Source organism: Pseudomonas sp. GW822-FHT03F04 (genome assembly GCF_058801405.1).
Map to the genome: position 1 here is coordinate 1 of NZ_JBXANF010000005.1, position 452,219 is coordinate 452,219.

Consider the following 452,219-nt stretch of genomic DNA (forward strand, 5'->3'; position numbering starts at 1 on the left):
CCCCCCCCCCCCCCCCCCCCCCCCCCCCCCCCCCCCCCCCCCCCCCCCCCCCCCCCCCCCCCCCCCCCCCCCCCCCCGCTCCCACATTGGGATTTATTTGGATTACTGAACTGATTGCTGACTCTTGAGCGTCTGCTCCAGCGCCTGCACACAGCGTTCTTCGGCGGTGTCGAGTTCCAGCTTCATCTGTTCGATATCCAGCAATTGCTGTTCAAGCTGTTCCCGGCGCTCGCTGATTTTCGCCAGCATGCTGTTGAGTTGTTTGGTGTTACCGCTGGAAGGGTCGTAGAGCTCGATCAGCTCGCGGCACTCGGCCAGGGAAAAACCGATGCGCTTGCCCCGCAGGATCAGCTTCAGGCTGACCTTGTCGCGCGGCGAATAGATGCGTTCCTGGCCTCGACGCTCGGGGCTGAGCAGGCCTTGTTCTTCATAGAAGCGGATCGCCCGGGTGGTGATGTCCAGCTCGCGGGCGAGGTCGGAAATGCTGTAGGTCTGGCTGCTCATGAAAGCGCTCGAAATAAGGTCTTGGCGCTAAGCTAATGGCAGGTTGACGTTTACGTCAAGTGGCGGGCGCCTGCAGCTTGTCGAGCTTCTTCTCGTGCGCTGTCACTTGCTGGCACAGCTCGATCATCTGCTCGCGCATCCAGCGGTTGGCCGGGTCCTGATCGGTGCTTTCGTGCCAGTACAAATGGGTTTCCACCGGCGGCACATCGTTGACCGGCAGATTGAACGCGTGCAGGTCATGGCGCCGGGCGAAACGCTCCGGCACGGTCATCACCATGTCGGTCTGCTGCAATACTTGGGAGGCCATCAGATAGTGCTGCGAGCGCAGGGCGATCTTGCGTTGGATGCCCATTTTGCCCAGCGCCAGATCGACGTGGCCCAGGCCACTGCGACGGCTGGAAATATGAATGTGGGTCAGCGACAGGTAATCGTCGAGGGTGAATTTTTCCTTGGTCGCCAGCGGATGCCCCTTGCGCATCGCGCAGACGTAACGGTCTTCCATCAGCTTGACGTGGCGCACCTGCGGGTCGGTATTGAGCGGCGCGTCCACGGCGAAATCGAGGCGCCCGGCGGCCAGTTCCTTGGTGGTTTCCCGGCGTTTGGACAGGAAACTTTCGATGATCACCGTCGGCGCCAGGCGACGCAGTCGCTGGAACAGCGGCGGCAGAATCACCGCTTCCGTCAGGTCAGTCATGCTGATGCGGTAAGTCTTGACCGCTTGCGAAGGGTTGAAAATGCGGCTTTCCTGAACCGACACCCGCAGCAGCGACAGCGCGTTGCGTACCGGGCCGATGATGTTCTGCGCCATGGGCGTCGGCACCATGCCTTGGGCCGTGCGTACGAAGAGCGGGTCGTTGAAGGTCTCGCGCAACCGCGCCAAGGCGTTGGACACCGCTGGCTGGGTAATGCCGACAATCTGCCCGGCGCGGGTCAGGTTGGCTTCGGTGTAGATCGCGTCGAAGACGATGAAAAGGTTGAGGTCGACCTTGCTCAGATTCATTACGCGGCTCTCTTGTTATAGATGCTTGTTATAGATGGATGGCGCGGGTCAGGGCGGCCAGGAAAATCAACCAATCATATATCGGTGATGAATGTTTATACACGCCGAGAATAGGCTAGGTAAATTATCAACGCTGTTCTAGCATCGATTGCATGACTTAAACAACCTGCCGAAAAAAGGTAATTGCTCATGGATTTCGCTTATTCGCCCAAGGTGCAAGAACTGCGTGAGCGCGTGACCGCGTTCATGGACACTTACGTTTACCCGGCCGAAGCCGTGTTCGAACGGCAGGTTGCCGAGGGCGACCGTTGGCAGCCGACCGCAATCATGGAAGAGCTCAAGGCCAAGGCGAAAGCTGAAGGGCTGTGGAATTTGTTTCTGCCTGAGTCGGAACTCGGCGCTGGCCTGACCAACCTCGAATACGCGCCCTTGGCGGAAATCATGGGCCGTTCGCTGCTCGGGCCTGAGCCGTTCAACTGCTCGGCGCCGGACACCGGCAACATGGAAGTGCTGGTGCGTTACGCCAACGAAGAGCAGAAACAGCGCTGGCTCGAACCGCTGCTGCGCGGCGAGATTCGCTCGGCGTTTGCCATGACCGAACCGGACGTCGCGTCCTCCGACGCCACCAACATGGCTGCTCGTGCCGTGCGTGATGGCGATGAGTGGGTGATCAACGGCAAGAAATGGTGGACTTCCGGCGCCTGCGATCCGCGCTGCAAGATCCTGATTTTCATGGGCCTGAGCAACCCTGACGCTCCGCGCCACGCCCAGCACTCGATGATTTTGGTGCCGGTCGACACCCCCGGCGTGAAGATCGTCCGTCCGCTGCCGGTGTTCGGTTACGACGACGCACCTCACGGCCACGCCGAAGTGCTGTTCGACAACGTGCGAGTGCCGTACGAAAACGTCCTGCTCGGTGAAGGACGCGGCTTCGAAATTGCTCAAGGTCGCCTCGGCCCAGGCCGGATTCACCACTGCATGCGTTCGATCGGCATGGCCGAGCGTGCGCTGGAACTGATGTGCAAACGTTCGGTGAGCCGTACCGCGTTCGGCAAACCGCTGGCACGTTTGGGCGGTAACGTCGACAAGATCGCCGACTCGCGGATGGAAATCGACATGGCACGTCTGCTGACCCTGAAGGCGGCGTACATGATGGACACCGTGGGTAACAAGGTTGCCAAGAGCGAGATTGCGCAGATCAAGGTCGTCGCACCGAACGTCGCGTTGCGGGTGATCGACCGGGCGATCCAGATCCATGGCGGGGCTGGGGTGTCGAACGATTTCCCGCTGGCCTACATGTACGCCATGCAGCGCACTCTGCGCCTGGCCGACGGCCCGGACGAAGTGCACCGCGCGGCGATCGGCAAGTTCGAGATCGGCAAGTACGTGCCGAAGGAAATGCTGCGTAGCGAGCGCTGATTCCGCACTTCACCCCTGATCGTTCCCACGCTCTGCGTGGTAACGCAGCCATGGACGCTCTGCGTCCACTGTGACGCGGAGCGTCACGGTATGCATTCCCACGCAGGGCGTGGGAACGATCAGGACATCAGATTCAGTAAACCCACACCTCGACCCGCCGATTCTTGATCCTGCCTTCATCCCCGCTGTTGGTCGCCACCGGCATCAGCGCGCCAAATCCGCGCACCTCGCGCAACACCACGCCGTTCTTCACCAGCTCCCGCCGTACCGCCATCGCCCGCAGCTTCGACAGCAAATCCGCCCGCGCCGGATCGTCCTTGGCGTCGCCGAACCCCACCAATGTCACTGCACGGTCGGTCTTCTCGTGGTGCTTTATATAGTCGAACACCCGGGCCAGATCCTGGCGGGCCTTGTTGTCGAGGCTGGCGCTGCCTTCTTCGAAGCGGAAGTTCACCGTCAGACGCTGGGCGTGCCGGCTGAGGGATTGATAACCCTCGGGCATCAGCGCATTCGGCGTAACCGAGATAGCGTGCACGGTCTGGGCGATAAAACCGTTGGCCGCAACAATCGCCTGGCCCTGACGGCTTTGCGCAAAGTCCACCAACGCCCTGGCCCACGGGTTCAGGCTGTCGGGTGGCAAATAGAAGAACAGGCGACGGGACAGTGGATAGTCTTCCGTGGCAATCAGACTGGCCAGTGGCAGCATCGCAAGGGATTGCCCATCGACAATCGCCACGGCTTTGGCCTGGCGCACATAGGGCAGGCCGATAAAACCGATGGCTTGCGGATCGGCACTGACCGCGTCGGACAATTGCTCGCTCGACTCGAAACGTTTCGCCGAATTATTCAGAGTTTTCCCACGACGGCTGAGGACAAGTTCCTTGAACGTGTCGTAGGTCCCGGACTGATCATCCCGCGCATACAGATGAATCGTCCCACCCTTGCCGCCGAGTTCTTCCCACGTCTTCGCCTCGCCGCTGAAGATGCGCGCCAGTTGCTCGGTGTTCAATTGATTCAGCGGATTGGCGGGGTGAAGGATGATCGCCAGGCCATCGATGGCGATGACTTGCTCGGCGCCGGGGCTTTTCAGGTCGCCGAGGGGTTGCAGGCTGGCGAGTTCGCTGTCCTTGATCGGGCGGGAAGAAGCGGCCAGATCGGCGCTGTTGCTTTTGAGTGCCGTGAAACCGGTGCTGGAGCCATGGGCGGCGATTTCCACCACGATCCGTTTACCTTGGGCCGTCAGGCCGACGACCCGTTGTTCGTTGGCGGTGTCCGGGGTTTCGCTGTGGACTTTCGACAGTCCCTGTTCTTTCAGCAGACCTTCCACCAGTGCCGGGCCGAGGGCCGCGCCAATGGTGTTGGAACCCTGGATGCGCAGGACCGGGCCGTTCTCGGGAATGGGCAATGCAGCGGCCGAAACCTGCAGCCAGGCACTCAGGAGAAAGACGAACAGAACGCGCAGGGTCATGCCGGCACCGAATGCAGCCAAGGGGATTGCCGGGGAGATTAAGTCAGTGAGGTTTCTGAAAGATGACAAGGCAGAAGATCACAACCGCTGGCTGTGATCTTCTGCTTCAGGCTGGTCAGCTCAATTCAAGCCAGATCGGCGCATGGTCCGAAGGCTTTTCCATCCCGCGCAGTTCATAGTCCACGCCGGCCGCTTTCACCCGTGGCAGCAAGCCATGGGACGCCAGAATCACGTCGATGCGCAGACCACGCTTCGGCTCGTCTTCAAAACCACGGCTGCGGTAGTCGAACCAGCTGAAGGTGTCAGTAACATCTGGGTTCAGATGACGGAAGCTGTCGGTCAGGCCCCAGTTCTTCAGGCGGGCCATCCACTCGCGCTCTTCCGGCAGGAAGCTGCATTTGCCGGTTTTCAGCCAGCGCTTCATGTTGTCCGGGCCGATGCCGATGTCGCAGTCTTCCGGGGAAATGTTCACGTCGCCCATCACCACCAGAGGCTGCTCATTGTTGAACTGGCTTTCCAGCAGTGCTTGCAGATCGCTGTAGAAGCGCTGTTTGGCCGGGAATTTGGTCGGATGGTCGCGGCTTTCGCCCTGTGGGAAATAGCCGTTCATGATCGTCACCGGCACGCCGTTGGCGTCGGCGAAAGTGCCCCAGATAAAGCGCCGCTGCGCGTCTTCTTCATCGGTGGCGAAGCCTTTGTGCACGGCAATCGGCTCCTGGCGCGAGAGCAGGGCAACGCCGTAATGGCCTTTCTGGCCGTGGAAATACACGTGATAACCCAGGGCCCGCACTTCTTCCAGCGGGAACTGGTCGTCGTGGACCTTGGTTTCCTGCAGGCCGATGACGTCCGGCTGATGCTTTTCGATCAGCGCCGCCAGCTGATGCGGGCGGGCCCGCAGTCCGTTGATGTTGAAGGAAACGATCTTCATGGTCGGCAGTCCTGGCAAAAGGGCGATGCTAGCTGACATGTAGGATCTGGGCCAGCGTGGCGGTAGTCCATATGCGCTGCTAATGTCTTTCGGGTGTGGGAACGATCCCTTCAGCCCAAGGCTCGTATAACAAGAACGGGGCCTGTTGAGTCCCGTCCAGGGAGAATCACCGTCATGCCTGAAACCTCGACCGCCATCGCCGACATCCACATGCTCGACCGCGGCTATTCCCGTGAAGCGCGATCCTTGCTGTATCAGGCTTACCGTCATGAGCCGACCTTCGCTTATTTGTTCGAGGCCGAACGTCCGGGCTACGAACAACGGGTGCGCGCCACGGTGCGGGAACTGGTCAAACAGCATTTCCTGCAGGATCTGCCGGCCATCGGCCTGTTGGTCAATGATCGCTTGATCGGCATCGCCCTGATCGCACCGCCGCAACGACGTCTGGGTGTCACCGAGAGTTGGGCCTGGCGTCTGCGCATGGTGTTGAGCACCGGTTTTCGCTGCACCCGGCGTTATCTGGAATATCACGCCGCCGTTGAAGCCTGCGTGCCGACCGATTCGGTGCACATGCTGCCGCTGCTGGGCGTGCATCCACAATTTCAGGGTAAACACTTCGGCGAACAACTGCTGCAAGCGGTGCACAACTGGTGCGCGGTGGACGAAAGCTCCCAAGGGGTGATCCTCGATACCGGCAACCCGCGCTACCTGGAGTTTTACAAGCGTCAGGGCTATGAGGAAATCGGTGAAGTCGCCGTCGGACCGGTGCGCGAGCACGTGTTTTTCCACGCCAACCCGCAGGTGTTACAAACTGCAACGGGATAACCATCGAACTTTTTGGGAAGTTTCCTGTTCTATCACGCTCCCAAGCCCGTGATAGCATCCGCGCCTATGAAGTTTCCAGGAAGATTTACCAGTGGCGTGCTCATGCTGTTAACCAGCTGCGCGGCGCTGGCGCAAAGTGAATTGGATGTGCGGATCAAACCGTCCAACGATGAACTCAAAGCCAATATAGAAGGCTATATCGGCAGCCTCGGCGATCGTGACGAAGAAGCCTTGCAGCGCTTCAGTCGCGGCGCCGAAGAGCAGGCGCGCAAGGCCGCCCAGGCTTTGGGCTACTACCAGCCGCACATCGAGAGTGACGTGAAGGGCGGCGAAAAACCGCGCCTGGTGCTGAACATCGATCCCGGCGAGCCGATTCGCCTGCGCAATGTCACCGTGCGGGTCGACGGACCCGCTGCCGCCCTCAAAGCCTTTCGTGTACCGAAAAGCGACGTGCTCAAGCCCGGCGCCGTGCTCAACCATGGTCGTTACGAAGACGCCAAGCGCTTGATCCAGAATCAAGCGTCGCGCTATGGCTTCTTCAGTGGCCGCTTCACCAGCCAGAAATTGATGGTCGATCCCCGCGCCGGGGTCGCCGATGTTGAATTGATCTATGAAAGCGGCCCGCGTTATGCGCTGGGTAAAGTCAGCTTCGCGGGCGACACGCCGTTCGACGAAGACTTGCTGCAACGCATGGTGCCGTTCAAGGCCGGCGAACCGTATGACTCGGAGCTGATCGCCGAACTCAATCGTGACCTGCAATCGAGCGGTTATTTCGAAGGCGTGCGGGTCGACGCCGCACCGACCGCCGCGAAAAACGACGTGATCCCGGTGGACGTCAAACTCGAAACCCGCAAGCCGCGCACCATGGGCCTGGGTCTCGGTTATTCCACCGACGTCGGCCCGCGAATCAAGGCCAACTGGACTCGCCATTGGGTCAACCCGCAAGGCGACAGTTATGGCTGGGAAGCCGAACTCTCGGCGCCACGGCAGAACGTCGGACTGTTCTATGACATTCCGCTGGACCCACCGCTGACCGACAAACTGCGCTGGGCCGGTGGTTATCAGTACGAAAACATCGACGGCTCCGACACCCTCAGCAAACTGCTGACCTTCGGCCCGGAATGGCACAGCAAGTTGCCCAGCGGCTGGCAGCGGGTGATTTCGCTGAAATGGCAGCGTGAGGAATATCAACTGGGCGACGACTCCGGTCTCAGCAACCTGTTGATGCCCGGTGTCAGCTATTCCTACCTCAAGAGCGACAACCGCATCGACCCACACAATGGTTATCGCCTGACGTTTGAATCCAAGGTGGCCAAGGAAGGTCTGGCTTCGGACACCAACCTTTTATATGGCACCGCATTGATCAAAGGCCTGACCACGGTGTTCGACAATCACCGTTTCCTCGGGCGAGTGCAGGTCGGCGGCAGCGCCACCAACGGTTATAAATCCGTACCACCGTCGCTGCGCTTCTTCGCCGGTGGCGATCAGAGCGTGCGCGGTTACGACTATCAGAGCCTGTCCCCGGAAAACGCCGAGGGCGACCGCATTGGCGGGCGCTACATGATTGCCGGCAGCGTCGAGTATCAATACTCGATCGCTGAAAAATGGCGGATCGCGACCTTCGTCGACCAGGGCAACTCCTTCAACAAACTCGAACTGCCGAACCTCAAGACCGGGGTCGGTATCGGTGTGCGCTGGGTTTCGCCGGTGGGGCCGATCCGCCTCGACCTGGCTCACGCGCTGGACGACGATGGCGGCATCCGGCTGCACTTTTCCATGGGGCCTGAGCTGTGAAGCGTGGTTTGAAAATTTCGGCGCTGGCGTTGTTGTCGCTGGTGCTGCTGATTGTATTGAGCATTACCGTTGTGCTCGGCACCCAGGCTGGCAGCCGTTGGGTGTTGGGGCTGGTTCCGGGTTTGAGTGTCGATAATTTCCAGGGGCGTCTTGGCGGGCAGTGGAGCGCCGATCATCTGTTGTGGCAGCAGGGCGGCAGCCGCGTCGAGCTGAGCAAGCCGATTTTCGAATGGTCGCCGCTGTGCCTGACACGCATGACGCTGTGCATCGAACAGCTCAAGGCCGATCAGGTCATTCTGCAATTCCCGCCGGGCGAAGAAACCACCGACAGCGGCCCGATCAAGTTGCCGGATCTGCAATTGCCCGTGGCCATCGAGCTGGGTGACGTGCAGGTCGGTAGCCTGTTGTTCAATGGCAGCGAACAGCTCAAAGGCCTGCAACTCGCGGCGCACTGGACCGCAAAGGGCATGCAGATCGACAGCGTGAAACTGCAACGCGACGACCTGAGCCTGAATCTGTCTGGCCTGTTGCAGCCCACCGGTAACTGGCCGCTAAACATCGCCGGTGATCTGACCCTACCGTCGCCGGGCACCGGCCCATGGACGCTGGCACTCAAAGTCGACGGCGATCTGCTCAAGACCCTGAACCTGCACGCCGACAGCCGTGGCTACCTCGACGGCCAGTTGAGCGGCGAGCTGCAACCGCTGGCGGAAAACCTGCCGGCCAAGGTGCGCATCACTTCGGAAGCGTTCAAACCGAGCGCCGACCTGCCGGACACTCTGCAACTCAATCAACTGGTATTGACCGGCGAAGGCGACCTGAAAAATGGTTACCAACTCCTCGGCAATGCGACGTTGCCTGCCGATAAAGGCCCGGTAGCGCTGTTGCTCAAAGGCAAGGTTGACGCCAAGGGTGCGCAAGTCGCCGGCCTCGACCTGACGGCCAATGACAAGCAAAGCCTCAAGCTCACTGGCAATGTCGATTGGAGCAAAGGCCTCAGCGCCCAGGCCAACATCAATTGGCAGGATTTCCCGTGGCATCGGCTCTATTCCGAGATCGACGAGCCGCAAGTCGCCTTGCGCACGTTCACCGGCGAAGTCTCCTACACCGACGGCCAATACCTCGGCAATTTCGCCGCCGCGCTGGATGGCCCGGCGGGGGCGTTCAGCCTGAGCAGCCCGTTCAGCGGCAATCTCAAACAGATCTTCCTGCCGCAATTCAAACTCGAAGCGGGGCAGGGCAAAGCTGAAGGGCATGTGAACGTGCAGTTCGCCGACGGCATTGCCTGGGACACTGCGCTGGAGTTGTCCGCGCTCAACCCGGCGTACTGGATGGCGGAGCTGCCGGGCACCTTGGCCGGGCCACTGAAAAGCACGGGCGAAATGAAGAACGAGCGCCTGAGCCTCAACGCCGACCTCGATCTCAAAGGCAAACTGCGTGGGCAACCGGCGGTGCTGCAAGCCAAGGCTGACGGCGCGGGCGAGCAGTGGAATCTGAATGCCCTGCAAATCCGCCTCGGCGACAACAGCATCAATGGCAAGGGCAGCCTGCAACAGAAGCTCACCGGGCAGATCGACATCAAGCTGCCGCGTCTGGCCCAGCTCTGGCCGCAGCTGCGCGGGCAGATCAACGGTCGGGTCGATGTCGCCGGCACGTTGAAAGCACCGCAAGGCAAGCTCGATTTGCAAGGCTCGCAACTGGTGTTCCAGGACAATCGCCTGCAAAGCCTCAACCTCGACGCCACGCTCGACAGCGCGCAACGGGCGAAAATCGATCTCAAGGGCAGCGGCATTCAGGCCGGCGACACGTCGCTGGGCACCCTGACCGCCAGTGCTCAGGGCGATATCAAAAGCCAGAAACTCACTCTCGACCTGCTCGGGCCGAAGCTGAAATTCGCGCTGGGCCTGGACGGCAATCTGGACAAAGGCAACTGGCGCGGGCGTCTGGCCAGCGGCGACATTCAGGCCGGCGGTCAGGACTGGAAGCTGCAAAACCCGGCCAAACTCGAACGTCTGGCCGACGGCAAGATCAACTTCGGCGCCCATTGCTGGATGTCCGGCAATGCCAGCCTGTGCGGCGAAGACCAGCGGTTGATGCCGGAACCGAAGCTGCGTTATCACCTCAAGCAGTTCCCGATCGAAAGCCTGGCGCAGTGGTTGCCCAAGGATTTCGCCTGGCAGGGCAAGCTCAATGCCGACCTGCAACTGGACCTGCCGGCCAGCGGTCCGAACGGCCAGATCAGCGTCGATGCCAGCGGCGGCACCTTGCGCATGAAGGAAAAGGATCAGTGGCTGGACTTCCCGTACCAGACCCTCAAGCTCACCAGCAAACTCACGCCGAAACGCATCGACACCGACCTCAACTTCGTCGGTGGCAAGCTCGGTGAACTGATGGTGCAGGCGCAGCTCAATCCGCTGCCGAAGAACAAACCGCTGAATGGCTCGTTCCGCCTCAGCGGGCTGGACCTGTCGGTGGCGCGGCCGTTTGTGCCGATGGTCGAGAAACTCACCGGACGCCTGAACGGCAGCGGCACGATTTCCGGCGGATTGCTTGCGCCGCTGGTCAACGGCACTGTGCAACTCAGTGACGGCGAAGTGTCCGGCCCGGAACTGCCGCTGGAATTGCAGGCACTGCAACTGCAAGCGGTGATCGCCGGGGAAACCGTGCAATTGAACGGCGGCTGGAAAAGCGGCAAGGCCGGGCAGGGCAGCCTCAGTGGCAACGTCGCCTGGGGTCAGGCGCTGGTGGTGGATCTGGCGCTCAAGGGCACACAATTGCCGGTCACCGTCGAGCCCTACGCCAAGCTTGAAGTGGCGCCGGACCTGAAAATTTCCATGGCTGGCGATGAGCTGGCGATTGCCGGCAAGGTGCTGGTGCCCAGAGGCGAAATCACCGTGCGCGAATTGCCGCCATCGACGGTGAAAGTCTCCGATGACACGATCATCGTTGGCGCGCAGACCGAAGAGGGCAAACCGCCGCTGGCCATGAAGATGGACATCGACGTGGTGGTCGGTGAGGACAAGCTGAGCTTTGCCGGATTCGGCCTGACCGCCAATCTGCAAGGTCACGTGCACATCGGCGACAACCTGGACACCCGTGGCGAGCTGTGGCTCAACGACGGTAAATACCGCGCCTACGGCCAGCGCCTGACAGTGCGCCGCGCGCGTCTGCTGTTTGCCGGGCCGATCGATCAGCCGTATCTGGACATCGAAGCGATCCGCCAGACCGACGACGTGATCGCCGGTATTCGCCTGAGCGGCAGCGCCGAGCAGCCTGCCACGCAGATCTTCTCCGAGCCGGCGATGAGCCAGGAGCAGGCGTTGTCCTATCTGGTGCTGGGGCGCCCGCTGAGCACCACCGGCGAGGACAACAACATGCTCGCGCAAGCGGCGCTCGGTCTGGGCCTGATGGGAAGTTCCGGGGTCACCAGCGGTCTGGCCAAGGACCTGGGGATTCAGGATTTCCAGCTCGACACCCAGGGCAGCGGCAACACCACCAGCGTGGTGGCCAGCGGCAATATTTCCGAGAAGCTCAGCTTGCGTTACGGCGTCGGTGTGTTCGAACCGGCCAACACCATCGCCTTGCGCTACAAGCTGAGCAAAAAGGTCTACCTGGAAGCCGCCAGCGGCGTGGCCAGTTCGCTGGATATCTTCTACAAGCGGGACTTCTAGACCGCATTCCTACAGAGCCGGTTCGTGTCACCACGATCCGGCTCTTTTTTGATGTATTAGACTGATCTCAGCTTGATGGCTGCAAAGTGCGGCTGCCCGAAACGCCCCGGGGGCGCCTATGGTCCGTTTGAGTATGGTCTTGCTCGGTAACGACTTTGTCCGCCGGCGCTGGTCAGCACTGGCGCTGACCGGCGTTGTCTGGGGCGCGGCCGGCGTGGCCATTTTCATCGATGCGCTGGACGGCGTTCTGTATTTCCCGCTGCATGTGTTCGGCTATCTGTTGTTGCTCGAAGCCCTGATCATTCTGCTGGTGCCGGCCCCGCAAGCTGGCACCGCGGCGGTTTTGCGCAGGGCGCGGGGCCTGGCTTTTCTGCTGCTGGGGCTGCTGATCGTCGACCGGCAACATGTCGCCGGGGTGATTCTCGCGGTGCTGTTCGGTGTGGCTTTTCTGCTCGACGGCGGTTTTCGCCTGGCGGCTGCGGTGGTGGTGCGCTTTGTCGGTTGGCAGGTGTCACTGCTGGTGGCGCTGTTCGAGATTGGCTTCGCGTTGTTCCTCCTCGAACCGTACCCGACGCTTTACAAGGGGACAGTGCCGTTCTGCATTGGCATGAGCATCTTTCTCTCGGGTTGTGCCTTGTTGCAGCAGGCATTGCGGTTCAAGAACGGGCATACGCCGGTGACGCCGTCCCCGGTGTGCAAACCGGCCTACGGTAACGCGTTGGTCATCCATGTCTGGACCCCCAGCGGCACCGTTGACGACACCCTGGTGCGCAACCGGCTGCTCAACCGTTATATCGCCGCAGTCGACATCAACGGCGTCATCTCCGCCGGCCACGCGGCACTGGAATGTGGGCCGGATCTCTACATCAGCCATTACCCGCTGGACGACATCGATCGTTCGGCGGGGGATTTCGTGCGGTTGCTGCGGGCCACACCGAACAACGATGTCCCAGGCAGGTTTCTGCAGGATTATGCGAGCGAGGTTGCCGACTGGTGTCCGTCCTCGGTTCAGGTCAGCTTCGGGCACTACGATGCCGCACGGCTTCAGGCGTTCTGGGCGGATTATCGGCAGGACACCACCTACAACCTCACCAGCCGCAACTGTTCGAGTGCCGTCGCGCATAGCCTGGAAGCGGCGCTGGAAGGCGCGATGAACCGGGGGCATTCGAGCATGCTGGATTTTGCCCGGGTCATCATCAGTCCTGAATTCTGGGTCGCGGCACAGGTGCGCAAGCGCGCCGAGGCGATGGCCTGGACGCCCGGGCTGGTGCTCGATTATGCGCTGGCATTGCATGCCGCCATCGAGCCGGCGCCGCCGGGCTGGCACGGCATTTACGCGGGAGCCAGGCGCGCCTGCGGGTATGTGGCAACCGCCTTGCGTGGGCGCGAAGTTCATCCCGTTCAGCCGCCATCGATGAATCATCCCTCTGACAAATCCTGAGCGTGATCCGCGTGCAATGCGCCCTTGTTCAGCCACGCTCGCCCAGCCATTTATCCGCCAATTACAAAGCAACCTAACTATTACGTTGACATTCGCTGCCTAGGCAGTAACATCTCGACATACATTCACTGCCTAGGCAGTTATTAGGTGTGCACATGAAGCATTTCACCCCCGACGAATTCAAGCATTGCCATCTCGGTCTGTTGCTCGGCCGTGCGGCCTTGCTCAAGGACAAGATCATCGACACCCACATGGAACCCCACGGCATCACTGCCGCGCAGTTCAAGGTGTTGATCATCATGGCCCAGTTCGGCGTCGATACCCCGGCCGAGCTGTGCCGGCACCTGTCGCTGGACAGCGGTTCGATGACCCGCATGCTCGACCGCCTGGAACAGAAAGGTTTCCTGATTCGCCAACGCAGCGAAGGCGATCGCCGTCAGGTGCAGCTGAAACTCACCGAACAAGGCCAGCAACTGGCCGATCGCCTGCCGCACATCGGTGCTGACGCCATGAACGAACTGGCCGGCGCCGTGACCCCGGACGAGTTGAAAACCCTGGAATACATCCTCAAGAAAATTTTGCTGGCGGCCGGTGACCCGATCACCCTCCAGCGGTTAGGTGAACACAATGAGCGGTAAAACCTTGCGCAGCAGCCTGACACTGGTGCTGTCGGCGATGATCCTCGCCGGTTGCGCCAACTACAGTGGCCTCGATACCCAAGGCGCCAGCCTCGATGCGAAAACCCTGAAGACCGGGCAATCGCTCAATGGCGTCACTCTGTCCCAGGCCGCTTGGCCGAAGAGCGACTGGTGGACCAGCCTCGGCGATCCGCAGCTCGACGGTCTGATCCGCGAAGCCCTGCACGACAGCCCGGACATGCAGATCGCCGACGCCCGCGCCCATCAGGCCAGCGCCGCTGCATATGCCGCCGATGCCGAGCGCTACCCGACCCTCGACGCCAGCGCCGGCATTACGCGCTCGCGCCTGGCCAAGGATCAGGACCCGCGAGGGCAGGGCGACGCCTACGCCACTACGCGCAATATCAGCGCCGGCTTCAATTACAACTTCGACCTCTGGGGCGGTCAGCGTGACGCCTGGGAAGCCGCACTCGGCCAGGCTCGCGCGGCTGAAGTCGACCGTCAGGCCGCGCAACTGACCCTCGCCGCCGACGTGGCCCGGGCCTACAGCGATCTGGGTCAGGCGCACATCGTTTATGACCTGGCGACCGAAGATCTCAAGCGCACCAAGCAGATGCTCGACCTGAGCCAGCGTCGCCTGAGTTCCGGGATCGACAGCCAGTACCAGTTCCAGCAGACCCAAAGTCTGGAAGCCAGCTCCGAAGCCAGCCTGATCGACGCCGAAAAGCGCCTGAACAGCGCGAAAATCGCCCTGGCCGTATTGCTCGGCAAAGGCCCGGATCGCGGCAACGAAATCGCCCGACCGAAAGTCCTGCAAGCCAGTGCCGTAGCGCTGCCGTCTGTTCTGCCGGCGGAACTGCTGGGCCGTCGCCCGGATCTGGTCGCCGCACGCTGGCGTGTCGAGGCCGCGAGCAAGGACATCGACTCGGCCAAGACCCGCTTCTATCCCAACCTGAACCTTACGGCGTCCGCCGGTGCCGAATCGTTATTGGGTGACGCGATGTTCGGGTCCGCCAGCCGCTTCTTCAACATCGCTCCGACCATTTCGCTGCCGATCTTCGACGGTGGACGCTTGCGCGCCAACCTCGATGCACGCGACGCCGACTACGACCTGGCCGTGGCGCAGTACAACAAAAGCCTGGTGAAAGCCTTGGGCGATGTCAGCGACACGATCAACCAGTTGCGTGACATCGGCCGGCAGATCGGCGCCCAGCAGCACGCGACCGAGATTGCCCAGGATTCTTACAACACCGTGGTCCAGCGTTACGGTTCCGGCATCGGCAACTACCTGGACGTGCTCAGCATCGAGCAGCAATTGCTGCAGGCCCAGCGTCAGCTGGCCAACCTGAATGCCGAGCAGATCGACCTGTCGATTCAACTGATGCAAGCGCTGGGTGGCGGCTTTCAGGGGCAAACCCTGACCACTGCCAACGCCAGCCCAGCCACCACGCACAACTAATTCAAGGTATTTGTCATGGCCACTGCCGAAAACACTCAAGCTCAAGACAACACCCCCGACACCGGCAATCCGCGAAAACGCAAAGTGATGCTGGTGGTGCTGGCCGTTGTGGTTGCCCTCGCCGGTGCCGGCGTCTGGGCGTATCACGAATTCGTCGGGCGCTGGAACGAAAGCACCGATGACGCCTACGTCAACGGCAACGTCGTTGAAATCACGCCGCTGGTCACCGGCACCGTGGTCAGCATTGGTGCTGACGATGGCGATCTGGTTCACGAAGGTCAGGTGCTGATCAACTTCGACCCGAACGACGCCGAAGTCGGCCTGCAAAGTGCCCAAGCCAAACTGGCGCGTACCGTGCGTCAGGTTCGCGGTCTGTACAGCAACGTTGACGGCATGAAAGCCCAGGTCAACGCGCAACAGGCTAACGTGCAGAAAGCCCAGGACAACTTCAATCGCCGGAAAAACCTCGCCGCCGGCGGCGCGATTTCCCAGGAAGAACTGTCCCACGCTCGCGATGACCTGACCTCGGCACAAAACGCCCTGGCCAACGCCCAGCAACAACTGAAAACCACCAGCGCGCTGGTGGATGACACCGTGGTTTCGTCGCACCCGGACGTGATGTCGGCCGCTGCCGATCTGCGCCAGGCCTACCTGACCAACGCTCGCAGCACGCTGATTGCGCCGGTTACCGGTTACGTTGCCAAACGCACCGTGCAACTCGGCCAGCGTGTGCAGCCGGGCACCGCGCTGATGGCGGTGATTCCGCTGGATCAGCTGTGGATCGACGCCAACTTCAAGGAAACCCAGTTGCGCGACATGCGCATCGGCCAACCGGTGGACATCGAATCCGACATCTACGGCAGCGACGTGAAATTCAGCGGCACCGTCGACAGCCTCGGCGCCGGCACCGGCAGTGCGTTCGCCCTGTTGCCGGCGCAGAACGCCACCGGTAACTGGATCAAGATCGTGCAGCGTGTACCGGTGCGGATTCACGTCAATGCCGAAGAACTGGCCAAGCACCCGCTGCGCGTCGGTCTGTCGACCAATGTCGAGGTCAACCTGCATGACCAGAGCGGCCCGGTACTGGCCCAGCAGCCGCCGCAACAGGCTTCGTTCAGCACCAGCGTCTACGACCGCCAACTGGGTGAAGCCGACGCGATGATCGCGCAACTGATCCACGACAACAGCGCTGCGGTCAGCAAGACCGCGCAACGCTGATTCGCCAATCCCTTCGCCGCGCCCCGTAACGGGCGCGGCGCCCGTCCCCGCTCCAAAAAATTCGGCTCCAAAGGATTCGCGATGAGCAATAACGCCTCTTTTTCGCCGCCCAGCCTGTTGCTCAGCACCATCGGCCTGTCGCTGGCGACCTTCATGCAAGTGCTCGACACCACCATCGCCAACGTGGCGCTGCCGACCATTTCCGGCAACCTCGGCGTGAGTTCGGAGCAGGGCACCTGGGTCATTACCTCGTTTGCCGTGAGCAACGCCATCGCGCTGCCGCTCACCGGCTGGCTGAGCCGGCGTTTCGGCGAGGTGAAGCTGTTTCTCTGGGCGACCATGCTGTTTGTGCTGGCCTCGTTCCTCTGTGGTATTTCCACCTCGATGCCTGAACTGATCGGCTTCCGTGTCCTGCAAGGGCTGGTGGCCGGGCCGTTGTACCCGATGACCCAGACGCTGTTGATCGCGGTCTATCCGCCCGCCAGGCGAGGCATGGCCCTGGCGTTATTGGCGATGGTCACGGTAGTGGCGCCGATTGCCGGCCCGATTCTCGGTGGCTGGATCACCGACAGTTACAGCTGGCCGTGGATCTTCTTCATCAACGTGCCGATTGGCGTGTTCGCGGTGATGGTGGTGCGTTCGCAACTGGCGAAACGCCCGGTGGTCACCAGCCGTCAACCGATGGACTACGTCGGGCTGATCACGCTGATCATCGGCGTCGGTGCCCTGCAGGTGATCCTCGACAAGGGTAACGACCTGGACTGGTTCGAATCGAACTTCATCATCATCGGCGCGGCCATTTCGGTGATTGCGCTGGCGGTGTTCGTGATCTGGGAGATGACCGACCAGCATCCGGTGGTCAATCTGCGCCTGTTCGCCCACCGCAACTTCCGTATCGGCACGCTGGTGCTGGTGTTGGGTTACGCCGGGTTCTTCGGTATCAACCTGATCCTGCCGCAATGGTTGCAGACCCAGATGGGCTACACCGCGACCTGGGCCGGGCTGGCGGTGGCGCCGATCGGGATTCTGCCGGTGGTGCTGTCACCGTTTGTCGGCAAGTACGCGCACAAGTTCGACCTGCGACTGCTGGCCGGGCTGGCGTTCCTGGCGATCGGACTGAGCTGCTTCATGCGCGCAGAGTTCACCAACGAGGTGGACTTCCAGCACATCGCACTGGTGCAACTGTTCATGGGGATTGGCGTGGCGCTGTTCTTCATGCCGACCCTGAGCATCCTGATGTCGGACCTGCCGCCAAGCCAGATTGCCGATGGTGCCGGTCTGGCGACGTTCCTGCGGACACTGGGCGGTAGCTTTGCAGCGTCGCTGACCACCTGGATCTGGATTCGCCGGGCGGATCAGCATCATGCCTACATGAGTGAAAGCATCAGCACCTATGAGCCGGCGACCCGAGAAGCACTGAACAATCTGGGCGGGGCGGGCAATCCGGCGTATGCGCAGCTCGATCATGTGCTGACGAGTCAGGCGTACATGCTCTCCACCGTGGATTACTTCACGCTGCTGGGGTGGGGGTTTATGGGGTTGATCTTGATTGTTTGGCTGGCGAAGCCGCCGTTTGCTGCCAAGGCAGGCCCGGCGGCCAGCGGCCATTAAGTTTGCAAGATCGTTCCCACGCAGAGCGTGGGAACGATCATCAAACGGTGGCAGGGGCGGGCAGTGAAGGCGGCGGTGCAAAATCAAACGGCGCCAACGCAAACCCGTTCTCATCCACCTGCAACGCCCAACCCTGACGATCCCAATCCCCCAGCACAATCCGCTTCGCGGCCTGATCGCCGATCTGCAACTTGTGGATGGCCGGTCGGTGGGTATGCCCGTGAATCAGGGTTTTCACCCCGTATTCCTGCATGATCCGCGGAATTTCCTCCGGCGTGACATCGACGATGTCATTGGCCTTCATCCGTGTCTGCGCCCGGCTTTCACTGCGCAGCTTGCGCGCCAGTTTGTGGCGGGTGCGCAAGGGCAGGTTGCGCAGGATGAACAGGCTCAGCGGGTTGCGCAGGTAGCGGCGCAGCTTCATATAGGCTTCGTCGCGGGTGCACAGGCTGTCGCCGTGCATCAGCAGCACCGGTTCGCCGTAAAACTGCACGACACTCGGGTCCTTCAACAGCGTGCAGCCGGCCTGCTTGCAGAAGGCCTTGCCGAGCATGAAGTCGCGATTGCCGTGCATCAGAAATATGGCCGTGCCGCTGTCGCTGAGTTCGCGCAGGGCCTGGCAGATGGAACGCTGGAAGGGGGTCATGGCATCGTCGCCAATCCACGCCTCGAAAAAGTCGCCCAGAATGTACAGCGCACTCGCCGAGCGGGCGCGTCCGGCGAGCAAATCCAGAAACGCCCGGGTAATGTCCGGGCGCTCCTCTTCCAGATGCAAGTCTGAAATCAGCAATATCACGCTTCGATGATCTCGGCTTTCTCGATGATCACGTCGTCGCTTGGTACGTCCTGGTGGCCAGCCTTGGAGCCGGTCGAGACTTTCTTGATGCTGTCGACAACATCAGTACCGGCGGTCACTTTACCGAATACCGCGTAGCCCCAGCCTTGAACGTTCTTGCCGCTGTGGTTCAGGAAGCTGTTGTCGGCCACGTTGATGAAGAACTGCGCGGAAGCCGAATGCGGCTCCATGGTGCGTGCCATGGCGATGGTGTACTTGTCGTTGGAAAGACCGTTGTCGGCTTCGTTCTGGATGCTTGGACGCTTGTCTTTCTTTTCCTTCATGCCTGGCTCGAAACCGCCGCCCTGGATCATGAAGTTACCGATGACACGGTGGAAAACGGTGTTTTCGTAGTGACCGGCTTTGACGTACTCGATGAAGTTGGCCACGGTGATCGGGGCCTTTTCAGCGTTCAGTTCGATGACGATGTCACCGTGGTTGGTGGTCAGTTTGACTTGAGTCATGGTCAGTACTCTTTATAAGGAATTCGTGGTTTTGGAGCCTCAGGCCCCGCAACCGGTTCAGCCTGCTTCGGCCAAGGTGCGCAGTTTAGCGTGACAGGCGCGAATTTCGAGGCTGTTTTTCAAATCCCTGCGATTAAATGCGCTCCTTTATAAGGCCTGCTCTGTCAGCCCCTTGACAGCATCGGCTATGATAGCGGCTTTGTTTTGTCTGGCCCCTCTTTGCGGCCGCGCACATGTAAGTCAAGGATCCTAATGAGCAAGCCCACTGTCGACCCTACCTCGAATGCCAAGTCCGGCCCTGCCGTGCCGGTCAACTTCCTGCGGCCGATCATCCAGGCAGACCTGGACTCGGGCAAGCACACGCAGATCGTCACCCGTTTCCCGCCTGAGCCCAACGGCTACCTGCACATCGGCCACGCCAAGTCGATCTGCGTGAACTTCGGCCTGGCCCAGGAGTTCGGCGGCGTCACGCACCTGCGTTTCGACGACACCAACCCGGCCAAGGAAGACCAGGAATACATCGACGCGATCGAAAGCGACGTCAAATGGCTGGGCTTCGAATGGTCCGGCGAAGTGCGCTACGCCTCGCAATATTTCGACCAGTTGCACGACTGGGCCGTTGAACTGATCAAGGCCGGCAAGGCCTACGTCGACGACCTGACGCCTGAACAGGCCAAGGAATACCGCGGCAGCCTGACCGAGCCGGGCAAGAACAGCCCGTTCCGCGACCGTTCGGTGGAAGAGAACCTGGACTGGTTCGCCCGCATGCGCGCCGGTGAGTTCCCGGACGGTGCCCGCGTACTGCGCGCCAAGATCGACATGGCCTCGCCGAACATGAACCTGCGCGACCCGATCATGTACCGCATCCGCCACGCCCATCACCATCAGACCGGTGACAAGTGGTGCATCTACCCGAACTACGATTTCACCCACGGTCAGTCGGACGCCATCGAAGGCATCACCCACTCGATCTGCACCCTGGAGTTCGAAAGCCATCGTCCGCTGTACGAGTGGTTCCTCGACGCACTGCCAGTGCCGGCGCACCCGCGTCAGTACGAATTCAGCCGTCTGAACCTGAACTACACCATCACCAGCAAGCGCAAGCTCAAGCAACTGGTCGATGAAAAACACGTCAACGGCTGGGACGATCCGCGCATGTCCACGCTGTCGGGCTTCCGCCGTCGTGGCTACACGCCAGCGTCGATCCGCAGCTTCTGCGACATGATCGGTACCAACCGTTCTGACGGTGTGGTCGACTTCGGCATGCTCGAATTCAGCATCCGTCAGGACCTGGACGCGAACGCTCCGCGCGCCATGTGCGTGCTGCGCCCATTGAAGGTCGTGATCACCAACTACCCGGAAGACCAGGTCGAGAATCTCGAACTGCCGCGTCATCCGCAGAAAGAAGAACTCGGCGTGCGCAAGCTGCCGTTCGCCCGTGAAATCTACATCGACCGCGATGACTTCATGGAAGAGCCGCCAAAGGGCTACAAGCGCCTGGAGCCGAACGGCGAAGTGCGTCTGCGCGGCAGCTACGTGATCCGTGCCGACGAAGCGATCAAGGACGCCGACGGCAACATCGTCGAACTGCGTTGCTCGTACGATCCGGACACCCTGGGCAAGAACCCTGAAGGCCGCAAGGTCAAGGGCGTGATCCACTGGGTGCCGGCCGCTGCCAGCATCGAGTGCGAAGTGCGTCTGTACGATCGCCTGTTCCGTTCTCCGAACCCGGAGAAGGCCGAGGACAGCGCGAGTTTCCTGGACAACATCAACCCTGACTCACTGCAAGTGCTGACCGGTTGTCGTGCCGAGCCTTCGCTGGGCAACGCACAGCCGGAAGACCGTTTCCAGTTCGAGCGCGAAGGCTACTTCGTCGCGGATATCAAGGACTCGAAACCAGGTCAGCCGGTATTCAACCGTACCGTGACCCTGCGTGATTCGTGGGGCCAGTGATCAAGTCTTAAGGAACCATCGTGCTTTCGATCTACAACACGCTCACCAAGAGCAAAGAAGTCTTCAAGCCGCTGGATGGCAACAAGGTGCGCATGTACGTCTGCGGGATGACCGTGTACGACTACTGCCACCTGGGCCATGGCCGCAGCATGGTCGCGTTCGACCTGGTGACCCGCTGGTTGCGGTTCAGCGGTTATGACCTGACCTACGTGCGCAACATCACCGACATCGACGACAAGATCATCAACCGGGCCAACGAGAACGGCGAGTCGTTCGAAGCGTTGACCGAGCGCATGATCGCGGCGATGCACGAAGACGAAGCGCGCCTGAACATCAAGAAGCCGGACATGGAGCCGCGCGCCACGGATCACATCCCTGGCATGCACGCGATGATCCAGACCTTGATCGACAAGGGTTACGCCTACGCCCCGGGCAATGGCGACGTGTACTACCGCGTCGGCAAGTTCATGGGCTACGGCAAGCTCTCGCGCAAGAAGATCGAAGACCTGCGCATCGGTGCGCGGATCGAGGTCGACGAAGCGAAGGAAGATCCGCTGGACTTCGTGCTGTGGAAAGGCGTCAAGCCGGGCGAGCCGAGCTGGGAGTCGCCGTGGGGCGCCGGGCGTCCGGGCTGGCACATCGAGTGCTCGGTGATGTCGACCTGCTGCCTGGGCGAGACCTTCGACATTCATGGCGGCGGCAGCGACCTCGAGTTCCCGCACCACGAAAACGAAATCGCCCAGAGCGAAGCGGCCACCGGCAAGACCTACGCCAACGCGTGGATGCATTGCGGCATGATCCGTATCAATGGCGAGAAGATGTCCAAGTCCTTGAACAACTTCTTCACCATTCGCGACGTGCTCGACAAGTACCACCCGGAAGTCGTGCGTTACCTGCTGGTGTCGAGCCACTACCGCAGCGCGATCAACTACTCGGAAGACAACCTCAAGGACGCCAAGGGCGCACTGGAGCGTTTCTACCACGCGTTGAAAGGCCTGCCGAACGTTGCTCCGGCTGGCGGCGAAGCGTTCGTCGAGCGTTTCACCACGGTGATGAACGACGACTTCGGCACGCCGGAAGCCTGCGCGGTGCTGTTCGAGATGGTGCGTGAGATCAACCGTCTGCGCGAGAGCGATCTCGATGCGGCGGCCGGTCTGGCGGCGCGCCTGAAAGAACTGGCCAGCGTGCTGGGTGTGTTGCAGCTCGAAGCCGATGACTTCCTGCAAGCCGGCGCCGAAGGGCGCGTGGATGCGGCTGAAGTCGACGCGCTGATCGCTGCACGTCTGGCGGCACGTGCCGGCAAGGACTGGGCCGAATCCGACCGCATCCGCGACCAGCTCACCGCCATGGGCGTGGTGCTGGAAGACGGCAAGGGCGGCACGACCTGGCGTCTGGCTGACTGATCGCTGTACCTGTTACAGACAAAACCCGCCTTGTGCGGGTTTTTGTTTTTCTGCTGTTCAGGCGGTGGTTGCTTTTGCTCTGCGCGTAGGTCTTGATGTCTGACGCGGCCAACATGGGCTGCAGCCCTTGCAGCGGGATGCTGGTCGGCGACGTTTATGGAATGGAGACATCATGGCAAACCACTATCGCGAACTCCTGACAACCCCCGGTGCAACGGGGTTGGTGCTCGCGAGTTCTATTGCGCGATTGCCGCAGGCGATGATCGGCATTGGCATCATTACCATGCTGGTGGAGCAAACCGGTGTCTACTGGCTGGCCGGTGCAGTCGCCGGTACGTTTACCCTCGCCAATGCACTGATCGGCCCGTACATCTCGAAACTCGTCGATCAGCGTGGCCAAAGCCGTGTGCTGCCTGTCGTGACGACGTTCAGCATCGGCATGTTGCTGGCGCTGATCTTCGCCGTCCATATGAGGGCGCCGGCGGCATTGTTTTTTATTCTGGCTGCATTGGCGGGCACCATGCCGAGCATGCCGTCGATGATCAGGGCACGCTGGACGCAATTGTTCCGGGGCAAGCCGCAGCTGCACACGGCGTTCTCTCTGGATACGGTGCTGACCGAACTCGCGTACATCGTCGGCCCACCCTTGGCGATCGGTTTGAGCGTGAGCTTCTTTGCCGAAGCCGGGCCGCTTGTCGCGGTCGGGCTGCTGGCCGTCGGGGTGACGGCGTTTCTCCTGCAGCGTCAGACCGAACCCAAGGTTGTTGTGGGCCATACGCGGCATACGGGCTCAACCCTGCTGATTCCCGGCGTTCCCACCATCGTGCTGGCGCTGTTGGCGATGGGCGCAATCGGAGGCTCGATCGATGTCGCCGTTGTTGCCTTCGCCAATGCGCAAGGCTGGCCTGCCTCTGCGACCTTCATCCTCGCCGCCTATGCGTTCGGTTCACTGGTGGCGGGCCTGACGTTCGGTGCCTTGAGGGTTTCCCTGCCGATAGAAAAGCAGTTCTTTATCGGGATATTGGTCACGGCAATCACAGGCGTATTGCCGCTGTTCTCACCTGACGTTTATGTCCTCTCGGCGATGCTGTTTATCGCCGGCATATCGTTTGCGCCAACGATGGTCGTGGTCATGAAGCTGGGGACGATCATCATCCCGCCGTCGAGGATCACCGAAGGGCTGACATGGATGACCACTGGCATCAGCATCGGCGTCGCTCTGGGTGGCTTGCTCTCGGGTTTGATCATTGATGCTTATGGCGCTCGGGCCGGTTTCGGCGTCGCCATTTTCGCGGGGCTGGCGATGCTGGTAGTGGTGCTGGTCGGGCTGCGTACATTGGGTGCCGTATCCGCCACGAGTGCTGAACCGACCTGCCGGTAACGTGCGTTGTACGAAGGCAAAAAAACAAAACCCGCACCAGGCGGGTTTTGTTTTTTGTGGCGGGCCTTAGCTCAGCAGCCCGGTGCTGACGGCAACGATCAGGAAAATCCCGAGCACCGCGCGGTAAATCACGAAAGGCCAGGTGGAGAATTTCTCCAGAAAGCGCATCAGGCCCCAGATCGCGAAGAACGCCGAGATACTGGCCACCACCAGACCGAAAATCAGATGCGCCCAGGCTTGCGCCGGCAGTTGCGCATGGAACAGCACCCACAACTCCTTCAAACCCGCCAGCGCGATGGCCGGCAGCCCGAGCAGGAAGGAGAAGCGTGCCGCTTCTTCACGTTTGAAATTGAGGAACAGCGCCGCCGTCAGCGTAGACCCCGAGCGGGAAACGCCCGGAATCAGCGCTCCGATTTGAGCGATACCCACGATCAGCGCGTCGCGCAAACGCATTTCGCCAACGGTGCGGCGATGGCGACACGTGAGCTCGGCGATGGCCAGCAGAATCGCCATCACCACGCAGGAAATCCCGATCACCATCAAACCGCGCAACGGCGAGTTGCAGGCGTTGAGCGTCGAGGACAAGGCCAGGCCTGCAATACCGATGGGAATGGTCGCCAGTACGATGGCCACCGCCAGGATGAACCACTGATTGTTGAAATCGCGCTGCCGCACAGCCTCGACACTGCCGCTGACAACCTGCCTCACGTCTCGCCAGAAGTAACTGATGACCGCCGCCAGTGCGGCCATCTGCATGGCGGCGGAAAACGCCGAGCCGGGATCCGGCCAGCCGAGCAAGGCCGGGACGATGCGCATGTGGGCGGTGGAGGAAACGGGCAATAACTCGGTGATGCCTTGAATGATGCCGAGGATGCCGATTTGCAGGTAATCGAGAGAGGCAAAGCCGGTATCAAGGCCGGTGGTGCAGATGTTGGTCAAAGAGCGTGTCCTGTGAGGGGCAGGAGGAGGGAGGTGTCTGGATCAAAGGTATGCAGCGATAAGCTGAAACATTTCGTCACAGTCTGGTCGGTGTGGTCAATGGGTGGGCTGGATGGTTTTTGATGGCCGCACTGGCGTCAACGCGGGCAGGCTCACTCCCACGGGGGATTCGTGTCGTGGACGAAACCGCAGATGACGAAAATTTAATGTGGGAGCGGCGATTTGACGTGCCTTCGGTCCACGATCACTCAGCCTGGCGCAAGCGCTTGTAGAGCGTGTTGCGACTGACCCCCAATCGCCGCGCCAGATGGGAAATATTGCCGCCGGCCGCCTGCAACTCCCGATTCAACGCCTCACTGTCATTCAGATCGATCCCCAAGGGCTCTGGCGTATCCAGCGGCTCCATCTCCAGATCGACAAAGAAATCATCCGGCAGATGCTCAGGCCTTACCGGTTGCTCTTCGGCCATGGCCAGCGCGACCTGCATCACGCTGCTGACTTGCCGCAGATTGCCCGGCCACGGGTGACGGCCGAACAATTCCAATACTTCGCGGCTCAATCCCGCCCATTGCGTTGGTTCTCGATGTTGCTCCCACAACCGCTTGAACAGCGCCTGCTTGTCACTGCGCTCGCGCAGCGGCGGCAGTTCCAGGGTGAGGCCGCCGATGCGGTAGTACAAATCTTCGCGAAAGCGCCCCAGTTGTACCTGCTCGCGCAACGAGCGGTTGGTGGCGGAGATGATCCGCAGATCCACCGGGAACAATTCGCTGCTGCCCACCGGTTGCACGCAACGCTCCTGCAACACCCGCAGCAGGCGGGCCTGGGTTGGCAGCGGCATGTCGCCGATTTCGTCGAGGAACAGCGTGCCTTTGTCGGCCTTGCGGATCAGGCCGATGCTGCCTTTCTGGTTGGCGCCGGTGAACGCGCCTTTCTCGTAGCCGAACAGCTCGGACTCCACCAGTTCGGCGGGGATCGCTGCGCAGTTCACGGCGATGAACGCCTGTTTGCTGCGAGAGCTGGCCTGATGCAGGGCTTTGACGAACACTTCCTTGCCGACCCCGGTTTCACCGTGAATCAACAGCGGAATGTCTTTCTCCAGCAGGCGTTCGGCCTGACGCACGGCTTTTTCCACGCGGCTATCGCCGAAGTGCAGGGTGCTCAGGCTGATGGCCGTGGGGGCGGACACTGTCGGTTCGGTGGCTTTGGCTTCAGCGAATACTCGCGCCTGAATCGGTGCCTGTTTAGGCCGTTTCAACAGGCATTGGAATCGGTTGCGGCCCGACGTCTGCAAGGAAAACGGCAAGCCGTCAGGCTGATTGAGCAACTCCAGCAACGACACCTTGAACAAACTCTCGACACTCACCCGTGACAGGCGCACGCCCAGTAGATTGTCGGCCCGGCGGTTGGCCGACAGCACCTGACCGCTCTCATCGAAAATCAGCAGACCCGCCCATTGGCTGTCGAGGTTGTTCAACCCGGTGTTGAAGGTCAGTTGAAAGTGCTGGCCGTGGAACAGGTTGAGGATCAGCCGGTTCTCCACGGTCTGGCTCATCATCTTGACCATGCCGAGGGTGTGGGAGGGCGGCAGGTAGCTGTCGCTGGACACATCGAGCACGGCGATGACCTTGCGCTCGGCGTTGAAAATCGGTGCGGCGGAACCGGTCATGAAACGGTTGGCCTTGAGGAAGTGCTCGTCGTGCTCGATGTGAACCGCCTGCTCGCAGGCCAGCGCCGTGCCGATCGCATTGGTGCCGCTTGAGCGCTCCATCCAGCTCGCGCCGGCCTGAAACCCTCGCGCCAGGTTCGGCTCGATAAAGCGCTGGGTGCCCCAGGACGTCAGGACCTGGCCCTGATTGTCGGCCAGCATGATCAGGCAGTTGGAATTGCTCAGGATGTTCTCGTAGTACGGCAGCACTTCCTGGTGGGTGGTCTGCACCAGCGAATGGTGACTGTCGAGCAACCGGGCGATGTCGGAGGAGGGCAACTGATCGAACGCCGGGACACTTTGATGCTTGAGGCCAAAGGCGCGGCAACGGGACCAGGAGTCCTGAACGATGGCCTCGTGGGAAAGCGGCGGGACAGGTGCGGCCATGACGGTCAGCCTCTGAAAGCAGCGTTTTTATTATTGTTATGAGGCCCCTCGGGACCTGAAAAGCATCGATAGAGTGTTGTTCACTATTGTTCATTGTCAATCGTTGAACTGTTCAAATGTGTTCAGCAATGAAGGTGGTTTGCCCGCGTTTTCGGCGATTTTCGCGGCGAATCAACGGCTTGGGATTTCTGGCACGAATGTCGCTCTACTGCACACGTCGCTTGACTCCAATAATAAAAAGGCCGAGCCATGTCACTCACCCTGGAGCACGTCAGCCGCACCGTCGAGGGCCAGACCTGGATCGACGATGCGAGCCTGAAATTCGAAGCCGGATCCTTCAACGTCCTGCTCGGGCGCACGCTGTCCGGCAAGACCAGCCTCATGCGCCTGATGGCCGGTCTGGACAAGCCCGACAGCGGCCGGATCCTGATGAACGGCGTCGATGTCACCCAGCGCCCGGTGCGTCTGCGCAACGTGTCGATGGTTTATCAGCAGTTCATCAACTACCCGACCATGACGGTGTTCGAGAACATTGCCTCGCCGCTGCGCCAGGCCGGGATCTCCAATGAGCAGATCCAGAGCAAGGTGCAGGAAACCGCGAAGATGCTGCGCATCGAGAAGTTCCTGAAGCGCTATCCGCTGGAACTCTCCGGTGGCCAGCAACAGCGCACGGCCATGGCCCGGGCGCTGGTCAAGGATGCCGAGTTGATCCTGTTCGATGAACCGCTGGTCAACCTCGACTACAAACTGCGCGAAGAACTGCGCCAGGAAATGCGCGAGCTGTTCAAGGCGCGCCACACCATCGCCATCTACGCCACCACCGAGCCCAACGAAGCGCTGGCGCTGGGCGGCACCACCACCATTCTTCACGAAGGCCGGGTGATCCAGAGCGGCCCGTCGACCGAGGTCTATCACCAGCCACAAACGGTGCTCGCGGCTGAATTGTTCTCCGAGCCGCCGATCAACCTGATGCCGGGGCGCATCGCCGGCAACGAAGTGAGTTTCGCCAACTTCGTACACTTTCCGTTGAACGTAGACCTGCGCCCGGTGGGCGAGGGCGAGTTCCGTTTCGGCGTGCGCCCGAGTCATATCTCGCTGGTGCCGAGCAACGACGACGACCTCGAATTGGCCGTGACCGTCGAGGTGGCGGAGATCAGCGGTTCGGAAACCTTCCTGCACGTGCGCAACGAGCATTTCCTGCTGGTGCTGCACTTGCCCGGCGTTCACGAATACGACGTCGATGCGCCGATCCGCATCTATATCCCGACCCATAAACTGTTTGTGTTCGATGCGCAGGGCCGTCTGGTGCAGGCACCGGGCCGGCGCGTCGCGAGGGTTGCCTGATGGCCGAAATCCGTTTGCAACACCTCGCCCACAGTTACACCAGTACTCCCGCCGGGCCAGAGGACTATGCGATCCGCGAGATGGATCACATCTGGGAGCAGGGCGGCGCCTATGCCTTGCTCGGGCCATCGGGTTGCGGCAAGTCGACCTTGCTCAACATCATTTCCGGCCTGCTCAGCCCGTCTCAAGGCCATGTGCTGTTCGACGGCAAAGCGGTCAACGACCTGACGCCGGAGAAACGCAACATCGCCCAGGTTTTCCAGTTTCCGGTGGTCTACGACACCATGACGGTGTTCGACAACCTGGCCTTCCCGCTGCGCAATCAGGGCATGGCCGAGGCGAAAGTCCACAGCAAGGTGCAGGAAATCGCCGAAGTCCTCGACCTGCAAAACCTGTTGAGCAAAAAGGCACGCAACCTGACCGCTGACGAAAAACAGAAAGTCTCCATGGGCCGTGGTCTGGTGCGCGACGACGTCTCGGCGATCCTCTTCGACGAGCCGCTGACAGTGATCGACCCGCACCTGAAATGGAAACTGCGGCGCAAACTCAAGCAGATCCACGAGCAATTCAACATCACCATGGTCTACGTCACCCACGATCAACTGGAGGCCTCGACCTTCGCCGACAAGATCGCGGTGATGTACGGCGGCCAGATCGTCCAGTTCGGCACGCCTCGGGAGTTGTTCGAGCGGCCGAGCCACACCTTTGTCGGCTACTTCATCGGTAGCCCCGGGATGAACCTGATCGAGGTGCAGCCGCAACCGGGCGGCGTCGGTTTCAACTCGACCCATCTGCCGCTGTCCGACGCGTTGCAACGGCATATCGAACATGGCCAGTGGAAAAACCTGAAGGTCGGCATCCGCCCCGAGTTCATTCATGTGTGGGACGAGCCGTTCGATGACGCGATGCAGGCGCGGGTCGTACACGTCGAAGACCTCGGTACCTACAAGATCATGACCCTGGATCTGGACGGTGCACCGCTGAAAGTGCGCCTGGCCGAAGACAAACCGGTGCCGCAGGGCACGGCGTACATCAGTTTCCCGGCGCAGTGGCTGATGGTCTATGCCGATGAGTTCCTGCTCGAAGCCAGCGAAGAGGTGCAGCCATGAACAAGGTGCAGAACAACAAGGCCTGGTGGCTGGTGTTACCGGTGTTCCTGCTGGTGGCATTCAGTGCGGTGATCCCGATGATGACCGTGGTCAATTACTCGGTGCAGGACATTTTCGACCAGTCCAGCCGCTACTTCGTCGGCGCTGACTGGTACAAGCAAGTGCTGCTCGATCCGCGTCTGCACGACTCGTTGCTGCGCCAGTTCATCTATTCGGCGTGCGTGCTGCTGATCGAAATCCCCCTCGGGATCGCCATCGCCCTGACGATGCCGACCAAGGGCCGCTGGTCGTCGGTGGTGCTGATCGTGCTGGCGATTCCGTTGCTGATTCCATGGAACGTGGTCGGCACCATCTGGCAGATCTTCGGTCGTGCGGACATCGGCCTGTTGGGTTCGAGCCTCAACGCCATGGGTATCAGCTACAACTACGCGGCCAACACCATGGACGCCTGGGTCACGGTGTTGGTGATGGACGTGTGGCACTGGACCTCGCTGGTGGCGCTGCTGTGTTTCTCCGGGCTGCGGGCGATTCCTGATGTGTATTACCAGGCGGCGCGGATCGACCGGGCTTCGGCCTGGGCGGTGTTCCGGCACATCCAGTTGCCCAAGCTGAAAAGCGTGCTGCTGATCGCAGTGATGCTGCGCTTCATGGACAGTTTCATGATCTACACCGAGCCGTTCGTGCTCACCGGCGGCGGGCCGGGCAATGCCACGACCTTCTTGAGTCAGACGTTGACCCAGATGGCCGTGGGCCAATTCGACCTGGGGCCAGCGGCAGCCTTTTCGCTGGTGTACTTCCTGATCATCCTGCTGGTGTCCTGGCTGTTCTATACCGCCATGACCCACAGCGACGCCAACCGCTGAGGCCCGGCCATGAGCAAGAGAAAAGTGATCCCGTTGCTGCTCTACATCCTGTTCCTGCTGGTGCCGATCTACTGGCTGCTGAACATGTCGTTCAAGAGCAACACCGAAATCCTCGGCGGCCTGACGCTGTTTCCCCAGGATTTCACCTTCCACAACTACAAGGTGATCTTCACCGATCCGAGCTGGTACACCGGTTATCTCAACTCGCTGTACTACGTGAGCCTGAACACGGTGATTTCCCTGAGCGTGGCGTTGCCGGCGGCTTATGCGTTTTCCCGTTATCGCTTTCTCGGCGACAAGCACCTGTTCTTCTGGCTGCTGACCAACCGCATGGCGCCGCCGGCGGTGTTTCTGCTGCCGTTCTTCCAGCTGTACTCGTCGATTGGTCTGTTCGACACCCACATCGCGGTGGCACTGGCGCACTGCCTGTTCAACGTGCCGTTGGCGGTGTGGATTCTCGAAGGGTTCATGTCCGGCGTGCCCAAGGAAATCGATGAAACCGCCTACATCGACGGCTATAGCTTTCCCAAGTTCTTCGTGAAGATCTTCATCCCGCTGATTGGCTCCGGGATCGGTGTGACAGCGTTTTTCTGCTTCATGTTTTCCTGGGTCGAACTGCTGCTGGCGCGCACGCTGACCTCGGTGAACGCCAAGCCGATCGCGGCGGTCATGACGCGCACGGTGTCGGCGTCCGGCATCGACTGGGGCGTGCTGGCGGCGGCGGGGGTGCTGACCATCCTGCCGGGCATGCTGGTGATCTGGTTTGTTCGCAACCACGTGGCCAAGGGCTTTGCCCTGGGCCGGGTCTGAGGAGCTGATGATGGAATGGATGAGCTGGACCGTCCCGACGGCGGCATTTTTCATCGTGATTGGCTTGATCCTGGTGGGCATGACCACCTGGGAACTGCGCTCGCCGAGCATCCTGCGGCGAGGGTTTCTGCCGATTGCCACCACCCGTGGCGATCGCTTGTTCATCGGTCTTCTCGGCAGCGCCTACCTGCACCTGCTGGTAATCGGCGTAACCGACTGGAGCATCTGGGTAGCGTCCGCGTTGTCCCTGGTGTGGCTGTTGGCTGTGATGCGTTGGGGCTAGTCGAATCGCTCGGCAATCGTGCTCCAGAACTTAAACAGGAGGTCTCTATGTTCGACAAAAACAATAAGCTGCGACATAGCATTTCATTGGCAGCCATGCTGGCACTCAGCGGTTTGAGCGCAACCGCCTGGGCCGATGCGTACGAAGACGCGGCAAAAAAATGGATCGGCAGCGAGTTCAAGCCGTCGACCCTGACGGCCGATCAGCAGCTCGAAGAACTGAAGTGGTTCATCAAGGCCGCCGAGCCGTTTCGCGGGATGGAAATCAAGGTCGTTTCCGAAACCCTGACCACCCACGAATATGAATCGAAGGTGCTGGCCAAGGCCTTCACCGAAATCACCGGGATCAAGCTGACCCACGACTTGCTGCAAGAAGGCGACGTCGTGGAGAAAATGCAGACCGTGATGCAGTCGGACAAGAACATCTACGACGGCTGGGTCAACGACTCGGACCTGATCGGTACGCACTTTCGCTACGGCAAGACCGAGTCGATCACCGACCTGATGGCCAACGAAGGCAAGAACTTCACCTCGCCGACCCTCGACATCAAGGACTTCATCGGCATTTCCTTCACCACCGCACCTGACGGCAAGATCTATCAATTGCCCGATCAGCAGTTTGCCAACCTGTACTGGTTCCGCGCCGACTGGTTCGAACGCGCCGACCTCAAAGCCAAGTTCAAGGAAAAGTACGGTTATGACCTGGGCGTGCCGGTGAACTGGTCCGCCTATGAAGATATCGCCAGATTCTTCAGCGAAGACGTCAAGGAAATCGACGGCAAACGCATCTACGGGCACATGGACTACGGCAAGAAAGACCCGTCGCTGGGCTGGCGTTTCACCGATGCCTGGTTCTCCATGGCCGGTGGCGGCGACAAGGGCCTGCCCAACGGCTTGCCGGTGGACGAGTGGGGCATCCGCGTCGAGGATTGCCACCCGGTGGGCTCCAGCGTGACCCGCGGCGGCGACACCAACGGCCCGGCCGCGGTGTTCGCCACGACCAAGTATGTGGACTGGCTCAAGGCTTACGCGCCACCGGAAGCGGCGGGCATGACCTTCTCCGAGTCCGGCCCCGTACCGTCCCAGGGCAACATCGCCCAGCAGATCTTCTGGTACACCGCGTTCACTGCCGACATGACCAAACCGGGCCTGCCGGTGGTCAACGCCGACGGCACACCGAAATGGCGCATGGCGCCGTCGCCGCGCGGACCGTACTGGGAGGAGGGCATGAAGCTGGGTTATCAGGACGTGGGTTCCTGGACCTTCATGAAGTCCACGCCTGAGAAGCAGAAACTCGCGGCCTGGCTGTACGCGCAGTTCGTGACCTCGAAAACCGTGTCGCTGAAGAAAACCATCGTCGGCCTGACGCCAATCCGCGAGTCGGACATCAACTCGCAAGCCATGACTGACCTGGCACCGAAACTCGGTGGTCTGGTCGAGTTCTACCGCAGTCCGGCCCGCGTGCAATGGACGCCGACCGGCACCAACGTGCCGGACTATCCACGTCTGGCACAACTGTGGTGGAGCCACATCGCCGAAGCTGCCAGCGGCGACAAGACCCCGCAACAGGCGCTCGACGGTCTGGCCAAGGATCAGGACGCGATCATGACCCGTCTGGAACGCTCCAAGGCCCAGGCCACCTGCGCCCCGAAAATGAACCCCGAGCGCGACGCGCAATACTGGTTCGATCAGCCTGGCGCACCTAAACCAAAACTGGCCAACGAGAAACCGAAAGGCGAAACCGTGAGCTACAACGAACTGCTCAAATCGTGGGAGGCGGCACGCAAGTAAGCGTTTTGGGGGAACAGAACGGCACCTTCGGGTGCCGTTTTTTTCAGCCCTCGATTTCACGTTTCACCGCCCGGCGTACGGCTTTGAGGATGGCGCCTTCAAAGGCGTTGTGCCCGGCGTGCAGCAAACGACAGTGAAGGTTCATGCGTTGCCTGAGCCAGCGCACGCTGGCCATGCCGAAGGTATCGCGGATGCCCTGGATCAGCAGGGTGTTGTCGTCGAGGATCAGATCCTGGTCCCCTGGCTGGAAGAAATAGCCTTGCAGGTGGTAATGCAACTCCAGACGGATCGCGAGTACTGCTTCCTGATCGACGAAACGCTCCAGCGTGCCGGGGCAGACCGTCTGCCCCGTGCGGCGCAAAACCCCATTCAACCATTCAATGGCGGCGACACGCTGTTGCAATGGGCAACCTTCAACGAGTATCCGGTAGATGTCCCTGGCGCGATGGCCTGACGTCGCTTGAGGCGATTGTGCCAACCCGTCATTGAGTGCCTGATCGTATGACCGGACATTGGCTGCGAATGGGACGAACACCGACACCAGTGTGGTTTTCAGCAGGTGCTGCGGATAGCGCTGCTGGTACTGGATCGCCAGCCAGCTGCCCCACGAAACACCCAGCACACTGATTTTTTCGAAGCCGAAGTGCTGGCGCAGGGCGTCGATGTCTTCGACGCACAGACCGGTGTTGTTGTCGCGCCGTTCGCCGTAGGGCGTCGAGCGCCCGCAACCGCGCTGGTCAAACAGGATGATGTCGAAATGGCGCAGGTCGAAGAAGTCCAGATGATGACGACTGCAGCGCCCACCGGGGCCGCCATGCAGGAAAAACACCGGTTCGCCTCCCGCAATGCCATGGCGTTCCCAGTAGAGTTGATGGCCATCACCGGTCGGGTAATAGCCTCTGCCTTGCAGGGAAAAGGTCATGTTGAGTTGGCCGTCAGGCGATATCGGGTTTATGGATCGGGTTTGTGTTCATGCATCCAATGGCGCTCATGGTGTGTGCTTCCTGGTTGTCTGTTGAGTGAACGGTTTCAAGCGAGAGCCGAATCTAGAAGCACAGCGACGATGAGGTCAAAGATGACCAGAGGTTTCCAATCGCGGTTTTTGGGAGCGCCGAAGTACCTACTGACAAATTGTGAGTAGACACGTCACGATCGACGTAAAGGCTTGTTTTAGAGGGGGTGGACGGGGTGGTTGAAGGCGAGCGAAGCGACGATGCATTAGCCCTCAACAACGTTTTGTTTCATGCCTTTGTCAGACGTTTCATCGCTAGGTCGACGCAAATTCGCACTGAAAGGTTTGCGAAGACTTATGGCGGATGTGTGCGGTGATTTTTCCGATGGAGATTGAGAAAACACCGCACAAATCTGTTTGAGGGTTTAATGCTTTTGCGCGAGCACGGGGAACACCAGGCTGAATACCGTCATTGCCCCCGGGCGGCTTTGCACGTGCGCGGTGCCCGAATGCAGGCTCATGATCGAGCGTACGATAGCCAGCCCCAGACCGGTGCTGCCCTGCGAGCGAGTGCGGCTGCTGTCGACCCGGTAAAAGCGGTCGAACAGATGCGGCAAGTGCTGCGCTTCGATGCCCACGCCGGGATTGCTCACACGCAGTGCGACCTGTGTCGGCGCCTGCTCGATGAACAGTGAAACGGTTTTGCCGGCGGGGCAGTGGCGCAGGGCGTTGGACAGCAGGTTCGATATCGCTCGCTGGATCATCAGTCGGTCGCCAGAGACTTGCGCGCTGCCGACCACCTTCAGCTGGATCTGTTTGTCCTGCGCCGACAGGGAAAACAGCTCGGCCACCCTGAGCGCCTCGTCTTCCAGTGCAATCGACTCGAACGACGCGTGCGCCATCGGCTGGCTGGCCTGGGCCAGAAACAACATGTCCGAGACAATCCGTGCAACGCGCTCCAGTTCTTCGGTGCAGGACACCAGGACGTCGGTGTATTCCTCGACCGAGCGTTCCCGCGACAGCGTGACCTGAGCCTTGCCCATCAGGTTGTTGATCGGCGTACGCAGTTCGTGGGCCAGATCATCGGAGAACTGCGACAACTGCTGCACGCCGCTGTCCAGGCGATCGAGCATCACGTTGATGCCTTGCGCCAGTTCGCTGAGCTCCTGAGGCATGTTCACTACTGACAGCCGATGGTCGAGGTCCTGGGTGGTCACCCGGGCCGCCACTTTGCGAAACTCGCGCAGCGGCGCCAGTCCGCGCTGCACCGCGCCCCAGGCGGTCAGGCCGATGAACACCAGCAGCAACGGCAAGGCAATCAGCGTCGAGCGCAGGTAGGCGCTGAGCAAGGCCTGGTCGTGGGCATTGTCCATCGACAACAGCACCGGCACGTTGCTGCCGTCCTTCAGACGAATCAGCTTCGAGACGGTGAGAAACTTCGCGCCTTCAGCATCGACGCTGTCGGTGTAGGTCAACTGATCGGTCGTCGCCCGCACTGCTTTCAATTCAATCCGTGGGTCCGTCAATCCTGACCCTGACTTGAGCAGCGGCGAGCGCAAATTGCCTCGGTCATAAATCGTCAGCGTCAGGTTGTCATGCCCCATGACCTGATCGAGCAGAATGTGCGGCTTGCCACTGACTTCATTGGTATCGATGTACAGCGAGAGGCTGTGTTCCACTTGCGCCATCTTCTTTTCCAGGCTGTCCCGAGACAACGCATTCAGTTCATGGGTCAGGGCGAAATACGCGAGGATCGCCAGGAACACCACCAGCAGCGCACCGAGAGTACTGACTGTCAGCCCCAGTCGCAGTGACAGGCTGACCGGCTTCATTCCCGTGCCTCCAGCACATAGCCGACACCGCGCAGGGTGTGGATCAGTTTGCTGTCGAACGGGTCGTCGATCTTCGCTCGCAAGCGGCGAATCGAGACTTCGACCACATTGGTGTCGCAGTCAAAATTCATGTCCCACACCAGCGAAATGATCTGGGTGCGGGTCAGCACTTCACCAGACTGGCGCATCAGCAGGTGCAACAGGGCGAACTCCTTGGTGGTCAGGTCGATGCGTTGCTGGCCACGAAACGCCCGGTGACGGCCCGGATCGAGCTCCAGATCTGCGACCTTGAGTACCTGCGGCACCGGGATGTTTTCGCTGCGGCGCATCAGGGTACGCACCCGGGCCAGTAGTTCCGGAAACTCGAACGGCTTGACCAGATAGTCGTCGGCGCCCAGATCCAGCCCCCGGATCTTGTCCGCCAGCCGCCCGCGCGCGGTAAGCATCATCACCCGGGTGGAGTGGGTGCGGCGTAACTGTTCCAGCACGCCCCAGCCGTCGAGTTCCGGCAGGTTCACATCCAGAATGATCAGGTCATAAACCTGTTGTTGTGCCAGGTGCAAACCATCAGCGCCGTTAACAGCGTGGTCAACGATATAGCCACTTTCGGTCAGACCCTGATGCAAGTATTCGGCAGCTTTAAGCTCGTCCTCGACGACAAGGATTCGCATGATTTATCACCACTTTTATTCAATGGATAATTAATTAAGGTGGCCGGGAAAGTTGTTGTTTTTGTAGGGGCTTCCGGACGGTTTCAATAACTGAATGGCGTGCACGGTAAAGGCTGTAGTGGCTACAGAGTCAACGCCTGAGGCCTTTAAATCGGCCATCCGCGACAGCCTGTCGCAGCAGAAAAGCGAATTTCTCATGACTTCGATTTCGGCAAGTGCTGTTCGGCGGATAACTAACGTGCATTTGTTTCCATGTATTGCAACAAAGCCATTCGAACTTCGAATCCTAGAGCAAAACAACTTCGATAAACCGTGGATAACGGATTTGTAATGTTCACGTCACCTTGTCGATAAGTTCAAAACCCTACCGTGGCGCAATCAACGATTCTTGATTAAAGGAAGCCTTCCATTGCCCGGTTTAATAGAACTGACGGCGCGATCACGCCTGAAAAAAACCGCCAGCGGCCTCTTGTTGTTGGCCTGTACAAGCCTTGCCAGTGCTTCGACCCTGACCCTGGATCAGGCCCTGCAAACCGCCTTCGCCGGCAACCCGGATCTGGCCGCTGCACAGTGGGAAATCGGCATTGCCGAAGGTGACCGCAAGCAGGCCGGGCTGATTCCCAACCCCGAGGTTTCGTGGGAGGCCGAAGACACCCGGCGCCAGTCGCGCACCACCACGGTGATGCTCAGCCAGCCGATCGAGCTGGGCGGCAAGCGTGGCGCGCGGATTGATGTGGCGAATCGTGCGCAGGATGCCGCCGGCATCGAGCTGGAGCGCAAGCGCAACGCGTTACGCGCCGATGTCATTCAAGCGTTCAACGGCGCGCAAACTGCGCAACAACGTTTGCAACTGGCCCGGCAGTCGCTGCAACTCGCCGAGCACGGTTTGCGTGTGGCGCAGGGGAGGATCGAGGCGGGCAAGTCGTCGCCGGTGGAAGGCACTCGCGCCCAGGTGCAGCTCTCGGAAGTGCGCCTGGAGCTAAGCCGCGCGGAGCGCGATCAGGCCAATGCTTACCAGCAACTGGCGCAGGTCATGGGTGCACCGTTACCGACTTCCACCACGGTACAAACCGCTGCTCAAAGCCTGCCTGGCGTACCGCCATCAACCCGTTTACTTGAGCGCCTGAACGAAACGGCGGAGCTGCGCCTGGCCAGGTTGCAGATCGACCAGCGCGAAGCGTCGCTGGGGCTGGAAAAATCCCAGCGGATACCCGATCTCACCGTCAGCATCGGCAGCCAGTACAGCGAAACCGAGCGCGAGCGGGTCAATGTGGTCGGGCTGTCGATGCCGATTCCGTTGTTCAACCGTAATCAGGGCAACGTGCTGGCGGCGGCACGGCGTACCGATCAGGCACGGGACCTGCGCAACGCCACCGAACTGCGCCTGCGCACGGAAATCCAGACCACGCTGGCGCAATGGCAGACCGCCAACGGCGAAATCCAGGCGTTCGACCGGACCATCCTGCCCGCCGCGCAAAGTGCGGTGGACAGCGCCACTCGCGGTTTCGAAATGGGCAAGTTCGGCTTCCTCGACGTGCTCGACGCCCAGCGCACGCTGATCAGCGCTCGCACCCAATACATCCAGGCGGTGAGCGAGGCGACCGACGCCCGGGTCCGCATCGAACGCATTTTCGGCGACCTCAGCGTCAGCCCTTGAATTTCAATTTTCTGATCACTGCGCGATGGCACGGCGCAGAGGAGTTTCCATGGATAAAAAACTGATCGTGGTCGCTGCGGCGACCTTGGCGTTGGGCATTGGTATCGGCTCGATGTGGGCGGGCAACTCAGGCATCGACGCGCATGCCGATGAGGCCTCCGAGCATGCGGATCACGCCGAAGAAGGCGCTGCCGCTGAAGGCGAACATGGCGAAGAAGGGCACATCGAATTGACGGCCGAACAGATCACGGCGGCGGGGATTCAACTGGCCGAAGCGCGAGCGCAGCGCATCAGTCTCGGCCTGCCGTTCCCCGGTGAAGTGCGCTTCGACGAGGACCGCACCGCGCATGTGGTGCCGCGCGTACCGGGGGTGGTCGAGTCGGTGTCGGTCAATCTCGGGCAGTCGGTGAAGAAAGGCCAATTGCTGGCTGTGATCGCCAGTCAGCAGATTTCCGATCAGCGCAGCGAGCAGGCGGCCGCGCAACGCCGTTTGGCCTTGGCGCGCACGACTTTCGAACGCGAGAAGAAACTGTGGCAGGACAAGATCTCCGCCGAGCAGGATTTCCTCCAGGCACGTCAGGCTCTGGAAGAAGCCGAAATCGCCCTGAACAACGCCCGGCAAAAGATCAGCGTGCTAAGCGGCAGTGTGGTTGCCACTGGCGGTAATCGCTATGAACTGCGGGCACCGTTCGACGGTGTGGTGGTGGAAAAACACCTGACGCCGGGGGAGGTGGTCGATGAAACCACGGCGGCGTTCACGCTCTCGGATTTGTCGCGGGTGTGGGTCACCTTCGGCGTGTCACCGAAGGACTTGAACAAGGTGCAAGTGGGCAAACCCGTCACGGTCAGCGCGGCGGAATTGAACGCTGAAGTGACCGGCACCGTGGCCTACGTCGGCAGCCTGCTCGGCGAACAGACCCGTACCGCGACCGTGCGCGTCACCCTGGAAAACCCGCAAGGCTCATGGCGCCCGGGCCTGTTTGTCACCGCGCTGGTCGCCACCGACAGCCGCCAGGCCAAAGTCGCTGTACCGGAAACCGCGATCCAGACCGTCGAGGACAAACCCACGGTATTCGTGCGCACCGACGACGGCTTCAAGGCGCAAGCGGTGGAGCTGGGCAGTCGCGCAGCAGGGCAGGTGGAAGTCACCGCCGGGCTGGAACCGGGCGTGCAAGTCGCCAGCGCTGGCAGCTTCGTCCTCAAATCGGAGCTGGGCAAAGCCTCGGCCGAGCACAGTCACTAATTGCGGAAGACTCCCATGTTCGAACGCCTGATCCAGTTTGCCATCGAGCAGCGCATCATCGTGCTGCTCGCCGTTCTGCTCATGGCCGGCCTCGGCATCGCCAGTTACCAAAAGCTGCCGATCGACGCCGTGCCCGATATCACCAACGTCCAGGTGCAGATCAACACCGGCGCGGCCGGGTTCTCGCCGCTGGAAACCGAACAGCGCATTACGTTCCCGATTGAAACCGCGATGGCCGGCCTGCCGGCGCTGGAACAGACCCGTTCGCTGTCGCGTTCGGGGTTGTCCCAGGTCACGGTGATCTTCAAGGACGGCACTGATCTGTTCTTTGCCCGGCAGTTGGTCAACGAGCGGTTGCAGTCCGCCAAGGAGCAATTACCCGAGGGCGTGGAGGCGGTGATGGGGCCGATCTCCACCGGGCTTGGCGAGATCTTTCTGTGGACGGTCGAGACGAAGGAAGGCGCGCTGAAGGACGACGGTACGTCCTACACGCCGACCGATCTGCGGGTGATTCAGGACTGGATCATCAAGCCGCAATTGCGCAACGTCCCCGGCGTGGCCGAGATCAACACCATCGGCGGCTTTGCCAAGGAGTACCAGATTGCCCCCGATCCGAAAAAACTCGCGGCCTACAAACTGACCCTCACCGATCTGGTCACTGCGCTGGAGCGCAACAACGCCAACGTCGGCGCCGGGTACATCGAGCGCAGCGGCGAGCAATTGCTGATTCGCGCACCGGGGCAAGTGGCGAGCACCGAAGACATCGCCAACATCGTCATGGCCAATGTCGACGGCACGCCGATCCGCATCAAGAACGTCGCCACCGTGGACATCGGCCGCGAACTGCGTAGCGGCGCCGCCACGGAAAATGGCCGCGAAGTGGTGCTCGGTACAGTGTTCATGCTGATCGGCGAAAACAGTCGTACGGTCTCCCAGGCAGTCGCCGCCAAGCTCGATCAGATCAACAAATCCTTACCCGACGGCGTGATTGCGGTGCCGGTGTACGACCGCACGCATCTGGTCGACAAGGCCATCGCCACGGTGAAGAAGAACCTCGTCGAAGGCGCGATTCTGGTCATCGCGATTCTGTTTCTGTTCCTCGGCAACATCCGCGCTGCGCTGATCACGGCAATGGTGATTCCGCTGTCGATGCTGTTCACCTTCACCGGCATGTTCAGCAACAAGGTCAGCGCCAACCTGATGAGTCTCGGTGCGCTCGACTTCGGCATCATCGTCGATGGTGCGGTGGTGATCGTCGAAAATACGCTGCGACGACTGGCCCATGCGCAGCAGCATCACGGGCGTCTGCTGACGCGATCCGAGCGTTTCCATGAAGTGTTTGCGGCAGCGAAAGAGGCGCGGCGACCGCTGATTTTCGGCCAGTTGATCATCATGGTCGTGTACCTGCCGATCTTCGCCCTGAGCGGCGTCGAAGGGAAAATGTTCCACCCGATGGCGTTTACCGTGGTGATTGCGTTGCTCGGTGCGATGCTCTTGTCCGTGACCTTTGTGCCAGCGGCGATTGCGCTGTTCGTGACCGGCAAGGTCAAGGAAGAAGAGGGCGTGGTGATGCGCGGTGCGCGTCGCGTCTATGCACCGGCGCTGGCCTGGGTCATGTCCCATCGGGCGATGGCGGTCGGTGCGGCGTTGGGCGTGATCGTGCTCAGTGGCGTGGTCACCAGCCGCATGGGCAGCGAGTTTGTGCCGAGTCTCAGCGAAGGCGATTTTGCCTTGCAGGCGTTGCGCGTGCCGGGGACCAGCCTGACGCAATCGGTGGACATGCAGCAGCGGTTGGAAACGTTGATCCTGGCCAAAGTGCCCGAGGTTGAACGCGTGTTCGCCCGCACCGGCACCGCGGAAATCGCCTCCGATCCGATGCCGCCGAACATTTCTGACAGCTACGTGATGCTCAAACCGAAAGAGCAATGGCCGGACCCGGGCAAGTCCCGCGAAACCCTGATGGCCGAGCTGCAACAGGCCGCCGCGACGCTGCCGGGCAGCAACTATGAACTGTCGCAGCCGATCCAGTTGCGCTTTAACGAACTGATCTCCGGCGTGCGCAGCGACGTGGCGGTCAAGGTGTTTGGCGATGACATGGACGTGCTCAACACCACGGCGGCGAAGATTGCCGCCGCGATGCAGAAGGTCAATGGCGCGTCCGAGGTCAAGGTCGAGCAAACCACCGGTCTGCCGGTGCTGACCATCAACATCGATCGCGATAAGGCTGCGCGTTACGGGCTCAACGTCGGCGATGTGCAGGACACCATTGCGGTGGCCGTCGGCGGGCAGAAGGCCGGGACAATGTATGAAGGTGATCGTCGATTCGACATGGTGGTGCGCTTGTCCGACGCCATGCGCAAGGACGTCGACGGGTTGTCGGCGCTGCTGATTCCGGTGCCGGCGGCTGGCGGTGAGGCGGCCAGTCAGATCGGTTTCATTGCGCTGAAAGATGTTGCCAGTCTCGATCTGGTGCTGGGGCCGAATCAGGTCAGCCGCGAGAACGGCAAGCGCCTGGTGATCGTCAGCGCCAACGTGCGCGGGCGTGACATCGGCTCTTTCGTCGCCGAGGCGGGCGAAGTGATCGAGCGCGATGTGCAGGTGCCGGCGGGTTACTGGACCACCTGGGGCGGTCAGTTCGAGCAACTGCAATCGGCGGCCAAACGCTTGCAGATCGTGGTGCCGGTGGCGTTGCTGCTGGTGTTCGGGTTGCTGTTCATGATGTTCAACAACCTCAAGGACGGCTTGCTGGTGTTCACCGGGATTCCGTTTGCGCTGACTGGCGGGGTCATGGCGTTGTGGTTGCGGGACATCCCGTTGTCGATCTCGGCGGGTGTTGGTTTTATCGCGTTGTCCGGTGTGGCGGTACTCAACGGGCTGGTGATGATCGCCTTTATCCGTAACTTGCGGGAGGAGGGGCGTTCGCTTTCCGAAGCGATTCACGAAGGCGCATTGACGCGATTGCGTCCGGTATTGATGACGGCGTTGGTCGCGTCCCTGGGCTTCATTCCGATGGCCCTGGCGACCGGCACCGGGGCCGAGGTTCAGCGACCGCTGGCGACGGTGGTGATTGGCGGGATCCTGTCCTCGACCATCCTCACGTTGTTGATCTTGCCGGCGCTGTATCAGATTGCCCATCGTCGGGACGAGGAATCACCGGCTGCTGCTTAGTCGCTTCATGGTTCAAAAAGCAGGCCCGCGATTGCGGGCCTTTCTACATAACGGATATGTAATTTCGGCGCCACCGTCACGAAAGGTTCGGATTGTTACCTTGATCCCGTCAGTTACTTAAACGAGGAATCAAATATGAAATCTGTACAGATCGGTGCTTTTTTGGTGGCGTTGGTGATGTCTTCCCTGGCCATGGCCGAAGGTGGTGGTGACCGCACCTTCGACCGAATGATGACTGCCAACGACCGCTCCGTGGAGCTGTTTGTGGCCAAGGAGAAGGCTCGTGATCCTGTCGTCGTGAATGATAAAAAGGACGAAAAGACCCAAGACCTGTAAGCGTGTCACCAATGAATGAGCCCGTCATCGCGCATCGATGGTGGGCTTTTTTATGAGTCGTTTTTTGAAGGAAATGGATATGAACTTTCTCAAGTTGATGGCGTTCACCGGTGTCATGGCAATGTCTTTGAATGCGTTGGCCGAAGGGGGCGGAGACAGGACCTTTGACCGGGCGTTCAGTGCCAACGCCAAGGCCATGGAGCAGTACGCGGCCGCACAGGGCAAAGCGGCACCGGTGGTCAAGGAATACGAGTACGGTATGAAGCTGGATGTGAAGAAAGTGGTCAGCGTTGTCCGGCCGAAGAATGAATGCGCGGTTGTGCCGGCAGCGATGACTTATGAGGACTCCAAAGGGCAACTCAATACGCTCACCTATAGCGTGATGGGCACCTGCCGTCAGCAGGGTGGATAGCGCCGATAGCGGCTCAAACGCCCGGTTCATGTTCAGTGAGTCGGGCTTTTTTTCAGGCATAAAAAAGGCGCCCCGAAGGACGCCAAAGGATTCACCTCTTACCAAAGGAGCAAGGAGCTTCTAAAGGTGAATGTGTATTGCTCGTGAAAACTCAGAGAATCGCCAGCGGGTATTCGACAATCACGCGTACTTCATCCAGATCGGACTCGAATGCCGTGGCACGGGTGGTGGCCTGGCGCAAACGCAGCGACAGGTCTTTCATCGAACCGCTCTGCACCACGTATTTGACTTCGATGTCACGCTCCCAGCGCTTCTGGTCGGTCAGCGGATTGCCGTCGGCATCGCGGCGCATGTACACGGCGTTGGCGTTGGAGTAGTCGGCGTCGGTGCCGCGGGCATAACGGGTCATGAACGACAGGCCCGGCAAGCCGTAAGTGGTCATGTCGAGGTCGTAGCGCACCATCCACGAACGCTCTTTCGGCGAGTTGAAGTCGCTGTACTGGATGGAGTTGTCGAGGAAGATCGAGTCGGACTGACGCAGGTAATCGAAGTCGTCGTTGCCGTTGTTGCGCTGGTGGGAGAGGGCGACAGAGTGGGCGCCAAGCTTCACACCGACACGGCCGCTCCAGATGTTGTTGTCGAACTTGCCGAGCAATTGTTTGCCTTCGTCGACTGCCTTGTAATAGTTCAGACCGCCGAACAGCGACAGGTCATCCGACAGCGGATACGTCCAGGCGGTGCCAGCGTAGTACTGGTTCCAGGCATCTTTCAGGCGGCTGGAGTACAGGCTGAAACTGAGGTTTTTGTTCAGCGCATAATCACCGCCGCCGTAAGCGATCCAGGGCGAGTTGACCGGTCCGGCATAGAAGGTTGCGAAGTTTTCGCGCATGTCGCTGGACACCGGTTGGCTCATCGCATGCAGCCGGCCGCCCTGGATCGACAGGCCTTCGATGCTGGTGTTGGTCGCCGTCACGCCGCGAAAGCTTTCCGGCAGCAGTCGCGAATCACCTGCTGCAACCACTGGGTTGGCCGGGAACACATCGCCGATTTTCACCACCGTATCGAAGGCCCGTACTTTGGCGGCGCCCCCGACCTTGGTGTATTCGTCCCGTGCTTTGCCTTCGCTGTCGACCGGCAACACATCGAACGAACTGCGGCCACCGTTGCGACCGTCACCGGTATCGAGTTTCAGACCGATCATGGCAAACGCATCGACACCAACCCCAACAGTGCCCTGGGTGAAACCGGATTCGAACTTGCTGATGACCGCATGGGCCCAGGCCTCGGAATAACCATTGCCGGTAGGGCTGGACTGGCCGTTGCGGTGATCACGATTGAAATAGAAGTTGCGGTTGAGCACCGTCAGGCTGCTGCCTTCGATAAACCCTTCGGGTTTTTCTTCTGCAAACACCATGGACGGCCCGGAGCCGACAACCACTGCTAAAGCGGCCATCGACATTTTTTTGTTGTTAACCATCAATCACTCCTTGGGTTCGGCAGAACGGGAACGTGTGTCGGCGTGAGTTTTATTGTTCGACGGGCAAGGGCCCGTCGGGAGAGTCGCCGGGTGACATCGTTGCAGGCTGCGGATAACGCGGAGGTGATTGGGGGATTACAATTTCGTTAGATCCCGGAAGTCAGGTCAGAGCCGCAAGGTGGTCGATCGTTTGTGGAAAACGCTCGACCAGTCGAATGAGTGTCGTCGCTTGGGCATTTGGCGTTGCTCGACCTTGTTCCCAGTTTTCGAGGGTTCGAGGGTTGGTTCGCAGGTACATGGCGAAAACTGACCGGGAGAGGTTGAGTTGCTGGCGGATCGCAACAACTTCCTCGGCAGTGATCGGCAATAGTTTTGGTAACTGGACTTTGTGGGTGCGAAGGGTGACCTTGCCCTGGCGCTCGTCGGCCAAAGCCTCAAGGCCCTCCATCAGTTCGGAAAAAATGTCACGTTTCATATTTGGGTTCTCGTGTTGATTTCTGTATCCAGAGCCTGTTTGAAGACTCTTTTCTGGGAAGGCAACAGATCGTCTTGCTCGTTTTTGCTGTACACGGTGAACAGCCAGAATTGGTCGAAACCAGACCACCAGTAATGAATCACTCGTAATCCGCTGCGCTTGCCTTTACCGCGTCGTTGGTCGCAGAAGCGAATTTTACGCAGCCCACCCGTTCCTTCGATGAGATCGCCCGCTTCGGGATTTTTCAGCAGCTCCAATTGAAAGCTGCGGAACAAATCATCATCCAGGTAATCGTCCCGGTGCTTCTGGAACGCGGGTAATTCGATAAAAAGAGCATCCATGTTCTGTACGTTACCTACGTATAGTTTTGTCCCGATGATCGAATTGGTCAAGGCCTCCAGGCCATCCTTTTCGCCCCCTTTTCAACGGTAGTCACCGATCGTAAAAACGCCTGTAGGACGAATCGACCAGTGTGGTGGGAGCATTCGACTGAATAGGGAGGAACCTTGCAATTGACGTGACCGAACAATCCGCAGCACTATCCAGCCATGAATGCCCAACATCGAATGACCATGATGTGCTCCTCTATGACCGCTTCCGGCGGGCCATAAGGTCATGCATGTCTGGTCAATGACGTGTTACCCAAAGCCCCGCCAGAAATGGACGGGGCTTTTTCATTGCCCGTCCGCACATGGCTCAAGGAGAGAGAAATGTTCGAAATCAAAAGAGCCACCCCGGACGATGCCGGGATAGCGTTCGAGATTCGGCGACTGGCGATCTGGCATCAATGCATCGGTGCCTACAGCGAGCAGCAGATGCTCGACTGGACAAAAGGCTCGGCGGCAGACGGTTACGACACGCTCATGCAAAAGCAATTCTATCTGGGTTACGTTGAGGGTGAGCCTGTGGCAACCGGCATGCTCGATCTGGAGCATCGCGAAATCGGCGCCATCTTCATCCATCCGGATTTCATGCAGCGCGGTCTGGGCAAGCGAGTGCTGCACTTTCTTGAAGCGCTGGCACGGAGTCTGGGGCTGGCAGAGGTTTGTCTGGATGCGACCTTGAATGCCGCTGATTTCTACAGGCGCTGCGGTTACGTCGGGGAGGGGAGTGCGGTTTATCAATCGCCTTCAGGTCTTCAACTGGCCTGTGTGCCGATGCTGAAAAAACTGTGATGGCATAAACGCAAAAACGGCACCCGAAGGTGCCGTTTTTTATTGCGCTAGCAAAGCTTCAACGCGATTGTCGCGAGGGCTAGATCAAAATGGCCAATGAAGTGTATTTGGCAACGATGGGATCTGCAGTGAGAAGCTTCATGGGCTCAGTCATGGCGGTTGCCACAATAAGGCGGTCGAACGGGTCTCGGTGGTGAGATTCCAGATCCTTCACCGCAATCGCGTGTTCTGATGAAACAGGCAACTCAATGAACCCACTTTCGACGCAATATCGCCGAATCTCTTCCAGATCAACGCTCAGTTTTCCCACGCCGACCTTGATTGCCATTTCCCAGAACGTCGCGGCACTGACATAGATTTCAGCAGCATTATTGATGAGCTGTCTGGCTTTACCGGATAGCTTCTGATCATCGGCGAGTACCCAGAGCAAAATATGGGTATCGAGTAACACCCTCATGCTTTCTGCCCTTCAAAGGCATCCAGCAGATCGTCCGGTAGGGCGGCATCGAAGTCGTCGGTAACGACAAGTTTGCCCTTCATCGCGCCAATTCGCTGTCCGCGTGGCCGTTCCACTGGAACCAGACGAGCAAGTGGTCGGCCATGCTTGGCGATAGTGATGACTTGCCCGGCGGCTGCGTCATCGACCAGTTTGGATAAATTGTTTTTTGCTTCGGCCAGCGGAACAATGATCATGATTCGTCCCTCGTATTCTGGACAAATATAGCCAGAATTTGGTGGGGCTGCAAAGTTGAACGAAGCTTCGGTGCAGATGAATGACGCAAGGGGAGGTTTTTCGTTGTATCGCTCAGGCGGGACTTTGTTCTGGCATCCACCCGCAAAAGCGCCATAACCATCGACCAACTCGTAAAAGGTCTCGCGTTTCATTATCTGTTTTGCCTCGATTGATATTTCCGCAGGCGCTCAGGATAGAGACACACCCCCAGTTCTGGCTGTAGGACGGACCTGACAGTCTTGCGCGAGTTTTCGGGAAATTCAGCAAGAGAACAAATCAGCGGTAACAAATCCCACAAAAACAAAAACGGCACCCGAAGGTGCCGTTTCTGTTTGTAGCCCATTCCAGCAGAGCAATCAGCCCGCCAGACCCGCCTGCTGAACCAGGGTCAGCAACGGTTGTGGGTAGACGCCGAGGAAGAACGCAACCAGGGCGATTGCCAGCAGCATCACGCCGCCTGCTTTCTGTTCCCAGTGCAGTTGGGCGTCGTGGCGGCGCAGGTTCGGTTCGATCAGGTACAGGGTGACCATCACGCGCAGGTAGTAGAACACGCCGATGGCGCTGCCCAGAACCAGCGAACCGACCAGCCACCATTGGTGCGACTCGACACCGGTAGCGATGATGTAGAACTTGCCGATGAAGCCTGCGGTCAGCGGGATACCGGCCAGGGACAGCATCATCACGGTCAGTACGGCGGTCAGGTACGGACGGCGCCAGAACAGGCCGCGGTACTCGTACAGCGCGTCTGCGTCACGGCCGTTGTACGGCGAGGACATCAGGGTGATCACGCCGAACGCGCCGAGGCTGGTGATCACGTAGGTGACCAGGTACACGCCGATGGCTTCCACCGCCAGACCCTTGCTCGCCACCAGTGCGATCAGCAAGTAGCCGAAGTGCGCGATGGACGAGTAACCGAGCAGACGCTTGAGGTTGCTCTGGGTCAGGGCCAGCAGGTTACCGAACAGGATCGAGGCGATGGCGATGATGGTCAGTACGTTGCTCAGTACGCCACTGCTGGCGGCAGGGGAGATCTGGAACAGACGAACCATTACCGCGAACACAGCCACTTTCGACGCGGTGGCGAGGAACGCGGCCACCGGTGCCGGAGCACCTTCGTACACGTCCGGCGTCCACAGGTGGAACGGTACCAGCGACAGTTTGAACGCCAGGCCGATCAGCATCATGCCCAGGCCCAATTGCGCCAGCGAGCTCGGCAGGTTGGTGGTGGCCAGTGCCTGACCGATACCGACGAAGCTCAGGGAACCCGAGTCTGCGTACAGCAGCGCCATACCGAACAGCAGGAACGCGGAACCGGCGGCCGACAGCACCATGTACTTGATACCGGCTTCCAGCGAACGCTTGTTGAAGAAGGCGTAGGCCACCAGACCGTAGACCGGCACCGACAGCAGTTCCAGACCGATGAACAAGCCGGCCAGGTGCTGCGCGCTGACCAGAACCAGACCACCGGCGGCGGCCATCAGGATCAGCAGGTACAGTTCTTCACGGTTGCCCGGGTAACCCGAACCGCCATCGCCGAGGTAGGCGTGGGCGAGAGTTACGCAGGCGAGGGTGGCGACCAGGATCAGCGCCATGTACAGGCAGGCAAAGGTGTCGATCTGCAGCAATGGGGTCACGGCCAGAGGCGCGACTTTCAGTGCCGGCAGGATCGACAGCAAGGCCAGGTTCAGACCTGCCACCGAAATCAGGAAGGTCTGCGAGTGGTTGCGGCGCCAGGCGATTGCCAGCATCACCACGATAATGGTGAGGCTGGTGATCAACAGTGGCGCAAGCGCAATAAAGTGTTGAATCGTGAATTCCATAGCGCTCTTACCGGGCCGAAGCGAGTTGAGTGAAGGCGGTGCCGAGCCACTGCTGCACGCCATGCATCGTGGCGGCAGAGGTGTCGAGGAACGGTTGCGGGTAGACGCCGAGGTAAATCAGCAGTGCCGCAAGGCCCAGCACCATGATCAGTTCGCGACCGTCCATGCCGTGCAGGATCGAATCCGATTTGGACGGACCGAAGTAGGCACGGTGGATCATGATCAGCGAGTAGACCGAACCGAACACCAGACCGGACGTGGCAATCGCGGTGATCCATGGAGCACTGGCGAAGGTACCGATCAGGATCAGGAACTCGCCGACGAAGTTACCGGTGCCCGGCAGACCCAGAGAGGCGGCTGCGAAGAACAGGCTGATCGCCGGCAGGTAAGCGATACGCGACCACAGACCGCCCATCTCACGCATGTCACGAGTGTGCAGACGCTCGTACAGCTGACCGCTGAGGATAAACAGTGCCGCGGCCGACAGACCGTGCGCCAGCATCTGGATCACGGCGCCTTGCAGCGCCAGTTGGCTGCCGGAGTAGATGCCGATCAGTACGAAGCCCATGTGGGAAACGGACGAGAAGGCGATCAGACGCTTGATATCGGTTTGGGCGAACGCCAGGAACGCACCGTAGAAGATCCCGACCAGGCCCAGGGCCATGGCGAACGGTGCGAACTCGGCCGACGCGTTCGGGAACAGCGGCAGGGCGAAACGCAGCAGACCGTAGGCCGCGGTTTTCAGCAAGATACCAGCGAGGTCGACGGAACCGGCGGTCGGTGCCTGGGCGTGAGCGTCAGGCAGCCAGGAGTGGAACGGAACCACTGGCAGTTTGACCGCGAAGGCGATGAAGAAGCCGAGCATCAGGATGTACTCGGTGGTCATCGACATCTTGGTCTTCAACAGATCGGCGTAGTTGAAGGTGATCACGCCGGTGCTGTTGTAGTTGACCAGTACCAGACCCAGGATCGCCACCAGCATGATCAGGCCGGAAGCCTGAGTGAAGATGAAGAACTTGGTCGCGGCGTAGATCCGGGTTTTCTTGCCGTCCGAAGAACTGTGACCCCAGAGCGCGATGAGGAAGTACATCGGCACCAGCATCATTTCCCAGAAGAAGAAGAACATGAACAGGTCGAGGGCGAGGAACACGCCGACAACGCCGCCCAGGATCCACATCAGGTTCAGGTGGAAGAAGCCAACGTGACGTTGAATCTCTTTCCACGAGCAGAGTACCGACAGGATACCCAGCAGACCGGTCAGCAGGATCATCAGCAGCGACAGGCCGTCGAGGGCCAGGTGCACGTTGATGCCGAAGCGCTGGATCCAGACGTGCTTGAACTCAAGCGCCCAGGTCGGATCGGCGCCAGGCGCCGGAGCAAATGAATAGTCACCGTGGGCCCACAGCCAGAGGCCGAGGGCGAGTTCCAGGGTCATGGTCAACAGCGCAATCCAGCGGGGGAGGGTAGCGCCGAAGCGCTCACCCATCCAGCACAGCAGGCCGCCGATGAAGGGGATCAGGATTAGCCAAGGCAGAATCATGACGGGCTCGTTTCCTTTCGCAAATTCGCAAGGTTCATATCAGACCGCTACCAGCACGACAGCGCCGATTACCAACACGGCACCAGCAGCCATCGAAGCAGCGTACCAACGCAGTTGACCGGTTTCGGTACGGCTCAGGGCAGTGTGACCACCCTTGGCCATGCGCGGGATCAGACCGATGGTCTGGTCGAGCGGGTCTTTGCGCAGCATGTGGCTGATCGCAAGGTACGGCTTCACGAACAGTTTGTCGTAGATCCAGTCGAAGCCCCAGGCAGCGAACCACCAGGCCGAAAGGAAACGGCCGATGCCGCTGTTGGCGATCGCAGTCACGAAGCGACGCTTGCCGAGGAACAGCAGGGCCGCCAGCAGGATACCGGCCAGAGCGATGGCGCCCGACGCGATTTCCAGACTGTGCTTGGCTTCGCCACCGGCATGGCCAACGCTCTCAGGCAGTACGCCGTGCAGCGGTGGAACGATCATGGCGCCGACGAAGGTCGACAGCACGATCAGCACCGACAGTGGCAGCCAGTGAGCGATGCCGTGACCGGCGTGAGCTTCGGTCTTGGCTTCACCGTGGAACGCGATGAAGATCAGGCGGAAGGTGTACAGCGAAGTCATGAATGCGCCGACCAGACCTGCGTACAGCAGACCGTGGTTGCCGCTGGCGAACGCTTCCCAGAGGATTTCGTCCTTGGAGTAGAAACCTGCGGTCACCAGCGGCAAGGCGGCCAGAGCGGCACCACCGACGATGAAGCTGGCGTAGGCCAGCGGCAGTTTCTTCCACAGGCCGCCCATCTTGAAGATGTTCTGCTCGTGGTGGCAGGCAACGATCACCGCACCGGAAGCAAGGAACAGCAGGGCCTTGAAGAAGGCGTGGGTCATCAGGTGGAAGATCGCGCCTTCCCAGGCGCCAACGCCCAGCGCCAGGAACATGTAGCCGATCTGGCTCATGGTCGAGTAGGCGAGGATACGTTTGATGTCGGTTTGTACCAGTGCTGCGAAACCGGCCAGCACCAGGGTCACACCACCGACGATTCCCACAAGATGCAGGATGTCCGGCGCCAGGGCGAACAGACCGTGGGTACGGGCGATCAGGTAGACACCGGCGGTTACCATCGTTGCGGCGTGGATCAGTGCCGAAACCGGGGTAGGGCCGGCCATCGCGTCCGCAAGCCAGGTCTGCAATGGCAGCTGAGCCGATTTACCGACCGCACCACCCAGCAGCATCAGGGTCGCCAGCACGATCCAGAAATCGCCGACCTTGAAGTGCTCAGGCGCCTTCACCAGCAGTTCCTGGACGTTCAGCGTGCCCAGTTGCTGGAACAGGATGAACAGGCCGATCGCCATGAACACGTCGCCGATACGGGTGACGATGAAGGCTTTCAGTGCGGCGTTACCGTTGTTGCGGTTGCTGTAGTAGAAACCGATCAACAGGTACGAGCACAGGCCCACGCCTTCCCAACCGAAGTAGATGAACAGCAGGTTATCGCCCAGGACCAGGAACAGCATGCTGGCGATAAACAGGTTGGTGTAGGCGAAGAAACGCGAGTAACCGGCTTCACCGCGCATGTACCAGGAGGCGAACAGGTGGATCAGGAAGCCCACACCGACTACCACACCGAGCATGGTCACGGACAGACCATCCAGATACAGGGCGAAGTTAGGCTGGAAGCCCTCGACGGACATCCACTTCCACAGCACATGAACGTACACGCCACCTTCCGGTGGAGCGACGTTGAATTGCCAGATCACGTAGGCCGCGACGATGGCAGACAGGCCGATGGAGCCGACACCGATCAGCGCCGACAGGTTTTCCGAGAGGCGGCCGCGGGAAAACGACAGCAACAGGAACCCGATCAGAGGGAATACGAAAGTCAGAAAGAGTAGGTTCATCCGCGCATCTCACTGGCAGCGTCGATATCGAGCGTGTGGAAGCGGCGATACAGTTGCAGCAGGATCGCCAGGCCAATACTGGCTTCGGCGGCTGCAAGGCTGATCACCAGGATGAACATGATCTGTCCATCCGGTTGCGCCCAGCGGGCACCCGCAACGATGAAGGCCAGTGCAGAGGCGTTCATCATCACTTCCAGACTCATCAACACGAACAAAATGTTGCGGCGGACCATCAGGCCGACCAGACCAAGGCAGAACAGGATGCCGGCAACGGCCAGACCATGTTCGAGAGGGATAGCAGGCATGTCTTACTCCTTCGCCTCGTTACGGCCCAAATGGAACGCCGTGACGGCTGCAGCGAGCAGCAGCATCGAGGCGAGTTCGACCACCAGCAGGTACGGACCGAACAGGCTGATGCCCACGGCTTTTGCATCCACGGTGGTGTGGCCGATGGCCTGACCGCTCTGGTGAGCGAACAGCACATACAGCAGTTCGGCCAGCAGCAGGGCGCCGAGAATCACCGGCCCTGCCCAGATACCGGGCTTGAGCCAGGTGCGTTCCTGCTGAACCGAGGCGGGGCCCAGGTTCAGCATCATCACCACGAACACGAACAGCACCATGATGGCGCCAGCGTAGGCGATCACTTCCAGCACGCCGGCGAACGGAGCGCCGAGTGCGAAGAAGGTCATGGCCACGGCGATCAGCGAAATGATCAGGTAGAGCAGGGCGTGCACAGGATTGGTGTTGGTGACCACGCGCAATGTGGACACAACAGCGATACCCGATGCGAAATAGAAAGCGAATTCCATCGTTCTTCCTTAAGGCAGCAAGCTCTTCACGTTGATCGGCTCGGCTTCGTTTTGTGCGGCGCCTTTCGGCTTACCGGCAACGGCCATACCTGCAACACGATAGAAGTTGTAATCAGGGTTTTTGCCGGGGCCGGAGATCAGAAGATCTTCTTTCTCGTACACCAGGTCCTGACGTTTGAACTCGGCCATCTCGAAATCCGGGGTCAGCTGGATCGCGGTGGTCGGGCAGGCTTCCTCGCAGAGACCGCAGAAAATGCAGCGCGAGAAGTTGATACGGAAGAAGTCCGGGTACCAGCGACCGTCTTCGGTTTCAGCTTTCTGCAGCGAGATGCAACCCACCGGGCAAGCCACGGCGCACAGGTTGCAGGCTACGCAGCGTTCTTCGCCATCGGGGTCGCGGGTCAGGACGATACGGCCACGGTAACGTGGCGGCAGGTAGACCGGCTCTTCCGGGTATTGCAGGGTGTCGCGCTTGCGAAAGCCATGACCGAAGATCATGACCAGGCTGCGCAACTGGGTACCGGTACCCTTAATGATGTCGCCAATATATTTGAACATGGGTCAAATCCTCACTGAACCGCAACTGCAGGCGTGTTCCACAACACGATTGCAGCGGTCACCAGCAAATTGATCAGGGTCAGTGGCAGGCAGAATTTCCAGCTGAAGTCCATCACCTGGTCATAACGCGGACGCGGGATCGAAGCGCGCAGCAGGATGAACAGCATGATGAAGAACGCGGTCTTCAGTGCGAACCAGACGAAGGACAGTTGCGGCAGGATGCCGAACGGACCGTGCCAGCCACCGAAGAACAGGGTGACCAACAGCGCCGAGATCAGGATGATGCCGATGTATTCACCGACGAAGAACATGCCCCATTTCATACCGGCGTATTCAATGTGGTAACCGTCGGCCAGTTCCTGTTCCGCTTCCGGCTGGTCGAACGGGTGACGGTGAGTCACGGCCACGCCAGCGATGAAGAAGGTACAGAAGCCGAAGAACTGCGGAATGATGAACCACAGGTTCTGCGCCTGGTACTCGACGATGTCGCGCATGTTGAACGAGCCGACCTGCACCACGATGCCCATCAGGGCCAGGCCCATGAACACTTCGTAGGACACGGTCTGCGCCGAGGCACGCAAGCTGCCGAGGAGGGCGAACTTGTTGTTACTCGACCAGCCAGCGAACAGCACCGCGTAGACCGACAGACCGGCCATGGCGAAGAAGAACAGCAGGCCGATGTTCAGATCCGCCACGCCCCAGGTCGGGGTGATCGGGATGATCGCGAAAGCGATCAGCAGGGCGGACATGGCCACGACCGGTGCCAGGGTGAAGATCACCTTGTCGGCAAACGGTGGGGTCCAGTCTTCCTTGAAGAACATCTTCAGCATGTCGGCAGCGATCTGGAACATGCCGAACGGGCCAACGCGGTTCGGACCGTAACGGTCCTGCCACCAGCCCAGCAGGCGACGTTCGACAAAGCTGAGCAACGCACCCGCGACCACCACGGCCAGCAGGATGACGATGGCTTTGATGACCGTCAGGATCACATCGATCACTTCAGGGGTGAACCAGGTCATTGCGCTGCCTCCTGCAGACCATCAACGGTTTGGCCGAAAATCGCCGGCGGAATGCCTGCCAGACCGGCCGGCAGTGCAACCAGGCCGGCGCCCAGCTCTTCATTGATGCGCAGCGGCAGACGCAGGGTCTGGCCGGCAACATTGAGGCTCAGCAGTGCACCGTCGTTGACGCCCAGGCGATCCGCTTCGGATTTGGCCAGGCCAACGTAGGCAGCCGGGATGCGTTCCTGGACCGGAGCGGCTTTCGACGAGTTCTCGTCGCTGCCGAACAGGTGGTAGAACGGCACGGCTTGCCAGGTGCCCTGGGCCGGGTTGAACGCGCGCGGAACGCTGGCGAACCAGTTCAGCGAATCACCGGTGCTTTCGATCAGGCGGGTGCCCGGATCGCCAGCGCGCAGGTGACCACCGACTTCGTCCTGGAACTTGTTCCAGGCTTGCGGCGAGTTCCAGCCTGGCGACCAGGCGAAAGGAACCTGCTGACGCGGTTCGACGGAGCCCGAGTAACCTTCCATCGAGAAGGCGAACGCGGTGTCCTTGTCTTGCGGGGTGCGTGGTTCGTGAACGCTGATGTCGGCGCGCATCGCGGTGCGACCGGAATAACGCAGCGGTTCACGCGCCAGTTTCAGACCCTTGATGCGGAACGAGGCGGACGGTGCGGCGTCGACGATACGCGCCAGTTGCCCGGTGCTCGAAGCAACGGCAGCGGTGACGTGGTCGAGTTGCGTCCAGTCGATCGGCTGGTTCAGCAGGGTGGCGCGCAGGGCGTGCAGCCAGCGCCAGCCTTCGTGGACCAGAATGCTCGAGTCCATGTATTGCGGGTCGAAAACCTGGAAGAAGCGCTGGGCGCGGCCTTCCTGGCTGACCAAAGTACCGTCGCCTTCAGCGAAGCTGGCGGCTGGCAGAACCAGGTGCGCGCGGTCGCTGGTGGCCGTCTTCTGATGGTCGGCAACGATCACTACTTTCGCAGCGTTCAATGCAGCATCGACCTTGGCTTTGGCGGTGCGGGTGTACAGATCGTTTTCCAGCACGACGATGGCGTCGGCCTTGCCGTCGATGACCGCTTGCAGGGCAGCATCAACTGATTCGCCACCGAGCATGGCCAGACCGAGGCTGTTGGCTTCCGGTACGATGAGGCTGATCGAGCCGTTCTTCTCGCGCAGCTTCAGGGCTTTGGCGATGTTCGCAGCGGCTTCGATCAAGGCTTTGGAGCCCAGCGAAGTACCGGCGATGATCAGCGGACGCTTGGCTTTGATCAGGGCGTCGGCGATGCGCTTGGCCAGTTCCAGGGCTTCGGCGTCCAGACCTTCGACGGCAGGTGCGCTGGCGTCCAGGGCGTGAGCCACGGCGAAACCGATGCGGGCCAGATCGTCCGGAGCGGCGTGTACACACTCTTCGGCGATGTCGTCGAGCTTGGTTTCAGCCAGGCTGGCGATGAACAGCGGGTTCAGCTCGTGCTGACCGATGTTCTTCACGGCGGCGTCGAGCCAAGGCTGAACGCGCATGGCTTCGGCCATGTCTTCGGCCTTGCCTTTTACCGACTGACGCAGGGCCAGGGCCATACGGGCGGCGGTCTGGGTCAGGTCTTCACCGAGGACGAACACGGCGTCGTGGTCTTCGATGTCGCGCATGTTCGGGACTGGCAGCGGGCTGTCCTTCAGCACTTGCAGGACCAGACGGATGCGCTCGAGCTCGGAGGCTTCGATACCGGAGTAGAAGTGCTCGGCGCCCACCAGCTCACGCAACGCGTAGTTGCTTTCGAGGCTGGCACGCGGCGAACCGATACCGACGATGTTGCGACCACGCAGCAGGTCGGCGGCTTTGTCCAGTGCGTCGTCCAGGCTTAGTTTGGTGCCGTCGGCCAGCAGCGGCTGACGTGGACGGTCGGTGCGGTTGACGTAGCCATAACCGAAACGGCCACGGTCGCACAGGAAGTACTGGTTCACCGAACCGTTGTAACGGTTTTCGATGCGACGCAGTTCGCCGTAACGCTCGCCCGGGGAAATGTTGCAACCGCTGGAGCAGCCATGGCAGATGCTCGGCGAGAACTGCATGTCCCATTTACGGTTGTAGCGCTCGGAGTGAGTCTTGTCGGTGAACACACCGGTCGGGCAGACCTCGGTGAGGTTGCCGGAGAACTCGCTTTCCAGCGTGCCGTCTTCAACGCGACCGAAGTACACGTTGTCGTGGGCGCCGAATACACCGAGGTCGGTGCCGCCGGCGTAGTCCTTGTAGAAACGCACGCAGCGGTAGCAGGCGATGCAGCGGTTCATTTCGTGGGAAATGAACGGGCCCAGTTGCTGGTTCTGGTGGGTGCGCTTGGTGAAGCGATAACGGCGCTCGTTGTGGCCGGTCATCACGGTCATGTCTTGCAGGTGGCAGTGACCGCCTTCCTCGCACACAGGGCAGTCGTGCGGGTGGTTGGTCATCAGCCATTCAACAACACTGGCGCGGAACGCCTTGGATTCTTCATCGTCGATGGAGATCCAGGTGTTGTCGGTGGCAGGCGTCATGCAGGACATGACGATGCGACCACGGGTGTCGTTCTCGTCGGTGTACTGCTTGACCGCGCACTGGCGGCAGGCCCCGACGCTACCAAGCGCGGGGTGCCAGCAGAAATAAGGGATGTCGAGGCCCAGCGACAGACATGCCTGTAACAGGTTGTCTGCCCCGTCGACTTCGAGCGCTTTGCCGTCTACGTGGATAGTGGCCATGGTTCAAAGGTCTTCGTTGGCCCGGTGTCAGCGGGCGTGGCTAATGGAATCTTGTTATCCGTCCGAATCCAGTCAGCCCCGAAAGGCGTCATCGGACGAAAGGCGAAGGGTACGGACCCTTCGCCTTTTTAAGCGTTTACGCGCCGACTACGATCGGCTTTGCCAGAGGCGGGACGGCGGCGCTTGCGGGCGCGATACCGGCTTCGAACTCTGGACGGAAGTATTTGATGGCACTGCCCAACGGTTCCACGGCACCCGGTGCGTGAGCACAGAAGGTCTTGCCCGGGCCGAGGAAGTTGACCAGACCCAGCAGGGTCTCGATGTCGCCTGGCTGGCCGCGGCCTTGTTCGATGGCCATCAGCAGCTTGACGCTCCATGGCAGGCCATCACGGCAAGGGGTGCAGAAACCGCAGGATTCGCGGGCGAAGAACTGCTCCATGTTGCGCAGCAGGGACACCATGTTGACGCTGTCGTCCACCGCCATGGCCAGGCCGGTACCCATACGGGTGCCCACCTTGGCGATGCCGCCGGCGTACATTTGTGCGTCGAGGTGTTCCGGCAACAGGAAACCGGTACCGGCGCCGCCTGGCTGCCAGGCCTTGAGCTTGTAACCGTCGCGCATGCCGCCGGCGTAGTCTTCGAACAGCTCGCGACCGGTCACGCCGAATGGCAGTTCCCACAGGCCAGGGTTCTTGACCTTGCCGGAGAAGCCCATGAGCTTGGTGCCCATGTCTTCGCTGCCGTCGCGGGCCAACGATTTGTACCAGTCCACGCCGTCGGCAATGATCGCCGGCACGTTGCACAGGGTTTCAACGTTGTTCACGCAGGTCGGCTTGCCCCACACGCCAACGGCGGCAGGGAAGGGCGGCTTGGAGCGCGGGTTGGCGCGGCGGCCTTCGAGGGAGTTGATCAGTGCGGTTTCTTCACCGCAGATGTAACGCCCGGCACCGGTGTGGACGAACAGCTCGAAATCGAAGCCGCTGCCCAGGATGTTCTTGCCCAGCAGGCCCGCGGCCTTGGCTTCTTCCACGGCACGGTTCAGGTGCTTGGCGGCGGTGGTGTACTCGCCACGCAGGAAGATGTAGCCACGGTAGGTTTTCAGCGCGCGAGCACTGATCAGCATGCCTTCGATCAGCAGATGGGGCAGTTGCTCCATCAGCATGCGGTCTTTCCAGGTGTTCGGCTCCATTTCATCCGCGTTGCACAGCAGGTAGCGGATGTTGATGGATTCGTCCTTTGGCATCAGGCCCCACTTCACGCCAGTGGGGAAGCCTGCACCGCCGCGACCCTTGAGGCCGGCGTCTTTCACGGTCTGGACGATGGCGTCCTGATCCATGTCGGCAAAGGCTTTGCGCGCTGCGGCGTAACCGTTCTTGGCCTGGTACTCGTCGAGCCACACGGCTTCGCCGTCGTCACGCAGGCGCCAGGTCAGCGGGTGAGTCTCGGCCGAACGCTGGATGCGGTTGGCAGGACCGAAAGAGGTCAGGGTCATACGTAGCCCTCGAGCAGTTTGGCGACGCCGGCAGGCTGGACATCGCCAAAGGTGTCGTCATCGATCATCAGCGCCGGTGCCTTGTCGCAGTTGCCGAGGCAGCAGACCGGCAGCAGGGTGAAGCGACCGTCGGCGGTGGTCTGGCCCAGGCCGATACCCAGGTTGTTCTGGATTTCGCTGACAACCGACTCGTGGCCGCCGATGTAGCAGACCATGCTGTCGCAGACGCGAATGATGTGACGGCCGACCGGCTGACGGAAGATCTGGCTGTAGAACGTGGCCACGCCTTCAACGTCGCTGGCCGGGATGCCGAGGATCTCGCCGATGGCGTACAGGGCGCCGTCCGGCACCCAGCCGCGTTCTTTCTGAACGATCTTCAGGGCTTCGATCGACGCCGCGCGCGGGTCTTCGTAGTGATGCAGCTCGTGCTCGATGGCCGAGCGCTCGGTTTCACTCAAGGTGAAACGGTCTGTCTGGATAAGCGTGCTGTTCATGCTTAGCGGTCCACGTCGGCCATAACGAAATCGATACTACCCAGGTACGCAATCATGTCCGCGACCATGCTGCCTTTGATCACCGAAGGGATCTGTTGCAGATGCGGGAAGCTTGGAGTGCGGATCCGGGTACGGTAGCTCATGGTGCCGCCGTCGCTCGTCAGGTAATAACTGTTGATGCCCTTGGTCGCTTCGATCATCTGGAAGGATTCGTTGGCCGGCATGACCGGGCCCCACGAAACCTGCAGGAAGTGCGTGATCAAGGTTTCGATGTGTTGCAGCGTGCGCTCTTTCGGCGGCGGCGTGGTCAGCGGGTGATCCGCCTTGTACGGGCCTTCCGGCATGTTGCGCAGGCATTGGTCGATGATCTTGACGCTCTGGCGCATCTCTTCGACGCGAACCATGCAGCGGTCGTAGGCATCGCCGTTGGCGGCCAGCGGCACTTCGAACTCGAAGTTCTCGTAGCCGGAGTATGGACGCGCTTTACGCAGGTCGAAGTCGCAACCGGTGGAACGCAGGCCGGCACCGGTGACGCCCCATTCCAGGGCCTCTTTGGTGTTGTACTGGGCAACGCCGATGGTACGACCCTTGAGGATGCTGTTCTGCAAGGCGGCCTTGGTGTATTCGTCGAGGCGCTTTGGCAGCCATTCAACGAAGTCTTTCACCAGTTTTTCCCAGCCGCGCGGCAGGTCGTGGGCAACGCCGCCGATGCGGTACCAGGCCGGGTGCAGACGGAAACCGGTGATGGCTTCGATCACCGTGTACGCCTTCTGGCGGTCGGTGAAGGTGAAGAACACCGGGGTCATGGCGCCGACGTCCTGGATGTAGGTCCCCAGGAACAGCAGGTGGCTGGTGATCCGGAAGAACTCGGCCATCATGATGCGGATGACGTCGACCTTCTCGGGCACCTTGATGCCGGCCAGCTTCTCGACCGAGAGCACGTACGGCAGGTTGTTCATCACGCCGCCGAGGTAGTCGATACGATCGGTGTACGGAATGAAGCTGTGCCAGGACTGACGCTCGGCCATCTTCTCGGCACCACGGTGGTGGTAACCGATGTCCGGAACGCAGTCGACGATCTCTTCACCGTCCAGTTGCAGGATGATGCGGAACGCACCGTGAGCCGAAGGGTGGTTCGGACCCAGGTTGAGGAACATGTAGTCCTCGTTCGGGCCGGAACGTTTCATGCCCCAGTCTTCAGGACGGAAACGCGCAGCTTCTTCCTCAAGCTGTTGCTTGGCCAGGTTCAGGCTGTACGGATCGAATTCGGTGGCGCGCGCCGGGAAGTCCTTGCGCAGCGGGTGACCTTCCCAGGTCGGCGGCATCATGATGCGCGACAGGTGAGGGTGACCTTTGAAGTCGATACCGAACATGTCCCAGACTTCACGCTCGTACCAGTTGGCGTTCGGCCAGATGCTGGTGACGGTCGGCAAGCTGAGGTCGCTCTCGGACAAGGCGACCTTGATCATCACGTCACTATTACGTTCCAGCGACATGAGGTGATAGAACACGGTGAACTCAGCGTCGCTCGGCAGGCCTTGACGCTTGGTGCGCAGACGCTCGTCCACGCCGTGCAGGTCATAGAGCATGACGTACGGCTTGGGCAGGTTGCGCAGGAAGGTCAGGACTTCGACGAGCTTGGCACGCGCCACCCACAGCACCGGCATGCCGGTGCGGGTCGGCTGGGCGGTGAACGCCTCGGGGCCAAAACGATTGTTCAGTTCGACGACCACATCCTGGTCGTCTGCCTTATAAGGCGGGATGTACAGAGCACTGCCTGTAGTCATGGTTATTTTTTCGCTTTCGGTCAACGTAAAGAATGAAGCCAGCTTCTCGTTTCTTTGAAACAGATCTGGATCAGACTTCGTCAGGGCTGCGCAGGTTGGTGACTGCGATTCGCTGTTCGCGGCGCTGTTCCTTCTGCGAAGGCATGTCGGCGCGATAAACGCCTTGATCGCCAACGACCCAGGAAAGTGGGCGACGCTCCTGTCCAATGGATTCCTGCAACAGCATCAAGCCTTGCAGAAATGCTTCCGGACGGGGCGGGCAGCCAGGTACGTAGACGTCAACGGGCAGGAACTTGTCCACCCCTTGAACCACGGAGTAGATGTCGTACATGCCACCGGAGTTGGCGCACGAACCCATCGAGATCACCCATTTGGGCTCGAGCATCTGCTCGTACAGACGCTGAATGATCGGCGCCATCTTGATGAAGCACGTACCGGCGATAACCATGAAGTCGGCCTGGCGCGGTGATGCCCGGATAACTTCGGCGCCGAAGCGCGCGATGTCGTGGGGCGCCGTGAAGGCCGTGGTCATTTCCACGTAGCAGCACGAAAGACCGAAGTTGTACGGCCACAGGGAGTTCTTACGTCCCCAGTTGACCGCGCCACTCAGCACGTCTTCCAGCTTGCCCATGAAAATGTTTTTGTGGACTTGATCTTCTAACGGATCGGAAACGGTTTCCCGTTCGCCAATCGGATACTGCTCGTTAGGAGCATCGGGGTCGATTCTGGTGAGATTGTATTGCATTGCCAAAGCCTCATTGTTTCAGCTTCGCCTGCCGCTTGCGACGAGCTTCCGGAGCCCAGTCAAGGGCGCCCACTCGGAACAGGTAGACAAGACCTGCCAACAGAATTGCTATGAAAACGAGAGCTTCGACGAATCCGGTCCAGCCGCTTTCGCGGACGGACACAGACCATGCAAAGAGAAAGAGGGCTTCGATATCGAAGATCACGAACAGCATCGCGACCAGATAGAATTTGGCTGAGAGCCGCAAGCGGGCGCCACCGGTAGGTAGCATGCCGGACTCGAACGGTTCGTTTTTGCTGCGGCCCCAGGCTTTTGACCCGAGGAGGCTGGAGACGCCGAGCATGAAGGCACACAGGCCGACTACGCCCAGAAGGAAAATGGCAAAGCCCCAGTTGTGGGCCATGAGTCCTGTCGCTTCGGGCATGCTGGTAATCCTTAACAGAGAGCAAAGGTCTCTGAGCTTGATAAAGAAATAAGGCAGTGACGATATGTCGCAGCAATCAATCGCGCTGATTTTATGGCTAAACACCCTGCAAGTAAAATTCCTATAGCGAAATTATTTATTGGAATAAGGACATAGCGCACCTCGATGGCCCCGCAGCCCATGCGTTGCGGGCATTAGCCGGGATTTCACGAATTATGTTTTGTAGGAAATGTAACGAACATAGTTGCCGCTAAATGATAATTAATATCGTTTGGAGTGGTTTTGTAACTGTTTAGCGATTGGGCAGTTGGGAAGTTGTCTTATATCCGCGTTACTGCAAGTAGCGGCGGCGCACGTTTTAACCGATTTTTGTGACGCGGATAGCGCTCTGGATCAATGTTTTGCCTGACAGATTGTGCCGACCCTGAGAGGTTCAGGAAGTCACAGGCAAAAAAACGCCCCGAACCAGTCGGGGCGTCAGTTTTTCGGCAATGCGGTTAGCTTTCTACACGGTCCGCAAAGGCCGTTTACTCAGGCGAAGTCGATCAGTGGAACTGTTCTTCTTCGGTCGAACCGGTCAGCGCGGTCACCGAGGACGTGCCGCCCTGGATCACGGTGGTCATGTCGTCGAAGTAGCCAGTGCCCACTTCCTGCTGGTGAGCCACGAAGGTGTAACCCTTGGCGGCGTCAGCGAATTCCTGCTCTTGCAGCTTCACGTAGGCGGTCATGTCGTTGCGGGCGTAGTCGTGCGCCAGGTTGAACATGCTGTGCCACATGTTGTGAATGCCGGCCAGGGTGATGAACTGGTGCTTGTAACCCATGGCGGACAGTTCGCGCTGGAACTTGGCGATGGTCGCGTCGTCCAGGTTTTTCTTCCAGTTGAAGGAAGGCGAGCAGTTGTACGACAGGATCTGGTCCGGGTATTCCTTCTTGATCGCTTCAGCGAAGCGACGGGCTTCGTCCAGATCCGGCTTGGCGGTTTCGCACCAGATCAGGTCGGCGTACGGCGCGTAGGCCAGGCCACGGGCGATTGCCTGGTCCAGACCTGCACGAACCTTGTAGAAACCTTCCTGAGTGCGGGTGCCGGTTACGAACGGTTGGTCGTACGGGTCGCAGTCGGACGTCAGCAGGTCGGCAGCGTTGGCGTCGGTACGGGCCAGGATGATGGTCGGTACGCCGGCAACGTCGGCAGCCAGACGAGCAGCGGTCAGCTTCTGTACGGCTTCCTGGGTAGGAACCAGCACCTTGCCGCCCATGTGGCCGCATTTCTTCACGGAAGCCAGTTGGTCTTCGAAGTGAACGCCGGCGGCGCCTGCCTCGATCATGCTCTTCATCAGCTCGTAGGCGTTCAGTACGCCGCCGAAACCGGCTTCAGCGTCAGCCACGATTGGTGCGAAGTAGTCGATGTAGCCTTCGTCGCCCGGGTTCTTGCCGGCTTTCCACTGGATCTGGTCGGCACGACGGAACGAGTTGTTGATGCGCTTGACCACGGTTGGAACCGAGTCCACCGGGTACAGCGACTGGTCCGGGTACATCGATTCGGCGGAGTTGTTGTCCGCAGCGACTTGCCAGCCCGACAGGTAGATCGCCTGGATACCGGCTTTAACCTGTTGTACAGCCTGGCCGCCGGTCAGGGCGCCCATGCAGTTGACGAAATCTTTCTCTGGGCGGAAGGACGGCTTGGCACCCTGGGTGACCAGGTTCCACAGTTTTTCGGCGCCCATTTTTGCAAAGGTGTGCTCTGGTTGAACCGAGCCACGCAGACGGACGACGTCAGCAGCGGAGTAATTGCGAGTCACGCCTTTCCAGCGCGGGTTTTCAGCCCAGTCTTTTTCAAGGGCTGCAATTTGCTGTTCGCGTGTCAGTGCCATGGAGATAAACCTCGTCGCGTCTTTATGAAAAGTTGTTCTGCGGTGGAAAATTCCTTGCGCTCGCTGACCAGAAGCTTAGGTGGTCAGGTCGGGTTCGGCGGGGCAGGCGACGGGATGAACGATGGGCTCGAGGGGAAGTGAGCAGGTAAAGGCGAACTGGCGGGCGCATTCGGGCGTCGTGGGCCTTTATGCGAACTACAGTGTAAAGCCGGGTTACCTAATTACGCTTCCGTCCCTCGGGACAACTTCGTTCCAGTCGGCAACCTCGTCAAACACACCTTGTGGGCGGTACAGACACGAAACGGCTCGCGGGGATGGGTGCGAGCATCGCTTCGAAGGCCCTTGCCAGGGCCTCTGATTAGCGGGAGCGAGGCCATCATGCCTTCGCTTTTTTGGCTCGTCAAACGTTTTGTAGTGCTTTTTTACAAGCACTACATCTTTCGTCTAATACGACTAATCAGTCAGTTTTTGGTGCTTTAGTCCAACGTGTCGACTTTCACCCGCAACGTCATGTCATCCCGGCCTTGAGTCGAGTAGCTGCGGGCCAGGCCCTGTTTGTCGGCCTGAGTCTCGCGGTTCACGCCGGCGAGGGTGATCCACTCGCCCAGGCGTCCGGTGACGGTTGTGTCGGTGCTCTGCACGTTCACTACATCGGGACGTTCCTGGCTCATGCGGTCACGGTTGGTACTGATTGCCAGGTGAACGGTGTCGCCGGTGACACTGGCAGTGACGTAGAAGCCCTGAGTGACGTTGCGATACTGGGTCTGGCTGCTGTAATCACCGTAGGAATTGGTCTGGCTGCTGGTGATCGGCACGCTCTGGCCGACCTGGATCAGGGCGGGCGCGCCTTCGCTGGCCTGAATCTGCTGGATGCCGCCGTCGCGGCTGGACGTGCTGTAGTTGATGATCCTGGTTTGCTGGTCGCCGGTGTTCTGTTGGTTGTTTTCGTTGGTGTCGACGGTGATCAGCAGGCGTTTGGGCTCGGTGTCCAGTTGGGTCAGCAGGGCCTTGAGGGCCTGAATCTTGTCCGGTTCGGCCTTGACGATCAGTTGGTTGCCATAGGCGCTGACCTGGCCGTCCTTGCCGATGAAGTCCTGGGCCACCGGCAACATGTCGGCGCTGGTGTGGAATTTGAGGGGCACGATTTCTGTGGCTGCCATCACCGAAAAACTGCAGCCGAGCAGCAGGGTGGTGAGCAGGGTGCGTAGGGACATGTCCGTTATCTCCGCTTTCGAAAGGCTTGATATTGCCAGTTTGTCGGCCCGGGGTGGGGCAAGTTGAATCGTAGACAGCAAAACGCCCCGGCATCATGAGATGGCGGGGCGTTTTGAGGTGTACATCAAGCGTTATGCCGAATGACGAACCATGTCGACATGCGGAATCCCGGCTTCCAGGAATTCCTCGCTGACCAGGTTGAAACCCAGGCGTTCATAGAACGCCGTGGCCTGCACCTGCGCGCTAAGCATCTGCTGCTTCAGTCCGCGAGCTTCGGCTTCGGCGATGACCGCTTGCATCAGCGCATCACCGACCTTCAGACCGCGCCAGTCCTTGAGCACCGAAACCCGGCCGATGTGCCCGTCGGGCAGCAGGCGGGCGGTGCCGATCGGAAAGTCGCCTTCGAAAGCCAGGAAATGCACCGCCGTGGCGTCATCGGCGTCCCACTCAAGCTCGGGCGGAACCGATTGTTCGGCAATGAACACCGTTTCGCGAATGCGGCGGATCTCGGCGTTGTCCTTTTGCCAGTCTGCAACACGTACGCGAATCTTATTCATCGTCGGCGAACCCCAGGCTCCCTTGCTTGACCAGTTCGCACAGCAGGCCGCGACCGTCTTCGTCGCTCAGCCAGTCACCGAGGTTGTCGGTGTGCAGAGCGTCGGCGGAGCAGATCAGCTTCAGCAGTTCGCGCAACTTGCCCGGCAGGTAACGGCTCTGGCCGCTGGCGAACAGCAGCAGATCGTCATCGACTTCCGACCATGCCAGGCGCGCGCTCGGGTTGCGGATCAGGATGGCGCCGTCTTCAAGTGCACTGAGGAAGTCTTCTTCTTCGACTTCTTCCGGGCCGACCACCAGCTCCGGATAACGCGGCTCGGTCATGTACTGGCCGAACCAGGTCAGCAGCAGGCGTTCGTCGCTCATGTGCTCGGCGAGCAGCGCTTTCAGGCGGCCGAGTGCATCGTGCTGGATCTGGTGTGGATCGCTGACCGGCTTCGCATCGGCGTCGGTGTAGCGCTCTTCGTCAGTCAGGAACTGGCTGAGGAAGTCAGTGAAGTGGGTCAGCACTTCGGCGGCGCTTGGTGCGCGGAAGCCGACCGAGTAGGTCATGCAGTCATCCACGGCAACGCCGCAGTGGGCCAGGCGCGGCGGCAGGTAGAGCATGTCGCCCGGTTCCAGGACCCACTCTTCGGTCTCGTGGAATTCGGCGAGGATGCGCAGGTCCGCATGTTGCAGCAGTGGGCTTTCGGAGTCGCACATCTGGCCGATTTTCCAGTTGCGCTTGCCGTGGCCTTGCAGCAGGAACACGTCGTAGTTGTCGAAGTGCGGGCCGACGCTGCCACCAGGGGCGGCGAAGCTGATCATCACGTCGTCGACGCGCCAGCTCGGCAGGAAACGGAAATTTTCCAGCAGTTCGCTGACTTCCGGCACGAACTGATCGACAGCCTGCACCAGCAGGGTCCACTCGCGTTCCGGCAGTTTGCTGAATTCGTCTTCGGCGAACGGGCCGCGGCGCAGTTCCCAAGGGCGCTCGCCGTGTTCGATCACCAGGCGCGATTCGACTTCTTCTTCCAGGGCCAGGCCGGCGAGTTCGTCGGCGTCGATCGGGCTTTCGAAATCAGGAATCGCCTGACGGATCAGCAGTGGCTTTTTCTGCCAGTAGTCGCGCATGAACTCGCGCGCCGTGAGACCACCCAGAAGTTGAAGAGGAATATCGGGATTCATATGTAACCTATTGAAAAAAAGCATTTTTCAGACGGGAATAAAAACGCCCGGCGCGGCCGGGCGTCTCAAACGGGTCAAGCAGTCGATCAGATGCGTTTGGCTTGCGCTACAGCGTTGCCGATGTAGTTGGCCGGGGTCAGTTGCTTGAGCTCGGCTTTCGCGGCGGCCGGCATGTCCAGGCCATCGATGAAAGTCTGCAGCGCTTCAGGGCTGATGCCCTTGCCGCGAGTCAGTTCTTTCAGCTTCTCGTACGGGTTTTCGATGTTGTAGCGGCGCATTACGGTCTGGATCGGCTCGGCCAGGACTTCCCAGCAAGCGTCCAGATCGGCGGCGATCTTGTCAGCGTTGAGTTCGAGTTTGCTGATGCCTTTGAGGCTCGCTTCGTACGCGATCACGCTGTGGGCGAAGCCAACACCGAGGTTGCGCAGAACGGTGGAGTCGGTCAGGTCGCGCTGCCAGCGGGAGATCGGCAGTTTGCTCGCCAGGTGCTGGAACAGCGCGTTGGCGATGCCCAAGTTGCCTTCGGAGTTTTCGAAGTCGATCGGGTTGACCTTGTGCGGCATGGTCGACGAACCGATTTCGCCAGCGATGGTGCGCTGCTTGAAGTAACCCAGGGAGATGTAGCCCCAGATGTCACGGTCGAAGTCGATCAGGATGGTGTTGAAGCGCGCAATGGCGTCGAACAGCTCGGCGATGTAGTCGTGCGGCTCGATCTGCGTGGTGTACGGGTTGAAGCCCAGACCCAGTTCGTCTTCGATGAAGGCGCGGGCGTTGGCTTCCCAGTCGATCTGCGGGTAGGCCGACAGGTGAGCGTTGTAGTTGCCGACAGCGCCGTTGATCTTGCCCAGCAGCGGAACGGCAGCGACCTGAGCGATCTGACGCTCGAGACGATAAACCACGTTCGCCAGCTCTTTGCCCAGGGTGGTCGGCGAAGCCGGCTGACCGTGGGTGCGCGACAGCATCGGCACGTCGGCAAAGCGGATGGCCAGTTCGCGGATGGCGTTGGCGGTCTGGCGCATCAGCGGCAGCATCACGTCGTCACGGCCTTCGCGCAGCATCAGGGCGTGGGACAGGTTGTTGATGTCCTCGCTGGTGCAGGCGAAGTGGATGAACTCGCTGACCTTGGCCAGTTCCGGCAGCTTGGCCGCCTGCTCCTTGAGCAGGTATTCGATCGCTTTTACGTCGTGGTTGGTGGTGCGCTCGATCTCTTTCACGCGCTCGGCGTGCTCCAGCGAGAAGTTCTCGGCCAGTTCGTTCAGAACGGCGTTGGCTTCGGCGGAGAAGGCTGGCACTTCCGGGATACCGGCGTGAGCGGCCAGGCGCTGGAGCCAGCGCACTTCAACCAGAACACGGGCACGGATCAGACCGTACTCGCTGAAAATTGGGCGCAGGGCCTGGGTTTTGCCGGCGTAGCGGCCGTCAACAGGGGAAACCGCAGTGAGCGAAGAGAGCTGCATGGGGTGTTCTCGGACAGTCGGGCAACGAAATGGGGCGCGTATCATACATGAAAAAATCCGCCGGTCCGTCGCCAACTGACCGGCGTATTACGCGTTACTGACTCAAAACGGTGTAGCGGGCGCGGTTCAGCTGCTGCGCATCAGCGGGTAAAGCTCTTTGAGCAACTTGCGACGGCTGATCACCAACTGCCAGCGATGACCGCCCAACTGACGCCACAGGCGTGCGGAACGGATGCCGGCGAGCAGCAGGGCGCGGATCTTCGAGGCGTTGCTCGGCTGCTGCAGGTTACGCATGTCGCCGTGCACCTGGATGCGTTGACGCAAGGTGCTCAGAGTGTCCTGGTACAACGCGCCGCACGCGGCGATCACGTTTTCGTGGGCCGGGCCGAAATGCTCGACCTGCGACTGGATCTGCGGCAGACGCTTGCCGATCACGTCGAGCATGTCGTTGCGCTTGGCCAGTTGTCGCTCAAGGCCGAGCATCGACAAAGCGTAGCGCAACGGCTCGCGCTGCAAGGTGCTCGGGTCGCGTTCGAGGGCGCCGATCAATGCGCGGTAACCGTCGCGCAGGTTGATATCGTCGCCGCCGTACACGTCCAGCGTGTCTTTCGGGTCGCGAACCAGCAGGCTGCCGAGCATGCAGCTCAGACCGGCCTCGTTGGTCTGGCCGGTCTTGGCGATCCGGTCGACCAGCACGGCGGCGAGAAACACACCGCCCAGAGCCGTCAGTTGCTCCTGAGTCGGGCTCATACCTGGCCGCTCCACGGCTCGGCGACTTCAATCACGCCGCCACCGAGGCAGATTTCTCCGTCATAGAACACCACCGACTGGCCCGGCGTGACCGCACGTTGCGGCTCGTCGAACACCGCGCGATAGCCGGTCTCGGTTTTTTCCAGTGTGCAGGCCTGATCGCTCTGGCGATAACGAACCTTGGCCGTCAGGCGCAGCGGCTGGCTCAAATCGATCGGGTTGACCCAATAGATTTCCGAAGCGAGCAGGGCGCTGGAGAACAGCCACGGATGGTTGTTGCCCTGGCCGACGATCAGCTCGTTGGTGTCCAGATCCTTGCGCAGCACGTACCACGGCTCGTCGCCAGCGTCTTTCAGACCGCCGATGCCCAGGCCCTGGCGCTGGCCGATGGTGTGGTACATCAAGCCGTGGTGACGGCCAATGACTTCGCCTTCGGTGGTCTTGATCTCGCCCGGTTGCGCCGGCAGGTATTGCTTGAGGAAATCGCTGAAACGACGCTCGCCGATGAAGCAGATCCCGGTGGAATCCTTCTTCTTGGCGGTCGCCAGTTCGTATTTCTCGGCGATTGCACGGACTTCCGGCTTTTCCAGCTCACCGACCGGGAACAGGGTCTTGGCGATCTGTTCGCCGCCGACGGCGTGCAGGAAGTAGCTCTGGTCCTTGTTCGGGTCCAGGCCCTTGAGCAGTTCGGTGCGGCCATCGATGTCGCGGCGGCGCACATAGTGGCCGGTGGCGATCAGGTCGGCGCCGAGCATCATGGCGTAGTCGAGGAACGCCTTGAACTTGATCTCGCGGTTGCACAGGATGTCCGGATTCGGCGTGCGGCCGGCCTTGTATTCGGCCAGGAAGTGCTCGAACACGTTGTCCCAGTACTCGGCGGCGAAGTTGGCGGTGTGCAGCTTGATACCGATCTTGTCGCACACGGCCTGAGCATCCGCCAGGTCGTCCATGGCGGTGCAGTATTCCGTTCCGTCGTCTTCTTCCCAGTTCTTCATGAACAGGCCTTCCACCTCATAACCCTGCTCGATCAGCAGGAGAGCGGAAACGGAAGAGTCCACGCCGCCGGACATGCCGACAATGACGCGCTTCTTGGATGTGTCAGAAGGGGCTGGATCACGCATAGGGATTCAATGAGTGTCTTGAAAAAGGACGCGATTCTATCAGGCTCACGGCCTCAAGGCTAAAGGGAAGGGCGGATCAGTTCGAGGCCAAAGCGATTGCCGGCCAGATAATCATCGATGCAGCGGATGATCAGCTCGCTGCGCCAGTGATCGCGCTGGGCCAATAATTCGTCGCGGGTCAGCCACTTGGCGCCGACGATACCGTCGTCCAGCTGATAATCCGGGTGGTGTTTCACGGCTTTGGCGCTGAAGCACACGCGCTGGTAAGTCACGCCGTTGCTGGGTGCGGTGTACAGATAAATGCCGATCACGCTGGTGGGTTCGACGTCCCAGCCGGTTTCTTCGAGGGTTTCGCGCACGGCGGCTTCGATCAGGGTTTCGTCCGGATCCAGATGACCGGCCGGCTGATTGAGCACGTTACGGCCAGCCTTGTGTTCCTCGACCATCAGGAAGCGACCGTTGTCCTCGACGATAGTGGCGACGGTGATGTGGGGGAGCCATTGCATGAATTGAATCTCCTGGGCGGAAGGCGGAAACACAAACCCCGGCACGAGGCCGGGGTTTGTGATGTTCCCTTTACAACCTTATACCAGCGCAGCGATGGCCGCGTTGAGGGTTGCGCTTGGGCGCATGGCCTTGCTGATCAGTTCGGCGTTGGCGTGGTAGTAACCGCCGATGTCCACTGGCTTGCCTTGAACGGCGTTGAGCTCGGCAACGATGGTCGCCTCGTTCTCGGTCAGGGTCTTGGCCAGGGTCGCGAACTGCGCTTGCAGTGCAGCGTCTTCGGTCTGGGCGGCCAGGGCTTGTGCCCAGTACATTGCCAGGTAGAAGTGGCTGCCGCGGTTGTCGATGTTGCCGACTTTGCGCGATGGCGACTTGTTGTTGTCCAGGAACTGGCCAGTGGCCTGGTCCAGAGTCTTGGACAGAACCAGCGCTTTCGGGTTGTTGTAGTTCACACCCAGGTGCTCGAGAGACGCGGCCAGGGCCAGGAATTCACCCAGCGAATCCCAGCGCAGGAAGTTCTCTTCGACCAGTTGCTGCACGTGCTTCGGAGCCGAACCGCCGGCGCCGGTTTCGAACAGGCCACCGCCGTTCATCAGCGGCACGATCGACAGCATCTTGGCGCTGGTGCCCAGTTCCATGATCGGGAACAGGTCGGTCAGGTAGTCGCGCAGTACGTTACCGGTCACCGAAATGGTGTCCTTGCCGTCACGGGTGCGCTGCAGGGTGTACTTCATGGCGTCGACCGGCGCCATGATCTGGATGTCCAGACCGGCGGTGTCGTGATTCTTCAGGTAAGCCTGAACCTTCTCGATCACCACGCCATCGTGGGCGCGCATCGGGTCCAGCCAGAAAATGGCCGGGGTGCTGCTTGCGCGAGCACGGTTGACGGCCAGTTTGACCCAGTCCTGGATCGGCGCGTCTTTGGTCTGGCACATGCGGAAGATGTCGCCGGCTTCAACAGCCTGTTCCATCAGCAGAGTGCCTTTGCTGTCGGTCACGCGAACCACGCCATCGGCCTTGATCTGGAAGGTCTTGTCGTGGGAACCGTACTCTTCGGCCTTTTTAGCCATCAGGCCAACGTTTGGCACGCTGCCCATGGTGGTCGGATCGAAAGCGCCATTGGCTTTGCAATCTTCGATCACGGCCTGGTAGATGGTGGCGTAGCAACGATCCGGAATCACAGCCTTGGTGTCGTGCAGCTGGCCGTCGGTGCCCCACATTTTGCCGGAGTCACGGATCATGGCCGGCATCGAGGCGTCGACGATAACGTCGCTCGGCACGTGCAGGTTGGTGATGCCTTTGTCGGAGTTGACCATCGCCAGCGATGGACGAACGGCGTAGACCGCTTGAATGTCAGCTTCGATCTGAGCTTGTTGCTCGGCCGGCAGCGCTTTGATGCGGGCGTACAGGTCGCCGATGCCATTGTTCAGGTTGAAGCCGATTTCTGCCAGCACGTCGGCGTGCTTGGTCAGGGCGTCTTTGTAGAACTCGGCAACGATCTGGCCGAACATGATCGGGTCGGAGACCTTCATCATGGTGGCTTTCAGGTGAACCGACAGCAGCACGCCTTGTTGCTTGGCGCTGTCGATTTCAGCGGCGATGAACGCGCGCAGGGCCTTTTTGCTCATTACGGAGCAGTCGAGGATCTCGCCCGCCTGAACGGTGGTTTTTTCTTTCAGGACGGTCGCGGTGCCGTCTTTGGCGATCAGTTCGATCTTCACGGCGTCAGCGGCGTCGATCAGGGCGGCTTTTTCGCTGCCGTAGAAATCGCCGGTGCTCATGTGAGCGACGTGGGACTTGGAGTCTTTGGCCCAGGCGCCCATTTTGTGCGGGTGCTTGCGCGCGTAGTTCTTGACCGACAGCGGAGCACGACGGTCGGAGTTGCCTTCACGCAGAACCGGGTTCACGGCGCTGCCCTTGACCTTGTCGTAACGCGCCTTGGTGTCTTTGTCGGCGTCGCTGGTCACGGTTTCCGGGTAGTCCGGCAGGTTGTAGCCCTGGGCTTGCAGCTCTTTGATCGCGGCTTGCAGTTGCGGAGCCGAGGCGCTGATGTTCGGCAGCTTGATGATGTTGGCTTCAGGCGTAACGGCCAGGTCGCCCAGTTCGGCGAGGTGGTCGGCTACGGCTTTGTCGCCCAGTTGCTCGGGGAAGCTGGCCAGAATACGTGCTGCAAGAGAGATATCGCGGGTTTCCACGGCGATATCGGCCGAGGCGGTGTAAGCCTCGATGATCGGCAGCAGGGAATAGGTGGCGAGGGCTGGAGCTTCGTCGGTGAAGGTATAGATGATCTTCGAGCGGGTGGGCATATTCGGATTAACTCTCTCTTCTTTGCTAAAGCGTGCGCAGAAACTCGAGGGGCGCCGGGTAAGCGCGTTCGTTCAAAGTCATCCATGAACCGAATGTCGAGATTCTTCGCGGTGATGTTGGGTGCATCAGTAGAGCGTCAAGCAGTCGGACTGCGGTAACAGTTCAACCAATCAGGCGGAAAGTCTCGTGCTAGAGAGGCCAGCCGTCGTGACCCTTTGGTCAGCGGGCGGCATTATACATAGGTAGCTGGCAATCTGCCGATGGTTCATATGCAACGATTCTCGTCCATTGGTCTAAAGGTCGCAGGCCGGGGTGGGGCGTAGAGTCGCCATGAATGCTTGAGATTGGCGCTTTTCCCTTTGCTTTCAGGCTTGTACGAAACGAGATGTGGTCGCGCCCGGAACAGAGGGTTTGCGTGTTGATTCAACTGGGTTACGCTCGAACCAAGCCAGATGTTCAATCCAAACAATGGAGTTCAGCATGGGTTACAAGAAGATTCAGGTTCCAGCCGTCGGCGACAAAATCACCGTCAACGCAGACCATTCTCTCAATGTCCCTGATAACCCGATCATTCCCTTCATTGAAGGTGACGGCATTGGCGTCGACGTCAGCCCTGTGATGATCAAAGTGGTTGATGCTGCCGTGGCCAAGGCCTACGGGGGCAAGCGCAAGATTTCCTGGATGGAGGTTTATGCTGGCGAAAAAGCAACTCAAGTCTATGACCAGGACACCTGGCTGCCCCAGGAAACCCTGGACGCCGTTAAAGATTACGTCGTTTCCATCAAGGGCCCGCTGACCACCCCGGTCGGTGGCGGCATCCGCTCCCTCAACGTTGCCCTGCGCCAACAGCTCGATCTCTATGTTTGCCTGCGCCCTGTGGTGTGGTTTGAAGGCGTACCGAGCCCGGTGAAAAAGCCTGGCGACGTCGATATGGTGATCTTCCGCGAGAACTCCGAAGACATCTATGCCGGTATCGAATGGAAGGCCGGCTCGCCTGAGGCCACCAAGGTCATCAAGTTCCTGAAAGAAGAAATGGGCGTCACCAAGATCCGTTTTGACCAGGATTGCGGCATCGGCATCAAGCCTGTTTCGAAAGAAGGCACCAAGCGTCTGGTGCGCAAGGCCCTGCAATACGTGGTGGACAACGACCGCAAGTCGCTGACCATCGTGCACAAGGGCAACATCATGAAATTCACCGAAGGTGCCTTCAAGGACTGGGGCTACGAGGTGGCGAAGGAAGAATTCGGTGCCGAGCTGCTCGATGGCGGCCCATGGATGAAATTCAAGAACCCGAAAACCGGCCGCGAAGTCATCGTCAAGGACGCCATCGCCGACGCCATGCTCCAGCAGATCTTGCTGCGTCCGGCCGAATACGATGTGATCGCCACCCTCAACCTCAACGGTGACTACCTGTCCGACGCCCTGGCGGCGGAAGTGGGCGGTATCGGTATCGCGCCGGGTGCCAACCTGTCCGACACCGTGGCCATGTTCGAGGCGACCCACGGTACCGCGCCGAAATATGCCGGCAAGGACCAGGTCAACCCGGGGTCGGTGATCCTGTCGGCCGAGATGATGTTGCGCCACCTGGGCTGGACCGAGGCGGCTGACCTGATCATCAAGGGCACCAATGGCGCGATCAAGGCCAAGACCGTGACCTACGACTTCGAACGTCTGATGGAAGGCGCCACGCTGGTGTCTTCTTCGGGCTTCGGTGAGGCGATCATCAAACACATGTAAGAAAGACCGCTGCAACGAAACCGCCCGGCTCGAGTGATCGAGCCGGGCGGTTTGTTTTCTGGCAGGTGTTCTGGTCGCTTCAGCTGGTCACTGATTGATGCTGCGCGGCGGCCGAGACGGTATCTTTCGCAGGCTCGGCATTCTGAATTTTTGTGGCGTGCAGCCCTTTGGGGCCTTGCACGATATCGAATTTGACGATTTGCCCGGCTTTGAGGGTTTTGTACCCGTCCATCTCAATGGCGGAGTAGTGTGCAAAGAAATCGATTTCCTTGCCGTCCTCGTCCTTCCCCTCGCGGGATTCGGTATTGATGAAACCGAACCCCTTGGCATTGTTGAACCATTTCACCTTGCCGACAGCCATGCTCAAATCCCTCTGCAACAGTCTCCATCGCTGGAGTATCATCCAATTCATCCGCAGTCGAATCCGTTAAAAAGATTGACTCCGCGGATCTTTTTTACCCACTGTGGGTTCTATTGGTTGTAACACCGTTTTCCCGATAGTCAAGGTGACCGGGCAGTCGGAGTTGAAAACGTGTCAAGCCGCCCCCACCACTGTATTTGCACAACTGACGAACCTTTCTTTCCATGCATGCAATCAGCCAGATTCGACTAACATTCAATCAGGATCGCCCTGATTTACACGACGACGATTCAGCGGGTATTGCTGTTCAGGAAGCAAAGCCTGCGTTACAGGCGCCGCCGATGTACAAGGTGGTTTTGTTTAATGATGACTACACACCGATGGATTTCGTCGTCGAAGTGCTCGAGGTGTTTTTTAACCTGAATCGCGAGCTGGCGACCAAGGTCATGCTGGCCGTCCATACAGAAGGACGGGCAGTATGTGGAGTGTTTACCCGCGACATCGCCGAGACAAAGGCCATGCAGGTCAACCAGTACGCCAGGGAAAGCCAGCATCCGCTACTCTGTGAAATCGAGAAGGACGGTTAATCGCCGACCACTTGGGTATGAGGTGAAGCTATGTTAAACCGCGAGCTCGAAGTCACCCTCAATCTTGCCTTCAAGGAGGCACGTTCGAAGCGTCATGAGTTCATGACCGTCGAACACCTGCTGCTGGCCCTATTGGACAATGAGGCTGCCGCCACCGTATTGCGTGCCTGCGGCGCAAACCTCGACAAACTCAAGCACGACCTGCAGGAGTTCATCGACTCCACCACGCCGCTGATCCCCGTCCATGACGAAGATCGCGAAACCCAGCCAACCCTGGGCTTCCAGCGTGTGCTGCAACGTGCTGTCTTTCATGTGCAGAGCTCGGGCAAACGCGAAGTGACCGGCGCCAACGTGCTGGTTGCAATCTTCAGTGAGCAAGAGAGTCAGGCGGTGTTCCTGCTGAAACAGCAGAGCGTTGCACGCATTGATGTCGTCAACTATATCGCCCATGGCATTTCCAAGGTGCCGGGGCATGGCGATCACTCTGAAGGTGAACAAGATATGCAGGACGACGAGGGCGGTGAGTCTTCTTCTTCAGGCAATCCGCTGGATGCTTATGCCAGCAATCTCAACGAACTCGCACGTCAGGGCCGGATCGATCCGCTGGTCGGGCGTGAAACGGAAGTCGAGCGTGTCGCGCAGATTCTCGCGCGTCGTCGCAAGAACAATCCGCTGCTGGTGGGCGAGGCGGGCGTGGGTAAAACCGCGATTGCCGAAGGCCTTGCCAAGCGCATTGTCGACAACCAGGTACCGGACCTGCTGGCCAACAGCGTCGTTTATTCCCTGGATCTGGGCGCCTTGCTCGCAGGCACCAAGTATCGCGGTGATTTCGAGAAGCGCTTCAAGGCGTTGCTCAACGAACTGAAAAAACGTCCGCAGGCGATCCTGTTCATCGACGAGATCCACACCATTATCGGTGCGGGTGCCGCGTCGGGTGGCGTCATGGATGCCTCGAACCTGCTCAAGCCGCTGCTGTCGTCTGGCGACATTCGCTGCATCGGCTCGACCACGTTCCAGGAATTCCGTGGCATCTTCGAGAAAGACCGTGCCCTGGCACGTCGCTTCCAGAAGGTCGATGTGGTCGAGCCATCGGTGGAAGACACCATCGGTATCCTGCGCGGCCTGAAAGGGCGTTTCGAGCAGCACCACAACATCGAATACAGTGATGAGTCGTTGCGCGCCGCTGCGGAACTGGCTTCGCGCTACATCAATGACCGGCATATGCCGGACAAGGCCATCGATGTGATCGACGAGGCGGGCGCCTATCAGCGTCTGCAACCGGTCGAGAAGCGTGTGAAACGCATCGAAGTGCCGCAGGTCGAGGACATCGTGGCGAAGATCGCGCGGATTCCGCCGAAGCATGTCACCAGTTCCGACAAGGAACTGCTGCGTAACCTCGAGCGCGACCTGAAGCTGACGGTGTTTGGTCAGGACGCGGCGATCGATTCGCTGTCGACTGCGATCAAACTGTCCCGTGCAGGCCTCAAGTCGCCGGACAAACCGGTCGGTTCGTTCCTGTTCGCCGGGCCTACCGGTGTCGGTAAAACCGAGGCTGCGCGCCAATTGGCCAAGGCATTGGGGATCGAACTGGTTCGCTTCGACATGTCCGAGTACATGGAGCGTCATACCGTATCGCGTCTGATCGGTGCGCCTCCGGGTTATGTCGGTTTCGATCAGGGCGGTCTGTTGACCGAAGCGATCACCAAGCAGCCGCACTGCGTGTTGCTGCTCGACGAAATCGAGAAGGCGCATCCGGAAGTCTTCAACCTGCTGCTGCAGGTGATGGACCACGGCACGCTGACCGATAACAACGGGCGCAAGGCGGACTTCCGCAACGTGATCGTGATCATGACCACCAATGCCGGTGCTGAAACGGCGGCGCGTGCTTCGATCGGTTTCACCCATCAGGATCATTCGTCCGATGCGATGGAAGTGATCAAGAAGAGCTTCACGCCGGAATTCCGCAACCGTCTGGATACCATCATTCAGTTTGGTCGCCTCAGTCATGAGGTCATCAAAAGCGTGGTGGACAAGTTCCTCACCGAACTTCAGGCGCAGCTGGAAGACAAGCGTGTGCTTCTGGAAGTTACCGATGCGGCGCGCAGTTGGCTGGCGGCCGGTGGTTACGATTCGGCCATGGGCGCTCGTCCGATGGCGCGTCTGATCCAGGACAAGATCAAGCGTCCGCTGGCGGAGGAGATTCTGTTTGGCGAGCTGGCCGAGCATGGCGGTGTGGTTCACATCGACATCAAGGATGGTGAGCTGACGTTTGACTTCGAGACTACGGCGGAAATGGCCTGACGGCTGTGAAGTGAAAAGGCGCCTTCGGGCGCCTTTTTGTTGTCTGTTTGTTTGGTGTGAATATCCGTTGCTGCGGTTATGGCCGCTTAGGGTTCCGCCTTTACGGCGGGTCACTTTTGGCAAACGCCCCAAAAGTAACCAAAAGGTCTATGCCCTGACGTTCGGCCCTCGCTGTGGCTCGGGTTCCTTCGCTCCGGGATTGATCCGGGGGCATCGCCTACGGTTTGCTTCGCTGCACCTCCTCTCGATGCATGCGGCTGCGCCGCACGGTCGCTGCGCTCCCTCCCCCGGATCAATCCCTCCACTCAGCCTGCCGACGGGCCTTGCGATCAACAGCTTTACTCGAGCTAACGCTCATTGTGTTGAGTGGGGCGGCTTTGCCGCTTGGGTTGCACGTGGATTAGAACTGTGGGAGCCGGCTTGCTGAGAATGGCGGCTTGTTGGCTGACCAATTTGTTTGATTTGGGAATTGTCCGCAGGAGTTGCCGAAGCTGCGATCTTTGGCTTTGGCTTTGGCTTTGGCTTTGGCTTTGGCTTTTTGCCCCTTCGGCAGGCCGAGCGAAGGTGTCCATCAGGGGGTAGGCGCGCAGCGCCGTGCGGCGAAGCCGCATACATCGAGAGGAGGTGCAGCGAAGCAAACCGTAGGCGATAGAAGCCGTTACCGCAGCAACGGATATACACCCAAAACAAAAAAACGCAGACAAACAAAAACGCCCGGCATTAAGCCGGGCGTCTTGTATTGACTTGATTAGCGAGCGCGGTAAGTGATGCGCCCTTTGCTCAAGTCATAGGGCGTCAGCTCGACGCGCACTTTGTCACCGGTAAGAATACGAATGTAGTTCTTGCGCATCTTGCCGGAGATATGCGCGGTTACGACGTGCCCATTTTCCAACTCCACACGAAACATGGTGTTGGGCAGGGTGTCGACGACAGTGCCTTCCATTTCGAAGCTGTCTTCTTTCGACATGCAGTAAAGCCCTCGGTGTCCAATGAATGGCCCGGTGCAACTGCGCCAGGCAAAAGCGGCGTGCATTGTGCCCGAAAAATGGGGTTTACGCCAAGGGGTTTAGGGCTTGCATTCAGTTCAGGATGACCCAGCGCTGATTAATCAGCAGTTCGATCGGTCGATATTGGGTCTTGTAGTTCATCTTTTTGCAGTTTTTGATCCAGTAACCCAGGTACACCGCTTCGAGCCCCAGTCGCTGGGCCTCGCCGATCTGCCAGAGAATGGCGTAGCGCCCGAGGCTGCGGCGCTCTTCCTCTGGTTCGTAAAAGGTGTAGACCGCCGACAGACCGTTAGGCAGCAGATCGGTGACGGCGACCGCCAGCAACCGCCCGTCGAGCCGGAACTCGTAGAAGCGTGAGAAGGGCAGGTCGCGAACCAGAAAAGTCGAGAATTGATCACGGCTCGGCGGGTACATATCGCCGTCGGCATGGCGCTGTTCGATGTAACGCTGATAAAGATCGAAATATTCTTCGCTGAAACCAGGCTTGACCGGGCGCACCTGCAAGTCGGCGTTGCGTTTGAAAATGCGCTTTTGCTGCCGATTGGGGTTGAACTGCGCCACCGGAATGCGCGCAGGCACGCAGGCATTGCAGTTCTGGCAATGCGGGCGGTACAGGTGATCGCCGCTGCGACGAAAGCCCATTTCCGACAGGTCTGCGTAGACATGCACATCCATGGGCTGGCTCGGGTCGAGAAACAGGGTCGTGGCCTGCTCCTCGGGCAGATAACTGCAAGAGTGAGGCTGAGTGGCATAAAACTTCAACCGCGCCAACTCGGTCATGATCAACCCTCGGGGGTAAGCTGGTGAATTAAGTGTAAGCCACGCGCGCAAAAGTCGCTCAGCAAACCCAGGTGGCAAGGTTGGGTTGATCGAGGTGCCGGGCCAGATATTCGGCAAATGCGGGGCGGGAGATCGCCCGGGCACCGAGGCTGTGCAGATGATCGGTAGGCATCTGGCAGTCGATCAGCACGAAACCCGAGTCTTTCAAGTGTCGCACCAGGGTGGCAAAACCGTACTTGGAGGCGTTGTCGGCGCGACTGAACATCGATTCGCCAAAAAACAGTTGCCCCATCGCCAGGCCGTAGAGTCCGCCGACCAGTTCGCCCTGGTCCCACACTTCTACCGAATGGGCGAAGCCGCGCTGGTGCAGTTCGACATAGGCGTCCTGCATGGCCTGGGTGATCCAGGTGCCATCGGCGTAATCCCGTGGCGCGGCGCAGGCACGAATGACCGCCTCGAAATCCTGATCGAAGGTCACCTGGTAGCGTTGCTGGCGCAGCAGTTTGCCGAGGCTGCGCGAGACATGCAGTTCGTCGGGAAACAACACGGTGCGCGGATCCGGCGACCACCAGAGGATGGGCTGGCCTTCGGAGAACCACGGAAAGCAGCCATGGCGATAGGCCTGGATCAAGCGATCGGCGGACAGGTCGCCGCCGGCCGCCAGCAATCCGTTGGGATCGCGCATGGCCTTTTCCAGTGGCGGGAAAGTCAGTGAATTGCGTTGTAACCAAGTCAGCATGGCGTCCAGGCTTGCAGAAGGGGAGGGCAGTGGGCGGTGAGGCCCGTTACAAAGTGTGCCGGTAAAAAGCGCGAATGTCCCCCCGAACCTGTTCGAAGATTGCACGGCTGCAACTTGGTCGGGTGGACGCGGTCGTAGACGGGCGTCGGGGGCGAATGTGCACGGTGTCCGGGAAGGCGTCGAGTGGGGGCATTTGGCCGTCATGAGCAATCAGAGGTAGATGCTTCGCTACGTTCATCAAATACACCTCATAAGCCTTTGTCACAAAAGACAATGCATGCTCAAATTGCGTCGCAGGTTTTGTCTGCTTGGCTATGCTTGAAGCTGGAGCTCGAAGCATGGCATCGCACGCGCAAACCCGTACAATGCCGGGCTGTTACAGAATATTCGCAGCGAGCCGTGTTTATAAAACACGGGGCGCAGTGTTAAAAGTAGTCTCAGTTGTGCCCGTCAATTTTTTTACCTGCCTGGATTGGGCAGTTTTTTATTGTCATTCAATAGATGGACGCGCCTCTGGCGCAGGAAAAGAAGCGTTTTGAAGAAATCCACCGCAGCACCAAAAACAGTCGTCCCGCTCTGGCGCCAGCAATTGCACTACCGACTCAAGGAAGGTGCATTGATCGCCATCGGTGCCTTGTGCCTGTTCCTGATGATGGCCTTGCTGACTTACGGCAAGGACGATCCGGGCTGGAGCCACAACAGCAAGATCGACGACGTGCAGAATTTCGGCGGCCCGGCGGGCTCCTACAGCGCCGACATCCTGTTCATGGTGCTGGGTTACTTCGCGTACATCTTCCCGTTGCTGCTGGCGATCAAGGCGTATCAGATCTTCCGTCAGCGCCACGAACCCTGGCAGTGGAGCGGCTGGCTGTTCTCCTGGCGCCTGATCGGCCTGGTGTTTCTGGTGCTGTCCGGCGCTGCGCTGGCGCACATTCATTTCCATGCGGCCACCGCGTTGCCGGCCGGTGCGGGTGGCGCGCTGGGTGAAAGCCTCGGTGATCTGGCCCGCAACGCCCTGAACATTCAGGGCAGCACATTGCTGTTCATCGCGCTGTTCCTGTTCGGCCTGACCGTATTCACCGACCTGTCGTGGTTCAAGGTGATGGACGTTACCGGCAAGATCACCCTCGACCTGTTCGAACTGTTCCAGGGCGCGGTCAACCGCTGGTGGTCGGCGCGGACCGAGCGCAAGCAACTGGTCGCGCAATTGCGTGAAGTCGATGACCGGGTGCACGACGTGGTCGCCCCGACAGTCACCGACAAGCGCGAGCAGGCCAAGGTCAAGGAACGTCTGATCGAGCGTGAACAGGCCCTGAGCAAGCACATGTCCGAGCGCGAGAAACAGGTTCCGCCGGTCATCGCTCCGGCCCCGGTCAAGGCGCCAGAGCCAAGCAAGCGCGTGCAGAAAGAGAAGCAGGCGCCGCTGTTCGTCGACAGTGCCGTGGAAGGCACCTTGCCGCCGATCTCGATTCTCGATCCTGCGGAAAAGAAACAGCTCAACTACTCGCCCGAGTCCCTGGCGGCGGTCGGCCACTTGCTGGAGATCAAGCTCAAGGAGTTCGGCGTCGAAGTCACTGTGGATTCGATCCATCCCGGCCCGGTCATTACCCGTTACGAAATCCAGCCAGCCGCTGGCGTCAAGGTCAGCCGTATCGCCAACCTGGCCAAAGACCTTGCACGTTCGCTGGCCGTGACCAGCGTGCGGGTGGTCGAGGTGATTCCGGGCAAGACCACGGTCGGTATCGAGATTCCCAACGAAGACCGCCAGATCGTGCGTTTCTCCGAAGTGCTGTCGACCCCTGAGTACGACAACTTCAAGTCGCCGGTCACCCTGGCCCTGGGCCACGACATCGGCGGCAAGCCGGTCATTACTGACCTGGCGAAGATGCCTCACTTGCTGGTGGCCGGTACCACCGGTTCCGGTAAGTCGGTGGGCGTGAACGCGATGATCCTGTCGATCCTGTTCAAGTCCGGCCCGGAAGACGCCAAGCTGATCATGATCGACCCGAAGATGTTGGAACTGTCGATCTACGAAGGCATTCCGCATCTGCTGTGCCCGGTCGTGACCGACATGAAGGACGCCGCCAACGCACTGCGCTGGAGCGTTGCCGAGATGGAACGTCGCTACAAGCTGATGGCGAAGATGGGCGTGCGAAACCTGTCCGGCTTCAACGCCAAGGTCAAGGAAGCCCAGGACGCCGGCGAGCCGCTGAGCGATCCGCTGTACAAGCGCGAAAGCATCCACGACGAAGCTCCTCTATTGCAGAAGCTGCCGACCATCGTTGTGGTCGTGGACGAATTCGCCGACATGATGATGATCGTCGGCAAGAAGGTTGAAGAGCTGATCGCCCGTATCGCCCAGAAAGCGCGGGCTGCCGGTATCCACCTGATCCTCGCGACCCAGCGGCCGTCGGTGGACGTGATCACCGGTCTGATCAAGGCCAACATCCCGACGCGGATGGCGTTCCAGGTATCGAGCAAGATCGACTCCCGGACCATCATCGACCAGGGTGGCGCCGAACAACTGCTTGGCCATGGTGACATGCTCTACATGCCGCCGGGCACCAGCCTGCCTATCCGGGTTCACGGCGCCTTCGTGTCCGACGATGAAGTTCACCGGGTGGTGGAAGCCTGGAAGCTGCGCGGTGCGCCGGAATACAACGACGACATCCTCAACGGTGTCGAAGAGGCGGGCAGTGGTTTCGAAGGCAGCAGCGGCGGCGGTGACGGCGATGATCCGGAAGCCGACGCGCTGTACGACGAAGCCGTGCAGTTTGTACTGGAAAGCCGCCGCGCCTCCATCTCCGCTGTACAGCGCAAGCTGAAGATCGGTTACAACCGTGCCGCGCGCATGATCGAAGCCATGGAAATGGCCGGGGTCGTGACGTCCATGAACACCAACGGTTCCCGCGAAGTCCTGGCCCCTGGCCCGGTGCGCGACTGATTCGATACCCTGATTCACATGCAAAGGACGGTGCATGAAGCGCCGTCCACTTTCCCACGAGTATTCAAGAGGACTCCCATGCGTCTTATCCGCATGCTGCTGCCAGTACTGGCTCTGACCACCCTCACGGCTCACGCCGATGACAAGGATGTGGCACGCCTGACCCAATTGCTGGAAACATCCAAGACCCTGACCGCGAACTTCTCCCAGCTCACTCTCGACGGCAGCGGCACCCAGTTGCAGGAAACCACCGGCGACATGACCCTGCAGCGTCCGGGCCTGTTCTACTGGCACACCAATGCCCCCGCCGAGCAGACCATGGTGTCCGACGGCAAGAAAGTCACCCTGTGGGACCCGGATCTGGAACAGGCCACCATCAAGAAACTCGATGAGCGCCTGACCCAGACCCCGGCCCTGTTGCTGTCCGGTGATGTATCGAAGATCAGCCAGAGCTTCGATATCAGCGCCAAGGAAGCCGGTGGCGTGATCGACTTCACCCTGAAGCCGAAAACCAAGGACACCCTGTTCGACAGCCTGCGTCTGTCGTTCCGCAACGGTCTGGTCAATGACATGCAGTTGATCGACAGCGTCGGCCAGCGCACCAACATCCTGTTCACCGGGGTGAAGGCCAACGAAGCGGTCCCGGCCTCGAAGTTCAAGTTCGACATCCCGAAGGGTGCCGATGTGATCCAGGAATAAACACAGAGGTTTCAACGGTACGTGATGGATCTGTTTCGCAGTGCACCGATTGCCCAGCCGCTGGCCGCCCGTTTGCGGGCGACCAATCTGGATGAGTACGTCGGTCAGGAACACGTGCTCGCTCGCGGCAAGCCTCTGCGCGAAGCTCTGGAGCAGGGTGCCCTGCATTCGATGATCTTCTGGGGCCCGCCGGGCGTGGGCAAGACCACCCTGGCGCGGCTGCTGGCGGAAGTCTCGGATGCGCACTTCGAAACGGTTTCGGCCGTATTGGCCGGGGTAAAAGAGATCCGTCAGGCGGTGGAAATCGCCAAACAGCAGGCTGGTCAGTACGGCAAGCGCACGATCCTGTTTGTCGACGAAGTTCACCGCTTCAACAAGTCCCAGCAGGACGCTTTTCTACCTTACGTTGAAGACGGCACGCTGATTTTCATCGGCGCAACCACCGAAAACCCTTCCTTCGAATTGAACAACGCTTTGCTGTCGCGGGCCCGGGTCTACGTACTCAAGAGCCTCGACGAGGCGGCGTTGCGTAAACTGGTGCACCGCGCACTCACCGAAGAACGCGGTCTGGGCAAGCGCAATCTGACCCTCAGCGATGAAGGCTTCCAGATGCTGCTGTCCGCCGCCGACGGCGATGGCCGGCGCTTGCTCAATTTGCTGGAGAACGCTTCGGACCTCGCCGAAGACAACAGCGAGATGGGCACCGAGCTGCTGCAAAGCCTGCTCGGCGACACGCGTCGGCGTTTCGACAAGGGCGGCGAAGCGTTCTACGACCAGATTTCCGCGCTGCACAAATCGGTGCGCGGCTCCAATCCGGACGGCGCGTTGTACTGGTTTGCGCGGATGATCGACGGCGGCTGCGATCCGCTATATCTGGCCCGCCGCGTGGTGCGCATGGCCAGCGAAGACATCGGCAATGCCGACCCGCGCGCCCTGAGTCTGTGCCTGGCGGCGTGGGAAGTGCAGGAGCGACTTGGCAGCCCGGAAGGTGAGTTGGCAGTGGCTCAAGCTATTACGTATCTGGCTTGTGCGCCGAAAAGCAACGCGGTGTACATGGGCTTCAAGACCGCATTGCGGGCCGCTGCCGAACATGGCTCGCTGGAAGTGCCGCTGCACCTGCGCAACGCACCGACCAAGTTGATGAAACAATTGGGTTATGGCGACGAATACCGCTATGCCCACGATGAACCGGACGCCTACGCGGCCGGCGAAGACTACTTTCCGGAAGAGCTCGACCCCATCCCGTTCTACCAACCGGTGCCCCGTGGCCTGGAACTGAAGATTGGCGAGAAGCTCAACCACCTCGCCAAACTCGATCGTTTAAGCCCCCGGCAGCGGAGAAAATAGTGATTCGAACGATTCTTGCGGTGTCCGTGGCGGGCATCGCTGGTACATTACTGCGTTTCGCGGCTGGCAATTGGGTCAGCGCCAATTGGCCCCGGCATTTCTATGCGGCAACGCTGGCGGTCAATCTGGTCGGCTGTCTGATCATCGGCCTGCTGTACGGACTGTTTTTGACCCGGCCGGAAGTGCCGATCGAAATCCGCGCCGGTCTGATCGTCGGTTTTGTCGGCGGTCTGACGACGTTTTCATCCTTTTCACTGGATACGCTGCGTTTGCTGGAAAGCGGACAGGCCCTGATAGCCTTCGGTTATCTGGGCATCAGCGTGTTCGGCGGCCTGCTCGCGACCTGGGCTGGCCTGACTTTGACCAAACTTTGATAACGAGAAACCGACATGCTCGATTCCAAACTGTTACGTAGCAACCTCCAGGACGTAGCGGACCGCCTGGCTTCCCGTGGCTTTGCCCTGGATGTCGCGCGCATCGAAGCGCTGGAAGAACAGCGCAAGACCGTCCAGACCCGCACCGAAGCACTGCAGGCTGAGCGTAACGCGCGTTCCAAATCCATCGGTCAGGCCAAGCAGCGCGGTGAAGACATCGCGCCGTTGATGGCGGACGTCGAGCGCATGGCGGGCGAACTGAGCGCCGGTAAAGTCGAGCTGGACGCGATCCAGACCGAACTGGATTCGATCCTGCTGGGCATTCCGAACCTGCCGCACGAATCGGTACCGGTTGGCGAAGACGAAGACGGCAACGTCGAAGTCCGCCGCTGGGGCACTCCGACTGCCTTCGATTTCCCGGTTCAGGATCACGTGGCCCTGGGCGAGAAGTTCGGCTGGCTCGACTTCGAAACCGCCGCCAAGCTGTCCGGTGCGCGTTTCGCGCTGCTGCGTGGCCCGATTGCCCGTCTGCATCGCGCACTGGCGCAGTTCATGATCAACCTGCACGTCACCGAGCACGGCTACGAAGAGGCTTACACGCCTTATCTGGTTCAGGCCCCGGCGCTGCAAGGCACCGGTCAACTGCCAAAGTTCGAAGAAGACCTGTTCAAGATCGCCCGCGAAGGCGAAGCCGATCTGTACCTGATCCCGACCGCCGAAGTGTCGCTGACCAACATCGTCGCCGGTGAAATCGTCGATTCGAAGCAGCTGCCGATCAAGTTCGTCGCCCACACCCCGTGCTTTCGCAGCGAAGCCGGCGCGTCGGGTCGTGACACTCGCGGCATGATCCGCCAGCACCAGTTCGACAAGGTCGAGATGGTGCAGATCGTCGAGCCGTCGACGTCGATGGACGCGCTGGAAAGCCTGACCGCCAACGCCGAGAAAGTCCTGCAACTGCTGGGTCTGCCTTACCGTACCCTGGCGCTGTGCACCGGCGACATGGGCTTCAGCGCGGTCAAGACTTACGACCTGGAAGTGTGGATCCCGAGCCAGGACAAATACCGTGAAATCTCGTCGTGCTCCAACTGCGGCGACTTCCAGGCCCGCCGCATGCAGGCGCGTTTCCGTAACCCGGAAACCGGCAAACCTGAGCTGGTACACACCCTGAACGGTTCGGGTCTGGCGGTCGGTCGTACCCTGGTGGCCGTGCTGGAAAACTACCAGCAGGCCGACGGTTCGATTCGTGTGCCGGACGTGCTGAAGCCGTACATGGGTGGCCTTGAGGTCATCGGCTAAATGAAATATCTGCCGCTGTTTCACAACCTGCGCGGCAGTCGTGTGTTGGTCGTCGGTGGGGGGGAGATTGCCTTGCGCAAATCCCGCCTGCTGGCCGATGCCGGTGCGCTGCTGCGGGTGGTCGCACCTGAAATCGAAGCGCAACTGCGCGAACTGGTTGCCGCCAGCGGTGGCGAGTGTCTGTCGCGCGGTTACGTTGAAACGGATCTGGACGGTTGCGGGCTGATCATTGCCGCCACCGACGATGAAGCCTTGAACGCGCAAGTTTCCGCCGATGCTCATCGGCGCTGCGTGCCGGTCAATGTGGTGGATGCGCCGGCGTTGTGCAGCGTGATCTTCCCGGCGATCGTCGACCGTTCGCCGCTGATCATAGCGGTCTCCAGCGGCGGCGATGCGCCGGTGCTGGCCCGGCTGATCCGCGCCAAGATCGAAACCTGGATTCCTTCGACCTACGGCCATCTGGCCGGTCTGGCCGCACGTTTTCGCAATCAGGTCAAAAACCTGTTTCCCGATGTGCAGCAGCGTCGTGCTTTCTGGGAAGACGTGTTCCAGGGGCCGATTGCCGACCGGCAGTTGGCCGGGCAGGGCGCTGAAGCCGAACGTCTGTTGCAGGCGAAAATCGATGGCGAAGCGGCCGTGGCCACTGGCGAGGTGTATCTGGTGGGCGCAGGGCCGGGTGATCCGGATCTGCTGACCTTCCGCGCCTTGCGCCTGATGCAGCAAGCCGATGTGGTGCTGTATGACCGTTTGGTCGCTCCGGCGATTCTTGAGCTGTGCCGTCGCGATGCCGAGCGGGTTTACGTCGGCAAGCGTCGCGCCGATCACGCCGTACCGCAGGATCAGATCAACCAGCAACTGGTGGATCTGGCCAAGGCTGGCAAGCGCGTGGTGCGGTTGAAGGGCGGGGATCCGTTCATCTTTGGCCGTGGTGGCGAAGAGATCGAAGAACTGGCGGCCCATGGCATCCCGTTCCAGGTGGTGCCGGGCATCACCGCGGCCAGCGGTTGCGCGGCGTATGCCGGTATTCCGCTGACCCATCGTGATTACGCGCAGTCGGTGCGTTTCGTCACCGGGCACTTGAAGGACGGTTCCACCGATTTGCCGTGGGCCGACCTTGTCGCGCCGGCGCAGACCTTGGTGTTCTACATGGGGCTGGTGGGGTTGCCGATCATCTGCGAGCAGTTGATCAAGCATGGTCGTGCGGCCGATACCCCGGCAGCGCTGATCCAGCAGGGCACCACGGTCAATCAGCGGGTCTTCACCGGCACGCTGGCCGACCTGCCGCGTCTGGTGGCGGAGCATGAAGTCCATGCGCCGACGCTGGTGATCGTCGGCGAAGTGGTGCAACTGCGCGAGAAGCTGGCGTGGTTCGAGGGCGCTCAGGGTCAAATCTGACGACTCTGAAGTGATCGTTCCCACGCTGTGGGAACGATCCTGCTCTCAACCTTTGCGCCAAACCCCTTTCCCGCCCAACCGGTCCCGGTCATGGGCCACATTGAAATCCTGCTCCGGCCCTTTCGGCACCACCCCGGTCGGGTTGATGGTCTTGTGGCTGCCGTAGTAGTGGTTCTTGATGTGCTGGAAATCCACGGTCTCGGCAACGCCCGGCCACTGGTACATCTCACGCAGCCAGTTCGACAGGTTCGGATAATCGCTGATCCGCCGCAGATTGCATTTGAAGTGCCCGTGATACACCGCGTCGAAACGAATCAGCGTGGTGAACAACCGCACGTCCGCCTCGGTCAGGTATTCACCCGTCAGATAACGGTTGGCGCCCAGCACCTGCTCCAGATGGTCCAGCTCGGCAAACACATCATCGAACGCTTCTTCATAGGCCTGCTGCGAAGTGGCAAACCCGGCGCGATACACGCCGTTGTTCACGGCGGGATAGATCCGCTCGTTCAACGCATCAATCTCACCGTGCAACGGCGCCGGATAGAAGTCCAGATCGTTGCCGGTCAAGTCGTCGAAGGCGCTGTTGAACATGCGGATGATCTCCGCTGATTCGTTGCTGACGATGCGCTTGAGCTTTTTGTCCCACAGCACCGGTACGGTGACGCGGCCGGTGTAGTCGGCGGTGTCAGCGGTGTAGCGCTGGTGCATGAAGTCGAAGTGGTCGAGTTTGTCGCCGGTCGAGCCGAGGTTCTGGTCGAAGGTCCAGCCGTTTTCCAGCATCAGCCAACTGACGACCGAAACATCGATCAGGCTTTCCAGGCCCTTGAGCTTGCGCAGGATCAGCGTGCGATGCGCCCACGGACAGGCGAGGGAGACGTAGAGGTGATAACGCCCGGCCTCGGCGGCAAAACCGCCTTCACCGCTCGGGCCTGGCGCGCCGTTGCGAGTGACCCAATTGCGGCGCTGCGCCTGTTCGCGCTGGAACGCGCCGTCCTTGCTGCTTTCGTACCACTTGTCCTGCCAGCGGCCGTCGACGAGTAAACCCATGATCAAGACTCCGGAAACCAAAAATCGTTGGAGCCGAGTCTATTCCGATGAGTTCGAACAAAAAGCGCAAAGATCGGGCGTGAATGATCGGTTAAATCGATTTGTTCCGTGCGATCCAGTATTTCTCGGCAGTTTCGAAGGCTTGTTCGCGACTTTGGCCAAGGCCTCGCAGGGCCAGGGCCATGGTCGAAATCAGGGCCATTTGCGGATAGCTGTCGACCACGTCGCCACGCCAGACGGCCTTCAGATGCTCGACATCCAGCGACGCCGGTTTGACGTGGCGTTGCGCCGACAACTGCGGCCATTCCTCGTCCCAGCTCTCGCCGCCGGTGGTGCCGTACAGGTGGCTGTCGGCATCCGGGTTGATCTCGATTTCGCCGCCGTCACCTTTGATCACGATCGCCGTATCGCCGAGCAGACCACTGGCATCGCGGTGCACAGCCTGATAGCCGGGGTGGAAAATACTCTGCAAGCCGCAACGCGCGCCCAACGGATTGAGGATCCGCGCCAGCGAATGAATAGGCGAACGCAGGCCGAGGGTATTGCGCAGGTCGATCATTCGCTGCAGCTGCGGTGCCCAGTCCAACAGTGGCATGAACGCCAGGCCACCGTTGTCCAGCGCCGCGCCGACCTGTTGCCAGTTGCGGCACAGCGGGATGTTCAGTTCACCGAGCAGTTGTTCGGAATACAAACGCCCGGCGGTGTGCGCGCCGCCGCCGTGCATGAAGATGCGCACGCCGTTCTGTGCCAGGCACTTGGCTGCCAGCAGATACCAGGGCAGGTGACGTTTCTTGCCGGCATAGGTCGGCCAGTCCAGATCGACCTTCAGTGCTGGCGCCTGCAAGCGTTCGCGCAGGGCCTCGGTGAAGCCGGCCATTTCCTCGGCGCTTTCTTCCTTGTGCCGCAGCAACATCAGGAAGGCACCGAGCTGGGTTTCTTCGACGGCTTCGTCGAGCACCATGCCCATGGCCTCCCGGGCTTCCTCACGGGTCAGGTCGCGAGCGCCGCGCTTGCCCTTGCCGAGGATGCGCACGAACTGGGCGAACGGGTGCTCGGCGGGCGTTTCGAGGGTCAGCGCTGGATAGTCGGTCATAGGCAATTCGTCGGTTTGGGCAGGCCCGCCAGTTTCGCGGCGAGTTTGGCAGGGGTGCCTTTGAACAGTCGGTTCAGGTGCAGGCTGTTGCCTTTCTCTGCGCCGAGCTTGAGCGCGGTGTATTTGATCAGCGGCCGGGTGGCCGGGGACAGCTGGAATTCGGCGTAGAAACTGCGCAACAGTTCGAGGACTTCCCAGTGTTCGGCGCTCAGCTCGATGTCTTCGGCAGCGGCGAGGGCGCTGGCGACTTCGGCCGACCAGTCGTTGAGGTCGACCAGGAAGCCGTCCTTGTCCAGTTCGATGGCGCGGGCGCCGACGGTCAGCGCATTCATAGCCAGCTGTTGACCTTGTCGTGGTGGATCGACAGCTCGACGAAGGCCGGGTAATCGATGGCTTCGGCCCAGTCCGGAACCTGCACGGCGCGGGCTTGCGCGTCTTCGGCCAGAACGAAGAGTTTCACCCGACGGGTTTCCAGCGCAATGAACGGCGCAGTGCCGGGTTGCAGCGCATAAGCAGCATCGCCAGATAGCAACAGCGCGTCGGCAGAACCGAGCAGGCGCAGGCAACTGGTCAAGCGTTCGTCGCCGAACGGGGAATGGGACAACACATGCAAAGTCGACATCAGAGGGTGATCACCTGGTCGTAACGGTCAATGAGGGCGGTGATTTCATCGGCGGCCAAAGGCTGAGCCTCGTCCAGCGAACGATCGCCGAGGCCGCGAGCACTGGCGCTGTCGGCGCAGTAGAACAGCTCTTCCACACCGAACATCGGCAACGCTTGCAGGTTGGCGCTCAGGTCTTTCTGTTGCAGGGCCTTGGCGTTTTGCCCGGCGGCCAGTTGCAACACACCGTCGTCGAGAAACAGCAGGCCGATCGGCAGATCGAAGGCGCCGCCGGCCAGTACGATGTCCAATGCTTCACGGGCACCGGGGCCGGACCACGGTGATTGACGGCTGATAATCAGAAGGGACTTGGCCATGTCATGCGCCTCCGAAACAGATCAGACGGTCGGCATCCTGAACCGCGTCATGCAACTGGCCGAGGCCGGACAATTCCCACGGTGCGCTGACCGCCACGGCATCACGCTGATAACGCCCGGCTTCCTCGGCATTCAACACGCCACGGCGCAAAGCGGCGGCGATGCACACCACACCGTCGAGGTTTTGTTCGGTGATAAACGTTCGCCACTGTTTGGGCAGGTCCAGTTCGTCCTGCGGCGTGACCACGGCGTCAGACGCGTTGTAGACACCGTCCTGATAGAAAAACAGCCGGACGATTTCATGCCCGCCGGCCAGCGCAGCCTGCGCGAACAGCAGGGCGCGGCGCGAGGAGGGCGCATGGGCGGCGGAAAACAACACAATGGCGAACTTCATGACGGACTCGATCAGCAAAACTGCGGCCATGATAAAGCTTTCTCGGCGGGGCGGCGAAGTGGATGTTGCCGCAGACTTCAGCGCGGCATGTACCCCAACTGCCAGCGCCGGGGGATTTTCAGCGAGATCAGGCCGATCAACGCAGCCAGCAATCCGCTGGCGTACAGCGCTTTTAGCCCCAGGTGATGCTCCAGCACGGCACCGAGGATGGCGCCGATGAACATGCCGCTCCACGGCACCAGTTGCACGCGCCAGCCATTGCGCCGCTCGCCCATTATCCAGCGTCCCAGACCGCGACCGAACCGCGAGAGTGCACCGGTGACATAGGTCAGTCCGACCGCCAGACCGTTCACTTCTTCCACCGCGGCATTGAGCATGCCCATGGCGGTGATTGCCGCTAGCAGCGCCGGCAGTTGCACGTCTGACGGCCAGGCGGCGGCCCCGCAGAGCAGTGTCGCGATGCACAGCAGCAACGGCAGTGCGCGGCGCCTGCCGAGGCGACCGATCACCACGCCGAGGGTGTTGCCGAGGATGAACGTCGCGACCAGGATCACCAGCCGCAGCGTCAGACTCACATCGCCATCACTGATCGCCACCGCCAGCCGTGTGGTGTTCCCGCTCATGAATGAAACGAAGTCACCACTGGCCATGAAGCCGATGGCATCGGTCATCCCCGCCAGGACCGAGAGCGCGGCCACCATGGCCAGCCCTACGCGACCGCGCCATTTCTGCATATGCAAGTGGCCGGGGCTGGCGCGGTGAGTCGAGAGGGTTGGCAGCATTGGTGCGGATGTCCTTGCGTAGAGGTCAGGGTTCTATGCCATAAAGGTCGCAATATTCCAACCAGTCCATCCCGGCCATCTCCGCCACTTCCCGGTGCACTTCCAGGCGTTGCGCCTGATAGTCCTCGGGCGTTGCAGCGGTCAGTTGCAGCGTCAGTTCCCAGGCAAACAAGCCCTGGCTTTCGGCCTCGGCTTCGAAGGCTTCGTGCAGGCGTTCTTCGCGGTACTGTGCCGGGGTTTCGCCTTTGGCCTGGGCCAGCAACGGGTTGAGATGATCGAGGGCTTCGCGCACTTCAGGGTGTGCATCGAGAAACAGTTTCAGGGCATGTTCATGTCGCTGGTCGGTAGGCGCCATGGGGTTTCCTTGTGGGGCTGATGACCTTTAATGTGCCGCAGCGGCCGGCGGGTGTCGCGCTCTAAATGCAGTAAAGCAGAACGATTTTGCGCGTTGCGGTGATACAGTCCGTTTTTTTTCCGAATGAGCGAATGCAATGCGAATGCTGATGGTGGCACTGGCGGCAACCCTGCTGGCCGGTTGCGCGGGTTCGGCGATGGAAGACGCCCGCACGCAAACCCCTTACAAGGTCCTGAACTCGGACAAACCCGAGAAAGTCGTGGCCCAGTGCGTGCAATTCGCCTGGCAGGACGAAGCGGTGTTCGGCGTCGATGCGGCGGCGTATCTGCAACCGGGCAAGAAGGGCGGTTCGACGGTCTACACCCGTTCGGCGGAGTCGTTTGTCGACGTGACCACGAATGCGTCCGGCACGGTGCTGAGCTACTACGCGCAGAAGGATGACTTTGTCGCCAAGCGCCGGCTGGCGGCGTTGGCGACCTGTCTGTAACACCTGGCGATCCGCGGGGTTCAGACGTCCAGACGCTTCTGGAAAAACATGCGTTTGTGCCCCGGCGGGTAATCCGACAACTCGCCAAACTGGCTATATCCCAGCTTTTTGTAGAATTCCGGCGCCTGAAAATCGAAGGTGTCGAGCCAGGCCCCGATGCAACCCTTCTCACGCGCCAGGTCTTCGGCCATGCGCATCAGTTTCGACCCGATCCCCTGGTGGCGACCCTGCTCCGGCACCGACAGCAGATCGACGAACAGCCACTGGCAGACCAACCGGCCATAGAGTCCACCCAGAATGGTGTCGTGTTCATCGCGTACCAGCAGCGTGAGCGGCTCCGATACGGCAATCCCGGCCTGAGCGACGTTGTAGGCGTGCAGCGGCGCCAGAATGGCCAGGCGTTCTTCTTCTGTAGAGTCTTGCGACAGCTCGATCCGTAAACTCATGTGCAACATCCTTATGGCAGTGAACCGGCAGCCTATCGCGCCTCGGTCAATTGATCCATCCCGGCATCGAACAGTTGGAACCGTCGCTCCAGCGTTGGGGTCTAGCCCTTGAAGGCGTTCATTCCGAATGCGTTTATCGAGGAGAGTCCATGAACATTTTCGAAGCCCTTCGCGAGAGCCACGATCGCCAGCGTGGGTACGCCAAGACCTTGATCAAGACCAGTGGCGATACCCCGGAACGCGTCGAAGCCTACAAGCAACTCAAAGCCGAACTGCAGGCCCACGAAACGGCCGAAGAACGCCACTTCTACATCCCGTTGATGGAGTTCGACAACGGCGTCGATCTCAGTCGCCACGCCATCGCCGAACACCATGAAATGGACGAAATGATGGAGGAGCTCGACGAGACCGAAATGTCCAGCCCGGCCTGGCTGGCCACGGCGAAAAAGCTCTCGGACAAGGTCCATCACCACTTGAAGGAGGAGGAGCAGAAGTTCTTCCAGATGGCCGGCAAGCTGCTCGACGACAAACAGAAAGAACAGCTCGCCGGGCAGTATGAAAAGGAGTTCAAGGCGCAGCTTCCCTGAGCCGGTGAATGCAGGTTTTTGTAATGACGCCGTGTAGGCTTTTTGCCATGCGTTGGGTGAGCGTCGTCGCAATGTACTGTATTTATATCCAGTATTTTCGGTGTTTTACGCATTTCACCGCCGCAGGCTGCGACAAAACCGCCGATGGACAAAAAATCCCCCTCCGTTAGCTTGAAGGCCTCTCCTCGGAAAGGAGAGTTCTTAAATCAACGGAGTGAAAAACATGAACCAACCACAAGCTCAAACCCAACTGCGACACGGTCGCGTCATTTCCCCTGCAAGCCGCGGTGCGGTGGCCATCGAACAAGGACTGCTCGGTGGCTGGCAGGTCAACGAGATGGAAGGTGGCAAGAACTTCCCGGCACTGGCGGCCGGCCCGTTCCCGGCGCCTTTCGAGTCGGATAACCCGAGTGTCGTGCCTCCGGCCGACGGCCACATTCTCAGCGGTGGCAAGGACGATGCCCGCGATTGCGTGAACTTCACCGACGAGGAAATGAGCAAGAAACTCGGTCGTCCGTTCACCTGGCCGCTGCTCAATGTCACCCCTGGCCAGACCCTTGAAGTCAAATGGGAATACACCGCGCCGCACACCACTCGCGGTTACCGCTGGCTGATCACCAAGGATGGCTGGGACCCGAAACAACGCATCACCCGTGCACAACTGGAAGCAAAACCGTTCGCCGAGGACTTCTATCCGCAAGTGCCGTACTACAGTCATGCGGCGGAGCTGAAGGCCAAGGTCAATCACGCAGTGAAACTTCCGGCCAACAAGCAAGGTCATCACGTTGTTGTCCTGATGTGGATCGTCGCCAACACCGGCAACGCCTTCTATCAGGCCTTCGATGTGGACTTCAAATAAGTCCGTAACACCCACCTACACGTTCTGAAGGATTAGAACATGTCAAATATCGACTTCACCTTATTGCAAAACCAGGCGAGCGACGCGGCTTCGCTGATGCCGAGCATCGCTGGCAAGAAGATCCTCATGGGTTTCTGGCACAACTGGCCGGCCGGCCCAAGCGATGGCTATCAGCGTGGTCAGTTCGCCAACATCGCCCTGGAAAACGTGCCCAAGGACTACAACGTGGTTGCGGTCGCATTCATGAAGGGCAGCGGGATTCCGACCTTCAAGCCGTTCAACGTCTCCGATGCCGAGTTCCGCCGCCAGGTTGGCGTACTCAACAGCCAGGGCCGGGCCGTGCTGATTTCCCTCGGCGGCGCCGATGCGCACATCGAGTTGCGTGCCGGGCAGGAGCAGCCGTTGGCCAACGAAATCATCCGTCTGGTGGAAACCTACGGCTTCGACGGGCTGGACATCGATCTTGAACAGAGCGCGATTGATTTCGCTGCCAACAAGACCGTCCTGCCGGCCGCCCTGAAACTGGTCAAGGATCACTACGCAGGCCAGGGCAAGCATTTCATCATCAGCATGGCCCCGGAGTTTCCGTACCTGACCACCACTGGCAAATACGTCGGTTACTTGCAGGCGCTGGAAGGCTACTACGACTTCATCGCGCCGCAGTTCTACAACCAGGGCGGTGACGGTGTCTGGGTACCGGAGGCCAACAATGGCAACGGGGCGTGGATCGCGCAGAACAACGATGCGTTGAAAGAGGACTTCCTCTATTACCTGACTGAAAGTCTGGTGACCGGCACTCGCGGATTCACCAAAATCCCTGCGGACAAGTTCGTCATCGGCCTGCCGGCCAACATCGACGCCGCTGCCACCGGTTACGTGATCGACAAGAACGTGGTCGGCAATGCGATGAAACGCCTGGCGGTCAAAGGGCACCTGATCAAGGGCCTGATGACGTGGTCGGTGAACTGGGACAACGGCACCAGCAAGGATCGCGTGCCGTACAACTGGGAGTTCAGCCGGCGTTATGGACCGCTGATCAACGGCGTGGCGGCTGCCTCGCCGGAGCCTGATGTCGCGATAGCGGACATGGCCCACCAGCGGTAATCGAATAAAAAAGCCCGGTAGCGCTGCCGGGCTTTTTTTCGCCTAACATGGGGCCTCCCGATGACAACAATGGATGAAGCGTCATGCCCAACACCGCCGAGCGGATCAATATCGTCGACACTCAGGTGTTGTCCCACGACTGGTATCTGCTGAAGAAAATCACTTTCGACTACCTGCGCAACAACGGTGAATGGCAACGCCAGACCCGCGAGGTCTACGACCGTGGCAATGGTGCGGCAATTCTGTTGTTCAACCGCGAAAAACGCACAGTGGTACTGACTCGCCAGTTCCGTCTGCCGGTGTTCGTCAACGGTCACGACGGTTTGCTGATCGAGGTCGCTGCCGGGTTGCTGGAAGGCGCAGCACCGGAGCAGCGCATACGCGATGAGGCCGAGGAGGAAACCGGTTACCGCGTGCATGACGTGAAGAAGGTGTTCGAGGCATACATGAGCCCGGGTTCAGTGACCGAGAAGCTGCACTTCTTCGTCGCCGAATATGACGCGAAGTCGAAGGTCGGCGATGGCGGCGGCCTGGAAGAGGAAACCGAAGAACTTGAAGTGCTGGAGTGGCGTTTCGACGATGCACTGGCAGCGTTTCATCGAGGCGAAATCTGCGATGCCAAGACCATCATGCTGTTGCAATACGCGGCGATGAATAACTTCTTCGGCGCTTAAAACAGATCACCGGTCTTGCCGATGTCCGACCACTGGCCACCTTCCAGTGTCAGCAACCGCTCCTTGGCTTCAAGGCCTCCGGCAAACCCGGTCAGTTTCCCCGACGCTCCGATCACCCGATGACAGGGCGCGATGATTGAAATCGGGTTTCTGCCGTTCGCCGCGCCCACCGCACGCACTGCGCTGGGGTGACCGATCTGCCGGGCAATCTGGCTGTAGGTGCGGGTTTCGCCAAATGGAATGGTCAGCAACGCGGCCCAGACCTTTTTCTGGAACTCGGTGCCGGCGAAATCCAGATCCAGATCGAACGCACTTCGCGTTCCGGCAAAATATTCTTCCAGTTGCTGCGCGGTTTTCATCAACACCGGATTGTCCGGGGCTTCGTTCATCGGCCCGAGGCGCACCCGGTTCGGTTTGTCGTTTTCCCAGAGGATGGCGGCCAGTCGTGAACCGTTCGCGACCAGCTTCAACTCGCCAACGAGCGAGGGCAGGGTGATGAACGTGTAGGCCATGGGGAAAACTCCGGATCGGCTCGGCAACAGCGCCCAGCATACTGCCGGATCGGGGAGGCGCAAACCGCAATCGCGACCATACTGGCTGATGCTCTTGAAGCGCTTTCCTACCTTATAAAAAGAAGAGACCGACTCATGAAGTACGAACCTTTTGCCAAATCGCTGATTGCGACCTCATTGGCGCTCAGCTGCCTCATGGCCCACGCCGCCTCCGTGGCACCGGTTGCCGCCGAAAACGGCATGGTGGTCACCGCCCAGCATCTGGCGACCCATGTGGGTGTCGATGTACTGAAAAGTGGCGGCAATGCGGTGGATGCGGCGGTCGCCGTAGGCTACGCACTGGCGGTGGTTTACCCGGCAGCGGGCAACCTCGGTGGTGGTGGTTTCATGACCATTCAACTGGCGGACGGACGCAAGACCTTCCTCGACTTCCGGGAGAAAGCCCCATTGGCCGCAACGGCCGACATGTACCTCGACAAGCAGGGCAACGTCATTCCTGATCTGAGTACCCGTGGTCACCTGGCCGTTGGCGTTCCTGGCACCGTGTCCGGCATGGAGCTGGCGCTGAGCAAGTACGGCACCAAACCGCGCAAGGACATGATCGCCCCGGCGATCAAACTGGCGGAAGAAGGTTTCGAACTGGAACAGGGCGACGTCGATCTGCTGGATTACGCCACCGACGTGTTCAAGAAGGACATCAAAGACTCCGGCGCGATCTTCCTGAGCAACGGCGAGCCGATGCAGGTCGGGCAGAAACTGGTGCAGAAGGACCTCGGCAAAACCCTGCGCACCATCTCGGAGAAAGGTGCGGACGGTTTCTATAAAGGCTGGGTCGCCGACGCGATCGTCACGTCCAGCCAGGCCAACAAGGGCATCATTACCCAGGCCGACCTCGACAAATACAAGACCCGCGAACTGGCTCCGGTGGAGTGCGACTATCGCGGTTATCACGTCGTGTCGGCGCCACCGCCAAGCTCCGGCGGGGTGGTGATCTGTCAGATCATGAACATTCTCGAAGGCTACCCGATGAAGGATCTGGGCTTCCATTCGGCCCAGGGCATGCACTACCAGATCGAGGCGATGCGCCACGCGTATGTGGATCGCAACAGCTATCTGGGCGACCCGGATTTCGTGAAGAACCCGATCGAACACCTGCTGGACAAGAACTACGCGACCAAGCTGCGCAACGCGATCCAGCCGCAGAAGGCCGGCGTGTCTGCGGAACTCAAACCCGGCGTTGCGCCGCACGAAGGCAGCAACACCACGCACTACTCGATCGTCGACAAATGGGGCAACGCGGTGTCTGTCACCTACACCCTCAACGACTGGTTCGGCGCAGGCGTGATGGCGAGCAAGACCGGGGTGATCCTCAACGATGAAATGGACGACTTCACCTCGAAAGTCGGCGTGCCGAACATGTATGGCCTGGTGCAGGGCGAAGCCAACGCCATCGCGCCCGGCAAGGCGCCGCTGTCGTCGATGAGCCCGACCATCGTGACCAAGGACGGCAAGGTGGTGATGGTGGTGGGCACGCCGGGTGGCAGTCGCATCATCACGGCAACCTTGCTGACCATGCTCAATGTCATCGACTACGGCATGGGCCTGCAGGAAGCGGTCGATGCGCCGCGTTTCCACCAGCAGTGGATGCCGGAACAGACCAACCTCGAAGACTTCGCCGCCAGCCCCGACACGAAGAAGATTCTCGAGAGCTGGGGCCATAAGTTCGCGGGCCCGCAGGACGCCAACCACATCGCTGCCATTCTGGTCGGAGCGCCGTCGCTGGGCGGTAAACCGGTCGGCAAGAACCGCTTCTACGGCGCCAACGATCCACGGCGCAACACCGGGTTGTCATTGGGTTACTGAGAAGGGTAAAAAGGGGGCGGGCACACGTCCGCCCCTGTCTCAAGGACCGATCAAGGAAGGCTCACCATGACCACCGCATTGCTGATCATCGATGTCCAGCGCGCCCTGTGCACAGGTGAATACGAGTGCCACGACATCAAACGGGTGATCGACACCATCAACGGCCTCAGTGCCCGCGCGCGCAAGGCTGGGGTTACAGTCGTACTGATCCAGCATAACGAAAAGGACAGTCCGTTCGTCCACGGCACCGAGGGCTGGCAACTGGCTGACGGCCTGGCCACCGCGCCGGGCGATCTGCGCGTCGACAAGACCGCCAACGACTCGTTCTACCAGACCAACCTGCAGAAACTGATCCCCCGGGAAGACTTCGACCGCCTGGTGATCTGCGGTCTGCAAACCGATTACTGCGTCAACGCCACCGTGCGCCAGGCCCATCAACTGGGCTATGACGTGGAACTGGCGGCCGACGCACATTCCACCGTCGACAACGGCAACATGAGCGCCGAAGACATCATCGCCGAACACAACAAGGACTGGGCGCACCTGACCGGTTCCGTAGCACGGATCGATGTGAAGCCGGCGGCTGACATCGCGTTCTGATGCTCTTTTGCCGAAGCCCCCGGTTGTCTGCCTGCAACCGGTGAAAAGTCCAGAGCATCGATAGCCCGGGCGCGGCATACTGCCGCCGCCTCAGGAATGGAATCTGTCGATGCTCGCTTTCAATCTCCGTCACGCCTTGCTGCTGACGTCCCTCGTTTTTGCTGCCAACACTCACGCTGCCAGTTTTGACTGCGCTGGCGCTTCCAGCCCGGTTGAAAAAGCCATTTGTGCGGACCCGTATACGTCGAGACTTGATGAGAAACTTGGGGTGCTTTGGCAGACAACGTTGGCGCAGGTGGCTGACCCGCAAGCGCTCAAGGCCGACCAGCGGCAGTGGCTGAAGAACCGCAAGGGCTGCGACCAACAGATGGCCTGTCTGCGTCGGGAATATCTGATGCGGATTGCCGAACTTGAGTACGCCGCCAAGCCGTTCAATTGGGACTCTACCTGGCAGCTCATCCCAGGAAGCCCTTCGTCCGCCGCAGAAATAAAAACCAAGCGGCGCGACGCGACGCATATAAATTTTGATGTTTCGGCAGCGGAGGGCGGTAACTCCGGCAATCTGGAAGGCGTTGCTTCGTTGAAGGGGAAACAGGCCGATTACGACGAAGAACAATGTTCGCTGAGTTTTACGGCAATCAACGGAATACTCCACGTGATGCAGGACGGTGCCAATGCCGACTGCGGCGGTGGGATGGGTGTTTATTACGCTGGCCGTTATGTGGCATCCGACGAACCCTTGAAGCTTGATTACGATTTGCTCAGCCTCGGTTTGGCCCGTTCAACTGAAGAAAACGAAACGTTGCGCACATTGCTCAAGACTGACTATCAATTGCTGGTGGAAATATCCGGCTCAATGATGACTGGCGACCCCAGTGCCGATGTGCCGGGCAGTCAAATGGTGGAGATGTGGATGCGTGGTCTGGGCAATACCGCGATGTTCATGAGTGCGCCAGACAATCAGTTGTGGGTAATGGTGATGGCCTACGACGGACAGGGAAAATCCCGTGTCCGTTACTACACCAACGTGCCGCAATGGAAGACTCGTTTACCCGATGCCATGCAGGCCTGGTACAAGCAGAAGTCGGCTGAAGGAACGCTGCCGCTGGATTTCATGCCCTGACTCTTCAAGTCGCAAACATCAACCTGCGCACATCACTCACCGGCTCGGACACCACACCGCCCAACACCAACCGCGTAATGGTATCCGCCGCCACCGCATAATCCTCATCCTGCGGCACTTCCCGCCCGGTGATGCGCCCCATCTGCCAGCCGATATTGGTGTAGGTGCGCGTCGCCGACCAGATGAACAACATCAAATGCTCGGGATCGACCGGGGCCAGCAAGCCGCGTTCGATCCAGCTGCGCAGGCACTCGACATTGCGCCTGGCTTCGGCATGCAGCAGGTCGCGGCATTCGTCAGGCAACTGGCGACCGCCCAGCAGCAGTTCACCACTGAACACTTTGGCAATTGCCGGATGCTCGCGGGCAATGCGGATGCGCGCGGCGACGTAGGCGCGCAGGCCGATCAGCGGGTCATCACTCTCGCGCAGCACCGCCGAGGCTTCCAGCAGCGGCTCGACGAAGCCGAGCAGCACTTTGCCGTAGAGGTTTTCCTTGCTCTGGAAGTAGTAATACAGATTGGCCTTGGGCACCCCGGCACGGGCCGCGATGTCGCGGGTCTGGGTCGCGTCGAAGCCGTTGGCGGCAAACTCTTCGCTGGCGGCTTTGAGGATCTGTTGCTGGTTGCGTTCGCGGATGCTGCTCATGGACGGCAGGGAAGGTCTGGCCATTTCGGGCTCGCAATATACAAAACTATATAGCGGTTAGGCCAGCGTACTCGACGGACAGCGCTATGCTGGTGCAATCATTGGAATCGATCGGGGAGGGGATATGAGCCTTCAGGCACAGCGCGCCCACGCGGAACATCTGGATGCGGTAGCCGAACTGTTCGACGGTTATCGCGGTTTCTATGGCCAGCCGTCGAACCTGGCGCAATCGCGGGCCTTCATCGCCGAACGCATGGCCGGCAATGAATCGGCGATTTTTCTGGTTGAGGACGAAAGCGGTAATGCGCTGGGATTCGTCCAGTTGTACCCGACGTTTTCTTCGATAGACGCCCACCGCACCTGGCTGCTCAGCGACCTGTTCACCACGCCGGCCGCCCGAGGCCGTGGCGTCGGACGATTGCTGATGAACACCGCGCGCGACTTCGCCGTGGAAACCGGTGCCAAGGGGCTGGTGCTGGAAACCGCCACTGACAACTTCACCGCCCAGGGGTTGTACGAGTCCCTCGGTTGGGTGCGTGACACCGGGTATTACACTTACGTGCTCGACCTGCGGCAGGGCTGAGCCGGCAATATTTTCAGGTTTTCCCGAATCAGGTCTTTTCCCGAGCGCGGGCGATCACTAGAATCCGCCCCGGCGCTCCGCAATGGAGGCTCTTTGATATCACTTTAGGGACGACATCATGCAATTCGGGAAAATCCTTGCGCTGGGTCTGGTGCTCACGCTGGGCGGCTGTGCCAGTTTCACCAAGGATGAAGTAGCACCGGTCACGCTGCCATCGATGGCCAACTACACCAACAAACCTAACGTTTATGTGGATTTCGACTTCTACCAGGGCGAGCCGAAAAGCGCTTCCGCCGTGGAGATTCCGCAAGCGCGTGACAATCTCAAGCCACAGCTGCAAAAGATCCTGAAGGATTCAGGTCTGTTCGGCCGTGTGACCCTCGATCAGTTCGAGAAGCAGCCAGGCGATTACAGCCTGCGCCTGAAGATGTACAACCATCCGCCGAATGCCGGTTCGATGGTACTGGCGTTCATCAGCGGTTTCAGCATGATGGTCATCCCGGCCTATGGTACCGACCAGTACACATTGAGCCTGGAAACCCTCGACCAGAACGGCCAGGCGATGGCCACTGCCAGCAACCATGACGCGGTTGGCACCTGGTTCGGTATCTGGTTTATCCCGCTGATGGCCAACACCCCTAAAGACGCGGTTAATGACACCTTCAATCGTCAGGTCAACGCGCTGCTCAAGCAGTGGGCTGAAAGCAACAGCCCGAAATACTCGGCGCTCTGAACGACTCGCCCGTCGACAGGAAGCCAAAAAAAGAGCCGCAATCGCGGCTCTTTTTTTTTGCCCTTACTTCAGGGCCTGGATGAACTGAGGATCGCTGTACAGATCCTTCAGCAAATCCTGCAGCATCGGGTTGTAGGCGTTGGTCGCGTTGGGGATCGCGATGAAGCCGAAGAAGCTGCTGTTCCACTGATGGCTGACTTCTTTGGTCGCGTCGTACACCACGTTCTTGCCGTCGAGCATCGTGAAGCGCGCGGCAATCTTGCCGTCACCGGTGCCCATCCCGGCATTCAACTGGTTTTTCACTACCAGCACTTGCAGGTGGCGAGTGGCGTTCGGGTCGAGCAGGCCGGCCTTGCGCAGTTCTTCGGTGATCGCGTCCTGGATATGCGCCGGGATGCTGCCTGTCGGCGACTTGATCGGGTTGGCGCGGACCATCAACGAGCCTTCACCCGACTCGGCGGTAACCTGCGGATTGCTGATCGCGTGCAGCGGCGGAGTTTGCTTGAGCTTTTGAACGTTGTCGAAGCTTGGCTCGTAGCGGGTCATGGTCATGCCACAGCCTTGCAGGAGCAGAGCAAACAGCGGGACCAACAGCAGGGTTTTTTTCACGGCAGTTCCTTGCGCGTTGAAGAAGGGGGGGCGAATTATGGGCAGAGTGCCATCATCCGGCAACCTTCTTTGCCGTGAGTCAATCAACCTGTCGCAACAACGCTTCGATCCGGGCCAGTTCCCAGGTACTCAGCAGGCTGACCGGATCGGTGCCAAAGCGTTGCCGGGTGTCGAGTGTCCATCGACGACCTTGCGGACAACGACAGTCGCAACAGTGGTGCAGGTGTTGGCCGTCGAAGTCGAGTTGCAGGTTCCAGCCTTCAATGTCGACTGAAACCTGACCGGATCGCGGGCCCGTCACCCGGAAATGGCGCACGCCCAGCGCGGCATCACGCAGGCACTGGCAAACTTCGCGGGCGGATAAAGGTGACATGTTCAAACCCGTAGATTAACCAAGCCCGCAAGCATAGAGCGCCAACCCGCCCCTGTCAGCAATCACTGGCCCGTGCCCGGGCATTTGCGTAACATCCGCAACCCTCTTTTTCCCGCGAATGCAGCGGCCGTCCGTGTCGGCCGCTTTGTCAGGTAAGCCATGAAACCGATTCGTCTGCGCGCCGATGTCCTGGCCGGACTCACCACCTCGTTTGCCCTGTTGCCCGAATGCATTGCGTTTGCGCTGGTGGCTCACCTCAATCCGCTGATGGGCCTGTACGGCGCCTTCATCATTTGCACGCTGACCGCGTTGTTCGGCGGCCGGCCGGGCATGGTGTCCGGGGCGGCCGGTTCGATGGCGGTGGTGATCGTCGCGCTGGTGGTGCAGCACGGCGTGCAGTACCTGCTGGCGACGGTGTTGCTCGGCGGGTTGATCATGATGGCGTTCGGGCTGTTGCGCCTGGGCAAACTGGTGCGCATGGTGCCGCACCCGGTGATGCTCGGGTTCGTCAACGGTCTGGCGATCATCATTGCGCTGGCGCAACTGGAGCATTTCAAAAGCGGTGAGCAGTGGCTCAGCGGCACGCCGTTGTACCTGATGACCGGGCTGGTGCTGCTGACCATGACCATCGTCTACCTCCTGCCGCGCCTGACCCGCTCCGTGCCGCCGGCATTGGTGGCGATCCTCGGCGTTGGGGCGCTGGTCTATCTGCTTGGCCTGCCGACCCGCACCCTCGGCGACATGGCGCACATCGCCGGCGGTCTGCCGACGTTCGCGCTGCCGGACATTCCGTGGACGCTGGACACCCTGCGCATCATCGCGCCCTACGCGATTTTGATGGCTATGGTCGGCCTGCTGGAAACCCTGCTGACCCTCAACCTCACCGATGAAATCACCGAAACCCGTGGCTACCCGGATCGCGAGTGCGTGGCGCTGGGCGCGGCAAACATGGTGTCCGGTGCGTTCGGCGGCATGGGTGGTTGCGCGATGATCGGCCAGACCGTGATCAACCTCAGTTCCGGCGGGCGCGGGCGGTTGTCCGGGGTGGTGGCGGGGGTGCTGATCCTGCTGTTCATTCTGTTTCTGTCGCCGCTGATCGAGCGGATTCCGCTGGCGGCGCTGGTGGGGGTGATGTTCGTGGTGTCGCAGCAGACGTTTGCCTGGGCTTCGTTGCGGGTGCTGAACAAAGTGCCGCTCAACGATGTGCTGGTGATCATCGCGGTAACCACCATCACGGTGTTCACCGATCTGGCCACGGCAGTGCTGTGCGGGATCATCATCGCGGCGCTGAACTTTGCCTGGCAGCAAGCGCGCGAACTGTATGCCGATGAACACCTGGAAGCCGACGGCAGCAAACTGTATCGCCTGCACGGTACGCTGTTTTTTGCCTCGACCACGCCGTTCCTCAATCAGTTCGACCCGGCCAGCGACCCACAGCGGGTGACGCTGGATTGCCGGCACCTGAGCTTTGTCGACTACTCGGCCATCGCTGCGTTGAAAACCCTGCGCGAACGTTACGCCAAGGCCGGCAAGCAATTGCAGGTGTTTCACCTGTCCGAGCGCTGCAAGAAACTGCTGAAACGCGCCGGGGTCGATCACGACTGAGATCGACCCCGGTCACTGATCAGGCATCGATGGCCGGGAAATCGATGTCGGTCAGCGCCACGTTGTTGAGGTAGTTGGTCAGGGTCTGCGCGGCGACGATGGCGATCGTTTCGATGATCTTCTTGTCGTCGATGCCGGCAGCGCGGGCGGCGGCGATCTGTTCATCGCTCAGATGGCCACGGGTTTCCGTCAGTTGATGGGCGAGGGCGGCGAAGGCGTTCAGCCGACCGTGACGCGCCTCGACAATCTCCTGCGCTGCCAGCCCGGCCTTGCTGGCAAACAAGGTGTGCGCCGCCAGGCAATAATCGCAGCCGTTGACCTGCGACGTGGCGAGGTACACCGCTTCTTTTTCCTTGGCGCTCAGGGACGTTTTGCCCAGTGTGGCGGAGATTTGCACGTAGGCATCCAGTGCGGCGGGCGCAACAGCCAAGGTCTTGAACAGGTTGGGCAGGAAGCCGATTTTTTTCTGCACGCCTTCAAGCGTCGGGCGAGTGGCGTCGGTGGCGGTTTCGAGGCTGACAGGAACGATGCGGCTCATGGTGATTCTCCGAAAGTCCGGTGCGAAGTGCGCCGGGGATGGAGGCCATACTATTGAGCGCGACTGGTGCTTTGGGTGCAAATCGTCGAGGATATGCGACAGATCGTCCAAACCTTCCGTCGGGGATTCTTCCATGGATCGCTTGTCCACGTTGCTCAGCCACTTCGGCGTCAATGCCGGCACCTTCCACAGCGGCACCTTCTGCGGCATCAGTGCCTACGGTGGCGATCAGGTCTGCGGCCATGTGCATCTGTTGCAGGCCGGGCAGGTGCTGCTCAAACCGGGGAATGAACCGGAACTCACCCTCAATGAACCGACCCTGATTTTCTTCCCCCGACCCTTTGCCCACCGACTGTTCGCCGACGAGGCCATGAACACGCAACTGGTGTGCGCCTCGCTGACGTTTGATGGCGGCGCTGGCAATGCGCTGGCGGCGGCGCTGCCGGATTATCTGGTGCTGAAACTCGCCGACCTTCCTGAAATGGCCAGCACCCTGGAGTGGTTGTTTAAAGAGGCATTCGACGGCCATTGCGGGCGTGAAGCGGTGATGGATCGGTTGTTCGAGCTGTTGGTGATTCTGTTGCTGCGGCATCTCATCAGCAGTCGCAATCAGCAGCCGGGGATGATGGCGGGGTTGGCGGATCCGAAGATTTCTCGTGCGTTGAGCCTGATGCACGACCAACCGGCCAAGGCCTGGAGCGTCGCCGAACTGGCTGCGACCGCGCATGTGTCCCGCGCCGGTTTTGCCGAGCACTTCCGGCGAGTGGTGGGGCAGACGCCGGTGGATTATCTGGTGAGCTGGCGAATCAGCCTCGCGCAGAAACGCCTGCGCGAAGGCCGACCGATCGCCCTGATCGCCGAAGAGGTCGGCTATGAAAGCCCTTCGGCGCTGGCCCGGGCGTTTCGGCGCAAGACCGGGCTCAGTCCACGGGAGTGGAAAGCGGGAGTGAGTTGAAGGTCATTTGGCGAATTTCTTCGCCCCGGCGACGCACAGGATCACGCCCAACGTGACCACCAGCATGCCGACGCTGACCTGTTCATGCAGCAACGTCGCCGCCAGCGCCAGACCGAAGAACGGCTGCAACAACTGCAACTGCCCGACCGCCGCAATCCCGCCCTGGGCCAGGCCGCGATACCAGAACACAAAACCGATCAGCATGCTGAACAGCGAAACGTAAGCCAGGCACACCCACGCCGACACGCTGATGCCACTGAACGAGACGGGCGCCAGCCACAGGCTAAGCACGGCCATCACCGGCAACGACAACACCAGCGCCCAGCAGATCACCTGCCAGCCGCCGAGGGTGCGCGACAGTTTTGCGCCTTCGGCATAACCGAGGCCGCAGGCGAGGATCGCCGCCAGCATCAACAGGTCGCCGGTGGGCGAGGCGGTCAGGCCTTGTGAAACCGCAAAACCGACCACCAGCGAACTGCCCAGCACCGAAAAGATCCAGAACACCGGACGCGGCCGTTCGCCTCCACGCAACACGCCGAAAATCGCTGTCGCCAGTGGCAGCAATCCTACAAACACAATGGAATGCGCCGACGTCACGTATTGCAGCGCGAGGGCAGTCAATAACGGGAAACCCACGACCACGCCCAACGCCACGATCAACAACGAAAACCACTGATTCCGCGCCGGACGTCGTTCGCGAAACAGCCATAACAGGCACAGCGCCAACACCCCGGCGATGGTGGCGCGGATGACGGTGAGGAACACCGGGTCGAATTCCAGCACTGCCAGCCGCGTGGCTGGCAGTGAACCGCTGAAAATCACGACGCCGATGAAACCGTTGATCCAACCACTGGTTTTTTCCAGGGCCGGTGCGGGCAGATTCGTGGTTCGTTCCATGTTGGGTCACGCTCAAGAGTGGGGTTGCTTGTGGCTCATCCTAGGGCTGAGAATCAGCACAATCAAAGAATTGTCATGGATACATCCCGACATGCCGCGCTCCCGTTACAAGACCCTCGTTGATACCTATGCCGCCGATATTCGCAGCGGTCGCCTGTTGCCCGGCACGCGGCTGCCGACCCACCGGCAACTGGCCGCCAGCGAAGGGCTGGCGCTGGTCACGGCGTCGCGGGTGTACGCGGAGCTTGAGGCGATGGGCCTGGTCAGCGGCGAAGCGGGGCGAGGTACGTTTGTGCGGGAGACGTCGCTGCCGCCGGGGCATAGCATCGATCAGAAAGACGTGGCGGTCGGCATGGTCGACCTCAATTTCAACTACCCGTCCTTGCCCGGTCAGGCCGAGTTGCTGCGAACGGCACTGCGGCAATTGGCGCTGTCCGGCGACCTCGAAGCGCTGCTGCGCTATCAACCCCACGCGGGTCGAGTACACGAGCGCGCCTCGGTCGCCCGGCATTTGCAAACCCGTGGCCTGAAGGTCGATGCCGAGCAAGTGCTGATCGTCAACGGCGCGCAACAGGGGCTGGCCGTCGCGCTGATGGCGTTGTTCAAACCCGGTGATGTCATTGCCGCCGATGCCTTGACCTATTCCGGCTTCAAGGTGCTGGCCGAAGCGTTGCACCTGGAAGTGGTGGCGATTCCGGTGACCGATCACGGGCCGGACTTGCCGGCGCTGGAGCGACTCTGCCGCAGCCGCTCGGTGCGTGCGGTGTACAGCATGCCGACCCTGCACAATCCGCTCGGCTGGGTCATGTCCCTTGATCAGCGCGAACAACTGGTGGCGATTGCCCGACAGCATGATCTGACGATCATCGAAGATGCGGCCTACGCCTTTCTGGTCGATAACCCGCCGCCACCGTTGGCCGATCTGGCAGCGGAGCGGACGATTTACGTCTCGGGGCTCTCGAAAAACATCGCCACCGGCCTGCGCGTCGGCTTCATCGCCGCGCCGCTGCAAACCGTCCCGGCCCTTGAACGCATCATCCGCGCCACCACCTGGAACACCCCCGGCGTCATGACCGCGATCGCCTGCAGCTGGCTCGACGACGGCACCGTCACGGTGCTCGAAGCGCAAAAACGTCACGACGCTCGGGCACGTCAGGTGCTGGCGGGCGAAATACTCAAAGACATCGAGCACATCGGCCATCCGTCCTCGTATTTCCTCTGGCTGCCATTGCCGGAGGACGCGCGCGCCGATCAGGTCGTGGTCGAGTTGATGCAGCAGCAGATTGCGGTATCGATCGCCGAACCGTTCGTGGTTTCGGCGCACGTCCCCCACGCGATCCGGATTGCCCTGGGGTCGGTGGACATGGATGTACTGCGTCAGGCGCTGATAAAAGTCCGCCAGGTGGTGGGTGCCTACCGCTAGCCGAAGCCCTTACGGATCGCCACAAAATGCTACCCTTGCGCCGCCCGATTTACGCCAGTCCGGAACCTGCAATGAAAAAACGCGCCTTACTGACTTTCGCCCTGATCCTCAACGCAGGCCTGCTCAGCACATCCACCCTGGCTGCAGGCGACGCCGAGGCCGGCGCCAAAATCTTCCCGCGTCTGTGCGGCGGTTGCCATCAGGTCGGCGAGTCCGCCCGTCCTGGATTCGGCCCGGAACTCAATGGCATCATCGGCCGCCCGGCCGGGACGTCGGCGAACTACGTGTATTCAGATGCCATGAAGAACTCCGGCGTGACCTGGAACCGTGAAACGCTGACGGCGTATCTGAAGGACCCGAAGGGTGTGGTGCCAGGAACGCGGATGATCTTCTGGGGGCTGAGTGATGAGGAGAAGATCGATAATCTGTTGGCGTATCTCCAGACCTTTTCCCAGCCATGAAGACCCTTTGCGGGAGTTGCGCAAAGCAGCTCCCGTGTGACGTCTGCGTTCAAACCTCGCGCTCGGCCTGCCCCGCAAACCACCCCATCACCACCCCACACGCCGGATGCGAAGCCGCCGACGGCTGCAAGCACAACGAGTAAATCCCCCCGGTTTTCAGCGGCTCCCCGAACGGCACCACCAGCACACCACGCTCGATGGATTCTGCCGCCAGCGTCATGTCCGTCACCGCCACACCCAATCCCCGCGCCGCCGCATCCAGTGCCAGTTCATCGAGGTTGAAGGGGATGTGCCGGTAATCCTCCAGCGGTTTGCCGTCGTTCGCGGCCAGCCATTCGATCCACGCCTGGCGATCTACCGAGCGATGCAGCAGCGGGAAGCGCAGCAACGCGTCCACTGAGCGCGGTGCTTCGGCCAGATTCGGGGCACACACCGGCACCAGCGTTTCCTGAAACAGCGTCAGGCAATCCGGATCGCTTGATGCTGTCGGTAAGTAAAGGATGTAGGCATCGCTGTCGCCGGTCGGTTCGACGACTTCGGTGGCGACGGTTTCGATGGCCAGCGAGACCTCGGGATGGCGCAGATAAAAGTCGCTGAGTTTGGGCAGCAACCAGCGCACCGCCAGCGACACGTGCATGCGAATGCGGAACGGACGTTTCTGCGGAGTGAGGCGTTCTTCGAGGGTTTTCAGTTGCTCGAAGATGCTTCGCGCGCTGGCCAGGACCTGCTCGCCTTCCGGGGTCAGGTGCAGGTTGCGGCTGGTGCGCACGAACAGCGCCACGTTGAAGTGACTTTCCAGTTGCTGGATCTGCCGGCTCACGGCGCTTTGGGTCAGGCACAACGTCTGCGCAGCCTGAGTGAAGCTGCCGCATCGAGCGACTTCGACCAGTGCCTGCATAGCTTGCAGGGAGGGGATGTGGCGAATTTTATCCATGCGTTTTCAGAATGGCTCGATGATTTCTTAGCGTTGGTGAGGCGTTTGAAGACCTTATAGATTCTAGCTCTGGCGGCTGTCTTCACAACACGGGCATGCGATTCACGCATGGCCATCAGAAGAAGGCAAGTCGCCGAACGACAGTCGAATGAGGTGATGCATGGACAATATCTGTGGCTGGATCGCGCAAGCCGGAAACTCCCCGGCACGCGGTCGCCTGAGCGGAGCGCAAAAAGCCGACTGGCTGGTGATCGGGGCAGGCATCACCGGGCTCAGCGCTGCGCATAACCTCGCGCAACTGCATCCCCAGGCGCGGATTGTGGTGGTGGATCGGCAATCGGCGGCGCAGGGCGCGTCGGCGCGCAACTCGGGTTTTGTCGTCGCCCATGAACACCCGGCCGACAGCGAACTGATCGGCGCCGCAGGTTTTGCCAGGTTTGAAGTCGACACGGCGATTTCCCGCGCCGCCAGCGAAGAAGTCCGCCAACGCATTGCCCGACACGCGATCGACTGCGACTTCCGCGACAGTGGGTATTTCTTTGCCGTGAACGACCCGGCCAAGCTCAATCAGGTCGACGCGAAACTGGCCACGCTGCGCGCCCTCGGTGCCCGCGCCGAGTTTCTGCAAGGCGAGGCGCTGAACCAGAAGCTCGGCACTCGCCACTATCAGGCCGCGATCTGGTGCGGCAATGGCAATGCGCTGCTGCAACCGGCCAAGTACGTGAAGGGCTTGCTCAATGCGCTCCCGGACAACGTCACGGTGTTCGAGAACACCGACATTTCCGGTCTTGAGCGTGTCGGCCAGGGGCGTCTACGCGCCCAAGGTGCCGAGGGCAGTATCGAGGCGAAGCAGGTGCTGGTGTGCCTCAACGCCTTCATTCCCCGCGTCGGCATCAACGACAGCGCCACGTTCCCGATGGAGTTGAGCGCCAGTCTTACGCGTCCGCTCACGGATCAGGAGTTCGCGGCCATCGGTTCGGTCGAGCCGTGGGGCGTGCTGTCGACCCGGCCGCTGGGCGCCACCGTGCGGTTGACCCCGGATCGCCGGGTGATGATTCGCAACACCGCCGAATACCGCACGCGGGACCTGTCCAACAGCGAGCTGGTCCTGCGGCGGCAACATCATGTGCGCGGTCTGCAACGGCGTTTTCCGTTCTTGGGCGAGCAAGACATTCGCTACACCTGGACGGGCCACCTGAGTGCGACCCGCAGCGGCCAGGCGTATTTCGACCGGGTTGAGGAGGGCGTTTTCGCCGTGGCCGGTTGCAACGGCTCGGGCGTGGCGCGCGGAACCCTGTGGGGACGGCTGTTGGCGGAGCTGGCGTCGGGCATCGACTCGCCCTTGCTGCAATCGGTGATGCAACGGGCCGAACCGGGCTGGCTGCCGCCGCGACCTTTCTTCGATATCGGTGCCATGCTTCGCATGCGCGTGGAGGCGGTCAGGGCCAGAACAGAAATCTGAAATTCCGCACATCCCACAAGAACAAAAGCCACTCAATTCAGGTGACAGAACATGCGCGTCAATACACTTTCCCTGGCGGTCTTGCTCGCAACGGCTTCGGCGGGCGCTCTTGCCGACGAAGCGGTCAACATTTCCAACTGGAACGGCTACATCGCCGACGACACCCTGGCCAACTTCACCAAAGACACCGGCATCAAGGCCATTTACGACATCCATGACAGCAATGAAGTGCTGGAATCGAAGTTGATGACCGGCAATACCGGTTACGACGTGGTCAGTCCGTCGAACCACTTTCTGTCGCGGCTGATCAAGGCCGGCGCCATCCAGAAACTCGACAAGTCGCAACTGCCGAACTGGAAGAACCTCGATCCGCAGTTGATGAAGAAACTCGAAGTCAACGACCCGGGCAATCAATACGGTTATCCGTACATGTGGGGCACCGCCGGCATCGGTTACAACGTCGAGAAGATCAAGGCGATCTTCGGCAACACGGACGTTACCCGCTCGTGGAAGATGTTCTTCGAAGAGGACAACATCAAGAAGTTGAGCCAGTGCGGCGTGGCAATCATCGACAACCCGACTCAGGTACTACCGATCACCCTCAACTACCTGGGCTTGCCGCCACACAGCCATGAACCGGCGGATTACAAAAAAGCCGAAGCGGCCTTGTTCAAGATTCGCCCTTACGTGCAGTACTTCCATGCGTCGAAGTACATCAGCGATCTGGCCAACGGTAACGTCTGTGCGGTCATCGGCTTTAATGGCGACGTGGTCCAGGCGGCCGCCAGTGCCAGGGAAGCGAAAAACGGTATCGATATCGCCTACTCGATCCCGGACGAAGGCACGACGTTGTGGTTCGACATGGTGGTCATGCCCAAGAACGCGCCCCACGAGAAGAACGGCTACACCTACATGAACTATCTGCTGGAACCCAAGGTGATCGCCAACATCAGCAACAGCATTCACTACGCCAACCCCAACGCGGCGGCCAATGAGTTCCTGACACCGGCGGTGAAACAGGATCTGGCGATCTATCCGCCTAAAGAGGTGATGGACAAATTGTTCACCGTGGAAGAGTTGCCGGCGGCGATTGCCCGGTTGACGACGCGGTTGTGGACCAAACTCAAGACCAACACTTGAAGTTGAAGAGGTAACGCTGTCGGCGATTAAACCGACAGCGTTACATGAAACACGCTTCATGAAATATTGTCAGGTTGATACCAATGTGCCACTGCCTCCAGTAAAGTGTGCGCCGCCCGAGAGATGGATCCCGGGCTTATACCCATGGAGTCTTGAAGTGAAATACCTCAGCAAAGTAGTCGCCGCCGCACTGTTCGGTGTGGTTCTGGCAGGTTGCACCGGCACCGCGATGAACACCAAACAATACGACAGCAGCCAATACACCGTGATTGGCCACAGCGAAGCGACCGCCACCGGCCTGCTGCTGTTCGGCATTATCCCGATCCAGCAAAACAGCCGCTTCGTCCGCGCCCAGACTGCTGCGATCAAAGCCCGTGGCGGCGACGCGATGATCAACACCCAAGTCCAGGAAAACTGGTTCTGGGCGTGGGTCCTGACCGGCTACACCACCAAGATCTCCGGTGACGTGGTCAAGCTGAAAACCGCTCAGTAAGCGGCGGTTGGATGTGAAAAAGCCCGGCTGATCAGGCCGGGCTTTTCTTTTTCTTGCGATTGGGCCGTCAAGTCATGCGACGCGGCGTTCCAGCAGACGATCCGAGCCACCCTCGGCAACACGGCGTTCCAGCAGACGATCCGAGCCACCTTCGGCAACGCGACGTTCTTGCAGACGATCCGAGCCACCTTCGGCAACTCGACGTTCCAGCAGACGATCCGAGCCACCTTCAGCAACGCGGCGTTCTTGCAGACGATCCGAACCACCTTCGGCAACTCGACGTTCTTGCAGACGATCCGAACCACCTTCAGCAACTCGACGTTCCAGCAGACGATCCGAGCCACCTTCGGCAACGCGGCGTTCTTGCAGACGATCCGAACCACCTTCTGCTACACGGTGTTCGATCAACCGATCCGAACCGCCTTCGGCGATCATGGTGTGAGCGGGTTTGGCTGCAAAAGCGTTGACTGCAAGAACCGAGAAAGCGATGCCGAGAAGGATTTGGCGTTTCATGATCGTGTGCTCCGGGGTGTTGTTTGGTATGGAGCCGATCTTACGCCCGGGATTTTTTATGAGAACTTCATTGACGTGATGGTGACTATCGACGCCAGCGATGGATGCCTGAGCCCCGGTTCACGGGGCTGTCGCGCGAACGCATAGCTCCCCGGTGGCGCGGGTCAGGGCCAGTTCGTGCAGCGCGTCATGAGTCAAACCGCTACGCGCCTTGGCCAGCCATACCGGGCAATTCGGGTCGTGACGGTAGGGCGTGAAGTCGGCGTATTGCCGCAACAGGCGGGACTGCAGCTCATCCAGGCGCGGCCGAATCTGTTTGCCCAGATCCGGGCGCGGTGTGTCAGGCGCGGCGCCCGTCGCCTGCCACTTCGCCAGCAAACCGTATTGCACCAGTTTGTTGGCTTCCATTTGCGCGGCGATCAACTGCGCCACGTCTTCTGGATCAAGCTTGCGTTCAGCTGCCAGCGTTCGCGCGTTGGCGATGACCTGGGCTTCGCGGGGACTGTCCTGGATCGGCTTGCCGCTGTCCCACTTGGTCAGGGCGACGAGATCGCCGATGTTCAGGCGTTCGTTCAGGGTGCTCAGCAGGCTTTGCAGCGATTGGGGCGCTGGCGTCGGGGCGGCGTTGGCTGTCGTCGCCAGAACGGCAAAAAGGGTAGAGGTCAGCAGGGTCGAGACGCGGGACATGGGATCGGTTCACTTCCATTTTGGGCAAGTGGTGGAGATTACGAAGTTTTAATGCAAACGGGTACGACCTGAAGCGCTTTGCATACCTTAGACTCTCCCCATCGCTCCCACCCGAGACGGACCCTCAATGCAAACCCCCGCCCAAAAACCCCTCTGGAAAACCTACCTGCTGTTCCTCGCCCCCATGGTGCTGTCGAACTTCCTGCAGTCGATGTCCGGCACGGTCAACAGCATCTACATCGGCCAGATGCTCGGCACTCAGGCGTTGGCGGCGGTGTCGGGGATGTTTCCGATCATCTTTTTCTTCATCGCGCTGGTGATCGGTCTGGGCGCCGGGGCCGGGGTGTTGATCGGCCAGGCGTGGGGCGCGCGTGAGTCGCATATGGTGAAGGCGATTGCCGGGGCGACGTTGTTGCTGGGGGTGTTGATCGGGTTGGTCGCGGCGGTGCTGGGCAGTGTGTTTGCGCGTCAGGTGTTGCAGGGGTTGGGGACGCCGGCTGATGTGCTGGACGATGCGGTGGCCTATGCCCGCGTGATGATGTGGACCTTGCCGTTTGTGCTGGTGTACGTGCTGTTCACCCAGTTGTTGCGCGGGGTGAGCGACACGCTGTCGCCGATGCTGGCTCTGCTGCTGTCGACTGTGGTCGGTCTGGCGCTGACCCCGGCGTTCATTCGCGGATGGCTGGGCTTGCCGCAACTGGGGATTCAGAGCGCGGCGTTCGCCGGGCTGGCCGGTACGCTGGCGGCGATGGCATGGCTGGCGTGGAGCCTGATCCGCAAGGGCCATCCACTGGCGCCGGACCGGGAGTTCTTCGGGGCGTTGCGGCTGGACGGCGAGATTCTCGGCAAGGTGTTGCGCATCGGTCTGCCGACCGGGGTGCAGATGATTGTGTTGTCGCTGTCGGAGCTGGTGATTCTGGCGCTGGTCAACCAGCACGGCTCCCAGGCGACGGCGGCGTATGGCGCGGTGACGCAGATCGTCAACTATGTGCAGTTTCCAGCGCTGTCGATTGCAATCACCGCGTCGATCCTCGGCGCCCAGGCGATTGGTGCCGGGCGGCTGGAACGGATGGGCCCGATCCTGCGCACCGGACTGTGGATCAATGTGTGCCTGACCGGTGGTTTGATCGTGCTCGGTTACCTGTTGTCGCACTGGCTGCTGGGGCTGTTCCTGACCGAGGACTCGACCCGGGCGATGGCCGAGCACTTGCTGCACATCATGCTGTGGAGCCTGTTGATCTTCGGTTTCCAGGCCATCATCGGCGGGATCATGCGTGCCAGCGGCACGGTGCTGGTACCCGTCGCGATCGCGATCATTTGCGTGGTCGGTGTGCAGTTGCCGGCGGCGTACTGGCTGGACGGGCAGTTTGGCTTGCAGGGCGTGTGGATGGCGTTCCCGGTGGCGTACCTCGGGATGCTGGTGCTGCAGACGCTGTACTACAAACTGGTCTGGCAGCATCAGAAGATCGAGCGGCTGGTTTGACGGATCGTGGGTGATCGAACGGCCCGATCCGCAAAGGGTTGTCCTGTGAGGGACAGCCCTTTTTTGTGGGCGACGGACGGAGTGTCAACGCGGATTGCCGACCCGAATCAGTGGCCGACGATGCTGCCACGGCAAGGCCTGTTCGAGTTGCCCGGCCAGGCGCAACAACAGGTCATCGGCGCCGAAGCGTGCGGCAAATTGCAGGCCTATCGGCAGGCCGTTGCCGGACATGCCCAGCGGCAGTGAAATTGCCGGGGTTCCCGCGACATTGAACACCGGCGTGAAGGGCGAATGCTCGAAGACCCGCGCCGTCCATTGCCACCCGTTCATGGTTTCGGCGCCTTGGTTGTAGGTGCCGATGGCCTGGGGCAGGTGCGGCAGGGTCGGGGTCAGCAGTACATCAATGTCCTCGAACCACCCAGCCACTTGACGGGCGATGGTGTTGCGCACCTCCAGCGCGGCGGCGAAGTCCGTGCCGCGCGATTGTTGGCCGAAGGCGTAGCAGGCGAGGGTGGCCGGTTCCAGGGAACTGCGATCGACGGGGCGCCGGGTTGCGGTGGCGAGGTGATCGATCCAGCGCACCAGGCTGGCACACCAGATATGCGCATTGGCTTCGACGAAGGCGTCCCACGACAGACCGAGCGGTGCCCGGACGGTTTCAACCTGATGGCCGAGGGATTGAAGTTCACGGGCAACACGAGCGGTGGCATCGGCGGTATCGGGATCGATGCTGGCCCCGTTCCACGGCGTGTCGAGCAAGCCGATGCGTAACCGCCCGGGATCGCGGCCGACCTGAGACAGAAAGCCTTCGGCCGGGGCCTCCGTGTAATAAGGATCTCCCGGCGCACAGCCCTGCACCACATCCATCAGTGCCGCGCTGTCGCGCACTGTCCGCGACAGGCCCAATTGCACGCCGAGCCCGGCAAACACTTCATCCATCAATGGCCCGTGGGAGCTGCGGCCGCGCGTCGGCTTGAGGCCCACCAGACCATTGAAGGCTGCCGGAACGCGGATCGATCCAGCCGCGTCGGTGGCATGGGCGATGGGTACGATGCCGGCGGCGACAGCCGCGCCGGCGCCACCGCTCGAGCCCCCAGCGGAAAGTTGCGGGTTCCACGGATTGCGGGTCGGGCCTTGCAGGAGGGAGTCGGTTTCGGTGCTGAACGCCATTTCCGGGGTGGTGGTGCGGCCGAGGGTGATGAGCCCGGCGGCGTTGATGCGTTGCATCAGCGTGGAATCGCTTTCTGCGACCAGACCCTGCGCGAGTCGGCTACCCAGTTCATTACGCCGTCCGGCCGCAGTGATCGCCAGGTCCTTGATCAGAAACGGCACCCCGGCCAGCGGGCCACTGCCGCTGGCAGCCGTCGGCGTCCAGTGTTCGATGATCGCGTTGATCGATGGGTTGACCTGCTGTATCGCTTCGATGGCCAGTGTGGCCAGCTCTTTGGCGTGGACTTCGCCGGACGCAACCAACTGCGCGAGGCCAATGCCATCGTGTTCGGCGTATTCGTTGAGATTCATGGGTATCACTCCGAGAGGGAGCGTCGATATTAGGTCGCAGGGTCTCAGGTGATTAGCCCATAATCGCGGCATGAAATGTGCCATGAGTGGCACAATCCATTGTCCTCAGGCAGGCCCGAAATGATCCGCGATTTGAACGACACGCTGGTGTTTGTCCGCGTGGTGCGCCTCGGCAGTTTCACCGCTGCCGCCCACGCCTTGCAGATTCCGAAAACCACGGTCAGCCGCCGGGTGCGCGAGCTGGAGCAGGCCATTGGTGTGCAACTGCTGCGCCGCACCACCCGCCAGTTGAGCCTGACCGAGGCGGGCGCGGTGTATTACGAGCAGTGCAAAACCATCGCCGACACCCTCGAACACGCCGAACGGGCCGTGCATCAATTGCGTGACGGGCCGCGTGGCTGGTTGCGGGTAACGGTACCGTTTTCATTCGGGGTGAGTTGGTTTGCACCGTTGCTGGCGGGGTTTCGTCAGGCGTACCCGGAAATCCGCCTGGAGATTCTGGCCTCCCACGTACCGATGGATCTGGTGGGCGAGGAGATCGACGTGGCGCTGCGGTTGGGAGCATTGCCGGACTCGAGCCTGATCGCCCGCCGGCTGGCGAGTTTCCCCACAGGTATTTACGCGGCCCCGGCATACCTCGCGCATCACGGTACGCCGCAAACTCCGGAAGAATTGCTTCACCATCAAACGTTGACGCTGCATCAGGCCCGGCGCGATGTCGGTTATGTCTGGCCGTTGCGTCGGGAAGGGGCGCGCCTGAGAGACTATCGAGTCGAGCCCACCATCCTCGCCAACGATCCGGCGCTGTTGCACGATGCGTTGCGGGCAGGCGAAGGGCTGAGTCTGGGAATGGACCTGAGCATGAAAGCCGATGTGCAGGCCGGACGCCTGATCCGGGTTCTGCCGGAGTGGATCGGCCCGCCGCAGGATCTCAACGCGGTCACGGCTCGCGAACATCTGCCATCGCCCAAGGTGACGGCGCTGATCGGTTACTTGAAGGCGCGCATGAACGGTGAAGTGGCATAACCGCCCGATGTTTGCTTAAGTCAGTCGAGGCCCACCGAGGCACCGGAGCATCCCATGTCGATTCGATTGTTGTTGGTTGCCGCGTGTTGCCTGATCGTCATGCCGGCGGCGCAGGCGGTGGAGTACACCCGGGTCAATACCACCGCCAGCCAGATCAGTTTCACCTATAACCAGATGGGCTCGCGGATGTACGGCACGTTCGGCAAGTTCGACGCGACGCTGGACTTCGACACCGAGCATCTGGGCCGCGCCCGCACTACGTTGCACATCGACCTCACCAGCATCGATGCCGGCAGCGAAGACGCCAACACGGAGCTGGTGAAACCGGCGTGGTTCGACACGCAAAAGTTTCCGACGGCGGTGTTCGAATCGACCCGTTTCAGTCGGGTCGATGAAAACCATTACCTGGTTGCCGGCCGACTCACGCTCAAAGGTGTCACCCGCGAGGTGCAGGTGCCGGTGCAGTTGAAACCCGATAGCAGCATCGGCATCTTCGACGGTGAACTCGTGCTCAAGCGCGACGCATTCGGCCTCGGTGCCGGGGAGTGGGCCGACACCGTGGTTTCGAACGACATTGCGATCAAGTTCAAGGTCGTTGCACCGGCGCAGTGACCGGCCTCAATACGCCCGCCAATGCCCCGGCACCCAGCGCCATTGGTTGCCGGCCCAGCGGTAATGACCGGCGACCCAGTGATAACCCGGCGCAGGCATTACCGGGACCACTTCGACGATCGGTGGTGGCCGGTGCGGGCGGACCGGTTCGACGACGCAGCCCGACAGAGTGATTGCCACGAGTGAGGCAGCGAGCAAGGTTTTCAGGGTTTTCGACATGACGATGTTCCTGGTGGGTAACGTGGGCGGGCAGGCGAGCAATCAACGCACCCAATGACCTTCAATCCAGTACCAGTTCGGCCCGCGGGCTTGCCAGTGGCCCGGTTTCCAGCGTGCGCCGTGACGCACCGGTTGCCAGTGGCCGGGCACCCACGCGTAGCCTCGGCCTTCCCAGCGCCAGTGGCCGCGATCCCAGGCATAGCCGGGCCGTGCACCGGGCATCGGTTCCATACGCATGGGTGGCGGGGCTTCACGGATGATGATTTCGGGCTGGGCAAACACCGGGGTACTGGCCAGCGCGGCCAGTGTCAGCGGCACCAGCAGCAGGGCTTTTCGCCATTTGAACAGGGAACGCAGAACGTTCATGACAACTCCTCAGGGCCTGCGTCGGGAAATGAACGCAGCTGAAGAATTGGACGCCAGATCGGCGAAAGATCCGTTCTCGGGCAGATGAAATTTTTGTCAGGCTTGCACAGGGTATGATGTCGCGGTTCGCCGGTCGCTCAACCCGCCCGGCAGCTTGTGTTTTACCGCCGGAGTCCACCCGCCATGCCCCGCATCACCCACTACAAATCCCCGTGCCCCGAGAGCGTCAACAGCCAGATCCTGCAAATGGTGGTCGACTACCTGACCGACATCAGCGCGATCGGTCTGGGCCCGAGCAACCTGCTGTACAACGTCTATCAGTACGCGGTCGGCTACGAGGTGCATTTGTATCTGGAGGCGTTGAACGGCGAGAAGGGCACCGAGGTGGAACTGCTGGTGGCCACCGACGACGAAGACCCGGAGCAGGTGATCGGCTTCCTGTTGTACTTGCCGGTGCAGGGCGATTGGGAGGCGTGCAACGTGGCGTATCTGGCGGTGCAGCAACCGTACCGTCGTCAGGGCGTGGCCCGGGCGTTGATCGCCGATATGCTGACGCGTTACCCCCATGCCGAGTTGACGTGCAGCGTGGGTAAAGTCCCGTATTTCGAGGCGCTGGGCTTTGAAGTGCTGGGCCAGTTGGAGACCCAGGTGCTGATGAGCACCCGGCATTACCGCAGCAACGGCTTGCGCGGTTTTATCGACACCACGCCGATCTACCGCTCGCTCGAAGTGCAGCAGATCCACACCTACCTCCTGCAAAAGCACGGCAAACGGGCGATGGTCGATGCCGAGAAACAGCGTGACCGGCATCTGGATCAAGTCACGCGCCATACCGAAGAATTTGTCCGCCAGCGTCTGACCGTTCACTGATCCTGCGTCTGGCGAACGGCAAAAAGCCCTTGTTGCGATGACAGCAACAAGGGCTTTTTTGTGCCTGGGATTTCAGGACAGCTTCACGTTCATGGTGATTCGCGCCGTGAACACCTTCTTGCCTTCGGCGTCGTGGATGTCCACCGGCACGATCTTGTCGCCTTCGGTCTGCCAGTCAAGCGCTTCGCCATTGGCCACGGCGGTTACATCGGATTTGGCCTTGGCCAGGTACTCGACGGTCATGCCTTTGGGAATCCAGCGTGCACCGGCGGGAATCGACACGTCGGTCATCATCCCGGCCGCCAGTTCGGCGGCGTTGCACATGGCAATGGCGTGCACGGTGCCGAGGTGGTTGGTGATCTCGCGGCGAAACGGCACCTGTACCGTCGCCGAACCTGCGCGCAGTTCGCTGACCAACGGATTGATGCTGCTGAAATACGGCGCGACCTGACAGGCCATCTGGCTGAACGCTTGGGGGCCGGCGCTGGTGAACATGCTGAGAAACTGACTCATGGTTAAGCCTCGCGATTAGGAGATTCACAGAATGATGTTCCGTAACAGAATATTGTTCTGTAACGGAACGGTATTCTGTCCGTGGGAAATCTGTCAACCTAGGCGCGTTTCGATTACCGGCACGGGCGTGCCTTTCAACCGGATTTACAAGGCCTTCAACCCCATGGACACCGCAGATCTACTCGAGCGCAGCTACCCCGGCCGCCGGGCCGAACTCAAGCGCGACATCTTTCGCAAGGCCTTGCGCCTGTTCAACGAACAGGGGATCGAGGCCACCACCATCGAAATGATCCGTGCCGAGTGCGACACCAGTGTCGGGGCGATCTATCACCATTTCGGCAACAAGGAAGGGCTGGTGGCCGCGTTGTTTTTCACCGCCCTGGAGGATCAGGCGCGCCTGCGCGATGCGTATCTGGCCGACGCGACGACCACCGAAGAGGGCGTGCAGGCGCTGGTCTTCAGCTATGTGGATTGGGTCGAGAACCAGCCGGAATGGGCGCGGTTCCAGTATCACGCGCGCTATGCCGTGACCCGGGGCCCCCACAAGGACGAACTGGCCGCCCGCAACAAGACGCGCAATCTCAGCCTGCGCACCTGGCTGAGCGAGCCCGGGCGCGCCGCCGAACTCAATGAGTGTCCCGCCGAGCTGCTGCCATCGCTGATCGTCGGTCAGGCGGACAGCTATTGCCGGGCATGGTTGTCCGGGCGGGTGAAGGGCAGTCCGAAGGCTTATCGCGAGTTACTGGCGCAGGCCACGTGGCGTTCGATCCGTCGCGAACCTGAAGACTGATTTTCAGAGACAAAAAAAGAGCCTCAAGACTCTTTGATAGGGAGGAGTAGAGCCCGTGAGGCTCAAGATGCGCGTGAAACAAAGTGCGGGCTTGATTGGGGTTCAGGGCACCTGCACCTACGCAGCGGTTTGGCGAACCAAGCGACTGCGTATCTCCATCCTAGGAAGGTACGGTGGCGGTCTCAAGTACCGTCAGTCACTTGCTTTTGCGGCGCTGGCGGCGGCCCTTTCGACCATCGCGGCGATCGTTGCAAACAGCTCGTCACGGGCCTGTGCGGCGCTGATTTCTCCGGTCGCCGCTGCTTGAGACAGCGCCTCGGCGCCGCCGAGCATGGCGCGTAATCCCGCCTGGGTAATGTCGCCACCCTCAGCGAAAGGCGACAGCACGCTGCGGCACTTCTCCAGGAAAATCGCCTCGTACTCGCGCTTGATCTTCTCCAGTTCCGGTGTGCTCGCCAGCGCGGCGATCACCCCGGGAATCTCGTTGCCCTGGGTCAGCACACAATCGACATACGCCGTGGCAATCACCGAGGCGGTGCCGCTCAACGTCGCCTCGCAATTGCCTAGCGCAATATCCATCAGCGCGGTCTGGCGCCTGTCGAAATCCTGATACAGCGCAGCCAGCAAGCCGGCGCGGGTGGTGAAGTGGTCGTAGACCACCGGTTTGGTCACGCCAGCCTTTTCCGCCAGATAACCCAGGGTCAGGGCATCGGTGCCTTCTTCGCGAATCAATTGCCAGGCCATGTCGAGCAACTGGCGCTGGCGGTCTTCCCGGGACAGGCGTCGACGGGGTTGTGCGGGTTCGGGGATTTCAGTGGTTGACATCGCTTATATACCAAACGTAACTTACGATTCGTAACTTACCAAGAGTATATAGCCCTTGGTCAGCATCCACCAACCGGAGATTTCCCCATGCACGCATTGATTGTTGTGGCTCATGACGACCCTCGTTCGCTGACCCATGCGCTGGCGCAGCAGATTGCCAAAGGCCTGTCGGAGAGCGATCCGTCCAACACCTTCGAAATCGCTGACCTGCACGCCGAGGAATTCGATCCGCGTTTTGGCGTGGCCGACTGGGCGGTGCATCACCGTGAATCCGCACCGCCAGCAGACGTCCTGGCCGAGCAGGCACGCATCGACCGCGCCGATGCGCTGGTGCTGGTGTATCCAGTGTTCTGGTGGTCGATGCCGGCGCTGCTCAAGGGCTGGATCGACCGGGTGTTCAGCAATGGCTGGGCGTTTGATTTCGACGGCGATTCGCCCCTGAAGAAGCTCGGACGACTGCATGTGCAACTGGTCGCACTCGGCGGGGCGGATGCACGTACCTACGAACGCCACGGCTACGGCGCGGCGATGAAGGCGCAGATCGATCACGGTATTTTCGATTATTGCGGGGCGATGGTGGCGGGCTCGGCGTTGTTGCTGGAGTCCGAGTTGCGCGACCCTGCGGTGCAACTGCAGGCGGCGCGCGAACTCGGACTTGGGTTGTTCCGCTAAAGGTCTTTGGGAACCGTTTCAGCGAGCGCCGGGCCAGCCTGCTTTATCCAGGGCGGCGAGCAGGGTCGCGGCATCCAGCCCCGGCACCGAATGCCCGTTGCCTTCGGTGCTGTCGCTGGCAAGCAGGGCGTTGATGATCGCTTCTTCAACCGCTTCGGTCGCCGCCAGAAACAGCTCGCTGATGTGGTCGTTGTTGACCATTCGCAAGCCGTCACAGGTCGACGCGCCTTTGCCTTCATAGGCGGCGGGCGGGATGTGGCCGTTGCCGGTGGCGAAGGCGATGAAAATGTCGCCGCTGTGGTCTTCGTTACCGCCGCCGGTACGCGCCAGGCCGAGGCTCGCCCGTTGCGCCAGTCGCGTGCATTGATGCGGCAACAGCGGCGCATCGGTGGCCAGGCACACCACGATCGAACCCATGCCCGGATGCGGTAGCGAGGCACGCAGGAACGGCGAATCCACCTGTTCCATGTAGCGCCCGACCGGGTAGCCGTCGACCCGCAACTCGCTGCGAATCCCATGGTTGGCCTGGACGATGGCGCCCACCGTCCAGCCACCCTGAGCCTTGCTCAATCGGCGCGATGCGGTGCCGATCCCGCCCTTGAATTCATGGCAGATCATGCCGCTGCCACCGCCCACCGCGCCTTCCTGCACGGGGCCATCGACTGCATTGCTCATGGCCTCGGCCACGTGTTCGGGTTTCACATGAAAGCCGTTGATGTCGTTGAGCAAACCATCGAAAGTTTCCAGCACCACCGGCATGTTCCAGTAGAGACGACCGTCGTCCGGTTGTTGCGCGCGATCCAGCTCGATCAAGGCATCGCGCACCACGCCTAGGCTGTGGGTGTTGGTGAAGGCGATCGGACTGGTCAGCAGGCCGGCTTCGCGAATCCATTCCAGCCCCGTCGCATCACCGTTGCCGTTGAGTACGTGAACGCCGGCAAAACACGGTTGTGCATTGGTCGAACCTGCGCGCGGCTCGATCAGGGTGACGCCAGTGCAGATGTCGCGTCCGGCGGCGCTTTGCCCCCGCACATTGCTGTGGCCGACCCGCACGCCGGGTACGTCGGTGATGGCATTGAGCGGGCCGGGCTGCAGCTGGCCGATGCGGATAGGGAGATCGCGGGCTCTTGGTTTCATGGTGTTTTCTTCTCTGTTCATTTTTGATTATTGGCCGTTCTTGACCTTGCTCCAGACCCGCGTGCGCACCCGTTCGGTGGCTTTGGGCAGGGGCTCGAGGGTGAACAGCGTGGCCATCGCCGTGGCGGACGGGTACACCGCCGGGTTGTCGCGGGTGGCTTCGGCGACCAGCGCGGTGGCGGCGCGGTTGCCGTTGGGGTAGGAGAGGTGATCGCTGACCGGCGCAATCACCTCGGGCCGCAGCAGGTAGTCGATGAACGCCAGGCCCTGGGTCGGATGCGGCGCGTCCTTGAGCAGCACCAGCGTGTCGAACCACACCGGCGCGCCTTCCTTCGGCAGGCTGTACTGGATCTTCACGCCGTTACCGGCCTGCTCGGCGTTGGTCTTGGCTTCGAGCATCGCGCCGGACCAGCCGACCGCCACGCAGATGTTGCCGTTGGACAGATCGCTGATGAATTTCGAGGAGTTGAAGTAGGCGATGTGCGGGCGCAGTTTCAGCAGCAGCGCTTCGGCTTTCTGATAGTCCTCGGCGTTGGTGCTGTTCGGCGGCAATCCAAGATAGTGCAACGCGACCGGGAGCATTTCCGACGGCGAATCGAGCATCGCCACGCCGCACTCGCCGAGCTTGGCCAGGTTTTCTTCCTTGAACACCAGATCCCAGGAATCTACCGGCGCCTTGTCGCCCAGCACGGCGCGCACTTTGTCGACGTTGTAGCCGATGCCATTGGTGCCCCACAGATACGGCACGGCGTACTGGTTGCCGGGATCGTTATTGGCCAGTTTGTTCAGCAGATCGTTGTCGAGATTCTTCCAGCCCGGCAGTTGATTGCGGGGCAGCGGGGCGAGGGCGCCGGCCTTGATCAGGGTCGGCAGGCTGAAATTGCTTGCCACCACCACGTCGTAGCCGCTGTGGCTGGTCATCAGTTTGCCTTCCAGCACTTCGGCGCTGTCGAAGGTGTCGTAGACCGGTTCGATGCCGCTGTCGCGCTTGAAATCATGCAGGGTGTTCGGGCCGATGTAGTCGTACCAGTTGTAGACATGCACGCTCGGCGCATCGGCCGCTTGCGCGGTCAGTGCGACGGACACGACGCCCGCCAGGCCCAGGTTGATATACCCACGATGACAACGCATGATGCGGCACTCCTGGCCTGCGGCAGGCCGGTAATGAACAGGAGTGGTCAGCCTATCGGGCAGGCCGCACCAGACCCATTCCCATCATGGGTTACTCAAAAGGGGTAGAGCGTGGACGCGTTGCTGCAGGAATTGCCGGTGCATCAGAGCCTGTCGCGGGTATTCGCCAGCATCGGCCAGGACGGTTTCTGGCGGGCGCTGGTCGATACCTTGCGGCTGCTGGTGCCGCTGGACAATGCGCTGGTGGCGGTGATGCAGACGGGGCACCCGCCGCAATTGCTGATCGATGTCGACAGCCAGGGCCGCGCCGAGGAGCAGGAAGAACTGGCCGGTTACTGTGCCGGCATGTACTTGCTCGATCCGTTCTATCAGGCCGCGTGCGCCGGGATCGCTGACGGTTTGCACAGCCTGGCGTCCGTGGCACCGGACCAGTTTCTGCACAGCGAGTACTACCTGAGCTACTTCCGCTCCGTGGTCGGCGCGGATGAACTGCAATTCATGGTCAACACCGATGACGGTGTGCTCGGATTGTCGATGGGCCGGGCCAAGGCGTTCAGTTTGCAGGAGCAAGGGCGCCTGCTGTGTGTGCGGGACTGGGTGTTGTCAGCGATGCGCCGGCATGTGCAGTTGCTGCCGCCGCAAGGTGCGGTGGTCGAGGCGCCGGTCGGCGATCTGGCGGCGCTGCTGGACCGTTTCGACGCGCGGCTGACCGCGCGCGAAATCGATACGGCGCGCCTGATTCTCCAGGGCTTCTCGAGCAAGGCCATCGCCCAGCACATGAACATTTCGCCGGAGACGGTGAAGGTGCATCGGCGCAACCTCTATCACAAGCTCAACGTCACCGGGCATGGCGAGTTGTTTGCGCTGGTGTTGCGCCCGCGCTGAGCAGGGTCAGTCGATCTGCTTGAACAGCAGCGCCTTCAGACCGCTTTCCGGGTCGACGTCCGGAAACTCCGGCGGGTTTTCCAGCCGCTGCTCGAAACGCAGGCTCGGCGCCTCTTGGGTCACGCCATCGATCAGGAAATCCGAACCGAACGCCGGATCGTTCATGCAGGCCAGCACCGTGCCCTGGGCCGTCAGCAGTTCCGGGAGGCGGCGCAGTACGCGCTGGTAATCCTTGGTCAGCAGGAAACTGCCTTTCTGGAACGACGGCGGGTCGATGATCACCAGATCATACGGGCCGCTGTTGATGACCTTGCCCCAGGACTTGAACAGGTCGTGGCCGAGAAAACTCACCTTGCTCAGGTCATGCCCGTTCAGGCGGTGATTGTCGCGGCCGCGGCTCAGCGCCGCGCGGGACATGTCGAGGTTGACCACATGGCTGGCGCCGCCCTCGATGGCTGCCACCGAGAAACCGCAGGTGTAGGCGAACAGGTTCAGCACCCGTTTGCCGGCAGACTGCTCGCGCACCCAGTTGCGTCCGTAGCGCATGTCGAGGAACAGCCCGGCGTTCTGCTTGCGGCCCAGATCCACGCGGTATTTCAGCCCGCCCTCGACGATGGTCATCTCGTCGATTTCTTCGCCCAGCAGCCATTCGGCGGTGCTTTGCGGCAGGTAGCGATGCTGGATCAACAGGGTGTGAGCGCCGGATTGCTGCCATGGCGCTGAACCGGTGATCTCCAGCAACAGACGCTTGAGGTCTTCCAGTTGCGAAGCCTCGGGTTCCTTGAACAGCGACACCAGCACCACGCCTTGCAGCCAGTCGACGGTGAGCTGTTCCAGCCCCGGCCAGCAGCGCCCACGGCCATGGAACAGACGCCGGGTTTCGGCCGGTGCCGAAGTCAGCGCGGTGAGCAGGTGGGCGTGGAGAACGGCGAGGGCTTCAGGGTTCATCAATCGGGATCGGCAAGCAAAAGGGCGCGCATTTTAACCGCAATTACGGGTCGGCGACTGCCCGTTGACCGGGTGTTATCGAAAAGACCTGTATCAAAAATGAATTTCTGTAGAAGGCGCTGCTCATACCAGATAAGCAGCGGGATCAAGCCGCTAAATCGTTCATGCAATTCAGGGAGTGCCAGTTCATGTGTCCAATTCCGACGGCGAGCGCGCACCTTCCTGGCGGGTTGATTCTGGTAGTCGAGGATGACCCGTTGATTCTGGAGTTTTTGTGCGAAATTCTTCAGGAGGAAGGTTTCAAGGTCGAGCCGCAGACCAGTGCCGATGCGGCGTCGCGATACCTGGAAGAGCACGCGCCGGAAGTCGCGCTGCTGCTCACCGACATCACCATGCCCGGCACCCTCAATGGCGCGGACCTGGCCAATCTGGTCGGCGAGCGCTGGCCGGAAAAACCGGTGATGGTCATGTCCGGTTATGAAACGCCGGAGACCTCCGGCGTCCGCCATCCAGTGGCCTTCATCAAGAAACCCTGGGCCATCGGCCAGTTGCTCGATTGCGTGGACGACGCATTCAAATCCAAGGCGCCGCGTCTGCACTGAAGCCTTCGGCAGATGCTACATTGCCGGGCACATTTGCCCGGCTCTGCCTAAGGATGCGATCCCTTGTCTGCTCACGATGCTGTTTTCAATCGCGCGTTCGGCGCGTTCCTGTTCGACATGGACGGCACCGTCCTCAACTCCATCGCCGCCGCCGAGCGGATCTGGGCGGCCTGGGCCGAGCGTCATGGCGTGGATGTCGAGACCTTCCTGCCGACCATCCACGGCGTGCGCGCCATCGACACCATCACTCGTCTGAACCTGCCGGGCGTGGACGCCGAGGCGCAAGCGGCGTTCATTACCGAGGCGGAAATTGAAGACGTCGAAGGGATTGTCGAGATTCCCGGTGCGGCGGCGTTTCTCAAGTCGTTGCCGGCAGATCGCTGGGCCATGGTGACCTCGGCGCCACGGGATCTGGCGTTGCGGCGAATGGCGGCGGCGGGGATTCCCGAGCCTGCGGTGATGATCACGGCTGAAGACGTGACGGCGGGCAAACCTGACCCGGCCGGCTATCGACTGGCCGCCAAACGTCTGGGACTGGAACCGGCCGATTGCCTGATTTTCGAAGACGCGACTGTCGGTATTCAGGCGGCGGAAGCGGCCGGTGCGCCGTTGATGATCATCACCGCGACTCACCAGCATCCGATTGAAACCTCACACGCGACCATCGCCAGTTACCGCGACGTTGCGCTGAGCATCGACAACAACGGCCAGTTACGCCTGCAACCTCAGTAAACGCCCGGCAACAACCGCCAGCTGCGCGCGCAATAGGCATCGTATTCGGCGCCGAACTGGGTGCGCAGCAGGGCTTCTTCTGAATGGATGCGGGCAATCAGCGGGATCAGCGTCAGCGCCGCCAGCAGGATCCCGACGACCGAACGAAACGCCAGTGCCCAGCCCAGCGCATTGACCACCAGCCCCAGATAGCTGGGGTTGCGCAGGTGCGTGTAGATGCCTTCGGTGACCAGTCGATGTCCCGGCTGAATCGCCACCAATCCGCTGAAACGGTGGCCTAGAACGAACACCGGCCACAGGCGCAAGGCACCGCCAGCGATGAACAACAACGCCCCCAGCCAACGGGTGCCTTCGCGGCCAACGGTCCAGAAACCGATGCGGTCGCAGTAAGCCGGCAGAAAAGCACTGACCAGCCCGATCACGCCGAACGCCGGAATCACCCAGCGATTGGCCCGGTCCTCGCGTTCGCCCGAACTCAGGTTCACCTCGCTGAACAGCGACACCACCACCATCGCCAGCGTCGCCAGCGCCACCACCACCAGCGCGCCGTGGGAAAAGAACACCGCCACGCCACCAATGCCCCACATCGCCAGCCCCAGGTAGGCGAGAGTGGCGATTACCGCGACGACGGTCATTTGCGCTGACATTTTCATAGGCACCTCACGGCTGTTCCGTTCAGTGTAGATCGCTGCACGATCCCCGGCGTTTACCGTCGAGGGGGCAGGGTGAACTAAGCTTCAGACAGGGACGTTTCGACTTCAACCGTCCACGCGCCGGCGAACAGGTCGCCCGGGCGTGGCGTCATCAGGAGTCCGCCATGCTGCACATCCGCACGCCGTTGATCCTCCATCCGACCCTGTCGACCACTTCCCGGCGTATCTGGCTGAAACTGGAAAACCTGCAACCCTGTGGTTCTTTCAAACTGCGCGGCATGGGCCTGCTGTGCAGTCAGGCAGCGGCGCAGGGCAAGCGCAAAGTTGTCTGCCCGTCCGGTGGCAATGCAGGTCTTGCGACGGCGGTGGCGGCGGTCAGCCTGGGCCTGCAAGCCTGCATCGTGGTGCCACACACCACCCCCGAAGCCACCCGCGCGCGCATCCGCCGCACCGGTGCCGAAGTCATCGTCCATGGCAAAGTCTGGGATGAGGCCAATCAGCGCGCCCGTGAACTGGCCAGCGCGGCGGACACCGAATACGTGCCGGCCTTCGACCACCCGGTGTTGTGGCAAGGGCACAGCACAATGATCGATGAAATCCTCGAAGACTGCCCGCAGGTCGACACCGTGGTCACCTCGGTCGGCGGCGGGGGATTGCTTGCAGGAATTCTCACAGGGCTGCTGCGCCATGACCGGCGTGACTGTCGAATCATCACCTGCGAAACCCAGGGCGCCGCCTCGTTTGCCGCCGCCGTACAGGCCGGCCACCCGGTGCGCCTGAGCAAGATCGACACCGTCGCCACCTCCCTTGGCGCCGCACAAGTGGCGGAGTGGCCGGTGCAGCACATCGGCGAGTTCGACCACGAATGCCTGGTGCTGTCCGATGACGACGGGATCATGGGCGTGGTGCGTTATGCCAGTGATTTGCGGCAACTGGTGGAGCCGGCGTGCGGGGTGTCGCTGGCGGTGGCTTATCTGGATCATCCGGCGCTGGCGGGGGCTCGGGATGTGGTGATTGTGGTGTGTGGCGGGGTGAGTGTCAGTGCGCAGTTGGTGGCGGGGTGGGCGCGGTTGGGGGCTTGATTCAGTGCTGGCGGTGAATTTCAAAAGCCCCTCACCCCAGCCCTCTCCCGGAGGGAGAGGGGGCCGATTGGGGGATATTCGAGAGATCCGCCGACATGGAAGAAATGTTTTGAATCCATAATCGACTCGGTTTTTCAGGTCGATGCATCCCTCAAGACATCTCGGTCGGCTCCCTCTCCCTCCGGGAGAGGGCTGGGGTGAGGGCGTTGTCGGGTCAACGTCGCAATCGAAGCTCCTCCGCCACCCGCACAATCTGCTCCAAAACATCCCCCATCTGCTGAATCACCTCCAGATTGCTAAACCGCACCACCTCAATCCCAAGCCGTTGAAGATAGAGCGTACGCCGCCGATCATGAACCTCTCCCGCCGACTCAAAATGCTGCCCACCATCCAGCTCCACCGCCAACCTCAACTCCACACAATAAAAATCCAGCACAAACGGCGGAACCGGCACCTGCCGCCGAAACTTCAACCCCGCCACCTGCCGCGCACGCAGCCGATGCCAGAGCATTTGTTCGCAATCGGTCTGGCTGGCGCGTAAACGGCGGGCGAAACGGCGTTGGTCGAGGGTAGGGCGATTTTGCATGCTTCACGTCCTTGTGAAGTGGGATGGAACATTCACTGTAGACCAGACCAACCCTCAATACCGGCATCGCCTGTCTGCTGATTGAGTACAAGAGCTGGATGGGTTGAATCGATTACGGATTCGCCACCAATCGATCACGTCGGTGTACCTCTTGAATATCCCCCGATCGGTCCCCTCTCCCTCCGGGAGAGGGTTAGGGTGAGGGCCAGCGGATTCTCAGGCGCCGGAGATATCGGCCCCGGTCAACACCTCACGAAACGTCTCCACCAACGGCCGCAAATTGACCCGATGCCAGGCCGCCCACAACGGCGTGGTAAACGCCAGCCACGGCACCTCCCGCAACACCACACCCGGCGGGGCGTTGTGGCTCAGGCCTTTCTGGATCATCGCAATCCCCAGCCCCGAAGCAACCAGCCCCAGCGCGGTGAACGGCTCGGTCGCCTGCATCCGCACATCCGGGGTGAAGCCGGCGCGCAGGCAGGCACTCACAAAATCGTCGCCCGCGTCCTGACGGGGTTGCACGCCGATCCACTCCTGAGTGGCCAGATCCTCCGGGGTCAGCGATGCCTGTGTGGCCAATGGATGCTGCTCCGGCAGCGCCAGCAGCATCGGATCGTCCAGCACCTGGAAGCCCAGCAAGTCAGGATCGTCGGTCGTCGGCGGTTCGCTGACCAGTGCGATATCGAGACTACGCTGACGCAGGCCTTCGAGTTGTTCGGCGGAGCTGAGGTTGTACAGCGCGACGTGCACGTTCGGCCGATCCGTCCGCAGCACGCGCAGGGCATTGGGCAATACGCCCGCGTGCATGGCGTTCTCGATGTAGCCGATACACAGGCCACCTTCTTCGCCACGGCCCAGGCGTTTGCCGAGGGATTCCAGGCGATTGGCGTGGGTCAGCAGGGCGCGGGTTTCGGCAAGGAACGTATGGCCGTCGCGGGTCAGGCGGATGCGTTGCTGGCTGCGTTCGAACAGGGTCAGGCCCAGGCGTTCTTCGAGCTGGGCGATCTGCCGGCTCAGGGGCGACTGGGAAATGTGTAGGCGCTCGGCCGCGCGGCCGACGTGCTCTTCCTCGGCGACGACCACGAAGTAGCGCAATTGGCGGAAATCAATCATGTCAGACCTATAGGGACTCAAGTGCTGCACATTATGTCTTGGACGGTCTGAGTGTCGCAATCTAGGATCTGCTCAACGGTCAACCACGACCCAGACACTACGAGGAAATCCCCATGAGCTTGAAAGACAAACTGCCCGGCCAGCTGGGCTTCGGCACCGCGCCACTGGGCAACATGTTCCGCGCCATTCCCGAGGAAGAAGCCCAGGCCACCGTGCATGCGGCGTGGGATGCCGGCGTGCGTTACTTCGACACCGCGCCGTTCTACGGCTCGGGCCTGTCGGAAATCCGCCTCGGCGAAGCACTGTCCCGCTACAAGCGCGATGACTATGTGCTCAGCACCAAGGTCGGCCGGGTCATTCTCGATGAAGTCGAAGACGCCGCCGCCCGGGATCTGGGCGAAAAGAGCGGGGTGTTCGAACACGGCCGCCCGAACAGGATCGTCAACGACTACAGCGCCGACGCCACCCTGCGCTCGATTGAAGACAGCCTCGAACGCCTGAAAACCGATCGCCTCGACATCGTCTGGGTGCACGACATCGCTCAGGACTTCTACGGCGACCAATGGCTGGAGTATTTCAATCAGGCCCGCACCGGGGCCTTCAAAGTCCTGACCCGCCTGCGTGAAGAAGGCGTGATCAAGGGCTGGGGCCTGGGCGTGAATAAAGTCGAGCCGTGCGAGTTGACGCTCGACCTGACCGAGGCGCAGCCTGACGGCTTCCTGTTGGCCGGCCGCTACACCTTGCTCGATCACGACCGCGCCTTGCAGCGTCTGATGGATTCGGCGCGGGCGCAGAACGTTGAAATCGTTGTTGGCGGCCCATATAGCTCGGGAATCCTGGCCGGTGGCGCGCACTTCGAATACCAGAAGGCCAGCCCGCAAATCATTGCCAGGGTCGAGCAGATCAAACGCATCGCCGCCGTCCACGGCGTGGATGTCAAAGCGGCTGCACTACAATTCTCGCTGGCCAATCCGGCCGTGGCGGCAGTGATTCCCGGCGCGAGCAAACCGGGGCGCATCGCTGAAGATGTAGCGGCGCTGTCGGCGGTCATTCCGGCCGGTTTCTGGCAGGCCATGCGTGAAGCGAAACTGGTGTCCGAACGTGCACCATTACCTATCGACGAGGTGAAAGCATGAAGATCGATCTGAGCGGGAAACTGGCGATTGTCAGCGGCAGCACGGCAGGTATCGGTTTGGGCATCAGCCAGTCGCTGGCCGAGGCGGGCGCCACGGTGGTGGTGATCGGTCGCGACGCGGCCAAGGTCGAGCAGGCACTGGCGAGCATTCGGCAAGCCGTTTCGGGCGCGAAACTGCGCGGTCTGACGGCGGATCTGGGCACGGCCGAAGGCGCGCAGAAACTGTTCGCCGCCGAACCGAAAGCCGACATCCTGGTGAACAACCTCGGGATCTACAACGCCGTGGACTTCTTCGATGCGCCCGACGATGAGTGGACGCGCTTCTATGAAATCAACGTGATCTCCGGCGTGCGCCTGTCGCGACATTACGTGCCGGCGATGGTCGAGCAGGGCTGGGGGCGGGTGATCTTCCTGTCTTCGGAATCCGGCGTGGCCACCCCGGCCGACATGATCAACTACGGCGTGACCAAAAGCGCCAACCTCGCGGTGTCCCATGGCCTGGCCAAACGCTTGGCCGGCACCGGGGTGACGGTCAATGCAATCCTGCCGGGGCCGACCTTCACCGACGGCGTCGAAGAGATGCTCAAGGATGCCGCCGCCGAGTCCGGCCGTAGCTTGCGGGACGAAGCCGACGCGTTTGTGCGCAGGGCCCGCCCGACCTCGATCATCCAGCGCGTGGCCAATGTCGAAGAAGTCGCGCATCTGGTGACCTACATCGCTTCACCGCTGTCCTCGGCCACCACCGGCGCGGCATTGCGCGTCGACGGCGGCGTGGTCGACAGCCTGGCAATCTGAATTCCTCAAGAGAGACGTTTATTTATGGCAACAGCATCAGCATTCATCGACATCCCGGCCTCGGCCGATCAGGTCTGGCAACTGATCGGCGGCTTCAACACGCTGCCGGACTGGCTGCCGTTCATTCCCAAGAGTGAGCTGAGCGACGGCGGGCGTGTACGCACCCTGCAAACCGCCGACGGCGCGGTGGTGATCGAGCGTCTGGAGACGTTCGATAACGCGGGCAAGACCTACAGCTACTCGATCGAGCAGGCACCGTTTCCGGCCACGGATTATCTGGCGACGATTCGCGTCGAAGCCCAAGGGCAGGGCGCGCGGGTGACGTGGTCGGGACGCTTCACGGCCAAGGGCGTGAGCGATGAGGAAGTGGTGGCGCTGTTCAGCGGCATCTATCGGGGCGGCCTCGAAGCGCTGCGCGCTAACTACCCGGCCTGAGTTTCATGATCGTTCCCACGCAAAGTGGGAACGATCCCTGCCCAAAAATCAGGTCTGTGAAATCAGCCTCTGCCGGCAATCAAGCACCAGTTTCGCCCCGCCCAGATCGCTGCGACCCACCTCAAGACTGAACCCGTGCAGGCTGACAATCGCCGCAACGATCGACAGCCCCAGTCCGAAACCGCTTTGCGGTTGCCCACCCTCTGCACGATAGAAGCGCTGGAACACCGCTTCGCGTTCCGACTCGGGAATGCCGGGGCCGGAATCGTGCACTTCGATCCGTGTATGCCCCGCATCATTCACCCCACGCAAAATCACCGTGCCTCCCGGCGGGGTGAACTTGATCGAGTTGCTCAACAGGTTGGCCAGCGCCTCGAACAACAGCGCCCGGTCACCATTGAGCATCGGCAGGGTTTCGGGCATGTTCAGCTCGAAACGCAGTTCGTCTTCCTCGGCCAGCGGCAGGTAGAACTCATGCAGTTCCTGCAGCAGTCGCACCGGATCGAGCTCGACGAATCCCGAACGCCGCTGGCGATCTTCCAGTTCGGAAATCCTCAGCAAACCGCGAAAACGCGCCATCAGCGTATCGGCTTCGGCCAGCACCAGATCCAGTTGCGCCGCTTCCGGCGAGCCTTCGCCGGCCTGTTGCTGCATGCGATACAACTGCGCCCGCAAACGCGTCAGCGGAGTGCGCAAGTCGTGGGCGATGTTGTCGCACACGCCTTTGACTTCGTTCATCAGACGCTCGATGCGATCGAGCATGGCGTTGACGATGGCGGCGAGCATGTCCAGTTCGTCGCGGCGATTGGACACGGGCAATCGATGAGTCAGGTCACCGGCGACAATCGACTGGGCACTGGCCTGAATCGCGCGGATTCGCCGCAACGGCCGACGCCGCAGCAAATGCCAGCCGATGACCCCCGGTACGATTGTCAGCGAAACGCCCCAGAGCAATGCACGCAGAATGATGCGGGTCACGGCGAACAGCGAACCGTTGTCGCGCACCAGCACCAGCCAGCGACCGTCGCGGGTCGGGGTGGCGACCGCATCGCAACTGTCGGCGGGCAGGGTCGGATCGTCGGATTCGGAGCAGTCGCGCAATTCGTGGATCTTGCCGTCCAGCGGCAGGCCCGCAGGCATTTGCTGCAAAGCCCCGCCGAGGTAGGTGTGGTCGGCGGCGAACAGGCCGTAGGCATCGATGCCGCGGATATCGAACGTCATGCTGGCGGCGAGTGCATCCTCGAGCTGCTCGCCGCGAAAGTGCGAGAACAGATGCTGACGCTGCATCAGCGAATGTTTGGCCAGGCTGTCGAGGTAACCGGAGACCTCGAAATACATGACCCCCATGAGGATCCCGCTCCAGGCCACGAACAATGAACTGTAAAGCGCCAGCAACCGGCTGCTGGAGGAACGCCAACCGTCAGACGGGTTCGGCAATGACATAACCCGAGCCTCGCACCGTACGGATCAGCGGGACATTGCCCGGCGGGTCGATCTTCTTGCGCAGGCGACCGATGTGGACGTCGATCAGGTTGGTCCCCGGGTCGAAGTGATAACCCCAGACTTCCTCGAAAATCATCATCCGCGACAGGATCTGGCCGCTGTTGCGCATCAGGAATTCCAGCAACTTGTATTCGGTGGGCAACAGCGTCAGCACCTGCTCGGCGCGGCTGGCTTCATGGCTGATCAGGTCGAGCTCAAGGTCCGCCACGCGCAGGGTGGTCGGCTGGGTGCCGCCATTGTGCTGCCGGCGCAGCAACACTTCGACCCGGGCCGCCATTTCGTCGGTGGCGAACGGCTTGGTCAGGTAATCGTCACCGCCGGCGCGCAGGCCGCGCACGCGCTCATCGACGTCGGACAACGCGCTGATCATCAGGATCGGCGTGGACACACCCATGGTGCGCAGGGTGGTGACGATGGCCAGACCATCGAGTTCGGGCAGCATGCGGTCGAGGGTGATCAGGTCGTAGTTGCCGCTGACGGCGCGGTCCAGGCCTTCGCGGCCGTTGTCGACCCAATCCACGTCGAGGCCGTGGCTGCTGAGTTCGGCGACGATTTCCCGGGCGGTCACGGCGTCGTCTTCGATGGTCAAGATGCGAGTCATGGTGGGCCTGCTGATCGGTTCAAACGGAATGGCAGCATTTTGCCAAGATTTTGCAATAACGCTTTAAATTAACTTTCATGTTGTAGTTGATACAAACTCAAATGACCGGGCTTTTGTGCCAATGCATAAAGCCCGCTGATATCGGACCGTTGTTGCAAATTGCATGGCCCTGGGAAGTTCAGTCTTTTTAAGAGATTGAATTTCAACGATTTATTTAATGTTGGCGACTGGCACGGTCACTGCAATTCATCTGCTGACGAGTTGTAACACCATTTTTCATGCCGGGAGCAGAACAACAATGAATAGATCCTCTGATGGGTTTTATCCTGCCTTCGAAGGCGAGTCGAGTAACGTCTCAGGGGTGTCCTGGGGCGCGATCTTCGCCGGGGCCGCAGCCGCTGCGGCACTGTCGTTGATTCTGGTACTGCTTGGTTTTGGTCTGGGCTTCTCCGCTGTTTCACCGTGGGCCGGGGAGGGCGTCAGCGCCAAGGGCCTGGGCATTTCGACAATCGTCTGGCTGGCGGCGACGCAAATCATCGCTTCCGGCCTGGGCGGCTACATCGCCGGTCGCCTGCGGGTGAAGTGGGCGAACATGCACGGTGACGAGGTGTATTTCCGCGACACCGCCCATGGCTTCCTTGCCTGGTGCGTGGCCACGCTGGTTACTGCGACGCTGGTGGTCGGCTCGGTCAGCAGCATCATCAGCGGTGGTGTGCAGGCCGGTGCGAGTGTCGCCGGTGGTGCGGCCAGTGCCATGACTCAGGCGGCCGGGACTGCAGCGGCGAACACCGACAGCAACCAGTACGGCTACTTCGTCGACAGCCTGTTCCGCGATGACCGTCCTGCCGCTGTCAGCGATGACGCCGCTCGCGGCACCGTGACCCGGATCTTCACCCAGAGCCTGGCCAACGGTCAGCTCAGCCCCGAGGATCGTACCTACCTTGCACAATTGGTCGCGCAACGGACCAATCTGACCCAGGCCGATGCCGAACGTCGCGTCGATGAAATCTACGCCCGTACGCAAAAAGCCATTGCCGACGCCAAGGTCAAAGCTCAGCAAGCCGCTGACACCGCCGCCAAAGTCGCTGTCTGGACTTCGCTGTGGATGTTCATCGCGCTGCTGGCCGGTGCGTTCTTCGCCAGTCTGTCGGCCACCTTCGGCGGTCGCCGCCGGGATGCGGTCGAGTACGTTGAAGTCGAAACCTACACCACGGCCACACTGCCTCCGGTCCGTTAACAAGGAGAATCACCATGCGCTCACTACTGCTGTTTTTCCTCGGCGTGCCAATCCCGATCATCATTCTGATCGCTTTGTTTGTTCACTGATCCCTCTGGGGCTTGTGCCTCGGCCGCTTCCACCTTCGGGTGGAAACGGCTTTTTGCTTTCTAAAGGGCCAGCAGCCAGAATCGACGCGGCAAGCGGATCGGCCGCTTCAATTTCTGTTTAAGGATGAAGACGTTGGACAAGAAGGAAATCAAACGGCAGCTGGATGAGATGCTGGACGCCGGGCGCTCGAAGACCGAAACCTTCAAGGCGTTTTCGGGCGGGGCGGTCAAGGATCGGGTGCTGGCTTACTGGATTGGTTCACGCATTGACCCGGCGCTGCGCCGCCAGTATGCACGCAAGGTCACGATCCTGATCGTGCTGACCTGCATTCAGGCATTGCTCGGCGCGCTCGCCGGATTTGTCCTGGGCTGGGACTCCGGCATCGGATTGGCCCTGACGCTCATGCTGATCGGCGGTGGTATCCCGCTGCTGTTTGCCTGGGGTTTCTACAAATACTCCGCTCAGACCTACACCGTCTTCGTGATCCTTACGCTCAGCCAGGTTTCACGCCTGTTCAAGGACTACGCCGAAGACCCGATCTCCACCCTGATCGGCGTCGGCCTCACATTGGCCATGGTCTATTTTGTCGTGTGGCTGAAAACCAAGTTGTTCCCTGACCTCGGTTTCATCGGTTCGAAAAAGATCAAAGGGCAGTTCGTGTTTTCCAACTGATCGGCGGCAGAACCGTACAGTCATTTCCATGGCCTGGATCAATATTCTTCTGCGCGATATCCCCTACCGTGAATTTTCCAGGCCCTTGCCGCTGGATCGACTACATTGCTTGCGCGCACGTTGCTGCGCGAGCGGAACCAACCTGCCGGCCCGATAGAGAGAGATAACCCCCACGTGTCGGCAAGGTGTAGTGCAGCAAGGAGCTGTTTCAACCTCACCTGAACTTTTCACGGATGATCATCGCAATGCACTGCCTAGAAAGAACCTTCGATATCCAGCCCTTGGCGCAGGCGGATATGACTGTCCACATCAACGGCCAACCGGTCACCGCCGCCATCGGCGAAACCGTGCTCAGCGTCATTCAGTCTCTCGGCGTGCGCCAGGTCGCGCGCAACGATCACAACCAGATCAGTGGCGCCTATTGCGGGATGGGCGTGTGTCAGTGCTGCCTGGTGAAAATCAACGGCCGGCACAAACGCCGTGCCTGCCAGACCGTGGTGCGTGACGGCATGCACATCGAAACCCAGACCAACCGCATTCACGGTCAGGAGGCGCTATGAGCCAGCATCCGGTCATCGTCGGCGGTGGGCCGGCGGGGATGGCGGCGGCCATCGAACTGGCGCGCCATGGTGTGCGCAGCACATTGCTTGAGGAGGCGTCGCGCCTGGGTGGTGTGGTCTATCGCGGGCCGCTGCGTGACGGCGTGCAGCTGGATTACCTGGGGCCGCGCTATTCCGAAGCACTGAGCAAATTGCACGGTGACTTTCAGGAGCAGGCCGGGCTGATCGATGTGCGCCTGCATCACCGTGTGGTTGGCGCCGAAGGCACCCGCTCGCTAGTCGTGCTCGATGGCGATGAGCGTCTGCACGAAATCAGTTATCCGCAACTGCTGCTGGCCGCCGGTTGCCATGAGCGCAGCGTGCCGTTTCCCGGCTGGACGCTGCCGGGCGTGATCATGCTTGGCGGCCTGCAATTGCAGATCAAGAGCGGCGTGGTCAAACCGCAGGGCCCAGTGGTGATCGCCGGCACCGGGCCGCTGTTGCCGCTGGTGGCGACCCAGTTGCACGCGTCAGGCGTGAGTGTTGCCGGTGTCTACGAGGCCTGCGCGTTCGGCAAGATTGCCAAGGAAAGCCTGGCGCTGCTGAACAAGCCGCAACTGTTCCTTGATGGCTTGAGCATGCTCGCCTACCTGAAGTTGCACGGCATCCCGATGAACTACGGCTGGGGCGTGGTCGAGGCACACGGCGAAGGCGAACTGAAAAGCGTCAGCGTGGCGCCGTACTCGGCGACGTGGGAACCGGACATGAGCCGCGTCGAACGCTTCGAAGCGAAGACGCTCGCGGTCGGTTACGGCTTCATTCCGCGTACCCAGTTGAGCCAGCAAATGGGCCTGGATCACGGCTTCAGCGACGACGGTTACCTGCGCGCCAACGCCAACATCTGGCAGCAAAGCAGCGAGCCCCACGTGCATCTGGCTGGTGACATGGGCGGGATTCGCGGCGGTGAAGCGGCGATGCTGGCCGGCAAGATCGCCGCCACTTCGATCCTGCTGCAACGCGGTGTGCTGGAAGAGGAACTGGCACGGGTCCGCCGCGACCGTTACCTGAGCAAACTCAAAGCCATCGTGCGTTTCCGCGCGGCGGTGGATCGCTACACCGAACGTGGTGTCGGGCAAATCGCATTGCCAGCGGCAGACACGGTGATCTGCCGTTGTGAACACGCCACCCGCGCCGACATCGACCGGGCGCTGGAGCAGGGCGTGCAAGACATCGCCAGCCTGAAAATGCGCACCCGCGTGAGCATGGGCGACTGTCAGGGGCGGATGTGCGTCGGCTATTGCAGCGACCGTTTGCGCCAGGCCACCGGGCGCAAGGATGTTGGCTGGTTGCGGCCGCGTTTCCCGGTCGATCCGATTCCTTTTTCCGCGTTCCAGTCCCTCGGCACGGAGGCCGTTTCCCATGAGTAAGTTCTATGACGTGGTCATCGCCGGCGGCGGTGTGATCGGCGCGTCCATCGCCTATCAGTTGTCCAAGCGCAAAAATCTCAAGGTCGCGATGATCGACGCCAAGCGCCCGGGCAACGCGACCCGTGCCTCGGCCGGCGGCTTGTGGGCCATCGGTGAGTCGGTGGGACTGGGCTGCGGGGTGATTTTCTTCCGCATGATGTCGGCCAATCGCAAGCGCGAAACCCAGGGCGCGGCGGTGGCGGTGGATTCCAGCACGCCGCACATTCTGCCGCCGTCGTTCTTCGATTTCGCCTTGCAGTCCAACGCGCTGTACCCGGCGCTGCACCGTGAGCTGAAAGACAACCACGGGATGGACTTCAAGTTCGAGAAGACCGGGCTCAAGTTCGTCATTTATGACGATGAAGACCGGTTGTACGCCGAGCACATCGTCGGCTGCATTCCGCACCTGGCCGATCAGGTGCGCTGGCTCGATCAGGCGGCATTGCGCGAGTCCGAGCCGAGCGTCAGTCATGAAGCGCGTGGCGCGCTGGAGTTTCTCTGCGATCACCAGGTCAGCCCGTTCCGCCTCGCCGACGCCTACGCCGAAGGCGCCCGGCAGAATGGTGTGGACATGTACGTCAACACCAACATCACCGGCGTTCTGCATCACGGTACGCGGGTGACCGGCGTGCAAACGGCCGAAGCCGGGGTATTTCACTGCAAGACCCTGATCAACGCCGCCGGTGCGTGGGCGGCAGATCTCAGCGAGTGGGCCACTGGCGTGCGCATTCCGGTGAAACCGGTGAAAGGGCAGATCCTGTTGACCGAACGCCTGCCGAAAATCCTCAACGGTTGCCTGACCACCAGCGATTGCTACATGGCGCAGAAGGACAACGGCGAGATCCTGATCGGCAGCACCACCGAGGACAAAGGCTTCGACGTCACCACCACCTGGCCGGAAATCGCCGGGCTGGTGCAGGGCGCGGTGCGTTGTCTGCCGGAACTGGCGGACATCAACCTCAAGCGCACCTGGGCCGGGCTGCGGCCGGGCTCGCCGGATGAGTTGCCGATTCTCGGGCCCATGGCCGGGGTGGATGGCTACCTGAACGCCTGCGGGCATTTCCGCACCGGCGTGCTGACGTCGGCGATCACCGGGGTGTTGCTGGATAAGCTGGTCAACGATGAGCCGCTGCCGCTGGACATCACGCCGTTTCTGGCGGATCGGTTTGAAGTGGCGCCCGTGCAGGAAGAGCGGACGCTGGAGATGGCCTGATCAGAACCTTCCCGCGCATTGCGCGGGAAGGATTGATTGCGGGGCTCAGGACTTGCCCGATTGTTCTTCCAGTTGATCCGACTCGAACAGTCTGGCCAGTTCCGCCCGCGCTTCCTGCGCGGTCTGCAGGACTTTGGCCGCGTCGTCGTACACCGCGTGCTGGGCCTCCAGTACCTGTTCGTCATGGTGCTTGAAGCGCTTGATTCGCGCATCGGCCTGGGCCTGGGTCAAGCCGAGGCCGACCAAGGTGCGACGGCTCATTTCCAGACTGGAGTAATAGGTCTCCCGGATCGGATCGGCGCCGACATCCACCAGGCGGTGAACGTGCTGCCGGTTACGCGCCCGGGCGATGATCTTCATGTGCGGGTAGAGCTTGCGCACGATCTCGGCGGTCTTGATGTTGGTCTCCGGATCGTCCCTGGCAATCACGAAATATTCCGCTTCCCCGACCTTGGCCGCGCTGAGGATTTCCGGGCGCATCGGGTCGCCGTAGAACACCGGCACGCCGCCGAAACTGCGCGACAGTTCGATGGTTTCCACCGAGGTATCCAGCGCCACGAACTTGATGTTCTGTGCCCGCAGGATCCGCGCCACGATCTGGCCCATTCGGCCCATGCCGGCGATGACCACCCGTGGAGTTTCGGTGTCGATCTGGCGGAATTTCTCCGGCACTTCCACTGGCTGCACCTTCGGGCTGACCAGCCGTGCGCAGATCAATAGCAGCAACGGCGTGACGGCCATCGACAGGGTGATGGTCAGCACCAGCAGGTCGTACAGACGCGGCTCGAACAGACCTTGATCGCGACCGATCTTGAACACCACGAACGCAAATTCACCACCCGCCGCCAGCACGATACCGAGGCGAATCGCGCTGACTTTGCTCAGCCCGCCAGCCAGACGTCCGACCACAAACAACAGCGGCAACTTCAAACCAATCAACAACAGCGTCAGCCCCAGCACGGTGATCGGCGCGCTGAGCAGCAGGCTGAGGTTGGCGCCCATGCCGACGCTGATGAAGAACAGCCCCAGCAGCAGGCCTTTGAACGGTTCGATCTGCGCTTCCAGCTCATGGCGATATTCCGAGTCCGCCAGCAGCAATCCGGCGAGAAACGCGCCCAGCGCCATCGACACACCGACCATGTCCATCAGCCACGCGGTGCCGATGACCACCAGCAATGCGGTGGCGGTAGACACCTCCGGCAGGCCGGTTTTCGCCACCACGCGGAACACCGGACGCAACAGATATCGTCCGCCAATCACCACCACAGCGATGCTGCCCAAGACCTGCAAACTGTGGCGCACATCGTCGGCAGTGCTGGTGTGGTGATCGACGCCCGCGAGCATCGGCACCAGGGCGATCAGCGGGATCGCGGCGATGTCTTGGAACAGCAAAATTGCAAACGCCAGACGACCGTGGGGGCTGGTCAGTTCCTTGCGCTCGGCGAGGCTTTGCAGACCGAACGCGGTGGACGACAGGGCCAGACCCAGGCCCAGAACAATCGCGCTGTTCAACGGCTGGCCGAACACTGACAACGCCAGTACGCCAATCACCGAACCGGTCAAAAGCACCTGCGCCAGACCGACGCCGAACACCGATTTGCGCATCACCCACAAGCGTCGCGGCGAAAGCTCCAGACCGATGATGAACAGCAGCAACACCACGCCCAGCTCGGAGATATGGCTGACGCTCTGCGGATTGCCGATCAGGCCCAGCACCGACGGGCCGATGATCACTCCGGCAAACAGATAACCGAGCACCGCGCCCAGTTGCAGGCGCTTGGCCAGGGGAACGGTAAGCACTGCCGCGAACAGAAATACGACAGCGGCTTGCAACAGGTTGCCTTCATGGGGCATGGCACAACTCCATAACACGGTACGACGGGAGGGCAAGGATAAAGGCTCGCCCCATGGCACACCACCTGCGGGGGAAACTGATGTGGTGGGTGGCGGTTTCTGATGATGCTGTTCATCTTTGAACCGTCAGGCGATATCTGGTCATGTAAAGTTCTACTTTGGTCTTAGTGAGTTGGAGAGTGTTTCTCTGGAACAGCGACTAAAAAGTTCGGGTTTGTGGGGGAGAGTTTTATCCGGTCATGCAACTTGTATGACGGGTGTAATGTTGTGAAGAGGGTTGCTTGATTCGCCGGTATTGCTCAATAAAAGCAGCAGCTTATTCGATAAAACGAAGTCTTTTTTATGGTTTTTAAAAGCAGAGCAGGGTGGTTGTGTGGACTAGGTAGTTCATTAAATTATTTTGTTTGTGAAACTTTCGTAACAGTGATTGACAATGCAATTCCTCCGAACTTACTATTTTCCCCGCAAAAGCAGGTCGTTAAATGATCGTTGCAGGGAGTTTGCAAATAACGATTGTTTATCCCGTTTCACCGCAAACAAGAAGTCTGCGGCGAGGCGGTTGCGACCACACACCTGTATTGTGCTGGCCGCTTGGCAAGGCGCCGCAGCAAGTATCAGGTCTCATTCGACAGGGTGGGCAGGAAAGCCCGCTTGAAGTTAAGTTTTCATAAGGATTTGAAACCTTGTACTCGAATTCCAAGGGGGCGGCACGCCCGTTATCTGTGCCTGTCCGGCTCGCTTGCGACACGCCCCGCGTGGCGGCTGGCAAGCGTTTGCCCGTTGACGCGGCGCCCATCTTCAAAACATCCAACAACGTAATGTGCACTCGGCATTTCTCGACGTCGAACGTGCGCATTTTGCCCTTGGCCCGGCGGGCTACCGAGCATTCGTTCATTTTCAGCTCGCGTTTCAGGCGGCGGGCCGGGCGCTTCTAATTTCCAGAATTTCAGTCAAACGTCTTTAAACCACGCTCTTCGTGGCGGCCGGATGCTGTACTTGATTTGAAGCGCACTCGCGAACTTTAGATTTATGTCCGGGCTTTTTTAGTTATTTAAACCTACGGCAATGGTCGGGAATTGTTTGTTTTAAAGTTTGCCGATGGTTTGCGCGAGCGCACCAGGAAAAGTTGTGCCCGGGGTTGTTGGCTTGACGGAATAGTGGCGTCAATGATTTTGCGATGAATGAGTATTCGAGCGGTTGCGAACCGCTTGTTTCAGGTCTTGCAAGAGGGGCCTGATGGCGAAGGTGTAACTCTCGGGATCTGATGGAAGATCACTGTAAGTACTGAATTCGCATTCGCTGTAGTGGGTAAACAAGCACATTTAACGTGAAGTTTTCATAAGGATTTGAAACTGTGTACTCAGACGCCATTGATCCGGAACACCTGCGGCTTCAGTCCGACAAACACTCACAGGGGACGCCCACGGCAGCGGCCGGGAAAGGGGCAGTTGCAGCGTCGCAGTCTGGCCGCCAGCCTGAGGCTCACTCCATCTATTCGCGTGAATCCGCGACGCCGAACGGGCGCATTTTCCTGAGTGGTCAGCAGGCGCTCGTGAGGTTGCTTCTGTCCCAGTCGGCGCTGGACCGGGCCAACGGCTTGCGCACCGCCGGGTTCGTCAGCGGCTATCGCGGTTCGCCTCTGGGGGGCGTGGATCGGGAGTTGATGAAAAGCAAAGACGTGCTGGAAAGTGCAGATATCCGCTTCCTGCCTGCCATCAACGAAGATCTGGCGGCCACGGCACTGATCGGCACTCAACGCGTCGAGACCGATCCGAAAAAGCGCTATGACGGTGTCTATGGCCTTTGGTACGGCAAGGGCCCTGGCGTCGACCGCTCCGGGGACGCGATCAAGCACGGCAACTTCTACGGATCATCGCCCAACGGGGGCGTCCTGGTGGTCACCGGCGACGACCATGGCTGCGTTTCGTCGTCGATGTCCCATCAGTCCGACCGCACCCTGATGGCCTGGGGGCTGCCGGTGATTCACCCGGCGGGACTGGCCGATTACGAACGCTGCGGCCTGTGGGGCTGGGCGTTGTCGCGGGTGTCCGGGCTATGGGTCGGCTTCAAGGCCATCACCGAGACTGTTGAGGCCACCACCTCCGTCGAGTCGTCCCCGTTGCCAGGATTCGTCACGCCCGATATCGATCCGGGGCCGGACGGCCTGCACTGGCGCTGGCCCGACCTGCCGGGCATGCAGATCGAGCGGCGGCTTCCCTACAAATTCGACGCTGCCCGTGCATTTGCGCTGGCCAACCCGATCGATATCGCCGTGACGGCACCGGAGCAGCCGAGGCTGGTGATCGGCGCAATCGGCAAGGCCTATGGCGATGTACGCCAGGCCTTGCAGCAGGGCGGGGTTTCGCTTGAACAGCTGGAAAGTGCCGGTGTGGCACTGCTGAAGATCAATCTGGTCTACCCGCTGTCACCGGTGCTGGAGGCCTGGGCGAAGCGGGCCGATCAGGTGCTGATCGTCGAAGAGAAGCAAGCCATCGTCGAAGAGCAACTCAAGCAAGCGCTCTACAACGCGGAGTCCGGGCAGCGTGCCGTCATCCTGGGCAAGCGTGACGAAAGCGGCGCTCCGTTGATTTCGGATCACGAAGAACTGAGGCCGTCGCGCCTCGCGACGATGCTTCAACAACGGCTGCAAGGTCTGGGCATCACACTGAGAGTGCCCGAGTACTGGTATCTGCCTGCGGTTAGCCGGACTCATGACTGGATCCGCCGTACGCCGTACCTGTGTTCGGGTTGCCCGCACAACACCTCCACCCGAGTGCCGGAAGGCAGCGAGGCGCGGCTCGGTATCGGCTGCCACGCGATGGCGGCGCGCATGCCGGAACGTGCAACCAGCGGCAGCGTGCAGATGGGGGGCGAAGGGGTCGACTGGCTGGGGCAGGCGCCCTTCGTCGAAACCCCTCACATTTTCCAGAACATCGGCGACGGTACGTTTTTCCATTCTGGCTATCTGGCAATCCGTCAGGCCATTGCGGCCGGCGCGACCATCACCTACAAGCTGCTGCACAACGATGCGGTGGCCATGACTGGCGGCCAGCCGATCGACGGCAAACTGACGGTCAAGAAAGCCGTCGAACTGATGCAAGCCGAAGGCGCCCACCGGGTCGTGGTGGTGGCGGACGATCCGCAACGCTTCGAAGCGCCGGGCAGCCTTCCGCAGGGCGTCGAGCTGTTCCACCGTGAGCGGCTGGAAGAGGTTCAGCGACAGTTGCGCGAGACACGGGGTGTCAGTGTGCTGGTGTTCGATCAGGTCTGCGCCATCGAGGGGCGTCGGCGCAAGAAACAGTTGCCGACGCCTGTCATGAAAACCGAAGTATTGATCAACGAAGCCGTGTGCGAAGGCTGTGGCGACTGTCAGGTCAAGTCCAATTGCCTGTCCGTGACACCGGTCGCGACTCCGTTCGGCACCAAGCGCCGGATTGATCCCCACGGATGCAACACCGATCTGTCCTGCATCAAGGGCTTCTGCCCGAGCTTTGTCACGGTGACCGGCAAACCGCGCGCGCAATACCGTCGGCAAGCCGACAGCCGCCAGGTTCTGGCCCGCGCCGAGGCACTGGCACTGCCGTCTTCGTGCTCACTCGAAACCCCGTATGAAATGCTGCTGGCAGGCATCGGCGGCACCGGAATCGTGACGGTGGCACGCACGGTTGCCCTGGCTGCGCATCTGGACGGCCGGGCGGTCAGCGTGCTCGATTTCACCGGGTTCGCCCAGAAGGGCGGGTCGGTGCTCAGCCATGTGCGTCTGGCTAACGCGGCCGACGTGCTGCACCAGCATCGCATCGACCTGGGTGGTGCCGACCTGTTGCTTGCGGCCGATCTTGTGGTTGCCAGCGAAGACGATGCATTGACGACACTGCGGGCAGGTAAAACGGTGGTCATTGCCAACACCGCCCAGACCCAGACGGGAGCGATGCTGCGCAATACCGAATTGCGCATCGAAACCGCCGCGATTCAAGCCTTCCTCAAGCAACGGGTGGGTGCCGAGCACTACCACGCGCTGGATGCGGCACAACTGGCCAACAACCTTGTCGATCCGATGCAGGCCAACATGCTGTTGCTGGGTTATGCCTGGCAGCGGGGGACGGTGCCGGTGTCGCTGCAAGCGCTGAAAGAAGCCATCGATCAGGCCGGCAGCGCCGCCGCCAACCACCTGGCGTTCGCCTGGGGGCGGCTGTGGGCTCAGGAGCCGGCGTTCGTCATGCCATATCTCGACCCGGCCAGTAACGACGTGTCGCCGGTGTCGATCATCGACCTTGCCGCTCGGCGCGAAAGCATCGAACGGCTGGTCGAGACCCGCAGTGTGTTCCTGACCCACTATCAGGACGCGGCCTATGCAGCACGCTACCGTCAGGTGATCGACCTGCTTCGTTCGACGCCTGCGATCGGCGATGACAGCCCGCTCACCGAGGCCGTGGCACGCAACCTGTTCAAGTTGATGGCCTACAAGGACGAGTACGAAGTCGCGCGGCTGCTCACAGACAGTCGCTTCATGGCGCCAATCAAAGCCCGCTTCGAGAGTGGTGTCAGGCTCAAGTTCCACTTCGCGTTGCCCCTGATGCGCAACCGCAAGGACGGCAACGGCGAGCCGAAGAAGATCGCCGTCTCCGGTTGGGTGTTGCCGCTGCTGAAGGTGTTGGCCAAGGGCCGCGTGTTGCGCCACACCCGCTTCGATCCGCTGGGCTGGTCCGCCGAGCGCCGTGAGGAGCGGCGTCTGTTGCTCGACTACGAGCAGACACTGCAACGCCTGCTGCCAAACCTGAGCGCGGAGAACCTGCCGTTGTTTGTGGAGTGGGCGAATCTGCCGGACTCGATTCGCGGCTATGGCCACGTCAAGGAGCGGTCGATCGCCGCCGCACGGCAGCGGGAAAAAGAGCTGATCGTGCAAATCGTGGCGGGCACCCACAGCCTGTCGGTGGCCCCGGTCGTCGAGACCTGGCTGCCGCAATCGACCCTCGCCCCGCAGCCCCCCAAAGGCGAAGCGCGGGACGTCAAGCAGGCCTCGTAGCCGGCGGGATTTCACCTGCCTTCAAGACAACAACGACCAGAATGAGTGGACCCGACATGAACAACGAGAGCATTTCACCGGAGCTTTTGCACAAAGGCTCGACCGATGACGTACTGATCTGCGCCCCGAGAGTCGCGCTGCCGCTACACATCGACGAAGCGCTTCTGCAGGCTGCCGACAATGACCTGTTGGCGCGCCGGTTTTCGGCCGGCAGTGGCTCGCAGCGAACCTTTGAGCTGACACCCGACGTGCAGAAAAGGAGCCGCGTGGGCGGCACGGAGGCGGACGACGAATGGAGCCGGGTGAGGGCGCTGCCGTACCAGATCGTCACTCCGGCCCTGCTGGAGGGCGCGGCTGCCAACGTCAGCCCGGAGCAGGCAGTGGCGAGTTTGTGCGAGTCGGTTCCGGCCATCCGCCGTGCCAGTTCGTTCCGCTTCATCAACAACGCCGACAACTACTTTTTCTACCGCAAGTCCCACGAACATGTGCCCGGCACCATGTTCATCGAAGCGGCGCGCCAGGCGGTGTATCACCATCTGTATCACCACACCGGTTATGCGCGGGGTGACGTGACCGTCAGCGTCAATGAACTGAACGCGAGCTTCTTCGCCTATGCGGAGTTGATGTACCCCATCGAACTGGTGGTCGACAACATGACCCCGACCGACAGCACATCGCCGAAGAAAATCTTCTTCCGAGTGGCGTTCTATCAGCGGCAGACCCTGTTCACCACCATCGACACCAAGGCTACGGTGATCGACATCCGCCTGTTCGAGAAAACGCGGAACATCTTCATTCAGTCCAGCGACTGGTTCGCGCCCATCGACCCTTCGAAACTGGCGTGCAGCGTCAGCGATGGCCAGGGCCGCAAGGCCGATGTGGAGTTGCTGGGCCTGGGCAAGAGCGGCTGCGTGACGACGATGCCGGAGACCGACTTCATCGACTCGGCCAGGCTGCACATCCGTTATGAAGGCAAGCTGGATTTCTCCTCCGCCATCCTCAGTGGCGGCCACGGCCGGCACGCGTCGTGGGAATTCCCGGCACTGGGGTTCGAAGACCTGCAGACTCTGAGCGACATGATCAAGCGTGGATTCGTCAATCTGGACGAGGCGGCCCTCGGGGCGTTGCGCGCATGAGCAATGACATCGACGAGCCGATGCCGGCCACCGGCGTGCTGCAACTGGGCGCGCAGGTGGTTGCGAAAAACCGGATGTACTTTTCGTCCCTGGGCATGGATCTGTGTGACGAACACGGCTTGCCCTTGCCGGCGTTCTTTGCGGTCTACCGATCGCTGATGGACGGCGGGGCCGGTTTCGGCTTTCTCGGCAACGCCAGTGTGGATGCCGACGCACGCTACAACAGCCGTGGCCTGAAACTGACGTCGCCGGCTCACGCCGACGCCTTGCGTCCGCTGTTCGAAGTCGCCCGGCAGAGAAGCTTTCCACTGGGCGTGCAGCTGCAGCACTACGGCCCGCAGTCGATGCCGTCGGAGCAGGGCATCATCCTCAGCCCGAGCGGTATCGCGTCCGCTGCGATCCTCAAGGCCTATCCCCAGGCGCGGGCGGTGGCGATGTCGCACACGCAGATCCTGCGCTGCGTCGATCAATTCTCGTCTGCCGCCCGGCTTGCGCAAGCGGCCGGTGCCGCCCTGATCCAGGTCCAGGCATCGAACGGCTATCTGGTCAGCAGTTTCCTGTCGCCGCGGACCAACCACCGCGAGGATGAATGGGGCGGCAGCCCGCTCAAACGGGCCCGATTGCTGCTAGCCATCGTCGAAGGCATCCGTGCGGCCACCGGCGATCAGGTGCCGGTCACCGTGCGTTTGGGCATCGACGACGGGCTGGGTGAGGAAGGCCAGCGCGCGAGTCTGCTGGGGGATGTCGTGGTCGCGCTCGAGGCCGCCGGAGTGGCGGCCATCACCTGTTCCACAGGTGTCAGCGAAACCTTTCCGTTCTTTTTCAGGAACAAGGCGCAGGCGCTGGCCCTGTCGCGTGCGGGATGCCGCTACCTCAAAGGTTTTGTGCGGATTCCGGTGGGTTTCACCGGTTCGGTCAGCGATGTGTCGCAAGCCAACGAAATCATCGAGAGCGGCGATGCCGATTTCGTCGGATTCGGCCGCGCCATGCTGGCCGACAACCATTTCATCGCCAAGGAGCTCACCGGTCAGGCCGGACGGGTCAACCGTTGCCGGGGCGATGCGTTCTGTTTCCGTGACAAGAAGGATCCCATGGCCGAGCGGGTGTACTGCTGCGTCAATCCTGACTACCGCCGGCCGGAAAAACTGCAATTGCACTATGAGGAAAGTCTGAAATGAATTTCACCGGAAAAATCGCCCTGGTTGTCGGGGGTACGCGCGGCATCGGTTTCAACGTCAGCCAGAAGCTCGTCGAAGCCGGTTGCATCTGCTACATCACCGGTCGCAACGAGGATGACGGCCTGACCGCGCAAAGCCGGCTCGGCGAACGCTGCATGTTCATCAAGAGCGATGTTACGGACGAGGCATCGGTGGCCGAGCTGTTCAGGATCATCAACGACCGCCACGGGCGACTCGACCTGGCGGTGAACAACGCCGGCGTCACCTCGAAACACGCACCGATCCGTGACATGGATTTCGCCGACTGGAAACGCGTGCTGGAGATCAACCTGCTGGGCCCGCTGCTGTTGCTCAAACACCAGACGAATCTGATCTCGAAGCATCCGGGTGGCTCGATCGTCAACGTGTCGTCCTGTGCCGGCCTGCTGGGCGTTGCCAGACAGAGTGCCTATTCCACCAGCAAGGCCGCCCTGAACATGCTGACCCAGGTCTGCGCCATCGAGTCTGCGGAGGCGGCATTGCCGGAGCGCCATCCGGTTCGCGTCAACGCGGTGTGTCCCGGCCCGACGATGGGCGGCATGAACTCGGAGGAACGCCTGAAGGCCAACCCGGAGTCCACGAAACACAAACTTCAGGTCACGGTAATGAAACGTTTCGCCGATCCGGGCGAAATTTCTGCGGCGATCCTGTGGCTGCTCAGCGATGCTTCATCGTTCGTCACCGGCACCGTGATGCCAGTGGACGGCGGCTTTTCGGCCGGTAAATTCTGATGAGCACCACAGAGCGCGACCTGCCTCATCCAACTGGCAAACGGGTGTTCATCACCGGCGTGAGCAGCGGCATCGGCGAGGCGCTGACCGAGTTGCATCTGAAACACGGCTATACCGTGTTCGGCACTTCCAGGCGGGAACCCTACCGCTTCATGTCGCACCCGAACTTCCGGTTCCGGTCATTCGATCTTTCGAAAACCGGCGACATGGGTGAGTTGTTCAAAGGGCCGTTCGCCGAGATCCTGAGCCGGGGTGTCGATGTGCTCTTTCTCAACGCGGGGATCAGCGGCAACGTGCCGGCCCGGGGCGAGGAGTTTTCGGTGGCGGACGTACAGCATGTGCTCAACGTCAATGTGCTGGCGAACAAGGCCATTCTCGATCTGATCCTCGCCTCGGCGCATCGACCGACCACCTGCGTGCTGTCGGCTTCGATGGCCGGTGTGCGCTTTCGCGCGGGCACGCTGACCTACAGCCTGTCGAAAGCGGCGCTGGCGGCACTGGGCGGTGTCTACGCCGAAGAAAACCCGGACATCTTCTTTGCCGTGCTGGGCCTGTGCAATGTCGACACCGGGCTGTCGCGGCAAGTGAGCTTCAGTCAGAGGACCGCCGATTTTCCGGATCTGCGTTCCCTTCAACAACGGGCCCTTGCCCCTGGTTACATGATCTCCGCCGCCCAGCGTGCCGAGGACATCCGCGATGTGATCGGCGCACCCGCCGACTACGGCTTGAAAAGCGGCGTGTTCGTCGACATGAGGACCGTGCTGACCCGTCAACCGAAGGCGAACGAGCCGCTACCCCAAACCTAGCGAACCCGTGGACGCACCCCCAATAAAGGAATGTTGGAATGCTGAACGAAGTCAAAACCCTGGTCGAAACCGCTGTGCGGCAACAGGATCTGTTACTGAGCGAACCCATCGACCTGTCCCGTGGTGAAGACAGCCCGCTATATGGCGTCGAAGGCACCATCGACTCCATGACCCTGGTCTCGATCCTCGTCGACACCGAAGAAAAGATCCGCCATCGATTCGGTGCCGAAGTGCACCTGGCCGATACCTCCCACCTGCCTGCGACCGCCACGCCGTTCGCGACACTCGGCACGCTGTGCGCGTATGTCATGAACCGGTTGGAGTCAGCCCTGACGGCGGTCGGTGCAGAGGCTCTGGCCAATTGACTCAACGGTCGCCGTCGTAGGGCGGCACCTTTATCGAGAGGTGGACATGCAAGTCGAAACATTTCTGGAACATCTGAAGGCCGGCGCGGACAGGCCGGCGATCATCAGCGACGAAGGTCGCTTCACTTACGCCGAGCTATGCCGACAGATCGACGCCTATGCCGAGTCGCTGGCGGCGCAATCGGTCAGCGATTGCTGTGTGCTGCTGGTCGACAATTACAGCTTCAACAGCGTCTGCCTGCTGTTCGCACTGTGGCGACGCAACAATGTCGTGGCGTTGTCGGTGCCCAAAAACGGCGAGCAGTTGGTGAATCTGGCGAACGCTGCCGGCGCACGGTTTACCGTGACGGGGAACGGGCCGCAGGGTTACTCGGTGCTGGCGAACGATGGTGCTGCGGTGCCGCCGACTGTCGACGGTCTCCTGTCGCGCCGGCAGGCCGGTTTCATTGTGTTCTCGTCCGGCTCGACCGGGCCGGCCAAGGGCGTCGTGCACGACATCGCACCGTTCTTCGAGCGTTATCTGAAGGCCGAGCAATGTGGCGCGATTCTGGCGTTCCTGCTGTTCGACCACATCGGCGGGCTGGTCACCGTCCTGCAGGCGCTGGCCACACACGGGACGCTGGTCCTGCCCAACGAACGTTCGCCTCAGGAAGTCGGCCGCTGTATCGAAACGTTCAAGGTGCAAACGCTGCACGTGTCGCCGACGCTTTTGAACCTGACGACGATCACCGGCGTGTTCCAGACCTGGGACACCGGCAGCCTGCAACGTATCTATTTCGGCTCCGAGCCGAGTTCGCCCGAAGCCATTCAACGCATCGCCCGCACATTGCCGCAGGTGCGGCTGAACCAGTTGTACGGCATGTCGGAAATCGGTGTGTTGCCCTGTCGGGGTCTGGACGGCGACAGCGCCTGGATGATCGTCGAGGATCCGGCCTACAGCCTGCGGGTGGTCGACGGCATTCTGCAGGTGCGCGGAGCGACCAATATGCTCGGTTACCTGAGCGGCCCGGGCGAGCTGTCCGATGATGGTTATCTGATTACCCAGGACCTGGCGGAAGAGCGCGACGGGTACTTCAGGGTCAGCGGGCGGGCGGTCGATGTGATCAACGTCGGCGGCAAGAAGGTGTTCCCGTCTCACGTGGAGAGCGTGTTGATGGGCATCGACAACGTTTCTGACGTCGTGGTCTACGGTCAGCCCAACCCGTTGCTCGGTCAGATCGTGGCCGCGCGGTTCACCTTGCTGGAACCGGAAACGCTGGAAGCGTTCAAGCCACGTCTGTATGCGGCGATTCGCGACGTGCTGTCACCGGAGCAGTTGCCCCGGCTGATTTCCGTCAGCGACACGCCACTGTTCACCAGTCGCTTCAAGAAAATGCGCCATCCCGGCGTCCTCAGCGGGTCGTAAGACCTGATTACCACGTTATAAGGAAATGACAACATGGCCGTACTCGAAGCAATGCGCGCAAGCATCGCGGAAATCCTGACCCTGCCGCTGGATGAACTGAAGGGCGATGTCCGATTGGAGAACAGTGACAACTGGGACTCGATGGCCAGGATCGGCATTGTCGCCCTGGTGTTCGAATCGACCGGCGTGACGGTGTCTGGCGAAGAGATGGACCGTATCGTGACGGTGCAGGACATCTTTGATCTGGTAACCCTGAAAATGAAGGAAACCGCATGACCCTGCGCACCCTTTGCGGAGTGACCGTGCGTGCGGTCACGTCCGCGTTGCCCGAGCGGCGTGTGGGGCTGGACGACTTCGCCGAACTGTTCGGCGCCAAGGAAGTGGCCCGCATCGCCAAAAGCACTGGCATCGAATCGATCAGGGAAGCCGGATCGCTGGACACGTCCGACCTGGTGATCGCCGCGTGCCGTCACCTGCTGGATCAGGGCGTGTGCGCAGCGCAGGAGATCGACGGACTGATCGTCGTGACCCAGACTCCGGACTCGTGGGTGCCGGGCGTCGGTTTCCTGGTTCAGCAGGCGCTCGGACTGCCCCAGCACTGTCTGGTACTGAACGTGTCCGCCGGTTGCTCGGGGTACGTCACTGCGCTGGTTCAGGCCGGCGCGCTGATCGCCGCCGGCGCCTGCAAAAAGGTGTTGCTGTGCACCGGGGATGTGACCACCAAGCTGCTGGACGGGCGCGACCGGCATGTGAAGATGCTGTTTGGCGATGCGGCGTCGGCCACTCTGCTGGAGGCGGGCGAAGGGACGTTCGAGTTCCTGTGCGGAGCCGACGGTAGTGGTCGTGAGGCCCTGGAATCCGACATCGCCTACACGCCTGAGGGTGACAGCCAGACTCGTGCCTCGATCCAGCGTCTGCAAATGGACGGTACGGCGGTGATGAACTTTGCACTGAACCGGGTACCGCAGACCGTCAAGTCGCTGCTTGAAGCGACGGGGTTGACGCCGGCGTCGCTCGACTTGCTGGTGCTGCACCAGGCAAACGGGTTCATGCTCAACTACCTGCGGCGGATGATCGGCGTCGCGCCGGAGAAGATGCCGATCGACATCGACGATGTCGGCAACACCAGCTCTACATCGATTCCGATTGTGCTGTCTCGCCACAGCGCAGTTGGCACAGCGCAGGCACAGAACGTCGTGCTGTGCGGATTCGGTGCCGGTCTGTCCTGGGGCGCATTGAAGCTCGACCTTCGGCGCACGCTCGCCGTGCCGCCGTGCTACGTGCCTGAAAAGGCCACGCAGGCGGCCGGCACCGGCGAACGTCTGGAAGCCTGACGGGCCAATGCTGTCGGAACTTTCGGGGATGTCTGCGGGCACTCCCGAAAGGACTCCGGATTTCTCCACCGGATGAAAAGGGAAGCCACTGCATGTTCGGGACATTCTGGAAAACGCTCGGGATCTATGGCGACGGAACCGATGCCCACGGGATTTCACCCTCGCCGTTTCTTCCGCGATTCAATTTTTACGAGTTTCACCAATCGGGCGCAATTGATGCTCAGCCCGATGCCATCATCGCCGCCGTGTGTGCCTTGGACATGCGCGCGGATCGGGTGGCCGATGCCTTGCTTCGCCTGCGCGAACTGCCGGCAAAGCTGATCAGAGCCATCGGCAACCGACCGCAACCCGCGCCCGCGCCGTTCGGTTTTGACACCTTCACCTTGCTGCGGCGCACTGACCACGAAGTGTCCCTGGGACTGGCGGGGCGTTTCTGGCGCCCGGATCTGGACGCTTGCCTTGTGGCGGATGCTCCGGCGTTCATGTCGCTGGACGATTCCCGCGTCGCCAGGCTGGTGTTGCGTTTTCAAGTCATCGAGCAGGCAGAGGGCGCACGTACGTTACGCACCGAAACGTTCGTGTTTTGCCCCAACACTCGAACCCGATGGTTGTTCACACCGTATTGGCTGGCGATCCGCCTGGCCAGCGGCTGGATTCGGCGTCGAACCCTGGCGACGATCCAGCGACAATTTCCGGCACCCATCCAGTAGGCCGGGGCTGGCCGCCCTATGGGGGGATCGAATCGAGGTTCTGTAATAATTTGCATCAATTGGTTACATTTATAGCCTCAGCGAATCAATTCCTCCCGAGTCTCCCATGGCCATCAACTTCGACCTCAACGACCTGCAAGCCTTTCGCGCCGTGGTCGAGCAGGGCAGTTTCCGTAAGGCCGCGGACACCGTGCGCATCTCGCAACCGGCCCTGAGCCGACGCATCGAAAAGCTTGAAGACGCCCTTGGCGTGAAGCTGTTCGAGCGCACCACACGCAAAGTCAGCCTGACCCAGGCCGGACGTGGCTTCATGCCGAGTGTCGAGCGTTTGCTGGATGATCTGGACGTGGCGTTGCTCGGCATCAGTGAAGTTGCCTCGAACCGGCAGGGCCACGTTACCGTCGCCTGCGTGCCGTCGGCGGCGTATTACTTCATGCCACGGGTGGTCGCCCGCTATCACCAGCAGTTCCCGCGAATCAAAGTCAAAGTCCTCGACTCCAGCGCCCATGACGTGCTGACGGCAGTGGTCAATGGCGAGGCGGATTTCGGCCTGAGTTTCATGGGTACCCAGGAGGCGGGCGTGGATTTCGAGCCGCTGGTGCAGGAGAGTTACGTGGTGGCCTGTCGTCGCGATCACTCGTTGGCCGGGCGCAGCAGCGTCAGTTGGGACGAGTTTTACCAGCAGGATTACATCTCGCTGGACAAGACTTCGGGCAATCGCTTTTTGCTCGATCAGGCACTGGCGAAGGTGGTGCCGCAGCGGCCGAGCATCTGCGAAACCTTGCACGTGACAACGATGATCGGACTGGTGGAAGCGGGGTTGGGGGTGGCGGCGGTGCCATTGATGGCGATGCCGGCGGCGGATCATCCGATCCTGACGCGGGTGCCGCTGACCGATCCGCAAGTGATGCGCAGCGTGGGCATCATCAAGCGCCGGGGCCGTACGCTGACCCCGGCGGCACTGGAACTGGAGCGGCTGGTGGTGGAAATGAAAGTCCAGCCGCCGAAGGTCAGCGCTTGACCGAGTCCAGCCCCGTGGCCTGTACGTCGGCCTGGGCGGCCGGCGCGGCCAGATAGGCGAGCAACGCCTTGGCTTCCTGCGGATGCTGCGCACCGACCGGAATCCCCGCTGCAAAACGTGTTACCGACTGCACCGACTCCGGAATCTTCCCGACAAAACTCACCCCCGGCACCGGCAGCAATTCGCTGACCTGCTGGAAGCCCAGTTGATAATCGCCGGTGGCGACCACCGAGCCCACCGGGATTTTCGGGATCATCTTGGCTTTCGGTTTCAGCTGATCTTCGATGCCGAGCTTCTTGAACAATTGCTGCTCGATGTACACGCCGCTGGCGCTGTCCGAGTAGGCCACCGATTGCGAATCGAGCAGGGTTTTCTTCAGGGCGTCGACGTTGCTGATGTCCGGTTTCGGCGCGCCTTCGCGCACCACCAGGCCGATCCGTGAATCCGCCAGCTCAACCCGAGAAGCCGGGTCGACCTTGCCTTGTTTGATCAAGTCGTCGAGGGCGTAGCCGACCATGATCACCACGTCGGCCTGCTCACCCCGGGCGAGACGATTGGGGATCGCTTCCGGGGCCTTGCCCATCGACGGGCCGAGAATGGTGTCGAGGGTGTTGCCGGTGTTCGCGGCGAACTTCGGGCCGAGGACTTTATAAGCCGCGGTGAAGCCGCCGGAAGTCATCACCCGCAACTCCTCGGCTTGGGCGAATGCGCTGAAGGCGAGGAGGGCGAGGGCGGTCAGATTGAAGAGCTTTTTCATGTTGGCTGGCTCCTCAAGCGACCGCAGGTTGCAGACGACCGCCCGCACGGCGATACAGATACAGCGTCGCGCACAACGCACACAGCGCGCCGACGCTCATCCAGTAACCCGGTGCGGCTTTGTCGCCGGTGTACTGAATCAGGACGGTCGACATTGCCGGCGTGAACCCACCGAACACGGCAGTAGCGAGGCTGTAGGCCAGCGAGAAACCGGCCACCCGCACTTCCACCGGCATGATTTCGGTCAGCGCCGGAATCATCGCGCCGTTGTACATGCCGTAGATGAACGACAGCCACAGCAGCGACATCAGCATGTGGCTGAAGCTCGGCGCCTGCACCAGATACGACAGCGCCGGATACGTGGTGGCCAGGGCAAGCAACGACATGGCAATCAACAGCGGACGACGGCCAATCCGGTCGGACAGCGCGCCGCCAATCGGCAGCCAGAAGAAGTTCGAAACGCCCACCAGCAACGTCACCAGCAACGCATCCGACGTGCTCAGGTGCAGCACGGTTTTGCCGAAGGTCGGCGCGTACACGGTGATCAGGTAGAACGCGGTGGTGGTCAGGGCAACCATCAACATCCCGCCAAGCACCACGACCCAGTTCTGGCCGAGGGTGCGGAACACTTCTTTCATGCTCGGGCGATGTTTGCGGGCGGCGAACTCTTCGGTTTCCGCCAGGTTGCGACGCAGCAGGAAGATGAACGGCACGATCATGCAACCGACGAAAAACGGAATCCGCCAGCCCCAATCGGCAATCACGTCCGGCGCCATCCACTGGTTCAAGGCAAAGCCCAGCGCAGCTGCAACGATGATCGCAACCTGTTGGCTGGCCGACTGCCAGGCCGTGAAGAAACCTTTGCGGCCCGGTGTGGCAATCTCCGAGAGATACACCGAAACGCCGCCCAGTTCAGCACCGGCCGAGAAACCCTGCAGCAAGCGCCCGACCAGCACCAGTGCCGGGGCAAACAGACCAATGGTTTCGTATCCGGGTACCAGCACAATCAATATCGTGCCGCTGGCCATGATCGACAGGGTGACGATCAAACCTTTGCGACGCCCGACGTCATCGATGTACGCACCGAGCACGATCGCCCCCAGCGGACGCATCAAAAAGCCTGCGCCGAACACCGCGAACGTCATCATCAGGGAAGCAAACTCACTGCTCGCCGGAAAGAACACCGCCGCGATCTGCGTGGCGTAGAAGCCGAACAGAAAGAAGTCGAACTGTTCGAGGAAGTTGCCCGAGGTGACCCGGAAAATAGCGCCGGCCCGCGAGCCGCCGTGTGGGATTGAGGCTGTCATCGAAAAATACTCCACCGCTTTTATGACGTGCGCGACGGGGAGGCGGCGCACGGTTTTTATTGGGGCGGATAGTGGCGCAGGGGGATCGATCTGTTAATTGCATAGTTGGCATGGATTGATGCGCAGGGCGGATCAATCCATCTGGATGGAATCATTCAGACCGGGAGCAAAGGCGCAGGGGTTGGCAGCCAATGCAGACCGGTTCCCGCGCGCGAAAGCGGATGCCTACCCGCGCTCGAGTGCAGCCTCAACCTTTTCAACGGGTGCAAAGCTGCCATCCCACTGTGGATCGATACGCCGGATTCGCTCGCTTAGATTGGGATGCGTGGCAAACAGGCGACTCAGCGGGTTCGAAACACCGGTGCTGAAATACAAATGACTGAACTCGCTGGCCCCTGATGCACTGATCGTCGAACCCTGCGTGTGGGTCGCGATCTTCTTCAGGGCGCCAACAATGCTCTGCGGATTACGCGTGTACTGCACCGCGCTGGCATCGGCGAGGAACTCGCGTTGCCGGCTGACTGCCGCTTTGATCAGGCTGGCGAAGAATGTTCCGAGAAACCCACCGACGAATAGAACAACGCCAACAAACAGCGCAATGCACATCAAAACGAATTCGTTTTTATCGTCCTTGTCCTTTTTTCGGGGTTTGTTGTTCATATTGGCTTTTACCAGAGCGACGAGGATCAACGTTCCGGCCAGCCCCAACACCAGCAGGCCGTGAACAGCTGCCACAAGTTGGGTATTGAGGCGCATGTCCCCGTTGAAAATATGGCTGAACTCGTGGGCGATCACACCTTGCAGCTCATCTCGGGTGAGCAGCGATACCGCGCCTTGGGTAATCCCGATCGCTGCGTCTTCGGGCGTGAAGCCTGCTGCGAAGGCGTTGATGCTCTCGTCCGGCAACAGATACACCGCAGGCACAAGAGTGCCGGAGGCAATCGCCATTTCCTCGACGACATTCATCAAGCGTCGTTCGTCCGGCGTGTGTGCATTGTCGTTGATCAATCTCCCGCCAAGCTTTTGTGCGACGACTTTTCCACCCGCTCGCAGTTGCCAATATTTCACCAGTCCACCGATCAGCACGACGCCGCTTACCGATGCAGCAACGATAGCCAGCGCCTGCAGGGCATCTTTGAGCGTGCCAGTCCCGCTCAAGTATTTGTCGATGCTGGAGAAGACGAAGGGCAGGCTGATGAGTGCAATCATCGTCAGCAACGCGAAGATCATCAGGATCACTAGCCGGGTGGTATGGCGCCGGGCCTGGTGTTGTTGTTCGAAGAAGTTCATGTGCCGTCCTTGGGCGGGAATCAGAAGGAAACCTTGGGTGCGGTTTTGATTGCCAGCGTATCCGCAAACTTCAGCGGCACGGCGTCATCGCGATGGCCAAAACTGGCTGCCAGCAGCACCGCGGGAAAACTCTGCTTGAGGGTGTTGTAGGCCATGACCGCGTCGTTGAAGGCCTGGCGCGCGAAACTCACCTTGTTTTCGGTGCTGCTCAGCTCTTCGCTCAGTTGCTGCATGTTCTGCGAGGCCTTGAGTTCCGGATAGGCTTCCAAGGTCAGGTTCAATCGACCCACGGCGCTGCTGAGTGCGCTGTCCGCCAGGCCCAGTTGCGCGATGTGCTGGGCATTGCCCGGTTTGGCCTGTGCAGCTTCGAGTCCCGCCACGGCGGTATTGCGCGCGGCGATGACCGCTTCCAGGGTTTCGCGCTCATGGGCCAGATAGCCCTTGGCGATGCTGACCAGATTGGGGATCAGGTCATAGCGGCGCTTGAGTTGCACTTCGACCTGGGCAAACGCGTTCTTGATCTCGTTGCGCCGGGCAACGAGCTTATTGAAAAGACTGACAGCGTAGAGGCCCAGAACCGCAAGCAGCACAAGATTGACGATGAGGTAGATTTTCACGGTGATGTCCTTGTTCACTCGGCGGGGGCGCGCGGGATCTTATCGCAAATGAATGCCGTTGACTGTATTCGCTCCGTGGCGGGCGAGCCTCGGTTAGCGTTCCGGGGGATGGCTACAATCTCAAGTCCGGCATCATCAAAAAACAAGGAATGATTCCAGAACCCCGCAGTCGGAGTTCAGGTATCACACATCTGAAGGAGGTTCACCGATGAACAACAAGACCCTGATCGCCAGCCTGGCCCTCGTCGCCGGCATCACCGGGATCAGCCCGCTCGTTCAAGCGGCGCCAACCTCGACCGACACCGTCGAACGTTCGCCCATCGACGGCCGCGAACTGAAGGTCAACGACCGTGCTCCGGATGTCTATCAGCGCAGCGAAAAAGCCATCAACAACTGGAAACAGAAAGGCCTCAAGCAACCCGATCCCCAGGCGCAGTGGGTGCAGATGAACGACAAGTACGTGATGGTGATGATTACCAACGGGACGATTGTGGATATCAAGCCGGTGGAGCGTTAACGCTCACATTCCAAATCCCGGTGCACTTGCCCGCACCGGGCTTTCGCCACCTAACCGATACTGATTATTCCCGCTGCGCTTGGCCTCGTACATCGCCAGATCCGCAATGTGCAGCAGCCGATCCATGGTCGGCGCATGGTCGGGGAACACGGCGACGCCGAGGCTGGTGCCGATGTGGCGCTGGTCGTTGCCGATGGTGATCGGTGGGGACAGTTCGATGAAGATTTTCTGGCAGATGCTCCGCGCTTCGTCCTGCAGATTCAGGCCGGGGGCGAGGCCCTGGAGAATGACCACGAACTCGTCGCCGCCGATGCGGGCGACGGTGTCGCTGACCCGCAGGATGCGTTTCAAACGCGTGGCGGTGGTGATCAAAACGCGGTCGCCGGCGGCATGGCCGTAGCGGTCGTTGATGCTTTTGAAACCGTTGAGATCGATGAACACCAGCGCCACCCGGGTCTCGGTAGCGCGGGCATGCTCCAGCGCTTCCGACAGGCGTTCTTCCAGCACCAGTCGATTGGGCAAACCGGTCAGCGGGTCGAAATGTGCCAGGTGCTGAAGGTAACTGGCCGAGGCCTTCTCTTCGGTGATATCGCGCACCACGCCCATCATCTTGATCATCGCGTCATGATCGTTCTTCACCACATTGCCGGTTTCCCTTAGCCAGCGAATCGTGCCATCGGGCCAGACCACGCGGTATTCCTCGTCGTGGTTTTCGCCGGTTTCCAGGCAACGCAATTCCCCGGCGCGCACCTTGGCGCGGTCGTCCGGGTGGACGCAGGAGCAGAACAAGGCGTAGGACGGCGTCACTTCGCCGATCTTGAAGCCGAACATGCCGAAGATTGCGTCGGACCAATAGAGCCGATCAGTGTCGACTTCCCAATCCCAGGTGCCGATCCGGGCGAAATACTGACTGCGCTTGAAGCGTTCGGCATCGCCATCCTGGTGAATGTTCTGGCCTTCGGCGGCGCGGGTGAGCAGTTCGCGATACTCGGCAAGCTGCCGACGCAGGGCACGCTCGCGACGAATCAGCACGGCGATCACGACCATCAACACAACGAAAATGGCGAAGCTGATCCAGAGTTGAGTCATTCAAGCGGTGCTGTCATGGCGTATCGATCCGGGAGTGATGGCGTGTCGCTATCTTAATTCACGGCCAACGCCGGAAACAGCGGCAACCTTGGGTCAAACGGTTGCCAATGGCCGGCATTTCTGGGAAAACGGCGGCCAGCGGAACAATAGAGTGAATGTTATGAATGATGAACTGCAGATAATCGATCTTCAGCCCGGCGACGGAAAAGCCGCCGTCAAAGGCGCATTGATCACCACCCAATACACCGGTTGGCTGGAAGACGGCACCGAATTCGATTCGTCCTGGAGCCGGGGCAAACCGTTCCAGTGCGTGATCGGTACGGGCCGGGTGATCAAGGGCTGGGACCAAGGGATCATGGGCATGCAGGTCGGCGGTAAACGCAAACTGCGGGTGCCGGCGCATTTGGGCTATGGCGAGCGGACGATGGGCAAGATCCCGCCGAATTCGAATCTGGTGTTCGAGATTGAGTTGCTCGAGGTTTTGACGCGGGAGGATTGATTCCGGCGTTTGATGATCACAGTCAGGAATTGGCGCATGGACGTGTGGCACATGATTTTCCAGTTTGCCGAGTGGTTGGGCGAGAAGCACTCGTCGCACGGGCGCTGGTCTTACGGGTATATGGCTGTGCTCAACGCTGCTGTGGCGGTTGGCACTTGGGTTGTGGCCAGGGAACAGATAGCAAAGAGCAAAGTGCTCAAGGATCGTGTGACGACGACGCTGGCGTCTCGAAGCCTGACAGTGACTTCCTTTGCAGAAGAAGGCGGGCAACAGGTCAGATTCACCGGCGTTCTGCTGGAGGAAGAGGGGGTTTATACCGTGACCCTGACTCGCCAGGATGTTCAAGGCTCCATCGTTTCTTCGAGCGACGGATTGCACTCGTTGGAAGAGGTCGATCGTTACTTGAGAGGTCATACGCCGTTTATCCTGTCTGACTTTCGGCGCTGATTGCGTCCGCCTATACAACCCGCTGCCTCCTTTTACGGAGCCAGCGGGTTTTTTCTTGCCTGTTACCTGAGGCGTTACGCAGCCATTGCCATCTCATCCAGCGTTGCGGCAACCGTGCTGGTCAGGCTCGGAAATCTGCGTTTTACGCTGTGGAGTGCCGGCATTACGCGGTCCCGGTCCAGTTTGCCGTGATCGCGGGCGAGTTGGACGAGGACGTCGAGGGCGGCGGTGACGATGGATTTTCTTTCGCTTTCGAGCAGGAGCAGGCAAGCCTTCTCGGCCCATTGGCTGTCTTTCTCGTTGAGGCCGATGGAGATCAGGGCGGCGACGACTTGTGCATCGGATTTGCTGGCCATGGTGTTTCCTCAGATCGCGGGGTCAATGGTGTCCAGCGCCCTGTTGACCGCCAGTTCGCCGAACATCACCACTTGGGCGATGCCCAGCACGGTACTGCGGTAGGGCGGGTCCAGCAGCGCGGCGAAGTCGCTGAGCATCACGCTGGCCGAGGCCATCGATTCGCAGGCGTGGGCCAGCAGGGAATGCTGATCCATGTCGGGGGCGACGAGGAACATGCGGCCGGGGCAGTGTCGTTTCGGGGCGGAAGGTTTCAGGTAGTGGTCGAGGGCGCGTTCGGCGGCTTCGTGGAGTTTTTTTGAATCGGTTGTGGAGTAGGGAGAGGTCGGGTCGGATTCGGACGATACGTCTGTTTCCGGAGGATTAGGCGTTGGCTTGATCATTTGCTTGGAAACCTCCAAAAGAGGCTGACACGTTCTTGCGACTAAACAATAGGTGGCAGCTGTACGCAGGTTAGTCGACCAGTATCCAAGCACTACTGGCGCGCCCTAGAGCGCCCTACGCACAGCCGCCATTGAGTACAGGCGTGGAAATGCCTGACTGAAAAACAGCTTGCGAGCTTGGATAAAACGCCGAGCGACTAAACCCGTTCACTGACCATTCAGTGATGCGAATCAAGTTACGGGCAGGCCCCAAACCGCACAAGCCGGCGGATTCTGGCGTAGTTGTAGGCAAAGGCGCAAGGCGATGTAGCCTCCCGGATGGGGGCAAAATGATGCGTCATTTTTCAGTCCGCCTTCGCGAGCAAGCTCGCTCCCACAGGGGGGCTGTGTCGGCTTATCAGGGGTGCTGGCTCGCGAAATTCTGCTTTGTGATACCAAATGTCAGATAAGCCAATTCAAACTTGATTTATATCGGTTTCGATATAGTCTGCTGGTATGTGATCGCTGCCATTCCTTGCAACACACCGCCGCCACACGATTCTGTCCGGGCTATTACGCTTTTCCTTCCAACACAGGAGAAGCCAATGCCAAGACACAAGGACGTGGTGTTTGTCGGGAGTGCGCTCAAGGATCTGAGAGCTTTTCCCCTCGATGCTCGCAGAGCCGCAGGATTCCAACTGGATCTGTTGCAACAGGGCGACGAACCCTTTGACTGGCGCCCCATGAAAACAGTCGGGCGGGGCGTCAATGAAATCAGAATCACCGAGGATTCAGGGGCGTTTCGAGTGTTTTATGTGGTCAACCGGCCTGACGCGATTTATGTGCTGCACGCCCTGCAAAAGACCACGCGCAAAACCGAGACGCGAGACATAGAACTGGCACGGGCCAGATATCAGGAAATAGGTTGAACCATGACGGATCATCAAAACTCTTCCCAGCGTTTCGCAAGCGTCTGGGATGCACTGGAAGACACGCCGCAGGAAGCGGCCAACATGCGTCTGCGGGCCAAGCTGATGCGTACGCTGTGCGAAACGATTCGTGCCTGGGAGCTTCCGCAGAAGGAGGCGGCCAAGCGTCTCGGCATCACGCAGCCGCGCCTCAACGACGTACTCAACGGCAAAATCGACAAGTTCTCTCTCGATGCGCTGGTCAACCTGTCGGCCGCAGCGCAACTGGATGTAGACCTCTGCTTCTCGTCGTCCTCGCCACTGCAATGGGCCTGACAGACGAGGGTACCCAACGGCCCTGCCTCTGAAAAACCTTCCAGAGGCGGCGCCATCTGACGCGCCGCCTCATTCTTTCGCATCAAAATCTCAACCCGCGACGGACGGTCGAAAACAGGCCTTGCCCCTATCGATCGGAACAGCGACTATGCTCTCCATATAGGGGTAGGGGGTATAGGTATGTCGCACACGCACGAACACAAAGGTGAGTTGCTCAATCGGGTCCGGCGCATTGCCGGGCAGGTTCAGGCAGTTGAACGGTCGCTGGAATCCGAGGCCGATTGTGCCAAGACGTTGCACCTGATGGCGGCGATTCGCGGCGCGGTCAACGGTCTGATGGAACAGTTCATCGAGGCCCATGCCCGCGAGCATGTCGCCCATCCCGACCTCAGCGATGAAGCCCGCGCCCAGGGCGTGGAAGAGTTGCTGCAAGCCATCCGCCGTTATTCCAAGTGAGCACCGACCCCATGAATCTGACGACTCGGTCTGACGACTTTTCCCACGATCACCAGTTTCTTGGCGCGTCCCATGACGACAACGCCCGCCGCACCTTGTGGGTGGTGGCGCTGACGTTCGTGATGATGATCGGCGAAATTGCCGCCGGTTACCTCACCGGTTCCATGGCACTGCTGGCCGATGGTTTCCACATGGCGACCCACGCCGGCGCCCTCGGTATCGCGGCGGCGGCCTATGGTTTTGCCCGGCGCAACGCCAACAACCGGCGCTACAGTTTCGGCACCGGCAAGGTCGGCGATCTGGCGGGTTTTGCCTCGGCGATGGTGCTGGGGCTGGTGTCGCTGGGGATTGCCGGGGAATCGGTTTTCCGCCTGTTCGAGCCCACCAGTGTGGCGTTCGGCGAAGCAACCTTGATCGCCGTGATCGGCCTGGGCGTCAACCTGCTCAGCGCCTTTTTGCTGGCTGGTCATCACGGTCATCATGACCACGGCCATAGCCACGATCATGGCCATCACCACCATCACGACAACAACCTGCGCTCAGCCTACGTGCACGTATTGGCCGATGCGTTGACGTCGGTGCTGGCGATTGCCGCGCTGCTTGCCGGTCGCTATCTGGGCTGGGTCTGGATGGACCCAGTGATGGGCATCGTCGGTTCCATCGTCATCGCCAAATGGGCCTGGAACCTGATGCGCGACAGCGCCGCCGTGCTGCTCGACACCACCGATGAACCGGTGGCTGAGGAGATCCGCGAACTGCTGGAAACCTCCGACGATGTGCGCATCAGCGACCTGCACGTCTGGCAGGTCGGCCCGCAGGCACGAGCGGCGATTGTCAGTGTGGTGGCGGCTGCGGGCGTGACTGCCGAGGCGATTCGCGAGCGTCTGGCACCGGTGCATGAGCTGTCGCACCTGACCATCGAATTGCGCAACGCTTAAGTCGTTGCCTCGCAGAACAATGGAATCCGCCCATTGAGAGAAGGGCGGTAATGCCAGGCGAACCGCTTCAGGTCGATGTCATGGGCGAGGATTTCACCGACGGTGGCGCTGGCAATGGTCATCGCCAACCTTTGCCCCGGGCATTGATGACGACCGCTGCCGAACGTGAAGCTGCGGCGGTTCGCGCGATCCGGCAGAAAACAATCCGGGTTTTCATTCAGTGCCGGGTCGCGGTTGGCTGAGGCGAGCAACACCAGAATCACGTCGCCCGCTTCAAGTCGCACGCCGTCGATTTCGCAGGTGTTCGCGACAAAACGTCGGGTGTTCTGCACTGATGGATCGAAGCGCTGCACTTCGGCCAGCAGCGAATCGACTGACACGTCGTGTAATTCAGGCTGACGCTGCAACGCCACCAGCGCGTTGCCGATCAGGCCGGCGGTGGCTTCAAAGGTCTGCGAGCAAAGGCCGATCAGGTTGGCGATCAGCACGTCTTCTTCGCCTGAAAAGCGCTGTTGGATGTCGGCGAGAAACGGGTTTGGCTCCGCCAGTAATTCAATGAAGTAACCGTACAATTGCTCAGCCGCTCGATGCGCTGCCGCCAGTTGCAGGTCATTGCTCAGCGGTGAAAGGCACGCCGCGAAATCCGCCGTCAGTTCACTGATGACCCGCGCCTGCGCCGGGGTGAAGCCAAGCAGCGCTGCAACCACGCTCACCGGGCCGCGAAACATTGCTTTATATAAGCCGTCGGCATCGTTAGTCACCAACCGTGCGGCGACCAGCGCCCTGACATCTTCGTCATTGATCAGCCCCAGCGGCGGCTCAATGGCCGAACGTGGGCAGCGCTGAGCTTCGCCGTCATTCATGCGCATCAACTGGCCAAACACCTTGCCCGCCATGCCATCGGCGATGGCTTTGGGCACCGGTTCCTGCACCGGGCGCACCCGGCAATCCGCATGCGCCAGCACCGCGCACACCGCTCGGGCGCTGCTGGCGATCCACAGTTTCAGTCGGTGATGAAAGGTCAAACCGCCCGCCGCGCGCAGTTCGGCGTAGTAAGGGTAGGGATCGGCGTGAGTCGCAGCGATGATCGGGTCCATGGTTCGCAACCTTGTCGGTGGGGAAAGTGTTGCTACTATCTCCAGTCCTTGAGGGTGATGATTCGTCCGGGAGCGAATTATGCGCGCAGAACATCAAGACATCGGCGTCTCGCAAGTGGCCGCCGCCATCGCGGAACCGGCGCGAACCAAAATGCTGTGCTCGCTGATGGACGGCCACGCCCGCACCGCCACGGAGCTGGCGACCCTCGCCGACGTCAGCGCTTCGACCGCCAGTGCGCACCTGGCCAAACTCAAGGACCTGGCATTGGTGCGCCTGCATGTGCAGGGCCGCCACCGTTATTACCGTCTCGCCGACAAACGCGTGGCCCAGGCCCTCGAAGCGCTGATGGTGATCGGCCAGAACCCCGCGCCGGCCTTCAAACCCCACACACCGGATCGCCTGCAATTCGCCCGTACTTGCTACGACCACATGGCCGGGACGTTGGCGGTGTTGCTGCATGACCGGTTGTTGGAGGGCGGTTGGCTGGTGGAAACCGATGAGCAGGCCTACCGCTTGAGCGAGAGCGGAGAGGCGCTGTTCGAAGGGGTGGGCATTGAGGTCAGGGATCTGTCGACCTTGCGCCGACGCTTTGCCTGCCCGTGCCTGGACTGGAGCATGCGCCGGCCGCATCTGGGCGGATCGCTCGGGGCGGCGTTGTTGCAGACCGCGTTGAAGCGCAAATGGGTGACGCAGGATCTGGACAGTCGGGCGCTGACGTTGACGGCGACGGGGCGCAAGGAGATGACAGCGCGGTTCGGAGTGAAATGGCCCGAAGCGATGCAGCCTGTCCCGGTGCGTAAATCCTCGACCATCGCAGCTGACAGCCGACTGTAATAAGTCTGACTGACGAAGGGGCGTTTTACGGCTTGTGGCCCGTGGGCGGACTCTATACTGTATATGCGAACAGTATAAGGTCCGTGCCATGCAACTCATCGACAAGCTCAGCATCCTCGCCGACGCCGCCAAGTACGACGCCTCCTGCGCCAGCAGTGGCGCGCCCAAGCGCAGCTCCGAGGGCAAGAGCGGGCTGGGTTCCACCGATGGCATGGGCATCTGCCACAGCTACACGCCGGACGGGCGCTGTGTGTCGCTGCTCAAGGTTCTGCTGACCAATTTCTGTCTCTATGACTGCCAATACTGCGTCAACCGACGCTCCAGCGATGTGCCCCGTGCGCGTTTCACGCCCGAGGAAGTGGTGACGCTGACCCTGGATTTCTACCGGCGCAATTGCGTCAGTGGGTTGTTCCTCAGCTCCGGGATCATTCGTTCGGCGGACTACACCATGGAGCAACTGGTGCGCGTCGCCAAGCTGTTGCGTGAAGAACATGAATTCCGTGGCTACATCCATCTCAAGACCATTCCCGAAGCGGATCCTGCGCTGATCGAAGAAGCCGGGTGTTATGCCGACCGTTTGAGCGTCAACATCGAATTGCCCACCGATGCCAGCCTGCAGACGCTGGCGCCGGAGAAGCAGATCGGCTCGATCAAGCAAGCCATGAACACCATCTACACCGGTGTGCAGACCGTACTCAACGAGCCCCGCGCACCGAAGTTCGCCCCGGCCGGGCAGAGCACGCAGATGATCGTCGGTGCCGATGACACCGACGACAGTACGATTCTGCACAGCGCTCAGGCGCTCTACGGCAACTTCCGCCTGCGCCGGGTCTATTACTCGGCGTTCAGCCCGATTCCCGACAGCCCGAAAAGCGTGCCGCTGGCCGCGCCGCCGCTGATGCGCGAGCACCGCTTGTATCAGGCCGACTTTCTGCTGCGCAGTTACGGCTACACCGCCGGTGAATTGCTTCAAGGGCCGGGCAATCTGGCGCTGGACATCGACCCGAAACTGGCCTGGGCGCTGCAGAATCGCGAGGTGTTTCCGCTGGATCTCAACCGCGCCGAGCCGGCGTTGATCTCGCGCATTCCCGGCATTGGCCTGCGTACCACCGAGCGATTGGTGGAGCTGCGTCGGCAGCGGCGCATTCGTTACGAGGACGTGGCGCGCATGCGCTGTGTGCTGGCCAAGGCCAAACCGTTCATCATCACCAGCGATTACCACCCGCAGCAGTCGGAAGTCACCAGCCAGATGCTCTATCAACAACTGCGCGACCGGCCGATGCCGCAGCAGATGGGGTTGTGGGGATGATCAATCTCGATTGCGACGACCTGTTCGACACCTGGCGCCAACAGGCGCGCTGGCTGCTCAGCCATGAAATCGATCCGAGTCTGGTGAGCTGGGCTTCGGAAGGGGTGAGTGATCTGTTTGCCAGTGATGTGTCGGTGCCTGAAGGGCAGGGGCCCTTTCAGGCGCGGATTCCGCGTGCGTTGCTCGACACCCTGGAACAAGCGTCGCGATACCGTGGCGATCAGCGTTGGAGTCTGCTTTATGAAGTGCTCTGGCGCGTCAGCCATGGTGATCGCACGGCAATGATGGCCGGCGACAAACTGGGCAGCGAGTTGCAGCGACGGATCAAGCAGGTGCAGCGCGAAGCCCATCATCTGCATGCGTTCGTGCGTTTCATCGAGCGTCCGTCAGAGCTGCCGGGCCCCCAATACGTGGCATGGCACGAACCGGCCCACGACATCCTGCACAGCGCCAGCGAACACTTCATCGGCCGCATGGGCCGGCATCGTTGGCTGATCGCCACGCCGCGCGACGGGGTTTATTACGATGGCGAACAGCTGATTCATCATCGTCAGTGCCCGGTGGAATGGCGGCAGCTGGCGCAGAGCGTTGATGATCCGCAGGGTGAGTTGTGGCTGGCTTATTACAGCCACATCTTCAACCCGGCGCGGTTGAACGAGAAGGTCATGCAGGGGCATTTGCCGATGCGCTTCTGGAAGAATCTGCCTGAAGGGGAATTGATCCCCGGATTGATTACCCAGGCGCGTATGGGCAAGCAGCAGAACGGGCAGGCCGGCGGAATTGCCGGGCGTGGCGGCAAGCGTATTGCGTTGAAACAGGTGGAGCATCCGCCGTCTGATCAGCGAGTTGCCGAAGCCATCAACAGACCAAAACCGGCAAAGGTCACGCCCGAGACTTTCGCTGCCAGCCAGGAACCTTTCGGGCTCGATAGCCAACCTTTGGCGGCATTGGCGAGCAGGGCATAGCTGCCGTGCACCAGAATCACCAGCACCGCGTAAGAAGCTACCAGTTTGAAAAACTGCGGATGGAAAGCCTGAGCGGTGTCGATGAACTGCGGAAACACCGCCAGAAAGAAGAAGATGGCTTTGGGATTGAAGAACTGCAGGGACGCGGCTTCCAGAAAACGGTAACCCGGGCGAGAAGGGCGGACGTCTTGCAGGGTACGGAAACGATCCGAACGCCAGCTCTTGAAACCCAGGTACAACAGATAGGCGGCGCCGGCGTATTTCAGCACGGTAAAAGCCGTTGCCGAGGCGCTGAGAATCAGACCGACACTGGTAGCGCTGAGGGCGGCAACCACGAACGCACCCGAGGCAATCCCCAGAATTCCCGGCACTGCGCCGGCCCAGCCCAGGCGCACGGCGTTGGACAACGTCAGCACCACACCCGGGCCAGGGCTCAAAATGGTCAGGGTGGCGAAGAGTACAAAGAGTCCGTAACTGTGCATGTCTGGCTCCGTCAGGGCGCGGGATTGGGCGTGCGGGAAGATTGGCGCGGCGACGAGCGAGTGACAAACGCTTTAAATGCAGCGCATACGTGACTAAATTAGACCCATGAACAAATCACTCCCACCGCTCAACGCGGTTCGTGCCTTTGCGGTCGCCGCCCGTCATCAGAGTTTCACGCTGGCGGCCGAAGAACTGCATGTGAGTCACAGTGCTGTCAGTCGACACATCAAATTGCTGGAAGAACACCTGGGTGTGCTGCTGTTCGAACGACGCATCCGGCAATCGTTGTTGACGCCCGCCGGCCAGCGTTTCTATCACCAGGTCAGCGCCGGTCTGGCGCAGATCGCCGACGCTGCTGCCGAGTTGCGACAGCAGGCGGCACGGCCGACCGTGATCATCAACACTCGACCGTCTTTTGCCCAGTTGTGGCTGATGCCCCGGCTGGATGCCTTTATGGCAGAGCACCCGGACATCGAGCCGCAAGTGATCACCCAGACTCGATCCCCGGATCCTGCACAGGACAGCTTCGATATTGTCATCCGCCGTGGTCGTGACGACTGGGCGCCGACCATCGAGTCGCACGCGTTGTTCGAGGATGAATTGCTGATGGTGGCAGCGCCCGAGTTGATCGAGCGACTACCACTGGCGGATCTTGCGGATCTGGGCCGGCACACCTTGCTGACCGTCAGGGCCCGGCGTGAGGACTGGCACCACTGGGCGCTGCGCTTCGGCCAGAGCCAGAGTGCCACCCAGGACATTCGCCAGTTCGATTACATGCATCGGGTGTTGGAGGCTGCCGTGGCGGGCGAGGGCATTGCCTTGTGCCCGACCACGTTGCTGGGCACGCATCTGTCGAGCGGTCGACTGGTCTGTCCGCTGCCCGACTTGCGCATGCCGTTGCCACGTTATTACTACGGCGTTGCACCACAGGCGTCCGCATCGGCTCAGGTGTTTCTGGCGTGGCTGCAAAAACAGACCCCATGAAAAAGCCCCCATCGATCACTCGATGGGGGCTTTTGTACATCTGGTCGTCAGATCAAACCTTGACGATCCAGCCTGTTGGCGCTTCGACGTCGCCGGTCTGCACGCCGGTCAGCTCTTTGTAGAGCTTCTGGGTCACAGGGCCCACTTCGGTTTCGCTGTGGAACACGTGCAGGTGGTCGTTGTAGCTGATGCCGCCGATCGGGGTGATCACCGCAGCGGTACCGCAAGCACCGGCTTCCTTGAAGTCCGACAGCTTGTCGATGAACACGTCGCCTTCGACCACTTCCAGGCCCAGACGGGACTTGGCCAGTTCAATCAGGGACAGACGGGTGATGCCCGGCAGTACCGATGGCGAGTTCGGGGTCACGAACTTGTTGTCGTGGGTGATCCCGAAGAAGTTGGCCGAACCGACTTCCTCGATCTTCTTGTGGGTCAGCGGATCCAGGTAGATGGCGTCAGCGAAGTGCGCTTTCTTGGCCTGGGAGCCCGGCATCAGGCTGGCGGCGTAGTTGCCACCGACCTTGGCGGCACCGGTGCCTTGTGGCGCGGCGCGGTCGAAGGAGGAGATCTGGAAGTTGTGCGGGGTCAGGCCGCCCTTGAAGTAGGCGCCCACCGGGATCGCGAACACCGAGAAGATGAACTCCGGTGCGGTGCGCACGCCGATGTTGTCACCCACGCCGATCACGAACGGACGCAGGTACAGCGCGCCGCCGGTGCCGTAAGGCGGGATGAAACGCTCGTTGGCGCGAACCACGTCCTTGCACGCTTCGATGAATTGCTCGGTGGACACATGCGGCATCAGCAGGCGGGCGCAGCTGCGCTGCATGCGGGCGGCGTTCTGGTCCGGACGGAACAGGTTGATCGAGCCGTCCTTGCAACGATAGGCCTTCAGGCCTTCGAAGCATTGCTGGCCATAGTGAAGGGCAGTGGAGCCTTCGCTGATGTGCAGCACGTTGTCTTCGGTCAGGGTGCCTTTGTCCCACTCGCCGTTGCGAAAGTACGACAGATAGCGTTTATCGGTCTTGATGTAATCAAAACCCAGCTTGTCCCAATTGATGCTTTCGTTACCCATGACACCCTCTATCACTTAACAACCGTCGAAACGGTTCAAGGCTTCTGACGTTTTTTTGGATGGGCACAACAATACTTCATTCTTGAGCGGTTTCGCAGCCCGGGCGATGGGGGGAGCAGCAGATTTATTAGCCTGCTTATGAAAAAACTCCCCCGCGTCGGGTTTTTACAGGTGCAACGCATGCCCGAGGGCACGCAACGCCGCTTCCTGCACCGCTTCACCCAGCGTCGGGTGTGCGTGGATGGTGCCGCCGATGTCCTCCAGTCGCGCACCCATTTCCAGGCTTTGCGCGAACGCGGTCGACAGCTCCGACACCCCGACACCGACCGCCTGCCAGCCGACAATCACATGATTGTCCCGACGGGCGACCACTCGCACGAAGCCGGTTTTCGATTCCAGGGTCATCGCCCGACCATTGGCCGCGAACGGGAAATTCGATACGATGCAGTCCAGTCCCGTCGCCTTGGCCTCGTCCGGGGTCTTGCCGACGACCACCAGTTCCGGGTCGGTGAAGCACACGGCAGCGATGGCGGTCGGGTTGAATTCGCGGGTCTTGCCGCTGATCAACTCGGCGACCATCTCGCCCTGGGCCATGGCGCGGTGAGCCAGCATCGGCTCGCCGCTCAGGTCGCCGATGGCGTAGACGTTGCGCATGCTGGTCTGGCAGCGGCTGTCGATCTTGATCGCCGAGCCGTTCATGTCCAGGTTCAACGCTTCGAGGTTCCAGCCCTGGGTATTGGGTTTGCGACCGACGGCCACCAGCACCTGATCGGTTTCCAGGTTCAGGGTGTCGCCGTTCGGATCGCGGACCTGCAATGTACCGTCGAAGCCCAGCACGCTGTGCTTGAGATACAGCTTCACGCCCAGTTGCTTAAGCGCGTCGTGCACCGGTTGGGTCAGTTCGGCGTCGTAGGCCGGCAGGATCCGATCCTGTGCCTCGACCACACTGACCTCGGCGCCGAGCTTGCGGTAGGCAATGCCCAATTCCAGACCGATGTAACCACCGCCGACCACGATCAGGCGTTTCGGTACCGACTTCGGCGCCAGTGCTTCGGTCGACGAAATGATCGGCCCGCCAATCGGCAGGATCGGCAGGTTGACGCTTTTCGAGCCGGTGGCCAGCACCAGATGTTCGCACTGGATGCGGGTGTCGCCGACGTCCACGGTCTTGCCGTCGATGACCTTGGCCCAGCCATTGATGACCTGAACCTTGTGCTTCTTCAGCAGCGCGGCGACGCCGGTGGTCAGGCGATCGACGATGCCGTCCTTCCACTCGACGCTCTTGGTGATGTCGAGGGTTGGCGCGGAAACGCTGATGCCCAGTGCCGAATGCTGATTGTGATGTTGAGTCTGGTGAAACTGCTCGGCCACATGAATCAGCGCTTTCGACGGGATGCAGCCAATGTTCAGACAGGTGCCGCCCAGCGATTCGCCCTCGACCAGAATGGTCGAAATGCCCAGTTGTCCGGCACGAATGGCCGTTACATAACCGCCAGGGCCGCCGCCGATGATCAGCAGCGTGGTGTTCAGAGTTTGCATTGCATCACTCCACAAACAGGGTCGCGGGTTGTTCGATCAGGCCACGAATGGCCTGGATGAAGAGCGCCGCGTCCATGCCGTCGACCACGCGGTGATCGAAGGAGCTGGAGAGGTTCATCATCTTGCGGATCACCACCTGGCCTTTGACGACCATCGGGCGTTCGACGATTTTGTTCACACCGACGATCGCCACTTCCGGCAGGTTCAGCACCGGGGTGCTGACGATGCCGCCGAGGGCGCCGAGGCTGGTCAGGGTGATGGTCGAGCCGGACAGTTCATCGCGGCTGGCCTTGCCATTGCGGGCGGCGTTGGCCAGGCGGGAAATTTCTGCCGCGCTGTCCCACAGGCTGCGCGCCTCGGCGTGACGCACCACCGGCACCATCAGGCCGACATCGCTTTGGGTGGCGACGCCGACATGCACCGCGCCGAGGCGGGTGATGACCTGGGCTTCATCGTCGTAGCGAGCGTTCATTTGTGGGAAGTCGCGTAGGGCGACGACCAGTGCACGCACCAGAAACGGCAGCAGGGTCAACTTGCCACGGCTGGCGCCGTGTTTTTCGTTCAGGTGGGCGCGCAGTTCTTCAATCGCGGTGACGTCGATTTCCTCGACATAACTGAAGTGCGCGGCACGCTGAGTGGCGTCTTGCATGCGCTGGGCAATCTTGCGGCGCATGCCGATCACTTGAATCTGTTCTTCATCGTTACGCTGGGCGTAAGCGGCGGCGACAGGTGCTGACGCGTTCGACTGACCTTGCGCCAGATAGGCGTCGAGGTCTTCGTGCAATACGCGCCCGGCCGGACCGGAACCACGCACCAGACGCAGTTGGATGCCCAGATCCAACGCATGTTTGCGCACGGCCGGCGAGGCCAGCGGGCGCTCATCGGCTTCGCGGGCGACCATCGGGCCCTGGCAAACCGGAGCCGTACGTGGCGCGGCGGGTTTGCTTTCAACGACAGCTTCAACTTTTGCTGCGACAGGTGCTTCTTTCGCCGCAACAGGCGCCGGTTTGTCGGACTCCTTCAGATTGCCAGCGCCTTCCACTTCGATGCTGATCAGAATACTGCCGACCGCCATCACTTCACCCGGCTGACCGCCGAGTGCAATCACCTTGCCGTGGACCGGCGACGGAATGTCGACCATCGCCTTGTCGGTCATCACATCCGCCAGCACCTGATCTTCAACGACCAGATCGCCGACCTTGACGTGCCACTGCGACAGTTCTACTTCTGCGATGCCTTCGCCGATGTCCGGCATCTTGATAACGTGCGTGCCCATTCAGACCTCCATGACCCGTTTCAGCGCCGCGCCCACTCGGGACGGCCCAGGGAAATACGCCCACTCCTGCGCGTGCGGGTAGGGGGTGTCCCAACCGGTGACGCGCTCGATCGGCGCTTCCAGGTGGTGGAAGCAATGCTCTTGCACCAGCGATACCAGTTCGGCGCCGAAACCGCAGGTGCGGGTGGCTTCGTGAACCACGACGCAACGGCCGGTTTTCTTCACGGATTTGACAATGGTTTCCAGGTCCAGCGGCCACAGGCTGCGCAGATCGATGACTTCAGCATCAACGCCGGATTCTTCGGCGGCGACTTGCGACACGTAGACGGTGGTGCCGTAGGTCAGCACGGTCACGTCCTTGCCCGGACGGGCGATGGCGGCGACGTCCAGCGGCACGGTGTAGTAGCCGTCAGGCACCTGCGCGGCCGGGTGTTTCGACCACGGGGTTACCGGACGTTCGTGATGGCCGTCGAACGGGCCGTTGTACAGGCGTTTGGGTTCGAGGAAGATCACCGGGTCATCGTTTTCGATGGAGGCGATCAGCAGGCCCTTGGCGTCATACGGGTTGGACGGCATGACAGTGCGCAGGCCGCAGACCTGGGTGAACAGGGCTTCGATGCTCTGGCTGTGGGTCTGACCACCGTAGATGCCGCCACCGCAAGGCATGCGCAGGGTCATCGGCGCAGTGAATTCGCCGGCCGAGCGATAACGCAGGCGTGCCGCCTCGGAAATGATCTGGTCGTAGGCTGGGTAGACGTAGTCGGCGAACTGGATTTCCACCACCGGACGCAGACCGTAGGCGCCCATGCCTACGGCGGTCCCGACAATGCCGCTCTCGGAGATCGGCGCGTCGAACACCCGCGAGGTGCCGTACTTGGCCTGCAGGCCTTCGGTGCAACGGAACACGCCGCCGAAGTAGCCGACGTCCTGGCCGAACACCACAACGTTGTCGTCACGCTCAAGCATCACATCCATGGCCGAGCGCAGGGCCTGGATCATGGTCATGGTGGTCGTGGTCATGGCGGTTTCCAACTGAATATTGTTGTTGTGATCGTTCATGTCAGATCCCCAACTGCTGACGCTGGCGCTTCAAGTGCTCCGGCATCTCTTTGTAGACGTCTTCGAACATGGTCGCGGCGCTTGGAATCTGGCCGCCGGCGAGGGTGCCGTACTGTTCGGCCTGTTTCTGCGCGGCGATCACTTCGGCTTCGAGCTCGGCGCTGACGGCGGCGTGCTCTTCTTCCGACCAGTGGCCGACCTTGATCAGGTGCTGTTTCAGGCGGGCAATCGGGTCGCCCAGCGGGAAGTGGCTCCAGTCGTCGGCAGGACGGTATTTGGACGGATCGTCGGAGGTCGAGTGCGGGCCGGCGCGGTAGGTGACCCACTCGATCATGGTCGGGCCGAGGCCGCGGCGGGCGCGTTCGGCTGCCCAGGCGGAGGCGGCGTAGACCGCGTAGAAATCGTTGCCATCAACCCGCAGCGAGGCGATGCCGCAACCGACGCCGCGTCCGGCGAAGGTGGTGGCTTCACCACCGGCGATGGCCTGGAAGGTCGAGATCGCCCACTGGTTGTTGACCACGTTGAGGATCACTGGCGCCCGGTAAACGTGAGCGAAGGTGAGGGCAGTGTGGAAGTCCGATTCGGCGGTGGCGCCGTCACCGATCCACGCCGAGGCGATTTTGGTGTCGCCCTTGATCGCCGAGGCCATGCCCCAGCCCACGCCCTGAATGAACTGGGTCGCGAGGTTGCCGGAAATGGTGAAGAAACCGGCGTCCTTGACCGAGTACATGATTGGCAGCTGACGGCCCTTGAGCGGGTCGCGCTCGTTGGACAGCAGTTGGCAGATCAGGTCGACCAGCGGTACGTCGCGGGCCATCAGGATGCTTTGCTGGCGGTAGGTCGGGAAGCACATGTCGTCGATGTTCAAGGCCAGGGCCTGAGCGCTGCCGATGGCTTCTTCGCCAAGGCTTTGCATGTAGAACGACATTTTTTTCTGACGCTGGGCGACCACCATGCGGTTGTCGTAGATCCGGGTCTTGAGCATGGCGCGCATGCCTTTGCGCAGGATCTCGACCGGCACGTTCTCGGCCCATGGGCCGAGGGCGTTGCCTTGGTCGTCAAGCACGCGGATCAGGCCACGGGCCAGGTCGGCGGTGTCGGCGGGTTCAACGTCGATGGAAGGTTTGCGCACCGTGCCGGCATCGGTCAGATGCAGGTAGGAGAAATCGGTTTTGCAGCCTGGGCGGCCCGAGGGTTCAGGGACGTGCAGACGCAGCGGTTCATACGCTTGGGTCATGGCTTCTACGCTCGATCTTGTGAATTTCTTGTAGTGAGCTGGCAGTCATTCTTCGATAAAAGAAATCTTGTCCTACAACAATCATAGGCCCGGGCAAGAAGAATATTTCTCTCTGTTTCGTTGCACTGGAGATCATTTGCAGATAGAAATTCTGCATAAACATAAAAAACAGGTGGTTTTGTCTCATGCGCAAACTGGACCGTACCGACATCGGCATTCTCAACAGCCTTCAGGAGAACGCGCGCATTACCAATGCCGACCTGGCCCGTTCGGTCAATCTGTCACCGACACCGTGCTTCAACCGGGTCAAGGCGATGGAAGAACTGGGGTTGATCCGCGAGCAGGTGACCCTGCTGGATGCCGACCTGCTCGGGCTGCACGTGAACGTGTTCATTCACGTGAGCCTGGAGAAGCAGGTAGAGGAAGCGCTGCAGCATTTCGAAGAGGCGATTTCCGACCGGCCGGAAGTCATGGAGTGCTACCTGATGGCCGGCGACCCGGACTATCTGATCCGGGTGCTGGTGCCGACCATTCAGTCGCTTGAGCGCTTCATGATGGACTTCCTGACCAAGGTGCCAGGGGTGGCCAACATCCGGTCGAGCTTTGCGCTCAAGCAGGTGCGTTATAAAACGGCGTTGCCGTTGCCGGCGAATGGTTTGACGTTGGGTGTTTGAAGTCTGGGGTGCAGGGCTATCGGGTCAGCAGACGTCCTGCACATTGCCACAGGCATCAGAAAATGCGTCGGTACAGGTTGCAAATCAACGGGAATATCACTTTGTGAGCCAATTCAAGGGCGATGTAGGCAACAACGGCAGCAAGAAAAGGGTCGAAACCGAGTGTGGTATCGGTCAGCCCGCCAAGATTGGTGAAGTAGGTGAAATGGTTAACGCAGCCCGGTGTGTCGAAGGTGAGGTCATATTGGGCGACACTGTCGGGAACGGAACTGGACTCGCAGATGTTCGTTCCGGCAGTTCCCTCGAACTTCAATAGCCAGCCAAATGCCAATATGGACGCCACCCCAAGAATATCCGCTACAAGCCCGAACCGCCTCCCCATTCCTATGAAAATGACCTTGGATATCGCTAGCTCAACGAGCATTAGAAATGCGGTTCCCAATATAAAAAATGTAGTCGTCATCGAGGATCTGGCTCCAAGCCTTGGAAAAGCAAAATGCGTCATCAATGATGGCAAGTGGCCTTTATTTGGGCAAGGAATAGTCTTTGGAAGACAAATGCTTGGAGCTATCCGTGTCTGCTGACAGGCAGGCACTTCTTATTGTTTTGGCACCTTATAACTTGTTGACAGGGATCTTCAGGTAAGTCACGCCATTGTCCTCCGCCGGCGGCATGTTCCCCGCCCGCACATTCACCTGAATCGCCGGCAGCAACAGCGTCGGCATGCCCAACCCGGCATCACGTTTGGTGCGCATCTCGACGAACGCGGTTTCGTCGACGCCGTCATGCACATGGATATTGCTTTTACGCTGTTCGCCAACGGTGGTCTGGCACTGTGAGGCGCGACCTGCGGGTGGGTAGTCGTGGCAGACGTAGAGCTTCACGCTGGCTGGGAAGGCCAGCAGTTTGTGGATCGAATTGAACAGTTGATTCGCGTTGCCGCCGGGGAAGTCGCAACGGGCGGTGCCGACGTCGGGCATGAACAGCGTGTCGCCGACCAGGATCTGCTCGCCGTCGATCAGGTAGGCCATGTCCGCTGGTGTATGGCCGGGAACGTGCAGGGCGGTCGCCTTGAGGTTGCCGATCCTGAACGACTCGTTCGGCGCGAACAGGTGATCGAACTGCGAACCATCGACGCGAAATTCCGGCTCAAGGTTGAACAGCGCCTTGAACACGTTCTGCACTTTGCTGATCGATTCGCCAATCGCGATTTTTCCGCCCAGTTCGCGGCGCAGATAGGGCGCGGCGGACAGGTGATCGGCATGGGCGTGGGTTTCCAGCAGCCACTGCACTTGCAGGTTATGGGCGCGAACAAAGGCAATGATCTTGTCGGCCTGGGCCGTGCAGGTGCGACCGGCGGCGCCGTCGTAATCAAGCACCGGATCGACGATTGCGCACTGCCCGCCATCGGCCTCGTAGACCACGTAGCTGTAGGTCGAAGAGGCGGGATCTAGGAAAGCTTCAATCAGCGCGGGCATGGACACGGTCCTGTGCAGGAAGGTGGAAAGTCAGGGTTGCAACACTTTATGTAAAAACATAATGTTCGCAGCTTAAGTGACGTTGAAGGCATCCTGCAAATGCAATCCAGTCTGACCGAATGTGAAGTCGCCCAGCTGCGGGCCTCGGCCTCCAAGGCCTGTTCGCTGCTCAAGGCCTTGGCCAACGAGGATCGGTTGTTGATCCTGTGCCAGTTGACCCAGGGCGAACGCAACGTCGGCGAGCTGGAGAAAATGACCGGCGTGCGTCAGCCGACCCTGTCCCAGCAATTGGGCATCCTGCGTGATGAAGGGCTGGTCGCGACCCGTCGTGAAGGCAAGTACATTTTCTACGGCCTCGCCAGTCATGAAGTCATCCAGGTGATGAAAACACTGTCCGGACTCTACTGCGGAGCCGTGCTCAAAAGCTGGGCGCAATAGACCCGGCTATCCTTGCGTGCAGCAATAAGGAACAAGCAATGAACGATCAACACTGGGGCCCATCCATCAGTGCGGACATCGTGGTCATCGGCGGGGGCACTGCCGGCATCGGTTTTGTCGCCAGCCTGCTCAAACGTGACCCGCACCTGAATATCACGGTGATCGAACCGAGTGCCCAGCATTACTACCAACCGGCCTGGACGCTGGTCGGCGGTGGCGCCTACGACGCCAAAGACACCGCCCGACCGATGAACAAGGTACTGCCGCGTCAGGCCACCTGGATTCAGGCGGCAGTGACCAACATCGATCCCGACACACGCCAACTCACCCTCAACGATCAACGCACTGTCACCTATCAGAACCTGATCGTCTGCCCCGGCCTGCGCCTGGCGTGGGAGAAGATCGAAGGCTTGCAGGAAAGTCTCGGCCAGCACGGCGTGACGTCCAACTACAGCTATCAGCATGCGCAATACACTTGGGAACAGGTGCAGAAATTGCGCGGCGGCAAGGCGCTGTTCACTCAGCCGGCGATGCCGATCAAATGCGCCGGTGCCCCTCAGAAGGCGCTCTATCTGTCCTGCGACCACTGGCTCAAGAAGGGCGTATTGAACAAGGTCGAGGTTGAGTTCAACCTGGCCGGCGCCGCGCTGTTCGGTGTGGCGACCTTCGTGCCGCCGCTGATGAAATACATCGAGAAATACAACGCACGGCTGGCGTTCAATTCCAATCTGGTGAAGGTCGATGGCCCGTCGAAAACCGCCTGGTTTGACATCAAGGACGCGGACGGCAACGTCACCCGTGAGGCGAAAACCTTCGACTTGCTGCACGTGGTGCCGCCGCAGGTTTCGCCGGACTTCATCGCGCAGAGTCCGCTGGCCGAAGCCGCCGGCTGGTGCGAGGTCAACCCGCACACGCTGCAACATCCGCGTTATCCCGAAGTGTTTGCGCTGGGCGATATCTGCGGCACCACCAATGCGAAAACCGCGGCGGCAGTGCGCAAGCAGGTCGTGGTGGTGGCGGAAAACCTGCTGGCGTTGCGCAAGGAGCTGGCGCTGCCGCTGAAGTACGACGGCTACGGTTCCTGCCCGCTGACGGTGGAGAAGGGCAAGGTGATCCTCGCCGAGTTCGGCTACGGCGGTAAGTTGCTGCCGACCTTTCCCCTCGACCCGACCGTGCCGCGCCGTTCTGCATGGTGGCTGAAGGCGACCCTGCTGCCGTGGTTCTACTGGCACGGCATGCTCAAGGGCCGCGAATGGCTGACGAGCCTGTCCAAAGTCGACTGAGAACACTCTATGTTGCTGGCAAGTCTGTTTGGCGTGTTGATGGGGTTGATCCTCGGTCTGACCGGGGCCGGCGGCGGGATTCTCGCGGTGCCGGCGCTGGTGCTCGGGCTGGGCTGGACGATGACGCAAGCGGCGCCGGTGGCGTTGTTCGCCGTCGGCAGCGCGGCGGCGGTCGGTGCCATTGACGGTCTGCGCCATGGTCTGGTGCGTTATCGCGCGGCGCTGTTGATTGCGGCACTTGGTGCAGTGTTTTCGCCGGTGGGCATCTACTTCGCCCATCAGTTGCCGGAAAAGATCCTGATGATCCTGTTCAGCCTGCTGATGGTGATGGTGGCGTGGCGCATGCTGCGCCGCGAACGCCAGGAGCCGGGCCCGAGCGATCATGGCCACGCCAGTTGGGGGCAGAAGAACTGCATGCTCAACGAACAGACCGGTCGCTTCGACTGGACCGCCAAATGCACCGCGACCCTTGCGGCGCTGGGTGCTGTCACCGGCGTGGTGTCTGGTTTGTTGGGCGTTGGAGGCGGGTTTCTGATCGTGCCGGCGTTCAAGCAACTGACCGATGTGCAGATGCGCGGCATCGTCGCCACATCCTTGATGGTCATCAGCCTGATTTCCGCGATTGGCGTGATCGGCGCGTTCCATGCCGGGGTGCGGATCGATCATTTGGGTGCGGCATTCATCGTGGCCAGCATCGTAGGCATGATCGTCGGCCGCAAACTTTGCGCGCGGGTACCGGCTCGGGCGTTGCAGGTGGGGTTTGCCAGTGTGTGCCTGGTGGTCGCGGCTTACATGCTGCTGCGGGCGTGAGTCGTTAAACAGAGAAAAATCGCAGCCTTGGCTGCGATTTTTTTTCACTGGTTGTACGCCGCCTCGGTGTTGTCGATCAGCGGGTTTTTCTCGGTCAGCACCACCTGGGCAATCTGATCCTTGCGCATGAACGTCACCTTCGGATGCGATTGCGCGTAACGGATAAAACGCTCCATCGCCTCGACCATCGCCGGCGTGCCGCCGATGCGGTCGTGCAGACTCACCGACATCATCCGCCGTTTGCTCGCGCCTTCGGCGTAGAGGCGATCGAATTCCAGCACCAGTTGCTGATAGAACTGCTCGGCGGAGAAGTGCCGGCCCTCGACCAGCACGATGTCGTTGTTGCGCAGGGTGTAGGGCACCACGGCGAATTTGCGCCCGCGAACCATCGTCACGAAGGGTTCGTCGCGGCTGACGTCGTCGATGTGGTAGGTGAAATTCAGATCCTGCAGCACCTTCAACGTATTGGGACTGCGGCGCAGCCAGTTGGCGTTGTAGCCGACCGAGCGCTGGCCGGTGATTTTTTCCACGGCTGCGACGCCGTCGCCGATGAACTGTTTTTCCTGGGCGTAGTTCATGTTGTACGAATCGGCCCAGCGCATGCCGTGGGCTGCCAGTTCATGGCCGCGCTCGGCGATGGCTTTGGCCAGTTCCGGGTGCTTGAGCGCCGCTTCGCCGACCACATGGGAAGTGACCTTGATGCCGGTGCGGTCCCACAGATCAAGCATGCGCCACAATCCTTCCTTGTAGCCGTAATCGAACCAGGTCTGCGCCGGCAGGTCCGGGTAGCCTTTGGGCAACGGTGTACCGGAGAACGGACTTTCAGCGCCTTCGGGCTGGCCGCCGGTTTCGAATTGCATCGACACCGAAATCACCAGTTGCGAGCCATCCGGCCAGGGACGTTCCTGGGCGAAGGCGAGGGTAGGCAGCAGCAGGGCGGCTGCCAGCAGGTTTTTCAGCAGACGCGGGGAGCGTTGCCAGCGGGAAGTGGTCATAACGGGCACCTTGCAGGTTGAGAAGTGCTGCAGGTTGGCATTCGCTACGCTTGGGAAAAATCCGCTGCGGGCGAGATGACCTTTAAACAAAATTTACGAATCCCGGCGACCCCGGCACACTGATGCCATCTTCGGCACAAGGCCTTTCAATGAATCAATACGCCCCGCGCGACTGGCAGCCCCACGAGAAGCCCAGTCTGCCCGGTTCCCCCTCGACGCCGCTGCACTCCAACCCCAGGCGCCTGGCCTATGCGCTGGTGGGGTTGCTGGTGGCGCTGACCGGTGGCTTGGGCAATTCGCTGGTGGTCGCCAACCTGCCTTACCTGCAAGGCGCGATCGGCGCGACCACGGCCGAAATGGCCTGGTTGCCGGCGGCGTATGTAATGACCAACGTGTCGATGAACCTGCTGCTGGTGAAGTTTCGCCAGCAGTTCGGTTTGCGGGCGTTCACCGAGGTGTTCCTGGTTTTGTATGCGCTGGTGACCTTCGGCCATTTGTTCGTCAATGACCTGAGCTCGGCGATTGCGGTGCGTGCCGCTCACGGCATGGTCGGCGCGGCGTTGAGCTCGCTGGGCCTGTATTACATGGTGCAGGCGTTCCCGGCCAAATGGCGGATGAAGGCGCTGGTGCTGGGGCTTGGCACTTCGCAACTGGCGTTGCCGCTGGCCCGGTTGTTTTCCGAAGACCTGCTGCAAATCGCCGAATGGCGCGGCCTGTACCTGTTCGAATTGGGCATGGCGCTGCTGTCGCTCGGCTGCGTGTTGATGCTCAAGCTGCCGCCGGGTGACCGCTTCAAGACCTTCGAACCCCTCGACTTTCTCACCTTCGCCATCCTCGCCAGTGGCGTTGCACTGTTGTGCGCGGTGTTGTCTTTGGGCCGGATCGACTGGTGGCTCGAGGCGCAATGGATCGGCATCGCCCTGGCCGCATCGATTGCCCTCATCCTCGCGGGGCTGGCCATAGAACACAACCGCAGCAACCCGATGCTGATGACCCGCTGGCTCGGCAGCGGAGTGATGATCCGCCTGGCGCTGGCGGTGATCCTGATTCGCATGGTGACCTCGGAGCAATCCACCGGCGCCGTGGGTTTCATGCAGAACCTGAACATGAGCAGCCAGCAGTTGCACAGCCTCTACGTGGTGATGCTGATCGGCAGCGTCGCCGGGCTGCTGACCAGTGCGCTGACCATCGACCCGAAGCACCTGCTGATGCCGCTGATCGTGTCGCTGGCGTTGATGGCCACCGGTTCGATCATCGACAGCTCTTCGAACAACCTGACCCGTCCCGAAAACCTCTATTTCAGCCAGTTCCTGCTGGCGTTCGGCAGCACATTCTTCCTCGGTCCTACCATGGTCCTCGGCACGCGCAACGTGCTGACCAATCCGCGCAACCTCGTGAGCTTTTCGGTGTTGTTCGGGATCTGCAACAACTTAGGCGGCCTGATCGGCGCAGCGTTGCTGGGGACATTCCAGATCGTGCGCGAGAAATTTCATTCCAGCCATATCGTCGAGCAACTGGTGCTGTCCGATCCGTTGGTGGCCGTCCGGGTACAGAGCGGCGGTTCGGCGGTCGGCTCCCTGATTGCGGACCCGAGCCTGCGCAACCTGCAAGGCATTCGCAGCCTGGCCAACGCCGCTACCCGCGAAGCCAACGTGTTGGCCTATAACGATGTGTTCATGCTGATTGCGGTGATCGCGATCCTGACCATGATCTGGATTTCCCTCCGTGCGCTGTGGCTGATCAGCACCACCAAAGCCGTCGCCCCGACACCTTCCGTACCTTCCAGCGGTGCCACTTCTTCATGACCGAACCGACCACCACGACCACCAATGCCATCGCCGCCACTCCCGAGGGAGAGGCGCCGCCGTCATCACCGAACACTGAACCGCGCTCGTTGCGGGTGCGGATCATCTCGTCGCTGGGCTTTGCCGCGATTGCCATCGTCGGTGTGCTGATCGTGCTTTACGCCTGGCAGTTGCCGCCGTTCAGCAGCGCGGTCGAGACCACTGAAAACGCCTTGGTGCGGGGGCAGGTGACGATCATCGGTCCGCAGCTCAGTGGTTATGTGTTTGAAGTACCGGTGCAGGACTTTCAGTTTGTGAAGGAGGGCGATTTGCTGGTGCGTCTCGATGACCGCATTTATCAGCAGCGTCTCGATCAGTCGCTGGCGCAACTGGCGGTACAGAAAGCTTCGCTGGCCAACGTCGTCCAGCAGCGCAACAGCGCCGAAGCGACGATCAAGTTGCGGCAGGCGGTGGTGGCTGATAGCGAGGCGCAGCTGCGCAAAAGCGAGGCTGACTTGCGACGCAACACGGCGTTGGTCAATGACGGCTCCGTCTCCAAGCGCGAGATGGACGTGGCGCTGGCCGCCAACGCGCAGGGCATTGCGTCGGTGGCGCAGGCCAAGGCCAACCTGGAGATCGCCCGGCAGGACCTGCAAACGGTGATCGTCAATCGCGGCTCGCTGGAAGCAGCGGTGGCCAGCGCCGAGGCGGCGGTGCAACTGGCGCGGATCGATCTGTCCAACACCCGGATCATCGCCCCGCGCGACGGCCAGCTCGGGCAGATCGGCGTGCGCCTCGGTGCTTACGTCAATTCTGGGGCGCAATTGATGGCGCTGGTGCCGGATCAGAAATGGGTGATCGCCAACATGAAGGAAACCCAGATGGACAACGTGCGGGTCGGGCAACCGGTGACCTTCACCGTGGATGGCCTGAACCACCGCAAGTTCACGGGTCATGTGCAGCACATCTCGCCGGGCACCGGTTCCGAATTTGCCTTATTGCAGGCCGACAACGCCACCGGTAACTTCGTGAAAATCGCTCAGCGGGTGCCGGTGCGTATCACCATCGATCCGGGGCAGCAGGAGAGCGAACGGCTGCGACCGGGGATGTCGGTGGTGGTCAGCATTGATACAGCGGCGGGTGATACCCAGAAGCACTGACTTCAGGCGGCGATCATCGGGGGCAGGGTGCCGAGCACGGACACGGCCGCCACGGCGCCGATCCCCAGCAACCATTCGAGCATCACGCTGCGCTTGAGGGTGTCGATCCGTTGTTCGCAATCACTGATGCGCAAGCGGTTGAACAGCGCCAGTGCGAGCATGCCGAACACCAGCAATGCCTTGATCAACAGAATCAGGGCAAATCCCGAGAACAACGGCGTCGGCCACCATTGGCCGGTGAGGACGCGCACGTTGATCAATCCGGTCATCAACAGACCGGCGACTAGCACGTAACCGAGCCCACTGAACCGTTGCAGGACCTCACGAACCGTTTCGCCGGACTGGCGCAGGATCATCACCAGCATCAGCAGACCACCGAGCCAGGCGCCGACGCACGTCAGGTGAACCACCTGATTGAGGATCAGCATCTGGCCGCTGAAGCCGTCGAGCATGGCCCCGTGACCGACCGGGGCGAGGGTCATCAGCAGCAACGCGCTCAGGCCCAGTCGCAATGGTTGGCTCGATCGCCACGGGGTAAACAGCAACGCCAGCAACAGTGCATTGATCAGCAGATGCCAGCGCCACACCTGACCGAAAAACGTATGGCCCAGCACCAGCTCGACGGTGTCCGGATCGAACGCCGCAGCGGCCGAACCGGCCATGCTCGCGGTGATCAGCAACGCCCAGGCAACGCCGCTGACCAGCGCAATCGCCGCCAGCCAACGGGCCAGCCGCGCCAGGTGTCGATCCAGCGCCGGCGCTTCACCCTTGAGCAGCAGCGGCCGGAACAGCCAGGCCCCGAACAGCATCAACACCACGATGAAATGCAGGAACCGGCACAACACCAGCGCTTCACTCATGAATTACTGGCCAACCTTGAACTGATAGGCGCCTTCGCTCTTGTGCGTATCGACCGACACCGCATGCCATTCGACCTTGTATTCGCCAGCAGTCAATGGTGCTTCGGGGGTGACGATCAGGGTTTTCTTGTCGCCTTCGGTGGTCAGCGGCTTGACCTTCACCGGCGCGCCATCGTGGGTCACGATGACTTTGGTGAAGCTGGCTTCGACGCCTTCGGAAAACACCAGGCGCAGATCCGCAGGCGCAGCGACGGTGCTGTCGGCGGCCGGGGTCTGGCTTTTCAGATGCGCGTGGGCGAACGCCTGGGAAGTGACGACCAGCGAGGCGAGCAGCGCGCCGGCGGTGAACAGGTTTTTCAGCTTCATGGGCAATCCCTTTTCAGTGAGTGACGGCGGACAGTATAGGGTGTGCCGTACACGTTGCCTTGAGGTGAGACAAGGAGGCGGGTGGCGATCCTAAACCAGAAAACTGCCCGGGTGTGTGAAGAATCGTTCTCGGCTGTCGCCCCTTACACAGAGCGGATGCTAGTCTTCAACAACGTTGTCTTCAGGGAGCCCTCATGGGCAATCACAAGATCGAAATCCGCCGCACCAATGTCGACAAGATCCTGCTGGCGGCGGAAAAGGTATTCGCCGAAAAAGGCTTCGGTGGCACCGCCATGGCCGACATCGCCGCCGAAGTGCAATTGCCGCGTTCCAACCTGCATTACTACTTTTCGACCAAGAGCGAGCTGTACAGCGCGGTGCTGTTCGACCTGCTGGAAGTGTGGAAGCAGGACGCCCTGTGCTTCGAGATGTTCGATGATCCGCGAGTGGTGCTCAGCAGCTACATCCGCGCCAAGATGAACCACTCGCGCAGCCGGCCTTACGGCTCGAAAGTCTGGGCCAACGAAATCATCCACGGCGCGCCGACCCTGGGCGAGGCGCTGGATGTCAGCCTGTACGACTGGGCGAAGATGAAAGAGGCGAAGATTCGTCAGTGGGTGGAGGACAAGCGGATTCTGCCGGTGGAGCCGTCGAGCCTGCTCTATATGATCTGGGCGTCGACCCAGCACTATGCCGACTTCGATCATCAGGTGAACATTCTGAATGAGCATCAGCCGTTGTCGGACATGCAGTTCGAGCGGGCGGTGCAGACGGTGACGAGTGTGATTTTGCGGGGGATCGGGTTGGAGCCTTGATCGATCGTTCCCACGCATCGACGTGGGAACGATCTGTGACTCAGGCACTTACATGGTAGGGATTGCGCGGATCATGATTCCAGTCCAGAAACGGCTTGCCCGTCTCCATCGGCACCATCTCGATGCAATCCGCCACCGGGCAGGTGATCTGGCACAGATTGCACCCCACACACTCATCATCGATCACTTCATATGTGTGCGTGCCATCGGCCTGTTTCAGGCTGCTGATCGCCTGGTGTGACGTGTCTTCGCAGGCAATGTGGCACCGCCCGCAACCGATGCACGCTTCCTGATCGATCTTCGCGATGACCTGATAGTTGATGTCCAGGTACTTCCAGTCGGTCGTATTGCCCACCGCACGTCCGGAGAACTCGGCGATGCTGGCGTAGCCTTGACTGTCCATCCACCGCGACAAGCCATCCTTCATCTCATCGACAATCCGGAACCCGTGGAGCATCGCCGCCGTGCACACCTGCACCGCACCGCTGCCCAGTGCAATGAACTCCGCCGCATCGCGCCAACTGCCGATGCCACCGATGCCGCAGATCGGCAGGCCTTGAGTTTGCGGATCACGGGCGATTTCCGCGACCATGTTCAGCGCTATCGGTTTGACCGCCGAGCCGCAATAACCGCCGTGGGTGCTTTTGCTGCCGACGGTGGGCAGGGCGACCATGTGTTCGAGGTCGACGCTGGTGATCGAATTGATGGTGTTGATCAGCGATACCGCATCGGCGCCGCCCCGGTATGCGGCGCGGGCGGCGACGCGGATGTCGGTGATGTTCGGTGTGAGTTTGACGATCACCGGCAGCGAGCAATAGGTCTTGCACCAGCGCGTGACCTGCTCGACGTACTCCGGCACCTGACCGACTGCCGCGCCCATGCCGCGTTCGGGCATGCCGTGGGGGCAACCGAAGTTCAGCTCGATGCCGTCGGCGCCGGTGGCTTCCACCAGTGGCAGGATGTTTTTCCACGACTCTTCGACGCAGGGCACCATCAGTGACACGATCAACGCGCGATCCGGCCAGTCCTTTTTCACCTGGGTGATTTCCCGCAGGTTGATTTCCAGCGAGCGGTCGGTGATCAGTTCGATGTTGTTGATGCCCAGCACTTCGCGGTTGGCGCCGTAATGCGCCGAGTAACGCGAAGAGACGTTGACCGCCGCCGGGTCTTCACCCAGGGTTTTCCAGACCACGCCGCCCCAGCCGGCTTCGAAGGCGCGCACCACGTTGTAGGCCTTGTCGGTCGGTGGCGCGGAGGCCAGCCAGAACGGATTGGGGGCTTTGATACCGGCGAAGACAATCGAGAGATCGGCCATTTACGCAGCCTCCACGTTGAGCATCAATTGAGCGTTGATCGCCTCGGCGGCGCGCTTGCCGTGTTGCACCGCTTGCACGGTCAGGTCCTGATCGAGGCTGGTGCAGTCGCCGCCGGCGTACACGCCGGGGATGCTGGTACGCAGGTTTTCATCGACCTGGATGCGTTCGCCCTGACGCTTCAGCTCGCGGGCCAGCGGGTCGGCGAGGGCGCTGCCGTCGAAGGCCTGGCCGATGGCTTTGAAGATCGCATCGGCGGCCAGCTCGAAGGTCTCGCCCGTGGTTTGCAAGCGACCTTCCACCAGATGCGTGCGGGCGAAGCGCATGCCGCGCACCTTGCCCTGAGCATCGAGCAGCACTTCGTCCGGTTGCGCCCAGGTCAGCAGTCGTACCTGATTGGCCTTGGCGATGTCCTGTTCATGGCCGGTTGCGCCCATGTCCGCCGCGCCACGGCGATAGACCAGATTGACGTCGCGCGCACCGAGGCGGGCCATTTGCACGGCCATGTCGATGGCGGTGTTGCCGGCGCCGAGGACGATGCAGTGTTCAGCCAGCGGCAGTTGCGACAGGTCATCGGCCTGGCGCAGTTCGCGGATGTAGTCGGTGGCGGCCAGCAGGCCGGGGGCGTCTTCGTGGGCCAGGCCGAGTTGCTTGCTGGCGTTCAGGCCGAGGCCGAGGAACACCGCGTCGAACTGCTGATGCAGTTCGCTTAAGGTCAGGTTGTCGCCGAGTTTCTGCCCGTGGCGGATTTCGATGCCGCCGATTTGCAGGAGGAAATCCAGTTCCTTCTGCGCGTAGTCGTCGACCAGTTTGTATTTGGCGATTCCGTATTCGTTGAGCCCGCCAGCCTTCTCCCGCGCTTCGAAAATCACCACGTCATGCCCATGCATGGCGCTGCGATGCGCGCAGGACAAACCCGCCGGGCCGGCACCGACCACCGCAATGCGTTTACCGGTGGCGGCGGCGCGCTGGAACGGGTGCTCGGTGAAGTGCGCGTTGTCCACGGCGTAGCGTTGCAGCAGGCCGATCAGTACCGGCGCGCATTCGTGGGCGTTGTTGCGTACGCAGGCTTGCTGGCAGAGGATCTCGGTCGGACAGACCCGCGCGCAACTGCCGCCGAGGATGTTCGCCGAGAGGATTTTCTGCGCGGCGCCCGGCACGTTGTCCTGATGGATATTGCGGATGAACGACGGGATGTCGATTTCGCTCGGGCACGCATTCACGCACGGCGCGTCGTAGCAATACAGGCAGCGCGAAGCTTCCAGATGCGCCTGACGGTCGTTGAGCGGCGGTGCCAGATCAGTGAAATGGCCGGCGAGGGCGGCCGCACTTTCGTGCGGGTGCGGGAGATGATTCAGGGTCTCGATCACGGTTTTTTGCCTCACGGTTATTTGAGGTTTTCTGCCTCTGTCGGGCAGTGGTTTGATCGTTCAGCTTGAGAACGATCGGAGGTCAGCGTTTGACGGCCACAGGTCTGTGCAACTCAGCCCGCTTGCTCAACAAGTCAAACACCGCCGGATACGCCGGCCGTTCGATATACCGGCCTGCCCCGCGCTCGGCGCGCAGGTCGCCGTCGGCCCAGACCACCCGGCCCTGGCTGACGGTATGGCTCGGCACACCGGTCACGGTCTTGCCTTCGAAGATGTTGAAGTCCACCTGCTGATGGTGGGTCTTGGCGGAGATGGTGCGGGTGCCTTGCGGATCCCACAGCACCAGGTCGGCATCGGCGCCGACGCGGATTGCGCCCTTGCGTGGATAGAGATTGAAGATTTTCGCGGTGTTGGTGGAGGTGAGGGCGACGAAGTCCTGCATCGACAACCGTCCCGAGTTCACCCCTTCATCCCACAACACCGCCATGCGGTCTTCGATGCCGGCGGTGCCGTTGGGGATCTTGCTGAAGTCGTCGCGGCCGGCGGCTTTCTGCTCGGCGCAGAAGCAGCAATGATCGGTGGCGGTGGTGTGCAGATTGCCGCTCTGCAAGCCATGCCACAGCGCCTCCTGATGCCCGCGCGGGCGGAACGGCGGGCTCATCACGTAACCGGCGGCGGTCTGCCAGTCCGGGTGCTGGTAGACGCTGTCGTCCAGCAGCAGATGCCCGGCCAGCACTTCGCCGTAGACCGGTTGACCCTTGCTGCGGGCGTAGGTGATTTCGTCGAGGGCTTCCTGGGTCGAGACGTGTACCAGGTACAGCGGCGTGCCGATGGTTTCAGCGATGCGGATCGCCCGGCTCGCGGCTTCACCTTCGACCTGCGAGGGCCGCGACAGCGGGTGCGCTTCCGGCCCGGTGATGCCCTGGGCCATCAACTTGCGCTGCAGGTGATAGACCAGCTCGCCGTTTTCCGCGTGCACGGTCGGCACGGCGCCGAGTTCCAGGCAGCGCTCGAAACTCGCCACCAGCGTGTCGTCGGCGGCCATGATCGCGTTCTTGTAGGCCATGAAATGCTTGAAGCTGTTGATCCCGTGCTGGCTGACCAGTTCGGCCATTTCCTCGCGCACCTGCTCGCTCCACCAGGTGATCGCGACGTGGAAACCGTAGTCGGAGGCGGACTTCTCCGCCCAGCCACGCCACTGATGAAACGCTTCGAGCAGCGACTGCTGCGGATTGGGAATCACGAAATCGATGATCGAGGTGGTGCCACCGGCCAGGCCTGCGGCGGTGCCGCTGTAGAAGTCTTCGCTGGCCACGGTGCCCATGAACGGGAGTTGCATGTGAGTGTGTGGATCGATGCCGCCGGGCATCAGGTATTGGCCGCTGCCGTCGAGCACTTCGGCGCCGGCGGGAATATCCAGGTTTTCACCAATGGCTTTGATCACGCCGTCAGCGCAATAGACATCGGCGCGGTAACTTTCATCATGGGTAACAACGGTGGCGCCACGGATCAACAGAGACATTCCGAGTTCCTCGCAGGCATGACCGACTTGTGCCGGTTCTAGATGTTTTATTGTTTGCAGCGCCAATGCGTAATCTTGTCAGCGCTGTCAGGAATAGACGCTAGTCGCAGTTTTACAATTGAGCAAGAATATTTTTTATAAGCTTATATCTGTTTTAAGTGGCTGATAAATAACGATAAAAATACAAAATCACCAAAATGGTGAGGTGCTTCACCATTTTGACGCACTTGACAGGTTGGAAATATGAGCAAGATTTCCTATGTGAAATCAGCCGCTTGAAGTTGAGCTGCGGTTGATCGCCCACGACGAAAAAAAGTGCAGTGCACCAGATTGAGTCCTGACAGTTCGGACAACTTGCCTGGCATTTAGCCTGAGTGTTCAGTCAAGTTTTCACGGCCTCATAAGGTAAATAATTAAAACTGATAAACATCAGTAAGTTACAAGAAATAGAAAGCACGGCCCAAGCGCCAAGCGGTTCCCCCGGCACGTTTATTGATGCCGCCGCTGACACCATGGCCGGTGCAAGAAAGTTGTCAGTTCCTCCGGCCATCGTCCGGCTTGCACCCGCGTGTGCAGCCGCCTGATGAGCAAAAAAATAATCAGAAGAACAGTGGAGCGGCCATGCAACAGAACAGATCACAAGTGATCGAGCGCGACGGCTTGTTCGAGCTCGAAGCCGGCAGCGACGTCCTCGACAGTCCCCGTTACAACCACGACATGGCACCGACCAAGGTGCGCGAACGAACCTGGAATAAATGGCACATCACCGCGCTGTGGATCGGCATGTCGATCTGCGTGCCGACCTACACCCTCGGCGGGGTGCTCACCGCGTACTTTGGCCTGACCGTTGGCGAGGCCTTGCTGGCAATTCTGTTTGCCAACGTCATCGTCCTGATTCCTCTCACGCTCAACGCGTTTCCCGGCACCAAGTACGGGATTCCGTTTCCCGTGCTGCTGCGTTCGTCGTTCGGGATTCTCGGCTCCAACGTGCCGTGCCTGATCCGGGCGCTGGTGGCGTGCGGCTGGTTCGGCATCCAGACCATGTTCGGCGGGCTGGCGATTCACCTGTTTCTCGGCTCGGTGTTTGAGGGCTGGAAATCCCTCGGCGGGACGGGGGAGGTGATCGGTTTCATGATCTTCTGGGCGCTGAACCTGTGGGTGGTGATTCGGGGAGCCGAGTCGATCAAGTGGCTGGAAACCCTGTCGGCACCGCTGCTGGTGGCGGTCGGCATCGGGTTGCTGGTGTGGGCCATGCCCAATGTGTCGATGACTGAATTGCTGGCGATTCCACCGAAGCGTCCCGAAGGTGCGAGCGTGGTCAGTTACTTCGCCGCCGGGCTGACAGCGATGGTCGGCTTCTGGGCCACCCTGTCGCTGAACATTCCCGATTTCAGCCGATATGCCCGCAGCCAGAAGGATCAGATCCTCGGGCAGATTTTCGGCCTGCCGCTGACCATGTTCCTGTTCGCCGCACTGGGCGTGGTGATGACCGCCGCGTCGGTGAAACTGGTGGGCGTCAGCGTCTCCGATCCGGTGACCCTGATCGGCCATATCCAGAGCCCGGTGTGGGTCGCGGTGGCCATGGCGCTGATTATCATCGCCACGCTGTCGACCAACACCGCCGCCAACATCGTCTCGCCAACCAACGATTTCCAGAACATCGCGCCCAAGGTCATCAACCGCACCAAAGCGGTGATCCTCACTGGTTTCGTCGGTCTGGCGCTGATGGGCCATGAGCTGCTGAAAAAGCTCGGATGGATCGTCTCCGATGTCAGCCTGGAAACCGTGTATTCGAACTGGCTGCTGGGCTATTCCAGCCTGCTCGGGCCGATCGCCGGGATCATGGTGGTGGACTATTTCCTGATCAAGAAACAGCAACTGGACCTGGCCGGCCTGTACCGCGACGACGTGTACCCGGCGTGGAACTGGGCCGGGTTCATCGCGTTCGGCGTGCCGGTGGTGCTGACCCTGCTGTCGCTGGGCAGCAGCGCATTCAGCTGGTTTTACAGCTACGGCTGGTTCACCGGCTCGGCGCTGGGCGGATTGATCTATTACGGGTTGTGCGCGATGCGGACCAGCCCGGTGGTCGTCAAATCGCCGTTGTAATTCCCATAAGAACTGCCTGAGGAGATCCCCATGAACGCAGCCGTAGACGTTCTGCAATCGACCCATCAGCACATCAACCGCGATCGCTTGTGGGCGTCGCTCATGGAACTCGCCAAACTCGGCGCCACGGTCAAGGGCGGGGTCTGTCGCCTGGCCCTGACGGACCTCGACCGCCAGGCCCGCGACCTGTTCGTGCAGTGGTGCAAGGACGCCGGTTGCAGCGTCACGGTCGATGAAGTCGGCAACATCTTCGCCCGCCGCCCCGGCCGCAATCCGAACCTGCCCCCGGTGATGACCGGCAGCCACATCGACACTCAGCCCACCGGCGGCAAGTTTGACGGCTGCTTTGGCGTGCTGGCCGGGGTCGAAGTGTTGCGCACCCTCAATGACCTGGGCGTGGAAACCGAGGCGCCGCTGGAAGTGGTGGTCTGGACCAACGAAGAGGGCTCGCGCTTCGCCCCGTGCATGATGGGCTCCGGCGTGTTCGCGGAAAAATTCACCCTCGAAGAAACCCTGGCCAAGGTCGATGCCGACGGCGTGACCGTTGGTGAAGCGCTGAATGCCATCGGCTATGCCGGGCCACGCAAGGTCAGCGGGCACAAGGTCGGGGCCTACTTCGAAGCACATATCGAACAAGGACCAATCCTTGAAGACGAGCAGAAAACCATCGGCGTAGTACTCGGCGCGCTGGGGCAAAAGTGGTTCGACCTGAAACTGCGCGGCGTCGAAGCCCACGCCGGCCCGACCCCGATGCACCTGCGCAAGGATGCTCTGGTCGGCGCTTCGGTGATCGTCGGCGCGGTCAATCGCGCGGCCCTCGGCCATCAACCTCACGCCTGCGGCACGGTCGGTTGCCTGCAAGCCTATCCCGGCTCGCGCAACGTCATCCCCGGCGAGGTGCGCATGACCCTTGACTTCCGCCACCTGGAACCGGCACGTCTCGACTCGATGATCAGCGAGGTGAAACAAGTCATCGAAGCGACGTGCGAAGAACACGGCCTGAGCTATGAACTGACCCCGACCGCCGACTTCCCGCCGCTGTACTTCGAAAAAGGCTGCGTTGAAGCCGTGCGTGGCGCCGCCAAAGGTCTGGGCCTGTCGCACATGGACATCGTCAGCGGCGCCGGACACGACGCAATCTTCCTCGCCGAACTCGGCCCGGCCGGGATGATCTTCGTGCCGTGCGAAGGCGGCATCAGCCACAACGAAATCGAAAACGCCGCGCCGGAGGATCTGGCGGCCGGGTGCGCGGTGTTGCTGCGGGCGATGCTGGCGGCTTCGGCGGCGGTGGCGGGAGGACAGCGCGCCGCCTGACTTCAAACTGTCATCTGTACGTGCGACGTTGCCGCCCCTGAAAGGGAAGCCAGGGACGCGCAATGTCGCCCATCAAAGTCATCACCTCAGGCTCGGCGTATCTGGACATCGACGCCTACGCCTGTTGCATCGCCTACGCAGAGTTGCTCAACCTGCAAGGCATTCCTGCCCGCGCCGTCAGCAGCGCAAAACCCAATGCCAGTGTTTCGAACACCGTGCTCGGCTGGGGCGCGGTGCTGCACGATTACCGCCCGACCTCCAACGATGAGTTCATTCTGGTCGACGTCTCCGATTACCACCATTTCGACCCGATGGTCGCGCTCGATCGGGTGGTGGAAGTCATCGACCATCATCCGGGCTTCGAAGACCATTGGGCACAGACACTTGGATCGGCCGCCGACATCCGCCCGATCGGCGCGGCAGCGACTCAGGTTTTTCAGCGCTGGAAAGCCGCAGGCTTGGTGCCAAGGATCAGCGAACAAAGCGCCGCGCTGCTGGCCACGGCGATTCTGGACAACACGCTGAATTTCACCGGGCAAATGACCACAACCGCGGACATCGATGCCTACGCCGAACTCGCGCCACACGGGAAACTCACGGCGGACTGGCCCGGGCAATACTTCCTCGAGTGTCAGGCGGCCATCGAATCAGACATGTCGGCTGCATTGGCCGCCGATCTCAAACGCATGAAACCCGAAAGCCGGTTGCCTGAGGTTTTTGCGCAGATGACCGTATGGGATGCCGACGCGCTGATCGAGAAGTATCGCGGCGAGATTTGCCGCTGGATGGACGGGCAGGGTGATGACTGGTTGCTGAACGTCATCTGCATCAGCCAGTACAAGAGTTGTTTGCTGGCCGAACCCGTGGTCAGCCAGCAGAAGTTGAGTCGTTTGCTGCCGATGGAATGGCAGGCTGGATTGGCGGTTCTAAAGCCCTCGATCTTGCGCAAGGAGCTACTGAGCCTGGGGCTGAACGCAAACTCAGGCGGGTGAAGTGATTACCCGGGATTGTCGGTTTTACTCGCCGCGCCTTTTCGTCGTTCAACGCCATTCGGGTTGCCAACGTCCAGCAATCGTCTTTCCACCAGCACGTTCTCGAGCGCCTGGCGTTCGGCTGGCGCCATCTGGTGTTCGCGCTTTTTCAGCTCCAGCAGGATGGGGCTGGACCAGGTGCGATAGGTCTGTTCGATGAGGCGGTTGGATGTCATCAGTCTCTCCTTGATCAAGAGCCCGGTGTAGCAGGCAGGGGCTCAATCCGATGAGGTACTAACGTTAGTCGAGAAAGCCGAAAGTCGCGAACGCCGCCGGTGGGAGCTGACGAGACCAATCGTCGCACCGTCGCAGACGTCCGGGCCGAGCCATCCGTGTTTCGCGTCGGCTATGACGACCCGCAGCTGCGCAATGAATTGCTGATCCACGAGCCGATCCACGTGGTGATGCCGGCGGATCACCCGTTGGCCCGGCGCGACGTATCGGGCGGACGATGCCTCGCCGGTGCTCAAGCTGTTTCTGGATACGCTGCGCGAACTGGTCGATCACACATCGCGATAATCAGGGACAAAGTTGCCCGGCACGATCACAACGGCCTGCGGTCGTAAACTTCACATGCGTGCATTTGTGGAGAGCCAATGAGCCGGGACGTCCTGACCACCGAAACCAATCGCCGTCAGTTGCAGCAGATCATTGCCGGCCTGTCCGACGGGGTGATTCTGCTGGAACTCGACCAGACGATTCTCTGGGCCAACGAGGCGGCGCTGGCGATGCATGGCGTCAGTCGCATCGGCGAGTTGGGCAACAACGCCGGGGAATACGTCGAGCGTTTCAATCTGCGTTATCGCAACAACCATACGCTGACGCTGGAGCAGTACCCGATCAGCCGTGTGGCCGCCGGCGAGACCTTCAGCGACGTGCTGGTCGAAGTCACCCCGCGCATCGATGAGGAGCGCACCTGGGTGCACAGCGTGCGCAGCATGGTGTTGACCGACCGCGACGGCGAGACCGAGTCGTTGGTGCTGATCATGAGCGACGTCACCGATTGGGCCAACGCCGAGCAGCGCTTCGAAAAAACCTTCAATGCCAACCCGGCGCCGGCAGTGATCTGCCGCCTCAGCGATCTGCGTTACATCAAGGTCAATCCGGGGTTCCTGGAAATGACCGGCTACACCCGCGATCAGGTGATCGGCGCCTCGACCTATGAACTGGATATTCTCGAACAGGCCGAGCGCAAGGACCTGGCGATCCAGCGCCTGCGCGATGTCGCGACCATTCCGCAGATGCAGGCTGAATTGCGTCTGCCGGACGGTGGCAGCAAGCAGGTGATCGTGGCGGGGCAGCCGCTGGTGCTCAATGACGAGGACTGCATGCTGTTTTCGTTCGTCGACATGGAGCCTCGGCACAAGGCCGAAGTCGCCTTGCGCCAAAGTGAAGAGCGGTTCGCCAAGGCCTTTCGCCTGACCCCGGTGCCGATCCTGATTTGCAGTGCCGACGAGCAGCGGCTGATCGACGTCAATCAGGCCTTTCTCGATACCCTGGCTTACGAGAGCGACGACGTGCTCGGCAAGACCGTCGCGCAACTGGAATTCATCGATGAACCGGCGGAACGCGCCCGGTTGCTGGCGGCGCTGGAGAAGACCGGCCGGGTTGATCGCGTCGATATGCGGATCCGCAGGAAAGACGCCGAATTGCTGGAGTGCGCGGTGTCCGCCGACACCGTCAACATTCAAGACACGGTGTGCTATCTGCTGGTGCTGATGGACATCACCGAGCGCAAGCGCACCGAGCTTGAGCTGGTGGCGGCGATCGAGGAGGTGATGAAGGATGCTTCGTGGTTCAGCCGTACGCTGATCGAAAAACTGGCCAATGTGAAGAAGGTCAATTCGCCGCAACTGCCGAGTGTGTCGTTCACCGATCTCACCGCCCGCGAGCGCGATGTGCTGGGGCTGATCTGTGAGGGGTTGGCGGACAAGGAGATTGCCGCGCGGTTGAAGCTGGCGCCGAACACGGTGCGCAATCATGTGGCGACGGTGTATTCGAAGCTGGATGTGCACAGTCGCAGTGAGGCGATTGTCTGGGCTCGGGAGCGTGGGTTGTTTTCGGGGGGTGGTCGGGGGCAGTGGTAAGGTGCAAATGCACTAGTTCTCAAGGTGCAAATGGGGGTTTAGAGTGGGCGGCGTGCTACTTAGTCTGTTGGAGTGCAATACGAGTTTTTGCCCGTGTAGCGTCCCTTCGAAGTAGCTAAAGGAACGGTCCATATGATGAATCTGGCACAGTTGCGAGTGCAGCTTGAGCGCAGTTTTTTGCCACTCGCGTGTGAGTGTCTGGTGGATGGTGATCATTCATTGACGGTGAAGCTTTATCATCCGGTGTCGGGGCAGGTGGATCTGGTGATTAGTGGATTGCGGCTGAATTCGCTGCGTACGCCAGAGTCAATTGAGGCTTTAATTGAAGAGTTGAGATATGAGTTGGAGAGTAACTTGTTATAGTGCTCTTGCGCTTTTTTCTTTGTACAAGGGATCGGTAATATCTGAAGAATATACAACAGTGTTTAGTTGGGGGTGGAGGGTGTTGTGGTGGCAGTTTTTTTTGGGGGTATGTCGGTAATTTACTTGTCGGTATATGAGAAGTTGATTGATAATGCGTGAGTGGTGTGAAGTGCACTTCTGTTTGTTAGCTAGTGCACTTTTGTATCGAGTGCTGTTTTGATTTTATCTTATCGGTTTTTGTAGGCATACTCCCCAGGAAGCAACCATTCTTGATAAGTTTAGATATGCAGAGTCTCGTCCGTTATCTATTGCTTCGGATAGCTTATGTATTGTCATGGACTTCATAAGATCAATAGAATGATCTAAGAAATGATTGCCTAGTGAACCACAGATAAAGGTATCGAGGATCTGCTCAGTGTTGCTGGGGAGCAAGTCTTCCCAGTATTTTTCTCCCTGGGTTTTGTCGAGTTCGAGAGCCTCCTTGATGGAAATTCCTTTTTTGTGATCAAGAAATTTTCTGATGGCTGGGGAAATGTCTGAGAATTTTTGTAGCTCAGGATTATTTGTTTTTTCGAGAGCTTTTTTTGCGATAGCCCAAGGTACTAGATTCTCTGCTTCGGTACATTCCAAGATATGAAGCCAGTATCCTTGACCCCAACCGCACTTATATGAAGAAAATCGCGAGGCTGTATCCTTCGCTCCTTCTTTTGGATGTTTTTTATCACTATCCAATATGCACAGTATTAGATCTTTTTGATTTAGGTGATACTCAAATGACTCGATTGTTGGATTTCCTCCACCTGATACTTTCCTGAATTTTGTATTATATATGCCGAGTAGTTTTTCATTTCTTAGGTGGACTTTGCCACCTAGCTCATAAAACTCCACGTCTGAGAGGTTTTCTGCAACGAATATTGGTGGTTGAACCGATGCGCTGTCAGTGAAGTAAGAATAGCTAATGGTTATTTTGTTAGGCTCTGAATAGTCGAAGCTTTTTATTCCTGTAAAGTCTACTTCTATCGAGAAGTCGAAGCTGTTTATAGAGGCTTTTGCAAGTCTTGAGTTCTCTTTGAGTTCATGCAGTACTTGAAGTTGATATCCGTGTATTAGATTGGAGGAAATAAGGCTTTCGATTTTTTTTGCAGGCATCCATAACACATGCTTTCCTTCACCATAGGCTAGAAGAATATTGTTTATAGCCTTCAGTTTTTCTGGTGATTTTGTCAGGTCGCCTGTTTCATTAATAACTATGATCATGGCGACAAAAATCCAGCTGGCCAACTAACAAGATACCCTGAATCGTTAAATGTCGAGTGCGATGTTTTCGTAAAGCCGCTTTTATCTTTTTCGAATAAGGTGATGTTTACATCGTCTAGGCTTATTTGCTTTTCTTCTATGCATTCGCCAATGGCATCGATAATGTGCTTGCTGTGTGTTTCTAAAACAAAGCAAAAATTCTGTGAGTTCTGGAGGTTTGCTATTTTGGCAATGGCTCGTCCAAATTTGTATTGAAGTTCTGGGTGGAGATGGAGTTCGGGCTGTTCTATAGCTAATATAAGTTGAGGGGAATCACTTGGGCGGAAGGGTGCCTTTTTTACCTTTATATTGTTTTCAAGCCATATGGATACAATAATTGGTAGGAGTTGTGAATAGCCGAACCCCATATCGCTAACGTTATGGAAGTTAGAGGCACTACTTTCTTTGATTTCGATGGCGTAGTGTGATCCTGTATTTGTAAGTTGTAATTCGAAACCAAAATTTTCATGTATCCAGGTATTTAGCTGCGCGCGCTCTGTTTTTTTTAAAGAATTAATGACCATCGGAAGATTTGATCCCGTATGATCTACTTCTGCGACTTGGAGGTCTTGATAACGATAGAAGCGTTCAGCAGAAGCCCTGACTGGGCCGAGATATTTCACGCCTGAGTAAAAATTTGTGAGAGCGGAATCAATTGCTTTTAAGAATTTATGTAAGTTTGCGCCAAGGATATAACTAAAGCATTCGTCAACTACATTTTCTTTGTTTGATGTCAGGTCAGATAGTAGTTTTTTGTTACTATTGAATAATTTTTTAAGTTCGGTGTGTGTTTTGTTTTTTGGTTGTAGCTTGATGCTGGTTGCGGCGGATATTAGTTGTTCTCTTTTTTTGTTTTGTGCATTTTCTCCAAGGGCGTAGTCAGCAAGCATTTCTCTGAATACAAAGCGAATCCTTTCCGTTGGCCAAAAGCTAAAGAGGTTTTTTGATTTTTTTCGGTCGGAAAAATCAATAGGGATCAGGTTTCCTTTTTCAATTATCTCTATCTCCTCGAATCCCTTGAATAGGGTTTTTTCTCCGACTTTTAGTTCAATGCTTATTACTGTTTCTTCTTTATAAAGTATCTCTATGGTGGTTTCGGCTGTTTGGATGCTGATTCTGTTTATAGTGTCTAGGTGGGTGTCTCTACTAATGCCAAGTGTAAATTTTATTGGGAAATTATTCGATGCGGTCTTTTGAGTGGGATTGAATTTTTTAATGAGGTTAGAGGCCATTTGGTCTAGGGTATCAATTTCTTCCTGTATGGATACCTCTAGGTTGAAGTCGAAGAATATTTCTTTCGCCTTTAGATTGGTAGCGGTTTTGATGTCTCCGAAATCAACAAAGCTTCCATACCAAAGTATTGGGTTTTTAGTGTCTGCTTGAACTGATTGCCTTAATAGGGGAAATGTCCTTAGTAGCGAGCTTTTTCCGCAGCTATTTTTTCCGACTAAAATATTTATTTTCTTAAGTGGAATATGTTCATTATCTTCGCCGAAGCTTCTTAAATTTCTGACTCTGATTGATTTTAAGTGTTTCATATACGTCCTTATATAAAGCTCGTTTAGTCTGTCTCGGCTTTTGACTTCAAGGTTAATGGTGGTCGAGATGTCACATTGCCATGAGTATTCTAGTTTTTAAAAGGCGCTACTAGCAAATTTTTTCGTCTCACAAGATAGCGTTACTATTGAATAGCCTACGTATTCGGGCAAGACCTCTCATACATTCTTGCCTTCTATCTTAGGGGTATCAGCGTTATATGAGCCGAAAAATGGCTTAGCTATAGTCCGGAATTCCAATCCACTGGCGCAAGCGGGGCGGTCGGCTATAAAGAATGAGTGGTTAGGTCTTCCGTGGTCGATTCGGTCGCGGGAGTGGCTCTTCCATTTACCGCGGGTTGAAATATGAACAATCCTGGGAAACGCGTGTTGCCGTTAGCTTTTTTCACCGTTTTACTAGTGGGCTGTGCCAGTCCTCCACCCCCTCCGCCGGCCGCGCCGCCTCCGCCACCTGAACGCACCTGTCAGGTGATGGAAAATACCGAGGTCGCCGGTGACATGTATGCCGACGGGCAGGTAACCCGACACATCACCAAGACTCGTTGCGTCACTCAATAACGCACGCGCCGTCGAAGGCGCGGGTCGAGCGGATTGTGCTGGTGGCCGATCTGGTCGGCACGGCGGTGTTTGCGGTTGAAGGCGCGATTGCGGCGATGCGCAGTCAGCTCGATCTGCTCGGGGTGATGGTGATTGCCTTTATCGTCGCACTCGGCGGCGGGGTGACCCGTGATCTGTTGATCGGCGCTACACCACCCAAGGCTGTGGCTGACTGGCGTTATCCGGCGCTGGCGTTTGCCATGGGCGGGGTGGCGTTTGTTTTTCATGAACTGGTGCTGGGCTGGTCCGGTTCGACCTTGATCGTGCTGGACGCGGCGGGGTTGGCGCTGTTTGCCGTGGCCGGGGCGCAGAAAGCGTTGAATTTCGGGATCTCGCCGTTTGTGTCCATGCTGATGGGCACGATTACCGGCGTCGGTGGCGGGGTGCTGCGTGACATCGTGCTGGCGCGGGTGCCGGTGGTGTTGCAGGCGGATTTGTATGCCAGTTCGGCGTTTGTCGGCGCAGCGGTGTTGATCATCGGGCGCAGGCTGGGGGTTCCGCCAGTGGCTGCGGCGTTGCTGGCGGGGGCGGCGTGTTTGTTGTTGCGGTTGTTGTCGGTGCATTTTGGCTGGCAGTTGCCGAAGGTTCTGGAGGCATGAAAAAGGCAGCCCTTGGGCTGCCTTTTCGTTTGCGTCAGAAGCGGATCAGGACAGGAAACCGCCGTCCACGTTCAGCGACACGCCGGTGGTGTAGCTCGACGCATCGCTTGCCAGGTACAGCACGGCGCCGGCCATTTCGCTCGGGTCGGCTACGCGTTTTAGCGGGATCTGTGTCAGGGCCTGTTTCAGGATCGCGTCGTTCTTCACCAGGGCCGAGGCGAATTTGGTGTCGGTCAGGCCCGGCAGCAGGGCGTTGCAGCGGATGCCGAATTGCGCGCATTCCTTGGCGAAGACTTTGGTCATGTTGATCACGGCGGCTTTGGTCACCGAGTAGATGCCCTGGAAGATCCCCGGCGAAATGCCGTTGATCGACGCCACGTTGATGATGCTGCCGCCACCGTTTTCGCGCATCAGCTTGCCGGCTTCCACCGACATGAAGAAGTAGCCGCGGATGTTCACGTCGACGGTTTTCTGGAAGGCGCCGAGGTCGGTGTCCAGCACGTTGCAGAACTGCGGGTTGGTCGCGGCGTTGTTGACCAGAATGTCGAGGCGCCCGAACTGTTCCTTGATCCCGGCGAAGACCTGGCTGATCTGTTCCATTTCGCCGATGTGGCAGGCGACCGCTGTGGCCTTGCCGCCGGCGGCGATGATGGCGTCGGCCACGTGTTGGCAGCCTTCGAGTTTGCGGCTCGAAACGATCACATGGGCGCCTTGCTGGGCCAGCAGTTTGGCGATGGCTTCACCGATGCCACGGCTGGCGCCGGAGACGAAAGCGATCTTGCCGTCGAGGTCGAACAACTGAGTCTTGGACATGGGATTCCCTTGTAGTAAGCCTTGTTATAACGCCGTCATCAGAGGCTGGATTTGGCAATGACCTGCAGGCTCATGTGCTCCAGCAGTTTGTTCATGTGAATGAACTGCGCGAAGCGTTTGTCCTGGGTCTGGCCATGGAAGAAGCGGTAGTAGATCTGCTGCACGATGCCGGCCAGGCGAAACAGGCCGTAGGTGTAGTAGAAGTCGAAATTGTCGATCTGGATGCCCGAACGCTCGGCGTAGTAGTCGACGAATTCGCGGCGGGTCAGCATGCCCGGGGCGTGGCTCGGTTGGCGGCGCATCAGTTGCACCGGTGCCGGGTCGTCGGCCTGGATCCAGTAGGCGAGGGTGTTGCCCAGGTCCATCAGCGGATCGCCGAGGGTGGTCAGTTCCCAGTCGAGCACGCCGATGATCTGCATCGGGTTGTTCGGGTCGAGGATGACGTTGTCGAAGCGGTAGTCGTTGTGGACGATGCTGGAAGTCGGGTGATCGGCCGGCATCTTGTCGTTGAGCCAGGCTTTGACCTTTTCCCAGTGCGGTGCATCCGGGGTCAGGGCTTTTTCGTAGCGTTCGCTCCAGCCTTTGATCTGGCGGGCGACGTAGCCTTCAGGCTTGCCCAGATCGCCGAGGCCGCAGGCGTTGTAATCGACCCGGTGCAGCTCGACGAAACGATCGATGAAGCTCTTGCACAGGGCTTCGGTTTTCGCCGAATCCAGGCCCAGTTCCGGTGGCAGGTCCGAGCGCAGGATGATCCCCTTGACCCGTTCCATCACGTAGAACTCGGCGCCGATCACCGAATCGTCGGTGCAGTGCACGTAGGCTTTCGGGCAATACGGGAAGCCGTCGCGCAACTGGTTGAGGATGCGAAATTCGCGGCCCATGTCGTGGGCGGACTTGGCCTTGTGGCCGAACGGCGGACGGCGCAGGACGAATTCCTGATCCGGGTATTCCAGCAGGTAGGTCAGGTTCGACGCGCCGCCGGGAAACTGGCTGATCTGCGGCGTGCCGGTCAGGCCCGGAATGTGCGCCTTGAGGTACGGATCGATCAGGCTGGCATCGAGTTCTTCGCCAGAGCGGATACGGGTGGACTGGTCAGTAAGCGCCATGCTTATCCCTTCTGCTTATTTTGGAGGCCAGACATCATTGGCTAATCTAATGGCGCGCTCGGGCGGTCACAAGCGCGGTTCGGTCTTATAGGTTAGCGTGTTGCACGATAATCACCTTTGGGAATGTGCGCGGCGGGCCGCTGGCGACTAAGGTTTAGCGCGAATGCCTTGTTCAGAAAGGAGCTTTGAAATGGGCTGCCCGCAAGTCTGTGCCAGCGCCACCCTGCAATGCAGTTTCGGCGCCGCGCCGGCAGTGCTCAACGTGCTGCCGGTCAACCGCACGCTGACCGGCGGAATGCCGGCGGCGAACATCATGGATCACATTCCGCTGGTCAACGTCACCACGTTCGGCATGTGCATGAGCATGGCCAACCCGATGGTCGCCGCCGCCACTGCCGCAGCGCTGGGTGTGTTGACGCCGATGCCGTGCATTCCCGCCACCGCCTCGCCGTGGATCCCCGGCGGCGCGCCGACCTTGCTGCTGGGCGGGATGCCGGCGATCGATGCCAACAGCACGTTGATGTGCAACTGGGCGGGGGTGATCAAGATCGTGATGCCGGGGCAGATGCAGATGTTGATTCCCTGAGTCAGGCCTGCGCCGGATCCGTCCATTTGCGATACCACCAGCGCACCCGGGAAATCGGCTTGCCATCGGCATCCAGCGGCCGCCCGTCCTCGGCGAACCCTTGCTCCGGTTCCATCAACTGCCCATTCAGATAACGCGCATCCACCGCCGGTTTGCCGTTCGGGTGAAAGCGCTGATAGCGACCCTCACGCACGCCGTCGCGATAGAACTCGGCCTCCGCCACTTGTCCGTCGGGAAAGTAATTGAACGCCTCGCCATGCAATAACCCGCGCCGGTAGGTGGCCTTGCGCTGCAACCAGCCCTCGGGCGCGTAGAAACTGGCGATGCCCTGCAGTTTGTCGCGCACGAACGGCATCTGCGCCGACACCTTGCCGTTGGGGTGATAGAGCAGGGACGTGCCCTGCAATTCGCCCTGACTGTAATTCAGGTCTGCCTGTTGGCGACCGTCATCCTTGATGCTCAACGGACCATCGAGTTGCCCGTCCTGCAGACGCCCCTTGAGGTGTTTGTCATCCTGCTGCAAATCCAGCGGTATGATCGCCATGGTGACTCCGTGTCAGTTGACCTGCACCAGCCCGCCCTTGATGGTCAGCATGCCGCCGCCGTCCACGGTCTGCGAGGCCGCACCCTTGTTGGTCAGGCTGATGCCAGCATCATTGGTCAATGTTGTCCCGGCCTTGTTGTCCAGCGAGGTGCCGGCCTGGTTGGTCATGGCGGTGCCGGCCTTCTGGGTGATCGAAGTGCTGGCGGAGGTCGCCAGATCCGCGCCGCTCTTGATCGTGAAACTGCCGCCGCTTTGCAGCGTGAGGGTGCCGCTGACCTTGATTGTCAGGTTGCCGTCCACCGTCAGGCTGTAATCGCCCGTGACCTTGTCGGTGTAGTTGCCGCCGGTGCTGTGGGTCTGGTCGGCGCCGACCTTCACGGTGCGACTGTCCTTCACATCGAGGCTGTCGCTGCCGGTCTGGATGGTCACGCTGCGTTTGCCTTTCTCAAGCGTCACGGTTTCGTCGCCTTCCTTGACCGTGCGGGTGCGGGCGTTCTGCACCGTGAGGGTTTCGTCGTGGCCGACGGTGGCGGTGGTGTCGTTGAGCACGTTGATCTTCAGGTCTTTCTGCGCTTGCAGGAACACTTCTTCGGCATCCTTCTTGTCCTCGAAACGCAGCTCGTTGAAACCGCCGCCGCCCTTGGACGACTGGGTCTTGATCCCCGATTGAGTCTGGTTGGCGGGCAAGGCATAGGGCAGGGCGTTGTCGCCGTTGTAGACGCATCCGGTGACCAGCGGCCGATCCGGATCGCCGTCGATAAAGGTCACGATGACTTCCTGGCCGATGCGCGGCACAAACTGCATGCCGAACCCCTTGCCGCTCCACGGCAACACCACGCGCACCCAGCAGGAGCTGGTTTCATCGTTCTTGCCGTCGCGATCCCAGGGGAACTGCAACTTGATCCGGCCGTACTCGTCGGTCCAGATTTCTTCCCCGGACTTGCCGACCACGAGGGCGGACTGCGGATGCATGCGCGGTTTCGGTGTGGTGCGTTGCGGGCGAAAGGGCGTGGCTTTAGGGATTGCTTCGAAGCGGTTGCGATAGCTTTCGTGGCTGGCGTCGTGGGTGACATGCGTGACCACCCAATCGATATTCAGGCTCGGATCTTCGTGGCCGTCGAGGGTGAACCAGTGGCCCGGGATCAACCAACGACAATCGCTTTCGCCGACAAATCGCTTCTCTTCACTGCGCAAACCGTCGACCCGTTGCTTGGTCAGCGCATCACCCCGAGCCTTGGCGTTGTAACCACCGGGATGCTCGTAGATAGAGCGCGGCCCGGCCACGGCTTCGGCCTGGCCATAGAGCGAGGTGGTCGGCGTGGTGAACTCGTAATCCGTCGCTCGATACACGCCCGCGACAGCCTGCACGCACACCTGGCCGGAGCGGATGCCGTGCAGCTCACGTTCACCCATTTGCTGACCCAGATACTTGACCTTCGGACCGTTGGGGATCTGTACAAAGGCGTCATTGCTATCACCCAGCACCAGCGTGTGCTTGCCGTCTTCGTGGGTGAAAAACCAGAAGATGCCTTCCTCTTCCAGCAGTCGCGAGACGAAGGCGAAATCGGTTTCGCCGTACTGCACGCAGTATTCGCGTGGCGTGTAACTGCCGGTCAGCGACAGTTTGAAATCGCTGAAACCGTGAGCCTTGAAGATCGTGGTGACGATGTCCGAAGTGGCGAGGTTCTGGAATACCCGGTTGTTGCTGGCCAGGGTCAGCCACCAGAGCCACGGGCGCAATACGAGTTGATAGCGCTCGGCGGTGGCGTCGGCAGGGAGTTGGCGGATTTCGGCGACCAGTGCGTCGAAGGGACGGAGTTGGGCGTCGTTGTGCAGGGTGGTGGTGACGTGAGTGGCGACAGCGCTGGTCAGGGTGAGGGCGGTGCCGTCGTTGAGGCCGTTGAGGGTTTGCGAGCCGAGTGAGTTGAGCGATTCGTCACCGGCCAGCGAATCGGGGTAAAGCGCCGACAGCGAGGGGGCGGTGAGGGAGAGCGTGGTATTGCTGTCGGTGGAGCGGGGCATCAAATGGCCTGCTATTGATAGTTCAACTCATGAACGACAGTACTGGCATTGCCGTCCTGATAGTAGAAGTGCCACTTTGAGGTGAACGGCCAGTATCGGGCCACGTATTCACCCCAGATGACAGCATCTGTCCATGGGCCAAAATGTGTATAGGAAGTCGCGTTGTTCAGAGTAGCCGCGTTGTACTTGTCCGCCGGCAATAACCAGGAAATGTTAGTGCCGTATCTGGCCAGATCATCACGGGAGAAGACCGGTTTGTGATCGTCCTCAGTCGCCAGGTTGTAATGACGAACCCTGATAAAACCACCGTAATTCTGAATGCCTACGCAACAGCCCGTGAGATTTGCCGTAAGAAAAACAATCGGGTCGGTTCCGGTGGGGGCGGCAGGCAGGTCAATAAACAGTCCGCTGTCCTCACGCCACGCCAAGTAGTAGGCCCGATAAGGCCCGCCGGAATTGACCAGCATGTATTGCGGACCGGAAGACGGACGTTCCAGGTCGAAGTCAACGGTTCCTGAATGAGTTGTGTCTATGTTCATCATCAGGTGTGTTTTTGTTCTTTCGAGAATACTTTTCAACATGATGACTTTTCCTTATGTCTACCACGTGCTGCCTCATCGACTCCCGTTTGATTCTTTGGAGCTGTTCTCTTGCCGTCCGGTTTGCTTTTACCAGGCGTCAGTCCAGGAACGTTCCCAGTAAAGGCGCGTTCTTGTTAAGCCACGTGTAGTCAGATCCCCACATCAATACGGTACAGCGGTAAACCGACCAGCCGGCATCGGTTTTTACCGAGACAACCGTGTGTTCAAACCAGGTCTTCACAAACTTGTTAATGTCCTTCGCGCCTTCCTCGGCAGCCTGTTTGGCTTTGACGATAAATGCGCTGAGGTCGGTGGAGTCGCTTCCGGAAAAGTCTGCATCTGTGCGGCGAAACTTGGGGAGGGGCTCAACACCTTCAGGTAACGGATCGGGCATGTGTTTGCCGTCGGCATCATGAAAGAAGCGGTTGCCGGTTGCCGTTCCATGAACGGACAGCGCACAACCGTTCATTGAACACGTCACAACCAGCGTGCCTGTGTCCTGCCCTTTTGGGACCTCGATAGAACCCGCGTCAAAGTTTTTATAGGGGATATACCAATCGATGCCCGCCGCCGTGACGTTCAATTGCAATACACTTTTATTGCCCGTCGAGACGGGTGAAACACTGCAGTCCGGGGTGGCGGAGCCGCCTCGCACAATCAGGGCATGGCTGCCGAAAAAGGCTTCAGGGTTTGTGCGCAGCAATGACAGCAATGCTTCAGGCTGATCGGCCTTTTTTGAGTTTGATGAGGTATTGCCCATGGTTGAACGCCTTTTGAATAAATAAGCAGCGAATGACGAATAGCTCGGCCCGTTTGATTCCTTGCAAATGAAGGGTGCTATTCCAGCACCCATTCCGCTAACTTCCCGGTCACCTGCGTCATCAACACGTTCTCGACATCACGCGCCCCGGCCGCGCTGCATTTGGCGAGTACTGCTTTGACGATTCCTGCATCAAACTCGAACTGTTTGCCGGTCGCGGCCTTGTAACGACCACGCAATTTCTCCAGCTTCGCCAACACAATTCCTTCCAGCGTCGCCTCATCCAGCGGCCGGTACGCAACCACCGTCATGCGTGCCAGAAACGCCGGGCGGAAGGCTTGCAAAAGGACTTTGTGCAGCGCCTCGTTGAAGGCTTCAGAGCCGATCTGTGACACGGGCGTATCGAGTAACAGTTCAGCGCCGACATTGCTGGTGGCGAGCATCACGGTGTTCTTGAAGTCCACCACCAGCCCGGTGCCGTCTTCCATCAAGCCTTTGTCGAAGACGTTGTAGAACGCCTCCAGCACATCCGGATGTGCCTTCTCGATTTCATCCAGCAACACCACCGAATAGGGTTTGCGCCGCACGGCTTCGGTCAGTACGCCGCCGCTGCCATAACCGACGTAACCCGGAGGTGCGCCCTTGAGTTGGCTGACGGTGTGGGCTTCCTGATATTCCGAGAGGTTGATGCTGATCAGATTGCGTTCGCCGCCGTACAAGGCATCGGCCAGCGCATACGCGGTTTCGGTTTTGCCAACGCCCGTGGGCCCGACCAGCAAGAACACACCGACCGGTTTTTGCGGATCGGTGAGCCCGGCGCGGTAGGCCTGCAAGCGCTGGGCGATGGTCGCGAGTGCCGTTTTCTGGCCCATCACACGCAAGCCCATGCGCTGTCCGAGGGTGCGCACGGCATGGGCTTCGTCGGCAAGCATTTTGCCGACGGGGATGCCGGTCCAGCCTGCGATCACGGCAGCGACGGTTTTGCTGTCGACCTGTTCGGGCACCAGCGGATCGTCCTGGCGAATCGCATCGAGCCCGGCTTCCAGGCGCAGCAGTTCAGCGGCCAGATGATCAATGCGGCTGTCAGTGGCTTCGTCGGGCTTGTCGCTGTCGGCGCGCTCGCTGAGGTCGAGCAGTTCGCGGCGGGTGTCGAGCAGTTCGCGAACGGCGACGCGCTCTTCGCTCCAGCGGGTTTCCAGTTCGCGGATCGCCTGGACGTTGGTCTTCGATTCACTTTCCAGCAAGGTGATGCGTTCGCGGTGATCGAGCCCTGTGGCTTGTTCGCGGCGCAGACGTTCGACTTCTTCTTTCAGGCTTTGCTGGCGATGGCGCAGGCTCTCCAGCGGTGGCGGCACGTCGTGCTGGCCGAGGGCGACCCGGGCGCACGCGGTGTCGAGGACGCTGATGGCTTTGTCCGGCAACTGACGGCCGGAGATGTAGCGGTGCGAGAGTTTCACCGCTTCATGGATCGCCGCATCCAGCACTTGTACGCCGTGGTGTTGTTCGAGTTTGGCGGCCACGCCACGGAGCATTTCCACGGCGGTGATTTCATCCGGTTCCTCGACCTGCACAAGCTGGAAGCGGCGGGCGAGGGCCGGGTCTTTCTCGAAGTATTTCTTGTACTCCATCCAGGTCGTGGCGGCCAACGTGCGTAACTCACCACGGGCCAGCGCAGGTTTGAGCAAGTTGGCCGCATCGCTGCCACCCTCGGCTCCGCCAGCGCCGATCAAGGTGTGCGCTTCGTCGATGAACAGGATGATCGGTTTGTCGGCGCTGCGAACGGCGTCGATCACGCCTTTGAGCCGTTGTTCGAATTCACCTTTGACCCCGGCCCCGGCCTGCAGCAGGCCGAGGTCGAGCACCCGCAGGCTGACTTCCTGCAAGGAGGGCGGCACGTCCCCGGCGGCGATACGCAGCGCCAGGCCTTCGACCACGGCGGTTTTGCCCACGCCGGGTGCGCCGACCAGAATCGGGTTGTTTTGCCGGCGCCTCAAGAGAATGTCGATGCACTGACGAATCTCGCCGTCGCGACCAACGATGGGGTCGATGCGCCCGGCGTGAGCGTCGGCGGTGAGGTCCTGGGTGTACTGATCGAGCACCGAGTCCTGCCGTGGCGCAGGGTTTCCAGAGGCGACAGAGCGCGGGCCTGCGTGCTCGCGGGAGTTCTCCGTCCACTCCAGCAGGTTCGCGCGCAGGGCTTCTTTTGGAATGCGCAGCAGTGACGATGCACTGTTGAGCAACAAACTGCGGCGCTCATCGCGATCGATCAATGCCAGCAACAGCAGCCCGGAACGAATGCTGTCGATCCCCAGCACGCTGGCTTGCACCACCGCATCTTCCAGCAATCCCAGCGTGTGCGAAGACAGTGCCGGCGTGCGGGTACTGCCAGCCTTGAACAGGTCCAGCGCCTTGTTGATTTCAGCCGTCAATGCATCCCGTTCCAATCCAAAACGCGGCAGCAGAAAGGCAAAGTCGCCGCCCTCGATATCGAGCAACTCCAGCAACAAATGCTCGATCTCGACAAAGTGATGCCCGCGTTGCAGGCATCGTTGCGCGGCGCGTTCGAGGGCGCGGCGGTTGTCCGGGTTGAGGCGTCCGATCAGGCTGGCCAGTTCCATTTCAGGTGATCTCCAGCTGACGAAGACGGGTTTCGATCCGTTGTACTGCAAGGCTGGCCTGACGCTGCAAACCGCCGTTCCAGCTCAACAACGCCGGGGTCTGACGACCGAGTTTCATCGGCCCGGCACCTCGCACCAGCATCACCAGTTTCACGTCCAGATCCGGGCCGAAATACAGCGCTGCCAGGCTGGCCAGTGCCGGGTGCGCCTCGCCGTCCGGCAAAAAGCGCCCGGCCTGCGCCGAGGACAATGGGCCGAGCGTCAGGCGAATCCCGGCGTGTTCATCCCAGACCCGAGTGCCGGCGACCGCAGTGCGACCAAGTTGCAGATTGCGCCCGCCAGCCTTCATGACGCTGCGGCTGGCGGCCGGAATCTCACGCCACGCGCCTTCATAGGCGCTCAGCTCCACCGGCACGGCAAATTGCTCGCGGACAATAGCTGCGAACCCCGCCAACGACCGGCGGCCATCGGCGTACAACGCCGTGCAGGCCAGCACGGCGCAGTCGGGAATCGCCTGGCGCTCCTGCAACGACTTGGGCAGCAACCCGGTCAGCGCCCGCAATTGCGCCTGCACCGGCGAAGCGCCGGGCGTGGTAAAGCCGAGGGCGATCCGGTGTTTGCGCATCACCTTGTAGAGCAGGCTGAGCAACCGATGCTGGAACAGGTCGAGGAACTCGGCGGGCGCGTGATCCTTGGCCCGGGCCCGTTGTTGCAGCCATTCCTGATAGGCGTAAGGCAACGGGCCGTCGGGGCCGCCGAGGCCGAACATCGGTGTGTTCAGGGTCAGCGGTTCGCCCGGTTTTTCCTCAAGGCTTTCGATCTGGCTAGCGGCGAACACGGGCGTCAACGGCCCGCGCAATTTCAACGCTTCGGCCTGCGGCGACGTACCGGAACCCAGGGAGTCGGCCTGCGGCTGTTCGCGCTCCAGCAACAGCAACGCCTGCAACCATTCGAAGGCCTGCGGATCGCGGCGCAGTCGCTGACCGAGTGTCAGAGCGACAGGGGCATGCCGGCTTGGGGTTGCCATGCCTTGACCTCCTTGTCAGCCTGCATGAGCACCGTGCGCACAAAGCGATTGGCCGTGGCGTACACCGAAAAGAATTGCGCGAGCACCGCCGAGAACAGCACCGCGCTGCTGCCGACGAAATGCTGCGGATCAAGCTGCAACTGCACTTCAAGTCCGTTGCGCCAGCCGCGCCAGGCATCGGCACCGACGTGGCCGATCACCCGTTCGCAAGCGAGGCTCAGCAAGCCTTCGATCTGGCGCAGGGCGCTGGCTTCATCGCGCAGGTTATGCAGATGAAGAATTTCCTTCAGTGCGTCCAGCGCCTGTGGCCCTTCGACCAGCGACAGGTGATTGAGGGTCAGTTGCGACACCAGCCGCCAGCGTGAATCGCCGTCCAGTCGCGGCAGACTCTGCGGGCTCGGCGGATTGCGCAGGCGTGCCCACGCTACCGGGCCCGGCCGTTCGAATCCCAGCGGCGTACCGGCCGGCAGACTCTGTGCCAGATGCCGGTTGGTGCACAGCAGTTCGGCCGTGAGGCTGTAGTCGGGCAGATCGGTTTGCGGTTCAAAACGGGTGTCGACGACGCTGACCAACAGATCGCTGCCGAGCCGGTTTGGCGACTGGCCACTGACTCGCCGCGCATGCCAGTAACGCTGTTGATCGCCGCCGCTGTGCTGGCTGCCGTAATAGGCGGGCAGGCGTTGCACGCCGGCACTGGAACTGGCGCGCATGCCTCGGATGCTGTGGATCTCGACGCTGTTTTCCCGGTGGCTGTCGGCGACCAGTCGGTACTCGCTGCGGGTGCCATCGGGGCGCAACGGCTCGGAGGTGCGTGGGAACAGATTGATCACCGGCGCACAGCCCAGTGCGATGTCGCTGGCCTGCAAGTGCAGTCGGCCGGCCGGCGCACGGTCGAAAACGATATAGAGGTAGAGCGTCTGGCTGTTGCTGGAAACGCCGGAGAGCGGCAGGTCGAAGAAGTGGAATTTTTCCGGGAAGGCAAAGTATTCCGCCAGCAGACGCATGCCCGGGTGCACGCCGTCCTCGTCCGGCAGCAGCACTTCGTCGTCGGCAAACCCGACGATCTGCGGCAGTCCCGTCACCTTCGCCGGAATACTCCCCGGCGAGCCTGCAAGTACCTGCACCGCGTGGGCACCGAGCAAGTCATAGAGCCCGGCGTTGATCACGGGTGAGGCGGCCAAGTGAATGCGTAAACTGTCGATCTCCAGCTCGGACCATTGGCTTTCGCCCAGGCAACGCAGGCTCAGGCGCAAGGCCGAACGGGACTGCGCCACGCCGGTCAGCGCCTGGGCTTCGTCGCTGCCAAGCAGCAGCGCTTCAGTCACTTCGATCGGCCACAGCCGCACGGCGGCACTGGTGCGAAAGTGAATGCTTTCGCCCTTGCTGGTGGTGACGAACAGCGGCGTGTCCCGGGGCAGGGGATAGCCGCCGTCGAGTTTGCCTTTGCTCGGGTCCGGCTCGAACTGCACGATGGCGCAGGACGGCAGCGGGCGCACGGCCAAGGGATAGAGCTGCTCCAGCAACGCATCGCTGAACTCGGCGTAGTCGTCATCCAGACGCCGTTGCAGGCGCGCCGCGAGCAGGGCGAAGCCTTCGAGCAATCGCTCGACGTGCGGATCCGGGCATTCACCGGGCGACAGTTCCAGCCGCCGCGCGACTTTCGGATAGCGTTCGGCAAACTGGCTGCCGGCGTGGCGCAACCAGGTCAGTTCGCGTTGGTAATAGTCGAGCAGTTGCGGGTCAATCGAGTCGCTCATGGCGCACCTCCAGCCCTTCGTTGCCGGGCTCGATGACAAAGGCCACCGGCCAGTGCTGCGAGCCGCTGCGCAACTCGCCGAGCAGACGGATGCTCAATCGCTGTGGCTGATCGGGGAGGGGATTGACCTGAACCTCGCCCAGCAGCAGGCGCGGTTCGAAATGGGTGATGGCCTCGCGAATGTCCCGCGCCAGGCGACGGCGGTCATCGCTGCGCTGCTGTTGCAGGGCACTCCAGTCGGCGATGCCGTAGTCGATCACGCTGGGGGGCACCGTCAATGTGCGCGGGCCGCGGCGGGTGTTGAACAGGCGCCCGAGCTCGGTGTGCACCGAGTCGAGCAAATCCTGCCGATCGAACTCCGGCGGCTCGTCGGCCTCGCTCCAGGCGAGGCGTTCGAACAGCGGTGCGCGGATGCCGGTGCCAGCCATGGCGAGGGCGTCCGGTTACTTGCTGGCCTTGTTGGCCGCCAGGTCCCAGACCGTGCCGGCGGTGCCTTCCTTGGTGCCGTCGTCTTTTTGCGCCGTGAGTTCCCATTTGATCTTGGTGAAGTTCAGGGAAATGGTTTCCACCGGTTTGCCACCGGTACCGCCGCTGACGCTGACGTTGGACAGCACTACGTTGGTCAGGGTGTAGATGATGAACGGCATCAGTTGCCCGCTGCCCTCGGCGGCGTTGCGGCCGATGGTGATCTTGGCTTCCGGGATCGGTTTGCCGGCGCAGCAATATTCGTTGAGGGAGGGCGTCGAGCTGTCGACGAATTTGGTCAGGGTGAACTCGCCGATGTGTGGGCGGCCGGAGGTGCGCTCCGAGTTGCTGACGTCGTTGGTTACCTGCATCGCCACGTTGTGGCTGTAGGACATGACTTCGATCTTGTCCTTGTAGCCCTCGAGCAGGCTGTCGCCTTTGATGTCGCCGCCGAGGTCGAGAATGATTGCATCCATCGCTTGAAACTCCTGAAAGGTGTCGCGCTAGACAAACAGGGGAGCGCCCGCAGGAACATCCTGCGGGCGTATGCGGGTCAGGCGGCTACCGGAGGCGGCAGCGTGGCGACCAGGCGGATCGATGCCGTCAGTTCTTCCAGCTGGAAGTGCGGCCGCAGGAACACGGTCGCGCGATAGGCACCGGGTTTGCCGGCGACTTCGGTGACGTCCACCCGCGCTTCACGCAACGGGTATTGCGCCTTGATTTCCTGCGGCGCGTTGTCGTTGATCAGCACGTAGTCGGCGATCCAGTTGTTGAGGTAGGTCTGCACGTTGTCGCGGGTCATGAAACTGCCGACCTTGTCGCGCATGATCACCTTCAGGTAATGGGCGAAACGCGAGGCCGCGAGCACGTACGGCAACATCGCCGAGATTCGCGCGTTGGCGTTGGCCTCGTTGGTGTTGTAGACCTTGGACTTGTTGGTGGTCTGGCCGCCGAAGAACACCGCGATGTCGCTGTTCTTCTTGTGGCACAGGGCGATGAAACCGAGGTCGTTGAGCTCTTTCTCGCGGCGGTCGGTGATCGCCACTTCGGTCGGGCATTTGAGCGACAGGTCGCCGGAGCTGGTGCGGAAGGTGTGCGCCGGCAGGCCTTCGACCGCGCCGCCACCTTCAGCACCACGGATCGCCGCGCACCAGCCGTACTTGGCAAAGGCTTCGGTGATGCGTTGCGACAGCGCCCACGCGGCGTTGCCCCACAGGTATTTGCTGTGGTCGGTGCCGTTGGTGTCTTCGACGTAGTTGATGCCTTCCACCGGCGAAGTGTCCGGGCCGTAAGGCAGGCGCAGCAGGAAGTGCGGCAGCACCAACGAGACGTAGCGCGAGTCTTCGCTCTCACGGAACGAGCGCCACTTGATCAGCTCCTGGCTCTCGAACACTTTCGACAGATCACGCGGCACAGCCAGTTCGGTGAAGCTGTTCATGTCGAACAGACGCGGGCTGGCGGCAGCGATGAACGGGGCGTGGGCGGCGGCAGCGACGTTCGACAGTTTCTCCAACAGGCCGATGTCCTGCGGGTGGCGGCCGAAGGTGTAGTCACCGACCAAAAGGCTGAACGGGTGGCCACCGAAGGTGCCGTATTCCTCTTCGTAGATCTTCTTGAACAGGGCGCTCTGATCGAATTCGACGGCTTTTTCCAGGTCGTTCTGCAGCTCTTTCTGCGTCACGTTGAGCAGACGCAGTTTCAACCGGGTGCTGGTTTCGGTGTTCTGCACCAGCATGTGCAGGCCGCGCCAGGACGCTTCGAGTTTTTGCAGGTCCGGGTGATGCAGCACTTCGTTGAGCTGGGCGCTGATCAGTTCGTCGATCTGGCTGATGCGGTCGTTGATCATCGCCACCGTGTCCTTGTCGATGGCCATGCCTTCGTCGAGTACCTGGGTGGCGAATTCCGCGAGCATGTCGCGGGCGTAGTCCTGCTGGCTGTCGTCATGGGCCATGCGGCCCTCGGCGATGATCCGGTCAAGCAGGGATAAAGTCTCGGCAGCAGCATTTTCGCTGGCTTGATTCTGGGCGGCGGCGGGCATGGCGAATTCTTCCTCGGTCAGGTGGACGATCAGGCTTGCGGTTCGGCCGGAGCCTCGGCATCAGCTGCCGGGGTAGCGGTGTCCGGACGGGCCGATTTGATCTCTTGCAAGCCTTCGGTGTTGGCGATGACATCGCGCAACAGCTTGTCCAGATCATCGTTGCCGTCGAGTTTGGTCAGCAGATCGCGCAGGCGCTGACGGGCTTCGAACAGGCGGCGCAGCGGGGTGACTTGCTCCACCACCTTGACCGGGTCGAAATCGTCGATGTGTTTGAAGTTGAGTTCGATGTTCAGCTTGCTGTCGTCGCCGCTGAGGGTGTTGTTGACTTGCAGCGTCGCACGGGGGCCGATGGAGGCGAGCACTTCGTTGAAGTTGTCGCGGTCGATTTCGGTGAAACGTCGCTCAGTCAGTTTTGCCAATGGTTCGAGCGGTTTTCCCGAGAGGTCGGCCAGGATCCCGACGACCAGCGGCAATTCCTTTTTCTCGATGGCGTTGCCGATTTCGACGTCATAGGTGATTTGCACTCGAGGCGGGCGAACCCGGTCGAGCTTGTGCTGGGTACTTTCTGCCATGTCGGCGGACTCCGATGCGATGAGCGGGCGCAATGCATCGGGGAGGCCCGTTCATCGCTTTCCCTTGCTGGACCACAGGTTAGAAAGGGAGGCAGATGACCTGTCGTTCCTTTGACAAACCTTCCACATTCGGCTGTAGGAACCGAACTACCCAAGACGCTAGAACAGGTCTATAAAAATGCAAGCGAAAAACATTTTTGGACTGTCTCGCGAAAAGGAAAATTCATTTTGTCTGGACGACTTTTTCTAACACTCGGGTTTGCGCTGCTTGCGGGCTGTTCGTTCTTCGGGCCGAAAGTCGACCTCGACAGCCTGACCCTCGACGTCGCGCCCAAGGCCAATGACGACACACCGATCGCCGTGGATTTCATCGCGGTCAACGACCCGGATCTGCTCAAACAACTGTCGGGCATCAGCGCCCAGCAGTGGTTCGCCGGGCGCGAGCAGTACCAGCGCGACTATCGTCAGCTGATGAGCGTGTGGGGACTGGAGCTGGTGCCGGGGCAATTCATCGACCGCCAACCCTTCCCGTTGGGGGGCAAGCGGGCGGCTGGACTTTTAGTCTTCGCCAGCTATAACACACCCGGAGCGCACCGCTTGCGGCTGGACGATCAGAGCGATGCCTGGCTCAAGTTCGACAGCCGCGAGATGAGCCTGGTCAGCAAGGAAAACTGAAAAAAACCGTCCGCCGCCGGTTTGCGGTGCAGTCGAAGGGAGTCGTATGAGTCTGCTACCTGACGCGGTCTGCTGGCATGAAGGCATGCAATTGCTGCCACAGCATTTTCAGTTGCAGGGCCTGCGGGCCGAAGCGCTCGGCGCGCATCTGGCCCAGGCGTGCAACCCGTGGTTCTTTGGTGTCGGCCACATGGAGTTCGACCCTTCGGCGATGAGTGCCGGGGTGGTGCGGGTGCTGTCGTTGCAAGGGACGATGCCGGACGGGTTGCCGGTCAATCTGCAGGCAGGTGTCGGGCCGTTGCTGGAGCTGGATGTCGGCCCGTCGATCAACGAAACCGACGATGCGACCGTCACCGTTTACCTGGCGATCAGTCCACTGTGGCGCGCCGGTCAACTGTTGCCGCTCAAGGGGCGATTGCAGTCGGTGGTCGGCGAGGCGCTGCCGGATCTCACCAGCGGCGAATTCCCCGAATCGATCACGGTGTGGCGACCCAACCCGCGTCTGTGCACGCAACTGAACAAGGCCGATTCGATCTGCCTGCCACTGCTGAAAATCCGCAAGGAGGGCGGCGGTTTCCTGCCGTTGCCCTATACACCGCCGACGCCGGTCCTGTTACCGGAGTCGCCGCTGGGTCGGCGCATTGCCGGGCTCTGCGCGCGAGCCCGGGAGAAATGCCTGTTCCTTGGCGGGCGTCTGCGTCAGGCACAACAGTCCGGCAATCAGGACGATGCGCTGGAGATCCGCCGCCAACTGACCGCGTTATGGACGCGGCTGCCGGAAGTCGAAGGCTCGCTGAACAGTCGCATTGCCCATCCGCAGGGTTTGTACGTGCAGTTGCTGGGGCTGGCCGGCGCGTGGTCGGCGCTGGATCCGCTGGCGGGCGTGCCGTCGTTCGCGCCGCTGGACTTTTTCGAGTTGCAGCGCGGATACGAGCCGCTGCTGGACTGGCTGGAAACCACGCTGGAATTGATCCGCGCCGGTTACCGCAGCATCGCTTTCGAACGCAGTGAACACAGCTTTTCCATTCAGTTGCCGGACGAGCAACCCAGTCAGCGGCTGGTCATCGGCCTGCGCATGCCCAACGGTGCCAGCGAGCAGGCGGCCGGCGAGTGGCTGCGCGGTGCGATCATCGCCTCGGCGCCACACATCGCCTTGCTCAGCCGCCAGCGCATGAGCGGCCTGATGCATCAGGCGATGAGCCGCAGTGAGCAAGTGGCCTACAGCGTCGGCGATGACACCCGACTGTTTGTGGTGACGGCCGAAGGCAACTGGTTTGACGCGCAGTTGCCGCTGATGATCGCCGCGCCGGCCACCCGGCTGACCAGCAGTCCGTGGCAAGTGGTGCTGTTTGTCGCCCAGAACAGTGAAAGTGCCTGATCACACAAGGAACGCCGTATGTCGCAAGGAAGTGCCGCAAGCCTTGGGTTGCAGGACGCACCGTTGAGCAGCGCGTTCCGTCAGACGTGGCAGCAATGGCAACTGGACTGGACTCAATTGCCCAAGGACATCGAGGACGATGCGGCGCTGGTCGAAACCGTGGTCGAGCTGTCCACCCAGGCTTCACAGCGACTGTGGCGCACGGCGTTTTCGCGGGTTGGCGACTCGGCGACCGAACAGGTCAAGGCGCTGGTGTACGCCTTCGTTGCGCTGGTCGATGAAACCCTGCTGTTCAGCCCATGGCCGGGCCAGGGCGCCTGGCAAGACAAACCGCTGGAGTCGCGCCTGTATTCCAGCCGTCAGGCGGGTGAGCAAGTGCCGGCGGCGATTCAAACCCTTCTCGATGAACAACAACCCACCACCCGTGACCTCGCCAACGTCTACCTGCAATGTCTGATCCTCGGTTTCCATGGGCGTCTGCGTGGCGAGCACAGTCAGGCGCAATTGGAAAAGTGGCGGCTGGCGCTGTTCACCTTTGCCTGGCAGGACGAGGCCAGTTACGACGATGTCAGCGAACGACTGGTCCAGCCGTCGCTGGTCGCACCCCTGCAACTGCCGGTGCGCACGGCGTTGCCGGACGGTTTTCGTCTGGCGTTGGGCATTCTGGCGATGGTGCTGTTGCTGACCGGGGTCGGCCAGTTCTTGTGGAGCGACATTCGTTCCGAACTGGAACCGGTGCTGCAAACCACCGACTCGATGGCGGCGCCGGAGCAAGACTCATGAGTACCTTGTCGATCGTCGCGTGGGTGGTCGCGGTGCTGTTGCTGCTGGTGATCGTCGGTGTGGCGGTGTGGTGGCTGCGCACTCGAAGCGGCGCGGCGATCCGCAGCTTCTATCTTGCGGTGCGGCACATGGAGCAAGAGCAGGGCACTCACGATCGCTATCAGTTGCCATGGTTGCTGATGCTCGGCGATGAAGTCCAAGGCACGCAACTGGTGACCGAGTGGCGCCTGCAACCCACCGACAAACCGGCCTGGTTCGGCCGTTGGTGGTCGGACCCGGAAGGTGCGGTGCTGGTGGTGCCCCAAGGCTTGTTTCTGCCGGAAGACGGCATGCATCTGCAACGTGGCGGCTGGTGGCGACTGCTCGGGCTGATCCTGCGCCTGCGCAGCAAGCGTCCGCTCGACGGGGTGATCTGGACCGTGCCGGTCAGTCGCCTCGGCAATCTGGAGCAGGCGACGCAGTTGGGGCTTGCGGCGCGCCGACGTTTCATCGATCTGCTGCAGCGCTTTGGCCTGAGTGTACCGGTGTACGTGATCGTCACCGGGCTTGAGGAACTGCCGGGGTTTCAGGACCTGATCAGTGCGCTGCCTGATGAGGCACGCGAACGCACCCTGGGCTGGTCATCGCCGTTTGCGCGGGATGCGGTGTGGCAGGGGCAGTGGAGTGATCAGGCGCTGGATCGCCTGCACCGCGCCGTCGCCGAAGCAGTGATTGAACTCGGCACCTTGTCCGGGCATTTGAGTGCTGACCTGTATGCCTTGCCGGAGCGTCTCGAAACGCTGCGACGGGGTCTGCAAAACGTGCTTGAGCCGGTGTTTCAGGGCAACGCGCAGGGCGAGGCACCGTGTTTTCGCGGTGTGTATTTCAGCGCCAATCAACCCTGCGAGGATGCGCTCGACGGGTTCAGCGCCGATGACAGCGGCTTGCAGCGCAGTGTGTTCATGCGTCAGTTGTGGCGCCAGCGCCTGGTCGGTGAGCGTGGTCTGGCGCAAGGGGTGCCACGGCTGTTGCGCCTGCGTCAGCGTTGGCAACGACTGACGGCCGGCGTGGCGCTGGTGGTCGGGGTCGTCTGGGCGCTGGCGATGTTCTGGGTGTGGAACCAGTCGGTCAAGGACGCCCATGAACTGGCGCGGCTGATGCAAGGCGCGCACAAGAGCTACGTCACGGTCACCGACGAGGCGCACCGCGTCGAGCCGACCCGGCGCAACGTGCAGAGCTTCTGGCGGGTACTGGAAAAAGCGCCGCACTGGCACTACGTGTCGCTGGCGTTTCCGTCTTCGTGGATTTCCTCTGTGGACGTGAAGATCGAACGGGCGGTGTTCCAGGCTGCCCAGCGTCATATGGTTCAGCCGCTGCATGCGTTGCTGGTGGCGGAGCTGGCGAAGATCAAGGCGATCCGCGTGGCGGATCGGCGCAACAGCGTCGAAAGCGAAGACCCGGCCCAGTGGCAGAACTACCAGAAAGCCACGGACCTGGTGGACCGGGCGCTGCGCCTGGAGCAACAGAACCAGTTGTTCGCTGAGGTGCAGAACAATCAGCGGGCACCGCTGGACGATCTGGTGCAACTGAGCAACAACGCGCTGTCGCTCAACCTCAACGCGGCGACGGTGCCCCACGCCGCTTATTACAACCGGCTGTTGGCGGCAGGGGACAATGGTGATTTGCAGGCGCTGGATCTGAGTGTCGAGCGGCCGCTGATCGTCAGCAACTTCAACGGGCTGATGGAGCGCTGGCTCGATCAGTATTTTCTGGCCGACAATTTTGTCAGCAAGGCCGGCTACCTCAAGCTGCACCTGGAACAGCTTGAGGCCGGGAGTGGCAACAGCCTCAGCGAGCTGGAAGACCTGCGCGCGCTGATCGATGACCTGCAAGCGGCGATCGCCCTGACCAATTCGACCTGGAGTCGCGGCAAGGGCCAGGAACTGGTGCCGGGCTACCGCGAGTTTCTCGACAAGGTGCGCAAGAGCACGTTGCTCGGGCCGGCGGTCGAGCAACAACTCGACGCCCAGGCGGGCAAGTTGCAGCAGAGTTTCCGTGATCAGTGGATCGCTCAGGTCGGTTCGCGCGGCAACTTGCTGGTGCAGCAGGGCAGCGGGCAACTGGCGTTGCAGGATCAGGTGGTGAAGCTCAATAACGCGGTGCAGGCGCTGTTCAAGCGCGACTTCGTGTCCATCGCCATGCGCGCCACCGAAGACAACGTCAACCTGCAAGGCCAGACCGTCGATGGCGACGATCTCAACACATCGCTCAACTATTTCGCCAGCTACAAGAGTTATGTCGCCGAAGAACTGCCGCGCATTCCCCCGGCTTATCGCGGTGCGCTGCTGCAAGCGGCTGAAGGCGCGGCGGCGCAGGCCATGTGGCTGAGCCTGAAAGATCACAACGACCAGACTCATCCCTATGCGGTGTTCAATGTGCAGGCCGAGCAGGCCATGGCTTTGCAGAAGGCGTTTGTTGAAGTCCATCGCAGCGATCTGGCGGCGCGTCTGCAAGGTGCGTTGAACCGTCGGGCCATGGCGCAGATCATCAACGGTCTGGATGAAATCACCGCACAACCGCTGTTCGGCGGACGGACTGAAATCAGCCAGTGGGACGGCTCGAAAAACCTCGGTCTGCAACTGTACGGCGCCAGCGATGTGCAGGACTTGAAGCTGAGCCTCAAGCAGCAATTCAACACCATGCTCGGCATCACCGAGCGGCGCACGTCGGCATTGCAATGGCTGATGACCCAGCAGGGCAATCTGTCGGCGCTGGATTACGAACGGGTGACCCAGTTCAGCGCGCTCAACGACGAACTGCTCAAGTACAAGGATTCGAACCCGGCCAGTTCGCCGGCACAGATCGAGCAATTGGTCAGCCGCGATTTCATCGAGATGGACACCGGCTCCTGCGTACAGGTGTTGCAAACCGCCAATCTGGCAGGCGGGCGCGGCACTCTGGCAATGCGTGCGGTGGAATTGCAACAGTCGGCCATGCAGCGTTGCCAGTACCTGCAACAGCAACAGGCAGCAGCGGCGTGGAATGAACTGGCCAACTATTTCAATCAGTACCTGGCCGATCGCTTCCCGTTTGCCAACGGTTTGCAGGCGCAGGATGCCGACCCGGCGCGGGTGCAGCATTTTCTGGAAATCATCGACAAACGCTTGCCGGTCGCCCAGGCCGGGTTGGTGCTGAGTCAGACCCCGGAACGACTGGCGGCGGAAGATTTTCTCAACCGTTTGAAGCAGGCGAGCCTGTGGCTGACCCCGCTGTTCGTACGCGACAAGAGCGGCATTCTCGGTGTCGAGATGGACGTTCGCTGGCGCACCGACCGCGACGATGAGCGCGGTGCCGATCAGGTGATCGCCGGAGGCTTGCTGGCGGGCAGTCAGCAGATCAGCTATCCCACTGCCGAGCAGACGAACCTGCGCTGGATGGTCGGCCAGCCGATCCGCCTGACCCTGCGCTGGGCGCGCAACGGTCGCGAGCGCCCGGTCAACGATCCGCTGCAACCGAACCTGGTGGTGCGGGACATGGAGGCGGGCTGGGAGTACGGCGGGCCATGGTCGTTGCTGCGGCTGATGCGCGCGCACTTCTCGGTGCAGCGTCAGCCGAGCATGGATTACACGGACTTTCCGCTGACCCTGCGCCTGCCGGTCACCGCGCTCAACGACAGTGTCACCACGGAGTTCACCCGGATGTTCGTGCGCCTGTCGTTGATGAGCCAGGGTTCGAAACTGCCGTTGTCGATTCCACCGTTGCCGACCCGTGCGCCGCGTTCGCCGTTTCAGGCGACCGGCACCACCGCCGCCATTGAATCCCGCGAGGAGGGCCTGTGAGCCTGCCATCTGCAACCTTGCCCGACCTGATCGATCAGTTGCTCGCCCCGATCAGCGCCGACGCGCCGTGTGGTGCGGATCTGCGTTACGAACGCGAGTTCGATCAATTGCGCGACCTGCGTCGCGAGGACGATGCGAGCCTGCCGACCGGGGTCTGGCAATCGACGCTGAAACAGGCGAACTGGCCGGAAGTGGAAAAACTCACCACGACGTTGCTGATCGAACGCAGCAAGGACCTGATGCTCAGCGCCTGGCTCGGCGAGGCCTGGCTGCACCTTCAAGGGCTGGACGGATTGCCCGGCAGCCTGGCGCTGATCGCCGGATTGTGTGAGCGCTATCCCGAACAGTTGCACCCGCAGGCCGAGGAGGGTGATCAGTCGTGGCGGGTGATTCCGCTGGAGTGGCTGGTGCGTCGGTACAGTGAGGTGCTGCTGACCCGGGTGCCGCTGTTCGGCTCGCACAACAGCGATTTCGAGGCATACAACCTGGAAACCTGGCGCCGTTTACAGGTGCAGCAGGTGCAGGTCAACGACAGCAAGAATGCCAAGGCCTCGGCGGAAACCGCACGCAATGAACAGAAGAAACTCAGCGATCAGGTGCGCGCCACGCCATTGGCATTCTGGCTGCGCCAACAGGGCAACCTGCTGCTGAGCCAGCAACACCTGCAGCGTCTGAACGCCTGGAGCGATATGTATCTGGGCGATCAGGGGCCGGGGTTGCAGCCCTTGCAGGAGATCATTCAAGCGCTGCTGAAACTGGTACAGGAGTTCATCGCCATGCACCCACAAAAACCGGCGCCGGTTGCCCCTGTCGAAGCCCCCGTGGTGGAGGCGCAGCCGGTCGATGAAGCGCCCGTGGCGGCGCAGGTCTTTCGTGAGCCGGCGAACCGCGAAGAAGCCTATCGGCAATTGCTGCTGATCGCCGAATACCTGGCCCGCACCGAACCTCACAGCCCCGTGCCATACCTGATCCGGCGCGGGGTGGAGTGGGGCAACAAGCCGTTGAGCGAACTGCTCGGCGAGTTGATCTCGGCCGACGCCGAATCGCGGCGGCTGTGGACGTTGCTCGGCGTGCTTTAGTGCACGCGCTGGTTGTTCTGCTTCGGCGGCAGTGTCAGCGGTGTCAGCACCGGCTCCCCGGCAAAGAACGCCACCAGGTTTTTCCCCACCAGCTCCACGGTGCCCTGGGTGGCTTCCGGTGACAGCCCGGCGACGTGCGGGGTGAGAATCACGTTGCTCAGGGTTTTCAGTGCGTCCGGCACCCGGGGTTCGTGGTCGAACACATCCAGTGCGGCGCCGGCGATTCGCCGTTGCTCAAGTGCCGTGATCAAGTCCGCCGTGGCGATCACGCTGGCGCGGGCGATGTTGACGATAAAGCCTTTGGGCCCCAGTGCGTCCAGCACGGGACGGGTCACCAGATGCTGGCTGCCGATGCCGCCGGGCGTCGCCACCACCAGAAAGTCCGAGGCTCGCGCCAGTTCGGTGGGGGTCGAACAGAAGGCGTAGGGCACATCGCTGCGCACCTGGCGGTTGTGGTAGCTGATCTCCATGTCGAAGCCCAGGTTCGCCCGTTTGGCGATGGCCATTCCCACCGCGCCGAGGCCGAGAATCCCCAGCCGCTTGCCCGCCAGGGACGGGCGCATGATCTTCGGCCATTCGCCACGGCGCACGGCCGCGTCACAGCGCGGAATGTCGCGCACCAGCGACAGCAGCAACGCCATGGCATGGTCAGCCACCGACGAGGCGTTGACGCCGGCGCCGTTGGTGACGGTCAGGCCCCGGTTGCTGGCGGCTTGCAGGTCCACCTGTTCGTAGCCGGCGCCGATCACGCAGATGATTTTCAGCGCGGGCAACGCGGCGATTTCTTCGGCGTACAACCCCAGCGGGCCACGGGTCAGCACCGCGTCGATGCGTGCGCCGTGGGTGGCAATGGCCTGGGCGCGTTCGGCGGGCGTCGGGGCGAGGATCAGGTGAAAGCCCTGTCGTTCAAGAATGGGCAGGTAGTCATTGATGGTTTCAACCAGTACCAGAACGGTGGCGGGCATTGCTCGGCTCCTGTGATCGTCGGCGTGTCGGTCGCGAAAGTCGTGTCAGAGTGCTGATTCCAGAGCGGTTTGGCAATGGCCGGCACTGCCCCGCACCAGCCAGTGTAGGAGCTGATACGGGGAGCGCGCGGGCGCTTCGTCAGAAGGCAACGTCGGCAGTGTTGATCAACCGCGCGAACGCCGCGCCGAGGGTTGCGTTGTGGTGCTCGATGATCGCTTGGGCCGGTAGTGCGGGTGTGTCCATGCAAGTGTGGGCATCGGCTACCAGCAATGGTTTGAAGCCCAGATCGGCAGCGGCGCGGCAGGTGCTGTCGATGCAGAACTGGGTTTTCATGCCGACGATGTACAGATCTTCGATTTTCGCGGCGTTGAGTTGTTGAGCCAGATCTGTGCCGTGGAAGGCATTGGGGCGGGATTTGTCGATGAAGGTGGCGTTTTCAGCGGCCAGCTCAAGTGCTGGCAATAACTGCCAGAACGCGCTGCCGGCGGCAATCGGCGAGCCAACCGGGCCGGTGTGGCGCACGGCAAGGATCGGCACTTGCTGTTGGCGTGCCTGGGCGATCAAGTGCTGGATGTTGGCGAGCATACGTTCGCCGTCGTGGGGCTTTTCCTGACCCTGGAACAGGCCGACCTGCATATCGATGATCAACAGTGCTGCGGGCATGGTGTTTCTCCTTCGGTACCAAACGTGCCGCACGGACGGGAGAAACAACAAGGCCCCGTCCATTGCTGGCGGGGCCTTGGGTTTGCTGCGCTGGATTTACCTCAGGCGCAAACACCACGACCCGCCGGTGGCGGTCGTGGTGGTGCGGGTGAGGTGCAACGCGCAAAGGTTCATGGGGCCGATCATGCTGGCGGCGTCAACGGGCTGTCAACAGATGCATCAACTGGCGTACTGGGCGATGCCGTTGCCGAATGACCAGTTTTCTTTCTTCACTTCCACCAGATTGATGAACACATCCTCCAGACGGATCGACAGGTGCGTGTTCAGGTTCTGGGCGATGGTCTGGTACAGCGCTTTTTTCTGCTCCAGCGTCCGGCCCTCATTGAGGGTGATCTGGATGATCACCAGTTGGTCGCTGCGCTGGATCCCCAGGTATTGCGTATCGAAGATGAAATGCTCGCCGTCGTGCTCGGCCAGGATCTGGAAGTTGTCGTGCTCCGGGACATTGATCGTGCTGCGCATCGCGGCGTAGATCTGCTCGCCGACGCGTTTGGCGAAGGTCGGGTCGGGACGTTTCTTGAGTTCGACACGGACGAGGGGCATGAAAAGGCTCCTTGGGGCAGGGGACTGGAAGCGGCTGTCAGTCGGTTCGCCATTGGGTATAGCCGAAAAATGCCAGTCGGTGAGGCTGTTTAAAGCCGTTCGACGATGTCAGTGCCGTCCTGCAAAAGTTACGGAAGCTGCCTACGGATGCTGGTGGATTTATCCGCTATCTGACGGGGTGAGAAATGCGAAATCATTCAGGCAAGACGGGATGCGCTCTTCAGGATGGGGCAGCAACCTGAACGGTGATTGCCATTAGCCAAGGAAGGCCAATGCTTCAGAACAACCGCGAAGAGCTGGAACTCGAAAGGTTACTGCATGAATCACGAAAACTCGTTGCTGAAAGGCAAAAGCTTTTGGCGGAGGTTAAAAAGCTGAACAGTGAAATATACCTGTATCCAATCGCAGTATTGGGTGGTGTGGTGACCGCAATCACTGCAGTAGCAAGTGTTTACTTCAAGTTTTGAGTATTCGCTACTCATAAAAAACAGACCCTTGACCCGAAGGAGCCAACATGAACACATTTGACCGCCAGGCCATCATTGAACAAGCAGATCGAGAGTACGATGAGTGGGTCGAAAAAATGCGAATCAAAGACAAAGAGGGCAGGTACCCGGTCTGGAGCATGCTGGGTTTCGGTCTCTTCTGCATGTCACTTGGCTTCATAGTGGGCCGATCGATTTGACCAGGTTTTTCTGATCACATTCGGCACCGGGACGCGTCATAAAACGACATCAAGCGTACCTGTTGCCGACAGCAATATTCCAAGAAACGACATCGCTCCAATCTGCTCCGCACAACCATTCCTCAGCTAAGTCTTTGCTTCCGCTCATTTATCGCGGAGAATCGCGCCCCTGTTTCGGCCGGAGCATGTCTGTCGGTTTTTTCCGACGCGTCCTGACCGAGTGGCAAGTGACCGGAATGCGGAGATCCGACCGGATGAATGATCAGGCCAATAGCGTCGAACAACGCTTTGAAGCGGCAGCACCAGCGCAACTGTCGAGCTGGAATCGCCATGACACTACCTGGATGTTGGGACTGTTTGGGACGGCCATCGGCGCCGGTACCCTGTTTTTGCCGATCAACGCAGGTCTGGGTGGCTTCTGGCCGCTGGTGATTCTCGCGCTGCTGGCATTCCCCATGACCTTCTTTGCACACCGCGGCCTGACCCGCTTCGTGCTTTCCGGTCGCGAAGGCGCCGACATCACTGAGGTGGTGGAGCAGCATTTCGGCATCAAGGCCGGTGCGCTGATCACGTTGCTGTACTTCTTCGCGATCTTCCCGATCCTGCTGATCTACAGCGTCGGCCTGACCAACACGGTCGCCAGCTTCCTCGAACACCAACTGCACATCACGCCGCCACCGCGCGCGCTGCTGTCGTTCGTGCTGATCCTCGGCCTGCTGGCTGTGGTGCGCTGCGGCGAACAAGTGATCGTCAAGGCGATGAGTCTGATGGTGTATCCGTTCATCGTTGCGCTGCTGTTCCTCGCCGTGTACCTGATTCCGCACTGGAACGGCGGCATCCTGTCCACCGCTTCGCAGGTGCCGGCGCCGTCGGCGCTGCTGCACACGCTGTGGCTGGCGATTCCGGTGATGGTGTTCTCGTTCAACCACTCACCGATCATCTCGGCGTTTGCGGTGGACCAGAAGCGTCGCTACGGTGTTCACGCTGACGAGCGCAGCTCGCAGATACTGTCCCGCGCCCACCTGCTGATGGTGGTGATGGTGCTGTTCTTCGTCTTCAGTTGCGTGCTGACCCTGTCGCCAGAGCAACTGGCTGAAGCCAAGGCGCAGAACCTGTCGATCCTGTCGTACCTGGCCAACCACTTCAGCAACCCGACCATCGCTTTCGCAGCGCCGTTGATTGCGTTCGTGGCCATCTCCAAGTCGTTCCTCGGTCACTACATCGGTGCCAGCGAAGGTCTGAAAGGCCTGATCGTCAAAAGCGGCAAGCGTCCGGGCGCCAAGGCGCTGGATCGCATCGTTGCGGCGTTCATGCTGGTGGTGTGCTGGATCGTGGCGACCCTGAACCCGAGCATCCTCGGCATGATCGAGACCATCGGTGGTCCGGTCATCGCGGCGATCCTGTTCCTGATGCCGATGTACGCGATTCGCAAAGTGCCGGCAATGGCCCGCTATCGTGGCCAGGCGTCGAACGTGTTTGTCACCGCCGTCGGCCTGGTGGCGATTTCGGCGTTGATCTACTCGCTGACGGCCTGATTCCAGACCAGCAGCACCAAGCGGGGGCGAGCGATTCGCCCCCGTTTTTGCAAGACCTTCCGGTGCCTGATCCAGGGCACACATCCCACGGCATAAACGGCTACGCTTGAAAGGCACTTTTCCCGGAGATGCCTCATGCCCCGTGCCCGACCGCAACTGATCAGCGCCAAACTGGAAAAACTCCATCCCACCCAGCTCACGGTCGGCCTCGCCGAAGTCGCCGACAAGCGTCAGGAATGGAAGAAACTCAAACGCAAGGAGCGGGCGGCAGCGCTGGATAATCACTGGTTCCCCAGTGTGCTCGGGCCTGAAGGCGTCTATTACATCGTCGATCACCACCACTTCGGTCTTGCGCTGATTGAGGAAGAGGTCAAGAAGGCTTCATTGCTGGTGCTCAAGGACCTTTCCTTTGTCGACCCGGTGACGTTCTGGAGCGTGATGAACTTCAACCAGTGGGCGCATCCCTATGATGGTCGCGGTGCCAGGCGCTCCTTCGAAGCGATTCCCAAATCCATAGTCGATCTGCAGGACGATCCTTATCGCAGCCTTGCCGGACGCTTGCGCCGGGCCGGTGGCTACGCCAAGGACGCCACGCCCTACAGCGAATTCCTGTGGGCGGACTTCTTTCGCAGCCGCATCGCCAGCGACCAGATCAACGATCTGAGTCCGAAATTACAGACCAAAGCCATGAACCTGGCGCGCAGCCAGGAGGCTCGGTATCTGCCGGGGTGGGTGGGTCCGATTGTCAACTGAACCCCTGAGCGCTTCCTCCCGACCCGAAGTACAAAGTCGCAGTCAGGATCTGCTGGCCGGGTTGTCGATTGCCGGCCTGTTGCTGCCCGAGGCGGTGGCCTACTCCAGCATTGCCGCGCTGCCACCCCAGGCCGGGGTGATCGCGTTGTTTGCCGGGTTGTTGTGTTACGCGCTGATGGGCACCAGTCGGTTTGCCGTGGTTTCGGCCACCTCATCCTCGGCAGCGGTGCTGGCGGCGGCAACGGCTTCGCTGGCCGGTGGTGATCCGGCATTGCGCCTGAGCCTGGCAGTCGGTCTGGTGTTGATGACCGGCGTGCTGTTTCTTTTGGCGGGACTGTTCAAGCTCGGCAGCGTCACTTCGTTCATCGCCAAACCGGTGTTGCGCGGGTTCGCCCTGGGGTTGGCGGTGACGATCATCCTCAAACAGGTGGCGAGCGTCGTCGATGTTCACCTGACGGACAGCAACCTGATTCGCTTCCTGCCGCAGTTGTTGGAGCAGTGGCCGCAATGGAACCTGGCGGGTGCCGGGGTCGCGCTGGTGGCGTTGCTGTTATTGATGGTCTGTGCGCGTTTTCGCCGGGTGCCGGGCGGTTTGATCGTGGTGGCGTTGGGCATTGCCGCCAGCCAATGGCTGAACCTGCCGGCCCACGGGGTGAAACTGATCGGGGTCATCGATCTGGCGCTGGAGGTGCCACGCCTGCCGAACATGCCGTTTGCCGACTGGCTGCGCCTCGGGGAACTGGCGTTCGCCATGGTGATGATTCTGTATGCCGAGTCTTATGGCTCGATCAGCTCGTTTGCCCTGAAGCACGGCGACAAGGTTTCTTCGAACCGCGATCTGTTGGCTCTAGGCGCGTCCAATCTGTTGTCCGGGCTGTTTTATGGCATGCCGGCCGGAGCGGGGTATTCGGCAACATCGGCCAATGAAGCAGCAGGCGCCACATCGCGATTGGCGGGTATTGTCGCGGCGGCAGTGGTGCTGCTGATCGTGTTGACGGTGCTGCCGTACATCGCCCTGACCCCGGAACCGGTGCTGGCCGCCATCGTGATTCATGCCTTGGGACGGGCTTTGAGCCTGCAACCGCTGGGCCGGTATTTCATCTGGCGCCGTGATCGTTTATTGGTGATCTGCGCCGTGGCGGCGGTGCTGGTGCTGGGCGTGCTCGACGGTTTGCTGTTGGCAGTAGCAATCAGCGTGGTGTTGATGCTCAAGCAGATGTCATCGGCGGATATCCAGGTGCTGGGGCAAATGGGCGGTGGTCACGACTATGTCGACGTGCAGCGCCATCCGGATGCCCGGGAAATCCCCGGCGTGCTGATTGTGCGGCCAAGTGAGGCGCTGTTTTTCGCCAATGTGGAGCGCATTCTCGGCGGTGCGCTGCGCTTGGCCCGTCATGCGCCGGCAGCGGTGCACACGATCATCCTGAGTCTGGAAGAATCGCCGGACCTGGACGGCACCAGCATCGAAGCGCTGGAAGCGTTCTTCCTGCAGGTGCGGGCCGAGGACAAACTGTTGATTCTGGCGCGCCTCAAGCATGAGGCGCAGACCGTGCTGACGCAGTTGCCAGAACTGGAACGCGAGCAGGTGTTGCTGAGCGGTTTGAGTGTGGACGAGGCGGTACAGCAGGCACTCAAGCTCAATGCATGAGTTTCCGGAGGCATAAAAAAACGCCGCACATCTTGCGATGGGCGGCGTTTTTCATTGCGTTGCAGCGTTAGGCTTGAACGACCGGAATGTTGGCGTTCGCAGCAGCTTCACGGAACTCGGCAATCTGGTCGAAGGACAGGTAGCGGTAAACGTCGGCCGCCATGCTGTCGATCTTGCCAGCGTATTCCATGTACTCCTCGACGGTCGGCAGGCGACCCAGGATCGAAGCAACGGACGCCAGCTCGGCCGAAGCCAGGTAGACGTTCGCGCCGTCGCCCAGACGGTTCGGGAAGTTACGGGTCGACGTCGACACCACGGTGCTGTTCGGCTCAACGCGTGCCTGGTTACCCATGCACAGCGAGCAGCCTGGCATTTCCATGCGTGCGCCGGCCTTGCCGTAGATGCCGTAGTAGCCTTCTTCGGTCAGTTGGTGAGCGTCCATCTTGGTCGGCGGCGACAGCCACAGACGAGTTGGCAGCTGACCCTTGACCTGATCCAGCAGTTTACCGGCAGCGCGGAAGTGACCGATGTTGGTCATGCACGAACCGATGAACACTTCGTCGATCTTCTCGCCAGCAACGCTGGACAGCAGACGGGCGTCGTCCGGGTCGTTCGGCGCGCACAGTACAGGCTCGCTGATGTCGGCCAGATCGATTTCGATGATTTCGGCGTATTCGGCGTCGGCATCGGCTTCCATCAGTTCCGGGTTGGCAACCCAGGCTTCCATCGCTTGAGCACGACGTTCCAGAGTACGCGCATCGCCGTAGCCTTCGCCGATCATCCAGCGCAGCAGGGTGATGTTGGAGTTCAGGTACTCGGTGATCGACTCTTTCGACAGCTTGATGGTGCAACCGGCAGCCGAACGTTCGGCCGAAGCGTCGGACAGTTCGAAAGCCTGTTCCAGGGTCAGACCTTCCAGGCCTTCGATTTCCAGGATGCGGCCGGAGAAGGCGTTTTTCTTGCCTTTCTTCTCGACGGTCAGCAGGCCGTTCTGGATAGCGAAGTAAGGAATGGCATGAACCAGGTCACGCAGGGTGATGCCAGGTTTCATTTTGCCTTTGAAGCGCACCAGGATCGATTCCGGCATGTCCAGCGGCATGACGCCGGTGGCAGCGGCGAACGCGACCAGACCGGAACCGGCCGGGAACGAGATGCCCATCGGGAAACGGGTGTGCGAGTCACCACCGGTACCCACGGTGTCTGGCAGCAGCATACGGTTCAGCCACGAGTGGATGATGCCGTCGCCCGGACGCAGGGAAACGCCGCCGCGGGTCATGATGAAGTCAGGCAGGGTGTGGTGGGTGGTCACGTCGATCGGCTTTGGATAAGCCGCGGTGTGGCAGAAGGACTGCATCACCAGATCAGCGGAGAAGCCCAGGCACGCCAGGTCTTTCAGTTCGTCACGGGTCATTGGACCGGTGGTGTCCTGAGAACCTACGGTGGTCATCTTCGGTTCGCAGTAGGTGCCAGGACGAACGCCTTTGCCTTCTGCCAGACCGCAAGCCTTGCCGACCATTTTCTGCGCCAGGGTGAAGCCCTTGGTGCTTTCAGCCGGAGCTTCCGGCTTCTTGAACAGGTCGAACGCAGGCAGACCCAGTTCGGCGCGAGCCTTCTCGGTCAGGCCACGGCCGATGATCAGCGGGATACGGCCGCCGGCGCGGACTTCGTCCAGCAGAACCGGGGTCTTCATTTCGAAGGTGGTGATGACTTCGTCGGTACCATGCTTGCAGACTTTGCCAGCGTGCGGGTACAGGTCGATCACGTCGCCCATGTTCATGTTCGATACGTCGAACTCGATTGGCAGTGCGCCGGCATCTTCCATGGTGTTGTAGAAGATCGGAGCGATTTTGCTGCCGAAGCAGAAACCGCCGCCGCGCTTGTTCGGCACGTAAGGGATGTCGTCGCCGAAGAACCACAGAACCGAGTTGGTCGCGGATTTACGCGAGGAACCGGTACCGACCACGTCACCGACGTAGGCGATCGGGAAGCCTTCGCCGCGCATGGTTTCGATCTGCTTCATCGGGCCGGTCTTGCCTTGCTCGTCCGGAACGATGCCGTCACGGGCCATTTTCAGCATGGCCAGGGCGTGCAGCGGGATGTCTGGACGCGACCAGGCGTCTGGAGCAGGGGACAGGTCGTCGGTGTTGGTTTCGCCGGTCACCTTAAAGACGCGCAGGCTGATCTTGTCGGCCAGCACAGGGCGCTTCTTGAACCACTCACCGTCAGCCCAGGATTGCAGCACGGCCTTGGCGTGAACGTTGCCGTTCTTGGCTTTTTCAGCCACGTCGTGGAAGGCATCGAACATCAGCAGGGTGTGCTTGAGTTCTTCGGCAGCCACTGGCGCCAGCTCGGCGTTGTCCAGCAGGTCTACCAGGGTCACGATGTTGTAGCCGCCCTGCATGGTGCCGAGCAGTTCTACAGCGCGCTTCTTGTCCAGCAGAGGGGAGGAGACTTCGCCCTTGGCCAGTGCAGAGAGGAAGCCGGCCTTGACGTAGGCGGCTTCGTCCACTCCTGGTGGAACGCGATTGGTGATCAGGTCAACGAGGAAAGCTTCTTCGCCAGCCGGAGGATTCTTCAGCAGCTCGACCAGGCCTGCAGTTTGTTCGGCGTTAAGCGGCTGGGGAACGATACCCAGGGCTGCACGCTCTTCGATATGTTTGCGGTAGGCTTCAAGCACAGTTATTACCCTCATCAGTGGTCCCAAATGGGTGTCCGGGACGCTCATCCCGAAATTGCCGTACTCATGCTCCTCACGACGTTGTGGGTCGTTCGGCCAGAATTACCGGCAATTCCTTACAGAAGCTGCTTTCAAAGTTTTACGCCTGCAGAACGGGGAGCTGATGAGGGTTGGCGTATGGCTTTTCCCCGCTGGAAAAACCTTACGCCAACACCGCTCTGAAGGAACGACTGTGCTCGTGACGCTTTGAAAACAGCTTCTAACGGACATTGGCGCCTAAAAAGGCTGGCTGATTCTACGGCAAAAAAAATTTAAAGGTAAGTCGCGCTCTATTGGACTTTGGTTGCGTTGTGCACGGGTGGGGCAAACCTTGATCCAGCACTTGTCCCTGACGTTTGAGGGGTGATGAATGCCGGACAAAGGGCTAACATGCCGACCTGTTCCGCGTTTCAAGTGTTTTGCCCATTCTATGCCCAATCAGACCATCAAGACCCCCTGCGTCGGCCTCTGCTCCACTGTTTACGGTGATCTGGTGTGCCGTGGCTGCAAGCGTTTCCACCACGAAGTGATCCACTGGAACGGTTACAACGAGGAAGAAAAGCGCGCAGTGTGGTTGCGTCTTGAGCAATTGCTGTCACAAGTGATGGCCAGCAAGGTCGAGGTCTTCGACCCGGCGCGGCTGCGTCAGCAACTGGAACAGCGCAAGATCCGCTTCGTGCCGCATCAGTCGGAATATTGCTGGGCCTATCAGCTGATTGCCCGGGGCGCGCGGGTGATCATTAATCTGGAAGCCTACGGGATGGTGCTGCTGCCGGAGTTTCGCGACTGGAACCTGCCGGAACTGCGCGATGCCATTGATCGGGAATTTTTCCTGCTGTCGGAAGCGCACTATCAGCGCTACATCGCGCCCGGTTTTCTGAAGGATGCGCTGGGCGAGTGAGCATTACCTGTGGCGAACACGCTCGCCACAGGATGACAACAATGCTTAATGTTTCACCGCCAACTCCACCAGATGGTCTTCAACCTCCTGCGGCTTGAGCACCAGCACATCACTCTCCAGCGCATCCAGCACCACTTCGGCGGTATTGCCGATCAGCGCCCCTGACAACCCGGTGCGCGCCACGGTGCCAATCACTGTCACGGCCGCCTGCAGCTTGTGCGCCATAAATGGAATCAGCACATCCGCCGGGCCTTCCTCGACATGCAAGTGCTCGTCGTCGACATCGAATTCAGCCTGAAACGCCCGGCATTGCTCGCGATAGCGCGCCTCGATGGTTTCCTTGAGCTGGAAGGTCGGGTCCGCCGCCGACAGCATCGGTGACGGATGGGCGGTAATGACGTGCAGATGCCCCTTGGCCAGGCTCGCAATGTCATAGCCGTGATCGATGAGGGTGGTGTGCAGGTGGCGGTGCTCGCCATCGGCATTGCCCACATCGACCGCCACCAGAATCACTCGGTCTTTCCAGGAGGCCGAGGTCTTCACCAGCAGCACCGGGGTCGGGCAGTGGCGCAGCAGTTTCCAGTCCGCCGGGGTCAGCAGGGCCTTTTTCAGCGAGCTGTCGGGGAAATGCTGTTTGATCACCAACCCGCAGCCTTCGGCTTGCTGCACATCGATGATGGTTTCGTGCAGGCTCTCGTTCCACGCCTGTTCGGTGGTGACGCTATAGCCGTCCGCCAGCAGCGCGGCCTTGAGCACGCTGAGCATGCCGGCGTGATCGTGCTTCTTGTCGCAGACCAGCAGGTGCAGATGGGCCTGGGTCACCCCGGCGATCAGCTTGGCGCGCTTGAGCGCCAGGCTTTCCGCGTGTTCGGGTTCGATGACCACCAGAATGCTGCGAATGGCTTGCATGAGTGAGTCTCCAGCAATGAAAAGGCACGGCGTTGCACAACTATAGTTGCTGCTCATCCGTCTGCGACTTGATGCATATCAACGCGGGCGGCTGGTGGTCTGCGGGCAGGCCGGTATAATCGGCGCCCTTCGCTCGAACACCTTTTGACCGTGAGCCCCATGATCCTTCCCGAAATCCACGAATTCCTTGGTTGCCGCACGCCTGACGCTTGGGTCCAGGCCGCGCTGGCCGATCAGGAAACCCTGCTGATCGACCACAAGAACTGCGAGTTCAAGGCCGCCAGCACCGCGTTGAGCCTGATCGCCAAGTACCATTCCCACGTCGATCTGATCAACATGATGTCGCGTCTGGCCCGGGAAGAACTGGTTCACCACGAACAGGTCATGCGCATCATGAAACGGCGCAAGATCGAACTGCGCCAGCTGCACGCCGGCCGTTATGCCTCGAGCCTGCGCAAAGTGGTGCGCAGCCACGAGCCGGTGAAACTGGTCGACACCCTGGTGGTCGGCGCCTTCATCGAAGCGCGCAGTTGCGAGCGGTTCGAAGCACTGGTGCCGCATCTGGACGAAGAACTCGGCAAGTTCTACTTCGGCCTGCTGAAAAGCGAGGCCCGGCATTTCCAGGGTTACCTGAAACTGGCCTACCAGTACGGTGACGCCAAGGACATTGCCCAGGTGATCGAGAAAGTCCGCGCCGCCGAGCAGGACCTGATCGAGTCGCCGGACGAGGAATTCCGTTTCCACAGCGGCGTGCCCGTCGCGGCATGAATTGTTAAAAACTCTTAAGAGTATGAAACATCAACGAAAACCGGCCCAAGTGGCCGGTTTTTGCTGCCTGCGATAAACGTCTGGCCTGCGAATGCCGCCATAATGGCGCCCACTTCACTGAGGGTTGGCGACGGTTGTTATGGATAACCTGGGTTTTGGCAGAGTCCTGCTGGTGGAAGACGATGAGCGTCTGGCTGCGTTGATCGCGCACTTTCTCGAACAACACGGCTACGAGGTACGCACGGTGCATCGCGGCGATCTGGCCGTGGCCGCGTTTCTCGAATTCAAGCCCAAAGTCGTGGTGCTCGACCTGATGCTGCCGGGGCAAAGCGGCCTGCACGTGTGCCGGGAAATCCGCAGCGTGTCGGACACGCCGATTGTCATCTTGACCGCCAAGGAAGATGACCTCGACCATATTCTGGGCCTGGAGTCCGGGGCCGATGACTACGTGATCAAACCGATCAAGCCGCCGGTCCTGCTGGCACGCCTGCGTGCCCTGCAACGTCGGCAAGTGCCGGACAGCGGCGTGGTCAGCTCGCTGGAGTTCGGCAAACTGATCATCGATCGCAGTTGCCGCGAAGTGCGTCTGGCGGGCGAGTTGATCGAGCTGACCACCATGGAATTCGAACTGCTGTGGCTGCTGGCCAGTGCCGCCGGCAATATCCTGTCGCGCGATGACATTCTCAATCGCATGCGCGGCATCGCTTTCGATGGCCTCAATCGCAGCGTCGATGTGTACATCAGCAAGCTGCGCAACAAACTCAAGGACAATCCCCGCGAACCGGTGTGCATCAAGACCGTGTGGGGCAAGGGCTATCTGTTCAATCCGTTCGCGTGGGAGCTGTAGATGCTGCGGTTATTTCTGGGACTGTTTCTGGTGATGACAGTCGGGCTGGTGGCGGCGCTGCAAACCGTCGAACACACCTTCAACGCGTTGCTCGACAACCAGATGCAGGCCTACAACCGCGAGGCGGTGCGGGGCCAGGCCTGGTCGCTGATCGAGCACATGCGCGACCAGCAAGGAGCGGCGCGCGAGGCGCAACTGGAGGCGTTGCGTCCGCATTACGGGCTGACGTTGAACCTGATCGAGTCCGATCAACTGGCCCTGACGCCCGAGGAAAAGGCTGAACTGGCGCAGAACCTGTTGGTGATTCGCGACAACTACACCCAGTTCATCAGCAACATCGACGGCGGTTCGCAGGTGCTCAGCATCAAATTGCCGCCCGAGCCGAGCCTGATGCCGTTCTACATCGCAGCGGCCTATCTGATGCTGGCGGTGCTGCTTGGCATCGTCTTGTACTTCTGGGTCCGTCCGCACTGGCGCGATCTGGAAAAACTGCGACTGGCCGCCGAGCGATTCGGCGACAACGACCTCTCGTCGCGCATACAGCTCTCCAAACGCTCGAACATTCGCGATCTGGCCGAACACTTCAACCTGATGGCGGCGCGCATCGAAGGCCTGATCGCCAATCAGCGCGAACTGACCAACGCCGTGTCTCATGAACTGCGCACGCCGATTGCCCGGCTGTCGTTCGAACTCGACCAGCTCAAGCAACAACCGGACGCCAGTCAGAACCGCGAACTGATCGCCGACATGTACGCCGACCTTGGCGAGCTGGAAGAGATGGTCTCCGAGCTGCTGACCTACGCCAGCCTCGAACGCGGCGCGACGGTCATCACCCGCGAAAATATTCAGGCCGCCAACTGGCTCGACAGTGTGGTGGGCAGCGTCGCCCTGGAAGCCGAGGCCGCCGGGGTGCAATTGCTGATCGGCGAATGCCGGGTCGAAGAAGTGCGGATCGAGCCGCGTTTCATGGCGCGGGCGGTGATCAATCTGCTGCGCAATGCCATTCGTTATGCCGAGCAGCGGGTCGAGGTGTCGCTGGTGCGCATCGGCGATCAATACGAAGTGCAGGTCAATGACGACGGGCCGGGTGTACCGCTGGCAGGTCGGGAGAAGATTTTCGAACCGTTCTCGCGCCTGGACGCCAGCCGCGACCGCCGTACGGGTGGTTTTGGTCTCGGATTGGCATTGGTGCGGCGAGTGTCGCAATCCCATGGCGGCCGGGTTGAGGTTGGCGATTCACCGTGGGGCGGGGCGTCGTTCCGCATGACCTGGGCACATCTGGATTGATTGAATTTCCTCCCCCGAAGGGGGAGGTGTCGGATCAACTCAGCACGTAGTCCACCGGTTTCAACGCCGGTGGCAACGGCTCGGTGCCCAGCTCCGAGAGAATATCCCGCTCGATGCCACGCACCAGCGCATCGGTTGGCAGGTCGTTTTCATCCCGGCCGAACGGGTCTTCCAGTTCATCGGCAATCGCATCCAGACCGAAAAAGGTGTAGCTGACAATCGCCGTGAACAGCGGCGTCAGCCAGCCCAGCGGTTCGGCCATGGCGAACGGCAGCAGGATGCAGAACAGGTAGATCGTGCGGTGCAGCAGCAGGGTGTAAGGGAAGGGCAGCGGCGTGTTCTTGATACGCTCGCACACCGCTTGCGCCTGGGTCAGGCTGGTCAGGTGATTGGCCAGCAGCATGTAGCGCCATTCACTGAGATCGCCTGCCTCATGCAGATCGGAACATTGCTGGCCGACGGTTTGCAAAATGCGCCCGCTGTAGTCCGGCACCTGTGCATCGTGTTGTGGCGTGATCCATTCGGCGCTGGCGGCGGCTTCGTTTTCCCGGCGCAACCGCGCGTTCAGGGCATGGGCAAAACCGCAGAGATTCAGCAGCAACAGCCGACGCTGCGCCGACTCGCGGATGACGTGGGTTTCGCGGATCACCGAACGTACATGCACGATCACCTCACCCCAGGCCTTGCGCGCTTCGTACCAGCGGTCGTAGCAGGCGTTGTTGCGAAAATTCATGAAGATCGACAGTGACAGACCGAGCAAGGTGAACGGCGTGGCGTTGACCTTGGTGAAGTTGCTCGGATGGAGCATTTCCACCAGCACGATGGCCGACGCCAGCAACGTGACCATCAGGGTGCGCAGGGCGATGCGCTTGGCAATCGAACCCTTGAGGGTAAACAGGACGGCGAACTGGTTGATCTTGGGCCGGATGATCATGCTTTTTTGCCTTGAAAACGTGGCGGTTCAGCCGCCGGTCATGTTCATGAAACGCACCACTTGCACGTCGTCGTTCACTTCAAAGTTGTGCCGGTAAGGCTTGAGCTTCATCGCTTCGATGATCGCTTTCTCCAACCGCTCCGGTTGACCCGGATGGGCGCGCAGCACCGCTTTCAAATCCACCGAATGCTCGTTCCCCAGACACAGTAGCAAACGCCCCTCGACGGTTAGCCGCACCCGGTTGCAGGTGCCGCAGAAGTTGTGGCTGTGGGGCGAAATGAACCCCAGCCGAATGTGCGGCGCTTCTGCCAGCCGCCAGTAGCGCGACGGGCCCTGGGTCGACTCGGCGGAATCGATCAGGGTGTAGCGTTCGGCGATCTTTTCGCGCACCTGGGTGCTGGAAAAGAACGACTCGGCGCGACTGTGTTCGCTGATGATGCCCAGCGGCATTTCCTCGATAAAGGAAATGTCCAGATCCCGCTCGATGGCGAACTGCACCAGGTCGTTGATCTCGTGATCATTGCGGCCCTGCATCACCACGCAGTTGAGTTTAGTGCGGGTAAATCCGGCCTCGCGGGCGGCATCGATGCCGTTGATCACTTGTGCCAGGTCGCCGGTGCGGGTCATTTGTTTGAAAAGCACAGGGTCAAGGCTGTCGAGGCTGACGTTGAGGCGCTTGACCCCGGCGTCGAACAGCGGGCTGGCGAGTTTGCCGAGCTGCGAGCCGTTGGTGGTCAGGCACAACTCGCGCAGGCCGGGCAGGGCAGCAATTTGCTTGCACAACCCGACGACGCCGGGACGAATCAGCGGCTCACCGCCGGTCAGGCGGATCTTGCGGGTGCCCAGCGCAACGAAGCTCTGCGCCAGTTGATAGATCTCCTCCAGCGTCAGCACCCGTTGGCGCGGCAGGAACTGCATGTCTTCTGCCATGCAATACACGCAGCGAAAGTCGCAGCGGTCGGTGACCGACATGCGCAGGTAGTCGACGCGGCGGTTGTAACCATCGATCAAGACGCGCTCTGACATGACAGCCTCGCTTGGGTGAAATCCGCTATTGAAGGGATTGGGTCGGCGCAGGTTATGAGCAACTTCGAACTGCGTCCAATCACTCTTAATGACCGGCCGATTGATGCTGTCGATGATGAAATAATTATTCCGGTTTTTGCGCTTCTTAGTTTTGCAAGTGCCCGTATTTAAAGGGTTTAACGCCGTGATAGATGATTTCGATAACGCAGTCATTAATAGCGATTAGACAAGTTTTTGCAGCGGTTCATATCCTTGGCCCCGTCAAACGAAACGACCGCTTTTGAACTTGAAAGTCAGTCGTCGCTGTTTAAATCCGATCAGGTTTTTGCCTGTGTGCATCGTCATGGAGAAGTCCCATGTCACAAGTCGACCGTTACAAACCCTACAAGGGCGCCGCTGCGGGTTGGGGCGCTGTGATCAGCCTCACCAAGAACTGGCTGGGCAGTGAAAATGCCCTGAAAAACATCCGCGCCATGCTCAAGACCAACCAGAACGGCGGCTTCGACTGCCCCGGTTGCGCCTGGGGTGAAGCACCCGGCGCGAGCATGCTGAAGTTCTGCGAGAACGGCGCCAAAGCGGTGAACTGGGAAGCCACCGGCCGCTTGGTCGATCCGGCATTCTTCAACAAGTACACGGTGTCGACGCTGGCCGAGCAAAGCGATTACTGGCTCGAATACCAGGGCCGGATCACCCATCCGATGCGTTACGACGCCCGGGTCGATCGCTATGTCGAGACCACCTGGGACGAGGCGTTTGCGCTGATCGCCAAGCACCTCAAAGGCCTGAAATCGCCCCACGAGGCCGAGTTCTACACCTCGGGGCGTGCCAGCAACGAAGCGGCGTTTCTCTATCAGTTGTTCGTCCGCGCCTACGGCACCAACAACTTCCCGGACTGCTCGAACATGTGCCACGAAGCCAGTGCGGTGAGCATGGGCGAGACCCTGGGCGTCGGCAAAGGCACCGTGGTCTATGAAGACCTGCACCACGCCGACGCGATTTTCGTCATCGGCCAGAACCCCGGCACCAACCACCCGCGCATGCTCGAACCGTTGCGTGAAGCGGTGAAGCGTGGCGCGCAGGTGGTGTGCATCAACCCGCTCAAGGAGCGTGGGCTGGAGCGTTTCCAGAACCCGCAAAACCCGATCGAGATGCTCAGCAACGGCTGGGAAGCGACCAACACCGCGTACTTCCGTCCAGCCTTGGGTGGCGACATGGCGATGATCCGCGGCATGGTCAAGTTCCTGCTGCAATGGGAGCGTGAGGCCCAAGCCACGGGCGGCGAACCGGTGTTCGATCACGCGTTCATTGCCGAGCACACGTCGGGCTTGGACAGCTATCTGGCCGAAGTCGATGCCACGAGCTGGGAGCACATCGTCGAACAGTCCGGCGTGCCGCTGCATGACATCGAACTGGCCGCGCGCATGTATGCCCGCGCCAAGAGCGTGATCATGTGCTGGGCCATGGGCCTGACCCAACACGTGCACTCGGTGCCGACCCTGCAGGAAGTCATCAACCTGCAACTGCTGCGCGGCAACGTTGGCCGTCCGGGTGCCGGGCTGTCGCCGGTGCGTGGCCACAGCAACGTGCAGGGAGACCGCACGATGGGCATCAACGAACTGGCGCCGAAAGAGCTGATGGATGCCCTGGAAAAGCGCTTCAACTTCAAGGTGCCGCGCATGCACGGCCACAACACGGTCATGGCGATTGGTGCCATGGAACGTGGCGAAGCCAAGGTGTTTATCGGTCTGGGCGGCAACTTCGCCCAAGCCACGCCGGACACCCCGCGCACCCACGAAGCGATGCGCAAACTCGACCTGACCGTGCACATCTCGACCAAGCTCAACCGCAGCCATTTGGTGACAGGGCGTGACGCGCTGATCCTACCATGCCTCGGTCGTACCGACATCGACGTGCAGGCCGAAGGTCCGCAAGGCGTGACCGTGGAAGACACCTTCAGCATGGTGCACTTGTCGTTCGGTCAGTTGAAGCCGAAGTCGGCGCATCTGAAATCCGAGCCGGCGATCATTGCCGGGATCGCCGCCGCGACCCTGGGCAAACACCCGATCGACTGGGAATGGGCGGTGGGCGATTACGGGCGCATCCGCAACCTGATCGCCGACGTGATTCCGGGCTTCGAGAATTTCAACGAGAAGCTGCTGATCCCGGGTGGGTTCCACCTCGGCAACGACGCCTCCGACCGTGTCTGGAACACCGAATCCGGTAAAGCCCAGTTCACCCCGTGCGTGCTGCCGGAGCATCTGATCAGCGAAGGTGTGCGTAACCTGCCGGTTAAACCGCATCTGATCCTGCAAACCATGCGTTCCCACGATCAGTACAACACCACGCTGTACGGCCTCGACGACCGTTATCGCGGGGTTTACGGCATGCGCGACGTGGTGTTCGCCAACGAGCAGGATATCCGCCGGCTCGGTTTCGAACCGGGGCAGAAGGTCGATCTGGTGGCGCTGTGGGGCGACGAGCGCGAGCGTCGGGTCAGCGGTTTCACCCTGATCGCCTACGACATTCCAGCGGGGCAAGCCGCTGCGTACTACCCGGAAACCAATCCGCTGGTGCCGCTGGAAAGCTACGGTGATCGCACCTATACGCCGACCTCCAAGTTCGTGGCGATCCGCCTCGAAGCGGCCGAGGCGAGCAACCTGATCCCGTCGTCGGTGGCCTGACCGACTCACGCGATCCAACCCTTTTGCAATTTGACTGGCTGCAGGCGTTCACGCCTGGCGGTGGCCCGGCCGTGTGCTGCCGCTTTTCAGCCTTGATGAGGACATCATCATGTTCAACCTGGAGGCACTGGACCTGGCGCGAATTCAATTCGCGTTCACGGTTTCGTTCCACATCATCTTCCCGGCGATCACCATTGGCCTGGCGAGTTTCCTGGCGGTGCTCGAAGGCCTGTGGCTGAAAACCGGTAACGACACTTACCGCGATCTCTACCACTTCTGGTCGAAGATCTTCGCCGTCAACTTCGGCATGGGCGTGGTCTCGGGTCTGGTCATGGCGTACCAGTTCGGCACCAACTGGAGCGGGTTTTCCGACTTCGCCGGCAGCGTCACGGGGCCGTTGCTGACCTATGAAGTGCTGACCGCGTTCTTCCTCGAGGCCGGGTTCCTCGGGGTGATGCTGTTCGGCTGGAACCGCGTGGGCCGTGGCTTGCACTTCTTTGCCACGGTGATGGTCGCCATCGGCACGCTGATCTCGACCTTCTGGATTCTCGCGTCCAACAGCTGGATGCAGACTCCGCAAGGCTTCGAAATCGTCGACGGTCGGGTGATGCCGCTGGACTGGCTGGCCATCGTGTTCAACCCGTCGTTCCCGTTCCGTCTGGCGCACATGGCGATTGCCGCGTTCGTGGCCACGGCGTTCTTTGTCGGCGCTTCGGCAGCCTGGCATTTGCTACGTGGCAACGACACCAAACCGGTGCGCAAGATGTTTTCCATGGCGCTGTGGATGGCGCTGATCGTGGCGCCGATTCAAGCGGTGGTCGGTGACGCCCATGGTTTGAACACCCTGGAACACCAACCGGCGAAAATCGCTGCCATCGAAGGCCACTGGGAAAATGCCGACAACGGGCCGACCCCGCTGGTGCTGTTCGGCATCCCGGACATGCAGGCGGAGAAGACCAAATACGCCATCGAGATTCCGTACCTCGGCAGCCTGATCCTCACCCACAGCCTCGACAAGCAGATACCGGCGCTCAAGAGCTTCCCGAAAGAAGACCGGCCGAACTCGACCGTGATCTTCTGGAGCTTTCGTGTCATGGCCGGGCTGGGCATGTTGATGATCCTCGTCGGTGTGCTGGGCCTGGCGTTGCGGCGCAATGGCAAGGTCTACCGTCATCGCGGCTTCCAGCGGCTGGTGCTGCTGATGGGGCCGAGCGGTCTGATCGCGCTGCTGGCGGGTTGGATCACCACTGAAGTCGGGCGTCAGCCGTGGGTGGTGTACGGCCTGATGCGTACCCATGACGCTGCGTCCCATCACTCGGTGGCGCAGATGAGTACCTCGCTGGCGCTGTTCGTTGTCATCTACTGCTCGGTGTTCACCGTGGGCATCGGCTACATGATGAAGCTCGTGAGCAAAGGCCCGCAGCCGCACCACGAACACCCGCCTGAAGGCACCCAGATACAGACCCCGCGCCGGCCTCTCTCGGCGGTCACCGACAACCTCGAATCCGCGACCCGGATCCACTGATAAAGGAGCGTTGAGTCATGGGTATTCAAGGTATCGATCTCTCGTTGATCTGGGGCGTGATCATTGCCTTCGGGGTGATGATGTACGTGATCATGGACGGCTTCGATCTGGGCCTCGGGATCCTGTTCCCGTTGATCAGCGACGAGCAGGAACGCGACGTGATGATGAACACCGTCGCACCCGTTTGGGACGGCAACGAAACCTGGCTGGTGCTCGGCGGTGCGGCGCTGTACGGCGCGTTTCCGCTGGCTTACGGGGTGATTCTGGAGGCGCTGTATCTGCCGCTGATCTTCATGCTGGCGGGTTTGATTTTCCGCGGTGTGGCGTTCGAGTTTCGCTTCAAGGCGCCAGCGGAAAAACGCTATCTGTGGGACTGGGCGTTCATCGGCGGTTCGCTGCTGGCGACGTTCTCCCAGGGCGTGGTGATCGGCGCGTATGTGGCCGGGATTCCGGTGGTGGATCGGCAGTTTGCCGGTGGCGGTCTCGACTGGCTGGCACCGTTCCCGCTGGTCTGCGGCGTCGGTCTGGTGGTCGCTTACGCCTTGCTCGGCAGCACCTGGCTGCTGGTCAAGACCGAAGGCATGTTGGAGTCTCGGATGCGTCACTACAGCCGTCCGCTCGCTTGGCTGTTGCTGGCGATGGTGGTGGTGATCGGCGCGTGGACGCTGCAACTGCACCCGGAACTGGCCACTCGCTGGTTCAACCATGCGCACCTGACCGTGTTCGCCGGGCTGGTGGTGCTGGCGGCATTGTCGCTGTTCGGGCTGTTGCGTTCGCTGCGTCAGCGGCACACCCACTGGCCATTCGTGTTCACCCTGGTGCTGATGTTCCTCGGTTACATCGGGCTGGCGCTGAGCATCTGGCCGAACATCATCCCGCCCTCGGTCAGCCTGTGGGCGGCGGCATCACCGGCCACCAGCCAGTTGTTCGCCCTGATCGGCGCACTGTTCATCCTGCCGGTGATCCTGATGTACACCTTCTGGAACTACTACGTCTTCCGCGGCAAAGTGAGGATTGGCGATGGCTACCATTGAAATGCGTGAAGTGAAAAGCCGCTGGTACAAACGACTGGGCTGGTTGCTGCTGATCTGGTCCGGCAGCGTGGTCTCGCTGGCGGTGGTGGCGAGTCTGCTGAAACTGGCGATGTATGCGGCGGGGATGAGAACCCACTGACCAAAAAAAACCGGAGCCTGGCTCCGGTTTTTTATTGCCTGCATTTTCCTTCCTCCCCAGATGGAGAGGGTGCCCTGAGGTTTAATCCCCGCCAAACATCGCCGTCCAGTAAATGCCGGCGCTGCTCTTCGGATCGACGGCATAGGCCGCGCCCAGCTCACGGTATTGCGGGTTCATCAGGTTGGCGCAATGACCGGGGCTGGCGAGCCAGCCGGCAACGACTTTCTGCACGGTATCCTGCCCGGCGGCGATGTTTTCGCCGACCTGCTGACCGCTGTACCCGGCCAGTTCGGCGCGGTCGCCGGGGGTACGGCCGTCGCGGTCCTTGTGGTCGAAATAATTGTTGTTGGCCATCTGACGGCTGTGATCCTGCGCCACACCGCCGAGCACGGCGTTCCACGCCAGCGGCGCGGCGGCCGAGAAGGCCTGGCCGCCGCACTGGCGTGGCTGGCTGCGGGCGGCGTTGAGTTGTGTCAGCAACTTCTGGCCTTCGGCTTGCCCATCGCCCAGGCGCGCCGACAGCAGCGGTCGGGCCAGCGTGATGCGCCAGTCACGGTCGGCGCGGCTGACGCCGATATCGACGAACTGTGGATCCAGCACCACCTGGCAGAAGCTCTCCTGAATCGCCTTCATCGCCGACGCCGCATCGCGAGGGCCGTTGAGGGTGATCGCCTGCACATTGACCATCGGGTAGCTGGCACTGGCCATCGCCTGCTGCAGATCGACGACGCCGCTGGCCGGCAGAATCAGGCGCGGGTCGGCCGACAGCGGCGGCAACTCACTGGACGCCTGCGTGCCGCAACGCTGCGGCTGGCTGCGGTAGCTGTTGATCGACTCGACCAGTTGCGACTCGTCGGTAGCCATGGCCGAGGTGGCCAGCGCCAGTCCCGTGGACAACACGGCGAGTCGCATAACGGATGGCATGAAGCGCATGGAAATCTCCCTTGGGCTGAGTGCGCCCATGATGCGCGAAAGGCCCCGGGTTCGCGCAATGTCTTTTTCTTCACCGAGCGGTTTTTTCTGCGGAACGATGCCGCCGACTCTACCGTCTACCCTCTGCGAGGGCCCCGGAATCCGGGCGTCTCAGCCACGTAACACTTTGCCCGCAAGGGGCGCTGCCGGAAGAATCGATCATGAAATTGCACGGGCTGATCTGTTGTCTTGTGTTGACCCTGCTGAGCGGCGCGGCAATGGCCACCGATCAGGCGCCCATCAAGGAAAAGGCCGAAGCGAAAGCCGAGGTACTGGAAGAGAAGGCTGCCGACAAACCCGACGCGCCCCCGGCGCCGAAGTCCGAAGCCATCACCCCGAAAGAGGTGCAAGCCGTCGACCCGGCCGGCACCGCGCCGCTCGACGACCCGATCACATGTCTGGCGCGCAGTATCTATTGGGAAGCCAAGGGCAAGGACACGGCGGAAATGGAAGCCGTGGCCAACGTGGTGATGAATCGTCTCGGCCACGACGGTTTTCCGGGCACCGTGTGCGAGGTGGTCAAGCAGGGCTCGGAAACCAAGAGTTGCCAGTTTTCCTGGTGGTGCGATGGCAAGTCCGATCAGGTCAAGGAAGACGCCGAATACGCGCTGGCCAAGGAGATCGCCGGCAAGGCGCTGAACCGCCAGCTCACGGATCGCACCCATGGCGCGCTGTACTTTCATGACCACAACGTCGACCCGAGTTGGGCGAAGAAGTACACCAAGACCGCCGAGACCGGGAAATTCCTGTTTTACAAACCCAAGGACGGGGAGGCGCGCTAGGCGCAAACCTCTCGCACACAATTGCGCAACCAGCGATGCGCCGGATCGGCGTCCATGCGTGGATGCCAGAGCATGGACACGCTGATGTCCGGCATGCGCAGCGGCAGGGCGAAGCTGTGCAGGCCCGTCCGCAGTTTGCTGGTGTGACGTTCCGGGACAGTGGCGATCAGGTCTGATTCACGGACCAGCGTCAGTGCTGCCGAAAACCCGCCGAACGAGGTGACGATATCCCGCGTCAGGCCGAAGGCGAGCAATGCCTCGTCCACCGGGCCGCTGCTGCGCCCGCGGCGTGACACCAGAATGTGCTGGCCTGCAGCGAAGCGTTTGGCGCTGACCTTGCCGCTGCTCAACGGATGCCCCTCACGCACCACACCGATCCACTGATCCCGGAACAGGATGCGACTGTGCAGCGTCGGGTCGGTGCTGTCGTCGACCACACCGGTTTCCAGATCCACCCGGCCTTCGCGCAACAGCGTGCTGTCCTTGTCGGCTTTTTGCACAAAGCGCAGACGTACGCCGGGCGCCTCTTCGGCGATGCGGGCGAGCAGGGCGGCGGCAAAGGTTTCGACAAACCCGTCGGTGTTGCGCAGGGTGAAGGTGCGCCGCAACTGGCCAGGATCGAGCACCTCTGCAGGGCGCAGAACCGCTTCGGCTTCCTGCACCAGATAACTGACCCGGTCGCGCAGCTCCAGCGCACGCGGGGTTGGCACCAGTCCGCGACCGGCGCGTACCAGCAGCGGATCCCCGGTGGTTTCCCGCAGACGGGCCAACGCCCGGCTCATGGCTGACGGGCTCAGGCGCAGCCGCTCGGCGGCGCGGGCCACGCTGCCTTCGCTCAGCAGCACGTCGAGGGTGATCAACAGGTTCAGGTCCGGTGCATTCATGACATGGCGTTCCATGCAGGTATCAAGTGCAAAGCATGCGTCTTGCGCCTTGTATTGTCGAGGCTCAGGCTATGTCCCATGACCTTTGCCCTGTGAGCCCCCCATGCACCGAGAACCCCTGAGCCCTTCAGCCCGCTGGGCGTTGACCAGTCTGGCGCTGTCGATGCTGATGCCATCGCTGGACACCAGCATTGCCAACGCCGGATTGCCCACGTTGGCGGCGGCGTTCGATGCGACGTTTCAACAAGTGCAGTGGATCGTGCTGGCCTATCTGCTGGCGGTCACCACGTTGATTGTCAGTGTCGGGCGGCTGGGTGACGGCTTCGGTCGGCGGCGCTTGCTGTTGATCGGCATCGGTATCTTTACCGCCGCTTCGCTGGCTTGCGCTCTGGCGCCGAGCCTTGGCTGGCTGATCGGTGCGCGGGCGGTGCAAGGCCTGGGTGCAGCGATCATGTTCGCTTTGACGGTGGCGCTGGTGGCCGATGCGGTGCCTAAATCCCGGGCCGGCAGTGCGATGGGGTTGCTGGCCACGATGTCGGCCACCGGCACCACCCTCGGGCCGTCGCTCGGTGGGCTGTTGATGGCGCATGTCGGCTGGCAGTCGATATTTGTGATCAATGTGCCGTTGGGCTTGCTCAACGCATGGCTGGTGTATCGCTATCTGCCCAAGGATCGAATCGCCCGCAAGCCAGTTGCGTTTGATTATCCCGGCACCGCGGTGCTGATGGTGACGCTGGCGACCTATGCACTGGCGATGACGGTTGAGGGATTCACCCAGACGTTGTTGCTGATCAGTCTGTTGGGCGTGGGGTTGTTCGTCCTTGTCGAGATGAAGAGCAAGGCGCCGCTGATTCACCTGTCATTGTTCACCGACACACGAATCAGCAGCAGTCTGGCGCTGACGTTACTGGTGACGACGGTCATGATGACCACGCTGGTGGTCGGGCCGTTTTACTTGAGCCGAGGACTGAGCCTTTCCAGCACTCAGGTCGGCTTGGTGTTGTCGATCGGGCCACTGTTGGCGGCGTTCAGCGGTGTACCGGCGGGGCGTCTGGTGGATCGTTTCGGTGCGCGGCGGATGGTGCCGGGCGCATTACTGGGATTGGCCTGCGGTTGCGGACTGTTGGCGTTGTTGCCGATGAGTTTCGGAGTGTTTGCGTATGTGCTGCCGATAACGCTGGTGGCCTTGAGTTATGCGCTGTTCCAGGCTGCCAACAACACCGGGTTGATGTCCGGCGTCGCTCAGGATCAGCGCGGGGTGGTCTCGGCCATGCTCGGGCTGGCGCGCAATCTGGGCTTGATCACCGGGGCGGCGGCGATGGGCGCGGTGTTTGCCCTGGCCACGGACGATCCGACTCAGGCGCCGGCCGCAGTCATCGCCGCCGGATTGCACATGACCTTCGGCGTTGCCACAGCGTTGATGGTCGCGGCGCTTGCGCTCGGAGCCCTCACACACCTGCGTCTCGCGTCTCCCGGGCTGGAAAAAACAGCTCAAAGCAGGTGACACCATCAGCACTGCTGACGCTGTAGCGGCCCTGATGCAATTGCATGATGGTCGCCACGATCGACAGACCCAGACCGTTGGATTGGGCCGAACGCTCGCGGGACGGATCGGCGCGATAGAAGCGTTCGAACAGCCGCGACAGGTGTTCGGCAGGAATCGTCGCGCCCTGATTGCACACCCGCAGATAGCTGCCGTCCGCTTCGGCAATGGCCTCGACCTGCATCGTCGAATCCGCTGCGCCGTACTTGATCGCGTTTGCGCACAGATTGGCCAGGGCCCGACGCAGCAGCATCGGTTCGGCCCAGATCACGCCACTGCCTCGGGCCTCGATGCTGATGCCGACATCCGCCGCCAATCCTTCGAAGTAATCGGCGATGCGCTGCATCTCATCGCAGGCGTCCAGCTCCTGACGCTGGCTCAGGGCACTGGCCGGGTCGGTGCGGGCGAGAAACAGCATGTTGTCGAGCATCCGCGCCAGCCGTTCGAGTTCTTCGACGTTGGAGGCGAGCAGCTGTTGATAGGCGTCGACGCTTCGGTGCTGTTGCAGGGCGACCTGGGTTTCGCCGAGCAGGTTGTTGATCGGCGTGCGCAGTTCGTGGGCCATGTCGGTGGAGACCTGGCTCAGTTGCGCAACACCTCGGTCGAGCCGGTCCAGCATCGCATTGAAGGCTTCGATCATTGGCTGCAATTCCCGAGGCGTGCCGTGGCGGTCGAGGCGTTCGCCGAGGTTGGCGATGCCGATCCCGTGGGCATGCCGGGCAATCCGCCGCAACGGCAGCAGGCCGCGATACACCAGCAGGCAGCCCACCAGCGCCAGGACAATCGCCGCCAATGACGCCAGGCCGTACACGCTGAGTCGGTAGTTGGCGAGCATCGCCGTGCGTTCGCTCATCACCTTGCCGATCAGCACTTGCAGATTGCCCTGGTCGCCGGAGTCGATACTGGCCGCCACCGCCGAGAACGGCACGCCGTTGATGCTCGGCAAATGCTGCACGTCGTTGAGGGCCATTACATGGTCGACCGGCACGGCGGGCACACTCGGCAGTGCCAGGTCGCTGGGGTTGACCACGAACAAGGGCGGTTGCCCCGGCGCACCGATGGTCAACAGCGCTTCGCGGTTGCCCAGCATGTTCTGAAACAGCGCCGGTTTGTTCTTGATCAACTCCAGGGTGTTGCTGTCGTTGAGGATGGTGCGCAACTGATCGATGCGGCTGACCAACTGGATGTCGTCGCGGCGGGTCAGTTGTTCTTCCAGCTGGTTGTAAAGCGCCGCGCCCAGGCCTGCCAGCGCAGCAAAGGCGAGCACCGCGAACACCAGCGCCAGGCGCAATGTCAGGGAGTAAGTGCCGGTGACTTTCATGGCTGGGTATCGAAGCGGTAGCCGATGCCGCGCACGCTGTGGATCAGCTTGAGCGGGAACGGGTCGTCGATCTTCGCCCGCAGGCGGCGCACGGCGACATCGACCACATTGGTGTCGCTGTCGAAGTTCATGTCCCACACCCGCGAGGCAATCAGCGAACGCGACAGCACCTGGCCGGTGTGGGTGGCGAACAGTTGCAGCAAGGCGAATTCCTTGTTGGTCAGGGTGATCCGGCTGCCGGCGCGGGTGACCCGGCGTTTGAGCACGTCGATCTGCAAGTCGGCCACCTGCAATTGCTCTTCTTCATGGATCGGCCCGCGCCGGGTCAACGTGCGCAGGCGCGCCACCAGTTCGGCGAAGGAAAACGGTTTGATCAGGTAGTCGTCGGCGCCCAGTTCCAAGCCCTTGACCCGGTCGGCGATGTCATCCCGGGCGGTGAGGAACAGCACCGGCGTGTCGGCTTCCTTGCGCAGCCGGCGCAGAACTTCCCAGCCATCCATTTTGGGCATCATCACGTCCAGCACGATCACGTCGAAGTCGTGTTCCAGCGCCAGGTGCAGACCGTCGGCGCCGTCCCGGGCCAGGCTTACGTTGTAACCCAGTTCCTGCAAGCCGTTGAGCAGGTAATTGCCAGCCTTGGGTTCGTCTTCGACGACAAGGATATTCATGGGCACTGCGCCTCACTGGTCAGTTGGTGCAACCGCTGCCTTGCACTTGATAGTCCAGCACATGTTCGCGGCCCTGGTGGTCGAGGTAGTTGAGTCGTGCGGGAATGACGCCGCAGGCTTGGGAAATATCGGTGCTGGAGAGGACTTTGTCGACATCCAGGTGCACATAGAAGCCGTTGGTGTCGTGAATGACCGTGTTGTCCGGCATTTCGGCGGCGAACACGGTGCCAGTGGCGAGGAGGGCGGTGAAGGCAAGGATCAGGGTTTTCATGATGAGTCACTCGTGTCGGTGAAGTGGATCGGCAGTGGTGCCGGAACAACTTCAGGCTACCGAGCGATCCGCTCGGCAAACCGACAACTCAATGACAAAGCTGTAATGAAACCCTGAAAACACAAATCCCCTGTGAGAACAGGGGATGTTTTTTACAACGAATATTTTCAGCTACCGTGGGTGCTGAGAATGCTGGCGATCTGTTGCGGCTGGCAGTTGAGATACGGCGAGGACTTCAGCCAGTGCTGATCCGGGTACCAGGAAAACATGTACTGGCCGTCCTTCAGGCTGTCGATCACGCGTCTGGCAACCTGCGGGCGTACGGCCGGGCAACCCTGGCTGCGGCCCAGCCGACCTGTACGTTTGCTCCAGAACAGGTTCACGTAGTCGGCGGCGTGGATCACAATGGCGCGGTCACGGGCCATGTCGTTGACGCCCGGTTCCAGACCGTCCATGCGCAGCGAATAACCGTGGGTGCCTTCGTAACTTTCCTGGGTGCGGAACAGTCCAAGGCTGGACTGGAAACTGCCTTCGCGGTTGGAGAACCGGGTGGCGAAGTTATCACCGGACATCGATCCGTGGGCGACCAGGTCGCGCAGGATCAGTTTTTTCTTGGTCAGGTCGAAGATCCACAGGCGTCGCTCGGTGGACGGTTGCGAATAATCGATGATCGCCAGGTGACGGGACTGCTTCGCGCCGTTGTTGATTGCGCATTGCATGGCGTTCAAGGCACCTTTCAGCGCCTGGGGATTGAGTTCCGGAGCGGCGTGGGCGAGGCTGTTGTAGAGAACCGGCTGCGAGGTGCCGGCGGCAAAAACCTGACTGGTCACCAGCCCGATGGCAGTGGCAGTCAGCAGAAGTCGGCGCAAAAACGTCAACATTTAAAGTGAGTCCTCACTGGTTACATGTTTGGCACTTTGGCTCCTGACGTCCAGTCGTCCCCGGCAGGCCCGCGAATCGGACCTGACTGTATCACCGCACCTGATGTAAGGTTGACCGTCAATCAAGACGGCCATGGATTGGAGTAAAGCAGTTGTTCAAAAAGTACGCATGCTACTTGAGCATTTGTTTGCTCGCTGCGCCGTTTGTCGTTTGTGCCGATGAGCCTCTGCCGGCACTCCCGACACTGCCGGCAGAAATGCCTGTCGAGCCGCAAAGCCCGCTGCAGGCCGCGTTGATCAGCCTGCCTCAGTTCTGCCCGGCGATTGCCGCCCGTCTCGGCGGCCCGGCGCTTGAACAGTTGCAGGCGTTCTATCAGCAGCAGGACTGGCTGCCGGTGTGGGCGGCGGCCGGGCAATTGCCGCAATTGCACGCGCAATTGCAGCTGCTGGCCGACGATGGCCTCAATCCGAAACGCTATCCGGTCGCAGAAACAGTTCCGCAGGACGGCGATCTGTGCGCCGACATCGACATCAGTCGCAACTACCTGCAAGCCTTGCAGGACCTGCATTACGGTCGTCTGCTGCAATCGCACTTCGAACCGCTGTGGCACGCCGACGAAACGCCGCGTGACCGTCAGGCCGAACTGCTCGCCATCGCCGTGCCGGGCATGCATGACATGGCGGCGGCCTTCGATCTGGCGCGGCCGAACCTGGCGCAATATCAGAACCTGCGTCACCTCTATGCCGCACAACGCCTGCAAGCCTTGCCGCACTGGCAATCGGTGGGCAACGGGCCGCTGCTGCGTCCGGACATGGAAGACAAACGCGTACCGGAACTGGCCAAGCGGCTGTACAGCGAAGGTTATCTGAGCAGTGTGGTCGGCACGCCGGACAACGCTTATCACGGTGTTTTGGTGGAAGCGGTGAAAAGCTTCCAGGCCAACCATTCGTTGCAGGCCGACGGTGTGGTCGGGCCGGGAACGATTGCCGAGATGAACATCAGCCCGCTGACGCGCCGCGAGCAGCTGCGGGTCAACCTTGAACGGTTCCGCTGGCTGGCCCAGGACATGGAGCCCGATGGTTTACTGGTCAACGTCGCCGCTGCGGAACTGACCCTGTATCAGGACGGCGAGCCGGTGTGGCAGACCCGCACCCAGGTCGGTCGCGCCGAGCGCCAGACGCCGCTGCTCAAATCCCGGGTTACGCGCCTGACGCTGAACCCGACCTGGACCGTGCCGCCGACCATCTGGAAAGAAGACAAACTGCCGGCAATCCGCAAGGATCAGACCTTCCTCAGCCGTCAGAACCTGCAAGTGCTCGACGCCAATGGCCAGCCGCTGGCCGCCGCCGACATCGACTGGGACAACCCCGGAAACATCCTTCTGCGCCAGGACGCCGGGCCGCGCAATCCGCTGGGGCAAATGGTCATCCGCTTCCCGAACCCGTTCTCGGTGTACCTGCACGACACGCCGAGCAAGGCGCTGTTCGACAAGGGCCCACGGGCGTTCAGTTCCGGTTGTGTGCGGGTCGAGCATCCGATGAAACTGCGCGACTTCCTGCTCAGCCCGGCGGAAAGGGCTCGCACCGACACCTTGCTCGCCACCGGCGCTACCCATGAATTCCGCCTGAGCAACCCGGTGCCGATCCTGATGACTTACTGGACGGCACAGGTCGACGGGAAGGGCCGCGTGCTCTACGCGCCGGACATCTACAGCCGTGACAGCGCGTTGCTGGCGGGCCTTGACCGGGCGCATTGATTCTCAGCGGCTGGCGCGTTTCCAGAAAAAACGCGCCAGCCACGCATCCACACTCAATTTGCCGGCCCCGGCAAACACCAGCGGCACCAGCGCAGCCAGGTAAATCGCCGGCAGCTTGAAGTTGCCGAAGCCCTTGTTGGTGATCGCGTAGCCCTGCGCCAGTTCGCTCAACGACGACCAGTCTGCCGGCCAGTGCACGGCGGCGGTGGCGACGACCGTCACCACGATCAGCGAAATGGCCGAGATCCGCGTGCCGAGTCCGATCAGGATCGCCAGCGCGCAGATCAGCTCGGCCCACATCGACAGCTCCCAGTTCAGCGTCGCTGGCAGGTGATCGAAGGGAAACGGGAAACGGTCCTGAATGTCTTCGAACCAGTTCTGGCCGTTGAATTTCTCCAGGCCCGATTCGAAAAACTCCCAGGCGATGAACAGGCGCAGGGTCAGCGGCGCCAGCCATTGGCCTGCGCGGTCGAGGTTCAGGTGCAGGCCTTTGACGGCCGTCGAGAGAGCAGTGGTCATGGGATGGCTCCGTTCAATCAAGGGAAAACGGGACACCGGCGTGCCCCGTGAAGAGGGTTATTCGCCGGCACCGCACTTGCCTTCGCCGCATTTGCCTTCCGAGGTTTTTTCCGGGGTGTCGGCCTGGGCCTGGGTCTGGCTGTAGCCGTGATCCAGTTGCTTGACGCTGAACGCCTCGGAAGCCGAAGCGGCGTTGGACAGGGCCAGGCCACCGGCAAGCAGCAGGCCGAGCGTCAGGGAGGTTTTCGAGAGTTTGGTCATGGTGAATCTCCGATACGAAATGTGAGTTCAAAGGCTTGATCGGGGCTGCCGATCGACAGGTTCATTTGAACGTCGGGCTGTATCGGTGATGTGTCGCGAACGGGGGGATTTGTGCTCGTGGTGTGTCCGTCGCCGCGTCGTATACAGTGCGATACACAAACGCGGTGTGATTCGGCTGGCGGGCGCAGCGTCTAGCCACGGTGTCCCCGCAATCCCATGGGGCGAGACTTCGAGACCCGGCATGCAAGCGCTGTTGAACGAGATCCTTGACGCTGTCCGGCCCCTGATCGGGCAGGGCAAGGTGGCTGACTACATTCCCGCCCTCGGCACCGTGCCGCCCGATCAACTGGGCATCGCGGTGTACGGCAACGACGGCGAGATGTATTGCGCCGGCGATGCCGAGACACTGTTCTCGGTACAGAGTATTTCCAAGGTGTTCAGCCTGGTGCAGGCCATCGAACACTCCGGCGAGGCGATCTGGGAGCGACTGGGCCACGAGCCGTCCGGCCAGCCGTTCAACTCGCTGGTGCAGCTGGAATTCGAACGCGGCCGTCCGCGCAATCCGTTCATCAACGCCGGGGCGCTGGTGATCTGCGACATCAACCAGTCACGTTTTGCTGCACCGGCCTTGTCGATGCGCGATTTCGTGCGACGGTTGTCGGGCAATCCGCAGGTGATGGTCGACGGCAAAGTGGCCGAGTCTGAATACCAGCACCGCGCACGCAACGCGGCGATGGCCTACCTGATGCAATCCTTCGGCAACTTCCACAACGACGTCGAAGCGGTGCTGCGCAGCTACTTCAGCCACTGCGCATTGCGCATGAGCTGCATCGACCTGGCCCGGGCGTTCTGCTTCCTTGCCAACGACGGCTATTGCAAGCACAGCGGCGAACAGATCCTCACCCGTCGCCAGACCCAGCAAGTCAACTCGATCATGGCCACCAGCGGCCTGTACGACGAGGCCGGCAACTTCGCCTACCGCGTCGGTTTGCCGGGCAAGAGCGGTGTCGGCGGTGGCATCGTTGCCGTAGTGCCGGGGCAATTCACGGTGTGCGTGTGGTCGCCGGAACTCAACGCAGCGGGCAACTCGCTGGCGGGCATGGCGGCGCTGGAAATGCTCAGTTCGCGGATCGGCTGGTCGGTGTTCTGAGCCTGTGTTGCTTTGAGGGTGGGCAAGCTATACATTTTCCGGCCGCCCTCAATATGGTGAATCCGCTCCATGTCTCTCGCGCTCGAACGTCTCGTCGCTGGCACGCCCATCCCTTTCGCCGGTAACCGCGTCACTGTGGTCAGCCCCGAACTGGCCGAGCGTTTCCGACCCGGCGACCACCTGTTGGTGGAGCAGGTGAGTGGCGAGTTGTTGCTGATTCCGGTGGTGGATCAGCAGGCGGCTTCGGTGGCGATCGAGCGTGCAGCGGCGGCGTTTACTGCGTTGTCTGCTGTGTCGGATGAAGCCATCAGCCGTTTCTTCGATCTGTTTGCCCAACGCCTGGAAAACCCGGACGCCTGGGCGCTGATCGAAACCGCCAACCTCGCTGACATCGAACGGGCCAAGGCACGCGGTCGTTCGACCACCCGTTTGCTCGCCGACGAGCGCATGCGCCGCGACATGATCGCCGGCCTGCGCGCCTGGCGTGATGCGCCGGCCACGCGCGGCAAGGTTATCAGCAGCGTCGAACACGACGGCTGGAAGGTCGAGCAAGTGGTGTCGCCGCTGGGCATCGTCGCGTTTGTGTTCGAAGGCCGGCCGAACGTCTTCGCCGACGCCGCTGGCGTACTGCGCACCGGCAACACCGCCGTGCTGCGCATTGGCAGCGATGCATTGGGCACCGCACAAGCCATCGTCACCCACGCCTTGAACCCGGCGCTCGCCGATGCCGGTCTGCCGGCGGGTGCGGTGTCGCTGGTCGAGAGCGTCAACCACGCCGCCGGTTGGGCGATGTTCGCCGACCGGCGTCTGTCGCTGGCGGTGGCCCGTGGTTCGGGCCGTGCGGTCAGCCAGTTGGGCAGCATCGCCCAGCAGGCCGGCACCGCCGTCAGCCTGCACGGCACCGGTGGCGCGTGGCTGATCGCCGATCGCGATGCCGACGCCAAACGCTTCGCCGCTGTGGTGCGCAACTCGCTGGATCGCAAGGTCTGCAACACCCTCAACGTCTGCCTGATCCAGCGCGAGCGTGCCGCTGAACTGGTGCCGTTGTTTCTCGACGCGTTGCAGCAGGCCGGCACCGCGCGCGGTCAGGGCTGCAAATTGCACATCGTCGAAGGCAGCGAAAGCTACCTGCCGAGCGACTGGCAGAACGCGACGGTCGAGGTCTATCGCGCCGAGGGTTACAAGACCGAAGCGCAGGCCGAGCCATTGCCGGAATCGCAACTGGGCCGCGAGTGGGAATGGGAAGAAACCCCGGAAACCAGCCTGATGATTGTCGACGATCTGGATCAGGCCATTGCGCTGTTCAACCGCTACAGCCCGCAGTTCACCGTGTCGCTGATCAGTGAAGACGCTGCCGTTCAGGAGCGTTTCTACAGCGCGGTCAACGCGCCGTTCGTGGGCAACGGGATTACCCGTTGGGTCGACGGCCAGTACGCGCTGAACAAGCCGGAACTGGGGCTTTCGAACTGGGAGAGCGGACGGTTGTTCGCTCGCAGCGCGATTCTTTCCGGAGACGGTGTGTTCACCGTGCGCAGCCGCATGACCCAGGTCGATCTGGGCGTAAAACGCTAAAACCAAAACGCCGCGCCTGTCGCAATGACAGGCGCGGCGTTTTCGTGTCACTTGGCGGTGGTGGCGGATTCGATCAGGCTGGCCACGGTTTTCGGATTCGACACCATCACCACATGGGACGCGCCTTTGACCACCACGGTCTTTTGGGCGTGCGCCCGTTCGGCCATGAACGCCATGGCTTGTGGCGGAATGTTCTTGTCCTTGTCGCCGTACACGAACCACGACGGAATCGTTTTCCATGCCGGCTCGCTGGCCGCCTCGTTCAGCGCGGCCTCGGTGACCGGGCGCTGGGTGGCGGCCATCAGTTTTGCGTCGGCGTTTGGAACATCGGCGGCGAACTGGTCATGGAACTTGTCCTGCTGGATGTACAGATCCTTGCCGCCATCCTTCAGGGTAACGGGCGGCGCGAGGGTCGGGCCGAGGGTGCTTCCGGGGAATTTTCCGGCCAGTCCGGCCACGGTTTCACCCGCTTCGGGCGCCAGTGCCGCGACATACACCAGCGCCTTGACGTTGGCGTTGCCGTACGCGGCTTCACTGATCACCGGCCCGCCATAGGAGTGGCCGACCAGCACCACAGGCGACTTGATTCCGGCCAGCACGTCGGCGACTGATTGCGCATCGCCCTTGAGCGTACGCAGCGGGTTGGCCGCCGCGATCACCGGATAACCATCCTTTTCCAGAATCTTCACCACACCGTTCCAACTGCTGGAATCGGCAAACGCTCCGTGCACCAGCACCACGGTGGGTTTATCGGCGGCCATCGCCGAGGTGGCGCCGGCCATGGCGGCGGCGAGGGCCAGTCCTGCAAACAGCTTGTTCATCGAATGTTCCTTGTGTCGGGAGGAGGGATGCAGCGTCAGGGCTATTCAAGGTGCCCGCTGTATCGCTGATGTGTCCGCCTCCCGGTGCGGGTGCATGGAACTGTGTCCGGCAGGGCGCTGGCTACACGCTGATACAAAGCAAACGCCCCGGCAGGTGCGGGGCGTTCGGTTCAGGCGGCATCGACCGTTTGGCCATACACCGCGCACGTCGACGGTTGCTCGGCCAGCGAGACGAAGGTGCGGCGGTCGGCGCTCAAGGCGTCGATGGAGCCGGTCTCGATGTCGTACACCCAGCCGTGCAGGTTCAGCAGGCCTTTCTCCTGGGCCAGACGCACGCTCGGGTGGGTCTGGATGTTCGCCAGTTGGGCGATCACGTTCTCGCGCACCATCGAACTCAGCTTGGCGGCGTCATTGGCGTGTGGCCGCGATTCGTTGACCACTTTCGCCGACTCGGCATGTTGCAGCCAGCCGCTGACGGCGGGCAGATGATCCATGCATTTGCACTGGGCGATGGCGGTCATGGCGCCGCAATCGGAGTGGCCGCAGATCACGATGTCGGTCACGCCAAGCACGGCCACCGCGTATTCCACCGTCGCCGAAACCCCACCCGGGTGCGGGCTGTAGGACGGCACGATATTGCCGGCGTTGCGGATCACGAACAGTTCGCCGGGTTCCTGTTGGGTCAGCAGTTCCGGAATTACACGGCTGTCGGAGCAAGTGATGAACAAGGTGCCCGGGGTCTGGGTAGTCGCCAGGTATTTGAACAGTTCAGTGCGTTGCGGAAAGGCTTCGCTCTGGAACTTCAGGAATCCTTCGATCAGGTTTTTCATGGTGTGTCCTCTCAGTTGGAGCAGCCAGTGCCGAACTCGCTGTATTGAAGAATGTGTTTTGCGCCATTGCTGTCGAGGTAAGTCATTTCGACCGGTACCACGCCGCAGACGTCGGCGACCGGGGTGATGCTCACGACCTGCGCGATGTCCAGTTGCATGCCGTAGCGGTAGGCGACAGCTTCTTCACTGGCCTGGGCTTGAGCGCAAAGGCCGGCGAGCAGGGCCAGGGACAACAGAATTTTTTGCATGGGGCAGCCTCCAGACGGATGTGGTGACGACTTGGCAATTCAGGTTTGGGTGGCCCGCACGCGGGGTGCGGGCTCGGGATGGATCAGAACGGACGCAGCGGGAGGAACTTGCCGTCGAGGGTGACCACGGCGCGGGAACCGCCTTCAGGGTCTTCGACTTTCTTGATGTCGAGCTTGAAGTTGATTGCGCTGATGATGCCGTCGCCGAACTGTTCGTGAACCAGTGCCTTCAGGGTGGTGCCGTAGATCTGGATCATTTCGTGGAAGCGGTAGATGGTCGGGTCGGTCGGCACACCATCGAGGCTGCCGCGCAGCGGGATGATTTGCAGGGCGGCGACGTCTTCGGCGCTCAGCTCAAGCTTGTCGCCAACGACTTCCGCGGCGGCTTTTGGCAGCGGGTGTTGGCCGAGGAGGGCGGCGGTGACGTAGGCCAGGCTCAGGCCGGTGCCGTCGGCCAGGTCCTGCCACGACAGGTTTTTCTGTGCCTTGGCATCCAGGGCGCGAGTGGTCAGGGCGATGCGGCTGTCGTTGTAGGCTTGAGATTGCATGGTGTTTCTCCTTTCGGGGTTGGCTTGCTGTGTGGGGTTCATCTTCTGCCGATTGATCCATAGCGTCCAAGACCGATATACAATGCAAGGCATAAGCACTGCCTATAGATGGAGAGCCCCATGCTGCTGCGACATTTGCGTTACCTGCTGGCCGTGGCCGATCACGGCGGTTTCACCCGGGCGGCCGAGGCGCTGCACGTGTCGCAGCCGACCCTGTCGCAGCAGATCCGCCAGTTGGAGGAAAGCCTCGGCGTGGATCTGTTTGATCGCACCTCACGTTCCGTAAAGCCCACTGACGCTGGTCAGGCCTATATCGAGTGCGCGCGGCGGGTGCTGGTGGAACTGGAGGCGGGCAAGCGCGCGTTGCATGACGTGAAGGATCTGTCCCGAGGCTCGCTGCGCCTGGCCATGACCCCGACCTTCATGGCGTATCTGGTGGGGCCGTTGGTGCGCGATTACGTGGCGCGGTATCCGGGGATTCACCTGGAGATTTTCGAGTTGTCGATGGATGACATCGAGGCCGGGCTGGCGGATGACTCGCTGGATATCGCGATTGCTTTCACACCGGTGCGCAACACGGACATTGAATGCATTCCGGCGTTTGTCGAGACGCTGGGCGTGATGGTCGGGCGTGAACATCCGTTGTATGACAGTGCTGCAGTGCTGACGCCGGATGATATTGCGCAACTGGATTTCGCTCTGTTGGCGCCGGACTTCATCACGCGGCTGTCGATTGACGAGTATTTCCGTCAGCACGGCATCACGCCCAAGGTGCAGATCGAGGTGAACTCGGTAAGTACATTGCTGGAAGTAATCCGGCATGCGCCGATTGCGACCATGTTGCCGGAGGCCATTGCGACCGAGGATCGGGCGTTGCGCCGGTTGCGGGTCGAAAGTGAGGCACCGCAACGAGGGGCGGCGTTGTTGCGGCGCAAGAACAATTATCACAGTGCAGCGGCGGTGGCGTTCATGGAGATGGTGTTGGAAAACCGTTCATGAACATTGCGGGTGATCAATAAAAAAGGGCCTGCTCCTTATCGGAAGCAGGCCCTTTTGTTTATTGAAGTTAGAACTCAGTAGAACCGATCAATCACCCGAACTTCGTTGTTGTTCTGCATCGAGTCCCACGCCTGTTTCAGCGTTTGCAGAACATTACCGATGAAGTCTTTGTCGGCCGCGGCTTTCTTGCCGACATAGCCGTGGCCGCGGCGGTACATCTTCAGGCGGGCCAGCAGATTCTGGTTGTTCCGGTCGAACTCGTCTTCACCAGCATGGGGCGACAGGCAGTCGATATGCACCTGCCCCGACTTGCTGATCCACAGAATATGGCTGTCGTGGCTGTCTTTTTGCGCAGCGAACATACGAGCCAGTTCTTCGATAGTTGGTTGATTGTTCAGATTCATGATTTTGCCCCTTGACCAGTCTGGTGATCTTTCAAAGTTGATTCGCTAATACAGGTAGCCCATCGGTTAGTTGATCCCTGGCACCGAAACCAGGACGTCAGCGGTCGCCCGTGTGAAGTACGGGGTCATGCATCTGTTGCATGTAGTCGTGTTGAATAACTGCTACGCAATAGCGTCACAACGAGGAGAAGCAGCGAAAACCGGGAGGCTCCTTGACGACGTTTTCAGGGTCGACCACAAGCGTCTTGAGAATTTTCGCCAGCGCTTCTCGTCCTTGTACTGGACGTTCAGGCCAGGTCAGCTTCTTCAATCTGCCTTGTGGGCAGCGTGTATCCGGAAAAAACAGCTCGGCGGTCAGACGAGCTTGCTCAAGCGTGTTGCCAGTGCTCCCGATCGGGGAGACGTCTGCATCATGCAAAAGCAAAACGACGCCGTCAACGGTTTTGTAGTGATTATTTTTGGTCACTACATATTGTCGGACAAAGTCATTCTGGAATGAGAAAAGGGCTGTTCAGGCAGCGTGGGAAGGGCTGCGCAGGCAGTAGAACGTGCAGGGATAACCGTCTACGGTTTTCTGCTGGCGAGTGAAGTCGCCGCCGCTCACCTCGGGGATCACCCTGGCCCAGAACCGCTGCGCAGGCAGGTTGGCGTCGACATGGAAAATCTGCCATTGACCAGGCAGATGGCTCAAGAGGGCAGAGGCGACAAACTGCGCGACGCCTTGGCCACGCCAGCGCCGGCTGACGAAGAAATAGCCGATGTTGTAATCGGCGCCTTCGATGAGAAGGTGGTCATCGACGGTCACGAACCCCGCCAGTTCACCGTCGACGTGAATCAGGAATGGCCGGGTTGCCGGTTGGCGCCAGTAATCGTCCTTCAACTGGATCGGGAAGAAACCATGCCCGCCCAGCTTCAGCGGCAGCCATTCGCTGAAGTCGTAGGTGTAGAACTGCATCAGGTTTTCGAGGGTGTCCAGTTCGTCGCGCCGGGCGACGCGCAGTTCGATGACAGACATGTCGCTGGCTCCTGACAATCACTGCAGAAACAGTAGCGCGCAGCGGGCTATTTGGCTGCCGGTTTCGTCGTACGTTTGCTGGTGCCGGTGGTTTTGCGCCGAGTGGTCTTGCGCTTGTTCTTCCACGGTGCAGCGGCTTTGCCGGCAGGGGGCGGGCCGCTGATGGTCAGGCTCAGGCCGGCACAACGGGTCACTTGCTTGCTCATCCACGCGGCCTGTTTGGTGACGAACTCTTCCAGACTCATCTCGCCGCTTTGCACCATGTCCAGCGCCTGTTCCCAGATCGCCGTGGTGCCGGGGTCGGCAATCGCTCGCGGCACCGCGTCGATCAGGCTGAACGCGGCGGGCGTGGCGGCGAGGGCCTTGCCGTTTTTCACCAGATAACCACGATCCAGCAGGCCTTGAATGATCGAAGCGCGGGTGGCTTCGGTGCCGATGCCGGTGGTGTCCTTGAGTTTTTGCTTGAGCAGCGGGTCTTCTACCAGTTTGGCGACGTTTTTCATCGCCTTGATCAGATCGCCTTCGGTGTAGGGCTTGGGTGGCTGCGTCCACAAGTCTTTGAGCTTCACGTCAGCGATAGCGCACTCGGCGCCCTGGGTCAGCGTCGGCAGGGTCTGTGGCGCAGGGGCTTCACGGCCCTTTGCCGGGGCCAGTGCTTCCGGCAACGCGCGTTTCCAGCCCGGCTCGATGATCTGCTTGCCGACGGCACGCAAGGCTTCACCGGCGCAATCGAAGTCGGCCTGGGTGCGGTCGTATTCATGATTGGGCAGGAACTGCGCCAGATACCGCGCACGAATCAGCGTGTAGACCGCGCGGTGCTTGCCGGTCAGACGCTCCAGATTCTTAGCGGCGGCGGTGGGGATGATGCCGTGGTGGGCACTGACCTTGGCGTCGTTCCAGGCGCGGGAGCGGCGCTGTGGCTCCAGATGTTCGCGCAAGGCGTCGAGGCTCGGGTCGGCTTGGCGCAGCGCTGCGAGAATCCCCGGCGCCTCGCTGTGCTGGCTCACGGGCAGGTAGCCGCAATCGCTGCGCGGGTAGGTGATGACTTTGTAGGTTTCGTAGAGGGCCTGGGCGATGTCGAGGGTTTCCTGGGCGCCGAGGCCGAGCTTCTTCGAGCAGACTTCCTGCAAGGTGCCGAGATCGAAGGGCAGAGGCGCCACTTCGCGCATGCGCTCGGTGCGCAGCTTGACCACCCGGGCGCTGGCGGCGCTGCTGATTGCGGCGGCCGCTTGCTGGGCGAGAGCCTGATTGAGGCAGCGATCCTGATCGTCACAGGCATCGTTCGGCGCACGCCATTGCGCCGTGAACGCCGTGCCGTTGTGCAGCAGTTGCACATCGATGGCCCAGTACGCCACCGGCACGAAGTCAGCGATGCTGCGGTCGCGATCCACCACCAGCCGCAGGGTCGGCGTCTGCACCCGGCCCACCGGCAACACGCCTTGATAGCCGGATTGCCGGCCAAGCAGGGTGAACAGGCGACTCATGTTCATCCCGATCAGCCAGTCTGCTCGTGAACGCCCCAATGCCGAGTGATAGAGGCTGAAGGTTTCTGCGCCCGGCTTCAGAGCCGCCAAAGCCTTGCGGATCGATGCTTCGTCCAGCGCCGACAGCCACAAGCGGCGGATCGGCCCGCGATAGCGGCAATGTTCCACCAGTTCCCGGGCGATCATCTCGCCTTCGCGGTCGGCGTCGGTGGCGATGATCAGTTCGCTGGCCTCGCCGAGCAGGCGTTTGACTGCCTTGTATTGGCTGGCAGTGCGCGGCTTGACGGTCATTTTCCACTTGTCCGGGATGATCGGCAGGTCCGCCAGCACCCAGCGCTTGTAGCGTGCGTCGTAGGCATCCGGCGGGGCGGTTTCCAGCAAGTGGCCGATGCACCAGGTCACCGTGACGTCCGTTCCCAGCCAGCAGCCGTCGCCTCGGCGCCTGGCGCCCAGCACGGCCGCAATATCCTTGGCCTGGGAAGGTTTTTCACAGAGGTACAGCCGCATAACCACCGTCGTCGATCATTGCCCGAAGAGGCGCACAGAATGGCCTGACTCGGGCGAAGGGGCAACTTTTATCTGTATGGATATACAGATAAAAGGATTGCCGGTCATGACAGCCGTCGCCGGGGCAATCGGGGACGCTATCGAGAAATTGATTAGCGCCCCCCTTGGCGGCTGTGGCAGGTTCAATCTGCCTCAACAGGGCAAGTGACAGGACGATCTCGCCAGAAGATCGCCGTTTTTCTGTCTGACACTGACTCTTTAGAAACAAGGACGTACACCATGTCTCAACCTTCCTCTCAGGCCACCAGCGCCTTCACTGCGGTCGACACCTTCAGCCACCTGTATGACCGTGGCACCGGGACCGTCAACGGCAAACCGTCGTTCACTGCCGACCAGGCCGCCGACGAAATCCTGCGCAAGGGCATGTCGTGGCAAGACAAGAACGCTGACGGCAAGATTGATCTGACCTACACGTTCCTGACCGACAAACCGTCGAACTACAACCCGAAACTCGGCAACTTCAGCGAGTTCAGCGCTCAGCAGAAAGACCAGGCCATCCTGTCGATGCAATCGTGGTCGGACGTGGCCAAAGTCACCTTCACCGAGGGCAAGGGTGGCGACGGTCACATGACCTTCGGCAACTACGACGTCAGCACCGGCGGCGCGGCGTTTGCCTACCTGCCGCAGGGCAGTAGCTACGACGGTCAGTCGTGGTATCTGATCAACGATAAGTACCAGGTCAACAAGACCCCGGACACCAATAACTACGGGCGCCAGACCCTGACCCACGAAATCGGCCACACCCTAGGCCTGTCGCACCCGGGCGCCTACAACGCCGGCAATGGCAACCCGACCTACGGCGACGCCAAGTACGCCGAAGACACCCGTGGCTACAGCCTGATGAGCTACTGGAGCGAAGCCAACACCGACCAGAACTTCAGCAAGGACGGCAGCGGCGCCTACGCCTCCGCACCGTTGCTGGACGACATCGTCGCCGTGCAGAAACTCTACGGTGCCAACCTGGAAACCCGTGCCGACGACACCGTGTACGGCTTCAACTCCAACGCCGACCGCGACTACTACAGCGCTACTTCGGACACCTCCAAAGTGGTGTTCTCGGTGTGGGACGGTGGCGGCAACGACACCCTGGACTTCTCCGGCTTCAGCCAGAACCAGAAGATCAACCTCAACGAAGGTTCGTTCTCCGACGTCGGCGGCCTGGTGGGCAACGTCTCCATCGCGTATGGCGTGACCGTTGAAAACGCGGTGGGCGGCTCGGGCAATGACCTGCTGATCGGCAACGCGGCGGCCAACGACCTGATTGGCGGTGCCGGCAACGACATCATCTACGGCGGTGGCGGTGGTGATTCGCTGTGGGGCGGTGAAGGCGCAGACACCTTCGTGTTCGGCGCTGCCAGCGATTCGACCATGACCGCGCCGGACTGGATCATGGATTTCACCAGTGGCCTGGACAAGATCGACCTGTCGGGCATCGCCGGTTTTGCCACGGGGGCGGCCACGCTGAACTTCGTCAGCGGCTTCACCGGGCACGCGGGCGACGCGATCCTTACTTACTTCGAACAGACCAACCAGACCAGCCTGATGATCGACCTGACGGGCCAGGGTTCGGTGGACTTCGCAGTGGGTGTAGTGGGGCAGGCCGTGGCGACCGATATCGTCGCCTGATCTGAAACCGGAAAACCGCAGCCTTCGCCGGCTGCGGTTTTTTTATGGGCGGAAAAAACCGTTCGGCTGCGAACCCGACGAGATCCGGCGGCATGGGTTATACCTGAAGCGCTCCCTTCGCTGCTGTCAGGAGAAACCGATGAAAACCTCCGGTCCCAGTCCCGTCATCACCATCGCCGAGCAGCCAGGCTGCCTGCTGGTGAAGTTCCATGGCATACAAGTCGCCGCCTCCGCCCGAGCATTGGTGCTGCTCGAGGCCAACTACCCGCCGGTCTACTACATCCCCCGCGAAGACATCGACGAAAAATACTTCGCTCGCACCGACCACACGAGTTATTGCCCGTACAAGGGCGACGCCAATTATTTCAGTCTGCAAGTGCCCGGGCATGAGGGGGCGAACGCGGTGTGGACGTACGAACATCCGAAGATTTCGGTCAGCCAGATCAAGGATTACGTTGCGTTCTATCCCGATCAGGTGAAGTTTGAATTGCTGGAGGCGGAGGTCTGAGATTCAGTGCGGTGGCGAGGGTGTGAACCCCTCGCCACACTGATCAAGGATCAGTTCCTGTCCAGATCGATATTCTTCGTCTCACGCAGACAAATCATTCCCACCACCAGGCTCACCCCGGTAATCAGCACCGGGTACCACAGCCCGTAGAAAATATCCCCGGTGTACACCACCAGCGCAAACGACACGGTCGGCAGGAAACCGCCGAACCAGCCGTTGCCGATGTGGTACGGCAAGGACATCGAGGTGTAGCGGATGCGGGTCGGGAACAGTTCGACCATCAGCGCCGCGAGCGGGCCGTAACACATGGCGGAGATGATGATCAGGGCGACGATCAGGGCCACGATCATCGGCTTGTTGATCTGTTGCAGGTCAGCCTGTTGCGGGTAGCCGGCGAGGGTGATCGCGCCGCGCAGTGATGCCTCGTCGAAGCCATCGAGTTTGACGTCGCCGACGCTCACTTGTACCGCGCTGCCCGCCGGGGCGGCGACGCTGGAGTAGGGCAGGCCTTGCTTGACCAGGAAGGTCTTGACCTTGTCGCACGGGCTGTCGAATTTGGCCTTGCCCACCGGGTCGAACTGGAAGGTGCAGGTGGCCGGATCCGCCACAACGGTGATCGGCGCCTGTTGGCTGGCGTGGTCGATGGCCGGGTTGGCGTAGTGGGCCAGGGATTTGAAGATCGGGAAGTACAGCGCCGTCGCCAGCAGCAGGCCAAGCATCAGCACCGGTTTACGTCCGACCTTGTCCGACAGCCAGCCGAAAATGATGAAGAACGGCGCGCCGATCACCACGCTGATGATCAGCAGACTGTTGGCCACCGCCGGGTCCATTTTCAGGAACTGGGTGAGGAAGAACAGTACGTAGAACTGTGCGGCGTAGAAGGTCACCGCTTGCCCGGCGTTGATGCTGAACAGGGCGATCAGCACGACTTTGAGGTTTTCCCATTTACCGAAGGATTCGCGGATCGGCGCCTTGCTGGCCTTGCCTTCCTCTTTCATCTTCAGATAGGCCGGCGACTCGTGCAGGCTCAGGCGAATCCAGGTGGAAATCCCCAGCAGCACGATCGACAGCAGAAACGGAATGCGCCAACCCCAGACTTCGAACTGATCGCCAGTGAAGTAACGGCAACCGAGTACCACCAGCAGCGACAGCAGCAGACCGAGGGTCGCGGTGGATTGAATCCAGCTGGTGTGGAAACCGCGTTTGCCGATCGGCGCGTGTTCTGCCACGTAAGTCGCGGCGCCGCCGTACTCGCCGCCGAGGGCCAGGCCCTGAAGCATGCGCAGCCCCACGAGAATGATCGGCGCGGCGATGCCGATGCTGGCGTAGGTCGGCAGCAGGCCCACCGCGAACGTCGCCACGCCCATCAGAATGATGGTCGCCAGGAAAGTGTATTTGCGCCCGATCATGTCCCCCAACCGACCGAACACCAGCGCCCCGAACGGCCGCACGATGAAGCCTGCGGCAAACGCCATCAACGCGAAGATGAATGCCGTGGTGTCGTTGACCCCGGCAAAGAACTGCTTGCTGATCACCGCCGCTAGGGCGCCGTAGAGAAAGAAGTCATACCACTCGAACACCGTCCCCAGGGACGAGGCGAAGATGACCTTTCGAGTATCGGGGCTGGCGTCCGTGCTGCGCACGGCGTCCAGAGACTGAACGTGTTCTGACATATCGGTATCCCTCACAGTGATTGTTTTTGTTGTTCCACTGTCGGCGCCGACCTCGTGGGCTGGCGCCGCTATTCCTTTGGTCAAGAGAGTGCGGGCAATGCTTTTTCTTCGGCGGGAAAACTCCGGGCGGTTGGGTTGAGGATCAGCTGTGCCGCTTTTTCGGCAATCATCAGCGTAGGCGAACAGGTGTTGCCCGAGGTAATGCGCGGCATGATCGACGCATCGGCAATCCGCAGACCGGGCACACCGTGCACGCGCAATTGCGCATCGACCACCGCGTTCGCGTCATTGCCCATGCGACAGGTGCCGACCGGGTGGAAAATCGTCGTGCCGATCTTCGCCGCCGCTTCGTGCAGTTGTTCTTCGGTTTGCAGGCTGGCGCCGGGCAGGTATTCCACCGGGTTGAAGGCTTGCAGGGCCGGGGCGCTGACGATGCGCCGGGTCAGGCGAATCGCATCGGCGGCCACGCGCAGGTCTTCGGGGTGGCTCAGGTAATTGGGCTGGATCAGCGGCGCTGCTTGCGGATCGGCGGAACGGATCTCGATTCGGCCCCGGCTCTGCGGCCGTAAATCACACACCGACGCGGTGAACGCGGGGAAGCTGTGCAACGGCTCGCCAAAACGCTCCAGCGACAGCGGCTGCACGTGGTATTCGAGATTGGCCGAGGTCTGTTCCGGCCCCGAGCGGGCAAACGCGCCCAACTGACTCGGCGCCATCGACAACGGCCCGCTGCGGTCATACAGATAGCGCAGGCCCATGCCCATCTTGCCCCACACGCTGCCGGCGATCTGGTTGAGGGTGCGAGCGTTCTCCAGTTTGTAGATCAGCCGCAGTTGCAGGTGATCCTGCAGGTTGCCGCCGACGCCCGGCAGTTCATGCACCACGCCGATCCCGAGCTTTTCCAGCAGCGGACGGGGCCCGATTCCGGAGCGTTGCAGAATGCTCGGCGAGCCCACGGAACCTGCGCACAACACGATCTCCTTGCGCGCCTTGAAGCGCTTTTCTTGACCCTGCCAACGTGCGCTGACCCTTGCGGCGCGACCGTCCTCGAACAGCGCGCGATCCACCTCTACGTCGGTCAACACCGTGAGATTGGCCCGATCGCGAATCGGCTTCAGAAACGCCTTCGCCGCATTCCAGCGCACCCCGGCTTTCTGATTGACCTGAAAGTAACCGCAACCCTCGTTGTCGCCCTGGTTGAAGTCATCGATGCTGGCGATGCCGCTCTGTTCGGCAGCGCTGCGAAACGCATCGAGAATCGGCCATGACAAGCGCTGGCGTTCGACCCGCCATTCACCCTGGTCACCATGAAAGTCCGCCGCGCCGGCAAAGTGGTTTTCGCTCTGTTTGAACAGCGGCAGCACGTCATTCCAGGCCCAGCCAGGATTGCCCTCGGCGGCCCAGCCGTCGTAGTCGTTGGCCTGGCCGCGCATGTAGATCATGCCGTTGATCGACGAACAGCCGCCCAGCACCTTGCCGCGCGGATAACTCAGCGCGCGGCCGTTAAGGCCTGGTTGTTCTTCAGTCTTGAAGCACCAGTCGGTGCGGGGGTTGCCGATGCAGAACAGGTAACCCACGGGGATGTGAATCCACGGATAGTTGTCGCGCCCGCCGGCCTCCAGCAGCAACACGCGCTGCTGAGGATCGGCCGACAGCCGATTGGCCAGCAAACACCCGGCCGGCCCGGCGCCGACCACGATGTAATCGAATTCATCGAGGGAAGTCTGCATTCCCTGACCTCGCTTATTGTTTTTGTTGTCAGTCATCCTAGTTGTTAGCTTTCGTCAAAAGAATGTTAGTTTTTGCGCAGCCGCTGTGCGTTTTCAAACAGCGCTTTCTGACGATAGCCGACAAGGACAAGCCATGTTCGACTGGAACGACCTGCGGTTCTTTCTCGAGTTGCAACGCAGCGGCCGCTTGCTCACGGCCGCCCGCCGCTTGAACACCACGCACGCCACCGTTGCCCGGCATATCGAGGCCATCGAAAAAAGCCTTGGCACCGCGCTGTTCGTCCAGCATGCCCAAGGCTACGAAATGACCCCGGCGGGGGAGGCGCTACTCAAACACGCCGAAGCCATGGAAAACGTCGCGCTGCTGGCTCAGGAAGAAATCACCCAGTCCACCGCGCCGCTGGGCAAGATCCGCGTTGGCGTGACGGAAGGGCTGGGCATCATGTTTCTCGCCAGTCGCATGATCGGGCTGTTCGAACGCTATCCAGGGCTGGAAGTGGAACTGGTGGCGGTGCCGCGCTTCGTCAGCATCCTCAACCGCGAAGCGGAAATCAGTATTCACCTGGAACGGCCGGCGGCGGACATGCTCGTCACCCGCAAACTCACCGATTACCGGCTCGCGCTCTATGCCAGCCGCGCTTACCTCGACAATGCGCCGCCGCTGCGCAGTCGCGAGGATCTTGGCCGGCATGCGTGGATCGGCTATGTCGACGATCTGCTGTTCAGTCAGGAACTGATGTTTCTCAACAGCTTCTGCCGCAATCCGCGCGTGGTGTTTCACAGCACCAGCGTCATCGCCCAGCAGCAGGCGGCACGTTCGGGGCTGGGGATTGCGGTGCTGCCTTGTTATATGGCGGCGTCGGATCCGGATTTGGTAGCGCTGTTGCCGGATGAGAGTATCGAGCGCAGTTACTGGATCAGTACGCGGCGGGAGTTGCACAAGTCGGTGCGGTTGCGGGTGGTTTGGGATTATGTGGTGGGGTTGTGTGAGGCGGAGCAAGCGCTCCTTCGATAATCTTTCTCGGTCCATGGCAGGGTCTATAGTTGCATGGTGGCTATGTGATGCCGCCCCGATGAATCATCTGCACGAGAGATCGGTCATGGACATTCTGATTTCGTTAATAGGTGTTGTACTTGGATTAAGCATTGCAACAGAGCGTGTCGTTGAAATCGTAAAAGGATTCATACCCGCTCTGAATCAAGTGAACGATGATCCCAAGGCAGAGGGAAGGCGCCGGTCCTATCTGCAAATACTTGCCGTCGTAGGCGGGGTCATCACAGCGTTCCTTTCCCGTGGAGCCATACCGGGCGACTTCGTCTTTCTCAAGTCTGATCTCGGCGTGGTGTGTCTGGGACTGTTGGCCAGTGGCGGGTCAGGTTTTTGGAATGCTGTCCTGATGTATGTCACTCAGGCCAAGGAACTGAAGAAAGTCGAGGTCAAAAAGGCTCAGGAGAGTCCTGCGGTCCCGCCTGTCTGAGAACGAGCGGCGCCCATCGCCTTGGCGGTGGGCGTGGTGCAACTAAGTTCTAGGGCGACAGGTCATTCAAGTTGCAGAGGTTGAGTCATCTCGCAGAACCTCGACTACGAAGACGCTTCCCGTGGCCACTCACCTCGATCGCCGCAATAACCTGTCCCTCGACAGCCTGAATTTCTTCCTCGCCGACGTGCGTGACGGGCTCGGTCCCTATCTGGCGATTTATCTGCTGGCGGTTCACCACTGGGAGCCGGCGAGTATCGGTCTGGTCATGACCATCGCCGGGATCGCCGCGCTCATCACGCAAACCCCGGCAGGCGCGCTGGTCGACAGCACACGCTTGAAGCGGGCGCTGATAGCGATTGCCGCACTGGTGGTCACCGTTAGCTGTCTGCTGCTGCCATTTGTGACGTCGTTTACCCTGGTGGCCGTGACGCAAGCCATCAGTGCCGTTGCCGCTTCAATCTTCGCCCCCGCCATCTGCGCGATCACCCTCGGCATTACTGGACCTCGCGCCTTCACGCGAAGAACCGGGCGCAACGAAACCTTCAACCACGCCGGCAACGCCTGCGCCGCACTGCTGGCCGGTTTGTCTGCGTACCTGTTCGGCCCGGTTGCCGTATTTTATCTGATGGCGGTCATGGCGCTGGCCAGCGTGATTGCCGTCTCGTTCGTATCGGCCGATGCCATTGATCACGATCTCGCCCGAGGTCTTTCACCCAGCGAAACGGGGCAGGGCAAGCAGCCTTCGGGGCTTTCCGTGTTGCTCACCAACAGACCGCTGCTGATGTTCGCGATTTGCTGTGCGCTGTTTCATCTGGCGAACGCGGCGATGTTGCCGCTGGTGAGTCAGAAACTGGCGCAAGCCAATCTGCAGATGGCCACGCCGCTCACCTCGGCCTGCATCGTGGCGGCGCAAATGGTGATGGTGCCGGTCGCGTTGCTGGTGGGCGCAAAGGCCGATCTGTGGGGGCGCAAGCCGTTGCTGTTGGCGGGGTTTCTGATCCTGCCGTTACGTGGGGGGTTGTATGTGCTGTCGAACGATCCGTGGTGGCTGGTTTCAGTGCAGTTACTCGATGGCGTCGGCGCGGGGATTTTCGGCGCGCTGTTTCCGGTGGTGGTGAAAGACCTGACGCTGGGAACCGGGCATTTCAATGTCAGCCTCGGGGCGATTTCGACGGTGTTCGGTCTGGGCGCGGCGTTGAGCAATAGCCTGGCGGGAATTGTGGTTCAGGAGGCGGGGTACAGCGCTGCGTTTTTGACATTGGCGGCGGTGGCGATGGCGGTGCTGGTGCTGCTTTGGGTGGCGGTGCCGGAGACAGTGCAGCGGTCTGGTGTTGAATCAACCCGGCAGCCGAGTGCCGTCGTACCCTGATCTCTGATCCGGGTTCAATTTCTCAAAAAAACGGCCGATGGAGTTCGCATACTTTCAACGGACAGACTCCATGAACAAGGCTGTTGCTTTATTGGCTCTGGTGACCCTCGTCGCAGGTTGTAAAACCACCTCGCCAACACCCCAGGAACAGAGCTTGGCCGGTATGCGATGCCGGATATTCGCCACGACAAAAGACATCTCCAGAGACTGGGTCGAATACATCCGCGAGGCCAGCGACGACGGCAATCTTCAATGCCGGATCGCGCTCGGCGTTCTGTATGAATTTGGCCGTGGGCTGCCGCAAGACATGGGCAAGGCCAGAGCCCTTTATGAGTCCGTTGCTGCCCACGATGCCGCCGGCTACGAACAACTTGCGCGCATGGCGGAAGAGGGCAGCGGTCAAGTGGCAGACGCTAGTGAAGCGCGACGGCTGTATCAGCGAGTGCAACCTGGCAGTGCGTACAGTGATGCCCGGCTGGCGCGCTTGATGGAGGAGGGCAAAGGTGGCCCACAGGATCTGTCCGGTGCAATGACGCACTACCTGAGTGCCAGCCGATATATCGGCGACACCTCATGGGAAGGCGTTCAGCGAGTTCGTGCTCAAGGTCTGGCCATGACGGCCGAGCAGGTCGAGCGCTACAACACAATCTGGTATGAGAGTACCGGCAACAGCCTCTCCGGAACGGTGGGCGACATGGAGTTTGCCCTTAAGAAACAGATCAAACCTGGTTCCTCCAGTAAACCCGTCACGCTGGAAATCAAAGGCAAACCCGGCTCGCTGGTGCCCGAAATCATATTGGTCGAGAGTTCGGGAAACGCCGCTGTCGATCAAGCCGTGCTCGAGGCCTTTGGCAATTACCGCTTCCCCGCCGAGCCGATAATGAAGGCTGGACAAGAGTCCTGGTCATCAAAACTTTCCGTCAGGGCAGGTTTGAACTGAGACAACCGGGCGCACTTGCCGGGCCAGCGTTTGGCGTCCAATCTATCGATCGACGACAAGGAGCGTTATCCGACACTCCGTCGAGATCTCAGGGAGCTTGCAGCATGAGCGAAGACGCAAAAGTGAAAGGCCCGGCATCCTACTTTCCCTCGATTGAAAAAAAGTACGGCCAGCCCATCGATCACTGGCTGAAGCTTCTCGCCAGTATCACCGACAAAAAACACATGGAACTGGTCGCCTGGCTCAAGACCGGACACGGCATGGGCCACGGGCATGCGAACGCGCTGGTCGCCCATCATCTGGCAAGCGGCAAAAAGTGAGGGCAGGGCAGCCATGAACTTGAACCACAGGCCGGTGAAGGCTGACGACGTCAAAACCATTTGCAGTTTTCCGCAGGGCGTTCAGGAGTTGTATTTCATGTTCCCGAAGGCGGAATTTCCGTTGACGGAAGCGCAGATGAACGCTGCGATCAGTCAGCGCTTCGACTCCACGGTGGTCGAGGCGGAGGGCGAGATTGTCGGGTTCGCCAACTTCTATCGCGCCGAGCGCCAGGGCATTTGCTGCATCGGCAATGTGATTGTGGCACCGAGTGCCCGGGGCAAAGGCGTGGCCCGGTTTATCGTCGAGACCATGACTGAACTGGCCTTCGAGCGCTGGGAGGCCAAAGAGGTGCAGCTGTCCTGTTTCAATGAAAATACGGCGGGATTGCTGCTGTATCCGACGCTGGGGTTTGTGCCGTTTGATATCGAGGAGCGCGCCGCGCCGAATGGCGGTCGGACGGCGTTGATTCACATGCGGCGCAGTAGAGTCCCTGTCTGATGCATGTCTCTTGTTGCGAGGGGGCTGTCGGTTCGCTGGCCCCTTTTTCAAGTGCATTTTCGAACACTGTTTACCCATCGGTTTGACCGCACAGAATGTGCTAACTACGCTGCCTTTGAAGGAAGTCTCATCTCGCACGACAAGGAGTGTCGGTTATGCGCGCAGCCGTTCGTTCGCCCTTTTTCCTGACGTTTTTCGCCTCCCTCGCATTCAGCGCCGTGGCTGCCCAGCCACCGCTCGACCCGCTGGAAACCCTGAACCGCATCAACCGCAACTACAACACCCTCAAGGATGCGTGCCAGGAGCCTGACACCGGCGCCGCTCGTGGGCATTACTACTGCAGTGGTGTGACGTTGCGCATGGTCAACGACGGGCCGTTCAACCCTTGGGACTACAGCCCTTACGCGATCAAGATCGGTGCGACGTCCTACTCGTGGATTCGCAAGGATCTGAGCACGCGCATCCTCATTCACCCGGCCGGTTTCATCCTGCGCAATCCCACCGATGCAGCGGCGCTGCAACTGCCGGTCAAGGAGCAAGGCTTCACCTGCATCTACGCTTTCGATGGCGGCACCGGGCCCGAACGCAAGTGGTATGGCTGCGGCTTTTTCGACAGTCGTGAACCGCCGCGCGCCGCCCAACCACCGATGAACAACAAGAACGCTGCGCTGGCTTATGGCACCTGCGCGGAGGCCGGAGTGAACACTGCCGAGCAGTGGACCAACAAATACACCGGGCTGATGAAAGGGCCGATCCAGTACGGCCAGTGTTCCTGGAACGCGGAGAAGCCCAGCGACTGGAATGCGATGATCCGCGTCCACGAATCGCGGGTGAACACCACCAATAAAGACCCCTTCGCCTTCAGCGCACAGGTCAACGAATTCATGTTGAAGAATGCCTCGGCTACCAACGATGGCAGCGAAAACATGAAGTACATCGACGCCTTCATCTACAACGTCAACAGCACCCAGAACTTCGCCACTCGCGGCGATCAGGCGCCACCCAAACCGGAAGACGGCCTGAACAGTGCGCGCAATTTCCAGAAGAAACTTCAGGCCCAGGGTTACAGCGTGCCGATCCTGCGGCTGGATTTCACCAAGCCGCCGGAGCAGCGCTTCAGCTATGTCGCGGCGGATCAGGCGATTGATCTGACGACCGCCGGCAACGGCCAGCCTGCACCAGTGACGTCTCGCTACATTGCGTCGGCCAATTGGGTCGAGCGCCACGACCCCGGCACCGGCAAGAACGAATGGACGCTCAACGTCACGCCCACCGCTCAGGGCAAGGCGATTCAGGCCAGCGACCAGGAGGCGTTGTACAAGGAATTGTTCGCGCTGCGCGGGGCCGACAGTCAGTGGCGCGACAACGAAAAATCACCCGGCAGCATGCGTCAGCAACTCAGTTGTCTGGTGCAGAACTACCCGGGCAAGACCGAGTGGAATCTGGAACCGTTCCGCCCCGTCGTCACCCCTCAGGAAGCCGCCAAGGCCGGTTGCAACCCGCTGCCGGTCAAGGCACCGCAGTACATCGCTTCCGCCGACTGGGTCAAACGCTACGACCCGGGCACCCGTCAGGACGAATGGACCTTGAGCGTCGTGCCGACAGCCGCCGGGCGCGCCTTGCCCAATGAGCAGATCGATGCCCTGTACCAGCAGTTGTTCGCCCTCAGAGGTGCCGATGGCAACTGGCGCGACAACGAGAAATCCGCCGGCAGCATGCGCCAGCAATTGAACTGCGTACTGGTGAATTACCGCGCCAAGACACCGTGGAATCTTGAGCCGTTCCGGCCTGCGCTTTCGGACAGCGAGACCCGTGCGGCGGGGTGCAATCCGGTTACGCGCTAAGCCCCGCCGGGTACCGGACGTCATTGAACAGGGAAGACGAGAAGAACAATCAGGGAGAAACACGTCATGAAAGAACGCTGGAGCAGGATCGTCCCACTACTTGCGGTTCCGTTGTTTCTGCACGCGACGTCGGCCAACGCCGAGTCCTGCGAAGACACGCTGAAACGCGTTGAAAGCTTGTACAACAACACTACCGCCAGTTGTGGCAAAGACCCGGCGTCGGACTGTTCGGGTTTGCTGATTCGCGGCACTCACCGTGCCGATCCGGCAAAAGGACAGAAGTGGGATGTCTGGAACCCCAGCCCCAAAGCGGTCGAGCTGGGCACGTTTGCCGCGTCCTACATGCGGGCCGATGGCATCAGCTACGAAGACCCCGGCATGAGCACCCAGAACGGCTACATCATCACCCCGGTCGACATGGTGCGTGACCCGGAAAATCCGGTGCACGTTTACTGCGCGTTTCCCAACGATGCCTGGACCGATTTTCGCGACGACCGTGGCTGCGGCAACAACAAGAATACCAGTCAGACCGAGGCAGTCTGCCAGTCCATGGCCCCGCCGATCACCAACGTCAACGCCTGGGTCGCGCACTTCACCAAGTTCAACAACGACCGCAAGCAGGACCAGTTGCAATGCGGTTTCAACATGCGCAACCCGATGAGCAGCCAGGATCGGGTCAACGCGTTCCAGAACTTCATGGGCGCCCGACGCGTCATCAACACCCGTGAATTCCAGACCCAGACCGAGTTGCGCCTGGGCAATCCGAAGACTGATGAGTTGCCGATCCTGGCCTTTTTCTACAGCGATTCACGGGGTCTGAACGACGCCCTGGCCAACCAGCGCGACTACAAAGCCAAGACCGGCAAGGACCGCAACATCGTCAAGATCGACTTCCCAAAAACGCCGACCAGCAAGGCTACGTTCTCGTGCATCCAGACCGCGGCGCCACCGGCCCAACAGTTCTGCGACAAGTACATCGAATCCAGCACCTGGGCCCAACGCGACGACCCGAAACTCGGGCCGAAGACCTGGTCGCTGCAAGTCGTGCCGACTGCTTGTGGGCGTGCGATCAAGGATGACCAGACCGACCGGATGTTTGCCGAGCTGTACAACAAACACAAAGACGACGAGCAATGGCGGATGTACAGCGTCAATGGCGGGTCATTGCGTCGGCAGCTGGTTTGTCACTTGGCCGCATCGTTCGATGGCAAGCCTGTGAGGAACAAGCCAGAGTGGAACCTTGAGCCTGCGCGGCCGTATGTAGATCAGGCGACGGCGGTGGCTCAGCGGTGTAATCCTTACTGAGGTTGTTGAGTGGTGGAGCCCTGTCTGCCGGTGCCTTGGGTATTGGCAGGCAGGGTTGTGAGCAGCCGTCTCTTGCTCATCAGGTCAGAGGTAGAACCTATCGACTGTTCAATCCAGGCCTTGGAGACCGGGCATCAGGAATACACAGAGCCCGGCGGCAGTTCTATGCCACACAGAGCGCGATAACAAACCCCCGTTCCATAGGCCAGGCCTGTATTTTGGGCCTGAGCTTTAAGCACGAACGTTCGCAGCGTGCTAACAAGCCGAAGTGCTCGACGCCTGAGTAACATCGGTTGTATGGGGCGGGGCTCTTGTCTTGGGTACTGAATGGTACCGAGATACTCCTGCCAGCTTTTCGGTCGCTGATTCAGTTCCATTTCGAGATTATTCAGAATCTCCAGAACCTCATCTAACTCATGGTTCCTGAGGTGGAACTGTGCATGCAATGATGTAATGCCTATCTTTGAATCCCGTTGAGCATATTGCTCAAAAGCAGGCGCTATGAGGGAAAAATATCCCCTCGAATGAAAGTGACCAGACCTGAAAACAATTCGCTCCAGTGGGTTCAACGTACGCAAACGCTCTCCTTCTTTTGAGGTGCATACGCCGATTACGTGATACATGGTGCTTTACCTGACGGGTGGGTTTGTGTTGCGTTTCAGTCGCGATGATGTTTTGTGTAGATGTCTCTTGTGAAACCGAAAGCGGCTACTGACGAGCTACCGCTTTCGGCCAGAAGCGGATGTAACAGAGCTTGTGTAGTATCTGCCTCTCTTTCGACCTGTATGAGGTGCCCGATGTCTAGCCGACACTCCCCATCCCCTACAAGAGCTGTCCTAGACCTGCAAAACGCACGTTCGCTTTTGGGAAAGCGGCTGGGTGCGCTGCTGCACGACCAGTACTATTTCAACGACGAGAAAGATCTGGGAGACATAGGTTCTCTAGAGTGGCGTTTTGGCGAGCGAGAACTTCTATCCATGTATCTCTTGAGTGATGGCGAGAGAGTAGGCGCGGACTTGTTGCCTTCTGATACGCCGGCTTCCTTCGAGATAGAGCCGAACGTGACATGCTCCTGGAAAAGGGAAAACCTGCTTGCAGGTTTATCAGCAACCCACCTTGAGAACACAAAAATTTGCGCAGTTGAGGGAACTCTTGACTCTTTCAACGGGCAAGAGCCTTGGCTAGCCGGATTCAGGATTACGTTCGAGACCGGTGACTCATTGATCTACCTTAACCAGGGCGACGATGCCGTAGTATTGATTAATGCGCTACCGCCAGTAAGTGTAGGCCTCGAAACCCGCTTCGTTACCTCAATTTAATTACAGCTATGAGTCGGATGCAGCCCTTCACGACAGACAGAGATCGGCCAAAAGCGGCTGCTTTCGACCCCAATCGGACGTTCGAATTAATCCGCGTTCAGTCCTTGGTGCCAGAGCTTATGAAATCGTGTCCCAATAGAAATGAATGTACTCGTCGTCATACTCTGCGAACAGTGAAACGATGAAGTCCGTCTTCATTGAGTACATCAACAACGCTCCGACAAAACCTGTCGGCTCATGCAGCGGTTGCTTGAGCGGTGCAATCAAATCAATCGTCCGGTCCGCAATCATCTGATTGAAAACAGCTTCCGAGATTTCCTCAAACTTAGCGTCGGATACGTGCTGTGGGAAATGGCTGTCATTTTCAGGTTGGCAATCTAAGTACTCTGCTTGGAGCCAGAATTTTAGTCCGTTTTCACCATGCCGTTTGGGTGCGCGAGTTATCCTGATGGTCTCCTGCGACTCAGGATATCGAAAGGCGTCGTTTGGATAGGTGACATAGTAGAGACCGCGACAAACACTTTGTGCAGCCCTACAAATCTGCTGTTCCCTTGAAAGTTGATCAAAGTCGCTTCTGTCGAACATGTAAATACCTGAGGTTTACTTCGTGCAATTGGGCTATAGCGCGCGATAGTAGCAAAATAGTCTTGCTGATTTTTTCAGGAGGCGTCCGCTTATGGCCGGAAGCAGTCTATCGGCAACGACTGCTTTTGGCTGCGGATTCAACCGGCTGAAGTCTGACCACCTCACTCAGATATGCAACCAGGCCAGCGAACCCAACATGACACCCACACCCGCCGCCCCAAACGAGACGCGCCTGAGCCATTCCTTGCGTGTCAGCAAGGTGATGGCCGCCAGTGAAATGGCGATTTGAATCGCGGTCATGGCCTGGGCCCAGCGGTGATGCTGATGTAGCACCTGCTCAGACTTCTCGTCCCACTCTCTTGCCTGTTGCTCGAGAGTTTCCGCCTTTTTGCGGGCTTCCTCTTTCTGCTCCGCGTAGCGCCGCGCCTCGGCAACATAGTGAGCGGAATCCAGCCCCGGAAGATGGCTGGCCAGCTCCGACAGGTTCTGCCGGCTGGACTTGGCCTGGTAGTAGTTCCACTCGTTGGCCGCTTCGGTCTTCTGGATGGCCGCGTTGTTTTTGTCCATGGCGGCCTCGCTCTCCGTCGAACCGGCCTGATAACTCATCAGGGCGCCGACCGTCGCCATGATCGCCGTCATGACCGCAATCTTGCTGGCAAAGCGATCGCCTTTTGCGTGGGCATGATGGGTGGTGTGTTCAACGTGTTGCTCGTGAGGACTGGGGACTTCGAACTCTTCAGGCATGACGGTCGGACTTGGATTGATGAAGGAATTTGCGCGGATTATGCAGGGTGGCCGGTTTTTTAGACACAGGGGGCTGGCGGTGTCTGGATGAAAGCGGACGAGCTGATTTACGTATTCCTGTCGGACTGCGAAACAGTCTCTTTTGTCAGACATTAAACGCGAAACACGTGGCCTGTTTATGCGAGGTCTCTTGTCACATCCCGATGCCCACAACGCCTTGCGCCACGCCCTACACCTAAGACAGAATCCGCCGGCTTGTGCGTCTGGCGCTCCCTCCGTAACTTGATTCCCGTCACTGCCCATCAGTGATCGGGTCTGCAAGCCCGCCGGAAAACCAGTCGCACAGCCCTGCCAAAAGGACGCTCGTTTGTGTCCGCTCAATGGCGGCTTTGTGCGGGAGACCTTCGGGTCTGCCGGGTGCCTGGTTTCCCGGTCTTGCAGACCCGCACTTGGCTGCCACCCATCATCTGCAAGTGATGCTGGTAGCTCCTAATCAAAATCAGGAGTTTCACCATGATCAAACCAACACCGAATCCACCAGAAACCGATCCAGTCTCACCCTACCAATTCCCCGATTCCCGAACCCTGAACGAAGCCGCCGAACGCGCCCTCGACCATTACCTGACCCCGCAACAACGCATCATGGGCAGCCACACCACACACGACCCCATGTTCCTGGCCAACCCCGCCTACAACAGCGAATCCCTGTTGGCCAACGCCAGCGAATCCCTCGATTCCGCCAGCGAAATGCTCAGCAACTTCGCCGCCACCCTTGAGCCTGCACATCGCAAGACTGCTCTGGGCATCGCACAGGTGGTCATGGTAGCGGGGCTGGCCGTGAATCAGGCGCTGGATAAAGTAGAGCTGAAAGCGTAGAGGCTGCCCTTAAGTAAAAAGGGAGCAGATCCATTACCTGAATCTGCTCCCTTTTTTGCTCGATGAGCTCAGCCGTTGGCGTCTGCTCGCTTTTGCGCCGTCACGATGCAAGCCTTGTAGAAATTGGAATGGAAATCGCTGATCGCTTTCTGCTGCAAACTCTCGCTTGAGTACTGAGGAATCGCGTACGCCTCGCGAATCAGCGTCTTGAACAACTCACCCACATACTCGCTCTGCTTGCCTGCCGCTTCGGCCAGTTCCCACACCGAATCCATGGGCGCGCCTTGCTGCCTGCTTTTCATGACCTGTTTGGCCGAGTTTTCTATTCGCTGGCACTCTTCGAGCTCTTCCTGCGGCACAGGGGAGGCATGAGCGGAAAGACTGATGGTGAAGGTTATCGCTGCTGCAGCAAGAGATCGTTTGTGCACGAGGTGTCGTCCGTGATTTTGAGGCTGAACCTTATCATTCGTGGCTTGGCGCTACCATTGGAGCCAAAGGGAAGGGGGGGCGTCCACCTGATATACATGGGTTGGAGGAGATATACCAAGGGGCTGCAGAATCAGTATGAACGTGCTTCTGCTTTTCAGGCAGGAACGGCGTATCGAGCGTGCCCAGTGCTATCGAAACCCAGTCGGCAAACTCACCTTGAGATCGTGACCAGAACAAAGTAGAACCGCATTCCGAGCAGAACTCGCGTAATACCGACTCCGAAGAAACAAAGGATTTAATGCTGGCGGAGCCACGGAGTATGCGAAGTGCGCTTTGCGGAACACTGCCGTACGAAGCGAATGCGGCCCCGTGACCTTTACGGCATTGACTGCAATGGCAATGGCTCACTGCTTTTGGTGAGGTGGTTAATTCGTAACCGACGACTCCGCACAAACAGCTTCCCTGGTACACCTCTGACATACGCTTTCCGTTCAGGTGAAAAACGTCAGCGTAACCGTCTCAGTCTGATCAGTCGACCAATCGCTTGATGCCTGAAGTTGGGATTCGGGAAATTAAAACTTTCGCCAGGAGCATCCCGGACAATAGGCTGTTACTGATCAGGCGTGCTCCCCGATACACCACCACTGAACTTCGACTTCATCATCGTCCTGGGTTACATCATGCCCATGCTCAATGAAGTTCTCGGGCACATCCAACACAAGCCTTTCGCTCAAGTGTATCGGGGCAAGCGAGTTATGCTGCCCCAGAAAACTCAAGTAGTACTCACGGTCATAGAACACTGTCACTTCGCTCTGGTGTAACCAGGGCCATACCACCAGGCAGGAAATGCGGTAGTAACCTTGGCTGCGATCCGCTGCGCGGGAAAGATGAGCCGCTGCTTCGAGCAATTGCTGAACACAGAAGGCCTGCACTTCGATACGTGCTTGCGGACCTTGAACGAGGTTGTTGAGTACTGGGATTTTCCAGTGTGTGTAACGCTCTTGCTCATCGCTGCGAGGATGGAGCTCGCCGCTAAAACTCGCGGCCCAGTGCTCCAAGGAGCGGAGGTGACGGGGGATGTTTCGGACTTTTTTGTTACTGAGGAACAGTCTTCGCAAGGGGATATCCTTATGTGGCTTGATGACCAAACTATTTTTTATATTTATGAAACGAGGATGTTAACGGCAGCAGTCCCCAACCGCTCCCCATTAATCGTTACATGCACCGCATGCTCCCCCGCATAATGCTTCCTCGTAGTGAAATCCTTAATCACTTGCCTGCGCGCCACAACCTCGCTCCCAAACCCCGCCAACACCAACGTCTTCAACTTGAAAACCTTGGCCGAAGTCCCGCCATTCGCCTTCACGTAGTCAATCGCATAATCAATCACCAACCGTTGTTCCACCGGCACCAACGACCGCACGGTGAATGACAAAGTGATCGTCTCTCCGAGCCGCACAACCGCCGGTTCAACCTTCACATCCAGCAACTCAACCTCAGCCTTCGCCCCTGCACCAATAACAGTGAGCGCCCGCAAATCCCCCTGTTTGATCAGACTCCGCAGTGCATGCTTCGCAATCCACGCCGTGTGCCTGTTCTCCAGTGCCCATCCCTCAACCGTATCCAGCACCCACTCCGGATGTTCCTTGGTTACGTCATTCAAATGATTCGCCACAGACTTGCGCACATACAAACTCTCATCCGCCTTCAGCCGATCAAGAATTCCGGCGGCGAGGCGCGGGTCGGCCTGCACCGGTTCCAGGCGAAACGACCACGGCAGGCGAGGGCGGCTGCCTTCGCTGGCGAGGCGGCGGACATGGTGATTTTCGTCTCTTGCCCAGTCGTGCATCAGTTCCAGCGAGCGCTCCAGGTCACTGCGCAGGAAGTGGCGGATGGCGAATTCGGAGGAGCCGAAGGTGGTGAAGTACTTCAGGGCCTCCATCGAGGTGTCGAACGCGTGCGTGCCGTAGCTTGCGACGTAGTGCGGCAGGCTCATGCTGACGAAGCCGCTGTTCAGGCGCGGGGCGAGTTCACGTAGTACGGCGAGGGAATCTTCGTAGTCCAGTGGCAGCACGGCGTGCAGGCTTTCGCTGACGCGGGCCATGCGTTGCATGACGGAGAGGTCGGCGAGGCCGTCGTTGGCGTGCTTGAGAAATGCCTTGGCCTTGAACGCCGGGTACACGGTGCTCATTTCTGTGGCGATGTGTTGCAGGCGTTCGGCGTTGAAGATTTCTTTCAGGGCCGGGACGGCGGTTTCGGTTGTGCTCATGGTCAGGTCATCGGGGTGCTGATGAACGCTTGGAGGCCTTCGGCGTACGCGGTGTATTGGGCGATGCGCGGGAATCGTCCGGTGTCGATCTGGTCGGGGACGACGAGGTTGGTGAAGCTCCAGGCGACGGCGAGGGTGATACCGTCCTGCTGGAGGGGGCCATCGTTGGGCAGTGGGTGTTTTTGCAGTTCGTGTTCCAGCGCGGTGAATGCTGCGGCGAGTTGGCCTTCGACGCGTTCGACCCATGGCTGATATTGAATGTCGGCCGGGCGCAGGTTGCGTTCGTAGTAGAGCTGCACGGCTTTTTCGCAGGCGGCGAGGCCGAGGCCGATCAGGCGCAGGGCTTTTACCCGTTGGGTCAGGTTGGTGGGCAGCAGGGTTTTGCCGGACAGGGCTTCGAGGTAATCGAGGATCAGCGTCGAGTCGATCAGTACCTGGCCGTCGTCGAGCACCAGGGTCGGCGCCTTGACCACCGGGTTGATCTGCTGGAAGCGCTCGAAGTGGCGAAACACCGACACCGGGTCGTGTTCCAGTTCGATCCCGAGGCACTTGGCGGAGATCGCCACGCGGCGCACGTAGGGTGAGTCGAGCATTCCTATCAGTTTCACGTGCAACTCCTTGGGGCAGATCACGGCCATTCGATGGATGTCGAATTTAGCGGGAAAGCTTGTCGGCTGACTACTGGGTAACTCGGCCGTTGAGGTTTTTCATTGTTGAAACAGAATCTGTAACAACCATGAAACACCCGAAAATAAAGGCTTTCGAGGACCTTGCCAGTGGTTCTGTCGTATCTATAGTCAAAGTGCCAGCACCGACCAGGGATGGAAAAGTTAAGCGAGTTCAGGCCCTCTGACTCAGTACTCGTTTGTATTACTCCCTTGCAGTCCATGACCCCTAGATCGTTGAGGTGCCGACGCCCGCGCGCCAGTAAAAGTTAGCGGCGTAGGTCACATAAGAAGGGCACGAGGGTTTTGTCATGAATACGCTTTATCGATTGACGATAGGGATTTTGTGTATGGCTTCAGTGGGGTGCAGTAACCGTCCGGAAAGAGGTGCGGTGGTGCAGCAGTGGTCGGCCAACACGGAACAATTGAATTTCAAACCGATTTTTCCGCCGCGAGGTAACTTTGAAGTTGGCGATTTTTACGTGGTTCGGGCAGCGAAAGCCGGCGCCAAGATGAAAACCGTCGATTACTACATGGGCTCGGTCTGGTTTGACCGGATGCGGCTCGATGATGAGTTGAGGAAAGCTGCGCCCTACATCACCGCAGCTAAAACGCCGGCTGACAAGTCAGGTCTTGTAGCGACAACGAGCGTACCGGATCTTTATTTGCCAAACAGCTCAGTGAAAATAAACGCGTTGGTGGCGTTTCCCGGTTTTACCTTTGCCTCCCTGGCAGAAAGCGATATCGGATTGGGAGTCAGCAACAGTTCGATCGGTGCACTGTTTGGTGGCGCCCGCAAGTCATCGTATTCGGTTGCCTACTCGGTCCCCGTGGCGGAAACCTACGGAGTGCTTTATGGGGATGCTCATGTAGCGGCAGATAGGTACCTGAGCAAGTACACCAATATCCAGCGCGAAAAACTGCAGGAAGCGGTAGTTTCGTTGAAAAACGACACCAAGGCTGATGACAAGAACGACACCACTTCGGTGCTCGTGCTGGTGACACAAGTTTATTTGGCGCGCTCATTGGATGTCGTGATTTCTTCGACCGAAAGTAATGGCGCTCAGTTTTCCGCGGTAACGCGGGCGCTGACGGATCTGGATGAGCGCAAGACAGCCATTGAAACTCAGCTTCGAGCATTGAAGCCGGCTGCCAAAGGTGAGTCTGCTGCAGACGGAAAGGGCGCAGATGCGAAGGCAGGCGATACAGCCAAAGCCGACGCCGCGAAGGCGGCTGCGTCAGACAAGGGCGTAGCGCAGAAGCCTGAGGTAGTGCCCGCCACGAATCAGGCGTTGATCAGACAGAAGGAGGCGGAACTGGCACAGGTCAATGCCGATATCCGCAAGCGAGTGGAGTCCGTAACTCCGGCAATGCCAGGTGTGACTGGCTCCGTGGTGAAGTCTTCTGCGTCAGGTCTGACATTGCGGCAGGTGTTTGATGCACCGGTCGCCATTGGTTATTCCGGCATCAACATTGATATCGACAAATTGGTTGCGACGGGAAAAGTCAGTGAAGCACCGAACATCGATACATTCCCGCTGAAAATGCAAATCAAGATCCCTCTCGAATAATTTTGGAGATCCTGTCACCGACCAGCCTGGGCGGGTCGGTGATGGGGAGAACCTCAGCATTGAGCCCTGCGAGTGAAAGGGTAAAAAATGCGACAAAGCGCCGCTCATCCGCCGTTTGTCTTCTATATGCATCCGCTCGACTGAATTTCTTGCTATAAACGCACTCCGATGACCGCCGTGAGGCCTGTGTCAGAGCACTTTCCGGGCTTTGTCGGACAAATTCCCTGTATTTACAGTTGCTGAGGCCTCAAACGGGCCTTAGACTGCCGCCCCTTCGTAAATTGAGTGCCGGGTGGCGTTTGCAATAAACGATGCCTTTCCGATGACCGCAGGCGGTTCGCCGGAACGCTCCCTAATTCGCCTTAATGCACGTTTTTTTATAGAGATATCAATGACAAAGGACAAGTTGCTGGCCATGCCGGCAGATGACTACATGAATGCCGAGCAACACGCTTTCTTCAGCGAGCTGTTGCAGAACATGAAAGTCGAAACCCATGAGCGCATTGAGCAGAACCGTATTGCCATCGAGAGCCTGGACACCCCGGCTGACCCGGCGGACGCCGCCTCGGTGGAAGAAGAGCGCACCTGGCTGGTAAACGCGATCGATCGCGACCAGCGCATGCTGCCGCAACTGGAACAAGCCCTTGAGCGTATCAAGGAAGACAGCTTTGGCTGGTGCGACGACAGCGGCGAGCCGATTGGCCTGAAACGCCTGCTGATCAGCCCGACCACCAAGTACTGCATCGAAGCTCAAGAGCGTCACGAGCAGATCGACAAGCACCAGCGTCAGGCCTGATTCCTGAGGCGACCCCTTCAGTGTGGGTCGTCGCGAAAAGATCGCAGCCTTCTGCAGCTTTTATTTAAAGCGGCAGAAGGCTGCGATCTTTGCTTTTTCTCGTCTGCCGGAAATCCCCGCACCGTTCCATTGACCTGCCACAGATCCACGACTAACGGACCATGGATAATGGCCTTGTAGTGGCGTTTAATGCAGCCACAACAATGAGAACAAGCGTGGGGTAACGAAATGACGAGAGATGGATCTCTGGTTGCGGCTCTGCCTGCACCAGTTGTTTTGCCGAAGAATCGCTGGTTGACGCCGACCCTGCAAAGCATCGCCCTGATGCTGTTGCTGGCCGGGATGACTCTGGGCGAATGGCCGTTATACGTGGGCATGCCGCTGGCGGTACTGATCGTCTGGCTGCCGCGCCTGCGCTCCCGAGCGGTCCCCGATGCGCAACCGGTCGATAGCAGCAATGCGATGTCCGAGCTGACTCGCGACCTTTCCTACACCACCAGTCATAACGCGCTGTCAGCCGCCGGCGTGGCGTTTTCCGTCAAGGAACTGGCCGGCAAGCTGCAATCGCAACTCGACGCCGCCGCGCAGATCGTCAACAACGCCGAAGTGATGATCGCCACTGAACAAGCCACTTCCCAACTCAGCCGCGAAGCGCTGGGCGCCGCCAGTGAAGCTCATCACAGCAGCGCGGCGGGCCGGACCGAACTGGTCGATTCCATTTCGCGAATGCATCAACTCAGTCAGCGCGCCAATGCCAGTCGTGAACTTATCGAAGCCTTGAGTCAGCGCAGCGACGACATTCAGCGCGTGACTCTGGTGATTCAGTCCATTGCCAGTCAGACCAACTTACTGGCATTGAACGCCGCCATCGAAGCGGCCCGGGCCGGCGAGCATGGGCGCGGCTTTGCGGTGGTGGCGGATGAGGTGCGCGGTCTGGCGGCTCGTACGGCGACGGCCACCGGTGAAGTGGGCGAGATGGTCGCCGACATCCAGCAGCGCACGGCGCAGGTGGTGGAGCAGATCCGCCAGCTCTCCGACGATTTGCACACCGGTGTCGAGCAGGTCGAACACACCGGCCAGCACCTGGAAAACATCGCGCGACTGGCTGCCGGGGTTGAAACTCAGGTCGGTGAAATCGCCCGCGGTGCCGAGACCAATCGCGAGCAACTCGACAGCCTGTTCACCGCCATCGAGCAGATGCGCAGCGACCTGGCGATCAGCGATCAGCAGACCCGACGCCTGGCCGAGGCGGCGGTGCAGATGGAAGGGCAGGCGGAAACCATCAGCGAACGCCTGGCTGAAGTCGGTCTGGATGACTATCACCAGCGTATCTACGACCTGGCCCGTGAGGGTGCGGGGCAGATTGCCGCGCGTTTCGAGGCCGATGTCGAGCAGGGCCGGATCAGTCTCGAAGACTTGTTCGACCGCCAGTACCAGCCGATTCCGAACACTCAGCCTGCCAAGTTCCAGACTCGTTTCGACCGCTACACCGATCAGGTGCTGCCGGCGATTCAGGAGCCACTGTTGCCGCGTCATGAAGGTCTGGTGTTCGCTATCGCCTGCACGCAGCAAGGTTATGTACCGACCCACAATCAGGCATTCAGCCAGCCGCTGACCGGCGATGTGCAGGCCGACACCGTGCACAACCGCACCAAGCGCAAGTTTGCCGATCGCACCGGTATTCGCTGTGGCAGCCATCAGCAACCGGTGCTGTTGCAGACATACACTCGCGATACCGGCGAGCTGATGCACGACTTGTCGGTGCCGATCATGGTCAAGGGGCGGCACTGGGGTGGGTTGCGCCTTGGCTACAAACCAGAGAACCTGCGGTGAGGCATTGTTGCCGGAACTGCAATTAAGCTGTGCACGAGCGTTGCTTTTTCCTCTTGATCGAAATCATTAACATGCCTGCATAGTTAGGTTGCTAATGAATTCGGGAGGTCAGCATGCAATGCAGAGTCGATGTCGCGGTGATGATCGGCAGCGGTGTTCCGGCCGGGCTGCGTGCGATGGGGCAAAGCGTCTGCTGGGTGGTGTTGCTCAACGGTGAGCGGCGGGGCACGGCGTTCGCCAGTCGTGGCGAGGCGGAGGAGTGCAGGGCCGCGTGGCTTGCGCAGTTGGGCGCCGAATCCGCTGACAGCCTGCACTGATTACGCTTAATGGCCGTGTGCTGCCCGCGACTCCAGCGAGCGGGCGAGGGCACAGGCTGCGTTGTGATCCTCACGGAAACCTCTGACGCGACCTGTCGACTTTTCCCTGATGTGGAAAAAGGCGTTGCCGGCCGGGACCACCTGAAACAGTGGCTCCCGGCCACATCGTTCCGGTGCGTAGTCAGTCCCCAGGCTTGGGCCATTCAAGACAAAGGGTGGTTCGTGGGCCACGGTAAAATGGGTCAAAGTGCACATATGAAGTCCTTTTCAAGGATTGACCCGCATTTACAGACGGTTGCGGGTAGTCGCGAGCAGCGTCGCTGCTCTAGAATCGCCAACACCTGTTGACGGCATGACGTTATCTAAAGCAATTTTTTGCGTGCGATATGTCGGAAAAGTGCTTTTCTTGGTGAGTTTTTTCCCTAAAGTTCGTAGTCAGTTTTCTCTGGCCGACCGTGAGGCGTTTTCCTTCAACATTTGGAGAACGTCTTTGCAGGTTTCGCGAGTGGCATTCCAGTAGTCTTGTGAACCTCGCGTTGAATGAGCACTTGGCTCGTTCAGGCTTTTATTCGAGTCATTGCGCAACACCATCGGCCTGGCCGTTTTTACTGTCGTGCGCGTTTTTCGCGTGCGGCACTCTTTCAAGTGTGGGGATGTTTCTTTGGCAGTCAGTAACCTCGATATGCATGCTTTGTTCGTGCTGGGTGATTTGCGGGCAAAGCTGGTCAAGCAGTTTCAATCGCGTTTTGTTTACATCACCGAGCAAAACGCCGAAGGCATTTACGTTGCCGAAATCGACACCGAAAGCGCATTGGTGGTCGACGACAAGCCCGGCCTCAAGCTCAAGGTCGGCGATCATTTCAGCGCTTCGGTATTGCCCAGCCGTGAAGGCGGAAAAATGGACATCCGTTTTCGCGAGATCAAAATGACCGTGTACGGCCTGGGCGACTATGCCTTCGTCACCACGGCCGATGGCCATGCCATTGTGTTCAAGGAAGGCCATAGCGCAGTCACTGTGTTCGCCGCCAATGAGCAGTTGCAGGAAGGCCTGACCAAAACCCTCAAAGCCGTCACCGCCAAGGCCGCCAAGTGGCGCAAGGGCGAACTGGTGACCTTCAAGGCCAGCGAGTGACGGGCGTGAGTCGCGCCGATTTCCATTTGCAGAACCTCGACAGCGCCCGCGATGAAGCCCGGCGCCTGTTCGATGCAAAGGCCGAATTGAAGGGCGCCTGGCTCGGTTGGGTCGCCTCGCAGATCTACGCTTTGCAGCCTGCTGAATACGCCAGCATGGTCAGACGCGAGCTTCAACGCTTGAAGGAAATGTCTGAAAAGTAGCCTTGTCCGTGTCATGCCCCTGAAAAAGCAGGAACCTCGTCTACAGTCAGTTGACTGAGTATTCAGAGGCCCCAGGCCTTCCTGCTATTGCTGTGAACAGCACGAGGTGCAAAAGCATGAACGGATTTCGACGGTTGCTGGCCGCTTTTATGGCCACATTCGGCTTGATGGCTGCGGTGCCGGCGGTCAGTGCGGCGCAGACCCCGATTCACTTCGCCGACCTGAACTGGGAAAGCGGCAGCCTGATCACCGATGTCCTGCGGATCATCGTCGAGAAGGGTTATGGCCTGCCGACGGATACGTTGCCAGGCACCACCATTACCCTGGAAACCGCGCTGGCCAACAATGACATTCAGGTCATCGGCGAGGAGTGGGCCGGGCGCAGTCCGGTGTGGGTCAAGGCCGAGGCCGAAGGCAAGGTCGCCAGCCTGGGCGACACGGTCAAAGGCGCCACCGAAGGCTGGTGGGTGCCGGAATACGTGATCAAGGGCGATACCGCCAAAGGCATCAAACCACTGGCGCCGGACCTGCGCAGCGTCAGCGATCTGAAGAAGTACAAGGACGTGTTCAAGGACCCGGAAACCCCGAGCAAGGGGCGGTTCCTCAACAGCCCGATCGGCTGGACGTCGGAAGTGGTGAACAAGCAGAAGCTCACGGCTTATGGGCTGCAGGATGACTTCACCAATTTCCGCAGCGGCTCCGGTGCGGCGCTGGATGCCGAAATCAGTTCGTCGATCCGCCGGGGCAAACCGGTACTGTTCTATTACTGGTCGCCGACGCCGTTGCTCGGCAAGTTCAAACTGGTGCAACTGGAAGAGCCGCCGTTCGACGCTGAGGCCTGGAAGACCCTGACCGACGCCGACAATCCCAACCCGAAACCGACCCGTTCATTGGCCTCGAAACTGTCGATCGGGGTGTCTGCACCGTTTCAGAAGCAATACCCGCAGATCGCGGCGTTTTTCAGCAAGGTCGATTTTCCGATCGGCGATTTGAACAAGGCACTGGCTGATATGAGCGAGAAACACACCCCGCCACGGGAAGCGGCGGAGGCGTTCATGAAGGCCCATCCGGATGTGTGGCAAGCCTGGTTGCCGAAGGATGTGGCGGACAAGGTGCAGGCAGGATTGTAGCGGGGCGGCGAGGGAGCTTGCTCCCTCGCCGGGGTGAGTCAGAACCGGGTCTGCACCGCCAGTTCAAAGGTGCGCGGTGTGCCCAGGTAGTAAGCCGGCGACACATGGGCGAATTCGGCATACACCTCGTTCGTCAGGTTACGCACGCGGCCGGTGACGGTGGTGTGAGTATCGACCTTGTAGCTGAGGAAACTCCCGAACAACGTGTACGACGGTACGGTCATGGTGTTGGCATTATCCGCATACACCGAGGCCACATACCGCGCATCAACCCCGCCTTGCCACTGTGGCGAAAAGTCATAGGTCAGCCACAGATTGCCGACCCGATCCGGCACATTGGTCGGCGTGTTGCCCTTGCGTGATACCACCACGCCGGCGGCGTTCTTCTCGTTGAACTCATCGTATTGCGCATCGACCCAGGCAAAATTGCCCTCGGCTAGCAGCTTGTCAGTGATCCGCAGTGAGCTGGCAATCTCGATGCCTTTGGATGTCTGCTGGCCGACCGGAATGCTGTTGGTCGGGTCCAGTGGATCGGTGACGGCAAAGTCTTTGCGCTCGATGGTGTAAGCCGCGACTGTCGCGGAACCGCGACCGTTCAGATAGTCGAACTTGCTGCCGATTTCCCATTGCTTGCCCGTTGAAACATCGAAGTCCTGAGTACCACCGGGTTGCTCGGCGGCGGTGCTGTATTGCACATAAACGTTGGCTGATGGAATGAACTGGTAGGTCAGGCCGACGCGCCCGGTGACCGGTTCCCAACTGCGCTTGAGGTGGCGCGGGTTGCTCGCCGTCACCGTGCGATGGTTGGTGACGTCCAGGTCGATGTCGTCATAGCGCAGGCCGGTGAGCAACGAGAGTTTGTCAGTCAGTGCCAGGCGGTTTTCGGCGAACAACGCCTTGGTGGTGACCTCGTTGGTCTTGTCGCTGACAAACCCAGGTTTCGTGCCCGGAATGTCATAGAAATGCCCCGGGCGATAATTGTTCGGGTCCACGGTGCTCGCGCCTTTGACGTTGAGCGGCGAGTTGGTGGTCTGGTTGACCTTGTACTCGAAGCCGCCGGACCAGGTGGTGTCGAGGCCGAACAGCGTGTTGTCGTGGCGCAGTTCGAACTGATTGCCGTCCTGCTCACCCTGATGCCGCACCTGATAGGCCGTGGAGCGGTTCACGGCGCTGTTGTCGGCGTTGTACTGGTAGGTTTCGAGGTTGCGGTAATCACGCTGGCTGTCGAGGTGATAGAGCGTGTTGCGCAGGGTGGTGCTGTCATTGATCCGGTAATCGATGATCGAGCGCACCCAGATCGTCCGTTGCTCGTAGCGGCCGTCCTCGACGTTGTAGTTGTTGAAGCGGTTGTGCCGGTCGATCTTCAACTCGCCGGCCTTGGGGTTGAGTACCGGGGTGCCCCAGTACGGGCTGTCTTCGTGTTCGTCCTGGTATTCCAGGGCCAGGGTGTGCGACAGGTTCGGCGTCAGGTCGCTGAGCAGCGAGAACGCCATGCTCCAGGCATCGCGTTCCTGACGGTCGATGTAGCCGTTGCTGGTGTTGTGGCTGACGTCGAGGCGCGCGTAATGCTGCACGTCGGCGCCGGGCTGGCTCAGGGCGTGGTTGAGACCGAACGCGGTTTCGGTGGTGTCGTAGGTGCCGTAGCTGACCCGGCCTTCGGCGGCTTGCTCGTCGCGAGTGGCCAGTTTGGTCACGTAGTTCAGCGAGCCGCCCACCGAACCGGCGCCGTTGATCAGCGACGACGGGCCGCCGACCAGTTCCACCCGGTCATAAATCCACGAATCCACGGGCCGCGCCAGTCCGCCGGAAACGTTGACGCCGTTGAACATCTGGGTGATCTGGCTGCTGGTAAAACCGCGATAGGACACGAATCCGCCAAACCCCGGCGGTGCACTGGCGTTGACGCCGGGCAGGGTGTTGGCGGCGTCCTGGAAGTTCTGCGCACCGTGGCGCTCGATGTCGTTGCGGTTGGCGATGGCTACCGAGGCCGGGGTGTCGCGTACGCTCAAGCCGAGGCGCGAGGCCATGCCGCTGGACTGGTCGAGGCTCAGTCCCGGTTCGGCGGCGGACTCGCCGTCAATGGTGATCGGCGCCAGATCCACGGTGGATTGTGCCCAGGCGTTGACGGACAGGCAGCCGCACAGGCTCGCCAGCAAGGTAAGTTGTTTCATCGATTGAATCCTGAATGCTTGTCTAGGAGTCAGCGCACAGGCGAACGCCGCGCATTGGCGCAGTGGGCTGACAAATCAAAAAGGCAAAGACACTCAGGCGAGCGGCGGGGCGCGGGGGTTGGCCGAAGGCCAGGTGAAGCGAGCAGGGAGGTCGGCGCTGACAATGACCGGCAGCGGCGGGCTGTGTTGTTCCGGCAGGATCGCCAGGGTCAGGCTGGAGTTGAACGCCGGGCCCATGCCGCCGGTGGAGCACAGCGGACAGCCAAAGGCTTTGGCCAGGGTCGGCAGTTTTTCTTCGGAAGGATTGGACGCGAGTGGCGCCTGGGTGCTCGGGTCGACGGCGCAGAACTGGCCACCAATACCGTTGAGCTGCATCCCGACCATTTGTCCGTGACCGATGCTGCAGGCGAACACGTTGAACAGGACGCAGCAATAGAGCATCCAGGCCAGCAGTGAGCGATCGGAACGGGTGAATTTCATGGGGCGGCACTTTACCGCACCGCTGACCGGTCGTGCACATGTAAAAATGCCGACTAGGATGTTTTGTTCAAGTCCCTTGAAAGGATTCTCGACCATGACCTTTGTGTTGGCTCAATGGCTGGTGACGATATTTGCGGCGATCAGCCTGATGCATGTGTATTGGGCGATGGGTGGAGAGTGGGCGGCTGTGGCGGTGGTGCCGCAGGTTCCGGTGAATAACGGCGGACTGACGCTCAGGCCGGCGTTCAAGCCGTCAGGCTGGATCACGTTGGCGGTGGCGGCAGCCCTGCTACTGATTGCCGCACTGGTGTGCATGAGGGTGGGCTGGTGGTTTTCGCCGGTGCATCACTGGGCGTTGCAGTGGGTGATCAGCGCGATTGCGCTGCTGATGTTTGCAAGGGCGATCGGTGATTCGGAACTGGTGGGCTTTTTCAAGGAAGTGAAGGGTTCGCGGTTTGCCCGGCTCGACACTTGGATTTACTCACCGTTGTGTCTGATTCTGGGAGCCGGGCTGTTGGCTGTTGCCTGGATCTAGCTGCCGCTCTCGGTGCGTCGGCTGCTCACCTCGGCCGGCACATCGTCTCCGGCCATGCGCTTGCGGAACAGCGCCGCACGCGCCAGCAGCAGGGTGGTCACCGGCACGGTGATCGACAGCAGAATCGGGATCAGCCACGCGTGCAGCACCGGCCGGGACTTGAGCGCGGAAAAGCAGATGATCGACGCCAGCGCCACGCACCACGCGCCGAGGGTCGAGGCCAGCGCCGGCGGGTGCATGCGCTGGAAGTAATCCTTCATCCGCAACAGCCCGGCTGCACCGATCAGGGCAAACACGCCGCTGAGTACCAGCAGGATCGCCACCGGGATTTCCACCCACAGAGACAATTCAGCGTTCATTCGATCACCTCGCCACGCAGCAGGAATTTCGCCAGGGCAAACGAGCCGACGAAGCCGAACAGCGCGATCAGCAGCGCCGCTTCGAAATAGGTGTCACTGGAGTAACGAATTCCCAGCGTCAGCATCATCAGCATGGCGACGATGTACAGGTAGTCCAGCGCCAGTACCCGGTCCTGTGCTGACGGCCCTTTGAACAGGCGAATCAGCGTCAGTACCATCGCCAGCGAGAACAGGAACAGCGTCAGCAGAATCGCATTCGACAGCAGCGGGCTCATTCGAAAATCTCCATCAACGGCCGCTCGTAAGTGACCTTGAAGTGCTGGATGAATTGCGCCTCGTCATCCAGATCCCAGACGTGCAGCAACAGAATGCTGCGATCCAGCGCCAGTTCCGACCACACCGTGCCGGGCACGACCGTACAGATCATCGACAGCGCCGCCAGACCGTTGGCATCGCGCAGATCCAGTGGCACCTTGATGAAGCGTGAGCGAGGCGGGCGGCGACCGGCGTTGAGCACGCCCCAAGCCACCGCCAGATTGGAGATGATCACGTCACGCCCGACCAGCAGGAACAGGCGCAGAATTGCACCGGGCCGGCGGATGTGGATCTGTTGCGGGCGCAGTTTGCGCATCATCAGCGGCGCGCAGAAACCCAGCGCCGCCCCCAGCAGCAGGTTGCCGGGGCTGATCGACAGGTTCAGCACCAGCCACAGCAGCCACAGCGCAAGCGACAGCCACGGAGCAGGAAACAGACGCTTCATGGTTGCACCTCCAGCAGCGCAGCCTTGGCTTCCGGGCTTGGCACGGCGCGGGTACCAAGCACCGCCATCACGTATTGCTGCGGGTTGTTCAACGCGTCTGCGGCGGCTTGGGTGTAACGCAGCAGCGGCTCAGCCTTGAAGGTCAGGGCGATGCTCAGGCCGAGCAGCAGGAAAATCGGCACGCATTCGAGTTTGCGCAGCACTGGCGACGGGCGCTCTTCCGGCGACCAGAAACGCTGGATACCCAATCGCGAGAAAGCCATCAACGAGCCGAGGCCGGTGAGGATCAGCAATGCCAGCAACGTCCAGGCAGCAGTTGAGATCGGTTCGCCAGTGCCGAGCCCCAACGGGTTGAGCAATGCGCCGATCAGGCTCAGCTTGCCAATGAACCCCGACAGCGGCGGCATGCCGATGATCAACAGCGCACACGCAATGAAACTCAAGCCGAGGAAGGCCATGGTCCACGGAATTACCTGGCCGACGACGGCTTTCTGGTCATCGTCGAGGTTGATGCCCTTGACCGGTCGTTGCCATTCCTGCGGACGCGGCAGCAACTCGTTTTCGTCTTCGAGCGGTATTTCGATGGCGGTGCGCGAACGTTCGATCAGTTCCGCCAGCAGGAACAGTGCGCTGAGTGCCAGAGTCGAGCTGACCAGATAGAACAGCGCCGCGCCGATCAGGTTCGGCTGGGCGAAACCCACGGCCGACAGGAGAATCCCCGCCGATACCAGAATGCTCAGGCTGGCCATGCGCTCCAGGCGTTGCGCGGCGATGATCGCCACGCCCGCGCAGAGCATGGTCGCCATGCCGCCGTAGATCAGCCAGTCGCCGCCGAAGTAGGCCGAGGCGCCGGCCTGCCCGGAGAACAGCAGCGTCCACAGGCGCAGCAAGGTATAGACGCCGACCTTGGTCATGATCGCGAACATCGCCGCCACCGGCGCACTGGCCGAGGAATAGGCCGGCACCAGCCAGAAGTTCAGCGGCCACATCCCGGCCTTAGCCAGGAACGCCACCGCCAGAATCGCCGCGCCGGCATGCAGCAAGCCACGATCGGCCTCCGGCACCAGCGGAATCTTCATTGCGAGGTCGGCCATGTTCAGCGTGCCGGTGACGCCGTAGATCAGCGCCGCGCCAATCAGAAACAGCGACGAGGCCAGCAGGTTGATCGAAATGTAATGCAGCCCCGACGACACCCGTGCCCGGCCCGAGCCGTGGAGCAGCAAACCGTAGGAGGCCGCGAGCAGCACTTCGAAGAACACGAACAGGTTGAACAGGTCAGCCGTCAGGAACGCGCCGTACAGGCCCATCAACTGAATCTGGAACAGCGCGTGGAAGCTTGAGCCTGCGCCGTCCCAGCGCGCCATGGCGAACAGCAGGGCGCTGACGCCGATGATGCCGGTCAGCACCAGCATCAAGGCCGACAGCCGATCCACAACCAGCACGATGCCGAATGGCACCTGCCAGTTACCCGGCAGGTAGACGCCGATGGAGCCGGGTACGCCGGTGGTCTGGGTCCATTGCAGCAACAGCACGGAAATGCCCAGGCCCAGCAGGCTGGAGAACAGGTTGATCTTGGCCTTTAGCGGCCGGTGTTTCTCGCCGAGCATCAGCATAATGGCGGCGGTCAGCAGCGGCAGCAGAATCGGCGCAGCGATCAGGTGAGTCATCGCCGTCATTCCTTGGGCTCCCGACCGTCCACATGGTCGGTGCCGGTCAGGCCCCGTGAAGCGAGCAGCACCACCAGGAACAGCGCGGTCATGGCGAAGCTGATGACGATGGCCGTCAACACCAGCGCCTGAGGCAGCGGGTCGGTGTAATTGAGCAGATCCTGCGGTACGCCGTCCTTGATGTTGGGTTCCTTGCCGATGAACAGGCTACCCATGCTGAAGATGAACAGGTTGACGCCGTAGGACAGCAGGCACAGGCCCATGACCACCTGGAACGTCCGCGGGCGCAGGATCAGCCAGACGCCGGAGGCGGCGAGCACTCCGATGGCGATTGCGATGACTTCTTCCATCAGACGGCTCCTTTGATGGCAGCGGTTTTATGACCCCGGACCGATTGGTGGGCGAGGGCGGTAAGGATCAACAACGTCGAACCTACCACCACCGCATACACGCCGATGTCGAAGAACAGGGCGCTGGCGATATGGATGTCACCCAGCACCGGCACGCTGAAATGCCAGGTGTGCGTGGTGAGGAACGGATAACCCGCCAGCATCGCGCCAAGACCGGTGACCGTGGCGAACAGCAACCCGGTGCCCATCCAGCGCAGCGGTCGCAGGCTCATTTGCGCCTCGACCCACTGGGTGCCGGCGACCATGTATTGCAGGATGAACGCCACCGACATCACCAGGCCGGCGACGAACCCGCCGCCCGGTTGGTTGTGGCCGCGCAGGAACAGGTAGAACGACACCACCAATGCAATCGGCAGCAACAGGCGAACCAGCACCGCCGGCACCATCATGAAGCCGAGTGCGGTGTCGCTGGCCGAACGCGGGTTGACCAGATCGGTGACTACGTCCGGCGCCAGCAGGCGTTGCTGGGCTGGCAGTTGCAGGCTTTCTTTCGGTGGGCGGAAGCGTCGCAGCAGGGCGAATACCGTCAGCGCCACGGCCACCAGTACGGTGATTTCGCCGAGGGTGTCGAAACCACGGAAGTCCACCAGCATCACGTTGACCACGTTGCTGCCGCCGCCTTCAGGCAGGGCGCGGCTCAGGTAGAACGAGGAAATGTCGTTCGGGGTCTGCCGGGTCAGCATCGCGTAGGACAGCAGCGCCATGCCGCCACCGACGGCAATCGACAGCAACAAGTCGCGCAGACGCCGCACACGGGCCTTGCGCAGGCTGCTCGGCAGCGGCGAAACCTCTTCGATCCGTCGTGGCAGCCAGCGCAGGCCCAGCAGGATCAGCACCGTGGTCACCACTTCGACCACCAGTTGTGTCAGGGCCAGATCCGGTGCCGAGAACCAGACGAAGGTCACGCAAGTCATCAGGCCGCAGACACTGACCATGGTCAGGGCGGCGAGACGGTGATACTTAGCCTGCCACGCGGCGCCGAGGGCGCAGGCGATTGCCAGCAGCCACAGGGTCACGAACACGATGGAACCGGGGATCTTCGGCCGGTCGCCCCAGCTCAGGCTGCTGTGCAGCATCGGGATCAGCCCGGCGAGCACTGCCGCCAATACCATCAGGAACAACTGCGTTTGCAGGCGTTTGGTGCCGATTCGCCGCTCCAGACGTCGGGCCAGGCGCATCATCGCCACCAGGCTGCGTTCAAACAGGCGCTTGCCGTTGAAGCGGCCCACCAGCGGCGGGAACTTGAAACGGCCACGCTTGAGCTGATTACGCAGCAGCAGGTAGACCACGATGCCGCCGGACATGGCGATCAGACTCATGATCATCGGTGCATTGAGACCGTGCCAGATCGCCAGACTGTATTCCGGCAGCACGCCACCGACCACCGGCAACGCCGCGGCGGCCAGCAACGGGCCGACCACTTGAGCCGGGAAAATCCCTACCAGCAAACAGGTGAACACCAGCAACTCAACCGGTGCACGCATCCAGCGCGGCGGCTCGTGCGGGGTGTGCGGCAGATCGGTGGCGGTCGGGCCGAAGAACACGTCGACGGTAAAGCGCAGCGAGTACGCAACGCTGAACGTACCGGCGATGGTCGCCACGATGGGCAGCGCGGCTTCAACCCACGCCGTGGCATTGATGAACACGGTTTCGGCGAAGAACATTTCTTTCGACAGGAAACCGTTGAGCAACGGCACGCCGGCCATGGACGCACTGGCGACCATCGCCAGGGTGGCGGTAAACGGAATCAGTTTGAACAGGCCGTTGAGCTTGCGGATGTCGCGGGTGCCACTTTCGTGGTCGATGATCCCGGCGGCCATGAACAGCGAAGCCTTGAAAGTCGCGTGGTTGAGAATGTGGAACACCGCCGCGACCGCTGCCAGCGGACTGTTCAGGCCCAGCAGCAAAGTGATCAGGCCGAGGTGGCTGATGGTCGAGTAGGCCAGCAGCCCCTTGAGGTCGTTCTGGAACATCGCGCAGTACGCGCCGAGCAACAGCGTGGCGGCGCCGGCACCGCTGACGATGTAGAACCATTCTTCGCTGCCGGACAGCGACGGCCATAACCGCGCGAGCAGGAAGACCCCGGCCTTGACCATGGTCGCCGAGTGCAGATAGGCCGAAACCGGTGTCGGCGCCGCCATCGCGTGGGGCAGCCAGAAGTGGAAGGGGAACTGGGCGCTTTTGCTGAGGGCGCCGATAAGAATGAGGGGAAGCAGGATAGGGTAGAGGGCATGTGCGCGAATCTGATCGCCGGCGGCCAGGACCTTGTCCAGGTCATAGCTGCCGACCACATGGCCGAGGATCATGACCCCCGCCAGCAGGCACAATCCGCCGGCACCGGTAACCATCAGCGCCATATAGGCGCCGCGCCGGGCGTCGTGGCGGTGGTGCCAATAGCCGATCAACAGGAACGAAAAGAGGCTGGTCAGCTCCCAGAAAAACACGATCTGGATCAGGTTGCCCGAGATCACCAGCCCGAGCATGGCGCCCATGAACGCCAGAAAGAACGCGAAGAAACGCGGCACCGGGTCATCCGGCGACATGTAATAACGGGCATACAAGGAAACGAGGGTGCCGATGCCCAGCACCAGCATCGAGAACAGCCAGGCGAAGCCGTCCATGCGCAGGACGAAGTTCAGGCCCAGGCTGGGCAGCCACATGAACTCTTCACGGATCACGCCGCCATGGGCGATTTGCGGGAACAGCAAGGCGACCTGGACAGTACCGATCAAAGCGACCAGGCCTGCCAACAGGGATTCGGCGTTACGTGCGTTGTGCGGCAGCACGGCTGCCAGACAGCTGCCCACAAAAGGCAGAAGCAGTAGAACTATCAGGGACATAGGCTTCTAATCTGCGGAAGTTTGTGAAGCATCATACGTGCCAGCTCCCGGATCGCCAAACGCGAGGATGTCTCTGAATCCTACAAAGTAGCCGCAAATTGTTTGGTTCACATTGTTTCAGGGAGGGGAAATGCGCGAACCCACGCTTTAGCGTGGGTTCGATCAGTGCTCGGTTTCGCGGCTCAGCTCTTCTTCGAGGTCCGACGTGGTTTTGCCCTTGGTCTTCAACTCACTGACGATCACCGCCGCCACAATCAACCCGGCGCCCACCAACGCAATCGCCGGCAGACGCTCCCCGGCAATCCGACCAGCGATCCCGGCCCAGACCGGCTCACCCGCGTAGATCAAGGTCGCACGAGTCGGCGAAACGCTTTTCTGCGCCCAGTTCATCGCCACCTGAATCGCCGCGCTCATCGCGCCCAATCCCAGGGCCGTACTCAGCAGCAGCCAGGAGAAGTCCGGAAGCGCTTCACCGGTCGGCACCACCATCAAAAACGCCAGCGCCGAGGTCACCGCCAGTTGCACCACCGTTACCCGGCGCACATCGACCTGGCCCGCATAAGTGCTGATCAGGATGATCTCCGCCGCTATGGCGATGGCGCTGATCAGCGTGGCGATTTCACCGGGACTGAAATTCAACGAAGCGCCGGACGGCCCCGACAGCAGCATCAACCCGGTAAACGCCAGCATGATCCCGATGCTCGGCATCAAGCCGGGACGACGACCGAGTACCAACCATTGCAGCAGCGGCACAAACGGCACGTACAACGCGGTGATGAACGCCGATTGACTGCTGGGGATGGTCTGCAAGCCAACGGTCTGCAAGCCATAACCGAGCATGATCGCCACGCCGATGAAGGCGCCGGCCTTGAGTTCGAACAAGGTCAGCTCACGCAGGTGTTTCCACGAAAACAGCGCGACGATGCTCGCCGCTGCGGCAAAGCGCAGACCAACGAAAAACATCGGCCCGCTGACGGTCATCGCGTGCTGTACCAGCAAAAAGGTGCCACCCCAAAGCATGGTGATCAGCACCAGCACGCACTCGGCTTTGCTGAACCGGGAAAACCGCAGGGGAGTTTGGGGGGAGTTGGCTGACGTCATGACCTTGCGCACTTTTGAAGAGGCGACGCACAATGCGTCAAATGTTGCGCAGTATACTGCCCAACCCCAGCCAGTGAGCAATATAGTGCACAAAGATTCTGTACAACGGGCTTCGGTCCTGCAACACGTCAGCCAGAACGTCCGACGCCTGCGCCACGCCGCCGACATGAGCCAGACGGCCTTGGCGGAAAAGTCCGGGGTCAGCCGGCGCATGCTGGTCGCGATTGAGGCCGGCGAAAAAAACGTCAGCCTGACCACCCTCGATCGTGTCGCCGAAGCCCTCGAAGTGGCGTTCAGCGATTTGATCCAGGCCCCGGACAACCGCGATCCGGGCCGCATCAACGAACTCGCCTGGGCCGGCAGCATTCCCGGCAGCAAAGCCGTTTTACTGTCCAAGGCCAATGCCACCCGCGCGGTGGAACAGTGGGAATGGTGCCTGCAACCGGGCGAGGTCTATCCCTCGCAACCGGACGCCGAAGGTTGGAGCGAGCAGATTTTCGTCTTTGAAGGCTGCCTGACCCTGATGCTCGGCGACCAGCCGCAGCACATCGCCGCCGGCGAGTTTTTCATGTTCGCCAGCAACCAGCCGCACACCTATCGCAATGACGGGGAAGTCGCGGCGCGCTTCGTGCGTAATGTGGTGATCTGACTGTTGCAGGGCCGACAGCGGATAAACAGTTTGCTCTATTCTTCGTGCAGACTGCTTTAGGTTGTTATCTCAAACTATTGATAAATAACGAAAATATATTCAGGCATGACTCCTGCTAAGGGTTCTGGATCCTCATCCGGAAACCACGGAGTCGCCTCACATGACCACCTCAAATCACACCTCCAAATGCCTCCTGAAAATCGGGAGTGCCGTCTGATGCCCCGTGAAATCCGCCTCAACGCCTTCGACATGAACTGCGTCGGCCACCAGTCGCCGGGCCTGTGGGCGCACCCTCGGGATCGTTCCTGGCAGTACAAGGATCTGGAGTACTGGACCGATCTGGCGAAAATCCTCGAACGCGGCAAGTTCGACGGGCTGTTCATCGCCGACGTGCTGGGCATCTACGACGTGTACAACGGCAACGGCGAGGCGGCCATCCGGCAGGCGGCGCAGGTGCCGGTCAACGATCCGTTGCAACTGATCCCGCCGATGGCGCTGGTGACCGAGCACCTGGGTTTCGGCCTGACTGCTTCGTTGTCCTTCGAACATCCATATCCATTCGCCCGACGCCTCTCGACCCTTGATCACCTGACCAAGGGCCGCGCCGGCTGGAACATCGTCACGTCCTATCTGGAGAGCGGTGCGAAGAACATCGGTCAGCAAGCCCAGACTGAACACGACGCGCGCTACGACTTCGCCGAAGAATATCTGGAGGTCTGCTACAAGCTCTGGGAAGGCAGTTGGGAAGAGGGCGCGATTCTGCGGGATCGCGAACGGCGGATCTTCAGTGACCCGAGCAAGATCCACGAGATCCGCCACCACGGGAAACACTTCCAGGTGCCAGGCATTCACCTCTGCGAACCGTCGCCGCAGCGCACGCCTGTTCTCTATCAGGCGGGCGCTTCCAGCCGGGGCAAGCAGTTTGCCGCCGAGCATGCCGAGTGCGTTTTCGTCGCTGCGCCGTCGAAAGTGCTGCTCAAAAAAACCGTGGCCGACATTCGTCGCCGCGCCGCCGAGGCCGGACGCGATCCGTCGAAGATCCTGATCTTCAACCTGCAAACCGTGATCCTCGGCGAGACCGACGCCAAGGCCAAAGCCAAGTTCGAAGAATACAAATCCTGGGTCAGCTACGAAGGCGCGATGGCGTTGATTTCTGGCTGGACCGGCATCGACTTCAGCCGCTTCAAACCGGACGAACCGCTCAAGCATGTGCACACCAATGCCATTCAGTCGGCGGTCGAGGCGTTTTCCACGGCGGATCCGAACAAGGTCTGGACCCCGAACGAACTGGCCGATTGGGTCGGCATCGGCGGTTTCGGCCCGTTGTTCGTCGGCAGCCCGGAAACGGTGGCGGACCTGTTGCAGGAATGGGTCGATGAAACCGACGTCGACGGCTTCAATCTGGCCTACGCGCTGACCCACGAAACCTTCATCGACGCCGTGGAATTGCTGGTGCCGGAGTTGCAGAAACGCGGTGTTTACAAGACCGAATACACGCCGGGGACATTACGCGAAAAGCTGTTTGGCGAGGGGCCGAGATTGCCGCAGATCCATCCGGGCAGCGGTTATCGAAACCTGGGTGAGCTGCATCGGCAGGAGAAAAAGGTCGCGTCTGTCTAGACTCGCTCGCAGCGTCTGCACGACACTGACTTGAGCAAACCCTTTGCAGCGAGAACGGCATGACTCAAACCGATACGGCCGACATCCTGATTGTCGGCGGCGGCCTCAGCGGCGCGATGCTGGCGGTGCAATTGCTGCGTCTGCCGGGCCGGCGGCGGATTCTGGTGATCGAGCCCCGGGCCGAACTGGGCCGGGGCGAAGCGTACAGTGCGGTGGAGCTGGGCCACACGCTCAACGGCAATGCCGCGCGGATGAGCGTCGACCCGGACAATGCCGATGATTTGACCCAATGGCTGACCAATCATATTGCCAGCGGCGGCTGGCCTGAATCCGATCAGCAACATGTACCGGTCAGCGAACTGTTTCCACCCCGGGGCCTGTTCGGCGTCTATGTGCAGCAGCGTCTGGCCGAAGCGCAGCAAGTGGGCGCGCAGCATGGTTCGACGGTCGAGCACGTGCGCGCAGAGGTGATTGATGTACAGGCTTCAGTTGATTCGGTGCAGCTCACCCTGAGCGACGGCCAGCGACTGCAAGGGGCTTTCGCGGTGCTGGCCACCGGGATGTTCCCGGCTGCCCGTACGCCGCAAAAACAATCCAGCGGCCTCAACGCCGCAGGGCTGGATCCTTGGGATGTGGGCGCCATGCGCCAGCTCGATCCGCAATCCACGGTGTTGATCATCGGCTCCGGCCTGACCATGGTCGATGCTGTGGTCTCGCTGGAGCAGGCCGGGCATCGCGGGCCGATCGAAGTGTTTTCCCGGCACGGACTGCTGCCCCATGTGCGTCGACAGCCGCCGGCATGGGTGGACTTTCTCGCCGAGGATCACAGCCTCCGCACGCCACGCCAGTTGCTGCGCGAATTGCGCCGGCATTGCCAGGTCGCCATCGCCCAAGGCATCGACTGGCAGGCGCCGCTGGATACGGTGCGCGCGCACATCGGTCGGCTGTGGAGCCAGGCGAGCGATGCGCAGCGCCGGCAATTCGTGCGGCATGTGCGGCCGTGGTGGGAGAGCCATCACCATCGTTCGCCGCCGCTGAGTGCGGAGCTGGTCGAGCGTCTGCACCGCGAAGGGCGCCTGCGTATTCACGCCGCGTCCTATAAAGGTCTTGAGCCGGTGTCGGGCGGAGGTGTCGGCATTCGCGTCCGTCGTCGGGGTGAGAGTGAAACGCGCGTGGTGCAAGGCGCGGCGCTGATCAATTCCAGTGGTATCGAGTATGACTGGCGCCGGGTCGACCGGCCCTTGCCTCAGCAGTTGCTGGCCCGTGGGCTGGTGCAACCGGGGCCATTGGCGCTGGGGATTGCGGCGGCGGTGGACGGCGCGGTGCTGGATGCTCAGGGGAAAGTGTCACAAAGACTGTTCGCGATGGGCCCGCCACTCAGAGGGATGTGGTGGGAAAGTACCGCAGTGACCGATGTCGCGTCGCAGGCCAAGGCGTTGGCGGCGCGGCTGGTGGCTCAATAGTCGTAACCGTACTCGGAGGCGTTCTGCGCAACGTAGAGCGTCTGCTCCAGGCTGTCCGTGGCTTCGCTGCCAAGGCCGACGGTGTCGACGTTCAATGTGCCGGACTGGCCGACACTGGTCATGGCTACGACGTGCCCGTTGCCGTGGGCGTTGGCAATCGCTGAGGTGGCGCCGATCAGCGCGACGATGAACCCGAGGGCAATGAAGTCTTTCATGGGTGCACCAGAAAGTGGGAAGAAGATGACCGCCACTTTATGGCCACGGGCGCCAGAAGAAAAAACACCTTTTCAGATAGTTGTTATCAAAGGCGTTGATGCGTGATCAGCGCGGCAGGGTGTTGCTCAGCCAGCGCTGGCGCATTTTCTCCAGGCGGCCGTCGGCGCGTAGCGTATCCAGCGCCTGCTGCCAGCGTGCGACCTGTTTGGGGTCGGTCTGTCGGGAGAATGCGATGTAGGTATCCTGCTTCATCAACGGCAACTGGTACTGCAAACGCCCCGGTTCCATGCCTTGCTCGCGGGCGAGGGCGGCGCTGGACAAGGTGTCGGACACCACAAAGTCGGTCCGCCTGAGACTGAACAGACGCATCATTTGTTCCGGGGTTTCCACGCCGTAAAGGTTGGTCAGGTCCTGTTCCTGCAAATAGCTGTAGACCAGCCATTTGCGTGGCACGGTGATCCGGCCCAGGTGATCGGCTTCACGCAGGCTGCGTACCGGTGGGTGAAAATTGTCGTGGGCATACAGCGCGGTTTCGACTTCGATCAACGGCCCGACCCATTGGTAGCTGTCGTCGCGTGCGTCGGTGCGCAGGACAGTAAATACGCCGGTGTCCGGGGTATCGCTGGCCATGCGCAGGGCGCGCAGCAGCGGCACTTGCTGCAAGTGAATGCGATCGCCGGTCTGCGCGGCCAGGGCCTGCACCACATCCACGCCGAAGCCCACCAGTTGATCGCCCTGAAGGAAATGCAGCGGAGGATGATTGTCGGTGAGCAGTTGCAGATCTGCCGCATTGGCCGTCAGGGCCAGAAAAGACAGCAGGCAGGCGGCAAAACGTTTCATGGATCGTCCCTGAACAAATCAATCGCCCAGCTTAGTACGCCCACATGACGGCTGTCGTGGGGAATCAGCGGGGCTTTTGTGTCAGAGAGCAGGACTGTTTGGTAGTGCCAGCGAGTTGTACGGACATCGAGTGTCAGAATTCGGCAGTGTACAACCGGCCAGCCTGTGCCAGACCGGTTGCACGGTTACTGCGGACTTAACTTCGTACGTCGTTCACCAACACACTGACCAGATGACTGCGCTGGAACGGTCCAGACAGGCTGCCCTCGCCAGTGACCACCACCTGTACGTTGTATGAACCCGCCACTGGCGTATCGATCAACGTGGTCAGAGGGAGATTGTTGGCGGTCTTGAGGTGCACCACACCTTGCTGGTGAGCGAGGATGTCCTGCTCGGGCAGCAATCGTTGGCGCAAGGCCGCGAGGCGGGCGTTGGCCGACGGTACGCCGCGGGCCAGGTCTGCCGGGTCAGGTTGCACCGAGCCAAGTTGAGCATCGTATTTGACCAGCGCATCTGCAAGGCTGATGGTCGGTCGCTGCACGATAGCGTGGGCGCGCACATTGCTGAGGATTTCACCGCCTGCATCCAGATGGATGTTCAGTGGTAAAGGCTGACCGACGCTGTGCAAGGTGGGCAGGTCAATGCTCAGTTCCAGGCTTGCTGCGCTCCGGAGGGACTGCGAGAAATATTGCAATGCGCCGCCGGTGCAGTTGATCAACTGCCCGCCTCCGGCGAACTCGAGCTGGACGTACCACTGCCCTGGTGCCGGGTTGTCGACGTTGTAGATGACGAAACCGTCGCCGATGATCGTCGGGTTCAGCGCACTGGTGGAGCCGGACGGGTCGACCAGCGTGACCGACAGCTGATTGCCCGAAGGACTGCCTCGGGTGTAGCTGATCTCGGTGTTCGACCACACCGCCGACATTTGGGCACCCCCTGGTCGTTGTGAGACGACGGCGGGGATCAACCGGTAATCGTTCTGCTGGATGTCATTGAGTTCGTTGACCAGCAAAGCGGCCGAGGCGGTGTCCGAACGAATCTGGTTGTAGACCTTCATCATGTCCGCCGCGCGCGGCGCATAGAAGAACTGGCCGCCCGTGCGCGAAGCGATCTGTTTCAGCAATTGCTGATCCGAGTTGGCCCCCATGGCGCAAGCCATCACCCGGTAACCCGGCAAAACGTCCAATGGCGGAGGTCCGTCGTTCTGGTAACCATCAGTCAGCAATATACAAGCGCGGGGCTCGCCGGCCGCGTCAAGAAAATTGCGACTCTGCTGCAAGCCCCTGCCGATGGCGGTGGAGTTGCCATTGAACGACAGTCCGCCCACTGCATCCGAGGCGTTCTTGGTCACGGTCAATGCCTGATCGACCGTGGCCAGACTGTTGTTGTTTGGATAGACATTGCGTGCGTTGGTGTCATAGGCCACCACCGCCACCTTGTCGCCCGGCTTGAGCAGGCGCAAGAACGCGCGGGTGTCGATGACCGTTTGCGCTACATACCCGGAGCCGGTCATGCTGGCCGAAGTATCGACTATTGGAACCACTGAAACGTTGGTCATGTTGTGTGCTCCCCGCTCATGCTTCATCGACTGTCGAGCGATCGAACCGCACCGCCAGTCGTCCATGGGTGGCTGTCGTGTTGAACACTGCTCGTCCCTGGTCATCAATCGTCGCTCGCGCCACCGGGACGCCATCCGACAGCAACTCCAGAGCGATGCCTTTGGCCGATTCGCCCGATGCCAGATTTACCGTAATGGTGATGGACATGTCTGACTCCTTGTCAGTTCTGCTGATCGATGAAGGTGCTTTCGCCATTGGCCACGCTGCCCACCAGAGTTGGCGCCTTGCCCTCGAACTGACGGAAGACGTTGCGGGCGGTGGACTTGCCGCTGGTGTCCAGCGGAACGGTGACGGACGGGTGGTAGCTACCTTCGAGGGTGACGAACGCCGACCACGGCCCGGTGTACGACTCGTTCAGGCCATTGGTGAAGCTGTAGGCATAGCGCACCGCGTTACCGTCGACCCAGTTCGGTGGGCTGGGCGTATGGCTCTGCCAGCCGTTTGCCTGAATGGTGGGAGCTTGAGTCGGCGGGTTCAGGTAGCCGGCCGGTGGTTTGGGGTGGTAGTCGTTGGTCAGCAGCGCCAACGTGGTTGACCCCCACCAGTTGTCGGTCCAGTTGCGGTCGTTGAGATTGTTGATGTCCTGGCGACGCAGCACCGTATTGTTCTGTGCCACGAACAGCGCAGAGTAGTTGGCGGTGCTCAGATGGTTCTGCACCTGTTTCAGGTCGGGCACATAGAGCAACGCCTGGTACTGGCCCTCGCTCGGTGCACTCCCATTCATATAGGTTTCGAAGATTTCGTCCACCGAGGTCTGCACGACCGTATTGACATTGTTGCGGTTGGCGACATCAACCGTATCGAAGTAGCGCTTGTCGCCATAGGCGTGCCAGTTTTCATCCATTGCATTGAAAACGTTGAGACCGAACTTGCAGTCTTCATCGTGCATGGAGCGAGACAGCAGTGAGCCGATATCGCTGGGCGTAACCTTTTCATACAACTGCTTGCGCGGCGTGCGCAGATGACCGCCAGAGAACAGGTCGGAAAGGAAGTGGTCGGCAAAGGCGTTCATTGCGTAGGCCAGTTCCAGATCCTTGCGCTGCTTTGTGCCATGAGCCTTCACTGCCTGATTGAGGGCCGCAGCGTGGCCGGCCTTGTAGGCCAGCACGGCCCAGTCGCCGAAGTGATCCCAGTTGGTCGCGGCCAGCTTCAGGTAGCGGCCCATGGGAATCCACGGCGGGATAAGGTAGCCGCCGCCAGTGATCCGATTCCATTTTTTCGACAGGTCGTCGTCGAGTTTGTCGTATGCAACATGGGGCTGAACCCCGTCCAGAATCGCTTGATTGGCTGCTTTGATTTCTTCCTGCATCACCGCCAGGATTTCGCCTGCCTCGGCCTTGGATGCCGGCAGGGTTGCCAGCGAGTCGAACGCTGCCGAGAAGCGCTTGATGCGGTCGCCGGCCGTGGCACCATCGGAAATCGGCTTGTCCGGGATACCGTAGAAATCTCCGCCGAGGGCGACAACCTGACCATAGGTGAGTTGCAGGCCATTGGGCAGGTGCAATGGCACGGACCAGGCAGGCGAGCCGGAGTCGCTTCCGGAAAAGTACAACGTCACGCTGTCTCCGATCGCTGTATGTTCACCGCCTTCAAAGAATTCGCTCGGCCCCCCCTTGACTGGCGTAGAGAGCCGCTGCTGCGGGTCGGCCATCTTGTGATACTTGAGCGTGTGTTCGCCCAGTGCTACCAGGTCCAGCACAGTGCCATCGCCTGGAATGGCGATACCCTCCTCACTGAACAGAAGGTCCAGCAATTCGCCGATTCTGCCACCGGAAGCATTTCCGGGATCCTTTGGTTTATTGGCTTCGGTCATTTCCAGTCTCCATTATGACTGAGGAAAAACTCTGGACGTGCAGGCACGACTGCGCCGAACAACGCGCCGGGTCCAGGCAGGAACATTCAAGGTTTCAAAAAGGTACGGCTACGTAATCGCCGCGGACTACCAGACGACATCGCGACAGTGGGGTAGGCGGAACTGACGCCGGTTGGTGCAGCGCATACGAAAGACATCCGTGAATCCGGACATGAGGTTGCCTCCATGGCAATGCAGCACGGTGCTGGCTGCACGTGGATCATAGTCACGGCCAATAGGCTGTCAAACCTGCCGAGTGACAAATGGCCACCACTCGTCGGAGGCCGTTTTTACGATGGAATGTCTGCAGGCAGGAGGCGTTGAAGCGTGAGAGTTGTGCCTGAAGCCTTGCGCTTCAGGCACGTACATCGTCGAGTCAGGAAACCACGCGATAGCACGGCACGTACGCCGCGCCGCCCGGCAGTTTCATCCGGTGCTGGGCGACGAAGGCTTTGAGCAGCAGGTCCAGCGGCTGCATGATCGCGGCGTCGCCACGGATCTGATACGGGCCGTGTTCCTCGATCAGGCGAATGCCCTTGTCCTTGACGTTGCCGGCGACGATTCCGGAGAACGCGCGGCGCAGGTTGGCTGCCAGCTCATGCGGAGGCTGGTCGCGGTGCAGCTTGAGGTTGGCCATGTTTTCGTGGGTCGGGTCGAACGGACGCTGGAAGCCTTCGTCGATCTTCAGCAGCCAGTTGAAGTGGAACGCGTCGTTGCGTTCGCGGCGGAACTGCTTCACGGCTTTGAGGCCCGCGGTCATCTGGCGCGCCACTTCGGCCGGGTCGTCGATGATGATTTCGTAGTGCTGTTTCGCTGCCTCGCCGAGGGTGGCGGTGACGAAAGCGTCCAGTTGCTCCAGGTACGGCGCGGCATGTTTCGGCCCGGTCAGGATCACCGGGAACGGCAGGCCGGCGTTGTCCGGGTGCATCAGGATGCCCAGCAGGTACAGGAACTCTTCGGCGGTGCCGGCGCCGCCCGGGAAGATGATGATGCCGTGGCCGACGCGGACGAAGGCTTCGAGGCGCTTTTCGATGTCCGGCAGGATCACCAGCTCATTGACGATCGGGTTCGGCGCTTCGGCGGCGATGATGCCCGGTTCGGTCAGGCCCAGATAGCGGCCACCGTGGATGCGTTGTTTGGCATGGGCGATGGTCGCGCCTTTCATCGGGCCTTTCATCACGCCCGGGCCGCAGCCGGTGCAGATGTCGAGGCTGCGCAGGCCCAGTTCGTGGCCGACTTTCTTGGTGTATTTGTATTCTTCGGTGTTGATCGAGTGGCCGCCCCAGCACACGACGATCTTCGGCTCGACGCCCGGACGCAGGGTGCGCGCGTTGCGCAGCAGGTGGAAGACGTAGTCGCTGATGCCCTGGGAGGTGCTGAGGTCGATGCTCAGGGCATCGAGTTCGTTCTCGGTGTAGACGATGTCGCGCAGGGCGCTGAACAGCATTTCCCGGGTACTGGCGATCATTTCGCCGTCGACGAAGGCATCGGCCGGGGCGTTCAGCAGTTCCAGGCGCACGCCGCGATCCTGCTGGTGGATGCGGATTTCGAAGTCCTTGTAGGCTTCCAGAATGGTTTTCGCGTTGTCGACATGGGCGCCGGTGTTGAGGATTGCCAGGGCGCACTGGCGGAAGAGGGTGTAGGTGCTGCCGGTTCCGGCCTGGCTCAGTTGCTGAACTTCACGTTGGGAAAGGGTTTCCAGGCTGCCTTTTGGGCTGACCGAGGCATTGATTACGTGTCGTTGGGTCATGCAGTGATCCTTAAAACGATGTCATTGCCGGCCTGGCCAATGGCATCCGAATAGTGTGTATCCATGAATGAAGATGGCACGATCTGCGTGGTATCGCCATGTCCCCGTTGGACGCTGAAAAGATGAAAAGGAGCTCCAGCATAGCTAAATCCGCCTCAGAGGCGATAATGCGCCGGCCTCTTTTTATTTCAAGCCATGGAAGCCTGTCACGATGTTCGAGATTCAACCGATCGATGCCATCACTTATCGCCAGCAGACCCGGCGCAGCACGCTGATCATCGCGGTGCTGTTCCTGGTGCTGGCAATGGCGTTTTCGACCGTGGCGGTGGCGCTGTTCGGCGAGCCGGGCGGGGATAACCTGCGGTTCAATGTCGGCGGGGTGTTCGGCGCATTTCTGTTGACGGCAGCGTTGTTGCGCGGGCGTTTCTGGAATCAGACCTGGATGGCCCCGGCGGTGTACGGCTGGCGGCTCAAGCGCAGTTTGATGAGCGTCACCAATGTCATGCATCAGGTGACGGCGGCGGTCGAGAAGGGTGATCCGACGGCGATGAAAGTGCTGCGTTTCTATCACCTTGGCCTGACCCAGATGCACGAACTGGACGGCAACTCCAGCGATCATGCGCAATTGCATCGGGAAGTCGAGGCACACAAGGCTCGGATGGAGGCGCTCGGTCTGGACACCGATCAGACGCGCCTCGATCCGGCCTGGCTGGAAACCTTGAAGTCGCGTTAGAACGGAATGCGGGCGGCGCGACGCAGTTTCCACTGACGGATCAGACGCCCGTATACCAGCAGGTTGATCACCAGCACCACGCTGCCCAGCGCCAACTGAATCTGCGGGGTCAGCCCCGCCGGGTAGATGATCGGCCAGACGTAATGCTCGATGAAACCACCGGCATACTCGGTCTGCCCGGCGGCGTGGCGCATCAGGTTTTCCCAGTAGGTCAGCGGGCAGGTCAGGTGCAACACCTCGACCATCACGCCCCAGGTTGCGGCCGGCAGATGCAGCCACGCCACTCGGTGCCACTTGAGCACCAATAGCCCGCCAAACAGCACGAACAGAATGAACGATAGGTGGAACAGCACCAGCCCGTCGGCGGCAATTCGATACAGCATGTCGTCTCCCTGACGAAGATGTGAGTGGCTGCAATGGTACGCCGGTCGGCGGCTCGCGGCTGAGAGATTTCTGGCAACTGCGCAAGATTGTTCAAGCCATGAAAAGGCGTTTACTGGCAGAGTCCGGGGTCTTGTCTCACGGTTGAAGAGCGTTATGTCTGACTCATTAATGCCGCGCAGTGCCTTTCTTCGCGGAGCCGCGGCGATCATGCCGTTATCCCTGGCGACCGCGCCGTGGGGGCTGCTGGCCGGCTCCATGGCGATCGAAGCCAACCTCACGCCGCTGCAAGGGCAGGGCTTGTCGAGCATCGTGTTTGCCGGTGCTGCGCAACTGGTAGCGATCGGCATGCTCAAGGGCGGTGCCGGGATTTTCTCGATATTGCTGACCACGCTGCTGCTGACGTCGCAGCATTTGCTTTACGGCATGAGCATGCGCCATGTGATTTCGCCGTTGCCGGGTCGCTGGCGCATTGGCCTGGGCTTTTTGCTCACCGATGAACTGTTTGCCCTGACCAGTCAGCACGACCGTCAGCAGTTCAATCGCTGGTATGCCCTCGGCGTCGGCCTGACGTTCTATATGGCATGGAACCTCTTCACCCTGGCCGGCATCGTGCTCGGCAGCAGCATTCCGGGGCTTGAGCATCTGGGGCTGGACTTCTCGATTGCCGCGACCTTCATCGCCCTGATCACCCCGGTGGTGCGCAACGTGCCGACCGTGGTTTGCGTGGCGGTGTCGCTGTTCTGCTCGGTGCTGTTCAGTTATTGGCAGTGGGGTTCGGCGCTGGTGCTGTCGGGACTGGCGGGAATGACCGCAGGGTTTATCTGCAACAAGCTGTATCGGGAGCGCACATGATCGTCTGGGCAGTGATTTTCGGCATGGGGATTCTGGTGTTCCTCAACCGCTACGTATTTCTCGAACCGCGCTTGCCGGTTCGTTTGAGCAGTAACGCACGGCAATTTCTGGGTTTCGCCGTACCGGGGATGTTGACCGCGATTTGCGGGCCGATCGTGTTCATGCCGGATAAACAGCTGAATCTGCAGTGGGATAATCCCTATTTGCTGAGTTCTTTAGTCGCCATCGGACTAGTGATCTACACGCGTAATACGTTGCTTAGCATGCTATTGAGTATGGCGTTCTTCTTTCTGTTGCGCTGGTGGTTGTAAGTTGCCTGTCTGAATCTGTTCTACGCTGTAAGGATGACTGACGACTTATGGCAGCGAGGTGAACATGGCAACCGAGCAGAAACGTCCCGAAGAAGATGAAGAACCGAGCGAAGAAGAGATCGAGCGGGAGAAACACAAGGAGCAGACCTGGAAACATGACGACAGCCGCGAGTTGTCCGATCGCGACCAGGAACGCCCGCTCAAACCTTGAGCGCTACTACGAAAAAGCCCCGCGATTGCGGGGCTTTTTCGTTTCATCAAAGATCGTCCAGCTGTGTGAAATCGGGGTGTGAAGCCCGATAGCCCAAGGTCTTGTCGATCCAGGCATTCAGCTCGTTGACCATCACCGGCGGGTGGCAGGGATAGTGTTGGAGAGTGGTGCGCAGGATGCGGTCGATCTCGGGTACGTCACGCAGGTTTCGAGTCTTTATGTAGTGGGCGATAAAACAGTCGAGTTGAAAGCGTTCTGTCATGGACAGATAAATACACTCCAGGCCGTTGGCCTGTTTGATTGCAAAATCGTCGCGCAACTTAGTTCTCTGCAAGGCTTGTAAGTTTGTAGGGTATTCCCGGTTTGTTGACTCTTTGGTCAACTGGTATGCCAATAGGAAATGCGGCGCGCATGCTATCTGTAGTGTTACTAAATGTATGTATGACGATTGAAATGTCAGACAGGCGGTTGGTTTTAATCAAACGATTGATTCAATGATTGTTTCGAGATTGAAACACTGACTGTAACGAACGGTTTTCACTTGCACTGTGGCATCAATCTGATTCGCACCTTCCGACTATTTGATAGACGTGTCACCCCGGACAATATTTAGACCGCCACTTCAATCAATTCCGCGCCCTGATTGCGTGAGTTGCCGACAGCTTTGCCGACTTTGTGCCATTCGAAGGCCTCGCTGCCCAACCCTTCGAACAGCAACATTTGCTCGGCGCGCTCCACGGGCGTGGCGGGATCGAGCCATTCCCGCGCCCCCTCGGCGGACAACACGATGGGCCGGCGATCATGCAGATCGAGCAGGCCGCCTTCGCTGTCGGCGGTGATGATCACGAAACCGTCGTCTTCCCTCGATTGCGCATCGGGTGCCGGAAACTGGCCGATGGCGGCGCAGAAAACCGGTTGATGATCGACCCGATGGATCAGCCAGGGTTGGCGGCTCTTGTCCGGCCCGTCGACCCACTCGAACCAGTTGTCGACCGGCACGATCAGGCGGTGACGCCAGATCGCCCGAAAGAACGGGCCGTGGACGACTTTTTCGACCCGTGCATTGATCGGCGCAGCGCGATCCCTGGCCCAGTGCGGGCGCCAGCCCCAGCGCAGGTTATCAGCGTACAAGCGTTGTTCGTGTTGATGAAGAATGGCCAGCGCAGTGGTGGGCGCCGCGTTGTAGTGTGCCAGCGGTGCATCGCCGACGTGATTGATCAGCGCATCGGGAATGCTCAGCACCGCAACGAAATCGTGGATGCCGCGGTACTGCGAAAGTCTTCCGCACATCGGCCGAACCTCCGGCGAACACTGCCTGAAGGTTCAGCTTAGTTGTGCGGATCAGTCCTTGCTGCCCTGACCGGTGAAGGTGTCGCGCCAGGCCAGCCAACGGCGCTCGAGCGCGGCGAGCAGGCCATCGCTGAGTTTGCCCAGCAGCGCCAAAACGATGATCGCCGCCAGCACGATGTCCGGGCGCGAGGTTTCACGCCCGTCGCTTAACAGGTAACCGAGGCCCTTGGTCGCTGCGATCAGTTCGGCCGCCACCAGAAACATCCACGCCAGGCTCATGCCACTGCGCAGTCCGGTGAACAGGCCGGGCAGGGCGGCGGGCAGCAGAATCCGATGCACCAGTTGCAGGCGACTGAAGCCATAGATGTGTCCGACTTCCACCAGTTTGCGGTCGATATTGCGGATCGCCGCGACCACATTGACATACACCGGGAAGAACGCGCCGATGGCGATCAGGACGATTTTCGAGGTCTCGTCGATGCCCAGCCACAACAGCAACAGCGGCACCCAGGCCAGACTGGGAATTGAACGCAGGGCGGCGAAGGTCGGCTCAAGGTACGCCTCGGCCTCACGGCTCAGACCAACCCACGCGGCAAACACCAGCGCCAGACTTGCGCCGATGGCAAACCCGATCAGCACGCGAATCAGGCTGGCACCGATGTGTTTCCACAAGGCGCCTTCGGCCAGATCAGTCAGGGTCAGCGCGACTTCGCTCGGCGCAGGCATCTGATAGGACGGCAGCCAGCCGACGCGCACGATGATTTCCAGGGCGATCACGATCAACAGCGGCAGGGCCAGCCCTTTGAGGCGCCGCCGCCAAAGCGGATTCAACGGCAGGGTTTGTCGGCGCGGCAGCGGCGCGGCCAGGCGGGCGGGCAGGTCATTGCTCATGGGCGGTTCTCCGCTCACGACAAATCCGCGACGGGCGCGGACTTGTTGTGAGCCCGATTGGTTACTGGGCGGCGACTTGCTGGAAACCGGTGTCGATCAGTTGATCGATCACCTGATCGACATTCACCCCACGACGCACCAGTTCTTCGGAGACTAGAATCGGCGCCGCGGCTTTCGAGGCGAGCACGTCCTTGGCTGTGAGTTGCGGGCTGCTCAGGTCGGTGCGCGACAGTTGCAGCTTGGCCACATCCAGCGGCAGGCCGGATTCGCTGGCGAGCAGTTGGGCCAGTTCGTCCGGGTTTTTCACCGACCACTCGCGAGCCTGTTCGTAGGCCTTGATCACCGTTTCGATGGTTTGCGGGTGTTCCTTGGCGTATTGCTCGGTGACGCTGACCACGCCGTAGCTGTTGAAGTCGCGATTGCGGTACAGCAGGCGTGAACCGGCCTGTACCTGACTGGCGGCCATGTGCGGATCGAGGCCGGCCCAGGCGTCGACGTCGCCTTTCTCCAAAGCGGTTCGGCCGTCCGGGTGTTGCAGGTGCACCAGTTCGACGTCGTCCTTTTTCAGACCGGCCTGTTGCAGGCTGCGCAGGGTGAACAAGTACGGGTCGGTGCCTTTGGTGGCGGCGATTTTCTTGCCCTTGAGGTCGGCGACGGTCTGGTACGGCGAATCCTTGCGCACCACCAGCGCGGTCCACTCCGCGCGGCTGTAAACGTACACCGATTTGATCGGGCTGCCATTGGCACGGCTCAGCACCGCCGCGAGGCTGGCCGACGAGGCGAAGTCCACGCCACCGCTGTTGAGGTATTCCAGCGAGCGGTTGCTGCCCTGGCTCAGCACCCAACTGACTTTGCTCTGGGGCAGGGCTTTTTCCAGATAACCCAAATGTTTCAGCGCCAGGCTGACAGGGGAGTAATAGGCATAGTCCAGATGCACTTCAGCGGGTGGCGTTTCGGCGGCGTGGACGAGAGGTTGCAGACTCAGGGCTACTGCGCAGGCCGCGAGCAGCGTTTTGACGCGGGAAAACGGTAAACGGGATTTCATGGGCACGCTCCGGCAAGGCAACAGATTCTTATGTCCAAAAAGATATTTTTATCGAATGCTTCCTGCATGAATGGAATATTGCAGGCTCTGTGCCATATGCCCTGAACCCCGTGTTTATGGGGTTTTGAGAGGGGTTGTGCGTTTTGAACTGTTGCAGGGAAAACACTGTGCCGCGCCACTGTTGCCAGACGAACAGCGCTCATCGACAGTGCTGAGCTTATGCGCTAATCGAATTTCAAATCCGATTTGTAAGAGCGTTATGGTCTATAAAAATTCCCTCTGCAGGACTCGCCATGAAGCTCTCCCGTTTCCTACGTGCCGCGTTGACCAGCGCCGTGATCGCATCGCCTCTGACCTACGCGGCCGAACCTGTGGTCCTGCACGTCGGTGACCAGAATTACTACAACATCCGCGCCTCGGTAGAAGCGTCCGGCGTCTTGAAGGACGCGCCTTACACCGTCGACTGGAAACACTTCCAGGCCGCCGCGCCGTTGGCCGAAGCGTTGCAGACCGGCTCGCTGGACCTGGGCTTTCTCGGCGACTCGGGTTTTCTGTTCCTCGCCGCCAAACAGGCGCCGGTAAAACTGATCGGCGTGTCACGGCAGAACCCGGACACTATCGCGCTGCTGGTGCCCAAGGATTCGCCGGTGAAATCCATCGAGGATCTGAAAGGCAAGAAAGTCGCCTACTGGCCAGGCGCCTGGAGCCAGCAGTTGACCCTGCGAGCGCTGGAGCAGGGCGGCCTGCCGGAGAACTACGTCGACTTCGTCAAGCTGATGCCGATCGATGCCGCCGCCGCGTTGCCTCAGGGCAGCATCGATGCCTTTCCGGTGTGGGAACCGTACATTTCCCAGCAGATCGTGTTTTCCGGTGCGCGACCGATTCTGACCGCGAAAAACCTGATGCCAGGCTTGAGCGCCATCGCCGCTTCCGCGCCGTCCATCGACAACAAGCGCGAGGCGATCGCCGATTTTCTCGGACGCCTGAAACTGGCCCGGTCCTGGGTCGACAGCCACACCGACGAATATGCGGATCTATGGGCGAAGAAGGCCAATCTCGATCAAGAGGTGTCGCGGCACTGGTTGCGCCAGGCGCACATGACCGTCGGTCCGGTGGATCAGCAAGCCGCTGCGGACCTGCAAGGCACCGCGGATTTCCTGTTCAAGGTCAAGGCGCTGCCGGCTCCCCTGGCCACGGCAGGCATCATCGATACCTCGTTCCAGCAGGCACTGGCGCGCTGAGCGAGCGCCGGAACCAAACCCTGTTATCTTTATCCAACCTCGGCCCATTTCGGTGGGCCGCAGGGAGGCAGTAGCGGCGAGGGAGTTTTGCCAATCGACAACGTGACCGCGACGGTCGGGCTCAAGGCAAAACATGAAACACTGGTTCAAGCTTTTCTGCGCTGTGACCCTCATCACCGGGCTGGCCGGTTGCATTGCTGCTCCCATCGAAATGACCGCGCAAACCCGATCACGGCTGGACGCGCAGGCACCGGTCAGGTTTCTGCTGACCTTTGATGACGGCCCCAGTGCTTCGAGTTTCTACAACCCCACCGAAACCGTGCTCGACAGCCTGAAAGACAACCCGTTGCAGCCCAACATCAAAGCCGTGTTTTTCGTCCAGACCCGAGCGCCGAGGGCCGGCAACAGCGAGATCGGCCGGCGGATCATGCATCGCGAACACGATGAAGGGCACATTCTGGGTTTTCACACCGCCACCCACTGGCACACCAACCACCGATCGCTCGATCCGCAGGAACTCGAAACGTCACTGACCAACGGCACGGCGGACATCGCCGCGATCACCGGCGCGCCACCGGTGCTGTTGCGCCCGCCATTCTGGAATTACGACAAACGTACGTTTGCGGCCTATCAGTTACACGGCCTGCATGTATTGCTTACGGATCTGAGCGCCAACGACGGCAAGATCTGGGGCTTCAATGGCAGCCCCAGACGCCGCGCCAACATGCTGCGTCAGCTGTCGGAAGTGCGTGAGCGGATTGCCCTCGGCGAGCTGCCGACGGTGGACGGGGTGATCCCGGTGGTGGTGACGTTCCATGACCTCAACCGCTACACAGCGCGACATGCCCGCGAGTATCTGCAGATTCTGCTCGACAGCGCAGCGGCCACCGGCGTGCGCCTGGCCGATAAACCGTTCTACGACGACCACGCGCAACTGGAGAAAGCAGCGCTGGCGCGAACGGTTCAGAAAAGCTCGGATCCGGTGCGTCTGCCAGGGATCTGGAACTGGATCTGGGGCCGCGACGCCAACTGATCGGCATCGCGCAAAGATGTGAAGCGGTTGGCATTTTCTGCGGGCGGGCGCTCGCGCAAGGTCGAAGAAGCTCATCTATGCTCAATCGATCGACCGATCCATCGCCTGCGAGGCGTCCGCCCATGCTTGCCATTGCCGACATTTGCCGCATCGTCGAATCCGGCTTTTCGCCCCTTTACTGTGACTGCACGGAAACGGGGCAGGGCTTGTTGCAGATCAAGGTTTACGAACCGAACAGCGGGCGTGTCGATTTGCTGCTCAACGGCGTGTCGCCGGAGCATCTGGTCACCATTCGTGACATCTCCAACTTCATCGGTGAGTTGCGCACTGAAATGAGTGCCGGGCGCAGGGCGTTCGCCGGTTGACTCAGAGCCGGCGCTGAAAGGCACGGACGATTTGCAGGGTCGCCTCACTGATGCTCAGATTCTGCACCGCGTCCAGCGGGTGCCAGATGCAATCGATGATCTCGTTCTGTGGCCGAACTTCATCAATATTCAGCACCGACGCCTCGTAGACGTGGTGGCGCGTGCTGCCAGCCTCCAGCTCCATCAGATACAGCATGCCATCGGCGAGCAGGCCGGTTTCTTCCTCAAGTTCTCGCGTCGCGGCGTCGGCCCTGGTCTCCCCGGGCTCGACCTTGCCCCCCGGCAAATTCCAGCGGCATCGGGGTTTGCGCACCAGGAGAATGTGTCGATCCTGCTCGCAGATGATGGTTGCACGTACTTTCATTTGTTACCCGATTGCCGGTTGTCATAAATCGGTCATTAAAATGCAATATTCAAGCCGTGCCGTGGTTTAGACGCGCTCGTAATGTCTGAGTGGTCGAAAGGCGCAAAAGTGCCAGACACTTGACGCTGACGTGGGGCGACGTCTGGTCGGCACACGGCGTTGTACCCGGTGTAAGGTAAAAACGTGCAGTTGGACTATCGATAGTCGACAGGAGGTGCCTATGAGCATGGCGATACTGAACAGAATGCACATGAACGGCTACGACGTACTCAGTGTGAATAACGGCCCGTGGCGGGTCTGCACGCAGGGTGATCGACTGGCGTCTTTCGCCAGCCGGGAGGAGGCACTGGCGTATGCCGCTGCACTTCCGGGTTACAAGAGCCGCACGCACGGCCGCAAGACAGGCTGAAGGCCTGCAATGAAAAAGCCCCGGATTGTCCGGGGCTTTTCGTTGTGGGGTGTCAGTGGACTTTCGTTCGGCTGATGGCGCGGGCCTTCACTTCCCTGGCATAGAGTTGCAAACGTTCTTCATCGCTTTGCAGCACCTCGCAGGACCTGAGCACGGTTTGCGCATCCGCTTCGTTGCCGGATTTGCGCAACTGCTCCGCAATGCGCTTGAGGTCGACGGCCGACCATCTCAGGTCCGACGCCACGCTTTGCAGGTCACGTTGAAGTTCGTGTTCGTATTCATTGAGCCGCATGATCACCTCCGGAACATTCTCGGTAGAAAATAGTAGCCGCATTTTCCGGGAGCAGGGCAAGTGGTTCTGGTCAGTGAGCTGAACGGGCGTGAACAAGTCGCCGTTGGTCGGAGCAATTGACTGCTGCGGCGCCGCAGAACCCGGTTTTCGGGGTCAAAGCATTGCGCCACGATGGATGTTCGAACAGTTAAAAGGTAAATTCGCCTTTTTTAAAATGAAGGATTCAATATGCGGATGTTGATCGGGGGCCTGCTGATGGCAGCGTTGGCCGGTTGTTCATTGCCGGCCTCTCTGGTACCGGGCGAACCGAACTTCAGCAAGGTCAGTGGCAAGGCTCCCAAGGACTACGCCGCGTGTGTGTTGCCGCTGTGGCAGCAGGACATTCCCAAGACTTCGCAGGTCGCGATTTCCAACGGTTACCGGATCAAGGCGCCGAGTATCGTCACCGCCGACGAGATTCTCGATATCGTCAAGTACAAGGACGGCAGCCGCGTTTCGCTGTACCAGGGGCCGCCGTGGGCCAAGTCTGGCTCGTTGCGCAAATCGGTGCGTGATTGCCTCTGAGGGCAGAATGGCCGAAATGAAAAAAGCAGAAACCGTGTGACCGGTTTCTGCTTTTTTTTCGCCTGCCTGCCGGAATGGCTCAGTCGGTGATGTCGGTGAGCGGGATGCCCGAGCCGCCGGTCTTCTTGTCACGACGATCCTGCATCCAGTTTTCCACCTGGCTGTTGAACTCTGCCGGTGCCTTGCGCCCGACCTTTCTGGCGATGTCGAGAATGGTCTGCTGGGCGAGGGCCTCTTCCATGCGCTTTTGCGCAACCATCATCGCCCCATGAATCGAGCACGTTCCGTCCAAGGCCCATTCCGGGGGCGAGCCGTCGAACAGCGCGCAGCGCCCACGGATGTCGCGGCATTCGAAAATGTTCTTCGGGCCGTCGATGGCGTTGACGATATCGAGCAGGGTGATTTCATCCGCCGGGCGTGCCAGCGTAAAGCCGCCGCGTACGCCGCCGGTCGCCACCACCAGTTTGCCCTTGGCCAGTTTGGTGAAGATCTTCGCCAGGTAATCCAGCGGCACCCCTTGCAAGTCCGCCAGGTCGCGCACGCTCGCTTCGCGACTGTCACCGCCGCTGCCCACCAGAAACGCCAGGCAATGGATGCCGTACTCGACGCCCGCACTGTAAAGCGACATAGCTATCTCCGACTGTAATTGTCGCAGATGTTAGCAGGGTAATTCGTGGCGGACAAATCTGATGAGCGCGTGAATCTTTGCCTTAAAGCCCTTTTATTCTCTGTGTCTGGCGATTTTTATGGTTTGTGTGTCGTCAGTAGGGGCTTTGTTAGCTATCGACAATTTCGATTCGAATGATCGGATAATCTGACTTGTTGGATATAACGGCGACCAATACAGTCGCCGTTATCCGGTGAGCAACGTTCAGCGCTTGCAGAAGCCACAAGCGTGCCGACTCCCGATAAACGTGAATTCTTGACCTCTTTCTACGACTTGGCTTCGGGCCTGGAGACAACAATGAAACAGCACATTCTGGTAATCGGCGCAGGTTTCGGTGGCATGTGGACGGCATTGAGCGCCACGCGTCTGGTGGACATTCACAATCGAGACAACATCGATGTAACCGTACTGGCGCCGCAGGCGGAACTGCGTGTGCGTCCGCGTTTCTACGAGCCGAATGCCCACACACTGGCCGCGCCGCTGGGCGATCTGTTCGACGCGGTGGGTGTCAACTTCATCAAGGGCGCCGCGAACGCCATCGACGTGAACGCCAAGACCGTGGGCTACACCGATGCCAACGGCACCCCTCAGGTTTTTCACTACGACAAACTGGTGCTGGCTTCCGGCAGTGGCCTGGCTCTACCGGACACCCCGGGCGTAGCAGAACACGCCTTTGACGTTGACCAGATCGAGGCGGCGATTCGCCTGGAAAACCACCTCAAGTCGCTGGCCGATCAGCCTGCCAGCCCGGCGCGCAACACCGTAGTGGTCGCCGGCGGCGGTTTCACCGGGATCGAAACCGCCACAGAAATGCCGGCGCGTCTGCGGGAAGTGCTGGGCGAGCAGGCAGACGTTCAAGTGATCATCGTCGACCGTGGGCAGAAAGTCGGCGCGGCCATGGGCGAGGCCATCAGCGTGTCGATTGCCGAAGCGAGCACAGAGCTAGGCGTCGAATGGCGACTGGGTGTGTCGGTGCTGTCGGTTGATGAAAACGGCGTGACCCTGTCGGACGGCCAGCGCATCGAGGCAAAAACCGTGGTCTGGACCACCGGCGTGCGTGCCAGTTCCCTGACCGAGCAGATTCCAGCCGAGCGTGACCGTCAGGGTCGCCTGCATGTTGATGCACACCTGAAAGTCATCGGTCAGGACGACATCTTCGCCACCGGCGACGTGGCTTATGCGGCCACCGACGATATCGGCAACTTCGCCTTGATGACCTGCCAGCATGCGATTTCCCTCGGCCGACATGCCGGCAACAACGTCGCGGCGCAGATTCTGGGTGTCGAGCCAACGCCTTACAGCCAGCCGAAATACGTGACCTGCCTCGACCTCGGCGCCTGGGGCGCGGTGTACACCGAGGGCTGGGATCGTCAGGTGAAACTGGTCAAGGAGGAGGGCAAGTCGCTCAAGACCCAGATCAACACCCAGTGGATTTACCCGCCGGCCGCTGACCGTGCCATCGCGCTGGCGGCTGCGGATCCGATGATTCCTGTCGTCGCGTAATCCGCGCAGTCCGAAAAGTCCCGCTCCCGAGCGGGATTTTTTTGCCACCACTAAAGGCTATGACTAAAAGTCATTGCCCCATGATTTTTTATGGTTACGGGTGCCCCGATACCCGGTGTTAAAAAATCGCAAACACAGCTCATCAATAACAACCAGAGAGCGTTTGCAGCCATGTCCCGATTCTTCCTTCGCGTCTCCCCGTGTCCGTTATTGATCCCGTTGGCCATTCGGTCCGCGTGAGCTGTCGATCACCCCAAAAAATCCCTCTGCATCGCAAAGAGTAATGACTGATGAAAGAACTCGACCTGTACATCGGTGAAGGTTTCGAAGGCCCGGGCGTGAACGCCGCGCACATCAACATCCTGATCGGCCCGCGCAACGGTCCGGCGGGGCAGGCGTTTGCCAACAGCCTGGCGTCGCCGAGCCAGGGTCATTGCCCGTTCATGGTGATCGCCCAGCCGAACATTCCGGTCAAGCCGATGACCCTGTACGTCAACAAGGCTGCCATCGGCAGCGACCTGCACGGCAACGCAACCTGGGGCGCTTCCCAGGCCGGCATCGCCAAGGCTGTGCTCGAAGCGTTGCTCGACGGCACGCTGCCGCCGGAAGCCGAAGACGAATGGGCGATCGTCACCGCCAACTGGGTCAACCCGGCCTGCGATGACCTCGATGCGGTCTACCTGAACAACTACAACGCCTGCCGCACCGCGATCCGCGCCGCCCTGACCGGCAAGCCGGAAACCGCGCAGCTCAAGGATGTGGTCAATCACATCAGCAACCCTTTCTACACGCCAAAAGCCTGAGGTCCGCGCCATGCAATACATCCGTTTGGGCAACTCCGGCCTGCAAGTCTCCCGCCTGTGCCTGGGCACCATGAACATGGGCACCCCGGACTGGAAACCGTGGATCTTCAATGAAAAACAAAGCGAGCCGATCGTCGCCCACGCCCTGAACAACGGCGTGAATTTCATCGACCTGGCGGACTTCTATTCCGCCGGTGTCGGCGAGGAAGTGGTGGGGCGCATCGTCAAGCGTCTGGCCCGTCGCGAAGACCTGGTGATCACCACCAAGGTCGGCTACGGCACCCGCAACGCGATCAATGCCAGTGGCCATTCGCGCAAGCACATCATGGACAGCATCGATGCCTCGCTGAAGCGTCTGGACATGGATTACGTCGACGTGTTCATGCTGCATTACTTCGATGTGAACACCCCGGTCGAAGAAACCATGGGCGCACTGAACGACATCGTGCGTTCCGGCAAGGCGCGTTACATCGGCGTCTCGACCATGCTCACCGGTCAACTCGCGAAGATTCTCATGGCCTGCGAGCGCAACGGTTGGGTCAAGCCGATCAACATGCAGCTGCAACTGAACTGCGCCTACCGCGAAGAAGAGCGCGAGATGATTCCGTTCTGCCGCGATCAGGGCATCGGTGTGTCGGTGTTCAGTCCGCTGGCCCGTGGCCTGTTGACCGGTGATGTGCAATCGACCCGCAACCAGACCGACTTCTTCACCCAGCAGATGTACAGCGACGAAGCCTCGTTCGAGATCGCTCATTCGGTGCAGCGCGTGGCCCGTGCCCGTGGCGTGTCGAACGCGCAGATCGCCCAGGCCTGGGTGGCCAATCATCCGGGCGTGGACTGCATGCTGGTCGGCGCCGACACCACCGCACAGTTCGACAGCGCACTGGCGGCATTGGAAACCAAGCTCGACACCGAAGAGCTGCACGAACTGGAGCGCAACTACACCCCGTGCGACGTGATCAATGACTACACCGCCGGCAAACGCATCCTGCGCACGGCGCGTCCGGGGCATGAACGCTTCACGTTGCAGGGAGCGGTGGCATGAGCGGGTTGATTCGTCACGGCAACTTCATCGACGGCCAGTGGGGTTCGGGCGGCGCCACTTATCCGGTACGCAACCCGGCCAATGGCGAGTTGATCACCGACGTGCAGAAGGCCGGTGCCGAGGAAACCAACCTCGCCATCGAAGCGGCCAATCGTGCCTTGCCGGCCTGGCGCAAACTCACTGCCAAGGAACGCAGCCAGCGCCTGAAACGCTGGAGCGATCTGATGCTCGCCAACCAGCAGGAACTGGCGACCTTGCTCAGCCGCGAGCAGGGCAAACCGCTGGCCGAAGCCAAGGGCGAAGTGGTCTATGCCGCGAGTTTTCTCGAATGGTTCGGTGAAGAGGCCAAGCGTGCCTACGGTGATGTGATCCCGAGCCACAAGGCCGATGCGCGGATCATCGTGACCAAGGAAGCCATTGGCGTGGTCGCGGCAATCACCCCGTGGAACTTCCCGCTGGCGATGGTTACCCGCAAGGTCGGCCCCGCGCTGGCGGCGGGTTGCACGATGATTCTCAAGCCTTCGGAAGAAACGCCGTTGTCGGCATTTGCCCTGGCGGTACTGGCCGAGCAGGCCGGGATTCCGGCGGGCGTGTTCAACATCGTCTCCGGCGACGCGGTGGCCATCGGCGGGGCGCTGCAAGCATCCAGTGTGGTGCGCAAGCTGTCGTTCACCGGCTCGACCCGCACCGGCAAACTGCTGATGCGCCAGGCCGCCGACACGCTGAAAAAGGTCTCGCTGGAACTGGGCGGCAATGCGCCGTTCATTGTCTTCGACGATGCCGACATCGATGCGGCCGTCAAAGGCGCGATGGCCTCGAAATTCCGCAACACCGGGCAGACCTGCGTGTGCGTCAACCGCTTCTTCATTCAGGACGGTGTCTACGAGGCCTTCACCGGCAAACTCGCCGAAGCCGTGGCGGCGATGCGCGTGGGCAGTGCGCTGGACGGTGACACCGAGCAAGGCCCGCTGATCAACGCCGCTGCGCTGGCCAAGGTCGAAGCCCACGTCAGTGATGCGTTGGAGAAGGGCGCCACGCTGTTGTGCGGCGGTCGTCGTCATGCCCTCGGCGGCACATTCTACGAGCCGACCATCCTCACCGAAGCCAGCGGCGACATGCTCATCGCTCAGGACGAGACCTTCGGCCCGGTGGCCGCATGTTTCCGCTTCAAGGACGAAGCCGAAGTGCTGGCGCGGGCCAACGACACGCCATTCGGTCTGTCGGCGTACTTCTACAGTCGCGACATCGGTCGTGTCTGGCGCATGGCCGAAGGGCTGGAAGCCGGGATGGTCGGCATCAACGAAGGAATCATCTCCACGGAGGTGGCGCCGTTCGGTGGTATCAAGGAATCGGGCCTTGGGCGTGAAGGTTCGAAGTACGGTCTGGATGACTATCTGGAGATCAAATACCTGTTGATGGGCGGTCTCTAGACCTCCCCGAAACCTGTGGGAGTTCGCTCCCGCAGGTTTCTCCCAGAGCTTTCCGTTTCTCCGTCAATAACAACAATTGGAGACGAACATGTCCGCTCAACCCGTAAAGATCGATGACCTGCCCATCGGGCGCTTCCACCTCAAGATCGCCGGCCTGACCTTCGGCGCGCACTTCACCGACGGCTACATCCTTGGCCTGATTGGCATCGCGTTCACCTTGCTCAGCCCGCAGATGCACCTTGATGCGTTCTGGCAGGGCCTGATCGGTGCGTCGGCGCTGATCGGGCTGTTTCTCGGCAGTCTGTTTTTCGGCTGGATCTCGGACAAGGTCGGCCGGCAGAAAATCTTCCTGGTCAGCTTCGTGCTGATCACCATTGCCTCGGTGATGCAGTTCTACGTTGAAACCGCCATGAGCCTGTTCCTGTGTCGGGTGCTGATCGGCATTGGCCTGGGCGGAGACTTCAGCGTCGGCCACGCGATGCTCGCCGAGTTCGCGCCGAAGAAGCATCGCGGTGTGCTGCTGGGTTCGTTCAGCGTGATCTGGACCTTCGGCTACGTCGCGGCGACCTTCGTTGGCACCGCCATGCTCAGCCTCGGTGATGACGCCTGGCGCTGGATGCTGGCGTCGTCGGCGATCCCCGCCGCGTTGATTCTGATCGCGCGGATCGGCACGCCGGAGTCGCCGCGCTGGCTGGTCAATCAGGGGCGCATCGCCGAGGCGCGGGCGATCGTCAAAAAACACCTGGGCGACAACGTCGAGCTGGACGAGAGCCAATCCACGGAAACCCGCTCGGGCTACGCGGTGCTGTTCAGCCGTGAATACCGCAAGCGCACGGCGTTCAACTGCCTGTTCTTCGTCTGCATCGTCATGCCGTACTTCGCCATCTACACCTTCCTGCCGTCGATCCTGCAGAAGATGGGCCTGGCCGAAGGCTTCGGCACCGAGCTGATGCTCAACATGCTGCTGATCCTTGGTGCCTTGATTGGTATCTGGTGCACGATCAAATTCACTCGACGCGGGTTCCTGATCAACTCGTTCATCATTCTGGCGGTGGCGTTGTTTCTGCTGGCGGTGTTGCCGGGCAGTGCAGCGTGGCTGATGGTGCTGGTGTTCGGTTTGTTCACGTTGGTGTTGTCGGCGGTCAGCAACCTGGTGGGCGTGTTCCCGGCGGAGAGCTTCCCGACGGAAGTGCGCGCCAGCGGAATTGGTCTGGCGACGGCGGTGAGTCGTTTGGGTTCGGCGATCAGTACGTTCCTGCTGCCGGTGAGTGTGGCGGGGATCGGTTTGAGCCCGACCATGGGGATTCTTGCGGCGATTCTGGGGATTGGCGCGTTGCTGTCTTGGGCGTGGGCGCCGGAGACCAAGTCGTTGACGTTGAGTCAGGCGTGCAAGGCGCAGAGTCCGGTGGAAGTCGCGGTAGGGACGGTCGGGAAAGTCGCTACCCCCGTCTGATGAGTGCAGGTCAGGGGTTGCTGACAACCCCTAGCCACTCGGTAAACAGCTTCACCTTCGACAACCCCTGCTTGTCATTCGCCACATCCAGCCAATACCCATAAGGGCCGATCACCTCAATCGGGGTGATCGGCAGCAGGCTGCCGTTGGCCAGTTCCTTTTCGATCATCTGCCGGTCGATCACTGCCAGACCGCCGCCGGCCAGCGCGGTGTGGATTACCTGGTCCAGGGTGCTGAATTCCAGCCCTTGCCCGGCATCGATGTCATCCCGGCCCATGGCCGCCAGCCAGTTCTCCCAGACCTTCAAGCGCTTGCCGTCGTGCAGGATGTGCAGCAATGGATATTCCCGCAGATCCGGCGGCTGATCGCCGTTGAACAGCTCCGGGCTGGCCACTGCGATGTGCCGTTCCATCACCAGCAATTGGCTGACGCAGTGGGGCGCCGCCGCGAGGCCGAAGCGGATGTGGCAATCGACTTCCGTGAGGCTGTCGTGGCCGATCTGGTTGGTCACGCTGAGGTTGATGTCCGGGTAGCGCTGACAGAACGCGCGCAGGTGTGGCGACAGCCAGCGCGTGGCCCAGGTCGGCGGTGCGAGCACTTTCAAGCGTTGGCGCAGATTCGGCACACGTACGGCTTGCAGGGCGCGTTCGATGTGGTCGAAAGCCTCGGCCAGATGCGGGGAAAGATTGCTGCCGGCTTCGGTCAGCGACAGCCCTTGAGGCGTGCGCACGAACAGCGCCACGCCGAGGTAGTCTTCAAGCTGTTTGATCTGGCGACTGACCGCGCCCTGGGTGACATTCAGCCCGATGGCGGCCTGGCTGAAACTGCGATGACGGGCGACTTCTTCGAACACACGCAGGGTGTTGAGCGAGGGCAGTTGACGCATGGAGGCGGGACTCCGGATCGGGCGGTTTTTGTTGTTTTGGGGTGAGGGCTATCTGACTATCGAGGCGGTGCGGATGCAAGGTGAATTCGCAACGGGCAGGCAAAAAAAATCGCAGCCCGGGCTGCGATTTTTTCGAACGTCAGAAGTAATACCCGACGTTCACATATAACTGGTTCTCCCACTGATCCAGCCCGCCCGCGCCAAGGCTCTGGGTGTAGCTGCTGCCTCCGATGTACGGATCGTTTTTGCCGAACAGCCATTCGGTCGCGACCCACAACTTGCTGACCGAGAACGAGGTGCCGAGGATCATCCGCTCGGAGGTTTTGAAGCCGCTGGCGGACTTGTCGAAGGCGCTGTAGTTGGCGTAGAGCTTGATCCCGCTGATCTGGTCAAACAGGTATTTGCCGCCCACGTCGTAACTCAGGTCGGCCACGTACAGATTGCCGCGACTGGCGACGTTGTAAGTGCCGTCGTAACCACCAAGGGTCACCACTTCATCGCTGCCGGGGTTGCGCGGCGACATCTGCTGCCGCGCCGCCTGCAACTGCACGCCCCACGGGCCGTTCTTGCCCATGTAGTGCACGGCCACGGCGTTGCGTCGGCCGTCATTGTTGGTGTCCTTGTTCTCGATGCTCGAGGTCAGGCCGGAGATCCCGACCTCGGATTTCCACGGCCCCAGATCCAGCGACCTGGCCACTCGCAGCACCACGGTGTTGCGTTCCTGGTTGTTGCTGCCGTCGGCCACGTAGCTGTCGGCTTCGGACACCACGCTCGAGTACGTCACGCCTTTGCTGGTGCCTTTGCCTTGCCAGGCCGGACGCAGGTAGTAACCGGCCTGGAGGTTCCAGTCGCCGCTTTGCTGGATGTATTTGGTGCCGATCTGTTGCACGTCTTCCAGGCCGATGACGTTGCCCAGGGTTTCGTAGAAGGTGCTGCCGAAGTAAGGCTGCAAGCCGAACGGCACGGTGTTCAGGCCCACTTGCACCTGCTGGTCGGGATTGAACTTGTAGCCGACCCACGCGAACTTGGCGAAGCGGATATCGCCGTAGTTCTTGGTGTACTGGTACGGGTAGGAGCGGCCGTAGAAGCGGTATTGCGCTTCACCGATCCAGGTGTCGGAGTTGTACTTGGCGCTGAGGAACACCGTGTCGAGGCCGAACTTCTGGATGTCGCGATCCGGGTCCACGTCCCAGCGGGCACGAATGGCGCCGCCAAGGTCGAGATTGTCGGTGACTTGTACCGCCATGGCCGGGGCGGCAAAGCTGCAGAACAGAGCGATGGAGGTTGTGCGCAGGCGCAAAGAGGCTGGGAAGGGCATGGAGCGGCTCTCGATTGTTTTTATTAGAGATGCCGCGCAGTTTTGCCATCTGCGGGGTGTTGAACAAACGATAAAAACGGTGGGGAAACCTGCATCGAATGCATGTTACTCGGAAAATCCTGTAGGACAATTCGCCAATGTCGTGGGATGCTTTGCGCCTTGTCAGTGGTTTTCGAGTGCCTTGTATGAAACGCAAAATGCCCGGCCTGAATGCACTCAAAGCATTCGAAGTGGCCGGCAGCACCGGCAGCTTCACCCGCGCCGCCGAGTTGCTCAACGTCACCCAGAGCGCGGTCAGCCGTCAGGTGCGGCAACTGGAAGAGCAGCTCGGCGAGAGTCTGCTGGAACGCCGTCATCACCATCTCGAACTGACTGGTGCCGGCAAGATTCTGCTGCGGGCGTTGCACCAGTCGTTCGACAAGATCGAGCTGACCGTGCGCAGCATCCAGCAGAAAACCCACGCCAACCGCTTGCACATCAATGCGCCACCCACCTTCACCAGCCGCTGGTTGATGCCGCGTCTGGGGCGCCTGCGCGAGCAGCATCCGGAGCTGGAGCTGAGCATCACCACCCGCTTGCAGGACAGTCTCGCGGAAACCAGCACCCTCGATTGCGCGATCCGTTTTGGCGACGGCGAGTGGGACGGGCTCGACAGTTCACTGCTGATTCAGGAACGGCACATCGCGGTGTGCGCGCCGACCCTGTATGCGCGGGAGGGCGGCGATCAGGGCATCGACCTCAATCGCCTGACGCTGCTGCATGTGCTGGCCCGGGAGGATCAGCGTTACCTGACCTGGAAACACTGGCTCGACGCGGCGCGCATCACGGGTGTCGATACCCAGGGCGGTTATGAATTCGACCTGTTGGACCTGGCGATTCAAGCGGCGGTTGATGGTCTAGGGATCACCATTGCCGACTGGCACATGGTCGCCTCGGAACTGGCCAGCGGGCAGTTGACCCAAGTGCACAACGTTCATGTGGAAGGCCACCAGTCCTACTGGCTGGTGACCCGTCCGGAACAGACGCAGATGCCACAATTGCAGGCGTTCAGTCAGTGGTTGCAGGAAGAGATCTGGCTGGCGCAGCGCCAGCTTGAGCCCTCGAAGGCGATTTTCTGAGTAACGTGCCTTTTTCGAATGTTTGATTGCCGGATAAATCGTTTGTTGAACCCGCTGTCGATGACAAGACTGACGGCATCGATAAAAACAAACGATGGGCGATGCACATGCGAGTCGAGCGAAATTTTGTTAACGGCCACTTCATCGAGCCGGCCAGCGCGGCGCTGATCGCGGTCTACAACCCGGCCACCGAAGCGTTGGTGGGTCATGTTTCGGCTGCCACCGCCGAAGAAGCCACGGCGGCAGTCGACGCCGCCGCCAAGGCGCAAAAGACCTGGGGCAAACTCACTAGCATCGAACGCGCCGAGCACCTGCGAGCGTTTGCGGCTGCCCTTGAAGATCGCGCCGAAGCCATCGGCGCCGCTCTGGCCGCCGAATCCGGCAAAAGCCTGAGCGATGCCAGCAACGAAGCCCGTTATGCCGCGCAGATCACCCGTTACCACGCCGAATGGGCGCGCCGTATCGAAGGCGAGATCATTCCCAGCGACAGCCCCGACGAAAACCTGTTTCTGCACCGCGAGCCGATTGGCGTCGTCGCGTGCCTGATTCCGTTCAACTACCCGGTCTACACCCTGTTGCGCAAAATCGCTCCGGCGCTGATTGCCGGCAACACTGTGGTGGTGCGCCCGAGCAACAACACCCCGACCTCGGCATTCGAAATCGCTAAAGCCGTGGAGCAATCGGGCATGCCGGCCGGGGTGATCAACATCCTGACCATGGATCACGCCACCGCTGCAGCCGTTTGCACGCATAAAGCCGTGGGCCTGATCACTCTGACCGGCAGCGTCAACGCCGGGCGCATTGTCCTCGACTACTGCAAGGCCAACATCGCCAAACCGTCGCTGGAACTGGGCGGCAAGACCCCGGCAATCATCGAAGCCGACGCCGATCTTGAAGCGGCCGCGAGCGCAATCATCGCCTCCAAGACCACCCATTGCGGCCAGTTGTGCACGGCGGTGGAACGGGTCTACGTGCAGGAAAGCGTTCACGACCGTTTCCTCGCGCTGCTCAAAACCAAGATCGCCGCCGTGAAGTTCGGCGACCGCGCCACGGACGCCAGCCTGATGGGCCCGCTGGTCAACGCCAGTTCGCAGAAGAACATCCACGCCATGGTCGAGCGCGCCATTGCCGACGGCGCCGTCCTCGAAAGCGGCGGTGTGCTGCCGGAAGGCCCGGGGCATTTCTACCCGCCAACGCTGCTCAGCGGCTGCCGTCAGGACATCGAAATCGTCCAGGAAGAAATCTTCGGCCCGGTGTTGCCGGTGCTCAAGTACCGCGACATCGACGAAGCGCTGGCCATGGCCAACGACCACCAGTTCGGCCTGTCGTCGGTGCTGTACACCGAGAACTACCGCACCGCGCAGAAAGTCGCCAACGCCATCGAGGCCGGCGAGTTGTACGTCAACCGCACCCCGGCCGATCCGTACCAGGGCTACCACGCCGGCTGGAAACGCTCGGGCCTGGGCGGCGATGACGGCAAGCACGGCATGCTCGAATTCACCCAGACCCGACTCGTGGTCATGAAGTACTGATCCACCGCATCACGCCTCACGCTACACCTATAAAAACAATTATCAGGGGCGCCCGGAGCACGGGTCGCCCGAGGTCACTTCAATGTCCAAGCATGCATCCTCTGCTGCCGCTGTTCAGGGTTCCAACTCGGCTTCGAAAAGCCAGAGCGACAAGGGAAGTCGCTATTTCCAACTGATGTTGCTGGTGCTCGCCGCCGGTGCGATCTACCCGATTCTGTACCTGCGCCAGGTCTACCAGACCACCATGCTCGAGGTGTTCCAGATCAACCACAGCGAGCTGGGTTATCTGTACTCGATGCTTGGCACGATCTTTCTCCTCAGCTACTTGCCGAGCGGTTGGTTGGCCGACCGTATCGCGCCGCGTTTCCTGATTTTCTTCTCGCTGGTGGCAACCGGCGTGCTGGGGCTGTGGTACTCGACGGCACCGTCGATGACCGGGCTGATGATCATCTTCGGTTGCTGGGGTCTGACCACCGGCCTGACATTCTGGGCCTCGGTGCTCAAGCGCGTGAAGATGATTGCCCATCACACCGAACAGGGTCGTTTCTTCGGCATTCTCGATGGCGGTCGCGGACTGGTCGAAGCATTGCTGGCAACCGTTGCGCTGGGGCTGTTCGCCTACGCCACCGAAACCCGTGGCGAGTCCACCGCCGAAGGTTTCAAGCACGTGGTTTACCTCTACGCCTTCACCTGTATTGCCATCGGTTGTGTGCTGGTGCTGATCAAGGACCCGAAGTCGATGGAGGACACGCCGCCAGTGGAGAAGGGCAAGTTCAACCTGCTCACTGACCTGGCAACTTTGGTGAAGATCCCTGAACTGTGGCTGGTCACCGCGATCGTGTTCTGCGGTTATCACATCTTCTGGGCCACCTACAGCTTCTCGGACTACCTGCAAGGCAGCGGCCTGACCGCCGTGATGGCCGGCACTATCACCACCATCAAACTGTGGATGCGCCCGATCGGCGGCATCGGTGGCGGCTGGCTGGGAGACAAGTTTTCGAACATCTCGGTGCTGATCGTTGCGCTGTTGCTGGCGAGTCTGGCGATTGTCGGCCTGATCGTGTTCCCGGCGCTCAACAGCATGGGGTTGCTGATCGCGACAGTGATTTTCATCGGCCTGATGACCTACGCGATTCGCGGTCTGTACTGGGCGATCCTCGACAGCTGCAACATTCCGCTGCGCATCACCGGACTGGCCATCGGCATCGTCTCGGTGGTCGGTTACATGCCGGATGCCTTTATCCCGTTGATCAACGGCTACCTCACTGAGCATTTCCCCGGCGCCCTCGGCTACCAGCTGTACTTCGGCTACATCGCCGCTATCGGTCTGATCGGCACCCTGGCTGCCGTGACCCTGCGTGCCCGGATCAATCGCAAATCCTTGAACAAGACCTCTTTGAACAAGACAGGTGCCTGAGATGAAAATCGTCGCCCTTGAAACCCATATCGTCGCCGTACCGCCACCGCACATCGGCGGCATGTACTGGCTGTTCGTCAAGCTCAAGACTGACTGCGGCATCGAAGGCGTCGGCGAGATCTACGCCGCAACTTTCGGCCCCAAAGCCATGCTGCCGATCATCGAAGACGTGTTCGAACGCTACCTGCTGAATCAGGATCCGCACCACATCGAACGCTTCTTCCGTCAGGCTTATTCGAGCGGTTTCACCCAGCGTCCCGACCTGACCATGATGGGCGTGGTCAGCGGTCTGGAAATGGCTTGCTGGGACATCATCGGCAAGGCCGCGAACAAACCGGTCTACGAACTGCTCGGCGGCAAGGTTCACGAACGCCTGCGTTCCTATACCTACCTGTACCCGGTCAACAGCCGTGGCGAGTACGACTACGACGACCCGGACCTGGCGGCAGAGTGCGCCATCGACAACATGAACAAGGGCTTCACCGCTGTGAAGTTCGACCCGGCCGGGCCGTACACCGCGTACTCCGGGCACCAGATTTCGCTGGAAGTGCTGGAACGCTGCGAAACCTTCTGCCGCAAGATCCGCGAAGCGGTGGGCAACAAGTGCGATTTGCTGTTCGGCACTCACGGGCAAATGGTGCCGTCTTCGGCGATTCGTCTGGCCAAGCGCCTGGAGAAATACGACCCGCTGTGGTTCGAAGAGCCAGTGCCGCCGGGCCAGGAAGAAGCCATGGCGCAAGTCGCGGCCAAGACCAGCATTCCGATTGCCACCGGTGAGCGCCTGACCACCAAGTACGAGTTCTTCAAGCTGTTGCAGGCCGGCGGTGCGTCGATTCTGCAGATGAACGTGGCGCGCTGCGGCGGCCTGCTCGAAGGCAAGAAGATCGCCAGCATGGCCGAGGCCTATTACGCGCAAATCGCCCCACACCTGTACAACGGGCCGATTGGCGCGGCGGCGAGTTTCCAGCTCGCGGCCTGCACGCCGAATTTCCTGATCCAGGAAAGCATCGAGACCTGGGGCGGCTTCCACGCCGAGGTCCTGAAAAAGCCGTTGCAGTGGGAGGACGGCTACATCATCCCGTCCACCGAGCCGGGCCTGGGCGTGGAGCTGAACATGGACGTGGTGCGCAAGCATTCGCCGTACACCGGCGAACGCCTGCACCTGCAAATGGCCCCAACCCCGGCCGACGTCAAAGACACATCGCCGGCCAAGGGCTGACGGGATTTCCCCGCCCGGCAACGGGCGGGTTCGATAAAAAGACTTACGCGGTAACCGTGCATGACATACGACTACATCATCGCTGGCGCAGGCGCCGCTGGCTGCGTCCTGGCCAATCGGCTCTCGGCCTCGGGCCAACACACGGTGCTGCTGCTGGAGGCGGGCGGCAAGGACAGTTCCCTGTGGTTCAAGATCCCGGTCGGCTTCGCCAAAATGTATTACAACCCGACCTTCAACTGGATGTACTACAGCCAGCCGCAGAAGCAGTTGGGCAATCGCGAAATCTATGCCCCGCGCGGCAAGGTCCAGGGCGGGTCGGGCTCGATCAACGCGATGATCTACGTGCGCGGTCAGGCCCATGATTTCAACGACTGGGCCGCAAACGGTAACGACGGCTGGGGTTTCAAGGACGTGCTGCCGTATTTCCGCAAACTGGAAAACCATCCGCTGGGCGACAGCGAATACCACGGCGGCAGCGGCCCGATCAGCATCACCCCGATGGCTGGCCAGACCCACCCGATCTGCGACGTGTTCCTCAAGGGCTGCGATGAACTCGGTTACCCGCGCAGTGACGATTTCAACGGGCCGAAATTCGAAGGTGCGGGTATCTATGACGTCAACACTCGCAACGGTCAACGCAGCTCCAGCAGCTTCGCCCATTTGCACCCGGCGCTGAGCCGGCCGAACCTGACGGTCGAGCATTACGCGTTGGTCGATCGTGTCCTGTTCGATGAAAGTCAGCAGCGCGCCACCGGTATTTCTATCACCCAGCATGGCGTGGTGCGTACTTTCACGGCGCGCAAGGAAGTGATCCTGTGCGCTGGTGCGGTCGATACGCCGAAGATCCTGCAACTGTCCGGCGTGGCGGATCGCGCCTTGCTGGCGAAACATCAGATTCCGGTGGTGAAACACCTGCCGGCGGTGGGGCAGAACCTGCAGGATCACCTGTGCGTCAGCTACTACTACAAGGCCAATATCCCGACCCTGAACGATGAGCTGAGCTCGCTGTTCGGCCAGTTCAAACTCGGCGTGAAGTACCTGTTGACCCGCAAGGGCGCGCTGGCGATGAGCGTCAATCAGGCTGGCGGATTCTTCCGTGGCAACTCGGAACAGAGCCATCCGAACCTGCAGCTGTATTTCAACCCGCTGTCGTACCAGATTCCGAAAAACAACAAGGCCAGCCTCAAGCCCGAGCCGTATTCAGGTTTCCTGCTGTGCTTCAACCCGTGCCGTCCGACCAGCCGCGGGCACATCACGATTGCCTCGAAGAATCCCCGTGATGCCGCGTTGATCGACCCGAACTACCTGAGCACGCAAAAGGACATCGACGAGGTGATCCAGGGCAGTCGCCTGATGCGCAAGATCATGGGCGCTCCGTCATTGAGGGGCATCACGGTCGATGAAGTTTTGCCGGGGCCGGCGGTGGAAACCGACGAGCAGATGCTGCAGTACTTCCGCGACAACTGCGGCTCGATCTATCACCTGTGTGGCTCCTGCGCGATGGGCTCGGACGAGCAGAGTTCGGTGGTCGACAAGCGCCTCAAAGTGCACGGTCTTAACGGGCTGCGGATTGTCGATGCGTCGATCTTCCCCAACGTGACATCGGGCAACACCCATGCGGCGGTGCTGATGGTGGCGGAGAAGGGCGCGGATCTGATTCTGCAGGATGCGTAATGCCCAGTGACAGTTGATCGCAAGCCTCTTTCCAGCATGCACTAGGCTTTGAATGCCGGCCCATTACGGGCCGGCATCATCTCAAAGCGTCTGCACCAGCCAATCCCGAAACGCCTTCAACGACGCCAATGATTCATTACGCGCCGGGTACACCAGGTAATAGCTGCGCCGGCTGCTGATCGGTTCGCCCAGTTGCAGCAGTTCGCCGTTGTGCAATTCATCCTCCACCAGAATCCTCGGCACCAGTCCGATGCCGATATTGGCGCGCACGGCCTGGATCAAGTGCGAGGTCATCTCGAAGCTCGGCCCGATGCGCATGCTGCGATGGGGCAGGGCGTGATGGCTGAACCACTCGGACCACGCCTGAGCGTTGCTGCTGACATTGAGAAGAAGCTGCCCGGCGATATCCTTGTTGGCCGCGAGACGTTCGGCGTCGGACAATTGCGCACTGGCGATCACCACCAGTTCTTCGGTGTGCAGGCGGTGGGCGGTCAGCCCCGGCCAGTCACCGCCGCCGACACAAATCGCCGCGTCGATTTCGCTGGTGTCGAAGTCGATGGCCTCGATCCGCGAGTGCAGGTGCACAGTCATGCCCGGGTGCGCCGTGTAGAAATCCTTCAGGCGCGGCAGCAGCCATTTCGAGCCGAAAGTCGGCAAGGTCGCCAGGCGCAGGCTGTGAATCCCCGAGCCAAACGCCATGGCCTGCAACGTCGCGCTGCGGATCTGCCCGAGGGCTTCGGACAGTTCGCGCTGATACATGCGCCCGACGTCGGTAAGGATCACCCGCCGGCCTTCACGGCTGAACAGGCGCATGCCGAGCATCTTTTCCAGAATCTGCACCTGACGGCTGACCGCGCTCTGGGTCAGCGACAGTTCGTGGGCGGCGCGGGTGTAGCTTTCATGGCGTGCGGCGGCTTCAAACGCCAGCAGCAACGACATCGAGGGGGTGAGGGTTCGTGGATTCATTCGTTTTAGTCATGGATTGCGGGTCGAATTTACGGTTGTCCCGGCATCGCTCTGCAATGAACATAAGGCCTATGAGATGGCGGGAGCGTGACGCAATCATTCATTGCGCACAACTGTTCACCGCTACACGGCCCGTTTTTGACCGAGATCGCCCCCCCGATGATTGCCCAGCTGTCGCCTTCCACCGCGTTGAACACCGATTACCAACAGTTTCTCAAAGCCCTTGAAACCAACGGTTTTCGTGGCGAAATCAGCGCTGACTACGCCAGCCGCGTGGTGCTGGCCACCGACAACTCGATCTATCAGCGCTTGCCGCAAGCGGCGGTATTCCCTCGGGACGCCGATGACGTGGCGCTGCTGGCGCGTCTGATCGCCGAACCGGCTTACCAGAAAGTGGTGATCACCCCTCGTGGCGGTGGCACCGGTACCAACGGGCAATCGCTGACCGATGGCATCGTTGTCGACCTGTCGCGGCACATGAACCGCATTCTCGAAATCAACGTTGAACAGCGTTGGGTGCGGGTGCAGGCCGGTGTGGTGAAGGATCAACTCAACGCGGCACTGAAATCCGCCGGGCTGTTTTTCGCCCCGGAACTGTCGACGTCGAACCGCGCCACCGTCGGCGGCATGATCAACACCGACGCCAGCGGCCAGGGCAGTTGCACCTACGGCAAGACCCGTGACCATGTTCTGGAATTGCACATGGTCCTGCGCGGTGGTGAGCGATTGCACGGCCGTCCGCTGGAAGAAAGTGAGCTGGCGGCGGAATGCGCCCGTGAGGGGCGGGCCGGCGAGGTGTACCGCTGCGCGCGGCAGATCATCGATGAGCAGGGCGAACTGATCCGACAAACCTTCCCCGACCTCAACCGCTGCCTGACCGGCTACGACCTGGCGCACCTGCGCGAGGCCGACAACCGTTTCAACCTCAACAGCGTGCTGTGCGGTGCCGAAGGTTCGCTGGGGTTTGTGGTCGAGGCCAAGCTCAACGTGTTGCCGATCCCCAAGCACACGATGCTGGTGAACATCCGCTACGCCGGCTTCATGGATGCCTTGCGCGATGCGCGGGCGTTGATGGCGCTCAAGCCGCTGTCGATTGAAACCGTCGACTCCAAAGTGCTGTTGCTGGCGATGCAGGACATCGTCTGGCATGGCGTCGCCGAGTATTTCCCGGAAAGCGCCGAGCGGCCGACGCTGGGGATCAACCTGGTGGAGTTCTGCGGCGACGATCCCGAGGAGCTGCAAGGTCGGGTCGAGGCCTTTGTCCAGCACTTGGGCAACGACGCCACAGTCGAGCGCTTGGGCCATACGCTGGCCGTCGGTCACGCGGCGGTGAACCGCGTTTATGGCATGCGCAAGCGTGCGGTGGGTTTGCTCGGCAACGTCGCCGGTGAAGCGCGGCCGCAGCCGTTTGTCGAAGACACCGCCGTGCCGCCGCAACACCTGGCCGAATACATCGCCGAACTGCGCGAACTGCTCGACAGCCACAATCTGCAATACGGCATGTTCGGCCACGTCGATGCCGGCGTGCTGCACGTGCGGCCGATTCTCGACATGAAAGACCCGCTACAAGCGGCACTGGTTCGACCGGTGTCCGACGGCGTCGCCGCGCTGACCCAGCGTTATGGCGGTCTGCTGTGGGGCGAGCACGGCAAGGGCCTGCGCTCGGAATATGCCCCGGCCTTTTTCGGTGAGCTGTACCCGGCGTTGCAAGCCTTGAAGGCGGCGTTCGACCCGTTCAACCAGTTCAACCCGGGCAAGATTGCCACGCCGGATATTCCCGGCGCGGCACTGCTGAAGATCGACGAAGTGACCCTGCGCGGCGAACTTGATCGGCAGATCGACGAGAAAGTCTGGCAGGACTACGGCGCGGCCATGCACTGCAATGGCAACGGTGCCTGCTACAACTTCGATCCCGACGATGCGATGTGCCCGTCGTGGAAAGCCACCCGCCAGCGTGCGCAGTCGCCAAAAGGCCGCGCCTCGCTGATTCGCGAATGGCTGCGGTTGCAGGGCGAGGCGGGGGTGGATGTGTTGTCCGATGCCAGTCGTCGCCCGCCGTTTTTCAGCACATTGCTGCAGCGCTGGCGCAACAGCCGTGCGCAGGAAAAAGACTTCTCCCACGAGGTGTACGACGCCATGGCCGGCTGCCTGGCGTGCAAGTCCTGCGCGGGACAGTGCCCGGTGAAGGTCAACGTGCCGGATTTCCGTTCGCGGTTTCTTGAGCTGTACCACACCCGTTACCTGCGGCCGGCGCGGGATTATCTGATTGCCTCGCTGGAATACACGATTCCGTATATCGCGCGGATTCCGTTTCTCTACAACGGTTTGATGGGGGCTTCGTTCAGCCGTCGCTTGATCGAGCGCCTTGGTGGCATGGTCGATGTGCCGTTGCTCAGCCGTTTCGATTTCCACGCGGCCATGCGTCGCTGGCAGGTCCAACCGGCGTCGGTCGAGGTGCTTTCGGCGCTGACTCAGGCGCAACGCGAACGCAGTGTGGTGCTGGTGCAGGACGCGTTCACCCGGTATTTCGAGGCGCCATTGCTGGCGGATCTGATCGAACTGATTTCGCGCCTGGGTTATCAGGTTTATATGGCGCCGTTCAGCGCCAACGGCAAGCCGCTGCATGTGCAGGGCTTCCTCTCGGCGTTCAATCGCGCGGCGTTGCGCAATGCCGGGCAATTGCGTGCTCTGGCCGAGATTGGCGTGCCGCTGGTGGGGCTCGACCCGGCGATGACCCTGGTTTATCGCCAGGAGTATTTGAAGGTGCCGGGGATGGAGACATGCCCGGAAGTGGCGCTGGTGCAGGAGTGGCTGCTCAAGGTCATGCCGCAACGGACGGATTCGCGAGAGGGCGAAAGCTTCCGCCTGCTCGCGCACTGCACCGAAAAAACCAACGCGCCCGCCGCGACCCGGCAATGGGAGCAGGTGTTCGAGCGTGTCGGCTTGAAACTGACGACCCAGGCCACCGGTTGCTGCGGGATGTCCGGCACCTACGGGCACGAAGCGCGCAATCGCGACACCTCGGCAGTGATTTACGAGCAGTCCTGGGCGAAGCAGATCGATGCGCCGGCAGAGCGGGGCGAAGCACTGGCGACCGGCTATTCGTGCCGTAGCCAGGTCAAGCGTCAGGCCGACCGGGCGGTGCGTCATCCGTTGCAGGTGCTGCTTGAGCAACTGCGCACGGCTTGAGAACCGTTAGCAATTGAAGCGGCTTTTCATGTTATAAGGTAACGCAAATAGTCGGGCCGTTTGCACGCGGCCCGATCGAACTCTTCACTCGATTGCGAACCTTTCATGACCGTTGCTGCTCCTCGAAACGTCCCGCCGGCGACTGGCCGGCTGCTGTCCATTGATGCGCTGCGCGGCCTGGTCATTCTGTTCATGTTGCTGGATCACGTGCGCGAAACCTTTCTGTTGCATCGTCAGGTGTCCGATCCGATGGACATCGCCAGCACCGAGCCGGCGCTGTTTTTCAGTCGCACTCTGGCGCATCTGTGCGCGCCGGTTTTCGTGCTGCTGACCGGATTGTCGGCATGGCTGTTCGGGGAAAAGTACGACGGCAAGGCTGATGTCAGTGCCTTTCTGTTCAAGCGTGGTCTGTTCCTGGTGGTGCTCGAATTCACCCTGGTGAATTTCGCCTGGACGTTCCAGTTGCCACCGAGTGTGATCTACCTGCAAGTGATCTGGGCGATCGGCCTGAGCATGATTGCGCTGTCGCTGTTGGTCTGGCTGCCACGCTGGCTGTTGTTGACGTTGAGCCTGGTGATCATCGCCGGGCACAACCTGCTCGACGGTCTGCACTTTGCCGTGGATTCGGCGCTGCACGTGCCTTGGGCAATCCTGCATGACCGGGGCTGGATCGAAGTCAGCGAGAGCTTGCGCTTGCGCACGTCGTACCCGCTGCTGCCGTGGATCGGTGTGATCGGTCTGGGTTACGCGCTGGGGCCATGGTTTGCCCGAATGGCCGATGCGGGTGTGCGTCAGCGGCGTTTACTGATCGTTGGCATCGCCGGGCTGCTGGGTTTCGTGGCGTTGCGGCTGGTCAACGGTTACGGCGAGAAACCGTGGTCGCTCAATGACAGCAGCCTGCAAACCCTGATGAGTTTTTTCAACATCACCAAGTACCCGCCATCGCTGTTGTTCATCACGCTGACGGTGAGCGTCGGGCTGCTGCTGTTGCTGGTGTTCGAGCGCGCGCAGGATCGGCGCTGGATTCGCTGGCTGACGGTGTTCGGTTCGGCGCCGATGTTTTTCTATCTGCTGCACCTGTATGCGCTGAAGGTGCTGTACCTGATTGGCGTGGCATTGGTCGGGCTCAATCAGGGCAGTCATTTCGGTTTCTCGACGGTGGCAGCGGTGTGGCTGGCGGCGATGGTGCTGGCGGTCGGGTTGTTTCCGGCCGTGCGCTGGTTCTCCGCACTGAAGGCCCGGCGACGGGACATCGTCTGGTTGAAGTATCTGTAACTATCCCGTTTTGCCGTCGCGAACGTTGCGGGCAAAGTCGATGAAAGCCTTGAGCGGCGCCGGTACATGGCGCCGGCTCGGGTAATACAGATGCAGGCCGGGATAGTACGGGCACCAGTCCGCCAACACCTGCACCAGACGCCCGGCCGCGAGGTGCTCGCTGACCATGTCTTCGAACACATAGGCCAGCCCCAAACCTTGCAACGCCGGGCCGACCATCAGGCTGACATCGCCCAGCGTCAGCGGGCCGTTGACTTCGATTTCCTGTTCAATGCCACCACGTTCGAATTCCCAGCGGTACATCGAACCGCTCGGGAACCGATGGCGGATGCAGGGCAGGGCATGCAGGTCTTCCGGTTTCTGTGGCGCGGGATGCCGCTGGAAAAACGCCGGCGAGCCGACCACCACCGAACGCAGGTTCGGTCCGATGGGCAGCGACACCATGTCCGCCTCCAACCGGTTGCCGAAGCGTACCCCAGCATCGAATCCGGCGGCGACGATATCCAGCAGCGCATCGCTTTCGACCACCTCCAGACGGATGTCCGGGTAGACCTGCAGGAACTCGCTGGCAATCGGCAGCAGCACCAGTTCACAAGCCTGGCGCCCGGAGGTAATGCGCAGGTTGCCCGAGGGCTTGTCGCGAAAATGGTTGAGGTCTTCAAGCGCATCTTCGATATCGCGAAACGCCGGTTTCAACCGGGCGTAAAGGCGCTCACCGGCCTCGGTCAGGGCCACGCTGCGGGTGGTGCGATTGAACAGACGCACGCCGAGGCGGTTTTCCAGAGCGCGCAACGAGTGACTCAGCGCCGACGGTGTCAGGCCCAGATCCACCGCTGCACGACTGAAATTCAGATGCTGCGCGATGCTCAGAAAGATCGACAGATCCGCCGTGGACGGGTTTTTCATTGATGAGCGCCTTTCACAAAGTCATGTAATTTTGTTGGGATTATCACATCAGTAGCACGGCTTTAAAGTCGCATCAACTCATCGAGAAGGCCCGGCAATAACGCCAGGGTCACTGACAGGAGGAGTTGCTATGCGTACCTGGCTGATTACCGGAGCTTCCCGTGGTTTTGGCACCCTCATCGCAGAACATGCCCTGCGTGCCGGCGACGCCGTGATTGCCACCGCCCGCAATCCGCAAGACATCACCGATCGTCTCGGCGAGCACCCGAACCTGCTGGCGGTGCGCCTGGACGTCACCCGCGAAGAAGAGGCCCACCAAGCGGTGGCGGAAGGCATCAAGCGTTTCGGCCGCATTGATGTGCTGATCAACAATGCCGGCTTCGGCGTACTGGGCGCGGTGGAAGAAACCAGCGCCAGCGAAACCGAGCGCCTGTTCGCCACCAACGTCTTCGGCCTGCTCAACGTGACTCGCGCCGTGCTGCCGCACATGCGTGCCCAGCGTAGCGGGCGGGTCATCAACATCTCATCGATTGGCGGCTATCAGGCCTATATGGGCTGGGGTGTCTACGGCTCCACCAAGTTCGCGGTGGAAGGCATCAGCGAAGCGCTGCATCAGGAACTGGCGCCACTGGGCATAAATGTCACGGTGGTCGAACCGGGCTTCTTCCGCACTGATTTCCTCGATGAACAATCGCTGGTCAAGACCGCGCTGGTGCTGCCGGACTACGACGAAACTGTCGGCAAGATGCGCACCTTCGCCGAAGCCGCCAACCATGCGCAGCCGGGTGATCCGGTGAAGTTTGCCGAAGCCATGCTGGCGCTGGTCAATGCGCCGAACCCGCCGCAACGGCTGGCGCTGGGCAGCGACACCGTCGCGCGGATCGAAGCGAAAAATCGATTGGTGGCGCAGGAACTGGCCGAGTGGAATGCGCTGGCGCTGTCCACGGACTTCAAGGACTGACACGCCGCCCGACTCAGCAATCGCAGGCTGCGCTCTGTTGATCGCAGCCTTATTTTTCTTTTCATTGGACGAAATCATGACAACCGTCTCCCAGCCCCATGGCGCGCGCGACAAACTGCTGATCCTCGCGGCCATTTGCCTGTCGGCACTGGTCCTTCCGTTAAGTTTTACCGGTGGCGCGGTGGCGACGCCGGCCATCGGCCGTGACTTGGGCGGCAGCCCGGTGGCGCTGACCTGGATTACCAATGCGTTCATGTTGTCGTTCGGCAGTCTGCTGATGGCGGCGGGGGCGTTGGCTGATGTCTATGGGCGCAAGCGCCTGTTCACCGCCGGCATGCTGTTGTTCACCGGGGCGTCGATTGCCCAGAGCCTGGCGCCTTCGGTGTTCTGGCTCGACGTTTTGCGAGCGATTCAGGGCGTGGCCGGGGCGGCGGCGCTGGCCAGTGGTTCGGCAGCGCTGGCGCAGGAGTTCGAAGGCCATGCGCGCACCCGTGCCTACAGCATGCTGGGCACCACGTTTGGCATCGGCCTGGCGTTCGGGCCGTTGGTGGCCGGGGCGCTGATCGAGGCGTTCAACTGGCGCGCGATTTTCGTCTTCACCGCGCTGATCGGTGTGATCGCGATGGTCTTCGGTCTGCCGCGCATGCGTGAGACCCGCGACCCAGACGCCAGCGGTCTCGACTGGCCGGGCACCGTGACGTTCAGTTCGATGCTGGCGCTGTTCACGTTCGGTGTGATCCAGGCCCCCGAAAGCGGTTGGGGCAGTCCGTTGGTAGTGGGGCTGTTGGGCGCTTCGGCGTTATTACTGGCGCTGTTCGTCCTTATCGAAATGCGCGTCAAGCGCCCGATGCTCGATCTGACCCTGTTCCGTTTTCCGCGCTTCATCGGTGTGCAGATGCTGCCGATTGGCACCTGCTTTTGCTACATCGTGCTGGTGGTCATGCTGCCGCTGCGGTTTATCGGCGTCGAAGGCTTGAGTGAAATCGATGCCGGTCTGCTGTTGCTGGCGTTGTCGGCGCCGATGCTGGTGGTGCCGATGCTTGCGGCGTCCATGACCCGTTTTGTCTCGGCCGGCATTTTGTCGGGCGTGGGTTTCCTGATTGCTGCTGTAGGTCTGCATTGGCTGAGCCTGTACAACGTCGGCGAGCCAAAATTTGCGCTGGTGGTACCGATGGTGTTGATCGGGATTGGTGCGGGGTTGCCGTGGGGCTTGATGGACGGGCTGTCGGTCAGCGTAGTGCCGAAAGAACGCGCCGGCATGGCGGCCGGGATCTTCAACACGGTGCGGGTGGCGGGCGAGGGGATTGCACTGGCCAGCGTCGCGGCGATTCTTGCCTCGCTGCTGCATACCGATCTGCAGGCCTTGGCCGGTAGTGCAGACGCCGCGCTGATTGCCGAGACCGCGCACCGGGTGACCACTGGCGACATGGCTCACGCGATCAACACGATTCCAGGGTTGGCCAATGAACGTCTGGTGCAAGGTTACGCTTCGGCGTTCCAGTATCTGTTGCACATCCTGACGATCATCACGCTGGCGTCGGCGGCTGTGGTGCTGGGGCTGTTGAGCAAGGAACGGACGGTATCGGAGCCACAACAGGCGGCGGCTTGAAATGAAAAAGCCCGGAAGCGCAAAACGTTTCCGGGCTTTGTTCATTGGATCAGCGGCGATCCAGCCACACGGTTTGCGCATTGCAGAACTCGCGTACACCGAAGTGCGACAGCTCGCGGCCGAAACCGCTTTTCTTCACGCCGCCGAAGGTCACGCGCGGGTCGCTGGCGGAGTAGCCGTTGATGAACACACCACCGGTTTCCAGCTCGCTGGTCAGCTGCTGGGCCAGGGCGACGTTGGCGGTGTAGATCGTGGCGGTCAGGCCGAACTCGCTGTCGTTGGCCAGGGCCACGGCGTGAGCGCAGTCGCGTGCGGTGATGATCGAGGCTACCGGGCCGAACAATTCCTGTTTGAACGAGGTCATGCGGTCGGTGACGTTGGCCAATACGGTCGGCTCGTAGTAGTTGCCCGACCCTTGGGCCTTGCCGCCACCGAGCAGCAGGGTGGCGCCTTCTTCCAGGGTGTCGCGCACTTGCTGATCCAGTTCGTCGCGCAAATCGAAGCGGGCCATCGGGCCGATGTAGTTGTCGGCGGACAACGGATCGCCCATCTTCAACTGGCGGGTGGCTTCGACGAATTTGCGGGTGAATTCTTCAACCACGCCTTCTTCGATGATCAGGCGTTTGGCGGCGGCGCAGACCTGGCCGGAGTTCTGGTAACGACCAATCACTGCTGTTTGTACGGCTTCATCGATATCGGCGTCGTTGAGCACGATGAACGGATCGGAACCACCCAGTTCCAGTACGCATTTCTTCAGTGCAGCACCGGCCTGTGCGCCGATGGCCATGCCGGCGCGGACGCTGCCGGTCAGGGTCACGGCGGCAATGCGCGGGTCGGCGATGGCAGTGGACACGCCTTCCGGGGTGACGTTGATCACTTCAAACACGCCATCGGCAAAACCGGCGCGAATGAAGGCATCACGCAACAGATAGGCGCTGCCCATCACGTTCGGCGCATGCTTGAGCACGTAGGTGTTGCCGGCGATCAACGCCGGGACGGCGCCGCGCAGCACTTGCCAGATCGGGAAGTTCCACGGCATTACGGCGAGGATCGGCCCCAGCGGACGGTATTCGATGCGCGCCTTGCCGCCTTCGACCAGTGTTGCTTCGGCGTTGAGCATGGCCGGGCCGTGTTCGGCGTACCACTCGCAAAGCTTGGCGCATTTCTCGATTTCGCCACGGGCCTGGGCGATCGGCTTGCCCATTTCCTGGGTGATCATGGTCGCCATGGCTTCGCTGCTGTCACGCAGGGCGCCGGCCAGCGCGGTCAGGGCGCGGGAGCGGTCTTGCAGCGGCTTGCGTTTCCACTTGCCGAAACCGAACGCGGCACGGGTCAGCGCGGCATCGAGGGCCTCGGCGGATTCGAAGGCGTAGTGACCGATCTGCTCGCCAGTGGCGGGGTTGATCGAGATGGCGTGGGTCTGGCTGGAAATCGGGCTCATGGCATCGTCCTGCGAGGTCAGTGGATGCGCTCAGAGTAGGGTGGCGTTTGGTTTCTGGAAACTGAATAATAAAGAGCGTTTCTTTCATGATTGGAGAATGGCTGTGGATCTGGTGCAACTGGAAATCTTCAAGGCCGTTGCCGAGCACGGCAGCATCAGCGCGGCGGCGGCGCAGATCCATCGCGTGCCGTCGAACCTGACGACGCGCATCAAGCAGTTGGAGGAGGATCTGGGCGTCGACCTGTTCATCCGCGAGAAAAGCCGCTTGCGCCTGTCGCCGGCCGGTTGGAGTTTTCTGGAGTATGCGCGGCGGATTCTCGACCTGGTGCAGGAAGCGCGCGCCACGGTGGCCGGCGAGGAACCGCAAGGCGCGTTTCCGCTGGGCTCGCTGGAAAGTACGGCGGCGGTACGGATTCCCGGTTTGCTGGCGACGTATAACCAGCAACACCCCAAGGTCGATCTGGACCTGTCGACCGGGCCCTCCGGGACGATGATCGACGGTGTCCTCTCCGGGCGCCTGGCGGCCGCATTTGTCGACGGCCCGGTCTTGCACCCGGCGCTGGAAGGCATCCCGGCGTTCGAGGAGGAAATGGTCATCATCTCGCCACTCCATCACGGCCCGATCCAGCGCGCTGCGGACGTGAATGGCGAGAACATCTATGCCTTTCGCTCGAACTGCTCCTATCGCCATCACTTCGAAAAATGGTTCAGCACCGACGCTGCCGTACCCGGCAAGATCTTCGAAATGGAGTCCTATCACGGCATGCTCGCCTGCGTCAGTGCGGGCGCCGGTCTGGCCCTGATGCCGCGCAGCATGTTGCAGAGCATGCCCGGTTGCGCGACGGTGAGTGTGTGGCCGCTGGCGGCGGATTTTCGCTTTCTGACGACGTGGCTGGTGTGGCGCCGGGGTACGGTTTCGCGCAGTCTGAGCATGTTTGTGCGCTTGCTCGAGGAGCGCGGCGTGGTGCGTGCAGAAGAGAATTGACACTTTGTGTCATGGTTGTATCTTAGGCGTCCTGTTTCGCAATATAAAAAACTATACAGCGCAAGCGATGCGCGATTAGCCAGAAGGAATCAGCGATGACCACAGCCCTGAGCGGCAAAGAAGCGGTAGGCGAACGTTTTGTGCTGGAGACGATGCGTCACGCCCAGCAGTTGACCTGGAAGGCCGTGGACGAGATCGCCAAGGTGATCAAGCCCGGCATGCGCGAATCGCAAGCCCATGCTCGGGGCAAGGAAATCCTTGTCGAACTGGGCATGGACCGGATCTGGCATCCGCTGCTGATCCGCTTCGGTGCCAACACGCTGAAGACCTTCAAGGAGCGCTCCGAAGGCGATCCGGTGCTGGGCGAGGAAGACATTTTCTTCATCGACATGGGCGTGGTCTGGGAAGGCCATGAAGGCGATGCCGGGGCGACGTTCGTCACCGGGTCCGATCCGCAAATGATCGCTTGCGCGGCGGCCTCCAAAGCACTCTTCGACAAGGTCGAGGCCTTTTGGCGTCAGGGCGTAACCGGTGTCGAGTTGTATCGCTACGCCACCGATCAGGCCGAGGCCATGGGCTGGAAACTGAACCTGGACATCAAGGGCCACCGGGTCAGTGATTTTCCCCATGCGATCTATCGGGGCGGCAATCTGGGGGATTTCGATCAGGCTCCGAATGCCGGTGTGTGGATTCTGGAAATCCAGATCGAGCACCCTGAGCTTCCGTACGGCGCCTTCTATGAAGACCTGCTGATCTGATTCACTTTGGCGGTGCTAGAGTCAGGAGTCGATGTTCATTCAGGTGCAGCGCTGTAGTTGTAACTACATAGCGCTTGCTCAGATGATGCAGGCCGTTTCCTAACTCCAAAGTCAAAAAAGGACGTCCATCATGAAAGTCAGTGCCCGCAACGTTTTTAAAGGTCAGGTCAGCCAGGTTCAGGAAGGCTCGGTCAACGCGGAAGTTGTCCTGACCCTGCCGGGCGGCGAGAAGCTGGTTGCTGTCGTGACCCTGGCCAGCCTCAAGAGCCTGGGCATCGCGGTGGGCAAAGAAGCCGTTGCGCTGGTCAAGGCGCCTTGGGTGATGCTGATGACCGAATCCGACGGCATTCGCCTGTCGGCCCGCAACTGCCTGCAAGGCAAGGTGCTGAGCGTGACCGATGGCGCCGTCAACGCTGAAGTAGTGATCGAGCTGGCCGGCGGTTCGAAGGTCTATTCGATCGTGACCCGCGACGCGGTGAACGAACTGGGCCTGGCGGCTGGCGTCAGTGCGACGGCGGTGATCAAGGCTTCGCACATCATTCTGGGCGTGCCGGCCTGATTAAACGCGCGACTCGATAAAAATGCCCGGTTCGGTGATTTGCCGAACCGGGCATTTTTTATTGGCCATCGATACTGCGGGGTAGGTCGAGTAGATTTCCGTCGCGCAACACCTCCGGCAACAACGCATCCGGAAAACCCTGATACGCCACCGGCCGCAAAAAGCGCTCGATCGAGGTCATGCCAACCGAGGTGAAGCGACTGTCCGAAGTGGCCGGGAACGGCCCGCCGTGCACGGTGGCGAAAGTCACTTCCTGAGGATGGGCGAAGGCGTTGACCACGATGCGCCCGGTGCGACGTTCAAGGATTGGCAACAGACGCCGAGCCAGGTCCAGATCGCGGTCTTCAAGGTGAATGGCCGCGCTCAGTTGGCCCTTGAACGACCGCGCGACCGCCAGCAATTCTTCCTCATCGTTGACGGTTACCAGCAACGCGGCCGGACCGAACACTTCATGGGCCAGCGCCGGTTCGCCGAGCAGGCGTTGACCGTCAACTTCCAGCAGCGCCGAGCGGCCTTCAAATTGGCCATCCGCTGGTGCGCCGACTGCCACCAGATTCGCACCAACGCTTTCCATCGCCACCAGCCCTTTGACGTATGAACCGTGAATCCCCGGGGTCAGCATCGTGCGTGCCGGTGCATCACTGATCCGTTTGATCATGGTGCTGCGCAACGCTTGCAGGCCATCGCCCTTGACCGCGATCAGGATCGACGGACACAGGCAGGCTTGCCCGACATTGACCAGCATCCGCTCGGCGAAACCATCACCGATTTCCGCGCCGCGTGCCGCCATTGCTTCGGGCAGGATGAAGGTCGGGTTGACGCTGGTCATCTCGGTGAACACCGGGATCGGGTCGGGACGCAGCTGTGCGCGGCGATAGAGCGCCATGCCGCCCAGTTCCGAACCGGTGAAGGTCACCGCTTTGATCAGCGGGTGATCGACCAGCGCCTCACCGATGGCATTGCCGCCGCCGCGCACCATCGAAAACACACCCTCGTGCAAGCCATGCGCCTGTACGGCCTTGCGGATGGCGCGGGCCTGGATTTCCGAGGCGCCGGGGTGGGCGTTGTGGGCCTTGAGAATCACCGTCGCACCGGCCGCAAGCGCCGAAGCGGTGTCGCCGCCGGCCACCGAATAGGAGATCGGGAAGTTGCTGGCGCCGAAGATCGCCACCGGGCCTATCGCGATCTTTTGCAGCCGGTGATCCATCCGTGGCCGGGGCTGACGCTCAGGTTGCGCCGGGTCGATGGCCAGTTGCAGGAAGCGACCCTTGCGCACCACGTCGGCGAACTGGCGGAACTGGGTAGCGGCCTTGGCGGCTTCGCCTTCCAGTTGCGCTTGGGGCAAACCGGTTTCCAGTGCGGCGCGGGCGGCCAGTTCCTCACGAACGGCGTCGAGGTTATCGGCGATGCTCTCCAGAAACGCCGCGCGTTCGGCCAGCGAGGTGTGGCTGTAGCTGTCGAATGCCGCATCGGCAAGGGTTGCAGCCTGATCGACCTGGGCCGCGCCGCCAAAGGCGAACTCTGGTTCGATCAGTTGATGGGTTGCCGGATTCAGCGCTTTCATCGTGCCCTCGGTGGAGGGGATGTCAGAGGCGCCGATCAGCAGGTGGCCGCTCAGACTCATTTCGACTCACCCTGTGTGTTGAGGCTGGCGATCAACTCGTCGGTGGTCGTGACGACATGGGCGAAGGTCGGGCCGTTCAGCTCATGGGCGGAATGCATCATCTCTGGTTTGAACGCCGCCGTTGCGTCGCGCACCAGCGTGACGTGGTAACCCAGTTCGCTGGCGTAGCGGGCGGTGGCTTCGATGCAGGTGTTGGCCAGCAAGCCGACGATGATCACGTGGGTGATGCTCTTCTGCTTGAGGCGAAAATCGAGGTCGGTGTTGGCAAAACCGCTGGAGCCCCAATGCTCCTGAGCAACGATGTCGCCGTCCTTCGGCGCGAAATCCGGGTGCCATTCACCGCCCCATTCGCCACGGGCAAAGTGGTGCATGTGCATGATCTTTTGTTGGGTAGGGCTTGGGTGATCCCAGTTCTCGTAGTCGCCTTTGACCCAGCGGTGATGCGGTACGATGACCACCGGAATCTGCAGGCCACGCACGGCGCGGTCGAGTTTGCGCAGGTTGTCGAGCAGGCCGTTCTGGTCGGCGATTGGTTTGATCAGCGGAAAGATCTTGCCGCCATCCGATAAAAAATCGTTGTACGGATCGACCAGCAGGTAGGCGGTTCTGTCGAGCGGATAGAGAGGTTTCGACATGACGATGTACTCCGGCAATGAGAGTGATCGATGCTCAGGGCTTGTTCCTGCATCGTGTTGATATGATAATCATAGTAACTGTGAAAGAGGCAAGCCCTGATGGCTGTAAACGATAGTCTTCCCGATACGCTGTGCCCGATTTCCCGGGCCGAGGCGATCGTCGGCGACCGCTGGACGGTGCTGGTTTTGCGCGAGTTGTTCATGGGCAGCCATCGCTATGACGAGATTCAGGCCCAGACCGGCGGTACGCCGCAGATGGTCGCCGCTCGTCTGAAAAGCCTGGAGGCAGACGGACTGGTCGAGCGTCGCTTGTATAACGAGCGGCCGAAACGTTACGAGTACCACCTCACCGCCAAGGGCGAGGGGTTCTACCCGGTGGTGATTGCGTTGCGCGCCTGGGGAGAGACCTGGTGCAAGTCGCCGGAGGAGGGGCTGGCCGTGAACATGATCCACAAGCACTGCAATCACAGCGCCGGCCTCGGACCGCTGTGCGATCACTGCGGGGAACTGTTGCGGCGCGAGGATCTGATCAGCCAGCCGCAAGAGGCTTATGTCGCCGAGCGGCAAGCGCGGCGCGAGGCGTTCAAGGCGAAATAGGCGGTTCCAGCCAAAGCAAAAGGCCCTCGCTTCGAGGGCCTTCGTGTGTCACTGCAGAACTGATCGTTTACAGACTGCCCGCCAGCTTCCCGGTCATCAGTCGCCGACGATAAGCACTGTCACGACTGGCCAACCAGAAATACAGCGGCGACGTCACCAGCAACCCCACCAGCCAGGAAAGGTCCGCGCCGTTGATGTGCGCCGACACCGGGCCAACGTACAGCGGCGTGTTCATGAACGGAATCTGCACCGCGATGCCGATCGCATACGCCAGCAAGGCCTGCGGGTTGTAGCGGCCGTAGATGCCACCGTCGACCTGGAAGATCGAGGCGATGTCGTACTGGCCTTTGTGGATGGCGTAGAAGTCGATCAGGTTGATCGCTGTCCACGGCACCAGCACGACCAGCAGCACCAGCACCATGTCGACGAAGTGGCCGATGAAGTCTGACGACGCGCCGACGGCAGCGAAGCAGCAGGCGAGCAGCACGATCAGCGAAATCACCGCGCGGCTCTTGGCGGTCGGAATCCAGCGGTAGGCGAAAGTCTGTACCAACGTGATCAGCGACAGCACCGCGCCGTACAGGTTGAGGGCGTTGTGGCTGATCACGCTGAGCAGGAACAGCACCAGCATCAGCGGGCCGATCGAGCCGGTGGCGAGTTTCACCGCGTCCATGGTGTCCATGCCCACCGGGGTTGCCAGCACGGCGACCGCACCGAAGATGAACGACAGGCTGGAGCCCAGTGCGGAACCGAGGTAAGTGGTCCAGAACGTCGCGGCCACCGGCACATTGGCTGGCAGGTAACGCGAGTAATCCGACACATAGGGTGCAAACGCAATCTGCCACAACGCTGCCAGCGACACGGTGGCGAGCCAGCCCGACAGGTTGAAACCGCCACGGGTGAGGAAGTCAGCCGTCTGCACGTGAGTCAGGATGTAGCCAAAGCCGACCACGATGCCGATCCCCAACACCCAGGTGCCGATGCGGTTGAGCACGTGGATGAAGCGGTAACCGATGATCCCGATGATTCCCGAGCCCAGCGCGCCGATCACGATGCCGACCGGTACCGGAACGCTGTCGACCACGCCATGCAGCGACTTGCCGGCCAGTACGATGTTGGAGGCGAAGAAACCGATGTACATGACGCCGGCAATCAACACCACCAGCAGCGCGCCGAGGGAACCGAATTGCGCACGACTCTGGATCATCTGCGGAATGCCCATCTGCGGGCCTTGCGCCGAGTGCAGCGCCATCAGCACACCGCCGACCAGATGGCCGGCCAGAATGGCGACGATGCCCCACAGCAGATTCAAGTGAAACAGCTGCACGCCGAGGGCGCCGGTGACGATGGGCAGCGGCGCGATGTTGCCGCCGAACCAGAGGGTGAACAGATCCCTGACCTTTCCGTGGCGATCTTCGGGCGGCACGTAGCCGATCGTGTGTTTTTCAATGAGCGGTGCGGAGGTTGTTGCAGAGGTGGCCATGACGAACTCCAAGGCAAGGACGAGTACGTGGACGTACTTCAGTGAGCGCCGGCACGGACGGCGCATTTCTTGTTGGGGTTGATCATGGGCAATGCCCGGGGAGAGATAAATTAGTTGTTTTGTTGCTTCAGGCGTTAAAAAAACGAGGTTCTCCGTTCAGGTGAAAGCGCTCTGTTTCGGGTGTTTCAGCGCCATGAACGACAACGCAGCTGACCTCCATCGGAGCAGCTGTCTGTCGGTGATATTGCGGCTTGGCTGCGGACACGAATCCTGCAGCCAGACCGGTTTTTTCAAAGGCGAATCGACGCCAGCATCCGTTGCAGCATCTCATCGCAGGCCTTGAGCTGATCGCGGCTGACGAACTCGTCCGGTTTGTGGCCCTGATCCATGCTGCCGGGGCCGCACACCACCGTGGGAATCCCCACTGCGTCGAACAGTCCGCCCTCTGTACCAAACGCCACGGTGCCGAAATCGTCCGAGCCACAGAACGTGGCGATCAATTCCGCAGCCTGGCTCCGGGCATCCGTCGCCAACCCCGGATACGCCGACAGTTCGCTGAACCGGATATCGCTCTGCTCGCTGACGGCCCGCATGCGCGGCAGCATTTGCTGTTCGGCGTAGGTCTTGAGTTGCTGCGCGACGACCACCGGATCCTGCGAGGGCAGGGCACGGATTTCGAAGTCGAAACGGCAATCGGCGGGGACGATATTCAATGCTTTGCCACCGCTGATCACGCCGGTTTGCACCGTTGAATACGGCGGGTCAAAGCGCGGGTCGAGGTGTTCATCCTTGAGCTGGCGGCCGATACGTCCCAGCTCGCCGATCAGTTCGGCGGCGCATTCGATGGCATTGACCCCGAGTGGCGCGTAGGCCGAATGACAGGCGTGACCCTGGACATCGCAGCGCATCGCCAGTTTTCCCTTGTGCCCGAGCACCGGTTTGAGTTCGGTCGGTTCGCCGATGATGCACAGCAACGGTTTGACCGGACGTTGCTCCAGCATCTTGAGCAGCGAACGCACGCCGAGGCAGCCGACTTCTTCGTCGTAGGACAGCGCAATGTGCACTGGCATGCGCAACGGTGCGTTGACCAACGACGGCACCAAAGCAAGCACGCAGGCGATGTAGCCCTTCATGTCCGCCGTGCCGCGACCGTACAACTTGCCGTCACGCTCGCTGAGTTCGAACGGCGGCAGCGTCCATGGCTGACCATCGACGGGCACCACATCGGTGTGCCCCGACAGCACGATGCCCGGCTGATCGGCCGGGCCAATCGTGGCGAACAGGTTGGCCTTGCTGCGCTCTTCGTTGTAGATCAGCTCGCATGGCACATCGAAACGTTCGAGGTAGTCCCGCACGAAGCCGATCAATTGCAGGTTGGACTCGCGGCTGGTGGTGTCGAACCCCACCAGCGTCTTGAGCAACGCGACGCTGTCGCTCATCGGTCGTCTCCGGCAACCCCGTAGCCCGGCGCCTTGGCCGGATCGAGGGCGCGGTCGATGTAGTCCTGAAGCTGCGGGCGATAGGCGTCCCAGAGTTTTTGCAATTGACCGATCGGGTCTTCATCGGCCCAGTCCACCCGCAGGTTGACGATGGGCCAGGTCAGTTCACCGACCACGACCACGGCTGCCGAATGCACCGGTCCCGCTTCACCGCCCAAGGCCTGGGCGGCGTGCAAGGCCTTGATCAGGCGGTCGGCCAATTGGCCTTCGCCATCCTCGAACGCGCCGACCATGGCTTCGATCACCGAGCGCCCGGCGAGCATGTTGCCCGCCGCCACGCATTGCTCGCCGGACACGGCGTTGTGCACACCCAGGGTCTGCGCGCCGCTGAAATGCGCGGTCTGGCCGAGATGGTTGATCGCCGTGATCTGCCGGTACTGACTGTAGCCGTTGCGGGTCAGCACCTTGTCCAGCGCTGCCTCGGGCGCCAGGCCTTGCTCCATCAGGGCGAGCACTTCCGGGCCGAGTGACGGCAGGGTGATGTTCTGGCTCGATACCGCGCCGACACCCGGCAGCAGCCACGGGCAACGGGCGCCGACGGCAATGCTGGAGGAGCTGATGGCAATGCCGAACTGACCGGTTTCGGGGCAACGGGCGGCGATGGAAAATGTCATGTGTGGCCTCCTTTCGCTAAGGTCGAATTACTCGGGAATCACCGCAACCACATCAATTTCCATCAGCCACTGCGGCTGACCCAGCGCCGACACCACCAGCCCGGTGGAGATCGGGAAAACACCCTTCAGCCATTTGCCGACTTCCTGATACACCGGCTCGCGGTAGCGCGGGTCGATCAGGTAAGTGGTGGTCTTGACGATATGGCTCAGGTCGCTGCCGGCCTCTTCCAGCAGTTGCTTGACGTTGCGCATCGCCTGTTCGGTCTGTGCGCGCGGGTCGCCGAGGCCGACCAGTTCACCATCGAAATTGGTGCCGACCTGACCACGGACATACACGGTATTGCCGGCGCGGACGGCCTGGCACAAGTCATTGTCCAGGGTCTGGTTCGGGTAAGTGTCCTTGGTGTTGAACATGCGAATGCGGGTGTGGGTTGGCTGACTCATGTGAAACTCCTGACGAATTCGGGCCCGGCGCGATGGGCGCCGGAGCGGTAATGGGGGATCAAGCGTCGACGGTGTCGACAGCGTTGCTATGCAGCACGGCTTCGCGTTGTTCGGCATCGCGATAGGCCAGGTATTTGCGCTGGGTGGCGATGTGATCGGCCACGTGCTTGGCGTCGTGCCACACGCCCCAGATGAACGACGAACCGCGTCGTGACTGCCATGGCAGCCCAAGGAAATACACACCCGATTCGCTGGACACACCGCGCTGATGTTGCGGCTTGCCGTTGTCGTCGAACGCCGCGACTTTCAGCCAGGAATAGTCCACGGCAAACCCGGTGGCCCAGATGATCGAGGTGATGCCGGCGGCGGCCAGATCAAGATTGGCCAGCGGGTTCTTCACGCATTCAGGGTCTGGGTACGTCTCGCGGGCTTCCGGTTCCAGCGGCAGATCGAGGCCGTTGCGTTCGATGTAGGCATCGGCGGCATCCAGCAACGCGAGGTAGTTCTCGTCGCCACGCTTGAGGTTGTCGCGCAGGTCCTGTTTGAAGGTCACCACGCCGTCGTTGAACGATTCGGTGACGCCGACCAGGGTCATACCGCGATGGGCCAGGCCACGGAAGTCGATCGTGCGGCCACCGTGGGCGCCGCTGACGGCGATTGTCACGTGCTCGCGGCCAGGTTTCATGGCGGCCTGATCCCACTCGCCGAGTACGCCGAGCCACCAGCAGAAATCGCGGTTGCGGTAAGCACGAGGAGGGCGGTCATGGGCGCCGACCGAGAGGAACACCTGCTTGCCCGAACGCTGCAATTCATCGGCGATCTGCACGCCCGACGAACCGGCACCGACCACCAGCACCGCACCGGCCGGCAGTTGTTGCGGGTTGCGATAGTCGGCCGAGTGAATCTGCAGCAGACGCTCATCCTTCGGCGCAATGGCCGGGATCACTGGACGTTGAAACGGGCCGGTAGCAGCGACGACACGGGCGGCTTCGATCACGCCCTCGGAGGTCTCGACGGTGAAGCCCGGGCGACCGACATTGCGCACTACGCTTTTCACGTCCACGCCGGTGCGGATCGGCGCGTTGAATTTCTTCGCATAGGCCTCGAAGTAGTCGGCGACGCGCTCCTTGTGGGCGAAACCGTCTGGATCGACGTCGTCGAATTCCATCCCCGGAAAGCGGTCGTGCCACGCCGGACCGTTGGCCACGAGTGAGTCCCAGCGCCCGGTGCGCCAGCGCTCGGCAACGCGGCTGCGCTCCAGCACCAGGTGCGGCACACCGAGTTTGCTCAGGTGTTCACTCATGGCCACACCCGCTTGACCGGCGCCGACAACAAGCGTGTCTGTTTTTATTATTTCAGTGGTCATCTCTGATCCCTTCTCACGAGGCCGTTGGATTCAGGCCGCTGTCGACCTGTTCTCTGTGCTTGGGATCAGACTAGGGAGGGGGTGGATATCGGTAAAATATTATTAAGCTGGGATGTGAAGATAAAAACGTGATGCAGAGGCCTGAAGCGCCCGTAAATGCTGGGCCTCGCCACGGCACCGGAATCCGGGACAACGAAAAAAAGGGCCGCCGACAGGGTAGTCGACGGCCCTTTGCAAGGCTTCAGTTGACTGCGGACTCAGCGGTCGAGAAACGCCAGCAGGTCTTCATTCAATTGCTGCGCATGGGTGACCGCAAAGCCGTGTGGCGCGCCTGCGTAGACTTTCAGCTCAGCGCCCTTGATCTGTGCAGCGGCCCGTTTGCCGGTGGTTTCGAATGGCACGATCTGATCACCGTCGCCGTGAATCACCAGCGTCGGCACATCGATTTTCGCCATGTCCGGGCGGAAGTCGGTTTCCGAGAACGCCGTGACGCAATCCACGGTGCCTTTGAGCGAGGCGAGCAGGGCGATGTTCAGGGTTTGCGTCAGCACGCCCTCGGAGACTTTCTGGCCCTGGTTCGTGCCGTAGAACGGGGCGTTGAAGTCAGCAATGAACTGCGCGCGGTCCTTCAGCAGGCCGGCCTTGATCCCGTCGAACACCGACGTGTCGACACCTTCGGCGAAGTCCGGTTTCTTGCCGAACAGCGGCGTCACCGCGCCCAGCAGCACCAGCCCGGCGACGCGCTCGCTGCCGTGGCGCGCAATGTAGCGGCTGACATCGCCGCCGCCCATGGAAAAACCGACCAGGGTCACGTCACGCAAGTCGAGGTGTTCGATCAACTGCGCGATGTCGTCGGCGAAGGTGTCGTAGTCATAGCCGGTCCATGGCTGCTCGGAACGACCGAAACCACGACGGTCGAACGCGATGGTGCGGTAGCCGCGGCTGCTCAGGTATTCCATCTGGTATTCCCACATGTCGGCGTCCAGCGGCCAACCGTGGCTGAACAGCACGGGCTTGCCGCTGCCCCAGTCCTTGAAATAGATTTCGGTGCCGTCTTGAGTCGTGAACGTGCTCATGGAAACTCCTTGGGTGTGGGCCTGCGTGGATGCCGTGATGGCAACGTTCACTATCGCGGCAAAGTGCATCGGCCACTTGTACGCAGGTGCTAAGTTCGAGGCGCACGGCGTTATCGGTTTTGCAGCGCGGGTTGTAAGATGCAACCGCATCGAACCTGCCGATTTGCTGGAGACCCCCGAAATGAAGCGCAAAAGCCTTGCCGGCAATGCCTGCCCGATCGCCCGGACACTGGACCTGATCGGCGACTGGTGGTCGTTGCTGATCATCCGCGATGCGCTGGATGGCATTAGTCGTTTCGGCGATTTCGAGAAGAGCCTGGAGATCGCCAAGAACATGTTGAGTGTCCGGCTCAAAGGGCTGGTGGAGCGCGACATCCTGCGCATGGTGCCGGCGTCCGATGGCAGCGCTTACAAGGAGTACGTGCTGACGGAAAAGGGCCGTGCGCTGCAAACCGTGATCGTTGCGCTGTCGCAGTGGGGCGGGGAACACCTGTACGCGCCTGGCGAACCGGGGTCGGTGATGGTCGATGCGCAGAAAGGGCAGCCGATCCGCAAGCTTGAGTTGCTGTCAGCCGATGGTCGGGTGCTGTCGCCGGAGGATGTGGCGACGAAACTGGCAGTTGAGCACTGAGGTGAAGTGAGTGGGGTCTGTCGGACGTTTCGTTTTTCGGAACGTTCTCTGATGCGGCGACCGGTTTTCCTTGGTTGATCTGCGAAACATCCTGCATCTCTGTCGGAGTCGGACGATTTCACAGATACCGTTCGTCGGCAACAATGGTTCGGTGAATCCATAAATTGACGTCAGAATAGTGGCTCATTAACATCGCGCCACTATTTTGATATCAATTCCGTCTCGAGGGATCGAACATGTACTCACCCGCCCTTGGGGCGAGGTTGTGCCTGGCTTTGCTGTGCCTGTCTCCGCTTAACGCTGTACTCGCTGCACCCACCCCTGGTGAAACCGACCTGATCCGCGAACGCCAGGATCGCCTGCTCGACGAGCAGCGCCGTCGCCTCGAAGAACTCAAGGACCTGCCGGGCAAGGATGCCAAGCCAGTTCAACCGGCGGCGCCGACCGACACTCGCTGCTTCCCGATCAAAGACATCGAACTCAAAGGCGCCGACAGCCTGTCAGAGAGCGACAAGACGCGCCTGCTCAAGCCGTACATCGGCCAGTGCCTGGGTGTGCCACAGCTCAATGAGCTGCTCAAAGTCATCACCGAGCATTACATCGAGAAGGGGCTGGTTACCAGTCGCGCCTACTTGCCGCAGCAGGATTTGTCCGCCGGGCACCTGAAAGTGCTGGTGGTCGAGGGCAAGCTCGAAAGCCTGAAAGGTGCCGAGAACAGCAAGCTGTCGGAACGTGAACTGGCCATGGCTTTTCCCGGCAAGGCCGGCGAACTGATCAACCTGCGCGAGATCGAGCAGATGGTCGATCAGCTCAATCGTCTGCCGTCCAATCAGGCCAAGATGGAGCTCTCGCCGGGCAAGAATGTCGGTGGCAGTGACGTGCTGGTCAATAACACTGCGCAAAAGCCTTGGCGTGCCGGGCTGTCGCGCAGCAACAGCGGCCAGCGCAGTACCGGTGAGCAACAGTGGGGGACTACTTTCGACTGGGACAGCCCGCTGGGCCTGGCCGATCAGTTGAGCCTGCGCGGCGGTCACGATGCGATGAGCGATCATCAGCACACCTCCAACAACGCGATGCTCAACTACAACCTGCCGTGGGGCTGGTGGAACTTCAGCTACAGCTACAGCCAGAGCGAGTACCGCTCGCAAATCGCCGCCAACGGTTACAACTTCAAGCAGACCGGCGACAGTGAAAACCATCAGTTTCGCGCTGAGCGGGTGATCCACCGTGACTCGGTCAGCAAGACCTCTCTCAGCACCGGCCTGTCGTACCTGCGCAGCAACAACTTCATCGAAGACAGCAAGCTGCGCCTGAGCAGCAACCGCATCAGCGAAGCGCAGTTCGGCATCAACCACGGGCGGCGGATCGGCAGCGCGTTCGTCAACATCGACGCCGGGATGCAGCAAGGCATCGGTGCGTTCGATGCCCAGGGCAGCCACGACCCGGGCCCCGGCGAACCGGACGCGCGCTACCGCAAATACACCGCGACCCTGAGCTACCTGCAGCCGTTCAAGCTGTGGGGCGAATCGCTCAGTTTCAGCAGCCTGATGACCGGCCAGCGCAGCGAAGACGTGCTGTTCAGTTCGCAGCGCACCAGCCTCGGCGGGTTGTCGTCGATCCGTGGCTACAAGGATCAGTCGCTGTCCGGCGACAGCGGTGGCTACTGGCGCAACGATCTGCGTTGGGCGCGCCCGGTGACTGCCGAATGGCTGCGCCCGGTATTCGCCGAATACGGCACCAGCCTGGGCTACGACCAGGGCGTCATTCGCAATGATCGTTACAACGGTGACCAGCACGGGCGCATGTCGAGCAACTCGCTGGAGCTGTTCGCTCGTGGCGAGCACGTCGCGGCCAGCGTGACCTTCGCCCATTCCCTGGAACGACCGGCCGCGCTGACCGAGCGCGAAGCGCCGATCTATTTCCGCCTGGACTTCTTCATTTAATTTCCGCCTGCCCCGAGATACTGATATGGACATTCGCCACCTGACCTTTCTGGCCGGCCAACCTGCTGCGGCCGTAAAAAGCCGCGAACACTTCTGGGGCATGCCCAAACGCGGACTGGCATTCCTGCTGGCCAACGTCATGTTCTGGCAACCGATGTGGGCGCAGGCGGACGGGATTGTGGTGGCCAATCCCGGTACGAGTCTGGGGCAGGCAGGCAACGGCGTGCCGATCGTCAACATCGCCACGCCTGACGGCTCGGGGCTTTCACACAACCAGTTTCACGACTACAACGTCGGGGCACAGGGCGTCATCCTCAACAACGTGGCAGCTCAGACCGGGCAGACGCAACTGGGCGGGATCATCGTCGGCAACCCTCACCTGACCAATCGTGTGGCGGCGCAAACCATCCTTAACGAAGTGGTGGGCGGCAACCCGAGCCAGTTGCGCGGCTATACCGAAGTGGCGGGGCAGTCGGCGCGAGTCATCGTTGCCAACCCTTATGGCATCAGTTGCAACGGTTGCGGTTTCATCAACACCCCACGAGTGACCCTGACTACCGGTAAACCGGTGCTTGATGGTGCGGGTCGTCTGGATCGCTTTCAGGTTGATCAGGGCAGCGTCGCCATCGAAGGTACGGGGCTCAACGCCAGCAACGTCGACCGTTTCGAAATCATCACCCGCAGCGCAAAAATCAATGCCGAAATCCGGGCGCAGAACCTGACCATTGTTGCCGGTCGCAACGACGTCAACGCGCAAACTCTCAATGCCACGGCCCGTGCCGATGACGGCAGCACCAAACCGCAATTGGCCATCGACTCTTCGGCGCTTGGCGGGATGTATGCGGGGGCGATCAAACTGGTGGGCACGGAAGCCGGCGTGGGGGTGAAGCTGGCAGGCAACGTGGCGGCCAGCGGCGGTGATATCCAGATCGACAGCAACGGTCAACTGACCCTGGCGCAGGCCTCGGCCGCGAACATCATCAACATCACGGCGACCAGCCTCGACGCCCAGGGACCGGTTTATGCCGGCACGAACGTCAACGCTCAGACCCAGGGCAACCTGACCAACCGGCAGACTCTCGCAGCACGGGACAATATCAACCTCAATGCCGGCGGGCAGTTGACCAACAACGGCATCATCGAAGCCGGAGTCAACGCGGACAACACTCGCAATGCAGCAGGCAATGTCGCCATCAGCGCGCGCAGCATCGATAACGCCGGCAAAAGCGTGATTGCGAACCGCGATTTGACGGTCGCGGCGGCACAGACCCTGAACAATCAGGGCGGTACCTTGAGCGCGCAAAACACGCGCGTGACCGCAGGCATTCTTGATAACCAGAACAAAGGTCGCGTACTGAGCACGGGGGATCTGAGTCTCAACGCCAGCCAGGTACTCAACACCAACGGTCTGATCAAGAGTTCCGGGCGTCTGGATGCCAGCATCGGTCACCTGAATAACCGCAGCGGCGAACTGTCGAGCCTGCAAAGTGCGACATTGCGCATGGCAACGCTGGACAACGTTGCAGGGCTGGTAAATGCCGGAAAAGCCTTGAGCATTACCGCCACCGGCCAGATCAACAACCAGAGTGGCAAGTTGACCTCCCTCGACAACCTGACGCTCAAGGCTGGCCACATCGTCAACAGCGACAAGGGGCGGATCGCCAGCAATGGTGCGTTGTCGGTCAATGCAGCAAGCCTCGATCAACACGAAGGTGGACAACTCACCAGCGATACGTCGCTGGCGCTTGATCTCAACAACGGCGTCTTGAACAACCAGAAGGGTCTGATCAATGCACCGCTGCTGGTTCTGAAAAACCTGCAACAGGTCGACAACCGTGGCGGTGAAATCTCCAGCGCCCAGGCGTTTACGTTTGCTGCCGACAGCCTGGACAACAGCGATGGCAAACTGCTGAGCAATCAAACCCTGACCCTGCGCGTGCAGCAGGCATTGACCAATATCAAGGGGCTTATCGCTGCAGCCAGCATCGACGCCCGCGCGGGTAGCCTGAACAACAATGGCGCTACCTTCACCAGTCGTGCCGGCCTGGATCTGCGCGTTGACGGTCAGCTCGACAATCAGGACAAGGGGCTGATCAGCGCCACACAAACTCTCGCCATCAGCGCTGCCAACATCAACAACCAGAATGGCGGCTCGCTGCTCGGGAGTGCCATCGCCATCGATTTCAGCGGTGCGATGGGCGACCTCAACAACAGCAAAGGTCTGATTACGACCAAAGGCCGGTTGAGCATCAATCGTCTGCGGGACCTGAACAACCAGGGCGGCGAACTCTCCAGCGACCTGAGCTATACGCTTGCCGCACGCAATCTGGACAATAGTGATGGCAAGCTTTTCAGTCGTCAGCGACTGGATCTGAGCGCTGACAACACGCGCAATCTGAATGGTCTGATTTCCGGCTGGCAAAACCTGAGCCTGCTCGGTGGCAGTCTCGACAATCGCAATCACGGTACGTTGTCCAGTCGTGATGGCGATCTATTGGTCGATCTCACTGGCGATATCCGCAACAGCAACACCGGTGCACTGGCCAGCAAAGGCATCTTGAAGATCACCGCGGCCAACATCGATAACTCGGACAAAGGCGCGCTCTCGAGCGAGGGCGCGCAGTCTCTGACCGTCACCGGCACATTGAACAACGGGCAGGGTGGCCAGATCGACAGCGGCGCGGTTCTGGATATCAGCGCCAAACGTCTCGACAACACCCATGCGACCATCAACGCCAAGCAGGACATCCGTTTCACCGGCACAGACCTGGATAACACAGAAGGGGTTCTAGCCAGTGAAGCGGCTGTCAATCTCGACTTGCTGGGCGCTCTGACAAATATCAAAGGTCAATTGGCCGGCGCTGGTCCATTAGTGATCACACGTGCCGCGCAAATCAATAACCAGGGCGGCAAACTGGTCAGCCAGAAACTGCTCAGCCTGTTGACCGGCGACCTCGACAATCGCAATGGCGGCACCGTAGCTGCCAACGACAACCTGGTGCTCACCGCGCGCGGTGCTGTGCAAAACAGTGGTGGTCTGATTTACAGCGATGCCGCTGATCTGCAATTGACCGCTGCCAGCCTCGACAACGCCAAGGGCACCCTGCAAAGCGAAGGCTTACTCACCGCCAAGGTCGATGGCGCCATCGATAACCAGAGCGGTCGCTTCGTAGCCAAATCCGGCGATCTCGACGTCACCGCTGCCAGCCTCGACAGCCGGGGCGGTGTGCTGTCCAGCCTCAAAAGCGCCTTCACTGCGCAGGTCGGCGGCTTGTTGCGCAACGGACAGGGTGGGGTGATCCAGGCTCAGCGACTGACGCTCAAGGCCTTGGCCGGTCTCGACAACGAGGCTGGACGGATCGCTGCACAGAGCGGTGACGCGACTATCGATCTGGGCAACAACGGTAATTTCAATAACCGCAACGGCGTACTGGTTGCCAAGCAACGCGCCAGCGTCACCGGTAGGGATTTTGACAACAGCGGCAGTACCGGCGGCCAGGTGGCTGGACAACAAATCGATTTCAGCTTGAGCGGTGCCCTGAACAACCGCACAGGTATCATCGAAAGCGCCAGCACGCTGAGCGTGGGTGCTGCCAGTATCGATAACCAGACGGGCCAGCTGCGTGCACTCGGCAGCACCGGGAAAACCGCGTTCACCCTCGGCGGTCTGTTCGATAACCGCAACGGTACCGTAGAAAGCGCCAACAATGACCTCAGCCTCGGCGCGGGTGGATTGCTGAACGGTGGCGGTAACGTGTTGCATGTCGGTACCGGAATCTTCGACATTGCCACCGGACAGCTCGGCAGTGCTGGCGGCAGCTTCGTAACCCGCGGCGGACTGACACTGACAGCCGATGGCTGGACCAACAGCAGTCTGATCCAGGCCGATCGTCTGACGGTCAACATCAACAACCTCAACCAGACGGCTAGCGGGCAGTTGCTGGCGGTCAGCAAACTGACCGGGAGCGGTGGCAGCTGGAATAACGATGGGTTGATTGCCAGTGACGGCGCGCTGGACCTGACCTTGTGGGGCAATTATTCCGGGAGTGGTCGCACCAGCAGTCTGGGTGACTTGGCGCTCAAGGCCAATCAGCTGGATCTCAACGCCGGGACCAGCATTGCCGGTGGCGGCAACACCACCATCAATATCAATGGCGTGTTGAACAACCAAGGGCGTCTGACATCCAGCGGTGATCTGACCCTGGGCGCCGCCAACATCAATAACTACGGCACCATCGGTTCCGGCAAAGAGCTCACCCTGACCACCAGTGCCCTCCTGAACAGCGGGGGCCTGATCACCAGTGGCGGCGACATGCGTCTGCTGTTGGCCAGTTTCACCAACGCCTACGGTAATGTGTATGGCTTGAACAATGTGCATATCGGCCGTGATCGCGACAGTGGCAAGGCTGACTTGCTGGACAATCGTTCCGGCGAGATCTACGGCGCGCGAGACCTGACCATCAATGCCCTGACCGTGAATAACGTCAGGGACATTCTCGAATACACAGCGCATGAAAAAAACTCGGTGGTCATCACCCAGCTCGATTGCAATCTGATCCCGATTGCCGGGTGTGATTTTCGCAGTGGCGGTCGACGCAACGGGCATTGGGAGATTGCCGAGACCGATCGCCTGAAAGTCAGCAACAGCAGCGCGGCCGCGAGCCTGACCAGCGGTGGCAACATGTCGCTCAACGTCCAGGCTCTGAACAACAGCAGCAGTACCATTGCCGCCACCGGCAACATTTCGGTCAATGCCGGCACTATCACCAACAAGGGCGTGCAAGAGCAGGAGATCATCACCAAGCGTACCTACTGGAACTACGTTGACCAGATCTACGCCACCGAGCCCGCAGCCAAAGCATTCAACGAAAAGAACGGAGACACGCCGTCGCCTACTGTTGAGGCGGATCTGAGTCGCTTCATAAGCATGCTTGGCGGTGGCAAGCTCACCGAAAGCATCGTTACCGTCCCCGGATCCGGCAGTTCCTATGACGCTGTGATCCAGGCTGGTGGCAACATCACATTGAATGCGGCCCAGACCATCGACAACAGTGTGGTGCGTCCTTATTACAGCTACGTCGCGGCAGGCAAAACCAACACCGATACGGGCGCTGGCAGCGGCTACTCCACGGTGGTCAAGATCAACCCGCAACTGCCGCCGGATCTCGCCCAGCAGCAGGTCAGCCCGATCGACCTGCCAGGTTTCAGCTTGCCGACAGGCCAGAACGGCCTGTTCCGTCTGAGCACGGAAGGCAGCAGCAATCCGACCGCCACTGGCCCGCAGAGCTGGACGTTGAGCGGCGGCAAGGTCACCGCCGATCCATCGCCGACCCCGGTGACCATCAACCGGGTGCAAGGCCTGCCGAGCAACGCCGGCAAGTCTCAGCCGCACAAATACCTGATCGAAACCAACCCAGTGCTCACTGACCTCAAGCAGTTCATGAGCTCGGATTATCTGCTGAAGGGACTGGGCTACAGCGCAGACCAGAGTGCCAAGCGTCTGGGCGACGGCCTCTTTGAACAGAAACTGATTCAGCAAGCCGTGGTGGCCCGGACGGGGCAGCGTTTCATCGATGGGCAGAATTCCGATGAGGCGGTCTACAAGTACCTGATGGACAACGCCATCGCCAGCAAGAACACCTTGAACCTTAGCGTGGGCGTTACCCTCAGTGCACAGCAGGTCGCTGCGCTGACCCACGACATCGTCTGGCTCGAAGAGCGTGTAGTAAACGGCGAAAAAGTCCTGGTGCCGGTGCTGTACCTGGCCAACGCCAACAACCGCCTCGCGGCCAATGGTGCGTTGATCCAAGGCAACGATGTCACGTTGATCGCCGGTGAGAACCTGGAGAACTCCGGTACGTTGCGCGCGAGCCAGAACCTCGATGCAACCGCCAAAAAAGACCTGGTGAGCAGTGGTCTGGTCGAGGCCGGAAATGTCCTGAAGTTGACGGCCACCAATAATCTGACCAACAAGGCCGGGGGCATTATTGCCGGGCGCGACGTCACTCTGACCGCCGAACATGGCGATGTGATCAACGAGCGCACGGTTACCACCCACAAGAGCACTGACGGTCGCCTGAGCGAAGAAACCGACTTCGTCGACAACGCCTCGCGCATCGAAGCGGCGAATGCACTGGTGATCAGCGCAGGTCGTGACATCAACAACAGCGGCAGCGTATTGAAGAGTGGTGGCGATACCACGCTGACGGCCAGCCGCGATGTACACATCGACTCGACCGAACAGACCACTGACCGCAGCAATACCAACTATCAGTATTCGACGGTCAAGCAGCATGGCTCGGACGTCAACGTCGGCGGCACACTCAAGGTTACGGCCCAGCGTGACGTCAGCGTGGTGGCGAGTAATGTCGACGCCAAAGGCAACGTTGACATCAATGCCAAAGGTGACCTGACGATCAGCTCAGCGGCTGACGAGTCCCATGCCACCGGCTGGAACAAGAAGTTCCGTGCGGAGGAGGATCACGTCGCCCAGCAATCGAGCGTGATCAAGGCTGGTGGAAGCCTGACGCTCAATGCCGACAAGGATCTCAACCTGATCGCCAGCCATGTCAAGTCGGGTGGCGAGGCCTTTGTCTATGCCGGCGACGACCTGAACCTGCTGACCGCTGATAACCTTGATCATTCGTTCTATACCAAGACGAAGAAGGGCGACTTCGGCAAGAAAAAATCCGTGATGACCGAGAGCGAACGCATTACATCGGTCAGCTCGAGTATCGAGTCGGGAAGCAAGCTGGTGATGTCTGCAGGTCAAGACATCAATGCACAAGGGGCAAAAGTCAAAGCCGATGGATCGTTGCTGGCCACTGCCGGCCATGACATCAATCTCGACGCAGCCGAGGACTATGCCAGCCAGGCCAGTGCCTCTTCGAAGAAGAACTGGAAATCCAGCAAATCCAATAGTGCCGAGGCCACTCAAACCCGCTTGAACAGCACCGAGTGGGTTGCCAAGAGCATGGAGCTCAAAGCCGACAACGACATTACGTTGAAGGCGGCCTCGTTGCGTGCAACGGATGAGATCAAGCTGACCGCCGCCAATGACGTGTTCATCGGCGCCGCCCAGGAAACACAAACCTCCAGCCAGTCGCAGAGCTCCAGCAAGACGGGGGCGACGATTACCGGGCTGCTGTCCAACACGCAGAAGTCGCAACAGGGTCAACAGACTTCCACCGAGAGCATCGGCAGCGATATCAGCGCCGGCAGCCTGCAGATCAAGAGCGGTCGGGACACGGTCGTTGAAGGCAGTACGCTGGTGGCCGACAAGAACATCGGTATCAACGCCGGACGCAATCTGGAAGTCATCAGCGCTGAAAACACCACGACCGCCAGTTCCTCTTCAGGCAGCAAGAAGGTGGGCGAGATCGGTTCCTGGTGGCAGGGCGCGACGGGGATCGTCAAGACCAAGGAATCGGATCAGAGCACCACGACTCGCCAGTCGGGCAGTCAGATCGCATCGCTTGGCGGCAACATCCTGCTGACGGCCGGGGATCATTACACCCAGACGGCCAGTCAACTGGTCGCGCCGGTGGGTGACATCGGGATCACGGCCAAGCACGTGGATATCGGCGAGGGCTATGACACGCTGAGTTCCACCAAAACCGCCAGCACCAATCGCACCGCCGTCGGTGGCACGGTGAGCATTCCGCTGGTGGATGCACTGCGTGGCATCCAGCAGATGGGCGAGGCCGCCGGGAAAACCACAGACGGGCGGATGCTTGCACTCGCTGCCGTGAATGCGGCCATGAGTGGCGACCAGGCGGTGGACGCGGCCAAGGCCCTGAAAGAAGACCCTCGGGTCGGAGTGAAGGTCAGCGTCAACCTCAGCAATAGCCAAAGCAAGATGAACAGCAGCCAGAGCGGCAGCAATGTCGTCGGCAGCGGTGTGATTGCGGGTGGCAACATCAACATCGTCGCCAAGGGCGCCGGTGCCGACAGCAACATCAATGTGGTCGGTAGTCGCATTGAAGGCGGTGGCGATGTTTCGCTGAACGCCGATGGCGCGATCAATCTTTTGTCCGCACAGAACACTGCTCATCAGGAAAGCACCAACAGCAACAGCGGCTGGAGCGCCGGTATCGGTTTCGGCTTCGGCGAGCAAAACGGTATTACCTTTGAACTGGCCGCCAACAAGGGCCGTGGCAGCAGCGACGGTGACGACGTCACGCACACCAACACCTCGGTCAAATCCGGCGGCACGCTGAACCTGAAAAGTGGTGGCGACACCAACATCAAGGGTGCTACCGCCAGCGGTGAAACGGTCAAGGTCAACGTGGGCGGCGATCTCAATATCGAGAGCCTGCAAGACACCAGTACCTACACCTCCAAGCAGTCAAGCGCCAACGTCGGCCTGAGTGTCTGCGTGCCTCCGTTCTGCGTCGGCAACAGCAGCGTCAGCGGCGGCATCTCCCAGCAGCACATGCACAGTGAATACGCCAGCGTCTCCGAGCAGTCGGGCATCAAGGCGGGCAATGGTGGTTTCCAGGTCGAGGTCAAGGGCAACACTGACCTCGTCGGGGCGATCATTGCCAGTACCGACAAAGCGGTGGCTGACGGCAAAAACACATTAAGCACCGGCACGCTGACCACGTCGGACGTCAAGAACAAGGCTGAGTACGATGCCAGCAGCATTAACCTGAGTGGCGGATATGGCAGCGACATGGGGCGTGACGCCAATGGCAATGCCAGCGCGACGGCCAACAGAGGCGGGCCAGTCGTCGCGAGCAAGGATGGCGTCAGCGCAACGACTCCTATTGCTCTGTTTGCCAGCGGAAACTCCAGCAGCACCACTTACAGTGGTATCAGCGGCGCTGCCGTCACCATCACTAACAGCACAAAGCAACAGGAGCTGACCGGGCAAACGGCCGAACAGGCCATCGCTGCGATCAACACCGATGTTTCCAGCGAGCGTGACGGCAGCAACAAGCTAAAGCCGATTTTCGATGCCAAGGAAATTGGTGTTGATTTCGAGATTGTCGGCAAATTCGTGCAGAACGTTTCGCAGTTCATCGAGAGCCGCGCGCGTGAAATTGATGACAAGAAGAAACAGGCTGAAGTCGAGTATGCGCTTTCCAAAAGCGAAACCGATCCAGCCAAGAAGCTGGAACATCACGAGAAATACCTGGTGCTCCAGAAGCAGGTACAAGAAATCGGCGACAACTGGGGCGCTGGTGGTACCTACCGACAGATTGCAACAGCTCTGGTCGCCGGGATCAGCGGTGGCGTCACCGGTAGCAGCTCGCAATTCGCACAAAACATGGTGGTCAACTACGTCCAGCAGCAGGGTTCGTCGTACATCGGCGACCTGGTGAAAAAAGGTCTGAAAGAGGGCAGTCCGGAACACGCCGCCTTGCATGCGATTCTCGGTTGCGCAGGCGCTGCCGCCAGCAATCAAAGCTGTTCGGCGGGTGCCTTGGGTGGTTCGGCGTCCAGTGTGCTGGCCGGCCTGTTTGCAGACTCCGACCCGAATGAAACCGCAATAGAACGTGAAGCCAAACGCAACATCATCACCAGTCTGGTGACCGGTATTGCGGCCATGAGCAATCCAAATGGCGCGGCGACCGCGAATAATGCAGCGACAGCCAACATCGACAACAACTGGCTGGCAACGCAGCAGTACGTCCAGGCCAAAAAGGAAATCGATGCAGAGCCCAACTTGGCCCTTAAGCTGGCGATCATCGCGAAGTGGGGACTCATTTCAGCACGACAGGATCTGCTGACAGCTTCCGGAGTCATGAAAGGCTTCACGGACGGCATGGCAGGCGCTGGACTGGGCGCTCTGGACAGTGCAGTGAATCTGCTGCGTGATCCGGTGGAAAGCTTCCACGCCATGAACGAGTTCCTCGCTTCTGATGAGGCGGTGAACATCCTTGGTAAAAGCGTCGCTGATGCCTTCAAATCGCAACTTTCGCAAATCCTTGAAGCAGCCACCGTGGGCGGCGACGAGAACGCGGAGAACGTTGGCCGGCAAATGGGTCAGGCCGTAGCGCTTATCGTCCAGCTCATGGCCGGTGGCGGCACCAGCTCCGCGAATGCGTCGCTGCAACTGTCGCGTATGGGTATCGACGTCTCGGTCAAGACCATCAAAGAAGTGGGATCGACGGTCAAGATTGACCATCTCAAGACGCAGATCACGAAGTTTTCGGAGAAGCTGCCGGATACGGATGTGCCGGTGTTGGATCCGCAGAAGCCGGTGGTGCCACCTAAGCCTGATGTCCTACCGAAGCCGGACGTTGAACCTCCGAAAACTGGCACCACGCCGCCGAAAGTGGACAATCCGATTACTCCGGAAAATCCGATCGACTCGGGGAAACTGGTTGTAGTCGACGATGGAATTCCGGCAACATCGTCGATTGCGAGAGAGGAACTCAGGCTCAAGCTTGCAATTGAAGAAGGTATTCCACGAACCTTGGATCAAGTGTGGGGTGCGTCACTGGATGATCTCGCTAAGGCGTATAGGATGGATGGCGCTAAAATAACGCCTAAGCCTCCAAGTTCCAATAGCTCGGGAAATGCTCAAATATTTATCGTTGAGGGGCATTCGTTAATAAAGGAAGTACAATTTAGTCCTGTTAGTTCTGAGTCGATACATAGTGGTCAGTACTATAAGTTTACTTTTGTGGATGGGAGCAAGGTTAAGGTTATTGACCCTGCTACCTATAAGGTTAAATATAAACTCAACTCTGAGGGGGTTTATCAGGCGGATCTTGAAAAAAAGACAGCGTTTTATAATTCATCTGGTCAAAGGTTGGTTTATAAGAACGACATATGGGTCTTGAAATGATTAAAGTGAACTGGTTTGCCCCCGTCGTCCCAGGTGTAGAACTGGCTGGTATTGAGTTGGGGGCAACGCGTGAGGAGTTTGAATCCATGCTCCTTGAGTGTTGTGTAGATCCGAAAGCGAGAGTGTATAAGTTTTCTGATACTCCATTGTTGGTTTTGGATGTTACAGAAAGTTCAGGTAAGACATTTTTTCGGTTTGATATTTTTGATTTGAATCTTACGGGCTGGAATTTGCAGTTTCCAGGTTCAGAGAAAGTGTTATCCGAGACTAGGGCGCTTGTGGTCGGTTTTTTGAATGGTAGGGTTTCCAGTGTCTCCGTATGGATGTTCGATTATTTCGGCTCGCTGGGAGACAAAAGACTAACTTACTCCTATCAGGGGAAAGTGGAGGGTAGGGGGCTTGGTTCGCGAGTTGATTGTGCAGCTACTTGTTTTGAGCTGGTTTATGATGAGGCTGAAGAATGGTTTTACGCTCGTACCGATAGAATAATTTTTGGTGGTGGAGGGGGAGGCAGTCTGGAAGATTCTGAAGATCAATTGATTCATATGATTATGATTTTTTAGAAAGTGATTTGGAGTGGGCGTCGGTTGTTTTGAAATGAAAAGCGGGCTGGGCGGAAATGACACATTTAATTAATTAAATGTGTCTCCTTTTGAGTTTTGGTTTTTTGACTGTTCTAATAATTCGGCGATCTACAGGTAATAAAATTGCCCCTTTTTTTAATCGAATGATTGACGCCAAAATAGTGGCCATCTAATATCGCGCCGATGTTTGATATCACCTCCGTCTCGTTGCGCTCATTAGGGAAGATTCACACGTGAACAAACCTGCACTCGTCACTTTGACCTTGGCGTTCGCGCTTTCAGGTTGCCATTCCAACGTTCGGGATTCTTCTCCCAGTCTGCTGAAGGACGGTGTCCAGCTGCACCAGAATACGGTGGCGGTCGATGCACAGCACGCCAAGGTTGTGATGAAAGCGTCGGGCTCGACGATTCCGGTTGAGTTTTCGATCCGTCGTGCAGACGATCCCGACCGCCGCATGGAAGAACTGGGAACCGTGGTGGATTCGGGGCGAGGCCAGGTGTTCGGCTGGATTGCCAAGCTCAACGAAGTGGGCAACAGCGCGGTAGCCAAACGCTTCCCGCAACTGGAAACCCAGGTCGATGCCGATAAGGGAATTGAAGTGTCGGGCTACGCCAATGGCCCTCGTACCGGGGTTCTCCATACCTGCGGGCCAGTGAGCAATTCGTTTACGCCAGAGCGTGGCAAAGCCTATCTGGTGGAGTTTGAGTTTGTGGGCGGCAGTTGCGAGCAGCACGTCTACGACGTTACTCAGCCCGAGCAGCGCATTCCTGTAAAGAGCTGACCTGCTGAATTCAGAGAGCCCATCAATGCGTGAGGAAGAATTTGCCTGTGAGTGATGTGAGTTATCCGCGTCTGAAGGTTTTCCTGGCTTTTCTTCTTTGCCCGTTGGCGCCGGGTTTTATCGCCGGCTTCTTCAAGACGATTGCGACCGTCGCCCATTTGGCCATGAACCCACGGTTGATGGGGGAGGTCGCAGGGGCGGAATTGATGTTGATGCCATTCCTCGGACCTGTTCTGGCTCAAGTGGTGTTTCTCGTGCCATTTCTGCTGTTTTCATTGGTGATCGCATCGATGAAAGTCAAAAGGACAAGTCGAGCCTGTTCCGTTATAGCGCTGTCGGGCGCGGTGCTGGCCACTTTATGGGTTACTCCGTTTATTGTCGCCGTTGTACGGGATGTAGAGAGTGCGAAGTTTTCCGATGAGATTTTCGGAATGGTCGTACTCTTTGTCACTTCAATGGCGACATGCTGGTTGACTGCCCGTTTCTTCCTGCCTGATCCGACAGAGCTGGAGACTGATATCCGCCAGGGCGGTTAGTGCTTCTTAAAGGAGTCCAAGGAATGAAGGTCAATCAAACAATTTTTGATGAGCTCTGGAACGGTGATAAAAACATTTGCTTCTTTGTTTGTTCAGGCAAGAGCTTTTGGGTCGTAGACGAAAAATACAACTTCACCCTTGATGCGGAAAAAGACTACCGTGCTTACCTGGACGCCGGGAGTATAAGCCGGGAGCAATATGAACTCGCTTGCAAGGCGTTCAGAGGGGGTGTCCTCAAAATGACTGCGGATAATTTCCCCAAGTACCTCCACGACTCAAGCGAAAAAATTCTGTCTTCCCACGATCTGCAGGATTTTATTGGGGCAGATGCAGAGGTTTTTAAAAGGGTTGAGCATTACTACCAGACAGGCGAGGGCTTGACGCCGGATGTGTACAAGCGTGCCAATGTTATTAGCTCGCGCTTCCCCAGTTTTTATATCAATTTTGATCGAGAAATATTCATGCACATGGATGATGTGCGTGTTCATGAGGATCTGGTCGAGCCGGGCTGGGCTGCAGAGAATGCTGATTTCAGCTTTCTGATTCCGGCGAGTGAGCGGTACTGGGTAGTAGCAGGGAACGATTACTGGAAACTCAGATTTGTATGAAAGGGTCCCTGTCGCGCCCTCGCTGATATGTACATTTCTTGCCAAACGCAAAATTGAACGCCAGAAAAAAGAATGAGTTTTGGAAGCGTGGGCACAAAAACGCCCTGGATTATCAGGGCATTTTTATTGGGCAGATACAATCAGCAGAGTTGTTAACGAAACGCCGGCACCACATGCTTGATAAACAGCTCCAGCGACTTCTTCTTCTCCGCATGCGGCAAGCTGTTGTCGCACCAGAAACTGAACTCATCCACCCCCAGTTCCTGGTAGTACTTGATCCGCGGAATGATTTCCTCTGGCGTACCGATCATCGCCGTCTTGTGCAGGCTCTCCAGTTCAAACTCTGGCCGTCCGGCAAATTTCTCTTCCGGACTCGGGGCGAGGAAGCCGTTCACCGGCACTTCCTTGTTGCCGAACCAAGCGTCAAACGTGCGATAGAAACGTGAGATGGCTTTCGCGCCCACCTTCCAGCCTTCCGGGTCATCTACTGAGTGCACGTGGGTGTGACGCAGCACCATCAATTGCGGACGCGGCACATCCGGGTTGTTGTCCAGCGCCGTCTGGAATTTGTTCTTCAGGTCGAGGACTTCTTCGTCGCCCTTCATCAACGGCGTGACCATCACGTTGCAGCCGTTGGCCACGGCAAAGTTGTGCGAGTCCGGGTCGCGGGCGGCGATCCACATCGGCGGGTTCGGCTTCTGGATCGGTTTCGGCACGCTGGTGGAGGTTGGGAACTTCCAGATGTCGCCGTCGTGGGCGTAATCGCCTTGCCACAGCGCGCGGACCACTGGGACCATTTCCCGCAGGGCCTGGCCGCCACTGGAGGCAGGCATGCCGCCGGCCATGCGGTCGAATTCCACCTGATAGGCGCCACGGGCCAGACCGACTTCCATCCGGCCGTTGCTGATCACGTCGAGCAGGGCGCATTCGCCGGCGACCCGCAGCGGGTGCCAGAACGGCGCGATGATGGTGCCGGCGCCCAGGTGAATCGTGGTGGTCTTGGCAGCGAGGTAGGCCAGCAGCGGCATCGGGCTCGGCGAGATGGTGTATTCCATGGCGTGGTGTTCGCCGATCCACACGGTGCTGAATCCGCCGGCCTCGGCCATCAACGTCAGTTCGGTCAGGTCTTCGAACAGTTGACGGTGGCTGACGCTTTCGTCCCAGCGCTCCATGTGTACGAACAGGGAAAATTTCATGACGCTACCTCGAATCTCTTGTGGTCGGCCGGTCGCATGCAGGCCTGTTTAAGTGCAATCGTGCGGATCAGGCGAAGGCGGGCAGGGCGCCCATCTTGCCGTGGCAATACACCAGCGGGCCGGCGTCCTGCTGAGGCACGATGAGGTTTTTCACCGCGCCGACCATGATCGCGTGGTCGCCGCCTTCGTATTCGCGCCACAGCTCACATTCGATGATAGCTGTCGCGTTGGCCAAAATCGGGTTGCCCAGTTCGCTCAGCGTCCACTCGATGCCCTGCGCCTTGTCCTTGCCTTTGCGGGCGAACGCGTAGGCTTCGCTCTGCTGGCCGCCGGACAACACGTGAATGGCAAAGCGTTTGTTCTTGATCAGGACGGGGTAGGAATCGGAACTGTAGTTGGGGCAGAACAGCACCAGGGCCGGGTCCATCGACAGCGAGCTGAAGGCGCTGGCGGTGAGACCGACGATCTGGCCGTCGTCATCAAGCGTGGTGATGACGGTGACGCCGGACGGGAACGAGCCCATGACTTGTTTGTAGACGGCAGCATCGATCATTGGTCAATCCTCGAGTGCGGTGAAGCGTGTTTTTATGTGTTTATGGGTCTGATGGTATACCGTAATACATCTATTGCAAGTGCTTTTTTGGTGAAACGATAAACGTGGTTCATCCGTCGGAAAGTCAGCATTTACGGGGCTTTTGTCTAGCTGTAAAGCCTGGTGATCAGGGAGGATGCCGGATCAGATGCCGTCGCAAACAGCGGATCAGTCTTGTGAAAATGTTGGAATACCATAATATGGTCTGCATCTGAGGGGCGGCCATGAAGCGCCCCCGGTTTGGCTTCATACAACGATAAGAACAGACCCAATCGAGTTCATGTATATGTCCCAGATGTCCCGGCAAGATCCGTTGATCGAGAATCACACGGTCGACTACGTCCCACTCGCGGAACGCCACGGGAAGGCCCGCGACCTTTTCACTCTCTGGTTCAGCACCAACATTGCGCCACTGCCCATCGTCACCGGCGCTATGGTGGTCCAGGTGTTTCATCTCGACCTGTTCTGGGGGCTGCTGGCAATTGCGCTGGGGCACATGATCGGCGGCATAGTGATCGCCCTTGCTTCGGCGCAAGGCCCTCGCATGGGCATTCCGCAGATGGTGCAGAGTCGTGGTCAGTTCGGGCGTTACGGTGCGCTGCTGATCGTGTTCTTCGCGGCGATCATCTACATCGGTTTTTTCATTTCCAACATCGTGCTGGCCGGTAAGTCCATCGTCGGCATTGCGCCGTCGGTGCCGGCGCCGTTGAGCATTCTGATCGGCGCTCTGAGCGCCACGGCCATCGGTGTGATCGGCTACAACTTCATCCATACGCTCAATCGCATCGGCACCTGGGTGATGGGCAGCGCGCTGCTGGCCGGATTCATCTACATCTTTGCCCATGACTTGCCGGCAGACTTCTTCACCCGCGGCAGCTTCAACCTGTCCGGGTGGCTGGCGACGGTGTCGCTGGGCATCATCTGGCAGATCAGCTTCTCGCCGTACGTTTCTGACTATTCGCGTTACCTGCCAGCGGACATCGGCATCGCCAAGCCATTTATCGCAACTTATCTGGGCGCCACGCTGGGCACGATTCTGTCGTTCACATTCGGCGCGGTGGCAGTGTTGGCGACGCCGGAAGGCACCGAAGCGATGGTCGCGGTCAAGCAGTCCACCGGTTGGCTGGGGCCGATTCTGATGGTGCTGTTCTTGCTCAACATCATCAGCCACAACGCGCTGAATCTGTACGGCGCGGTGTTGTCGATCATCACCTCGATCCAGACCTTTGCCAGCCAATGGACGCCGAGTATCAAAGTGAGAGTGATGTTGTCGAGCGTGGTGCTGGCGGGTTGCTGCGTAGTGGCGTTGGGCGCGTCGGCGGATTTCATTTCCGAGTTCATCGGATTGATTCTGGCGCTGCTTCTGGTGTTGGTGCCTTGGGCGTCGATCAACCTGATCGATTTCTATCTGATCAAGCGCGGCAGCTACGACATCGCCTCGATCTTCCGCGCCGATGGCGGGATCTACGGGCGCTTCAATCTGCACGCGATCATTGCCTACTTCATCGGCATCATCGTGCAGCTTCCGTTCGCCAACACCTCACTTTACGTCGGCCCTTACGCCAATCTGGTGGACGGCGCGGACCTGTCGTGGCTGGTCGGCCTGATCGTGACCTGCCCGTTGTATTACTGCCTGGCGACGCGTGGGCAAGCGCAGGAGAGCAGGGCGACGCGGTTGGGCTTTACCGACTGATCCTGTGAACGCTACTCAAACAATGCCCGGCCAATCGCCGGGCATTGTCGTTTCAGTATTCTGGCGGTCACGCAAATTGGCCATATCGATCCCCTTTTGGCCAACCGGCCACTGTGCTCCGACTACGCTGTCGGCAAGAATCGAAGCCACAACTAAACGCTGCACCTTCCTTGCCCTTGGCTGATCTGACAGCCGCTGCCGTGTACAGAACATAAAAACCATCGACTCACGCTGCATTCGGGGAAACACAATATGGTCACGATGAAACGCATTCTGGGCGCCACTGTGTGCGGGCTGACGCTGCTGGCCAGCGCCGTGCAAGCCGAACAGCGCGAACTGCGGGTGTACAACTGGGCGGATTACATCCTGCCGGCGGTGCCCAAGGACTTCGCCGCCAAAAGCAACATCAAAGTGACCTGGGACACCTTTGACACCAACGAATCCCTCGAAGCCAAACTGCTGACCGGTAACTCCGGCTATGACCTGGTGGTGCCGTCGAACCAGTTCCTCGATACTCAGATCAAGGCCGGCGTGTTCCAGAAACTCGACAAGTCCAAGCTGCCGAACTGGAGTCACCAGGACCCGGCGCTGCTCAAGTTGCTCGACTCCAACGATCCCGGCAATCAGTACGGCGTGCCGTACATGGTCGGCACGGTGCTGATCGGTTTCAACCCGGCCAAGGTCAAGGCTGCGCTTGGCGAGAATGCGCCCGTGGACAGTTGGGACCTGGTGTTCAAACCCGAGAACATGGAAAAACTGAAATCCTGCGGCGTGGCGATGCTTGATTCGCCGTCGGAAATCCTGCCGCTGGCCCTGCATTACCTGGGCCTGGACCCGAACAGCCAGAACCCGGTCGACTATGAGAAAGCCAAGGACCTGATGCTCAAGGTTCGCCCTTACGTCACCTACTTCAACTCGGCCAAGTACATGACCGACATCGCCAACGGCGACATCTGCGTGGCCATCGGTTACTCCGGCAGCTTCTACCAGTTCGGCAACCGTGCCAAAGAGGCGGGTAACGGCGTGGTGGTCGACTGGCGCTTGCCGAAGGAAGGCGCGCCGATCTGGTTCGACACCTTCGCCATTCCGAAGAGCGCCAAAAACGTTGAAGAGGCCCACGAGTTCCTCAACACTTTGCTTGAACCGAAAGTCATCGCCTCGATTAGTGACTTCCTCGGCTATCCGAATGCCAACAAGGATTCGCTGCCGCTGATCAACAAGGAAATCACCGGCAACCCGAACCTGACGCCGACCAGCGAAGCGCTGAAGACGCTGTACGTGGTGCAGCCACTGCCGCAGAAACTGGAGCGGGTGCGGACGCGGGTCTGGACCAGCATCAAGTCCGATAAGTAAATTCAAGGCCAGGGGAGCGAACGATGTTCGCTCCCCTGGCCGTTATTTCGCCTGACTTTCTTCAGGCGACTTGTCCTTCGCCAGGATCAGACTGAGCAACACCGACGCCAGAATCAGTCCACCGACAATCGCCAGCGACCACTCCACCGGCATGTGAAACCACGGCATCGCCGTCATCTTCCCGCCGATGAACACCAGCACCAGTGCCAGTCCGTATTTGAGCAGATGAAAGCGGTCGGCCATGTCCGCCAGCAGAAAATACAGCGCCCGCAGGCCCATGATCGCGAAGATGTTCGACGTGAAAATGATGAACGGATCGGTCGTCACCGCGAAAATCGCCGGGATGCTGTCGACCGCGAACATCAAGTCGCTGGCCTCGATCAGCACCAGCACCAGAAACATCGGTGTGGCCCAGCGCACGCCGTTCTGCAACACGAAAAAACGTTCGCCGTGAAAGCCATTGGTGATCCGCAGATGCCCGCGTACCCAGCGCAGAAGCGGATTGTTATCGAGGTCCGGTTGCTGCTCGGCAAACACCAGCATCTTGATCCCGGTGATGATCAGGAACACGCCGAACACATACAGCAGCCACGTGAACTGAGAGACCAGCCACACCCCGGCAAAGATCATCGCCGCCCGCATCACGATCGCGCCGAGCACGCCGTACAACAGCACCCGCCGCTGCAACTCCGGCGGCACGGCGAAGTAGCCGAAGATCATCACGAAGACGAACATGTTATCGATCGACAGCGACTGCTCGATCAGATAGCCGGTGAGGAATTCCAGGGTCTTGCGCTGGGCGATTTCGGGCCCGAACTCGCCGTTCAGATACCACCAGAGCAATCCGGCGAAGGCCAGCGCCAGCATGCACCAGGCAATGACCCAGGATGAGGCTTCGCGCACCGAGACCCGATGCGCCTTGCGCCCGCCGAAGACAAACAGGTCAACAGCCAGCATGGCGAGGACAAAAACGATGAAGGCGACCCACATCCAGGGTTCGCCGATGTTGATGGGGTGCATGTCGTTCTCCCTGTCTTTGTGTTTTTCGGGGTAGACGGGGCCATGCTAGTAGGAGAATTCCGACGAAGAAAAATCGTTTATTTCGTGGGCATTGTTCGTTAAAAGCGAAGTGTCGGACGACACGGGCAGCGCACGGGTAATACTTCATTCAACACTTCTTTGCTAACCTCGCTGTCGAGCCAGTCCATCACGCCAGGAGCGACGATCATCGACACGCCAGATCCTCAAGCCGTCTGCAGCCCGATCACCAGCGCTGCGATATTCATCGTGGCGACCCTCAACGCCGAAGCCGAGGCGGCCGAAAAAGTCCGCGGCTGGTGCGCCGATATCGCGGGTTTGACGCGCTCGGTCGGCAAGCGCGTTCCCTCGGGAAGCCTGTCCTGCGTCTGTGGTTTTTCTTCCAGCGCCTGGGATCGCCTGTTCGGCAGCCCACGACCGGCGTCCTTGCATGACTTTCGCGAATTCGGTGTAGAAGGGCGGCGCGCCGTCTCCACGCCTGGCGACTTGCTGCTGCATATTCGCGCCGATCAGATGGACCTGTGTTTTGAACTGGCGACGCAGCTGATGTCGGCGCTGGACGGTGCCGTGACGGTCACCGACGAGGTACAGGGATTCCGCTATTTCGACATGCGCAGCATCATCGGATTTGTCGACGGCACGGAAAATCCGGTCGGGCGCAAGGCCGAGCATTTCACCCTCGTAGGCGATGAAGATCAGGCGTTCAGCGGCGGCAGTTATGTGCTGGTGCAGAAGTATCTGCACAACATGAAGGCATGGAACGAATTGCCGGTCGAGGCGCAGGAACGGGTGATCGGGCGAACCAAACTGTCCGATATCGAGCTGGATGATTCGGTCAAGCCGAGCAACTCCCACAGCGCTTTGACGACCATCACCAAGGACGGCGAGGAAGTGAAGATCCTGCGTGACAACATGCCGTTCGGCCGGCCCGGCGCAGGTGAGTTCGGCACTTATTTCATTGGTTATGCGCGTTCGCCGGAACCGCTGGAGCAGATGCTGGAGAACATGTTTGTCGGCAAGCCACCCGGCAATTACGACCGGTTGCTGGACTTCAGCACGGCGGTCACGGGCAGTCTGTTCTTTGTGCCTTCGGCGGATTTGCTGGAAGAACTGGCAGAGCGTTAAAAAAAACGGCGGGATCAAATGATCCCGCCGTTTTGCATTTACTTGCCTGCCGCCAGGGCCGGCGTACGTGGCGGCACCAAGCGTTTCGAACCGGTCGCCTCGAACGCCGCTGCCAAGCGCAGCAGAGTCGAATCGTCATAGGCGCGACCAGCGAAGGTCAGCCCCACCGGCATGCCAATGTCAGCCATCACGCCCATCGGCACGGTGACGGTCGGTACGCCGAGGTGACGGATTGCGAGGTTGCCGTTGGCGACCCAGATGCCGTTGCTCCAGGCGATATCCGCCGAGGCCGGGTTGACGTCGGCGTCGGCCGGGCCCACGTCAGCGTTGGTCGGGAACAGCACCGCGTCTAGGCCGAGGCGATCCATCCAGTCTTCGAGGTCGAGCTTGCGGGTCTTCTCCAGACCGCACAGGCCGTCCGGCAGGGTTGGAATCTGATCCCACGGCGTGATGCCGCGCTCGGCCATGCGCACGTATTCGTCCATCCCGGCGGCGAGGTCGCCTTCACGGTTGGGCAGGGTACCCGGGTCGTGCGGGAAGATTTTCGGCCCGTCGACGTCCGCCAGTCGGTTGAGTTTCGGATCACCGTTGGCGCGCAGGAAATCATCGAACGCCCAGGCCGACAGGTCCCACAGTTCGTGGTGCATGAACTCTTTGGAGACGATGCCGCGATTGAACACGGTTGGCGCGCCCGGACGATCGCCTTCGCAGTTGGAGACCAGCGGGAAATCCACTTCGATCACTTCGGCGCCGGCCGCTTCGAGGGCCTGGCGTGCCTGTTTCCACAGATCGATCACCGAGGCGCGGGTGTTGATGCGTTGCCCGGTCGGCCCGCCGATGCCCGGTGCTTCGCTGGTGCCGGCTTCGGGGTCGGCGTTGATGTACATGCGCGGCACGCCCAAGCGTTTGCCGGCCAGCGCATCACTTTTCACTGCCAATTCCAGATAGGAAGCCGGGCGCACCGAGGCGACGCTCGGGATCGGCACCCAGGGTTGCAGACGCCACAGGTCGCCGCGGGTGTCGGTGTCTTCGGCGACAACTACGTCGAGGACTTCCAGCAGATCGGCCATGGTGCGGGCGTACGGCACCACCACGTCCATGGTCGGCGTCAGCGGCCAGTTGCCGCGCACCGAGATCACCCCGCGCGACGGCGTGTAGGCGCACAGGCCATTGTTCGAAGCAGGTCCGCGACCGCTCGACCAGGTTTCTTCGGCCAGGCCGAATGCCGAGAAGCTTGCAGCGGTGGCGGTGCCGGCACCGTTTGACGAGCCGGAAGCAAACGGCGCGGTCAGATAAGCGGCGTTATAAGGGCTTTCAGCGCGTCCATAGACGCCGCGTTGCATCCCGCCATTGGCCATCGGCGGCATGTTGGTCTTGCCCAGGCAGATCGCGCCGCCGGCGCGCAGGCGCTCGATGGTGAACGCATCGCGCAGGGCCACCAGATCGGCGAACGCCGGGCTGCCGGACGCAGCGGTCAGGCCTTTGACCAGATAGCTGTCCTTGGCGGTGTAGGGGATGCCGTCCAGCGGACCAAGGGTTTCGCCTTTGGCACGACGGGCATCGGAGGCCTGCGCCTCTTTCAAGGCCTCGGGGTTACGCACAATCACTGCATTCAAGGCAGTGGCGGTGTCCGGGCCGTCAAAGGCGTCGATGCGCGCCAGATACGCCTGCACCAGTTCAACTGCGGTGGTCTGACCGGATTCGAGCGCCGCGCGCAGTTGGGCAATGGAGACTTCAGTGACTTCGATCATGCTGTTACCGCCGACAGGTTCGCTAAAGGGTTGTTGATCATTGTTATCGTTGAAAGATGTCAAAGATTCTTGATGGGCGAAACTCTACCCTGAAGTTAGCCGAATGGCATGTCTTAATTCGATAAATATCGACAAAAATCATCGAAAAAATTCTCCGGGCGTTTCCCCGAATTGCTGACGAAAGGCTGCGATAAAGGCCGACGTCGAATCATAACCGCAGGCTAGAGCCACTTCCGTGACACGTTCGCCACGTTCCAGCGGCGTCAGCGCGCCCAGCAGACGCAAGCGCTGGCGCCAGGCGCGAAAAGTCAGGCCGGTATCGCGCAGGAACAGCCGGCTCAGGGTTTTCTCGGTCACGCCGAACTTTTCGCTCCAGTGACTGAGTGTGGTCTGCTGTTCCGGATGTTGCTCGAGACTTTGATAGATCTGCCGCAAACGAAGGTCCTGGGGCAGTGGCAGCATCAGGTCGATTTGCGGGGCTTCGGCCAGTTGATCGAGGATCACCTGCGCCAAACGTCCGTGAGGGCCGCTCTGGTCATACTCGACAGGAATCTGACTGAAGGCCCGAATCAGCTCGCGCAAGAGATCACTGACGCCGAGCACATGGCAACGCTCCAGCGCCCAGCTCGCCACGCTGCAATCGATGTACAGACTGCGCATTTCCGTGTGCGGGGAACTGAATACCCGATGCGGCACACCCGCCGGAATCCACACGGCCCGCTCCGGCGGCGCAACGAAACGACCGGCGGCAGTCTGCACTTCAAGTACACCCTGAATCGCGTAAGACAACTGCACCCACGGATGACTGTGGCGGCGGGTCAGGGCACGATTGGGCAGCGATTCGGTGCGCCCGTACAACGGGCGCGGAAGGCTCTGTAGCCCGGGAATGCTGCGTCTGACGCTCTTGTCGTGTCCTTTTGGCGGCATCTTGAGGCTCTTCGGCGTTAGTCGGTAATTTCCAGTCACGTTAGAGTCGCTTCCACGTACTGGCAACCCCCGGATGAGCAAACCATGACGCGCCCACGATTCTTGCCCGACAACTTCACCCTGACCCTGATCGGCGTGGTGCTGCTCGCCAGCTTCCTGCCCGCCAGTGGTCAGGTCGCGGTCGGCTTCGGCTGGCTGACCAACATCGCGATTGCGCTGCTGTTTTTCCTGCACGGCGCCAAGCTTTCGCGCGAATCGATCATTGCCGGCGCCGGCCACTGGCGCCTGCATCTGTTGGTGTTCGGTCTGACCTTTGTCCTGTTTCCGCTGTTGGGGCTGGCGCTCAAACCGCTGCTGTCGCCGCTGGTGGGCGACAACCTGTACATGGGCATGCTCTACCTCTGCGCTCTGCCGGCCACGGTGCAGTCGGCGATTGCCTTCACGTCGCTGGCCCGGGGGAATATTCCGGCGGCGATCTGCAGTGCGGCGGCGTCCAGCCTGTTCGGGATCTTTCTTACGCCGTTGCTGGTGACGCTGTTGCTGAATGTGCATGGTGACGGCGGTTCGACCGTCGACGCGATCCTGAAAATCAGTGTGCAACTGCTGCTGCCGTTCATCGCCGGTCAGATCGCCCGCCGCTGGATCGGCGCCTGGGTCGGTCGCAACAAGAACTGGCTGAAATTCGTCGATCAGGGTTCGATTCTGCTGGTGGTCTACGGCGCGTTCAGCGAGGCGGTGAACGAAGGCATCTGGCATCAGATTCCGGTGATCGATCTGTTCGGTCTGGTGGTGGCCTGCTGCATTCTGCTGGGGCTGGTACTGCTGGCGTCGACGGTGCTGGGCAAACTGTTCGGGTTCAACCTGGAAGACCGCATCACCATCCTGTTCTGTGGTTCGAAGAAGAGCCTGGCCACTGGGGTGCCGATGGCGCAGGTGTTGTTCGCCGGCAGCACCATTGGTGTGTTGATCCTGCCGCTGATGCTGTTTCACCAGATTCAATTGATGGTCTGTGCGGTGTTGGCGCAGCGTTATGCTAAGCGGCAGGAGTCGGTGCAGGAGCTGATGGCGCAGGTCGATCCATGATTGGCGTCCCTCCACGAGAAACCGACCACCTGATACTCAGGCCCCCCCCGATCCGATGATCTGCAAAGTCTGTACGCCATCTATGGCGATCCGCAGACAAACCAGTTCAACCCCGCCGGCCTTTGCGCGAAATCGGGCAGACACAAACGATGCTGGAAAAATGACTGCTCCACTGGGAGCAGAAGGGCTACGGCCAATGGGCGATCGCGACTCTAGAGGTACCAAAGGATGTGATTGGTTTTGGAGGGCTGATTCGCGCCTTTATCCAGAACGCCCCTGCCACTGGAATGATGCTTCTAGTGGCGGGTGCGTTCTGTATGTTTTTTCAGAAACTGAATTCGAAAGAGTCAGGGGTTTCTGGATTGTTGTCACGCTTCTTTTTTGCTTCCCAGGCGGCCAAGGTATTTTTTAGTTTTTCGGCGCAGGACTTGAATTCGTTGGTGAGTTCAGCGCGGGTTGCTTTTTCCAAGTCTATTCCTTTGCCAAGCGAAACATTTTTTGAGTAGCACTCGTAAATGTCGTAAATGTCTTCTTCACTGTAAAGTGTCAAATCTCCCGCATGTGCGGAAAAGAAAAGTGCCTTGATGTTCAGATCTCTCATTCGCAAAATGAGACCGTTGCTAAATAAGGCTCCTATCATGCCCGCGTTTGAGTTGTCTGAGCTGATTAATTTGTCGACAAGCTTTTTCAAGTCGATATGTTGCTCCTGCTTTGTGATTTTTCCTTTTTCGTCACACACCAGCAAAGGATGCGAAGTCATTGTTTCAAGGAGTGTATATTCGGCGTCGTTGACTTCGTGATAGTCATCTTTATTGTTGTAGCAGTACTCTAGCGGTATGCCGATGTCTCTCAGTGCGCAGTCTATGATTCTTTGTTGTTCATTGAAACTGTGCAGTTTTATTCCGTTGTGAGTTACTTTAACTTCGAGGATCAGAAGCGATGATTCAGATATTCTTTGAATGAGGTCGAAGCAGCTTGATTTATCCAGGTTCTTATATGATTGTCGTTTCGAGTGTGGTGTTGAAGGCGCTGGGAAGTTGTGATCTGTCTTGCTTTTTGTATAGCTGTTTAAGTGGCCAGCGAGGATGGTGGTGTAGTCCGTTTCGTCCAATGTTAGTTGTTCCATGATTCTCTCTGGTAGGCTTATTTAAGATGAGGTAATTGAGAGGCGGGATTTTATACAAGTTGTGGAGTCAATTACATCAAAAAGAGTTGGCGACGCACTTTGGGGCACCGCGGCACTATCGAAGAGGTCTTGAAAGAGTGTTGCGAGCGTAAGCAGAGTGATGTGCTAGTGCGGCGCAACCAGTGGTTGGCTGGTTGCGCCGATAGCGGTCATTGAGGACTGTTGAACTGATCTGAATAACTGCCGTTCATGAGGGCGGAAGCGACCTGGTCAGAGCCTACGCCAACGCGAGTGGACGCGAATCGACTGGCCCCCACTTTATCGCCGCCATCGGAGGCGAGGGCGCCCGCGCGGACGTGGTCGGAGCCGTCAGAGGCTACAGCGCCGGCACCGACATGGTCGGAACCGTCAGAAGCCACCGCGCCAGCGCCAACGTGATCGGAACCGTCAGAAGCCACCGCGCCAGCACCGACGTGATCGGAACCGTCGGAGGCCACCGCGCCAGCGCCAACGTGATCCGAACCATCTGAAGCTACTGCACCCGCGCCGACATGATCCGAACCATCCGAAGCAACCGCCCCGGCCTTGACATGATCCGCCCCGTCAGACGCCAGCGCCTGAGCCTGCGCAGCCCAGACACTGGGCATCACCACAACCGATGCAGCGACCGCCAGGACGACGCCTGACCAAAGCTTGTGTTTCATGATTTTCTCCACGACCCATCAGCCACAAAGCATCCGAGCATTGCCCGTCATTGGATCCTCGACGGAAGGCTCGTTGGCCCGGGGTTAACCAGATTGGCGATTGGCACGGGCGCACCCCAGGGCGCACAGGTGTCGACGGTTTACATGAAATCCGGACAGCGAACTGAAAAGTATAGTTCGCGCTTGGTGGATGGCGGGGGGAAGGGGCGCGAAGGCGATAGTCGGTTACCTTCCTTGCAGGCCAGCGCTAGAAAACAATCAATCTAAAAACCGCGTAGCGCAAAGCAGCGTGTTTGCTAGGCTCAAGAATGTAGGCGAAGACGCAGACTGATGCGCAAGCGGATAGCGAGGAAGCGTTGGGCGCGTTCCGAAGGGTACACGGTTAGAAAGAACCCCGCGCTGGGTTCCAGCCCTTATGCCGTGTGAAGCAGCAGAGCACATTGCCTGTACTGTGAGAGTCCTGATAAACCTCGTAAGCCAGAGACCAGCACTGGCCGCCTACTCAAACACCAAAGCCCGCATCGTGCGGGCTTTGACGTTTTTGCGAGTTAGATACTGGCCAGCGCCTGCGCCAGATCCGCCCGCAGGTCTTCGATGTCCTCGACGCCCACCGACAGACGCACCAGGCTGTCACCGATGCCGAGCTTGGCACGGGTTTCGGCCGGGATGGTCGCGTGGGTCATGATCGCCGGGTGCTCGATCAGGCTTTCCACACCGCCGAGGCTTTCGGCCAGCGCGAAGATCTGCACGTTCTCCAGGAAGCGGCGTGCGCCTGCCAGATCACTGTTCAGATCCAGGGAAATCATCCCGCCGAACCCACGCATCTGACGCTTGGCCAGTTCGTGCTGGGGATGAGATTCCAGGCCCGGGTAGTAGACGCGTTTGACCTGCGGCTGTTGCTCCAGCCAGCGCGCCAGCTCCAGCGCGTTACTGCAATGACGCTCCATACGCAGCGCCAGCGTCTTCACACCGCGCAGGGTGAGGAACGCGTCGAACGGGCCGGAGATGGCACCGACGGCGTTCTGCAGAAAGCCCAGGCGCTCGGCCAGTGCTGGGTTGTCGCCCACCACCGCGATGCCGCCGATCACGTCGGAGTGACCGTTCAGGTATTTGGTGGTCGAGTGCAGCACGATGTCGAAACCCAGTTCCAGCGGACGCTGGATCCATGGGCTGGCGAAGGTGTTGTCGGCCACGCAGATGATGCCGCGGGCCTTGCAGATGCGCGCAATGGCGGCGAGGTCGGACAGGCTCAGCAGCGGGTTGGTTGGCGTCTCCACCATGACCATCCGCGTGTCGTCCTGCAGCGACGCTTCGAACGCCGACAGGTCGGCCAGGTCAACGTAGCTGAAACGATGCCCGGCACTGCGCTGGCGCACCTTGTCGAACAGGCGGAACGTGCCGCCGTACAGGTCATTGCCGGAGACGATGTGCGAGCCGGCGTCGATCAGTTCGAGCACGGTGGAAATCGTCGCCAGCCCGGAAGCGAAGGCGAAGGCCTGGGTGCCGCCTTCCAGATCCGCCACGCAACGCTCCAGCGCAAAACGCGTCGGGTTGTGCGAGCGGCCGTAGTCGAAACCCTTGTGCACGCCAGGGCTGTCTTGCAGGTACGTCGAGTTGGCGTAGATCGGCGGCATCAGCGCGCCGGTGGTTGGGTCCGGCGTTTGCCCTGCGTGGATCACGCGGGTGGCGAAGCCCTGAGGGCGGGCGTTCTTGTCGTGCTGACTCATGCGAGGGATCTCCGTAACTGATTGAGCATGTCGACGCGGGTGATCAGGCCGTGGAAGCCGGAAGCGTCGGCAACGATCGCCACCAGGCCGCTGCTGAGCACGGCTTCCAGTTCAGCCAGCGTGGCGCCGGGGGCGAGGGTTTGCAACTTGTCTGTCATCGCATGGGCGACGGGTTTGCTGAAGAGCGAGGCGTCTTCGTGTACGCGCACCAGAATGTCCGATTCGTCGATCACGCCGACCAATTGTTTGCCATCCACCAGCACCGGCAACTGCGAGACATCGGCCAGGCGCATGCGCTGGAACGCGGTCATCAGCGTGTCGTCCGGGCCGACGCTGACGACTTTGCCGTCTTCGAAACGTCGGGCAATCAGGTCGCGCAGATCGCCGTAGCGTTTGCGCTGCAACAGGCCCTGATCGGTCATCCATTGGTCGTTGTAGACCTTCGACAGGTAGCGAGTACCGGTGTCGCAGACGAAGCTGACCACACGTTTCGGCACGGTCTGCTCACGGCAGTAACGCAGCGCGGCGGCGAGCAGGGTGCCGGTGGACGAACCGCCGAGAATGCCTTCGGCTTTCAGCAACTGGCGGGCGTGATCGAAGCTTTCTTCGTCGCTGATCGAGTAGGCGCTACGCACGCTCGACAGGTCGGTGATCGACGGAATGAAGTCTTCGCCGATGCCTTCCACCGCCCACGAACCGGCGGTGCCGAGATGTTTGCTGCGGCTGTATTCAGCCATCACCGAACCGACCGGGTCGGCCAGGACCATTTCAAGATCCGGCTGCACGCGCTTGAAGAAGCGGGTCAGGCCGGTCAGCGTGCCGGCCGAGCCGACGCCGACCACGATGGCGTCCAGGTCATGCTCGGTCTGCGCCCAGATTTCCGGTGCAGTGCTGCATTCGTGGGCCAGCGGGTTGGCCGGGTTGTTGAACTGGTCGGCGAAGAAGGCGCCGGGAATGTCTTTCGCCAGACGGGCGGCGACGTCCTGGTAGTACTCGGGGTGACCCTTGCCGACATCGGAACGGGTGATGTGCACTTCGGCGCCCATGGCCTTGAGGTGCAGGACTTTCTCCGTGGACATCTTGTCCGGCACGACCAGCACGACGCGGTAGCCCTTGGCGCGGCCAACCAGTGCCAGGCCCAGGCCGGTGTTGCCGGCGGTGGCTTCAACGATCGTGCCACCGGGTTGCAGGCGACCGTCGCGTTCGGCGGCGTCAATCATCGCCAGGCCGATACGATCCTTGATCGATCCGCCGGGGTTCTGGGATTCGAGTTTGAGAAACAGGGTGCACAGGCCGGTATCGAAGCGGGTGACTTGTACCAGCGGAGTATTGCCGATCAGCCCAAGTACGGCAGGGCGTGATTCCTTTGACATTTCTTCACCTCTTTGTGGTGTTGATCGCGTTCCATTCGCGGGGGAAAAGCTCGCGTGCAACATAGGCGCAGACATCAACTGTCGCAACCTTTAGTCAGCGTGCAATTCAGCCATTTCGATCTAACGATAGAACGAAATCAGAGAGGGGAAGGGAGCGATTTACAGAGGTTTACACAGAGGCGTCATTGAGTATTCAAAGGGCGTCTTCAGCGTCACGGATGGCTTGATTCGGCAGTGAAAATCCTGCAGCGAAAATCGCTCAGTGATTGCTCATCAGGCCGTGCAGAACCCCCAGTCGCAATCCAGGTTCGGACGGCACCATTTGCGCGATCCCGAACACCTTGAATGCCGCCAGCATGACGACCAGGCCGCCGGGCAGAATGCTCTGGCGATGGGGTTGCAGGCCGGCCAGTTTCAGCTGTTGAACATTGCTGACTTCCAGCAGGCGCAACGACAGCCGCAGCAGGCCACCGTAGGTGATACCGCTTTGGCCGTAATCGTTCAGGCGATTGGCCTTGAGCACTTTGGCGAGCATTCGCGCGGTGCCCGAAGAGCCGATCGTCTGCTGCCAGCCCTGGGCGCGATAGCGACGGGCGACTTTTTCGAATTGCAGGATGGCCACCCGTTCGGCTTCTTGCAGGGCACCGGCGGAAATCTCGCCATTGCGAAAGTAGCGCGCGCTCAAGGTGCCGCTGCCGATGGCAATGCTTTCGGTCAGCAGCGGCTGCGAGCCCTGGCCGAGAATCAGTTCGGTGGAGCCGCCGCCAATATCGACCACCAGTCGCATATCATCGGCGACCGGCAGGGTGTGGGCCACACCGGCGTAGACCAGACGCGCTTCTTCATGCCCGGAAATCACATCGATGCGAAATCCCAGATGGCGTTCCGCGCTGGCCAAGAACAACTGCGCGTTGTCTGCCTCGCGCACGGCGCTCGTAGCGACTGCTCGCACACGACCGGGCTCGAAACCGCGCAGCTTCTTGCCGAACCGCGCCAAGGCCTGCCAACCACGATCCAGCGCCATTTCGTCCAATGCCCGGCCGTCGAAACCTTCGGCCAGCCGCACTGGCTCGCGCAAGGTTTTGACCTCCTGAATCATGAAGCCCTTTCTGCTGCGTACCGACTGGCCAATCATCATGCGAAACGCATTCGAGCCCAGGTCGATGGCAGCAAACAGCGAGGTGTCTTCTTTCATGGGAGTCCTTGCAAATCTTCCGTCGGGAGGCTCGGGACGGTTTGCGAGGATTCTGCCGTGGGTTCGATGACAACCTGATGACGCGGGCGGGGCGGTTCAATGAATTCATCGCTGTCATGACACTGTCATTATCGGCCGCCCATACTTGGCCCCAATACATCGCGTGCTTTTCATGATTTGGCTGCCAACTTCGGCAGCTTTTTTTTGCCTGCGATTTAGTGGACGAGCAAAGTTTGCAATCCGTGGTGGCGTACGATTAATATACGAACCATATACACTTCGTATCGGGAATTGCCATGGGCATTGTGAAGATTTCAGAGGACATGCACGAGAATCTGCGCATCTCCAGCAACGCACTCAGCCGCTCGATCAATGCGCAGGCCGAGCACTGGATGCGCATCGGCATGCTCGCCGAGCTCTATCCCGACCTTGATCACCACGCCATCTGCCGGTTGCTGATTCGCGCCGAGCAGGCGGGTGGTCTGGATCTGCAACAAATCTGTGCCCTGGCCGATGCCGCGCAGAACATCCCGGTTCAAGAGGCAGCCAAGGCATGAGAAACCCGATCAAGATCAACACCCGGGCCGAGATCGCCCAGTCCCGCGTGGCCGGCCAACTGGCCGCCGAGGTACTGGCGATGCTGGTGCCGCACGTCAAGGCTGGCGTCACCACCGATCAGCTCGACCGCTTGTGCAACGACTACATCGTCAACGTGCAGAAAGCCATTCCGGCCAACGTCGGTTATCACGGCTTCCCGAAAACCGTCTGCGCGTCGGTCAACGAAGTGGTCTGCCATGGCATTCCATCGGGCCGGGTGCTGAAGGACGGCGATATCGTCAACCTCGACATCGCCGTCATCAAGGATGGCTGGTTCGGCGACACCAGCCGCATGTACGTGGTCGGCGAACCGACGCCCGAGGCGCGGCACCTGATCAAGACCACTTACGACGCCATGTGCGCCGGCATCCGCATGGTGCGCCCGGGCGCGACGCTGGGCGACATCGGCCATGCGATTCAAAGCCTGGCGGAAAAGGAAGGGTTCAGCGTGGTGCGCGAGTATTGCGGGCACGGGATCGGCAAGGTCTATCACGATGAGCCGCAAGTGCTGCATTACGGTTATCCGGAGCAGGGCCTGAAGCTGAAGGCGGGCATGATCTTCACCATCGAGCCGATGCTCAATGCCGGCAAGCGCCATGTGAAGAGCCTGGCGGATGGCTGGACGGTGGTGACCAAGGATCAGTCATTGTCGGCGCAGTGGGAGCACATGGTGGCGGTGACGGAGGATGGGTTTGAGGTGTTGACGGTTTGGCCGGACCAGATCGAAGGCTACACGGCCATCGTTTAAAAAAATGGCCACCACAACCCGACGTTGTGGTGGCCAGCGGGTGACACGCAAATATCTGTTGAATCAGTGTGCGCCTGCGGCTTTGTTCAGATCGCTTTCGGCCCACTCGGTGTAGACGCATGCATCCGCCGTCGCCCAACGCACCTGCACCGGATCCCCGGCCTTCAACGGCATCCCAGCCGCCGACAATGCCTTCACGGTCATGGACGTGCCACCCGACGTGACCACACTGCACGTCTGACTTTCACCCAGAAACAGCACCTCGACCACCTTCGCCGAAACCTCATTCCAGCCCGCCATCAGCGGCTCACTCGCCGCCTGCTGCACACTCAACGCCAAAGCCTTTTCCGGGCGCACCATCAGCAGCACATCCTGCCCGGTCTGCAATCCAGCGGTGAGGCGAATCGACAGTGACTGACCTTCAAAATTCGCCGCCCCGTTGCCCTGAGCGTTGAGCTTGAGGAAGTTCGAGTTACCCAGAAACGACGCCACAAACGCATTCGGCGGATTCTGATAAAGGTCATAACCGCTGCCGAGCCCGACAATCTTGCCGTGACTGAAAATCGCGATGCGCTGTGACAGGCGCATGGCTTCTTCCTGGTCGTGGGTCACGTAGACGATGGTGATGCCGAGACGACGGTGCAACTGGCGCAGTTCATCCTGCAAGTCTTCGCGCAGTTTCTTGTCCAGCGCACCAAGAGGTTCGTCCATCAGCAGGATGCGTGGCTCGTAAACCAACGCTCGTGCAATGGCGACCCGTTGCTGTTGGCCGCCAGACAATTGTGAAGGGCGGCGATGGGCGAACTGTTCGAGTTGCACCAGTTTCAGCATCGCATCGACACGTTTGTCGCGTTCGGCAGCCGCGAGTTTGCGGATCGCCAGCGGGAACGCGATGTTGTCGCGCACTGACAGATGCGGGAACAGCGAATAACGCTGGAACACCATGCCGATGTCGCGCTTGTGCGGCGGCACGTTGACCAGCGACTGGCCGTTGACCAGGATCTCGCCGCTGCTCGGGGTTTCGAAGCCGGCGAGCATCGACAGCGTGGTGCTTTTGCCCGAGCCGCTGGAGCCGAGGAAGGTCAGGAATTCGCCGTCCTTGATGTCCAGCGAGATGTTGTCCACGGCGGCGAAATCGCCGTAGTGCTTGTTCAGGTTGCGCAGGCTGACCAGGGGTTTGTCGTTCTGCTGGGATGCGTCTTTGATCACGGCACTCATGTCGTACTCCTGGCGCTCAGGCGCTGATTTCGTTGCGCCGGCGCAGGGCGGCGGCGATCACCATGACCAATACCGACAGGCCGATCAGCAGCGTCGAGGCGACGGCGATCACGGGCGTCAGGTCCTGGCGCAGGGTGGTCCACATTTTCACGGGAAGGGTTTGCAGGGTCGGGCTGGCCATCATCACGCTTAGCACCACTTCGTCCCACGAAACCAGAAAGGCGAAGAGGGCGCCGGCCACCATCCCCGGACGAATCGCCGGAAAGGTCACCTTGAACACCGCTTGCAGGCGTGACGCCCCGCAGATCACTGCCGCGTCTTCAATCGACTGATCGAACAACTTCAGCGAGTTGATGATCGAGATGATCGTGAACGGCAGCGCGACGATCACATGGCTGACGACGAAGGCGAACATCGTCCCGGTGTAGCCGAGCTTGAGGAACAGCGCGTACACCGCCACGGCGATGATCACCAGCGGCACAATCATCGGCAGGGTGAACAGGCCGTAGAGCATTTCCCGGCCGGGGAAGCGCCCGCGCACCAGCGCAAAGGCAGTCGGCAAACCGAGGGCGACGGCGCAGATTGTGGTCAGCACCGCGACCTTGAGGCTGGCCAGCGCTGCGCTCATCCAGTCGGCATTGGAGAAGAACTGGCCGTACCATTTCAGCGTCCAGCCCGGCGGCGGGAACACCAGCCATTGGGACGAGCCGAACGACAGCAGGACGATAAAGACGATCGGCAGCAGCAGAAACAGCGCGATCAGCCCGGTGGTGGCGTACAGGCCGAAGCGCATCCGGCGGCTCATGGCATTGGGAGTCAGGAGCATGTCGGCTTACCTCGCGTTACTGGCGCCAACCGGGGATTCCGGCTGGAGCTTCAGGTAGAAGTAGAACAGCACCAGGGTGATGACGATCAGCAACGCGGCGCCGGCGCTGGCCAGGCCCCAGTTGAGGAACGACTGCACCTGCTGAATGATGAACTCCGGCAGCATCATGTTCTGCGCCCCGCCCAGCAGCGCCGGGGTGACGTAGTAACCGAGCGACATCACGAACACCATCAACCCGCCGGACGCCAGCCCCGGCCGGCACAGCGGCAGGAACACCCGGAAGAAGTTGGTCCACGGGCTGGCGCCACAGATCGAACCGGCCTGCAGAATCATCGGGTCGATGGCCTGCATGGTCGCCTGCAACGGCAGCACGATGAACGGGATCATGATGTAGCTCATGCCGATCACCACTCCGGTCAGGTTGTGCACCATTTCCAGTGGCTGATCGATGATGCCCACGGCCATCAACGCTTTATTGATGACGCCCGAAGCCTGCAACAGCACCAGCCACGAATAGGTGCGGGCGAGGAGGCTGGTCCACATCGACAGCAGCACGATGTTGAGAATCCAGCGGCCCCAGCCCCGTGGCACCAGGGTGATTGCCCAGGCCAGCGGAAAACCCAGCAGCAGGCTGAACACGGTCACCAGTCCGGCCACCGAAAAGGTGTTGAACAGCACCCTGGCATAAGCCGAGTTGGCGAACAGTTGTTCGTAGTTGCCAAGGCCCGGCACCGGTTCCAGCACGCCGCGCAACAGCAGGCCAATCAACGGCGCAAGAAAGAACAGGCCGAGGAACAGCAGCGCCGGCGCGAGGTTGCCGGCGCCGCGCCAGCGTTGCTTGAGGGACGGGGCTGGCGCCATGGTACTGGCCTTTTTTCCGGCGGCCGACCCGGCAGCGCTGGCGGCGCTCCCGGTGGCAGTGGAGGGACGGGACGCGGTGGCCGCCATTTTCATTTGACCAGCCATTCGTTCCACCGTGTCGCGATGGCCTGGCCGTTCTTGGCCCAGTACGCGAAATCAAGAGTGATCTGATCCTTAGCGTAGGCAGTCGGCAGGTTCGGGGCCAGCGTCGAGTCCAGACGCGCCACGCTGTCGACGTTGACCGGGGCGTAGGCGGTCAGGTTGGAGAAGTCGGCCTGGCCCTTGGCACTGCTGGCGCTGGCCAGGAACTTCATCGCCGCGTCCTTGTTTTTCGAGCCCTTTGGCACCACCAGAATGTCGGCCATGACCAGGTTTTGCTTCCAGCTCACGCCGACCGGTGCGCCGTCTTCTTGCAGGGCGTGAATCCGGCCGTTCCAGAACTGGCCCATGCTCGCTTCACCGGAGGCCAGCAGTTGCTGCGACTGCGCGCCGCCGCCCCACCAGACGATGTCTTTCTTGATGGTGTCGAGTTTCTTGAACGCGCGATCGAGGTCCAGCGGGTAGAGCTTGTCTGCTTGAACGCCGTCGGCGAGCAACGCCAGTTCAAGCACGCCGGGGCTCGGCCATTTGTACAGGGCGCGTTTGCCGGGGAAGGTCTTGGTGTCGAACAGCGCGCTCCAGTCCTGTGGCTTGTTGGCGCCGAGTTTGCCCTCGTTGTAGCCGAGGACGAAGGAGAAGAAGAACGAACCGACGCCGTAGTCGCTGACGAAACGCGGGTCGATCTTGTCGCGCTGGATCTGTTTGAAATCGAGGGGTTCGAGCAGGCCTTCGGACGCGGCACGCAGGGCAAAGTCGGCTTCGACATCAACGACGTCCCATTGCACGTTGCCGCTTTCGACCATGGCTTTGAGTTTGCCGTAGTCGGTCGGGCCGTCCTGCACGACGGTGATGCCGCTGGCCTTGCTGAACGGATCGGCCCAGGCCTGTTTCTGCGCATCCTGGGTGCTACCGCCCCAGCTGACAAAGTTCACACTCTCGGCGGCCATCGCGGCCTGACCGGTCACGCTCAGCAGTCCCGCAAGAAAGATCGCGGTTGCAGCTTTGTTCAACACCATTTTTACGCCCTCATTGTTGTGTTTTTGAGCGGGCTTGCGTTGTTGCCCGCCTGTCGGGAGCAGTAGCTGGACGGTTTTTCAGGTCGTCCGGTCTATGGAATATCATATTATGGTATTCCAAACATTGTGCAAGCACTTTGCCTTACCGGCTATCTGGCAAACGGGGTTATTCGGTGAACGGAATGCTCTCGACTACCTCAAGATCGTAGCCGGTCAAACCGGCGTATTTGAGCGGCGGGCCCAGGTGACGCAGCTTACCGACGCCCAGGTTCTGCAGAATCTGCGCCCCGGTTCCCACCTCGGAATAGATCCGCGATTGCGAACGACTGAACTGCCGTGGCGGTTGAGTCAGCTGAGGCACTCGCTCCAGCAACGCCTGCGACGACTCATGATTGGCCAGCACCACGACCACGCCATGCCCTTCGGCCGCGACCCGCTGCAGCGCTGCCCATAGCGTCCAGTTCGTCGGCCCGCTGTACTCGGCGCCGACCAGATCCCGTAGCGGGTCGATCACATGCACGCGCACCAGCGTCGGTTCTTCGCGACGCAATTCGCCCATGACCATCGCCATGTGCACACCACCCTCGATGCGATCTTCGAAAGTGATCAAACGGAAGGTGCCATGCACCGTCGGCAACTCCCGCTCGCCGATGCGCTCGATGGTGTGTTCGGTGCTCAGGCGATAGTGGATCAGATCGGCGATGGTGCCGATCTTGATCCCGTGCTTGCGCGCAAAGACTTCCAGATCCGGGCGGCGGGCCATGGTGCCGTCGTCGTTCATCACTTCGACGATCACCGAGGCGGGCGTGAACCCCGCCAGACGCGCCAAGTCGCAACCTGCCTCGGTGTGACCGGCACGGGTCAGCACGCCACCTTCCTTGGCGCGCAGCGGGAAGATATGGCCAGGCTGCACCAGGTCTTCTGCGCGAGCATTGGGCGCCACCGCAGCGGCCACCGTACAAGCGCGGTCAGCAGCGGAAATGCCCGTAGTCACGCCGACCGCCGCTTCGATGGAGACGGTGAACGCGGTACTGAACACGCTGCCATTGCTCGGCACCATTTGCTCCAGCCCCAGGCGCTGGCAATGATCGTCAGTCAACGTCAGGCAGATCAGCCCCCGAGCCTCACGGGCCATGAAACTGATCGCCTCGGGCGTGCAACGGTCGGCGGCCAGCAGCAGGTCGCCTTCGTTTTCCCGGTCTTCGTCATCGACCAGCAACACCATTTTGCCGAGGCGATAATCTTCGATGATTTCTTCGATGCTGTTGAAGGCCATGCTGGACTCTCGATGTGGATGAAATTCGTGGTATACCATAATACAAATTCAACTGAGAGGTCACTATGAAGGCGTACTGGATTGCACACGTGGACATCACCGATCCCGATCACTACAGCCAATACACCCAGCGCGCGCCAAAAGCGTTCGCCGAGTTCGGCGCGAAGTTTTTAGCCAGAGGCGGGCGCAGCGAAGCGATGGAAGGGCGGACGACGCCTCAGCGCAGCGTGGTGATCGAGTTCGACAGCTACGAGCAGGCGGTGGCGTGCTATCGCTCGGCGGCGTATCAGGAGGCGAAAAGTTATCGCGAGGAATGGGCGAAGGCGGAAATCATCATCGTAGAAGGAATGGCGCCGTAAGCAGCACGATCAACGCATGAAATGAATCTTGCCGCTGTCGTCATTGCCCATGTACATGCCATACACCCCGGCCTGGCGTTCCTCGATGTAGCGTTCGAGGATCTGCCGGATCGCCGGGTAGTAAATCTGGTCCCACGGAATGTCTTCGGGGGCGAAGAATTTGTAGTCGAGGGTTTCCGGGCCGTACTGGCCGGTGATCTCCAGCGCGAGGGCGCGGAAGATGATGTAGACCTCGCTGATCTTCGGCACGCTGAAGATCGAGTACGGCGAGACGATTTCCGCACGTACGCCGCTTTCTTCCCAGACTTCGCGCAGGGCTGCCTGTTCGGTGGTTTCGCCGCTTTCCATGAAACCGGCGGGCAAAGTCCAGGTGCCGGCGCGCGGGGGGATCGCCCGTTGGCACAAGAGGTATTTGCCGTCCTGCTCGATGATGCAGCCGGCGATGATCTTCGGGTTTACATAGTGGATGTAGCCGCAGCCGCGGCACATCAGGCGCTCGTGCGTATCGCCCGGCGGCACCTGCTGACCGAGGTCAGCGCCACCGCATTTCGGGCAAAAGCTCGGGCTGAACATGTCAGTGACCTATGCGCGGTTCTTTCAGCGGGATGGGCAGGGTGATCGGCGGCGTGCCTTTGAGTACGGTGCCGGTTTCTTCCTGTTTGCGCTTGAGATAATCGAGGGCCACCGCAGCGGCGGCGCGAACGTGATCGACGCACGCCTGATGCGCCGCCAGCGGATCGCCGCTCTTGATCGCCTCGACCATTTTTTCCATTTCCTGGTTACTCGCACCACGACGGTTTTCCTGGGACACCGACGTCGCCCGCAGGTAGCTGATGCGTGCCTGCAACTGGCGCAGTTGAGTGGCCGCGACATGGTTGCCGGAGCCTTCCAGCAGCACGTCGTAGAAACCCTGCACCGAGTCGATTACCTGTTGCAGTTCGCCGTCCTTGAGCGCCTTGCGGTTCTCGTCGAGGGCTTTTTCCAGGGCCTTGATGTCCTTGGCCTTGGCGCGCAGGGTGAACAGCTGGACGATCAGGCCTTCGAGCACGCAGCGCAGCTCATAGATATCGACCGCATCGGCGAGGGTGATGATTGCCACACGCGGGCCCTTGGCGTCGGCAAACTCCACCAGGCCTTCGGATTCCAGGTGACGCAAGGCCTCACGCACCGACGTACGGCTGACACCCAGGCGATCGCACAGATCGCGCTCCACCAGGCGATCGCCCGGCAGCAGCTGGAAGTTCATGATGGCGCTTCGCAGTTTATCCAGCACGATTTCGCGCAGGGTGACGGGGTTGCGATTGACCTTGAAGCTGTCGTCGAGTGGCAGGCGTTTCATGGGGTCCGCTCTTTAGTGTGGCTGTCCATGCCAGACGGGCATTCAAACAGCCGAGGGGTTAACTGGAGGCGTCGGCTTCGGCGAAGGCTTCACGGGCGAGCCGGAAACTGTCCACGGCTGCCGGGACGCCGCAATAAATACCGACCTGAAGCAGAATTTCGCGTATTTGCTCACGACTCAGGCCGTTACGCAAGGCGCCGCGCACATGCAGCTTGAGTTCATGCGGGCGGTTCAACGCGGAGATCATCGCCAGGTTGATCATGCTGCGCTCCTTGAGCGACAGGCCCTCGCGCCCCCAGACATGGCCCCAGCAGTATTCGGTGACCATTTCCTGCAGCGGGCGGGTGAAGTCGTCGGCGTTCTCGATCGAGCGCTGCACATAGGCTTCGCCGAGCACCTGGGTGCGGATCTTCAGGCCCTGCTCATATTTTTCGTGGCTCATGTGTCCTCCGCTCAGCCCAGTGTCGGCAACGCGCCAAGCTTGCCCTTGTGATAGATCATCGGCGTCACCGGCTGCTCCGGCAGGATCAGGTTCTTCACCGCGCCGACGATGATCGCGTGGTCGCCACCGTCGTATTCGCGCCACAGTTCGCACTCGATGATCGCCGTGGCCTTGGCGAGGATCGGGTTACCGAGCTCGCTCAAATGCCAGTCGATGCCGTTGGCCTTGTCCTTGCCTTTGCCGGCGAAGGCATACGCCTCGGCGGTCTGGTCGGCGGACAGCAAATGGATCGCGAAACGCTTGCTGTCGCGCAGCACCGGGTAGGTGTCGGAGGCGTAGTTGGGGCAGAACAGCACCAGCGCCGGATCAATCGACAGCGCACTGAAGGCGCTGGCGGTGATCCCGACGATGCCGCCGTCCGGGTCGAGGGTGGTGACCACCGTGACTCCGGACGGAAACGAGCTCATGACGTCTTTGTAAATGCCGGGTTCGATCATGTCGCAGGACTCCTAGCGCATCACAAACGGATCAGGCATCGGCGCCTGAGAGAGGTTGATCCACACCGTTTTCAGTTCGGTGTAGGCCAGCACCGAATCGATGCCGCTTTCGCGTCCATAGCCACTGTTTTTGAAGCCGCCGATCGGTGCCATCGCCGACACCGCGCGGTAGGTGTTGACCCAGATGATTCCCGAGCGCACGTCCCGGGCCAGTCGATGGGCACGGCCCAGATCGCGAGTCCAGATACCGGCGGCGAGGCCGAACTGCGAGTCGTTGGCAATCGCCAGCGCTTCGGCTTCATCCTTGAAGTGGATGACCGAGGCCACCGGGCCGAACACTTCTTCCTGCATGATCTTCATCGAATTGCGGTCGCACTCGAACAGCGTCGGTTCGTAGAACCAGCCGTCGCCCACGCCACTCGGCCGCTTGCCGCCCAGTCGCAGACGCGCACCTTCGGCGATGGCGTCGGCCACCAGACCTTCCACCACGGCCAGTTGCTGCGCGGTGGCCATCGGGCCCATTTCGCTGCTGTCGTCCTGCGGGTTGCCGATGCGGATGCGACGGGCGCGTTCCACCAGTCGGCTGACGAACTCGTCGTAGATTTCGTCCTGTACCAGCAGTCGCGAACCGGATACACAGCTCTGGCCGGACGCCGCGTAGATCCCGGCAATCGCACCATTGATCGCACTGTCCAGATCAGCGTCGGCGAAGATGATGTTCGGTGACTTGCCGCCCAGTTCCAGCGACAGCTTGGCGAAGTTCTCGGCGCTGCTGCGCACCACATGCCGGGCCGTGGCTGCGCCGCCGGTGAAGGCGATCTTGCGGATCAGCGGATGGCGGGTGAGGGCAGCGCCGGTGCTCGGGCCGTAACCGGTGACAACGTTGACCACGCCCGGTGGAATCCCGGCTTCGAGGGCCAGGCGCGCCAGTTCCAGTATGGTCGCCGAGGCGTGTTCGGAGGGCTTGATCACGATGGTGTTGCCGGCAGCAAGGGCCGGCGCCAGTTTGATCGCGGTCAGATAGAGCGGGCTGTTCCACGGAATGATCGCGGCGACCACACCCATGGCTTCGTGCACGGTGTAGGCAAACAGGTCGGGCTTATCCAGCGGCAGGGTGCCGCCTTCAAGCTTGTCGGCAAGGCCCGCGGTGTAGTGGAAGAACTCCGGCAGATAACCGACCTGACCTCGGGTTTCGCGGATCAGTTTGCCGTTGTCGCGGCTTTCCAGCTGCGCCAGTTGTTCCTTGTTTTCAGCGATCAGGTCACCGAGACGACGCAACAGTTTGCCGCGCGCGGTGGCGGTCAGACCGCGCCATGCCGGGCTGTCGAAGGCGGTTTGCGCAGCTTGCACGGCGCGTTCGACGTCGGCTTCATCCGCGTCGGGCAGTTCGGCCCAGGGCTCGGCCAGCGCCGGGTTGAGGCTTTCGAAAGTCTTGCCGGAGAGGGCGTCGACCCATTCTCCGCCGATGCACATCTGGAAGCGTGCGAGTGTCATGCAACGATCCCCTTTATAGGGTTTTGTCGGGCGTGTGCGGTTTCGAGAAATTCCAGCAGCAGCTGATTGACCAGTCGCGGCGACTCTACCGGCATCATATGCCGTTGCTCGGGCAGCACCGCAACCTTCGCGCCGGGAATGCGCGCGGCCAGTTGCTCGGCCATTTCCGGGGTCGATCCGGGGTCCAGCTCGCCGGTGGCGATCAGCGTCGGCGCCTGGATGCTGCCCAGGTCGTCGGCGCGGTACATGTCCTGGGTGGCGAACAATTCGTAGGTGGTCAGATAGCCTTGCGGATCATTGCCGGCCAGGGTCTGGCGGATCGCGGCGATCTGCGCCGGATTGGCCGCCTGATATTCACGGCTGAACCAGCGCGACAGCGCCGCTTCGGCATTCGCGTCCGGTCCATGTTCGGCGGCCTGCGCGGTGCGGGCGATGACCCCGGCGCGCTGCTCTTCGCTACGGTTGAACACACTGTTGAGCACCACCAGGCTTTTCAGGCGCTCCGGGTAATGCAGAGCAAAGGCCCGCGCCACCAGACCGCCCATGGAAAAACCGATCACCGATGCCAGCGGCAATTGCAGGTGGTCGAGCAGCTCCAGCAACTGATCGGCATAACCGAGCAGGGCGGTGCCGCTGGCCGGTCGCGGGCTGGCGCCGTGCCCGAGCATGTCGTAGGCGATCACCCGGTATTGCGTGGCCAGGCCAACGATCTGGCCGCCCCACATTTCTTTGTTCAGGCCCACGCCGTGGATCAACACCACGGGGTGGCCCTGGCCGGTCGCCAGATAACTGGTGCCGGCCGGGGTGAGTTCAGCGGTATGCCGAATCATGGAGCGCTCCTGCAATGCCTTCTTGTTTTGATTACTGGGCTTTTTCGGCGGCCAGTTCTTCCAGATCGATGTAGCGGTTGCCGATGCGCGGGTGCAGACGGCCACCGTCGGCGCAACCGAGTACCACGACGATTTCGTCGGCGCGCGGGGCATCTTCGATCTGCATTTCCAGGGTGATGTAGTGCGAGCGCAGGCCTTCGTCGTCCTTGTGCATCATCGGGATCTGGATCGAGGTGCCCGGACCGCCGCGCTTGTTGGTGAAGCTCAGGTAACTCTTGGCCTTGACCGCTTCGCGGTAGTGATTGCCAAAGCGCAGGGTGTGGATCACCGCCGAGGCGTGTTCGATCTCGCCGTCCGCACCGACGACTGCCGCTTTGCCGTAAGCCTCGATTTTCTCGGCGCCGCCGATGATGCCCACCAGACGCTCGACCATCATCGCGCCGAGGTCAGAGCAGTTTGCGCGGATCTGCGGCTTGAGGTCTTCGACAAAGCCATTGCCGACCCACGGGTTCTTCATCACGACGGCCAGGCCCACCATGGTCACCGGGGTGTCGGAAGCCTTGCCTCCTTCAATGAAGGTCTCTTCGACATAGCTGACGATCTTGCGAATTTCGAAACTCATGAGCTGCTCCGTAGGGGGATAAAGAGTGTCTGTGCGTCTGATGGTATACCATAATACCGATCGTGCAAGTCCCCCACGCAAGATTCCCGCCCATCAGTCGGACGAATGCCCGTGCATTCAGCCGCGGCTGTAATCCCTTTCGGTTAACAAAAGATAACGTTGCGCCGATTGTCAGACGTTTCGAATGCCCGATAGGATGAGCCAGCTTCCGAAGTGGCTCTGGATTGCGGGTTTCAGGACTATGCTTCTGACCAACCGTCGCTGGAGCACACTTGCGGCGCCCTTGAAGGCCGAATGGCCTAACAATAATAAATAGGGGAAGGTCTATGAGTCGTTGCCGCCCGCCGGCGTTTCGCAACACCGCGTTGCTGGCCACAGCACTCTCTCTGCTGGGCTTTGCCACCTTGTCGGCGCCCGTACTGGCCGCCGAAGCGCCAGCCGACGTGGTCTACGCCATCGAATCGGCCAAGGCCCCGAAAAGCCTGATGCTTGATGTCGTTCACGCCGGTTCACGGCTGGTGGCGGTCGGTGATCGCGGGCACATTCTCTACTCCGACGACCAGGGCAAGACCTGGACCCAGGCCAAGGTGCCAAGCCGCCAGTTGCTGACGGCCGTGTATTTCGCCGACGACAAACACGGCTGGGCCGTCGGCCATGACGCGCAGATCCTCGCCAGCGAAGACGGCGGCCTGACCTGGACCAAACAGTTCGAAGACCTCAAGCGCGAATCGCCGCTGCTCGACCTCTGGTTCAAGGACGTCAACAACGGCCTGGCCGTGGGTGCCTACGGCGCATTGCTCGAGACCACCGACGGCGGCAAGAACTGGCAAGATGTCAGCGACCGCCTCGACAACCAGGATCAGTTTCACCTCAACGCCATCGCCGCCGTGAAAGACGCCGGGCTGTTCATCGTGGGTGAACAGGGCGCGATGTTCCGCTCCGCCGACTGGGGCCAGACCTGGGAAAAAATCGAAGGCCCGTATCAGGGCTCGCTGTTCGGTGTGATCGGCACCGCCCAGCCTTCCACGCTGCTGGCCTACGGGCTGCGCGGCAACCTCTACCGCTCCACTGATTTCGGCAGCACCTGGCAGCAAGTCGAACTCAAGGCGGCGCGCGGTGCGCTGGAATTCGGCCTGTCCGGCGCCACGCTCCTCGAAGACGGTTCGATCGTCATCGTCGGCAACGGCGGTACGGTGATCAGCAGCAGCGACAACGGCGAAACCTTCAGCGTGTTCAACCGCCCGGATCGCATCTCGCTGTCGTCGGTCACCGCCGCCGGCAACGGCAATCTGATCCTGAGCGGGCAGGGTGGCGTCCACACCACCACGCCCAACGGCACCGAGCTGGGCAAATGAGCCGAATCAATAATAAGAAGGCGGGGCTATGACTTCCTTGAGCACTCATCATCAGGACAAGGCGACCTTTCTCGAACGCCTGATCTTCAACAACCGCCCGGCAGTGATCGTGATCTGCCTGCTGGTCAGTATTTTCCTGTTCTGGCAGGCGACGCTGATCCGGCCGTCCACCAGTTTCGAAAAAATGATCCCGCTCAAGCATCCGTTCATCGAGAAGATGATGGAGCACCGCAACGATCTGACGAACCTGGGCAACACCGTGCGCATTTCGGTGGAGGCCAAGGACGGTGACATCTTCTCCAAGGAGTACATGGAGACCCTGCGCCAGATCAACGACGAGGTGTTCTACATCTCCGGCGTCGACCGTTCCGGCCTGAAGTCGCTGTGGAGCCCGAGCGTGCGCTGGACCGAGGTGACCGAGGAAGGCTTTGCCGGCGGTGAAGTGATCCCGCAGAGCTACGACGGTTCCCAGGACAGCATCGACATGCTGCGCAACAACGTGCTCAAGTCGGGTCAGGTCGGGCGTCTGGTGGCCAACGACTTCAAGTCGAGCATCGTCGACATTCCGCTGCTGGAGTCCTACCCGGACCCGCAGGACCAGGGCAAGTTGCTGGCGCTGGACTACCGCCAGTTCTCCCATGAACTGGAAGACAAGATCCGCAACAAGTTCGAAGCGCAGAACCCCAACGTCAAGATCCACATCGTCGGTTTCGCCAAGAAGGTCGGTGACCTGATCGACGGTCTGGTGATGGTGGTGATGTTCTTCGGCGTCGCCTTCGTCATCACCCTGATTTTGCTGCTGTGGTTCACCAACTGCCTGCGCAGTACCGTGGCGGTGTTGAGCACCACGCTGGTGGCGGTGGTCTGGCAACTGGGGTTGATGCACTTCTTCGGTTTCGGCCTCGATCCGTATTCGATGCTGGTGCCGTTCCTGATCTTCGCCATCGGGATTTCCCACGGCGTGCAAAAGATCAACGGTATCGCCCTGCAATCGAGCGAGGCGGACAACGCCCTGACCGCCGCGCGGCGTACGTTCCGGCAACTGTTCCTGCCGGGGATGATCGCGATTCTCGCGGATGCGGTGGGCTTCATCACGCTGCTGATCATCGACATCGGCGTGATCCGTGAACTGGCCATCGGCGCGTCCATCGGCGTGGCGGTGATCGTGTTCACCAACCTGATTCTGCTACCGGTGGCGATTTCCTATGTCGGCATCAGCAAGCGTGCGGTGGCCAAGAGCAAGAAGGACGCTAACCGCGAACACCCGTTCTGGCGCCTGCTGTCGAACTTTGCCAGCCCGAAAGTCGCACCGGTGTCCATTGCGCTCGCTCTGATCGCCTTCGGTGGCGGCCTCTGGTACAGCCAGAACCTGAAGATCGGCGACCTCGACCAGGGCGCGCCGGAACTGCGTCCGGACTCGCGCTATAACAAGGACAACAACTTCATCATCAACAACTACTCCACCAGTTCCGACGTACTGGTGGTGATGGTCAAGACCAAGTCCGAAGGCTGTTCGCGCTACGAAGCCATGGCGCCGATCGATGAGCTGATGTGGAAAATGCAGAACACCGAGGGCGTGCAGTCGGCGATCTCGCTGGTGACCGTGTCCAAGCAGATGATCAAGGGCATGAACGAGGGCAACCTGAAATGGGAAACCCTGTCGCGCAACCCGGACGTGCTGAACAACTCCATCGCCCGTGCCGACGGCCTGTACAACAACAGTTGCTCGCTGGCGCCGGTGCTGGTGTTCCTCAACGATCACAAGGCTGAAACCCTGGATCGTGCGGTGCATGCGGTGCAGGAATTCGCCAAGGACAACAACAAAGAAGGTCTGGAATTCATCCTGGCGGCCGGTAACGCCGGGATTGAAGCGGCCACCAACGAAGTCATCAAACAGGCCGAACTGACCATCCTGGTGCTGGTGTACATCTGCGTGGCGGTGATGTGCATGATCACCTTCCGTTCTTGGGCGGCGACTCTGTGCATCGTGCTGCCGCTGGTATTGACCTCGGTACTTGGCAACGCGCTGATGGCGTTCATGGGCATCGGCGTGAAGGTTGCGACGCTGCCGGTGGTGGCGCTGGGCGTGGGAATCGGCGTGGACTACGGCATCTACATCTACAGCCGTCTGGAAAGTTTCCTGCGTGCCGGCCTGCCGTTGCAGGAAGCCTATTACCAGACCCTGAAATCCACCGGTAAAGCGGTGCTGTTCACCGGTCTGTGCCTGGCCATCGGTGTGTGCACCTGGATCTTCTCGGCGATCAAGTTCCAGGCCGACATGGGCCTGATGCTGACCTTCATGCTGCTGTGGAACATGTTCGGTGCGCTGTGGCTGTTGCCGGCACTGGCCAAGTTCCTGATCAAGCCTGAGAAGCTGGCGGGGCAGAAGGGGAATTCTCTGTTTGCTCACTGATCCGGGCTTCTGAAACGACAAAGCCGCAACCTTAGGGTTGCGGCTTTTTTGTGAGTCAAGATCAAAAGCCCCTCACCCTAGCCCTCTCCCAGAGGGAGAGGGAACTGACCGCAATGTCTCGCGTGATACATCGACCTGAAAAACCGAGTCGATTATGGATTCAAAGAGGATCGTTCAAGTCGGTGTATCTCTCCAATATCCCCCGATCGGTTCCCTCTCCCTCCGGGAGAGGGCTAGGGTGAGGGCAAGCGGTCTCAAGTCTTACGAAAGTTCAGTACCAAGCACCACACTCAAAGCACTCCGCGCATCATCCAGCTGCACCAACGTCGCATGCCGAGCCCCCAGCGCATCACGATTTTCGATCGCGGTGAGAATCGCCTTGTGCCGAGGTAACGCCAGTTCATGCAGATTCGGTCGCTGATTCGAATGCTTCAACGCCTCGGCAATCGCGACCGACAGCATGTTGCACAGATTCGCCAGCAAGTCGTTATGGGTCGCATCGGCGATGCGGCTGTGGAAATCCAGATCCGGTTGCAGCAACGCCTCCGGGGTCGGTGCGGCTTCCATGCGTTGGTAGGCTTCGCCGATGGCTGCGATGTCGGCATCCGTGGCGTGCTGGGCGGCGAGGGCGGCGGCGGCCGGTTCGATGATGCTGCGCACGCTGGTCAGCACATTGAAGAATTCATTTTGCGGGCTGCTTTGCATCAGCCAGTGCAATACGTCCGGGTCGAGCATGTGCCATTCGCGGCGCGGCTTTACCACCGTGCCGACACGCGGCTTCGAGTACACCAGCCCCTTGGCCACCAACACCCGCGTGGCTTCGCGCAACACCGGCCGACTGACCGCGTACTCCTCGCAGAGCAAGGCTTCGGCGGGCAGTTTGTCGCAAGGCAAAAAGCGTCCGGAAACAATCTGCATGCCCAGTTCCTGGACGATGCGCGAGTGCATGCTTTTGCGGTCGGAAGGTTTGCGGTAATCCATGGGGCGCGGGGCGATCCTGAACGATGGAGATGCCGCGCATCATAGCAGGCACCACACAATCTTGAGGCAGATACAGCGCAAATGTGGGAGCGAGCTTGCTCCCACAGGAGGCATGGTGGTGTCAGTGCGAGTGGCGAGGGACCTCAGCACCTCGACAACCCACCAGGAAGTCAAAATCACACCCCTGATCCGCCTGCAGCACATGGTCGATGTACAACTGACGATAACCCCCCACCAACAACGGCTGCGGCGGTTGCAGATCCGCCATGCGTGCCGCCAGTTCAGCGTCCGGAATGTCCAAGTGCAAACGCCCGCTGGCGCAGTCCAGCTCGATCCAGTCGCCTTCTTTCACTGCCGCCAAAGGCCCGCCGGCCGCCGCTTCCGGGGCGACGTGCAACACGACGGTGCCGTACGCTGTGCCGCTCATGCGAGCGTCGGAGATGCGCACCATATCCGTCACGCCCTGGGCCAGCAGCTTGGCCGGCAAACCCATGTTGCCGACTTCGGCCATGCCCGGATAACCCTTCGGCCCGCAGTTTTTCATCACCAGAATCGAGTTCGCATCGACGTCCAGCTCCGGGTCGTTGATCCGTGCCTTGTACAGGTCGAAGTTCTCGAATACGACCGCGCGACCACGGTGTTGCATCAGTTCCGGTGTGGCGGCGGATGGCTTGAGCACTGCGCCCAGTGGCGCCAGATTGCCGCGCAACACACAGATGCCGCCGTCAGCGCGGATCGGATTGTCGAGGGTGCGGATCACTTCGTCTTCACCGTAGATCGGCGCGTCCTTGGTGTTCTCGCCGATGGATTTACCGTTGACGGTCAGCGCGTTCGGATTCGGAATCAGATTGGCTTCGCCGAGGCGGCGCAATACGGCCGGCAAACCCCCGGCGTAGTAGAACTCTTCCATCAGGAAACGCCCTGACGGTTGCAGGTCGACAATGGTCGGCATGCCGCGACCCATCCGGGTCCAGTCGTCCAGATCCAGCTCGACGCCAATGCGTCCGGCGATGGCTTTGAGGTGAATCACCGCGTTGGTCGAACCACCAATCGCCGCGTTGACCCGGATCGCGTTTTCGAAGGCTTCCTTGGTGAGGATCTTCGACAGCTTCAAGTCTTCACGAACCATCTCAACCGCGCGCATGCCGGACATGTGCGCCAGCACATAACGCCGCGCATCCACCGCCGGAATCGCCGCGTTGTGCGGCAGGGACGTGCCCAGTGCTTCGGCCATGCAGGCCATGGTCGAGGCTGTGCCCATGGTGTTGCAGGTGCCGGCCGAGCGGGACATGCCGCCCTCGGCCGCGAGGAAATCGTCAATCGTGATGGTGCCGGCCTTCACCTGTTCACTGAGCTGCCAGACCACCGTGCCGGAACCAATGTCCTTGCCCTTGTGCTTGCCATTGAGCATCGGCCCGCCGGTGACGACGATGGCCGGCACGTCGCAACTGGCCGCGCCCATCAGCAGGGCCGGGGTGGTCTTGTCGCAACCGGTCAGCAGCACCACGCCGTCAATCGGGTTGCCGCGAATCGCTTCCTCGACGTCCATGCTCGCCAGGTTGCGGGTGAGCATGGCGGTCGGGCGCAGGTTCGATTCGCCGTTGGAGAACACCGGGAATTCCACCGGGAATCCGCCGGCCTCGATCACACCGCGTTTGACGTGCTCCGCGATCTGGCGGAAGTGCGCGTTGCACGGGGTCAGTTCCGACCAGGTGTTGCAGATGCCGATGATCGGCTTGCCGTGGAACTGATGGTCGGCGATGCCCTGATTCTTCATCCAGCTGCGGTACATGAAGCCGTTCTTGTCGGCCGTGCCAAACCATTGGGCGGAGCGCAGGGTGGGTTGCTTATCAGACATGATCGATTCTCTTATTGTAAGACTATTTTTTGCAAGCTTCGGCTAAACATAAGCGCAAAATCGGCGCTTTGGAAGTGTTGTTGGGTAATTAGTATTACTATATAGTCGTTTTCGATGGAGGGATGGCCCTGGCGGTTTTCCGCGAGAGGCGTCCCCCGAGGTTCCATAAAAACAACAATCGGAGACCGATCTCATGAGCCAGGAACTGCGGCTTGTCCGGCGCATCACGCTGAAACTGATTCCCTTCCTGATCCTGCTGTACCTGATCGCCTATGTGGATCGCTCCGCCGTCGGCTTCGCCAAGCTGCACATGGGCGCCGACATCGGTATCGGCGATGCCGCCTACGGCCTCGGCGCCGGGCTGTTTTTCATTGGCTACTTTCTGTTGGAAATCCCCAGCAACCTGATGCTCGAACGCTTCGGTGCGCGGCGCTGGTTCGCGCGGATCATGATCACCTGGGGCGCGATCACCATCGGCATGGCGTTCGTTCAGGGCCCGCACAGTTTCTACGTGATGCGCTTTCTGCTCGGCGCGGCGGAGGCGGGGTTCTTTCCCGGCGTTCTGTACTACATCACCCAATGGTTCCCGGTGCGCCATCGCGGCAAGATCCTCGGGCTGTTCATCCTTTCCCAACCCATCGCGATGATGATCACCGGCCCCGTGTCCGGCGGCTTGCTGGGCATGGACGGCATTCTCGGTCTGCATGGCTGGCAGTGGCTGTTCATCGTCATCGGCACCCCGGCGATCCTGCTGACCTGGCCGGTGCTGCGCTGGCTGCCGGACGGCCCGCAGCAAGTGAAATGGATGGATCAGGCCGAGAAGGACTGGCTGACCGGCGAGCTGAAAAAGGATCTGCAGGAATACGGCCAGACCCGCCACGGCAATCCGCTGCATGCGCTCAAGGACAAACGCGTGTTGCTGCTGGCGCTGTTCTATCTGCCGGTGACCCTGAGCATTTATGGCCTTGGCCTGTGGCTGCCGACCCTGATCAAACAGTTCGGCGGCAGCGATCTGGTGACCGGTTTCGTGTCGTCGGTGCCATACATCTTCGGCATCGTCGGCCTGTTGATCGTGCCACGCAGTTCCGACCGCATGAATGATCGCTACGGGCATCTGGCGGTGCTCTATGTGCTGGGCGCCATCGGCCTGTTCCTCAGTGCCTGGCTTTCGTTGCCGGTGGCGCAATTGGCGGCGTTGTGTCTGGTGGCGTTCGCGCTGTTTTCCTGCACGGCGGTGTTCTGGACCTTGCCAGGGCGCTTCTTCGCCGGTGCCAGTGCGGCGGCGGGTATTGCCTTGATCAACTCGGTGGGCAACCTCGGCGGCTACATCGGCCCGTTCGTGATCGGCGCGTTGAAGGAATACACCGGCAACCTCGCTTCGGGCCTGTACTTCCTGTCCGGGGTGATGGTGTTCGGGCTGGTTCTGACGGGCATCGTCTATCGCTTGCTGGAGCGCAAACACGTATTGCCGGTTGATCAGTTCGCCGCCAGTGCTCGCGGTGCGACCCGCACCTGATATCGATCCAGGATTTGTCTTAACAGGAGAACATCATGCATCTGGTTCAATTCGAATTGAGTAACGGCGAGCGCCGCGTCGGGGTGGTCGAGGACGGTCTGGTGCGTGAAGTGCAGGATGCGCGCACGGTGCGCGATCTGGCACTGGCGGCGATCGAGGCTGGCGGCACGCTGGCGCAACAGGTGCAGACCCTCGGTCTCGGCATCAGCCACGATTACGCCGAGCTGTTGGCCAAGCTGCGCATCCTGCCGCCGCTGGATCACCCGGACCCAGCGCACCTGCTGGTCAGCGGCACCGGCCTCACGCACCTCGGTAGCGCGTCGGCCCGAGACAAGATGCACCAACAGGCCGGCGACGAAGCGGCGATGACCGACACCATGCGCATCTTCAAGTGGGGCGTGGAGGGTGGCAAACCGGCGGCGGGGCAGGCCGGGGTGCAACCGGAATGGTTCTACAAGGGTGACGGCAGCATCGTTGTGCGCCCCGGTCAGCCGTTCCCGCTACCGCCATTTGCCGAAGACGCCGGCGAGGAGCCTGAGATGGCCGGCCTCTACATCATCGGTCACGACGGCAAGCCGTATCGCCTCGGTTTCGCGGTGGGCAACGAGTTCTCCGATCACGTGATGGAGCGCAAGAACTACCTGTACCTGGCCCACTCGAAATTGCGCAGTTGCAGCTACGGCCCGGAGCTGCGCGTGGGTGAATTGCCGCAGCACCTGGCCGGTACCAGCCGCATCCTGCGCGACGGCGAAGTGCTGTGGCAGAACGAGTTCCTCAGCGGCGAGGCCAACATGTGCCACAGCCTGGCGAACCTTGAATACCACCACTTCAAGTACAGCCAGTTCCTGCATCCCGGTGACGTGCATATCCACTTTTTCGGCACGGCGACCCTGTCGTTCGCCGATGGCATCCGCACTCAGCCGGGCGATGTGTTCGAGATCAGCCAGGCCGAATTCGGCGCGCCGCTGGTCAATGGCATCGCCCCGGTTGAAGCCGTTTTCCAACCGGACAGCATCGGCACCCTTTAAGGAGATCCCATGACTCAGATTCTCGGTCACAACTACATCGGCGGGCGTCGCAGCGCGGCGGGCAACGTCAAGCTGCAAAGCGTCGACGCCACCTCGGGCGAAACACTGCCCCACGATTTCATTCAGGCTACGGAAGGGGAAGTGGATGCGGCCGCCAAAGCGGCTGCTGCTGCGTATCCCGCCTATCGCAGCCTGAGCGCCGAACGCCGCGCGCAGTTTCTCGATGCGATTGCCGATGAGCTGGATGCGCTGGGCGATGATTTCGTCGCCGTGGTTTGTCGCGAAACAGCGTTGCCTGCCGGGCGGATTCAGGGTGAACGCGGACGCACCAGTGGCCAGATGCGGCTGTTCGCCAAAGTGCTGCGACGCGGTGATTTTTACGGTGCGCGCATCGACCTGCCGCTGCCGGATCGTCAGCCGCTGCCGCGCCCCGATCTGCGTCAATACCGCATCGGCCTCGGGCCTGTGGCGGTGTTCGGTGCCAGTAACTTTCCGCTGGCATTCTCCACCGCAGGCGGCGACACCGCGTCGGCGCTGGCCGCCGGCTGCCCGGTGGTGTTCAAGGCTCACAGCGGCCACATGGCCACGGCCGAACTTGTGGCCGATGCGGTGATTCGGGCGGCAGAAAAAACCGCGATGCCGGCCGGTGTGTTCAACATGATCTACGGCGGCGGAGTCGGCGAGTGGCTGGTCAAGCATCCGGCGATTCAGGCCGTGGGCTTCACTGGTTCGCTGCGAGGTGGACGGGCACTGTGTGACATGGCCGCAGCGCGTGCGCAACCGATCCCGGTGTTCGCCGAGATGTCGAGCATCAACCCGGTAATCGTTCTGCCCCAGGCCCTGACAGTTCGTTCGGAAACTGTTGCCCGTGATCTGACCGCGTCGGTGGTGCAGGGCTGCGGTCAGTTCTGTACCAACCCGGGTTTGGTGATCGGCATTCGCTCGCCGCAGTTCACGGCATTCATTGAGCAGGTCGCGGCGTTGATCGGCGACCAACCGACGCAAACGATGCTCAATGCCGGCACCCTCGGCAGCTACGGCAAAGGTCTGGAAAAACTGTTGGCGCATGCCGGCATCGAGCATCTGGCCGGTAATCCGCAGCAGGGCAGTCAGGCGCGGCCGCAGCTGTTCAAGGCTGATGCCAGCCTGTTGATCGACGGCGATGAAGTGCTTCAGGAAGAAGTGTTCGGCCCGACCACAGTGATCGTTGAAGTGGCGGATCAGGCGCAACTGAGCGCGGCGCTGCACGGCCTGCATGGACAACTCACCGCGACGATCATCGGCGAGCCGGCGGACTTCGTGCAGTTCCCGGAACTGACGCCGTTGCTGGAACAGAAGGTCGGGCGGATCCTGCTCAACGGTTACCCGACCGGTGTCGAAGTGTGTGACTCGATGGTCCACGGCGGGCCGTATCCGGCGACGTCCGATGCTCGCGGCACCTCGGTCGGCACCCTGGCGATCGACCGTTTCCTACGCCCGGTGTGCTTCCAGAACTATCCCGACAGCCTGCTGCCGGAACCGCTGAAAAATGCCAACCCGCTGCGCATTCAGCGGCTGGTGGATGGCAAACCCTCGCGCGAGGCTCTCTAAGCCGGGCCGTCGGGCCTTGTGTGGGCAAGCTCCCCTAAGGCCCGGCGGTCACATTGAGCTATCATTGCCACTTTCCCCCTGAAAGACATGATTGCCATGACTGCCGTAACCGACACCCTTCTCAACGCCCTCGAACACTGCGGTATGGTCGAAATCGACGGCCTGCACGCCTTCGAATTCGCCCTCGATGAAGACGACAATCTGCACATCGAGTGCATCGATGGCCGAACGGCCAGGCATTGGGAGTTCACGCCGGCTCAGGTTGAAGCGGCGACGTTTGACCAGGATCTGCAGAGCTGGTTGATCGTCGGTTTTGCCAGCGACACCAAAACCGTCGGCGAACACCGTCTGGTGTGCCTCGGCGATGTACTCAGCAGCGCCGACGACGAGGATGACGCCGAATGAACATGCGTAAATTCTGGCCATTGTTGATGGCCGGCAGCGTCGGTGCGATGGGCCTTTCCAGCGCGTCAGCCGAGAGCTTCCAGTTGCTGGTCGGCTCCTACACCGCCGGCACCAGCCAGGGCATCTACCGGATGAACTTCGACAGCGCCACCGGCCAGATCGATGCCAAGCCGCTGCAAGTGATCAAGAGCGAAAACCCGTCGTGGCTGACCCTGTCCAAGGATCAGCACCGGGTGTTCGTGGTCAATGAAAACGGCCCTGGCCAGAAAGACCCGGTCGGTCGCGTCAGCAGTTATTCGATCGATCCGAAGACCCACGCCCTGACCCTGATCAATCAGGTCCAGAGCCTGGGCAACGAGCCGACCCATTCCAGCCTCAGCGGCGACGCCAGCCATCTGTTCGTCAGCAACTATTCCGTGGTCGAAGATCCGGGCGGCACCCTCGCGGTGTTGCCGGTCGGCAGCGACGGCAAACTCAAACCGGTGGTGCAGATGAGCGCTCACCCGGCGAGTCGGGTCAACCCTGAACGTCAGGCCTCGAACCATGTGCACTCGACGATTTCCTCGCCGGACGGTCGTTATGTGTTCTCCAACGACCTGGGCGCAGACAAAGTCTTTGTCTACCAATTCGACCCGAAAGCCAATCCGGACCTGCCGCTGACCCCGGCAAAAACCGCCTCGGTGCAATTGCCAGCGGGCAGCGGGCCGCGTCATCTGCTGTTCAGCGCTGACGGCAAGCATGCCTGGCTGACCATGGAAATGAGCGCGCAGGTTGCGGTGTTCGACTACAACGACGGCGTGCTGAGCCAGACGCAAATGGTCGACCTGGCGGCCGGCCAGCCGACCTCGGACAAAGCCGCTGCGGCGCTGCACGCGTCTGCCGATGGCAAATTCCTTTACGTCAGCAACCGTGGCACCGCCAATCAGCTGCTGGTGTTCGCCATCGACCCGGCCACCGGCCAGCTCAAGGAGCTGCAACGGCGTTCGGTGGAAGGCGATCACCCGCGTGAGTTCAGCCTCGATCCGAGCGGTAAATTCCTGCTGATCGCCAACCAGAAAAGCAACCAGATTGTCGTGGTTGAACGCGACGGCAAGACCGGTCTGCTCGGCAAAACCGTGCAAAAACTGCCGATGGACGCCCCGAGCGACCTCAAGTTTCTGCTGCGTCAATAAGCCGCAGGCCCCGGTCTACGGGGCCTGAAGCTTTGTATTAATCCTGCTGATAACAGGTAATGGTGCAAAGCATTTCAAGCGAGCGACCCTCGAGCGTTAAGTTTGCTTCACGGCCCAACCGGGCAAGCAAGCCAACCGAACACGAGGGTTACCGCCATGAACTTCAATCTCTTCTCGATCATCGCCGCTTCCGCTATCTCCGCCACCGTTGCTCTGCCAGCCAGCGCCAACGTTGAAATCAGCGACAAAAAATCCCACACCCAGAGCTACACCCAGAAATACCTGCAACAGAGCGCCAACTTCTACGCCGCCCTGGATCACAAAGCTCAACACTGAAATTTCCGTCACGTCCTGGAACTGCCCAAGGCTGCGATCCTTTGATCTTGTTTATCAAAAGCAAAATCAAAAGATCGCAGCCTTGGGCAGTTTTTTGCGTGCGCACCGACAGGTAATAGGTATTTTCAAACGGCGGAATAGACCGGCTAAATAATCAACGAAGCTGATGGTTACTATGCCAAACCCTGAGTGGTTACCCCGGCTTTTTTGATTGATTCTGTGGGCGTCGAAACATTGTCCACGGAGCACACATCATGGCCAGTTCAATCATCACTTCCGCCAAACGCGGCGCCTACCTGGCCATCGGTCTGTACCTGGTCATGGTGCTGTTCGTCAGCCTCTCGTCCCAATCGCAGCACAGCTTCGATGCACCGATCCAGATCGCGCATCCCGGCGTCCAGTTCGAACTCCGCTCGCAAAGCGCAGCGGTGGATTCAGTTGAACTCGCGGGAGCCGTCGGAGCATGAAAGGCTACAGATTCTGGATCATCGCCGGTCTGGCGATCATGACCAACGGCACGTCTCTTCTGGGATTCGGTCAGGGCTCGGTCGGCGGTCTGGCCCGCGCCATAGAGGCCAACCACACCATCGCCCACAACATCGAACGCGCCAATGCGCTGGGGCTGCTGGCCGGCAATCCACCCGTGAAAACCTCGGCCGAGTTCTTCGGGCCGTTCGAGGTGGATTGCTCGGCGATAGGGATGTGCGAAGTGTTGGCGTAAGCGCTTACTTTTTCATGATGGCGGTGAACAGATCTGATTCCAGGAACCGCTGCAACCAACCCTGCAACCGCACGTAAGGTGTCTGAGCAAACCATTCGCGATCGACATGGGCGAACTGGCGAACGAAGGGCAGCAGCGCGATATCGGCCAGGCAAGGATGATCGGTCAACAAGTAGTCGTGGCCTTCGAGCAACTCATCCAGCTTCTGCAGGAACAACGCACCTTCGGCGCGATAAACCTCCATCGGTTGTTCCGGATAACGCTCGGCGTACTTGTAGCGATTCAGGTGCACCTTGAACACTTGATCGTTGGTTTCGATCAACTCGGCAATCCGTGAGTCCCCACCCAGCAACCAGCCCTGCGGATCGTTCTGCGCCAGTGCCCAGCGCATGATCTCCAGGCTTTCATCGATCACCTGACCGCCCGCATCCAGCACCGGCACCGTGCCCTTGGGCGAGATCGCCAGCATCTCGGCCGGTTTGGCCTTGAGGCTGACTTCAACGATCTCTACCGGCACGCCCGAATAACGCAGGGCCATCCGCGCGCGCATCGCATACGGGCAGCGGCGGAACGAATACAGCGTGTTCATTTCACCTCCAGTGTGCTCAAGCCATTGCCCTGGCGCTGTACCTGAATCTGCACCGGAATCCGCTCGTGCATTTCCTGCACGTGGGAAATCACCGCGACCTTGCGACCCTGAGCCTGCAAGCCGTCGAGGGCGTCCATCGCCAGTTGCAGGGATTCCGGATCGAGGCTGCCGAAGCCTTCGTCGATAAACAGCGATTCGATTTTCAGCGTGCTCGACGCCATCGAGGCCAGGCCCAGTGCAAGCGCCAGCGACACCAGGAAGGTTTCACCGCCGGACAGCGAATGCACCGAGCGCAGCTCGTCGCCCATTTCGGTGTCCATCACCAGCAGGCCGAGCATGCTGCCACCACGTTTCAGGCGGTAGCGCTTGACCAGTTGCCGCAGCTGCACGTTGGCGTGATGCACCAGCAGGTCGAGGTTGTAGGCCTGTGCGATCTTGCGGAAGGTGTCGCCGGTGGCCGAGCCGATCAAGGCATTGAGTCGCGCCCAGCGCTGATACTCGGCATAGGCGTCTGCGATCTGCTGCGCCAGCGCGGAATTGGCGTTTTGCCGGCGCTGATCTTCGACTTGCTCGGCACGCAGCTCGGCGCAGAGCTGTTCGCTCGCGCTGCACTGGTTCTGTACGTCGGCGAGGGCGACAGTGAGTTGTTCGGCTTCGAGGTTGCCGTTGTGCTGCGCCTGATGTTCGAGCAACTGGCGATCACGTTCCTGCAACAGCACTTTGGCGTGTTCCAGGGCTTTTTCGTTGCGCTGCAAACGCTCGCGCAACTCGCCGACCTGGGCGTCGTCGACCCGCAACAGATCTTCGAGGCCGCCGTCATCCAGTTCCGGATGGCGAGCACGCCAGTCGGCAATCTTGCCGGCCAGATCGCGGTCTTCGGTTTCCAGCGCCTGCAAACGCTCCTGCTGCGCTTTGAGTTCGGCGGCGATTTGCACGAGTTGCGTGTGCACGCCTTGCAGTGCCTGAGTCGTGGTGGATTCGGCGTTGCGTGCCTGTTCTACCGCCAGTTCAAGCTGCTGCTGCCAGAGTTCGGCGCAGTTGTGATCGCCCAGCAATTGCGTCAGTTTCTCTTGGCTGGCCTGTTGCTGAGCGATCAGCGCGTTGAGTTGCTGCTCAGCGTTTTGCAGTTGCTGCACGCGGCTTTGCTGACGATCCTGTTCCTTCTCAAGCGTCTGCTGGCGTTGTTGTTGCTCGGCCAGCTCTTCCTTTTGCTGATCGACTTGCGCCAGTCGCTCGGCGATCTGCCGGTCAAGCTGCATGAAGGTCGCGGCCGGCTCGGCGCGCAGGGCTTCGTGAGTCTCGGAGGGCAGCAGCGTGGCGAAGGCTGCGAGCTCTTCGTCCAGACGCTGCCGGTCAGCGCTCAGCTCGCGCTGTTGATTGCTCAGGTGCTGCGCCGCTTGCTGGTGTGCGGTTTCGGCGTGACGCAATTGCTGGGTCAGGCGCGCCGCGTCCTTTTGCAGCGTGAGCAGGGCCGTCTGACGCTGTTCGTCCTGCGTGATGCTCTGGTTCAGTTGATCGTTCTGGCGAGTGAGCCAGGCAGCGCGTTTGTCGCTGTCCTGATTCAGCAACGGCGCGGCCAGCGGATGAGCCTCGATGCTCGGCGTCAGCGTTTGCTGTTGTGTCGCCAGTTGTTCCTGCTGTTGCAGCAACTCTTTCTGTTGGGCAATCACACCACCGACGCTGGTCCGCAGCTCGGTGAGTTTTTCCTTCAGTTGATCGACCGCTTGCTGCGCGCTGGCCTGCTCGCTTTCATCGTGACGGCCGAGGCTTTGCAACAAGGCTTCCGGCTGGTGATACGGGTGTTCGTTGCTGCCGCAGACCGGGCACGGCTGGTCGTCCTGCAATTGCGCACGCAGTTCTTCGACACTGGCACTGCGGGCCAGACGCTGGCGTTCGAGCAGTTCGCGGGTGACGTTGAAGGTCTGTTCGGCGACGGTCAGTTCAGACTTGGTTTTCACCCCGTCCTGGGTCAGGCGCTCACGTTCCTGTTGCGCATCAAGCTGACGCTGTTGCAGCTCGGCACTACGTTTGTCCAGGTCCTGCTGACTGGCCCAAAGGCGCGTCAGGTCTTCGACGGCGCGCAGTTGCTTGCGGTTGTCCTGCAACAGCGTGCCGAGGATGCCGATCTGCTCGGCGACAGCGTCCGGCTCGGCGCCGGCCTCCTTGAACAGCACTTCAAGCTGCTGCTTTTGTGTAGCCAGTTCTTCGGTGGTGCGGGCGGCGTTCTGTTCGAGATTCGCCAGTTCGCTCTCGCCCTTGTTCAACCGGTTGCCGATCAGCATCAGTTGCTGCAAGCGGTCGCGGTAGGCATTCCACGCTTCGCTCAACGGTGCCAGGTGAGCACTTTGCTCAAGATCGGTGGCAATACGTTGCAAGCGTTCGGCGACCATTTTCTGTTGGTCGAGCAGGGTCTGGATTGCGCTCTGGCCCTGGGTGCAGGCCTGTTCGGCGTTTTGCTTCGCTTCGGCGCCGGACGCGACTTCCTTGGCGAGGCGGCCGAGGGTGCTTTGTTCATCGAAGGCCTGACGCAACAGCGGCGCGCTTTCGCTCTGTTGCGTCTGTGCCTGGGTCAAGGCGATTTGTGCGGCACTGAGGTCTTGCTCAAGTTGAGTCTGGCGTTCAGTCAGCTCGCCTTGTTGCTGGGTGTGCGCGCTGATTTGCGCCGCCAATGGCGTCAGTAGTGAATCGATCTCAGCCTTGCGGGCGAACTGATGCCGTTGCGGAGCGAGTTGTTCCAGACGCGTCAATCGCAGGCGTTCGCCGGCCAGCGTTTCGCGCTCGTGTTCGGCGCTCTGCAGTTGCTCGGCGGCCGCCTGCTGCGCGTCCTGCAACAGGTGCAGATCCTTGAGCCAGGTGTGTTGTTGCTCAAGCTGTTTGAGCTGGGCCTGCTGCAACTTCAGTTGCTGCTGGGCGGCGTTGAAGCGTTCGTCGAGTTCGGCGCGAGCCTCGGGCGGGAGCGGAGTCACGCCGGTGGCTTGATCCTGCAACTGTTTGTGGGCCTCGCGAGCCTCTTTGGTCTTGTCGAATGCGCGCCGGCCGAGGCGGGTGTAGAGCGCCGTATCGGTGAGTTTTTCCAGCAGTTCGCTGCGGTCGTTGTCATCGGCCTTGAGGAACGCACTGAACTCGCTCTGGGCCAGCAGCACGGCGCGGGTGAACTGTTCGAAGTTCAGGCCCAGTGCTGCTTCGAGCTGAACCTTGTATTCGCCTTTCTGGCTGGCGAGCAGTTGATCCTGATCGATGTCACGCAGGCTCTGACGGCTGGCCTGCAACTTGCCGCTGGCCTTTTCCCGGGCGCGGTTGGCTTCCCAGCGCGCACGGTAGCGACGGCCGTCGACGCCGACAAAATCCACTTCGGCAAAACCTTCACCCGTGCCGCGCCGCAGCAGTGTGCGTGGGTCGCCAGTGGCGATTTCGCCGTCGGCGTCCGGTACCTTGGCGTCACGGCTGGTGTTGTTCAAACGCGGCACAGAGCCAAACAACGCCAGGCACAGGGCATCGAGCAAGGTACTTTTGCCGGCACCGGTCGGGCCGGTGATGGCGAACAGACCGGCGCTGGCCAGCGGTTCGGCGGTGAAGTCGATCTCGAACGGGCCGGCCAGCGAAGCAAGGTTCTTCAAACGAATGGCGAGAATCTTCATGGCTGCTCGCCCTCCATTTGTACGTCTTGCAGCAGTTCGGCGAAGTCCTTGAGGGTTTGCTCATCGACCTCGTTGCCGTAATTGTCGAGCCAGGCGCGGCTGAACAATTCCTGCGGGGTGAGTTGGTCCAGTTCGATCAGCGCGCTGCTGTCTTCTGTGCCGTCAGCGCCACGGTTGCCCGCGTACTCCGCCGCGATCCGCACCAGTCGCACGGCTTTGCCTTGCAGGGCGCTTTCGACTTGATGGCGCAAGTCTGGCTGTGGCTCATCGAGTCGGACTCGGACTTCCAGCCACGGCTGGCGCTGGGTTTCGGCCAGCAGGTCGATGTTCGGCAGGTCGGCCAGTTGCAGCAGGATTTCCGCCAACGGCGCAGGGCCGAGACGTTGCAGATTGACGGAGCGGGGAATCAGCATTGGCTCGACGCTGACCAGGGTTTCGCCGTCCAGAACGACGTCGAGCACCTGATGCTGATAACTGATTTCCGAAAACGACAACGGGATCGGCGAGCCGCTGTAGCGAATCCGTTCTTCACCGTTGACCTTCTGCGGCTTGTGCAAATGACCGAGGGCGACATAGCTGATGCTCGACCCGAACAGGCTGGCCGGCAGGGCTTCGGCGTTGCCGATGATCAGACTGCGTTCGGAGTCTTCCGACACCGACCCACCGGCCATGTGCGCATGACTGATGGCGACCAGTGCCTGGCCCGGTTGACGCTTGGCGTTGGCCGCTTCGATCAGCCATTCATGCACCTGGCCAATACCGCGCAGATAGTTGTCACCCAGATGCGCGCCGGTCACCTCGGCAGGCCGCAGGAACGGCAGCGCGAGGCACCACGCGGCGATCTCGCCGGACGCATTCGGCAGCGGCAACAACAAGCGTTCCGCATCGAGCTGGCCGTCGTCGAGCCACAATACCCGACCCAACGCATGGGTGCGCAAACGCCGCATCAAGGGCGCGGGCAGTTCGATCCGCGAGCCGGAATCGTGGTTGCCGGCGATCATCACGATAGTCAGCAACGGCTGCTGCTCGTGGGCGCTGACGATGAAGTCGTAGAGGCGTTCCTGGGCTTTGACCGGCGGGTTCACCGTGTCGAAGATGTCGCCGGCGATCAGCAGCACGTCCGGCTGCACCAGCTTCAATTGGCGCAGCAGCCACTCGAGGAAGCATGCATGCTCGAAATCGCGCTCCTGGCCGTGCAGGTTTTGCCCAAGGTGCCAGTCGGAGGTGTGAAACAGACGCAAGGCAAACTCCGCAACAGAAATAGATGATGGCCGCGTGCAATGGAATGGCGGCTGGAAAGAGAGGGAGTTTACTGGCAAAAGGTCTGGAATGCAGAAAGGGCAGACAAATCGCAGACGCGGGCCGCTCAGACTTCAGCGGCCAACGTCTGCGATGTGTACAGCCTGCCTCGGGGTAGCGGGTTTCGTCGGGCGATTGTGCTTGAACGGTTATTTGCGCAGTAGCACGGCGCCTGCCAGCGAGGCCGCGAGGGCAAGCACGGCCCCCGCCAGAAATGCCATGGAATAGCCGCTGCTCAATGCCTCAAGCGGCGCCAGACCGCTCTCCACAAGATGGTCGCGATGGTATGCGGCGAGGCTGCTGATGAAGGCCAGGCCTAACGCGCCTCCCATCATGAAGGATGTATTGACGATGCCCGAGGCGAGACCCGACTCGCTGGGGGGGGCATCGTTCATGGCGGCGACGAGGACCGGATTGAAAGCCATCCCTGCACCCAATCCGAGCAAGAGCATCCCAGGCAAGACGTCCATCAGAAAATCACCGTTGACCGGTGCTCGCGACAGCAGGAGCAGCCCTGCTGCGGCCAGAGCGAGACCCACTACCAACGGGGGCTTGATACCGTAGCGGATGATCAGTCGGGAGGACAGGCTCAACGAACAAACGGCCATCACGAGGTTGGCGGGCAAAAACGCCAATCCTACTTCGAGCGGGCTATAGCCCAATACCTGCTGCAGGTACAGAGCGCAAAGAAAAAACCAGGCGAACATCGACGTTGCCCACAGCACGCCGATCAGATTGGCCGTGCTCAGGTTTCGCAGCCGGAACAGCCGTAGCGGCACCAGCGGTTCTTTCACGCGAGTCTCTATGACCAGGAACAGCACGAAGGACAAGGCCGCCAGCGCCAGTAACCCGAGGGTTTGCACAGATCCCCAGCCAACGTGATTACCATTCATGATCGAATACACCGCCAGCATCAGTGCGGCGATGATGGTGATGGCGCCGCCGACATCGAGCGAAGCTCTGCTGATGTTTTCGGCTGGCGGCAGCAACCTCAGGGTTAAGCCAAGGACGATAACGCCCAAAGGCAGATTGACCAGGAAAATCGAGTGCCAGTCATAAGTGTTGGTCAGCACGCCGCCCAGTAATACGCCGATGCTGCCGCCGCCGGCACACACAAAGCTGTAGGCGCCGATGGCTTTCGCGCGCTCGATCGGGTCGGTGAACAAATGAATGATCAGTGACAGCGCCGTGGCTGTGACCAATGCACCGCCGAGGCCCTGAAAACCCCGTGCCGCCACCAGTGTCCATTGCGTCGAGGCCATGCCGCAGGCCAGCGATGCCAGAGTGAAGACCGTGACCCCGGTAATAAACAGATTGCGCTGTCCGTACAAGTCGCCCAGACGACCGCCCAGCAACAGGAAGCCGCCGAACGTCAGCAAGTACGCATTGACGATCCAGGCCAGCGAAACATCGCTGAAGCCCAGTTGCAGTTTTATCGAGGGTAACGCGACGTTAACGATGGTGGTGTCGAGCACAATCATCAACGTGGCCAGGCAAATAATCATTAAGGCTTGCCAGCGTTTCTCGCGATAAGCCTCCTGCGCAAGGCTCAAGGGAAGTGAGCGAGTGCTTATATCATCCATAAAAAATATCCATGTAATAAGTTGCTTGAGTAAACGATCCCGGAAGTGCCGTATTTATGGGGCGAAGTAGGATTTCAGTGAAGGTTTTTTCACGCCGTCGACACGATATTTAAACAGGTATCACGGGCGCAAAATGTGATTTCGCAGTGAATGTAGCCCAATATTTGATATTTGCAAGTCGGGTTGCTTCATTCGCTTTTGGTGATGTAGGCTCTTCGTCAATAGTTGATGGCAGTGCCGCAGTCGAGTATCAGTTGTTTGTCGTAACATATTGTATTTGTGTATGTTTTTAGAGTTTATGGACTGGGCGTTTAATTAAGCGCCGAAATAGTGGCCGGGAGGGCCGATATACAATGCACAGGCTCGCAAGTTGCTATGAAGAGCTTATATTCGAGCGCATCGAGAATAATCGGGCCGATCCCGGTTGCATGCTGTCATATGGCTTCTTGCTTCATGGCGATATAGTGGCAACTGTGTTGAGTGATGCACTGAATACTTTGATGCGTCGCCATTATCCGGTGGCTTTGAGTACATTCGTGAGAAGAGCCTACGGTGTTCATGTTTATCCGGCTGCCATGCCGGAAAACGTCCTGGAATATGTAGAAAGTCCTCCCCTGAGTGATACGGGTGTTGTCTGCAATCTGGCCGCTTCGCTCCCGGACAACCGACTGTTTCGCTTCACGCTGACCCGGCATTCGGAGCATCTCCACCATCTGCGTTTGACGTTCAGCCATCTGATCTTCGATGGGCAGTGCTATCGGATATTTTGCACCCTGCTGTCCCGCCTTTACGGACAAACGCATGTGCAGTCCGAATCGGTCTCTGAGATTCAAAGTCCGCGCAGTCGTGCAGGTGAGGCGGTGCCCCCGGAGTCGGTCGACTCTCTGGCGTTCTGGAAAGATCGGCTGAGCCGGTATCCACTGGGTCAGGCACTGCCATTCCTCAAGGCGGGGCATCGCGGCGAATCGTCTTTTGTGACGGTGAAGCGCTCGCTGAACGGCCCGAACTATGCGGCGCTCCGGAACGTTGTCGTCGAATCTAACAGTACGTTGTTCAGGTTGATCGTGGCTGCGACGGCCATCACCGTTGCGCGTTACAGCAATGATCAGGATCTTGACGGGGTCAGCATTGCGCACACCCTCGACACTCGGCAAGAGCCCACAGTGCCAGGGTGCTTCACCAGCCTTGTGCCCCTGTGGATTCCCCATCATCCGGATTGGTCGCCTCGCCAGTACCTCAACCATGTGGATCAGGAGCGTCGAGCTGTCAGGCCGCATCAGCAACTGGCGCCGCAGCGGTTGTTGGGCCTGGCTGAGGAACGGCTCAACCGCAATCGTCCGGTCTTGAACGTTGTGGTCAATCAGTCAGAAGGGCTGTTGCCCAGTGTCTGCCCTGAGCTGGAAGCGCTCAGGGTCGAACTGGTTGAACGGCCGACCACCGGCGGGCCCTACGACCTGGCGGTGAATTTCCATCACGAGGCTGATGAACTGGCCCTCAGTGTCGATATGCCTCGCAGTCTTGCCACGCCAGCGCTGGTCAACGAGTGGGCCGATAATCTGCTGCAAGTGTTGAATCGATTTGTCAGTGATGGCGACACCGCGATCGATGCCATCGATTTCAGCCAGCCTCTGCGGCCGGCTGTCTGTGGTGATGTGCAGGCATTGACCGAGGCCGACAGCGTGGTCGCACGCTTTCAAGAGCAGGTGCAACGGCGTCCGGAAAAAATCGCCGTTCAGGCGCCGCAACAGGTGCTGACGTACGCACAAATATTCGATCAGGCGCAGCATCTGGCCCGACAGATTCAGGCGCTCGTGCAGGAAGACTCCCTGCGGTACGGTATCGGTCTGATGCTGGGACGCTCTTCGTGGCTACCGGTGTCGATGCTTGCTGCACTGAATCTGCAGGTGCCGTTTATTCCGCTGGACAGCGCGTTGCCGGCACAGCGACTGGACGCCGTCCTCACGACAACGCGAATGGCCGTGGTGCTCAGTGACGGACAGGCCGATGTTGCCGGCCTGCGTGCCCGTCATCCAGACGTGCGGGTGATCGAGCTGCCTTGCACTGCCGCGATATCGCCACGTGACAGTCAGGAACCGCTGCGGCAAATGGGTTGTGATCAGGCCTACATTCTGTTCACTTCGGGTTCGACCGGTGTGCCCAAGGGGGTCGCCCCGACCCGAGACAATCTGGCGAATTTTCTCTTGGCCATGACGTTCGAGCCGGGGTTCTGTGAGGACGATCATTTCCTGGCATTGACGCCCATCAGTTTCGATATCTCGATTCTCGAACTGCTGTTGCCACTGGTCGTCGGCGCCACACTGGAAATTGTAGAGGATAAGGTCCGGCGCTCGGCACCCGCTCTCTCGCAGTACATCAATGAGTCTGCGGCCACGGTTGTCCAGGCCACGCCGGCGTCCTGGCGTTTGCTCAAGAATGCTCGCTGGTCCTGCCCCCGCCCGTTGACGATTGTCTGCGGCGGCGAAGCGCTGACGCCTGATATCGCTCGGTTCCTGCTGCGCGACAGGCACCTGTTGTACAACGTGTATGGCCCTACAGAGGCTACGATCTGGGCGTCTTGCGCACGAATTGACGATCCGCAGGTGATTCACCTCGGTCGCCCGCTACTGAACAATCGTTTCTACGTCGTTGACGAGCATTTACAAACCGTCGCCAGTGGCCAGGCCGGGGAGCTGCTGATCAGTGGCGCCAACGTCGCGCCAGGTTATTTGAATGTCGATAGCCAAAGCGCATTCATCGATGTACCCGGTATACAGGGCAAGGTCTACCGTACCGGGGACCGGGTCAGGCATTTCGGCGAGGGCCAGCTGACCTATTTGGGGCGTGCCGACAGTCAGCTCAAACTCAACGGCCATCGAATCGAAATTGAAGAAATCAATGTGCGTCTCGCCGCACTGCTCGGGCCGATGGAGGTGTTCACCGTCGTGCGCACGGGTACTGTTCCCCACTTATGCAGTTTTTATTGGTCGGGGCAGGGCGATGCCGTGGATGAGTCGAGCGTCCTGTCGGAACTGAAGAAAGCCCTGCCGCTTTACATGATTCCGTCTGCCTTGTTGCCCCTGGAAGCGATCCCGCTGACCTCGAGTGGCAAGGTCGATTTGCGCCGTCTGGCCAGCGAGCCGCTGATGCAACTGAGCGCCAAAGCCATTGGCGCGAGCACACCCTTGGCAACTCCGGAGCCCGCAGTTGTGGCGTTTGCGGACAGCGAGGCCAGTGTTCGCGCAATTATCCTGTCGTGTTTGGGGGTGGACGTTCATGACCGCCACTTACCTCTGGGCTGGCTGGGGTTGAACTCGATTTCCTACAATCTGCTGTCTCAGGCGCTGTCCGATGAGCTCGGCGTGCGCATTGCCCCGCATCGCTTCTATGCACTCAACACGCTGGCGGCCATCAGCGCAGAACTGTCGAATCGTTCGCCGCTCGACGCTGATGCCGACAGCCAGCAGGCGCAGGCGCAGGCGAAACCGCAACCGGACTCTTCGACGGAGCAGGACGGGCAGGTCGCGATCATCGGGTATTCCGTGCTGATGCCGGAAGATCTTGAAGCCCCCGCGTTCTGGCAGGCGTTGCTGGACAATCGAAACCTGATCTCCAGTACCTTGCGTCCCGGTTTCACCGCGCCTTTGCAGGGCGGCTTTCTGAAGAACATCAAGACGTTCGATGCCCGACTGTTTTCCATCTCGCCGCTGGAAGCCAATTACATGGATCCGCGTCAGCGACTGCTTTTGCAGACGACCTGGCGTACGCTCGAAGACGCCGGCTATGCGCCGCAAACCCTGGCCGGCACTCGAACCGGTTGCTACATCGCAGGCACGGGCGCCGACTACGCGACCCTGCAAGCGAAGTTTTCGACGCCATCCAACCCGTACACGCTGCCCGGCAACTCGTTGAGTATTCTGGCCAATCGCCTGTCGAGTTTCTTTGATTGGCGCGGTCCGTCGTTCACCCTTGATACCGCCTGCTCGGGTTCATTGAGTGCACTGGTCAAGGCGTGTCAGGATCTGGCTTCGGGCGTGTGCGACGTCGCTCTTGCGGGTGGTATCAACCTGATTGCCGATGAGCAGATTTCCCTGGGGCTGCAGGCCGGCAACTTCATGTCGCCACGCTTTCGTTGTGCCAGTTTCGATGAGTCTGCTGATGGCTACGTCCGTGCAGAAGGTGTCGGCTGCTTCTTGCTCAAACCCTTGCGTCAGGCGCAACAGGATGGCGATGCCATTCATGGCGTTATCCTGGCGCATGGCGAAAATCATGGCGGCCGGGCCAACTCCCTGACGGCACCCAACCCGGCCGCTCAAGCGGCACTGTTGACACGCGTCTACAGTCCTGCGCTTGCCGCGCAAGTCAGCTACATCGAGACCCACGGCACTGGCACGCTGCTGGGCGATCCTATCGAAATCGATGCGCTCAAGAGTGCGTGGCGCGAACTGTGTCCGAACCAGCCGCCGCAATCGGTCTGGCTAGGGGCGGTGAAATCCAATATCGGTCATCTGGAACCAGCCGCCGGAGCTGCCTCGCTGGCCAAAGTGCTGCTGGCCATGCAGCACGGCACGCTGACGGCAAACCATCATTTCAATCGTCTGAATCCACTGATCGATCTTGAGCAGTCACCGTTCTCGATCCTCAGTCAGACACGGCCATGGCCATCGCCGCAGGTTGCGGGTATCAGCTCTTTCGGTTTCGGGGGGGCCAATGCTCACCTGGTGGTCGGCCAGGCGCCTCGCCGTGAGCCTTGTGCCAATCTTCACGCCAGTTATCTGGTGACGTTGTCGGCGGCGAGCGACAAAGCCTTGCAAGCCATGCGGGAACAGCTCGGAGACTTTTTGTATCGCACGACGCAGTCCGATCCTTCGCTGCTTGGCCTGGAGCAGGTCGCTTACACATGCAATAACGGTCGTGCTCAGGCGGAGTACCGATTGGCTTGGGTGGCCAGCAGCCTTGCCGATCTGGTGCAGCAGATGGCACTGCCGTCGGCCTCATGGCGCGCCACCGCGCAAGCCAATGAGAACATTGCTGCCTCGCTGCCGGCAGATCTGCCTCGGCATGAAAGGTTGTCCGCCCTGCGTGAGTGCTTCTTGCAGGGTGAGACACTGGATTGGGCAAGCGTGCATCAGGGCGAAAGCGGCCAGCGGGTACACCTGCCGACGTATCGCTTCGACGAGCGCGAGTACTGGTTTGACCAGGTCCGACCTCAGCGTGCCGCACAGGGATCGCTCGGATGATGGGGGCGGGTATTTTTGCACCGTTCATTCAGCAGATTGGCAATCACAGAGCGACGCTCTGTGTGCCGCCTCATCATCCGTGTTTTTCCGATCATCAGGTGCGATCGTTGCCGGTGTTGCCCGGTGTGAGCTACCTGGAACTGGTCCTGAACACCGCGACGATGCTCTTTCCGCACTTCAGGGCAAACACGCTTGAGGACTGCCTGTGGCTCAGACCGTTTCTTGGCAATGTCGCGTCGCCTCGGCTCAATATCGAGTTCACGCCTGCCGGCAATCAGCGCCTGACATTTACTGTTGCTGACCAGGATCACACCTATGCCCTCGGCTGCCTTTGCAGCGAGACCGCCGTCACGCAAGTGCCTGCGCAGGGGCAGCGCATTCGCGAGCAACTGGTACTGAACTCAAGTCGCCATTTCGACCATCAGCAGGTGTACGCAGAGTTCAGTGGCATGGGCATCGATTACGGCCCGTTCTTCAAAAAGATCAGCCATGTGCGCATCCATGAACAACAGTCGCTGGCGTTGCTTTCAAGGCAGGCCGGCGCCGGGTTCTGTTTCAGTAATCTGCTGGACTGCGCGTTTCAATCGGGCATGGCGATTTCCATCGGTATCGAGCGGGGCAGCCTGATGCCGTTCTCGCTGGGCACGCTGGTACTGCATGCGCCCATCGACTTCAGTCACACGAATGAATACTGGGTCACTACCCAGAAACATACTGAGTTCCGAACCGATATCTGTGTGCTCAGCCATGACGGCAGACCACTGATTTCGGTTCGCGACCTGGGCGTCAAGCCGTCTCTTCTGTAAAGCGCAGATCATATTCATATGGAGGTGAAACATGAGCCAGCCCGTTCTTCCGTTCTCCCAGGTTGCATCATTGGTGTACGCACCGAAGTGGCAGTGTTCGAAGCTTCAGCTCGACACTCGCCCCTGCATCGAACGTGACATTCTGGTCGTGGTGCCAGCCGCACAGACCGCGACCTTCGATGCGCTCAAACAGTGGTTGCCCGAGGCGCAGTCGATATTGCTCACGGCTGAAAACGTCGAGCGGGCAGGGTGGATGGTCGAGAGCGGTGCGGTTTCGCGCATTGTCTTCATGTCGGTTACGCCCTGGCGCGACGGTATCGATGATCACGCGATAAAACTCTTTCTGCAGATGAACAAACGGTTGGCCGGTCTGGCGCATCTGCGGCTGGATATCATGACGGTCAAGTCGATCGTGTCACCGGCTGCCGAAGCACCGACCCATCCGGTTGACAGTGTCTACATAGGTCTGGGGCAAACGGCGGCCAAGGAATTCAGTGGCTGGGACGTGCGTTGTTTCTCCCTGGCGGCGTTCACTGCGGAGCATTTTCGGGCGGCGTTACAGGGGCACTTTCCGGTCGAGAGCGGGCAACCGGTCAGTCTTGATCACCAGCAATGGTGGACACCGACACTGGTCGCGCATCCGTTGACGCCGGTCGACTCGGCCAAGGGGTTCAAACAGGGAGGCACCTACCTGATATTCGGCGCCGCGGGTGGTCTGGGCAGCATGCTCGCCCACTACCTGGCCAGTCGTTATCAGGCTCGTCTGATTCTCGTCGGTCGTCGCGCCAACGCCGATGAGCTGCTCGCGAATCTGCGTCCCCTGGCCGCCAGTGTGGTGTATGAGCGGGTCGACCTGACTGATGCGGCCGCCGTCACGGCACTGTTGGCGCGTCACCCGCAAATAGACGGGATCATTCACTCGGCGCTGCTGCTCGATGATGCGGTGCTGAGCAACATGACCGAGCAGGCGTTAATGCGTGTGCTGGAGCCGAAGTTGCACGGCATGGTCAATTTGCTCAATGCGGTACGTGGTCGTGACTTCGATTTTGTCCTGCTGTTTTCCTCGATCCAGTCCTACATTGCCAACGCCGGCCAGGCCAACTACACCGCAGCCTGTGTCAGCAAGGACGCACTGGGGGGGCTGTTGCGCGATGTGCTGATGGTGAACACCAAAGTCATCAACTGGGGTTATTGGGGTTCAATCGGCATTGTGGCGTCGCCCCTTTATCGTGAGCGGATGCAAAAATTGCAGATCGGCTCGATCGAAGCGCCGGAGGGCCTGGCGATCATCGAGGCGTTGCTGCACAGTGCCGTGCCTCAGATCAGCGTGGTCAAAGCGTCAGCGCAAGCCTTGCAGCGGTTACGCATCACCCCTCATCCCGACGTCGCGACCGCGTCCCCGGCGAGCGATTCGCTTGCGCTGCTGACGGCCATCGTCCCGGCGTTTGATCCCCACAGCGAGGCTGTGCGGCGCAATATCGGCTTGTCCCTCGGGTTGCAAAACTACGCCCGAGCACGTCTGGCGCAGACCACCATTCCAGCGGTTACGGTGCCTCGGCACGCCAAACTGGTGGCCGCCATCAAAGCCATCGCGCCCAGTGACGGCCCCACGCGTGAACAATTGCTCAGTGAATTTCCGCAAAGTGCCGGGCATGTCACATTGCTTGACGCTTGCCTGGCGCGCTATCCACAAATACTCAGCGGCGAAATCGACCCTTTGACGGTGCTGTTTCCCGAAGGCAGCTTTGCGCTGGTCGAGCCGGTGTACCGTGACAATCCGCTGGCGGACTATTTCAACAATGTCGTGGCGCAGGTCGTCGACAGGTTTGTCCGGCAGCAAGCTCGTCCCTTGCAGTTGCTTGAAGTGGGCGCGGGTACGGGCAGTACCTGTCAGTTTGTACTTCCGGTGCTGCGCGGGAGCGAGGCTACTTACACGTTTACTGACCTCTCACATGCCTTTTTGAACAAGGCACGCGCACGCTTTTCCGACTACGGATTCGTACGGTACGAACTGTGCGATATCGCCCGGCCGCCCACCAACGACCAGCGCTATGACGTGATTATTGCGACGAACGTCATCCATGCGACTGCCGATCTTCCGGCGACGCTGGCCAACGTACGTGATCGGCTGGCGCCAGGCGGCATCTTTATTCTCAACGAAATTACCTCCTGCCAGGACTACGCCACACTGACGTTTGGCCTGACCGAAGGCTGGTGGTTGAGTGTTGATCCTTACCGGATTCCCAACAGCCCGCTGGTGGCTGCCGCGACCTGGCAGTCCTTGCTGCGCGAGGCCGGCTTCAGCGCAACGATGGGTCATGGCACCGAAGATCAGCAGGTGCTCGTTGCCAGACTGGAACCCGCCGGCGTGGCGTCTGCTCCGGTGGCCGGCGCCGCTCCGAGCGTTGACGTCGGCGGTGATTCGCGCACGAAGGTCGAGCACTGGGTTCGTCGGGTGATTGCTGATGTGCTGCACGCCTACGAAGACGAAATCGATGTGAACCAGCCTTTCAACGAATACGGCGTCGATTCGTTGATTGCAATGGAGTTGCTCAAGCCCTTCAAGGAAAGCCTGGGTTACTTGCCGGCCACCGTGTTGTTCGAACATCCGACTATCTCGCGTCTGACAGAGCACTTTCTGACGGAGTTCGGTGAGCAGGTGCAGCGCGCGGCCGGCACCCCGCCGGATCCTGCCATTGGCACGGAGCAAGCGCCCGCTGTCGTCATGCCGACAGCACCCGCGCTGGCAGCCTCATCGCAACCGGCCAGGGCGTTCTTGCGCCAGGTGATCGCCCAGACAATGTTGATGGACCCCGACGAATTGGAAGACACGGTGCCGTTCAAGGAATACGGCATTGATTCGATCATTTCTCTGGAGTTGCTCAAACCGTTGCGAGAGCGGTTTGGTTATTTGCCGGCGACATTGCTGTTCGAGTATCCGACAGTCGAGCGGTTGGCGACCTACCTTGAGCAACACTACCCCGATGCCGTCGTGCCGCAGGTAACGGTGCCTGCATCGATGACAACGGATGTGCCGGGCGAGCCGGTTCAGCCCGCTGCCTCGGGTGACGGCATGGACGCCGCGTTGCAGGCACGCGCCGATGACCTGGCGGTCGTCGGTGTGGCGGGGCAGTTTCCCGATGCCGACGATGTGCAGGAGTTCTGGGCGAATCTGCTGGCCGGGCGGCAATGCACCGCCACAGTTCCTGCGCAACGCTGGCCACTGAAAGGCTTCGAGAACCCACGCAGTCCGCTTGAAGGCGGGAGTTACACCTCGGCAGGCGGATTTGTGCGGGATGTTGATGCGTTCGACTATTCGTTTTTCAGTATCACCCCGCTCGAAGCTCAGCGCATGGATCCGCAGGAGCGCCTGTTTCTGCAGAACGCTTATCAGACGTTCGCCGATGCGGGTTATCGGCGCGCAGATCTCAAAGGCAGTGAGACCGGCGTTTTTGTCGGGGTGATGAATGGTGGTTATGCCTGGCATCGTCCTGAAGACCCGAAAGACCCGATGCCAACGTCGCTGTTCTGGTCAATTGCCAATCGTGTTTCCTACCTGTTCGATCTCAAGGGACCGAGCATGGCCATCGACACGGCCTGTTCGGCTTCGCTGACCGCGCTGCACCTGGCCTGCCAGGCTGTGCGCAATGGCGATTGCAGTCAGGCACTCGTCGGTGGGGTCAACTTGATCGTCAACCCGCGTCATTACGAGCAGCTCTGCAGCCTGCACATGCTTTCGCGCTCAGGCACCTGCAGCCCGTTCGGCTCAGAAGCGGATGGTTTCGTCGACGGTGAGGGCGTCTGCTCGATTCTGATCAAACCCTATGCCGAAGCGATCCACGCCAATGACCGTATCTATGGGGTGATCCGCGGTACTGCGATCAATGCCGGTGGCCAATCCAACGGATACTCGGCGCCCAATCCACAAGCGCAGTCGCGGGTCGTCGACAAGGCACTTGAACGTGCCGGGCTGACGGCGGCCGATATCGATTTTGTCGAAGCGCATGGCACCGGTACCGAGTTGGGTGATCCGATCGAGATCCGAGGTCTGAGCAGCGTGTTCAACGGACTCACACCGGGTTCGGTCGCCATCGGTTCGGTAAAGGGCAATGTCGGGCACCTGGAGTCGGCGGCGGGGATGACCGGCGTCATCAAGGTACTCAAACAATTGCAGGCTCGCACGTTGGCACCCTCGATCAACGCGCAGCAGATCAACCCACTGCTGAACCTCGCCAGCACGCCGTTTTATCTGGTTCAGCAACCCAAGGTCCTGTCAGCGAACGGCACCCTGTACGGTTCGGTCAGCTCGTTTGGCGCGGGCGGGGCGAATGCCCACGCGGTGTTGCAATCGGTGCCGGCACCGGTGGCCCAACCCGCTGGCGAGGTGAACATCGCGCTGTTGTCGGCGCGTACCGAGGCGGGTTTGCAACGGCAAATCGATGCGCTGCACGACTGGCTGGAGCAACACGATCCGGCGCTCGGTGCGCTCAGCTACACCTTGTGTTGTGCACGGGAACACTTCGCCCACCGCGAAGGTTACGTGTTCTCCAGCAAGGCGCAGTTATTGAGCCTGCTGCGTGAAGACCTGCAGCAGCGTGCGTCGGCACATACCGCCCCGGTCGATCCCGCTTCGATTGCTGTGCCGGGCGATTCCGCGTCGTTGACGGCGGCGCAGGCGGCGGAACGGGTGCAGGCATTCAAGGCGGGCCAGGACATTGCGTGGTCGGCATTCTTTGCGCGGCGCGAGGTCATCTCGTTGCCCGGTTATCCGTTCGAGAAAACCCGGTCGTGGGTCAAGTCGAGTCAAAGTGCGTTCCATCATGCCAATGATCTGGTGCGTCAACATTCGATTCTCGGCACCGAAATCGCACCGGCGGCATGGGCGCTTGCACGTTGCCTGGAGAGCCGCCGCGACATGAGCCTGAAGGCCGTGACCTGGCGCAGTGTCATACGTGATCTGGATGATGTGCTGCTGGACATCAACGGCGAGCGCTTCGAGTTGCGCTCACTGGATCACGCACAGATTTACTGTGAAGGCCTGCTGCAACCGGCAGTCGAACCTTCACGGCTGAACTGGCCGGCTGCCGACACCTCGACGACCTTTCTGGAACACCAGCGGATTTACCGGCAGTTCACTGATCTGGGTTATTGCTACGGCGAAGATCTGCGGCCTCTGCGATGGGCAAAGGTAGGGTCGAGCAGTGCCAGGACATTGATTGATGTGGGGCGTGACTGGGGTTATCGGATCTCGCCGGCCCTGATCGACGGCGGCTTGCAAACCGCAATTTTGATCCCGCAATTGCAGGGGCTGGGTGCAAATGAACTGCTGGTGCCGTACCACTTGGGCGAGTTTCAGGTGTTGCGTATTCCGCAGCATGAAGCGGTGTTCTGTCATTGCGTGATGCGCCCGGCGCAGCCCGGTGATCGTTCGGTCACTTTCGATTTGCTGTTTAGCGATGGCCAGGGCAATCCACTGATTGTCATGCGCGAGTTGACGTCGGTGGTGGTGCATGAAAACGCGTTGAAAACCGTGCGTCCTGCCGGCGTCGAGCGTGATTTTTCGGCGGTTCACCGGCCGTCCCGGATCGTCGCCTTCGACCTCGATTAAGAGAGGAACGCTCATGTTGGTAGGTATGTTTCCCGGCCAGGGATCACAGTTTCCTGGTATGGGGCGAGAGTTATTCGCCCGCTATACGCTGCAATGCGAAATCGCCGACGAGATTCTCGGTTATTCGATCACTGCGCTGTGCAAGGGCGATGATGCCGCCCGGATGAACTCGACGGCCTATACCCAACCGGCGATTTTCTTCGTCAGTTGTCTGGCCTGGCTTGACCGTCAACAGCAGGGCGGCGACTTGCCGCAGTTACTGATCGGGCACAGCCTGGGCTTGTATGCCGCACTGTTCGGTGCCGGGGCTTTCGACCTGGCAACCGGCCTGCGCCTGGTGGCCAAGCGAGGCGAGTTGATGGCGGCGGTGCAGGGCGGGGCAATGGCGGCGATCATCGGCGACAACGTCGAGCGTTTGCCTGAGCTGCTGCTTGAACATCAGTTTCATCAAATTGATGTCGCCAACTACAACAGTCCGGTGCAGGCCGTGATCAGCGGCAAGGCCGAGGACATCGACGCGGCGTGCAAAGCGCTGGAACAGCATGACTTGCGATGTGTGCGCCTTCCCGTCAGCGGGGCGTTCCATTCCCGTTACATGGAGCCGGCCCGGTTGAACTATGTCGCGTTCCTGCAACAGCAGACGCTGGGTTCTCCCGGTGCACAGGTAGTTTCCAGCACCAGCGGCGAACGCCTCGGCCAGACGCATTTACTAGAAGAAATGGCCCTGCAACTGGTGCGTCCGGTGCGTTGGACCCAAAGCATTCGCGCCTTGTGTTCACGCTATGACGATATTGCCTTCGAGGAAATAGGACCGGGCCAGGTCTTGACCCGTTTGAACGCGCAATTGCTTGCGCACCACTGAACAGCGCTTGAAGACACGGATGAGGTCGATATGAAACGCGAAAGGATTGCGATTATTGGCGGCGGTGCCGCAGGTACGACGGCCGCCTGGCAGTTGCACACGCTACATGATGTCACTCTGTTCGAGGCCGGCCCGCGATTGGGAGGGCATGCCTATACCCACCATTTCAATGTCGGTGAGGACACGTTGCACGTCGACATGGGGGTCGAATATTTCAACGAACGCCTGGCCCCGAACCTGTTCGCGATGTTGCAGCAGTTGGGCATCGAGACCTACATCGCGCCCATGTCGTTTCGCGCAGCATTTCCCGGGGTCGACAATGCCTGGAGCAACCTGCACGGCCGCGGGCACCTGCGCGAGGAACTGGCTGATGAGATCGACCGCTTTCATCTGGACATGACCCAGGTGCTCAGCGACGGAGATCCGCGCTACAAGAAACTCAACATCGGACAGTTTCTCGCCGAGCGCAACTACTCCGAAACCTTTAAACAGCAGGCATTGCTGCCCCTGTTGACGACGTTTTCCGGATGCAACGCACCCTCGCTGGAATACACGCTCATGTACGTCGCGGTTTCGTTCAACATGAGCCTGTTGTCGTTTTTCACGCCGGGTGTCTGGCGCAAGGCCAAGGGCGGCATCGACGGCTATCTGCGCCTTCTGGGCGAGATATTGGGGGCGCGCGTACGCCTTGCCTGCCCGATACGGCAAGTACGCAAGGAGGCCGGTCGTGGCTGGCGGGTGGAGACAGAACAAGGCGACATTGAACATTTCGACAGTGTGATCTTTGCTACGCACGCCGATGTCACCCTCAAGTTGCTCGAAGCACCGAGTGCCGAACAACGGGACATTCTTTCGCGTTTTGACTATGTGCCGACTCGCAGTGTGCTGCACACCGATGAACAACTGCTGGTCGAAGGCGGGCGGGGTGAGTACTGCGAGTTTTCCCGACCTGCCGGTCTCGAGGGCGCGGATCATGGGCAGCTGACGCGTATCAACAATGCTCTGGCGCCCTATGCCCATGTGCGTGAGCCGGTGTTGGTGACATTCGACCCCAAACAGGCCATCTGCCCCGAACGGCAAGTGTGTGAACAGCACTGGAAATTGCCGAAGCTGCGTCCGGTCGACTTCTACCAGAAGTCGCGCTATCGCCGCATTCAGGGGCTGGGGAAACTCTGGTACTGCGGCACCGACACCTCACTGACCGGTCACGAAGGGGCGGTGGTGTCGGGGTTGGTCATTGCCCACCGGCTGGGTGCCGACCATCCCTTTGCCGACAATAATCTGGCCGCCATTCAGTTCAATGTCATCAAGGATCTGATGGGGGTGCACCGCCCCTCCGAGCGCTTCAAGGCGACACTGACCAACATGCTGTTCGCGGCCGCCAAGGGCACCTCGCTGCACAAGAGCCAGTCTCACAAATTCATCAAGGACGTCATCGTTTAAGCCGACTCAGCGGTTTCGCGAGCACATCATCTGACAGGGAGTTTCATTATGTTGATCCAGGCCGACAACGTCTGCGTGGTTATTTTCAATATGCAACTGGAAATGATTCCGTTGCTGCATGAAGGCACGCAAGTGCTGAACAACTGCTGCTGGCTCGCCGATGTGGCACAGACCCTCCAGGTGCCGACGCTGATTATCGAGCACAGCAAACTCGGCGCATCGTCCCAGGCATTGAAAGAGGTGGCGGGCAGCGCCTCTTATCTTGAAAAGACCTGGTTCGACTGCAGCTCGCATGACTCGATTGCCCATCCACTTGAGGCTGCCGGCAGGCGCCAGGTGGTGCTGGCCGGGGCGGAGTCGCATGTGTGCCTTCTGCAGTCGGCACTGGGCCTGCGCGAATCAGGTTATGAGGTCAGTGTGATGGCGGATGCGTGCAGTGCGCGCAATCTTTTCGACCACCAGCACGCGCTGGCCAATTTCGCGCAGGCAGGCATACGCGTGCTGACCCGGGAAATGTTCTTCTTCGAATGCATCCGTCACTCCACGCGGCCCGACTACATCGAGCTGGCAATGAAATATCTGGACGGGCGATACATCCGCTAAACGAACAGAAGGATTGCCAGCACACCGGCTTCGATGGTTACCGAGAGATTTTTTTATATGGATATTTTCAAGCGTCATTTCGTCCCGAAACCGATTGCTTCCGGGTCGGTTGCAGCGTTGCGCGGCAGTGTCCTGCTGACCGACAGCGATGAGTTCGCGCGCTGGGGCAGCACCGCTGGGCTGGCGGTCATTCAGACTGACATCGAACGCCTGGCCGCACCGGATGAACTGGAAAAACTCCTCTCACGCCTCGACGCTGGCCGTGCGCACACGGTTCTTTGCGCATTGTCCGGGGAGTGCCCGCCCGCCGTTGAGCAATACTCGGCAGTCAGCCAATGCACTCAGGTTTTTCTGGCGCTGCTCAAGGGTTTGATCAAGCAGTCCAGAGCCATCACGCTGGTCGGGCTGCGCCGTCACGATGCGCTGGCCGCGAGTGTGCTTGACGGTCTGGGGTTGTCGGCATGCCAGGAAACCACTCGCCTGCAATATACCTCTCTGATCGTTGAGGGCGCGTTGACCTCGACGTTGGCCCAAGCCATTGCCACAGTGTTGCAGCAGCCAGGTGTTCGCTACCGTTTCGACGGGCACACGCTGGCGTGTGAGCACCTTGAGCCGGTGGATTATCGACTTGCGGCGAGCGCTGAATCCGCCTTGCGCACCAACGCTTGCTACGTGGTCACGGGTGGCGGTGGCGGTGTCGGTCGGTTGTTGTGTCGATGGCTGTCTCGCGAGTACCGGGCCAAGGTCTGTGTGGTTGGCCGTTCGCCGGTGGATGACGAGCGACGCGCGATGCTTGTGGCACACGGAGTAACCTCTTATGTGCAGGCCGATGTAGCGGACCGCCAGTCACTGGCGGGCGCTCTGCAACATTTCAAGGATCGTTATGGCGACATTGACGGGGTTTTTCACTTGGCGGGCACGACGGCTGATCGCCTGCTGATCAATAAAAATCCGGCTGATGTCGAGCGAGTGCTGTTACCCAAGATTGCCGGCAGTCTGAATCTTTGGGCACTGGACTCACTGATACAGCCAGGTTTTGTCTGTCACTTCAGTTCCCTCAGTGGACTGGTGGGTAATGTCGGTCAGGCTGACTACGCCGCTGCGAACGGTTTTATCGATGAGCTGACCGATTTTGTCAGTCGTCAGGCACCCGGCGGCCATGCGCGCTGGCAATCGATCAACTGGGGGTTGTGGGCTTCCGAAGGCATGCAAATGGCCGAAGGCAGCAGTGAGTTACTGCCCTTGTCGGACGAGCAGGGGCTGGCGGCATTGCGCGGCATTCTCGATCAGAGCGCGCCACGGCTGGTGGCCTTCGCTGGCAGTCGCGCCGTACTGGGCGCACTGAACCCATCAAATGACGGACAAACTGTCACCGACGCAGTGGCCGCCGCGCAGCTGCCGGCGCAAGCTCAGGTCAGTGAGTGGCTGGGTTCACTGGTTCATACCTTCAGTGGTTTGCGCGATGTTTCGCAGGACGCATCGCTGGTGGCGCTGGGGGTGACATCGTCCGCGCTGATCAGCATTGTCTCGGCGGTAGAGCAGCGGCTGAGCGCCACTGGCGTCGCAGTTTCCCTGAGCAAGGCGCTGATTTTCGATTATTCATCGATCGGCGCATTGACGGACTATTTGCTGGCTACCCAGCCCGGAGCGCTGGCCGCAGCGTTTACCAGTGAAAGGGTGCAGACATTGACGCCCGTACCCGCCGTTGAGGCGATTGCGTCCGTGCCTGGCGCACAGGCCAGCCTTGAGGCGCGCCTGACACAGTGGGTTCAAGAGCTGGTTCAGCGCTTCAGCGGCCTGTCCGATCCGGCAGTGGACGACAATCTGCTGGAGCGTGGCCTGGACTCGGTGACCAGTATCAATATCGCCACCGAACTGGCACGACGTCTGTCGAGCCAAGCCCCGGTCAACATCAGCAAGACACTGTTGTTTGAATACTCAAGCATCGGCCAGATCGTACGTTTTCTCACAGAGCGCTTTGCGGTGCAGGTGGCTGCCGTGCTGGAGACTGCCGTGAGGCAAACGGCAGCAGAGATCAAGCCGGCTGACGTGACGGCGAAGGTGACGATCAATGCCGGGGTCGATGCTGCGTCCGATACCAGCGTTCACTATCGCCCTGACGATATTGCGATTATCGGCGTGGCAGGCGAGTTTCCCGGCGCGGACAATCTGGCCCAGTTGTGGGCGTTGCTGGAGTCCGGGTCGGAGGCGATCACTGTCATTCCCCCCGAGCGCTGGGACTGGCAGCGCGACTACTGCGCTGACCCCAAACAAGCGGGCACCAGCTATGGCCGTCATGGCGGGTTTCTGCGCCGGGCCAAACAGTTCGATCCAGGCTTCTTTTCCATCACGCCGATTGAGGCCGCGCGTCTGGATCCTCAGGAACGGCGGCTGCTGGAAATGGCCTACCATGCGCTGGAAGACGCCGGGCACTTTGCCTTTGCGCTGGAGAGCACGGGCGTCTTTACGGCGGCAATGTTCGGCCATTATCAAAACCTCAACGCTGCCAGTGCGGTGACGAGCAGTTCTTTCGCCTCGATCGCCAACCGCATTTCCTACACGTTCAATCTTCAAGGGCCGAGCCTGTGTGTCGATACCATGTGTTCGGGGTCGCTGACGGCCCTGCATCTGGCCATCAACAGTTTGCGCAGTGGCGAATGCACTCAGGCGTTGGTCGGTGCGGTCAATATCATGCCGCATCCGGGCAAGTTCAAATTGCTCTCGGCGGGGCGTTTCCTGAGTCCCAGTGGGCGCTGCCACAGTTTTGGTATTGAAGCCGACGGTTATGTGCCGGGCGAGGGCGCCATTGCCCTGATACTCAAACCGCTGGCCCACGCACAAGCCAATGACGACCGAATTCACGGCGTCATTCGTGCCAGTGCGCTGAATAGTGGCGGACGCTCCAGCGGTTTTACCGTGCCCTCGGCTAGAGCGCAGGAGCAAGTGATTCGTCAGGCGTTGAGCAAGTCGGGCGTGGAGGCCAATCAGATCGATTACGTGGAAGCCCACGGCACCGGCACTCGGCTGGGCGATCCCATCGAGATCAATGCGCTAAGCGCAGCCTATGGCACACGGCAAGGCGAGCGGCGCTGCATCGGTTCGATCAAGAGCAATATCGGGCACCTTGAATCGGCTGCCGGGTTGGCTGGACTGGTGAAAATCCTGTTGCAGTTCCAGCATCAGGTGCGGGTGCCGACGCTTAACTGTGAAATCGAAAATCCCTGGCTGAATCTCGCCGAGACAGACTTTCGCCTGCCGCGCACCCGCGAAGCCTGGAGCGCCCAGGCACCGCTGCTGGCCGGGCTGAGTTCGTTCGGTGCCGGGGGGAGCAATGCGCATGTCATCGTTCAGCAGTACATCGCGGCGCCACCCGCGCCGGAGCCGCACGCTGAGTATCTGTTGCCCGTTTCAGCGCGTACACCCTCGGCACTAAAGGCCCGGATCAACGACCTGCACGCCTGGCTCAAGGAGCACCCGCAAGCCAGCCTCGCGGCGATTGCCTATACCTTGGGCGTTGCGCGTGAACATTTTGGCCACCGTCACTGTTTTGTTGCCGAGAACCTGGCGAGCTTCAACCGACAGCTGGCGGATGTCGCGGCCGACAAGCCTGTTGCTGCTCAGTCGCAGTCCGTGTTGCAACCGCTTCAGGCGTCTTATCTGGCGGGTGGGACACTCAATTTCGCAGCGTTGCATGATCGCCGCAGGCTGGTGTCGTTGCCTCATTATCCGTTTGAAGAACAGTCGTACTGGGATGACCAACTCTTCATCCCGGGGCCGACGGTCACGGCTGTGCAGGCCTCTGGCCGCGAGCACACTGGCGCGCTGGAAAAAGTCTCGGAGCCTGTGTGTTTTCAAACCGTCTGGGAGCCGCAAGCGGTTCATCCATCGACCGGCGCGCAAGGGCAGGGCGTCATTGTTTTTTGCAGTCCGTCGCAAGCTCGTGCGTTGGTCGGGCAACCGCACACCGTGGTGGTGACGCCCGGCGACAGCCTGCACCTGGATGAGCACTTCGCCCAGGTGCGCAGTGATTCGATCGACGATTGTCGGCAAGTCCTGCAGCGCTACGCCTCGAGCGACAGGGTGCGGCGGCCATGGCTGATCAACCTGGTTCACAGTAGTGCCGAGGACATGCAAGCTGCATGGGCGGGCTGGCAGTTCACGCTGGCCAAGGCGATCAGTGCTGAAGGGGCGGGCTACCGGATGGCCTTTGTCCACGAAGAACGTCTGGATACCTGGCCGATGCCCGCCGCCGGTGCCGTGAACCGATTGTTTCGCGTGTTGCAGATGGAGCAGCCTGAATTCCAGTTGCTGTCGATGACCGTCGCTGCGCACGATTTTGAACGTGTCCCGGAACTGCTGGTGTCAGTGCGGGGGGAACTGGCCAATGCCGTCGATGGCTTCAATGCCACTCGGCATGGGGCCGGTGAGCGTTGGCAGTCCCGCGTTCGTGAAGTGCCATGGCCGGTGGCGGCCGGCAGCCGTTTTCGCCACCAGGGCGTCTACCTGATCACCGGCGGTCTGGGCCTTATCGGGCTGGCGGTCGCGGCGCGCTTGATCCAGCAGTTCGACGCCAGGGTTGTACTGGTCGGTCGCAGCCCCGCCGGGGACGTTGAGCGCGACAAGCTGGCCGGGTTGGCGGCACCGGCAAACGTTGAGTACATCAGCGCCGACATCAGCGATAGCGCTGCCGTGAATGATCTGGTCAGATCGGTCATTGCCAGGCACGGTGCGTTGCACGGCGTGTTGCATGCTGCCGGCATCACTCGCGACGGGCTGTTGCGCAATAAACAACTGGAAGATTTCCAGAAAGTGATTGCGGTGAAGCTCAACGGCACGCGTAATCTCGATCATGCGACTGCCGATGTAGCGCTGGACTTCTTCGTGTTGTTTTCCTCTGTGTCCGGGTTGTTCGGCAATGTCGGCCAGGCCGACTACGCCGTGGCCAATCATTATCTGGACCTGTTCGCTGGCGGCCGTCAGCGGCAAGTCGCGCAGGGGCATCGGCGTGGTTTGAGCCTGTCGGTGAACTGGCCTTTGTGGCTTGAGGAACACAGTGACGACGCGTCGGATCGCGCTGCCCTGGGTCGCTACCTGCAAGACAACTACGGCATGCAACCGTTGACCCCGGCCGTCGGCGTCGATCTGTTGGTGCGGCTGATTGATGGCGTGGACGCGAGCATGACGCAGATTGCTCCGTTCATGGGTGACAGCGAGAAGATCCGTCGCAGTATTGCTCCCGACCGACTGCACAGCCACTCGGCGCCGCAAGCCGGCGCAGCGACCAACGCTGAAACAACCCGTGAATCGGCAACGCCTGAGGCACTGAAGTTGCGGCTCAAGGTGCTGTTGAGTGCGTTGACCGGATTGCTCACCGCAAACATCGATGATCATTGCAGTTTTGGTGACCTGGGATTGAACTCGGTCATGTTGCAGCAACTGGCGCAAGACATTGAGGCGCAGTTCAACGTGCCGATGGCACCCAATACCCTGTTTACCTACAACTCGGTCGCGCAGTTGATCGAATACCTTCATGAGCGCGGTGCGCAGGCGACTGCGGTTTCGCCATCGGTGCCAGGGGTTCCGTCAGCTTCGGCAACGCTGACAATGCCGGCTGACGCTACAGATGCCCATGACCAGCGGATTGCGATCATCGGCATGGACGGCCGCTTGCCCGGCGGCGATGACATCGCCGGATTCTGGCAGGGACTGATCGCCAACCGCAGTGCAATCCAGGCAGTACGTCGCTGGCCAGACAAAGACTGTCACGCCGGAATCATTGCCGATATCGAGCATTTCGACGCGCGTTTTTTCGGTATATCGGCGCGTGAGGCAATGCTGATGGACCCGCAACACCGACTGTTTTTGCAAGCGTGCTACAACACGTTGCTCGATGCCGGTTACGCGCCGTCCTCGCTCAAGCGGGTGGGGGTTTTTGCGGGGGTCCAGTTCACGGATTACCAGACGTTGCTGCAGCGTTCGGGGCAAAGCTTTCACCCCTTTGCCGCCACCGGGAACGCCCACGCCATGTTGGCTAACCGGGTGTCCTACCTGTTCGATTTCGAAGGGCCGAGCCAATCGATCGATACGGCCTGTTCGAGTGCGTTGGTGGCGGTGAACCGCGCGGTCATGTCGCTGCAACGTGGGGAGTGCGATTACGCGCTGGCCGGTGCAGTCAGCT

The 452,219-nt window shown here is 60.5% G+C and carries 418 protein-coding genes and 1 pseudogene (1 of these 419 running past the window's edge); 209 read left to right on the forward strand and 210 right to left on the reverse strand.

Annotated features, from left to right (window positions below; translation table 11 throughout):
- Positions 1–102: 102 nt before the first annotated feature.
- Positions 103–504 carry a MerR family transcriptional regulator gene (locus AC1RMX_RS12415; protein WP_085690041.1) on the reverse strand — a complete coding sequence of 134 codons (402 nt, stop codon included), beginning with the start codon at positions 502–504 and terminating at the stop codon, positions 103–105.
- 55 nt (positions 505–559) lie between these two features.
- Complete coding sequence (locus AC1RMX_RS12420; protein WP_011334997.1) at positions 560–1,504, reverse strand: LysR family transcriptional regulator; 945 nt, start codon at positions 1,502–1,504, stop codon at positions 560–562.
- Between the two features lie 189 nt (positions 1,505–1,693).
- Here AC1RMX_RS12420 and AC1RMX_RS12425 point away from each other — a divergent pair, with 189 nt between their 5' ends.
- Positions 1,694–2,923: an acyl-CoA dehydrogenase gene (locus AC1RMX_RS12425; protein WP_041075051.1), complete on the forward strand. Its 1,230-nt coding sequence runs from the start codon at positions 1,694–1,696 to the stop codon at positions 2,921–2,923.
- Between the two features lie 133 nt (positions 2,924–3,056).
- Here the strand turns inward: AC1RMX_RS12425 and AC1RMX_RS12430 are convergent, their stop codons facing one another.
- Positions 3,057–4,391 (reverse strand): substrate-binding domain-containing protein, encoded by a 1,335-nt coding sequence (locus tag AC1RMX_RS12430; protein ID WP_102621758.1) that lies wholly within the window; start codon positions 4,389–4,391, stop codon positions 3,057–3,059.
- 115 nt (positions 4,392–4,506) lie between these two features.
- Entirely contained in the window at positions 4,507–5,319 is an 813-nt protein-coding gene (xthA, locus tag AC1RMX_RS12435) for an exodeoxyribonuclease III (RefSeq protein WP_096822294.1), read from the reverse strand.
- 174 nt (positions 5,320–5,493) lie between these two features.
- On the opposite strand from xthA, the gene AC1RMX_RS12440 reads away from it, so the two are divergent.
- The 8 genes from AC1RMX_RS12440 (at position 5,494) to AC1RMX_RS12475 (ending at position 17,976) form a co-directional block, all read left to right on the forward strand.
- On the forward strand, positions 5,494–6,144 hold the full coding sequence (locus AC1RMX_RS12440) for a GNAT family N-acetyltransferase (RefSeq protein WP_085732178.1): 651 nt from the start codon (positions 5,494–5,496) through the stop codon (positions 6,142–6,144).
- A gap of 66 nt (positions 6,145–6,210) precedes the next feature.
- Entirely contained in the window at positions 6,211–7,938 is a 1,728-nt protein-coding gene (locus AC1RMX_RS12445) for an autotransporter assembly complex protein TamA (protein WP_096822293.1), read from the forward strand.
- Positions 7,935–11,609 carry a translocation/assembly module TamB domain-containing protein gene (locus AC1RMX_RS12450; RefSeq protein WP_493072072.1) on the forward strand — a complete coding sequence of 1,225 codons (3,675 nt, stop codon included), beginning with the start codon at positions 7,935–7,937 and terminating at the stop codon, positions 11,607–11,609. Before AC1RMX_RS12445 ends, AC1RMX_RS12450 begins: the two co-directional genes overlap by 4 nt.
- A gap of 118 nt (positions 11,610–11,727) precedes the next feature.
- Entirely contained in the window at positions 11,728–13,050 is a 1,323-nt protein-coding gene (locus AC1RMX_RS12455) for a hypothetical protein (RefSeq protein ID WP_493072074.1), read from the forward strand.
- Positions 13,051–13,205: 155 nt separating this feature from the next.
- Positions 13,206–13,688 (forward strand): MarR family winged helix-turn-helix transcriptional regulator, encoded by a 483-nt coding sequence (locus AC1RMX_RS12460; RefSeq protein ID WP_192558419.1) that lies wholly within the window; start codon positions 13,206–13,208, stop codon positions 13,686–13,688.
- A complete protein-coding gene (locus tag AC1RMX_RS12465; RefSeq protein WP_493072077.1) occupies positions 13,678–15,147 on the forward strand; it encodes an efflux transporter outer membrane subunit in 1,470 nt (489 codons plus the stop codon). Before AC1RMX_RS12460 ends, AC1RMX_RS12465 begins: the two co-directional genes overlap by 11 nt.
- Before the next feature lie 15 nt (positions 15,148–15,162).
- Positions 15,163–16,365, forward strand: a complete 1,203-nt coding sequence (locus AC1RMX_RS12470) for an HlyD family secretion protein (RefSeq protein ID WP_096822288.1) — start codon at positions 15,163–15,165, stop codon at positions 16,363–16,365.
- Between the two features lie 81 nt (positions 16,366–16,446).
- Positions 16,447–17,976 carry a DHA2 family efflux MFS transporter permease subunit gene (locus AC1RMX_RS12475; RefSeq protein ID WP_096822287.1) on the forward strand — a complete coding sequence of 510 codons (1,530 nt, stop codon included), beginning with the start codon at positions 16,447–16,449 and terminating at the stop codon, positions 17,974–17,976.
- Between the two features lie 40 nt (positions 17,977–18,016).
- Here the strand turns inward: AC1RMX_RS12475 and lpxH are convergent, their stop codons facing one another.
- Together lpxH and AC1RMX_RS12485 are read right to left on the reverse strand one after the other, a co-directional pair.
- On the reverse strand, positions 18,017–18,772 hold the full coding sequence (lpxH, locus tag AC1RMX_RS12480) for a UDP-2,3-diacylglucosamine diphosphatase (protein WP_102622492.1): 756 nt from the start codon (positions 18,770–18,772) through the stop codon (positions 18,017–18,019).
- Entirely contained in the window at positions 18,769–19,275 is a 507-nt protein-coding gene (locus AC1RMX_RS12485) for a peptidylprolyl isomerase (protein ID WP_096822285.1), read from the reverse strand. The genes lpxH and AC1RMX_RS12485 overlap by 4 nt, the downstream gene beginning before the upstream one ends.
- Before the next feature lie 252 nt (positions 19,276–19,527).
- Here AC1RMX_RS12485 and AC1RMX_RS12490 point away from each other — a divergent pair, with 252 nt between their 5' ends.
- The 3 genes from AC1RMX_RS12490 to AC1RMX_RS12500 all read left to right on the forward strand — a co-directional run bounded on the left by AC1RMX_RS12490 (position 19,528) and on the right by AC1RMX_RS12500 (position 24,012).
- On the forward strand, positions 19,528–21,228 hold the full coding sequence (locus tag AC1RMX_RS12490) for a glutamine--tRNA ligase/YqeY domain fusion protein (protein ID WP_305833956.1): 1,701 nt from the start codon (positions 19,528–19,530) through the stop codon (positions 21,226–21,228).
- A 20-nt stretch (positions 21,229–21,248) separates the two neighbouring features.
- Positions 21,249–22,631, forward strand: coding sequence for a cysteine--tRNA ligase (gene cysS, locus AC1RMX_RS12495; RefSeq protein WP_096822283.1), 1,383 nt, complete (start codon positions 21,249–21,251; stop codon positions 22,629–22,631).
- Positions 22,632–22,803: 172 nt separating this feature from the next.
- Positions 22,804–24,012 (forward strand): MFS transporter, encoded by a 1,209-nt coding sequence (locus AC1RMX_RS12500; protein WP_493072080.1) that lies wholly within the window; start codon positions 22,804–22,806, stop codon positions 24,010–24,012.
- 66 nt (positions 24,013–24,078) lie between these two features.
- Here AC1RMX_RS12500 and AC1RMX_RS12505 read toward each other — a convergent pair whose 3' ends face one another.
- Both AC1RMX_RS12505 and AC1RMX_RS12510 read right to left on the reverse strand, forming a co-directional pair.
- Entirely contained in the window at positions 24,079–24,951 is an 873-nt protein-coding gene (locus AC1RMX_RS12505; protein ID WP_096822281.1) for an undecaprenyl-diphosphate phosphatase, read from the reverse strand.
- A gap of 244 nt (positions 24,952–25,195) precedes the next feature.
- Positions 25,196–27,043 (reverse strand): sigma-54-dependent Fis family transcriptional regulator, encoded by a 1,848-nt coding sequence (locus AC1RMX_RS12510; protein ID WP_493072082.1) that lies wholly within the window; start codon positions 27,041–27,043, stop codon positions 25,196–25,198.
- 249 nt (positions 27,044–27,292) lie between these two features.
- On the opposite strand from AC1RMX_RS12510, the gene AC1RMX_RS12515 reads away from it, so the two are divergent.
- From AC1RMX_RS12515 to AC1RMX_RS12540, 6 genes are read left to right on the forward strand one after another with little or no spacing between them, the layout of a single operon-like run.
- Complete coding sequence (locus AC1RMX_RS12515) at positions 27,293–28,387, forward strand: ABC transporter ATP-binding protein (protein ID WP_493072084.1); 1,095 nt, start codon at positions 27,293–27,295, stop codon at positions 28,385–28,387.
- Positions 28,387–29,496 (forward strand): ABC transporter ATP-binding protein, encoded by a 1,110-nt coding sequence (locus AC1RMX_RS12520; RefSeq protein WP_102622487.1) that lies wholly within the window; start codon positions 28,387–28,389, stop codon positions 29,494–29,496. The genes AC1RMX_RS12515 and AC1RMX_RS12520 overlap by 1 nt, the downstream gene beginning before the upstream one ends.
- Entirely contained in the window at positions 29,493–30,359 is an 867-nt protein-coding gene (locus AC1RMX_RS12525) for a carbohydrate ABC transporter permease (protein WP_007981247.1), read from the forward strand. Before AC1RMX_RS12520 ends, AC1RMX_RS12525 begins: the two co-directional genes overlap by 4 nt.
- A 9-nt stretch (positions 30,360–30,368) precedes the next feature.
- Positions 30,369–31,169, forward strand: a complete 801-nt coding sequence (locus tag AC1RMX_RS12530; RefSeq protein WP_085732164.1) for a carbohydrate ABC transporter permease — start codon at positions 30,369–30,371, stop codon at positions 31,167–31,169.
- Between the two features lie 10 nt (positions 31,170–31,179).
- A complete protein-coding gene (locus tag AC1RMX_RS12535; RefSeq protein WP_039767461.1) occupies positions 31,180–31,452 on the forward strand; it encodes a DUF2160 domain-containing protein in 273 nt (90 codons plus the stop codon).
- Positions 31,453–31,499: 47 nt separating this feature from the next.
- Positions 31,500–33,242 carry an ABC transporter substrate-binding protein gene (locus tag AC1RMX_RS12540; protein ID WP_102622486.1) on the forward strand — a complete coding sequence of 581 codons (1,743 nt, stop codon included), beginning with the start codon at positions 31,500–31,502 and terminating at the stop codon, positions 33,240–33,242.
- A gap of 43 nt (positions 33,243–33,285) precedes the next feature.
- Here AC1RMX_RS12540 and AC1RMX_RS12545 read toward each other — a convergent pair whose 3' ends face one another.
- The 3 genes from AC1RMX_RS12545 to AC1RMX_RS12555 form a co-directional block, all read right to left on the reverse strand.
- Complete coding sequence (locus AC1RMX_RS12545; RefSeq protein WP_096822277.1) at positions 33,286–34,164, reverse strand: alpha/beta fold hydrolase; 879 nt, start codon at positions 34,162–34,164, stop codon at positions 33,286–33,288.
- Positions 34,165–34,619: 455 nt separating this feature from the next.
- Positions 34,620–36,026, reverse strand: a complete 1,407-nt coding sequence (locus tag AC1RMX_RS12550) for a heavy metal sensor histidine kinase (protein WP_493072087.1) — start codon at positions 36,024–36,026, stop codon at positions 34,620–34,622.
- Positions 36,023–36,697 carry a heavy metal response regulator transcription factor gene (locus tag AC1RMX_RS12555; protein WP_096822275.1) on the reverse strand — a complete coding sequence of 225 codons (675 nt, stop codon included), beginning with the start codon at positions 36,695–36,697 and terminating at the stop codon, positions 36,023–36,025. Before AC1RMX_RS12555 ends, AC1RMX_RS12550 begins: the two co-directional genes overlap by 4 nt.
- Positions 36,698–37,106: 409 nt before the next feature.
- On the opposite strand from AC1RMX_RS12555, the gene AC1RMX_RS12560 reads away from it, so the two are divergent.
- From AC1RMX_RS12560 to AC1RMX_RS12580, 5 genes are all read left to right on the forward strand, one after another.
- A complete protein-coding gene (locus tag AC1RMX_RS12560) occupies positions 37,107–38,354 on the forward strand; it encodes a TolC family protein (protein ID WP_493072089.1) in 1,248 nt (415 codons plus the stop codon).
- A gap of 49 nt (positions 38,355–38,403) precedes the next feature.
- Positions 38,404–39,597 (forward strand): efflux RND transporter periplasmic adaptor subunit, encoded by a 1,194-nt coding sequence (locus AC1RMX_RS12565; RefSeq protein WP_493072093.1) that lies wholly within the window; start codon positions 38,404–38,406, stop codon positions 39,595–39,597.
- Between the two features lie 15 nt (positions 39,598–39,612).
- Entirely contained in the window at positions 39,613–42,765 is a 3,153-nt protein-coding gene (locus tag AC1RMX_RS12570; RefSeq protein WP_493072095.1) for an efflux RND transporter permease subunit, read from the forward strand.
- Positions 42,766–42,900: 135 nt separating this feature from the next.
- A complete protein-coding gene (locus AC1RMX_RS12575) occupies positions 42,901–43,101 on the forward strand; it encodes a co-regulatory protein PtrA N-terminal domain-containing protein (protein WP_096822271.1) in 201 nt (66 codons plus the stop codon).
- A gap of 79 nt (positions 43,102–43,180) precedes the next feature.
- The gene (locus AC1RMX_RS12580) at positions 43,181–43,513 is read left to right on the forward strand and encodes a DUF2790 domain-containing protein (protein ID WP_096822370.1); all 333 of its coding nucleotides are present in this window, start codon (positions 43,181–43,183) and stop codon (positions 43,511–43,513) included.
- A gap of 151 nt (positions 43,514–43,664) precedes the next feature.
- Here AC1RMX_RS12580 and AC1RMX_RS12585 read toward each other — a convergent pair whose 3' ends face one another.
- The 3 genes from AC1RMX_RS12585 to AC1RMX_RS12595 form a co-directional block, all read right to left on the reverse strand.
- Positions 43,665–44,990: an OprD family porin gene (locus tag AC1RMX_RS12585; RefSeq protein WP_493072097.1), complete on the reverse strand. Its 1,326-nt coding sequence runs from the start codon at positions 44,988–44,990 to the stop codon at positions 43,665–43,667.
- A 160-nt stretch (positions 44,991–45,150) separates the two neighbouring features.
- Positions 45,151–45,465: a helix-turn-helix domain-containing protein gene (locus AC1RMX_RS12590; protein WP_493072100.1), complete on the reverse strand. Its 315-nt coding sequence runs from the start codon at positions 45,463–45,465 to the stop codon at positions 45,151–45,153.
- Positions 45,462–45,806 carry a toxin gene (locus tag AC1RMX_RS12595; RefSeq protein WP_493072469.1) on the reverse strand — a complete coding sequence of 115 codons (345 nt, stop codon included), beginning with the start codon at positions 45,804–45,806 and terminating at the stop codon, positions 45,462–45,464. The genes AC1RMX_RS12590 and AC1RMX_RS12595 overlap by 4 nt, the downstream gene beginning before the upstream one ends.
- Before the next feature lie 369 nt (positions 45,807–46,175).
- On the opposite strand from AC1RMX_RS12595, the gene AC1RMX_RS12600 reads away from it, so the two are divergent.
- The gene (locus AC1RMX_RS12600; protein ID WP_493072102.1) at positions 46,176–46,640 is read left to right on the forward strand and encodes a GNAT family N-acetyltransferase; all 465 of its coding nucleotides are present in this window, start codon (positions 46,176–46,178) and stop codon (positions 46,638–46,640) included.
- Between the two features lie 79 nt (positions 46,641–46,719).
- On the opposite strand, the gene AC1RMX_RS12605 is transcribed toward AC1RMX_RS12600, so the two are convergent.
- The 24 genes from AC1RMX_RS12605 to AC1RMX_RS12720 all read right to left on the reverse strand — a co-directional run bounded on the left by AC1RMX_RS12605 (position 46,720) and on the right by AC1RMX_RS12720 (position 73,611).
- Positions 46,720–47,097: a type II toxin-antitoxin system VapC family toxin gene (locus AC1RMX_RS12605; protein WP_096822268.1), complete on the reverse strand. Its 378-nt coding sequence runs from the start codon at positions 47,095–47,097 to the stop codon at positions 46,720–46,722.
- The gene (locus AC1RMX_RS12610) at positions 47,094–47,525 is read right to left on the reverse strand and encodes a type II toxin-antitoxin system Phd/YefM family antitoxin (protein WP_255261964.1); all 432 of its coding nucleotides are present in this window, start codon (positions 47,523–47,525) and stop codon (positions 47,094–47,096) included. The genes AC1RMX_RS12605 and AC1RMX_RS12610 overlap by 4 nt, the downstream gene beginning before the upstream one ends.
- A 204-nt stretch (positions 47,526–47,729) precedes the next feature.
- Positions 47,730–49,193, reverse strand: coding sequence for an NADH-quinone oxidoreductase subunit NuoN (nuoN, locus tag AC1RMX_RS12615; protein ID WP_102622478.1), 1,464 nt, complete (start codon positions 49,191–49,193; stop codon positions 47,730–47,732).
- Between the two features lie 7 nt (positions 49,194–49,200).
- Positions 49,201–50,733 (reverse strand): NADH-quinone oxidoreductase subunit M, encoded by a 1,533-nt coding sequence (gene nuoM, locus AC1RMX_RS12620; protein WP_096822265.1) that lies wholly within the window; start codon positions 50,731–50,733, stop codon positions 49,201–49,203.
- 39 nt (positions 50,734–50,772) lie between these two features.
- A complete protein-coding gene (gene nuoL / locus AC1RMX_RS12625) occupies positions 50,773–52,626 on the reverse strand; it encodes an NADH-quinone oxidoreductase subunit L (protein ID WP_102622477.1) in 1,854 nt (617 codons plus the stop codon).
- On the reverse strand, positions 52,623–52,931 hold the full coding sequence (gene nuoK / locus AC1RMX_RS12630) for an NADH-quinone oxidoreductase subunit NuoK (protein WP_003180046.1): 309 nt from the start codon (positions 52,929–52,931) through the stop codon (positions 52,623–52,625). Before nuoK ends, nuoL begins: the two co-directional genes overlap by 4 nt.
- Positions 52,932–52,934: 3 nt before the next feature.
- Complete coding sequence (nuoJ, locus tag AC1RMX_RS12635; protein ID WP_096822263.1) at positions 52,935–53,435, reverse strand: NADH-quinone oxidoreductase subunit J; 501 nt, start codon at positions 53,433–53,435, stop codon at positions 52,935–52,937.
- Positions 53,436–53,444: 9 nt separating this feature from the next.
- Complete coding sequence (gene nuoI, locus AC1RMX_RS12640; RefSeq protein ID WP_085712394.1) at positions 53,445–53,993, reverse strand: NADH-quinone oxidoreductase subunit NuoI; 549 nt, start codon at positions 53,991–53,993, stop codon at positions 53,445–53,447.
- Positions 53,994–54,004: 11 nt separating this feature from the next.
- Positions 54,005–55,012: an NADH-quinone oxidoreductase subunit NuoH gene (gene nuoH, locus AC1RMX_RS12645; RefSeq protein ID WP_007951460.1), complete on the reverse strand. Its 1,008-nt coding sequence runs from the start codon at positions 55,010–55,012 to the stop codon at positions 54,005–54,007.
- Positions 55,009–57,723, reverse strand: a complete 2,715-nt coding sequence (gene nuoG, locus AC1RMX_RS12650; protein ID WP_493072105.1) for an NADH-quinone oxidoreductase subunit NuoG — start codon at positions 57,721–57,723, stop codon at positions 55,009–55,011. Before nuoG ends, nuoH begins: the two co-directional genes overlap by 4 nt.
- A 136-nt stretch (positions 57,724–57,859) precedes the next feature.
- Positions 57,860–59,215, reverse strand: a complete 1,356-nt coding sequence (nuoF, locus tag AC1RMX_RS12655; RefSeq protein ID WP_064380702.1) for an NADH-quinone oxidoreductase subunit NuoF — start codon at positions 59,213–59,215, stop codon at positions 57,860–57,862.
- Entirely contained in the window at positions 59,212–59,709 is a 498-nt protein-coding gene (gene nuoE / locus AC1RMX_RS12660; RefSeq protein ID WP_003223804.1) for an NADH-quinone oxidoreductase subunit NuoE, read from the reverse strand. Before nuoE ends, nuoF begins: the two co-directional genes overlap by 4 nt.
- Before the next feature lie 2 nt (positions 59,710–59,711).
- Positions 59,712–61,496: an NADH-quinone oxidoreductase subunit C/D gene (nuoC, locus tag AC1RMX_RS12665; protein WP_096822261.1), complete on the reverse strand. Its 1,785-nt coding sequence runs from the start codon at positions 61,494–61,496 to the stop codon at positions 59,712–59,714.
- 70 nt (positions 61,497–61,566) lie between these two features.
- Positions 61,567–62,241, reverse strand: a complete 675-nt coding sequence (locus AC1RMX_RS12670; RefSeq protein WP_003223809.1) for a NuoB/complex I 20 kDa subunit family protein — start codon at positions 62,239–62,241, stop codon at positions 61,567–61,569.
- 10 nt (positions 62,242–62,251) lie between these two features.
- Positions 62,252–62,665: an NADH-quinone oxidoreductase subunit A gene (locus AC1RMX_RS12675; RefSeq protein WP_003223812.1), complete on the reverse strand. Its 414-nt coding sequence runs from the start codon at positions 62,663–62,665 to the stop codon at positions 62,252–62,254.
- Positions 62,666–63,210: 545 nt separating this feature from the next.
- Positions 63,211–64,536: an isocitrate lyase gene (aceA, locus tag AC1RMX_RS12680; protein ID WP_011334956.1), complete on the reverse strand. Its 1,326-nt coding sequence runs from the start codon at positions 64,534–64,536 to the stop codon at positions 63,211–63,213.
- A 476-nt stretch (positions 64,537–65,012) separates the two neighbouring features.
- Positions 65,013–65,750: a secretin N-terminal domain-containing protein gene (locus AC1RMX_RS12685; protein WP_493072107.1), complete on the reverse strand. Its 738-nt coding sequence runs from the start codon at positions 65,748–65,750 to the stop codon at positions 65,013–65,015.
- A 132-nt stretch (positions 65,751–65,882) separates the two neighbouring features.
- On the reverse strand, positions 65,883–66,308 hold the full coding sequence (locus AC1RMX_RS12690; protein ID WP_085712389.1) for a GNAT family N-acetyltransferase: 426 nt from the start codon (positions 66,306–66,308) through the stop codon (positions 65,883–65,885).
- The gene (locus tag AC1RMX_RS12695; protein WP_096822258.1) at positions 66,301–67,473 is read right to left on the reverse strand and encodes a ribosomal protein uL16 3-hydroxylase; all 1,173 of its coding nucleotides are present in this window, start codon (positions 67,471–67,473) and stop codon (positions 66,301–66,303) included. Before AC1RMX_RS12695 ends, AC1RMX_RS12690 begins: the two co-directional genes overlap by 8 nt.
- Positions 67,474–67,559: 86 nt before the next feature.
- Entirely contained in the window at positions 67,560–68,930 is a 1,371-nt protein-coding gene (gene purB / locus AC1RMX_RS12700) for an adenylosuccinate lyase (RefSeq protein WP_039767413.1), read from the reverse strand.
- A gap of 126 nt (positions 68,931–69,056) precedes the next feature.
- Entirely contained in the window at positions 69,057–69,680 is a 624-nt protein-coding gene (gene hflD, locus AC1RMX_RS12705) for a high frequency lysogenization protein HflD (protein WP_096822257.1), read from the reverse strand.
- Positions 69,677–70,801 (reverse strand): tRNA 2-thiouridine(34) synthase MnmA, encoded by a 1,125-nt coding sequence (mnmA, locus tag AC1RMX_RS12710; protein WP_493072110.1) that lies wholly within the window; start codon positions 70,799–70,801, stop codon positions 69,677–69,679. Before mnmA ends, hflD begins: the two co-directional genes overlap by 4 nt.
- A gap of 59 nt (positions 70,802–70,860) precedes the next feature.
- Positions 70,861–71,307 (reverse strand): NUDIX hydrolase, encoded by a 447-nt coding sequence (locus AC1RMX_RS12715; protein ID WP_096822256.1) that lies wholly within the window; start codon positions 71,305–71,307, stop codon positions 70,861–70,863.
- A 78-nt stretch (positions 71,308–71,385) separates the two neighbouring features.
- Positions 71,386–73,611, reverse strand: a complete 2,226-nt coding sequence (locus tag AC1RMX_RS12720) for an NADP-dependent isocitrate dehydrogenase (protein WP_096822255.1) — start codon at positions 73,609–73,611, stop codon at positions 71,386–71,388.
- 481 nt (positions 73,612–74,092) lie between these two features.
- Here AC1RMX_RS12720 and icd point away from each other — a divergent pair, with 481 nt between their 5' ends.
- Positions 74,093–75,349, forward strand: a complete 1,257-nt coding sequence (gene icd / locus AC1RMX_RS12725; protein ID WP_003223831.1) for an NADP-dependent isocitrate dehydrogenase — start codon at positions 74,093–74,095, stop codon at positions 75,347–75,349.
- Between the two features lie 79 nt (positions 75,350–75,428).
- Here the strand turns inward: icd and AC1RMX_RS12730 are convergent, their stop codons facing one another.
- A complete protein-coding gene (locus AC1RMX_RS12730; RefSeq protein WP_096822254.1) occupies positions 75,429–75,710 on the reverse strand; it encodes a cold shock domain-containing protein in 282 nt (93 codons plus the stop codon).
- A 224-nt stretch (positions 75,711–75,934) separates the two neighbouring features.
- On the opposite strand from AC1RMX_RS12730, the gene clpS reads away from it, so the two are divergent.
- On the forward strand, positions 75,935–76,297 hold the full coding sequence (gene clpS / locus AC1RMX_RS12735) for an ATP-dependent Clp protease adapter ClpS (protein WP_015094394.1): 363 nt from the start codon (positions 75,935–75,937) through the stop codon (positions 76,295–76,297).
- Positions 76,298–76,327: 30 nt separating this feature from the next.
- A complete protein-coding gene (gene clpA, locus AC1RMX_RS12740) occupies positions 76,328–78,598 on the forward strand; it encodes an ATP-dependent Clp protease ATP-binding subunit ClpA (RefSeq protein ID WP_085732141.1) in 2,271 nt (756 codons plus the stop codon).
- A gap of 748 nt (positions 78,599–79,346) precedes the next feature.
- On the opposite strand, the gene infA is transcribed toward clpA, so the two are convergent.
- From infA to aat, 3 genes are all read right to left on the reverse strand, one after another.
- Positions 79,347–79,565, reverse strand: a complete 219-nt coding sequence (gene infA, locus AC1RMX_RS12745; protein WP_002553999.1) for a translation initiation factor IF-1 — start codon at positions 79,563–79,565, stop codon at positions 79,347–79,349.
- Between the two features lie 112 nt (positions 79,566–79,677).
- On the reverse strand, positions 79,678–80,385 hold the full coding sequence (locus tag AC1RMX_RS12750) for an arginyltransferase (RefSeq protein ID WP_096822650.1): 708 nt from the start codon (positions 80,383–80,385) through the stop codon (positions 79,678–79,680).
- A 58-nt stretch (positions 80,386–80,443) separates the two neighbouring features.
- Positions 80,444–81,124 carry a leucyl/phenylalanyl-tRNA--protein transferase gene (gene aat, locus AC1RMX_RS12755; protein WP_102622715.1) on the reverse strand — a complete coding sequence of 227 codons (681 nt, stop codon included), beginning with the start codon at positions 81,122–81,124 and terminating at the stop codon, positions 80,444–80,446.
- 535 nt (positions 81,125–81,659) lie between these two features.
- Here aat and AC1RMX_RS12760 point away from each other — a divergent pair.
- The 6 genes from AC1RMX_RS12760 to cysG all read left to right on the forward strand — a co-directional run bounded on the left by AC1RMX_RS12760 (position 81,660) and on the right by cysG (position 89,179).
- Positions 81,660–84,068 (forward strand): DNA translocase FtsK, encoded by a 2,409-nt coding sequence (locus AC1RMX_RS12760; protein WP_102622714.1) that lies wholly within the window; start codon positions 81,660–81,662, stop codon positions 84,066–84,068.
- Positions 84,069–84,146: 78 nt separating this feature from the next.
- The gene (gene lolA, locus AC1RMX_RS12765) at positions 84,147–84,767 is read left to right on the forward strand and encodes an outer membrane lipoprotein periplasmic chaperone LolA (protein ID WP_007958184.1); all 621 of its coding nucleotides are present in this window, start codon (positions 84,147–84,149) and stop codon (positions 84,765–84,767) included.
- Between the two features lie 24 nt (positions 84,768–84,791).
- Positions 84,792–86,114, forward strand: a complete 1,323-nt coding sequence (locus tag AC1RMX_RS12770) for a replication-associated recombination protein A (protein ID WP_102622713.1) — start codon at positions 84,792–84,794, stop codon at positions 86,112–86,114.
- Positions 86,114–86,488: a fluoride efflux transporter CrcB gene (gene crcB / locus AC1RMX_RS12775; RefSeq protein ID WP_096822646.1), complete on the forward strand. Its 375-nt coding sequence runs from the start codon at positions 86,114–86,116 to the stop codon at positions 86,486–86,488. The genes AC1RMX_RS12770 and crcB overlap by 1 nt, the downstream gene beginning before the upstream one ends.
- Positions 86,489–86,503: 15 nt before the next feature.
- Positions 86,504–87,784: a serine--tRNA ligase gene (gene serS / locus AC1RMX_RS12780; RefSeq protein ID WP_192558399.1), complete on the forward strand. Its 1,281-nt coding sequence runs from the start codon at positions 86,504–86,506 to the stop codon at positions 87,782–87,784.
- Entirely contained in the window at positions 87,785–89,179 is a 1,395-nt protein-coding gene (cysG, locus tag AC1RMX_RS12785) for a siroheme synthase CysG (protein ID WP_102622711.1), read from the forward strand.
- 45 nt (positions 89,180–89,224) lie between these two features.
- On the opposite strand, the gene AC1RMX_RS12790 is transcribed toward cysG, so the two are convergent.
- The 8 genes from AC1RMX_RS12790 to AC1RMX_RS12825 all read right to left on the reverse strand — a co-directional run bounded on the left by AC1RMX_RS12790 (position 89,225) and on the right by AC1RMX_RS12825 (position 93,828).
- Positions 89,225–90,226, reverse strand: coding sequence for a glutathione S-transferase family protein (locus AC1RMX_RS12790; protein ID WP_493072114.1), 1,002 nt, complete (start codon positions 90,224–90,226; stop codon positions 89,225–89,227).
- Between the two features lie 91 nt (positions 90,227–90,317).
- The gene (locus tag AC1RMX_RS12795; RefSeq protein ID WP_493072116.1) at positions 90,318–91,319 is read right to left on the reverse strand and encodes a glycosyl transferase family protein; all 1,002 of its coding nucleotides are present in this window, start codon (positions 91,317–91,319) and stop codon (positions 90,318–90,320) included.
- Positions 91,316–91,651, reverse strand: coding sequence for a TusE/DsrC/DsvC family sulfur relay protein (locus AC1RMX_RS12800; RefSeq protein ID WP_085732133.1), 336 nt, complete (start codon positions 91,649–91,651; stop codon positions 91,316–91,318). Before AC1RMX_RS12800 ends, AC1RMX_RS12795 begins: the two co-directional genes overlap by 4 nt.
- Positions 91,648–91,941, reverse strand: coding sequence for a sulfurtransferase complex subunit TusB (gene tusB, locus AC1RMX_RS12805; protein WP_102622708.1), 294 nt, complete (start codon positions 91,939–91,941; stop codon positions 91,648–91,650). Before tusB ends, AC1RMX_RS12800 begins: the two co-directional genes overlap by 4 nt.
- Entirely contained in the window at positions 91,941–92,297 is a 357-nt protein-coding gene (gene tusC / locus AC1RMX_RS12810; RefSeq protein WP_192558394.1) for a sulfurtransferase complex subunit TusC, read from the reverse strand. The genes tusB and tusC overlap by 1 nt, the downstream gene beginning before the upstream one ends.
- A 1-nt stretch (position 92,298) precedes the next feature.
- On the reverse strand, positions 92,299–92,691 hold the full coding sequence (tusD, locus tag AC1RMX_RS12815; RefSeq protein ID WP_096822657.1) for a sulfurtransferase complex subunit TusD: 393 nt from the start codon (positions 92,689–92,691) through the stop codon (positions 92,299–92,301).
- A gap of 77 nt (positions 92,692–92,768) precedes the next feature.
- Entirely contained in the window at positions 92,769–93,473 is a 705-nt protein-coding gene (locus AC1RMX_RS12820; RefSeq protein ID WP_096822639.1) for a YoaK family protein, read from the reverse strand.
- 25 nt (positions 93,474–93,498) lie between these two features.
- Entirely contained in the window at positions 93,499–93,828 is a 330-nt protein-coding gene (locus tag AC1RMX_RS12825; RefSeq protein WP_096822638.1) for a DUF6388 family protein, read from the reverse strand.
- 136 nt (positions 93,829–93,964) lie between these two features.
- Between AC1RMX_RS12825 and AC1RMX_RS12830 the strand changes: the two genes are divergently transcribed.
- Positions 93,965–94,315 carry a hypothetical protein gene (locus AC1RMX_RS12830; RefSeq protein WP_096822637.1) on the forward strand — a complete coding sequence of 117 codons (351 nt, stop codon included), beginning with the start codon at positions 93,965–93,967 and terminating at the stop codon, positions 94,313–94,315.
- Positions 94,316–94,335: 20 nt separating this feature from the next.
- On the opposite strand, the gene AC1RMX_RS12835 is transcribed toward AC1RMX_RS12830, so the two are convergent.
- Positions 94,336–94,761 carry a GNAT family N-acetyltransferase gene (locus tag AC1RMX_RS12835; protein WP_096822636.1) on the reverse strand — a complete coding sequence of 142 codons (426 nt, stop codon included), beginning with the start codon at positions 94,759–94,761 and terminating at the stop codon, positions 94,336–94,338.
- 149 nt (positions 94,762–94,910) lie between these two features.
- On the opposite strand from AC1RMX_RS12835, the gene AC1RMX_RS12840 reads away from it, so the two are divergent.
- From AC1RMX_RS12840 to AC1RMX_RS12855, 4 genes are all read left to right on the forward strand, one after another.
- Positions 94,911–95,348: a hemerythrin domain-containing protein gene (locus AC1RMX_RS12840; RefSeq protein WP_085712365.1), complete on the forward strand. Its 438-nt coding sequence runs from the start codon at positions 94,911–94,913 to the stop codon at positions 95,346–95,348.
- Between the two features lie 223 nt (positions 95,349–95,571).
- Positions 95,572–96,207, forward strand: coding sequence for a lytic polysaccharide monooxygenase auxiliary activity family 9 protein (locus AC1RMX_RS12845; RefSeq protein WP_096822635.1), 636 nt, complete (start codon positions 95,572–95,574; stop codon positions 96,205–96,207).
- A gap of 39 nt (positions 96,208–96,246) precedes the next feature.
- Entirely contained in the window at positions 96,247–97,311 is a 1,065-nt protein-coding gene (locus AC1RMX_RS12850; protein ID WP_493072121.1) for a chitinase, read from the forward strand.
- 83 nt (positions 97,312–97,394) lie between these two features.
- Positions 97,395–97,985, forward strand: a complete 591-nt coding sequence (locus AC1RMX_RS12855) for an NUDIX domain-containing protein (RefSeq protein ID WP_493072123.1) — start codon at positions 97,395–97,397, stop codon at positions 97,983–97,985.
- On the opposite strand, the gene AC1RMX_RS12860 is transcribed toward AC1RMX_RS12855, so the two are convergent.
- Positions 97,982–98,497, reverse strand: coding sequence for a methylated-DNA--[protein]-cysteine S-methyltransferase (locus AC1RMX_RS12860; RefSeq protein WP_493072125.1), 516 nt, complete (start codon positions 98,495–98,497; stop codon positions 97,982–97,984). The genes AC1RMX_RS12855 and AC1RMX_RS12860 overlap by 4 nt on opposite strands.
- 135 nt (positions 98,498–98,632) lie before the next feature.
- Here AC1RMX_RS12860 and ggt point away from each other — a divergent pair, with 135 nt between their 5' ends.
- The 3 genes from ggt to AC1RMX_RS12875 all read left to right on the forward strand — a co-directional run bounded on the left by ggt (position 98,633) and on the right by AC1RMX_RS12875 (position 102,083).
- Positions 98,633–100,360: a gamma-glutamyltransferase gene (gene ggt, locus AC1RMX_RS12865; RefSeq protein ID WP_192558390.1), complete on the forward strand. Its 1,728-nt coding sequence runs from the start codon at positions 98,633–98,635 to the stop codon at positions 100,358–100,360.
- A 66-nt stretch (positions 100,361–100,426) separates the two neighbouring features.
- Complete coding sequence (locus AC1RMX_RS12870) at positions 100,427–100,960, forward strand: cysteine hydrolase family protein (RefSeq protein WP_096822630.1); 534 nt, start codon at positions 100,427–100,429, stop codon at positions 100,958–100,960.
- 109 nt (positions 100,961–101,069) lie between these two features.
- Complete coding sequence (locus AC1RMX_RS12875; RefSeq protein WP_493072127.1) at positions 101,070–102,083, forward strand: lysozyme inhibitor LprI family protein; 1,014 nt, start codon at positions 101,070–101,072, stop codon at positions 102,081–102,083.
- Between the two features lie 4 nt (positions 102,084–102,087).
- Here AC1RMX_RS12875 and AC1RMX_RS12880 read toward each other — a convergent pair whose 3' ends face one another.
- Positions 102,088–102,729 (reverse strand): TetR/AcrR family transcriptional regulator, encoded by a 642-nt coding sequence (locus AC1RMX_RS12880; protein ID WP_192560978.1) that lies wholly within the window; start codon positions 102,727–102,729, stop codon positions 102,088–102,090.
- A 124-nt stretch (positions 102,730–102,853) separates the two neighbouring features.
- On the opposite strand from AC1RMX_RS12880, the gene AC1RMX_RS12885 reads away from it, so the two are divergent.
- Both AC1RMX_RS12885 and AC1RMX_RS12890 read left to right on the forward strand, forming a co-directional pair.
- Positions 102,854–103,312, forward strand: a complete 459-nt coding sequence (locus tag AC1RMX_RS12885) for a GNAT family N-acetyltransferase (protein WP_493072129.1) — start codon at positions 102,854–102,856, stop codon at positions 103,310–103,312.
- A gap of 118 nt (positions 103,313–103,430) precedes the next feature.
- The gene (locus AC1RMX_RS12890) at positions 103,431–104,045 is read left to right on the forward strand and encodes a hypothetical protein (protein WP_096822627.1); all 615 of its coding nucleotides are present in this window, start codon (positions 103,431–103,433) and stop codon (positions 104,043–104,045) included.
- 63 nt (positions 104,046–104,108) lie between these two features.
- On the opposite strand, the gene AC1RMX_RS12895 is transcribed toward AC1RMX_RS12890, so the two are convergent.
- On the reverse strand, positions 104,109–104,654 hold the full coding sequence (locus AC1RMX_RS12895; RefSeq protein WP_096822626.1) for a hypothetical protein: 546 nt from the start codon (positions 104,652–104,654) through the stop codon (positions 104,109–104,111).
- A 79-nt stretch (positions 104,655–104,733) separates the two neighbouring features.
- Complete coding sequence (locus AC1RMX_RS12900; RefSeq protein WP_192558388.1) at positions 104,734–105,027, reverse strand: DUF7693 family protein; 294 nt, start codon at positions 105,025–105,027, stop codon at positions 104,734–104,736.
- A gap of 159 nt (positions 105,028–105,186) precedes the next feature.
- On the opposite strand from AC1RMX_RS12900, the gene AC1RMX_RS12905 reads away from it, so the two are divergent.
- A complete protein-coding gene (locus AC1RMX_RS12905; protein ID WP_493072131.1) occupies positions 105,187–106,632 on the forward strand; it encodes a SulP family inorganic anion transporter in 1,446 nt (481 codons plus the stop codon).
- Positions 106,633–106,651: 19 nt separating this feature from the next.
- Here the strand turns inward: AC1RMX_RS12905 and AC1RMX_RS12910 are convergent, their stop codons facing one another.
- Positions 106,652–107,170: a carboxymuconolactone decarboxylase family protein gene (locus AC1RMX_RS12910; protein ID WP_493072133.1), complete on the reverse strand. Its 519-nt coding sequence runs from the start codon at positions 107,168–107,170 to the stop codon at positions 106,652–106,654.
- A 133-nt stretch (positions 107,171–107,303) separates the two neighbouring features.
- On the opposite strand from AC1RMX_RS12910, the gene AC1RMX_RS12915 reads away from it, so the two are divergent.
- A complete protein-coding gene (locus tag AC1RMX_RS12915) occupies positions 107,304–108,125 on the forward strand; it encodes a cupin domain-containing protein (protein ID WP_493072135.1) in 822 nt (273 codons plus the stop codon).
- A gap of 3 nt (positions 108,126–108,128) precedes the next feature.
- Here the strand turns inward: AC1RMX_RS12915 and AC1RMX_RS12920 are convergent, their stop codons facing one another.
- Positions 108,129–109,022: a DMT family transporter gene (locus tag AC1RMX_RS12920; RefSeq protein WP_493072137.1), complete on the reverse strand. Its 894-nt coding sequence runs from the start codon at positions 109,020–109,022 to the stop codon at positions 108,129–108,131.
- A 91-nt stretch (positions 109,023–109,113) separates the two neighbouring features.
- Between AC1RMX_RS12920 and AC1RMX_RS12925 the strand changes: the two genes are divergently transcribed.
- The gene (locus AC1RMX_RS12925) at positions 109,114–110,445 is read left to right on the forward strand and encodes an aminotransferase-like domain-containing protein (RefSeq protein WP_096822621.1); all 1,332 of its coding nucleotides are present in this window, start codon (positions 109,114–109,116) and stop codon (positions 110,443–110,445) included.
- Between the two features lie 71 nt (positions 110,446–110,516).
- Entirely contained in the window at positions 110,517–110,906 is a 390-nt protein-coding gene (locus AC1RMX_RS12930) for a c-type cytochrome (protein WP_096822620.1), read from the forward strand.
- A 49-nt stretch (positions 110,907–110,955) separates the two neighbouring features.
- Here the strand turns inward: AC1RMX_RS12930 and AC1RMX_RS12935 are convergent, their stop codons facing one another.
- Complete coding sequence (locus tag AC1RMX_RS12935; RefSeq protein WP_096822619.1) at positions 110,956–111,840, reverse strand: LysR substrate-binding domain-containing protein; 885 nt, start codon at positions 111,838–111,840, stop codon at positions 110,956–110,958.
- Positions 111,841–112,000: 160 nt separating this feature from the next.
- On the opposite strand from AC1RMX_RS12935, the gene AC1RMX_RS12940 reads away from it, so the two are divergent.
- The 3 genes from AC1RMX_RS12940 to AC1RMX_RS12950 all read left to right on the forward strand — a co-directional run bounded on the left by AC1RMX_RS12940 (position 112,001) and on the right by AC1RMX_RS12950 (position 114,935).
- Positions 112,001–113,302, forward strand: a complete 1,302-nt coding sequence (locus AC1RMX_RS12940; RefSeq protein WP_493072140.1) for an NAD(P)/FAD-dependent oxidoreductase — start codon at positions 112,001–112,003, stop codon at positions 113,300–113,302.
- Positions 113,303–113,353: 51 nt separating this feature from the next.
- The gene (locus tag AC1RMX_RS12945) at positions 113,354–114,442 is read left to right on the forward strand and encodes a polyamine ABC transporter substrate-binding protein (protein ID WP_096822617.1); all 1,089 of its coding nucleotides are present in this window, start codon (positions 113,354–113,356) and stop codon (positions 114,440–114,442) included.
- 157 nt (positions 114,443–114,599) lie between these two features.
- Positions 114,600–114,935: a hypothetical protein gene (locus AC1RMX_RS12950; protein WP_493072142.1), complete on the forward strand. Its 336-nt coding sequence runs from the start codon at positions 114,600–114,602 to the stop codon at positions 114,933–114,935.
- A 72-nt stretch (positions 114,936–115,007) separates the two neighbouring features.
- Here the strand turns inward: AC1RMX_RS12950 and AC1RMX_RS12955 are convergent, their stop codons facing one another.
- Positions 115,008–115,448, reverse strand: a complete 441-nt coding sequence (locus AC1RMX_RS12955; RefSeq protein WP_493072144.1) for a phage infection protein — start codon at positions 115,446–115,448, stop codon at positions 115,008–115,010.
- 120 nt (positions 115,449–115,568) lie between these two features.
- On the reverse strand, positions 115,569–116,135 hold the full coding sequence (locus AC1RMX_RS12960; RefSeq protein ID WP_493072146.1) for a chorismate mutase: 567 nt from the start codon (positions 116,133–116,135) through the stop codon (positions 115,569–115,571).
- 127 nt (positions 116,136–116,262) lie between these two features.
- On the opposite strand from AC1RMX_RS12960, the gene AC1RMX_RS12965 reads away from it, so the two are divergent.
- The gene (locus tag AC1RMX_RS12965) at positions 116,263–117,618 is read left to right on the forward strand and encodes an MATE family efflux transporter (RefSeq protein WP_493072148.1); all 1,356 of its coding nucleotides are present in this window, start codon (positions 116,263–116,265) and stop codon (positions 117,616–117,618) included.
- An 84-nt stretch (positions 117,619–117,702) separates the two neighbouring features.
- Here the strand turns inward: AC1RMX_RS12965 and AC1RMX_RS12970 are convergent, their stop codons facing one another.
- Positions 117,703–119,139: an amidase gene (locus AC1RMX_RS12970; protein ID WP_493072149.1), complete on the reverse strand. Its 1,437-nt coding sequence runs from the start codon at positions 119,137–119,139 to the stop codon at positions 117,703–117,705.
- Positions 119,140–119,259: 120 nt separating this feature from the next.
- Here AC1RMX_RS12970 and AC1RMX_RS12975 point away from each other — a divergent pair, with 120 nt between their 5' ends.
- The gene (locus tag AC1RMX_RS12975) at positions 119,260–120,165 is read left to right on the forward strand and encodes a LysR family transcriptional regulator (RefSeq protein WP_273540560.1); all 906 of its coding nucleotides are present in this window, start codon (positions 119,260–119,262) and stop codon (positions 120,163–120,165) included.
- A gap of 54 nt (positions 120,166–120,219) precedes the next feature.
- Entirely contained in the window at positions 120,220–120,777 is a 558-nt protein-coding gene (locus AC1RMX_RS12980; protein ID WP_493072151.1) for a YceI family protein, read from the forward strand.
- Positions 120,778–120,783: 6 nt separating this feature from the next.
- On the opposite strand, the gene AC1RMX_RS12985 is transcribed toward AC1RMX_RS12980, so the two are convergent.
- Together AC1RMX_RS12985 and AC1RMX_RS12990 are read right to left on the reverse strand one after the other, a co-directional pair.
- The gene (locus tag AC1RMX_RS12985) at positions 120,784–120,996 is read right to left on the reverse strand and encodes a YXWGXW repeat-containing protein (protein WP_096822609.1); all 213 of its coding nucleotides are present in this window, start codon (positions 120,994–120,996) and stop codon (positions 120,784–120,786) included.
- 42 nt (positions 120,997–121,038) lie between these two features.
- The gene (locus AC1RMX_RS12990; RefSeq protein ID WP_493072153.1) at positions 121,039–121,362 is read right to left on the reverse strand and encodes a YXWGXW repeat-containing protein; all 324 of its coding nucleotides are present in this window, start codon (positions 121,360–121,362) and stop codon (positions 121,039–121,041) included.
- Positions 121,363–121,545: 183 nt separating this feature from the next.
- Between AC1RMX_RS12990 and AC1RMX_RS12995 the strand changes: the two genes are divergently transcribed.
- Positions 121,546–122,232, forward strand: a complete 687-nt coding sequence (locus tag AC1RMX_RS12995; RefSeq protein WP_096822607.1) for a GNAT family N-acetyltransferase — start codon at positions 121,546–121,548, stop codon at positions 122,230–122,232.
- A gap of 72 nt (positions 122,233–122,304) precedes the next feature.
- On the opposite strand, the gene AC1RMX_RS13000 is transcribed toward AC1RMX_RS12995, so the two are convergent.
- Positions 122,305–122,745 (reverse strand): hotdog fold domain-containing protein, encoded by a 441-nt coding sequence (locus AC1RMX_RS13000; RefSeq protein ID WP_493072155.1) that lies wholly within the window; start codon positions 122,743–122,745, stop codon positions 122,305–122,307.
- A 163-nt stretch (positions 122,746–122,908) separates the two neighbouring features.
- On the opposite strand from AC1RMX_RS13000, the gene AC1RMX_RS13005 reads away from it, so the two are divergent.
- A complete protein-coding gene (locus AC1RMX_RS13005; protein ID WP_096822654.1) occupies positions 122,909–123,535 on the forward strand; it encodes a TetR/AcrR family transcriptional regulator in 627 nt (208 codons plus the stop codon).
- Positions 123,536–123,727: 192 nt separating this feature from the next.
- Here AC1RMX_RS13005 and AC1RMX_RS13010 read toward each other — a convergent pair whose 3' ends face one another.
- Positions 123,728–124,360 (reverse strand): TetR/AcrR family transcriptional regulator, encoded by a 633-nt coding sequence (locus AC1RMX_RS13010; RefSeq protein WP_493072157.1) that lies wholly within the window; start codon positions 124,358–124,360, stop codon positions 123,728–123,730.
- A gap of 87 nt (positions 124,361–124,447) precedes the next feature.
- On the opposite strand from AC1RMX_RS13010, the gene AC1RMX_RS13015 reads away from it, so the two are divergent.
- Positions 124,448–125,032 carry an NAD(P)H-dependent oxidoreductase gene (locus AC1RMX_RS13015; RefSeq protein WP_493072159.1) on the forward strand — a complete coding sequence of 195 codons (585 nt, stop codon included), beginning with the start codon at positions 124,448–124,450 and terminating at the stop codon, positions 125,030–125,032.
- Positions 125,033–125,050: 18 nt separating this feature from the next.
- Here the strand turns inward: AC1RMX_RS13015 and AC1RMX_RS13020 are convergent, their stop codons facing one another.
- Positions 125,051–126,169, reverse strand: a complete 1,119-nt coding sequence (locus AC1RMX_RS13020; protein WP_096822603.1) for a DmpA family aminopeptidase — start codon at positions 126,167–126,169, stop codon at positions 125,051–125,053.
- A 27-nt stretch (positions 126,170–126,196) separates the two neighbouring features.
- Positions 126,197–127,300, reverse strand: coding sequence for a polyamine ABC transporter substrate-binding protein (locus AC1RMX_RS13025; protein WP_493072161.1), 1,104 nt, complete (start codon positions 127,298–127,300; stop codon positions 126,197–126,199).
- 111 nt (positions 127,301–127,411) lie between these two features.
- On the opposite strand from AC1RMX_RS13025, the gene AC1RMX_RS13030 reads away from it, so the two are divergent.
- Positions 127,412–128,185, forward strand: a complete 774-nt coding sequence (locus AC1RMX_RS13030) for a helix-turn-helix transcriptional regulator (RefSeq protein WP_493072163.1) — start codon at positions 127,412–127,414, stop codon at positions 128,183–128,185.
- A gap of 6 nt (positions 128,186–128,191) precedes the next feature.
- Here AC1RMX_RS13030 and AC1RMX_RS13035 read toward each other — a convergent pair whose 3' ends face one another.
- Positions 128,192–129,133, reverse strand: a complete 942-nt coding sequence (locus AC1RMX_RS13035) for a class I SAM-dependent methyltransferase (protein WP_493072165.1) — start codon at positions 129,131–129,133, stop codon at positions 128,192–128,194.
- Between the two features lie 188 nt (positions 129,134–129,321).
- Between AC1RMX_RS13035 and AC1RMX_RS13040 the strand changes: the two genes are divergently transcribed.
- Both AC1RMX_RS13040 and AC1RMX_RS13045 read left to right on the forward strand, forming a co-directional pair.
- The gene (locus AC1RMX_RS13040) at positions 129,322–129,735 is read left to right on the forward strand and encodes a response regulator (RefSeq protein ID WP_096822599.1); all 414 of its coding nucleotides are present in this window, start codon (positions 129,322–129,324) and stop codon (positions 129,733–129,735) included.
- A gap of 63 nt (positions 129,736–129,798) precedes the next feature.
- Positions 129,799–130,467 carry an HAD family hydrolase gene (locus AC1RMX_RS13045; RefSeq protein ID WP_096822598.1) on the forward strand — a complete coding sequence of 223 codons (669 nt, stop codon included), beginning with the start codon at positions 129,799–129,801 and terminating at the stop codon, positions 130,465–130,467.
- Here the strand turns inward: AC1RMX_RS13045 and AC1RMX_RS13050 are convergent.
- Entirely contained in the window at positions 130,461–131,120 is a 660-nt protein-coding gene (locus AC1RMX_RS13050) for a methyltransferase family protein (RefSeq protein WP_096822597.1), read from the reverse strand. The two genes, AC1RMX_RS13045 and AC1RMX_RS13050, sit on opposite strands and share 7 nt — an antisense overlap.
- Before the next feature lie 164 nt (positions 131,121–131,284).
- Here AC1RMX_RS13050 and AC1RMX_RS13055 point away from each other — a divergent pair, with 164 nt between their 5' ends.
- The gene (locus AC1RMX_RS13055) at positions 131,285–132,202 is read left to right on the forward strand and encodes a pyridoxal-phosphate dependent enzyme (protein ID WP_493072167.1); all 918 of its coding nucleotides are present in this window, start codon (positions 131,285–131,287) and stop codon (positions 132,200–132,202) included.
- Between the two features lie 214 nt (positions 132,203–132,416).
- Here the strand turns inward: AC1RMX_RS13055 and AC1RMX_RS13060 are convergent, their stop codons facing one another.
- Positions 132,417–132,788, reverse strand: coding sequence for an endonuclease domain-containing protein (locus AC1RMX_RS13060; protein ID WP_493072169.1), 372 nt, complete (start codon positions 132,786–132,788; stop codon positions 132,417–132,419).
- A 216-nt stretch (positions 132,789–133,004) separates the two neighbouring features.
- Positions 133,005–133,901, reverse strand: coding sequence for a LysR substrate-binding domain-containing protein (locus tag AC1RMX_RS13065; protein WP_493072171.1), 897 nt, complete (start codon positions 133,899–133,901; stop codon positions 133,005–133,007).
- A gap of 113 nt (positions 133,902–134,014) precedes the next feature.
- Between AC1RMX_RS13065 and AC1RMX_RS13070 the strand changes: the two genes are divergently transcribed.
- From AC1RMX_RS13070 to AC1RMX_RS13080, 3 genes are read left to right on the forward strand one after another with little or no spacing between them, the layout of a single operon-like run.
- Positions 134,015–135,037 carry an aldo/keto reductase gene (locus tag AC1RMX_RS13070; RefSeq protein ID WP_192558361.1) on the forward strand — a complete coding sequence of 341 codons (1,023 nt, stop codon included), beginning with the start codon at positions 134,015–134,017 and terminating at the stop codon, positions 135,035–135,037.
- Positions 135,034–135,831, forward strand: coding sequence for an SDR family NAD(P)-dependent oxidoreductase (locus AC1RMX_RS13075; RefSeq protein ID WP_493072174.1), 798 nt, complete (start codon positions 135,034–135,036; stop codon positions 135,829–135,831). The genes AC1RMX_RS13070 and AC1RMX_RS13075 overlap by 4 nt, the downstream gene beginning before the upstream one ends.
- A 24-nt stretch (positions 135,832–135,855) precedes the next feature.
- Positions 135,856–136,266, forward strand: coding sequence for an SRPBCC family protein (locus AC1RMX_RS13080; protein WP_493072176.1), 411 nt, complete (start codon positions 135,856–135,858; stop codon positions 136,264–136,266).
- A gap of 48 nt (positions 136,267–136,314) precedes the next feature.
- Here the strand turns inward: AC1RMX_RS13080 and AC1RMX_RS13085 are convergent, their stop codons facing one another.
- Both AC1RMX_RS13085 and AC1RMX_RS13090 read right to left on the reverse strand, forming a co-directional pair.
- Positions 136,315–137,709, reverse strand: coding sequence for a sensor histidine kinase (locus AC1RMX_RS13085; RefSeq protein WP_096822591.1), 1,395 nt, complete (start codon positions 137,707–137,709; stop codon positions 136,315–136,317).
- Positions 137,687–138,370 (reverse strand): response regulator transcription factor, encoded by a 684-nt coding sequence (locus tag AC1RMX_RS13090; protein WP_096822590.1) that lies wholly within the window; start codon positions 138,368–138,370, stop codon positions 137,687–137,689. Before AC1RMX_RS13090 ends, AC1RMX_RS13085 begins: the two co-directional genes overlap by 23 nt.
- Positions 138,371–138,668: 298 nt before the next feature.
- On the opposite strand from AC1RMX_RS13090, the gene AC1RMX_RS13095 reads away from it, so the two are divergent.
- The 5 genes from AC1RMX_RS13095 (at position 138,669) to hcnC (ending at position 143,587) form a co-directional block, all read left to right on the forward strand.
- Positions 138,669–139,607, forward strand: coding sequence for a hypothetical protein (locus AC1RMX_RS13095; RefSeq protein WP_493072178.1), 939 nt, complete (start codon positions 138,669–138,671; stop codon positions 139,605–139,607).
- 222 nt (positions 139,608–139,829) lie between these two features.
- Positions 139,830–140,369, forward strand: a complete 540-nt coding sequence (locus AC1RMX_RS13100) for a hypothetical protein (protein WP_102622013.1) — start codon at positions 139,830–139,832, stop codon at positions 140,367–140,369.
- Between the two features lie 245 nt (positions 140,370–140,614).
- A complete protein-coding gene (gene hcnA / locus AC1RMX_RS13105; RefSeq protein ID WP_273539305.1) occupies positions 140,615–140,929 on the forward strand; it encodes a cyanide-forming glycine dehydrogenase subunit HcnA in 315 nt (104 codons plus the stop codon).
- Positions 140,926–142,335, forward strand: a complete 1,410-nt coding sequence (gene hcnB / locus AC1RMX_RS13110) for a cyanide-forming glycine dehydrogenase subunit HcnB (RefSeq protein WP_102622012.1) — start codon at positions 140,926–140,928, stop codon at positions 142,333–142,335. Before hcnA ends, hcnB begins: the two co-directional genes overlap by 4 nt.
- Positions 142,328–143,587 (forward strand): cyanide-forming glycine dehydrogenase subunit HcnC, encoded by a 1,260-nt coding sequence (gene hcnC, locus AC1RMX_RS13115; protein ID WP_493072181.1) that lies wholly within the window; start codon positions 142,328–142,330, stop codon positions 143,585–143,587. Before hcnB ends, hcnC begins: the two co-directional genes overlap by 8 nt.
- Positions 143,588–143,632: 45 nt before the next feature.
- On the opposite strand, the gene AC1RMX_RS13120 is transcribed toward hcnC, so the two are convergent.
- The gene (locus AC1RMX_RS13120; RefSeq protein ID WP_493072183.1) at positions 143,633–145,441 is read right to left on the reverse strand and encodes a monovalent cation:proton antiporter-2 (CPA2) family protein; all 1,809 of its coding nucleotides are present in this window, start codon (positions 145,439–145,441) and stop codon (positions 143,633–143,635) included.
- A gap of 1,354 nt (positions 145,442–146,795) precedes the next feature.
- Here AC1RMX_RS13120 and AC1RMX_RS13125 point away from each other — a divergent pair.
- The 11 genes from AC1RMX_RS13125 (at position 146,796) to AC1RMX_RS13175 (ending at position 159,189) form a co-directional block, all read left to right on the forward strand.
- Positions 146,796–150,464: an indolepyruvate ferredoxin oxidoreductase family protein gene (locus AC1RMX_RS13125; protein ID WP_493072185.1), complete on the forward strand. Its 3,669-nt coding sequence runs from the start codon at positions 146,796–146,798 to the stop codon at positions 150,462–150,464.
- A gap of 56 nt (positions 150,465–150,520) precedes the next feature.
- On the forward strand, positions 150,521–151,600 hold the full coding sequence (locus AC1RMX_RS13130; RefSeq protein WP_493072187.1) for an AfsA-related hotdog domain-containing protein: 1,080 nt from the start codon (positions 150,521–150,523) through the stop codon (positions 151,598–151,600).
- A complete protein-coding gene (locus AC1RMX_RS13135) occupies positions 151,597–152,778 on the forward strand; it encodes an oxidoreductase (protein ID WP_096822582.1) in 1,182 nt (393 codons plus the stop codon). Before AC1RMX_RS13130 ends, AC1RMX_RS13135 begins: the two co-directional genes overlap by 4 nt.
- Positions 152,775–153,548: an SDR family NAD(P)-dependent oxidoreductase gene (locus tag AC1RMX_RS13140; RefSeq protein WP_096822581.1), complete on the forward strand. Its 774-nt coding sequence runs from the start codon at positions 152,775–152,777 to the stop codon at positions 153,546–153,548. The genes AC1RMX_RS13135 and AC1RMX_RS13140 overlap by 4 nt, the downstream gene beginning before the upstream one ends.
- The gene (locus tag AC1RMX_RS13145) at positions 153,548–154,354 is read left to right on the forward strand and encodes an SDR family oxidoreductase (protein ID WP_192558353.1); all 807 of its coding nucleotides are present in this window, start codon (positions 153,548–153,550) and stop codon (positions 154,352–154,354) included. Before AC1RMX_RS13140 ends, AC1RMX_RS13145 begins: the two co-directional genes overlap by 1 nt.
- 38 nt (positions 154,355–154,392) lie before the next feature.
- The gene (locus AC1RMX_RS13150) at positions 154,393–154,719 is read left to right on the forward strand and encodes a hypothetical protein (protein ID WP_096822579.1); all 327 of its coding nucleotides are present in this window, start codon (positions 154,393–154,395) and stop codon (positions 154,717–154,719) included.
- A gap of 46 nt (positions 154,720–154,765) precedes the next feature.
- Positions 154,766–156,124 (forward strand): class I adenylate-forming enzyme family protein, encoded by a 1,359-nt coding sequence (locus AC1RMX_RS13155; RefSeq protein WP_493072190.1) that lies wholly within the window; start codon positions 154,766–154,768, stop codon positions 156,122–156,124.
- 33 nt (positions 156,125–156,157) lie between these two features.
- Positions 156,158–156,400 carry an acyl carrier protein gene (locus AC1RMX_RS13160; protein ID WP_096822577.1) on the forward strand — a complete coding sequence of 81 codons (243 nt, stop codon included), beginning with the start codon at positions 156,158–156,160 and terminating at the stop codon, positions 156,398–156,400.
- Positions 156,397–157,458: a 3-oxoacyl-ACP synthase III family protein gene (locus tag AC1RMX_RS13165; protein WP_096822576.1), complete on the forward strand. Its 1,062-nt coding sequence runs from the start codon at positions 156,397–156,399 to the stop codon at positions 157,456–157,458. The genes AC1RMX_RS13160 and AC1RMX_RS13165 overlap by 4 nt, the downstream gene beginning before the upstream one ends.
- A gap of 92 nt (positions 157,459–157,550) precedes the next feature.
- Positions 157,551–158,168, forward strand: coding sequence for a hypothetical protein (locus tag AC1RMX_RS13170; protein WP_255261971.1), 618 nt, complete (start codon positions 157,551–157,553; stop codon positions 158,166–158,168).
- A gap of 106 nt (positions 158,169–158,274) precedes the next feature.
- Complete coding sequence (locus AC1RMX_RS13175) at positions 158,275–159,189, forward strand: LysR family transcriptional regulator (protein ID WP_493072192.1); 915 nt, start codon at positions 158,275–158,277, stop codon at positions 159,187–159,189.
- Here the strand turns inward: AC1RMX_RS13175 and AC1RMX_RS13180 are convergent.
- From AC1RMX_RS13180 to AC1RMX_RS13195, 4 genes are all read right to left on the reverse strand, one after another.
- Complete coding sequence (locus AC1RMX_RS13180; protein ID WP_493072194.1) at positions 159,179–159,946, reverse strand: substrate-binding domain-containing protein; 768 nt, start codon at positions 159,944–159,946, stop codon at positions 159,179–159,181. The two genes, AC1RMX_RS13175 and AC1RMX_RS13180, sit on opposite strands and share 11 nt — an antisense overlap.
- Before the next feature lie 13 nt (positions 159,947–159,959).
- The gene (locus AC1RMX_RS13185; protein WP_493072196.1) at positions 159,960–161,252 is read right to left on the reverse strand and encodes an MFS transporter; all 1,293 of its coding nucleotides are present in this window, start codon (positions 161,250–161,252) and stop codon (positions 159,960–159,962) included.
- A gap of 225 nt (positions 161,253–161,477) precedes the next feature.
- Entirely contained in the window at positions 161,478–162,542 is a 1,065-nt protein-coding gene (locus AC1RMX_RS13190; protein ID WP_096822572.1) for a M48 family metallopeptidase, read from the reverse strand.
- A gap of 20 nt (positions 162,543–162,562) precedes the next feature.
- Positions 162,563–163,159, reverse strand: a complete 597-nt coding sequence (locus AC1RMX_RS13195) for a LemA family protein (protein ID WP_096822651.1) — start codon at positions 163,157–163,159, stop codon at positions 162,563–162,565.
- Between the two features lie 208 nt (positions 163,160–163,367).
- Between AC1RMX_RS13195 and AC1RMX_RS13200 the strand changes: the two genes are divergently transcribed.
- Positions 163,368–163,676: an RcnB family protein gene (locus tag AC1RMX_RS13200; RefSeq protein WP_493072198.1), complete on the forward strand. Its 309-nt coding sequence runs from the start codon at positions 163,368–163,370 to the stop codon at positions 163,674–163,676.
- Between the two features lie 3 nt (positions 163,677–163,679).
- On the opposite strand, the gene AC1RMX_RS13205 is transcribed toward AC1RMX_RS13200, so the two are convergent.
- Entirely contained in the window at positions 163,680–164,765 is a 1,086-nt protein-coding gene (locus AC1RMX_RS13205; RefSeq protein ID WP_493072200.1) for a diguanylate cyclase domain-containing protein, read from the reverse strand.
- Positions 164,766–164,925: 160 nt separating this feature from the next.
- Here AC1RMX_RS13205 and AC1RMX_RS13210 point away from each other — a divergent pair, with 160 nt between their 5' ends.
- Positions 164,926–165,264 carry an FKBP-type peptidyl-prolyl cis-trans isomerase gene (locus AC1RMX_RS13210; RefSeq protein WP_192558344.1) on the forward strand — a complete coding sequence of 113 codons (339 nt, stop codon included), beginning with the start codon at positions 164,926–164,928 and terminating at the stop codon, positions 165,262–165,264.
- A gap of 36 nt (positions 165,265–165,300) precedes the next feature.
- A complete protein-coding gene (locus AC1RMX_RS13215; protein ID WP_096822569.1) occupies positions 165,301–165,711 on the forward strand; it encodes a hypothetical protein in 411 nt (136 codons plus the stop codon).
- A 74-nt stretch (positions 165,712–165,785) separates the two neighbouring features.
- Here AC1RMX_RS13215 and AC1RMX_RS13220 read toward each other — a convergent pair whose 3' ends face one another.
- Both AC1RMX_RS13220 and AC1RMX_RS13225 read right to left on the reverse strand, forming a co-directional pair.
- Positions 165,786–166,067: a hypothetical protein gene (locus tag AC1RMX_RS13220; RefSeq protein WP_096822568.1), complete on the reverse strand. Its 282-nt coding sequence runs from the start codon at positions 166,065–166,067 to the stop codon at positions 165,786–165,788.
- Positions 166,068–166,076: 9 nt separating this feature from the next.
- The gene (locus tag AC1RMX_RS13225; RefSeq protein WP_096822567.1) at positions 166,077–166,448 is read right to left on the reverse strand and encodes a DUF6124 family protein; all 372 of its coding nucleotides are present in this window, start codon (positions 166,446–166,448) and stop codon (positions 166,077–166,079) included.
- Positions 166,449–167,032: 584 nt separating this feature from the next.
- Between AC1RMX_RS13225 and AC1RMX_RS13230 the strand changes: the two genes are divergently transcribed.
- The 4 genes from AC1RMX_RS13230 (at position 167,033) to dmeF (ending at position 169,065) form a co-directional block, all read left to right on the forward strand.
- The gene (locus AC1RMX_RS13230) at positions 167,033–167,356 is read left to right on the forward strand and encodes a type II toxin-antitoxin system RelE/ParE family toxin (RefSeq protein ID WP_065258430.1); all 324 of its coding nucleotides are present in this window, start codon (positions 167,033–167,035) and stop codon (positions 167,354–167,356) included.
- 3 nt (positions 167,357–167,359) lie between these two features.
- The gene (locus AC1RMX_RS13235; RefSeq protein ID WP_096822566.1) at positions 167,360–167,671 is read left to right on the forward strand and encodes a helix-turn-helix domain-containing protein; all 312 of its coding nucleotides are present in this window, start codon (positions 167,360–167,362) and stop codon (positions 167,669–167,671) included.
- 180 nt (positions 167,672–167,851) lie between these two features.
- Entirely contained in the window at positions 167,852–168,127 is a 276-nt protein-coding gene (locus tag AC1RMX_RS13240; RefSeq protein WP_096822565.1) for a metal/formaldehyde-sensitive transcriptional repressor, read from the forward strand.
- An 11-nt stretch (positions 168,128–168,138) separates the two neighbouring features.
- Positions 168,139–169,065 carry a CDF family Co(II)/Ni(II) efflux transporter DmeF gene (dmeF, locus tag AC1RMX_RS13245; RefSeq protein WP_493072204.1) on the forward strand — a complete coding sequence of 309 codons (927 nt, stop codon included), beginning with the start codon at positions 168,139–168,141 and terminating at the stop codon, positions 169,063–169,065.
- Here dmeF and AC1RMX_RS13250 read toward each other — a convergent pair.
- Positions 169,062–170,162 carry a cytochrome P450 gene (locus AC1RMX_RS13250; RefSeq protein ID WP_493072206.1) on the reverse strand — a complete coding sequence of 367 codons (1,101 nt, stop codon included), beginning with the start codon at positions 170,160–170,162 and terminating at the stop codon, positions 169,062–169,064. The genes dmeF and AC1RMX_RS13250 overlap by 4 nt on opposite strands.
- 79 nt (positions 170,163–170,241) lie before the next feature.
- On the opposite strand from AC1RMX_RS13250, the gene AC1RMX_RS13255 reads away from it, so the two are divergent.
- The 3 genes and pseudogenes from AC1RMX_RS13255 to AC1RMX_RS13265 all read left to right on the forward strand — a co-directional run.
- A complete protein-coding gene (locus AC1RMX_RS13255) occupies positions 170,242–170,997 on the forward strand; it encodes an ArsR/SmtB family transcription factor (RefSeq protein ID WP_493072208.1) in 756 nt (251 codons plus the stop codon).
- Positions 170,998–171,085: 88 nt separating this feature from the next.
- Positions 171,086–172,306 (forward strand): putative DNA modification/repair radical SAM protein, encoded by a 1,221-nt coding sequence (locus AC1RMX_RS13260; RefSeq protein ID WP_493072210.1) that lies wholly within the window; start codon positions 171,086–171,088, stop codon positions 172,304–172,306.
- A pseudogene (locus tag AC1RMX_RS13265) lies at positions 172,303–173,121 on the forward strand (TIGR03915 family putative DNA repair protein); the annotation flags it as partial. The gene AC1RMX_RS13260 and the pseudogene AC1RMX_RS13265, both read left to right, overlap by 4 nt.
- A gap of 23 nt (positions 173,122–173,144) precedes the next feature.
- Here the strand turns inward: AC1RMX_RS13265 and AC1RMX_RS13270 are convergent.
- Positions 173,145–173,753, reverse strand: coding sequence for a LysE family translocator (locus AC1RMX_RS13270; protein WP_096822560.1), 609 nt, complete (start codon positions 173,751–173,753; stop codon positions 173,145–173,147).
- Between the two features lie 106 nt (positions 173,754–173,859).
- Here AC1RMX_RS13270 and AC1RMX_RS13275 point away from each other — a divergent pair, with 106 nt between their 5' ends.
- Positions 173,860–174,738, forward strand: coding sequence for a LysR substrate-binding domain-containing protein (locus AC1RMX_RS13275; RefSeq protein ID WP_493072213.1), 879 nt, complete (start codon positions 173,860–173,862; stop codon positions 174,736–174,738).
- A 52-nt stretch (positions 174,739–174,790) separates the two neighbouring features.
- On the opposite strand, the gene AC1RMX_RS13280 is transcribed toward AC1RMX_RS13275, so the two are convergent.
- The 5 genes from AC1RMX_RS13280 to AC1RMX_RS13300 all read right to left on the reverse strand — a co-directional run bounded on the left by AC1RMX_RS13280 (position 174,791) and on the right by AC1RMX_RS13300 (position 180,921).
- A complete protein-coding gene (locus AC1RMX_RS13280; RefSeq protein ID WP_493072215.1) occupies positions 174,791–175,810 on the reverse strand; it encodes a branched-chain amino acid aminotransferase in 1,020 nt (339 codons plus the stop codon).
- A 165-nt stretch (positions 175,811–175,975) separates the two neighbouring features.
- Positions 175,976–177,349, reverse strand: coding sequence for a dihydrolipoyl dehydrogenase (gene lpdA, locus AC1RMX_RS13285; protein WP_273537345.1), 1,374 nt, complete (start codon positions 177,347–177,349; stop codon positions 175,976–175,978).
- A gap of 4 nt (positions 177,350–177,353) precedes the next feature.
- The gene (locus tag AC1RMX_RS13290; protein ID WP_096822556.1) at positions 177,354–178,625 is read right to left on the reverse strand and encodes a dihydrolipoamide acetyltransferase family protein; all 1,272 of its coding nucleotides are present in this window, start codon (positions 178,623–178,625) and stop codon (positions 177,354–177,356) included.
- A complete protein-coding gene (locus AC1RMX_RS13295; protein ID WP_085711528.1) occupies positions 178,626–179,684 on the reverse strand; it encodes an alpha-ketoacid dehydrogenase subunit beta in 1,059 nt (352 codons plus the stop codon).
- A gap of 1 nt (position 179,685) precedes the next feature.
- The gene (locus AC1RMX_RS13300; protein WP_007965287.1) at positions 179,686–180,921 is read right to left on the reverse strand and encodes a 3-methyl-2-oxobutanoate dehydrogenase (2-methylpropanoyl-transferring) subunit alpha; all 1,236 of its coding nucleotides are present in this window, start codon (positions 180,919–180,921) and stop codon (positions 179,686–179,688) included.
- A 185-nt stretch (positions 180,922–181,106) separates the two neighbouring features.
- Between AC1RMX_RS13300 and bkdR the strand changes: the two genes are divergently transcribed.
- Positions 181,107–181,595, forward strand: coding sequence for a Bkd operon transcriptional regulator BkdR (gene bkdR / locus AC1RMX_RS13305; protein ID WP_096822555.1), 489 nt, complete (start codon positions 181,107–181,109; stop codon positions 181,593–181,595).
- A 55-nt stretch (positions 181,596–181,650) separates the two neighbouring features.
- Here bkdR and AC1RMX_RS13310 read toward each other — a convergent pair whose 3' ends face one another.
- Positions 181,651–182,058 (reverse strand): hypothetical protein, encoded by a 408-nt coding sequence (locus AC1RMX_RS13310; RefSeq protein WP_493072218.1) that lies wholly within the window; start codon positions 182,056–182,058, stop codon positions 181,651–181,653.
- Between the two features lie 151 nt (positions 182,059–182,209).
- Positions 182,210–183,073 (reverse strand): MBL fold metallo-hydrolase, encoded by an 864-nt coding sequence (locus AC1RMX_RS13315; protein WP_493072220.1) that lies wholly within the window; start codon positions 183,071–183,073, stop codon positions 182,210–182,212.
- A gap of 99 nt (positions 183,074–183,172) precedes the next feature.
- Between AC1RMX_RS13315 and AC1RMX_RS13320 the strand changes: the two genes are divergently transcribed.
- From AC1RMX_RS13320 to AC1RMX_RS13330, 3 genes are read left to right on the forward strand one after another with little or no spacing between them, the layout of a single operon-like run.
- On the forward strand, positions 183,173–183,511 hold the full coding sequence (locus AC1RMX_RS13320) for an ArsR/SmtB family transcription factor (RefSeq protein WP_007952897.1): 339 nt from the start codon (positions 183,173–183,175) through the stop codon (positions 183,509–183,511).
- Positions 183,512–183,549: 38 nt separating this feature from the next.
- Positions 183,550–184,794 (forward strand): NAD(P)/FAD-dependent oxidoreductase, encoded by a 1,245-nt coding sequence (locus tag AC1RMX_RS13325; RefSeq protein ID WP_493072222.1) that lies wholly within the window; start codon positions 183,550–183,552, stop codon positions 184,792–184,794.
- 9 nt (positions 184,795–184,803) lie between these two features.
- Positions 184,804–185,604 carry a sulfite exporter TauE/SafE family protein gene (locus AC1RMX_RS13330; protein WP_096822551.1) on the forward strand — a complete coding sequence of 267 codons (801 nt, stop codon included), beginning with the start codon at positions 184,804–184,806 and terminating at the stop codon, positions 185,602–185,604.
- A gap of 44 nt (positions 185,605–185,648) precedes the next feature.
- On the opposite strand, the gene AC1RMX_RS13335 is transcribed toward AC1RMX_RS13330, so the two are convergent.
- The gene (locus tag AC1RMX_RS13335) at positions 185,649–186,599 is read right to left on the reverse strand and encodes a polysaccharide deacetylase family protein (protein ID WP_493072224.1); all 951 of its coding nucleotides are present in this window, start codon (positions 186,597–186,599) and stop codon (positions 185,649–185,651) included.
- Positions 186,600–186,748: 149 nt separating this feature from the next.
- Between AC1RMX_RS13335 and AC1RMX_RS13340 the strand changes: the two genes are divergently transcribed.
- Positions 186,749–188,404 (forward strand): MFS transporter, encoded by a 1,656-nt coding sequence (locus AC1RMX_RS13340; protein WP_493072226.1) that lies wholly within the window; start codon positions 186,749–186,751, stop codon positions 188,402–188,404.
- On the forward strand, positions 188,401–189,543 hold the full coding sequence (locus AC1RMX_RS13345; RefSeq protein ID WP_493072228.1) for an HlyD family secretion protein: 1,143 nt from the start codon (positions 188,401–188,403) through the stop codon (positions 189,541–189,543). Before AC1RMX_RS13340 ends, AC1RMX_RS13345 begins: the two co-directional genes overlap by 4 nt.
- Before the next feature lie 2 nt (positions 189,544–189,545).
- On the opposite strand, the gene copD is transcribed toward AC1RMX_RS13345, so the two are convergent.
- Positions 189,546–190,403, reverse strand: a complete 858-nt coding sequence (gene copD, locus AC1RMX_RS13350) for a copper homeostasis membrane protein CopD (protein WP_096822547.1) — start codon at positions 190,401–190,403, stop codon at positions 189,546–189,548.
- A gap of 3 nt (positions 190,404–190,406) precedes the next feature.
- On the reverse strand, positions 190,407–190,769 hold the full coding sequence (gene copC, locus AC1RMX_RS13355; protein WP_096822546.1) for a copper homeostasis periplasmic binding protein CopC: 363 nt from the start codon (positions 190,767–190,769) through the stop codon (positions 190,407–190,409).
- Between the two features lie 194 nt (positions 190,770–190,963).
- Between copC and AC1RMX_RS13360 the strand changes: the two genes are divergently transcribed.
- Positions 190,964–191,584, forward strand: a complete 621-nt coding sequence (locus AC1RMX_RS13360) for a TetR/AcrR family transcriptional regulator (protein ID WP_007952885.1) — start codon at positions 190,964–190,966, stop codon at positions 191,582–191,584.
- Between the two features lie 40 nt (positions 191,585–191,624).
- Here AC1RMX_RS13360 and preA read toward each other — a convergent pair whose 3' ends face one another.
- The 3 genes from preA to hydA form a co-directional block, all read right to left on the reverse strand.
- Complete coding sequence (gene preA / locus AC1RMX_RS13365; protein WP_096822545.1) at positions 191,625–192,899, reverse strand: NAD-dependent dihydropyrimidine dehydrogenase subunit PreA; 1,275 nt, start codon at positions 192,897–192,899, stop codon at positions 191,625–191,627.
- A complete protein-coding gene (locus AC1RMX_RS13370; RefSeq protein ID WP_102621985.1) occupies positions 192,900–194,267 on the reverse strand; it encodes an NAD(P)-dependent oxidoreductase in 1,368 nt (455 codons plus the stop codon).
- Positions 194,268–194,349: 82 nt separating this feature from the next.
- On the reverse strand, positions 194,350–195,789 hold the full coding sequence (hydA, locus tag AC1RMX_RS13375; protein ID WP_493072231.1) for a dihydropyrimidinase: 1,440 nt from the start codon (positions 195,787–195,789) through the stop codon (positions 194,350–194,352).
- 621 nt (positions 195,790–196,410) lie between these two features.
- On the opposite strand from hydA, the gene AC1RMX_RS13380 reads away from it, so the two are divergent.
- From AC1RMX_RS13380 to AC1RMX_RS13390, 3 genes are all read left to right on the forward strand, one after another.
- Positions 196,411–197,895, forward strand: coding sequence for an NCS1 family nucleobase:cation symporter-1 (locus AC1RMX_RS13380; protein ID WP_096822542.1), 1,485 nt, complete (start codon positions 196,411–196,413; stop codon positions 197,893–197,895).
- Between the two features lie 30 nt (positions 197,896–197,925).
- On the forward strand, positions 197,926–199,209 hold the full coding sequence (locus AC1RMX_RS13385; protein ID WP_493072233.1) for a Zn-dependent hydrolase: 1,284 nt from the start codon (positions 197,926–197,928) through the stop codon (positions 199,207–199,209).
- A 71-nt stretch (positions 199,210–199,280) separates the two neighbouring features.
- The gene (locus AC1RMX_RS13390) at positions 199,281–200,201 is read left to right on the forward strand and encodes a DHH family phosphoesterase (protein ID WP_493072470.1); all 921 of its coding nucleotides are present in this window, start codon (positions 199,281–199,283) and stop codon (positions 200,199–200,201) included.
- A gap of 5 nt (positions 200,202–200,206) precedes the next feature.
- On the opposite strand, the gene AC1RMX_RS13395 is transcribed toward AC1RMX_RS13390, so the two are convergent.
- The gene (locus AC1RMX_RS13395) at positions 200,207–200,416 is read right to left on the reverse strand and encodes a hypothetical protein (RefSeq protein WP_096822539.1); all 210 of its coding nucleotides are present in this window, start codon (positions 200,414–200,416) and stop codon (positions 200,207–200,209) included.
- A gap of 420 nt (positions 200,417–200,836) precedes the next feature.
- On the opposite strand from AC1RMX_RS13395, the gene AC1RMX_RS13400 reads away from it, so the two are divergent.
- Both AC1RMX_RS13400 and AC1RMX_RS13405 read left to right on the forward strand, forming a co-directional pair.
- Positions 200,837–202,327 (forward strand): helix-turn-helix transcriptional regulator, encoded by a 1,491-nt coding sequence (locus AC1RMX_RS13400; protein WP_493072235.1) that lies wholly within the window; start codon positions 200,837–200,839, stop codon positions 202,325–202,327.
- Positions 202,328–202,459: 132 nt separating this feature from the next.
- Positions 202,460–202,690 carry a DUF1652 domain-containing protein gene (locus AC1RMX_RS13405; protein WP_096822537.1) on the forward strand — a complete coding sequence of 77 codons (231 nt, stop codon included), beginning with the start codon at positions 202,460–202,462 and terminating at the stop codon, positions 202,688–202,690.
- A 222-nt stretch (positions 202,691–202,912) separates the two neighbouring features.
- Here the strand turns inward: AC1RMX_RS13405 and AC1RMX_RS13410 are convergent, their stop codons facing one another.
- A complete protein-coding gene (locus AC1RMX_RS13410) occupies positions 202,913–203,947 on the reverse strand; it encodes a hypothetical protein (protein ID WP_493072237.1) in 1,035 nt (344 codons plus the stop codon).
- The gene (locus AC1RMX_RS13415; RefSeq protein ID WP_493072239.1) at positions 203,944–205,524 is read right to left on the reverse strand and encodes an AAA family ATPase; all 1,581 of its coding nucleotides are present in this window, start codon (positions 205,522–205,524) and stop codon (positions 203,944–203,946) included. The genes AC1RMX_RS13410 and AC1RMX_RS13415 overlap by 4 nt, the downstream gene beginning before the upstream one ends.
- Positions 205,525–206,084: 560 nt before the next feature.
- Between AC1RMX_RS13415 and AC1RMX_RS13420 the strand changes: the two genes are divergently transcribed.
- Positions 206,085–206,738, forward strand: coding sequence for a trimeric intracellular cation channel family protein (locus tag AC1RMX_RS13420; protein WP_493072241.1), 654 nt, complete (start codon positions 206,085–206,087; stop codon positions 206,736–206,738).
- Between the two features lie 45 nt (positions 206,739–206,783).
- Here AC1RMX_RS13420 and AC1RMX_RS13425 read toward each other — a convergent pair whose 3' ends face one another.
- Both AC1RMX_RS13425 and AC1RMX_RS13430 read right to left on the reverse strand, forming a co-directional pair.
- Complete coding sequence (locus tag AC1RMX_RS13425; RefSeq protein WP_085687598.1) at positions 206,784–207,551, reverse strand: SDR family oxidoreductase; 768 nt, start codon at positions 207,549–207,551, stop codon at positions 206,784–206,786.
- 38 nt (positions 207,552–207,589) lie between these two features.
- The gene (locus AC1RMX_RS13430) at positions 207,590–208,657 is read right to left on the reverse strand and encodes a phosphotransferase family protein (RefSeq protein ID WP_096820222.1); all 1,068 of its coding nucleotides are present in this window, start codon (positions 208,655–208,657) and stop codon (positions 207,590–207,592) included.
- Between the two features lie 190 nt (positions 208,658–208,847).
- On the opposite strand from AC1RMX_RS13430, the gene AC1RMX_RS13435 reads away from it, so the two are divergent.
- Positions 208,848–209,243, forward strand: coding sequence for a DUF4280 domain-containing protein (locus AC1RMX_RS13435; RefSeq protein WP_085732036.1), 396 nt, complete (start codon positions 208,848–208,850; stop codon positions 209,241–209,243).
- A gap of 1 nt (position 209,244) precedes the next feature.
- On the opposite strand, the gene AC1RMX_RS13440 is transcribed toward AC1RMX_RS13435, so the two are convergent.
- The 11 genes from AC1RMX_RS13440 to tssB all read right to left on the reverse strand — a co-directional run bounded on the left by AC1RMX_RS13440 (position 209,245) and on the right by tssB (position 221,626).
- Positions 209,245–209,787: a toxin-antitoxin system YwqK family antitoxin gene (locus AC1RMX_RS13440; RefSeq protein WP_096820221.1), complete on the reverse strand. Its 543-nt coding sequence runs from the start codon at positions 209,785–209,787 to the stop codon at positions 209,245–209,247.
- Positions 209,788–209,799: 12 nt separating this feature from the next.
- Complete coding sequence (tssI, locus tag AC1RMX_RS13445; RefSeq protein ID WP_493072244.1) at positions 209,800–211,809, reverse strand: type VI secretion system tip protein TssI/VgrG; 2,010 nt, start codon at positions 211,807–211,809, stop codon at positions 209,800–209,802.
- An 11-nt stretch (positions 211,810–211,820) separates the two neighbouring features.
- Complete coding sequence (locus AC1RMX_RS13450; protein ID WP_096820219.1) at positions 211,821–212,390, reverse strand: hypothetical protein; 570 nt, start codon at positions 212,388–212,390, stop codon at positions 211,821–211,823.
- A 97-nt stretch (positions 212,391–212,487) separates the two neighbouring features.
- Positions 212,488–213,150 carry a hypothetical protein gene (locus AC1RMX_RS13455; RefSeq protein ID WP_493072246.1) on the reverse strand — a complete coding sequence of 221 codons (663 nt, stop codon included), beginning with the start codon at positions 213,148–213,150 and terminating at the stop codon, positions 212,488–212,490.
- Positions 213,151–213,227: 77 nt separating this feature from the next.
- A complete protein-coding gene (gene tssH, locus AC1RMX_RS13460; protein WP_096820217.1) occupies positions 213,228–215,768 on the reverse strand; it encodes a type VI secretion system ATPase TssH in 2,541 nt (846 codons plus the stop codon).
- Between the two features lies 1 nt (position 215,769).
- Positions 215,770–216,795: a type VI secretion system baseplate subunit TssG gene (gene tssG / locus AC1RMX_RS13465; RefSeq protein ID WP_102622086.1), complete on the reverse strand. Its 1,026-nt coding sequence runs from the start codon at positions 216,793–216,795 to the stop codon at positions 215,770–215,772.
- On the reverse strand, positions 216,759–218,552 hold the full coding sequence (tssF, locus tag AC1RMX_RS13470; RefSeq protein WP_493072248.1) for a type VI secretion system baseplate subunit TssF: 1,794 nt from the start codon (positions 218,550–218,552) through the stop codon (positions 216,759–216,761). Before tssF ends, tssG begins: the two co-directional genes overlap by 37 nt.
- On the reverse strand, positions 218,536–218,979 hold the full coding sequence (tssE, locus tag AC1RMX_RS13475) for a type VI secretion system baseplate subunit TssE (RefSeq protein ID WP_102622084.1): 444 nt from the start codon (positions 218,977–218,979) through the stop codon (positions 218,536–218,538). The genes tssF and tssE overlap by 17 nt, the downstream gene beginning before the upstream one ends.
- Before the next feature lie 15 nt (positions 218,980–218,994).
- Positions 218,995–219,492 carry an Hcp family type VI secretion system effector gene (locus tag AC1RMX_RS13480; protein ID WP_102622083.1) on the reverse strand — a complete coding sequence of 166 codons (498 nt, stop codon included), beginning with the start codon at positions 219,490–219,492 and terminating at the stop codon, positions 218,995–218,997.
- A 77-nt stretch (positions 219,493–219,569) separates the two neighbouring features.
- On the reverse strand, positions 219,570–221,054 hold the full coding sequence (gene tssC, locus AC1RMX_RS13485) for a type VI secretion system contractile sheath large subunit (protein ID WP_039767165.1): 1,485 nt from the start codon (positions 221,052–221,054) through the stop codon (positions 219,570–219,572).
- A gap of 29 nt (positions 221,055–221,083) precedes the next feature.
- Complete coding sequence (gene tssB, locus AC1RMX_RS13490) at positions 221,084–221,626, reverse strand: type VI secretion system contractile sheath small subunit (protein WP_064117633.1); 543 nt, start codon at positions 221,624–221,626, stop codon at positions 221,084–221,086.
- A 228-nt stretch (positions 221,627–221,854) separates the two neighbouring features.
- Between tssB and AC1RMX_RS13495 the strand changes: the two genes are divergently transcribed.
- From AC1RMX_RS13495 to tssA, 5 genes are read left to right on the forward strand one after another with little or no spacing between them, the layout of a single operon-like run.
- Positions 221,855–222,301: a type VI secretion protein gene (locus AC1RMX_RS13495; protein WP_493065069.1), complete on the forward strand. Its 447-nt coding sequence runs from the start codon at positions 221,855–221,857 to the stop codon at positions 222,299–222,301.
- A 46-nt stretch (positions 222,302–222,347) separates the two neighbouring features.
- Positions 222,348–223,679: a type VI secretion system baseplate subunit TssK gene (tssK, locus tag AC1RMX_RS13500; protein WP_273535360.1), complete on the forward strand. Its 1,332-nt coding sequence runs from the start codon at positions 222,348–222,350 to the stop codon at positions 223,677–223,679.
- Between the two features lie 18 nt (positions 223,680–223,697).
- Positions 223,698–224,462: a DotU/TssL family secretion system protein gene (locus tag AC1RMX_RS13505; protein ID WP_096820211.1), complete on the forward strand. Its 765-nt coding sequence runs from the start codon at positions 223,698–223,700 to the stop codon at positions 224,460–224,462.
- Positions 224,459–228,280, forward strand: coding sequence for a type VI secretion system protein (locus AC1RMX_RS13510; RefSeq protein WP_493072250.1), 3,822 nt, complete (start codon positions 224,459–224,461; stop codon positions 228,278–228,280). Before AC1RMX_RS13505 ends, AC1RMX_RS13510 begins: the two co-directional genes overlap by 4 nt.
- Positions 228,277–229,359, forward strand: coding sequence for a type VI secretion system protein TssA (gene tssA, locus AC1RMX_RS13515; RefSeq protein WP_493072252.1), 1,083 nt, complete (start codon positions 228,277–228,279; stop codon positions 229,357–229,359). Before AC1RMX_RS13510 ends, tssA begins: the two co-directional genes overlap by 4 nt.
- Here tssA and AC1RMX_RS13520 read toward each other — a convergent pair.
- The 3 genes from AC1RMX_RS13520 to AC1RMX_RS13530 all read right to left on the reverse strand — a co-directional run bounded on the left by AC1RMX_RS13520 (position 229,356) and on the right by AC1RMX_RS13530 (position 231,591).
- On the reverse strand, positions 229,356–230,324 hold the full coding sequence (locus tag AC1RMX_RS13520) for a 2-hydroxyacid dehydrogenase (RefSeq protein WP_493065067.1): 969 nt from the start codon (positions 230,322–230,324) through the stop codon (positions 229,356–229,358). The genes tssA and AC1RMX_RS13520 overlap by 4 nt on opposite strands.
- A gap of 139 nt (positions 230,325–230,463) precedes the next feature.
- Positions 230,464–230,988, reverse strand: coding sequence for a cysteine hydrolase family protein (locus AC1RMX_RS13525; protein WP_096820207.1), 525 nt, complete (start codon positions 230,986–230,988; stop codon positions 230,464–230,466).
- A 219-nt stretch (positions 230,989–231,207) separates the two neighbouring features.
- Positions 231,208–231,591 carry a tautomerase family protein gene (locus AC1RMX_RS13530; protein WP_096820206.1) on the reverse strand — a complete coding sequence of 128 codons (384 nt, stop codon included), beginning with the start codon at positions 231,589–231,591 and terminating at the stop codon, positions 231,208–231,210.
- A gap of 272 nt (positions 231,592–231,863) precedes the next feature.
- On the opposite strand from AC1RMX_RS13530, the gene AC1RMX_RS13535 reads away from it, so the two are divergent.
- The 5 genes from AC1RMX_RS13535 to AC1RMX_RS13555 all read left to right on the forward strand — a co-directional run bounded on the left by AC1RMX_RS13535 (position 231,864) and on the right by AC1RMX_RS13555 (position 236,212).
- Positions 231,864–232,058: a hypothetical protein gene (locus AC1RMX_RS13535; RefSeq protein ID WP_096820205.1), complete on the forward strand. Its 195-nt coding sequence runs from the start codon at positions 231,864–231,866 to the stop codon at positions 232,056–232,058.
- 47 nt (positions 232,059–232,105) lie between these two features.
- Positions 232,106–232,276 carry a hypothetical protein gene (locus AC1RMX_RS13540; RefSeq protein WP_176504838.1) on the forward strand — a complete coding sequence of 57 codons (171 nt, stop codon included), beginning with the start codon at positions 232,106–232,108 and terminating at the stop codon, positions 232,274–232,276.
- Between the two features lie 254 nt (positions 232,277–232,530).
- Complete coding sequence (locus tag AC1RMX_RS13545) at positions 232,531–233,811, forward strand: HAAAP family serine/threonine permease (RefSeq protein WP_096820204.1); 1,281 nt, start codon at positions 232,531–232,533, stop codon at positions 233,809–233,811.
- Positions 233,812–233,946: 135 nt separating this feature from the next.
- Entirely contained in the window at positions 233,947–234,564 is a 618-nt protein-coding gene (locus AC1RMX_RS13550; RefSeq protein WP_192558305.1) for a ParB-like protein, read from the forward strand.
- Complete coding sequence (locus AC1RMX_RS13555) at positions 234,554–236,212, forward strand: SulP family inorganic anion transporter (RefSeq protein ID WP_493072255.1); 1,659 nt, start codon at positions 234,554–234,556, stop codon at positions 236,210–236,212. The genes AC1RMX_RS13550 and AC1RMX_RS13555 overlap by 11 nt, the downstream gene beginning before the upstream one ends.
- A gap of 67 nt (positions 236,213–236,279) precedes the next feature.
- Here AC1RMX_RS13555 and acnB read toward each other — a convergent pair whose 3' ends face one another.
- Positions 236,280–238,889: a bifunctional aconitate hydratase 2/2-methylisocitrate dehydratase gene (gene acnB / locus AC1RMX_RS13560; protein ID WP_096820202.1), complete on the reverse strand. Its 2,610-nt coding sequence runs from the start codon at positions 238,887–238,889 to the stop codon at positions 236,280–236,282.
- A gap of 469 nt (positions 238,890–239,358) precedes the next feature.
- Here acnB and AC1RMX_RS13565 point away from each other — a divergent pair, with 469 nt between their 5' ends.
- Positions 239,359–239,829, forward strand: coding sequence for a DUF1289 domain-containing protein (locus AC1RMX_RS13565; RefSeq protein ID WP_085711613.1), 471 nt, complete (start codon positions 239,359–239,361; stop codon positions 239,827–239,829).
- Between the two features lie 45 nt (positions 239,830–239,874).
- On the opposite strand, the gene AC1RMX_RS13570 is transcribed toward AC1RMX_RS13565, so the two are convergent.
- Complete coding sequence (locus tag AC1RMX_RS13570; protein WP_096820201.1) at positions 239,875–240,738, reverse strand: universal stress protein; 864 nt, start codon at positions 240,736–240,738, stop codon at positions 239,875–239,877.
- A gap of 159 nt (positions 240,739–240,897) precedes the next feature.
- Here AC1RMX_RS13570 and AC1RMX_RS13575 point away from each other — a divergent pair, with 159 nt between their 5' ends.
- The 3 genes from AC1RMX_RS13575 (at position 240,898) to AC1RMX_RS13585 (ending at position 243,640) form a co-directional block, all read left to right on the forward strand.
- Complete coding sequence (locus AC1RMX_RS13575; protein ID WP_085610660.1) at positions 240,898–241,506, forward strand: MiaE family protein; 609 nt, start codon at positions 240,898–240,900, stop codon at positions 241,504–241,506.
- 139 nt (positions 241,507–241,645) lie between these two features.
- Positions 241,646–242,353: a response regulator gene (locus tag AC1RMX_RS13580; RefSeq protein WP_493072257.1), complete on the forward strand. Its 708-nt coding sequence runs from the start codon at positions 241,646–241,648 to the stop codon at positions 242,351–242,353.
- Positions 242,354–243,640 (forward strand): ATP-binding protein, encoded by a 1,287-nt coding sequence (locus tag AC1RMX_RS13585; RefSeq protein ID WP_096820199.1) that lies wholly within the window; start codon positions 242,354–242,356, stop codon positions 243,638–243,640. It abuts the gene before it with no gap.
- A 34-nt stretch (positions 243,641–243,674) separates the two neighbouring features.
- On the opposite strand, the gene AC1RMX_RS13590 is transcribed toward AC1RMX_RS13585, so the two are convergent.
- Both AC1RMX_RS13590 and moaA read right to left on the reverse strand, forming a co-directional pair.
- Positions 243,675–244,574: a bestrophin family protein gene (locus AC1RMX_RS13590; protein ID WP_096820198.1), complete on the reverse strand. Its 900-nt coding sequence runs from the start codon at positions 244,572–244,574 to the stop codon at positions 243,675–243,677.
- Positions 244,575–244,601: 27 nt separating this feature from the next.
- Positions 244,602–245,600: a GTP 3',8-cyclase MoaA gene (moaA, locus tag AC1RMX_RS13595; protein ID WP_096820197.1), complete on the reverse strand. Its 999-nt coding sequence runs from the start codon at positions 245,598–245,600 to the stop codon at positions 244,602–244,604.
- A gap of 356 nt (positions 245,601–245,956) precedes the next feature.
- Between moaA and AC1RMX_RS13600 the strand changes: the two genes are divergently transcribed.
- From AC1RMX_RS13600 to AC1RMX_RS13615, 4 genes are all read left to right on the forward strand, one after another.
- Positions 245,957–248,281 carry an FdhF/YdeP family oxidoreductase gene (locus tag AC1RMX_RS13600; RefSeq protein WP_096820196.1) on the forward strand — a complete coding sequence of 775 codons (2,325 nt, stop codon included), beginning with the start codon at positions 245,957–245,959 and terminating at the stop codon, positions 248,279–248,281.
- A 109-nt stretch (positions 248,282–248,390) separates the two neighbouring features.
- Positions 248,391–249,806 carry a cytochrome ubiquinol oxidase subunit I gene (locus AC1RMX_RS13605; RefSeq protein WP_096820234.1) on the forward strand — a complete coding sequence of 472 codons (1,416 nt, stop codon included), beginning with the start codon at positions 248,391–248,393 and terminating at the stop codon, positions 249,804–249,806.
- Between the two features lie 17 nt (positions 249,807–249,823).
- Positions 249,824–250,840: a cytochrome d ubiquinol oxidase subunit II gene (gene cydB, locus AC1RMX_RS13610; RefSeq protein WP_096820195.1), complete on the forward strand. Its 1,017-nt coding sequence runs from the start codon at positions 249,824–249,826 to the stop codon at positions 250,838–250,840.
- Positions 250,827–250,979: a DUF2474 domain-containing protein gene (locus AC1RMX_RS13615; protein WP_074688757.1), complete on the forward strand. Its 153-nt coding sequence runs from the start codon at positions 250,827–250,829 to the stop codon at positions 250,977–250,979. Before cydB ends, AC1RMX_RS13615 begins: the two co-directional genes overlap by 14 nt.
- An 81-nt stretch (positions 250,980–251,060) precedes the next feature.
- On the opposite strand, the gene AC1RMX_RS13620 is transcribed toward AC1RMX_RS13615, so the two are convergent.
- Positions 251,061–251,912, reverse strand: a complete 852-nt coding sequence (locus tag AC1RMX_RS13620; RefSeq protein WP_096820194.1) for a CAP domain-containing protein — start codon at positions 251,910–251,912, stop codon at positions 251,061–251,063.
- Positions 251,913–252,112: 200 nt separating this feature from the next.
- Here AC1RMX_RS13620 and AC1RMX_RS13625 point away from each other — a divergent pair, with 200 nt between their 5' ends.
- On the forward strand, positions 252,113–252,733 hold the full coding sequence (locus tag AC1RMX_RS13625) for a cell wall hydrolase (protein WP_096820193.1): 621 nt from the start codon (positions 252,113–252,115) through the stop codon (positions 252,731–252,733).
- Here AC1RMX_RS13625 and AC1RMX_RS13630 read toward each other — a convergent pair.
- A complete protein-coding gene (locus tag AC1RMX_RS13630) occupies positions 252,730–253,617 on the reverse strand; it encodes a LysR family transcriptional regulator (RefSeq protein ID WP_096820192.1) in 888 nt (295 codons plus the stop codon). The two genes, AC1RMX_RS13625 and AC1RMX_RS13630, sit on opposite strands and share 4 nt — an antisense overlap.
- Positions 253,618–253,720: 103 nt before the next feature.
- On the opposite strand from AC1RMX_RS13630, the gene AC1RMX_RS13635 reads away from it, so the two are divergent.
- Positions 253,721–255,121 (forward strand): MFS transporter, encoded by a 1,401-nt coding sequence (locus AC1RMX_RS13635; protein WP_493072262.1) that lies wholly within the window; start codon positions 253,721–253,723, stop codon positions 255,119–255,121.
- On the opposite strand, the gene AC1RMX_RS13640 is transcribed toward AC1RMX_RS13635, so the two are convergent.
- From AC1RMX_RS13640 to AC1RMX_RS13655, 4 genes are all read right to left on the reverse strand, one after another.
- On the reverse strand, positions 255,066–256,481 hold the full coding sequence (locus tag AC1RMX_RS13640; RefSeq protein ID WP_096820190.1) for a heavy metal sensor histidine kinase: 1,416 nt from the start codon (positions 256,479–256,481) through the stop codon (positions 255,066–255,068). The two genes, AC1RMX_RS13635 and AC1RMX_RS13640, sit on opposite strands and share 56 nt — an antisense overlap.
- Positions 256,478–257,149, reverse strand: coding sequence for a heavy metal response regulator transcription factor (locus tag AC1RMX_RS13645; RefSeq protein WP_085732003.1), 672 nt, complete (start codon positions 257,147–257,149; stop codon positions 256,478–256,480). Before AC1RMX_RS13645 ends, AC1RMX_RS13640 begins: the two co-directional genes overlap by 4 nt.
- Before the next feature lie 19 nt (positions 257,150–257,168).
- Positions 257,169–257,420, reverse strand: coding sequence for a DUF2790 domain-containing protein (locus tag AC1RMX_RS13650; protein ID WP_085711463.1), 252 nt, complete (start codon positions 257,418–257,420; stop codon positions 257,169–257,171).
- Between the two features lie 167 nt (positions 257,421–257,587).
- On the reverse strand, positions 257,588–258,301 hold the full coding sequence (locus AC1RMX_RS13655; protein ID WP_096820189.1) for a murein L,D-transpeptidase catalytic domain family protein: 714 nt from the start codon (positions 258,299–258,301) through the stop codon (positions 257,588–257,590).
- A 152-nt stretch (positions 258,302–258,453) separates the two neighbouring features.
- Between AC1RMX_RS13655 and AC1RMX_RS13660 the strand changes: the two genes are divergently transcribed.
- Positions 258,454–260,058 carry a L,D-transpeptidase family protein gene (locus tag AC1RMX_RS13660; RefSeq protein ID WP_096820188.1) on the forward strand — a complete coding sequence of 535 codons (1,605 nt, stop codon included), beginning with the start codon at positions 258,454–258,456 and terminating at the stop codon, positions 260,056–260,058.
- A gap of 3 nt (positions 260,059–260,061) precedes the next feature.
- Here AC1RMX_RS13660 and AC1RMX_RS13665 read toward each other — a convergent pair whose 3' ends face one another.
- Both AC1RMX_RS13665 and AC1RMX_RS13670 read right to left on the reverse strand, forming a co-directional pair.
- Positions 260,062–260,577 (reverse strand): HvfX family Cu-binding RiPP maturation protein, encoded by a 516-nt coding sequence (locus tag AC1RMX_RS13665; protein ID WP_096820187.1) that lies wholly within the window; start codon positions 260,575–260,577, stop codon positions 260,062–260,064.
- A 57-nt stretch (positions 260,578–260,634) separates the two neighbouring features.
- A complete protein-coding gene (locus tag AC1RMX_RS13670) occupies positions 260,635–260,838 on the reverse strand; it encodes an HvfA family oxazolone/thioamide-modified RiPP metallophore (RefSeq protein WP_085711459.1) in 204 nt (67 codons plus the stop codon).
- Positions 260,839–261,079: 241 nt separating this feature from the next.
- Between AC1RMX_RS13670 and glsB the strand changes: the two genes are divergently transcribed.
- Positions 261,080–261,988: a glutaminase B gene (gene glsB, locus AC1RMX_RS13675; RefSeq protein ID WP_096820185.1), complete on the forward strand. Its 909-nt coding sequence runs from the start codon at positions 261,080–261,082 to the stop codon at positions 261,986–261,988.
- 69 nt (positions 261,989–262,057) lie between these two features.
- A complete protein-coding gene (locus tag AC1RMX_RS13680; RefSeq protein WP_493072265.1) occupies positions 262,058–263,560 on the forward strand; it encodes an aldehyde dehydrogenase family protein in 1,503 nt (500 codons plus the stop codon).
- 47 nt (positions 263,561–263,607) lie between these two features.
- Here AC1RMX_RS13680 and AC1RMX_RS13685 read toward each other — a convergent pair whose 3' ends face one another.
- The 4 genes from AC1RMX_RS13685 to cynS all read right to left on the reverse strand — a co-directional run bounded on the left by AC1RMX_RS13685 (position 263,608) and on the right by cynS (position 266,007).
- Complete coding sequence (locus AC1RMX_RS13685; RefSeq protein WP_493072267.1) at positions 263,608–264,381, reverse strand: alpha/beta fold hydrolase; 774 nt, start codon at positions 264,379–264,381, stop codon at positions 263,608–263,610.
- A 170-nt stretch (positions 264,382–264,551) separates the two neighbouring features.
- Positions 264,552–265,211 (reverse strand): carbonic anhydrase, encoded by a 660-nt coding sequence (locus AC1RMX_RS13690; protein WP_096820182.1) that lies wholly within the window; start codon positions 265,209–265,211, stop codon positions 264,552–264,554.
- An 11-nt stretch (positions 265,212–265,222) separates the two neighbouring features.
- A complete protein-coding gene (locus AC1RMX_RS13695; RefSeq protein WP_273538972.1) occupies positions 265,223–265,459 on the reverse strand; it encodes a DUF2790 domain-containing protein in 237 nt (78 codons plus the stop codon).
- Positions 265,460–265,542: 83 nt separating this feature from the next.
- Positions 265,543–266,007: a cyanase gene (gene cynS / locus AC1RMX_RS13700; RefSeq protein WP_011334741.1), complete on the reverse strand. Its 465-nt coding sequence runs from the start codon at positions 266,005–266,007 to the stop codon at positions 265,543–265,545.
- A gap of 120 nt (positions 266,008–266,127) precedes the next feature.
- Between cynS and cynR the strand changes: the two genes are divergently transcribed.
- Positions 266,128–267,006 carry a transcriptional regulator CynR gene (gene cynR / locus AC1RMX_RS13705; protein ID WP_493072269.1) on the forward strand — a complete coding sequence of 293 codons (879 nt, stop codon included), beginning with the start codon at positions 266,128–266,130 and terminating at the stop codon, positions 267,004–267,006.
- Positions 267,007–267,080: 74 nt separating this feature from the next.
- Here the strand turns inward: cynR and AC1RMX_RS13710 are convergent, their stop codons facing one another.
- From AC1RMX_RS13710 to AC1RMX_RS13725, 4 genes are all read right to left on the reverse strand, one after another.
- Positions 267,081–267,410 (reverse strand): hypothetical protein, encoded by a 330-nt coding sequence (locus AC1RMX_RS13710; protein WP_096820179.1) that lies wholly within the window; start codon positions 267,408–267,410, stop codon positions 267,081–267,083.
- A gap of 175 nt (positions 267,411–267,585) precedes the next feature.
- A complete protein-coding gene (locus AC1RMX_RS13715) occupies positions 267,586–267,876 on the reverse strand; it encodes a hypothetical protein (protein WP_176504837.1) in 291 nt (96 codons plus the stop codon).
- A 45-nt stretch (positions 267,877–267,921) separates the two neighbouring features.
- Entirely contained in the window at positions 267,922–268,425 is a 504-nt protein-coding gene (locus AC1RMX_RS13720) for a GNAT family N-acetyltransferase (RefSeq protein ID WP_096820177.1), read from the reverse strand.
- Positions 268,426–268,472: 47 nt separating this feature from the next.
- Positions 268,473–270,416, reverse strand: a complete 1,944-nt coding sequence (locus AC1RMX_RS13725) for a DNA topoisomerase III (RefSeq protein WP_096820176.1) — start codon at positions 270,414–270,416, stop codon at positions 268,473–268,475.
- A 279-nt stretch (positions 270,417–270,695) separates the two neighbouring features.
- Between AC1RMX_RS13725 and AC1RMX_RS13730 the strand changes: the two genes are divergently transcribed.
- Positions 270,696–272,102, forward strand: coding sequence for a serralysin family metalloprotease (locus AC1RMX_RS13730; protein ID WP_192558289.1), 1,407 nt, complete (start codon positions 270,696–270,698; stop codon positions 272,100–272,102).
- A gap of 139 nt (positions 272,103–272,241) precedes the next feature.
- The gene (locus AC1RMX_RS13735; RefSeq protein ID WP_096820174.1) at positions 272,242–272,610 is read left to right on the forward strand and encodes a DUF427 domain-containing protein; all 369 of its coding nucleotides are present in this window, start codon (positions 272,242–272,244) and stop codon (positions 272,608–272,610) included.
- Positions 272,611–272,660: 50 nt separating this feature from the next.
- On the opposite strand, the gene AC1RMX_RS13740 is transcribed toward AC1RMX_RS13735, so the two are convergent.
- Both AC1RMX_RS13740 and AC1RMX_RS13745 read right to left on the reverse strand, forming a co-directional pair.
- Positions 272,661–274,283, reverse strand: a complete 1,623-nt coding sequence (locus tag AC1RMX_RS13740) for an MFS transporter (protein WP_493072272.1) — start codon at positions 274,281–274,283, stop codon at positions 272,661–272,663.
- 80 nt (positions 274,284–274,363) lie between these two features.
- Positions 274,364–276,013: a GMC family oxidoreductase gene (locus AC1RMX_RS13745; protein WP_493072274.1), complete on the reverse strand. Its 1,650-nt coding sequence runs from the start codon at positions 276,011–276,013 to the stop codon at positions 274,364–274,366.
- A 133-nt stretch (positions 276,014–276,146) separates the two neighbouring features.
- On the opposite strand from AC1RMX_RS13745, the gene AC1RMX_RS13750 reads away from it, so the two are divergent.
- The 9 genes from AC1RMX_RS13750 (at position 276,147) to AC1RMX_RS13790 (ending at position 285,090) form a co-directional block, all read left to right on the forward strand.
- The gene (locus tag AC1RMX_RS13750; RefSeq protein WP_096820171.1) at positions 276,147–277,028 is read left to right on the forward strand and encodes a LysR family transcriptional regulator; all 882 of its coding nucleotides are present in this window, start codon (positions 276,147–276,149) and stop codon (positions 277,026–277,028) included.
- Positions 277,029–277,113: 85 nt separating this feature from the next.
- Positions 277,114–277,491: a hypothetical protein gene (locus AC1RMX_RS13755; protein WP_493072276.1), complete on the forward strand. Its 378-nt coding sequence runs from the start codon at positions 277,114–277,116 to the stop codon at positions 277,489–277,491.
- A gap of 121 nt (positions 277,492–277,612) precedes the next feature.
- A complete protein-coding gene (locus AC1RMX_RS13760) occupies positions 277,613–278,863 on the forward strand; it encodes an MFS transporter (RefSeq protein WP_493072278.1) in 1,251 nt (416 codons plus the stop codon).
- Between the two features lie 70 nt (positions 278,864–278,933).
- Positions 278,934–279,803, forward strand: coding sequence for a tetratricopeptide repeat protein (locus AC1RMX_RS13765; protein WP_493072280.1), 870 nt, complete (start codon positions 278,934–278,936; stop codon positions 279,801–279,803).
- 104 nt (positions 279,804–279,907) lie between these two features.
- Positions 279,908–280,123 (forward strand): DUF4287 domain-containing protein, encoded by a 216-nt coding sequence (locus AC1RMX_RS13770; RefSeq protein ID WP_493072282.1) that lies wholly within the window; start codon positions 279,908–279,910, stop codon positions 280,121–280,123.
- 13 nt (positions 280,124–280,136) lie between these two features.
- Positions 280,137–280,622 carry a GNAT family N-acetyltransferase gene (locus AC1RMX_RS13775; RefSeq protein ID WP_096820166.1) on the forward strand — a complete coding sequence of 162 codons (486 nt, stop codon included), beginning with the start codon at positions 280,137–280,139 and terminating at the stop codon, positions 280,620–280,622.
- Positions 280,623–280,777: 155 nt separating this feature from the next.
- A complete protein-coding gene (locus AC1RMX_RS13780; protein WP_493072284.1) occupies positions 280,778–282,466 on the forward strand; it encodes a DUF2599 domain-containing protein in 1,689 nt (562 codons plus the stop codon).
- A gap of 66 nt (positions 282,467–282,532) precedes the next feature.
- Positions 282,533–283,771, forward strand: coding sequence for a DUF2599 domain-containing protein (locus AC1RMX_RS13785; protein WP_096820164.1), 1,239 nt, complete (start codon positions 282,533–282,535; stop codon positions 283,769–283,771).
- 797 nt (positions 283,772–284,568) lie between these two features.
- Positions 284,569–285,090: a hypothetical protein gene (locus tag AC1RMX_RS13790; protein ID WP_493072286.1), complete on the forward strand. Its 522-nt coding sequence runs from the start codon at positions 284,569–284,571 to the stop codon at positions 285,088–285,090.
- A gap of 117 nt (positions 285,091–285,207) precedes the next feature.
- Here the strand turns inward: AC1RMX_RS13790 and AC1RMX_RS13795 are convergent, their stop codons facing one another.
- Positions 285,208–285,675, reverse strand: a complete 468-nt coding sequence (locus AC1RMX_RS13795; RefSeq protein WP_096820161.1) for a hypothetical protein — start codon at positions 285,673–285,675, stop codon at positions 285,208–285,210.
- Positions 285,676–285,840: 165 nt separating this feature from the next.
- Positions 285,841–286,419 (reverse strand): DUF4337 domain-containing protein, encoded by a 579-nt coding sequence (locus AC1RMX_RS13800; protein ID WP_096820160.1) that lies wholly within the window; start codon positions 286,417–286,419, stop codon positions 285,841–285,843.
- 513 nt (positions 286,420–286,932) lie between these two features.
- Between AC1RMX_RS13800 and AC1RMX_RS13805 the strand changes: the two genes are divergently transcribed.
- Positions 286,933–287,295 carry a DUF6124 family protein gene (locus AC1RMX_RS13805; protein WP_493072289.1) on the forward strand — a complete coding sequence of 121 codons (363 nt, stop codon included), beginning with the start codon at positions 286,933–286,935 and terminating at the stop codon, positions 287,293–287,295.
- A gap of 68 nt (positions 287,296–287,363) precedes the next feature.
- Here the strand turns inward: AC1RMX_RS13805 and AC1RMX_RS13810 are convergent, their stop codons facing one another.
- From AC1RMX_RS13810 to AC1RMX_RS13830, 5 genes are all read right to left on the reverse strand, one after another.
- Complete coding sequence (locus AC1RMX_RS13810; protein ID WP_493072291.1) at positions 287,364–287,723, reverse strand: hypothetical protein; 360 nt, start codon at positions 287,721–287,723, stop codon at positions 287,364–287,366.
- Between the two features lie 34 nt (positions 287,724–287,757).
- A complete protein-coding gene (locus AC1RMX_RS13815; protein WP_192558278.1) occupies positions 287,758–288,204 on the reverse strand; it encodes a GFA family protein in 447 nt (148 codons plus the stop codon).
- Positions 288,205–288,341: 137 nt separating this feature from the next.
- Positions 288,342–288,842 (reverse strand): DUF3916 domain-containing protein, encoded by a 501-nt coding sequence (locus tag AC1RMX_RS13820; RefSeq protein ID WP_493072293.1) that lies wholly within the window; start codon positions 288,840–288,842, stop codon positions 288,342–288,344.
- Between the two features lie 44 nt (positions 288,843–288,886).
- Positions 288,887–289,993 (reverse strand): DNA alkylation repair protein, encoded by a 1,107-nt coding sequence (locus AC1RMX_RS13825; protein WP_493072295.1) that lies wholly within the window; start codon positions 289,991–289,993, stop codon positions 288,887–288,889.
- 2 nt (positions 289,994–289,995) lie between these two features.
- The gene (locus tag AC1RMX_RS13830) at positions 289,996–290,601 is read right to left on the reverse strand and encodes a glutathione S-transferase (protein ID WP_493072297.1); all 606 of its coding nucleotides are present in this window, start codon (positions 290,599–290,601) and stop codon (positions 289,996–289,998) included.
- Between the two features lie 368 nt (positions 290,602–290,969).
- On the opposite strand from AC1RMX_RS13830, the gene AC1RMX_RS13835 reads away from it, so the two are divergent.
- The 4 genes from AC1RMX_RS13835 to AC1RMX_RS13850 all read left to right on the forward strand — a co-directional run bounded on the left by AC1RMX_RS13835 (position 290,970) and on the right by AC1RMX_RS13850 (position 295,175).
- Complete coding sequence (locus AC1RMX_RS13835; RefSeq protein ID WP_493072299.1) at positions 290,970–292,229, forward strand: hypothetical protein; 1,260 nt, start codon at positions 290,970–290,972, stop codon at positions 292,227–292,229.
- Between the two features lie 391 nt (positions 292,230–292,620).
- Positions 292,621–293,025 carry a TraR/DksA family transcriptional regulator gene (locus tag AC1RMX_RS13840; protein ID WP_007935965.1) on the forward strand — a complete coding sequence of 135 codons (405 nt, stop codon included), beginning with the start codon at positions 292,621–292,623 and terminating at the stop codon, positions 293,023–293,025.
- A 609-nt stretch (positions 293,026–293,634) separates the two neighbouring features.
- A complete protein-coding gene (locus tag AC1RMX_RS13845; RefSeq protein WP_493072471.1) occupies positions 293,635–294,858 on the forward strand; it encodes a methyl-accepting chemotaxis protein in 1,224 nt (407 codons plus the stop codon).
- A gap of 113 nt (positions 294,859–294,971) precedes the next feature.
- Complete coding sequence (locus tag AC1RMX_RS13850; protein ID WP_096820153.1) at positions 294,972–295,175, forward strand: hypothetical protein; 204 nt, start codon at positions 294,972–294,974, stop codon at positions 295,173–295,175.
- 6 nt (positions 295,176–295,181) lie between these two features.
- Here AC1RMX_RS13850 and AC1RMX_RS13855 read toward each other — a convergent pair whose 3' ends face one another.
- Positions 295,182–295,430 (reverse strand): hypothetical protein, encoded by a 249-nt coding sequence (locus AC1RMX_RS13855; RefSeq protein ID WP_493072301.1) that lies wholly within the window; start codon positions 295,428–295,430, stop codon positions 295,182–295,184.
- Positions 295,431–295,836: 406 nt separating this feature from the next.
- Between AC1RMX_RS13855 and AC1RMX_RS13860 the strand changes: the two genes are divergently transcribed.
- The 3 genes from AC1RMX_RS13860 to AC1RMX_RS13870 all read left to right on the forward strand — a co-directional run bounded on the left by AC1RMX_RS13860 (position 295,837) and on the right by AC1RMX_RS13870 (position 297,640).
- On the forward strand, positions 295,837–296,307 hold the full coding sequence (locus AC1RMX_RS13860; protein WP_007950541.1) for a hypothetical protein: 471 nt from the start codon (positions 295,837–295,839) through the stop codon (positions 296,305–296,307).
- 5 nt (positions 296,308–296,312) lie between these two features.
- Complete coding sequence (locus tag AC1RMX_RS13865; RefSeq protein WP_085731966.1) at positions 296,313–296,510, forward strand: hypothetical protein; 198 nt, start codon at positions 296,313–296,315, stop codon at positions 296,508–296,510.
- Positions 296,511–296,626: 116 nt separating this feature from the next.
- Entirely contained in the window at positions 296,627–297,640 is a 1,014-nt protein-coding gene (locus tag AC1RMX_RS13870; protein ID WP_493072303.1) for an ABC transporter substrate-binding protein, read from the forward strand.
- Positions 297,641–297,678: 38 nt separating this feature from the next.
- On the opposite strand, the gene AC1RMX_RS13875 is transcribed toward AC1RMX_RS13870, so the two are convergent.
- Complete coding sequence (locus AC1RMX_RS13875; protein WP_192558271.1) at positions 297,679–299,811, reverse strand: TonB-dependent receptor; 2,133 nt, start codon at positions 299,809–299,811, stop codon at positions 297,679–297,681.
- A 93-nt stretch (positions 299,812–299,904) separates the two neighbouring features.
- Positions 299,905–300,291, reverse strand: a complete 387-nt coding sequence (locus AC1RMX_RS13880) for a DUF2946 domain-containing protein (protein ID WP_096820149.1) — start codon at positions 300,289–300,291, stop codon at positions 299,905–299,907.
- Between the two features lie 94 nt (positions 300,292–300,385).
- On the opposite strand from AC1RMX_RS13880, the gene AC1RMX_RS13885 reads away from it, so the two are divergent.
- Entirely contained in the window at positions 300,386–300,826 is a 441-nt protein-coding gene (locus AC1RMX_RS13885; protein WP_493072306.1) for a DUF3995 domain-containing protein, read from the forward strand.
- On the opposite strand, the gene AC1RMX_RS13890 is transcribed toward AC1RMX_RS13885, so the two are convergent.
- The 7 genes from AC1RMX_RS13890 to AC1RMX_RS13920 all read right to left on the reverse strand — a co-directional run bounded on the left by AC1RMX_RS13890 (position 300,823) and on the right by AC1RMX_RS13920 (position 307,963).
- A complete protein-coding gene (locus tag AC1RMX_RS13890; RefSeq protein ID WP_493072308.1) occupies positions 300,823–301,185 on the reverse strand; it encodes a Na+/H+ antiporter subunit G in 363 nt (120 codons plus the stop codon). The genes AC1RMX_RS13885 and AC1RMX_RS13890 overlap by 4 nt on opposite strands.
- Positions 301,182–301,460: a K+/H+ antiporter subunit F gene (locus AC1RMX_RS13895; protein ID WP_003225959.1), complete on the reverse strand. Its 279-nt coding sequence runs from the start codon at positions 301,458–301,460 to the stop codon at positions 301,182–301,184. Before AC1RMX_RS13895 ends, AC1RMX_RS13890 begins: the two co-directional genes overlap by 4 nt.
- A complete protein-coding gene (locus AC1RMX_RS13900; RefSeq protein ID WP_493072310.1) occupies positions 301,457–301,945 on the reverse strand; it encodes a Na+/H+ antiporter subunit E in 489 nt (162 codons plus the stop codon). Before AC1RMX_RS13900 ends, AC1RMX_RS13895 begins: the two co-directional genes overlap by 4 nt.
- The gene (locus tag AC1RMX_RS13905; protein WP_096820145.1) at positions 301,942–303,621 is read right to left on the reverse strand and encodes a monovalent cation/H+ antiporter subunit D; all 1,680 of its coding nucleotides are present in this window, start codon (positions 303,619–303,621) and stop codon (positions 301,942–301,944) included. The genes AC1RMX_RS13900 and AC1RMX_RS13905 overlap by 4 nt, the downstream gene beginning before the upstream one ends.
- Positions 303,618–303,962, reverse strand: a complete 345-nt coding sequence (locus AC1RMX_RS13910; RefSeq protein WP_096820144.1) for a Na+/H+ antiporter subunit C — start codon at positions 303,960–303,962, stop codon at positions 303,618–303,620. Before AC1RMX_RS13910 ends, AC1RMX_RS13905 begins: the two co-directional genes overlap by 4 nt.
- Positions 303,962–306,862, reverse strand: a complete 2,901-nt coding sequence (locus AC1RMX_RS13915) for a monovalent cation/H+ antiporter subunit A (RefSeq protein WP_102620904.1) — start codon at positions 306,860–306,862, stop codon at positions 303,962–303,964. Before AC1RMX_RS13915 ends, AC1RMX_RS13910 begins: the two co-directional genes overlap by 1 nt.
- Before the next feature lie 162 nt (positions 306,863–307,024).
- Positions 307,025–307,963, reverse strand: a complete 939-nt coding sequence (locus AC1RMX_RS13920) for a DMT family transporter (protein WP_102620905.1) — start codon at positions 307,961–307,963, stop codon at positions 307,025–307,027.
- A gap of 85 nt (positions 307,964–308,048) precedes the next feature.
- On the opposite strand from AC1RMX_RS13920, the gene AC1RMX_RS13925 reads away from it, so the two are divergent.
- From AC1RMX_RS13925 to AC1RMX_RS13935, 3 genes are all read left to right on the forward strand, one after another.
- Complete coding sequence (locus AC1RMX_RS13925) at positions 308,049–308,612, forward strand: helix-turn-helix domain-containing protein (RefSeq protein ID WP_096820141.1); 564 nt, start codon at positions 308,049–308,051, stop codon at positions 308,610–308,612.
- 216 nt (positions 308,613–308,828) lie between these two features.
- Positions 308,829–310,232 (forward strand): LLM class flavin-dependent oxidoreductase, encoded by a 1,404-nt coding sequence (locus tag AC1RMX_RS13930; RefSeq protein ID WP_096820140.1) that lies wholly within the window; start codon positions 308,829–308,831, stop codon positions 310,230–310,232.
- Positions 310,233–310,291: 59 nt separating this feature from the next.
- A complete protein-coding gene (locus AC1RMX_RS13935; protein ID WP_493072313.1) occupies positions 310,292–311,695 on the forward strand; it encodes an FAD/NAD(P)-binding protein in 1,404 nt (467 codons plus the stop codon).
- Here AC1RMX_RS13935 and AC1RMX_RS13940 read toward each other — a convergent pair.
- The 6 genes from AC1RMX_RS13940 to ppnN all read right to left on the reverse strand — a co-directional run bounded on the left by AC1RMX_RS13940 (position 311,689) and on the right by ppnN (position 317,972).
- Positions 311,689–311,910, reverse strand: a complete 222-nt coding sequence (locus AC1RMX_RS13940; RefSeq protein WP_192558266.1) for a hypothetical protein — start codon at positions 311,908–311,910, stop codon at positions 311,689–311,691. The two genes, AC1RMX_RS13935 and AC1RMX_RS13940, sit on opposite strands and share 7 nt — an antisense overlap.
- A gap of 106 nt (positions 311,911–312,016) precedes the next feature.
- Complete coding sequence (locus AC1RMX_RS13945) at positions 312,017–312,751, reverse strand: substrate-binding periplasmic protein (protein WP_493072315.1); 735 nt, start codon at positions 312,749–312,751, stop codon at positions 312,017–312,019.
- 196 nt (positions 312,752–312,947) lie between these two features.
- A complete protein-coding gene (locus tag AC1RMX_RS13950; RefSeq protein WP_176504836.1) occupies positions 312,948–314,309 on the reverse strand; it encodes a vWA domain-containing protein in 1,362 nt (453 codons plus the stop codon).
- Positions 314,310–314,325: 16 nt separating this feature from the next.
- Positions 314,326–314,517, reverse strand: coding sequence for a hypothetical protein (locus AC1RMX_RS13955; RefSeq protein ID WP_096820135.1), 192 nt, complete (start codon positions 314,515–314,517; stop codon positions 314,326–314,328).
- A gap of 13 nt (positions 314,518–314,530) precedes the next feature.
- Complete coding sequence (locus tag AC1RMX_RS13960) at positions 314,531–316,183, reverse strand: phospholipase (RefSeq protein WP_096820134.1); 1,653 nt, start codon at positions 316,181–316,183, stop codon at positions 314,531–314,533.
- A 415-nt stretch (positions 316,184–316,598) separates the two neighbouring features.
- Positions 316,599–317,972, reverse strand: a complete 1,374-nt coding sequence (gene ppnN / locus AC1RMX_RS13965) for a nucleotide 5'-monophosphate nucleosidase PpnN (RefSeq protein WP_064597381.1) — start codon at positions 317,970–317,972, stop codon at positions 316,599–316,601.
- A gap of 211 nt (positions 317,973–318,183) precedes the next feature.
- Here ppnN and AC1RMX_RS13970 point away from each other — a divergent pair, with 211 nt between their 5' ends.
- Entirely contained in the window at positions 318,184–318,705 is a 522-nt protein-coding gene (locus AC1RMX_RS13970) for a DUF3087 domain-containing protein (RefSeq protein WP_493072318.1), read from the forward strand.
- On the opposite strand, the gene AC1RMX_RS13975 is transcribed toward AC1RMX_RS13970, so the two are convergent.
- Positions 318,702–319,088, reverse strand: a complete 387-nt coding sequence (locus AC1RMX_RS13975) for a DUF2784 domain-containing protein (protein ID WP_134826389.1) — start codon at positions 319,086–319,088, stop codon at positions 318,702–318,704. The genes AC1RMX_RS13970 and AC1RMX_RS13975 overlap by 4 nt on opposite strands.
- A gap of 154 nt (positions 319,089–319,242) precedes the next feature.
- Here AC1RMX_RS13975 and AC1RMX_RS13980 point away from each other — a divergent pair, with 154 nt between their 5' ends.
- From AC1RMX_RS13980 to AC1RMX_RS13990, 3 genes are all read left to right on the forward strand, one after another.
- Positions 319,243–319,941 carry an AzlC family ABC transporter permease gene (locus AC1RMX_RS13980; protein WP_102620909.1) on the forward strand — a complete coding sequence of 233 codons (699 nt, stop codon included), beginning with the start codon at positions 319,243–319,245 and terminating at the stop codon, positions 319,939–319,941.
- A complete protein-coding gene (locus AC1RMX_RS13985; protein ID WP_164872179.1) occupies positions 319,941–320,252 on the forward strand; it encodes an AzlD domain-containing protein in 312 nt (103 codons plus the stop codon). Before AC1RMX_RS13980 ends, AC1RMX_RS13985 begins: the two co-directional genes overlap by 1 nt.
- A 64-nt stretch (positions 320,253–320,316) precedes the next feature.
- Complete coding sequence (locus tag AC1RMX_RS13990) at positions 320,317–320,463, forward strand: hypothetical protein (RefSeq protein ID WP_169430743.1); 147 nt, start codon at positions 320,317–320,319, stop codon at positions 320,461–320,463.
- 46 nt (positions 320,464–320,509) lie between these two features.
- Here AC1RMX_RS13990 and AC1RMX_RS13995 read toward each other — a convergent pair whose 3' ends face one another.
- The 4 genes from AC1RMX_RS13995 to AC1RMX_RS14010 all read right to left on the reverse strand — a co-directional run bounded on the left by AC1RMX_RS13995 (position 320,510) and on the right by AC1RMX_RS14010 (position 323,689).
- Positions 320,510–320,782, reverse strand: a complete 273-nt coding sequence (locus AC1RMX_RS13995) for a hypothetical protein (RefSeq protein WP_096820129.1) — start codon at positions 320,780–320,782, stop codon at positions 320,510–320,512.
- A gap of 290 nt (positions 320,783–321,072) precedes the next feature.
- Positions 321,073–321,753, reverse strand: a complete 681-nt coding sequence (locus tag AC1RMX_RS14000) for an SOS response-associated peptidase family protein (protein ID WP_096820128.1) — start codon at positions 321,751–321,753, stop codon at positions 321,073–321,075.
- A gap of 51 nt (positions 321,754–321,804) precedes the next feature.
- Positions 321,805–322,644, reverse strand: a complete 840-nt coding sequence (locus AC1RMX_RS14005) for an ABC transporter permease (RefSeq protein ID WP_096820127.1) — start codon at positions 322,642–322,644, stop codon at positions 321,805–321,807.
- Positions 322,645–322,705: 61 nt separating this feature from the next.
- Positions 322,706–323,689 (reverse strand): aliphatic sulfonate ABC transporter substrate-binding protein, encoded by a 984-nt coding sequence (locus AC1RMX_RS14010; RefSeq protein ID WP_493072322.1) that lies wholly within the window; start codon positions 323,687–323,689, stop codon positions 322,706–322,708.
- A 293-nt stretch (positions 323,690–323,982) separates the two neighbouring features.
- Between AC1RMX_RS14010 and AC1RMX_RS14015 the strand changes: the two genes are divergently transcribed.
- The 3 genes from AC1RMX_RS14015 to AC1RMX_RS14025 all read left to right on the forward strand — a co-directional run bounded on the left by AC1RMX_RS14015 (position 323,983) and on the right by AC1RMX_RS14025 (position 326,328).
- Entirely contained in the window at positions 323,983–324,930 is a 948-nt protein-coding gene (locus tag AC1RMX_RS14015) for an ABC transporter substrate-binding protein (RefSeq protein ID WP_493072324.1), read from the forward strand.
- A 133-nt stretch (positions 324,931–325,063) separates the two neighbouring features.
- Positions 325,064–325,963, forward strand: coding sequence for a polysaccharide deacetylase family protein (locus AC1RMX_RS14020; protein WP_102620914.1), 900 nt, complete (start codon positions 325,064–325,066; stop codon positions 325,961–325,963).
- A gap of 122 nt (positions 325,964–326,085) precedes the next feature.
- A complete protein-coding gene (locus AC1RMX_RS14025; RefSeq protein WP_493072326.1) occupies positions 326,086–326,328 on the forward strand; it encodes a DUF1652 domain-containing protein in 243 nt (80 codons plus the stop codon).
- 1 nt (position 326,329) lies between these two features.
- On the opposite strand, the gene AC1RMX_RS14030 is transcribed toward AC1RMX_RS14025, so the two are convergent.
- Entirely contained in the window at positions 326,330–326,692 is a 363-nt protein-coding gene (locus tag AC1RMX_RS14030; protein ID WP_096820122.1) for an NUDIX hydrolase, read from the reverse strand.
- A gap of 220 nt (positions 326,693–326,912) precedes the next feature.
- Here AC1RMX_RS14030 and AC1RMX_RS14035 point away from each other — a divergent pair, with 220 nt between their 5' ends.
- On the forward strand, positions 326,913–327,101 hold the full coding sequence (locus AC1RMX_RS14035; RefSeq protein WP_096820121.1) for a DUF2188 domain-containing protein: 189 nt from the start codon (positions 326,913–326,915) through the stop codon (positions 327,099–327,101).
- A 52-nt stretch (positions 327,102–327,153) separates the two neighbouring features.
- On the opposite strand, the gene AC1RMX_RS14040 is transcribed toward AC1RMX_RS14035, so the two are convergent.
- Positions 327,154–327,393, reverse strand: coding sequence for a hypothetical protein (locus AC1RMX_RS14040; RefSeq protein WP_065259780.1), 240 nt, complete (start codon positions 327,391–327,393; stop codon positions 327,154–327,156).
- A 228-nt stretch (positions 327,394–327,621) separates the two neighbouring features.
- On the opposite strand from AC1RMX_RS14040, the gene AC1RMX_RS14045 reads away from it, so the two are divergent.
- On the forward strand, positions 327,622–327,957 hold the full coding sequence (locus tag AC1RMX_RS14045; protein ID WP_096820120.1) for a hypothetical protein: 336 nt from the start codon (positions 327,622–327,624) through the stop codon (positions 327,955–327,957).
- 79 nt (positions 327,958–328,036) lie between these two features.
- On the opposite strand, the gene AC1RMX_RS14050 is transcribed toward AC1RMX_RS14045, so the two are convergent.
- Positions 328,037–328,585 (reverse strand): RrF2 family transcriptional regulator, encoded by a 549-nt coding sequence (locus AC1RMX_RS14050; protein ID WP_096820119.1) that lies wholly within the window; start codon positions 328,583–328,585, stop codon positions 328,037–328,039.
- Positions 328,586–328,921: 336 nt separating this feature from the next.
- On the opposite strand from AC1RMX_RS14050, the gene AC1RMX_RS14055 reads away from it, so the two are divergent.
- The 5 genes from AC1RMX_RS14055 (at position 328,922) to AC1RMX_RS14075 (ending at position 334,858) form a co-directional block, all read left to right on the forward strand.
- Positions 328,922–330,127, forward strand: a complete 1,206-nt coding sequence (locus AC1RMX_RS14055; protein ID WP_096820118.1) for an NAD(P)/FAD-dependent oxidoreductase — start codon at positions 328,922–328,924, stop codon at positions 330,125–330,127.
- Between the two features lie 290 nt (positions 330,128–330,417).
- Positions 330,418–330,930 carry a formaldehyde-activating enzyme gene (gene fae / locus AC1RMX_RS14060; protein ID WP_075948975.1) on the forward strand — a complete coding sequence of 171 codons (513 nt, stop codon included), beginning with the start codon at positions 330,418–330,420 and terminating at the stop codon, positions 330,928–330,930.
- Between the two features lie 10 nt (positions 330,931–330,940).
- Positions 330,941–331,975, forward strand: coding sequence for an aldo/keto reductase (locus AC1RMX_RS14065; protein ID WP_096820117.1), 1,035 nt, complete (start codon positions 330,941–330,943; stop codon positions 331,973–331,975).
- Complete coding sequence (locus tag AC1RMX_RS14070) at positions 331,972–333,405, forward strand: NAD-dependent succinate-semialdehyde dehydrogenase (RefSeq protein ID WP_096820116.1); 1,434 nt, start codon at positions 331,972–331,974, stop codon at positions 333,403–333,405. The genes AC1RMX_RS14065 and AC1RMX_RS14070 overlap by 4 nt, the downstream gene beginning before the upstream one ends.
- A gap of 88 nt (positions 333,406–333,493) precedes the next feature.
- Entirely contained in the window at positions 333,494–334,858 is a 1,365-nt protein-coding gene (locus tag AC1RMX_RS14075; protein ID WP_096820115.1) for an MFS transporter, read from the forward strand.
- A 10-nt stretch (positions 334,859–334,868) separates the two neighbouring features.
- Here the strand turns inward: AC1RMX_RS14075 and AC1RMX_RS14080 are convergent, their stop codons facing one another.
- Both AC1RMX_RS14080 and AC1RMX_RS14085 read right to left on the reverse strand, forming a co-directional pair.
- Entirely contained in the window at positions 334,869–335,744 is an 876-nt protein-coding gene (locus AC1RMX_RS14080) for a LysR substrate-binding domain-containing protein (RefSeq protein WP_096820114.1), read from the reverse strand.
- Positions 335,745–335,883: 139 nt separating this feature from the next.
- The gene (locus AC1RMX_RS14085) at positions 335,884–337,062 is read right to left on the reverse strand and encodes a hypothetical protein (RefSeq protein WP_096820113.1); all 1,179 of its coding nucleotides are present in this window, start codon (positions 337,060–337,062) and stop codon (positions 335,884–335,886) included.
- Between the two features lie 185 nt (positions 337,063–337,247).
- On the opposite strand from AC1RMX_RS14085, the gene AC1RMX_RS14090 reads away from it, so the two are divergent.
- The 5 genes from AC1RMX_RS14090 (at position 337,248) to AC1RMX_RS14110 (ending at position 344,022) form a co-directional block, all read left to right on the forward strand.
- Complete coding sequence (locus tag AC1RMX_RS14090; RefSeq protein ID WP_096820112.1) at positions 337,248–338,180, forward strand: LysR substrate-binding domain-containing protein; 933 nt, start codon at positions 337,248–337,250, stop codon at positions 338,178–338,180.
- Between the two features lie 107 nt (positions 338,181–338,287).
- Positions 338,288–339,712 (forward strand): aldehyde dehydrogenase, encoded by a 1,425-nt coding sequence (aldA, locus tag AC1RMX_RS14095; protein WP_493072472.1) that lies wholly within the window; start codon positions 338,288–338,290, stop codon positions 339,710–339,712.
- Between the two features lie 82 nt (positions 339,713–339,794).
- On the forward strand, positions 339,795–341,129 hold the full coding sequence (locus AC1RMX_RS14100) for an MFS transporter (RefSeq protein WP_102620923.1): 1,335 nt from the start codon (positions 339,795–339,797) through the stop codon (positions 341,127–341,129).
- A gap of 1 nt (position 341,130) precedes the next feature.
- Entirely contained in the window at positions 341,131–342,348 is a 1,218-nt protein-coding gene (locus AC1RMX_RS14105; protein ID WP_085731929.1) for a mandelate racemase/muconate lactonizing enzyme family protein, read from the forward strand.
- A 60-nt stretch (positions 342,349–342,408) separates the two neighbouring features.
- The gene (locus AC1RMX_RS14110; protein WP_493072331.1) at positions 342,409–344,022 is read left to right on the forward strand and encodes a GMC family oxidoreductase; all 1,614 of its coding nucleotides are present in this window, start codon (positions 342,409–342,411) and stop codon (positions 344,020–344,022) included.
- Positions 344,023–344,103: 81 nt separating this feature from the next.
- Here AC1RMX_RS14110 and AC1RMX_RS14115 read toward each other — a convergent pair whose 3' ends face one another.
- Positions 344,104–344,988 (reverse strand): LysR substrate-binding domain-containing protein, encoded by an 885-nt coding sequence (locus AC1RMX_RS14115; protein ID WP_096820109.1) that lies wholly within the window; start codon positions 344,986–344,988, stop codon positions 344,104–344,106.
- Positions 344,989–345,147: 159 nt separating this feature from the next.
- Between AC1RMX_RS14115 and ydiJ the strand changes: the two genes are divergently transcribed.
- Positions 345,148–348,177, forward strand: a complete 3,030-nt coding sequence (gene ydiJ, locus AC1RMX_RS14120; RefSeq protein WP_493072334.1) for a D-2-hydroxyglutarate dehydrogenase YdiJ — start codon at positions 345,148–345,150, stop codon at positions 348,175–348,177.
- Between the two features lie 105 nt (positions 348,178–348,282).
- Positions 348,283–349,452 carry an acetyltransferase domain-containing protein gene (locus AC1RMX_RS14125; RefSeq protein ID WP_493072336.1) on the forward strand — a complete coding sequence of 390 codons (1,170 nt, stop codon included), beginning with the start codon at positions 348,283–348,285 and terminating at the stop codon, positions 349,450–349,452.
- On the opposite strand, the gene AC1RMX_RS14130 is transcribed toward AC1RMX_RS14125, so the two are convergent.
- Positions 349,453–350,358 carry a LysR family transcriptional regulator gene (locus tag AC1RMX_RS14130; protein ID WP_423203684.1) on the reverse strand — a complete coding sequence of 302 codons (906 nt, stop codon included), beginning with the start codon at positions 350,356–350,358 and terminating at the stop codon, positions 349,453–349,455.
- Positions 350,359–350,488: 130 nt separating this feature from the next.
- Here AC1RMX_RS14130 and AC1RMX_RS14135 point away from each other — a divergent pair, with 130 nt between their 5' ends.
- The gene (locus tag AC1RMX_RS14135) at positions 350,489–351,319 is read left to right on the forward strand and encodes an oxidoreductase (RefSeq protein ID WP_493072338.1); all 831 of its coding nucleotides are present in this window, start codon (positions 350,489–350,491) and stop codon (positions 351,317–351,319) included.
- 76 nt (positions 351,320–351,395) lie between these two features.
- A complete protein-coding gene (locus AC1RMX_RS14140; protein WP_493072340.1) occupies positions 351,396–352,928 on the forward strand; it encodes an MFS transporter in 1,533 nt (510 codons plus the stop codon).
- A gap of 49 nt (positions 352,929–352,977) precedes the next feature.
- On the opposite strand, the gene AC1RMX_RS14145 is transcribed toward AC1RMX_RS14140, so the two are convergent.
- Complete coding sequence (locus AC1RMX_RS14145; protein ID WP_493072342.1) at positions 352,978–354,369, reverse strand: aldehyde dehydrogenase family protein; 1,392 nt, start codon at positions 354,367–354,369, stop codon at positions 352,978–352,980.
- 103 nt (positions 354,370–354,472) lie between these two features.
- Between AC1RMX_RS14145 and ptrR the strand changes: the two genes are divergently transcribed.
- The 3 genes from ptrR to AC1RMX_RS14160 all read left to right on the forward strand — a co-directional run bounded on the left by ptrR (position 354,473) and on the right by AC1RMX_RS14160 (position 356,671).
- Entirely contained in the window at positions 354,473–355,354 is an 882-nt protein-coding gene (ptrR, locus tag AC1RMX_RS14150; protein WP_064600875.1) for a putrescine utilization regulator PtrR, read from the forward strand.
- Positions 355,355–355,449: 95 nt separating this feature from the next.
- Positions 355,450–356,112: a M24 family metallopeptidase gene (locus AC1RMX_RS14155; protein WP_273540436.1), complete on the forward strand. Its 663-nt coding sequence runs from the start codon at positions 355,450–355,452 to the stop codon at positions 356,110–356,112.
- A 130-nt stretch (positions 356,113–356,242) separates the two neighbouring features.
- Positions 356,243–356,671, forward strand: coding sequence for a TOBE domain-containing protein (locus AC1RMX_RS14160; RefSeq protein WP_102620931.1), 429 nt, complete (start codon positions 356,243–356,245; stop codon positions 356,669–356,671).
- 58 nt (positions 356,672–356,729) lie between these two features.
- Here AC1RMX_RS14160 and AC1RMX_RS14165 read toward each other — a convergent pair whose 3' ends face one another.
- Together AC1RMX_RS14165 and AC1RMX_RS14170 are read right to left on the reverse strand one after the other, a co-directional pair.
- Complete coding sequence (locus AC1RMX_RS14165; RefSeq protein ID WP_493072344.1) at positions 356,730–358,295, reverse strand: aldehyde dehydrogenase (NADP(+)); 1,566 nt, start codon at positions 358,293–358,295, stop codon at positions 356,730–356,732.
- Positions 358,292–358,930, reverse strand: coding sequence for a cysteine hydrolase family protein (locus AC1RMX_RS14170; protein ID WP_096820099.1), 639 nt, complete (start codon positions 358,928–358,930; stop codon positions 358,292–358,294). The genes AC1RMX_RS14165 and AC1RMX_RS14170 overlap by 4 nt, the downstream gene beginning before the upstream one ends.
- A gap of 99 nt (positions 358,931–359,029) precedes the next feature.
- Here AC1RMX_RS14170 and AC1RMX_RS14175 point away from each other — a divergent pair, with 99 nt between their 5' ends.
- Complete coding sequence (locus AC1RMX_RS14175) at positions 359,030–359,527, forward strand: winged helix-turn-helix transcriptional regulator (protein WP_192558245.1); 498 nt, start codon at positions 359,030–359,032, stop codon at positions 359,525–359,527.
- A 67-nt stretch (positions 359,528–359,594) separates the two neighbouring features.
- On the opposite strand, the gene AC1RMX_RS14180 is transcribed toward AC1RMX_RS14175, so the two are convergent.
- The 6 genes from AC1RMX_RS14180 to AC1RMX_RS14205 all read right to left on the reverse strand — a co-directional run bounded on the left by AC1RMX_RS14180 (position 359,595) and on the right by AC1RMX_RS14205 (position 366,009).
- A complete protein-coding gene (locus AC1RMX_RS14180; RefSeq protein ID WP_493072346.1) occupies positions 359,595–361,010 on the reverse strand; it encodes a purine-cytosine permease family protein in 1,416 nt (471 codons plus the stop codon).
- A 290-nt stretch (positions 361,011–361,300) separates the two neighbouring features.
- Entirely contained in the window at positions 361,301–362,449 is a 1,149-nt protein-coding gene (argE, locus tag AC1RMX_RS14185) for an acetylornithine deacetylase (protein ID WP_493072348.1), read from the reverse strand.
- Positions 362,446–363,123, reverse strand: a complete 678-nt coding sequence (locus AC1RMX_RS14190) for a DUF1028 domain-containing protein (protein WP_457382644.1) — start codon at positions 363,121–363,123, stop codon at positions 362,446–362,448. The genes argE and AC1RMX_RS14190 overlap by 4 nt, the downstream gene beginning before the upstream one ends.
- 27 nt (positions 363,124–363,150) lie before the next feature.
- A complete protein-coding gene (locus tag AC1RMX_RS14195; protein WP_007950460.1) occupies positions 363,151–363,567 on the reverse strand; it encodes a RidA family protein in 417 nt (138 codons plus the stop codon).
- A 58-nt stretch (positions 363,568–363,625) separates the two neighbouring features.
- Positions 363,626–364,933, reverse strand: coding sequence for a flavin-containing monooxygenase (locus AC1RMX_RS14200; RefSeq protein WP_493072351.1), 1,308 nt, complete (start codon positions 364,931–364,933; stop codon positions 363,626–363,628).
- A gap of 257 nt (positions 364,934–365,190) precedes the next feature.
- Positions 365,191–366,009, reverse strand: coding sequence for an alpha/beta fold hydrolase (locus AC1RMX_RS14205; RefSeq protein ID WP_096820092.1), 819 nt, complete (start codon positions 366,007–366,009; stop codon positions 365,191–365,193).
- 181 nt (positions 366,010–366,190) lie between these two features.
- Between AC1RMX_RS14205 and AC1RMX_RS14210 the strand changes: the two genes are divergently transcribed.
- From AC1RMX_RS14210 to AC1RMX_RS14240, 7 genes are all read left to right on the forward strand, one after another.
- Positions 366,191–366,640 (forward strand): winged helix-turn-helix transcriptional regulator, encoded by a 450-nt coding sequence (locus AC1RMX_RS14210; protein WP_493072473.1) that lies wholly within the window; start codon positions 366,191–366,193, stop codon positions 366,638–366,640.
- Between the two features lie 236 nt (positions 366,641–366,876).
- A complete protein-coding gene (locus AC1RMX_RS14215) occupies positions 366,877–368,583 on the forward strand; it encodes a ShlB/FhaC/HecB family hemolysin secretion/activation protein (protein ID WP_096820090.1) in 1,707 nt (568 codons plus the stop codon).
- A gap of 25 nt (positions 368,584–368,608) precedes the next feature.
- Complete coding sequence (locus AC1RMX_RS14220) at positions 368,609–379,381, forward strand: hemagglutinin repeat-containing protein (RefSeq protein ID WP_493072354.1); 10,773 nt, start codon at positions 368,609–368,611, stop codon at positions 379,379–379,381.
- Positions 379,366–379,944, forward strand: a complete 579-nt coding sequence (locus AC1RMX_RS14225) for a hypothetical protein (RefSeq protein ID WP_096820088.1) — start codon at positions 379,366–379,368, stop codon at positions 379,942–379,944. The genes AC1RMX_RS14220 and AC1RMX_RS14225 overlap by 16 nt, the downstream gene beginning before the upstream one ends.
- Positions 379,945–380,198: 254 nt before the next feature.
- Entirely contained in the window at positions 380,199–380,747 is a 549-nt protein-coding gene (locus AC1RMX_RS14230; RefSeq protein ID WP_096820087.1) for a hypothetical protein, read from the forward strand.
- A 47-nt stretch (positions 380,748–380,794) separates the two neighbouring features.
- Positions 380,795–381,283 (forward strand): hypothetical protein, encoded by a 489-nt coding sequence (locus AC1RMX_RS14235; RefSeq protein ID WP_176504835.1) that lies wholly within the window; start codon positions 380,795–380,797, stop codon positions 381,281–381,283.
- 23 nt (positions 381,284–381,306) lie between these two features.
- Entirely contained in the window at positions 381,307–381,891 is a 585-nt protein-coding gene (locus tag AC1RMX_RS14240) for a hypothetical protein (RefSeq protein WP_493072357.1), read from the forward strand.
- A gap of 152 nt (positions 381,892–382,043) precedes the next feature.
- On the opposite strand, the gene AC1RMX_RS14245 is transcribed toward AC1RMX_RS14240, so the two are convergent.
- The gene (locus AC1RMX_RS14245) at positions 382,044–383,087 is read right to left on the reverse strand and encodes an LLM class flavin-dependent oxidoreductase (protein WP_457382219.1); all 1,044 of its coding nucleotides are present in this window, start codon (positions 383,085–383,087) and stop codon (positions 382,044–382,046) included.
- A gap of 67 nt (positions 383,088–383,154) precedes the next feature.
- Positions 383,155–383,640 carry a flavin reductase family protein gene (locus AC1RMX_RS14250; RefSeq protein ID WP_007950450.1) on the reverse strand — a complete coding sequence of 162 codons (486 nt, stop codon included), beginning with the start codon at positions 383,638–383,640 and terminating at the stop codon, positions 383,155–383,157.
- Positions 383,641–383,965: 325 nt separating this feature from the next.
- On the opposite strand from AC1RMX_RS14250, the gene AC1RMX_RS14255 reads away from it, so the two are divergent.
- Together AC1RMX_RS14255 and AC1RMX_RS14260 are read left to right on the forward strand one after the other, a co-directional pair.
- On the forward strand, positions 383,966–385,372 hold the full coding sequence (locus AC1RMX_RS14255; protein ID WP_493072360.1) for a purine-cytosine permease family protein: 1,407 nt from the start codon (positions 383,966–383,968) through the stop codon (positions 385,370–385,372).
- Between the two features lie 252 nt (positions 385,373–385,624).
- Positions 385,625–386,725: a polyamine ABC transporter substrate-binding protein gene (locus AC1RMX_RS14260; RefSeq protein WP_493072362.1), complete on the forward strand. Its 1,101-nt coding sequence runs from the start codon at positions 385,625–385,627 to the stop codon at positions 386,723–386,725.
- Between the two features lie 42 nt (positions 386,726–386,767).
- Here AC1RMX_RS14260 and AC1RMX_RS14265 read toward each other — a convergent pair whose 3' ends face one another.
- Positions 386,768–387,745, reverse strand: coding sequence for a TerC family protein (locus AC1RMX_RS14265; RefSeq protein ID WP_493072364.1), 978 nt, complete (start codon positions 387,743–387,745; stop codon positions 386,768–386,770).
- Between the two features lie 159 nt (positions 387,746–387,904).
- Here AC1RMX_RS14265 and AC1RMX_RS14270 point away from each other — a divergent pair, with 159 nt between their 5' ends.
- Positions 387,905–388,888: a Dyp-type peroxidase gene (locus AC1RMX_RS14270; RefSeq protein WP_493072366.1), complete on the forward strand. Its 984-nt coding sequence runs from the start codon at positions 387,905–387,907 to the stop codon at positions 388,886–388,888.
- 38 nt (positions 388,889–388,926) lie between these two features.
- Here AC1RMX_RS14270 and AC1RMX_RS14275 read toward each other — a convergent pair whose 3' ends face one another.
- Together AC1RMX_RS14275 and AC1RMX_RS14280 are read right to left on the reverse strand one after the other, a co-directional pair.
- Positions 388,927–390,639: an amidase gene (locus tag AC1RMX_RS14275; RefSeq protein ID WP_096820080.1), complete on the reverse strand. Its 1,713-nt coding sequence runs from the start codon at positions 390,637–390,639 to the stop codon at positions 388,927–388,929.
- Between the two features lie 138 nt (positions 390,640–390,777).
- Complete coding sequence (locus AC1RMX_RS14280; protein ID WP_493072368.1) at positions 390,778–391,566, reverse strand: AraC family transcriptional regulator; 789 nt, start codon at positions 391,564–391,566, stop codon at positions 390,778–390,780.
- Between the two features lie 84 nt (positions 391,567–391,650).
- On the opposite strand from AC1RMX_RS14280, the gene AC1RMX_RS14285 reads away from it, so the two are divergent.
- On the forward strand, positions 391,651–392,649 hold the full coding sequence (locus AC1RMX_RS14285; RefSeq protein ID WP_493072370.1) for a bile acid:sodium symporter family protein: 999 nt from the start codon (positions 391,651–391,653) through the stop codon (positions 392,647–392,649).
- A gap of 325 nt (positions 392,650–392,974) precedes the next feature.
- Here the strand turns inward: AC1RMX_RS14285 and AC1RMX_RS14290 are convergent, their stop codons facing one another.
- From AC1RMX_RS14290 to AC1RMX_RS14310, 5 genes are all read right to left on the reverse strand, one after another.
- Complete coding sequence (locus AC1RMX_RS14290) at positions 392,975–393,775, reverse strand: hypothetical protein (RefSeq protein WP_096820077.1); 801 nt, start codon at positions 393,773–393,775, stop codon at positions 392,975–392,977.
- Between the two features lie 209 nt (positions 393,776–393,984).
- Positions 393,985–394,479, reverse strand: a complete 495-nt coding sequence (locus tag AC1RMX_RS14295; protein ID WP_493072372.1) for a phage infection protein — start codon at positions 394,477–394,479, stop codon at positions 393,985–393,987.
- Between the two features lie 548 nt (positions 394,480–395,027).
- Positions 395,028–396,206 (reverse strand): cystathionine gamma-synthase, encoded by a 1,179-nt coding sequence (locus AC1RMX_RS14300; protein WP_085711347.1) that lies wholly within the window; start codon positions 396,204–396,206, stop codon positions 395,028–395,030.
- Positions 396,203–397,579, reverse strand: a complete 1,377-nt coding sequence (locus AC1RMX_RS14305; RefSeq protein ID WP_493072374.1) for a pyridoxal-phosphate dependent enzyme — start codon at positions 397,577–397,579, stop codon at positions 396,203–396,205. Before AC1RMX_RS14305 ends, AC1RMX_RS14300 begins: the two co-directional genes overlap by 4 nt.
- A gap of 259 nt (positions 397,580–397,838) precedes the next feature.
- Positions 397,839–398,774: a Ppx/GppA family phosphatase gene (locus AC1RMX_RS14310; RefSeq protein WP_096820075.1), complete on the reverse strand. Its 936-nt coding sequence runs from the start codon at positions 398,772–398,774 to the stop codon at positions 397,839–397,841.
- Positions 398,775–399,070: 296 nt separating this feature from the next.
- Here AC1RMX_RS14310 and AC1RMX_RS14315 point away from each other — a divergent pair, with 296 nt between their 5' ends.
- Complete coding sequence (locus AC1RMX_RS14315) at positions 399,071–399,331, forward strand: ParD-like family protein (RefSeq protein WP_085711344.1); 261 nt, start codon at positions 399,071–399,073, stop codon at positions 399,329–399,331.
- The gene (gene map / locus AC1RMX_RS14320; protein WP_493072376.1) at positions 399,328–400,119 is read left to right on the forward strand and encodes a type I methionyl aminopeptidase; all 792 of its coding nucleotides are present in this window, start codon (positions 399,328–399,330) and stop codon (positions 400,117–400,119) included. Before AC1RMX_RS14315 ends, map begins: the two co-directional genes overlap by 4 nt.
- Positions 400,120–400,182: 63 nt before the next feature.
- Here map and AC1RMX_RS14325 read toward each other — a convergent pair whose 3' ends face one another.
- The 5 genes from AC1RMX_RS14325 to ribBA all read right to left on the reverse strand — a co-directional run bounded on the left by AC1RMX_RS14325 (position 400,183) and on the right by ribBA (position 405,415).
- Positions 400,183–401,337, reverse strand: a complete 1,155-nt coding sequence (locus AC1RMX_RS14325) for an ABC transporter ATP-binding protein (protein WP_493072378.1) — start codon at positions 401,335–401,337, stop codon at positions 400,183–400,185.
- Positions 401,338–401,353: 16 nt separating this feature from the next.
- Positions 401,354–402,163, reverse strand: a complete 810-nt coding sequence (locus tag AC1RMX_RS14330) for an ABC transporter permease (RefSeq protein WP_096820071.1) — start codon at positions 402,161–402,163, stop codon at positions 401,354–401,356.
- Between the two features lie 6 nt (positions 402,164–402,169).
- Positions 402,170–403,117 carry an ABC transporter permease gene (locus AC1RMX_RS14335; protein ID WP_493072474.1) on the reverse strand — a complete coding sequence of 316 codons (948 nt, stop codon included), beginning with the start codon at positions 403,115–403,117 and terminating at the stop codon, positions 402,170–402,172.
- Entirely contained in the window at positions 403,114–404,139 is a 1,026-nt protein-coding gene (locus tag AC1RMX_RS14340) for an ABC transporter substrate-binding protein (RefSeq protein ID WP_493072381.1), read from the reverse strand. The genes AC1RMX_RS14335 and AC1RMX_RS14340 overlap by 4 nt, the downstream gene beginning before the upstream one ends.
- 166 nt (positions 404,140–404,305) lie before the next feature.
- Complete coding sequence (gene ribBA / locus AC1RMX_RS14345; RefSeq protein WP_085711338.1) at positions 404,306–405,415, reverse strand: bifunctional 3,4-dihydroxy-2-butanone-4-phosphate synthase/GTP cyclohydrolase II; 1,110 nt, start codon at positions 405,413–405,415, stop codon at positions 404,306–404,308.
- 65 nt (positions 405,416–405,480) lie between these two features.
- Between ribBA and AC1RMX_RS14350 the strand changes: the two genes are divergently transcribed.
- The gene (locus AC1RMX_RS14350) at positions 405,481–405,774 is read left to right on the forward strand and encodes a DUF1330 domain-containing protein (protein WP_493072383.1); all 294 of its coding nucleotides are present in this window, start codon (positions 405,481–405,483) and stop codon (positions 405,772–405,774) included.
- Positions 405,775–405,783: 9 nt separating this feature from the next.
- Here the strand turns inward: AC1RMX_RS14350 and AC1RMX_RS14355 are convergent, their stop codons facing one another.
- Genes AC1RMX_RS14355 through AC1RMX_RS14385 form a run of 7 tightly spaced genes read right to left on the reverse strand, consistent with a single transcriptional unit; the run spans position 405,784 to position 410,998 of the window.
- A complete protein-coding gene (locus AC1RMX_RS14355) occupies positions 405,784–406,347 on the reverse strand; it encodes an NUDIX hydrolase (protein WP_096820067.1) in 564 nt (187 codons plus the stop codon).
- 1 nt (position 406,348) lies between these two features.
- Entirely contained in the window at positions 406,349–407,113 is a 765-nt protein-coding gene (locus tag AC1RMX_RS14360; RefSeq protein WP_096820066.1) for a GntR family transcriptional regulator, read from the reverse strand.
- Between the two features lie 58 nt (positions 407,114–407,171).
- Positions 407,172–407,555, reverse strand: coding sequence for a carboxymuconolactone decarboxylase family protein (locus AC1RMX_RS14365; RefSeq protein WP_493072385.1), 384 nt, complete (start codon positions 407,553–407,555; stop codon positions 407,172–407,174).
- A gap of 11 nt (positions 407,556–407,566) precedes the next feature.
- A complete protein-coding gene (locus AC1RMX_RS14370) occupies positions 407,567–408,052 on the reverse strand; it encodes a flavin reductase family protein (protein WP_096820064.1) in 486 nt (161 codons plus the stop codon).
- 12 nt (positions 408,053–408,064) lie between these two features.
- Entirely contained in the window at positions 408,065–409,546 is a 1,482-nt protein-coding gene (locus AC1RMX_RS14375) for an aldehyde dehydrogenase (protein ID WP_493072388.1), read from the reverse strand.
- Positions 409,543–410,376, reverse strand: coding sequence for an alpha/beta fold hydrolase (locus tag AC1RMX_RS14380; RefSeq protein ID WP_493072390.1), 834 nt, complete (start codon positions 410,374–410,376; stop codon positions 409,543–409,545). The genes AC1RMX_RS14375 and AC1RMX_RS14380 overlap by 4 nt, the downstream gene beginning before the upstream one ends.
- Positions 410,377–410,407: 31 nt before the next feature.
- On the reverse strand, positions 410,408–410,998 hold the full coding sequence (locus tag AC1RMX_RS14385) for an amino acid synthesis family protein (protein WP_007957412.1): 591 nt from the start codon (positions 410,996–410,998) through the stop codon (positions 410,408–410,410).
- Positions 410,999–411,324: 326 nt separating this feature from the next.
- Here AC1RMX_RS14385 and AC1RMX_RS14390 point away from each other — a divergent pair, with 326 nt between their 5' ends.
- Together AC1RMX_RS14390 and AC1RMX_RS14395 are read left to right on the forward strand one after the other, a co-directional pair.
- Positions 411,325–412,353: a WD40/YVTN/BNR-like repeat-containing protein gene (locus AC1RMX_RS14390; RefSeq protein ID WP_493072392.1), complete on the forward strand. Its 1,029-nt coding sequence runs from the start codon at positions 411,325–411,327 to the stop codon at positions 412,351–412,353.
- A gap of 28 nt (positions 412,354–412,381) precedes the next feature.
- Entirely contained in the window at positions 412,382–414,766 is a 2,385-nt protein-coding gene (locus tag AC1RMX_RS14395) for an efflux RND transporter permease subunit (protein ID WP_493072394.1), read from the forward strand.
- Positions 414,767–415,027: 261 nt separating this feature from the next.
- On the opposite strand, the gene AC1RMX_RS14400 is transcribed toward AC1RMX_RS14395, so the two are convergent.
- Both AC1RMX_RS14400 and AC1RMX_RS14405 read right to left on the reverse strand, forming a co-directional pair.
- Positions 415,028–415,747 carry a FadR/GntR family transcriptional regulator gene (locus AC1RMX_RS14400; RefSeq protein WP_169430692.1) on the reverse strand — a complete coding sequence of 240 codons (720 nt, stop codon included), beginning with the start codon at positions 415,745–415,747 and terminating at the stop codon, positions 415,028–415,030.
- 121 nt (positions 415,748–415,868) lie between these two features.
- Complete coding sequence (locus AC1RMX_RS14405) at positions 415,869–417,605, reverse strand: IlvD/Edd family dehydratase (RefSeq protein WP_096820058.1); 1,737 nt, start codon at positions 417,603–417,605, stop codon at positions 415,869–415,871.
- Between the two features lie 193 nt (positions 417,606–417,798).
- Here AC1RMX_RS14405 and AC1RMX_RS14410 point away from each other — a divergent pair, with 193 nt between their 5' ends.
- The 8 genes from AC1RMX_RS14410 (at position 417,799) to AC1RMX_RS14445 (ending at position 424,373) form a co-directional block, all read left to right on the forward strand.
- Positions 417,799–419,121 carry an MFS transporter gene (locus AC1RMX_RS14410; protein ID WP_096820057.1) on the forward strand — a complete coding sequence of 441 codons (1,323 nt, stop codon included), beginning with the start codon at positions 417,799–417,801 and terminating at the stop codon, positions 419,119–419,121.
- Positions 419,122–419,156: 35 nt separating this feature from the next.
- Entirely contained in the window at positions 419,157–420,149 is a 993-nt protein-coding gene (gene araD1 / locus AC1RMX_RS14415; RefSeq protein ID WP_493072397.1) for an AraD1 family protein, read from the forward strand.
- 9 nt (positions 420,150–420,158) lie between these two features.
- Positions 420,159–421,739 (forward strand): aldehyde dehydrogenase (NADP(+)), encoded by a 1,581-nt coding sequence (locus AC1RMX_RS14420; RefSeq protein WP_096820055.1) that lies wholly within the window; start codon positions 420,159–420,161, stop codon positions 421,737–421,739.
- A gap of 96 nt (positions 421,740–421,835) precedes the next feature.
- Positions 421,836–422,144 (forward strand): DUF5629 family protein, encoded by a 309-nt coding sequence (locus AC1RMX_RS14425; protein WP_493072399.1) that lies wholly within the window; start codon positions 421,836–421,838, stop codon positions 422,142–422,144.
- Complete coding sequence (locus tag AC1RMX_RS14430) at positions 422,141–423,316, forward strand: lactonase family protein (RefSeq protein ID WP_493072401.1); 1,176 nt, start codon at positions 422,141–422,143, stop codon at positions 423,314–423,316. Before AC1RMX_RS14425 ends, AC1RMX_RS14430 begins: the two co-directional genes overlap by 4 nt.
- Before the next feature lie 156 nt (positions 423,317–423,472).
- The gene (locus AC1RMX_RS14435; protein ID WP_011334602.1) at positions 423,473–423,652 is read left to right on the forward strand and encodes a hypothetical protein; all 180 of its coding nucleotides are present in this window, start codon (positions 423,473–423,475) and stop codon (positions 423,650–423,652) included.
- 254 nt (positions 423,653–423,906) lie between these two features.
- A complete protein-coding gene (locus AC1RMX_RS14440) occupies positions 423,907–424,119 on the forward strand; it encodes a hypothetical protein (protein ID WP_102620963.1) in 213 nt (70 codons plus the stop codon).
- Positions 424,116–424,373: a hypothetical protein gene (locus tag AC1RMX_RS14445; protein ID WP_096820052.1), complete on the forward strand. Its 258-nt coding sequence runs from the start codon at positions 424,116–424,118 to the stop codon at positions 424,371–424,373. The genes AC1RMX_RS14440 and AC1RMX_RS14445 overlap by 4 nt, the downstream gene beginning before the upstream one ends.
- Positions 424,374–424,377: 4 nt before the next feature.
- On the opposite strand, the gene AC1RMX_RS14450 is transcribed toward AC1RMX_RS14445, so the two are convergent.
- The 5 genes from AC1RMX_RS14450 to AC1RMX_RS14470 form a co-directional block, all read right to left on the reverse strand.
- Complete coding sequence (locus AC1RMX_RS14450) at positions 424,378–424,962, reverse strand: glutathione S-transferase (RefSeq protein ID WP_493072403.1); 585 nt, start codon at positions 424,960–424,962, stop codon at positions 424,378–424,380.
- Positions 424,959–428,600, reverse strand: a complete 3,642-nt coding sequence (locus tag AC1RMX_RS14455; protein ID WP_493072405.1) for an AAA family ATPase — start codon at positions 428,598–428,600, stop codon at positions 424,959–424,961. Before AC1RMX_RS14455 ends, AC1RMX_RS14450 begins: the two co-directional genes overlap by 4 nt.
- Positions 428,597–429,841, reverse strand: coding sequence for an exonuclease SbcCD subunit D C-terminal domain-containing protein (locus AC1RMX_RS14460; RefSeq protein WP_493072407.1), 1,245 nt, complete (start codon positions 429,839–429,841; stop codon positions 428,597–428,599). The genes AC1RMX_RS14455 and AC1RMX_RS14460 overlap by 4 nt, the downstream gene beginning before the upstream one ends.
- A gap of 207 nt (positions 429,842–430,048) precedes the next feature.
- The gene (locus tag AC1RMX_RS14465; protein WP_096820048.1) at positions 430,049–431,482 is read right to left on the reverse strand and encodes an MFS transporter; all 1,434 of its coding nucleotides are present in this window, start codon (positions 431,480–431,482) and stop codon (positions 430,049–430,051) included.
- 434 nt (positions 431,483–431,916) lie between these two features.
- Positions 431,917–432,285 (reverse strand): hypothetical protein, encoded by a 369-nt coding sequence (locus AC1RMX_RS14470; protein ID WP_493072480.1) that lies wholly within the window; start codon positions 432,283–432,285, stop codon positions 431,917–431,919.
- Between AC1RMX_RS14470 and AC1RMX_RS14475 the strand changes: the two genes are divergently transcribed.
- The 7 genes in view from AC1RMX_RS14475 to AC1RMX_RS14505 are tightly spaced (at most 57 nt apart) and all read left to right on the forward strand, a layout consistent with a single transcriptional unit that may run on beyond the window.
- Positions 432,196–436,719 carry a beta-ketoacyl synthase N-terminal-like domain-containing protein gene (locus AC1RMX_RS14475; protein WP_493072475.1) on the forward strand — a complete coding sequence of 1,508 codons (4,524 nt, stop codon included), beginning with the start codon at positions 432,196–432,198 and terminating at the stop codon, positions 436,717–436,719. The genes AC1RMX_RS14470 and AC1RMX_RS14475 overlap by 90 nt on opposite strands.
- Positions 436,716–437,525: a polyketide synthase dehydratase domain-containing protein gene (locus tag AC1RMX_RS14480; protein ID WP_493072409.1), complete on the forward strand. Its 810-nt coding sequence runs from the start codon at positions 436,716–436,718 to the stop codon at positions 437,523–437,525. Before AC1RMX_RS14475 ends, AC1RMX_RS14480 begins: the two co-directional genes overlap by 4 nt.
- Positions 437,526–437,556: 31 nt before the next feature.
- Complete coding sequence (locus tag AC1RMX_RS14485; RefSeq protein WP_493072411.1) at positions 437,557–443,133, forward strand: SDR family NAD(P)-dependent oxidoreductase; 5,577 nt, start codon at positions 437,557–437,559, stop codon at positions 443,131–443,133.
- A 25-nt stretch (positions 443,134–443,158) separates the two neighbouring features.
- Positions 443,159–443,995 (forward strand): ACP S-malonyltransferase, encoded by an 837-nt coding sequence (locus tag AC1RMX_RS14490; RefSeq protein WP_493072476.1) that lies wholly within the window; start codon positions 443,159–443,161, stop codon positions 443,993–443,995.
- A 30-nt stretch (positions 443,996–444,025) separates the two neighbouring features.
- Positions 444,026–445,438: an FAD-dependent oxidoreductase gene (locus tag AC1RMX_RS14495; protein ID WP_096820043.1), complete on the forward strand. Its 1,413-nt coding sequence runs from the start codon at positions 444,026–444,028 to the stop codon at positions 445,436–445,438.
- A gap of 48 nt (positions 445,439–445,486) precedes the next feature.
- Positions 445,487–446,041 (forward strand): isochorismatase family protein, encoded by a 555-nt coding sequence (locus AC1RMX_RS14500; protein WP_096820042.1) that lies wholly within the window; start codon positions 445,487–445,489, stop codon positions 446,039–446,041.
- 57 nt (positions 446,042–446,098) lie between these two features.
- On the forward strand, positions 446,099–452,219 hold the 5' portion of the coding sequence (locus AC1RMX_RS14505) for an SDR family NAD(P)-dependent oxidoreductase (protein WP_493072414.1). 1,130 nt of this gene lie beyond the right edge of the window; 6,121 of the gene's 7,251 nt are visible here — the first part of the coding sequence; its start codon is at positions 446,099–446,101; its stop codon lies beyond the right edge, outside the window.

Excerpts from the sequence above, each read along its gene's own strand:
- AC1RMX_RS12415 (WP_085690041.1), bottom strand. The coding sequence starts at position 504 with ATGAGCAGCCAGACCTACAGCATTTCCGACCTCGCCCGCGAGCTGGAC.
- AC1RMX_RS12420 (WP_011334997.1), bottom strand. The coding sequence starts at position 1,504 with ATGAATCTGAGCAAGGTCGACCTCAACCTTTTCATCGTCTTCGACGCG.
- AC1RMX_RS12425 (WP_041075051.1), top strand. The coding sequence starts at position 1,694 with ATGGATTTCGCTTATTCGCCCAAGGTGCAAGAACTGCGTGAGCGCGTG.
- AC1RMX_RS12430 (WP_102621758.1), bottom strand. The coding sequence starts at position 4,391 with ATGACCCTGCGCGTTCTGTTCGTCTTTCTCCTGAGTGCCTGGCTGCAG.
- xthA (WP_096822294.1), bottom strand. The coding sequence starts at position 5,319 with ATGAAGATCGTTTCCTTCAACATCAACGGACTGCGGGCCCGCCCGCAT.
- AC1RMX_RS12440 (WP_085732178.1), top strand. The coding sequence starts at position 5,494 with ATGCCTGAAACCTCGACCGCCATCGCCGACATCCACATGCTCGACCGC.
- AC1RMX_RS12445 (WP_096822293.1), top strand. The coding sequence starts at position 6,211 with ATGAAGTTTCCAGGAAGATTTACCAGTGGCGTGCTCATGCTGTTAACC.
- AC1RMX_RS12455 (WP_493072074.1), top strand. The coding sequence starts at position 11,728 with ATGGTCCGTTTGAGTATGGTCTTGCTCGGTAACGACTTTGTCCGCCGG.
- AC1RMX_RS12460 (WP_192558419.1), top strand. The coding sequence starts at position 13,206 with ATGAAGCATTTCACCCCCGACGAATTCAAGCATTGCCATCTCGGTCTG.
- AC1RMX_RS12465 (WP_493072077.1), top strand. The coding sequence starts at position 13,678 with ATGAGCGGTAAAACCTTGCGCAGCAGCCTGACACTGGTGCTGTCGGCG.
- AC1RMX_RS12470 (WP_096822288.1), top strand. The coding sequence starts at position 15,163 with ATGGCCACTGCCGAAAACACTCAAGCTCAAGACAACACCCCCGACACC.
- AC1RMX_RS12475 (WP_096822287.1), top strand. The coding sequence starts at position 16,447 with ATGAGCAATAACGCCTCTTTTTCGCCGCCCAGCCTGTTGCTCAGCACC.
- AC1RMX_RS12485 (WP_096822285.1), bottom strand. The coding sequence starts at position 19,275 with ATGACTCAAGTCAAACTGACCACCAACCACGGTGACATCGTCATCGAA.
- AC1RMX_RS12490 (WP_305833956.1), top strand. The coding sequence starts at position 19,528 with ATGAGCAAGCCCACTGTCGACCCTACCTCGAATGCCAAGTCCGGCCCT.
- AC1RMX_RS12500 (WP_493072080.1), top strand. The coding sequence starts at position 22,804 with ATGGCAAACCACTATCGCGAACTCCTGACAACCCCCGGTGCAACGGGG.
- AC1RMX_RS12510 (WP_493072082.1), bottom strand. The coding sequence starts at position 27,043 with ATGGCCGCACCTGTCCCGCCGCTTTCCCACGAGGCCATCGTTCAGGAC.
- AC1RMX_RS12515 (WP_493072084.1), top strand. The coding sequence starts at position 27,293 with ATGTCACTCACCCTGGAGCACGTCAGCCGCACCGTCGAGGGCCAGACC.
- AC1RMX_RS12520 (WP_102622487.1), top strand. The coding sequence starts at position 28,387 with ATGGCCGAAATCCGTTTGCAACACCTCGCCCACAGTTACACCAGTACT.
- AC1RMX_RS12525 (WP_007981247.1), top strand. The coding sequence starts at position 29,493 with ATGAACAAGGTGCAGAACAACAAGGCCTGGTGGCTGGTGTTACCGGTG.
- AC1RMX_RS12530 (WP_085732164.1), top strand. The coding sequence starts at position 30,369 with ATGAGCAAGAGAAAAGTGATCCCGTTGCTGCTCTACATCCTGTTCCTG.
- AC1RMX_RS12535 (WP_039767461.1), top strand. The coding sequence starts at position 31,180 with ATGGAATGGATGAGCTGGACCGTCCCGACGGCGGCATTTTTCATCGTG.
- AC1RMX_RS12540 (WP_102622486.1), top strand. The coding sequence starts at position 31,500 with ATGTTCGACAAAAACAATAAGCTGCGACATAGCATTTCATTGGCAGCC.
- AC1RMX_RS12545 (WP_096822277.1), bottom strand. The coding sequence starts at position 34,164 with ATGACCTTTTCCCTGCAAGGCAGAGGCTATTACCCGACCGGTGATGGC.
- AC1RMX_RS12550 (WP_493072087.1), bottom strand. The coding sequence starts at position 36,026 with ATGAAGCCGGTCAGCCTGTCACTGCGACTGGGGCTGACAGTCAGTACT.
- AC1RMX_RS12555 (WP_096822275.1), bottom strand. The coding sequence starts at position 36,697 with ATGCGAATCCTTGTCGTCGAGGACGAGCTTAAAGCTGCCGAATACTTG.
- AC1RMX_RS12565 (WP_493072093.1), top strand. The coding sequence starts at position 38,404 with ATGGATAAAAAACTGATCGTGGTCGCTGCGGCGACCTTGGCGTTGGGC.
- AC1RMX_RS12570 (WP_493072095.1), top strand. The coding sequence starts at position 39,613 with ATGTTCGAACGCCTGATCCAGTTTGCCATCGAGCAGCGCATCATCGTG.
- AC1RMX_RS12575 (WP_096822271.1), top strand. The coding sequence starts at position 42,901 with ATGAAATCTGTACAGATCGGTGCTTTTTTGGTGGCGTTGGTGATGTCT.
- AC1RMX_RS12580 (WP_096822370.1), top strand. The coding sequence starts at position 43,181 with ATGAACTTTCTCAAGTTGATGGCGTTCACCGGTGTCATGGCAATGTCT.
- AC1RMX_RS12585 (WP_493072097.1), bottom strand. The coding sequence starts at position 44,990 with ATGGTTAACAACAAAAAAATGTCGATGGCCGCTTTAGCAGTGGTTGTC.
- AC1RMX_RS12590 (WP_493072100.1), bottom strand. The coding sequence starts at position 45,465 with ATGAAACGTGACATTTTTTCCGAACTGATGGAGGGCCTTGAGGCTTTG.
- AC1RMX_RS12595 (WP_493072469.1), bottom strand. The coding sequence starts at position 45,806 with ATGGATGCTCTTTTTATCGAATTACCCGCGTTCCAGAAGCACCGGGAC.
- AC1RMX_RS12600 (WP_493072102.1), top strand. The coding sequence starts at position 46,176 with ATGTTCGAAATCAAAAGAGCCACCCCGGACGATGCCGGGATAGCGTTC.
- AC1RMX_RS12605 (WP_096822268.1), bottom strand. The coding sequence starts at position 47,097 with ATGAGGGTGTTACTCGATACCCATATTTTGCTCTGGGTACTCGCCGAT.
- AC1RMX_RS12610 (WP_255261964.1), bottom strand. The coding sequence starts at position 47,525 with ATGAAACGCGAGACCTTTTACGAGTTGGTCGATGGTTATGGCGCTTTT.
- nuoN (WP_102622478.1), bottom strand. The coding sequence starts at position 49,193 with ATGGAATTCACGATTCAACACTTTATTGCGCTTGCGCCACTGTTGATC.
- nuoM (WP_096822265.1), bottom strand. The coding sequence starts at position 50,733 with ATGATTCTGCCTTGGCTAATCCTGATCCCCTTCATCGGCGGCCTGCTG.
- nuoL (WP_102622477.1), bottom strand. The coding sequence starts at position 52,626 with ATGAACCTACTCTTTCTGACTTTCGTATTCCCTCTGATCGGGTTCCTG.
- nuoK (WP_003180046.1), bottom strand. The coding sequence starts at position 52,931 with ATGCCTGCTATCCCTCTCGAACATGGTCTGGCCGTTGCCGGCATCCTG.
- nuoJ (WP_096822263.1), bottom strand. The coding sequence starts at position 53,435 with ATGGAATTCGCTTTCTATTTCGCATCGGGTATCGCTGTTGTGTCCACA.
- nuoI (WP_085712394.1), bottom strand. The coding sequence starts at position 53,993 with ATGTTCAAATATATTGGCGACATCATTAAGGGTACCGGTACCCAGTTG.
- nuoH (WP_007951460.1), bottom strand. The coding sequence starts at position 55,012 with ATGACCTGGTTCACCCCTGAAGTGATCGATGTGATCCTGACGGTCATC.
- nuoG (WP_493072105.1), bottom strand. The coding sequence starts at position 57,723 with ATGGCCACTATCCACGTAGACGGCAAAGCGCTCGAAGTCGACGGGGCA.
- nuoF (WP_064380702.1), bottom strand. The coding sequence starts at position 59,215 with ATGACCCTGACCTCTTTCGGTCCTGCCAACCGCATCCAGCGTTCGGCC.
- nuoE (WP_003223804.1), bottom strand. The coding sequence starts at position 59,709 with ATGAACAGCACGCTTATCCAGACAGACCGTTTCACCTTGAGTGAAACC.
- nuoC (WP_096822261.1), bottom strand. The coding sequence starts at position 61,496 with ATGACTACAGGCAGTGCTCTGTACATCCCGCCTTATAAGGCAGACGAC.
- AC1RMX_RS12670 (WP_003223809.1), bottom strand. The coding sequence starts at position 62,241 with ATGCAATACAATCTCACCAGAATCGACCCCGATGCTCCTAACGAGCAG.
- AC1RMX_RS12675 (WP_003223812.1), bottom strand. The coding sequence starts at position 62,665 with ATGCCCGAAGCGACAGGACTCATGGCCCACAACTGGGGCTTTGCCATT.
- aceA (WP_011334956.1), bottom strand. The coding sequence starts at position 64,536 with ATGGCACTGACACGCGAACAGCAAATTGCAGCCCTTGAAAAAGACTGG.
- AC1RMX_RS12685 (WP_493072107.1), bottom strand. The coding sequence starts at position 65,750 with ATGTCCCTACGCACCCTGCTCACCACCCTGCTGCTCGGCTGCAGTTTT.
- AC1RMX_RS12690 (WP_085712389.1), bottom strand. The coding sequence starts at position 66,308 with ATGAATAAGATTCGCGTACGTGTTGCAGACTGGCAAAAGGACAACGCC.
- AC1RMX_RS12695 (WP_096822258.1), bottom strand. The coding sequence starts at position 67,473 with ATGAATCCCGATATTCCTCTTCAACTTCTGGGTGGTCTCACGGCGCGC.
- purB (WP_039767413.1), bottom strand. The coding sequence starts at position 68,930 with ATGCAGCTCTCTTCGCTCACTGCGGTTTCCCCTGTTGACGGCCGCTAC.
- hflD (WP_096822257.1), bottom strand. The coding sequence starts at position 69,680 with ATGAGCCCGACTCAGGAGCAACTGACGGCTCTGGGCGGTGTGTTTCTC.
- mnmA (WP_493072110.1), bottom strand. The coding sequence starts at position 70,801 with ATGCGTGATCCAGCCCCTTCTGACACATCCAAGAAGCGCGTCATTGTC.
- AC1RMX_RS12715 (WP_096822256.1), bottom strand. The coding sequence starts at position 71,307 with ATGCAATGGCTCCCCCACATCACCGTCGCCACTATCGTCGAGGACAAC.
- AC1RMX_RS12720 (WP_096822255.1), bottom strand. The coding sequence starts at position 73,611 with ATGCCCACCCGCTCGAAGATCATCTATACCTTCACCGACGAAGCTCCA.
- icd (WP_003223831.1), top strand. The coding sequence starts at position 74,093 with ATGGGTTACAAGAAGATTCAGGTTCCAGCCGTCGGCGACAAAATCACC.
- AC1RMX_RS12730 (WP_096822254.1), bottom strand. The coding sequence starts at position 75,710 with ATGGCTGTCGGCAAGGTGAAATGGTTCAACAATGCCAAGGGGTTCGGT.
- clpS (WP_015094394.1), top strand. The coding sequence starts at position 75,935 with ATGCATGCAATCAGCCAGATTCGACTAACATTCAATCAGGATCGCCCT.
- clpA (WP_085732141.1), top strand. The coding sequence starts at position 76,328 with ATGTTAAACCGCGAGCTCGAAGTCACCCTCAATCTTGCCTTCAAGGAG.
- infA (WP_002553999.1), bottom strand. The coding sequence starts at position 79,565 with ATGTCGAAAGAAGACAGCTTCGAAATGGAAGGCACTGTCGTCGACACC.
- AC1RMX_RS12750 (WP_096822650.1), bottom strand. The coding sequence starts at position 80,385 with ATGACCGAGTTGGCGCGGTTGAAGTTTTATGCCACTCAGCCTCACTCT.
- aat (WP_102622715.1), bottom strand. The coding sequence starts at position 81,124 with ATGCTGACTTGGTTACAACGCAATTCACTGACTTTCCCGCCACTGGAA.
- lolA (WP_007958184.1), top strand. The coding sequence starts at position 84,147 with ATGCGTCTTATCCGCATGCTGCTGCCAGTACTGGCTCTGACCACCCTC.
- AC1RMX_RS12770 (WP_102622713.1), top strand. The coding sequence starts at position 84,792 with ATGGATCTGTTTCGCAGTGCACCGATTGCCCAGCCGCTGGCCGCCCGT.
- serS (WP_192558399.1), top strand. The coding sequence starts at position 86,504 with ATGCTCGATTCCAAACTGTTACGTAGCAACCTCCAGGACGTAGCGGAC.
- cysG (WP_102622711.1), top strand. The coding sequence starts at position 87,785 with ATGAAATATCTGCCGCTGTTTCACAACCTGCGCGGCAGTCGTGTGTTG.
- AC1RMX_RS12790 (WP_493072114.1), bottom strand. The coding sequence starts at position 90,226 with ATGGGTTTACTCGTCGACGGCCGCTGGCAGGACAAGTGGTACGAAAGC.
- AC1RMX_RS12795 (WP_493072116.1), bottom strand. The coding sequence starts at position 91,319 with ATGACCGACTATCCAGCGCTGACCCTCGAAACGCCCGCCGAGCACCCG.
- AC1RMX_RS12800 (WP_085732133.1), bottom strand. The coding sequence starts at position 91,651 with ATGAATGCGCTGACCGTCGGCGCCCGCGCCATCGAACTGGACAAGGAC.
- tusB (WP_102622708.1), bottom strand. The coding sequence starts at position 91,941 with ATGTCGACTTTGCATGTGTTGTCCCATTCCCCGTTCGGCGACGAACGC.
- tusC (WP_192558394.1), bottom strand. The coding sequence starts at position 92,297 with ATGGCCAAGTCCCTTCTGATTATCAGCCGTCAATCACCGTGGTCCGGC.
- tusD (WP_096822657.1), bottom strand. The coding sequence starts at position 92,691 with ATGAAGTTCGCCATTGTGTTGTTTTCCGCCGCCCATGCGCCCTCCTCG.
- AC1RMX_RS12820 (WP_096822639.1), bottom strand. The coding sequence starts at position 93,473 with ATGCTGCCAACCCTCTCGACTCACCGCGCCAGCCCCGGCCACTTGCAT.
- AC1RMX_RS12825 (WP_096822638.1), bottom strand. The coding sequence starts at position 93,828 with ATGGCGCCTACCGACCAGCGACATGAACATGCCCTGAAACTGTTTCTC.
- AC1RMX_RS12830 (WP_096822637.1), top strand. The coding sequence starts at position 93,965 with ATGCGAATGCTGATGGTGGCACTGGCGGCAACCCTGCTGGCCGGTTGC.
- AC1RMX_RS12835 (WP_096822636.1), bottom strand. The coding sequence starts at position 94,761 with ATGAGTTTACGGATCGAGCTGTCGCAAGACTCTACAGAAGAAGAACGC.
- AC1RMX_RS12840 (WP_085712365.1), top strand. The coding sequence starts at position 94,911 with ATGAACATTTTCGAAGCCCTTCGCGAGAGCCACGATCGCCAGCGTGGG.
- AC1RMX_RS12845 (WP_096822635.1), top strand. The coding sequence starts at position 95,572 with ATGAACCAACCACAAGCTCAAACCCAACTGCGACACGGTCGCGTCATT.
- AC1RMX_RS12850 (WP_493072121.1), top strand. The coding sequence starts at position 96,247 with ATGTCAAATATCGACTTCACCTTATTGCAAAACCAGGCGAGCGACGCG.
- AC1RMX_RS12855 (WP_493072123.1), top strand. The coding sequence starts at position 97,395 with ATGCCCAACACCGCCGAGCGGATCAATATCGTCGACACTCAGGTGTTG.
- AC1RMX_RS12860 (WP_493072125.1), bottom strand. The coding sequence starts at position 98,497 with ATGGCCTACACGTTCATCACCCTGCCCTCGCTCGTTGGCGAGTTGAAG.
- ggt (WP_192558390.1), top strand. The coding sequence starts at position 98,633 with ATGAAGTACGAACCTTTTGCCAAATCGCTGATTGCGACCTCATTGGCG.
- AC1RMX_RS12870 (WP_096822630.1), top strand. The coding sequence starts at position 100,427 with ATGACCACCGCATTGCTGATCATCGATGTCCAGCGCGCCCTGTGCACA.
- AC1RMX_RS12875 (WP_493072127.1), top strand. The coding sequence starts at position 101,070 with ATGCTCGCTTTCAATCTCCGTCACGCCTTGCTGCTGACGTCCCTCGTT.
- AC1RMX_RS12880 (WP_192560978.1), bottom strand. The coding sequence starts at position 102,729 with ATGAGCAGCATCCGCGAACGCAACCAGCAACAGATCCTCAAAGCCGCC.
- AC1RMX_RS12885 (WP_493072129.1), top strand. The coding sequence starts at position 102,854 with ATGAGCCTTCAGGCACAGCGCGCCCACGCGGAACATCTGGATGCGGTA.
- AC1RMX_RS12890 (WP_096822627.1), top strand. The coding sequence starts at position 103,431 with ATGCAATTCGGGAAAATCCTTGCGCTGGGTCTGGTGCTCACGCTGGGC.
- AC1RMX_RS12900 (WP_192558388.1), bottom strand. The coding sequence starts at position 105,027 with ATGTCACCTTTATCCGCCCGCGAAGTTTGCCAGTGCCTGCGTGATGCC.
- AC1RMX_RS12905 (WP_493072131.1), top strand. The coding sequence starts at position 105,187 with ATGAAACCGATTCGTCTGCGCGCCGATGTCCTGGCCGGACTCACCACC.
- AC1RMX_RS12910 (WP_493072133.1), bottom strand. The coding sequence starts at position 107,170 with ATGAGCCGCATCGTTCCTGTCAGCCTCGAAACCGCCACCGACGCCACT.
- AC1RMX_RS12915 (WP_493072135.1), top strand. The coding sequence starts at position 107,304 with ATGGATCGCTTGTCCACGTTGCTCAGCCACTTCGGCGTCAATGCCGGC.
- AC1RMX_RS12920 (WP_493072137.1), bottom strand. The coding sequence starts at position 109,022 with ATGGAACGAACCACGAATCTGCCCGCACCGGCCCTGGAAAAAACCAGT.
- AC1RMX_RS12925 (WP_096822621.1), top strand. The coding sequence starts at position 109,114 with ATGCCGCGCTCCCGTTACAAGACCCTCGTTGATACCTATGCCGCCGAT.
- AC1RMX_RS12930 (WP_096822620.1), top strand. The coding sequence starts at position 110,517 with ATGAAAAAACGCGCCTTACTGACTTTCGCCCTGATCCTCAACGCAGGC.
- AC1RMX_RS12935 (WP_096822619.1), bottom strand. The coding sequence starts at position 111,840 with ATGGATAAAATTCGCCACATCCCCTCCCTGCAAGCTATGCAGGCACTG.
- AC1RMX_RS12940 (WP_493072140.1), top strand. The coding sequence starts at position 112,001 with ATGGACAATATCTGTGGCTGGATCGCGCAAGCCGGAAACTCCCCGGCA.
- AC1RMX_RS12945 (WP_096822617.1), top strand. The coding sequence starts at position 113,354 with ATGCGCGTCAATACACTTTCCCTGGCGGTCTTGCTCGCAACGGCTTCG.
- AC1RMX_RS12955 (WP_493072144.1), bottom strand. The coding sequence starts at position 115,448 with ATGAAACGCCAAATCCTTCTCGGCATCGCTTTCTCGGTTCTTGCAGTC.
- AC1RMX_RS12960 (WP_493072146.1), bottom strand. The coding sequence starts at position 116,135 with ATGTCCCGCGTCTCGACCCTGCTGACCTCTACCCTTTTTGCCGTTCTG.
- AC1RMX_RS12965 (WP_493072148.1), top strand. The coding sequence starts at position 116,263 with ATGCAAACCCCCGCCCAAAAACCCCTCTGGAAAACCTACCTGCTGTTC.
- AC1RMX_RS12970 (WP_493072149.1), bottom strand. The coding sequence starts at position 119,139 with ATGAATCTCAACGAATACGCCGAACACGATGGCATTGGCCTCGCGCAG.
- AC1RMX_RS12975 (WP_273540560.1), top strand. The coding sequence starts at position 119,260 with ATGATCCGCGATTTGAACGACACGCTGGTGTTTGTCCGCGTGGTGCGC.
- AC1RMX_RS12980 (WP_493072151.1), top strand. The coding sequence starts at position 120,220 with ATGTCGATTCGATTGTTGTTGGTTGCCGCGTGTTGCCTGATCGTCATG.
- AC1RMX_RS12985 (WP_096822609.1), bottom strand. The coding sequence starts at position 120,996 with ATGTCGAAAACCCTGAAAACCTTGCTCGCTGCCTCACTCGTGGCAATC.
- AC1RMX_RS12990 (WP_493072153.1), bottom strand. The coding sequence starts at position 121,362 with ATGAACGTTCTGCGTTCCCTGTTCAAATGGCGAAAAGCCCTGCTGCTG.
- AC1RMX_RS12995 (WP_096822607.1), top strand. The coding sequence starts at position 121,546 with ATGCCCCGCATCACCCACTACAAATCCCCGTGCCCCGAGAGCGTCAAC.
- AC1RMX_RS13000 (WP_493072155.1), bottom strand. The coding sequence starts at position 122,745 with ATGAGTCAGTTTCTCAGCATGTTCACCAGCGCCGGCCCCCAAGCGTTC.
- AC1RMX_RS13005 (WP_096822654.1), top strand. The coding sequence starts at position 122,909 with ATGGACACCGCAGATCTACTCGAGCGCAGCTACCCCGGCCGCCGGGCC.
- AC1RMX_RS13010 (WP_493072157.1), bottom strand. The coding sequence starts at position 124,360 with ATGTCAACCACTGAAATCCCCGAACCCGCACAACCCCGTCGACGCCTG.
- AC1RMX_RS13015 (WP_493072159.1), top strand. The coding sequence starts at position 124,448 with ATGCACGCATTGATTGTTGTGGCTCATGACGACCCTCGTTCGCTGACC.
- AC1RMX_RS13020 (WP_096822603.1), bottom strand. The coding sequence starts at position 126,169 with ATGAAACCAAGAGCCCGCGATCTCCCTATCCGCATCGGCCAGCTGCAG.
- AC1RMX_RS13025 (WP_493072161.1), bottom strand. The coding sequence starts at position 127,300 with ATGCGTTGTCATCGTGGGTATATCAACCTGGGCCTGGCGGGCGTCGTG.
- AC1RMX_RS13035 (WP_493072165.1), bottom strand. The coding sequence starts at position 129,133 with ATGAACCCTGAAGCCCTCGCCGTTCTCCACGCCCACCTGCTCACCGCG.
- AC1RMX_RS13040 (WP_096822599.1), top strand. The coding sequence starts at position 129,322 with ATGTGTCCAATTCCGACGGCGAGCGCGCACCTTCCTGGCGGGTTGATT.
- AC1RMX_RS13050 (WP_096822597.1), bottom strand. The coding sequence starts at position 131,120 with ATGAAAATGTCAGCGCAAATGACCGTCGTCGCGGTAATCGCCACTCTC.
- AC1RMX_RS13055 (WP_493072167.1), top strand. The coding sequence starts at position 131,285 with ATGCTGCACATCCGCACGCCGTTGATCCTCCATCCGACCCTGTCGACC.
- AC1RMX_RS13060 (WP_493072169.1), bottom strand. The coding sequence starts at position 132,788 with ATGCAAAATCGCCCTACCCTCGACCAACGCCGTTTCGCCCGCCGTTTA.
- AC1RMX_RS13065 (WP_493072171.1), bottom strand. The coding sequence starts at position 133,901 with ATGATTGATTTCCGCCAATTGCGCTACTTCGTGGTCGTCGCCGAGGAA.
- AC1RMX_RS13070 (WP_192558361.1), top strand. The coding sequence starts at position 134,015 with ATGAGCTTGAAAGACAAACTGCCCGGCCAGCTGGGCTTCGGCACCGCG.
- AC1RMX_RS13075 (WP_493072174.1), top strand. The coding sequence starts at position 135,034 with ATGAAGATCGATCTGAGCGGGAAACTGGCGATTGTCAGCGGCAGCACG.
- AC1RMX_RS13080 (WP_493072176.1), top strand. The coding sequence starts at position 135,856 with ATGGCAACAGCATCAGCATTCATCGACATCCCGGCCTCGGCCGATCAG.
- AC1RMX_RS13085 (WP_096822591.1), bottom strand. The coding sequence starts at position 137,709 with ATGTCATTGCCGAACCCGTCTGACGGTTGGCGTTCCTCCAGCAGCCGG.
- AC1RMX_RS13090 (WP_096822590.1), bottom strand. The coding sequence starts at position 138,370 with ATGACTCGCATCTTGACCATCGAAGACGACGCCGTGACCGCCCGGGAA.
- AC1RMX_RS13095 (WP_493072178.1), top strand. The coding sequence starts at position 138,669 with ATGAATAGATCCTCTGATGGGTTTTATCCTGCCTTCGAAGGCGAGTCG.
- hcnA (WP_273539305.1), top strand. The coding sequence starts at position 140,615 with ATGCACTGCCTAGAAAGAACCTTCGATATCCAGCCCTTGGCGCAGGCG.
- hcnB (WP_102622012.1), top strand. The coding sequence starts at position 140,926 with ATGAGCCAGCATCCGGTCATCGTCGGCGGTGGGCCGGCGGGGATGGCG.
- hcnC (WP_493072181.1), top strand. The coding sequence starts at position 142,328 with ATGAGTAAGTTCTATGACGTGGTCATCGCCGGCGGCGGTGTGATCGGC.
- AC1RMX_RS13120 (WP_493072183.1), bottom strand. The coding sequence starts at position 145,441 with ATGCCCCATGAAGGCAACCTGTTGCAAGCCGCTGTCGTATTTCTGTTC.
- AC1RMX_RS13130 (WP_493072187.1), top strand. The coding sequence starts at position 150,521 with ATGAACAACGAGAGCATTTCACCGGAGCTTTTGCACAAAGGCTCGACC.
- AC1RMX_RS13135 (WP_096822582.1), top strand. The coding sequence starts at position 151,597 with ATGAGCAATGACATCGACGAGCCGATGCCGGCCACCGGCGTGCTGCAA.
- AC1RMX_RS13140 (WP_096822581.1), top strand. The coding sequence starts at position 152,775 with ATGAATTTCACCGGAAAAATCGCCCTGGTTGTCGGGGGTACGCGCGGC.
- AC1RMX_RS13145 (WP_192558353.1), top strand. The coding sequence starts at position 153,548 with ATGAGCACCACAGAGCGCGACCTGCCTCATCCAACTGGCAAACGGGTG.
- AC1RMX_RS13150 (WP_096822579.1), top strand. The coding sequence starts at position 154,393 with ATGCTGAACGAAGTCAAAACCCTGGTCGAAACCGCTGTGCGGCAACAG.
- AC1RMX_RS13155 (WP_493072190.1), top strand. The coding sequence starts at position 154,766 with ATGCAAGTCGAAACATTTCTGGAACATCTGAAGGCCGGCGCGGACAGG.
- AC1RMX_RS13160 (WP_096822577.1), top strand. The coding sequence starts at position 156,158 with ATGGCCGTACTCGAAGCAATGCGCGCAAGCATCGCGGAAATCCTGACC.
- AC1RMX_RS13165 (WP_096822576.1), top strand. The coding sequence starts at position 156,397 with ATGACCCTGCGCACCCTTTGCGGAGTGACCGTGCGTGCGGTCACGTCC.
- AC1RMX_RS13170 (WP_255261971.1), top strand. The coding sequence starts at position 157,551 with ATGTTCGGGACATTCTGGAAAACGCTCGGGATCTATGGCGACGGAACC.
- AC1RMX_RS13175 (WP_493072192.1), top strand. The coding sequence starts at position 158,275 with ATGGCCATCAACTTCGACCTCAACGACCTGCAAGCCTTTCGCGCCGTG.
- AC1RMX_RS13180 (WP_493072194.1), bottom strand. The coding sequence starts at position 159,946 with ATGAAAAAGCTCTTCAATCTGACCGCCCTCGCCCTCCTCGCCTTCAGC.
- AC1RMX_RS13185 (WP_493072196.1), bottom strand. The coding sequence starts at position 161,252 with ATGACAGCCTCAATCCCACACGGCGGCTCGCGGGCCGGCGCTATTTTC.
- AC1RMX_RS13190 (WP_096822572.1), bottom strand. The coding sequence starts at position 162,542 with ATGAACTTCTTCGAACAACAACACCAGGCCCGGCGCCATACCACCCGG.
- AC1RMX_RS13200 (WP_493072198.1), top strand. The coding sequence starts at position 163,368 with ATGAACAACAAGACCCTGATCGCCAGCCTGGCCCTCGTCGCCGGCATC.
- AC1RMX_RS13205 (WP_493072200.1), bottom strand. The coding sequence starts at position 164,765 with ATGACTCAACTCTGGATCAGCTTCGCCATTTTCGTTGTGTTGATGGTC.
- AC1RMX_RS13210 (WP_192558344.1), top strand. The coding sequence starts at position 164,926 with ATGAATGATGAACTGCAGATAATCGATCTTCAGCCCGGCGACGGAAAA.
- AC1RMX_RS13215 (WP_096822569.1), top strand. The coding sequence starts at position 165,301 with ATGGACGTGTGGCACATGATTTTCCAGTTTGCCGAGTGGTTGGGCGAG.
- AC1RMX_RS13220 (WP_096822568.1), bottom strand. The coding sequence starts at position 166,067 with ATGGCCAGCAAATCCGATGCACAAGTCGTCGCCGCCCTGATCTCCATC.
- AC1RMX_RS13225 (WP_096822567.1), bottom strand. The coding sequence starts at position 166,448 with ATGATCAAGCCAACGCCTAATCCTCCGGAAACAGACGTATCGTCCGAA.
- AC1RMX_RS13230 (WP_065258430.1), top strand. The coding sequence starts at position 167,033 with ATGCCAAGACACAAGGACGTGGTGTTTGTCGGGAGTGCGCTCAAGGAT.
- AC1RMX_RS13235 (WP_096822566.1), top strand. The coding sequence starts at position 167,360 with ATGACGGATCATCAAAACTCTTCCCAGCGTTTCGCAAGCGTCTGGGAT.
- AC1RMX_RS13240 (WP_096822565.1), top strand. The coding sequence starts at position 167,852 with ATGTCGCACACGCACGAACACAAAGGTGAGTTGCTCAATCGGGTCCGG.
- dmeF (WP_493072204.1), top strand. The coding sequence starts at position 168,139 with ATGAATCTGACGACTCGGTCTGACGACTTTTCCCACGATCACCAGTTT.
- AC1RMX_RS13250 (WP_493072206.1), bottom strand. The coding sequence starts at position 170,162 with ATGGACCCGATCATCGCTGCGACTCACGCCGATCCCTACCCTTACTAC.
- AC1RMX_RS13255 (WP_493072208.1), top strand. The coding sequence starts at position 170,242 with ATGCGCGCAGAACATCAAGACATCGGCGTCTCGCAAGTGGCCGCCGCC.
- AC1RMX_RS13260 (WP_493072210.1), top strand. The coding sequence starts at position 171,086 with ATGCAACTCATCGACAAGCTCAGCATCCTCGCCGACGCCGCCAAGTAC.
- AC1RMX_RS13270 (WP_096822560.1), bottom strand. The coding sequence starts at position 173,753 with ATGCACAGTTACGGACTCTTTGTACTCTTCGCCACCCTGACCATTTTG.
- AC1RMX_RS13275 (WP_493072213.1), top strand. The coding sequence starts at position 173,860 with ATGAACAAATCACTCCCACCGCTCAACGCGGTTCGTGCCTTTGCGGTC.
- AC1RMX_RS13280 (WP_493072215.1), bottom strand. The coding sequence starts at position 175,810 with ATGGGTAACGAAAGCATCAATTGGGACAAGCTGGGTTTTGATTACATC.
- lpdA (WP_273537345.1), bottom strand. The coding sequence starts at position 177,349 with ATGCAAACTCTGAACACCACGCTGCTGATCATCGGCGGCGGCCCTGGC.
- AC1RMX_RS13290 (WP_096822556.1), bottom strand. The coding sequence starts at position 178,625 with ATGGGCACGCACGTTATCAAGATGCCGGACATCGGCGAAGGCATCGCA.
- AC1RMX_RS13295 (WP_085711528.1), bottom strand. The coding sequence starts at position 179,684 with ATGAACGATCACAACAACAATATTCAGTTGGAAACCGCCATGACCACG.
- AC1RMX_RS13300 (WP_007965287.1), bottom strand. The coding sequence starts at position 180,921 with ATGACCCAAGCGTATGAACCGCTGCGTCTGCACGTCCCTGAACCCTCG.
- bkdR (WP_096822555.1), top strand. The coding sequence starts at position 181,107 with ATGCGCAAACTGGACCGTACCGACATCGGCATTCTCAACAGCCTTCAG.
- AC1RMX_RS13310 (WP_493072218.1), bottom strand. The coding sequence starts at position 182,058 with ATGACGACTACATTTTTTATATTGGGAACCGCATTTCTAATGCTCGTT.
- AC1RMX_RS13315 (WP_493072220.1), bottom strand. The coding sequence starts at position 183,073 with ATGCCCGCGCTGATTGAAGCTTTCCTAGATCCCGCCTCTTCGACCTAC.
- AC1RMX_RS13320 (WP_007952897.1), top strand. The coding sequence starts at position 183,173 with ATGCAATCCAGTCTGACCGAATGTGAAGTCGCCCAGCTGCGGGCCTCG.
- AC1RMX_RS13325 (WP_493072222.1), top strand. The coding sequence starts at position 183,550 with ATGAACGATCAACACTGGGGCCCATCCATCAGTGCGGACATCGTGGTC.
- AC1RMX_RS13330 (WP_096822551.1), top strand. The coding sequence starts at position 184,804 with ATGTTGCTGGCAAGTCTGTTTGGCGTGTTGATGGGGTTGATCCTCGGT.
- AC1RMX_RS13335 (WP_493072224.1), bottom strand. The coding sequence starts at position 186,599 with ATGACCACTTCCCGCTGGCAACGCTCCCCGCGTCTGCTGAAAAACCTG.
- AC1RMX_RS13340 (WP_493072226.1), top strand. The coding sequence starts at position 186,749 with ATGAATCAATACGCCCCGCGCGACTGGCAGCCCCACGAGAAGCCCAGT.
- AC1RMX_RS13345 (WP_493072228.1), top strand. The coding sequence starts at position 188,401 with ATGACCGAACCGACCACCACGACCACCAATGCCATCGCCGCCACTCCC.
- copD (WP_096822547.1), bottom strand. The coding sequence starts at position 190,403 with ATGAGTGAAGCGCTGGTGTTGTGCCGGTTCCTGCATTTCATCGTGGTG.
- copC (WP_096822546.1), bottom strand. The coding sequence starts at position 190,769 with ATGAAGCTGAAAAACCTGTTCACCGCCGGCGCGCTGCTCGCCTCGCTG.
- AC1RMX_RS13360 (WP_007952885.1), top strand. The coding sequence starts at position 190,964 with ATGGGCAATCACAAGATCGAAATCCGCCGCACCAATGTCGACAAGATC.
- preA (WP_096822545.1), bottom strand. The coding sequence starts at position 192,899 with ATGGCCGATCTCTCGATTGTCTTCGCCGGTATCAAAGCCCCCAATCCG.
- hydA (WP_493072231.1), bottom strand. The coding sequence starts at position 195,789 with ATGTCTCTGTTGATCCGTGGCGCCACCGTTGTTACCCATGATGAAAGT.
- AC1RMX_RS13380 (WP_096822542.1), top strand. The coding sequence starts at position 196,411 with ATGCAACAGAACAGATCACAAGTGATCGAGCGCGACGGCTTGTTCGAG.
- AC1RMX_RS13385 (WP_493072233.1), top strand. The coding sequence starts at position 197,926 with ATGAACGCAGCCGTAGACGTTCTGCAATCGACCCATCAGCACATCAAC.
- AC1RMX_RS13395 (WP_096822539.1), bottom strand. The coding sequence starts at position 200,416 with ATGACATCCAACCGCCTCATCGAACAGACCTATCGCACCTGGTCCAGC.
- AC1RMX_RS13400 (WP_493072235.1), top strand. The coding sequence starts at position 200,837 with ATGAGCCGGGACGTCCTGACCACCGAAACCAATCGCCGTCAGTTGCAG.
- AC1RMX_RS13405 (WP_096822537.1), top strand. The coding sequence starts at position 202,460 with ATGATGAATCTGGCACAGTTGCGAGTGCAGCTTGAGCGCAGTTTTTTG.
- AC1RMX_RS13410 (WP_493072237.1), bottom strand. The coding sequence starts at position 203,947 with ATGATCATAGTTATTAATGAAACAGGCGACCTGACAAAATCACCAGAA.
- AC1RMX_RS13415 (WP_493072239.1), bottom strand. The coding sequence starts at position 205,524 with ATGAAACACTTAAAATCAATCAGAGTCAGAAATTTAAGAAGCTTCGGC.
- AC1RMX_RS13425 (WP_085687598.1), bottom strand. The coding sequence starts at position 207,551 with ATGTCCAAGACTCAGTTGTTCGACCTCGACGGCAAGATCGCTTTCGTC.
- AC1RMX_RS13430 (WP_096820222.1), bottom strand. The coding sequence starts at position 208,657 with ATGGCGCTTACTGACCAGTCCACCCGTATCCGCTCTGGCGAAGAACTC.
- AC1RMX_RS13435 (WP_085732036.1), top strand. The coding sequence starts at position 208,848 with ATGGGCTGCCCGCAAGTCTGTGCCAGCGCCACCCTGCAATGCAGTTTC.
- AC1RMX_RS13440 (WP_096820221.1), bottom strand. The coding sequence starts at position 209,787 with ATGGCGATCATACCGCTGGATTTGCAGCAGGATGACAAACACCTCAAG.
- tssI (WP_493072244.1), bottom strand. The coding sequence starts at position 211,809 with ATGCCCCGCTCCACCGACAGCAATACCACGCTCTCCCTCACCGCCCCC.
- AC1RMX_RS13450 (WP_096820219.1), bottom strand. The coding sequence starts at position 212,390 with ATGTTGAAAAGTATTCTCGAAAGAACAAAAACACACCTGATGATGAAC.
- AC1RMX_RS13455 (WP_493072246.1), bottom strand. The coding sequence starts at position 213,150 with ATGGGCAATACCTCATCAAACTCAAAAAAGGCCGATCAGCCTGAAGCA.
- tssH (WP_096820217.1), bottom strand. The coding sequence starts at position 215,768 with ATGGAACTGGCCAGCCTGATCGGACGCCTCAACCCGGACAACCGCCGC.
- tssG (WP_102622086.1), bottom strand. The coding sequence starts at position 216,795 with ATGGCAACCCCAAGCCGGCATGCCCCTGTCGCTCTGACACTCGGTCAG.
- tssF (WP_493072248.1), bottom strand. The coding sequence starts at position 218,552 with ATGAGCGACTCGATTGACCCGCAACTGCTCGACTATTACCAACGCGAA.
- tssE (WP_102622084.1), bottom strand. The coding sequence starts at position 218,979 with ATGGCTGGCACCGGCATCCGCGCACCGCTGTTCGAACGCCTCGCCTGG.
- AC1RMX_RS13480 (WP_102622083.1), bottom strand. The coding sequence starts at position 219,492 with ATGGATGCAATCATTCTCGACCTCGGCGGCGACATCAAAGGCGACAGC.
- tssC (WP_039767165.1), bottom strand. The coding sequence starts at position 221,054 with ATGCCCGCCGCCGCCCAGAATCAAGCCAGCGAAAATGCTGCTGCCGAG.
- tssB (WP_064117633.1), bottom strand. The coding sequence starts at position 221,626 with ATGGCAGAAAGTACCCAGCACAAGCTCGACCGGGTTCGCCCGCCTCGA.
- tssK (WP_273535360.1), top strand. The coding sequence starts at position 222,348 with ATGAGTCTGCTACCTGACGCGGTCTGCTGGCATGAAGGCATGCAATTG.
- AC1RMX_RS13505 (WP_096820211.1), top strand. The coding sequence starts at position 223,698 with ATGTCGCAAGGAAGTGCCGCAAGCCTTGGGTTGCAGGACGCACCGTTG.
- AC1RMX_RS13510 (WP_493072250.1), top strand. The coding sequence starts at position 224,459 with ATGAGTACCTTGTCGATCGTCGCGTGGGTGGTCGCGGTGCTGTTGCTG.
- AC1RMX_RS13520 (WP_493065067.1), bottom strand. The coding sequence starts at position 230,324 with ATGCCCGCCACCGTTCTGGTACTGGTTGAAACCATCAATGACTACCTG.
- AC1RMX_RS13525 (WP_096820207.1), bottom strand. The coding sequence starts at position 230,988 with ATGCCCGCAGCACTGTTGATCATCGATATGCAGGTCGGCCTGTTCCAG.
- AC1RMX_RS13530 (WP_096820206.1), bottom strand. The coding sequence starts at position 231,591 with ATGCCCCTCGTCCGTGTCGAACTCAAGAAACGTCCCGACCCGACCTTC.
- AC1RMX_RS13535 (WP_096820205.1), top strand. The coding sequence starts at position 231,864 with ATGCTTCAGAACAACCGCGAAGAGCTGGAACTCGAAAGGTTACTGCAT.
- AC1RMX_RS13540 (WP_176504838.1), top strand. The coding sequence starts at position 232,106 with ATGAACACATTTGACCGCCAGGCCATCATTGAACAAGCAGATCGAGAG.
- AC1RMX_RS13545 (WP_096820204.1), top strand. The coding sequence starts at position 232,531 with ATGAATGATCAGGCCAATAGCGTCGAACAACGCTTTGAAGCGGCAGCA.
- AC1RMX_RS13550 (WP_192558305.1), top strand. The coding sequence starts at position 233,947 with ATGCCCCGTGCCCGACCGCAACTGATCAGCGCCAAACTGGAAAAACTC.
- AC1RMX_RS13565 (WP_085711613.1), top strand. The coding sequence starts at position 239,359 with ATGCCCAATCAGACCATCAAGACCCCCTGCGTCGGCCTCTGCTCCACT.
- AC1RMX_RS13570 (WP_096820201.1), bottom strand. The coding sequence starts at position 240,738 with ATGCAAGCCATTCGCAGCATTCTGGTGGTCATCGAACCCGAACACGCG.
- AC1RMX_RS13575 (WP_085610660.1), top strand. The coding sequence starts at position 240,898 with ATGATCCTTCCCGAAATCCACGAATTCCTTGGTTGCCGCACGCCTGAC.
- AC1RMX_RS13580 (WP_493072257.1), top strand. The coding sequence starts at position 241,646 with ATGGATAACCTGGGTTTTGGCAGAGTCCTGCTGGTGGAAGACGATGAG.
- AC1RMX_RS13585 (WP_096820199.1), top strand. The coding sequence starts at position 242,354 with ATGCTGCGGTTATTTCTGGGACTGTTTCTGGTGATGACAGTCGGGCTG.
- AC1RMX_RS13590 (WP_096820198.1), bottom strand. The coding sequence starts at position 244,574 with ATGATCATCCGGCCCAAGATCAACCAGTTCGCCGTCCTGTTTACCCTC.
- moaA (WP_096820197.1), bottom strand. The coding sequence starts at position 245,600 with ATGTCAGAGCGCGTCTTGATCGATGGTTACAACCGCCGCGTCGACTAC.
- AC1RMX_RS13600 (WP_096820196.1), top strand. The coding sequence starts at position 245,957 with ATGTCACAAGTCGACCGTTACAAACCCTACAAGGGCGCCGCTGCGGGT.
- AC1RMX_RS13605 (WP_096820234.1), top strand. The coding sequence starts at position 248,391 with ATGTTCAACCTGGAGGCACTGGACCTGGCGCGAATTCAATTCGCGTTC.
- cydB (WP_096820195.1), top strand. The coding sequence starts at position 249,824 with ATGGGTATTCAAGGTATCGATCTCTCGTTGATCTGGGGCGTGATCATT.
- AC1RMX_RS13615 (WP_074688757.1), top strand. The coding sequence starts at position 250,827 with ATGGCTACCATTGAAATGCGTGAAGTGAAAAGCCGCTGGTACAAACGA.
- AC1RMX_RS13620 (WP_096820194.1), bottom strand. The coding sequence starts at position 251,912 with ATGCGCTTCATGCCATCCGTTATGCGACTCGCCGTGTTGTCCACGGGA.
- AC1RMX_RS13625 (WP_096820193.1), top strand. The coding sequence starts at position 252,113 with ATGAAATTGCACGGGCTGATCTGTTGTCTTGTGTTGACCCTGCTGAGC.
- AC1RMX_RS13630 (WP_096820192.1), bottom strand. The coding sequence starts at position 253,617 with ATGAATGCACCGGACCTGAACCTGTTGATCACCCTCGACGTGCTGCTG.
- AC1RMX_RS13635 (WP_493072262.1), top strand. The coding sequence starts at position 253,721 with ATGCACCGAGAACCCCTGAGCCCTTCAGCCCGCTGGGCGTTGACCAGT.
- AC1RMX_RS13640 (WP_096820190.1), bottom strand. The coding sequence starts at position 256,481 with ATGAAAGTCACCGGCACTTACTCCCTGACATTGCGCCTGGCGCTGGTG.
- AC1RMX_RS13645 (WP_085732003.1), bottom strand. The coding sequence starts at position 257,149 with ATGAATATCCTTGTCGTCGAAGACGAACCCAAGGCTGGCAATTACCTG.
- AC1RMX_RS13650 (WP_085711463.1), bottom strand. The coding sequence starts at position 257,420 with ATGAAAACCCTGATCCTTGCCTTCACCGCCCTCCTCGCCACTGGCACC.
- AC1RMX_RS13655 (WP_096820189.1), bottom strand. The coding sequence starts at position 258,301 with ATGTTGACGTTTTTGCGCCGACTTCTGCTGACTGCCACTGCCATCGGG.
- AC1RMX_RS13665 (WP_096820187.1), bottom strand. The coding sequence starts at position 260,577 with ATGACCACTGCTCTCTCGACGGCCGTCAAAGGCCTGCACCTGAACCTC.
- AC1RMX_RS13670 (WP_085711459.1), bottom strand. The coding sequence starts at position 260,838 with ATGACCAAACTCTCGAAAACCTCCCTGACGCTCGGCCTGCTGCTTGCC.
- glsB (WP_096820185.1), top strand. The coding sequence starts at position 261,080 with ATGCAAGCGCTGTTGAACGAGATCCTTGACGCTGTCCGGCCCCTGATC.
- AC1RMX_RS13680 (WP_493072265.1), top strand. The coding sequence starts at position 262,058 with ATGTCTCTCGCGCTCGAACGTCTCGTCGCTGGCACGCCCATCCCTTTC.
- AC1RMX_RS13685 (WP_493072267.1), bottom strand. The coding sequence starts at position 264,381 with ATGAACAAGCTGTTTGCAGGACTGGCCCTCGCCGCCGCCATGGCCGGC.
- AC1RMX_RS13690 (WP_096820182.1), bottom strand. The coding sequence starts at position 265,211 with ATGAAAAACCTGATCGAAGGATTCCTGAAGTTCCAGAGCGAAGCCTTT.
- AC1RMX_RS13695 (WP_273538972.1), bottom strand. The coding sequence starts at position 265,459 with ATGCAAAAAATTCTGTTGTCCCTGGCCCTGCTCGCCGGCCTTTGCGCT.
- cynS (WP_011334741.1), bottom strand. The coding sequence starts at position 266,007 with ATGCAATCTCAAGCCTACAACGACAGCCGCATCGCCCTGACCACTCGC.
- cynR (WP_493072269.1), top strand. The coding sequence starts at position 266,128 with ATGCTGCTGCGACATTTGCGTTACCTGCTGGCCGTGGCCGATCACGGC.
- AC1RMX_RS13710 (WP_096820179.1), bottom strand. The coding sequence starts at position 267,410 with ATGAATCTGAACAATCAACCAACTATCGAAGAACTGGCTCGTATGTTC.
- AC1RMX_RS13720 (WP_096820177.1), bottom strand. The coding sequence starts at position 268,425 with ATGTCTGTCATCGAACTGCGCGTCGCCCGGCGCGACGAACTGGACACC.
- AC1RMX_RS13725 (WP_096820176.1), bottom strand. The coding sequence starts at position 270,416 with ATGCGGCTGTACCTCTGTGAAAAACCTTCCCAGGCCAAGGATATTGCG.
- AC1RMX_RS13730 (WP_192558289.1), top strand. The coding sequence starts at position 270,696 with ATGTCTCAACCTTCCTCTCAGGCCACCAGCGCCTTCACTGCGGTCGAC.
- AC1RMX_RS13735 (WP_096820174.1), top strand. The coding sequence starts at position 272,242 with ATGAAAACCTCCGGTCCCAGTCCCGTCATCACCATCGCCGAGCAGCCA.
- AC1RMX_RS13740 (WP_493072272.1), bottom strand. The coding sequence starts at position 274,283 with ATGTCAGAACACGTTCAGTCTCTGGACGCCGTGCGCAGCACGGACGCC.
- AC1RMX_RS13745 (WP_493072274.1), bottom strand. The coding sequence starts at position 276,013 with ATGCAGACTTCCCTCGATGAATTCGATTACATCGTGGTCGGCGCCGGG.
- AC1RMX_RS13750 (WP_096820171.1), top strand. The coding sequence starts at position 276,147 with ATGTTCGACTGGAACGACCTGCGGTTCTTTCTCGAGTTGCAACGCAGC.
- AC1RMX_RS13755 (WP_493072276.1), top strand. The coding sequence starts at position 277,114 with ATGGACATTCTGATTTCGTTAATAGGTGTTGTACTTGGATTAAGCATT.
- AC1RMX_RS13765 (WP_493072280.1), top strand. The coding sequence starts at position 278,934 with ATGAACAAGGCTGTTGCTTTATTGGCTCTGGTGACCCTCGTCGCAGGT.
- AC1RMX_RS13770 (WP_493072282.1), top strand. The coding sequence starts at position 279,908 with ATGAGCGAAGACGCAAAAGTGAAAGGCCCGGCATCCTACTTTCCCTCG.
- AC1RMX_RS13775 (WP_096820166.1), top strand. The coding sequence starts at position 280,137 with ATGAACTTGAACCACAGGCCGGTGAAGGCTGACGACGTCAAAACCATT.
- AC1RMX_RS13780 (WP_493072284.1), top strand. The coding sequence starts at position 280,778 with ATGCGCGCAGCCGTTCGTTCGCCCTTTTTCCTGACGTTTTTCGCCTCC.
- AC1RMX_RS13785 (WP_096820164.1), top strand. The coding sequence starts at position 282,533 with ATGAAAGAACGCTGGAGCAGGATCGTCCCACTACTTGCGGTTCCGTTG.
- AC1RMX_RS13790 (WP_493072286.1), top strand. The coding sequence starts at position 284,569 with ATGTCTAGCCGACACTCCCCATCCCCTACAAGAGCTGTCCTAGACCTG.
- AC1RMX_RS13795 (WP_096820161.1), bottom strand. The coding sequence starts at position 285,675 with ATGTTCGACAGAAGCGACTTTGATCAACTTTCAAGGGAACAGCAGATT.
- AC1RMX_RS13800 (WP_096820160.1), bottom strand. The coding sequence starts at position 286,419 with ATGCCTGAAGAGTTCGAAGTCCCCAGTCCTCACGAGCAACACGTTGAA.
- AC1RMX_RS13805 (WP_493072289.1), top strand. The coding sequence starts at position 286,933 with ATGATCAAACCAACACCGAATCCACCAGAAACCGATCCAGTCTCACCC.
- AC1RMX_RS13815 (WP_192558278.1), bottom strand. The coding sequence starts at position 288,204 with ATGTCAGAGGTGTACCAGGGAAGCTGTTTGTGCGGAGTCGTCGGTTAC.
- AC1RMX_RS13825 (WP_493072295.1), bottom strand. The coding sequence starts at position 289,993 with ATGAGCACAACCGAAACCGCCGTCCCGGCCCTGAAAGAAATCTTCAAC.
- AC1RMX_RS13835 (WP_493072299.1), top strand. The coding sequence starts at position 290,970 with ATGAATACGCTTTATCGATTGACGATAGGGATTTTGTGTATGGCTTCA.
- AC1RMX_RS13840 (WP_007935965.1), top strand. The coding sequence starts at position 292,621 with ATGACAAAGGACAAGTTGCTGGCCATGCCGGCAGATGACTACATGAAT.
- AC1RMX_RS13845 (WP_493072471.1), top strand. The coding sequence starts at position 293,635 with ATGATCGCCACTGAACAAGCCACTTCCCAACTCAGCCGCGAAGCGCTG.
- AC1RMX_RS13850 (WP_096820153.1), top strand. The coding sequence starts at position 294,972 with ATGCAATGCAGAGTCGATGTCGCGGTGATGATCGGCAGCGGTGTTCCG.
- AC1RMX_RS13855 (WP_493072301.1), bottom strand. The coding sequence starts at position 295,430 with ATGTGCACTTTGACCCATTTTACCGTGGCCCACGAACCACCCTTTGTC.
- AC1RMX_RS13870 (WP_493072303.1), top strand. The coding sequence starts at position 296,627 with ATGAACGGATTTCGACGGTTGCTGGCCGCTTTTATGGCCACATTCGGC.
- AC1RMX_RS13875 (WP_192558271.1), bottom strand. The coding sequence starts at position 299,811 with ATGAAACAACTTACCTTGCTGGCGAGCCTGTGCGGCTGCCTGTCCGTC.
- AC1RMX_RS13880 (WP_096820149.1), bottom strand. The coding sequence starts at position 300,291 with ATGAAATTCACCCGTTCCGATCGCTCACTGCTGGCCTGGATGCTCTAT.
- AC1RMX_RS13885 (WP_493072306.1), top strand. The coding sequence starts at position 300,386 with ATGACCTTTGTGTTGGCTCAATGGCTGGTGACGATATTTGCGGCGATC.
- AC1RMX_RS13890 (WP_493072308.1), bottom strand. The coding sequence starts at position 301,185 with ATGAACGCTGAATTGTCTCTGTGGGTGGAAATCCCGGTGGCGATCCTG.
- AC1RMX_RS13895 (WP_003225959.1), bottom strand. The coding sequence starts at position 301,460 with ATGAGCCCGCTGCTGTCGAATGCGATTCTGCTGACGCTGTTCCTGTTC.
- AC1RMX_RS13900 (WP_493072310.1), bottom strand. The coding sequence starts at position 301,945 with ATGAAGCGTCTGTTTCCTGCTCCGTGGCTGTCGCTTGCGCTGTGGCTG.
- AC1RMX_RS13905 (WP_096820145.1), bottom strand. The coding sequence starts at position 303,621 with ATGACGGCGATGACTCACCTGATCGCTGCGCCGATTCTGCTGCCGCTG.
- AC1RMX_RS13910 (WP_096820144.1), bottom strand. The coding sequence starts at position 303,962 with ATGGAAGAAGTCATCGCAATCGCCATCGGAGTGCTCGCCGCCTCCGGC.
- AC1RMX_RS13915 (WP_102620904.1), bottom strand. The coding sequence starts at position 306,862 with ATGTCCCTGATAGTTCTACTGCTTCTGCCTTTTGTGGGCAGCTGTCTG.
- AC1RMX_RS13920 (WP_102620905.1), bottom strand. The coding sequence starts at position 307,963 with ATGACGTCAGCCAACTCCCCCCAAACTCCCCTGCGGTTTTCCCGGTTC.
- AC1RMX_RS13930 (WP_096820140.1), top strand. The coding sequence starts at position 308,829 with ATGCCCCGTGAAATCCGCCTCAACGCCTTCGACATGAACTGCGTCGGC.
- AC1RMX_RS13935 (WP_493072313.1), top strand. The coding sequence starts at position 310,292 with ATGACTCAAACCGATACGGCCGACATCCTGATTGTCGGCGGCGGCCTC.
- AC1RMX_RS13940 (WP_192558266.1), bottom strand. The coding sequence starts at position 311,910 with ATGAAAGACTTCATTGCCCTCGGGTTCATCGTCGCGCTGATCGGCGCC.
- AC1RMX_RS13945 (WP_493072315.1), bottom strand. The coding sequence starts at position 312,751 with ATGAAACGTTTTGCCGCCTGCCTGCTGTCTTTTCTGGCCCTGACGGCC.
- AC1RMX_RS13950 (WP_176504836.1), bottom strand. The coding sequence starts at position 314,309 with ATGACCAACGTTTCAGTGGTTCCAATAGTCGATACTTCGGCCAGCATG.
- AC1RMX_RS13955 (WP_096820135.1), bottom strand. The coding sequence starts at position 314,517 with ATGTCCATCACCATTACGGTAAATCTGGCATCGGGCGAATCGGCCAAA.
- AC1RMX_RS13960 (WP_096820134.1), bottom strand. The coding sequence starts at position 316,183 with ATGACCGAAGCCAATAAACCAAAGGATCCCGGAAATGCTTCCGGTGGC.
- ppnN (WP_064597381.1), bottom strand. The coding sequence starts at position 317,972 with ATGACCCAACGACACGTAATCAATGCCTCGGTCAGCCCAAAAGGCAGC.
- AC1RMX_RS13970 (WP_493072318.1), top strand. The coding sequence starts at position 318,184 with ATGTTCGAGATTCAACCGATCGATGCCATCACTTATCGCCAGCAGACC.
- AC1RMX_RS13975 (WP_134826389.1), bottom strand. The coding sequence starts at position 319,088 with ATGCTGTATCGAATTGCCGCCGACGGGCTGGTGCTGTTCCACCTATCG.
- AC1RMX_RS13980 (WP_102620909.1), top strand. The coding sequence starts at position 319,243 with ATGTCTGACTCATTAATGCCGCGCAGTGCCTTTCTTCGCGGAGCCGCG.
- AC1RMX_RS13990 (WP_169430743.1), top strand. The coding sequence starts at position 320,317 with ATGGCAACCGAGCAGAAACGTCCCGAAGAAGATGAAGAACCGAGCGAA.
- AC1RMX_RS14000 (WP_096820128.1), bottom strand. The coding sequence starts at position 321,753 with ATGTGCGGAAGACTTTCGCAGTACCGCGGCATCCACGATTTCGTTGCG.
- AC1RMX_RS14005 (WP_096820127.1), bottom strand. The coding sequence starts at position 322,644 with ATGAGCAATGACCTGCCCGCCCGCCTGGCCGCGCCGCTGCCGCGCCGA.
- AC1RMX_RS14010 (WP_493072322.1), bottom strand. The coding sequence starts at position 323,689 with ATGAAATCCCGTTTACCGTTTTCCCGCGTCAAAACGCTGCTCGCGGCC.
- AC1RMX_RS14015 (WP_493072324.1), top strand. The coding sequence starts at position 323,983 with ATGAAGCTCTCCCGTTTCCTACGTGCCGCGTTGACCAGCGCCGTGATC.
- AC1RMX_RS14020 (WP_102620914.1), top strand. The coding sequence starts at position 325,064 with ATGAAACACTGGTTCAAGCTTTTCTGCGCTGTGACCCTCATCACCGGG.
- AC1RMX_RS14025 (WP_493072326.1), top strand. The coding sequence starts at position 326,086 with ATGCTTGCCATTGCCGACATTTGCCGCATCGTCGAATCCGGCTTTTCG.
- AC1RMX_RS14030 (WP_096820122.1), bottom strand. The coding sequence starts at position 326,692 with ATGAAAGTACGTGCAACCATCATCTGCGAGCAGGATCGACACATTCTC.
- AC1RMX_RS14035 (WP_096820121.1), top strand. The coding sequence starts at position 326,913 with ATGAGCATGGCGATACTGAACAGAATGCACATGAACGGCTACGACGTA.
- AC1RMX_RS14040 (WP_065259780.1), bottom strand. The coding sequence starts at position 327,393 with ATGCGGCTCAATGAATACGAACACGAACTTCAACGTGACCTGCAAAGC.
- AC1RMX_RS14045 (WP_096820120.1), top strand. The coding sequence starts at position 327,622 with ATGCGGATGTTGATCGGGGGCCTGCTGATGGCAGCGTTGGCCGGTTGT.
- AC1RMX_RS14050 (WP_096820119.1), bottom strand. The coding sequence starts at position 328,585 with ATGTCGCTTTACAGTGCGGGCGTCGAGTACGGCATCCATTGCCTGGCG.
- AC1RMX_RS14055 (WP_096820118.1), top strand. The coding sequence starts at position 328,922 with ATGAAACAGCACATTCTGGTAATCGGCGCAGGTTTCGGTGGCATGTGG.
- fae (WP_075948975.1), top strand. The coding sequence starts at position 330,418 with ATGAAAGAACTCGACCTGTACATCGGTGAAGGTTTCGAAGGCCCGGGC.
- AC1RMX_RS14065 (WP_096820117.1), top strand. The coding sequence starts at position 330,941 with ATGCAATACATCCGTTTGGGCAACTCCGGCCTGCAAGTCTCCCGCCTG.
- AC1RMX_RS14070 (WP_096820116.1), top strand. The coding sequence starts at position 331,972 with ATGAGCGGGTTGATTCGTCACGGCAACTTCATCGACGGCCAGTGGGGT.
- AC1RMX_RS14075 (WP_096820115.1), top strand. The coding sequence starts at position 333,494 with ATGTCCGCTCAACCCGTAAAGATCGATGACCTGCCCATCGGGCGCTTC.
- AC1RMX_RS14080 (WP_096820114.1), bottom strand. The coding sequence starts at position 335,744 with ATGCGTCAACTGCCCTCGCTCAACACCCTGCGTGTGTTCGAAGAAGTC.
- AC1RMX_RS14085 (WP_096820113.1), bottom strand. The coding sequence starts at position 337,062 with ATGCCCTTCCCAGCCTCTTTGCGCCTGCGCACAACCTCCATCGCTCTG.
- AC1RMX_RS14090 (WP_096820112.1), top strand. The coding sequence starts at position 337,248 with ATGAAACGCAAAATGCCCGGCCTGAATGCACTCAAAGCATTCGAAGTG.
- aldA (WP_493072472.1), top strand. The coding sequence starts at position 338,288 with ATGCGAGTCGAGCGAAATTTTGTTAACGGCCACTTCATCGAGCCGGCC.
- AC1RMX_RS14100 (WP_102620923.1), top strand. The coding sequence starts at position 339,795 with ATGTCCAAGCATGCATCCTCTGCTGCCGCTGTTCAGGGTTCCAACTCG.
- AC1RMX_RS14105 (WP_085731929.1), top strand. The coding sequence starts at position 341,131 with ATGAAAATCGTCGCCCTTGAAACCCATATCGTCGCCGTACCGCCACCG.
- AC1RMX_RS14110 (WP_493072331.1), top strand. The coding sequence starts at position 342,409 with ATGACATACGACTACATCATCGCTGGCGCAGGCGCCGCTGGCTGCGTC.
- AC1RMX_RS14115 (WP_096820109.1), bottom strand. The coding sequence starts at position 344,988 with ATGAATCCACGAACCCTCACCCCCTCGATGTCGTTGCTGCTGGCGTTT.
- ydiJ (WP_493072334.1), top strand. The coding sequence starts at position 345,148 with ATGATTGCCCAGCTGTCGCCTTCCACCGCGTTGAACACCGATTACCAA.
- AC1RMX_RS14125 (WP_493072336.1), top strand. The coding sequence starts at position 348,283 with ATGACCGTTGCTGCTCCTCGAAACGTCCCGCCGGCGACTGGCCGGCTG.
- AC1RMX_RS14130 (WP_423203684.1), bottom strand. The coding sequence starts at position 350,358 with ATGAAAAACCCGTCCACGGCGGATCTGTCGATCTTTCTGAGCATCGCG.
- AC1RMX_RS14135 (WP_493072338.1), top strand. The coding sequence starts at position 350,489 with ATGCGTACCTGGCTGATTACCGGAGCTTCCCGTGGTTTTGGCACCCTC.
- AC1RMX_RS14140 (WP_493072340.1), top strand. The coding sequence starts at position 351,396 with ATGACAACCGTCTCCCAGCCCCATGGCGCGCGCGACAAACTGCTGATC.
- AC1RMX_RS14145 (WP_493072342.1), bottom strand. The coding sequence starts at position 354,369 with ATGAGCCCGATTTCCAGCCAGACCCACGCCATCTCGATCAACCCCGCC.
- AC1RMX_RS14155 (WP_273540436.1), top strand. The coding sequence starts at position 355,450 with ATGACCACAGCCCTGAGCGGCAAAGAAGCGGTAGGCGAACGTTTTGTG.
- AC1RMX_RS14160 (WP_102620931.1), top strand. The coding sequence starts at position 356,243 with ATGAAAGTCAGTGCCCGCAACGTTTTTAAAGGTCAGGTCAGCCAGGTT.
- AC1RMX_RS14165 (WP_493072344.1), bottom strand. The coding sequence starts at position 358,295 with ATGAGTCTGAGCGGCCACCTGCTGATCGGCGCCTCTGACATCCCCTCC.
- AC1RMX_RS14170 (WP_096820099.1), bottom strand. The coding sequence starts at position 358,930 with ATGTCGAAACCTCTCTATCCGCTCGACAGAACCGCCTACCTGCTGGTC.
- AC1RMX_RS14175 (WP_192558245.1), top strand. The coding sequence starts at position 359,030 with ATGGCTGTAAACGATAGTCTTCCCGATACGCTGTGCCCGATTTCCCGG.
- AC1RMX_RS14180 (WP_493072346.1), bottom strand. The coding sequence starts at position 361,010 with ATGGCCACCTCTGCAACAACCTCCGCACCGCTCATTGAAAAACACACG.
- argE (WP_493072348.1), bottom strand. The coding sequence starts at position 362,449 with ATGAGCGACAGCGTCGCGTTGCTCAAGACGCTGGTGGGGTTCGACACC.
- AC1RMX_RS14190 (WP_457382644.1), bottom strand. The coding sequence starts at position 363,123 with ATGACATTTTCCATCGCCGCCCGTTGCCCCGAAACCGGTCAGTTCGGC.
- AC1RMX_RS14195 (WP_007950460.1), bottom strand. The coding sequence starts at position 363,567 with ATGAGTCAGCCAACCCACACCCGCATTCGCATGTTCAACACCAAGGAC.
- AC1RMX_RS14200 (WP_493072351.1), bottom strand. The coding sequence starts at position 364,933 with ATGACCACTGAAATAATAAAAACAGACACGCTTGTTGTCGGCGCCGGT.
- AC1RMX_RS14205 (WP_096820092.1), bottom strand. The coding sequence starts at position 366,009 with ATGAGCACGTTCACGACTCAAGACGGCACCGAAATCTATTTCAAGGAC.
- AC1RMX_RS14210 (WP_493072473.1), top strand. The coding sequence starts at position 366,191 with ATGAAGCGCAAAAGCCTTGCCGGCAATGCCTGCCCGATCGCCCGGACA.
- AC1RMX_RS14215 (WP_096820090.1), top strand. The coding sequence starts at position 366,877 with ATGTACTCACCCGCCCTTGGGGCGAGGTTGTGCCTGGCTTTGCTGTGC.
- AC1RMX_RS14220 (WP_493072354.1), top strand. The coding sequence starts at position 368,609 with ATGGACATTCGCCACCTGACCTTTCTGGCCGGCCAACCTGCTGCGGCC.
- AC1RMX_RS14225 (WP_096820088.1), top strand. The coding sequence starts at position 379,366 with ATGGGTCTTGAAATGATTAAAGTGAACTGGTTTGCCCCCGTCGTCCCA.
- AC1RMX_RS14240 (WP_493072357.1), top strand. The coding sequence starts at position 381,307 with ATGAAGGTCAATCAAACAATTTTTGATGAGCTCTGGAACGGTGATAAA.
- AC1RMX_RS14245 (WP_457382219.1), bottom strand. The coding sequence starts at position 383,087 with ATGAAATTTTCCCTGTTCGTACACATGGAGCGCTGGGACGAAAGCGTC.
- AC1RMX_RS14250 (WP_007950450.1), bottom strand. The coding sequence starts at position 383,640 with ATGATCGATGCTGCCGTCTACAAACAAGTCATGGGCTCGTTCCCGTCC.
- AC1RMX_RS14255 (WP_493072360.1), top strand. The coding sequence starts at position 383,966 with ATGTCCCAGATGTCCCGGCAAGATCCGTTGATCGAGAATCACACGGTC.
- AC1RMX_RS14260 (WP_493072362.1), top strand. The coding sequence starts at position 385,625 with ATGGTCACGATGAAACGCATTCTGGGCGCCACTGTGTGCGGGCTGACG.
- AC1RMX_RS14265 (WP_493072364.1), bottom strand. The coding sequence starts at position 387,745 with ATGCACCCCATCAACATCGGCGAACCCTGGATGTGGGTCGCCTTCATC.
- AC1RMX_RS14275 (WP_096820080.1), bottom strand. The coding sequence starts at position 390,639 with ATGATCGAAGTCACTGAAGTCTCCATTGCCCAACTGCGCGCGGCGCTC.
- AC1RMX_RS14280 (WP_493072368.1), bottom strand. The coding sequence starts at position 391,566 with ATGCCGCCAAAAGGACACGACAAGAGCGTCAGACGCAGCATTCCCGGG.
- AC1RMX_RS14285 (WP_493072370.1), top strand. The coding sequence starts at position 391,651 with ATGACGCGCCCACGATTCTTGCCCGACAACTTCACCCTGACCCTGATC.
- AC1RMX_RS14290 (WP_096820077.1), bottom strand. The coding sequence starts at position 393,775 with ATGGAACAACTAACATTGGACGAAACGGACTACACCACCATCCTCGCT.
- AC1RMX_RS14295 (WP_493072372.1), bottom strand. The coding sequence starts at position 394,479 with ATGAAACACAAGCTTTGGTCAGGCGTCGTCCTGGCGGTCGCTGCATCG.
- AC1RMX_RS14300 (WP_085711347.1), bottom strand. The coding sequence starts at position 396,206 with ATGAGTCAGCACGACAAGAACGCCCGCCCTCAGGGCTTCGCCACCCGC.
- AC1RMX_RS14305 (WP_493072374.1), bottom strand. The coding sequence starts at position 397,579 with ATGTCAAAGGAATCACGCCCTGCCGTACTTGGGCTGATCGGCAATACT.
- AC1RMX_RS14310 (WP_096820075.1), bottom strand. The coding sequence starts at position 398,774 with ATGAAAGAAGACACCTCGCTGTTTGCTGCCATCGACCTGGGCTCGAAT.
- AC1RMX_RS14315 (WP_085711344.1), top strand. The coding sequence starts at position 399,071 with ATGGGCATTGTGAAGATTTCAGAGGACATGCACGAGAATCTGCGCATC.
- map (WP_493072376.1), top strand. The coding sequence starts at position 399,328 with ATGAGAAACCCGATCAAGATCAACACCCGGGCCGAGATCGCCCAGTCC.
- AC1RMX_RS14325 (WP_493072378.1), bottom strand. The coding sequence starts at position 401,337 with ATGAGTGCCGTGATCAAAGACGCATCCCAGCAGAACGACAAACCCCTG.
- AC1RMX_RS14330 (WP_096820071.1), bottom strand. The coding sequence starts at position 402,163 with ATGCTCCTGACTCCCAATGCCATGAGCCGCCGGATGCGCTTCGGCCTG.
- AC1RMX_RS14335 (WP_493072474.1), bottom strand. The coding sequence starts at position 403,117 with ATGAAAATGGCGGCCACCGCGTCCCGTCCCTCCACTGCCACCGGGAGC.
- AC1RMX_RS14340 (WP_493072381.1), bottom strand. The coding sequence starts at position 404,139 with ATGGTGTTGAACAAAGCTGCAACCGCGATCTTTCTTGCGGGACTGCTG.
- ribBA (WP_085711338.1), bottom strand. The coding sequence starts at position 405,415 with ATGGCCTTCAACAGCATCGAAGAAATCATCGAAGATTATCGCCTCGGC.
- AC1RMX_RS14350 (WP_493072383.1), top strand. The coding sequence starts at position 405,481 with ATGAAGGCGTACTGGATTGCACACGTGGACATCACCGATCCCGATCAC.
- AC1RMX_RS14355 (WP_096820067.1), bottom strand. The coding sequence starts at position 406,347 with ATGTTCAGCCCGAGCTTTTGCCCGAAATGCGGTGGCGCTGACCTCGGT.
- AC1RMX_RS14360 (WP_096820066.1), bottom strand. The coding sequence starts at position 407,113 with ATGAAACGCCTGCCACTCGACGACAGCTTCAAGGTCAATCGCAACCCC.
- AC1RMX_RS14365 (WP_493072385.1), bottom strand. The coding sequence starts at position 407,555 with ATGAGCCACGAAAAATATGAGCAGGGCCTGAAGATCCGCACCCAGGTG.
- AC1RMX_RS14370 (WP_096820064.1), bottom strand. The coding sequence starts at position 408,052 with ATGATCGAACCCGGCATTTACAAAGACGTCATGAGCTCGTTTCCGTCC.
- AC1RMX_RS14375 (WP_493072388.1), bottom strand. The coding sequence starts at position 409,546 with ATGACACTCGCACGCTTCCAGATGTGCATCGGCGGAGAATGGGTCGAC.
- AC1RMX_RS14380 (WP_493072390.1), bottom strand. The coding sequence starts at position 410,376 with ATGATTCGGCATACCGCTGAACTCACCCCGGCCGGCACCAGTTATCTG.
- AC1RMX_RS14385 (WP_007957412.1), bottom strand. The coding sequence starts at position 410,998 with ATGAGTTTCGAAATTCGCAAGATCGTCAGCTATGTCGAAGAGACCTTC.
- AC1RMX_RS14390 (WP_493072392.1), top strand. The coding sequence starts at position 411,325 with ATGAGTCGTTGCCGCCCGCCGGCGTTTCGCAACACCGCGTTGCTGGCC.
- AC1RMX_RS14395 (WP_493072394.1), top strand. The coding sequence starts at position 412,382 with ATGACTTCCTTGAGCACTCATCATCAGGACAAGGCGACCTTTCTCGAA.
- AC1RMX_RS14400 (WP_169430692.1), bottom strand. The coding sequence starts at position 415,747 with ATGGATTACCGCAAACCTTCCGACCGCAAAAGCATGCACTCGCGCATC.
- AC1RMX_RS14405 (WP_096820058.1), bottom strand. The coding sequence starts at position 417,605 with ATGTCTGATAAGCAACCCACCCTGCGCTCCGCCCAATGGTTTGGCACG.
- AC1RMX_RS14410 (WP_096820057.1), top strand. The coding sequence starts at position 417,799 with ATGAGCCAGGAACTGCGGCTTGTCCGGCGCATCACGCTGAAACTGATT.
- araD1 (WP_493072397.1), top strand. The coding sequence starts at position 419,157 with ATGCATCTGGTTCAATTCGAATTGAGTAACGGCGAGCGCCGCGTCGGG.
- AC1RMX_RS14420 (WP_096820055.1), top strand. The coding sequence starts at position 420,159 with ATGACTCAGATTCTCGGTCACAACTACATCGGCGGGCGTCGCAGCGCG.
- AC1RMX_RS14425 (WP_493072399.1), top strand. The coding sequence starts at position 421,836 with ATGACTGCCGTAACCGACACCCTTCTCAACGCCCTCGAACACTGCGGT.
- AC1RMX_RS14430 (WP_493072401.1), top strand. The coding sequence starts at position 422,141 with ATGAACATGCGTAAATTCTGGCCATTGTTGATGGCCGGCAGCGTCGGT.
- AC1RMX_RS14435 (WP_011334602.1), top strand. The coding sequence starts at position 423,473 with ATGAACTTCAATCTCTTCTCGATCATCGCCGCTTCCGCTATCTCCGCC.
- AC1RMX_RS14440 (WP_102620963.1), top strand. The coding sequence starts at position 423,907 with ATGGCCAGTTCAATCATCACTTCCGCCAAACGCGGCGCCTACCTGGCC.
- AC1RMX_RS14445 (WP_096820052.1), top strand. The coding sequence starts at position 424,116 with ATGAAAGGCTACAGATTCTGGATCATCGCCGGTCTGGCGATCATGACC.
- AC1RMX_RS14450 (WP_493072403.1), bottom strand. The coding sequence starts at position 424,962 with ATGAACACGCTGTATTCGTTCCGCCGCTGCCCGTATGCGATGCGCGCG.
- AC1RMX_RS14455 (WP_493072405.1), bottom strand. The coding sequence starts at position 428,600 with ATGAAGATTCTCGCCATTCGTTTGAAGAACCTTGCTTCGCTGGCCGGC.
- AC1RMX_RS14465 (WP_096820048.1), bottom strand. The coding sequence starts at position 431,482 with ATGGATGATATAAGCACTCGCTCACTTCCCTTGAGCCTTGCGCAGGAG.
- AC1RMX_RS14470 (WP_493072480.1), bottom strand. The coding sequence starts at position 432,285 with ATGCGTTTGTCCGTAAAGGCGGGACAGCAGGGTGCAAAATATCCGATA.
- AC1RMX_RS14480 (WP_493072409.1), top strand. The coding sequence starts at position 436,716 with ATGATGGGGGCGGGTATTTTTGCACCGTTCATTCAGCAGATTGGCAAT.
- AC1RMX_RS14485 (WP_493072411.1), top strand. The coding sequence starts at position 437,557 with ATGAGCCAGCCCGTTCTTCCGTTCTCCCAGGTTGCATCATTGGTGTAC.
- AC1RMX_RS14490 (WP_493072476.1), top strand. The coding sequence starts at position 443,159 with ATGTTTCCCGGCCAGGGATCACAGTTTCCTGGTATGGGGCGAGAGTTA.
- AC1RMX_RS14495 (WP_096820043.1), top strand. The coding sequence starts at position 444,026 with ATGAAACGCGAAAGGATTGCGATTATTGGCGGCGGTGCCGCAGGTACG.
- AC1RMX_RS14500 (WP_096820042.1), top strand. The coding sequence starts at position 445,487 with ATGTTGATCCAGGCCGACAACGTCTGCGTGGTTATTTTCAATATGCAA.